The sequence below is a fragment of the Sphingobium sp. DN12 genome (genome assembly GCF_051058005.1).
Classification (GTDB): Bacteria; Pseudomonadota; Alphaproteobacteria; order Sphingomonadales; family Sphingomonadaceae; genus Sphingobium; species Sphingobium yanoikuyae.
This window is the reverse complement of record NZ_CP173717.1, coordinates 4,172,525-4,616,296: the sequence shown is the minus strand read 5'-3', so window position 1 is coordinate 4,616,296 and position 443,772 is coordinate 4,172,525. Positions and strand designations below refer to the sequence as shown.

422 protein-coding genes, 4 tRNA genes, 3 pseudogenes and 4 riboswitches (2 of these 433 only partly in view) are annotated in these 443,772 nt (G+C 63.8%); of the genes and pseudogenes, 208 read left to right on the top strand and 221 right to left on the bottom strand.

Features of this window, described 5'->3' with window-relative positions; genetic code table 11:
• A protein-coding gene (locus ACI6S0_RS21960) for a TonB-dependent receptor (RefSeq protein WP_434404343.1) crosses the window boundary here: on the bottom strand, positions 1–1,552 show its 5' portion. Its footprint begins 740 nt before the window's first position; 1,552 of the gene's 2,292 nt are visible here — the first part of the coding sequence; the start codon lies at positions 1,550–1,552; its stop codon lies beyond the left edge, outside the window.
• A 230-nt stretch (positions 1,553–1,782) separates the two neighbouring features.
• On the opposite strand from ACI6S0_RS21960, the gene ACI6S0_RS21955 reads away from it, so the two are divergent.
• The 3 genes from ACI6S0_RS21955 (at position 1,783) to ACI6S0_RS21945 (ending at position 5,400) form a co-directional block, all read left to right on the top strand.
• A complete protein-coding gene (locus ACI6S0_RS21955; protein ID WP_434404341.1) occupies positions 1,783–2,841 on the top strand; it encodes a DUF3667 domain-containing protein in 1,059 nt (352 codons plus the stop codon).
• Positions 2,842–2,871: 30 nt separating this feature from the next.
• A complete protein-coding gene (locus ACI6S0_RS21950; RefSeq protein WP_434404340.1) occupies positions 2,872–3,789 on the top strand; it encodes an EamA family transporter in 918 nt (305 codons plus the stop codon).
• A 249-nt stretch (positions 3,790–4,038) separates the two neighbouring features.
• A complete protein-coding gene (locus ACI6S0_RS21945) occupies positions 4,039–5,400 on the top strand; it encodes a methyl-accepting chemotaxis protein (RefSeq protein WP_434404339.1) in 1,362 nt (453 codons plus the stop codon).
• 13 nt (positions 5,401–5,413) lie between these two features.
• Here ACI6S0_RS21945 and ACI6S0_RS21940 read toward each other — a convergent pair whose 3' ends face one another.
• Positions 5,414–6,034 (bottom strand): MarC family protein, encoded by a 621-nt coding sequence (locus ACI6S0_RS21940; protein WP_434404338.1) that lies wholly within the window; start codon positions 6,032–6,034, stop codon positions 5,414–5,416.
• A 182-nt stretch (positions 6,035–6,216) separates the two neighbouring features.
• Here ACI6S0_RS21940 and ACI6S0_RS21935 point away from each other — a divergent pair, with 182 nt between their 5' ends.
• Both ACI6S0_RS21935 and ACI6S0_RS21930 read left to right on the top strand, forming a co-directional pair.
• Positions 6,217–7,434, top strand: coding sequence for an MBL fold metallo-hydrolase (locus tag ACI6S0_RS21935; protein ID WP_434405986.1), 1,218 nt, complete (start codon positions 6,217–6,219; stop codon positions 7,432–7,434).
• A gap of 67 nt (positions 7,435–7,501) precedes the next feature.
• Positions 7,502–8,182: an HPP family protein gene (locus tag ACI6S0_RS21930; protein ID WP_434404337.1), complete on the top strand. Its 681-nt coding sequence runs from the start codon at positions 7,502–7,504 to the stop codon at positions 8,180–8,182.
• Between the two features lie 25 nt (positions 8,183–8,207).
• Here ACI6S0_RS21930 and ACI6S0_RS21925 read toward each other — a convergent pair whose 3' ends face one another.
• The 4 genes from ACI6S0_RS21925 to ACI6S0_RS21910 all read right to left on the bottom strand — a co-directional run bounded on the left by ACI6S0_RS21925 (position 8,208) and on the right by ACI6S0_RS21910 (position 10,576).
• Positions 8,208–8,714, bottom strand: coding sequence for a DUF3617 domain-containing protein (locus tag ACI6S0_RS21925; protein WP_434404336.1), 507 nt, complete (start codon positions 8,712–8,714; stop codon positions 8,208–8,210).
• Positions 8,715–8,794: 80 nt separating this feature from the next.
• Positions 8,795–9,100, bottom strand: coding sequence for an HNH endonuclease (locus tag ACI6S0_RS21920; RefSeq protein WP_434404334.1), 306 nt, complete (start codon positions 9,098–9,100; stop codon positions 8,795–8,797).
• Positions 9,078–10,013 carry a hypothetical protein gene (locus ACI6S0_RS21915; RefSeq protein ID WP_434404333.1) on the bottom strand — a complete coding sequence of 312 codons (936 nt, stop codon included), beginning with the start codon at positions 10,011–10,013 and terminating at the stop codon, positions 9,078–9,080. The genes ACI6S0_RS21920 and ACI6S0_RS21915 overlap by 23 nt, the downstream gene beginning before the upstream one ends.
• Entirely contained in the window at positions 10,010–10,576 is a 567-nt protein-coding gene (locus ACI6S0_RS21910; RefSeq protein ID WP_434404332.1) for a DUF3617 domain-containing protein, read from the bottom strand. The genes ACI6S0_RS21915 and ACI6S0_RS21910 overlap by 4 nt, the downstream gene beginning before the upstream one ends.
• Before the next feature lie 206 nt (positions 10,577–10,782).
• On the opposite strand from ACI6S0_RS21910, the gene ACI6S0_RS21905 reads away from it, so the two are divergent.
• The 5 genes from ACI6S0_RS21905 to ACI6S0_RS21885 all read left to right on the top strand — a co-directional run bounded on the left by ACI6S0_RS21905 (position 10,783) and on the right by ACI6S0_RS21885 (position 15,224).
• Positions 10,783–11,799: a LysM peptidoglycan-binding domain-containing protein gene (locus ACI6S0_RS21905; RefSeq protein ID WP_434405985.1), complete on the top strand. Its 1,017-nt coding sequence runs from the start codon at positions 10,783–10,785 to the stop codon at positions 11,797–11,799.
• On the top strand, positions 11,789–12,214 hold the full coding sequence (locus ACI6S0_RS21900; protein ID WP_434404331.1) for a hypothetical protein: 426 nt from the start codon (positions 11,789–11,791) through the stop codon (positions 12,212–12,214). The genes ACI6S0_RS21905 and ACI6S0_RS21900 overlap by 11 nt, the downstream gene beginning before the upstream one ends.
• 50 nt (positions 12,215–12,264) lie before the next feature.
• Positions 12,265–14,442 carry an excinuclease ABC subunit UvrB gene (gene uvrB / locus ACI6S0_RS21895; RefSeq protein ID WP_434404330.1) on the top strand — a complete coding sequence of 726 codons (2,178 nt, stop codon included), beginning with the start codon at positions 12,265–12,267 and terminating at the stop codon, positions 14,440–14,442.
• Between the two features lie 205 nt (positions 14,443–14,647).
• Positions 14,648–14,932, top strand: coding sequence for a type II toxin-antitoxin system RelE/ParE family toxin (locus ACI6S0_RS21890; RefSeq protein WP_313392883.1), 285 nt, complete (start codon positions 14,648–14,650; stop codon positions 14,930–14,932).
• Positions 14,904–15,224 (top strand): HigA family addiction module antitoxin, encoded by a 321-nt coding sequence (locus ACI6S0_RS21885; protein WP_434404329.1) that lies wholly within the window; start codon positions 14,904–14,906, stop codon positions 15,222–15,224. Before ACI6S0_RS21890 ends, ACI6S0_RS21885 begins: the two co-directional genes overlap by 29 nt.
• Before the next feature lie 12 nt (positions 15,225–15,236).
• Here the strand turns inward: ACI6S0_RS21885 and ACI6S0_RS21880 are convergent, their stop codons facing one another.
• The 3 genes from ACI6S0_RS21880 to pip form a co-directional block, all read right to left on the bottom strand.
• Entirely contained in the window at positions 15,237–15,551 is a 315-nt protein-coding gene (locus ACI6S0_RS21880; protein ID WP_037490849.1) for a hypothetical protein, read from the bottom strand.
• A gap of 85 nt (positions 15,552–15,636) precedes the next feature.
• Positions 15,637–16,050 carry a membrane protease subunit gene (locus ACI6S0_RS21875; protein ID WP_214863739.1) on the bottom strand — a complete coding sequence of 138 codons (414 nt, stop codon included), beginning with the start codon at positions 16,048–16,050 and terminating at the stop codon, positions 15,637–15,639.
• 21 nt (positions 16,051–16,071) lie between these two features.
• A complete protein-coding gene (pip, locus tag ACI6S0_RS21870; RefSeq protein WP_434404328.1) occupies positions 16,072–17,013 on the bottom strand; it encodes a prolyl aminopeptidase in 942 nt (313 codons plus the stop codon).
• Positions 17,014–17,072: 59 nt separating this feature from the next.
• On the opposite strand from pip, the gene ACI6S0_RS21865 reads away from it, so the two are divergent.
• On the top strand, positions 17,073–18,200 hold the full coding sequence (locus tag ACI6S0_RS21865) for a nucleoside hydrolase (protein WP_434404327.1): 1,128 nt from the start codon (positions 17,073–17,075) through the stop codon (positions 18,198–18,200).
• Between the two features lie 3 nt (positions 18,201–18,203).
• On the opposite strand, the gene ACI6S0_RS21860 is transcribed toward ACI6S0_RS21865, so the two are convergent.
• The 3 genes from ACI6S0_RS21860 to ACI6S0_RS21850 form a co-directional block, all read right to left on the bottom strand.
• Positions 18,204–18,614, bottom strand: a complete 411-nt coding sequence (locus ACI6S0_RS21860) for a Rap1a/Tai family immunity protein (RefSeq protein WP_434404325.1) — start codon at positions 18,612–18,614, stop codon at positions 18,204–18,206.
• 16 nt (positions 18,615–18,630) lie between these two features.
• Positions 18,631–19,305 (bottom strand): hypothetical protein, encoded by a 675-nt coding sequence (locus tag ACI6S0_RS21855; protein WP_434404324.1) that lies wholly within the window; start codon positions 19,303–19,305, stop codon positions 18,631–18,633.
• A 116-nt stretch (positions 19,306–19,421) separates the two neighbouring features.
• Positions 19,422–19,721 (bottom strand): hypothetical protein, encoded by a 300-nt coding sequence (locus tag ACI6S0_RS21850; protein WP_004209889.1) that lies wholly within the window; start codon positions 19,719–19,721, stop codon positions 19,422–19,424.
• Positions 19,722–19,942: 221 nt separating this feature from the next.
• Here ACI6S0_RS21850 and ACI6S0_RS21845 point away from each other — a divergent pair, with 221 nt between their 5' ends.
• Positions 19,943–20,698 (top strand): class I SAM-dependent methyltransferase, encoded by a 756-nt coding sequence (locus ACI6S0_RS21845; RefSeq protein ID WP_434404323.1) that lies wholly within the window; start codon positions 19,943–19,945, stop codon positions 20,696–20,698.
• Between the two features lie 28 nt (positions 20,699–20,726).
• A complete protein-coding gene (locus ACI6S0_RS21840) occupies positions 20,727–21,434 on the top strand; it encodes a 2OG-Fe(II) oxygenase (RefSeq protein ID WP_434404322.1) in 708 nt (235 codons plus the stop codon).
• Between the two features lie 35 nt (positions 21,435–21,469).
• On the opposite strand, the gene ACI6S0_RS21835 is transcribed toward ACI6S0_RS21840, so the two are convergent.
• A complete protein-coding gene (locus ACI6S0_RS21835; protein ID WP_434404321.1) occupies positions 21,470–23,074 on the bottom strand; it encodes a M20/M25/M40 family metallo-hydrolase in 1,605 nt (534 codons plus the stop codon).
• Positions 23,075–23,298: 224 nt separating this feature from the next.
• Here ACI6S0_RS21835 and ACI6S0_RS21830 point away from each other — a divergent pair, with 224 nt between their 5' ends.
• Entirely contained in the window at positions 23,299–26,172 is a 2,874-nt protein-coding gene (locus ACI6S0_RS21830; RefSeq protein WP_434404320.1) for a TonB-dependent receptor, read from the top strand.
• A 43-nt stretch (positions 26,173–26,215) separates the two neighbouring features.
• On the opposite strand, the gene ACI6S0_RS21825 is transcribed toward ACI6S0_RS21830, so the two are convergent.
• Complete coding sequence (locus ACI6S0_RS21825; protein WP_434404319.1) at positions 26,216–28,813, bottom strand: EAL domain-containing protein; 2,598 nt, start codon at positions 28,811–28,813, stop codon at positions 26,216–26,218.
• Positions 28,814–28,903: 90 nt separating this feature from the next.
• Positions 28,904–30,016 carry a DNA polymerase III subunit beta gene (gene dnaN / locus ACI6S0_RS21820; protein ID WP_004209883.1) on the bottom strand — a complete coding sequence of 371 codons (1,113 nt, stop codon included), beginning with the start codon at positions 30,014–30,016 and terminating at the stop codon, positions 28,904–28,906.
• A 171-nt stretch (positions 30,017–30,187) separates the two neighbouring features.
• Here dnaN and ACI6S0_RS21815 point away from each other — a divergent pair, with 171 nt between their 5' ends.
• The 3 genes from ACI6S0_RS21815 (at position 30,188) to ACI6S0_RS21805 (ending at position 32,504) form a co-directional block, all read left to right on the top strand.
• Entirely contained in the window at positions 30,188–30,691 is a 504-nt protein-coding gene (locus tag ACI6S0_RS21815; protein WP_434405984.1) for a hypothetical protein, read from the top strand.
• A 48-nt stretch (positions 30,692–30,739) separates the two neighbouring features.
• On the top strand, positions 30,740–31,999 hold the full coding sequence (gene rlmN / locus ACI6S0_RS21810) for a 23S rRNA (adenine(2503)-C(2))-methyltransferase RlmN (RefSeq protein WP_004209881.1): 1,260 nt from the start codon (positions 30,740–30,742) through the stop codon (positions 31,997–31,999).
• 82 nt (positions 32,000–32,081) lie between these two features.
• Positions 32,082–32,504, top strand: coding sequence for a hypothetical protein (locus ACI6S0_RS21805; RefSeq protein ID WP_434404318.1), 423 nt, complete (start codon positions 32,082–32,084; stop codon positions 32,502–32,504).
• 52 nt (positions 32,505–32,556) lie between these two features.
• On the opposite strand, the gene ACI6S0_RS21800 is transcribed toward ACI6S0_RS21805, so the two are convergent.
• On the bottom strand, positions 32,557–33,066 hold the full coding sequence (locus ACI6S0_RS21800; RefSeq protein ID WP_004209879.1) for an outer membrane protein: 510 nt from the start codon (positions 33,064–33,066) through the stop codon (positions 32,557–32,559).
• A gap of 326 nt (positions 33,067–33,392) precedes the next feature.
• Positions 33,393–33,953: an outer membrane protein gene (locus ACI6S0_RS21795; protein ID WP_434404317.1), complete on the bottom strand. Its 561-nt coding sequence runs from the start codon at positions 33,951–33,953 to the stop codon at positions 33,393–33,395.
• 263 nt (positions 33,954–34,216) lie between these two features.
• On the opposite strand from ACI6S0_RS21795, the gene ACI6S0_RS21790 reads away from it, so the two are divergent.
• From ACI6S0_RS21790 to ACI6S0_RS21760, 7 genes are all read left to right on the top strand, one after another.
• Positions 34,217–34,933, top strand: a complete 717-nt coding sequence (locus ACI6S0_RS21790) for a cytochrome b/b6 domain-containing protein (RefSeq protein ID WP_434404316.1) — start codon at positions 34,217–34,219, stop codon at positions 34,931–34,933.
• On the top strand, positions 34,930–35,676 hold the full coding sequence (locus tag ACI6S0_RS21785) for a molybdopterin-binding protein (RefSeq protein ID WP_434404315.1): 747 nt from the start codon (positions 34,930–34,932) through the stop codon (positions 35,674–35,676). The genes ACI6S0_RS21790 and ACI6S0_RS21785 overlap by 4 nt, the downstream gene beginning before the upstream one ends.
• Positions 35,677–35,708: 32 nt before the next feature.
• Positions 35,709–36,950: an SAM-dependent methyltransferase gene (locus tag ACI6S0_RS21780; RefSeq protein ID WP_004209872.1), complete on the top strand. Its 1,242-nt coding sequence runs from the start codon at positions 35,709–35,711 to the stop codon at positions 36,948–36,950.
• Positions 36,951–37,113: 163 nt separating this feature from the next.
• Positions 37,114–37,422, top strand: a complete 309-nt coding sequence (locus tag ACI6S0_RS21775) for a hypothetical protein (RefSeq protein ID WP_037507269.1) — start codon at positions 37,114–37,116, stop codon at positions 37,420–37,422.
• A 73-nt stretch (positions 37,423–37,495) separates the two neighbouring features.
• On the top strand, positions 37,496–37,918 hold the full coding sequence (locus tag ACI6S0_RS21770) for a DUF350 domain-containing protein (RefSeq protein WP_434404314.1): 423 nt from the start codon (positions 37,496–37,498) through the stop codon (positions 37,916–37,918).
• Between the two features lie 4 nt (positions 37,919–37,922).
• On the top strand, positions 37,923–38,753 hold the full coding sequence (locus tag ACI6S0_RS21765) for a S1 family peptidase (protein ID WP_278983513.1): 831 nt from the start codon (positions 37,923–37,925) through the stop codon (positions 38,751–38,753).
• A gap of 56 nt (positions 38,754–38,809) precedes the next feature.
• On the top strand, positions 38,810–39,088 hold the full coding sequence (locus ACI6S0_RS21760) for a DUF3297 family protein (RefSeq protein WP_004209867.1): 279 nt from the start codon (positions 38,810–38,812) through the stop codon (positions 39,086–39,088).
• A 38-nt stretch (positions 39,089–39,126) separates the two neighbouring features.
• Here ACI6S0_RS21760 and ACI6S0_RS21755 read toward each other — a convergent pair whose 3' ends face one another.
• From ACI6S0_RS21755 to ACI6S0_RS21740, 4 genes are all read right to left on the bottom strand, one after another.
• Positions 39,127–39,882 carry a CHAP domain-containing protein gene (locus ACI6S0_RS21755; RefSeq protein ID WP_434404313.1) on the bottom strand — a complete coding sequence of 252 codons (756 nt, stop codon included), beginning with the start codon at positions 39,880–39,882 and terminating at the stop codon, positions 39,127–39,129.
• A gap of 80 nt (positions 39,883–39,962) precedes the next feature.
• Positions 39,963–40,496 (bottom strand): CHAP domain-containing protein, encoded by a 534-nt coding sequence (locus ACI6S0_RS21750; RefSeq protein ID WP_434404312.1) that lies wholly within the window; start codon positions 40,494–40,496, stop codon positions 39,963–39,965.
• Positions 40,497–40,603: 107 nt separating this feature from the next.
• A complete protein-coding gene (gene recF / locus ACI6S0_RS21745; protein ID WP_434404311.1) occupies positions 40,604–41,677 on the bottom strand; it encodes a DNA replication/repair protein RecF in 1,074 nt (357 codons plus the stop codon).
• A gap of 40 nt (positions 41,678–41,717) precedes the next feature.
• On the bottom strand, positions 41,718–42,224 hold the full coding sequence (locus ACI6S0_RS21740; protein WP_434404310.1) for a hypothetical protein: 507 nt from the start codon (positions 42,222–42,224) through the stop codon (positions 41,718–41,720).
• Positions 42,225–42,325: 101 nt separating this feature from the next.
• Between ACI6S0_RS21740 and ACI6S0_RS21735 the strand changes: the two genes are divergently transcribed.
• Positions 42,326–42,718 (top strand): VOC family protein, encoded by a 393-nt coding sequence (locus ACI6S0_RS21735; protein ID WP_303758904.1) that lies wholly within the window; start codon positions 42,326–42,328, stop codon positions 42,716–42,718.
• A gap of 21 nt (positions 42,719–42,739) precedes the next feature.
• Positions 42,740–43,273: a peroxiredoxin gene (locus ACI6S0_RS21730; protein WP_004209859.1), complete on the top strand. Its 534-nt coding sequence runs from the start codon at positions 42,740–42,742 to the stop codon at positions 43,271–43,273.
• Positions 43,274–43,297: 24 nt separating this feature from the next.
• Here the strand turns inward: ACI6S0_RS21730 and ACI6S0_RS21725 are convergent, their stop codons facing one another.
• Together ACI6S0_RS21725 and ACI6S0_RS21720 are read right to left on the bottom strand one after the other, a co-directional pair.
• Complete coding sequence (locus tag ACI6S0_RS21725) at positions 43,298–44,209, bottom strand: dienelactone hydrolase family protein (RefSeq protein WP_434404308.1); 912 nt, start codon at positions 44,207–44,209, stop codon at positions 43,298–43,300.
• A gap of 239 nt (positions 44,210–44,448) precedes the next feature.
• Positions 44,449–44,616, bottom strand: a complete 168-nt coding sequence (locus ACI6S0_RS21720) for a hypothetical protein (protein ID WP_010336493.1) — start codon at positions 44,614–44,616, stop codon at positions 44,449–44,451.
• A gap of 141 nt (positions 44,617–44,757) precedes the next feature.
• On the opposite strand from ACI6S0_RS21720, the gene ACI6S0_RS21715 reads away from it, so the two are divergent.
• Together ACI6S0_RS21715 and guaA are read left to right on the top strand one after the other, a co-directional pair.
• Positions 44,758–45,993 (top strand): TCR/Tet family MFS transporter, encoded by a 1,236-nt coding sequence (locus tag ACI6S0_RS21715; protein ID WP_434404307.1) that lies wholly within the window; start codon positions 44,758–44,760, stop codon positions 45,991–45,993.
• 182 nt (positions 45,994–46,175) lie between these two features.
• Positions 46,176–47,747, top strand: a complete 1,572-nt coding sequence (guaA, locus tag ACI6S0_RS21710) for a glutamine-hydrolyzing GMP synthase (RefSeq protein WP_010336491.1) — start codon at positions 46,176–46,178, stop codon at positions 47,745–47,747.
• A gap of 177 nt (positions 47,748–47,924) precedes the next feature.
• Here guaA and ACI6S0_RS21705 read toward each other — a convergent pair whose 3' ends face one another.
• Positions 47,925–48,761: a LysR family transcriptional regulator gene (locus tag ACI6S0_RS21705; protein ID WP_434404306.1), complete on the bottom strand. Its 837-nt coding sequence runs from the start codon at positions 48,759–48,761 to the stop codon at positions 47,925–47,927.
• 102 nt (positions 48,762–48,863) lie between these two features.
• Between ACI6S0_RS21705 and ACI6S0_RS21700 the strand changes: the two genes are divergently transcribed.
• Entirely contained in the window at positions 48,864–50,324 is a 1,461-nt protein-coding gene (locus ACI6S0_RS21700) for an amidohydrolase family protein (protein ID WP_434404305.1), read from the top strand.
• Positions 50,325–50,328: 4 nt separating this feature from the next.
• Here the strand turns inward: ACI6S0_RS21700 and ACI6S0_RS21695 are convergent, their stop codons facing one another.
• Entirely contained in the window at positions 50,329–51,105 is a 777-nt protein-coding gene (locus tag ACI6S0_RS21695; RefSeq protein ID WP_434404304.1) for a carbonic anhydrase, read from the bottom strand.
• Positions 51,106–51,201: 96 nt separating this feature from the next.
• On the opposite strand from ACI6S0_RS21695, the gene ACI6S0_RS21690 reads away from it, so the two are divergent.
• Positions 51,202–52,386 carry an aminotransferase gene (locus ACI6S0_RS21690; RefSeq protein WP_434404303.1) on the top strand — a complete coding sequence of 395 codons (1,185 nt, stop codon included), beginning with the start codon at positions 51,202–51,204 and terminating at the stop codon, positions 52,384–52,386.
• On the opposite strand, the gene ACI6S0_RS21685 is transcribed toward ACI6S0_RS21690, so the two are convergent.
• From ACI6S0_RS21685 to ACI6S0_RS21675, 3 genes are all read right to left on the bottom strand, one after another.
• Positions 52,341–52,853 (bottom strand): hypothetical protein, encoded by a 513-nt coding sequence (locus tag ACI6S0_RS21685; RefSeq protein ID WP_434404302.1) that lies wholly within the window; start codon positions 52,851–52,853, stop codon positions 52,341–52,343. The two genes, ACI6S0_RS21690 and ACI6S0_RS21685, sit on opposite strands and share 46 nt — an antisense overlap.
• 58 nt (positions 52,854–52,911) lie before the next feature.
• Positions 52,912–53,697 carry an SDR family NAD(P)-dependent oxidoreductase gene (locus ACI6S0_RS21680; protein ID WP_434404301.1) on the bottom strand — a complete coding sequence of 262 codons (786 nt, stop codon included), beginning with the start codon at positions 53,695–53,697 and terminating at the stop codon, positions 52,912–52,914.
• A gap of 68 nt (positions 53,698–53,765) precedes the next feature.
• A complete protein-coding gene (locus tag ACI6S0_RS21675; RefSeq protein WP_434404300.1) occupies positions 53,766–54,596 on the bottom strand; it encodes an alpha/beta fold hydrolase in 831 nt (276 codons plus the stop codon).
• A gap of 131 nt (positions 54,597–54,727) precedes the next feature.
• Here ACI6S0_RS21675 and ACI6S0_RS21670 point away from each other — a divergent pair, with 131 nt between their 5' ends.
• The 3 genes from ACI6S0_RS21670 (at position 54,728) to rmuC (ending at position 57,270) form a co-directional block, all read left to right on the top strand.
• Complete coding sequence (locus ACI6S0_RS21670; protein ID WP_434404299.1) at positions 54,728–54,889, top strand: hypothetical protein; 162 nt, start codon at positions 54,728–54,730, stop codon at positions 54,887–54,889.
• 42 nt (positions 54,890–54,931) lie between these two features.
• Entirely contained in the window at positions 54,932–55,711 is a 780-nt protein-coding gene (locus ACI6S0_RS21665; protein WP_434404298.1) for a GlxA family transcriptional regulator, read from the top strand.
• 77 nt (positions 55,712–55,788) lie between these two features.
• Positions 55,789–57,270, top strand: coding sequence for a DNA recombination protein RmuC (gene rmuC / locus ACI6S0_RS21660; RefSeq protein WP_434404297.1), 1,482 nt, complete (start codon positions 55,789–55,791; stop codon positions 57,268–57,270).
• Between the two features lie 12 nt (positions 57,271–57,282).
• Here rmuC and ACI6S0_RS21655 read toward each other — a convergent pair whose 3' ends face one another.
• Positions 57,283–58,299: an acyltransferase family protein gene (locus ACI6S0_RS21655; protein WP_434404296.1), complete on the bottom strand. Its 1,017-nt coding sequence runs from the start codon at positions 58,297–58,299 to the stop codon at positions 57,283–57,285.
• A gap of 35 nt (positions 58,300–58,334) precedes the next feature.
• Between ACI6S0_RS21655 and ACI6S0_RS21650 the strand changes: the two genes are divergently transcribed.
• From ACI6S0_RS21650 to ACI6S0_RS21605, 10 genes are all read left to right on the top strand, one after another.
• Positions 58,335–58,964, top strand: coding sequence for a nicotinate-nucleotide adenylyltransferase (locus ACI6S0_RS21650; protein ID WP_099232631.1), 630 nt, complete (start codon positions 58,335–58,337; stop codon positions 58,962–58,964).
• A 12-nt stretch (positions 58,965–58,976) separates the two neighbouring features.
• Positions 58,977–59,366 carry a ribosome silencing factor gene (gene rsfS, locus ACI6S0_RS21645; RefSeq protein ID WP_004209841.1) on the top strand — a complete coding sequence of 130 codons (390 nt, stop codon included), beginning with the start codon at positions 58,977–58,979 and terminating at the stop codon, positions 59,364–59,366.
• A 53-nt stretch (positions 59,367–59,419) separates the two neighbouring features.
• A complete protein-coding gene (locus ACI6S0_RS21640; protein WP_434404295.1) occupies positions 59,420–59,842 on the top strand; it encodes a 23S rRNA (pseudouridine(1915)-N(3))-methyltransferase RlmH in 423 nt (140 codons plus the stop codon).
• 57 nt (positions 59,843–59,899) lie between these two features.
• Positions 59,900–61,150: a murein hydrolase activator EnvC family protein gene (locus ACI6S0_RS21635; protein ID WP_434404294.1), complete on the top strand. Its 1,251-nt coding sequence runs from the start codon at positions 59,900–59,902 to the stop codon at positions 61,148–61,150.
• A gap of 119 nt (positions 61,151–61,269) precedes the next feature.
• A complete protein-coding gene (locus tag ACI6S0_RS21630; RefSeq protein ID WP_434404293.1) occupies positions 61,270–61,704 on the top strand; it encodes a hypothetical protein in 435 nt (144 codons plus the stop codon).
• 124 nt (positions 61,705–61,828) lie between these two features.
• Positions 61,829–63,184 (top strand): S41 family peptidase, encoded by a 1,356-nt coding sequence (locus ACI6S0_RS21625; RefSeq protein ID WP_004209836.1) that lies wholly within the window; start codon positions 61,829–61,831, stop codon positions 63,182–63,184.
• Positions 63,185–63,257: 73 nt separating this feature from the next.
• Positions 63,258–63,752, top strand: a complete 495-nt coding sequence (locus ACI6S0_RS21620) for a disulfide bond formation protein B (protein ID WP_010336967.1) — start codon at positions 63,258–63,260, stop codon at positions 63,750–63,752.
• A complete protein-coding gene (locus tag ACI6S0_RS21615; RefSeq protein WP_136186248.1) occupies positions 63,749–64,303 on the top strand; it encodes a demethoxyubiquinone hydroxylase family protein in 555 nt (184 codons plus the stop codon). The genes ACI6S0_RS21620 and ACI6S0_RS21615 overlap by 4 nt, the downstream gene beginning before the upstream one ends.
• A gap of 15 nt (positions 64,304–64,318) precedes the next feature.
• Positions 64,319–64,879, top strand: coding sequence for a hypothetical protein (locus tag ACI6S0_RS21610; RefSeq protein WP_434404291.1), 561 nt, complete (start codon positions 64,319–64,321; stop codon positions 64,877–64,879).
• Between the two features lie 97 nt (positions 64,880–64,976).
• A complete protein-coding gene (locus ACI6S0_RS21605) occupies positions 64,977–65,378 on the top strand; it encodes a hypothetical protein (RefSeq protein ID WP_017501498.1) in 402 nt (133 codons plus the stop codon).
• 199 nt (positions 65,379–65,577) lie between these two features.
• On the opposite strand, the gene ACI6S0_RS21600 is transcribed toward ACI6S0_RS21605, so the two are convergent.
• Positions 65,578–65,994, bottom strand: a complete 417-nt coding sequence (locus tag ACI6S0_RS21600; protein WP_434404290.1) for a DUF1801 domain-containing protein — start codon at positions 65,992–65,994, stop codon at positions 65,578–65,580.
• Positions 65,995–66,028: 34 nt separating this feature from the next.
• Positions 66,029–66,136: riboswitch (yybP-ykoY riboswitch) on the top strand.
• 93 nt (positions 66,137–66,229) lie between these two features.
• On the opposite strand from ACI6S0_RS21600, the gene ACI6S0_RS21595 reads away from it, so the two are divergent.
• The 6 genes from ACI6S0_RS21595 (at position 66,230) to gltB (ending at position 75,790) form a co-directional block, all read left to right on the top strand.
• The gene (locus tag ACI6S0_RS21595) at positions 66,230–66,808 is read left to right on the top strand and encodes a TMEM165/GDT1 family protein (RefSeq protein WP_434404288.1); all 579 of its coding nucleotides are present in this window, start codon (positions 66,230–66,232) and stop codon (positions 66,806–66,808) included.
• Between the two features lie 102 nt (positions 66,809–66,910).
• On the top strand, positions 66,911–67,840 hold the full coding sequence (locus tag ACI6S0_RS21590) for a complex I NDUFA9 subunit family protein (RefSeq protein ID WP_434404287.1): 930 nt from the start codon (positions 66,911–66,913) through the stop codon (positions 67,838–67,840).
• 183 nt (positions 67,841–68,023) lie between these two features.
• The gene (locus ACI6S0_RS21585) at positions 68,024–68,833 is read left to right on the top strand and encodes an undecaprenyl-diphosphate phosphatase (RefSeq protein WP_434404286.1); all 810 of its coding nucleotides are present in this window, start codon (positions 68,024–68,026) and stop codon (positions 68,831–68,833) included.
• A 165-nt stretch (positions 68,834–68,998) separates the two neighbouring features.
• The gene (locus ACI6S0_RS21580) at positions 68,999–70,450 is read left to right on the top strand and encodes an NAD(P)-dependent oxidoreductase (RefSeq protein WP_004209812.1); all 1,452 of its coding nucleotides are present in this window, start codon (positions 68,999–69,001) and stop codon (positions 70,448–70,450) included.
• Positions 70,450–71,169 carry a DUF2059 domain-containing protein gene (locus ACI6S0_RS21575; RefSeq protein ID WP_037518458.1) on the top strand — a complete coding sequence of 240 codons (720 nt, stop codon included), beginning with the start codon at positions 70,450–70,452 and terminating at the stop codon, positions 71,167–71,169. The genes ACI6S0_RS21580 and ACI6S0_RS21575 overlap by 1 nt, the downstream gene beginning before the upstream one ends.
• Positions 71,170–71,254: 85 nt before the next feature.
• Positions 71,255–75,790 (top strand): glutamate synthase large subunit, encoded by a 4,536-nt coding sequence (gltB, locus tag ACI6S0_RS21570; protein WP_004209810.1) that lies wholly within the window; start codon positions 71,255–71,257, stop codon positions 75,788–75,790.
• Here gltB and ACI6S0_RS21565 read toward each other — a convergent pair whose 3' ends face one another.
• Positions 75,791–76,306: a hypothetical protein gene (locus ACI6S0_RS21565; RefSeq protein ID WP_434404285.1), complete on the bottom strand. Its 516-nt coding sequence runs from the start codon at positions 76,304–76,306 to the stop codon at positions 75,791–75,793.
• 140 nt (positions 76,307–76,446) lie between these two features.
• On the opposite strand from ACI6S0_RS21565, the gene ACI6S0_RS21560 reads away from it, so the two are divergent.
• The 20 genes from ACI6S0_RS21560 to ACI6S0_RS21465 all read left to right on the top strand — a co-directional run bounded on the left by ACI6S0_RS21560 (position 76,447) and on the right by ACI6S0_RS21465 (position 96,976).
• Positions 76,447–76,533 (top strand) — tRNA-Leu (locus tag ACI6S0_RS21560).
• Between the two features lie 136 nt (positions 76,534–76,669).
• Positions 76,670–78,937 (top strand): FdhF/YdeP family oxidoreductase, encoded by a 2,268-nt coding sequence (locus ACI6S0_RS21555; protein WP_434404284.1) that lies wholly within the window; start codon positions 76,670–76,672, stop codon positions 78,935–78,937.
• Positions 78,934–79,785, top strand: a complete 852-nt coding sequence (fdhD, locus tag ACI6S0_RS21550) for a formate dehydrogenase accessory sulfurtransferase FdhD (RefSeq protein ID WP_434404282.1) — start codon at positions 78,934–78,936, stop codon at positions 79,783–79,785. The genes ACI6S0_RS21555 and fdhD overlap by 4 nt, the downstream gene beginning before the upstream one ends.
• A gap of 287 nt (positions 79,786–80,072) precedes the next feature.
• Positions 80,073–80,231: a hypothetical protein gene (locus ACI6S0_RS21545; RefSeq protein ID WP_004209804.1), complete on the top strand. Its 159-nt coding sequence runs from the start codon at positions 80,073–80,075 to the stop codon at positions 80,229–80,231.
• A gap of 8 nt (positions 80,232–80,239) precedes the next feature.
• Positions 80,240–82,675 carry a TonB-dependent receptor gene (locus ACI6S0_RS21540; protein WP_434404281.1) on the top strand — a complete coding sequence of 812 codons (2,436 nt, stop codon included), beginning with the start codon at positions 80,240–80,242 and terminating at the stop codon, positions 82,673–82,675.
• A gap of 22 nt (positions 82,676–82,697) precedes the next feature.
• On the top strand, positions 82,698–84,116 hold the full coding sequence (locus ACI6S0_RS21535; protein ID WP_434404279.1) for an MFS transporter: 1,419 nt from the start codon (positions 82,698–82,700) through the stop codon (positions 84,114–84,116).
• Positions 84,117–84,147: 31 nt separating this feature from the next.
• On the top strand, positions 84,148–85,086 hold the full coding sequence (locus ACI6S0_RS21530; RefSeq protein ID WP_279730658.1) for a TauD/TfdA dioxygenase family protein: 939 nt from the start codon (positions 84,148–84,150) through the stop codon (positions 85,084–85,086).
• A 92-nt stretch (positions 85,087–85,178) separates the two neighbouring features.
• A complete protein-coding gene (locus ACI6S0_RS21525; protein ID WP_434404277.1) occupies positions 85,179–86,813 on the top strand; it encodes an arylsulfatase in 1,635 nt (544 codons plus the stop codon).
• Between the two features lie 152 nt (positions 86,814–86,965).
• Complete coding sequence (gene lptB, locus ACI6S0_RS21520) at positions 86,966–87,751, top strand: LPS export ABC transporter ATP-binding protein (protein ID WP_010336951.1); 786 nt, start codon at positions 86,966–86,968, stop codon at positions 87,749–87,751.
• A gap of 45 nt (positions 87,752–87,796) precedes the next feature.
• Positions 87,797–89,314 (top strand): RNA polymerase factor sigma-54, encoded by a 1,518-nt coding sequence (gene rpoN, locus ACI6S0_RS21515; protein WP_097385228.1) that lies wholly within the window; start codon positions 87,797–87,799, stop codon positions 89,312–89,314.
• 207 nt (positions 89,315–89,521) lie between these two features.
• Positions 89,522–90,373, top strand: a complete 852-nt coding sequence (locus tag ACI6S0_RS21510) for a D-amino-acid transaminase (protein WP_434404276.1) — start codon at positions 89,522–89,524, stop codon at positions 90,371–90,373.
• Between the two features lie 220 nt (positions 90,374–90,593).
• Positions 90,594–91,583, top strand: coding sequence for a MarR family transcriptional regulator (locus ACI6S0_RS21505; protein WP_434405983.1), 990 nt, complete (start codon positions 90,594–90,596; stop codon positions 91,581–91,583).
• A gap of 68 nt (positions 91,584–91,651) precedes the next feature.
• Positions 91,652–91,727, top strand: a tRNA-Val gene (locus ACI6S0_RS21500).
• Between the two features lie 148 nt (positions 91,728–91,875).
• Positions 91,876–92,055: a hypothetical protein gene (locus ACI6S0_RS21495; RefSeq protein ID WP_434404275.1), complete on the top strand. Its 180-nt coding sequence runs from the start codon at positions 91,876–91,878 to the stop codon at positions 92,053–92,055.
• 54 nt (positions 92,056–92,109) lie between these two features.
• Entirely contained in the window at positions 92,110–92,337 is a 228-nt protein-coding gene (locus tag ACI6S0_RS21490) for a zinc-finger domain-containing protein (RefSeq protein ID WP_017501516.1), read from the top strand.
• Positions 92,338–92,393: 56 nt separating this feature from the next.
• Positions 92,394–93,836, top strand: a complete 1,443-nt coding sequence (gene tldD, locus ACI6S0_RS21485) for a metalloprotease TldD (protein ID WP_037518485.1) — start codon at positions 92,394–92,396, stop codon at positions 93,834–93,836.
• A gap of 87 nt (positions 93,837–93,923) precedes the next feature.
• A complete protein-coding gene (locus ACI6S0_RS21480) occupies positions 93,924–94,499 on the top strand; it encodes a DUF924 family protein (protein ID WP_434404274.1) in 576 nt (191 codons plus the stop codon).
• A 156-nt stretch (positions 94,500–94,655) separates the two neighbouring features.
• Positions 94,656–94,994, top strand: coding sequence for a P-II family nitrogen regulator (locus tag ACI6S0_RS21475; protein WP_004209785.1), 339 nt, complete (start codon positions 94,656–94,658; stop codon positions 94,992–94,994).
• A 13-nt stretch (positions 94,995–95,007) separates the two neighbouring features.
• On the top strand, positions 95,008–96,354 hold the full coding sequence (locus ACI6S0_RS21470) for an ammonium transporter (RefSeq protein ID WP_048936200.1): 1,347 nt from the start codon (positions 95,008–95,010) through the stop codon (positions 96,352–96,354).
• A 223-nt stretch (positions 96,355–96,577) separates the two neighbouring features.
• Positions 96,578–96,976, top strand: coding sequence for a hypothetical protein (locus ACI6S0_RS21465; RefSeq protein ID WP_434404272.1), 399 nt, complete (start codon positions 96,578–96,580; stop codon positions 96,974–96,976).
• A 22-nt stretch (positions 96,977–96,998) separates the two neighbouring features.
• On the opposite strand, the gene ACI6S0_RS21460 is transcribed toward ACI6S0_RS21465, so the two are convergent.
• The 6 genes from ACI6S0_RS21460 to ACI6S0_RS21435 all read right to left on the bottom strand — a co-directional run bounded on the left by ACI6S0_RS21460 (position 96,999) and on the right by ACI6S0_RS21435 (position 102,653).
• The gene (locus ACI6S0_RS21460) at positions 96,999–97,319 is read right to left on the bottom strand and encodes a hypothetical protein (protein ID WP_434404270.1); all 321 of its coding nucleotides are present in this window, start codon (positions 97,317–97,319) and stop codon (positions 96,999–97,001) included.
• A 93-nt stretch (positions 97,320–97,412) separates the two neighbouring features.
• Positions 97,413–98,402, bottom strand: a complete 990-nt coding sequence (locus tag ACI6S0_RS21455) for a phytoene/squalene synthase family protein (RefSeq protein WP_434404269.1) — start codon at positions 98,400–98,402, stop codon at positions 97,413–97,415.
• A 54-nt stretch (positions 98,403–98,456) separates the two neighbouring features.
• Complete coding sequence (locus tag ACI6S0_RS21450) at positions 98,457–99,038, bottom strand: TIGR00730 family Rossman fold protein (protein WP_434405982.1); 582 nt, start codon at positions 99,036–99,038, stop codon at positions 98,457–98,459.
• A 31-nt stretch (positions 99,039–99,069) separates the two neighbouring features.
• The gene (locus ACI6S0_RS21445; protein ID WP_434404268.1) at positions 99,070–100,551 is read right to left on the bottom strand and encodes a phytoene desaturase; all 1,482 of its coding nucleotides are present in this window, start codon (positions 100,549–100,551) and stop codon (positions 99,070–99,072) included.
• Positions 100,551–101,699, bottom strand: a complete 1,149-nt coding sequence (crtY, locus tag ACI6S0_RS21440; RefSeq protein WP_434404267.1) for a lycopene beta-cyclase CrtY — start codon at positions 101,697–101,699, stop codon at positions 100,551–100,553. Before crtY ends, ACI6S0_RS21445 begins: the two co-directional genes overlap by 1 nt.
• Positions 101,700–101,834: 135 nt before the next feature.
• Positions 101,835–102,653, bottom strand: coding sequence for a DUF2711 family protein (locus ACI6S0_RS21435; RefSeq protein ID WP_434404266.1), 819 nt, complete (start codon positions 102,651–102,653; stop codon positions 101,835–101,837).
• Positions 102,654–103,103: 450 nt separating this feature from the next.
• Between ACI6S0_RS21435 and ACI6S0_RS21430 the strand changes: the two genes are divergently transcribed.
• On the top strand, positions 103,104–103,376 hold the full coding sequence (locus ACI6S0_RS21430) for a metal/formaldehyde-sensitive transcriptional repressor (RefSeq protein ID WP_010335593.1): 273 nt from the start codon (positions 103,104–103,106) through the stop codon (positions 103,374–103,376).
• The gene (gene dmeF, locus ACI6S0_RS21425; RefSeq protein WP_434404265.1) at positions 103,373–104,401 is read left to right on the top strand and encodes a CDF family Co(II)/Ni(II) efflux transporter DmeF; all 1,029 of its coding nucleotides are present in this window, start codon (positions 103,373–103,375) and stop codon (positions 104,399–104,401) included. Before ACI6S0_RS21430 ends, dmeF begins: the two co-directional genes overlap by 4 nt.
• Before the next feature lie 194 nt (positions 104,402–104,595).
• Here the strand turns inward: dmeF and ACI6S0_RS21420 are convergent, their stop codons facing one another.
• The 3 genes from ACI6S0_RS21420 to ACI6S0_RS21410 all read right to left on the bottom strand — a co-directional run bounded on the left by ACI6S0_RS21420 (position 104,596) and on the right by ACI6S0_RS21410 (position 107,448).
• Positions 104,596–105,024, bottom strand: coding sequence for a TIGR01244 family sulfur transferase (locus tag ACI6S0_RS21420; RefSeq protein WP_004209769.1), 429 nt, complete (start codon positions 105,022–105,024; stop codon positions 104,596–104,598).
• 133 nt (positions 105,025–105,157) lie between these two features.
• Positions 105,158–106,930 (bottom strand): DNA helicase RecQ, encoded by a 1,773-nt coding sequence (gene recQ, locus ACI6S0_RS21415; protein WP_434404264.1) that lies wholly within the window; start codon positions 106,928–106,930, stop codon positions 105,158–105,160.
• Positions 106,931–107,127: 197 nt separating this feature from the next.
• Positions 107,128–107,448 (bottom strand): hypothetical protein, encoded by a 321-nt coding sequence (locus tag ACI6S0_RS21410; protein ID WP_434404263.1) that lies wholly within the window; start codon positions 107,446–107,448, stop codon positions 107,128–107,130.
• A gap of 38 nt (positions 107,449–107,486) precedes the next feature.
• On the opposite strand from ACI6S0_RS21410, the gene ACI6S0_RS21405 reads away from it, so the two are divergent.
• Entirely contained in the window at positions 107,487–108,611 is a 1,125-nt protein-coding gene (locus ACI6S0_RS21405) for a serine hydrolase domain-containing protein (protein WP_434404262.1), read from the top strand.
• Here the strand turns inward: ACI6S0_RS21405 and ACI6S0_RS21400 are convergent.
• From ACI6S0_RS21400 to ACI6S0_RS21375, 6 genes are all read right to left on the bottom strand, one after another.
• Complete coding sequence (locus ACI6S0_RS21400; RefSeq protein ID WP_434404261.1) at positions 108,608–109,393, bottom strand: PhzF family phenazine biosynthesis protein; 786 nt, start codon at positions 109,391–109,393, stop codon at positions 108,608–108,610. The genes ACI6S0_RS21405 and ACI6S0_RS21400 overlap by 4 nt on opposite strands.
• Before the next feature lie 215 nt (positions 109,394–109,608).
• A complete protein-coding gene (locus ACI6S0_RS21395; RefSeq protein WP_434404260.1) occupies positions 109,609–111,390 on the bottom strand; it encodes an SLC13 family permease in 1,782 nt (593 codons plus the stop codon).
• 262 nt (positions 111,391–111,652) lie between these two features.
• A complete protein-coding gene (gene aroC / locus ACI6S0_RS21390; RefSeq protein WP_097385215.1) occupies positions 111,653–112,726 on the bottom strand; it encodes a chorismate synthase in 1,074 nt (357 codons plus the stop codon).
• Positions 112,727–112,753: 27 nt separating this feature from the next.
• Entirely contained in the window at positions 112,754–113,560 is an 807-nt protein-coding gene (gene fabI, locus ACI6S0_RS21385; protein ID WP_004209757.1) for an enoyl-ACP reductase FabI, read from the bottom strand.
• Positions 113,557–114,480, bottom strand: a complete 924-nt coding sequence (locus ACI6S0_RS21380; RefSeq protein ID WP_434405981.1) for a YihY/virulence factor BrkB family protein — start codon at positions 114,478–114,480, stop codon at positions 113,557–113,559. The genes fabI and ACI6S0_RS21380 overlap by 4 nt, the downstream gene beginning before the upstream one ends.
• A gap of 56 nt (positions 114,481–114,536) precedes the next feature.
• A complete protein-coding gene (locus ACI6S0_RS21375) occupies positions 114,537–115,463 on the bottom strand; it encodes a DnaJ C-terminal domain-containing protein (protein ID WP_434404259.1) in 927 nt (308 codons plus the stop codon).
• A gap of 136 nt (positions 115,464–115,599) precedes the next feature.
• On the opposite strand from ACI6S0_RS21375, the gene pdxH reads away from it, so the two are divergent.
• Both pdxH and ACI6S0_RS21365 read left to right on the top strand, forming a co-directional pair.
• A complete protein-coding gene (pdxH, locus tag ACI6S0_RS21370; RefSeq protein WP_037521916.1) occupies positions 115,600–116,175 on the top strand; it encodes a pyridoxamine 5'-phosphate oxidase in 576 nt (191 codons plus the stop codon).
• A gap of 179 nt (positions 116,176–116,354) precedes the next feature.
• On the top strand, positions 116,355–117,686 hold the full coding sequence (locus tag ACI6S0_RS21365) for a dicarboxylate/amino acid:cation symporter (protein WP_004209753.1): 1,332 nt from the start codon (positions 116,355–116,357) through the stop codon (positions 117,684–117,686).
• Between the two features lie 65 nt (positions 117,687–117,751).
• On the opposite strand, the gene ACI6S0_RS21360 is transcribed toward ACI6S0_RS21365, so the two are convergent.
• Complete coding sequence (locus tag ACI6S0_RS21360; RefSeq protein WP_434404258.1) at positions 117,752–118,636, bottom strand: bestrophin family protein; 885 nt, start codon at positions 118,634–118,636, stop codon at positions 117,752–117,754.
• Between the two features lie 137 nt (positions 118,637–118,773).
• Here ACI6S0_RS21360 and ACI6S0_RS21355 point away from each other — a divergent pair, with 137 nt between their 5' ends.
• Positions 118,774–120,102: a dicarboxylate/amino acid:cation symporter gene (locus ACI6S0_RS21355; RefSeq protein ID WP_434404257.1), complete on the top strand. Its 1,329-nt coding sequence runs from the start codon at positions 118,774–118,776 to the stop codon at positions 120,100–120,102.
• Here the strand turns inward: ACI6S0_RS21355 and ACI6S0_RS21350 are convergent.
• The gene (locus tag ACI6S0_RS21350) at positions 120,065–120,634 is read right to left on the bottom strand and encodes an NADPH-dependent FMN reductase (RefSeq protein WP_434404256.1); all 570 of its coding nucleotides are present in this window, start codon (positions 120,632–120,634) and stop codon (positions 120,065–120,067) included. The genes ACI6S0_RS21355 and ACI6S0_RS21350 overlap by 38 nt on opposite strands.
• Positions 120,635–120,788: 154 nt before the next feature.
• Here ACI6S0_RS21350 and ACI6S0_RS21345 point away from each other — a divergent pair, with 154 nt between their 5' ends.
• The gene (locus ACI6S0_RS21345) at positions 120,789–121,718 is read left to right on the top strand and encodes a family 43 glycosylhydrolase (RefSeq protein WP_434404255.1); all 930 of its coding nucleotides are present in this window, start codon (positions 120,789–120,791) and stop codon (positions 121,716–121,718) included.
• Positions 121,719–121,755: 37 nt separating this feature from the next.
• Here ACI6S0_RS21345 and ACI6S0_RS21340 read toward each other — a convergent pair whose 3' ends face one another.
• Both ACI6S0_RS21340 and ACI6S0_RS21335 read right to left on the bottom strand, forming a co-directional pair.
• Positions 121,756–121,938 (bottom strand): hypothetical protein, encoded by a 183-nt coding sequence (locus ACI6S0_RS21340; RefSeq protein ID WP_004209747.1) that lies wholly within the window; start codon positions 121,936–121,938, stop codon positions 121,756–121,758.
• A 5-nt stretch (positions 121,939–121,943) separates the two neighbouring features.
• Entirely contained in the window at positions 121,944–123,233 is a 1,290-nt protein-coding gene (locus ACI6S0_RS21335; protein ID WP_097385211.1) for an adenylosuccinate synthase, read from the bottom strand.
• A 228-nt stretch (positions 123,234–123,461) separates the two neighbouring features.
• Here ACI6S0_RS21335 and ACI6S0_RS21330 point away from each other — a divergent pair, with 228 nt between their 5' ends.
• A complete protein-coding gene (locus tag ACI6S0_RS21330; protein WP_434404254.1) occupies positions 123,462–124,319 on the top strand; it encodes an alpha/beta hydrolase fold domain-containing protein in 858 nt (285 codons plus the stop codon).
• Here ACI6S0_RS21330 and ACI6S0_RS21325 read toward each other — a convergent pair.
• From ACI6S0_RS21325 to ACI6S0_RS21315, 3 genes are all read right to left on the bottom strand, one after another.
• Positions 124,313–125,443 carry an ATP phosphoribosyltransferase regulatory subunit gene (locus tag ACI6S0_RS21325; protein WP_434404253.1) on the bottom strand — a complete coding sequence of 377 codons (1,131 nt, stop codon included), beginning with the start codon at positions 125,441–125,443 and terminating at the stop codon, positions 124,313–124,315. The two genes, ACI6S0_RS21330 and ACI6S0_RS21325, sit on opposite strands and share 7 nt — an antisense overlap.
• A gap of 149 nt (positions 125,444–125,592) precedes the next feature.
• Positions 125,593–127,173: a phosphoglycerate dehydrogenase gene (gene serA / locus ACI6S0_RS21320; RefSeq protein ID WP_010335574.1), complete on the bottom strand. Its 1,581-nt coding sequence runs from the start codon at positions 127,171–127,173 to the stop codon at positions 125,593–125,595.
• A 129-nt stretch (positions 127,174–127,302) separates the two neighbouring features.
• On the bottom strand, positions 127,303–128,466 hold the full coding sequence (locus tag ACI6S0_RS21315; protein ID WP_434404252.1) for a phosphoserine transaminase: 1,164 nt from the start codon (positions 128,464–128,466) through the stop codon (positions 127,303–127,305).
• Between the two features lie 160 nt (positions 128,467–128,626).
• Here ACI6S0_RS21315 and ACI6S0_RS21310 point away from each other — a divergent pair, with 160 nt between their 5' ends.
• The 4 genes from ACI6S0_RS21310 (at position 128,627) to dapD (ending at position 131,923) form a co-directional block, all read left to right on the top strand.
• Positions 128,627–129,325: an extensin family protein gene (locus ACI6S0_RS21310; protein WP_434404251.1), complete on the top strand. Its 699-nt coding sequence runs from the start codon at positions 128,627–128,629 to the stop codon at positions 129,323–129,325.
• A 147-nt stretch (positions 129,326–129,472) separates the two neighbouring features.
• On the top strand, positions 129,473–130,351 hold the full coding sequence (locus tag ACI6S0_RS21305) for a TIGR00730 family Rossman fold protein (RefSeq protein WP_010335571.1): 879 nt from the start codon (positions 129,473–129,475) through the stop codon (positions 130,349–130,351).
• Between the two features lie 64 nt (positions 130,352–130,415).
• Positions 130,416–131,087, top strand: coding sequence for a pyrimidine 5'-nucleotidase (locus tag ACI6S0_RS21300; RefSeq protein ID WP_434404250.1), 672 nt, complete (start codon positions 130,416–130,418; stop codon positions 131,085–131,087).
• Positions 131,084–131,923 (top strand): 2,3,4,5-tetrahydropyridine-2,6-dicarboxylate N-succinyltransferase, encoded by an 840-nt coding sequence (dapD, locus tag ACI6S0_RS21295; protein ID WP_434404249.1) that lies wholly within the window; start codon positions 131,084–131,086, stop codon positions 131,921–131,923. The genes ACI6S0_RS21300 and dapD overlap by 4 nt, the downstream gene beginning before the upstream one ends.
• Positions 131,924–131,951: 28 nt before the next feature.
• Here the strand turns inward: dapD and cobU are convergent, their stop codons facing one another.
• Genes cobU through ACI6S0_RS21255 form a run of 8 tightly spaced genes read right to left on the bottom strand, consistent with a single transcriptional unit; the run spans position 131,952 to position 139,035 of the window.
• Complete coding sequence (gene cobU, locus ACI6S0_RS21290; protein WP_434404248.1) at positions 131,952–132,458, bottom strand: bifunctional adenosylcobinamide kinase/adenosylcobinamide-phosphate guanylyltransferase; 507 nt, start codon at positions 132,456–132,458, stop codon at positions 131,952–131,954.
• The gene (gene cbiB, locus ACI6S0_RS21285) at positions 132,455–133,408 is read right to left on the bottom strand and encodes an adenosylcobinamide-phosphate synthase CbiB (RefSeq protein ID WP_434404247.1); all 954 of its coding nucleotides are present in this window, start codon (positions 133,406–133,408) and stop codon (positions 132,455–132,457) included. The genes cobU and cbiB overlap by 4 nt, the downstream gene beginning before the upstream one ends.
• A complete protein-coding gene (cobD, locus tag ACI6S0_RS21280; protein WP_434404246.1) occupies positions 133,401–134,384 on the bottom strand; it encodes a threonine-phosphate decarboxylase CobD in 984 nt (327 codons plus the stop codon). The genes cbiB and cobD overlap by 8 nt, the downstream gene beginning before the upstream one ends.
• Positions 134,381–135,100: an adenosylcobinamide-GDP ribazoletransferase gene (locus ACI6S0_RS21275; RefSeq protein ID WP_434404245.1), complete on the bottom strand. Its 720-nt coding sequence runs from the start codon at positions 135,098–135,100 to the stop codon at positions 134,381–134,383. The genes cobD and ACI6S0_RS21275 overlap by 4 nt, the downstream gene beginning before the upstream one ends.
• Positions 135,097–135,666: a histidine phosphatase family protein gene (locus tag ACI6S0_RS21270; protein ID WP_004209730.1), complete on the bottom strand. Its 570-nt coding sequence runs from the start codon at positions 135,664–135,666 to the stop codon at positions 135,097–135,099. The genes ACI6S0_RS21275 and ACI6S0_RS21270 overlap by 4 nt, the downstream gene beginning before the upstream one ends.
• On the bottom strand, positions 135,663–136,676 hold the full coding sequence (cobT, locus tag ACI6S0_RS21265) for a nicotinate-nucleotide--dimethylbenzimidazole phosphoribosyltransferase (protein ID WP_434404244.1): 1,014 nt from the start codon (positions 136,674–136,676) through the stop codon (positions 135,663–135,665). Before cobT ends, ACI6S0_RS21270 begins: the two co-directional genes overlap by 4 nt.
• Positions 136,673–137,080, bottom strand: a complete 408-nt coding sequence (locus ACI6S0_RS21260; RefSeq protein WP_434404243.1) for a DUF1636 domain-containing protein — start codon at positions 137,078–137,080, stop codon at positions 136,673–136,675. The genes cobT and ACI6S0_RS21260 overlap by 4 nt, the downstream gene beginning before the upstream one ends.
• A complete protein-coding gene (locus ACI6S0_RS21255) occupies positions 137,080–139,035 on the bottom strand; it encodes a TonB-dependent receptor plug domain-containing protein (protein ID WP_434404242.1) in 1,956 nt (651 codons plus the stop codon). The genes ACI6S0_RS21260 and ACI6S0_RS21255 overlap by 1 nt, the downstream gene beginning before the upstream one ends.
• A gap of 136 nt (positions 139,036–139,171) precedes the next feature.
• A riboswitch (cobalamin riboswitch) is annotated at positions 139,172–139,364 on the bottom strand.
• Positions 139,365–139,430: 66 nt separating this feature from the next.
• Between ACI6S0_RS21255 and ACI6S0_RS21250 the strand changes: the two genes are divergently transcribed.
• On the top strand, positions 139,431–140,291 hold the full coding sequence (locus ACI6S0_RS21250; RefSeq protein WP_434404240.1) for an ABC transporter substrate-binding protein: 861 nt from the start codon (positions 139,431–139,433) through the stop codon (positions 140,289–140,291).
• Positions 140,292–140,303: 12 nt separating this feature from the next.
• On the opposite strand, the gene ACI6S0_RS21245 is transcribed toward ACI6S0_RS21250, so the two are convergent.
• Together ACI6S0_RS21245 and ACI6S0_RS21240 are read right to left on the bottom strand one after the other, a co-directional pair.
• Complete coding sequence (locus tag ACI6S0_RS21245; RefSeq protein ID WP_004209723.1) at positions 140,304–140,702, bottom strand: acyl-CoA thioesterase; 399 nt, start codon at positions 140,700–140,702, stop codon at positions 140,304–140,306.
• Complete coding sequence (locus tag ACI6S0_RS21240) at positions 140,702–142,774, bottom strand: S9 family peptidase (RefSeq protein ID WP_434404239.1); 2,073 nt, start codon at positions 142,772–142,774, stop codon at positions 140,702–140,704. The genes ACI6S0_RS21245 and ACI6S0_RS21240 overlap by 1 nt, the downstream gene beginning before the upstream one ends.
• Before the next feature lie 110 nt (positions 142,775–142,884).
• Here ACI6S0_RS21240 and ACI6S0_RS21235 point away from each other — a divergent pair, with 110 nt between their 5' ends.
• Positions 142,885–144,666 (top strand): aminopeptidase P family protein, encoded by a 1,782-nt coding sequence (locus ACI6S0_RS21235; protein ID WP_434404238.1) that lies wholly within the window; start codon positions 142,885–142,887, stop codon positions 144,664–144,666.
• Positions 144,667–144,672: 6 nt separating this feature from the next.
• On the opposite strand, the gene ACI6S0_RS21230 is transcribed toward ACI6S0_RS21235, so the two are convergent.
• Positions 144,673–144,813 carry a hypothetical protein gene (locus tag ACI6S0_RS21230; protein ID WP_367348426.1) on the bottom strand — a complete coding sequence of 47 codons (141 nt, stop codon included), beginning with the start codon at positions 144,811–144,813 and terminating at the stop codon, positions 144,673–144,675.
• Between the two features lie 115 nt (positions 144,814–144,928).
• Here ACI6S0_RS21230 and ACI6S0_RS21225 point away from each other — a divergent pair.
• Positions 144,929–145,003: transfer RNA gene (locus ACI6S0_RS21225), tRNA-Thr, on the top strand.
• Positions 145,004–145,026: 23 nt separating this feature from the next.
• Here ACI6S0_RS21225 and ACI6S0_RS21220 read toward each other — a convergent pair.
• Positions 145,027–145,251, bottom strand: coding sequence for a DUF1294 domain-containing protein (locus tag ACI6S0_RS21220; RefSeq protein WP_434404237.1), 225 nt, complete (start codon positions 145,249–145,251; stop codon positions 145,027–145,029).
• A 55-nt stretch (positions 145,252–145,306) separates the two neighbouring features.
• Positions 145,307–147,325 carry a TonB-dependent receptor plug domain-containing protein gene (locus tag ACI6S0_RS21215; RefSeq protein ID WP_434404236.1) on the bottom strand — a complete coding sequence of 673 codons (2,019 nt, stop codon included), beginning with the start codon at positions 147,323–147,325 and terminating at the stop codon, positions 145,307–145,309.
• A 351-nt stretch (positions 147,326–147,676) separates the two neighbouring features.
• Between ACI6S0_RS21215 and ACI6S0_RS21210 the strand changes: the two genes are divergently transcribed.
• The 5 genes from ACI6S0_RS21210 to ACI6S0_RS21190 all read left to right on the top strand — a co-directional run bounded on the left by ACI6S0_RS21210 (position 147,677) and on the right by ACI6S0_RS21190 (position 154,542).
• Positions 147,677–147,751 (top strand) — tRNA-Gly (locus tag ACI6S0_RS21210).
• Between the two features lie 379 nt (positions 147,752–148,130).
• A complete protein-coding gene (locus tag ACI6S0_RS21205; RefSeq protein WP_234415660.1) occupies positions 148,131–148,733 on the top strand; it encodes an RNA polymerase sigma factor in 603 nt (200 codons plus the stop codon).
• Positions 148,730–149,728, top strand: coding sequence for a FecR family protein (locus tag ACI6S0_RS21200; RefSeq protein ID WP_434404235.1), 999 nt, complete (start codon positions 148,730–148,732; stop codon positions 149,726–149,728). Before ACI6S0_RS21205 ends, ACI6S0_RS21200 begins: the two co-directional genes overlap by 4 nt.
• 96 nt (positions 149,729–149,824) lie before the next feature.
• A complete protein-coding gene (locus ACI6S0_RS21195; protein WP_375284733.1) occupies positions 149,825–152,371 on the top strand; it encodes a TonB-dependent receptor domain-containing protein in 2,547 nt (848 codons plus the stop codon).
• A complete protein-coding gene (locus tag ACI6S0_RS21190) occupies positions 152,371–154,542 on the top strand; it encodes a prolyl oligopeptidase family serine peptidase (RefSeq protein ID WP_434405980.1) in 2,172 nt (723 codons plus the stop codon). Before ACI6S0_RS21195 ends, ACI6S0_RS21190 begins: the two co-directional genes overlap by 1 nt.
• A gap of 8 nt (positions 154,543–154,550) precedes the next feature.
• Here ACI6S0_RS21190 and ACI6S0_RS21185 read toward each other — a convergent pair whose 3' ends face one another.
• The 3 genes from ACI6S0_RS21185 to ACI6S0_RS21175 all read right to left on the bottom strand — a co-directional run bounded on the left by ACI6S0_RS21185 (position 154,551) and on the right by ACI6S0_RS21175 (position 157,113).
• The gene (locus tag ACI6S0_RS21185; protein WP_234893093.1) at positions 154,551–156,203 is read right to left on the bottom strand and encodes an asparagine synthase-related protein; all 1,653 of its coding nucleotides are present in this window, start codon (positions 156,201–156,203) and stop codon (positions 154,551–154,553) included.
• Between the two features lie 68 nt (positions 156,204–156,271).
• Complete coding sequence (locus tag ACI6S0_RS21180; protein ID WP_278376763.1) at positions 156,272–156,910, bottom strand: lasso peptide biosynthesis B2 protein; 639 nt, start codon at positions 156,908–156,910, stop codon at positions 156,272–156,274.
• A 65-nt stretch (positions 156,911–156,975) separates the two neighbouring features.
• Positions 156,976–157,113, bottom strand: a complete 138-nt coding sequence (locus ACI6S0_RS21175) for a benenodin family lasso peptide (RefSeq protein ID WP_004209709.1) — start codon at positions 157,111–157,113, stop codon at positions 156,976–156,978.
• Positions 157,114–157,959: 846 nt separating this feature from the next.
• Between ACI6S0_RS21175 and ACI6S0_RS21170 the strand changes: the two genes are divergently transcribed.
• The 5 genes from ACI6S0_RS21170 (at position 157,960) to ACI6S0_RS21150 (ending at position 160,370) form a co-directional block, all read left to right on the top strand.
• Positions 157,960–158,166 carry a cold-shock protein gene (locus ACI6S0_RS21170; protein ID WP_004209708.1) on the top strand — a complete coding sequence of 69 codons (207 nt, stop codon included), beginning with the start codon at positions 157,960–157,962 and terminating at the stop codon, positions 158,164–158,166.
• Positions 158,167–158,607: 441 nt separating this feature from the next.
• Positions 158,608–158,814: a hypothetical protein gene (locus ACI6S0_RS21165; protein ID WP_004209707.1), complete on the top strand. Its 207-nt coding sequence runs from the start codon at positions 158,608–158,610 to the stop codon at positions 158,812–158,814.
• Positions 158,798–159,031: a hypothetical protein gene (locus ACI6S0_RS21160; protein ID WP_072893435.1), complete on the top strand. Its 234-nt coding sequence runs from the start codon at positions 158,798–158,800 to the stop codon at positions 159,029–159,031. The genes ACI6S0_RS21165 and ACI6S0_RS21160 overlap by 17 nt, the downstream gene beginning before the upstream one ends.
• A 711-nt stretch (positions 159,032–159,742) precedes the next feature.
• Complete coding sequence (locus ACI6S0_RS21155) at positions 159,743–159,952, top strand: hypothetical protein (protein WP_072893433.1); 210 nt, start codon at positions 159,743–159,745, stop codon at positions 159,950–159,952.
• Positions 159,953–160,193: 241 nt separating this feature from the next.
• Positions 160,194–160,370: a hypothetical protein gene (locus ACI6S0_RS21150; RefSeq protein ID WP_206364610.1), complete on the top strand. Its 177-nt coding sequence runs from the start codon at positions 160,194–160,196 to the stop codon at positions 160,368–160,370.
• A gap of 152 nt (positions 160,371–160,522) precedes the next feature.
• Here ACI6S0_RS21150 and ACI6S0_RS21145 read toward each other — a convergent pair whose 3' ends face one another.
• Positions 160,523–161,320 (bottom strand): hypothetical protein, encoded by a 798-nt coding sequence (locus ACI6S0_RS21145; protein WP_004209706.1) that lies wholly within the window; start codon positions 161,318–161,320, stop codon positions 160,523–160,525.
• Positions 161,321–161,654: 334 nt separating this feature from the next.
• Between ACI6S0_RS21145 and ACI6S0_RS21140 the strand changes: the two genes are divergently transcribed.
• Entirely contained in the window at positions 161,655–162,005 is a 351-nt protein-coding gene (locus ACI6S0_RS21140; RefSeq protein WP_434404234.1) for a response regulator, read from the top strand.
• Between the two features lie 133 nt (positions 162,006–162,138).
• Here ACI6S0_RS21140 and ACI6S0_RS21135 read toward each other — a convergent pair whose 3' ends face one another.
• The 14 genes from ACI6S0_RS21135 to ACI6S0_RS21070 all read right to left on the bottom strand — a co-directional run bounded on the left by ACI6S0_RS21135 (position 162,139) and on the right by ACI6S0_RS21070 (position 173,437).
• Entirely contained in the window at positions 162,139–162,348 is a 210-nt protein-coding gene (locus ACI6S0_RS21135; protein WP_004209704.1) for a DUF2274 domain-containing protein, read from the bottom strand.
• A complete protein-coding gene (locus tag ACI6S0_RS21130) occupies positions 162,348–163,619 on the bottom strand; it encodes a TrbI/VirB10 family protein (protein ID WP_278376761.1) in 1,272 nt (423 codons plus the stop codon). Before ACI6S0_RS21130 ends, ACI6S0_RS21135 begins: the two co-directional genes overlap by 1 nt.
• Positions 163,619–164,626 (bottom strand): P-type conjugative transfer protein TrbG, encoded by a 1,008-nt coding sequence (trbG, locus tag ACI6S0_RS21125; protein ID WP_434404233.1) that lies wholly within the window; start codon positions 164,624–164,626, stop codon positions 163,619–163,621. Before trbG ends, ACI6S0_RS21130 begins: the two co-directional genes overlap by 1 nt.
• On the bottom strand, positions 164,623–165,306 hold the full coding sequence (gene trbF / locus ACI6S0_RS21120) for a conjugal transfer protein TrbF (RefSeq protein ID WP_007715083.1): 684 nt from the start codon (positions 165,304–165,306) through the stop codon (positions 164,623–164,625). Before trbF ends, trbG begins: the two co-directional genes overlap by 4 nt.
• 4 nt (positions 165,307–165,310) lie before the next feature.
• The gene (trbL, locus tag ACI6S0_RS21115; protein WP_159368133.1) at positions 165,311–166,600 is read right to left on the bottom strand and encodes a P-type conjugative transfer protein TrbL; all 1,290 of its coding nucleotides are present in this window, start codon (positions 166,598–166,600) and stop codon (positions 165,311–165,313) included.
• On the bottom strand, positions 166,597–166,770 hold the full coding sequence (trbK-alt, locus tag ACI6S0_RS21110; RefSeq protein ID WP_367348400.1) for a putative entry exclusion protein TrbK-alt: 174 nt from the start codon (positions 166,768–166,770) through the stop codon (positions 166,597–166,599). Before trbK-alt ends, trbL begins: the two co-directional genes overlap by 4 nt.
• 70 nt (positions 166,771–166,840) lie before the next feature.
• Complete coding sequence (gene trbJ, locus ACI6S0_RS21105; RefSeq protein WP_159367853.1) at positions 166,841–167,527, bottom strand: P-type conjugative transfer protein TrbJ; 687 nt, start codon at positions 167,525–167,527, stop codon at positions 166,841–166,843.
• Positions 167,524–170,010: a conjugal transfer protein TrbE gene (gene trbE, locus ACI6S0_RS21100; RefSeq protein WP_434404231.1), complete on the bottom strand. Its 2,487-nt coding sequence runs from the start codon at positions 170,008–170,010 to the stop codon at positions 167,524–167,526. The genes trbJ and trbE overlap by 4 nt, the downstream gene beginning before the upstream one ends.
• Positions 170,007–170,276 (bottom strand): VirB3 family type IV secretion system protein, encoded by a 270-nt coding sequence (locus ACI6S0_RS21095; RefSeq protein WP_434404230.1) that lies wholly within the window; start codon positions 170,274–170,276, stop codon positions 170,007–170,009. Before ACI6S0_RS21095 ends, trbE begins: the two co-directional genes overlap by 4 nt.
• Positions 170,276–170,611 carry a TrbC/VirB2 family protein gene (locus ACI6S0_RS21090; protein ID WP_122928638.1) on the bottom strand — a complete coding sequence of 112 codons (336 nt, stop codon included), beginning with the start codon at positions 170,609–170,611 and terminating at the stop codon, positions 170,276–170,278. The genes ACI6S0_RS21095 and ACI6S0_RS21090 overlap by 1 nt, the downstream gene beginning before the upstream one ends.
• Complete coding sequence (gene trbB, locus ACI6S0_RS21085) at positions 170,608–171,594, bottom strand: P-type conjugative transfer ATPase TrbB (RefSeq protein ID WP_434404229.1); 987 nt, start codon at positions 171,592–171,594, stop codon at positions 170,608–170,610. Before trbB ends, ACI6S0_RS21090 begins: the two co-directional genes overlap by 4 nt.
• Positions 171,595–171,825: 231 nt before the next feature.
• Positions 171,826–172,002 (bottom strand): DUF6961 family protein, encoded by a 177-nt coding sequence (locus ACI6S0_RS21080; protein WP_434404228.1) that lies wholly within the window; start codon positions 172,000–172,002, stop codon positions 171,826–171,828.
• An 8-nt stretch (positions 172,003–172,010) separates the two neighbouring features.
• The gene (locus ACI6S0_RS21075) at positions 172,011–172,655 is read right to left on the bottom strand and encodes an SOS response-associated peptidase (protein ID WP_434405979.1); all 645 of its coding nucleotides are present in this window, start codon (positions 172,653–172,655) and stop codon (positions 172,011–172,013) included.
• A gap of 122 nt (positions 172,656–172,777) precedes the next feature.
• Complete coding sequence (locus tag ACI6S0_RS21070; protein ID WP_434404227.1) at positions 172,778–173,437, bottom strand: SOS response-associated peptidase family protein; 660 nt, start codon at positions 173,435–173,437, stop codon at positions 172,778–172,780.
• Between the two features lie 129 nt (positions 173,438–173,566).
• Here ACI6S0_RS21070 and ACI6S0_RS21065 point away from each other — a divergent pair, with 129 nt between their 5' ends.
• Genes ACI6S0_RS21065 through ACI6S0_RS21055 form a run of 3 tightly spaced genes read left to right on the top strand, consistent with a single transcriptional unit; the run spans position 173,567 to position 179,110 of the window.
• Complete coding sequence (locus ACI6S0_RS21065; RefSeq protein ID WP_434404225.1) at positions 173,567–174,295, top strand: ImuA family protein; 729 nt, start codon at positions 173,567–173,569, stop codon at positions 174,293–174,295.
• On the top strand, positions 174,219–175,760 hold the full coding sequence (locus ACI6S0_RS21060; protein ID WP_434404224.1) for a DUF6504 family protein: 1,542 nt from the start codon (positions 174,219–174,221) through the stop codon (positions 175,758–175,760). The genes ACI6S0_RS21065 and ACI6S0_RS21060 overlap by 77 nt, the downstream gene beginning before the upstream one ends.
• The gene (locus tag ACI6S0_RS21055; RefSeq protein WP_434404223.1) at positions 175,757–179,110 is read left to right on the top strand and encodes an error-prone DNA polymerase; all 3,354 of its coding nucleotides are present in this window, start codon (positions 175,757–175,759) and stop codon (positions 179,108–179,110) included. The genes ACI6S0_RS21060 and ACI6S0_RS21055 overlap by 4 nt, the downstream gene beginning before the upstream one ends.
• 24 nt (positions 179,111–179,134) lie before the next feature.
• Here the strand turns inward: ACI6S0_RS21055 and ACI6S0_RS21050 are convergent, their stop codons facing one another.
• Complete coding sequence (locus ACI6S0_RS21050) at positions 179,135–179,335, bottom strand: DUF5818 domain-containing protein (protein ID WP_434404222.1); 201 nt, start codon at positions 179,333–179,335, stop codon at positions 179,135–179,137.
• 1 nt (position 179,336) lies between these two features.
• Entirely contained in the window at positions 179,337–180,167 is an 831-nt protein-coding gene (locus ACI6S0_RS21045; RefSeq protein ID WP_434404221.1) for a S1/P1 nuclease, read from the bottom strand.
• Positions 180,168–180,513: 346 nt separating this feature from the next.
• On the opposite strand from ACI6S0_RS21045, the gene ACI6S0_RS21040 reads away from it, so the two are divergent.
• From ACI6S0_RS21040 to ACI6S0_RS21010, 7 genes are all read left to right on the top strand, one after another.
• Positions 180,514–181,020: a 2Fe-2S iron-sulfur cluster-binding protein gene (locus ACI6S0_RS21040; RefSeq protein WP_434404220.1), complete on the top strand. Its 507-nt coding sequence runs from the start codon at positions 180,514–180,516 to the stop codon at positions 181,018–181,020.
• Positions 181,017–182,000, top strand: coding sequence for an FAD binding domain-containing protein (locus ACI6S0_RS21035; RefSeq protein ID WP_434404219.1), 984 nt, complete (start codon positions 181,017–181,019; stop codon positions 181,998–182,000). Before ACI6S0_RS21040 ends, ACI6S0_RS21035 begins: the two co-directional genes overlap by 4 nt.
• Entirely contained in the window at positions 181,997–184,330 is a 2,334-nt protein-coding gene (locus ACI6S0_RS21030; protein ID WP_434404218.1) for a xanthine dehydrogenase family protein molybdopterin-binding subunit, read from the top strand. Before ACI6S0_RS21035 ends, ACI6S0_RS21030 begins: the two co-directional genes overlap by 4 nt.
• A 661-nt stretch (positions 184,331–184,991) precedes the next feature.
• On the top strand, positions 184,992–185,564 hold the full coding sequence (locus tag ACI6S0_RS21025) for a class I SAM-dependent methyltransferase (protein WP_004209667.1): 573 nt from the start codon (positions 184,992–184,994) through the stop codon (positions 185,562–185,564).
• Between the two features lie 760 nt (positions 185,565–186,324).
• Complete coding sequence (locus ACI6S0_RS21020) at positions 186,325–186,798, top strand: Hsp20 family protein (protein ID WP_004209664.1); 474 nt, start codon at positions 186,325–186,327, stop codon at positions 186,796–186,798.
• A gap of 100 nt (positions 186,799–186,898) precedes the next feature.
• Positions 186,899–187,414 carry an Hsp20/alpha crystallin family protein gene (locus tag ACI6S0_RS21015; protein WP_037512186.1) on the top strand — a complete coding sequence of 172 codons (516 nt, stop codon included), beginning with the start codon at positions 186,899–186,901 and terminating at the stop codon, positions 187,412–187,414.
• Positions 187,398–187,880, top strand: a complete 483-nt coding sequence (locus ACI6S0_RS21010) for an NADH dehydrogenase ubiquinone Fe-S protein 4 (RefSeq protein WP_037512189.1) — start codon at positions 187,398–187,400, stop codon at positions 187,878–187,880. Before ACI6S0_RS21015 ends, ACI6S0_RS21010 begins: the two co-directional genes overlap by 17 nt.
• Positions 187,881–187,893: 13 nt before the next feature.
• On the opposite strand, the gene ACI6S0_RS21005 is transcribed toward ACI6S0_RS21010, so the two are convergent.
• The 3 genes from ACI6S0_RS21005 to ACI6S0_RS20995 are packed head-to-tail and all read right to left on the bottom strand — an operon-like array spanning position 187,894 to position 188,809.
• The gene (locus ACI6S0_RS21005) at positions 187,894–188,310 is read right to left on the bottom strand and encodes a hypothetical protein (RefSeq protein WP_052076690.1); all 417 of its coding nucleotides are present in this window, start codon (positions 188,308–188,310) and stop codon (positions 187,894–187,896) included.
• Complete coding sequence (locus ACI6S0_RS21000; protein ID WP_122129908.1) at positions 188,307–188,576, bottom strand: usg protein; 270 nt, start codon at positions 188,574–188,576, stop codon at positions 188,307–188,309. Before ACI6S0_RS21000 ends, ACI6S0_RS21005 begins: the two co-directional genes overlap by 4 nt.
• Complete coding sequence (locus ACI6S0_RS20995) at positions 188,573–188,809, bottom strand: hypothetical protein (RefSeq protein ID WP_004209661.1); 237 nt, start codon at positions 188,807–188,809, stop codon at positions 188,573–188,575. The genes ACI6S0_RS21000 and ACI6S0_RS20995 overlap by 4 nt, the downstream gene beginning before the upstream one ends.
• A 272-nt stretch (positions 188,810–189,081) precedes the next feature.
• Here ACI6S0_RS20995 and groES point away from each other — a divergent pair, with 272 nt between their 5' ends.
• The 7 genes from groES (at position 189,082) to ACI6S0_RS20960 (ending at position 194,641) form a co-directional block, all read left to right on the top strand.
• Complete coding sequence (gene groES / locus ACI6S0_RS20990; protein WP_004209660.1) at positions 189,082–189,396, top strand: co-chaperone GroES; 315 nt, start codon at positions 189,082–189,084, stop codon at positions 189,394–189,396.
• 55 nt (positions 189,397–189,451) lie between these two features.
• Complete coding sequence (groL, locus tag ACI6S0_RS20985) at positions 189,452–191,077, top strand: chaperonin GroEL (RefSeq protein WP_004209659.1); 1,626 nt, start codon at positions 189,452–189,454, stop codon at positions 191,075–191,077.
• 56 nt (positions 191,078–191,133) lie between these two features.
• Positions 191,134–191,319 (top strand): YdcH family protein, encoded by a 186-nt coding sequence (locus ACI6S0_RS20980; protein WP_004209658.1) that lies wholly within the window; start codon positions 191,134–191,136, stop codon positions 191,317–191,319.
• Positions 191,320–191,529: 210 nt separating this feature from the next.
• The gene (locus ACI6S0_RS20975) at positions 191,530–191,718 is read left to right on the top strand and encodes a hypothetical protein (RefSeq protein WP_004209657.1); all 189 of its coding nucleotides are present in this window, start codon (positions 191,530–191,532) and stop codon (positions 191,716–191,718) included.
• 268 nt (positions 191,719–191,986) lie between these two features.
• Positions 191,987–192,388 carry a DUF1905 domain-containing protein gene (locus tag ACI6S0_RS20970; RefSeq protein ID WP_080727105.1) on the top strand — a complete coding sequence of 134 codons (402 nt, stop codon included), beginning with the start codon at positions 191,987–191,989 and terminating at the stop codon, positions 192,386–192,388.
• Positions 192,389–192,835: 447 nt separating this feature from the next.
• Positions 192,836–194,059 (top strand): IS256-like element ISSpwi2 family transposase, encoded by a 1,224-nt coding sequence (locus tag ACI6S0_RS20965; RefSeq protein ID WP_014082638.1) that lies wholly within the window; start codon positions 192,836–192,838, stop codon positions 194,057–194,059.
• Between the two features lie 72 nt (positions 194,060–194,131).
• A complete protein-coding gene (locus ACI6S0_RS20960; RefSeq protein ID WP_051156889.1) occupies positions 194,132–194,641 on the top strand; it encodes a response regulator transcription factor in 510 nt (169 codons plus the stop codon).
• Positions 194,642–194,746: 105 nt separating this feature from the next.
• On the opposite strand, the pseudogene ACI6S0_RS20955 reads toward ACI6S0_RS20960, so the two are convergent.
• Positions 194,747–195,465 (bottom strand): annotated as a pseudogene (locus tag ACI6S0_RS20955) (transposase); the annotation flags it as partial.
• Positions 195,466–195,918: 453 nt separating this feature from the next.
• On the opposite strand from ACI6S0_RS20955, the gene ACI6S0_RS20950 reads away from it, so the two are divergent.
• The 4 genes from ACI6S0_RS20950 to ACI6S0_RS20935 all read left to right on the top strand — a co-directional run bounded on the left by ACI6S0_RS20950 (position 195,919) and on the right by ACI6S0_RS20935 (position 202,037).
• Positions 195,919–196,440 carry an RNA polymerase sigma factor gene (locus ACI6S0_RS20950; protein WP_278376783.1) on the top strand — a complete coding sequence of 174 codons (522 nt, stop codon included), beginning with the start codon at positions 195,919–195,921 and terminating at the stop codon, positions 196,438–196,440.
• Positions 196,424–197,362 (top strand): FecR family protein, encoded by a 939-nt coding sequence (locus ACI6S0_RS20945; RefSeq protein WP_279731342.1) that lies wholly within the window; start codon positions 196,424–196,426, stop codon positions 197,360–197,362. Before ACI6S0_RS20950 ends, ACI6S0_RS20945 begins: the two co-directional genes overlap by 17 nt.
• A gap of 74 nt (positions 197,363–197,436) precedes the next feature.
• Entirely contained in the window at positions 197,437–200,400 is a 2,964-nt protein-coding gene (locus tag ACI6S0_RS20940; protein ID WP_434404217.1) for a TonB-dependent receptor, read from the top strand.
• 29 nt (positions 200,401–200,429) lie between these two features.
• Complete coding sequence (locus tag ACI6S0_RS20935; protein WP_434404216.1) at positions 200,430–202,037, top strand: FAD-dependent oxidoreductase; 1,608 nt, start codon at positions 200,430–200,432, stop codon at positions 202,035–202,037.
• A 71-nt stretch (positions 202,038–202,108) separates the two neighbouring features.
• Here the strand turns inward: ACI6S0_RS20935 and ACI6S0_RS20930 are convergent, their stop codons facing one another.
• Entirely contained in the window at positions 202,109–203,596 is a 1,488-nt protein-coding gene (locus ACI6S0_RS20930) for a phytoene desaturase (protein WP_434404215.1), read from the bottom strand.
• A gap of 136 nt (positions 203,597–203,732) precedes the next feature.
• Here ACI6S0_RS20930 and ispH point away from each other — a divergent pair, with 136 nt between their 5' ends.
• On the top strand, positions 203,733–205,601 hold the full coding sequence (gene ispH / locus ACI6S0_RS20925) for a 4-hydroxy-3-methylbut-2-enyl diphosphate reductase (RefSeq protein ID WP_434404214.1): 1,869 nt from the start codon (positions 203,733–203,735) through the stop codon (positions 205,599–205,601).
• Here the strand turns inward: ispH and ACI6S0_RS20920 are convergent.
• Positions 205,598–206,212 (bottom strand): PAS domain-containing protein, encoded by a 615-nt coding sequence (locus ACI6S0_RS20920; RefSeq protein WP_434404213.1) that lies wholly within the window; start codon positions 206,210–206,212, stop codon positions 205,598–205,600. The two genes, ispH and ACI6S0_RS20920, sit on opposite strands and share 4 nt — an antisense overlap.
• Before the next feature lie 83 nt (positions 206,213–206,295).
• On the opposite strand from ACI6S0_RS20920, the gene folE reads away from it, so the two are divergent.
• The 7 genes and pseudogenes from folE (at position 206,296) to ACI6S0_RS20885 (ending at position 210,326) form a co-directional block, all read left to right on the top strand.
• Positions 206,296–206,928 (top strand): GTP cyclohydrolase I FolE, encoded by a 633-nt coding sequence (folE, locus tag ACI6S0_RS20915; protein WP_434404212.1) that lies wholly within the window; start codon positions 206,296–206,298, stop codon positions 206,926–206,928.
• Between the two features lies 1 nt (position 206,929).
• Positions 206,930–207,118 (top strand): annotated as a pseudogene (locus ACI6S0_RS20910) (NAD(P)-binding protein); the annotation flags it as partial.
• 87 nt (positions 207,119–207,205) lie between these two features.
• Positions 207,206–207,889: an NAD(P)/FAD-dependent oxidoreductase gene (locus tag ACI6S0_RS20905; protein ID WP_235654631.1), complete on the top strand. Its 684-nt coding sequence runs from the start codon at positions 207,206–207,208 to the stop codon at positions 207,887–207,889.
• Positions 207,886–208,644, top strand: coding sequence for an SDR family NAD(P)-dependent oxidoreductase (locus ACI6S0_RS20900; protein ID WP_434404211.1), 759 nt, complete (start codon positions 207,886–207,888; stop codon positions 208,642–208,644). Before ACI6S0_RS20905 ends, ACI6S0_RS20900 begins: the two co-directional genes overlap by 4 nt.
• Before the next feature lie 91 nt (positions 208,645–208,735).
• Positions 208,736–209,275 carry a lipocalin family protein gene (locus ACI6S0_RS20895; protein WP_080993714.1) on the top strand — a complete coding sequence of 180 codons (540 nt, stop codon included), beginning with the start codon at positions 208,736–208,738 and terminating at the stop codon, positions 209,273–209,275.
• 126 nt (positions 209,276–209,401) lie between these two features.
• Positions 209,402–209,803: a hydroxyisourate hydrolase gene (gene uraH / locus ACI6S0_RS20890; protein WP_063141890.1), complete on the top strand. Its 402-nt coding sequence runs from the start codon at positions 209,402–209,404 to the stop codon at positions 209,801–209,803.
• A gap of 355 nt (positions 209,804–210,158) precedes the next feature.
• On the top strand, positions 210,159–210,326 hold the full coding sequence (locus ACI6S0_RS20885) for a DUF6771 family protein (RefSeq protein WP_163000302.1): 168 nt from the start codon (positions 210,159–210,161) through the stop codon (positions 210,324–210,326).
• Between the two features lie 15 nt (positions 210,327–210,341).
• On the opposite strand, the gene ACI6S0_RS20880 is transcribed toward ACI6S0_RS20885, so the two are convergent.
• The 9 genes from ACI6S0_RS20880 to ACI6S0_RS20840 all read right to left on the bottom strand — a co-directional run bounded on the left by ACI6S0_RS20880 (position 210,342) and on the right by ACI6S0_RS20840 (position 216,455).
• Entirely contained in the window at positions 210,342–211,271 is a 930-nt protein-coding gene (locus ACI6S0_RS20880; RefSeq protein WP_434405978.1) for a HEPN domain-containing protein, read from the bottom strand.
• Positions 211,272–211,325: 54 nt separating this feature from the next.
• Positions 211,326–211,820: a MarR family transcriptional regulator gene (locus tag ACI6S0_RS20875; protein WP_072895430.1), complete on the bottom strand. Its 495-nt coding sequence runs from the start codon at positions 211,818–211,820 to the stop codon at positions 211,326–211,328.
• 88 nt (positions 211,821–211,908) lie between these two features.
• A complete protein-coding gene (locus tag ACI6S0_RS20870; protein ID WP_072895432.1) occupies positions 211,909–212,370 on the bottom strand; it encodes a hypothetical protein in 462 nt (153 codons plus the stop codon).
• A 49-nt stretch (positions 212,371–212,419) separates the two neighbouring features.
• A complete protein-coding gene (locus tag ACI6S0_RS20865; protein ID WP_287003284.1) occupies positions 212,420–212,782 on the bottom strand; it encodes a hypothetical protein in 363 nt (120 codons plus the stop codon).
• Between the two features lie 60 nt (positions 212,783–212,842).
• The gene (locus tag ACI6S0_RS20860) at positions 212,843–213,412 is read right to left on the bottom strand and encodes a helix-turn-helix domain-containing protein (protein ID WP_313039207.1); all 570 of its coding nucleotides are present in this window, start codon (positions 213,410–213,412) and stop codon (positions 212,843–212,845) included.
• Between the two features lie 159 nt (positions 213,413–213,571).
• Positions 213,572–214,171: a GntR family transcriptional regulator gene (locus tag ACI6S0_RS20855; protein WP_136186172.1), complete on the bottom strand. Its 600-nt coding sequence runs from the start codon at positions 214,169–214,171 to the stop codon at positions 213,572–213,574.
• Positions 214,168–215,040 (bottom strand): phytanoyl-CoA dioxygenase family protein, encoded by an 873-nt coding sequence (locus ACI6S0_RS20850; RefSeq protein WP_434404210.1) that lies wholly within the window; start codon positions 215,038–215,040, stop codon positions 214,168–214,170. The genes ACI6S0_RS20855 and ACI6S0_RS20850 overlap by 4 nt, the downstream gene beginning before the upstream one ends.
• A complete protein-coding gene (locus tag ACI6S0_RS20845; RefSeq protein WP_097385148.1) occupies positions 215,037–215,663 on the bottom strand; it encodes an acyl-homoserine-lactone synthase in 627 nt (208 codons plus the stop codon). The genes ACI6S0_RS20850 and ACI6S0_RS20845 overlap by 4 nt, the downstream gene beginning before the upstream one ends.
• Positions 215,664–215,777: 114 nt before the next feature.
• Positions 215,778–216,455: a helix-turn-helix transcriptional regulator gene (locus ACI6S0_RS20840; RefSeq protein WP_235654842.1), complete on the bottom strand. Its 678-nt coding sequence runs from the start codon at positions 216,453–216,455 to the stop codon at positions 215,778–215,780.
• Here ACI6S0_RS20840 and ACI6S0_RS20835 point away from each other — a divergent pair.
• Together ACI6S0_RS20835 and ACI6S0_RS20830 are read left to right on the top strand one after the other, a co-directional pair.
• Positions 216,384–216,743, top strand: coding sequence for a hypothetical protein (locus ACI6S0_RS20835; RefSeq protein ID WP_235654846.1), 360 nt, complete (start codon positions 216,384–216,386; stop codon positions 216,741–216,743). The two genes, ACI6S0_RS20840 and ACI6S0_RS20835, sit on opposite strands and share 72 nt — an antisense overlap.
• A 569-nt stretch (positions 216,744–217,312) precedes the next feature.
• Positions 217,313–217,837: a hypothetical protein gene (locus tag ACI6S0_RS20830; RefSeq protein WP_434404209.1), complete on the top strand. Its 525-nt coding sequence runs from the start codon at positions 217,313–217,315 to the stop codon at positions 217,835–217,837.
• A gap of 17 nt (positions 217,838–217,854) precedes the next feature.
• Here ACI6S0_RS20830 and ACI6S0_RS20825 read toward each other — a convergent pair whose 3' ends face one another.
• The 3 genes from ACI6S0_RS20825 to ACI6S0_RS20815 all read right to left on the bottom strand — a co-directional run bounded on the left by ACI6S0_RS20825 (position 217,855) and on the right by ACI6S0_RS20815 (position 219,087).
• A complete protein-coding gene (locus tag ACI6S0_RS20825; protein ID WP_373562041.1) occupies positions 217,855–218,193 on the bottom strand; it encodes an HU family DNA-binding protein in 339 nt (112 codons plus the stop codon).
• 33 nt (positions 218,194–218,226) lie between these two features.
• A complete protein-coding gene (locus ACI6S0_RS20820; protein WP_234415668.1) occupies positions 218,227–218,406 on the bottom strand; it encodes a hypothetical protein in 180 nt (59 codons plus the stop codon).
• Between the two features lie 246 nt (positions 218,407–218,652).
• Positions 218,653–219,087, bottom strand: coding sequence for a DUF488 domain-containing protein (locus ACI6S0_RS20815; protein WP_004209627.1), 435 nt, complete (start codon positions 219,085–219,087; stop codon positions 218,653–218,655).
• Positions 219,088–219,519: 432 nt separating this feature from the next.
• Here ACI6S0_RS20815 and ACI6S0_RS20810 point away from each other — a divergent pair, with 432 nt between their 5' ends.
• The gene (locus ACI6S0_RS20810; protein WP_004209626.1) at positions 219,520–220,128 is read left to right on the top strand and encodes a DUF4142 domain-containing protein; all 609 of its coding nucleotides are present in this window, start codon (positions 219,520–219,522) and stop codon (positions 220,126–220,128) included.
• A 291-nt stretch (positions 220,129–220,419) separates the two neighbouring features.
• Here the strand turns inward: ACI6S0_RS20810 and trxC are convergent, their stop codons facing one another.
• Entirely contained in the window at positions 220,420–220,875 is a 456-nt protein-coding gene (trxC, locus tag ACI6S0_RS20805; protein ID WP_279728191.1) for a thioredoxin TrxC, read from the bottom strand.
• A gap of 2 nt (positions 220,876–220,877) precedes the next feature.
• Positions 220,878–221,060 (bottom strand): DUF3008 family protein, encoded by a 183-nt coding sequence (locus tag ACI6S0_RS20800; protein ID WP_004209625.1) that lies wholly within the window; start codon positions 221,058–221,060, stop codon positions 220,878–220,880.
• 354 nt (positions 221,061–221,414) lie between these two features.
• Between ACI6S0_RS20800 and ACI6S0_RS20795 the strand changes: the two genes are divergently transcribed.
• From ACI6S0_RS20795 to ACI6S0_RS20730, 14 genes are all read left to right on the top strand, one after another.
• The gene (locus ACI6S0_RS20795; RefSeq protein WP_004209624.1) at positions 221,415–221,735 is read left to right on the top strand and encodes a DUF736 domain-containing protein; all 321 of its coding nucleotides are present in this window, start codon (positions 221,415–221,417) and stop codon (positions 221,733–221,735) included.
• A 733-nt stretch (positions 221,736–222,468) separates the two neighbouring features.
• Entirely contained in the window at positions 222,469–222,786 is a 318-nt protein-coding gene (locus ACI6S0_RS20790) for a DUF736 domain-containing protein (protein WP_072895440.1), read from the top strand.
• A 73-nt stretch (positions 222,787–222,859) separates the two neighbouring features.
• The gene (locus ACI6S0_RS20785) at positions 222,860–223,183 is read left to right on the top strand and encodes a transcriptional regulator domain-containing protein (protein WP_434404208.1); all 324 of its coding nucleotides are present in this window, start codon (positions 222,860–222,862) and stop codon (positions 223,181–223,183) included.
• On the top strand, positions 223,104–223,682 hold the full coding sequence (locus ACI6S0_RS20780; protein WP_434404207.1) for a DUF2285 domain-containing protein: 579 nt from the start codon (positions 223,104–223,106) through the stop codon (positions 223,680–223,682). Before ACI6S0_RS20785 ends, ACI6S0_RS20780 begins: the two co-directional genes overlap by 80 nt.
• 129 nt (positions 223,683–223,811) lie before the next feature.
• Positions 223,812–224,075 (top strand): helix-turn-helix transcriptional regulator, encoded by a 264-nt coding sequence (locus ACI6S0_RS20775; protein ID WP_004209621.1) that lies wholly within the window; start codon positions 223,812–223,814, stop codon positions 224,073–224,075.
• 4 nt (positions 224,076–224,079) lie between these two features.
• Complete coding sequence (locus ACI6S0_RS20770) at positions 224,080–224,964, top strand: replication initiator protein A (protein WP_004209620.1); 885 nt, start codon at positions 224,080–224,082, stop codon at positions 224,962–224,964.
• 220 nt (positions 224,965–225,184) lie between these two features.
• Positions 225,185–225,697, top strand: coding sequence for a DUF2840 domain-containing protein (locus ACI6S0_RS20765; protein ID WP_004209619.1), 513 nt, complete (start codon positions 225,185–225,187; stop codon positions 225,695–225,697).
• The gene (locus tag ACI6S0_RS20760; protein ID WP_048939280.1) at positions 225,694–226,299 is read left to right on the top strand and encodes a S26 family signal peptidase; all 606 of its coding nucleotides are present in this window, start codon (positions 225,694–225,696) and stop codon (positions 226,297–226,299) included. The genes ACI6S0_RS20765 and ACI6S0_RS20760 overlap by 4 nt, the downstream gene beginning before the upstream one ends.
• The gene (locus tag ACI6S0_RS20755) at positions 226,272–226,613 is read left to right on the top strand and encodes a DUF736 domain-containing protein (RefSeq protein WP_004209617.1); all 342 of its coding nucleotides are present in this window, start codon (positions 226,272–226,274) and stop codon (positions 226,611–226,613) included. Before ACI6S0_RS20760 ends, ACI6S0_RS20755 begins: the two co-directional genes overlap by 28 nt.
• Positions 226,610–227,293 (top strand): lytic transglycosylase domain-containing protein, encoded by a 684-nt coding sequence (locus tag ACI6S0_RS20750; RefSeq protein WP_434404205.1) that lies wholly within the window; start codon positions 226,610–226,612, stop codon positions 227,291–227,293. The genes ACI6S0_RS20755 and ACI6S0_RS20750 overlap by 4 nt, the downstream gene beginning before the upstream one ends.
• Before the next feature lie 286 nt (positions 227,294–227,579).
• Positions 227,580–227,951: a hypothetical protein gene (locus tag ACI6S0_RS20745; protein WP_004209615.1), complete on the top strand. Its 372-nt coding sequence runs from the start codon at positions 227,580–227,582 to the stop codon at positions 227,949–227,951.
• Positions 227,948–229,810, top strand: a complete 1,863-nt coding sequence (locus ACI6S0_RS20740; protein WP_434404204.1) for a type IV secretion system DNA-binding domain-containing protein — start codon at positions 227,948–227,950, stop codon at positions 229,808–229,810. The genes ACI6S0_RS20745 and ACI6S0_RS20740 overlap by 4 nt, the downstream gene beginning before the upstream one ends.
• The gene (gene mobF, locus ACI6S0_RS20735; RefSeq protein ID WP_434404203.1) at positions 229,807–232,572 is read left to right on the top strand and encodes a MobF family relaxase; all 2,766 of its coding nucleotides are present in this window, start codon (positions 229,807–229,809) and stop codon (positions 232,570–232,572) included. Before ACI6S0_RS20740 ends, mobF begins: the two co-directional genes overlap by 4 nt.
• A gap of 695 nt (positions 232,573–233,267) precedes the next feature.
• Positions 233,268–233,951, top strand: a complete 684-nt coding sequence (locus tag ACI6S0_RS20730; protein WP_004209612.1) for a CDP-alcohol phosphatidyltransferase family protein — start codon at positions 233,268–233,270, stop codon at positions 233,949–233,951.
• A 183-nt stretch (positions 233,952–234,134) separates the two neighbouring features.
• On the opposite strand, the gene ACI6S0_RS20725 is transcribed toward ACI6S0_RS20730, so the two are convergent.
• Entirely contained in the window at positions 234,135–235,028 is an 894-nt protein-coding gene (locus tag ACI6S0_RS20725) for an SDR family oxidoreductase (protein WP_279728271.1), read from the bottom strand.
• A gap of 394 nt (positions 235,029–235,422) precedes the next feature.
• Here ACI6S0_RS20725 and ACI6S0_RS20720 point away from each other — a divergent pair, with 394 nt between their 5' ends.
• Together ACI6S0_RS20720 and ACI6S0_RS20715 are read left to right on the top strand one after the other, a co-directional pair.
• Positions 235,423–237,114 (top strand): FAD/NAD(P)-binding protein, encoded by a 1,692-nt coding sequence (locus tag ACI6S0_RS20720; protein WP_004209608.1) that lies wholly within the window; start codon positions 235,423–235,425, stop codon positions 237,112–237,114.
• Positions 237,111–237,611 carry a DUF1543 domain-containing protein gene (locus tag ACI6S0_RS20715; RefSeq protein WP_004209607.1) on the top strand — a complete coding sequence of 167 codons (501 nt, stop codon included), beginning with the start codon at positions 237,111–237,113 and terminating at the stop codon, positions 237,609–237,611. Before ACI6S0_RS20720 ends, ACI6S0_RS20715 begins: the two co-directional genes overlap by 4 nt.
• 60 nt (positions 237,612–237,671) lie before the next feature.
• Here the strand turns inward: ACI6S0_RS20715 and ACI6S0_RS20710 are convergent, their stop codons facing one another.
• The 3 genes from ACI6S0_RS20710 to ACI6S0_RS20700 form a co-directional block, all read right to left on the bottom strand.
• On the bottom strand, positions 237,672–237,848 hold the full coding sequence (locus tag ACI6S0_RS20710) for a hypothetical protein (RefSeq protein WP_004209606.1): 177 nt from the start codon (positions 237,846–237,848) through the stop codon (positions 237,672–237,674).
• A gap of 169 nt (positions 237,849–238,017) precedes the next feature.
• Entirely contained in the window at positions 238,018–239,214 is a 1,197-nt protein-coding gene (locus tag ACI6S0_RS20705; protein ID WP_434405977.1) for a DUF2252 family protein, read from the bottom strand.
• Positions 239,215–239,419: 205 nt separating this feature from the next.
• Positions 239,420–239,674, bottom strand: a complete 255-nt coding sequence (locus tag ACI6S0_RS20700; protein WP_004209604.1) for a hypothetical protein — start codon at positions 239,672–239,674, stop codon at positions 239,420–239,422.
• 200 nt (positions 239,675–239,874) lie between these two features.
• Here ACI6S0_RS20700 and ACI6S0_RS20695 point away from each other — a divergent pair, with 200 nt between their 5' ends.
• From ACI6S0_RS20695 to ACI6S0_RS20680, 4 genes are all read left to right on the top strand, one after another.
• On the top strand, positions 239,875–240,150 hold the full coding sequence (locus tag ACI6S0_RS20695) for a PadR family transcriptional regulator (protein ID WP_434404201.1): 276 nt from the start codon (positions 239,875–239,877) through the stop codon (positions 240,148–240,150).
• 20 nt (positions 240,151–240,170) lie between these two features.
• Positions 240,171–241,325 carry a hypothetical protein gene (locus tag ACI6S0_RS20690; protein ID WP_434404200.1) on the top strand — a complete coding sequence of 385 codons (1,155 nt, stop codon included), beginning with the start codon at positions 240,171–240,173 and terminating at the stop codon, positions 241,323–241,325.
• 177 nt (positions 241,326–241,502) lie between these two features.
• Positions 241,503–243,212, top strand: coding sequence for a thiamine pyrophosphate-dependent enzyme (locus tag ACI6S0_RS20685; RefSeq protein ID WP_434404199.1), 1,710 nt, complete (start codon positions 241,503–241,505; stop codon positions 243,210–243,212).
• Positions 243,209–244,849, top strand: coding sequence for an FMN-binding glutamate synthase family protein (locus ACI6S0_RS20680; RefSeq protein ID WP_434404197.1), 1,641 nt, complete (start codon positions 243,209–243,211; stop codon positions 244,847–244,849). Before ACI6S0_RS20685 ends, ACI6S0_RS20680 begins: the two co-directional genes overlap by 4 nt.
• A gap of 868 nt (positions 244,850–245,717) precedes the next feature.
• Here the strand turns inward: ACI6S0_RS20680 and ACI6S0_RS20675 are convergent.
• The 10 genes from ACI6S0_RS20675 to ACI6S0_RS20630 all read right to left on the bottom strand — a co-directional run bounded on the left by ACI6S0_RS20675 (position 245,718) and on the right by ACI6S0_RS20630 (position 254,243).
• Positions 245,718–245,864, bottom strand: coding sequence for a lmo0937 family membrane protein (locus ACI6S0_RS20675; RefSeq protein ID WP_004209597.1), 147 nt, complete (start codon positions 245,862–245,864; stop codon positions 245,718–245,720).
• 396 nt (positions 245,865–246,260) lie between these two features.
• Entirely contained in the window at positions 246,261–246,746 is a 486-nt protein-coding gene (locus tag ACI6S0_RS20670; RefSeq protein WP_004209592.1) for a hypothetical protein, read from the bottom strand.
• 267 nt (positions 246,747–247,013) lie between these two features.
• Positions 247,014–247,202, bottom strand: a complete 189-nt coding sequence (locus ACI6S0_RS20665; RefSeq protein WP_230588569.1) for a hypothetical protein — start codon at positions 247,200–247,202, stop codon at positions 247,014–247,016.
• A 115-nt stretch (positions 247,203–247,317) separates the two neighbouring features.
• Positions 247,318–248,382 carry an AI-2E family transporter gene (locus ACI6S0_RS20660; protein WP_434404192.1) on the bottom strand — a complete coding sequence of 355 codons (1,065 nt, stop codon included), beginning with the start codon at positions 248,380–248,382 and terminating at the stop codon, positions 247,318–247,320.
• A 115-nt stretch (positions 248,383–248,497) separates the two neighbouring features.
• Positions 248,498–250,717 carry an amylo-alpha-1,6-glucosidase gene (locus ACI6S0_RS20655; RefSeq protein ID WP_279728214.1) on the bottom strand — a complete coding sequence of 740 codons (2,220 nt, stop codon included), beginning with the start codon at positions 250,715–250,717 and terminating at the stop codon, positions 248,498–248,500.
• Between the two features lie 8 nt (positions 250,718–250,725).
• On the bottom strand, positions 250,726–251,820 hold the full coding sequence (locus ACI6S0_RS20650) for a glycosyltransferase family 4 protein (RefSeq protein ID WP_279728216.1): 1,095 nt from the start codon (positions 251,818–251,820) through the stop codon (positions 250,726–250,728).
• Positions 251,821–251,980: 160 nt separating this feature from the next.
• Positions 251,981–252,181: a hypothetical protein gene (locus tag ACI6S0_RS20645; protein WP_279728218.1), complete on the bottom strand. Its 201-nt coding sequence runs from the start codon at positions 252,179–252,181 to the stop codon at positions 251,981–251,983.
• Positions 252,182–252,238: 57 nt separating this feature from the next.
• Positions 252,239–252,955 carry a Crp/Fnr family transcriptional regulator gene (locus tag ACI6S0_RS20640; protein ID WP_279728272.1) on the bottom strand — a complete coding sequence of 239 codons (717 nt, stop codon included), beginning with the start codon at positions 252,953–252,955 and terminating at the stop codon, positions 252,239–252,241.
• A gap of 387 nt (positions 252,956–253,342) precedes the next feature.
• Positions 253,343–253,633 carry a hypothetical protein gene (locus tag ACI6S0_RS20635; RefSeq protein ID WP_010337908.1) on the bottom strand — a complete coding sequence of 97 codons (291 nt, stop codon included), beginning with the start codon at positions 253,631–253,633 and terminating at the stop codon, positions 253,343–253,345.
• Positions 253,634–253,691: 58 nt separating this feature from the next.
• Positions 253,692–254,243 (bottom strand): type 1 glutamine amidotransferase domain-containing protein, encoded by a 552-nt coding sequence (locus ACI6S0_RS20630; protein WP_279728220.1) that lies wholly within the window; start codon positions 254,241–254,243, stop codon positions 253,692–253,694.
• A 231-nt stretch (positions 254,244–254,474) separates the two neighbouring features.
• Here ACI6S0_RS20630 and ACI6S0_RS20625 point away from each other — a divergent pair, with 231 nt between their 5' ends.
• A complete protein-coding gene (locus tag ACI6S0_RS20625; RefSeq protein ID WP_434404190.1) occupies positions 254,475–255,125 on the top strand; it encodes a sigma-70 family RNA polymerase sigma factor in 651 nt (216 codons plus the stop codon).
• Positions 255,126–255,329: 204 nt separating this feature from the next.
• Here the strand turns inward: ACI6S0_RS20625 and amyA are convergent, their stop codons facing one another.
• Positions 255,330–256,808: an alpha-amylase gene (gene amyA, locus ACI6S0_RS20620; RefSeq protein WP_434404189.1), complete on the bottom strand. Its 1,479-nt coding sequence runs from the start codon at positions 256,806–256,808 to the stop codon at positions 255,330–255,332.
• 242 nt (positions 256,809–257,050) lie between these two features.
• On the opposite strand from amyA, the gene ACI6S0_RS20615 reads away from it, so the two are divergent.
• The gene (locus tag ACI6S0_RS20615) at positions 257,051–257,311 is read left to right on the top strand and encodes a hypothetical protein (RefSeq protein WP_004209582.1); all 261 of its coding nucleotides are present in this window, start codon (positions 257,051–257,053) and stop codon (positions 257,309–257,311) included.
• A 94-nt stretch (positions 257,312–257,405) separates the two neighbouring features.
• Here the strand turns inward: ACI6S0_RS20615 and ACI6S0_RS20610 are convergent, their stop codons facing one another.
• The 5 genes from ACI6S0_RS20610 to ACI6S0_RS20590 form a co-directional block, all read right to left on the bottom strand.
• Complete coding sequence (locus tag ACI6S0_RS20610) at positions 257,406–257,759, bottom strand: response regulator (RefSeq protein WP_004209581.1); 354 nt, start codon at positions 257,757–257,759, stop codon at positions 257,406–257,408.
• Entirely contained in the window at positions 257,752–261,177 is a 3,426-nt protein-coding gene (locus ACI6S0_RS20605) for a chemotaxis protein CheB (protein WP_434404187.1), read from the bottom strand. The genes ACI6S0_RS20610 and ACI6S0_RS20605 overlap by 8 nt, the downstream gene beginning before the upstream one ends.
• Positions 261,174–261,731 (bottom strand): PAS domain-containing protein, encoded by a 558-nt coding sequence (locus tag ACI6S0_RS20600; protein WP_063141486.1) that lies wholly within the window; start codon positions 261,729–261,731, stop codon positions 261,174–261,176. Before ACI6S0_RS20600 ends, ACI6S0_RS20605 begins: the two co-directional genes overlap by 4 nt.
• A 130-nt stretch (positions 261,732–261,861) precedes the next feature.
• Positions 261,862–262,356, bottom strand: a complete 495-nt coding sequence (locus ACI6S0_RS20595; protein ID WP_004209576.1) for a nucleoside deaminase — start codon at positions 262,354–262,356, stop codon at positions 261,862–261,864.
• Positions 262,357–262,538: 182 nt separating this feature from the next.
• Positions 262,539–264,683: a catalase gene (locus ACI6S0_RS20590; RefSeq protein WP_004209575.1), complete on the bottom strand. Its 2,145-nt coding sequence runs from the start codon at positions 264,681–264,683 to the stop codon at positions 262,539–262,541.
• 239 nt (positions 264,684–264,922) lie between these two features.
• Here ACI6S0_RS20590 and ACI6S0_RS20585 point away from each other — a divergent pair, with 239 nt between their 5' ends.
• Together ACI6S0_RS20585 and ACI6S0_RS20580 are read left to right on the top strand one after the other, a co-directional pair.
• Positions 264,923–266,752 carry an ATP-binding protein gene (locus tag ACI6S0_RS20585; RefSeq protein WP_434404185.1) on the top strand — a complete coding sequence of 610 codons (1,830 nt, stop codon included), beginning with the start codon at positions 264,923–264,925 and terminating at the stop codon, positions 266,750–266,752.
• 161 nt (positions 266,753–266,913) lie between these two features.
• Positions 266,914–267,762, top strand: a complete 849-nt coding sequence (locus ACI6S0_RS20580; protein WP_434404184.1) for a transglutaminase-like domain-containing protein — start codon at positions 266,914–266,916, stop codon at positions 267,760–267,762.
• Positions 267,763–267,812: 50 nt separating this feature from the next.
• Here the strand turns inward: ACI6S0_RS20580 and ACI6S0_RS20575 are convergent, their stop codons facing one another.
• The 3 genes from ACI6S0_RS20575 to ACI6S0_RS20565 are packed head-to-tail and all read right to left on the bottom strand — an operon-like array spanning position 267,813 to position 271,586.
• Positions 267,813–269,834 (bottom strand): M3 family metallopeptidase, encoded by a 2,022-nt coding sequence (locus ACI6S0_RS20575; protein WP_434404182.1) that lies wholly within the window; start codon positions 269,832–269,834, stop codon positions 267,813–267,815.
• Positions 269,827–270,642 carry a transglutaminase-like domain-containing protein gene (locus ACI6S0_RS20570; protein WP_004209570.1) on the bottom strand — a complete coding sequence of 272 codons (816 nt, stop codon included), beginning with the start codon at positions 270,640–270,642 and terminating at the stop codon, positions 269,827–269,829. Before ACI6S0_RS20570 ends, ACI6S0_RS20575 begins: the two co-directional genes overlap by 8 nt.
• Positions 270,636–271,586: a transglutaminase family protein gene (locus ACI6S0_RS20565; RefSeq protein WP_434404181.1), complete on the bottom strand. Its 951-nt coding sequence runs from the start codon at positions 271,584–271,586 to the stop codon at positions 270,636–270,638. The genes ACI6S0_RS20570 and ACI6S0_RS20565 overlap by 7 nt, the downstream gene beginning before the upstream one ends.
• A 32-nt stretch (positions 271,587–271,618) precedes the next feature.
• Between ACI6S0_RS20565 and ACI6S0_RS20560 the strand changes: the two genes are divergently transcribed.
• Positions 271,619–272,377: an N-formylglutamate amidohydrolase gene (locus ACI6S0_RS20560; RefSeq protein WP_004209568.1), complete on the top strand. Its 759-nt coding sequence runs from the start codon at positions 271,619–271,621 to the stop codon at positions 272,375–272,377.
• Positions 272,378–272,437: 60 nt separating this feature from the next.
• Here the strand turns inward: ACI6S0_RS20560 and ACI6S0_RS20555 are convergent, their stop codons facing one another.
• The gene (locus tag ACI6S0_RS20555) at positions 272,438–272,731 is read right to left on the bottom strand and encodes a hypothetical protein (protein WP_004209567.1); all 294 of its coding nucleotides are present in this window, start codon (positions 272,729–272,731) and stop codon (positions 272,438–272,440) included.
• 284 nt (positions 272,732–273,015) lie between these two features.
• Positions 273,016–273,570 (bottom strand): outer membrane protein, encoded by a 555-nt coding sequence (locus tag ACI6S0_RS20550; RefSeq protein WP_004209566.1) that lies wholly within the window; start codon positions 273,568–273,570, stop codon positions 273,016–273,018.
• Positions 273,571–274,035: 465 nt separating this feature from the next.
• On the opposite strand from ACI6S0_RS20550, the gene ACI6S0_RS20545 reads away from it, so the two are divergent.
• On the top strand, positions 274,036–275,736 hold the full coding sequence (locus ACI6S0_RS20545) for a diguanylate cyclase (protein ID WP_434404180.1): 1,701 nt from the start codon (positions 274,036–274,038) through the stop codon (positions 275,734–275,736).
• A 76-nt stretch (positions 275,737–275,812) separates the two neighbouring features.
• Here the strand turns inward: ACI6S0_RS20545 and ACI6S0_RS20540 are convergent, their stop codons facing one another.
• The gene (locus tag ACI6S0_RS20540; protein WP_434404179.1) at positions 275,813–275,974 is read right to left on the bottom strand and encodes a hypothetical protein; all 162 of its coding nucleotides are present in this window, start codon (positions 275,972–275,974) and stop codon (positions 275,813–275,815) included.
• Positions 275,975–276,288: 314 nt separating this feature from the next.
• Between ACI6S0_RS20540 and ACI6S0_RS20535 the strand changes: the two genes are divergently transcribed.
• A complete protein-coding gene (locus ACI6S0_RS20535) occupies positions 276,289–277,008 on the top strand; it encodes a glutathione S-transferase (RefSeq protein WP_434405976.1) in 720 nt (239 codons plus the stop codon).
• Positions 277,009–277,017: 9 nt separating this feature from the next.
• On the opposite strand, the gene ACI6S0_RS20530 is transcribed toward ACI6S0_RS20535, so the two are convergent.
• The 9 genes from ACI6S0_RS20530 to ACI6S0_RS20490 form a co-directional block, all read right to left on the bottom strand.
• Entirely contained in the window at positions 277,018–277,866 is an 849-nt protein-coding gene (locus ACI6S0_RS20530) for a formate/nitrite transporter family protein (RefSeq protein ID WP_434404178.1), read from the bottom strand.
• Between the two features lie 49 nt (positions 277,867–277,915).
• A complete protein-coding gene (locus tag ACI6S0_RS20525) occupies positions 277,916–279,760 on the bottom strand; it encodes an acetyl-CoA hydrolase/transferase C-terminal domain-containing protein (protein WP_434404177.1) in 1,845 nt (614 codons plus the stop codon).
• The gene (locus ACI6S0_RS20520) at positions 279,757–281,850 is read right to left on the bottom strand and encodes a 3-hydroxyacyl-CoA dehydrogenase NAD-binding domain-containing protein (RefSeq protein ID WP_434404176.1); all 2,094 of its coding nucleotides are present in this window, start codon (positions 281,848–281,850) and stop codon (positions 279,757–279,759) included. Before ACI6S0_RS20520 ends, ACI6S0_RS20525 begins: the two co-directional genes overlap by 4 nt.
• Positions 281,851–281,858: 8 nt before the next feature.
• Positions 281,859–283,145 (bottom strand): acetyl-CoA C-acetyltransferase, encoded by a 1,287-nt coding sequence (locus ACI6S0_RS20515; RefSeq protein WP_434404175.1) that lies wholly within the window; start codon positions 283,143–283,145, stop codon positions 281,859–281,861.
• On the bottom strand, positions 283,142–285,388 hold the full coding sequence (locus ACI6S0_RS20510) for an acyl-CoA dehydrogenase (RefSeq protein ID WP_434404174.1): 2,247 nt from the start codon (positions 285,386–285,388) through the stop codon (positions 283,142–283,144). The genes ACI6S0_RS20515 and ACI6S0_RS20510 overlap by 4 nt, the downstream gene beginning before the upstream one ends.
• A gap of 183 nt (positions 285,389–285,571) precedes the next feature.
• Positions 285,572–288,532, bottom strand: coding sequence for a PAS domain-containing protein (locus ACI6S0_RS20505; protein ID WP_434404173.1), 2,961 nt, complete (start codon positions 288,530–288,532; stop codon positions 285,572–285,574).
• A 20-nt stretch (positions 288,533–288,552) separates the two neighbouring features.
• Positions 288,553–288,792 (bottom strand): hypothetical protein, encoded by a 240-nt coding sequence (locus ACI6S0_RS20500; protein ID WP_136186126.1) that lies wholly within the window; start codon positions 288,790–288,792, stop codon positions 288,553–288,555.
• Between the two features lie 29 nt (positions 288,793–288,821).
• Positions 288,822–290,117, bottom strand: coding sequence for a PQQ-dependent sugar dehydrogenase (locus ACI6S0_RS20495; RefSeq protein ID WP_434404172.1), 1,296 nt, complete (start codon positions 290,115–290,117; stop codon positions 288,822–288,824).
• Positions 290,114–290,542 carry a DUF2231 domain-containing protein gene (locus tag ACI6S0_RS20490; protein WP_434404171.1) on the bottom strand — a complete coding sequence of 143 codons (429 nt, stop codon included), beginning with the start codon at positions 290,540–290,542 and terminating at the stop codon, positions 290,114–290,116. The genes ACI6S0_RS20495 and ACI6S0_RS20490 overlap by 4 nt, the downstream gene beginning before the upstream one ends.
• Before the next feature lie 186 nt (positions 290,543–290,728).
• Here ACI6S0_RS20490 and ACI6S0_RS20485 point away from each other — a divergent pair, with 186 nt between their 5' ends.
• From ACI6S0_RS20485 to ACI6S0_RS20465, 5 genes are read left to right on the top strand one after another with little or no spacing between them, the layout of a single operon-like run.
• Complete coding sequence (locus ACI6S0_RS20485) at positions 290,729–291,697, top strand: cytochrome c oxidase subunit II (RefSeq protein ID WP_159367477.1); 969 nt, start codon at positions 290,729–290,731, stop codon at positions 291,695–291,697.
• Positions 291,694–294,216, top strand: a complete 2,523-nt coding sequence (locus ACI6S0_RS20480) for a cbb3-type cytochrome c oxidase subunit I (RefSeq protein ID WP_136186123.1) — start codon at positions 291,694–291,696, stop codon at positions 294,214–294,216. The genes ACI6S0_RS20485 and ACI6S0_RS20480 overlap by 4 nt, the downstream gene beginning before the upstream one ends.
• Positions 294,213–294,590: a hypothetical protein gene (locus tag ACI6S0_RS20475; RefSeq protein WP_125990379.1), complete on the top strand. Its 378-nt coding sequence runs from the start codon at positions 294,213–294,215 to the stop codon at positions 294,588–294,590. Before ACI6S0_RS20480 ends, ACI6S0_RS20475 begins: the two co-directional genes overlap by 4 nt.
• Positions 294,587–295,183, top strand: coding sequence for a cytochrome c oxidase assembly protein (locus ACI6S0_RS20470; protein WP_434404170.1), 597 nt, complete (start codon positions 294,587–294,589; stop codon positions 295,181–295,183). The genes ACI6S0_RS20475 and ACI6S0_RS20470 overlap by 4 nt, the downstream gene beginning before the upstream one ends.
• Complete coding sequence (locus tag ACI6S0_RS20465) at positions 295,180–296,220, top strand: c-type cytochrome (RefSeq protein WP_434404169.1); 1,041 nt, start codon at positions 295,180–295,182, stop codon at positions 296,218–296,220. The genes ACI6S0_RS20470 and ACI6S0_RS20465 overlap by 4 nt, the downstream gene beginning before the upstream one ends.
• A gap of 200 nt (positions 296,221–296,420) precedes the next feature.
• Here the strand turns inward: ACI6S0_RS20465 and ligD are convergent, their stop codons facing one another.
• Genes ligD through ACI6S0_RS20450 form a run of 3 tightly spaced genes read right to left on the bottom strand, consistent with a single transcriptional unit; the run spans position 296,421 to position 300,285 of the window.
• Positions 296,421–298,934 (bottom strand): DNA ligase D, encoded by a 2,514-nt coding sequence (gene ligD, locus ACI6S0_RS20460; RefSeq protein WP_434404168.1) that lies wholly within the window; start codon positions 298,932–298,934, stop codon positions 296,421–296,423.
• Complete coding sequence (locus ACI6S0_RS20455; RefSeq protein WP_136186119.1) at positions 298,931–299,407, bottom strand: MgtC/SapB family protein; 477 nt, start codon at positions 299,405–299,407, stop codon at positions 298,931–298,933. The genes ligD and ACI6S0_RS20455 overlap by 4 nt, the downstream gene beginning before the upstream one ends.
• On the bottom strand, positions 299,407–300,285 hold the full coding sequence (locus ACI6S0_RS20450; RefSeq protein ID WP_136186118.1) for a Ku protein: 879 nt from the start codon (positions 300,283–300,285) through the stop codon (positions 299,407–299,409). The genes ACI6S0_RS20455 and ACI6S0_RS20450 overlap by 1 nt, the downstream gene beginning before the upstream one ends.
• 315 nt (positions 300,286–300,600) lie before the next feature.
• On the opposite strand from ACI6S0_RS20450, the gene ACI6S0_RS20445 reads away from it, so the two are divergent.
• Complete coding sequence (locus ACI6S0_RS20445; RefSeq protein ID WP_434404167.1) at positions 300,601–301,209, top strand: flavodoxin family protein; 609 nt, start codon at positions 300,601–300,603, stop codon at positions 301,207–301,209.
• A gap of 5 nt (positions 301,210–301,214) precedes the next feature.
• The gene (locus ACI6S0_RS20440; RefSeq protein WP_284114156.1) at positions 301,215–302,162 is read left to right on the top strand and encodes a cation diffusion facilitator family transporter; all 948 of its coding nucleotides are present in this window, start codon (positions 301,215–301,217) and stop codon (positions 302,160–302,162) included.
• Here the strand turns inward: ACI6S0_RS20440 and ACI6S0_RS20435 are convergent.
• From ACI6S0_RS20435 to ACI6S0_RS20425, 3 genes are all read right to left on the bottom strand, one after another.
• Complete coding sequence (locus tag ACI6S0_RS20435; RefSeq protein ID WP_284112661.1) at positions 302,159–303,055, bottom strand: cation transporter; 897 nt, start codon at positions 303,053–303,055, stop codon at positions 302,159–302,161. The genes ACI6S0_RS20440 and ACI6S0_RS20435 overlap by 4 nt on opposite strands.
• A 35-nt stretch (positions 303,056–303,090) precedes the next feature.
• Positions 303,091–303,537, bottom strand: a complete 447-nt coding sequence (locus tag ACI6S0_RS20430; protein WP_434404166.1) for a hypothetical protein — start codon at positions 303,535–303,537, stop codon at positions 303,091–303,093.
• A 530-nt stretch (positions 303,538–304,067) separates the two neighbouring features.
• Complete coding sequence (locus ACI6S0_RS20425) at positions 304,068–305,306, bottom strand: tyrosine-type recombinase/integrase (protein WP_434404165.1); 1,239 nt, start codon at positions 305,304–305,306, stop codon at positions 304,068–304,070.
• A 536-nt stretch (positions 305,307–305,842) separates the two neighbouring features.
• Here ACI6S0_RS20425 and ACI6S0_RS20420 point away from each other — a divergent pair.
• A pseudogene (locus ACI6S0_RS20420) lies at positions 305,843–307,090 on the top strand (MFS transporter); the annotation flags it as partial.
• Between the two features lie 68 nt (positions 307,091–307,158).
• Here ACI6S0_RS20420 and ACI6S0_RS20415 read toward each other — a convergent pair.
• From ACI6S0_RS20415 to ACI6S0_RS20405, 3 genes are read right to left on the bottom strand one after another with little or no spacing between them, the layout of a single operon-like run.
• Positions 307,159–308,154, bottom strand: a complete 996-nt coding sequence (locus ACI6S0_RS20415; protein ID WP_434404164.1) for a nuclease — start codon at positions 308,152–308,154, stop codon at positions 307,159–307,161.
• Positions 308,155–308,162: 8 nt separating this feature from the next.
• Positions 308,163–309,341 carry a YdcF family protein gene (locus tag ACI6S0_RS20410; RefSeq protein ID WP_434404163.1) on the bottom strand — a complete coding sequence of 393 codons (1,179 nt, stop codon included), beginning with the start codon at positions 309,339–309,341 and terminating at the stop codon, positions 308,163–308,165.
• Positions 309,341–311,836, bottom strand: coding sequence for a TonB-dependent receptor (locus ACI6S0_RS20405; protein ID WP_434404161.1), 2,496 nt, complete (start codon positions 311,834–311,836; stop codon positions 309,341–309,343). The genes ACI6S0_RS20410 and ACI6S0_RS20405 overlap by 1 nt, the downstream gene beginning before the upstream one ends.
• Before the next feature lie 125 nt (positions 311,837–311,961).
• On the opposite strand from ACI6S0_RS20405, the gene ACI6S0_RS20400 reads away from it, so the two are divergent.
• Positions 311,962–313,074, top strand: a complete 1,113-nt coding sequence (locus tag ACI6S0_RS20400; RefSeq protein ID WP_434404160.1) for an ROK family protein — start codon at positions 311,962–311,964, stop codon at positions 313,072–313,074.
• Between the two features lie 100 nt (positions 313,075–313,174).
• Here the strand turns inward: ACI6S0_RS20400 and ACI6S0_RS20395 are convergent, their stop codons facing one another.
• The 11 genes from ACI6S0_RS20395 to ACI6S0_RS20345 all read right to left on the bottom strand — a co-directional run bounded on the left by ACI6S0_RS20395 (position 313,175) and on the right by ACI6S0_RS20345 (position 323,098).
• Positions 313,175–313,741: a DUF1993 domain-containing protein gene (locus ACI6S0_RS20395; protein WP_434404159.1), complete on the bottom strand. Its 567-nt coding sequence runs from the start codon at positions 313,739–313,741 to the stop codon at positions 313,175–313,177.
• 65 nt (positions 313,742–313,806) lie between these two features.
• Positions 313,807–314,199, bottom strand: coding sequence for a Dabb family protein (locus ACI6S0_RS20390; RefSeq protein ID WP_434404158.1), 393 nt, complete (start codon positions 314,197–314,199; stop codon positions 313,807–313,809).
• Between the two features lie 88 nt (positions 314,200–314,287).
• On the bottom strand, positions 314,288–315,322 hold the full coding sequence (locus ACI6S0_RS20385) for a LacI family DNA-binding transcriptional regulator (RefSeq protein ID WP_010336391.1): 1,035 nt from the start codon (positions 315,320–315,322) through the stop codon (positions 314,288–314,290).
• A 73-nt stretch (positions 315,323–315,395) separates the two neighbouring features.
• Positions 315,396–317,078, bottom strand: coding sequence for a GMC oxidoreductase (locus ACI6S0_RS20380; RefSeq protein ID WP_004209527.1), 1,683 nt, complete (start codon positions 317,076–317,078; stop codon positions 315,396–315,398).
• Between the two features lie 43 nt (positions 317,079–317,121).
• Entirely contained in the window at positions 317,122–317,970 is an 849-nt protein-coding gene (locus ACI6S0_RS20375; protein WP_434404157.1) for a sugar phosphate isomerase/epimerase family protein, read from the bottom strand.
• On the bottom strand, positions 317,967–318,530 hold the full coding sequence (locus tag ACI6S0_RS20370; protein ID WP_434404156.1) for a gluconate 2-dehydrogenase subunit 3 family protein: 564 nt from the start codon (positions 318,528–318,530) through the stop codon (positions 317,967–317,969). Before ACI6S0_RS20370 ends, ACI6S0_RS20375 begins: the two co-directional genes overlap by 4 nt.
• On the bottom strand, positions 318,527–319,378 hold the full coding sequence (locus tag ACI6S0_RS20365) for a 3-keto-disaccharide hydrolase (protein ID WP_434404155.1): 852 nt from the start codon (positions 319,376–319,378) through the stop codon (positions 318,527–318,529). Before ACI6S0_RS20365 ends, ACI6S0_RS20370 begins: the two co-directional genes overlap by 4 nt.
• A gap of 18 nt (positions 319,379–319,396) precedes the next feature.
• Positions 319,397–320,311 carry a hydroxypyruvate isomerase family protein gene (locus ACI6S0_RS20360; protein ID WP_434404154.1) on the bottom strand — a complete coding sequence of 305 codons (915 nt, stop codon included), beginning with the start codon at positions 320,309–320,311 and terminating at the stop codon, positions 319,397–319,399.
• Entirely contained in the window at positions 320,308–321,600 is a 1,293-nt protein-coding gene (locus ACI6S0_RS20355; RefSeq protein ID WP_313336020.1) for an MFS transporter, read from the bottom strand. The genes ACI6S0_RS20360 and ACI6S0_RS20355 overlap by 4 nt, the downstream gene beginning before the upstream one ends.
• 68 nt (positions 321,601–321,668) lie before the next feature.
• A complete protein-coding gene (locus tag ACI6S0_RS20350) occupies positions 321,669–322,733 on the bottom strand; it encodes a sugar phosphate isomerase/epimerase family protein (RefSeq protein WP_434404153.1) in 1,065 nt (354 codons plus the stop codon).
• A complete protein-coding gene (locus tag ACI6S0_RS20345; RefSeq protein ID WP_434405975.1) occupies positions 322,730–323,098 on the bottom strand; it encodes a c-type cytochrome in 369 nt (122 codons plus the stop codon). The genes ACI6S0_RS20350 and ACI6S0_RS20345 overlap by 4 nt, the downstream gene beginning before the upstream one ends.
• A gap of 126 nt (positions 323,099–323,224) precedes the next feature.
• Here ACI6S0_RS20345 and ACI6S0_RS20340 point away from each other — a divergent pair, with 126 nt between their 5' ends.
• Positions 323,225–324,361, top strand: a complete 1,137-nt coding sequence (locus ACI6S0_RS20340) for a Gfo/Idh/MocA family protein (protein ID WP_434404152.1) — start codon at positions 323,225–323,227, stop codon at positions 324,359–324,361.
• Positions 324,362–324,406: 45 nt separating this feature from the next.
• On the opposite strand, the gene ACI6S0_RS20335 is transcribed toward ACI6S0_RS20340, so the two are convergent.
• The 7 genes from ACI6S0_RS20335 to mobA all read right to left on the bottom strand — a co-directional run bounded on the left by ACI6S0_RS20335 (position 324,407) and on the right by mobA (position 334,334).
• A complete protein-coding gene (locus ACI6S0_RS20335; protein ID WP_434404150.1) occupies positions 324,407–325,552 on the bottom strand; it encodes a glycoside hydrolase family 43 protein in 1,146 nt (381 codons plus the stop codon).
• A 77-nt stretch (positions 325,553–325,629) separates the two neighbouring features.
• Positions 325,630–326,643: a cupin-like domain-containing protein gene (locus ACI6S0_RS20330; protein WP_434404148.1), complete on the bottom strand. Its 1,014-nt coding sequence runs from the start codon at positions 326,641–326,643 to the stop codon at positions 325,630–325,632.
• Complete coding sequence (locus ACI6S0_RS20325) at positions 326,640–327,350, bottom strand: SapC family protein (protein WP_434404147.1); 711 nt, start codon at positions 327,348–327,350, stop codon at positions 326,640–326,642. The genes ACI6S0_RS20330 and ACI6S0_RS20325 overlap by 4 nt, the downstream gene beginning before the upstream one ends.
• A 149-nt stretch (positions 327,351–327,499) precedes the next feature.
• Positions 327,500–330,526 (bottom strand): TonB-dependent receptor, encoded by a 3,027-nt coding sequence (locus ACI6S0_RS20320; RefSeq protein WP_434404145.1) that lies wholly within the window; start codon positions 330,524–330,526, stop codon positions 327,500–327,502.
• A 282-nt stretch (positions 330,527–330,808) separates the two neighbouring features.
• Complete coding sequence (locus ACI6S0_RS20315) at positions 330,809–332,320, bottom strand: tryptophan halogenase family protein (RefSeq protein WP_434404144.1); 1,512 nt, start codon at positions 332,318–332,320, stop codon at positions 330,809–330,811.
• A 47-nt stretch (positions 332,321–332,367) separates the two neighbouring features.
• Positions 332,368–333,669 (bottom strand): cation:proton antiporter, encoded by a 1,302-nt coding sequence (locus ACI6S0_RS20310; protein ID WP_434404143.1) that lies wholly within the window; start codon positions 333,667–333,669, stop codon positions 332,368–332,370.
• A 125-nt stretch (positions 333,670–333,794) separates the two neighbouring features.
• A complete protein-coding gene (gene mobA / locus ACI6S0_RS20305; RefSeq protein WP_434404142.1) occupies positions 333,795–334,334 on the bottom strand; it encodes a molybdenum cofactor guanylyltransferase in 540 nt (179 codons plus the stop codon).
• Between the two features lie 71 nt (positions 334,335–334,405).
• Here mobA and ACI6S0_RS20300 point away from each other — a divergent pair, with 71 nt between their 5' ends.
• Both ACI6S0_RS20300 and ACI6S0_RS20295 read left to right on the top strand, forming a co-directional pair.
• Entirely contained in the window at positions 334,406–335,617 is a 1,212-nt protein-coding gene (locus ACI6S0_RS20300) for a JmjC domain-containing protein (RefSeq protein WP_434404140.1), read from the top strand.
• Positions 335,605–336,171 (top strand): pseudouridine synthase, encoded by a 567-nt coding sequence (locus ACI6S0_RS20295; protein ID WP_010336407.1) that lies wholly within the window; start codon positions 335,605–335,607, stop codon positions 336,169–336,171. Before ACI6S0_RS20300 ends, ACI6S0_RS20295 begins: the two co-directional genes overlap by 13 nt.
• A 674-nt stretch (positions 336,172–336,845) precedes the next feature.
• On the opposite strand, the gene ACI6S0_RS20290 is transcribed toward ACI6S0_RS20295, so the two are convergent.
• The gene (locus ACI6S0_RS20290; protein WP_278393135.1) at positions 336,846–337,181 is read right to left on the bottom strand and encodes a hypothetical protein; all 336 of its coding nucleotides are present in this window, start codon (positions 337,179–337,181) and stop codon (positions 336,846–336,848) included.
• Positions 337,182–337,452: 271 nt separating this feature from the next.
• Between ACI6S0_RS20290 and ACI6S0_RS20285 the strand changes: the two genes are divergently transcribed.
• Complete coding sequence (locus tag ACI6S0_RS20285; RefSeq protein ID WP_434404139.1) at positions 337,453–339,297, top strand: ABCB family ABC transporter ATP-binding protein/permease; 1,845 nt, start codon at positions 337,453–337,455, stop codon at positions 339,295–339,297.
• 51 nt (positions 339,298–339,348) lie between these two features.
• Here ACI6S0_RS20285 and ACI6S0_RS20280 read toward each other — a convergent pair whose 3' ends face one another.
• The 12 genes from ACI6S0_RS20280 to phhA form a co-directional block, all read right to left on the bottom strand.
• Entirely contained in the window at positions 339,349–339,954 is a 606-nt protein-coding gene (locus ACI6S0_RS20280; RefSeq protein ID WP_099232665.1) for a hypothetical protein, read from the bottom strand.
• A gap of 111 nt (positions 339,955–340,065) precedes the next feature.
• Positions 340,066–340,701, bottom strand: a complete 636-nt coding sequence (gene bluB / locus ACI6S0_RS20275; RefSeq protein ID WP_434404137.1) for a 5,6-dimethylbenzimidazole synthase — start codon at positions 340,699–340,701, stop codon at positions 340,066–340,068.
• Positions 340,701–341,306 carry a cob(I)yrinic acid a,c-diamide adenosyltransferase gene (gene cobO / locus ACI6S0_RS20270; protein WP_434404136.1) on the bottom strand — a complete coding sequence of 202 codons (606 nt, stop codon included), beginning with the start codon at positions 341,304–341,306 and terminating at the stop codon, positions 340,701–340,703. The genes bluB and cobO overlap by 1 nt, the downstream gene beginning before the upstream one ends.
• 2 nt (positions 341,307–341,308) lie before the next feature.
• Complete coding sequence (gene cobN / locus ACI6S0_RS20265) at positions 341,309–345,028, bottom strand: cobaltochelatase subunit CobN (RefSeq protein WP_434404135.1); 3,720 nt, start codon at positions 345,026–345,028, stop codon at positions 341,309–341,311.
• Positions 345,028–346,080, bottom strand: a complete 1,053-nt coding sequence (gene cobW / locus ACI6S0_RS20260) for a cobalamin biosynthesis protein CobW (protein ID WP_434404134.1) — start codon at positions 346,078–346,080, stop codon at positions 345,028–345,030. The genes cobN and cobW overlap by 1 nt, the downstream gene beginning before the upstream one ends.
• A gap of 177 nt (positions 346,081–346,257) precedes the next feature.
• Positions 346,258–346,499: riboswitch (cobalamin riboswitch) on the bottom strand.
• Positions 346,500–346,529: 30 nt separating this feature from the next.
• On the bottom strand, positions 346,530–346,907 hold the full coding sequence (locus tag ACI6S0_RS20255; RefSeq protein ID WP_434404133.1) for a Rieske (2Fe-2S) protein: 378 nt from the start codon (positions 346,905–346,907) through the stop codon (positions 346,530–346,532).
• Positions 346,904–347,548, bottom strand: a complete 645-nt coding sequence (gene maiA, locus ACI6S0_RS20250) for a maleylacetoacetate isomerase (RefSeq protein WP_434405974.1) — start codon at positions 347,546–347,548, stop codon at positions 346,904–346,906. The genes ACI6S0_RS20255 and maiA overlap by 4 nt, the downstream gene beginning before the upstream one ends.
• Entirely contained in the window at positions 347,545–348,837 is a 1,293-nt protein-coding gene (gene fahA / locus ACI6S0_RS20245; protein ID WP_434404132.1) for a fumarylacetoacetase, read from the bottom strand. Before fahA ends, maiA begins: the two co-directional genes overlap by 4 nt.
• Positions 348,834–350,150 carry a homogentisate 1,2-dioxygenase gene (gene hmgA, locus ACI6S0_RS20240; protein ID WP_434404131.1) on the bottom strand — a complete coding sequence of 439 codons (1,317 nt, stop codon included), beginning with the start codon at positions 350,148–350,150 and terminating at the stop codon, positions 348,834–348,836. The genes fahA and hmgA overlap by 4 nt, the downstream gene beginning before the upstream one ends.
• The gene (hppD, locus tag ACI6S0_RS20235) at positions 350,143–351,183 is read right to left on the bottom strand and encodes a 4-hydroxyphenylpyruvate dioxygenase (RefSeq protein WP_333882936.1); all 1,041 of its coding nucleotides are present in this window, start codon (positions 351,181–351,183) and stop codon (positions 350,143–350,145) included. The genes hmgA and hppD overlap by 8 nt, the downstream gene beginning before the upstream one ends.
• 10 nt (positions 351,184–351,193) lie before the next feature.
• A complete protein-coding gene (locus ACI6S0_RS20230; RefSeq protein WP_434404130.1) occupies positions 351,194–352,405 on the bottom strand; it encodes an amino acid aminotransferase in 1,212 nt (403 codons plus the stop codon).
• On the bottom strand, positions 352,402–353,268 hold the full coding sequence (gene phhA, locus ACI6S0_RS20225) for a phenylalanine 4-monooxygenase (protein ID WP_434404129.1): 867 nt from the start codon (positions 353,266–353,268) through the stop codon (positions 352,402–352,404). Before phhA ends, ACI6S0_RS20230 begins: the two co-directional genes overlap by 4 nt.
• A 94-nt stretch (positions 353,269–353,362) precedes the next feature.
• Here phhA and ACI6S0_RS20220 point away from each other — a divergent pair, with 94 nt between their 5' ends.
• Positions 353,363–353,848, top strand: coding sequence for an Lrp/AsnC family transcriptional regulator (locus ACI6S0_RS20220; RefSeq protein WP_004209492.1), 486 nt, complete (start codon positions 353,363–353,365; stop codon positions 353,846–353,848).
• 42 nt (positions 353,849–353,890) lie between these two features.
• Here the strand turns inward: ACI6S0_RS20220 and ACI6S0_RS20215 are convergent, their stop codons facing one another.
• Complete coding sequence (locus ACI6S0_RS20215; protein ID WP_375187247.1) at positions 353,891–354,877, bottom strand: alpha-ketoacid dehydrogenase subunit beta; 987 nt, start codon at positions 354,875–354,877, stop codon at positions 353,891–353,893.
• Complete coding sequence (locus tag ACI6S0_RS20210) at positions 354,874–355,869, bottom strand: thiamine pyrophosphate-dependent dehydrogenase E1 component subunit alpha (RefSeq protein WP_434404126.1); 996 nt, start codon at positions 355,867–355,869, stop codon at positions 354,874–354,876. The genes ACI6S0_RS20215 and ACI6S0_RS20210 overlap by 4 nt, the downstream gene beginning before the upstream one ends.
• 204 nt (positions 355,870–356,073) lie before the next feature.
• Between ACI6S0_RS20210 and ACI6S0_RS20205 the strand changes: the two genes are divergently transcribed.
• Both ACI6S0_RS20205 and ACI6S0_RS20200 read left to right on the top strand, forming a co-directional pair.
• Positions 356,074–357,081, top strand: a complete 1,008-nt coding sequence (locus ACI6S0_RS20205; RefSeq protein ID WP_434404125.1) for a zinc-dependent alcohol dehydrogenase family protein — start codon at positions 356,074–356,076, stop codon at positions 357,079–357,081.
• A gap of 16 nt (positions 357,082–357,097) precedes the next feature.
• A complete protein-coding gene (locus ACI6S0_RS20200; protein ID WP_004209488.1) occupies positions 357,098–357,397 on the top strand; it encodes a hypothetical protein in 300 nt (99 codons plus the stop codon).
• A gap of 130 nt (positions 357,398–357,527) precedes the next feature.
• Here ACI6S0_RS20200 and ACI6S0_RS20195 read toward each other — a convergent pair whose 3' ends face one another.
• Entirely contained in the window at positions 357,528–359,216 is a 1,689-nt protein-coding gene (locus ACI6S0_RS20195) for an FAD-binding protein (protein ID WP_434404123.1), read from the bottom strand.
• A gap of 134 nt (positions 359,217–359,350) precedes the next feature.
• Here ACI6S0_RS20195 and ACI6S0_RS20190 point away from each other — a divergent pair, with 134 nt between their 5' ends.
• Entirely contained in the window at positions 359,351–360,151 is an 801-nt protein-coding gene (locus tag ACI6S0_RS20190) for an enoyl-CoA hydratase/isomerase family protein (protein ID WP_434404122.1), read from the top strand.
• 54 nt (positions 360,152–360,205) lie between these two features.
• On the opposite strand, the gene ACI6S0_RS20185 is transcribed toward ACI6S0_RS20190, so the two are convergent.
• The 7 genes from ACI6S0_RS20185 to ACI6S0_RS20155 form a co-directional block, all read right to left on the bottom strand.
• Positions 360,206–361,309, bottom strand: a complete 1,104-nt coding sequence (locus tag ACI6S0_RS20185; RefSeq protein ID WP_434404121.1) for a Gfo/Idh/MocA family protein — start codon at positions 361,307–361,309, stop codon at positions 360,206–360,208.
• Between the two features lies 1 nt (position 361,310).
• On the bottom strand, positions 361,311–361,541 hold the full coding sequence (locus ACI6S0_RS20180; RefSeq protein WP_004209482.1) for a biotin/lipoyl-containing protein: 231 nt from the start codon (positions 361,539–361,541) through the stop codon (positions 361,311–361,313).
• 118 nt (positions 361,542–361,659) lie between these two features.
• A complete protein-coding gene (locus tag ACI6S0_RS20175; RefSeq protein WP_037508195.1) occupies positions 361,660–362,313 on the bottom strand; it encodes a carboxymuconolactone decarboxylase family protein in 654 nt (217 codons plus the stop codon).
• 22 nt (positions 362,314–362,335) lie between these two features.
• Positions 362,336–362,638 carry a DUF1330 domain-containing protein gene (locus ACI6S0_RS20170; RefSeq protein WP_434404120.1) on the bottom strand — a complete coding sequence of 101 codons (303 nt, stop codon included), beginning with the start codon at positions 362,636–362,638 and terminating at the stop codon, positions 362,336–362,338.
• A 17-nt stretch (positions 362,639–362,655) separates the two neighbouring features.
• Positions 362,656–364,005: an MFS transporter gene (locus ACI6S0_RS20165; RefSeq protein ID WP_434404118.1), complete on the bottom strand. Its 1,350-nt coding sequence runs from the start codon at positions 364,003–364,005 to the stop codon at positions 362,656–362,658.
• Positions 364,006–364,166: 161 nt separating this feature from the next.
• Positions 364,167–365,585 carry an acyl-CoA reductase gene (locus ACI6S0_RS20160; protein WP_434404117.1) on the bottom strand — a complete coding sequence of 473 codons (1,419 nt, stop codon included), beginning with the start codon at positions 365,583–365,585 and terminating at the stop codon, positions 364,167–364,169.
• Entirely contained in the window at positions 365,582–366,934 is a 1,353-nt protein-coding gene (locus ACI6S0_RS20155) for a hypothetical protein (RefSeq protein WP_434404116.1), read from the bottom strand. The genes ACI6S0_RS20160 and ACI6S0_RS20155 overlap by 4 nt, the downstream gene beginning before the upstream one ends.
• A 102-nt stretch (positions 366,935–367,036) precedes the next feature.
• Between ACI6S0_RS20155 and ACI6S0_RS20150 the strand changes: the two genes are divergently transcribed.
• The 3 genes from ACI6S0_RS20150 to ACI6S0_RS20140 are packed head-to-tail and all read left to right on the top strand — an operon-like array spanning position 367,037 to position 369,827.
• Positions 367,037–367,690, top strand: a complete 654-nt coding sequence (locus tag ACI6S0_RS20150; RefSeq protein WP_434404115.1) for a TetR/AcrR family transcriptional regulator — start codon at positions 367,037–367,039, stop codon at positions 367,688–367,690.
• A gap of 50 nt (positions 367,691–367,740) precedes the next feature.
• Positions 367,741–368,967 (top strand): MFS transporter, encoded by a 1,227-nt coding sequence (locus tag ACI6S0_RS20145; RefSeq protein WP_434404114.1) that lies wholly within the window; start codon positions 367,741–367,743, stop codon positions 368,965–368,967.
• Positions 368,964–369,827, top strand: coding sequence for an SDR family NAD(P)-dependent oxidoreductase (locus ACI6S0_RS20140; RefSeq protein ID WP_434404113.1), 864 nt, complete (start codon positions 368,964–368,966; stop codon positions 369,825–369,827). The genes ACI6S0_RS20145 and ACI6S0_RS20140 overlap by 4 nt, the downstream gene beginning before the upstream one ends.
• Before the next feature lie 94 nt (positions 369,828–369,921).
• Here ACI6S0_RS20140 and ACI6S0_RS20135 read toward each other — a convergent pair whose 3' ends face one another.
• The 4 genes from ACI6S0_RS20135 to ACI6S0_RS20120 all read right to left on the bottom strand — a co-directional run bounded on the left by ACI6S0_RS20135 (position 369,922) and on the right by ACI6S0_RS20120 (position 375,909).
• Entirely contained in the window at positions 369,922–370,857 is a 936-nt protein-coding gene (locus tag ACI6S0_RS20135) for an SDR family NAD(P)-dependent oxidoreductase (protein ID WP_434404112.1), read from the bottom strand.
• Positions 370,858–370,859: 2 nt separating this feature from the next.
• On the bottom strand, positions 370,860–371,897 hold the full coding sequence (locus tag ACI6S0_RS20130) for an NAD(P)H-dependent amine dehydrogenase family protein (RefSeq protein ID WP_434404111.1): 1,038 nt from the start codon (positions 371,895–371,897) through the stop codon (positions 370,860–370,862).
• 25 nt (positions 371,898–371,922) lie between these two features.
• Complete coding sequence (locus ACI6S0_RS20125; RefSeq protein ID WP_434404110.1) at positions 371,923–374,112, bottom strand: TonB-dependent receptor; 2,190 nt, start codon at positions 374,110–374,112, stop codon at positions 371,923–371,925.
• Positions 374,113–374,244: 132 nt separating this feature from the next.
• The gene (locus ACI6S0_RS20120; RefSeq protein ID WP_434404109.1) at positions 374,245–375,909 is read right to left on the bottom strand and encodes an MFS transporter; all 1,665 of its coding nucleotides are present in this window, start codon (positions 375,907–375,909) and stop codon (positions 374,245–374,247) included.
• A gap of 160 nt (positions 375,910–376,069) precedes the next feature.
• Between ACI6S0_RS20120 and ACI6S0_RS20115 the strand changes: the two genes are divergently transcribed.
• Together ACI6S0_RS20115 and ACI6S0_RS20110 are read left to right on the top strand one after the other, a co-directional pair.
• A complete protein-coding gene (locus ACI6S0_RS20115; protein WP_434404108.1) occupies positions 376,070–377,326 on the top strand; it encodes an acetyl-CoA C-acetyltransferase in 1,257 nt (418 codons plus the stop codon).
• Positions 377,327–377,408: 82 nt separating this feature from the next.
• Positions 377,409–377,873, top strand: coding sequence for a MarR family winged helix-turn-helix transcriptional regulator (locus tag ACI6S0_RS20110; protein WP_004209468.1), 465 nt, complete (start codon positions 377,409–377,411; stop codon positions 377,871–377,873).
• Between the two features lie 114 nt (positions 377,874–377,987).
• Here the strand turns inward: ACI6S0_RS20110 and ACI6S0_RS20105 are convergent, their stop codons facing one another.
• Together ACI6S0_RS20105 and ACI6S0_RS20100 are read right to left on the bottom strand one after the other, a co-directional pair.
• Positions 377,988–378,290 (bottom strand): hypothetical protein, encoded by a 303-nt coding sequence (locus tag ACI6S0_RS20105; protein WP_004209466.1) that lies wholly within the window; start codon positions 378,288–378,290, stop codon positions 377,988–377,990.
• 199 nt (positions 378,291–378,489) lie between these two features.
• Positions 378,490–379,281 carry an SDR family oxidoreductase gene (locus tag ACI6S0_RS20100; protein ID WP_434404107.1) on the bottom strand — a complete coding sequence of 264 codons (792 nt, stop codon included), beginning with the start codon at positions 379,279–379,281 and terminating at the stop codon, positions 378,490–378,492.
• 219 nt (positions 379,282–379,500) lie between these two features.
• On the opposite strand from ACI6S0_RS20100, the gene ACI6S0_RS20095 reads away from it, so the two are divergent.
• From ACI6S0_RS20095 to ACI6S0_RS20075, 5 genes are read left to right on the top strand one after another with little or no spacing between them, the layout of a single operon-like run.
• A complete protein-coding gene (locus ACI6S0_RS20095; protein WP_434405973.1) occupies positions 379,501–380,727 on the top strand; it encodes a CaiB/BaiF CoA transferase family protein in 1,227 nt (408 codons plus the stop codon).
• Positions 380,728–380,763: 36 nt separating this feature from the next.
• On the top strand, positions 380,764–381,054 hold the full coding sequence (locus ACI6S0_RS20090; RefSeq protein ID WP_010335451.1) for a hypothetical protein: 291 nt from the start codon (positions 380,764–380,766) through the stop codon (positions 381,052–381,054).
• A 10-nt stretch (positions 381,055–381,064) separates the two neighbouring features.
• Positions 381,065–382,561: a class I adenylate-forming enzyme family protein gene (locus ACI6S0_RS20085; protein ID WP_434404106.1), complete on the top strand. Its 1,497-nt coding sequence runs from the start codon at positions 381,065–381,067 to the stop codon at positions 382,559–382,561.
• Between the two features lies 1 nt (position 382,562).
• Entirely contained in the window at positions 382,563–383,717 is a 1,155-nt protein-coding gene (locus ACI6S0_RS20080; protein ID WP_434404105.1) for a CoA transferase, read from the top strand.
• Positions 383,711–385,105: an amidohydrolase family protein gene (locus tag ACI6S0_RS20075; RefSeq protein WP_434404104.1), complete on the top strand. Its 1,395-nt coding sequence runs from the start codon at positions 383,711–383,713 to the stop codon at positions 385,103–385,105. Before ACI6S0_RS20080 ends, ACI6S0_RS20075 begins: the two co-directional genes overlap by 7 nt.
• Here the strand turns inward: ACI6S0_RS20075 and ACI6S0_RS20070 are convergent.
• Positions 385,067–386,128, bottom strand: a complete 1,062-nt coding sequence (locus ACI6S0_RS20070; RefSeq protein ID WP_434404102.1) for an enoyl-CoA hydratase/isomerase family protein — start codon at positions 386,126–386,128, stop codon at positions 385,067–385,069. The genes ACI6S0_RS20075 and ACI6S0_RS20070 overlap by 39 nt on opposite strands.
• On the opposite strand from ACI6S0_RS20070, the gene ACI6S0_RS20065 reads away from it, so the two are divergent.
• From ACI6S0_RS20065 to ACI6S0_RS20055, 3 genes are all read left to right on the top strand, one after another.
• Entirely contained in the window at positions 386,088–387,659 is a 1,572-nt protein-coding gene (locus tag ACI6S0_RS20065; RefSeq protein ID WP_434404101.1) for a class I adenylate-forming enzyme family protein, read from the top strand. The genes ACI6S0_RS20070 and ACI6S0_RS20065 overlap by 41 nt on opposite strands.
• Before the next feature lie 77 nt (positions 387,660–387,736).
• Complete coding sequence (locus ACI6S0_RS20060; protein WP_004209457.1) at positions 387,737–388,603, top strand: helix-turn-helix domain-containing protein; 867 nt, start codon at positions 387,737–387,739, stop codon at positions 388,601–388,603.
• Positions 388,596–389,870: an amidohydrolase family protein gene (locus ACI6S0_RS20055; protein ID WP_434404100.1), complete on the top strand. Its 1,275-nt coding sequence runs from the start codon at positions 388,596–388,598 to the stop codon at positions 389,868–389,870. The genes ACI6S0_RS20060 and ACI6S0_RS20055 overlap by 8 nt, the downstream gene beginning before the upstream one ends.
• Before the next feature lie 166 nt (positions 389,871–390,036).
• Here the strand turns inward: ACI6S0_RS20055 and ACI6S0_RS20050 are convergent, their stop codons facing one another.
• From ACI6S0_RS20050 to ACI6S0_RS20030, 5 genes are all read right to left on the bottom strand, one after another.
• On the bottom strand, positions 390,037–391,398 hold the full coding sequence (locus ACI6S0_RS20050; protein ID WP_434404099.1) for an aromatic ring-hydroxylating oxygenase subunit alpha: 1,362 nt from the start codon (positions 391,396–391,398) through the stop codon (positions 390,037–390,039).
• A gap of 74 nt (positions 391,399–391,472) precedes the next feature.
• The gene (locus ACI6S0_RS20045; protein WP_434404098.1) at positions 391,473–392,252 is read right to left on the bottom strand and encodes an enoyl-CoA hydratase/isomerase family protein; all 780 of its coding nucleotides are present in this window, start codon (positions 392,250–392,252) and stop codon (positions 391,473–391,475) included.
• Positions 392,252–393,499 (bottom strand): acetyl-CoA hydrolase/transferase family protein, encoded by a 1,248-nt coding sequence (locus ACI6S0_RS20040; RefSeq protein WP_434404097.1) that lies wholly within the window; start codon positions 393,497–393,499, stop codon positions 392,252–392,254. Before ACI6S0_RS20040 ends, ACI6S0_RS20045 begins: the two co-directional genes overlap by 1 nt.
• Positions 393,496–394,377: an HpcH/HpaI aldolase/citrate lyase family protein gene (locus tag ACI6S0_RS20035; protein WP_434404096.1), complete on the bottom strand. Its 882-nt coding sequence runs from the start codon at positions 394,375–394,377 to the stop codon at positions 393,496–393,498. The genes ACI6S0_RS20040 and ACI6S0_RS20035 overlap by 4 nt, the downstream gene beginning before the upstream one ends.
• A gap of 13 nt (positions 394,378–394,390) precedes the next feature.
• Positions 394,391–395,557 carry an acyl-CoA dehydrogenase family protein gene (locus ACI6S0_RS20030; RefSeq protein ID WP_097385063.1) on the bottom strand — a complete coding sequence of 389 codons (1,167 nt, stop codon included), beginning with the start codon at positions 395,555–395,557 and terminating at the stop codon, positions 394,391–394,393.
• Between the two features lie 164 nt (positions 395,558–395,721).
• On the opposite strand from ACI6S0_RS20030, the gene ACI6S0_RS20025 reads away from it, so the two are divergent.
• The 3 genes from ACI6S0_RS20025 (at position 395,722) to ACI6S0_RS20015 (ending at position 399,329) form a co-directional block, all read left to right on the top strand.
• On the top strand, positions 395,722–396,888 hold the full coding sequence (locus ACI6S0_RS20025; protein WP_434405972.1) for a CaiB/BaiF CoA transferase family protein: 1,167 nt from the start codon (positions 395,722–395,724) through the stop codon (positions 396,886–396,888).
• A gap of 118 nt (positions 396,889–397,006) precedes the next feature.
• Positions 397,007–398,389 (top strand): aromatic ring-hydroxylating oxygenase subunit alpha, encoded by a 1,383-nt coding sequence (locus ACI6S0_RS20020; RefSeq protein WP_434405971.1) that lies wholly within the window; start codon positions 397,007–397,009, stop codon positions 398,387–398,389.
• Between the two features lie 19 nt (positions 398,390–398,408).
• Entirely contained in the window at positions 398,409–399,329 is a 921-nt protein-coding gene (locus tag ACI6S0_RS20015) for a TIGR03619 family F420-dependent LLM class oxidoreductase (protein WP_434404094.1), read from the top strand.
• Here ACI6S0_RS20015 and ACI6S0_RS20010 read toward each other — a convergent pair.
• A complete protein-coding gene (locus ACI6S0_RS20010) occupies positions 399,326–400,240 on the bottom strand; it encodes an acyl-CoA dehydrogenase family protein (protein ID WP_434404093.1) in 915 nt (304 codons plus the stop codon). The genes ACI6S0_RS20015 and ACI6S0_RS20010 overlap by 4 nt on opposite strands.
• On the bottom strand, positions 400,240–401,385 hold the full coding sequence (locus tag ACI6S0_RS20005; protein WP_434404092.1) for an acyl-CoA dehydrogenase family protein: 1,146 nt from the start codon (positions 401,383–401,385) through the stop codon (positions 400,240–400,242). The genes ACI6S0_RS20010 and ACI6S0_RS20005 overlap by 1 nt, the downstream gene beginning before the upstream one ends.
• Before the next feature lie 140 nt (positions 401,386–401,525).
• On the opposite strand from ACI6S0_RS20005, the gene ACI6S0_RS20000 reads away from it, so the two are divergent.
• From ACI6S0_RS20000 to ACI6S0_RS19985, 4 genes are all read left to right on the top strand, one after another.
• On the top strand, positions 401,526–401,840 hold the full coding sequence (locus ACI6S0_RS20000; protein ID WP_052076579.1) for a Rieske (2Fe-2S) protein: 315 nt from the start codon (positions 401,526–401,528) through the stop codon (positions 401,838–401,840).
• Between the two features lie 90 nt (positions 401,841–401,930).
• Complete coding sequence (locus ACI6S0_RS19995) at positions 401,931–403,139, top strand: acyl-CoA dehydrogenase family protein (RefSeq protein ID WP_434404091.1); 1,209 nt, start codon at positions 401,931–401,933, stop codon at positions 403,137–403,139.
• Positions 403,136–404,116 (top strand): acyl-CoA dehydrogenase family protein, encoded by a 981-nt coding sequence (locus tag ACI6S0_RS19990; RefSeq protein WP_434404090.1) that lies wholly within the window; start codon positions 403,136–403,138, stop codon positions 404,114–404,116. The genes ACI6S0_RS19995 and ACI6S0_RS19990 overlap by 4 nt, the downstream gene beginning before the upstream one ends.
• A 24-nt stretch (positions 404,117–404,140) precedes the next feature.
• Positions 404,141–406,273 carry a hypothetical protein gene (locus tag ACI6S0_RS19985; RefSeq protein WP_434404089.1) on the top strand — a complete coding sequence of 711 codons (2,133 nt, stop codon included), beginning with the start codon at positions 404,141–404,143 and terminating at the stop codon, positions 406,271–406,273.
• 40 nt (positions 406,274–406,313) lie between these two features.
• Here ACI6S0_RS19985 and ACI6S0_RS19980 read toward each other — a convergent pair whose 3' ends face one another.
• The gene (locus ACI6S0_RS19980; protein WP_434404088.1) at positions 406,314–406,856 is read right to left on the bottom strand and encodes a hypothetical protein; all 543 of its coding nucleotides are present in this window, start codon (positions 406,854–406,856) and stop codon (positions 406,314–406,316) included.
• A gap of 146 nt (positions 406,857–407,002) precedes the next feature.
• On the opposite strand from ACI6S0_RS19980, the gene ACI6S0_RS19975 reads away from it, so the two are divergent.
• Both ACI6S0_RS19975 and ACI6S0_RS19970 read left to right on the top strand, forming a co-directional pair.
• Positions 407,003–407,446, top strand: a complete 444-nt coding sequence (locus tag ACI6S0_RS19975) for a hypothetical protein (RefSeq protein ID WP_434404085.1) — start codon at positions 407,003–407,005, stop codon at positions 407,444–407,446.
• A gap of 142 nt (positions 407,447–407,588) precedes the next feature.
• Positions 407,589–408,248, top strand: coding sequence for a DUF6891 domain-containing protein (locus ACI6S0_RS19970; RefSeq protein ID WP_004209437.1), 660 nt, complete (start codon positions 407,589–407,591; stop codon positions 408,246–408,248).
• 209 nt (positions 408,249–408,457) lie between these two features.
• On the opposite strand, the gene ACI6S0_RS19965 is transcribed toward ACI6S0_RS19970, so the two are convergent.
• From ACI6S0_RS19965 to thiC, 5 genes are all read right to left on the bottom strand, one after another.
• Positions 408,458–408,754 carry a LysR family transcriptional regulator gene (locus ACI6S0_RS19965; RefSeq protein WP_434404084.1) on the bottom strand — a complete coding sequence of 99 codons (297 nt, stop codon included), beginning with the start codon at positions 408,752–408,754 and terminating at the stop codon, positions 408,458–408,460.
• A 57-nt stretch (positions 408,755–408,811) separates the two neighbouring features.
• On the bottom strand, positions 408,812–409,204 hold the full coding sequence (locus tag ACI6S0_RS19960; RefSeq protein ID WP_434404083.1) for a type II toxin-antitoxin system death-on-curing family toxin: 393 nt from the start codon (positions 409,202–409,204) through the stop codon (positions 408,812–408,814).
• A complete protein-coding gene (locus ACI6S0_RS19955; protein ID WP_434405970.1) occupies positions 409,204–409,431 on the bottom strand; it encodes an AbrB/MazE/SpoVT family DNA-binding domain-containing protein in 228 nt (75 codons plus the stop codon). The genes ACI6S0_RS19960 and ACI6S0_RS19955 overlap by 1 nt, the downstream gene beginning before the upstream one ends.
• 194 nt (positions 409,432–409,625) lie before the next feature.
• The gene (locus tag ACI6S0_RS19950) at positions 409,626–410,369 is read right to left on the bottom strand and encodes a DUF3800 domain-containing protein (RefSeq protein WP_434404082.1); all 744 of its coding nucleotides are present in this window, start codon (positions 410,367–410,369) and stop codon (positions 409,626–409,628) included.
• Positions 410,370–410,438: 69 nt separating this feature from the next.
• Positions 410,439–412,334: a phosphomethylpyrimidine synthase ThiC gene (gene thiC, locus ACI6S0_RS19945; protein WP_434404081.1), complete on the bottom strand. Its 1,896-nt coding sequence runs from the start codon at positions 412,332–412,334 to the stop codon at positions 410,439–410,441.
• 54 nt (positions 412,335–412,388) lie between these two features.
• Positions 412,389–412,498: riboswitch (TPP riboswitch) on the bottom strand.
• A 108-nt stretch (positions 412,499–412,606) separates the two neighbouring features.
• Between thiC and ACI6S0_RS19940 the strand changes: the two genes are divergently transcribed.
• The 3 genes from ACI6S0_RS19940 to ACI6S0_RS19930 all read left to right on the top strand — a co-directional run bounded on the left by ACI6S0_RS19940 (position 412,607) and on the right by ACI6S0_RS19930 (position 416,277).
• Positions 412,607–412,891, top strand: coding sequence for a hypothetical protein (locus ACI6S0_RS19940; RefSeq protein WP_434404079.1), 285 nt, complete (start codon positions 412,607–412,609; stop codon positions 412,889–412,891).
• Between the two features lie 20 nt (positions 412,892–412,911).
• Positions 412,912–415,008 carry a prolyl oligopeptidase family serine peptidase gene (locus tag ACI6S0_RS19935; RefSeq protein WP_434404078.1) on the top strand — a complete coding sequence of 699 codons (2,097 nt, stop codon included), beginning with the start codon at positions 412,912–412,914 and terminating at the stop codon, positions 415,006–415,008.
• Positions 415,009–415,116: 108 nt separating this feature from the next.
• A complete protein-coding gene (locus ACI6S0_RS19930) occupies positions 415,117–416,277 on the top strand; it encodes an IS30 family transposase (protein ID WP_434404077.1) in 1,161 nt (386 codons plus the stop codon).
• Positions 416,278–416,380: 103 nt separating this feature from the next.
• Here the strand turns inward: ACI6S0_RS19930 and ACI6S0_RS19925 are convergent, their stop codons facing one another.
• Entirely contained in the window at positions 416,381–416,821 is a 441-nt protein-coding gene (locus ACI6S0_RS19925) for a DUF6334 family protein (RefSeq protein ID WP_434404076.1), read from the bottom strand.
• A gap of 343 nt (positions 416,822–417,164) precedes the next feature.
• Between ACI6S0_RS19925 and ACI6S0_RS19920 the strand changes: the two genes are divergently transcribed.
• The 5 genes from ACI6S0_RS19920 (at position 417,165) to ACI6S0_RS19900 (ending at position 424,782) form a co-directional block, all read left to right on the top strand.
• Positions 417,165–420,497, top strand: a complete 3,333-nt coding sequence (locus ACI6S0_RS19920) for a DUF2126 domain-containing protein (RefSeq protein WP_434405969.1) — start codon at positions 417,165–417,167, stop codon at positions 420,495–420,497.
• Positions 420,498–420,500: 3 nt separating this feature from the next.
• A complete protein-coding gene (locus ACI6S0_RS19915; protein WP_434404075.1) occupies positions 420,501–422,984 on the top strand; it encodes a circularly permuted type 2 ATP-grasp protein in 2,484 nt (827 codons plus the stop codon).
• A complete protein-coding gene (locus ACI6S0_RS19910) occupies positions 422,981–423,886 on the top strand; it encodes a transglutaminase family protein (RefSeq protein WP_434404074.1) in 906 nt (301 codons plus the stop codon). Before ACI6S0_RS19915 ends, ACI6S0_RS19910 begins: the two co-directional genes overlap by 4 nt.
• Positions 423,883–424,068 (top strand): hypothetical protein, encoded by a 186-nt coding sequence (locus tag ACI6S0_RS19905; protein ID WP_010335484.1) that lies wholly within the window; start codon positions 423,883–423,885, stop codon positions 424,066–424,068. Before ACI6S0_RS19910 ends, ACI6S0_RS19905 begins: the two co-directional genes overlap by 4 nt.
• 105 nt (positions 424,069–424,173) lie before the next feature.
• On the top strand, positions 424,174–424,782 hold the full coding sequence (locus ACI6S0_RS19900; protein ID WP_434404073.1) for an SMI1/KNR4 family protein: 609 nt from the start codon (positions 424,174–424,176) through the stop codon (positions 424,780–424,782).
• Positions 424,783–424,788: 6 nt separating this feature from the next.
• Here the strand turns inward: ACI6S0_RS19900 and ACI6S0_RS19895 are convergent, their stop codons facing one another.
• On the bottom strand, positions 424,789–426,159 hold the full coding sequence (locus ACI6S0_RS19895) for a cytochrome P450 (protein ID WP_434404072.1): 1,371 nt from the start codon (positions 426,157–426,159) through the stop codon (positions 424,789–424,791).
• On the bottom strand, positions 426,156–427,280 hold the full coding sequence (locus ACI6S0_RS19890) for a hypothetical protein (protein ID WP_434404071.1): 1,125 nt from the start codon (positions 427,278–427,280) through the stop codon (positions 426,156–426,158). Before ACI6S0_RS19890 ends, ACI6S0_RS19895 begins: the two co-directional genes overlap by 4 nt.
• Positions 427,281–427,301: 21 nt before the next feature.
• On the opposite strand from ACI6S0_RS19890, the gene ACI6S0_RS19885 reads away from it, so the two are divergent.
• A complete protein-coding gene (locus tag ACI6S0_RS19885) occupies positions 427,302–427,595 on the top strand; it encodes a hypothetical protein (RefSeq protein WP_434404070.1) in 294 nt (97 codons plus the stop codon).
• 5 nt (positions 427,596–427,600) lie between these two features.
• The gene (gene kdsA, locus ACI6S0_RS19880) at positions 427,601–428,428 is read left to right on the top strand and encodes a 3-deoxy-8-phosphooctulonate synthase (RefSeq protein ID WP_136186036.1); all 828 of its coding nucleotides are present in this window, start codon (positions 427,601–427,603) and stop codon (positions 428,426–428,428) included.
• Positions 428,429–428,455: 27 nt separating this feature from the next.
• Here the strand turns inward: kdsA and ACI6S0_RS19875 are convergent, their stop codons facing one another.
• The 4 genes from ACI6S0_RS19875 to ACI6S0_RS19860 all read right to left on the bottom strand — a co-directional run bounded on the left by ACI6S0_RS19875 (position 428,456) and on the right by ACI6S0_RS19860 (position 434,248).
• On the bottom strand, positions 428,456–429,721 hold the full coding sequence (locus ACI6S0_RS19875; protein ID WP_434404069.1) for a glutamate-5-semialdehyde dehydrogenase: 1,266 nt from the start codon (positions 429,719–429,721) through the stop codon (positions 428,456–428,458).
• Between the two features lie 236 nt (positions 429,722–429,957).
• Complete coding sequence (locus tag ACI6S0_RS19870; protein WP_434404068.1) at positions 429,958–431,061, bottom strand: helix-turn-helix transcriptional regulator; 1,104 nt, start codon at positions 431,059–431,061, stop codon at positions 429,958–429,960.
• Positions 431,062–431,171: 110 nt separating this feature from the next.
• Positions 431,172–431,819 carry a class I SAM-dependent methyltransferase gene (locus ACI6S0_RS19865; protein WP_010335491.1) on the bottom strand — a complete coding sequence of 216 codons (648 nt, stop codon included), beginning with the start codon at positions 431,817–431,819 and terminating at the stop codon, positions 431,172–431,174.
• Positions 431,820–431,959: 140 nt separating this feature from the next.
• A complete protein-coding gene (locus ACI6S0_RS19860) occupies positions 431,960–434,248 on the bottom strand; it encodes a CDC48 family AAA ATPase (RefSeq protein ID WP_174320771.1) in 2,289 nt (762 codons plus the stop codon).
• Positions 434,249–434,585: 337 nt separating this feature from the next.
• Between ACI6S0_RS19860 and ACI6S0_RS19855 the strand changes: the two genes are divergently transcribed.
• Positions 434,586–435,470, top strand: a complete 885-nt coding sequence (locus ACI6S0_RS19855) for a LysR substrate-binding domain-containing protein (protein WP_004209412.1) — start codon at positions 434,586–434,588, stop codon at positions 435,468–435,470.
• A gap of 92 nt (positions 435,471–435,562) precedes the next feature.
• Positions 435,563–436,720, top strand: coding sequence for a GGDEF domain-containing protein (locus tag ACI6S0_RS19850; RefSeq protein WP_004209411.1), 1,158 nt, complete (start codon positions 435,563–435,565; stop codon positions 436,718–436,720).
• A gap of 15 nt (positions 436,721–436,735) precedes the next feature.
• Here ACI6S0_RS19850 and ACI6S0_RS19845 read toward each other — a convergent pair whose 3' ends face one another.
• Entirely contained in the window at positions 436,736–437,407 is a 672-nt protein-coding gene (locus ACI6S0_RS19845) for a glutathione S-transferase family protein (RefSeq protein ID WP_004209410.1), read from the bottom strand.
• 152 nt (positions 437,408–437,559) lie between these two features.
• Between ACI6S0_RS19845 and acs the strand changes: the two genes are divergently transcribed.
• On the top strand, positions 437,560–439,503 hold the full coding sequence (gene acs, locus ACI6S0_RS19840) for an acetate--CoA ligase (RefSeq protein ID WP_434404067.1): 1,944 nt from the start codon (positions 437,560–437,562) through the stop codon (positions 439,501–439,503).
• A gap of 118 nt (positions 439,504–439,621) precedes the next feature.
• Positions 439,622–440,134 (top strand): cytochrome b, encoded by a 513-nt coding sequence (locus ACI6S0_RS19835; protein WP_434404066.1) that lies wholly within the window; start codon positions 439,622–439,624, stop codon positions 440,132–440,134.
• A gap of 134 nt (positions 440,135–440,268) precedes the next feature.
• Here the strand turns inward: ACI6S0_RS19835 and ACI6S0_RS19830 are convergent, their stop codons facing one another.
• Both ACI6S0_RS19830 and ACI6S0_RS19825 read right to left on the bottom strand, forming a co-directional pair.
• Positions 440,269–441,477 (bottom strand): UbiH/UbiF/VisC/COQ6 family ubiquinone biosynthesis hydroxylase, encoded by a 1,209-nt coding sequence (locus ACI6S0_RS19830; protein WP_125985592.1) that lies wholly within the window; start codon positions 441,475–441,477, stop codon positions 440,269–440,271.
• Positions 441,478–441,575: 98 nt separating this feature from the next.
• Positions 441,576–442,667, bottom strand: coding sequence for a branched-chain amino acid aminotransferase (locus tag ACI6S0_RS19825; RefSeq protein WP_004209406.1), 1,092 nt, complete (start codon positions 442,665–442,667; stop codon positions 441,576–441,578).
• Positions 442,668–442,821: 154 nt separating this feature from the next.
• On the opposite strand from ACI6S0_RS19825, the gene ACI6S0_RS19820 reads away from it, so the two are divergent.
• Positions 442,822–443,772: the 5' portion of a threonine aldolase family protein gene (locus tag ACI6S0_RS19820; RefSeq protein ID WP_313336829.1), read on the top strand. The gene runs 75 nt beyond the window's last position; the window shows 951 of its 1,026 coding nt (coding positions 1–951); its start codon is at positions 442,822–442,824; its stop codon lies off the right edge, out of view.

The window sequence follows — 443,772 nt, the reverse complement described above, 5'->3', positions numbered from 1 at the left end:
GGATGGTCGGGCCACGGAAGCCGCGCGCGACGCGGGCATAGAGGCTGACCTCGGGGCTGACTTCATACAGCGCGCTGACGTCCCAGCTCGGTTCCTTGCCGGTCAGCTTCACATAGCGACGGCCGGCATAGGTCGAGACGCCCGCCGCATTGGCGGTGGCGCGGACCAGACGGGTTTCCTTCGTGTCCTTGGTGTAGCGGCCGCCGGCGGTGATGGTCAGGCCCGGTACCACTTCGTAGCTCGCCTGACCGAACAGGCCCCAGCTTTCATTCTTGTTGCGCAGACGCACCCAGTTGTTGGGATTGTTGGCGGTGCCGGTCAGGAAATAGGCGCGCTGGTAGAAATCGGTGGTGTCGCGGCTGTCGAAATACATGCCGCCAACCTGCCACTTGAAGGCGCTGTCGCCATTGCTGGCGAGGCGGACTTCCTGGGTCAGCTGGTCGAGATCGCGGACATTGCCCTGGCTCTGGCCGAAGCCGTTGGCAACGCCGTTCACCGGATAGTCCGCGCCCGCGCCGCCATCGGTGTCGCCACGGCTGTAGCCCGAGGTGGTTTCATAGGCGGTGATCGAGGTCAGGGTAACGGGGCCCATGTCGATCGCGATATTTTCCGACGCGCCATAGGTCTTGTAGGCCTGCGGGTTGTTCATCGCCTCGTCGAGCGCGATCTTCGAGCGGGGTTCGCCCGACACGCTGTTGCTGCCCTTGGTGAGGCCGGCGCGGTGGAAGATGGTCGAGGTGCCATCATAGTCGCGGGCATGGACGCTGGTCAGCATCGAGACATTTTCGGTCGGCGTCATCAGCAGCTGAAGGCGCACGTCCTTCTCATTATAGCCGCCCATCGCGTCCTTCTTGGGGCTGACGGTGCCGTCGGCGCTGGGGCCGGTGTAGGTGTTGTCGACCCAGTCGTCGCGATGCTGGTAGAGGGCCGAGACGCGGAAGGCGAGCTTGTCCGCGACGATCGGGCCACCGATGCCGCCGTCGAAGGTGACGGTGTTATAGCTGCCATAGCTGGCCTGGGCGCGACCTTCCCAATCCATCGAGGGACGGATGGTGTCGAACTTGATGATGCCGGCCGTGGTGTTGCGGCCGAACAGCGAACCCTGCGGGCCGCGCAGCACTTCCACCTGGTTGACGTCGAACACCGGGTTCGACTTCAGCACGACATGTTCCAGCACGACATCGTCCTGGATGATCGACACCGGCTGCGACGCGCCGAGATAGAAGTCGATATTGCCAAGGCCGCGGATGTAGAAGCGCGGGAAGATGCGGCCGGTGGTGGTTTCGGCGTAAAGGCCGGGCACGCGGGCGGCGAGTTCGAGAATGTCGCCGCCGCCGGCGGTCAGGTTGCGCAGCGCATCGCCCTGCACGACGCCGACCGAGACGGGCACCTTCTGCAGATTTTCCGAGCGGCGCTCGGCGGTCACGACGATCTCGTCGAGCTGGCCGGCGTCAGCGCCCGCTTCCTGTGCATGGGCGGCGCCACCAAGGGCGAGCGCACCGAAGGCCGAGGTCAGCAGCAGCGCCGACCGTGCGAAAGTGAATTTCGACAAGGTTATTCCCCGATAATATTGCTTTTGCGTCCGGGAAAGCGGCGCCCCTGCGCCTGCCGTCCGGGATGCCATCGCCGCTAGGCGCGATTTGTGGCGGGACGGTGACGTTCGCCCTGCCCAACATGGAAGCATGTCGGAATGTTGCCGAGCGTTGTAACAATGCAACACAATGCGATCCACGCGCCAAGGTGACTGGCAAGCGTCATACACCCTTGTTATCCTCCCCGCCCATGACAGGGGAAATCGAAGCAGCGGGTGACGCGATCACCGGGGGCATGCTGGCACGGGCGGTCGAGCCGGGCCATGGGGAAGCCCATGAGGCCGGCCATGGCGCCTGCCTGAATTGCGGCACGGCGGTGACGGGCAATTATTGCCCCGAATGCGGCCAGGCCGCGCATCTGCACCGCAGCTTTGCCGCGATCGGCCATGACCTGGCCCATGGCGTGCTGCATTTCGAGGGCAAGATCTTCACCACCCTGCCCGAGCTGGCGCTGCGCCCCGGACAGTTGACGCGCCGCTATATCCATGGCGAGCGGGCCAAGTTCGTATCGCCCTTTGCCCTGTTCCTGTTCAGCGCCTTTCTGATGTACGCGATCTTCTCGCTGACCAGCCATCATGGGCCGGAAGGCGCCCGCAACCAGGTGAAGATGAACAGCGAGGCGATCGCCGAGCTGAAGAAGGAAGAGGAAAAGGCCGATGCCCGCATCGCCAAGGTGCAGGCGCAACTGGCCGAGCCGGGGATCAGCGCGAGCCGGCGCGAGACGTTGCAGGAAAAGCTGAAGGACGCGCAGGACGAGCGGAAGGGCCTGTCGCTGGCGAGCGGCCTGACCAACTCGCTGACCGGCGAAGGCGTCAACAAGAACGTCGCCGATACGGTCGGCAAGGCAATCAGCGCGGCGGCCAAGGATCCCGAATTCGCCTATTACAAGCTCAAGGCCAATGCCTATAAATTCTCCTGGCTGCTGATCGTCATATCGCTGCCCTTCCTGTGGCTGCTGTTCCCGTTCAGCCGCCGGTTCAAGATCTATGACCATGCGATCTATGTGACCTATTCGATCGCCTTCATGTCGCTGCTCTTCTCGCTGTCGATGATCCTGACGGCGGTCGGCATCACCCATGGGCTGGTGACGCTGGTGCTGCTGCTGTTCGCGGCCTGGCACATGTATCGCCAGTTCAAGGATGCCTATCAGCTTTCGCGCAGCGGCACCTTGCTGCGGCTGCCGCTGCTGTACGGCTTTGCCTGTGCGTCGCTGTCGCTGTTCTTCGCGTTCCTGATGATGATGGGGTGACGGGTCGCGTCCCTATTGTATAGGGCGTGCATGATTACGTCTCCGATCTGGTTGCCCGCCACCCTGATGGCCGGGGCCACGCAGGCCTGGCGCACCGCGGTGCAGCGGCGCGTGGGCAAGACGCTGTCGATCAATGCGGCGGGCCTGGTCCGCTATCTTTACGGCATTCCCTTCGCGCTGATCCTGCTTGGCGGCTATCAGCTGCTCTTCCCCGCCCCCTTCCCCGTGCTGGGGCCGCTGTTCCTGCCCTTCTGCCTGGCCGGCGGGCTGGCCCAGATCATCGCCACCAATTTGCTGATCATGGCCTTTGGCCATCGCAATTTCGTCGTCGGCACAGCTTACTCCAAGACCGAGGCGGTGCAGGGGGCGATCCTGTCCTTCCTGCTGATGGGCGAGCGGCTGAGCGCGCTGACCTGCGCCGGCATCGGCTGTGGCGTCGCTGGCGTGATGCTGCTGTCGACCGGCGGCAAGCGGATGGGGCCGATGGATTTCCTGCGCGCGCTGGGCCAGCCGGCGGCGATCACCGGCATCGCATCGGGATTCTTCTTCGCGCTGACCGCGATCGGCATCCGCCGCGCGACGCAGCAGGTGGGCGGCGGCGATCCGATCCATGCCGCGCTGATCGTGCTGAGCGTCACGGTGCTGCTGCAGACGCTGTTGCAGGGCGGCTATCTGGCGCTGCGCGAGCCGGGCGAGATGCGCAAGGTGTTCAGCAGCTGGCGCGTGTCGGGCCAGGTCGGCTTCCTGTCGGCGATGGGATCGGCCTGCTGGTTCACCGGCTTTGCCACCGCGCCGGTCGCGCTGGTGCGGATCGTCGGCCAGATCGAGGTCGCCTTCACCATGGCGTTCGGCCATTTCTACCTGGGCGAACGCATGGCGCGCAGCGAGGCGATGGGGCTGATGCTGGTCGCATGCGGTGTGGTCCTCGCGCTGCTGGGTGCGCTGTAGGCGTTTTTGGAAAATGCGCGAAAGAGCGCATTTCAAGAGCCGCACCGGCCCCCACCCCCACCCGGCCTCCCAGACATGATATCCTGATGGGCGGCCGGGTGGGAGTGTGGGCCGGTGCAGAGGCGTGTGCCAAACGCGCTCTGACGAAGCTGACATCCGTGTCAGTATGATAACCGATATTTTACCATCCATGTCTAGCCAGTTGCCGTGGGCACAGAAACGCAATCGGGAACCGTCGCACGAGCGGTAATGAAGGTCGCCAAATTATCCGGCGACCTGGGTATCCGTACGCTCGACCTTCAGGCAGACATCAGCGAACTCGCGGACCGGGTGACGCAGCAGGCGCGCACGATCGAGGCGATCAGCGGCGCCGCGTCGCAATTGTCGCGCGATGGCGAAAGCGTGTCGCTGGTCGGCCAGGACGCGCGCGAAAAGGCGGTCGCCGCCCGCGCCATCATCGATGATTCGGGACGGCAGCTGTCGACCGCGAACGGCAATTTCGTCGACCTGATCGAACAGGTGAGCCGCATTCATGCGCGCCTCGACGGCTTTGGCGAGGCGCTCAAGACCGTCGCCCATGTCACCAGCGTGATCAGCGGCATCGCCAGCCAGACCAATTTGCTTGCGCTCAACGCGACGATCGAGGCGGCACGGGCCGGCGACGCGGGGCGCGGCTTTGCCGTGGTCGCGGCCGAAGTGAAGAAGCTGGCGCAGGAGACCGCGAGCGCGACCCAGACGATCGAGCGGTCGATCGGCGCGCTGACCAGCGAGGCCGGCGGCATGCTGGACAGCATCACCCATGGCGCGCAGACCGCGCGCACGGCGCTGTCCGACACCAAGAATATCGAGGCGCTGGTCGATCGGCTGGGGTCGCTGATGCAGGGCCTGTCGACCAACAGCGAGGCGGTGGCCGAGCGGATCGCGTCGATGGTCGGTTCCGCCAGCGAGATCCGCACCGGCCTGTCGGCGCTGTCGAGCACGTCGGGCGACAATGCCGACGGCCTGCAACGGCTGTCGGGCCGGGTGTCGATCGCCAGCGACGACACCAACATGCTGCTGCAATATCTGGCGGAAAGCGGCGTCGACATTCCCGATTCGCCGTATATCCGCTTCAGCCTGACCGCCGCGCAGGCGGTGGGCCATGCGATCGAACAGGCGCTGGACGATGGCCGCATCGGCGAGGCCGATGTCTTCAGCGAATATTACGCGCCGATCCGCGGCACCAATCCGCCGCAATTCACCCATCCGATCCAGCCGATCATGCAGGCCGAGGCGCGCGCGCAGCAGGACGTGGCGCGCGGCTACAAGGGATTTTTCGGCATGACCTTCACCGATCGCAACAGCTTCGGCGCGATCGCCATGCCCGAACGCGCGCTGCCGCAGCGGCCGGGCGACGAGAAATGGAATGCGGAATTTTCGCGCCAGGGCGTGGTGTTCGATTTTCCCGACACGCGCGAGCAGTGCAAGATCACCGAACCCTTCTGCATCAAGGCCTATCGCCGCCTGACCGCCGAGGGCGAGGTCATCCTGCTGAAGCAGGTCATCGCCGCCATCCATGTGCGCGGGCGCCACTGGGGCATCTTGCAGATGGCCTACAAGGATCAGGGCTGACGCCCGGCGCCGGTCAGGACGCGCCCGGAATCACGCCATATTGCTGCAGGCCCGACATGATCGCGTGGATCGCCAGCGCCGCCTGTAGCACCGCGATCATCCAGCCGAATGCCATCAACGTGCCGGCATGGATGAAGCCCAGCAACTGGCGGGCAAAGATCATCGCCAGAAAATCGGCCACCATCATGCCCAGGAAAATCCCGAACACGCCGGTCAGGAAGGTCCGGGTATCGCCAGCCACGGCCGCGAACAGCAGCAGCGCCACGATACCATAGGGCGTGATGATGATCGGGAAGGTCACCGGCGACATGGCCAGCCCCTTGGCCGAGGTCGGCGGTGCGCCCGGCGCGGGAGCATGCTGCGCATTCTTGACCGCCTCCAGCGCGCCGATCAGCAGCAGCAGGCCGCCGGTCAGCAACAGGTCGGGCGATGCAATCTGCCAATTCTGGCGCAGATTGTCGCCGATGAACAGGATGAGGAAGCCGACGGCCGTGGCGATCAGGGTCGACCGGAGCGCCAGCGCGCGCCGCTCCCCATCGGGCAACTGGCTGGTCAACTGGGCAAAGGCGGCGATCACCTTGATCGGCCCCAGCGTGACGAAGAAGATGATCAGGACGAAACTCAGATCATTCATGGCGCGCTCCCCTATCTGCCGAGCCGTCCGAAGCTAGGTCGCAGATCGACCGGAGGCTATCGGGGTTATCCTTGATCCCGGAAAGGAAAGGCCGCCGGCCTGGGCGAGACCAGATCATGCTCCGCCCTTGCCCTGCCCCGCCGGTCCGCTATGGCGGCGCGATGACGGGCATGGGAGCAGGCATGGCGCGCGCGGTTGCAATGATGAAGGCTGTCGGGGTCGCGCTGCTGTTCCTGCTGATCGCCGCCTGTCTGGCGACGGTGATCGTGCCGCCCTTCCTCGACCGCATCTATTATGAGGGGCCGGCGAGCCGCCATTATGACGGCGCCCGCTTCTTCAACCCCGATGGCGCGATCGACATGCCCGCCCCGCCCGGCACCAGCCGGCAGGGCTTCATCGCCCGCTGGCTGCTGGGCAATGACGATCGCCCCGACTGGCCCGATGCGGTGGCGGTGAGACCGGCGCGCCCCGCCCCGTTTGCCGCGCCGCGCGGCATGGTCGCCACCTGGGTCGGCCATGCGACCGTGCTGGTGCAGGCGGCGGGCATCAACATATTGACCGATCCGATCTGGTCCGACCATGCCAGCCCCTTTCCGCCGCTGGGGCCGAAACGGGTCGCGGAGCCGGGCATCAGGATGAAGGATCTGCCCAGGATCGACCTGATCGTCATCAGTCATAATCATTATGACCATCTGGATATCCCGACGCTCAAGATGCTGTGGCAACGCGACCGGCCCAGGATCGTCACGGCGCTGGGCAATGATGCGCTATTGAAGGCGAACGGCATCCCGTCGGTCGCGCTCGACTGGGGCCAGTCGGTGACCGGCGCGCAGTTGAACGGACTGGTGCCCGAAGCGGTGATCCAGTGCGAGAATTACGAGCATTGCCCGGACTATCGGGTCCATGCGACGCGCAACCATCATTGGAGCAGCCGCTGGTTCACCGACCGCAACCGGGCGCTCTGGTCGAGCTTCCTGATCGAGACGCGGGCGGGCAATATCTATTTTGCCGGCGATACCGGCGCGGGCGACATGGGCTGGACTGGCGATGCGACGCGGTTCGGGCCGATCCGGCTGGCGCTGATCCCGATCGGCGCCTTCCGCTTCTGGCCGGGGCAGATGGAATCGGACGCGCATATCGGCCCGCGCCGCGCGGTCGAACTGTTCGAGCGGCTGGGCGCGTCGACGGCGATCCCGATCCACTGGGGCACCTTCCGCCTCTCCTACGAGAAGCGCGACACGCCGCCGCGGATGCTGGAGCAATATCTGCGCTGCGAGGGGATAGAGCGAAAGCGCTTCGCCCCGGTGCGGATCGGCCAGGCGCTGCTGGTGCCCAATGCCAGCCCGGTGCCGCGCGGCCCCAGGCATTGCGACCAGCGGGCAATCGACGCGCTGCAATAAGCGGCCCTCGGGCGACGCGAAGAAAATCTGGGTGGCGTTTCGCGCCTGCGCGCCGCATGGGCCGGGCATGAACCTCTTCAAGCCCCTGCTTGCTGGCGCCCGCCCGATCGATCGACTGGTTGCGGGCCTGGGCGCCGCGATCGGCATCAGCCTCACCATATTGGTATGCAGCCAGTTGCCGTTGCATGCCGGCGACCTGCCGATCATCGTCGCGCCACTGGGCGCGTCGGCGGTGCTGATCTTTGCCGTGCCGGCGAGCCCGCTGGCCCAGCCCTGGTCGGTGGTGGGCGGCAATATCCTGTCCAGCCTGATCGGCGTCGCCGCCTATCAGCTGATCCCCGACATGATGGTCGCGGCCGGCGTGGCGGTGGGCGTGGCGATAATATTGATGAGCCTGCTGCGCTGCCTGCATCCGCCCGGCGGCGCGGCGGCGCTGACCGCGGTGATCGGCAGCCAGGGCATTCATGATGCGGGCTATGCCTTCGCCTTTGCGCCGGTCGGGATCAATTCGATCGCTTTGGTGTCCCTGGGCCTGTTCTTCCACCGCCTGTCGGGCCACAGCTATCCGCACCAGCCGGTCGCGCCGCCGATGATCGCCGACAAGATGCGCGCGGAGGCGGGCTTTCATCTGGAGGATATCGACCAGGCGCTGGCCGAACTGCCCGACAATTTCGACATCAGCCGCGCCGACCTCGACCTGCTGCTGTCGCGGGCGGAAATCCACGCCCAGGCCCGCCGGGCGGGCTGAGGCCCACCCGGATCGGTGCCGCCGATCAGGCCGGGCAGTCGCCGTCGCGCTTGCCGGACAGGTCGTGGGTGGTCCGCAGCACCGGCTTGCCGCCCTGCGTCTTGGTCATGGTGGTGCCGAAAGTCAGCGTATCCTCGGTAAAATTGCCCTCGACCACGATTTCGGAGGTGCCGGCGCCGGCCTTGCAGGCGAGGGTCGCGATCAGTCGGCCCTTGCGCACCATCTTGTCCTTGTAGCTGCAGTCGCTGCCTTCCGCGCCAGCCAGCGCATCGGCGTCGGGCACGCCGGCGGCATCGACCTTGATGCAGATCTTGTCCTCGCTCACCTGCTTGAGCGCGGCCTGATATTCCTCCGCCGTGACGGTGGGGGTGTTGTAGCCGGTGGTCTTGCGGCTGAGCGTCCATTGCCCGCTCTTCATCATCGCCGGCGCGACTTCCTCCTCCTGCGCAGGCGGAGCGGCCGGTTCGCTGCCACAGGCGGCAAGGGTCAGGCTGGTGGCCAGCAAGCCGCCCAGCGTCAGAATGTCACGCATATCCTCTCCCCGTTCGTTCCACGGCGGCACGCTCTACCGATGCGCGCGCGGGCGCAAGGGAAATTATCGCGCCCGTCCCTTCATCGCCGCCGGCGTCCGGCCGACAGGGTGGGCGCATGGAAATCGGCCGGCTTGTCGGCGATCCAGGCGAGGAAGCGGGCGATGGCGGGATGGCTGCGCAAGGCCATGGCATCGGCATAGGCGCGGGCCAGTTCCGCATTGGACAGGGTAGCGTGGATGGTGCGGTGACAGATCGGATGCACCGGCACCAGCTGTCGCCCGCCGCGGCTCTTGGGCACGGGATGATGCCATTCGACCCGCGTGCCGAGCGGGCGGGCGCAGAGCCAGCAAAGATCCAATCCGTCAGTCGGCAGTGTCCGGCCCATCCTCATCCAGCAGGGCGTTGACCAGCCGGTTTCGCTGTGCCGACGCCAGGCGATTGAGCGGCAGCGTGTAGAGGCGAACCAGGAAGCGCCGGTCCCAGTCGGTCAGGACATGGTTCGGACCGCGCGCGCCCTCAGGCTGCGCGCCGAACAGATTAAGGATCGACGGAAGCGGCGGCAGCGCCCGAGCGCGCACCTCGGCCAGCCCGACAAAGGCGGCATAATCGACCACCGCCGTCAGCGGCAACCCCTCCGCCCGATTGACGTCGATCAATATTGTCGCGGCTGAGATCATCCGGATGACCGGGCTGCGTATCAGGCTCGATCCATAGGATTGGCTGGTCGGGATACCATCCCACATCGGCGCGCCGGTATCGCTGTTGCCACCAACGCCCGGCGGCGCGTTCGACCCTAGGCCCGTGCCGTCGCCCGAGCCCAAATCGATCATATACCACCAACGGATCGGCGCATCGCTTTCCAGCAGGGCGCGTCGTTCCGGCCCCTGCACCTGGGCCATGCGGCGGCTCTGCTTCTGGTCGATGATGTTGACCATCTGCTTTCCGTCGCTGACGAAGGCTACGAGCAGGTTGGTATCGCATGTGCCCTTGGCCAGAGGCGCGCCTATCGCCCCGATCGTCGCCTGCAGCCGGTCCATCACGATGCGACCATGCTCAGCCGAAAGACCGATCACCTTAGGGCAGATCGGCTCGACCCAGCGAGCGAGGCTGCGATCCCCCTGGACCACCCCGAGCGTTCGCACGAAGCCCTGCGCGCGGGTCAGCGCTTCCTGACGGGTAAGCCGCTGCCCCTGCACCACGATATCGTCTGATGGCACGGTTGGCGCCTGCGCCCTCGCGCCGGTGACGACCGCCAACGCCATGACCACAGCCAGCGCGCGCTTGCCGGATGCTTTCATTGCCCCTCCGCACAATCCGGACCGATCCAATGGCCCTCAGACCGTGCCTTCATCGCCATCTCCATGCCATTGGGCAAGCCCGTCTGCCGCATATCCATCTGCACCGCATAGCTGTCGGACGCATAGATGCCGGCCATCGTCATGCTGCTGGTGCCGCTATCGCGCCGGCAAGTGACATTGCCTTTCACCGTGCCGCCGCGCACGGCGAAGTCGCTATAGCGGCAATCCTTGCCCGGATCGCCGGAAAAGGCGCGGCCATCGGGATGGGCGGCCTGCTCGGGCGTGACGCAATAGCGCAGGGTGCGGTTCATTGCCTGCTGCATCTGCTGGCGCGCCGCCGCGGGCATCGCCTCCCCGCCGCGCATGTCGATCCGCTCCATCACGAAGCGCCCTTCCCACTGACCGGGCTTGAGCTGCACCTTCTCGATCTGCGTAACGGCGGCGTCATGGCTCATCGCGTCGGTCGCGGCGATCTGTGTGTCCTGGCTGGCGGGCGGCTTGTTACATCCGGCCAGCGCCGCGAGCGCGCAGGCCAGCAGGCCGTTGGTCAAGGCTTTGGTCATCACCGGCTTCCCCTGGCATATCTTGGCAGAAGCGACCCTTTATCTGGCCCAGACTTAGCAAGCGGCGGCGGGTCTGGATATCGGGATTATTGCGATCCGGGGTGGCGGGGCGTGGTAAGGTGGTGAGGTGCGCTCCACTATCATTTGTTCTTGATTTGTTCTTTAAATCGTGATAGGCGATCCTTTCATCATGGGGGGGCGTGTCGATGACCGGGAGGGAGTCCGTTCGATCCAATCGCGAAACCGCATTCAGTCTTTATCTCCGCACCGGTCGGCGTATCGGGCCGGACGCGATCGAGGTGAAATTCAACCCCTGGCATGACGAGGAAAACGGTCGCTTCACCTTCCGTGGACAGGGCCGCTATTTCGGCGCCACGGGTGGCAACGCAAATGCGCCTTCGTCCCGTCCCGGTGGCACCGGCGTCGCACGGCCATCGTCGTCGTCGGCGACAAGGGGAAATGGCGCCCCTGATCGCGATCGCTTTCGCGCCGATCACCCCGCCAATCACTCGCTCTACATGGTCAAGCAGGGCGACACGCTCAGCCGTATCGCCGCCCAGCGCAAGGGGCTGACGGCTGCGGACCTCGCCTGGCTGAACAACATGCCGCTCGATCAACCCTTGCAGATCGGACAGCGGCTGAAGCTGCCACATCAGGCCTATCTGGATGCGGGGCGGGCAGCCAAGAACAAGTTCGTCGCCCTTGCCCATTATATGGATACGCATGGCGGGGACTTGCCGCCCGATCCGGCTGATCCGCCGTCGCTGGAAAGCCAGCTACTGAACTCCGACTGGAAGCGGGAAGTGAGAAATGGCTATGCCATCGATATCGACGTCATCGCTCGCCCTAGAGACATCAATGCCGAACTCACCGATGGGCCGATCGCCAAACGCTCCCGGCAGGAACAGGCTCAAGCAGGTCAGCCGGATCGTCGTCCCAGTGACGATGGCGGTCATTTCATTGCTGCCCGTTTCAACGGTCCCGGCGACAGCTTCAACCATTTCGCCCAGGATCGGAATTTCAATCGAGGCGCCTACCGCGCTATGGAAGATGGATGGACGCAGGCACTGCGCGACGGAAAGAAGGTCGTTGTTCATATCGTTCCCGTTTATGAGGGAGCGTCAAAACGGCCTTATCGAATCCATGTCACTTGGCGCATCAACGGCGTCGAAGAATTCCGGGATTTCTCGAACGAAAGAAAAGGCCGGCGTCATGAGCGATAAACTCGATACCCTGGGACCGCTCATGAACGAGATCGGTCAAGAATTGGCCAGCTTGGTCGGAGGCGATCCAGATGGCGTGTTTCTGTATGTGGAAATCGGAGACGGGTGGGTAAGCCCCAGCGTTTTCAAGGATGAAGGCGACGTCGTTCGTTATTATAATCCGCGCGACACAAATCTCAGCGATATGCTTTGGGAAGCCTGGTATCTGGAACCCGACGGCCCCAACATGCGCTGGTCGGTGTTGGAATATATGATCACTGGGAAGAAATTTCATGTCAGCTTCCGATATCCTGAAGAGGTGGATGTCGAAGTTATCGATAGAGAGCGCCGCGAAGCCGCGTTGCGGGCGCGGTTCGGTGACAAGCCGGTCGTCTATCCGCCGCCACCCAAGAGCGCGTTCGAATTGCAGCCCTGACTTGCCAGGGCGCGGATTGCGCCCTGGCCCAAAGGCCCCATATTACGCCCATGTCGATTCAAATCCGCACCAGCCTTGACGAACCCGAAACCGGCCAGGACTTCGTGCCGCACCGGCCCGCGCGCCCGGAGAAGAGCGAGGGTGGACGCCCCTTCACCCTGGTCAGCGACTATGAACCGTCGGGCGACCAGCCGACCGCGATCGCCGAACTGGTGGCGGCGGCCGAGCAGGGCGAGAAGGACCAGGTGCTGCTGGGCGTCACAGGGTCCGGCAAGACCTTCACCATGGCCAAGACGATCGAGGCGTTGCAGCGGCCAGCGCTGATCCTGGCGCCCAACAAGATATTGGCGGCTCAGCTCTATGGCGAGTTCAAGAGCTTCTTCCCCGACAATGCGGTCGAATATTTCGTCAGCTATTACGACTATTATCAGCCCGAAGCCTATGTCGCGCGATCGGACACCTATATCGAAAAGGAAAGCTCGGTAAACGAAAGCATCGACCGGATGCGCCATTCGGCCACCCGTGCGCTGCTGGAGCGGGACGATGTAATCATCGTGGCATCCGTCTCCTGCCTCTATGGCATCGGGTCGGTCGAAACCTATTCGGCGATGACCTTCTCCATGAAGAAGGGCGGGATCGAGGACCAGCGCGAGATCATCCGCAAGCTGGTGGCGCTCCAGTACAAGCGCAACGACGCGGGCTTTGCGCGCGGCAATTTCCGCGTGAAGGGCGACAATCTGGAAATCTTCCCGTCCCATTATGAGGATACGGCCTGGCGCGTCAGCTTCTTCGGCGACGAGATCGAGGAGATTGTCGAGTTCGATCCGCTGTCCGGCAGGAAGGTCGCCAGCCTCGATTATGTGAAGGTCTTTCCCAACAGCCACCATGTGACCCCCGGCCCGACCTTGAAGCAGGCGATGGAGGCGATCCGCTTCGAGCTGACCGAGCGGCTGAAGGAACTGGAGGCCGAGGGCAAGCTGCTGGAGGCGCAGCGACTGGAGCAGCGCACCAATTTCGACCTGGAGATGATCGCGGCGACCGGCAGCTGCGCCGGGATCGAGAATTACAGCCGCTTCCTGACCGGGCGTTTGCCCGGCGAACCGCCGCCGACGCTGTTTGAGTATCTGCCCGAAAATGCCGTGCTGTTCGTGGATGAAAGCCACCAGACCGTGCCGCAGATCGGCGCGATGGCGCGGGGCGACCATCGGCGCAAGATTACCCTCGCCGAATATGGCTTCCGTTTGCCAAGCTGCATCGACAACCGGCCACTGCGCTTCAACGAATGGGACGCGATGCGGCCGCAGACGGTCAGCGTCTCGGCGACGCCCGGCCCGTGGGAGATGGAGCAGACCGGCGGCGTGTTCAGCGAACAGGTGATCCGCCCTACCGGCCTCATTGACCCGCCGGTCGAGATCAAGCCGGTCGAGGACCAGGTCGATGACCTGATCAACGAATGCCGCAAGGTCGCGGCCCAGGGATACCGCACGCTCGTCACCACGCTGACCAAGCGAATGGCGGAGGATCTGACCGAGTTCATGCATGAGGCCGGGATCAAGGTCCGCTACATGCATAGCGACGTCGAGACGCTGGAGCGCATCGAGCTGATCCGCGACTTGCGGCTCGGCGTCTATGACGTGCTGATCGGCATCAACCTGCTGCGCGAGGGGCTCGACATTCCCGAATGCGGGCTGGTGGCGATCCTCGACGCGGACAAGGAAGGCTTTTTGCGCAGCGAGACATCGCTGATCCAGACGATCGGCCGCGCCGCCCGCAATGTCGACGGCCGCGTCATCCTCTATGCCGACCGGGTGACGGGCAGCATGGAGCGCGCGCTCAACGAGACCTCCCGCCGCCGCGAAAAGCAGCAGGCCTATAATGATGCGCATGGCATCACGCCCTTCACCGTGAAGAAGAATATCGGCGACATCATCGCCCATGTCGCGAGCAAGGATCAGGTCACGGTCGATACGGGGCTGGAGGATCGCCCGCATCTGGTCGGCCATAATCTGCGCGCCTATATCGAGGATCTGGAGAAGAAGATGCGCGCGGCGGCGGCGGACCTGGAGTTCGAGGAAGCCGGCCGCATCCGCGACGAAATCCGCAAGCTGGAGGCGGAGGAACTGGGCCTGCCGGCGGACCAGCAGGTGGCCGCCCCGCGCGGCCGCGCGACCGAGGGCAAGCCTGGCACACGGAAGGGTCGGTTCGGGAAAGTGCAAAGAAAATTTTAGGCGCTCAATTCGACAAAATTTGCAACCTAAGATGCTGAATTTATTAACTTTATGGTTAACTGAAATTAGAGGAATCGTAGGCTTTTTTCTATATTTTACAGATGCTTGCAGATGGTAAAAAGTCGGCCGATGCGACAAAACCCTCTTGTAGACACATCATTATTTTGGACTATGAAAAGGCTTGCTCTGAATCCAGGACAAGCCAATGATCCGCTCCTTCGCCAATCCCGAGACCGAAAAAATCTGGAATGGTGAGCGCAGCCGCAAGCTGCCTTCGGATATGCAGGACCGCGCCCTTTCTAAGTTGAAGCTGCTCAACCGCGCCCGCACCTTGGACGACCTGCGCAACCCACCCAGCAACCGCCTTCATGCGCTGAGCGACGATCGGGCCGGGCAACATTCAATTTCCATCAACATGCAATGGCGTATATGCTTCGTCTGGAAAGACGGACACGCGCATAATGTCGAAATCACCAACCACTACCGATAACCCTGACTGGCTGCATAATGCGCATGTCGGCGAAATGCTGTGGCTGGAGTTCATGGAACCGCTGGATATGACCACGGTGGAGCTGGCCGCCGCGATCGGTCTGCCGGTGGATCGCGTGCAGGCCGTGATTGACGGCGACCATCCAATGGACGGCGAACTCGACCTTCGATTGGCCCGCTATTTCCGTATGTCGGAAGGTTTTTTCCTGGGCCTCCAGATCGACTATGAATTGCTGGAGGCCAAGCGGGCGCTGAACGGCGAACTGGATCGCATCGTCCCGCGCGCCGCTTGACGCCTTTCCCGCTCAATGGGTCCGGCTGGTCACCTTGGCGGTGCCGTCGGGCAGGATTTCGATCAGATGCGCGGTCTGGTTGTCGCACTGGGCCTTCCAGCCCTTGACGCCCGGCCGGATTTCGGCGCGTTCCGAGCCGGTGACCGAGGGGCAGGCGACGCCCGATGCCTTGATCGCCTTTTCCAGCACGCCGTTGCGCAGATCGGGGTCGAGCTTGGCGACTTCAGCCGCTGCGCCGGTTTCGGGCATGTTCCGGTTCTCGACCGCCGTCACTTCATCTCCGCCGCCACAGGAGGCGAGAAACAGCGCCGTCGCCAGCAACATCATAGTCCGCACGTCTTTTCCTCCGTCAACTTCATCGCGCCATTCGAGACGTCAGCCTCTCAACAAAGGCGCAGCAGAAAAATATCCCTCAATTGGCCTGGCCGGGGGCGCGCGGCGTGAGCCGGCTGCTTTCAAGCAACGGCAATCCGCCTTCGGTCGGCACATAGATGAGGCTGGCATCCTTGTTGTCGATCGCCTGGATCTGCAGATAGCGCAGATAGCCATCCGGCCCGCCCAGGCTGTCCTGCAGGATGCGGTTGGCCCGTGCGGCACCCTCGGCCCGAACGACTTCGGCATCGGCCAGCATCTTGGCGCTTTCCAGCTTCGCGCGCGCTTCCAGCACCGCGATTTGGCGCGAGGATTGTGCCTCGGCAAGTGCGGCGCGGCCGGCCTGTTCCTTGCTGTAGACATTGTAGCTGGGGCAGCCCCACAATATACCGGACAGCGTCACGCCGATGAGCAAGGCGAGACCCAATATGCCGGTTCCGGTCAGTCGCACCATGCCTTCCCCCTGTAACGCCAATTAACCCGCAAATCCGTCGGTCGCGCGGATCAGCGCGTCCAATATGCCCGGTTCGTTGAACGCATGACCGGCGCCTTCGATCATTTCGAAGCGCGCCTGCGGCCAGGCGCGGTGCAGCGCCCAGGCGGTTTCCGCCGGGCAGGCCATGTCATAGCGACCCTGGACGATGACGCCGGGAATGTCGGCCAGCTTGCCGGCCTCGCGGATCAACTGGCCATCCTCCAGCCAGCCGCGATGGACGAAATAATGATTTTCGATCCGGGCGAAGGCGAGTGCGAAATCATCGCCCTCATGGGTGGCGGACAGCGCGTCGTCGGGCAGCAGGCGGATGGTCTCGCCTTCCCAGACGCTCCAGGCCTTGGCGGCGGCGACCTGCGCGGCGCGATCGTTACCGGTCAGGATGCGGCGATAGGCGCCGACCATGTCGCCGCGCTCGCTTTCGGGAACCGGCGCGACAAAGCGTTCCCACTTGTCGGGATAGATGCGGCTGGCGCCCTGTTGATAATACCAGTCGATCTCTGACTGGCGGATGGTGAAGATGCCGCGCAGCACCAGTTCGGTGACGCGCGCGACATGCGCCTGCGCATAGGCCAGTGCCAGGGTCGATCCCCAGCTGCCGCCAAAGACCAGCCACTGGTCGACGCCCATCATCTCGCGCAAGCGCTCGATATCGGCGACCAGATGCCAGGTTGTATTGGCGTCGAGATTGGCGTGCGGGGTCGATCGGCCGCAGCCGCGCTGGTCGAACAGCAGCACATCATAGCGGGCGGGATCGAACAGGCGGCGATGATCGGGCGAGATGCCGCCGCCCGGCCCGCCATGCAGGAAGACCGCGGGCTTGGCGCCGGGCGTGCCGGACCGTTCCCAATAGAGGCTGTGGCCATCGCCTACGTCAAGATGACCAGTGGCGTAGGGTTCAATCGGCGGATAGAGGCTGCGCATGACACCGTCCTAACAGGCGGCGGGACGAAGCGAAATGGGGGTTTGACGCAATGCGGACGATGAAGATCATGCTGGGCGCGCTGGCGCTGATGCTGGGCGTGCAGGGCGCGAATGCCAGGCCCGCCGCGCCGGCAACGCCCAAGCGACTGGTGATCGTCGACGACGACATGATCGGCCTCAACGGCGTGCCGCTGCTGTTGCTGCAAAGCCCGGATGTCGAGGTGCTGGGCATCACCACCACCAGCGGATCGGTGTGGCGCGACACGGCGACCGCCTATGCGCTGCGCACGCTGGAGATATTGGGCCGGACCGACGTGCCGGTGGTGCCCGGCGCGACCTTCCCGCTGCTCAACAGCGCCGAGGCGACCAAGCGCTGGGAAGGCCAATATGGCCGGCTGGTCTTCAAGGGGCCGTGGACCGATTACTGGCCGGGCGACACGATCCAGGAACATCCCGGATCGACCGATCCGACCAAGGTGCCCGACCTGCCGATCGGCAACCCCAGGACGAAGCCCAGCGCCGAGATTGCCGCCGCCTTCCTGGTGCGAATGGTGAAGGCGCATCCGGGCGAGATCACCCTGTTCGCGACCGGGCCGATGACCAATATCGCCATCGCCCAGAGCCTGGACCCCAGCTTCGCCGCCAATGTGAAGGAAATCCTCTATATGGGCGGCAGCCTGGCCCCGCATCAGGTGCTGGAAGGGCCGTCGGCCGAGCAGTTCGCCCGCGAATTCGTCAATTCGCCGCGCCGCGAGTTCAACATTCGCTGGGATCCCGAAGCGGCGAAGATCTTTGCCCATGCCCCGTGGAAGACGATCACGATGATCCCGGTCGATCCGTCCACCGGCACGCAATGGAGCCGCGCCTTCCTCGACGGGCTGAAGCCCGCCCACACCCCGCTGAGCGAGCTGTTCCAGACCGGGCTGGAACCGGGCTATCCGATGTGGGACGAGATCGTCGCCATGGCCTGGCTGAACCCGGAGATCGTCACGAAGGACGAGACTTTGTGGGTCGATTTCGAGACCAGCCAGACGGCGGCCTATGGTGACACCCTGTCCTGGACGGAATCCTATCGCCCGCATCTGGGCGAGCAGGCGCAGCGCGTGATCCTGTCGGTCGATCGGGCGAAGATGGAGGCGGCAATGGCGCGCCTCTATATGCGGCCCGTCGGCAAAGCCGCGAAATAGGCGCTATTTCCGCTTTTTCTTCACGCTGGGCCTGATGCTGGGTTGGGCCTTTGCCTTGGGGCAGGGCCAGGCCTGGCGCGTGGCGGTGAAGACCAGGGCGGAGGCGGACTGGGCGCGCTTGTCCGGATTGGCGCGCAGATAGTCGACAGTGGCGCCCTTCAACTGGTTGAGCGTCACATCGGCGGGGATGCAGCTTTTGAGGCCGCTCACCTCGCGCGTGGTGTTGAACGCGTCGACCGCGCCGGCGACATAGCCGACGCATTCATAGCTTTTCTCGAAAAAAGCCTTGTCGGTGCGATCGGCGGTGCAGCTTTCCAGCAGCGCTTCGCCCGAATAGAAGCCGGCCTGCGCGCTGCCCGGCGACAGCCCCGCCGCCGCAACCAGTATCAGGCCGCTTGCCCTCCGGATCGTCATGCGCGTGCCTCCCGCCTTATGAGGATGCGTCCGCCTTCGGATAAGACTGGACATGCAGGGGAGGGAAAACCGCTTCGAGCGACTTTGTGTCCGGCAGCACATAGACATAGCCGCCCTTTTTCAGGAATTGCGGGCGCAGGCCGCGATTATAGAAGGCGATCGGCACGTTGATGCAGCCAAAGGTGATGCGATTATCGTCGATCATCGGCGACAGCATGCGCTCGCGCCGCTTTTCCTTGGGATTGCCCTTGGGGATGGTGTGCATCGCGACCGAGGTCGCATAATCGACCCACAGCACCCGCTGTTTGCCCGCCGCCAGGCCGAATTTCGCAAGGAAGCGGCCGGCCGGCGTGGTCTTTTCCGCCGGGCCGATCTCCGCCAGGCTCTTCTTGCCGACGCCCGGCGTGGCATCGTCTCCGGGCGCGATGCCGATCAGCACCGGCGCATCCGCCAGCGCCTTCCCCTTGGCATCGAACAGGAAGACGTGGGCCGCCTGCTTGTCGACAATGGCATAGGGCAGGCCGTGATTGTCGCCGGTCGCGGCGATCCAGTCGATCACCCGGCGCGCATCGGGCGATCGCGGCGTTTCGGGCGCGGGCTTCGCGGACGCGGGCGCTTCCGGCGCGGCGGCCAGCGCGGGAGAGGCACCGAACAGTGCCAGCATCGCCAGCGCCCATGGGAATTTGTGCATCGGGGATGATATCCGGGAATGGGGCCGGCGCCCCCAACAAGCGGGGGCGCCGGCACGGGGTCGGGACCAGCCCGACCGGATCAGTTGCGCGATCAGTTACGTGATCAGTTGCGTCATCAATTTCTGGCGCGCTTGGTCTTGGCTTCGCGCATCTGCTGCTCGACACCGTCGACGCGGGCGTTCAGCTGATCGAGGCGCTGACCGTTATTCTGGGCCTGACCGGCGGCCGACTGGGCCTGGGCCAGAGCCTGCTGCGCCGTGCCGTCGGTGGTCTGCAGCTTGGCGTCGAGCGCGTCGACGCGCTGGTTCACGGTCGCCACCTGTTCGCGCACGAAGGATTTCGTGGCACAGCCACCCAGCCCCAGCGAGCCCACCAACACCATGGCAATGGGGGCTAATTTCATCGGGTGCGACATCATTTTCTCCTTATCATCTGCCCCCGCGCCGTCCCAAGCCGAGCCCGTTAACCATGACAATATGATTGGGCCTGAACGTGCATGTGGAGAGCCGAGTGGACGCGGCGGACCTGCCCCCCCTTCGACCAACGACTGGAATCGATCGACCGGCATCGGCGCGGATCGTTGAACGGATGCGCGATCGGGCGCATGCTGGCGCGCCTTCCATGAGGGGACAATCCATGCGCCTGATGCTTGCCCTGGCCCTGAGCGGCCTTGCCCTGTCCGCCCCGATCGCCGCCACCGCAAAGAGTGATCTAGCTGCCGCCGTGGCTGACCCAAAGCGTCCGGCCGACGCGCGCGCACTGGACGAAAGCCGCAAGCCGGCAGAGACGCTGGCCTTCCTGGGCCTCAAGCCCGGCATGAAGGCGGCCGACATCATGACCGGATCGGGCTATTGGGCGGAGATCATGGCCGATGCGGTCGGCCCCAAGGGCAAGGTCACCGGGTTCGAGCCCAGCCAATTCTATGCCAGCGAGGAAGAGAAGCCCAAATGGGCGGCGCTGGTCGCGCGCCGGCCGGAAGTGGACTGGGTGCGCTATCCGTTCGAGGCCTTCGCGGCGGCGCCCGACAGTTTCGACTTCAGCATCATCAATCTAAGCTATCATGATCTCTACTGGCAATCGGACAAATATGGCATTCCGCGCACCGACCCCGATGTCTTCGTGAAGACGCTCTATGCCGCAACCAAACCGGGCGGAATCGTCGGCATCATCGACCATGTCGGCCCGGCCGGCGACACGCGCACGGTAGTCGACAAGCTGCACCGGATCGACCCGGCGGTGGTGAAGGCCGATTTCCTGCGCGCCGGCTTCGTGCTGGAGGCACAGAGTCCGCTGCTCGCCAATCCGGCCGACGATCATAGCAAGCTGGTGTTCGATCCCGCCATTCGCGGCAAGACCGATCGCTTTCTCTATCGGTTCCGCAAGCCGAAATGATCCGCCGGATTTGAGCGCAAGGCGCGGGATGACGCTGCGCCGCGCGCCGCCCATGCTGCGCGCCATGGACCTCACTGACCTCGACCTGCATGGCGCCGCGCGCCTGCCTGCCCTGCTTTCCTCGGACCAGTGCGACGCGATCGTCGCGCTATGGGACCAGCCCCATGCCTTCCGCAAGGAGGTGGTGATGGCGCGCCATGGCTATGGCCGGGGGCGCTATCGCTATTTCAACTACCCATTGCCCGAGTCTGTCGCCGCACTGCGCGAGGCGCTCTATCCGCCGCTGGTAGAGGTCGCCAATCGCTGGGCGGCGATGCTGGGGAGCGATGCGCTCTATCCCGTCCGCCACGCCGATTTCCTCAACCAGTGCGCGCTTGGCGGCCAGGACAGGGCGACGCCCTTGCTGCTGCGCTATGAGGCGGGTGACTGGAATGCGCTGCACCAGGATGTCTATGGCGCGACCATCTTCCCGTTGCAGGCGGCGATATTGCTGTCGGAGCCGGAAGCGGACTTCACCGGCGGAGCCTTCATCCTGACCGAACAGCGCCCGCGCATGCAGTCGCGGCCTGAAATGGTGCCGCTGCGCAAGGGCGATGCCGTGGTCTTCCCGGTGCGTGAGCGGCCGGTGATGGGCACGCGCGGCGTCCACCGGGTGCAGATGCGCCATGGCGTCAGCCGGCTCCTGTCCGGCATGCGTCACACGCTGGGCATCATCTTCCACGACGCCCAGAGCTAGGCGAGGTGGCGACGCCGCCGCCCCGCCCGTTACCCTCAGTCCAGCGCCGGATCCTCATATTTGAACGGATCGCTGACCGCCGGCTGGGTCGGCAGCGGCATGCGCGGCAGGGTCTTGTCGCTGTTCGCCGCCTGCAACAGCATGCCGGCGAGGACGACCGCGCCCTGACGCATATCCTCCGCCTTCAGATGATCGAAGGTATCGACGCCGCTGTGATGGACGCGGCTTTCATAGTCGAGCGGATCCTGGATGAACTGATAGCCCGGCACGCCGATCGCCTGCATATATTCATGGTCGGTGCCGCCGGTCGGCTGCGACACGACATTGCCGGCGCCCATGCTGGCAAAGGGGCTGAGCCATTCGCGCAGCAGCGAGACGGCGGCGACGTTGCGCTCGGCATAGAGGCCGCGCAGCTTGCCCGATCCATTGTCGATATTGAAATAGGCTTTCAGGTCCGCATAGCCGGGCTTGGCCGTGATCGGGAAACGGGTCTTGTAGCGGAAATACATTTCCTCCCGCCCCTCTTCCTCCTTCGGCCCCGGCGCGCGGGTGGCGAGATATTCGTCGACATAGGCCATGGAGCCGAACAGTCCCTGTTCCTCGCCCGACCAGAGGGCGAAGCGGATCGTGCGCTTGGGCTTGATGCCGAGCGACTTGAGGATACGCGCCGCCTCCATGATCATGGCGCTGCCCGCGCCATTGTCCGCCGCGCCGTCGCCCGCGACCCAGCTGTCGAGATGCGCGCCGGCCATGACATAACCGGCCTTGGGATCGCTGCCGGGGATATCGGCCAGGATGTTGTAGGCGTTGACGTCGCTGTCGTCGAAACGGACGTCGCTGTTGATTTCCAGCACCGGCGCCGGGCCGGTCTTGGCGAGGCGGGCGAGTCGGCGATAATCCTCCGCCGCGATCTCGACGCCGGGCAGCGCGGGCGTGTCGCTGACGCCGAAATCATAGCCTTCGCCATGCAGCAACTTGCCGTCGCGATAGGATTGACGCGCCCATCCGACCGCCCCCTCGGCCTTCAGGAAGGCCTCCAGCTTGCGGATGAAGCTGAGGCGCTTCATCAGCCGCTCCAGCGAGGCCGGATCATTTTTCGGCTGCTCGAACCTGTCGAGCTTCTCGATATCCTCGCCCTTCAGCCGTTGGAAGGCAGCCTCGTTCGGCTCGTCGCCGGTGCCGGGCAGCGACACCAGTACGATCTTGCCGGCAAGCTTGCCGCGCCAGGCATCGAAATCGCGCTCCTTCTTCATCGGTGCGACGATGATCGGTGCGCTCAGCACGCCATTGGTCGGCGGCGTCCAGGCAATGGGGATGGCGGTGAGCTGGATCGGGCGTGGGCTGATCATCTTCACCGAGGAGGCGGCAATCCACCAGCCGCGACCGAAGCGAAAGCCCTGCTTGCGGACATTGGACAGGCCCCATTGGCGAAACTGGTCGGCGGTCCAGGCCTCGGCCTGCCGCATCTGCGGCGAATTGGTCATGCGCCCGCCAATATCGTCGGTCAGATGCTGGGCGATCTGCATCACCTGGCTGTGGTTCAGCCCTTCGTCGATGACGCGGTTGAGATCGTCAGGCTGCTGCGCGGCGACCGGTGCGGCCAGGCACAGCAAGGGCAGCAGGATGATGGAATGGCGCATATAATCCCCCTTCGTCCGGCCGTCAGGCGCGGCCGCGAAAGCCCGTCTATGCCCGACTGACGCGGGATCGCAAGTGAAGCCGATCACGCCCCGAACACGCATTTGTTGCACCATGTGACGCGCCGTTACACTTTGCGACAAAACTGTCTTTGCCTTGCCAGATTTTTGCGACAAGTGCGGCCTAAACGAGATCCTGTCAGGGTCCAGATTAGGGGTAAATTTCCGTGCGCCAGACGACGTCGCTGCTGCTGTTTTCACTGATGCTGGGCGCGGCGCCCGGCGCGCTGATGGCGCAGGAGGCCGAGCAGAAGGGGCCGCCGGCCCAGATGGACGAGGGCGACGAGATCGTCGTGACCGGCGCGGTCCAGCGCGGCGCGGTGCCCGGCGACATCAAGCCCGAACAGCAATTGTCCCCCGCCGATGTCCGGGCACTGGGCGTCACGTCGATTTCCGAAATCATCACCGAATTGTCGCCGCAGACCAACGGCACGCCGGTCATCCTGCTGAACGGCAAGCGCATTTCCAGCTTCTCGGAAATTTCCGACCTGCCGTCCGAAGCGGTGTCGCGGGTCGACATCCTGCCCGAGGAAGTGGCCCTGTCCTATGGCTATGCGCCGACGCAGAAGGTGGTGAACATCGTCCTGCGCCAGCGTTTCCGCGCGACCACGGTCGACCTGCGCGGCGGCACCACCACCGATGGCGGACGCGAAAATGGCCAGGGCGAAGTGGGCGTGCTGCGCATCCGGGGCGACAATCGGCTGACGCTGAACGTCAAATATAGCCGGGCCGACAATCTGCTGGAGAGCGAGCGCGGCATCAATGCCGCGGCGCCCAGCATGCCCTATTCGCTGGCCGGCAATATCACCGCGATCGAGCGGGGGGCGGAGATCGACCCGGCATTGTCGGCCGCCGCCGGCCAGACCGTCACGGTCGCCAGCGTGCCCGGCAGCGCCGCCAATGGCGCCCCCGACCTCAATGATTTCGTCGCCGGCGCGAACCAGACCAGCGTCAGCAATCTCAGCAAATATCGCACGCTCAGCCCCGCAACCGAAAATTTTTCCGCCAACGCGACCCTGGCGCGCGCGCTGGGCGGCGTATCCGCAACGATCAACGGCCGGCTGGAACTGTCCGACAATGATTCGCTCCAGGGCCTGTCGGCGGCCACCCTCACCCTGCCCGGCGGCAATCCCTTCTCCGCCTTTGGCAACGATGTCCGCCTCTATCGCTATCTGGAGCAGGCCGGCGCGCTGGGGCAGAAGATCCGCGGCACCACCGGCCATGTCGGCGTCACGCTGAACGGTCGGCTGGGCGGCACCTGGCAATGGTCCTTCACCGGCAATGGCGACATTTCCGACACCCGCACCCGCACCGATCGCGGCGTCGACACGGGCGGCATCCAGGCCGCGCTCGACGCCGGATCGGCCAGCGTCAATCCCTATGGCGCCTTCACCGCCGACCTGCTGCAATCGCGCCTGACCGACCGCGCCCGGTCGCAATCGCGCGCGATCGGCGGCGACCTGCTGGTCAGCGGATCGCTGCTGACCCTGCCGGCCGGCAATGTCATGACGTCGGTGCGGGTCGGGGGATCGGCCAATGGCTTTGAAAGCCATTCGGTGCGGTCGGGCGTGGAGCGCGGCCTCGACTATAATCGCGAGATTGCGAGCGGACAGGTCAGTTTCGACATACCGCTGACCAGCCGGTCCAAGGGATTCCTGGGCGCGATCGGCGATGTCGGCGTCAACATGAACGCCGGGGCGCAGCATCTGTCGGATTTCGGCACGCTGTCGACGCTGGGCTATGGCCTGCGCTGGCGGCCGGTGCCGGCAGTGCAGTTGCTGGTGTCGGCCAATCAGGACAAGTCGGCGCCGACAGGCACGCAGATCAACGATCCGGTGATTTCGACGCCGAACGTGTCGGTGTTCGACTATGCCACCGGCCAGACCGTGTTCGTCACGCAATTTTCCGGCGGCAACCCCGACCTGCGATCCAGCACGCGCGACCAGTTCCGCATCAACGCCCGGATCAAGCCGTTCGAGAAACCGAACCTGACGCTGACGGCGACCTATCTCAACAGCCGGACCAGCAACCCCATTTCCGCTTTCCCGACGCCGACGCCGGCGATCGAAAATGCCTTCCCGCAGCGCTTCATGCGCGACGAGGATGGCCAGTTGCTGAGCATCGACGGGCGGCCGATCAACTATCTGCGTTCGCAGAGCGAACAGCTGCGCTGGGGCTTCGACCTGTCCATCTCATTGAAGTCGCACATCCAGAAGGTGATCGAGGCGTGGCGCGCGGCCGGCGCCAAGCCCGAGGATCGCCCCAAGGAATTGCAGGACATGCGCGCTGCCTTCGGCAATCGTGGCCCACGCGACGGCGCGGAGGGCAATCGCGAGGGCGGTCCGCCGCGCGGCGAAGGCAATGACGGCGCGCCCCGCGGCGACGGCGACAACAACCAGCGCGGCAATGATGGCCCCGGTGGCCAGAATGGCGGCCAGGGTGGCGACAATGCACAGGCCGGTGGCGATGGTCCGCGCGGGCCGGGTGGCCCCGGTGGTCCGGGCGGCGGCTTTGGTGGGCCGGGTGGTTTCCGTGGCCCCGGCGCCGGCCAGGCCGGCGGGCGGCTGACCTTCAGCCTCTATCATACCTGGCACCTGACCGAGAGCATCCTGATCGCGCCGGGCGTGCCCGAACTCAACCTGCTCGACGGCGATGCGGTCGGCTCGTCGGGCGGGCAGCCGCGCCACGAACTGAAGGCGCGGGTCGGCTATGTGAACAATGGCATTGGCGGCCGGCTGGGCGTCGACTGGGAAAGCGGCACCCATGTCGATGGCGCCTTGGGCGGCAGTTCGCGGCTGGACTTTGCCAGCCTGGCGACCGCCAATCTGCGGCTGTTCGCGAATTTCGGCCAGATGCCCAGCCTGGTGAAGGCCCATCCCTTCCTGCGCGGCGCGCGCGTGTCGATCGGCATCGACAATATCTTCAACACCCGCCGCGACGTGACCGACGCAACCGGGGCAACCCCGGTCCGCTATCAGCCGGGCTATCTCGATCCGCTCGGCCGGACGGTGTCGGTCAGCTTCCGCAAGCTGTTCTTCTGAAAGGGCGACCGGCCGGGCGATGTCCGGCCGGTCGCCTGTGTCGCTATCCGGCCAGTGCGCGCGCCTGCGGGCGGAGCAGGGCCAGATCGATCGGGGCGGCGAACTCCACCCCCATGCGGTCCTCGCGCGACCAGCGGGTGGTCGCGTCGACGCTCTGCCCCTCCGACAGGTCGATCGCGAACTGCGTGCCTTCCGGCACATTCCACAGCCCCTCGATCATCGCGCCGGTGGCAGAGATGTTGCGGATGCGGCCATTATAGACATGGCCGTCATGATGGACGGCGACCGTGCGCAGCATCGCCTTGCGCTCCGGCCGGCTCGACTGGAAGCCTTCCGACCGGGCGGAGACGCCATTGGCGCGCTGCCCTTCCAGCACCTGGGCGGCGGGCATCGGCCGGCCATAGATATAGCCCTGGATATGGCTGCACCCCAGTTGCCGGATCAGGTCCAGCTCGTCACGGGTCTCGGCGCCCTCGGCCGTGGTGTCCATGCCCAGCGCCTCGGCCAGGCTGACGATCGCCTTGATGATCGCGCTGTTGCGGCTGCCCCGGATCGCGGCGCCGCGCACGAAGCTCTGGTCGATCTTGATCTTGTCGAACGGCGCCTTCTTCAGATAGCCGAGCGACGAATAGCCGGTGCCGAAATCGTCGAGCGCCAGCCGCACGCCCAGCCCCTTGAGCCGGGTGAACATGGCGTCGGTGCCGTCATTGTCGTTCAGGAACACGCTTTCGGTGATTTCCAGCTCCAGCCGTTCGGGCGCCAGTTGCGCGCTCGCCAGGGCCTGCATGACGGTGGTCGGGAAACCGGGATTGGCGAACTGCATCGCCGAGACATTGACCGCAACGCGGATGCCCGCGTCCCACTGGGCCGCGTCACGACAGGCGGTGCGCATCACCCATTCGCCGATCGGCGCGATCAGGCCGCTATCCTCCGCAATGGGGACGAACAAGGCGGGCGAGATGGCGCCGCGCACCGGATGATCCCAGCGCAACAGCGCCTCATAGCCGGTGATACGCTCGGTCGTCGAACTGACGATCGGCTGGTAAACGAGGTGCAGGCCGTCCGCGGTCAGCGCATGGCGCAGATCCTGTTCCAGCTGGCGGCGATCCTCCGCATCGGCGTGCATGTCAGCCGAATAGAAGCGATAGACACCGCGCCCATCGCCCTTCGCCTTGTAGAGCGCGAGGTCGGCATTGCGGATCAGGGCATCGGCGGTGACGCCATCTTCCGGGCAGAAGGAAATGCCGATCGACACGCCGATCACCACGCCCGTGCCCTCGATCGAATAGGGTTGCGACAGGGCGCTGATGATCGCCTGTGCCAGCAGGCCGAGCCGGTTGCGGTCATGGCGACCATGCACCAGCACCTTGAACTCGTCGCCGCCCTGGCGCCCCACCAGCCCCTGATTGCCGACCACGCGCTGGAGGCGCTGGCTGACCTGGCGCAGCAGCGCATCGCCGGCCGGATGACCGAGCGTGTCATTAACGCTCTTGAACCGGTCGAGATCGAGCATCATCAGCGCGCATTCGCCCTGCTTGCCACGGGAACCGAGCACCGCCTGTTCCAGCGCCTGCAGCATCTGCACGCGGTTGGCGAGGCCGGTCAGCGAATCATATTGGGCCAGGCGCGTCACTTCCGCCTGGCTGCGCCGCATTTCGGTCAGGTCGGTGCCCGATCCGCGAAAGCCGTGAAACTGGCCATATTCGTTGAACACCGGTTCGCCCGAGATCGACCACCAGCGTTCCTCGCGCGCGATCGCAGCCCGCACCGCGATGTCGGCAAAGCCGGTCCGGGCCGAGAGGTGGAAGCCCAGCGTCCGCTCGCCATCGCCCTGTTGCCGGTCACCCTGCTGGATGATGTCGGTCAGCGACCGGCCGATCAGGCTGCCCGCTTCCACGCCCAGCGGTTCGGCCAGGGTGGCGGAGATATAGGTGATTTGGCCGTGGCGATCGGTTTCCCAGAACCAGCCGCGGCCGGACTGTTCATATTCCTCCAGCAACCGGTCGGAACGCTGCGCCTTGAGATCCTGCCGATGCTGTTCGATCGCCCGTTCACGATCCGCCGCCGCCTGCCGCAGGGTGGCGATCGCCATTACCGCCAGGCAACTGGCCAGCAGCCCCAGATGCACCATGCCCGCATGGGCGATGCCGGCCACCAACAGCGCGCCCATAAAATAGCTGAGCCCCAACAGGCGCCGATCGCCGACGATGCAGACCGCCAGCAGCGCGATCGCCATTTCCGGCACGGCGGAAGGCATTGCCACGCCATTGCCCTGCGCCAGCCACAGGCTGAAGATCAGTCCCGAGCAGAAGAGTGCGGGCAGCATCAGCCAGTTCTGGACATGGGGCCGCAGATTGCGGAACAGCGCCCAGCGCGGCACCAGCATCAGCAAGCCGTCGATCAGCACCACGCCGCACAGCAGGGCGCCATGTTCCGGCCGGGTGAAGGAAAGCATGCCGAGCAGCGCCGCAACGCACAGCTTGGCCAACAGCATCAGCGGCCAGAGGGCGGCGACATGGGTGAAGCTGCGCGACAGCCAGTTGGCGGCGACTTCCGTGCCGCTTTCGGCCAGACCCAGCGAAACCAGCAGGCTCGCGGTCCTGGCCGGCGCATCAGTATCTGTTTTGCGGACAATAGCCATGCCGATCGTCTAACCGACAAAGCTTGAGAAGCGATTACCCGCCGGGTCCGGGAGATTCCCTGATATTCAGCGATCTCCCGGCAAGACCGGTCAGACGCGCATCGGCATCAGCACATAGAGCGCCGGGCTGCGATCATTTTCGCGGATCAGCGTCGGTGCGGCCGCATCGGCCAGGTGCAGTTCGACGATGTCGGTGTCGATCTGGCCAAGGATGTCGAGCAGATAACGAGCGTTGAAGCCGATATCGAAGCCTTCGCCCTGGAACGCGCCGGGCACTTCTTCGGCCGCCGTGCCATTTTCCGGGCTGGTGACCGACAGGGTGATCTTGTCCTTGTCGAGGCTCATCTTGACCGCGCGGGTCTTTTCGGTGGCGATGGTCGCAACGCGGTCCACGCCTTCCTCGAAGCTGCGCGGGTCGATCTTGAGCAGCTTGTCGTTCGCGGTCGGAATGACGCGGCTATAATCGGGGAAGGTGCCGTCGATCAGCTTGCTGGTCAGGATCGCGCTGCCCAGCCCAAAGCGGATCTTGCTGGCCGACAGGCTGACCTGCACCGAACCCTCGACCTCGTCGAGCAGCTTGCGCAGTTCGGCGATGCACTTGCGGGGGATGATGATGCCCGGCATGCCGTCGGCGCCGTCGGGACGCGGCACGGTCACGCGGGCCAGACGATGACCGTCGGTCGCCGCCGCCTTCAGCACCGGCGAACCTTCGTCCGAGACGTGGAAATAGATGCCGTTCAGATAATAGCGCGTCTCTTCGGTCGAGATGGCGAAGCGCGTCTTGTCGATGATCTGCTTGAGCGTTTCGGCCGGCAGTTCGAAGCTGGTCGGCAAATCGCCCTCGGCAATCACCGGGAAGTCGTCGCGCGGCAGGGTCGACAGGTTGAAGCGGGCGCGGCCGGCCTGGATCAGCATCTTGCCGTCGGCCGCCTGCAGCGACACCTGGCTGCCTTCGGGCAGCTTGCGGGCGATGTCGAACAGCGTGTGCGCGGAAATGGTGGTGGCGCCGGCCTGTTCGACCTGGGCCGACACGCTTTCCACGACCTGCAGGTCGAGATCGGTCGCCATCAGCTTGATCGCGCCATCCGCCGATGCCTCGATCAGCACGTTGGACAGGATCGGAATCGTGTTGCGCCGCTCGACCACCGACTGGACGTGGCTGAGGCTCTTGAGGAGCGTTGCGCGTTCGATGGTGGCCTTCATGTCCCTGTTCTGTCCGTTCTTTTTGCGTCGATGGCGAGGATTCGGTCGAATCCCGGCGGCAATGATGGATGGTCCTTCATAACCGCTATGTCAGCGGCGGCAAGCACCTCGACGCGCTTTCGAAACGAAGCCGGGCTTGCAAATGACGATGGCTTGCGCTTTGCCCGGACCATGCGCCGCCTGCCCGCCCTGCTGATCCCGCTCGTCATCCTCGTCAGTCCGGCCATGGCGCGCGATTCGCTCGGCATTTTCGAAAGCTGGGGGGCGTTTCGCGATCCCGGCACCGGCCAGAACGGCCCGCGCTGCTACGCCATCGCCATGCCGGTGCCGCGCCGCGCGGGCGATGCGCCCAAGGGTTTTGCCGCCGTCGGCACCTGGCCGCGCCAGCATGTCCGCGGCCAGGTCCATTTCCGCCTCAGCCGCCCGCGCGCCGCCAATGCGCGGGTCTCGCTCAGCGTCGGCGACCGCCGTTTCGCACTGGTCGCCGGCCAGGCCGACGCCTGGGCCGCCAATCCGCAGGACGATGCCGCGATCATCGCCGCGATGCGCTCCGCCAGCAGCATGAGCGTGCAATCGACATCGGCCAAGGGCGGCGCCTTTGCCGACAGCTATGCGCTGCGCGGCGCGGCCACAGCGATCGACGCAGCTGCGCTGGGGTGCGCCCGTTTACGCTGATTGCAACGCCACTTTAAAAATCCGGCAAAATCGACTATGTGCGCGGCCATGCATTCCGCCGCCAATCCCATCATGCCGATTCCCGGCCTTATCGACCCTGTGCCCGTGCCCCGCGCGGTGACGCCCCGTGAGGACGGACGCGTTGACATGCTGGGCCTGACCCGCGCCCAGATGAAGGGCGTGCTGGAAGAAGCCGGACTCGACCAGAAGGCCGCCAAGCTGCGGTCCAAGCAGCTGTTTCATTGGCTCTATCATCGCGGCGAGACCGATTTCGAGAAGATGACCGACCTGGCCAAGCCGATGCGGCTGTGGATGGCGGAACGCTTCATCGTCGGCCGGCCGCAGGTGGTGGAGGCGCAGGTGTCGAACGACGGCACCCGCAAATGGCTGCTCCGTTCGGACGATGGCCAGGATTATGAGATGGTCTTCATCCCCGATGCGGATCGCGGCACCTTGTGCGTGTCGAGCCAGGTCGGCTGCACGCTCAATTGCAGCTTCTGCCACACCGGCACGATGCGACTGGTGCGCAACCTGACGCCGGGCGAGATTGTCGGCCAGGTCATGCTGGCACGCGATGCGCTGGGCGAATGGCCCAAGGGCAGCATGGCCAGCGCCAATGACGACGAGACGGACGAGGATTCGCAATATACGGCGGACGGCCGCATGCTCACCAACATCGTGATGATGGGCATGGGCGAGCCGCTCTATAATTTCGATCATGTCCGCGACGCGCTCAAGCTGGTGATGGACGGCGATGGCCTGGCCCTGTCGAAGCGGCGCATCACCCTGTCGACCAGCGGCGTCGTGCCGATGATGGCGCGCGCGGCCGAGGAAATCGGCGTGAACCTGGCGGTCTCGCTCCATGCCGTGACCAAGGAAGTGCGCGACGAGCTGGTGCCGCTCAACCGCAAATATGGCATCGAGGAATTGCTCCAGGCCTGTGCCGATTATCCCAAGGCGAACAATGCCCGGCGCATCACGTTCGAATATGTGATGATCAAGGACAAGAATGACAGCGATGCCGACGCGCATGAGCTGGTCCGCCTGATCCGCAAGTACAAGCTGCCGGCCAAGGTCAACCTGATCCCGTTCAACCCCTGGCCGGGCACCGACTATGAATGTTCGAGCCCCGAAAGGATCCGCGCGTTCAGCACGATCGTGTTCGAGGGCGGCATTTCCGCACCGGTGCGCACGCCGCGCGGCCGCGACATCATGGCCGCCTGTGGCCAGCTCAAGTCGGCGAGCGAGAAGAAGAGCAAGGCGGAACTCAAGCGCCTGGCCGAAGAGAAGCAAGCCGCACTCGGATAATCCGGGGACGACTGGCTGCGCCCAGACGCGCGACGACAAGCCCCGCCCATACCGGCGGGGCTTTTCTTTTGGGGGAATAAGGATGACCGATGACGAGATCGAAGCGCTGGGCACCGGCTTTTGCGCCTGCACCTTGCCCAAGGCGCGCTGGACCCATGGCGCCCATTTCGCGACCGCGCTGTGGCTGATCCTGCGCCGGCCCGATGTTGACGCCGAAATTGACATGCCCGGCATGATCCGCCGCTACAATGAAAGCGTCGGCGGGGTGAACAGCGACACGAGCGGCTATCATGAGACCATCACCCAGGCCTCGCTGCACATGGCCCGGCAGTTGCTGGCCGGCCTGCCCGCCGATGTGACGCCGGCCGCAGCCTATGCGGCGCTGATGGCGTCGCCGCTGGGCGACAAGGACTGGCCCTTCACCTACTGGACGCGCGAGACGCTGATGAGCCCGGCCGCGCGCCGGGCCTGGGTCGCGCCCGATCGGGCGCCGCTGCCGGCATAAAAAAAGGGCGGCCCGAACGGACCGCCCTTCCCCATATTCCGATCGAGAGGGATCAGAAACGGAAGCCGATGCCGACGACGCCAGCGTCACGGCCACCGAAATTATCTTCATACTCGGTGCGCTGATATTCGGCCGAGATGTAGGTGTTCGGGGTCACCGAATATTCCAGGCCACCGCCGTAACGCACGCCTTCCAGCGAGGTGTGGGCGCCAGCGGCTTCGATGCGGCTCGAAGCGTAGCCGACCTTGCCGAACGCCAGGATCTGCGGGGTCACGACATAGCCGAGACGGACCGAAGCGGCGAGGTCGCGGCTGGCGTCGAAGCCCTGGCCGTCGACGGTCGAGTCACCGAACGACACTTCCGGACCGAAGGTCACGCGGTTGGCAACGGCGAGGTCGTAGCCGGCGGTCACGCCGTAGCTGAAACCGTCTTCGCCCTGCGCCTTGTCAAAGCCCATGGTGACGCCAGCGCGCGGACCGGTGAACGGCGCAGCATCCTGAGCGAAAGCGGGGGCCGAAACAGCGGCAGCAGCAGCAATCGCTGCGAAAATCACAGTCTTCATAAAGTCCTCGATATTTATTATGACGCTACGACTTAATTGTTCATCTAGCGTTCAGGTTTGATGCTAGGAAAATATGAAATAGAGTCACACTTCCTCCTGCTTATTCTTCTCCGACACTTCGGATAGGAACTGCCCCCTCTGCATCATGAGAGCGCAGTGGCCATCTAGGATCGCCAAACTCACTTGCAAAGGGGCAAGGCCTTTATTTCAATCAATTTCAGGGCTTGTGTTGCAAAAGTGTGACAACGCGACTGCAGCACGACCGGCCGCAAAAAGGGGACGGCCCGACAGCCGCCCCCTTCGCGAAAGCCCCGGTTTCCGGGCGATCAGAAGCGCAGGCCGATGCCCGTCACCAACTGATGGCGCGACACGCCTGCCTCATAATCGGAATAGCGATATTCCCCCTTGAGGAAGAGCTTTTCGGCGATCCGATATTCCAGACCCGCGCCCAGCCGCAGCCCGTCGCCATTGTCGCCGCCGCGGATCAGGCCGCCTTCGCCGTCACTGGCTTCATATTCCATCCGGGCATTGCTGTAGCCCGCCTTCACATAGGCGAGCGCCTTGCTGCCAAGCGGCACGCCGATCCGCCCGCCGACATAAAGATCGCGGTCGGTCTCGCTCTTGCCGCCGGCGACATGCAGGCGAGTGGTGGAATCGGAAATCTCGCCCTCGATGCCCAGGATCAGGCCGCCCAGGGCAAAGTCATAACCGGCATTGAGGCCATAGAGCAGGCCGTCGGCCGATTTGACGCCCTTGGCATCGACCACATCATAACCGGTGATGATTTCGGCATGGGCACCCGTGAAAGGGGCATAATCCTGCGCCAAGGCAGGCGCCGAAACAAAACATAGAACAGCCGAAGCGATGAAAAACGTGATACTCTTCATATTACCCATCCAATATCTGCGTCGAAGCGCCGAAAATCGTGACAGGCGACCTTGTTTATACTCCCATTTCGTGGAGGAATTTTATCAATTCAAATTTCTGTACGAAAATTCTTTGAAGTCGACTTCATCAGTCCCTTGCAAGGCCAGCCGTTGATCGCAATCGCACGGCGCACACCATGGCCATTCGACCAACGACGGGCCTGGACATGCGAACGACCGCGATGCGGCTGGATATTTCGACGAAAGACAATAGGGTCATGCCCATGGAGCCGCCTTACGCCGCAGGGGACATGGTCCGCCGCCACCGCCTGACCACCCGGCTGTGGCACTGGCTGAATGCGCTGCTGCTCTATATCCTCTTCACCTCCGGCCTTGGCATCTTCAACGCCCATCCCCGCCTTTATTGGGGGCAATATGGCGCCAATTTCGATCATGCCTGGCTGGAGCTGGACCGGTTCCCCGGCTGGATCACCCTGCCCGCCCTCTATAATCTGGCGCTGTCGCGCCACTGGCACCTGACCGCCGCGCCGATCTTCGCCTTCGCGCTGCTCTTCTACATGCTCTGGAGCCTGGCAGGCGGCCATATCGCCCGCGACCTGGCCTTTCGCCGGGGCGAGCTGGCGCCGCGCCATGTCTGGCAAGACATTTGTGACCATGCCCGGCTGCACTTCCCCACCGGCGCCGCGGCGCTGCGCTACAATGTGCTGCAGAAGGCGAGCTATATCGCCGTCATCTTCATCGCCCTGCCGCTGCTGATCCTGACCGGCCTTACCATGTCGCCCGGCATGAACGCCGCCTGGCCCTGGCTGGTCGACCTGTTCGGCGGGCGCCAGTCGGCCCGGTCGATCCATTTCCTGACCGCCTTCGCGCTGGTCGCCTTCTTCCTGGTCCATATGCTGATGGTGCTGCTGGCCGGCCCGGTGAACGAGATAGGATCGATGATCACCGGCCGCTATCGCCTCCCTGAGGACCGGCCATGATCCTGACCCGCCGCACCCTGCTGCTGGGCGCAACCGCGACGCTGGCGGGATGCGACCGGATCGCGCGCCAGCCGCTGGCCCGCGACATCCTCTTTTCCGCCGACAATTTTCATCAATGGGCGCAGCGCACAATCATGGCGCGCGACGCACTGGCGCAGGAATTCCGGCCCGATCAGATTTCGCCCTTCTTCCGCGCGAACGGCACCGCCAACCCCAACACCCCGGCCTACAAGGCGCTGTGGCGCAGCGGCTTTGCCGACTGGCGGCTGCGCATCGACGGACTGGTCGCCCGGCCCCTGTCGCTTTCGCTGTCGCAATTGCACGCCCTGCCCCATCGCGAGCAAATCACCCGCCATGACTGTGTCGAGGGGTGGAGCGCGATCGGCAAATGGCGCGGCGTGCCGTTGAAGCTGCTGCTCGACGGCGCGGGGCTGCGCGATCGCGCCCGCTATATCGTCTTCCACTGCGCCGACGACATGGGCGGCGGCACCGCTTATTATGAGAGCATCGACCTGATCGATGCCTTCCATCCCCAGACCATCCTGGCCTTCGCGCTCAACGACCGGCCGCTGAGCGTCGCCAATGGCGCGCCGCTGCGGCTGCGGGTGGAGCGGCAACTGGGCTATAAACAGGCCAAATATCTGATGCGGATCGAGGCGGTCGAGAGCCTATTGTCCATCGGTCGGGGCAAGGGCGGTTTTTGGGAAGACCGCGCCAATTATGATTGGTATGCAGGTATTTGACGGCCGCGTAACGAGAAGGACCAGCCTGCTCCATGAAGATTTTCGACCGCGTTCTGAGACGTCTTGTCACCAAGGGTCAGTTGACCGTTTTCTATGCCGATGGCCGTAGCGTTACCGTCGGTTCGCCCGATCCCGACCTGCCCCCTCTGGCGCTGCGCTTCCTCGACAAGCGCGTGCCCCTCGACATCGTCAAGGATCCGCGCCTGGGCATGGCCGAGGCCTATATCGATGGCCGGGTGGCGATCGAGGGCGGCGGCATCATGGAATTCGTGTCCATGATCCGCCAGAACAACGCCTGGGAAAATGGCAAGTCGATCGACGCCAAGGGACCGGTGCAGCGCGCGCTGAAGACGGTCCGCCGCAAGCTGTGGAAGGCCAATCACCGCAGCCGCTCCAAGGCCAACGTCGCCCATCATTACGACCTGTCGGGCGCGCTCTACGCCCTCTTCCTCGACCGTGACCGCCAATATAGCTGCGCCTATTTCCCCGATGCGGAGAATGAGGCGGGGATCAGCCTGGAACAGGCGCAGGAAGACAAGAAGGCGCATATCGCCGCCAAGCTCTACCTGAAGCCGGGCATGAAGGTGCTGGACATCGGCTGCGGCTGGGGCGGCATGGCGCTGTACCTGCATAAGCATTTCGGTGTCGACGTCACCGGCATCACCCTGTCGGAAGAGCAGTTGAAGGTCGCGCGCCAGCGGGCGATCGACGCGGGCGTGGCCGACCATGTCCGGTTCGAGCTGATCGACTATCGCGACATTGAAGGGCCGTTCGACCGGATCGTGTCGGTCGGCATGTTCGAACATGTCGGCACCGCCGACTATCGCGTCTTCTACAACAAGTGCCGCGACCTGCTGACGCCGGACGGCGTGATGCTGATCCACACCATCGGCCGGGTTGATGGCCCCGGCATCACCGACACCTTCACCACCAAATATATCTTCCCCGGCGGCTATATCCCCGCTTTGTCGGAAATGGTGGCGGGCAGCGAAGGCACGCGGCTGATGATCACCGATGTGGAGGTGCTGCGCATCCATTATGGCCTGACCATCCGCGACTGGTACAAGCGGACCATGGCGCACAAGGCGGATATCGTCGCCCTCTATGACGAGCGTTTCTTCCGCCTGTGGACCTTCTATCTGGCGGGCGCGGCGACCGTGTTCGAACATGGATCGATGGTCAATTTCCAGGTCCAATATGTGCGCGATCGCCGCGCCTTGCCGATCACTCGCGACTATATGATCGAGGCAGAGACGGCGCTGCGCGGACGCTGAAACACCGCCGCGCACCGATGATGCGAGGCAGAATTGCGACCGTCCGGGCGGGCTGAACAAAGCCTGTCAGCCCCGTTCCCGGACGGTTCAGTGACCGGCCCCCATTCTCCTCCCCACGTCCCCGCGCTGCCCCGGCAGCCGGGCCGGACAGAGGAGAAGCAAGATGAAATTCCTGTGGAAAAGCGCCGCGATGCTGGGCCTGGCCATGGCCGGCATCGCCGCCACCAGCGCGCCTGCCCAGGCGCAGCATTATCGCAGCGACGGCTGGCGCGGCGATCGCGACGGCCGCTGGGATGGCCGGCGCCATTGGGACAATCGCCGCTGGGACGACCGCCGTCGCTGGCGCGGCGACCGGCGCTATTATGATGGACGACGCGGCTATCATCGCTCCGCCTATCGCCAGCGCTGCTGGGACGAATGGCGCTATAATTCCTATCGCGACCGCCGGGTCCGGGTGCGTGTCTGCCGCTGATCCCGCCTGACCAAATCCATATCGCGGCCCGCCCCGATTGAACCCGAGGGCGGGTTGCGGCATTTCTGTGCCCATGAGCGATCCTACACCCGTCATCCAGAGCCTGTTGTCGGGCCTGCCGATCCTGCTTCTCCACCTCGCCTGCGCCACCCTGGTCTGGGCGGTCGCCATGGCGGTCTATATGTGGATAACCCCGCACGACGAGTTCAAGCTGATCCGCGCCGGCAACGAGGCGGCTGCCATTTCGCTCGGCGGCGCCTCCGTCGGCCTCGCCGTGCCGCTGGCCTTCTGCCTCGCCGGATCGGTCAATGTCTGGGACGTCATTATCTGGGGCAGCGTCACATTGGTGCTGCAACTCATCGCCTTTCGCCTGGTCGACCTGTTGCTGGGATCGCTGTCGGGCCGGATCGAGGCGAATGAGCGTTCCGCCGCGATCTTCCTGGCGATGATGAAGGCCGCGGTCGCCTGCCTGACGGCTGCGGCCGTGGCGGGCTGACGCGATGGGGCGTGGGGGCTGTGGCTGCCTGCCCTGGCTGCTGGGCCTGATCCTGCTGCTCGCCTGGCTGGGCGAGATGCAGGCACCGTCCTTGCAGGTCGAACAATATGATCCCCGCTCGCCCCGCCGCCCGCTGCCGCGCGGGGGCGAGGAACAATATATTATCGAGGATCGGCCCGGCGGCCCGGCCGACGCCATGGGCACGGCCTTTGCCGTCGATCGCAGCGGCGTGTGGATGACCGCCGAACATGTCACCCATGGCTGTTCGCGCGTCGGGCTGGAACAGCGCGGCCGCGCGCTGGAAGTGCCACGCGTCATCGAAAGCCGGGAATCGGATGCCGCGATCATCCCGCGCGGTCCCCGCAGCCCCGCCGCCCTGCCGCTGCGCAGCGGCGCGCCCTCGCCCGGCTCCACCGGCTATCATATGGGCTTTCCCGCCGGCGAACCGACATTGGTCCTGTCCGAACTGATCGGCCGGGCCGAAGCGCGGCGCGGCAGCAGCGGCATCGACCAGCCGGTGCTGGTCTGGGCCGAGCGTGGCCGCCTGCCCGAGGGCGACGGCACCCTGTCGGGGATCAGCGGCGGCCCGGTCTTCTCCACCGATGGCCGGGTGGTCGGCATCAACAGCGCATCGACCGACCGGCGCGGCCGCATCCTGACCGTCGCGCCCGACGCGATGATGCGCCTGACCGCCGCCAGCCGCGCCGTTGGCGACCAACCGGTCGCCTATCCCTTTGCCGGCCTTACCGACGCGCAGGAACGTTTCGCCAACTGGCTGGACGAAGGCGTCATCCGCCGCATCTTCTGCGATGTCGATGACGGGCGCGGCGGTTGACGCCTGCGGGCAGGAAAGAGTAGGCGCTGCGCAGCATTTTCAGGGAAATTGAGATCATGAGCGACACGCCCCCCGACCATCTGTCCACCAACCCGCGCAGCCCCCATTTCGACATGGAGGTGCTGCAGCGCGGCATCGGCATCCGTTTCAAGGGCCGCGAGCGCAAGGATGTGGAAGAATATTCGATTTCCGAAGGCTGGATTCGCGTCGCCGCCGGCAAGACCCGCGACCGTCACGGCAACCCGCTGACCATCAAGCTGTCGGGTGAAGTCGAGGCCTGGTTCGAAAATCCGGCCGAAGGCGCCGAGGGCGACAAGGCCGCCGACGCCGAATAAGCAGATAAGGCCGGTCCCCGCTCGATCGCGGGGGCCGGTCAGTTCATCAGGGATTCGCGCTTCACGTCGGCGATGACGTCGCCCAGCGAGCGATCCGACGGGCTGTTGTCCGCATATTCGATGATGAACGGGTCCGCCTCGATACGGGGCGCCGCCTTGCGCCGGAGCGCAGCAGGCTTGGGCGAAACCGCCGCCACCATCGCATGCGTCTGGACCGACGCCATCCGTGTCGCCGCCCTGGGCAGCGGCGCAACCTCCACACCGTCCTCACCATCGCCTGTGTCGGCCGCGGCGCTGGCATAGCGAAGACTGCTGCCCAGCGCCGGATCGGGGGTGAAGGGATGCAGTTTCGCCTTGGCCGGATAGATGAAGCCGAAGGTCGGGTTGATGCGGGCGCCCATCTGCCCGGTCGGGCTGTGCCAGACGCGCACTTGGCTCCAGTCGCCCGCGTCCGACACGTCGATCGCCAGCACATCCTCCTCGATCGCGCCGGGCGACGACCAGTTGGCGTGGCGGATCAGCACGCGGCGACCATCCAATATCCGGCTGACCACGGCGACATGGCCGAGCGTCATCGGCCCGACGGGCCGGAAGGCGAGCACCGCCCCCTTTTTGGGGATGCTGCCGCGCTTGTAATGATCCTGTGCCTGGTCCCACCAGGTCAGCGCATCACCATAGATTTCCACGCCCGACACGATGCGCGCATAAGGAACGCACTGCAGCGCCGTGGCGCCCAGCACGGGCGCCGCCGTCAGGCCGGACAGCAAAGCCATCCAGCGGACATATCGAAACATTTAATGCGACCTCTAAGCGTCGAGTATCGCCCCACCGCGATCGACCCTAGAGCCCCATCCGTAAGGATTGGGTTAACGGCTCAGAAAGCACCCTTGGCGCTGTCGCTGCCGGCGGTGGCGCGATCGGCCAGGGCGATCTGGACCGGCTGATCGATTTCCGGCTTGTCGGCATAGATGAAGCCGTTGGTCGGGTTCGAACGCAGGCCAACGTCGCCGATCGGGCCATACCATACGCGCACGTCGGTCCAGTCATTGTTGGGCGACACGTCGATAGCGCGGACATTGCGCTCGACACCGCCACGATAGGACCAGTTGGCGTGGGTCAGCAGCACTTCGCGATCATTGACGATCTTGCTGACCATGGCGACATGGCCGACCGGCATGGCGCGGCTGGACGCGAAGGACAGGACGGCGCCGACGCGGGGCTCATGGCCACGGTCATAGCGACCGGCGGCCTGGTTCCACCAGGTGTTGGCATTGCCGAAAATCTCGATGCCAGAAACTTCGCGGGCGAAGGGGGCGCATTGCAGGACACCGGCGGTGGCGGGAACGGCAGAGAAGGCACCGAGCGCAAGCATGACGGCTGCGAACAGCGCGCGAAAACCACCGATCATTCCTTGCGACCCCCGACTTGTAGGTAGGTATAATCCCCGATGACCTCCTTAGGGCAGACGCCGTTCGTCTTGAAAACCGCCGAGCGATGAGTCGTTGCTGCGATGCGTCATGCTGCGGAACGAAAAACATGCCCGGCCGTTACATGGAGCCGGGTTGCGCCGTTCAACTCGTTGAAAAGACTATCTTCCGTGCCGGTCATCCAGACCTGGCCGCCGGTTTCACGCAATCGGTCGAACAGCGCAGCTCGTCGCGACGGGTCGAGATGCGCCGCCACTTCGTCGAGCAGAAGCACCGGCGGCTGGCCGCGATCGGCCGACACCAGAGCCGCATGGGCCAGCAGGATCGAAAGCAGCAGCGCCTTCTGCTCGCCGGTCGAACAGAGCGCCGCCGCCTGATTCTTGGCGATGTGGATGACATCCAGATCATGACGATGCGGCCCCGACAGGGTGCGGCCGGCCGCGGCATCGCGTCGCCGCTCGCGGGCAAGCCGCTGGCCGAACGGTTCGTCGCTGGCACCATCCTCCCGCGCGATTCGGATGAGGGGCCGGGCGAAGGGCTCGTCGGGCTGATCGACCAATTGCCGGTTGAGGCGCGCGACCAGATCGGCGCGGGCAGCGGCGAGCGCCGTGCCATGCTCGTCCATCTGCGCCTCCAGCGCGCCGATCCATGCCGGGTCCGCCCGGCGCAGATCGGTCAGCAGCCGGTTGCGCGCGCGCATCGCCGCTTCATAGCGGGCGCTGTGCGCGGCATGGCCGGGATGGAGCGCCAGGGTGAGGCGATCGAGGAAGCGGCGGCGACCGCCAGGACTGTCGAGGAACAGCCGGTCCATCGCCGGCGTCAACCAGACGATCGAGAGATGATCGGCCAGCGCATTGGCGGACGAGGCGACCCCGCCGATCCGCACCTGCCGCCGGTCGGGCGCATCCGCACTGGCGCCGGTGCCGAGCACCACGCCATCCACCTCCGCCGCGATGCCGAAGCTGCCGCCGCCATCCTGCCGCGCCATCGCCCGCAGCGCCGCGCCGCGCAGCCCCCGGCCGGGCGCCAGCATCGATACCGCTTCCAATATGTTGGTCTTGCCCGCGCCATTGTCGCCGGTCAGCAGGACGAACGGCTGGTCGGGCACGATCAGCGCGTCCGCATGGTTGCGGAAATCACTCAGGGTGAGGCGGCCGATCATCGCGCCGCTGTAGCGAGGACTGCGCGCCGGGGGAAGCGGTTCAGGCGGCCGGGGTGCAGCGCTTGCGCACGATCGCCGTGCCGTCATTGGTGATGGTAAGCTGCTGCCCATCGGTCGAGGGACGCAGCATCAATGTCCGGGTCCAGCTTTCGCCCTCACCCGTAAAATTGGCGACGACCGCCAGCCGCCCCTCCGCCTCGCGCGTGACGCGCTGCACCGTGCCAACGCTCTCGTGGAAAATCAGGCTGGCCGCCGTCAGTTCCAGCGCCTGGGCCGCCGCCCGGTCGCCGCAGCGCTCGTTGGTGCCGGTCCAGCGCCCCTGCAGCGCGATCGGGATCGCATTGGCGTGGAGCGCCTCCCCCTTGGCCACCGGCAGGTCGGGCGCAGGCTCTACCGGGGTGATGGCATTGGCGCCGGGCGGGACATCGCGCGTGCTGGGCAAGGCCTGGTCCAGGATGTTGGTGACCATGCCGGACTGATTCTGTTCCTTGCTGCCGCAACCGGCGAGCAGCAGCAGCGGAAGGGCGAGGAGGAAATGGTTACGCATGCGATGCCAACCCGGCAGGGCGGCATCGGGTTCCCCCAACCCTTGCGTGACCGGCCATCGCGGCCATGCTATCACCGCCGCGACAATCGAGGAGGGATGCCATGCCGGTCCTGGGAATGGGCGGACTTTTCTTTCGCGCGCGTGATCCGGCTGCGCTGTCCGCCTGGTATCGCACCCATCTGGGCGTCGGCGGCGGATGCAGCGCCGATCCCGACATGCCGGCGGTCAACGAATATGTCTGGCAGACGCTGGGCGGGCCGATGGTCTTTTCGCCGTTCAAGCAGGACAGCGACTATTTCGCCGCCGACAAGAGCTTCATGATCAATCTGCGCGTGTCCGATCTCGACGGGCTGCTGGCGGACTTGCGCGCGGCGGACGTTGAGGCCATCACCAAGCCCGAATGGGATCATCCCGATGTCGGGCGCTTTGCCCGCATCCATGATCCCGAGGGCAATGCCATCGAATTGTGGGAACCGCCCACCCCCGCCGCCTGACCGACCCATGGGAGCTAGTTTATGAAGAGCGCAAAGATCATCCTGGCCCTGGCGGCCGCAGCCCTGGGCACGCAGGGCAGCATGGCGGCACTGGCGGTCGGCGCCAAGGCGCCGGAATTCACCACCCGCGGCGCGCTGGCCGGCAAGACCTTCACCGTCACCCTGTCGCACCAGTTGAAGCGCGGGCCGGTGGTCCTCTATTTCTTCCCCAAGGCCTTCACGCCAGGCTGTTCGGCCGAGGCGCGCGAGTTCGCGGAGAATATCGACAAGTTCAAGGCGGCAGGCGCCACCGTGATCGGCATGTCGGCCGATCCGGTCGATGATCTGGTCGCCTTCTCCACCAAGGAATGCGCCGGCAAGTTCGCGGTTGCCTCGGCCGGGCCGAACATCGTGTCGGGCTATGATGTCGCGCTCAAGATGCGGCCGGGCATGACCGACCGCACCTCCTATGTGATCGCGCCCAGCGGCCGCATCGCCTTCGTCCATAGCGAGATGAGCTATGCCGGCCATGTGAAGAGCACGCTGGCTGCGGTCGAGGCGATGAAGCAGAAATAAGGCGCAACGGCGAAGGGGTGCCGGTCACCCCTTCACATATTTGTCGAACCAGCCGATCGTTTCGGTCCAGGCGGCCTTCGCCGCCGCCGCATTATAGCTGGGCCGATAATCGGCCATGAAACCATGGTCGGCGCCGGCATGGACGGTGATCGCATCGGGTGGCGACTTGCCCGCCGCCTTGAGCGCGGCGCGCATCGCCTCGACATCGGCCTGGGGTATGCCCTTGTCCAGCTCGCCATATTGGCCGAGCACCGGCGCCTTGAGCTGCCCCACCTCCTCGATCACAGACAGGGTCTGCAGGTCGTTCTTCTGGGTCACGAGCCGGCCGTAGAAGGCGACGCCGGCGTCGAGCGCGGCGCTGTGCGCGGCATAGAGCCAGACCACCCGGCCGCCCCAGCAGAAGCCGGTAATGCCACGCCGCGACGCGTCGCCGCCATGGGCGCCGGCAAAGGCATAGGTGGCATCGATGTCGGACAGCACCTGCGCGTCCGGTGCCTTGCTGACGATTTCGGCGACAAGCTGCTTGAAGTCGCTGACCTTGGTCGCGTCGCCATGGCGGGCAAACAGATCCGGCGCGACGGCATGATAGCCCGCTTTTGCGAAGCGCCGGCACATGTCGCGCACCCATTCATGGACGCCGAAAATCTCATGCACGACGACGATCACCGGCGCCTTCTTCTTGCCCGCCGGCCGGGCGACGAAGCCGGGCATGGCGAAACCGTCGCTGGTCGGGATCGAGACGGCTTCCTCCACCAGCCCGTCGGCCGGGGTCTGGATGGTGCTGGCCGCGACCGGCTGGCAGGCGGCGGCAAAACCGGCGGCAAAGGCGCCGCCGGCCAGGATGTGACGCCGGCTGAGCCCGGTCGAGGCGATCCAGTTGCGATCCTCCGCCAGCCGCTCGACGGGGGACGGCACATCATCGCGATCGGTGGTCATCGGCGCTCTCCTGCTGTGGACGGGCGCAGACTAGCCCAAGCCCACGGTCGCGCAAGCCGACGGAACAATCCCATGACGCCATCGCCGCCATCGCCGCTTCGATCGGCCCAATTTTAGGCGAGACACAGGAAATATGGCAGCTTGTCCGCAGCTTGCGGCAGACTTGATTTCGATCAGCATGATTTTTCGGAACATCGCCGCACCGGCCCAAGTTGAGCGCAGGCGGGTTACGATGCCCGTTAGGAGAGTGTGAGATGGCAAACCAGAACCAGAATCCCGGTCAGCAGGGCGGTCAGCCCGGCAAGCCCGACCAGCAGAACCAACAGGATGAACAGCGTCGCCAGCAAGGCGGCGGCCAGCAGGAACGCCGCGACAATCAGGATCGCGAGCAGCGCTGATCCCTTCATGCATCCCATAGCATGAGCTGGGGCCGTCCCGCCGGGGCGGCCCTTTTTTTGGGGCGCCAGACATGGTGAAACGGCGCCTCATGCCTGAACATCGCGCCATCGCGCTTGGCATCGCCATCCCGGCAGGATAGCGCCTGCGCCATGACCGCCCCCGCCCATCCGCGCCGCACCGCCGCCATCGCCTTCATCCTGGTGACGGCGCTGCTCGACGTCATGTCGATGGGCATCGTCATTCCGGTGCTGCCGCAGCTGATCGAGACATTGTCCGGCTCCAGCACCAGCGCGGGCCTGTGGAATGGCCTGTTCGTCGCGCTCTGGGCGGCGATGCAGTTTATCTGCTCGCCGGTGATCGGGTCGCTGTCCGATCGCTTCGGGCGCCGGCCGGTCATCCTGATCTCGGTCGCGGGGCTGGCGCTCGACTATGTGCTGATGGCGGTGGCCCCCAATCTCTGGTGGCTGGCGCTGGGCCGCATCCTTGCCGGCATCACCTCGTCCAGCTTCACCTCCACCTTCGCCTATATGGCCGACATCACCCCGCCGGAGGGTCGGGCGCGTGGCTATGGTCTGATCGGCGCAGCGTTCAGCGCGGGCTTCGTCGCCGGGCCGCTGCTGGGCGGGGTGCTGGGCGAGATCTCGCACCGTGCGCCCTTCTGGGCGGCGGCGGGCCTGTCCGGCCTCGCCTTCCTCTATGGCCTCATCGTGCTGCCCGAATCGCTCGTTCCGGAAAAGCGCATGGCGTTCAGCTGGCGCCGCGCCAATCCCTTCGGCGCGCTGCAATTGCTGCGCTCGCACCCCGAGCTGTCGAGCCTCGCGATCGTCAATTTCCTCCTCTATTTCGCCCATCATCTCTTCTCGGCCGTGTTCGTCCTCTATGCCGGCGACCGCTATGGCTGGGGCGCCTGGCAGGTCGGCACCCTGCTGGCGATGGTCGGTCTGCTCGACATGGCGGTGCAGGGCCTGCTGGTCGGCCCGGTGGTGAAACGGCTGGGCGATCGCACAACGATGGTCGTGGGCCTCGGCTTCGGCGCAGTCGGCATCGCCGCCATGGGCCTGGCGCCCACCGGCTGGCTGTTCGTCGCCGCCATGTTCCCCAATGCGCTCTGGGGCCTCGCCATGCCGACCATCCAGTCGCTGATGACGCAGCGCGTCTCCGAAAGCGAACAGGGCCAGTTGCAGGGCGCCAACAACAGTGTCGGCGCGATCGCCGGCATCGTCTCCCCGCTCTTCTTCGGCGCGGTCTATTCCGCCTCGGTCGGCACCCGTCCGATCCTGCCCTTCATCGGCAGCGCCTTCCTGATCGCGGCGCTGGTGCTGGCCGGTGCCGCCCTGCTCGGCCGCGCAGCGGGACGCAAACAGGATGGTCCTGCGCCGGCCTAGAGCATTCTGAAGTCGGCTGGAACAGCCGACGACTCGCAGAATGCGGCAAACAAAAGGAAATCAGAGCATCATCCGATTTACCCTAATCGGATGATGCTCTGAACCGGGAAAACTGGACATATCGGGGCGGTGCGACTAACCGGGCGCGAATCCCTTCCACCGCTCGACATAAAGGCGATTCGATGACGCTGCCCCTTCAGGATTCCATCCTTATCGTGGACTTCGGCAGCCAGGTGACTCAGCTCATCGCCCGGCGCGTCCGCGAAGCCGGCGTCTATTCCGAGATCGCCCCCTTTACCCAGGCCCAGGCCGCGTTCGACCGCATGAAGCCCAAGGGCATCATCCTGTCCGGTTCGCCCGCCGGCGTGCCGGAGGAAGGCAGCCCGCGTGCGCCGCAGGCCCTGTTCGACGCCGGCGTGCCGATCCTGGGCATCTGCTACGGCCAGCAGGTGATGAGCCATCAGCTGGGCGGCGAAGTGCGCCCCGGTCACGAGACCGGCGAAGGCGGCGAATTTGGCCGCGCCTTCCTGACCGTGACCGAACCCTGCGCCCTGTTCGACGGGCTGTGGGAAGTCGGCGAACGGCATCAGGTGTGGATGAGCCATGGTGACAAGGTCACGAAATTCGCGCCCGGCTTCAAGATCGTGGCGGTGTCGGACGGCGCCCCCTTCGCGGTGATCGCGGACGAGGAACGGAAATTCTACGGTACGCAGTTCCACCCCGAAGTCGTGCATACGCCCGACGGCGGCAAGCTGATCGCCAATTTCGTCCGCCATGTCTGCGGCCTGGCCGGCGACTGGACCATGGCCGAATTCCGCCAGGTCAAGATTGCCGAAATCCGCGAGCAGGTCGGCAATGGCCGGGTCATTTGCGGCCTGTCGGGCGGCGTCGACAGCGCGGTGGCCGCCGTGCTCATCCATGAAGCGATCGGCGACCAGCTCACCTGTGTGTTCGTCGATCATGGCCTGATGCGCCTGGGCGAAGCCGAGCAGGTGGTCAGCCTGTTCCGCGAACATTATGGCATCAAGCTGGTCCATGTGAACGCCGAGGAGCGCTTCCTGGGCGGCCTCGCCGGCCTCACCGACCCGGAAAAGAAGCGCAAGTTCATCGGCGGCGAATTCATCGCCGTGTTCGAGGAGGAAGCCGCCAAGATCGGCGGCGCCGACTTCCTGGCGCAGGGCACGCTGTATCCCGACGTCATCGAATCGGTCAGCTTCACCGGCGGGCCTTCGGTCACGATCAAGTCGCACCATAATGTCGGCGGCCTGCCCGAACGCATGAACATGAAGCTGGTCGAGCCGCTGCGCGAACTGTTCAAGGACGAAGTCCGCGTGCTGGGCAAGGAACTGGGCCTGCCTGACATCTTCGTCGGCCGCCATCCCTTCCCTGGCCCCGGCCTTGCCATCCGCATCCCCGGCGAAGTCACCAAGGAACGCTGCGACATATTGCGCAAGGCGGACTTCATCTATCTGGAGGAAATCCGCAACGCCGGCCTCTACGACGCGATCTGGCAGGCCTTCGCCGTGCTGCTGCCGGTCCGCACCGTCGGCGTGATGGGCGATTACCGCACCTATGACAGCGTCTGTGCGGTGCGCGCGGTCACCTCGACCGACGGCATGACCGCCGACATCTATCCCTTCGACGCCGCTTTCCTGAGCCGCGTCGCGACCCGCATCATCAACGAGGTCAAGGGCATCAACCGCGTGGTCTACGACTACACCTCGAAGCCCCCCGGCACGATCGAGTGGGAGTAAAGCCGAAATAGCGAATGTCCGGGGGACATTCGCCGGCTTTACTCGGCCGCGTAAGCGGCCGTGAGTATCTGGCTGAATCGCCGTCCGGGGGACGGCGATCCGGTTTATTCGGCACCGCACGGTGCCGCACCATTTAGACCCAGTTGCGGCGGCGCGAGCCGCCGCAGCCCTTGCCGCTTACCGCGCCGCCAGCACCGCCGCCATCTGCGCGACCAGTTCGGCCGTCGGCCCGGCATCGTCCCAGGCATAGAGCGAAACGCGCATGGCGGCCTCCCCCCCGAACGGCGCATAGGGCCGCACCGCCCGCCCGGCCGCCGCGCGCATCGGCACCAGCGACAGACCCATGCCCGCCTCCACCGCGGTCAGCACGCTGGTGAGGTCGCTGCCGGTGAAGGCGACATGGCAGCGCCGCCTCTCCCGCCCGATCCGGTCGAACATCGCGTCGCGATAGAGGCCGCCCGCCGGAAAGGCGACCAGCGGCAATGGATCAGGCCAGTCGCCCTGCCGGTCCGCGCTTTCATGCCAGCCGATCGGCTCGGCGAAACTGGCGCGACAATCGGCGCTCGGCGTCGGTTCCTTGACAGCGATGATGTCAAACTCGCCCGCGCGGTATCGGCGCGTGAGATCACGGCTGAGCCCGGTGGTGACGTCCAGCCGCACCGCCCGATATTGCTCGGAAAAGCGGGCGAACACCTGCATCATGTCGCGACTGGCGATGTCGTCGGGCAGGCCGATGCGGATCGACGCGCTGCCGGCCGGATCGGCAAGCAGGCTTTCCGCCTCCTGCTGCAGCGACAGGATGCGCCTTGCATGGCCCAGCAGCCGTTCGCCCGCCGCGGTCGGCCGCACCGGCCGTGCCGCCCGATCGACCAGCATATGCCCCACCGCCTGTTCCAGCCGGCCGAGCTGCTGGCTGATGGTCGACTGGGTCATGTGCAGCCGCTGCGCCGCGATGGTGAAGCTGCCGCTGTCGGCGATCGCGACAAAGGCACGGAGCAGGCGCGGATCGAGCATGGCATTCCATTTGGATCATGAATGATTGCCATTCATATATGTTGTTTGTCGATGATGCAGCCCCTGCCTATCCTGCGCGCCGCACAAGAACCGGGGATTTTCATGAAGACGCTTCTCGCCGCGCTGCTGGCCGCCACTGGCCTGTTGCCCCTGCCCACCGCAGCGAAGGCCGCGCCGGCCCGCGCCGACCTGCTGATCCGCCATGCGACGCTGGTCGATGTCGAGCATGGCCGGCTGGTCCCCGACCAGGCGGTCGCGACCAGGGGCGACCGGATCGTCGCGGTCGGCAACGACACCACGATCGCCGCCGCCTGGCGCGCGGGCAAGAATGTCGAGGCGAAGGGCCGCTATCTGATCCCCGGCCTGTGGGACATGCATGTCCATTTCGGCGGCGGGCCGGAACTGATCGAAGAGAATAAGGCGCTGCTGCCGCTCTATATCGCCAACGGCATCACCACCGTGCGCGATGCGTCGGGCGACCTGCCCTATGATGTGCTGCGCTGGCGCGGGGAGATTGCCGACGGGCGCCTGTTCGGCCCGACCCTGCTGAGTTCCGGCCCGAAGATCGAGGGGATCAAGCCGGTGTGGAAGGGCACGCTGGAAACCGGGTCGCAGGCGGACGTAGACCAGGCGATCGCCAAGCTGAAAGAACTGAACGTCAATTTCGTCAAGATCACGGACAGCACCCTGAAGCCCGAGTTGTTCCTCTATGCCGTGCGCCAGGCGCGCGGCGCCGGGCTGCGGGCGTCGGGCCATATCCCGATGGCCCTGACCGTCGGCCAGGCGATCGAGGCCGGGATCAGCTCGATCGAGCATATCGACTATGCCCACAAGGCGGGCGTGAAGGATGAGCCGCGGATCACCGCCGATTTCGCCGCCGGCAAGATCGACCGGGCGCAGGCGAGCGCGCAACTGGATGCCGGCTTTGACGAGACCACCGCCATGACCGCCTATCGCGACATGGCCGCGCGCGGCGTGTTCGTGACGCCGACGCTCAGCATCTCGCGCACCGTCGCCTATCTCGACAAGGAGGATCACAGCGCCGATCCGGAACTGGCCTATATCGGCCCGCGCCTGCGCAAGACCTATGACTGGCGGATCGAGCGCGCGGCCAAGGCGACGCCAGATCAGATCGCCCAGCGCCACGCCATTTACGAGCATAATGCCGCGATCCTGCCGCTGTTGCAGCAGGCCGGCGTCACCATCATGGCCGGCACCGATGCCGGCTTCCTCAACAGCTTCGACTATCCCGGCTTTGCCCTGCACCAGGAACTGGCGCTCTATGTCGATCGTGGCCTGACCCCGGCCCAGGCGCTGGCCAGCGCCACCCGCGCCGGCCCGGCCTGGTTCGGCCTGCTCGACCGTTATGGCGCGGTGGCGGAGGGCAAGCAGGCGGATATGGTGCTGCTGACCGCCAATCCGCTGGAGGATATCCACGCCACCAAGGCGATCGACGCGGTGATCCTGCGCGGCACATTGCAGGACCGGGCCAAGCTCGACGCGCTGCTGGCAGAGACGAAGGCGAAGGTCGCCGCCTGGAATGCGGCGGCGACCCGGCCCTGACGGATCAGCCGCGCATCAGCATGTCGGCCGGCACCGGCAACATGTCGACCTTGCCGGTCGCCACGTCATAGACGGCGGCGACCACCTTCAGCGTGCCCGCCTTCACCTTCTCCTCGATCACCGGCGAGGCGTTGACCAGAGTCGCCGCCTGCACCAGCGCATTGGTGCGGGTGACGATGGCCGCATCCTTGCTGCGGGCAAGATAGAGGGCGGGCAGGATCGCGGGGAAGAGCGCGCTGATCTGGCCCGGCACTTCGGGATTGTCGATTGCCGCCTTCACCGCGCCGCAATTGCTGTGGCCCATGACCACCAGCGCCTTCAGCCCCAGCACCGCCACGCCATATTCCAGGCTGGCGACGATTTCGGGCGTGGTGATGTTGCCGGCGATGCGGGTGACGAACAGCCGGCCGATATATTCGTCGAACACCATCTCCACCGGCACGCGCGAGTCGGCGCAGGAGAGGACGCCGACCACCGGCCATTGCCCCTCGGCCGCGCGCGCCTTGATGATCGACAGGTCCTGCAAATGGGCGGTCGGCTTGCCGGCGACGAAGCGGGCGTTGCCGGCCATGATCTCGGCCAGGGCAGCGTCCGGCGTCATCGACGCATCCGGGCCGTCGGCGGGAGGCGCCGCCATCGCTGGTACGGACGGCAGGGCGGCCATGGCCACCCCACCCGCCATCGTCATCGCTGTCAGAAAGGCGCGGCGGGAGGGCGCGGCGCCATCCTCCTCCTGCGTCCCGTGCGGCTGGTCATGCATGCCATCGACGTCCGAACACATGGGTCTGTCTCCCTGTGATGAGGAGACGCCATGATGCCGGACCGGTTTGCGCGAGGCAATGGAAAGACCTAGACCGCTGGCATCGCCGACGATCCGATGGAGCCCCGCTTGCCCGACACCCGACTTGGCCATCCCGTCTATCGCGACATGCCGACCACCATCTTCGAGCATATGTCGGCCCGCGCACGCGAAACCGGCGCAATCAATCTGGGGCAGGGCTTTCCCGAAGGGCCGGGACCGCAGGAAGTGCTGCAGGCCGCGGCGAATGCGCTGCTGACCCGGTCCAGCCAATATCCGCCGATGCCCGGCCTGATCGAACTGCGCACGGCGCTGGCCGATCATTATGCCCGGCGTCAGGGGCTGAACCTCAGCCCACAGGAAATCATCGTCACATCGGGCGCGACCGAGGCGATTGCCGCCAGCCTGCTGGCGCTGGTGCGACCGGGAGACGAGGTGCTGATGCTGGCGCCGCTCTATGACGCCTATCTGCCGCTGGTGGAGCGGGTCGGCGGCGTAGCCAGGGTAGTGAAGCTGACGCCGCCCGACTGGCGCGTCACCCGCGACGCGCTGGAGGCGGCAATCACGCCCCGGACCCGCATCCTTCTGATGAACAATCCGGTCAATCCGACCGGCATCGTGCTGCGTGAGGCGGAACTGGCGCTGCTGGCGGACCTGTGCGTCGCCCATGACCTGATCGCGCTGTGCGACGAAGTCTGGGAGGAAACCGTCTATGACGGCCTGCCGCATCGCCCGCTGATCGGCTTTCCCGGCATGCGCGAGCGTACGGTCAAGATCGGGTCGGCGGGCAAGATCTTCTCCGTCACCGGCTGGAAGGTCGGCTGGATGTGCGCCGCGCCGCCGATCGCCACCCTGCTCGCCCGTGCGCACCAGTTCCTGACCTTCACCACCCCGCCCAACCTGCAATGGGCGGTGGCGCAGGGGCTGGGCTGGCCCGACCAATGGCTGAACGACCAGCGCGCCGCCTATCAGGCGTCGCGCGATCGGCTGGCGACGGGGCTGATCAAGGCGGGCTATGTCGTGCAACCCAGCGGCGCCACCTGGTTCCTGTCGATCGACCTGCCCGCGTCCGGCATCGCGATGGATGACGTGACCTTCTGCAACCGGATCATCGACGAGGCGGGCGTGGCGGCAATCCCGATCTCCGCCTTCTACCCCGATGATCCGGTCACCCATCTGGTCCGCCTCTGCTTCTCCAAGTCGGACGCGACGCTGGATCAGGCGATCGAGCGGCTCGCCGCCTTCCGCGCCAGCCTTGGCTGACGCAGGATCGCCGCGCCCAGGATCAGCATCAGGATCAAGAGCAGTCCCTGTGCGGCCAGGAAAGGCGGCTCGCTGCCGGTCGGCGCCAGCCGATTGAGCGCCGGCACCTTGAGGAAGCCCTGCACGACAGCCACGAACAGGTTGAGCCACAGGGCGATGGTCGCGGTGACCGCATAGACGCCCCGCGCCCGGCCCCGCAGGCCAAGGCCGTAAAAGGCAGAGAAGGCGATAATCAGCACCAGCGTCGAGAGGGTGCCGACGCCGATCGCCGGGGTGAAGCCGCGAAAGGGAAAGAGGAAGCCGGTCAGGCTGGTGAGCAGGGTCGTCACCAGGAACAGGCCCTGCATTTTGTGCAGGACATGCCCCTTCGCCATGGCCGGCAGGGCGACAAGGCCGCTGACGATGCCGATCAGGCTGATCGCGACATGCAGGGCGATGAAGGCGGGAATGGAAAGACCGAGGATCATGATGCTTCTCCCTGGAAAATTCCCGTCACCCCCGCGAAAGCGGGGGTGACAAAAGAGGTCAGGCGGTCACCCGATAACGGGGCGCCGCATCCCTGAGCGACAGGTTGGGCCGAAGCGCGGCCCGCGCGGCGAGATAGGCGTCGAGGTCGGCATTGTCCGGCAGGGCCGGAATGGTGATCGCCTCGCCCATGTCGAGCCCGGCCAGTGCCGCGTCGACCATCACCTCGACATCCATCACCATGTGCGGCGGCAGGCCGGCCATCTGTTCCGCCGTCCAGATGGCGGTGCGGGTGATGCCGGGCAGCACCGCCTGCACCTTCACGCCCTTGCTGCCCAGTTCGACCTGCAACGCTTCGGTAAAGGCCAGCACATAGGCCTTGGTCGCGGGATAGACGGCGGTGAAGCCATCCGGCATCAGCGCGGTGACCGACGTGATGTTGATCAGCGTGCCTACGCCCCTGGCCGCCAGCCGCGGCGCAATGGCGCGGGACAGCCGCGTCACCGCCAGGATGTTGAGGTCGATCAGGCCGGTGAGATAGGCCGGATCGGTCTCGACAAAGGCCTGTTCCCCGGCAATGCCGGCATTGTTGACCAGGCCGGTGATCGCGTCATCGTCGCGCAGCCGCGCCTCGACCCGCGCCAGATCGTCGGCTTGTGACAAGTCGGCGGCGATCACTTCCACGCTGACGCCGCTGTCGGCGCGCAGGCGGGCGGCCAGCGCCTCCAGTTTGTCGGCGCGGCGGGCGACCAGGATCAGATTGGCGCCGCGCCTGGCGAAGCGGTCGGCATAGACGGCGCCGATACCGTCCGAGGCGCCGGTGATGAGGATGGTGTCTTGAGTCATGGGATGTCTCCTTGGAGCCACCCCCGTCCGCTTCCGCACCTGTCGAAAACGAACGGGGGTCGGAATTGTCAGCCGTTGATGAAATCGAGCAGGTCGGCGTTGAACCGGTCCTGGTGAGTCTGCGTCAGCCCATGGTCGGCGCCTTCATACACGATCAGCACCGCATCCGTAACGATCTTGATGGTGGAGAGGGCAGCTGCGCCGATCGGCACGATCTGGTCGTCATCGCCATGCAGGACCAGCGTAGGCACATCGACCTTCGCCAGGTCGGCATGGAAATCACTTTCGGAAAAGGCGCGGATCGAGTCGAGCTGGCCCTTGAGGCCGCCCATCATTCCCTGTCGCCAGAACTCCTCGCGAATGCCCTCGGAGATGACCGCGCCGTCCCGGTTATAGCCGTAGAAGGGCGTGGTCAGATCCCTGAAGAACTGGCTGCGATTGGCGAACGTGCCCTTGCGGATGCCGTCGAACACGTCGATCGGCAGACCGCCCGGATTGGCTTCGGTCTTGAGCATCAGCGGCGGCACCGCGCCGATCAGCGCCAGCTTGGCGACCCGGCTGGTGCCATGGCGGCCGATATAGCGGGTGACTTCGCCACCGCCGGTCGAATGGCCGACCAGGATGATGTCGGACAGGTCCAGCGCCGCGATCAGATCGGCCAGATCGTCGGCATATTGGTCCATATTATTATTGTCCCACACCTGGTCCGACCGGCCATGGCTGCGGCGGTCATGGGCGATGGTGCGAAAGCCCTGATTGGCGAAATAGACCATCTGCGCGTCCCAGGCGTCGGCGCTGAGCGGCCAGCCATGGGAGAAGAGGATCGGCTGGCCGTCGCGCGGTCCCCAATCCTTGTAGAAGATGCGGGTGCCGTCCCTGGTGGTGACAAAATTGCTCATGTGAAATTCCCTTCTTCTGTTCCAGAAGGGCGTCCTTCACGCCCTGTGCTTGCACTATTAGGAACGATGGCGGAGGATCGGGATTGGCGGTTCCGACATTAAGCGGGCCGATTCCGACAAAGGATCAGCATATGGCCGACAGCAGTCTTCCACGCGCCGAAGTGGGCATATTGCTCTATCCGGGCTGCCAGCAGGCGATGGTCCATGGCATGACCGACCTGATCGACATTGCCGGCCAGTTCTCGGTCCAGCATGGCGGCCCGGTGGTGCGCGTCAGCCATTGGCAGATGTAGGCCGATGGCTGCTTCGCCCGCAGCCATGACACGCATGAAGGATTGGCCGGCACGCCCGACATCTGGCTGGTCCCCGGCCGCCTGACCGGCGTGCCCGAGGCGGAGGAAGCCGCGCCCTATGCCCGCTGGCTGCTGGATCGCCATGCCGCCGGGGCGACGCTCGCCTCCAATTGCGGCGGCGCCTTCCTGCTGGCGGCGACCGGCCTGCTCGATGGTCGCCCGGCCACCACCCATTGGTGGTTCGCCGACGCCTTCCGCACCCGCTTTCCTGCCGTGAAGCTCGATTGCGACCGGATCGTCATCGACGATGGCGACATCATCACCGCTGGCGGGCTCATGGCCTGGACCGACCTTGGCATGCGACTGGTCGACCGGCTGCTTGGTCCCACGGTGATGCTCGACACCGCCAAATTCCTGCTGATCGACACGGCCGGGCGCGAGCAGAAGCATTTCGCCCGTTTCCTGCCGCGCCTGACCCATGGCGACGAGCCGATCCTGAAGGTGCAGCACTGGCTCGCCGCGCGCGAGGCGAAGGCGGTCAGCGTCACGGAAATGGCGGCGCAGGCCGCACTGGAGGAACGCACCTTCCAGCGCCGGTTCAAGGCGGCGACCGCCATGACCCCGATCGAATATGTCCAGCATCTGCGCGTGGCAAAGGCACGGGAGCATCTGGAATTTACCCGGCGCACGATCGACCAGATCGCCTGGAGCGTCGGCTATGAGGATGCTGCCGCCTTCCGCAAGCTGTTCCACCGTCTGGTCGGCCTGTCGCCCGGCGACTATCGCGCCCGCTTCGCCGCGCCCAGCGCACAGGCGGCATGACGACACGCATGAGGAAGGTTCTTGCGACCTTCGACGCGGCCCGCTAGGTTCCCGTTTCGTTCCCAAAAAGGATAGTTATGGACAGCCTCGCCGCCCTTCTCATTCCCGTCGCGCTGCTGATCGGCCTCGCCGTCGGCTGGCTGCTCAAGGGCAAGGCGCTGGCGCCGCTGACCGCCGAAAAGGCCGATCTGGCGGGCAAGCTCGACATCGCCACCGCCCAGCGCAACGGCGCGATCGCCGAACTGGCGGTGGAGAAGGAACGGGTCGCCCAGGGCATGAGCCAGCTCGCCCGGCTCGAATCCGCGCAGGCCGCATCCGAACAGCGGATCGAGGCGCTGCAGGCCGCCGCCAGCCAGCGCATCGAGGCGATCCAGACCGAGCGCGAGGCTGCACTGCGTGACCTCGCCGCGCTCCAGTCCGACATCCATGCCCGCACCCAGGCGTTCGAGCAGCAGATCGCTGCGCTCAAGGATGCCAAGGAACAGCTCTCCGCCCAGTTCAGCGAGATTGGCGGCAAATTGCTCGAATCCGCCCAGACCCAGTTCCTGACCCGCGCCGACCAGCGCTTCGCCCAGGCGAGCGAGAAGAGCGAGGCGCAGTTGAAGACGCTGCTCAACCCGGTCGAAACCACGCTCAAGCGCTATGAGGAGGGCCTCGCCCGCGTCGAGAAGGATCGGGTCGGCAGCTATGCCGAACTGCGCGAGGCCGTACAGCAGGTCCATCTCGGCCAAGGCCAGGTGCGCGAGGAAACGGCCAAGCTGGTCAACGCCCTGCGCGCCGCGCCCAAGACGCGCGGTCGCTGGGGCGAGCAGCAGTTCAAGAATCTCATCGAAACCGCCGGTCTTTCTCCCTTCGTGGACTTCAAGGAGGAAGTGTCGGTCGCGGTCGAGGACGGCCGCCTGCGCCCCGACTTCGTCATCAACCTGCCCGGCGACCAGCAGATGGTGGTCGACGTCAAATGCTCGCTGGTCGCCTATCTGAACGCGGTTGACCAGGTCGATCCGGCGCAGCGCGACGCCCATATGCTCGATCATGCCCGCGCGATGCGCACCCATGCCGATGCCCTGGGGCGCAAGGCCTATTGGGAACAGTTCGACAAGGCCCCCGACTTCGTCATCATGTATGTGCCGGGCGACAATTTCGTCACCGCCGCGCTGGAAGCGGACATGGAGCTGTGGGAACGCGCGGCGAAGAATCGCGTCATCATCTGCGGCCCGGCCACCTTCCTGCCGCTCGCCCGCACGCTGGCGGGCCATTGGCGCCAAGCCAAGATGCAGGAACAGGCGCAGCAGGTCGGCCAGCTCGGCAAGGAACTCTATGAGCGACTAGCCGTCGCCGCGACCCATTTGCGCAAGCTGGGATCGGGCCTCAACAGCGCGGTCTCCAACTATAACAGCTTCATCGGCAGCTTCGAAACCCGCGTCCTCTCCACCGGCCGCAAGTTCCGCGATCTCGACATCGAGACCGGCGGCAAGGAGATCGAGGCGATGGAACCGCTCGACGTCCTCGCCCGCGACGCCCAGGCCGACGAGGCGCGCGCGCTGCCGGCAGCGGAATAGGATCGTCTGGGGCTAGCTTGCAGCCAAAGGCGCGGCCGGAAGCGTCGTGGCCACCGGTCCGCGCGGCCGCGCCTGCACCCAGGCAATCAACCCCGCAATCGCCAGGCTGGCGGCAACGCCACCAAGCACCGGTATGCCCAGCATCAGCCCCGTCATGCAGACCGGGGCATGCACCGCATAAAGCGGAAAGGAAAGTGCGCCCGCCGCCGTCATCCACCGCGATTGTCGCTGCCAGCGCAGCCCGCCCGCCAGCATCAGGGGACAGACCAGCAGGATGAAGACCATGCCGCTGGCCCAGCCATCCGCGTCGATCATCGTGCCGATGCCGAAATAGAGCGGCATCGCGACCAGGGCCGCCAGCGGCGGAACGGCTATGGTCGGCCTGTCACGCCACCAGCGCCACAATATGACCCCCACGCCATAGGCGCACATCACCCGCGGCAGGCCGAAGAGGAAGCTGGCAGGCTGCGCCCCCACGTCCACCCCCACACGACTGGCGACAACCGCGAACAGGGTCGCGCTCAGCAGCACGACATGCACCAATATCCTGGTCGACAAGCGCCGCAGGACAAGGCCGTGGGCCATATTGCCGATCAGTTCCAGGAGGATCGACCAGGCCGGCCCGTTCAAAGGATAGAGACGCCCGGTGAATAGGCTGGGAATCAGCAGCAGATTGGCAAGGGCCACCGGCCAGAGCGACATCTCATTGGTGAGGAGGAAGCCGGGCAGCGCGATCAGCCCGGCAATGGCCATGACCGGCAGGAAACGCCGATATCGCGCGCGGACGAACCTGCCGGTGGACAGCCCCTGCCCCAACCGCGCCTCATAGGTGCGCGCCATTACATAGCCGCTCAGCATGAAGAAGAAGTCGACCGCCAGATAGCCGTTGCCCCGCGCGTCGCCCGTGGTCCAGGTCAGCGCATGGAACAGCAGGACGCTGAGCGCGGCGATCCCGCGCAATCCATCGAATCCGATCAGCCGCCCCTGCATGGCGCGGCTATAGCGGGCAAGCCTTAAGAATCTGCCCATTGCCGCCCCGCCCCGGCGCTGGCATGGCTTGCCCCATGAAAAAGATCGGCCTGCTTGGCGGCTCCTTCAATCCGGCGCATGGCGGGCATCGCGCCATTTCGCTGTTCGCAAGGGACGCCCTGGGTCTCGACGAAATCTGGTGGCTGGTGTCGCCCGGCAATCCGTTGAAGCCCGCCAGGGGCATGGCGCCGCTGCCGGTCCGCCTTGCCCATGCGCAGAAAATCGCCCGCCGCGCGCCGATTCGCGCCACCGCGATCGAGCGCCAATTGGGCACCCGCTACACCGTCGACACGCTGCGCGCGCTCCGCCAGCGCTACCCCCGCACCCGCTTCGTCTGGCTGATGGGCGCCGACAATCTGGCGCAATTTGGCCAATGGCGCGACTGGCGCGGCATAGCGCGACAGATGCCCATTGCCGTAATCGCCCGTCCGGGCTATGATGACGCCGCCCGTGGCTCTACGGCCATGAGCTGGCTGCGGCGCTTCGTCCGGTCCGCGCGCCAGAGTGCAGACTGGACGAATTGGAGACCACCGGCGCTCGTGCTATTGCGCTTTCGCCCTGATCCAAGATCGGCAACCCTGCTACGGCAGGCGGACCCCCTCTGGCATCGCGAATATGAAGCAACGTGTGTGCGCGATCCGCTCACGCGCCGGATGATCGTCTAGATTGGAGTTTAATTGACTAACCTCGCCCCTGCCAACGATACGGCGCCCGCCGCCGATAGCGTGGCCGCCCTGCACGCCCTTGTCATGCAGTCGCTCGACGACGACCAGGCGCAGGAAACCATCTCCATCCCCCTCGAAGGCAAGAGCAGCATCGCCGATCATATGGTGATCGCGAGCGGCCGTTCGTCGCGTCAGGTCGCGGCGATCGCCCAGCATCTGGCCGAACGGATCAAGAAGGCCACTGGCCGCTCCGCGCGGGTCGAAGGCCTGCCGGTCGCCGACTGGGTGCTGATCGATGCCGGCGACGTGATCGTCCATCTGTTCAAGCCGGAAGTGCGCAGCTTCTACAATCTGGAACGGATGTGGGGCTTCGTCGACGCACCGGTCGCGGGCAACGCCTGATCCTTGCCGTCGCGCCCTTCGACATGGGCGCGATGACAGGCTAGGGAGGGGCCATGCTCCTCCACATCATCGCGCGCGGCAAGATCGGGCGCTCGCCCGAAGCCGATCTGGTCGACCGCTATGTCAAGCGGCTGACCATGCCGCACAAGATCACCGAAATGCCCGACCGGGGCGGCAAGCTGCCGCCCGTCGGCCCCGGCACGGTGACGGTGATGCTCGATGAAAAGGGCAAGCAGCTTTCCTCGATGGACTTTGCCCGGCGGGTCGAGGGCTGGCGTGACAGCGGCACGCGCGAAATCCGCTTCCTGATCGGCGCCGCCGACGGCTTCGACGATGCCGAACGGACCAATGCGGACCTGCTGATCGCCTTTGGCGCCATGACCTGGCCGCACATGATCGCCCGCGCCATGCTCGCCGAACAGCTGTGGCGCGCCTGTTCGATCCTCGCCAACCACCCCTATCACCGCGAAGGCTGAGGCTCGACATGCCCGCGGCTTGCGCCTAGTCAAAGCCCTATCGGGCGGGACAAGCGGTTGAAGCGCAGCATCATCAGCAACAGCATCACGGGCATCGCCCTAGCCGGCATCTTGGCCCTTGTCGCCACGCGCCTGCCCGCCGCGGATGATGTCGCGATCATCCTGCCCGGCACCGCCGGCACCACGCTGGCACAGGAACAAAAGGCGCTGCGCGACGCCCGCCGCCAGTCGGTGGAGGCCGCCGACCGATCGGTCCGGCTGGAGCGCCAGGCCGGCATGGCCCGTGACGAGGCCGAACAGGCAGGCCGCCGCGCCGCTGCCATGGCCGCCCGCATCCAGCAGGCCGAGGCCGACGTGCAGGCCGCCCAGGCCCGCATCGCCATCATCGCCCGGATGCAGCGCGCCCAGGCCGCGCGCCTCGCCGTCCGGCAGGAACCGGTGGTGCGACTGACCGCCGCGCTGCAGATGATGAGCCGCCGGCCGCTCGCGCTTGCCCTCGTCCAGCCCGGATCGATCAGCGACGCCGTCCATATGCGCGCGGTGCTGGGACAGGTGCTGCCGGTGATCGAACAGCGCACCGCAGGCCTGCGCGCCGAACTGGACCGCAGCCGCGCGATCCGCGCCACCGCGCAGCAGGCCGCCGACGCCCTGACCAAGAGCCGCCGCGCCCTCACCGATCGCCAGGCCGCCCTGCGCCAGCTCGAAACGCAAAAGCGCGTCGCCGCCCGCGACTATCGCGCCAATGCCGGGCTGGAGAGCGAACGCGCGCTGGCGCTGGGCGAGAAGGCGCGCGACATTGTCGACCTGATGGACCAGCTGGAGGTGGCGAGCGACCTGCGCGATCGCCTAGCGCAACTGTCCGGTCCGGTGCTGCGCCCCGCCCGCCCCGACCAGGCCGGCGCTCCCGCCCCCGACCGCGAGACGCTGGACAGCGGCCCGCCGCCCTATCGCCTGCCCGTCGTCGGCCAGCTCGTCACCGGCATGGGCGAGGTGAATGACGGCGGCGTGCGCTCGCGCGGCCTGACCCTGGTGACCCAGGCCGGCGCCCAGGCGGTCGCGCCGACCGCCGGCCGCATCGCCTTTGCCGGCCCCTATCGCGGCTATGGCCAGATCCTGATCATCGACCATGGCCAGGGCTGGACCACCCTCATCACCGGCCTGCACCGCGTCACCGCTCAGGTCGGCGAGAGTGTGCGCCAGGGCGACCCGGTCGGCCTCACCGCCGCCCAGGGCCGCCCCACCGTCACCATCGAACTGCGCCGCAACGGCCGCCCGGTGGACATCGTGCCGCTGGTGGGACTGGGCTAACGCAATCGCAAGACTTGCCGCTTACGCCTGCTTGGGTGAACGCTCATACGCCCTTGCCCTTGCCCGCACATGAGATCTGGCCCGATCTGTGGCAGAGCGCCAGTGCTTGGCGGGGACGAATGATCGAAGAGTTCGCCCGCGCCGAGGCGGTCGTGACCGAAGCGTTGATCCAGCTTTCCAATGTCCCGGCCAAGGGCAAGAACATCAATCTGCCCCATCTTGTGGGCCAGCGATTTGCCGCACTGGCCAAGGCCATCGGCACCGACGGCCCATTTGCCGTCGAAGGCAAGGCACTATCCAAGTCCCTGGAAGAGTTCATCGCCTTTGAAACGCTGCGCGCGACCTTGTGCCATGGTACGCAGACCGTCACCGTCGATCACAAGGGCCGATGGCACGTCACCTTGCGCGTGCAGGCATTACGAGGCGGCAAAGCCGTGCACGAGACGTTGGTGCTCGACGAAAACGAAGCCATCGAACGTTGCAAAATGATTCATGCGGCGCGGCAACGGCTGGAATCCAAGATCAGCCTCATGATCAAGGGTCTCGCCGGATAAGGCAATAATCACCCCCATTAACCCCACGCTCATCGACGCCAGGCAACATTGGTCCAAGCGCGCTTTTGCGTTGGATAGCGAATCGACGTATATCGATCCCTTGATGCGGACTCCAAGGACAGCCATGAAATCCACCTTCCTGCAGGGCGCGGTCGCGCTCGGCGCGCTTGCGCTCATCCCCGCCACCACCGCGGCGCTCGCCGATGGCGAGGCATCGAGCTACAAGGCGCTCGACGAATTCATGGACGTCTTCCAGAAGGTCCGCAGCGACTATGTCGAGAAGGTCGACGACGAAAAGCTGATCAAGGGCGCGATCGACGGCATGCTCGCCAGCCTCGATCCGCACAGCAGCTTCCTCGACGCGCGCGATTTCCAGAATCTGCGCACCCAGACCGAGGGCAGCTATGGCGGCCTTGGCCTGTCGGTCACGCAGGAGGATGGCGCGGTCAAGGTGATCGCCCCGACCCAGGATACGCCGGCCTGGCGCGCCGGGATCAAGGCGGGCGACTATATCACCCACATCGACGGCCAGCTCATCTATGGCGGCACACTGGATGAAGCAGTGGACAAGATGCGCGGCGCGCCGGGCACCAGCATCAAGCTGACCATCGTGCGCACTGGCCGCGACAAGCCGATCGACCTCACCCTCACCCGCGAGATCATCGAGATCAAGCCGGTGAAGTGGGAAGTGAAGAACAATATCGGCGTCATCAACATCGTCAGCTTCTCGGCCAATACCGGCGCCGATGTCCGCTCGGCGATCCGCAGCATCGACAAGAGCCTGGGCCACAAGCCGACCGGCTATATCCTCGACCTGCGCTCCAATCCCGGCGGCCTGCTGGATGAAGCGGTGTCGACCAGCGACGTCTTCCTGGAACGCGGCGAGATCGTGTCGCAGCGCGGCCGCAACAAGGGCGATGTCGAACGCTATTATGCCAAGCCCGGCGATGACGCGAAGGGCCTGCCGGTGATCGTGCTGGTCGATGCGGGCTCCGCCTCGGCCTCCGAAATCGTCGCCGGCGCACTGCAGGACCAGCATCGCGCGCTCATCATGGGCGAACGCAGCTTCGGCAAGGGCTCGGTCCAGACCATGCTGCCGCTGTCGAACACCACCGCGCTCAAGCTCACCACCGCGCGCTACTTCACGCCTTCGGGCCGCAGCGTGCAGGAAGGCGGCATCCAGCCGGACATCAAGGTGCCGCAGCTCAGCGACCCGGATTACAAGGATCGCCCCAAGTTCCGCGAAAGCGACCTGCGCCGCCACCTGATCAACGAGATCAAGACCGACGACGCCGCGTTGGAAGAGGACAGCAAGGAAGATCCGCGCTTCGCCCAGACGGCCGAGGAGCTGAAGAAGAAGGGGATCGAGGACTTCCAGCTCGATTATGCGCTCAAGACCATTTCCCGCCTCGCCGGCACGCCGGGCGCCACCATCGCCCAGGCGCAGCAGGCCGCTGCGCGCAAGCCCGGCGCGAAATGAGTCGTGCCCGTTCGGATGACCGGACGGGCAAGTTCAGCATGACGAAAGGCGGACAAGGGTTTAAGCGGGCGATATGAACAGCTTGTCCCCCGCCCTGGGCCGCGCCCGCCTGCTTGCCCTGCTCGTGCCCGTGATCGCGCTGGGCACGGCCTATGCCTCCCAATATCTGGGCGGCCTGCATCCGTGCGAAATGTGCTGGTGGCAGCGTTATCCCCATATGGCGGCGATCCCGCTCGCGCTGGTCGCCTATGCGCTGCGCGGCCGCGCCTGCATGAGCGGCCTGTTCGCCGGTTTCGCCGGCATCGCCATCGGCATCAGCGGCGCCATCGGCCTGTTCCATGCCGGGGTCGAATATGGCTGGTGGGAAGGACTGACCGCCTGCTCGACCACGCCGACCGGTGGCAGCAGCGCCGATATTTTGAGCCAGATCATGGCGACGCCGATCACCCGCTGCGATGTTGCGCCCTGGAGCCTCTTCGGCATTTCGCTGGCAGGCTATAACGGCCTCTTGTCGGGCGCGGCCGCGCTCGCCATCTTGGCCCTGCTGCTGAAAGCGAGGAAGGCATGAGCGCCACCAAGGATTTCCCCCGGCCAGGACGTCGCACCAATGCAACTGATCGCGCCTCCATGGTGCGCGTCGACCAGGCGGGCGAATTCGGCGCGGTGCGCATCTATGCCGGGCAGCTTGCGGTGATGGGCGATCGCCATCCCTATGGCCGGCTGATCGCCGGCATGGCCGCGCAGGAGGAACGCCACCGCGCCGCCTTCGACGCGCTGATCGCCAAACGCGGCGTGCGCCCGACCGCGATCCATCCGATCTGGAATGTCGCCGGCTTCGCGCTGGGCGCCGTGACCGCCGCGATGGGGCCGAAGGCCGCCATGGCCTGCACTGCCGCGATCGAGACCGAGATCGACCTTCATTATGAGGAACAGTTGCAGCAACTGGGCGAGGATGATCCGGAACTCTCTGCCCTGATCAAGGATTTCCAGGCGGAGGAGGTCGAGCATCGCGACGCCGCCATCGCCCATGGCGCGGAACAGGCCCCGGCCTATCCGCTGCTGTCCGGCGCGATCCGCCTGGGTTGCCGCGCCGCCATCGCGCTCTCGAAGCGCATCTGAACAAGGGACGGACCGATGATGAAGACCCCGTTGATCGCTCTGGCCGCCGGCCTGATGCTGGGCACCGCCGCCCCCGCGCTCGCGCAGCAGGACAGCGCCTCCACGGCCGCCACCAGCACCGGCTCCGAAAAGGTCAATCTGGTCATCGTCTATGGCGATGATGCCTGTCCCCAGAGCCAGGGCGACGGCATCGTCGTGTGCGCGCGCAAGGGCGAGGAGGAACGCTACCGCATTCCCGAGCCGCTGCGTGGCGACCCCAACAAGCCCAGCAACCAGGCCTGGGGCGAGCGAGTGAAGTCGATGGAATATGTCGGTCGCGACGGCACCGAAAGCTGCTCGCCGGTCGGCGGCGGCGGCGCCACCGGCTGCTTCGCCAAGCTGTCGCGCCTCGCCAAGGCGGAACGGCAGCAGGCCGACAATGCCAGCTGGAAGGATCTGGTCGAAGCCGAGCGCGCCAGGCGCCTGTCGACCATCGACGCCGACAGCGAAGCGATCGAAAAGCGCGTTCTGGCCGAGGAAAAGGCCGACGCCGATGCCAAGAAGGCGCAGGAACAGGAAGTCCCGCCCCGGCCGTGACGGCATGGGGCGTCCTGCGGCGTCTGTTCATATCGATCCCGCGCCAGTGCAGCGCGGGACGAACGGGGTGCAACCGGGGCGAATGAAGGAATTGATGATGCGTCTCCCCCGCCCCCTGCTGATCGCCGGCCTGGCCGCGCTGGCCCTGCCCGCTGCGCCCGCCGTCGCCCAGGATGATCCGCCGCAGAAGATCTTCAACCTCATCGTCTATGGCGATGATCCCTGCCCGACGGGCGAGGGCGAGGAAATCGTGGTCTGCGCCCGCAAGCCCGAATCCGAACGCTATCGCATCCCCAAGAAGCTGCGCGAGAAGCCCGAAGAAGTGGGTGGCCCCGGCTGGGGCAGCCAGGTCGCGACGATGGAACAGACCCAGCGCCAGATCCTGCCCAACAGCTGCTCGGCCATCGGCAGCAACGGCTTCACCGGCTGCACCGCCCAGATGCTGCAGCAATGGTTCGCCGAACGGCGGATGCAGCAGAGCAGCAGCAGCACGCCCTGAGCTGCTTCAGGCGAGCGGGCCTGAATAGCTAGAGCCTCGCCATGCTTTCTGGCGTCATGCTGAACTTGTTTCAGCATCTATCAGGCCCCAGGACCGGTGGACCTGTTGGGAAGGATAGACCCTGAAACACGTTCAGGGTGACGGTGATGGGTGACGCGGGCGATGACCACCAACAGGGCCTAATGTATCAACACACGCCCTAGCGCGGATATAGCCCGTCCATATGCGCCAGGCTCTGCACGATCAGCGCCTCCAGCGCGCCCATGTCGATATCGGCCAGCCGTTTGACATAGAGGCAGCCCTTGCCGCGCCGATGCTTGCCCAATGCCATGAAATCGGCGTCGTCGAGACCGGCGAGATAGAAGACCAGCTCCGCCTTGCGCGGCGCAAAGCCGATCCGGCACATGTCGCCCTCGCGCCCGCTGTCATAGCGATAATGATAGCGGCCAAAGCCGATGATGCTCGGCCCCCATAGCCGCGGCGGCTCGCCCGACAGCCGCGCCATCAGCGCCGCGATGGCTCGACCATCCGCCTGTCGCTCGGCCGGTTCGACCGTGTCGAGATAGGCGGCGACATCCGCCGCCGTCTCCATGGTCTTGTTCTCGCCCGTCGCCATCGGCTTGCCTTTCGCGGCCTGTCCGACTACAGGCTAGCGCGTCATCTGGGGAGTAGCCAGCCGTTCCGCTGACGGGACGGGCCATATGTCAACATATTTGGCCGAGAGGCCATGGCATATGGGATGCGGTATCAGCCGCATCGGGCGAGACCAATGGCATCGGCTTCCCAGTCCGGCCGGGCGGGGAAGACGGTGGCATTGTGTCTTTTGTCAGAGCCCGGCCCGGACGTTCTTCATGGAAGCCTTCCTCACCTCCACCGCCCTCGTCGCGCTCGCCGAAATGGGCGACAAGACGCAGTTGCTGGCCATGCTGCTCGCCACCCGCTTCCGCAAGCCGGTGCCGATCATCCTGGGCATCTTCGTCGCGACCATCGCCAATCATTTCCTCGCCGCGCTGGTCGGCCATTCGATCGCCGGGGTGCTGACCCAGCCCTGGTTCCGCTATGCCGTGGCGGGCAGCTTCATCGCCATGGCGCTCTGGACGCTGGTGCCCGACAAGATCGATGAGGATGCGCCGCTGAAGGCCCCGTCCAAGGCCGGCGTGTTCGTGACCACGCTGCTCGCCTTCTTCCTGGTCGAGATGGGCGACAAGACGCAGGTGGCGACCGTGGCGCTGGGCGCCCAGTTCGACAATCTGCTCGCCGTCACCGCCGGCACAACCTGCGGCATGATGCTGGCCAATGTCCCGGCCGTGCTGTTCGGCGAAGCGCTGGCGAAGCGCGTGCCGATGCGCGCGTTGCAGGTCGGCGCCGCCCTGCTCTTCCTGCTGCTGGGCCTGTGGATGATCGCCGGACTGCAGGGCTGGATCGGGTAAAATCGGAACACCGCCGCCGGCGGGCGGTTGTCAGCGGGCGGCGGAAGTTGCAAGGGAAACGGCACGAACTTTCCCCTTTTCGAACAGCATGGGACGCGCGTGATGAAGGACAATCTGGTAACCATCTTCGGCGGCGGCGGCTTTCTCGGGCGCCAGGTCGCCCAGGCGCTGATGGCACGCGGCGCGCGCGTGCGCATCGCCCAGCGCGACCTCGCCAATTCGGTCAAGGTGAAGGCGCTCGGCAATCTGGGCCAGACCCAGTTCGTCGCGGCCAATATCCGCAAGCCCGACACCGTCGCCCGCGCCCTGCACGGCAGCGACATCGTCATCAACCTGGTCGGCATCCTCAGCGGCGATTTCGACGCGGTCCAGCATGAGGGCGCCGCCAATGTCGCCAAGGCGGCGGCCGCCGCCGGCGTCACCGCGCTGGTCCATGTCTCGGCGATCGGCGCCGACGCCAACAGCCCCTCGGCCTATGGCCGGTCCAAGGCTGCGGGCGAAGCCGCCGTGCTGGCTGCCTTCCCGACCGCAACCATCGTGCGCCCGTCGATCATCTTCGGCCAGGAGGACCAGTTCCTCAACCGCTTCGCCGGCGTCGCCAGCAGCGGCCCGATCGTGCCGGTGATCGGCGCCGCCACGAAGTTCCAGCCCGTCTATGTCGGCGACGTTGCCGAGGCGATCGCCAACGCGGCGCAGCAGCCCGGCCTCTTTGGCGGCAAGACCTTCGAACTCGCCGGTCCGCAGGTCATGAGCATGAAGGAAATCAACGCCTGGGTCGCCAAGGCGATCGGCCGGGGCGACAAGCCGCTGGTCGAGGTGCCCGGCGCCTTCGCCTCGCTGCTGGCGATGCTGCCCGGCGGCCCGATCACCCGCGACCAGCTCGCGATGCTGGGTCAGGACAATGTCGCCGCGCCCGGCTCGCCGGGCCTTGAGGCGCTGGGCGTCGCGCCCACGCCGATGGCCGCCGTCGCCGAACGCTGGATGGTCCCCTATCGCAAGCATGGCCGCTTCGCCGGCCGCGTGAAGGCCTGATCCATTCCCGCCATCGGCTCGACGGGCCGATGATCGGCCACGACCGGCCGTGGCCATGCCGCTTTGCCTTTTCGCTGCACTGCGGCATGGTGCATCCCTGACATATAGGCATTGCCCGGCCCTCTCCCTTCACGGGGGGAGGGCTTGGCTTATGCGCCCCCTGCTTGAGGATCCGACATCCCCATGGACATGCATTATCTGACGGTCATCCTGCTCGGCATCGTGGAGGGATTGACCGAATTTCTCCCCGTGTCCTCGACCGGCCATCTCATCCTGGCGAGCGAGCTGCTCGGCTATGATGCGTCGGTCTGGGCGATGTTCAACGTCATGATCCAGCTCGGCGCGATCCTCGCCGTCGTCGTCCTCTACTGGCGCACCTTCTGGGCGGTGGCCATGGGCCTGCTGCGCCTCGATCCGGTCAGCATCCGCTTCGTGCGCAACCTGCTGGTCGCCTTCATCCCCGCCGTCGTCATCGGCCTTGCCCTGCACGACTATATCGACACGCTGCTCGGCTCGCCCCGCGTGGTCGCGTGCGCCCTGGTCGTCGGCGGCGTCGCCATCCTGGTGATCGAACGCCTCATCAAGGAACAGCGCTTCCACGGCATCGCCGACATTCCACTGGTCCGCGTCATCGGCATCGGCTTCATCCAGTGCCTCGCCATGGTGCCGGGCGTCAGCCGCTCGGGCGCGACCATCATGGGCGCACTGACCCTGGGCGTCGAACGCCGCACCGCCGCCGAATTCAGCTTCTTCCTCGCCATCCCGACCATGCTCGGCGCCTCGACGCTGGAACTGCTCAAGAAAGGTGACCAGCTCACCAGCGCCCAGGTCGGCTGGGACAGCATCGCACTCGGCTTCATCGTCTCCTTCATCGTCGCGCTGCTGGTGATCAAATGGTTCGTCGGCCTGGTGTCGCGCCATGGCTTCGCGCCTTTCGCCTGGTATCGAATCATGGCCGGCATCGGCGCGCTGGTCTGGCTCAGCCTGAGATAAGGCCGATACGGACCTAATATTTGAAAGATAATTACAGCGCCGCGACAGTCTTTTCCCAAACCGCCAGATAATAGGTCAGCTTAGCTGTCTTAAATGCCAGAATCCGCGTGACTCCGCGGGTTTTCCTGCTATGCGCACTGCAAACAATCGTTGCAGGGAAATGCCATGGCTGAAAATCCGATGCTGAAGTTCGTGGGCAAGGAACAGGCCTATCCGGAAAAGCGCGGCGCTGATGCGCGCGCCGAGGACTTTCTGGAAATCAGCAAGTCCTTCATCCTGGACAAGGCCGAGGAACAGGCGTCGCGCTGCTCGCAATGCGGCGTGCCCTATTGCTCGACCCATTGCCCGCTGCACAATCACATCCCCGACTGGCTGCGCCTGACCGCCGAGGGCCGGTTGCGCGAAGCCTATGAGCTGTCGAACCTGACCAGCACCATGCCGGAAATCTGCGGCCGCATCTGCCCGCAGGACCGTCTGTGCGAGGGCAATTGCGTGATCGAATTTTCCGGCCACGGATCGGTCACCATCGGCTCGGTGGAAAAGTTCATCACCGACACCGCCTGGAAGGAAGGCTGGGTCGAACCGCTGGTCCCCGGCGCCGCGCGCGGCCAGTCGGTCGGCGTCATCGGTGCCGGCCCCGCCGGCCTCACCACCGCCGAATATCTGCGCGTCGCGGGCTATGAAGTGCATGTCTATGACCGGCACGACCGCGCCGGCGGCCTGCTGACCTATGGCATCCCCGGCTTCAAGCTGGAAAAGGACGTGGTCATGCGCCGCGTCCAGCGCCTCAAGGATGGCGGCATCATCTTCCACGAAGGGTTCGAGGTCGGCCGCGACGCCAGCATGGAACAGCTGCGTGCGAAGCATGACGCGATCCTGATCGCCACCGGCGTCTACAAGGCCCGCGACATCAAGGCGCCGGGCGTCGGCGCACCGGGCGTGGTCAAGGCGCTCGACTATCTCACCGCCTCCAACAAGGCGGGCTTTGGCGATGCCGTGCCCGGCCATGAGGATGGCACCCTGCTCGCCACCGGCAAGAATGTCGTCGTGATCGGCGGCGGCGACACCGCGATGGACTGCGTCCGCACCGCCATCCGCCAGGGCGCCAAGTCGGTGAAGTGCCTCTATCGCCGCGACCGCGACAATATGCCCGGCTCGCAGCGCGAAGTCGCCAATGCCGAGGAGGAAGGCGTCGAGTTCGTCTGGCTGACCGCGCCGATCGCCTTCGAGGGCACAGAACATGTCACCGGCGTCAAGGTCACCAAGATGCGCCTGGGTTCGCCCGATGCATCGGGCCGCCGCGCACCCGAGCCCGATCCGGGCAGCGAACATACGCTGGAAGCCGATCTGGTCATCAAGGCGCTGGGCTATGATCCCGAAGACCTGCCCCGCCTGTTCGGCGCCGACGACCTGTCGGTCACCCGCTGGGGCACGCTGCGCGTCGATCACAAGACCATGATGACCAGCATGGATGGCGTCTTCGCCGCCGGCGACATCGTGCGCGGCGCATCGCTGGTGGTCTGGGCCATCCGCGATGGCCGCGACGTGACCGACCATATGCACAAATATCTCAAGGCCAAGGCCGTCGCCGCTGCCAGCGAGAAGGTTGCCGCGTGATGCGCCTCGCCTTCCTGTCCCTGTTTCTGCTGGCGACCCCGGTCGCCGTGCAGGCGCAGACGCCGGTGGCGCCTGTAGCCGCCGAGCAGCCGGTCGATCCGGCGCTGCTCGCCAAGGCGCAGCCGATCGCGGCCCTCATCCTGCCCGACGGCACGATGGAAAAGATGATGGGCCCGATGATGCAGAAGATGATGGGCCCGATGATGGACAGCATGACCAAGATGCCCATCCGCGAGTTCCTGAAGGTCGGCGGCATCGATCCCGAACGGGCCGAAGGCCTGGGCGAAGGCACGATGGAGGAAATGATGGCGATCCTCGATCCCAATTTCCGCAAGCGGATGGACGTGATCGTCAACACCATGATGCCGGCCATGGGCCGCTTCATGGGCCGTTACGAACCGGACATGCGCGCCGGCATGGCGGAGGCATTTGCCTATCGCTACAATGCCACCGAGCTGGATCAGATCGCCGCCTTCCTGAAGACGCCGACCGGCGCCAAGTTCGGCGAGGGCTTCATGCAGCTGGCAACCGATCCCCATTATATCGGCCGCATGCAGAAGATCATGCCCGACATGATGAAGGCCATGCCGGAGATCATGCAATCCTCCCAGGCCGAACTCGCCAAGCTGCCCAAGCCGCGCACCTATAAAGACCTGACCAAGGCCGAACGCGACCGCCTCACCGCATTGCTCGGGGCGGACACGCAAAAGGCAAACTGACGATCGACGCCGGCACGCCGGCACCAACAGAATGAAGGCGGCCGTGCCCCAAGAAGGGGACGGCCAGATGCAAGGGTAAGTCATCATGACCGACACCAATTTCATGGCCAGCCCCGAAGAGCGCGCACGCATCGCTGCCGAGGGCATGTATCATCCCGAGATGGAGGGCGATGCCTGCGGCGTCGGCCTGGTCGCCGCGACCGACGGCCGGCCCAGCCGCCGCGTCGTCTCCTCCGCGATCGATGCGCTGAAAGCGGTGTGGCACCGCGGCGCGGTCGACGCCGATGGCAAGACCGGCGACGGCGCGGGCATCCATGTCGACCTGCCGGTCCGCTTCTTCGACGATGCAATCGCCGATTCGGGCCACAAGCCGCTGCCCAACCGCCTCGCCGTCGGCATGATCTTCCTGCCGCGCACCGACCTCAGCGCGCAGGAAACCTGCCGCACCATCGTCGAGGCCGAGATCATCGACGCGGGCTACACCATCTATGGCTGGCGCCAGGTGCCGGTCGACGTCTCCGTCATCGGCGAGAAGGCGCAGCGCACGCGTCCCGAGATCGAGCAGATCATGATCGCCGGCCCGATGCCGGAGGAACGCGACGTCGGCGAGTTCGAGAAGGATCTCTACCTGATCCGCCGCCGTATCGAGAAGAAGGTGATCGAAGCGCAGATCAGCGATTTCTACGTCTGCTCGCTGTCGTGCCGCTCGATCATCTACAAGGGCCTGTTCCTCGCCGAATCGCTGTCGGTCTTCTATCCGGACCTGCAGGATGAGCGGTTCGAGAGCCGCGTCGCGATCTTCCACCAGCGCTATTCGACCAACACCTTCCCGCAATGGTGGCTGGCCCAGCCGTTCCGCACCCTCGCCCATAATGGCGAGATCAACACGATCCGCGGCAACAAGAACTGGATGAAGAGCCACGAGATCAAGATGGCTTCGCTGGCCTTCGGCGAGCAGTCGGAGGACATCAAGCCGGTGATCCCGGCCGGCGCGTCGGATACCGCCGCACTGGACGCCGTGTTCGAAGCGATCTGCCGCTCGGGCCGCGATGCGCCCACGGCCAAGCTGATGCTGGTGCCCGAGGCATGGCAGGCGGAAAGCGCCGAGCTGCCCAAGGCGCATGCCGACATGTATGAATATCTCGCCTCCGTGATGGAGCCGTGGGATGGCCCGGCCGCGCTCGCGATGACCGACGGCCGTTGGGTCGTGGCCGGCGTCGACCGCAACGCGCTGCGCCCGCTGCGCTACACGCTGACCGGCGACAATCTGCTGATCGTGGGTTCGGAAACCGGCATGGTCGTCGTGCCCGAAACCACCATCGTCCAGAAGGGCCGCATGGGTCCGGGCCAGATGATCGCGATCGATCTGCAGGAAGGCGAAGTCTATGACGACCGCGCGATCAAGGATCGCATCGCGGGCGAGCGCCCCTATGGCGACCTGATCAAGGACTTCCTCGACATCACCGACCTGCCCGACGTCCCCAGCGCCTTGCCGGCGTGGGACAAGGCGGAACTGACCCGTCGCCAGGTCGCGGCCAACATGACGCTGGAGGATATGGAACTGATCCTCGCGCCGATGGTGGAGGATGCCAAGGAAGCGATCGGCTCGATGGGTGACGACACGCCGCTGGCGGTCATCTCCGACAAGCCGCGTACCATCAGCCATTTCTTCCGCCAGAATTTCAGCCAGGTCACCAACCCGCCGATCGACCCGTTGCGCGAACGGCATGTGATGAGCCTCAAGACGCGCTTCTCCAACCTCCACAATATCCTGGAGGAAGATGCGCAGAACAGCCATGTGCTGGTGCTGGAATCGCCGGTGCTCAACAGCGCCGAATGGGCGCGGCTCAAGGCCTATTTCGGCCCGGCCGTGGCCGAAATCGACTGCACCTTCCCCTCGACCGGCGGCCAGGAACAGCTGCGCGCGGCGATCGCCCGCATCCGTGAGGAGGCCGAGCAGGCGGTGCGCGAAGGGCGCAGCGAACTGTTCCTGACCGACGAGCGCGCCGGGCAGGACCGGGTCGCGATCCAGGGCGTGCTGGCGGCCGCGGCCGTCCACACCCATCTCGTCCGCAAGGGCCTGCGCAGCTATGCGTCGATCAACGTGCGGTCGGCCGAAGCGCTCGACACCCATTATTTCGCGGTGCTGATCGGCGTCGGCGCGACCACGGTAAACGCCTATCTGGCCGAAGCCAGCATCGCCGATCGCCACGCCCGTGGCCTGTTCGGCGACCTGACCCTCGACCAGTGTTTCGAACGTCAGCGCACCGCGATCAACGAGGGTCTGCTCAAGATCATGTCCAAGATGGGCATCGCGGTCGTCAGCTCCTATCGCGGCGGCTATAATTTCGAAGCGGTCGGCCTGTCGCGCGCCCTGGTCAACGATCTCTTCCCCGGCATGCCGGCGAAGATCTCGGGCGAAGGCTATGCCTCGCTCCACTATTCGGCGATGCTGCGCCACGACAAGGCCTATGACAGCGCGGTCGTCCGCCTGCCGATCGGCGGCTTCTACCGCCAGCGCAACGGCGGCGAGGCCCATGCCTATTCCGCCCAGCTGATGCACCTGCTGCAGACCGCCGTCGGTACCGACAGCTATTCGACCTATCTGCAATTCTCGCGCGGCGTGCGCGACCTGCCGCCGGTCTATCTGCGCGACCTGATGGAGTTCAACTTCGCCCGCGAGGCGGTGCCGATCGACGAGGTCGAAGCCACCACCGAGATCCGCAAGCGCTTCGTGACGCCGGGCATGTCCCTGGGTGCGCTCAGCCCCGAAGCGCATGAGACGCTGGCGATCGCCATGAACCGCATCGGCGCCAAGGCGGTGTCGGGCGAGGGTGGCGAGGATGCCGCGCGCTTCAAGCCCTATGAGAATGGCGACAATGCCAACTCGGTGATCAAGCAGATCGCGTCGGGCCGCTTCGGCGTCCATGCCGAATATCTGGGGTCGGCCGAGGAAATCGAGATCAAGGTCGCACAGGGCGCCAAGCCCGGCGAGGGCGGCCAGCTGCCCGGCTTCAAGGTGACCGAATTCATCGCCCGCCTGCGTCACTCGACACCCGGCGTGACGCTGATCTCGCCGCCGCCGCACCATGACATCTACTCGATCGAGGATCTCGCGCAGCTCATCTATGACTGCAAGATGATCAACCCGCGCGCCCGCGTCTGCGTCAAGCTGGTCAGCCAGGCCGGCATCGGCACGGTCGCGGCCGGCGTTGCCAAGGCGCATGCCGACGTCATCCTGGTCGCCGGCCATGTCGGCGGCACCGGCGCCAGCCCGCAGACCTCGATCAAATATGCCGGCACCCCCTGGGAAATGGGTCTGTCGGAAGCCAATCAGGTGCTGACCCTCAACGGTCTGCGCCACCGCGTGAAGCTGCGCACCGATGGCGGCCTCAAGACCGGGCGCGACATCGTCATCGCCGCGATCCTGGGCGCCGAGGAGTTCGGCATCGGCACGCTGTCGCTGGTCGCCATGGGCTGCATCATGGTGCGCCAGTGCCACAGCAACACCTGCCCCGTGGGCGTCTGCGTGCAGGATGAGAAGCTGCGCCAGAAGTTCACCGGCACCCCGGAAAAGGTCATCAACCTGATGACCTTCATCGCCGAGGAAGTGCGCGAGATCCTGGCCCGCCTGGGCTTCCGCAGCCTCGACGAAGTGATCGGCCGCACCGAACTGTTGAAGCAGGTCAATCGCGGCGCCGAGCATCTCGACGATCTCGACCTCAACCCGATCCTGGCCAAGGTCGACGCCCCCGACGAGCATCGCCGCTTCAGCCTGCCCCAGTGGCGCAATGAAGTGCCCGACAGCCTCGACGCGCAGATGATGAAGGACGCGCGCGCCGTATTCGAGCGCGGCGAGAAGATGCAGCTGACCTACACGGTGCGCAACACGCACCGCGCCGTCGGCACCCGCCTCTCCTCCGCCGTGACCGAAAAGTTCGGCATGTCGACCTTGGCGGACGGCCATCTGACCGTGCGCCTGCGCGGTTCGGCCGGCCAGTCGCTCGGCGCCTTCCTCTGCAAGGGCATCACCCTGGAAGTGTTCGGCGACGCCAACGACTATGTCGGCAAGGGGCTTTCGGGCGGCATCATCAAGGTGCGCACCACCGTCTCCTCGCCGCTCTCGTCGAAGGACAACACCATCCTGGGCAACACCGTCCTCTACGGCGCGACCAGCGGCAAGCTGTTCGCGGCGGGCCAGGCCGGCGAGCGCTTCGCGGTCCGCAATTCGGGCGCGAAGGTGGTGGTCGAAGGCTGCGGCGCCAATGGCTGCGAATATATGACCGGCGGCACCGCCGTGATCCTGGGCAAGACCGGCGCCAATTTCGGCGCGGGCATGACCGGCGGCATGGCCTTCATCCTCGACGAGGATGGCAGCTTCCCGAGCCGCGCCAACCCGGAAAGCATCGTCTGGCAGCGTCTGGACAGTGCCCATTGGGAAGGCGAGCTGAAGGCGCTGATCGCCGAACATGCGGTCGCGACCGACAGCAAATGGTCGAACACCATCCTGGAGGACTGGGATCGCTGGCGCCGCTACATCTGGCAGGTCTGCCCGAAGGAAATGGTCAATCGCCTGGCCCATCCGCTGAGCGACGCATCGACCCCGGTCGCTGCCGAATAATTATTGCGGCAAGCCCGCCTCTGCCGGTTCTGCGGGGACCGGCGGGGGCGGCGCCGTGGTCGCCGCGACCGGCATCGGCGCCGGTCCCTGTTCCGCCTCGCCCGCCGCGAATCGTTCGATCCGCGGCGGCAGGCGATCGACCCGCACCGTCGGCTGCGGCAGCGGCGGATACCCCAGCGCCGCCGATTCGACCGGCTGTTCCTCTTCCGCCAGATAGTCGCGCACCGCCGGATCGCGCGATTCGCCGATCATGCCATCGGCATCCAGCCCCGCCATGTCGGCCTGCATCCGCCGTTCCTCCAAGGTCGGTCCGCATCCGGTGCAGGTCACGAACGCCGGTCCGCGCTCAGCCTCCGGCAGAGTCTGCGCCATCGCCATGTCGCCGCTATCCAGTTCCGCCTCCAGCGCAGGCCGCACCGGCTTTTGCGGGCTGGTGACATAGGCGCCAAGGCCAAGCCCCATCACGGCGGCGGCCACCATAGCGCCGCCCGATCCCACCCAGAAATGCAACGACATGGGGCCAGCCCCCTTTCGCAACCGACTTTCTGCCAAACAAAGATAACGTTGATGCCGATCACTGGTTGCATGACCCAAAAGCCTTTGCTAAGGGCCGCCTCCTACCAAGGCACCGGCCCCGCCGGTTTCCCTGTTGATGTGCGGTCGTGGCGGAATTGGTAGACGCGCAACGTTGAGGTCGTTGTGGCCGAAAGGCCGTGGAAGTTCGAGTCTTCTCGACCGCACCATCACTTTCCCGATAGCAGCAGATGATGATGACAGCCCCCTGCAGGCACGCCCCATCCTGCCTGCCCGGCCTTGGTTCTCCAGCCGAATTTTCCTATATCCGACGCGGGGCACCGCGATGATGTGGGACAGACGACCATGGACAAATCCGCCGAAGACCTGATCCCCGACACGGTGGAAGGCGTCTCCAGCTATGACGGCCCGGCCGGCGGCTGGGGCGCGCTTCGTGCGGTGGCAAAGACGGTCGCCGAACAGATGCGCGCCAGCCCCGACACCCGCGCCCTGCTGCAGATGAACCAGCCCGACGGCTTCGACTGCCCCGGCTGCGCCTGGCCCGACCCCAAGCACACTTCTTCGTTCGAGTTCTGCGAGAATGGTGCCAAGGCCGTCACCTGGGAAGCGACGGTCAAGCGCGTCGATCCCGATTTCTTCGCCCGCCACAGCGTCAGCGAGCTATGGGACTGGACCGACCACAAGCTCGAAGATGCCGGCCGCCTGACCGAACCGCTGCGCTATGATGCCGCAACCGACCATTTCGTGCCGATCAGCTGGGACGAGGCCTTTGCCCGCGCCGGCGCCGCGCTCCAGGCGCTCGACCATCCCGACCAGGCCGAATTCTATTGCTCGGGCCGCGCCTCGAACGAATCCGCCTTCCTCTACCAGCTGTTCGCCCGCGAGTTCGGCACCAACAATTTCCCCGACTGTTCGAACATGTGTCATGAGGCGACCAGCACCGGCCTCCCCAAGTCGATCGGCATCGGCAAGGGCACGGTGACGCTGGAGGATTTCGACCATGCCGACGCGATCTTCTGCATCGGCCATAATCCCGGCACCAACCATCCCCGCATGCTGAGCACGCTCGCCGCCGCGTCCAAGCGGGGCGTGCCGATCATCGTCGCCAACCCGATGCGCGAACGCGGGCTGGAACGCTTCAAGTCGCCCCAGCATCCCACCGAAATGCTCTCGCCCGGCGCCACCCCGCTCGCGTCCGCCTATCATCAGGTGCGGATCGGCGGCGACATGGCGATGCTCAAGGGGATGATGAAGGCGCTGCTGGCGATCGAGACACAGCAGCCCGGCACGCTCGACCACGATTTCATCGCTCAGCACACCGAAGGCTTCGACGCCCTGCGCGCCGATATCGAGGCGACCCAATGGCCGTGGATCGAGCGCCTGTCCGGCCTCACCCGCGAAGCGATCGAGAGCATGACCCATGTCTATGCCAAGGCCGACCGGGTCATCATCTGCTATGGCATGGGCATCACCCAGCATCGCCACGGCACGCAGAATGTGCAGGCGCTGGCCAACCTGCTGCTGCTGCGCGGCAATCTCGGCAAGCCGGGCGCCGGCATCTGCCCGTTGCGCGGCCATAGCAATGTGCAGGGCGATCGCACCGTCGGCATCACCGAACTGCCGACCGAGGCGATGCTGCAACGGCTCGACACCGCCTTTTCCATCCAGTCGCCGCGCAAGCATGGCCATAATGCGGTCGAGGCGCTGGCCGCCATGCATGCCGGCGAATCTAAAGCGCTGATTTCCCTCGGCGGCAACCTCGCCGTCGCCATGCCCGATCCTGATGCCTGTTTCGCCGCCGTGCGTCGGCTCGACCTGTCGGTCAACATCCTCACCAAGTTCAACCGCACCTGCCTGCTGACCGCGCGCGAGACGCTGGTGCTGCCCTGCCTTGGCCGTACCGAACTGGATCTGCAGGCCGCCGGCCCGCAATGGGTGACGGTGGAGGACAGCATGTCGATGGTCCACGCCTCGCGCGGCAAATTGAAGCCCCCCTCGCCCCATGTCCGTTCCGAACCGGCAATCGTTGCGGGCCTGGCCAAGGCCGCCATGCCCGCCAGCCGCACCGACTGGGACGGCATGGTCGCCGATTATGACCGCATCCGCGACGGGATCGAGGCGGTCTATCCCGACTTCCGCGACTTCAACATCCGGGTGCGCGAACCGGGCGGTTTCCGCCTGACCGTCGGCCCCAGCGAACGCGTCTGGAACACGCCCAGCGGCAAGGCGCAGTTCATCACCCACCCGGCCGCGCCGGACGCGGGCGCGCTGCCGCTGCTGCTCACCACCATCCGCAGCCATGATCAGTATAATACGACCATCTACAGCTATGATGATCGCTATCGCGGCATCCATGGCCGGCGCGACATCATCTTCGCGAACGAGATCGATCTGGCGGAGATGGGCCTGGCCCATGGCGACAGGGTCGATGTGACGACGCCCGCCGGGCGCGAACTGCGCGGCTTCACCATCGTCATGCACGCCATCGCGCGCGGATCGCTCGCGGCTTATTATCCCGAGGCGAACAATCTCGTCCCGCTCGACGATTATGATCCGGCCAGCGGCACCCCCGCCTACAAGTCGATTCCCGTCACGGTGCGCGCCGCCCGATGAGCGACGCCGACCGGCCCGTCCGCTTCACCCGGATCACCCCGGACGGCGGCCGCGCGCCCGTCACCCGCGCAGTCGCGGTCGAATGCCCGGTCGCGCTCGAATATAATGGCATTGGCTATGCCGTGCTGATGGCGACCCCGGCCGATCTGGATGATCTCGCCACCGGCTTCGCTCTGTCCGAACGGCTGATCGATAGTGCCGCCGACATCATCGACATCGACATCCATGAAGCGCCCCAGGGCCTGTTGCTGCGCATCCGCCTGATCGCCGACCGCCATGACCGCATCCTCGCGCGTGTCCGCCACCGCGTCGCCGAATCCGCCTGTGGCCTGTGCGGCATAGAGAATCTGGAACAGGCGCTGCGTCCGTTGCCCCGCGTCACCGCCGTCACCCAGGCCACCGACGATGCCCTGTTCCGCGCCCTCGATGCGCTCGACGCGCGCCAGCCGGGCAACCAGCGCACCGGCGCCCTCCACGCCGCCGCCCTCGCCGCATCCGACGGCACGCTCCGCCTCGCGCGCGAGGATGTCGGCCGCCACAACGGCTTCGACAAGCTGATCGGCGCCATGGCCCGCGCCGGCCTTGGCTGGGACGGCGGTTTCGCCCTCCTCTCCTCGCGCTGTTCCTATGAACTGGTGGAAAAGGCCGCGCTCGCCGCCTGCCCACTGCTCGTCACGCTTTCCGCCCCCACCAGCCTCGCACTCGATCGCGCCGCCGAATCGGGCCTGCGCCTCATCACCCTCGCCCGGCGCGACGCCATGCTCGAACGGGCGGATGGACCGGCACAGCGCAATTTGGGCACGGCCAAGCAAAACTTGGTTGAGCCAGACACTCTATCTTATAAGTAGAGATTGCCTGAAACGGAGCGGACTGGTCCCCGCCCGGATGACGACATCGGCATCGGACCCGCGGCTTTTGATCGGGATGCAGCTTGCTCCGCGTCACCAACAGCTAAAGCGCACGATGCTCGGGCGACGACGCCAGCTTCGTGTTCCCCCCAACAGAATGGGGAATGAAACGATGTGCCATCCATCTGAAATCTAGGGCCTGACGCCCGCCACGCAGCGCGCTGCTTCTCAGCGCGCCTCCATCCGCCCGTCCTCCGCCGATGCGTCGTGCGGGAAAGGGGGATCGCATGCCCGTGGAAGCTCGCGGCCGACGCGCGTCGCCGCACCCAGCCTATTCCGTGTCGCTGCTCCAGGCGGCCGCCGCGCTCTACGGCCTGAATGCCGTGCGCGACGATGCCCTGCGTCCGCAGCCCACAAGCAGAACAGACAAGAAATTCAGGGAGTAAGCCTCTTCATGTCCCAAGTCCTCGCGCCCAGCCGACCCCGGCACGGCCTGTCCCTCCGTCGCCTGCTGCTCGCCGGCGTCGCTATCGGCCTGCTGCCGAGCGCCGCTCATGCCGCCGACGAACCCGCCGCCGCGGCGCCTGCCCCGGCCCCCGAAGCCGCCCTGGATGAAGGCGATTATGGTGCGCCCATCCTGGTCACCGCCCGCCGCCGCGCCGAAAAGGCGCAGGACGTGCCGGTCGCCCTCTCCGTCGTCGGCGGCGATCTGGTCGAACAGCGCGGCGACTATACCCTCGCCGCCGTGCAGCAGGTCGCGCCCAGCCTCCAGCTGTTCAGCTTCAACCCCCGCAACACCAACATCAACATTCGCGGCCTCGGCTCCAATGTCGCCCTGACCAATGACGGCCTCGAAAATGGCGTCGGCGTCTATATCGACGATGTCTATTATGGCCGGGTCGGCGCCAGCCAGTTCGACCTGGTCGACCTTGAACGGATCGAGGTGCTGCGCGGGCCGCAGGGCACCTTGTTCGGCAAGAACACCACCGCCGGCGCGATCAACATCACCACCCGCCAGCCGAGCTTCGATTTCGGCGGCCAGGTGGAAGCGACGCTGGGCGATTATGGTTTCCATCAGGTGCGCGGCTCGGTCACCGGTGGCCTGACCGATTGGGCAGCAGTGCGCGTCAGCATCGCCGACACCCATCGCGATGGCTTCCTGACCAATGTCCATAACGGCAAGAAAATTCACGATTACGACAATTTCACCGCGCGCGGCCAGCTGCTGCTGACCCAGGGTGAGGGCTTCAGCCTGCGCCTGATCGGTGACTATGCCAAACAGACGCTCAATTGCTGCGTCCGCCTGCCCAGCACCGTCTTCACCACCTATGATGACGGCAATACCATCGCGAACAATTTCGCGATCCGCGCCGCCCGTGCCGGCTACACGCCGCTCGCCACCGATCCCTTCGCCCGCAAGGTCGATGTCGACGGCCAGTTTCAGGCGAACATGAATCAGTGGGGCATTTCGGGCAAGGCCGACTGGGATGTCGGCCCGGTGACGCTCAGCTCCATCACCGCCTATCGCGCCTGGAACTGGTATCCGCGCAACGACAGCGACGCCACCTCGCTCTCGGTCAACACGCTCAACCACCAGGAAAATAACCAGCGCCAGTTCAGCCAGGAATTTCGCGTCGCCTCCAATGGCGACACCCGCCTCTCCTATGTGCTGGGCGCCTATTATTTCTGGCAGATCATCAACGGGTCGGGCGCCGCCGGCTATGGCGTGGACGCGCCGCTCTGGCTCTTCCCCAATGCCGATCCGGTGGTCAGCAATGCGGCGGTCAACGGCTTCGTCGCCCGCTCCAGCTCCAATCCGGAAACCAAGAGCGCGGCGCTGTTCGGCCAGGCCAGCTACGCCATCATCCCCGACAGTCTCTCGCTGACGCTCGGCCTGCGCTACACGCATGAAAAGAAGCAGGGCAGCTACAGCCAGTGGTGGGCGGAAGGGAATGATCTCTCCAGCCTGACCGCGGCCCAGCGCACCGCCGCGATCGCGCTGCGCAACAGCCTCAACCCCGTCACCAGCTACTCGACCGGCTTCACCGACAACAGCCTCTCGGGCCTGGCCACCCTGTCCTACAAGGTGACGCCGGACGTGCTGGTCTATGCCACCTATTCGCGCGGCAACAAGTCGGGCGGCCTCAACCTCACCAACATCCCGGCCGGGGTCAGCCCCGATGTCGGCGGCGAGAAGGTCGACAATTACGAAGCCGGCGTGAAGAGCCAGTTCTGGGGCGGCAAGGCGACGCTCAACGCCGCCGCCTTCTGGACCAACATCTTCGACTATCAGACCGCGATCACCGAACAGATTGTCGGCACCAACAGCACCCGCAATTACATCACCAACATTCCCGAGGCGCGCGCGCGCGGCTTCGAGCTGGATGGTGCGCTGGCGCTCAGCCGCTATGTCAATCTCAACGCCTCGCTCGCCTACACCGACGCCTATTATGTCGACTTCAAGAACGGCCCGACCCCGGTCGAGGCGCTGAACCCGACCACCGGCGGTTCCGCCGTCAGCGACCTTAGCGGCAAGCCGCTGTCGGGCGTTCCCGAATGGTCGTGGAGCGCGGGCGGCGACTTCGCCATTCCGCTCGGCACCACCAAATGGGGCGACGCGCAATTTTACGGCCGCGCCGACTATAGCTGGCGCTCCTCCTACTACACCGCCGTGTCGGACAGCCGCTACTCGCTGGTGCCAAGCTACGGCGTCGCCAATGCGCGCATCGGCGTGCGGCTGGACGATGGCCTGATCGACCTGTCGCTCTGGGCCAAGAACCTGTTCGACAAGGATTATGTCGACACGCTCTCGGTCGCGAACACCGGCCTCGTCACCGCCACCGTCGGCGATCCCCGCACCATCGGCGTCACCCTGCGCAGCAAATTCTGACCCCCAATACGGAGGCAAGATCATGGCTACCCTTCCCTACGCAGACTATCTGGATGACCGGACCCGGCAACGGGCCCGGCCGGAAGACCCCGCCCGCGTCGGGGAGGGGGAACCCTCGCGCCTGCGCCTCACCGGCTTCGCCTCGATCGCGGTGCCGATCGCCGGCGCCGGCCTGCCGCTCGCCTTGTTCGTGCCCCAGCTTTACGCCACCCAGTTCGGCCTCTCGCTCGCCACCATCGGCTTCATCTTCCTGCTGGGCCGCATCTGGGATGTCAGCGCCGATCCGCTGGTCGGCGCGCTCAGCGACCGCACCCGCAGCCGCTTTGGCCGGCGCCGCCCATGGATCGCGGCCGGCGGCCTGTTGTTCGGCCTGTCCTCCGCCCTGCTCTTCTTCCCGCCAGCCGCGCTGGTGACGCCCGCCTATCTCGGCGCCGCCCTCTTCTTCTTCTATCTCGGCTGGTCGATGATCGAGATCCCGGCCTCCGCCTGGGCCGGCGAGCTGTCGCGCCATTATCATGGCCGCACCCGCGTCGTCAGCTATCAGGCGCTGCTGCGCGCCATCGGCCTGCTCGCCGTGCTGGTGCTGCCGACCATCCTCGACCAGGTCGAACCGGGCAATGGCACGCTGAAGCTGCAACTGGTCGGCGGCTTCATCATCGCCACCCTCATCCCGAGCCTCGCCCTCACCCTCTTTTCCGTGCCCGAACCGCCGGTGCCCGCCACCCCGCCGGTCCGCCAGAGCTTCTGGCGCGCCACCAGCGTCATCTTCTCCGACCGGCTGCTGCTGCGCGTACTCGCCTCCGACGCGGTGGTCACCGCCGGCCAGTCGATCCGCGCCAGCCTGATCGTCTTCTTCGCCGTCTGGTATATGGGCCTGCCCGCCTGGGCGAGCGGCCTCTATCTGCTCCAGTTCATCTTCGGCGTCGCCGCCGCGCCGATCTGGCTGCGCATCGGCACCCTCATCGGCAAGCGCCAGGCCGCGATCTGCGGCGAAATCGCCCAGGCGGCGATCAATATCGGCCTGCTCTTCGTCTTCCCCGGCGGCCTGCCGCTGCTGCTCGCCCTCACCATCGCCCAGGGGCTGACCCAGGGGTCGGGCAACCTCATGCTGCGCGCCATGGTCGCCGACGTGGCCGACGCCCACCGGCTGCGCACCGGCCATGACCGCACCGGCCTCTTCTTCTCGGTCTTCGCCCTCTCGGCCAAGCTCGGCCCGGCGATCGGCATCGGCATCGCCCTGCCGCTCATCGCCTGGCTCGGCTTTGCCGCCGGCCCGTACAACAGCCCGGCCGCGCTCGAAGGGTTGAAGACCGTCTTCGCCCTTGGCCCGGCCCTGGCCCACATCATCGCCACCCTCATCATCTGGCGCTTCCCGCTCGACGAAGCCGCCCATGCCGAAATCCGCCGCGCCCTCGACCAGCGCGACGCGATCCCCGCCTGACCGTCCACGCATAATCTTAAGGAGACCTGCCATGACCATCCTGACCCAGAGCTTCCTCAACGCCGCCGATGCCGACGGTCCGCTCGATATCGTTCCCGTCGCCGGCCGCATCGGCGCGGAGATTCGCGGCGTCGCGCTGGGCGGCGACCTTGACGACGCCACCATCGCCGCGATCCGCGCCGCCCTCGTCCGCCACAAGGTGATCTTCTTCCGCGCCCAGCATCATCTCGACGATGCCGGCCAGGAAGCCTTTGCCGAGCGTTTCGGCAAGCCCGTCGCCCACCCGACCGTCCCGGTCGTGCCCGGCTCCAAATATCTGCTGGAACTGGATTCGAAGGAAGGCCGCGCCGCATCGAGCTGGCACACCGACGTCACCTTCGTCCCCGCCTATCCCGAATCCTCGATCCTGCGCGCCATCGTCATCCCGCAGGCCGGCGGCGACACGCTCTGGGCCAATACGGCGGCCGCCTATGAGGAACTGCCCGAACCGCTGCGCCAGCTCGCCAACAGCCTGTGGGCGGTCCATTCCAACCTCTATGACTATGCCTCGGTCGTCACCAACGCGAACGAGGAAGCGGTGAAGCGCTATCGCGAAGTCTTCGCCTCGACCGTCTATGAGACCGAACATCCGCTGGTCCATGTCCACCCCGAAAGCGGCGAGCGCTCGCTGATTCTGGGCCATTTCTTCAAGCAGTTCGTCGGCCTCAGCCAAGCCGACAGCCAGCGCCTCTTCGCCACCTTCCAGGACGCCGTGACCCGGCCGGAAAACACCGTGCGCTGGCGCTGGCAGCCGGGCGACGTCGCCATCTGGGACAATCGCGCCACCCAGCATCGCGCCATCGCCGATTTCGGCACCCAGCATCGCCAGCTGCGCCGCGCCACCATCGCCGGCACCGTCCCCGTCTCGATCGACGGCCGCAACAGCCGCATCATCAAGAAGGAAGATGGCAAGATTGCCGAAGCCGCCTGAGCAGGGCTTGCTCACCCCCACAACCTGCCCCTGAACTTCGGCACACTGGGCCGCGTTCCATTCGGACGCGGCCCCTTTTCACGGAAGACCCCATGAAGCTCCGCACTGTCCTTGCCAGCCTGGCGCTGGCCACCGCCCTCACCACGCCCGCGGCGGCGCAGGAAAAGCGTCCCAATTTCCTGGTGATCGTCGCCGACGACCTGGGCTATTCCGATCTCGGCGCCTTTGGCGGCGAGATATCCACACCCAATCTCGACCGGCTCGCTCTGTCGGGCGTGCGCCTCACTGGCTTCCACACCGCGCCGACCTGCTCGCCGACCCGCTCGATGCTGCTGTCTGGCACCGACAATCATCGCGCAGGCCTTGGCACGATGGCGGAAATGCAGGCCCCCAATCAGGTCGGCAAGCCCGGCCATGAGGGCTATCTGCGCACCGACATCGCCGCCCTGCCCGAAGTCCTGACCGCCGGCGGTTATCGCACCCTCTTTTCGGGCAAATGGCATCTCGGCCTCACGCCCGAGCAGGATCCCCATGCCCGCGGTTTCCAGCACAGCTTCGCGCTGCTGCAGGGGGCGGGCAATCATTATGGCACCGACATTTCGGCCACGCCCAAGCCCGGCTTCACCACCTATCGCGAGGATGGCCGCACGCTCGAAAGCCTGCCCAGCGACTATTATTCCTCCGACGCCTTCGCCACCAAGCTGATCGACCAGATCAAGGCGACCAACGACGACAAGCCCTTCTTCGCCTATCTCGCCTTCACCGCGCCGCACTGGCCGCTGCAGGCCCCGGCCGAAACCATCGCCAAATATAAGGGCCGCTATGAGGCAGGCTATGAAGCGCTGCGCACCGAGCGGCTCAAGAAGCAAATCGCCCTCGGCCTGGTTCCGGCCAGTGCCGCCCAGCACCCCCTTGAAAACAGCAAGCCCTGGGCAGAGCTGACCCCGGATGAAAAGAAGACCGCGTCGCGGACGATGGAAATCTATGCCGCGATGGTCGACCGGCTCGACCAGAATGTCGGCCGGGTGATCGATGCGCTCAAGGCCAGCGGCGAATATGACAATACCGTCATCCTCTTCCTCGCCGACAATGGCGCCGAGGGGATGGATCTGGTCCACGCCAAAAATCCCCGCTTCCGCGCCCGCGCCGAGGCGGCCGACAACAGCTATGACAATCTGGGCAAGGACAGCAGCTATATCAGCTATGGCCCCGGCTGGGCGCAGGCGGCGACCACCCCCTCCTGGCTCTACAAGGCGTTCGCGACCGAGGGTGGCACCCGCACCACCGCCTTTCTCTCCGGCCCGGCCGTCAAGAAGCCCGGCAGCATCGCCCATGACTATCTCAACGTCATGGACGTCGCCCCCACCCTGATCGACCTCGCCGGCATCGCCCCGCCCAAGGGGACGTTCCAGGGCCGCACCGTCCAGCCGATCCGCGGCACCAGCTGGGCGCCATGGCTCGCCGGCAAGGCCGCGACCGTCCACCCCGCCTCCGAGGCGATCGGCACCGAATTGTTCGGCTCGCGCGCATTGCGCCAGGGTGACTGGAAGATCACCGATGCCGGCGATGGCCAATGGCATCTGTTCAACATCGCCGCCGATCCGGGCGAAACCACGGACCTGTCCGCCCGCGAACCGGCACGCCGGGCGGCGCTGGAAAAGGCGTGGGATGCCTATGCCAGCGATGTCGGCGTCGTCCTGCCCAACCCGCGCATCATGGTGGAATAACCCGCGCATCAGGGGGATGGCACGCCCATCCCCCTCTTCTCCATCGCATTTTCCCCTTGCCCCGGCGGCGATCCCATGCACAAAGCTTGCCAATTGCCGCAGACGGACCCATGTCCGCCGCACCCCGATTTGGCGGCACAAGGATTGAAGTGATGGACGATGTGACGATCCAGGACAGGGCCGCTTCAGCGCGACCGCTCGCTCCGCAGGAAGTGGGTGAGGGCCTGTCCGTCATCTCGATCGCGAAAAGCTATGACAAGCGCGTCGTCCTGTCCGACGTGTCGCTGACCGTGGGCAAGGGCGAGGTCGTCGGCCTGCTCGGCCCCAATGGCGCGGGCAAGACGACCTGCTTCTATTCGGTCATGGGCCTCGTCCGTCCCGATCAAGGCCGCATCATCCTCGACGGCCAGGATATTACCGGCCTGCCCATGTATCGCCGCGCGATCCTGGGCCTGGGCTATCTGCCGCAGGAAACCTCGATCTTCCGCGGCCTGACGGTCGAACAGAATATCGGCGCCGTGCTCGAAATGGCCGAACCCAACAAGGCCGCCCGTGCCGAGAAGCTGGAACAGCTGCTCGACGAATTCGGCCTGACCCGTTTGCGCGATTCCGCCGCCATGGCGCTGTCCGGCGGCGAACGGCGTCGCTGCGAAATCGCCCGCGCGCTCGCCGCCGATCCCTCGATCGTGCTGCTCGACGAGCCGTTCGCCGGCATCGACCCGCTGTCGATCGCCGACATTCGCGACCTGGTGAAGCAGCTCAAGACGCGCGGCATCGGCGTCCTCATCACCGACCATAATGTGCGCGAGACGCTGGAAATCGTCGACCGCGCCTGCATCATCTACAGCGGCCAGGTGCTGTTCGCCGGCAGCCCGACCGAACTGGTCGCCCATCCCGATGTTCGTCGCCTCTATCTGGGCGAGAATTTCCAGCTCTGACATGATCGGCCGGCGCCCCCTCGCTGATGCAGGACGGCCCGGCTGATGGCGCTCGGGCCACGCCTCGACATCCGCCAGAGCCAGTCTCTGGTGATGACGCCGCAGCTCCAGCAGGCGATCAAGCTGCTGGCGCTGTCCAATCTGGAGATCGAGGCGTTCGTCGCGGGCGAACTGGAAAAGAACCCGCTGCTCGAACAGGGCGCCGCCGATGACGGCGGCCGTGAGGGCAGCGGCGTCGACCGCGAGGTGGAGGCGCCCACGCTGGCCGCAGAAACCGGTGCCAGCGACGATCTGATCGCCCAGGGGCTGGGCGGCGCCGACAGCCCGCTCGATGTCGATCATGGCGCGGAAACCTTCATCGACGATGGCCCGGCCGACCGCATGGCTGCGGGCAGCGGTTCAGGCTCGCTCGACATGCTCGGCGGCGGCAGCGGTTCGGGCGAAGCGGTCGATTTCGACAGTTTCGCCAATGCCGCGCCCAGCCTGCAGGAACATCTGATGGATCAGGCCCGCAGCACGCTGTCGGGCATGGACCTGCTGATCGCCACCCAGCTGATCGGCCAGATCAGCGAAGCGGGCTATCTGGAGGCCAATCTGCTCCAGACCGCCCATGGCCTGGGCGTTCCACTCTTCACGGTGGAAGGCGTGCTGGAAGTTATCCACAGCTTCGATCCCACCGGCGTGGGCGCCCGCTCGCTTGCCGAATGCCTCGCCCTTCAGGCGAAGGAGGCGAACCGCTACGATCCCTGCATCCAGCGGCTGCTCGCCAATCTCGACCTGCTGGCCAAGGGCGCCCTGCCCCAGCTGCGCCGCATCTGCGGCGTGGATGAGGAGGATCTGGCCGACATGATCCGCGAACTGCGCGGCTATGATCCCAAGCCCGGCCTGCGCTTCGCCAGCGACAGCGCCACGCCGGTCACGCCCGACCTGTTCGTCAGCCGCACCCGCGAAGGCTGGGGCATAGAGGTCAACAGCGCCACCCTGCCGCGCGTGCTGGTCAACCGCACCTATTATGTCGAACTGGCCGGCGGCCCGCAGGACAAGGCGAGCAAGGCCTGGCTGGCCGACTGCCTCGCCAGCGCCAACTGGCTGGTGAAGGCGCTCGACCAGCGGCAGAAGACGATCATCAAGGTGGCGAGCGAGATCGTCCGCCAGCAGGAGGATTTCTTCCGCAACGGCGTCGCCTATTTGAAGCCCCTGACCCTGCGCGCGGTCGCCGACGCGATCGAGATGCATGAATCGACCGTCAGCCGCGTCACCTCGAACAAATATCTCTCCTGCCCGCGCGGCCTTTACGAACTCAAATATTTCTTCACCAGCGGCGTCGCGGCGGCGGATGGCGATGGCGCCGTCTCGGCCGAAGCGGTGAAGAGCCATATCAAGGCGCTGATCGGCGCGGAGGAAGCCCATGCCATCCTCTCCGACGACACGTTGGTCGACCTGCTGCGCGCCAAGGGCATGGACATCGCCCGCCGCACCGTCGCCAAATATCGCGAATCCATGGGCATCGGCTCCTCGGTCCAGCGCCGCCGGCAAAAGGCGCTCAAGGGCAAGGCCGCCTGAGCCTGTCCTACAGCGGCCCTTTCCCCTATCATCGGCGCTACCATCCCCTGACTTTCCGATAGGATCAGGCCAGCGCAAGATAATGTCACAATGTGCGGGAAATACGCGAAGTTAAGCGGAGCAAATCCTATTTCGCTGCCTTGACCCCGGCCGCCGCGGCGGCAAAAGCGGCGGCGTAAATCATCAGATCAAGGATCGCCCGCCGCCATGTCCGTCGCCTATCTCAACGGCCAGTTTCTGCCGCTCGAAGACGTCCGCATCTCCCCGCTCGATCGCGGCTTCCTGTTCGCCGACGGCATTTATGAAGTGGCGGCCGTGATCGATGGCCGGCTGGTCGACAGCGCCAGCCATCTCGCCCGGCTGGAACGTTCCTGCACCGAAATCGGCATCGCCCTGCCGCTGACCCTGGACGAGATCGAGGCGGCGCAGAAGGCGCTGGTCGCCCATAATGGCCTTGGCGAGGGCCTGGTCTATCTCCAGATCACCCGCGGCGCCGATGTCACCCGCGACTTCATCCCGCCGGCCGGGTTGCAGCCGACCCTGTTCATGTTCGTCCAGAACAAGACATTCCTCGATGTGCCCGCTGCGAAGAGCGGCGTCGCGGTCGCCACCATGGCCGATCTGCGCTGGGCGCGGCGCGACATCAAGAGCGTCGGCCTGCTCGCCCAGGCGATGGCCAAGATGGCCGCCAAGGAAGCCGGCGCGCAGGAAGCCTGGATGATCGAGGATGGCTTCATCACCGAAGGCGCCTCCTCCACCGCCTTCATCGTCACCGACGAAGGCATCGTCACCCGCCCCTACAGCCAGTCGGTGCTGGCCGGCTGCACTGGCGCGGCGCTGACGGCCCTTGCGGAAGAAAGCGGCATCGCCGTGATCCGCCGCCCCTTCACCCTCGCCGAAGCGCTCGCCGCCAAGGAAGCCTTCATGACCAGCGCGTCCACCTTCTGCCTCTCGATCGTCAGGATCGACGGCCAGCCGGTCGGCGACGGCACCCCCGGCCCGGTCGCGACCCGGCTGCGCGAACTCTATATCGACTTCGCCCGCCGCACCGCGGTCTGACCTGCGACGAAATGAGTCCATTTCGGATCGAATAGGCAGAACAGGGCGCCCGCATCAGCCGGCGCCCTTTTCGTTTCCGCATCCCCGCCGATATCTCGGCCGCGTGACGGCCATCACGACAGCCCCGTGCATTTGCGCCATTATGGAGTCAGCGCCGGCTGCGCCCGGTGGGCAAGCGGCTAAGCTGCGGAACATAACAGGCACGGGAGATTGCGTGGTGATGGCCAGTCCCTTCTCGACCGATCATGATAGCCCCTATGCCGCGCCGGATGACCGGCGCGGGCTGCTGATCGTTGCCGATGACGAGTGGTTCGACGATGCTGCCATGCTGGCCCATGCCGCCGGTCTCCGCCTGCTCGGCACCGTGCCGCTCGGCCAGGCCGCCGTCCGGCTCGACATGCAGGTGGGCTGCGACGTCGTGCTGCTGCTCTGCCACCGACCCGATCCATTGCTCGAACGACTGATCGTCCAGGTCGAGACGATCGCGATCCAGAATCGCATGGCGGTGGTCCTGCTCGCCGGGATCGAGACGCTCGACATGGCCTATGCCTGCATGCGCAGCCCGCAGACCCAGTTGCTGTGCAGTCCCGACAATAGCGACATTGCCGCCGCCCTGCTCGCCGCCGCGCACGGCGATGCTCTGCCCCGTAATCTGCATGACGCCACCCATGAAAGCGACGGCAACCGGCTGCAGCGGCTGAGCGAGGAAGTCAGCCGTCTCGCCCGCACGATCGAGGCCCTGACCGATCGGCCGCGCCCGACGCTCCCCACGTTCGACATGCCCGCGCGCATCGCCGACCGCCAGGGCGGCTATACCGCCATGCCGGCCATGGCCACGATCGGCGCGGCCACCATGGCCGAAACCGCCTCCGTCACCGCCGCCCAGGTGCGCGACCTGCTGCGCGCCCGCCGGCTGCGTGCCGATTTCCTGCCCGGCGACCTGTTCGCCGATCCGGCCTGGGACATGATGCTCGATCTGCTCGCCGCCCGGCTGGGACAGGCCCATGTCTCGGTCTCCAGCCTCTGCATCGCGTCCGCCGTGCCGCCGACCACGGCGCTGCGCTGGATTCGCACGCTCACTGACAAGGCCCTGGTCGAGCGCCGCGCCGATCCGCATGACGGCCGCCGCATCTTCATCGCGCTGGCCGATGACGCAGCCGAGAAGCTCATTCGCTGGTTCGGCGCCAGCCATCGCTATCGCGCGCACTGATCTACCCCATCGGATAAAGGCCGCTTGACCCGCGCCCAAAAAAATCTAGAAGCGCCCGCACCCCATGGGGGCGATTAGCTCAGTTGGTAGAGCGTCTCGTTTACACCGAGAATGTCGGCGGTTCGAGCCCGTCATCGCCCACCAGTTTCGCCGAATGAGAAGCCGTCCGGGGGACGGCTTCCGGCGAAACTCCCGAGCGACAGCGAAGGGCTTAGCGCCCCCGCAAACCCGCCCCGATCCGCACCCGTAACATTCATCCTGCAGCAAGCATGGTTCCGGCATCTTCCCGCCCATGCCGATCAGCTTCTTCCTTGGCGGCTCCGTCGCGCCGATATTGCTGATGCTGTCGCCCTTCGCGGTGATGGCGGTCGGCAATTGTGCCGACTGGCAAGCCAAGGCTCCAAGCGCAAGGATCGCGGCAAAGTCCCCCGCCGACGCCGGCTGCACCCAGCCCCGCTATCCGCTGATGTAATCACGCGCTGCCAGATATTGCGGCGCCGCGTCACCGCTGCTAATTCCGCCTCCCATGATCCAGCCGCCCGAAATCATCCGAGTCACCAAGTCCCGCGTCTCCTGCGACGGTTCGGGTGACATTCCCGCCGCCCTTGGCCATCCGCGCGTCTTCCTGGAAATCGACGAGCATGGCTATGTCGATTGCGGCTATTGCGATCGCCGCTTCGTGCTGGCCGGCGGCGTCGCCGACAATGCCGAGATAGGCAACAAGCCGGACATCGCCTCGGGCGCCAGCCTCTAAGGCACCCTCTAAAATTTCCATTGGGCATCCGTCATGCCGCGCCTATATCGGGCGGCATGACCGATCTCGCTTCGCAATTCACTGATGCCCGCGGCCTGCTCTATCGTCCGGGCCTGCTCGATCCCGATGGCGCGCGCCGCCTGACCGCGCAGGCGCTTTCGGCCTGCGACGATGGCGAGCTCTACCTCCAATATCGCGCCAGCGAGAGCTTCGGCTTTGACGACGGCCGGCTCAAGACCGCCGATTATTCGACCGATGCCGGCTTCGGCCTGCGCGGTGTGTCGGGCGAGATGACCGGCTTTGCCCATGCCAATGACCTGAGCGAAGCGGCAATCCGCAAGGCGGCGCAGACGCTGACCCTGCTCGATCCGGCCAAGGGCCAGCCCGCCCCGCCGCCCCAGCGCACCAATCGCCACCTCTATACCGACGCCAATCCGCTGGAGCTGGTGCCCTTCGCCGAGAAGGTGACCCTGTGCGCCGCGATCGACGCCGCCGCCCGTGCCCGCGACCCGCGCGTCGCCCAGGTCTCGGTCAGCCTCGCCGGCAGCTGGTCGGTGATCGAGATCGTCCGCGCCGACGGCTTCACCGCCAGCGACATCCGCCCGCTCGTCCGCCTCAACGTCTCGGTCATCCTGGAAGAAAATGGCCGGCGCGAAACCGGCGTGTTCGGCATTGGCGGTCGCTATCTCTATGATCAGGTGATGGACCCCAAGATCTGGAACCGCGCCATTGACGAGGCGCTGGCCCAGGCGCAGGTCAATCTCCGCTCGGTCGCCGCCCCCGCCGGCGAGATGACCGTGCTGCTCGGCCCCGGCTGGCCGGGCGTGCTGGTCCATGAAGCGATCGGCCATGGCCTGGAAGGCGATTTCAACCGCAAGGGCACCAGCGCCTTTTCCGGCCGCATCGGCCAGCGCGTCGCCGCGCCGGGCGTCACCGTGGTCGACGATGGCAGCATCCTCGATCGCCGCGGCTCGCTGTCGATCGATGATGAAGGCACGCCGACCCAGGAAAATATCCTGATCGAGGACGGCATCCTCAAGGGCTATATGCAGGACCGCCTCAACGCCCGGCTGATGGGCGTCGCGCCGACCGGCAATGGCCGCCGCGAATCCTATGCCCATGCGCCGATGCCGCGCATGACCAACACCTTCATCAAGGGCGGCCAGGACGATCCGGAAGAACTGCTGTCGCGCGTCAAGTCGGGCATCTTCGCCAAGAGCTTCGGCGGCGGCCAGGTCGACATCGTCTCGGGCAAGTTCGTCTTCTCCTGCACCGAGGCCTATAAGGTCGAGAACGGCAAGATCGGCGATCCGATCAAGGGCGCGACCCTGATCGGCGACGGCCCGACCGCGCTGACCAAGGTGATCGGTATCGGCAATGACTGGGCGCTCGACGAAGGCATCGGCATGTGCGGCAAGGGTGGGCAGAGCGTGCCGGCCGGCGTCGGCCAGCCGACCCTGCTGATGGACGGGCTGACCGTCGGCGGCACCGCCGCCTGACCCCATTCCTGCCATGGCGGCGCGGTCACCCGACCCGCCGCCGCCATGGGCCGAGGAACCGGGCGGCGATCAACACGTATTTTGCGTATGAACATGCTGACCGACAGCCATGACGCCGTGACCGCCGACTGGGCGGCGGCCCTGCTCGACTTCTGGTTCAACCAGGTGGGCGAGGAAGGCTGGTATAGCCATGATCCGGCGCTGGACCAGCATTGCATCGACCGCTTCGCCGTCCTGTGGAGCGAGAAGCGGAAGCTTCCGGCCGAAAGCTTCCTCGACCGCGCCGACGATGCGCTGGCCGCCGTGCTGCTGTTCGACCAGTTGCCCCGCAACATGTTCCGCGGCCAGGCCCAGGCCTTTGCCACCGACCCGATCGCTCGTGACGTGGCGCGCGGCGCCATCGCGCTGGGCTATGACATCCAGATTGGCGGGGCGGGCCGGCTCTTCTTCTACATGCCGTTCCAGCATAGCGAGGATCTGGCCGATCAGGAGCTGTCGCTCTCCCTGTTCGAAGGGACCGGCGACGCCCGGTCGCTCGATTTCGCCCGCCAGCATCATGCAACCATCGCGCGCTTCGGCCGTTTCCCCCATCGCAACGCTGCCCTGGGCCGTACCACCCTGCCCGCCGAGGCGGCAGCGGTCGCCGAAGGATCACAATGGTAGGCAAGAACATGCCTATTTTTTAGGCATGGCTGTGCATCTGCACATTTTTTCGGCGGCGCAACAATCTCCCCTAGTGGAAATCCCGCGTTAATGCGTCATTAGCAAATTGGCACGCCTCTTGCTGGTATGTCGCCGCACACCAAATAAGGGGGCGACATGAAACTTGTCATGGCTATCATCAAGCCGTTCAAGCTTGACGATGTCCGCGAGGCTCTTTCCTCGCTTGGCATCGCCGGTATGACGGTCAGCGAAGTGAAGGGCTTTGGTCGCCAGAAGGGCCAGACCGAAATCTATCGCGGCGCCGAATATTCCACCAACATGGTTCCCAAGATCAAGATCGAGGTGGTCTGCGACGACGACCTCGCGCCGCGCGTGGTGGAAGCGACGCAGGCCGCCGCCAATTCGGGCGCGATCGGCGATGGCAAGATCTTCGTCCTCGATGTCGGCCAGGCCGTGCGCATCCGCACCGGCGAGACCGGCGAAACCGCGCTGTAAGAAGGGGGGAATGATGACCTTTTCGAAGAAGATTTGCGGCGCGCTGGGGGCCACCGGCCTCTCGCTGTTCGCCGCGCTGCCCGCCTGGGCACAGGACGCGGCCGCGCCGGCCGCGACCGTGGACAAGGGCGACGTTGCCTGGATGATGACCTCTACCATCCTCGTCTTCCTGATGATCCTGCCGGGCCTCGCCCTGTTCTATGGCGGCCTTGCCCGCAGCAAGAACATGCTGTCGGTGATGACGCAGATCGGCGCCGCCGCCTGCCTCGCCATGCTGATCTGGGTCATGTACGGTTATTCGATGGCCTTCGGCCCCGATTATACCAGCGGCCTCTCCAACGTCGTCTCGACCTTCGACAAGGCGTTCCTGAAGGGCATCACGCCCGCTTCGCAGGCCGCGACCTTCACCGCCGGCGTCGAGATTCCGGAATATGTCTTCGTCTGCTTCCAGATGACCTTCGCCGCGATCACCGTTGCGCTGGTGCTGGGTTCGGTGGTCGAACGCATCAAATTCTCGGCCGTGATGGTGTTTGCCGCCGTCTGGCTGACGATCGTCTATTTCCCGATCGCGCACATGGTCTGGGCTGCTTCGGGCTATTTCTTCAAGGCCGGCGCGCTCGATTTCGCAGGCGGCACCGTGGTCCACATCAACGCCGGCGTCTCGGCGCTGGTCGCCGCGATCATCCTGGGCAAGCGTATCGGCTATCCCAAGGAACCGATGGCCCCGCACAGCCTGACGCTGACCGCCGTCGGCACCGGCCTGCTGTGGGCCGGCTGGTTCGGCTTCAACGCCGGTTCGGCGCTGGAAGCCAATGGTTCGGCCGCGCTCGCCATGATCAACACCTTCGTCGCCACCGCATCGGGCGGCCTGTTCTGGATGCTGATCGAACGCGTCAATGGCCACAAGGCGTCGGCCCTGGGCTTCTGCTCGGGCGTCATCGCCGGCCTCGTCGCGGTCACCCCGGCCGCCGGCAACTCGGGTCCGTTCGGTGCGATCGTGCTGGGCGCCGTTGCCTCGATCGTCTGCTTCTATGCCGTCACCGTGCTCAAGCCCAAGCTTGGCTATGACGACAGCCTGGACGCCTTCGGCATCCACGGCATCGGCGGCATGATCGGCGCCATCGGCACCGCCATCGTCTACTCGCCGGCCCTCGGCGGCCCCGGCGCGGCGGACTATGAAATCGGCGCCAAGCTGCTCGTCCAGATCGAAGCGGTCGTCGTGACCATCATCTGGGCCTCGATCGGCACCGCCATCGCCATCTTCATCGCCAAGGCCATCACCGGCCTGCGGGTCAGCCAGGAGGTCGAATATGAAGGCCTCGACCTCGGCGAACATGGCGAACGCGCCTACAATTACTGAGATTGGCAGGGCGGCCCATCCCACAGGCCAGGGCCGCCCGCCTCACCTTGTTCCTCCTGCGAACATGCCTTGGGGTCGGTACGAAAGTACCGGCCCTATTTTTATCCACAGGGCAGGCAGCGGGTCGAGTTCAATGGGCCGGGTACGACCACTTTTTACCATTCGCATGGCCTCGACGCTCGCCCAATTGCGGACGCTGCGGATCCGGGGCTAAGCTCAGTAAATGATCCAGTCTATCCCGAATTTCCACGATGGCTACGTGACAGGGTTAAAGGTACGCGAAGGTGGCGCTACGCTCTACTTGCGGCAAGTAGATGGCGCAGATTTCAATTTGATCCTTGAAGGCCTTGAGGCGCTGCAAACCGATGATTTTCGGCAGGGCAATATCATATCGCACGTCGATATTATCGGAGGGTGCTTGCTGAGCGCCGATGCCCTTGATCGGCTCTATGAGCCGCCACATCCGGCTGCGGCCCCGCAATATCACGAGAAACACGCCTCTTTTGTAAAAGGGCAAGTAGAGCGGATCAAACGCGGGGAAGCTCAGTTACTGATGATCGTCCCGTCCTATGGCGCAGATTTGTTAGCGATATGCCGACAGGTGCATTGCGTAGCAGCCTGATGGCTGTCGACCAATGCCGGACCTAATGCTTCAATCCTAAACCGCCATAAAGCGGCCTGTCTGCTGACCAGCTTTCATGGTTCAGATTTCCCCTCATATTTGCGTCGAAATCCGTCACGGTGATTGATGACGTTAAAAGGGTTTCTTTGCCTTGAGCGAAAGCCGCCTTTGCATATTTTTCGACAGCCTGATGGAATGACCATGCAGCGATCTGCATCCAATGGTCATCTCCCAATCGCCTTTCCAACGACCAGTAAATGTCATTCTGTTCGTTCCCTAGAATAGGAACTTCGGCTGGCCAAAGCTGCTTCACGCGATCGAACATTTCCTGCGGATCAATCATGATTGAGAGGCATTCCTAACGATACCAAGGTCATCGTATGTCGGCTAAAGCATGGATGTCCATCTGAAGCAGCCATTCCGCTCTCCACCCAAGTCAGACAGTAGGCCGCGTCCACAACCCGGCAGCCCGCGCCGCCCTTGCCGGCCAGCGCCGCGCCCGTCCCGGCACCTGCCGTCCCGCGCGGATCACCCAGCCCAGCTTCTCGCGCGCCGGCGTCACCACGCGATGGTCCCAGGCATGCTCGCCCCGCCGCGCCACTTCGCGCGCGATGTCGCCATAGATGCCGGCCGCCGCCAGCACCGCCCAGGCCGCCCGCGCCGGCAGCGCGCCGGTGCCATGGCGCGCGCTATCCTCATAGGCCGCCGCCATATCCGCCAGCCGCTGCCCCAATATCGCCAGCTGCGGCCGCAGCCAGGGCTTCATATGCTCGCCGGGCGGCATGTCCATTTCCACCAGCCATTCGACCGGCAGGTAGCAGCGGTCGGCCAGTTCATCCTCGCTGATGTCGCGGGCGATATTGGCGAGCTGGAAGGCGATGCCCAGGTCGCAGGCGCGGTCCAGCGTCGCCTCATCCTCCGGGTCGACGCCCATCAGCACCGCCATCATGCAGCCGACGGCGCCGGCGACATGATAGCAATAGCGCAGCATGTCGGCCTCGCTGCGCGGCCGCCAGTCGCGCGCATCGAGCGCAAACCCCTCCAGCAGGTCATGGGCATAGCGGTGCGGGATCGCACATTCGCGCATGACGACGCCAAAGCCGTCAAAGGCCGGGTCGCCGGTCGGATCGCCGCGCAGCGCCGCATCGGTCAGCACCCGGAGCGTCGACAGCCGTGCCTGCCCGTCGGCGACGCCCCGCATCGTCCCGCCATGGTCCTGTCCATCGGCGATATCGTCGCATTTGCGGCACCAGGCATAGAGCAGCCAGGCCCGCTCGCGCGTCAGCCGGTCGAACAGCTTCGACGCCATGGCAAAGCTCTTCGAGCCCCGCGCGATGCTGTCGCGGGCATGGGCGACCAGGGCGGGGCGATTCCATTCTCCCGTCCCGCCTGCGGGAGGGGCCGGGGGAGGGCCTGTTAAGTCCATGAAGCGGACATGCCCTCCCCTGACCCCTCCCGCAAGCGGGAGGGGAATATTATTTCAGAGCCGTGCGGCCTTCATCGCGAAGATCGTCTCATGCGGCTGATACGCCGCCATCTGGTCCAGCAGCCCTTCGATGCTGTCATCATGGATCATGATGCCGGCATGCTGCGGCCGGATGAAGCCGGCTTCCACCATCTGCCGGTTGAAGCCGATCAACTGGTCATAGAAGCCTGCGACATTGAGCAGGCCGACCGGCTTGTTGTGATAGCCCAGCTGCGCCCAGCTGATCGCTTCCCACAGCTCGTCCATCGTGCCGACGCCGCCCGGAATCGTGACGAAGCCGTCCGACAGGTCGGTGAAGAGCTGCTTGCGCTGGTGCATGGTCTCCACCACGTGCAGTTCGGTGCAGCCGCGATGCGCGACTTCGGCGCCGACCAGCGCCTCGGGGATCACGCCGATCACCTCGCCGCCCGCTTCCAGCGCCGCATCCGCCACCGCGCCCATCAGGCCCAGCCGCCCGCCGCCATAGACGACGCCGATGCCGCGCTGTGCCAAAATGCGGCCGACATGGCGCGCCGCGTCGATATAGGTGAGGTCGGCCGGCGTCGCCGAACCGCAATAAACAGCCAGTCTTTTCATCATCTTCCAGTCCCGAAGCGCCGCGCGCTCCTCAAGCCATGTCCTGCAGCATCAGCGCCGCGGTCGCCTTGGCGCTGCCCACCACGCCGGGGATGCCCGCGCCGGGATGGGTGCCGGCCCCTACCAGATAAAGGTTGGGAATGACATCGTCGCGATTATGGGCGCGGAACCAGGCGCTCTGGGTCAACAGCGGCTCCAGGCTGAAGCCGCTGCCCAGATGGGCATTGAGGTCGCGGCCAAAGTCGCTCGGCGCATAATGGAACTGGGTCACGATGCGCGACCGGATGTCGGGGATCAGCCGATGCTGGATCTCGTCCAGGATGCGCTCGGCATAGGCCGGCGCGAAGCGATCCCAGTCGATCGGCAGCTTGCCCATGTGCGGCACCGGGGCGAGCGCATAGAAGGTCGAATAGCCCTCCGGCGCCATCGACGGATCGGTCACGGTCGGGTGATGCAGATAGAGCGAGAAATCCGCCGGCAGCACGCCATGGCTGTAGATATCGGTCAGCAGCCCCTCATAGCGCGGGCCGAACAGGATCATATGGTGGGGAATGCCCGGCCAGCTGCCCTTGATGCCGAAATGCAGCACGAACAGGCTGGGCGACCATTTCTTGTGCCGCAGCTTTTCCGCCTGCTTCTGGCCGCGCGGATGATGGCCCAGCAGGTCGCGATAGCTGTGCATCAAATCGCCATTGCTGGCGATCGCATCCGCCTCCCCGCGCCAGCCCGACGCGGTGCGCACCGCCACCGCCCGGTCGCCATGCGTTTCGATCTCGACCACCGCGTCGCCCAGCCGCAGCACGCCGCCCAGCCGCTCGAAATGGGTCGCCATGCCCTGCACCAGCCGGTTGGTGCCGCCCTTGGCGAACCACACGCCGCCATCCTTTTCCAGCTTGTGGATCAGGGCATAGATGCCGCTGGTGGTCATCGGATTGCCGCCGACCAGCAGGCTGTGGAAGGACAAGGCCTGGCGCAGCTTCTCGTCCTTCACATGGCTCGACACGATCGAATAGACCGATCGCCAGGCCTGATATTTGGCGAGGCTCGGTCCCGCCCGCACCATCGAGGCAAAGTCGAGAAAGGCGACCGAGCCGAGCTTGCGATAGCCCTCCTCATAGACGCCATCGGCATAATCCAGGAACCGCTCATAGCCCGCGACATCCTCGGGATTGAGCTTGGCGATCTGCGCGCGCAGCGCCACCTCGTCGTTGGAATAGTCGAAATTGGTGCCGTCGCGCCAGTTGAGCCGGTAGAAGGGCGACACCGGCACCAGGCTGACATCCTGCGCCATGTCGTTCCCCGACAGGCGCCACAATTCGGCCAGGCAGGCCGGATCGGTGATGACCGTCGGCCCCGCGTCGAAGGTGAAGCCGTCCTTCTCCCACATATAGGCGCGGCCACCGGGGCGGTCGCGCGCCTCGATCAGGGTGGTTGCCACCCCGGCCGACTGCAGACGGATGGCCAGCGCCAGGCCGCCAAAGCCCGCGCCAATGACAATCGCTTTCCGCTCCATCAGGCGGGTGGGTTCAGCAATGCGTGCATGGCATCCCTTATGCGCACCGGGGGACGCCCGCACAAGATGCGGATGCGATCGGCGATGGTCGATCGCCCGGCATAGAAGCGCTGGATCAGCCCCGGCCGCAGCCGATAGAAGCGGGCAAAGATGCGCCAGCGCTGGTCCGGCACCGCAGCGCCGAAGAGCATCCGGCCAAGCAGCCGATAATAAAGTCCCTTCTTCCAGTGCGCCGCAGCATAGGTCCGCGTCGCCGCCGGCAGGCCCTTCAAGGGCTGCTCCACCAGCCAGGTCGCGAATCGCACCGCATCGGGCAGCGAATAGCCGGTCATCGGCTGGAACAGCCCGGCCTTCACCCCGGCCCGCGCGACCGGGTCATCGGCCGGCCAGTAACGGTCGAAATCGCCGCCATGCACCACCGGCAGCACGCCGCTCTCGCTGTGGATAACTTCCTCCACCTGCCACCCCTGCGCCTGCGCATAGGCGGCGATCCGCTCCGCGATCCCTGCCTCGTCCAGCGCGGGGCTATCGCTATAATAGGTATCCTCGACAAAGATCGTCCGGGCGTCGCGCGGCAGCAGATAGACGAAGCGATAGCCGTCGATCTGCGCCACCGTCGCATCCATGATCACCGGCCGCGCAATCCCGTGCGGCTGTGCCAGCCGCAGCGTCTGCCCGACGAATTTCTGCCAACCGCAGCGCAGCGCCGACAGGTCGCCCGCGCCCCGCACATCGATCATCGCAGGCGCGCTGATCCGCCGCCCATCCTCCAGCACCAGAAATTGCCGGCCGATTGTCGCCACCCGCGCGTCGGTCAGCAGGCGATCGCCCAGCGCCGCCCGCACATGCGCGTCGAAACGGGGGGAGGCGATGCTGTTATAAGGGGTGTCGAGTTGCCGCCGATAGCCGGGAAAGCGCACTTCATGCCCCTGCGACCAGCGGCTGCTGACCAGCGGATCGACCAGCCAGCGGTCGCGCGCATCGACATCGCCGTCGAAGAAGGACCAGATATGATTGCCGCCGACATGATCGGCCTGCTCGATCAACAGGATGCGCGTACCCGGCCGCCGCTCGGCAAAGGCAAGCGCGATCAGCCCCCCGGCAAGGCCCCCGCCGATAATCGCAAGATCGCATTCCAGATCAGCCACTCCCCCTGTTAGCGACGCCGACGCCAAAGGCAAAGCCGGACAGGCAGGCAGGGGTGTCCGGGATGGGTGGGAAGCGGACCGGCGGCTTTTAGCCAACCGGTTTGGAAAGCGGACATGTGCTAGTCGCTTCGCGAGCTATTCCACAAGCGGGATGCAGGGCTGTCTAAACCAAGATGATTCCGTTTCTTCGGAACACCAAAACCCCTCGAACAAACTGGCGATCTTTAGGCCTTGGAACGCCTCTTCTTTCCCAAGAAGCAGTGTGTAGAAGCTATCCCAGTGGACCCATGCTAGAAGTGAGTGATCGGGAGCAATCAGGCGTTTCACGCCATATTGTGGAAGGTCAGCCATGCCGTCCCACAAATCACCTTGTTCCAACGAGCTAGTGTCGACCAGGCGTTCATCATCGCCAAATTCATCTCCCACGATCAGCCGGCTAAAACCGGCTCGTCTGAACACTGCGGCGAGGTTGGCTTGCATCAGCGGTTCGAAACGCCCCTCGTTCGGCGGAAATATGCCATGCTGAGAGCAGTAAATGGTGAGACGCTCTGATTTGGCGGCGCCCGCAAAGCCATGCTTGAGGCCGCCGATGCTCGTTCTCAAAGCCTGATCCAAATCGCAGTGGTTAGCGAAATCAGCCTGCTGACAGATCGTTCGCCAGCCGATCTGCCGTCCATATCGCTTTGCCGCACTATCGACCCCTTCGAAACTAATCTCCTTACCAACGCGTCGATTAGCCACCTCTTCGTCCGCCCACTCCAACAAACCAAGTGCAGCAGGAGCCGCCGAGCCTGAAAGGACAAGCGTTCCGTGTTCGCAGGTCTTCGGGTCGAGCCCTTTTACGGTGAAAAATGGATGGAGGGCGACAAAGCCGTGTGTGTATGCGCCGCTAAACCAAGGTAGGATGGGCGTATCGTCGGGCGGGCCAAACTTATCTCGATCGATCATATCCATGCCCCGTTCTAATCGCATACCGTTACGATGTCAGCTTTCGGGCTAGGCCAACTCTACGATGAACGGCACAAAATGGTCGTCAGTTGCCATCCCGCGTCCGTCATGCCGGGCTGGCCCCGGCATCCCGCTTTCCAATTCGGCCTTTCTCTGATCTACCCTGAGCGATGGACACCCGCTCCACTTTCCAGCCCTCGCCGCCAAGCCGCTGTCACCCGACCGGCGCGCAAGTGTCGTTTTCCTGTCGCCTCGTTGTCCTCTCCCTGTCGCGTCGAAGCCGCGTCATCATGCCCCGGTTGTCGCGCGGCAGGCGCTTGGCCGGCGCGTTGGCCCGAAATCACCCGCACGACACTGTGAACTTCGACTGTTGCGTCGATCTTGGGCTTCCATCGGCATTCCCGCCCATCCCCGGCGCCTTGCTTGACTTATCCACATAGTATAGGGGGGTATCCTATGCACATTATCGCGGATCGGGACAAATTGCTGGCGCGGGTGCGCCGCATCGCGGGGCAGGTCAACGCCGTCGAGCGCCAGTTGGCGGGCGACGCGGGCTGCTCGGAAACGCTGCAGCTGGTCGCCTCGGTGCGCGGCGCGGTCGGCAGCCTGATGGAGGAGCTGATCGAACAGCATATGCGCGAACATGTCGCCCGCCCCGGCCTGACCGACGAAGCGCGCACGGCCGCCACCGAAGAAATGCTGGCGCTGATCCGCCGCTACGGGAAATGACCATGCACGACGATCACGCCCATGCGCACCATCATCATGGCGCCGGCTGCAACCATGACCATGCGCATCATCCCGCCCCGGCCGCCCCGCCGCCGACCGACAAGGACGGCGAGGAACGCCATTATTTCGACCATATCTATCTGAGCGCCGGGCATGACAAGAACGCCAGGCGCACCCTGTGGGTCGTCTGGCTGACCGCCGCGACCATGGTGGTGGAAATCGCCTTTGGCTGGATCACCGGGTCGATGGCGCTGCTGGCCGACGGTTTCCACATGGCGACCCATGCCGGTGCGCTGGCGGTGGCCGCCGCCGCCTACAGCTACGCAAAGCGCCATGCCCGCAACCCGCGCTACACTTTCGGTACTGGCAAGGTCGGCGACCTGTCCGGCTTCGCCTCCGCGCTGCTGCTGCTGCTGACCGCCCTGTTCATCGCGATCGAATCCGGCATGCGCCTGTTCGAGCCGGTGCAGGTCGCCTTTGGCGAGGCGACCCTGGTCGCCATCATCGGCCTGGTCATCAATCTGGTCAGCGCCCTGCTGCTCGGCCACGACCATAGCCATGATCATGGGCATGCGCACGGTCACGCGCATGACGACCATGATCACGACCATAAGGGGGGCCATGCCGACAACAACCTGCGCGCCGCCTATGTCCATGTACTGACCGACGCATTGACGTCGGTGCTGGCGATCGCCGCGCTGCTGGCCGGCCGCTATCTCGGCTGGTGGTGGCTCGATCCGGCGGTCGGCCTGCTCGGCGCGGTGGTCATCGCCCGCTGGGCCTGGGGCCTGATGAAGGACACCGCCGCCATCCTGCTCGACACCGCCGAACCCGCGCTGATGGCCAGGGTGCGCGGCCTGGTCGAAGCCGAAGGCGCCACCATCCGCGACCTCCATGTCTGGCGCATCGGCCCGCACGCCCATGCCGCGATCATCAGCCTGGCGCCCGGCGCCGACGGCGCCCGTGTCCGCGAACGGGTGCGCAGCCTGCCGCGCATGGAACATGTCACGGTGGAGTGCGGCTGAGCGTCCGCTTGAGAAAGCCGGTCCCGACCCGCTCCCCCGCCCTGTCCTACAGAGCCGGGCCCATGTTAGGCTGCGCCCGGCTCCTTCCCATCGTCCGGCGTCCCCATCCTTCTCGCAACATGATTTCCTACTTGAGTAAGGAAATGTCGAAATGTGCGGGAAATATGCGAAGTTAAGCGGACGAAATCCTATTTTCAGGCGGGCTTCAGCGCATCCATGATCTGGCGCACCGGGCCAAGATCATAGCCCGCAGCCGTCGCCTGTGCCGACAGCGCATCGGCATCGTCACCGGCCCGCGCGCGGGTCAGCGCCCACAGCAGGGTGCTGCGCGTGCCCGACCGGCAATAGGCCAGGATCTTGCCCTCGCCCGCCTGCTCGATCGCGGCGGCCATGCCGTCGAGCTGCCAGGGCGCGAAGCCGCCATGGGCCACCGGCACGGCGGCATAGGCGACACCGGCGTCGATCGCCGCCGCCTCGACCGCGGCACCGTTGGTCTGGCCCGGCTCCTCGTCATCGGGGCGGTTGTTGATGATCATGGTCACGCCCAGCGCCTTGGCGGTCTCCACCTGATCGACACTGATCTGGGGCGAGACATAGAGGCGGTCGGTCAGCTGGCGGAACATGGGCAAATCTCCTTCGCCCCCGCCATGCGCCCGCCCGCCACAGGATTCAAGCGTCTGCACGCCCAACCGGCATCGATGCCCCTTCATCCGTTCGTTTCGAGCCTGTCGAGAAACGGGGCCACACGCTCATCCGCTACAGATAGGACCGGATCGCCGCCAGGAAGGCATCGCCATAGGCATCCAGCTTCTTCTGCCCGACGCCGCTCACCATGCCCAGTTCATGGATGGTCGCCGGCCGCTGCTCGGCCATTTCGCGCAGCGTCGAATCATGGAAGATGACATAGGGCGGCACCCCGGCCTCCTGCGCCAGTTCGCGGCGGCAGGTGCGCAACGCGTCGAACAGCGGATCGCCGACTGGATTGGCGTCGCTGCCATTGCGGGCATTGCGCTTCTTCCGCTCGCGCCGCGGTGGCACCAGTATCCGCACCTCCTCCTCGCCGCGCAGGATCGGCCGGGCATTGGGCCCCAGCATCAGCCCGCCATGCTCGGTCGTCTCCAGCGCGTCCCGCACCAGCAACGCGCGCGACACCGGCCGCAGCAGGGCCGTCTCGTCGCCATCGACGATCGCATAGACGGAAATCTTGTCGTGCCCGCGCTCGCGAATCTTGTCGGTGACAGCGCCGCTCAGCACCGCCTCGATATGGCCCGCGCCAAAGCTCTGGCCGGTGCGATAGACCGCCGACAGATATTTACGCGCCGTCTCGGTCGCGTCGACACTGGCCGGCGGGGTCAGGCAATTGTCGCAATTGCCGCAGGTCGCCGGCGGATTCTCGCCAAAGTGCCGCAGCAATATCGCGCGGCGGCAGGTCGCCGTTTCCACCAGCGCCCCCAGCGCCGCGATCCGCGTCCGCTCGCCCTGCTGGCGCGCCGGTTCCAGCTCCATGATGCGCTGGCGGGCACGGGCGAAATCCTCCGCCCCCCAGAAGAGATGCGCGACCGCCGGCTCGCCATCGCGGCCGGCGCGGCCCGATTCCTGATAATAGCCCTCGATCGACTTGGGCAGGCCGGCATGGGCGACGAAGCGCACGTCGGGCTTGTCGATCCCCATGCCGAAGGCGACGGTGGCGACCATCACCATATCCTCGCTGGCGATGAAGGCGGCCTGGTTGGCGGCGCGTTGGGCCGGGTCCATGCCGGCATGATAGGCCCGCACCGCCCGGCCACCGCGCCCCAGCGTCTCGGCCAGCTTCTCGGTCGCGGCGCGGGTCGGCGCATAGACGACACCCGGCCCCGGATTGGCGGCAAGCAGATCGGCCAGCTGCCGGGTCAGTCCATCGCGCGGATGGACGGCATAGCGGATATTGGGCCGGTCGAAGCCCGAGATGATGAGGCCATCCTCGGGAATGCCGAGCTGGACGAGGATATCCTTGCGCGTATGCGCGTCCGCCGTCGCCGTCAGTGCCAGCCGCGGGACATCGGGAAATTCATCGAGCAGCGGCCGCAGCAACCGATAGTCGGGGCGGAAATCATGCCCCCATTCGGACACGCAATGCGCCTCGTCGATCGCGAACAGCGCAACCTTCGCCGAGCGCAGCAGATTGCGGAACCCCTCGCCGCTCGCCCGTTCCGGCGCGACATAGAGCAGGTCCAGCTCGCCATTGCGCAGCCGATCCTGCGTCTCGCGCCAGTCGGCATCGACGCTGGTCAGGCTGGCGGCGCGAATGCCCACTGCGGTCGCCGCGCGCAGCTGGTCATGCATCAGCGCGATCAGCGGCGAGACGACGACGCAGCAGCCATCGAGCGCCACGGCCGGCAGCTGATAGCAGAGCGACTTGCCCGCGCCGGTCGGCATGATCGCCAGCGTCGGCTGCCCCGTCATGACCCGGCCGACCACCTGTTCCTGCACCCCGCGGAACGTCGTGAAGCCGAAAATATCGTGGAGCAGCGTGGGAATGTCGCGAGGCATGGATCGGCCTTAGCGAGTCAGGGCCACAGGTGCCAGTAGCGCGGAGTGTCTGTTTGAGATGCGCCAGATGGCGCATTCCGGCACCAGCCCGCTCCCCCACCCGGCCACCCATAGAATACTGCCGTTGGGTGGCCGGGTGGGGGAGCGGGCTGGTGCCGTATCAGAAATCGCTCTTTCGCGATTTCTCAAACACGCGCTTAACCCGCCGGATCGAGCAGACAGCCCCAGCCCGGCTTGAAGCGTGCGGTGCGCGACGCCAGCAGCGGGACATGCGCCTCGACCGCCCGCTCCTCCGGCTTGTCGGTCAGCCGGACCATCGCCATGCCCGGCTCCTTGTCGCTCTGGCAGCTGCCCATGGCGCGGCCCTCGACATAGCGGCAGGAACAGGTGAGCCGCGCGCCATAGGCCGATCCGAGCTGCGCGCGGGCGCGCAGGGTCGACCAGTTCCACGCCAGCGCGGCCAGCAGCGCGACGACGATCACCGCCGCGACGATCCACCATTTACCACGAACCGCCATGGTCCTTCTTCCCGCCTCCATGCTAAGGGCGCCGGCTTATGCAGATCGAGAAGCGAATCGTAAAGCGCCTTGCCATGGGTGCCGGACTGGTGGCGCTCGTCCTGGCCGGCACGCTGGCGGGGCGCGCGGCCCATGCGCCCGAGCCCGTCTATAGCGTCGACACCGACGCCGTGGTCAGCGCGAGCGCGCTGCGCGGCGCGATCGATCCGCTGTTCGACGACAAGGAGATGGGCGATACCCGCGCCCTGCTGGTCATGCGCGACGGCAAGGTGATTGCCGAACGCTATGCCCCCGGCATCACCCCCGACACGAAATTGCTGTCCTGGTCGATCGCCAAGAGCGTGACTGCGGTGCTGGTCGGCCTGATGGTGTCAGACGGACGGCTTGCGCTCGATTCGCCGGTGCCGGTCGCGGCCTGGAGCCAGCCGGGCGATCCGCGCGGCCGCATCACCCTGCGCCAGTTGCTGTCGATGACCTCGGGCCTCGACCATGCCGAGGATGGCGAGCCGATCACCGACGGCGATACCGTGCGCATGCTGTTCATGGACGGCGCGCAGGACATGGCGGCCTATGCCGAATCCAAGCCGCTCGCGCATGTTCCCGGCGAGACATTTTCCTACTCCACCGGCAGCACGATGATCCTGTCGGACCTGATGACCCGGATGCTGACCAACAGCCCCCATCCCGATGTGCGTCGCCGGGCGATGCAGATGTTCATCGACGGCCGGCTGAAGGCGCCGGGCAAGCTGTCCAGCCTGACCCCGGAATATGACGCCAATGGCACGCTGATCGGCGGATCGATCATGCACATGACCGCGCGCGACTATGGTCGCTTCGGCGAATTGCTGCGCAACCATGGTCGTTCGCCCAACGGCCATCAGATCGTGCCGGAAAAATGGGTCGACTATATGCGCGCGCCGTCGCCCCGGAACGCGGCCTATGGCGCCCATCTCTGGCTCAACCGGGACAGCAGCGAGAGCGCGCTGATGCCCGGCCTCGCCTCGGCCAGCCTGTTCGGCTGCGTCGGCCATAATGGCCAATATATATTGGTCGCGCCCGGCCAGCGGCTGACGATCGTGCGGATCGGCATGTCACCCAAGAAGGAACAGCGCGCCGCCGTGAAGGCGCAGCTGGCCCGGCTGATCGGCCTCTTCCCCGGTTAAAGGGTGAATATGCCCTCGATCACCGTGCGGCAGACGCCGGTCATCACCACCCGGTCGCCCTCCAACCGACAGCCCAACCGCCCGCCCCGCGCCGACGCCTGATAGGCGCTGATCGCATCCTTGCCGAGGCGCTCGGCCCAATAGGGCGTCAGCAGGCCATGGGCCGATCCGGTCACGGGATCCTCGTCGATCCCGCCGCCGGGCACGAAGACCCGGCTGATGATGTCGCTGTCGTCGCCCGGCGCGGTCGCCATCAGCAGATTGTCGCCCAGCTTGCGCAGGGTTGCGAAATCAGGCTCCAGCGCCCGGATCGCATCGGCATCGCGATAGACGAAGATCGCATAGCCACCCTCGCGCCAGCGTGTCTCGACGATGTCCCCGCCCATCCCCGCCGCCAGCTCCGGCAGCGGCCTGGGCGCGCTGGTCCAGGCCGGCAACGACAGTTCATAGCCCTCGCCCGCACGGGTCACGGTCAGCACCCCGGCATGGCGCGTGCGAAAACGGATGGTATCGCCCTGCATCAGCACATGCCCGCTCGCCAGCGTGGCATGGCCGCACAGCTTCACCTCGACCGCCGGGGTGAACCAGCGCAGCGCATAATCGGCCTCTGCATCCTCCGGCGTCGGCACGGTGAAGGCGGTTTCCGACAGGTTGTTTTCCGCGGCGATCGCCTGCAGCACCGCGTCGTCGAGCCAGGCATCGAGCGGCATCACCGCCGCCGGATTGCCGGTGAAGGGCGCGTCGGCAAAGGCGTCGACCTGGGTGAAGCGAAGGCGGGTCATGGCGATACTCCTGATGGATCGCCGCCTTCATGCCGGGCCCGCATCCGTGCCGACAGGGCCGGATGCGGGCAATTGGTCCCTTGGCAGGTACGTTTAAAATCCCGTTCGGACTGAGCGAAGTCGAAGCCATCCACTGAGCGGAGCGAAGTGCCCTCCCGTCGGTCGGGTGAGCCCTTCGACTTCGCTCAGGGCGAACGGCGATAGACGGAGCGACGCTAGCCCAAAATGACCAACGCCGAACAAACCGCAACCCCGACGATCAGGTTGAGCGGCACGCCGATGCGCACGAAATCGGCGAAGCGATAATCGCCCGCGGCATAGACCAGCGCATTGGTCTGATAGCCGATCGGCGTCGCAAAACAGGCCGATGCGCCGATCATCAGCGAGATCACCAGCGGACGCGGATCGGTGCCCAGCTGATGCGCCAGCGCGATGGTCAGTGGGGTCAGCAGCGCCGCGACCGCATTGTTGCTGAGCAGCTCGGACAGGATCAGCGCCGCAAAATAGACGATGAAGACCAGGCTCCATTGCGGCGCGACCTGCATCAGCGGCGTGATCCAGCCGACCATCAGCGCGACGCTGCCCGCCTGTTCCAGCGCCAGGCCGACCGCCAGCATGGCAAAGATCAGGATCAGCACATCGCCGTCGATCGCCGCCCACGCCTCCTCCGCATCGATGCAGCGGGTGACCAGGATCACGCCGACGGCGATGAAGGCGGCCAGGCCGATGCCGATCACGTCGAGCGCCGACAGGATCACCACCGCGGCCATCGCCAGGATCGCGATCCATGCCTTGCGCGGGCGGAAGGCGCGCGTCCGGCTGATGTCGACGCCGATCAGGTTGGGATTGTCTTTCAGCGAACGCATCGCGTCATCGCTGCCCGCCACCAGCAGCCGGTCCGCGCCGCGCACCCGCGTATCGGCCAGGTCCGGGCCGGGCAGATGGCGGGCGCGATGGATGCCGATCAGGCGGACGCGCAGGGCATGGAGGAAGGGAATGTCGATCAACCGCTCGCCGATCGAGGGGTGGCTGGGCGCAACCATGGCCTCGATCACCGTGCCCTCGCGCGCGGAGGTTTCGGAATCGGCGGCAATGCCCAGTTCGAAATCGCCCGATTCGCGCAGCGTCATGATCGCCGTGCCATCGGCCCGGACGATCAGCCGGTCGCCGACATGCAGTCCCTCCTGCTCCAGGTCGTGGCGCCGTATCTCGCCGGCCCGCTTGAGCCCGATCAGGGTGACCGAGCGGCCAAGGACGGACAATTCGCCAATCTCCCGCCCGACCAACTCGCTGTCCGGCGTCACGACCAGTTCGGTCAGATATTCCTGCACATTGCCGCCATTCTCGCCCGCGATCGAGGGCGGGTCGCTGGGCAGCAGGAAGCTGAGGCAGGCCAGGCCGATGACGCCGGCAATGGTGCCGGCCAGGCCATAGGGGGTAATATCGAAAATGCCGAAGGGCTGCATCCCCTGTTCGGCGGCGATCCCCGCGACGATCAGGTTGGTCGACGTGCCGATCAGGGTAACGCAGCCGCCCATCACCGCGACCGCATTCATCGGGATCAGCAGTTTCTTGACCGGATAGGCGGTCGCCTGCGCCAGCCGGAACATGATCGGGATCAGCAGCACGACGACCGGGGTGTTGTTGAGGAAGGCGGACAGCAGCACCGTGCCCACCGCAACCTCCACCAGCGCCAGCCGCGGATGCTTCTGCGCCCGCACCATGACCAGATCGGCGATGCGGTTGATCGTGCCGGTGCGGATAAGCGCGCCCGACAGCACGAACATCGCGCCCACGGTCAGCGGCGCGCTGTTCGAAAAGACGGAGAAGAGCGATTTCTCGTCGAGCAGGCCGAGCAGCGCGAAGGCACAGGCACCCAGCACCGAGACGACGGTCGGAGAATAGCGTTCGCGCACGAAGGCGACGAACATGCAGGCGAGAATGACCAGGCCGATTTCCGCGCGGTAAATGCCCAATAGCGCGGTGATGAAATGCATCTCGTCTTGCCCCCGTTCGATCGCGTGATCGCGTCTCTAACGGAGGTGAAACGAAATGGGCCAGCCATGGTTGCATGGCTGGCCCGTGTCGCGGCGTCAGGGGACGTTTTGACCGTCAATCCACGCATAGCGTGCTGACGCTCCCCAGGCTTACGCTCTGCCGCTCACCCTCCCGCGGGTGACCATGTCATCCTAGCGTAACATGGGTGAGTCGTCTCGCATCTTTTGCACATTCGACGCGCGATTGGCGCAGTTCGGCGCGTCAGTCGGCCCCGCATTGGGCGCGGTGCAGCAGCTTCTGGTCGGCCAGCACCAGCGCCATCATGGCTTCGACCACCGGCACGCCGCGAATGCCGACGCATGGGTCGTGACGGCCCTTGGTGATGATGTCCGACGCATCGCCTTCGCGCGTCACCGTCTCGACCGGAATCAGGATCGAACTGGTCGGCTTGAAGGCGATCCGCACCTTGACCGGCTGGCCGGTCGAAATGCCGCCCGCAATGCCGCCGGCATGATTGGCGAGGAAGACCGGGCCATCGGCGCCGGGCCGCATCGGATCGGCATTCTGCTCGCCGCGCAACCGGGCAGCCGCGAAGCCGTCGCCAATCTCCACGCCCTTGACCGCGTTGATGCTCATCATCGCGCTCGCCAGTTCGCTGTCGAGCTTGGCATAGAGCGGCGCGCCCCAGCCGGCCGGCACGCCCGATGCCACGCATTCGACCACCGCGCCGAGCGACGAGCCATCCTTGCGCGCGCCATCGACCAACGCTTCCCAGCGCACCGCGGCTTCGGCGTCGGGACAGAAGAAGGGATTCTGGCCGATCTGCGCCGCGTCGAAATTGCCATAGTCGATCGCGTCGCCGCCGATCTCGCTCACATAGGCGAAGATATCGACTTCAGGGATGACCAGCCGCGCCACTGCACCGGCCGCAACCCGGCTGGCGGTTTCGCGTGCCGAGGACCGCCCGCCGCCGCGATAGTCGCGAAAGCCATATTTGGCGTCATAGGCATAGTCGGCATGGCCGGGGCGATAGGCCTTGGCGACCTCCGAATAATCCTTCGATCGCTGGTCGGTATTCTCGATCATCAGGCTGATCGGCGTGCCGGTGGTCTTGCCCTCGAACACGCCCGACAGGATGCGCACCTCGTCCGGCTCGCGCCGCTGGGTCGTGAACTTCGACGTGCCCGGCTTGCGCAGGTCGAGCCAGGGCTGGATGTCAGCCTCGCTCAATGCCAGGCCCGGAGGGCAGCCATCGACCATTGCGCCGATCGCCGGCCCATGGCTCTCGCCCCAGGTCGAGAAGCGGAAGACGCGACCGAATGTGTTGAAGCTCATATCCGTTCCAATCCGGTCGCGTCGTTCTTACTTGTCCAGCGCGATGTCGGGCGCGTCTTCGGCCTTCATGCCGATGACATTATAGCCCGCGTCGACATGGTGGATCTCGCCCGTCACGCCCGAAGCGAGGTCCGACAGCAGGTAGAGGCCGGCACCGCCGACATCGTCGATCGTCACGTTGCGACGCAGCGGCGAGTTCAGCTCGTTCCACTTCATGATGTAACGGAAATCACCGATGCCGCTGGCGGCCAGCGTCTTGATCGGTCCGGCCGAGATCGCGTTGACGCGGATATTTTCCGGGCCAAGGTCCATCGCCAGATATTTGACGCTGGTTTCCAGCGCCGCCTTGGCCACGCCCATGACGTTGTAATGGGGGATGACCTTTTCCGCGCCATAATAGCTCAGCGTCAGCAGGCTGCCGCCTTCCTTCATCAGCTTGCGCGCGCGGGCCGCGACGGCGACGAAGCTGTAGACCGAGATGTTCATGGTCATCAGGAAATTGTCGAGGCTGGTGTCGGCATAGAGGCCGCGCAGCTCATTCTTGTCGGAAAAGCCGATCGCATGGACGACGAAGTCCAGCTTTCCCCAGCGCGCCTCGATCTCGGCAAAGGCCTCGTCCAGCTTCGCCATGTCGGACACGTCGCAGTCGATCAGGAAGTCCGAACCCAGCTGTTCCGCCAGCGGCTTGACGCGCTTGGCCAGCGCCTCGCCCTGGTAGGAGAAGGCCAGTTCCGCGCCCTGCGCATGCAGTTGCTGCGAAATACCCCAAGCCAGCGACTTGTCGTTCGCCAGCCCCATGATGAGCCCGCGCTTTCCCGCCATCAAGCCTGTCATATCGTCGTTCCGTTCCCTTTGTCCTGCACGGTGCCGGCTGCTTCGTCTTCCGGAAATTCCGCCAGTGCCGCATTCAATTCGGCGCCAATTACCACGCCGAGCCCCACGAGAAAGAAAAAAATGAGGGTGATCATGACACCGGCCAGACTGCCATAGGTCCGGTCATAGCCGCCCAGCATCGACAATGTGACCGGCAATAGCAGGGTGACGGCATACCACCAGAGCGCAGTGGCGGCCGCGCCGGGCCATTTGGGAAAGCGCTTGTCACGGTAGAGCGACGGGGTCAGCGAGACATAGAGCGAGTGGAGCGCCACGCATAATATCGCCATCGGCACCAGCTTGGCCGAGGAAACCCAGGCGATCGCCTCGTCCGCGAAGGGCAGCAGCCGGAGGAGCAACTGGTCCACCGCCGTTATCATCACCTGCATCGAAAAGGCGAACATCACCGCCAGCACACTGACCAGCGTGATGCCCACCGACGCCAGCCGATAACGCCAAAAGGGCTTGGTGCTCTTCGTCCCATAGGCACGGCGCAATATGTCGCGGATCGTCTCGATCAGGCTGCCCACGGTCCAGAGCCCCACCAGACCGCCGAACCAGAGCAGATTGCCGGAACGTGCCTGCAACACATCGCTGATCGGCTGGCGCACGACATCGGCGACGCCGCGCGGCACGGTATAGAGAAAGGCATTCACCGCCGACAGCCCGTCCGACGTGCGGCCAAAGACGCTGGCGACGGCGGCGGCGACGATGAAGAAGGGAAAGAGCGTCATCAGCGAGAGATAGGCCAGGTTCCCCGCATGGATGAACCCGTCGCTATAGACGCCCACCATCACCCGCTTGGCGATCTCAAAGCTGCGCGATCCCGGCCGGACCCGATCGATCTGGCGATGGAATTTCTCCTGCGCCTGCGCCGCCATGTGGCGGCGCGACTCCGGACTATAGGGGGAAGGCAGCGGCACCCTTGCCGAACGTCCTAGACGCCCAGATGGGTCCGCACCGCGCGACCATCCTGCCAATCCTCAACCAGCTGGAGGATCACCGGATCATCGGCAGGCACGTCGATCAGCAAGGTCACAAGCTGGTCGCCGCGCTGGCCATCCTTGCCGGTAAAGCCCTTGCCGCGCAGGCGCAGCGTCTTGCCCGATGTGGTGCCGGCCGGCACGCCCAGCATCACCGGGCCATCGACGGTCGGCACCTTCACCTTGCCGCCCTTGACGGCTTCGTTGATGGTGATCGGCAGGTCGAGCAGCACATTATCGCCGTCGCGCTTGAAGAAGGGGTGCGACTTGACCTCGATGGTGACGATCGCGTCGCCCGCACCGCCCGCGCCCGGCTGCCCCTTGCCGGTCAGGCGCATCTGCGTGCCGGTTTCGACCCCGGCGGGCAGCTTCAGGTCGATCGTCTTGCCATCCTGCAGGGTGATGCGCTGCGGCGCCAGCGTCGCGGCGTCGACGAACTGCACCGCCAGCCGATAGGCGACATTGGCCCCCTTGGCCGGCGGCGCGCCGCGACCAAAGCCGCCAAAGCCGCCCCCGCCCCCGCCCCCGGCGCGACGGCCCGCGCCGCCGAACAGGCCTTCGAAAATGTCACCGAAATCGGCGCCGCCCTCGTTGAACTCGAACCCGCCGGGACGGCCACGCCCGCCGCCACCGCCGCCAAAGCCGAAGGGCGCGGTCGGATTGCCATCGGCATCGATCTCGCCCCGGTCGAAGCGGGCCCGCTTGTCCTTGTCCGACAGCAGGTCATAGGCGTTGGTCACGGCCGAGAATTTCTCCGCCGCCTTCGGATTGTCCTGATTCTTGTCGGGGTGATATTGCTTGGCCAGCTTGCGATAGGCGGACTTGATCTCCGCTTCGCTCGCGCTGCGCGCCACACCCAGAGTGGAATAGGGATCCGCCATCTATCATCCTGTTATGCTGAAACCGGTATCTGCCGCATCACGGCCATATCGCCCCTATGTGGCCGAAGGCCGGGCATCGTTCAAGCTGCGGCGCATCCGTATCGACAGTGTGGTGCCGGGAATCTAAGGCAGGGTCATGACCGATCCCTTCGCCCTTTTCGACGAGTGGTATGCGCAGGCGCGCGAGACCGAACTCAATGACAGCAACGCCATGGCGCTGGCCACGGCCGATGCGCAGGGCCGCCCGTCGGTCCGCATGGTGCTGCTCAAGGGCCATGGCCCCGACGGCTTCATCTTCTACACCAATTTCGAAGGGCGCAAGGCCGGCGACCTGCTCGCCAATCCGCATGCCGCCCTGCTGTTCCACTGGAAGTCGGTGCGCCGCCAGATCCGGATCGAGGGCAGCGTCGGCCCGGTCGACGACGCCACCGCCGACGCCTATTTCGCCACTCGCAGCCGCGACAGCCAGCTCGGCGCCTGGGCCTCCGACCAGTCCCGCCCGCTGCCCTCGCGCGCCGTCTTCATGGATCGCTATGAAGAGGTGCGCGCCCGGTTCGAGGGCGGCCCGGTGCCGCGCCCGCCCCACTGGTCGGGCTTCCGCCTGACCCCGGAACGGATCGAATTCTGGCAGGATCGCGAGCATCGCCTGCATGAACGGCGCGTCTTCACCCGCCAGGAAAATGGCTGGAACGAAGGGCTTCTCTACCCCTGAGCGAGCACCATGCCATTGTCCTGCCGTAAAACAGGGCGCGGAATATGGTGGCTCATTCGTCTATCCCCGCACAGTCCAAGCCTGCCCGATTGCGGGCTGGCCGGGCGCCTGTTAGGTGTCACCACCCAGCAGAACAGAATGAATGCGCGGGCGGACCGCTCGCTGGCTAGAGGAATATAATGCGAAATCGACTGACGGCCTACATCCTGACAGGCATGGTCCTGGGCGTGATCGTGGGCTTCGTGGCCAATCTCTGGGTCGGCGGGGATGAAGCGCTGGCCAAGGATGTGGCGGGCTATTTTCACCTTCTGGCCGACATCTTCCTTCATCTGATCAAGATGATCATCGCGCCGTTGGTCTTTTCCACGCTGGTCGCGGGCATCGCCCATATGGGCGACAGCGCGGCGCTGGGGCGGATCGGCGGGCGCGCGCTCGCCTGGTTCATCATCGCCAGCCTGATCTCGCTGACCTTGGGCCTGATCTTCGTCAATTTCTTCGAACCCGGCGCCGGCCTCAACCTCGTCCGGTCGGGCGCGGATGCGGGCGTCAACACCGAAGCGCTCAATTTCCGCGACTTCATCCTGCACGTCTTCCCGACGTCGATGATCGGGGCGATGGCGGACAACCAGATCCTGCAGATCGTCGTCTTCTCGCTGTTCGTCGGCGTGGCGCTGACCGCCATCGGCGAAAAGGGCAAGCCGATCATCACCGTGATCGAGGCGCTGGTCGAGCTGATGCTGCAGGTCACCGGCTATGTCATGCGGGTCGCGCCGCTCGCCGTGTTCGGCGCCCTCGCCTCGTCGGTGACGGTGCAGGGCCTGGGCGTGCTCAAGACCTATGGCGCGCTGGTCGGCGAATTCTACATCGCCCTCATCTGTCTGTGGGTGCTGCTGTTCGGCGCGGGCGCGATCTTCCTTGGCAAGCGTATGTTCAAGCTGATCCGCTATGTCCGCGAGCCGATCCTGATCGCCTTCTCGACCGCCTCGTCGGAAGCCGCCTATCCCAAGATGCTGGAGCAGCTCGACCGGTTCGGCGTGCCGCGCCGCATCTACAGCTTCGTGCTGCCGCTCGGCTACAGCTTCAACCTCGACGGCTCGATGATGTATGCGACCTTCGCGACCATCTTCATCGCCCAGGCCTATGGCATCGACCTGCCGATCGCGACCCAGATCACGATCCTGCTCGTCCTGATGGTCACCAGCAAGGGCATCGCCGCCGTGCCGCGCGCCTCGCTGGTCGTGGTCGCCGCCACGCTCGGCCAGTTCGACCTGCCGGTCGAGGGCGTCGCCTTCATTCTGGCGGTCGATCATTTCATGGACATGGGCCGCACCGCCACCAACGTGCTCGGCAATGCCATCGCCACCTCGGTCATCACCAAGTGGGAAGGCATGCTGGAAGTGGAAGAGCCGGTCGACGTGCCCCATCCCAAGGCGCCGGCCCATACCCCGTCCCACGGCCGGGCGGGGCTGGAACTGGCCTCCGACATGGTCGACGAAGATCGCAAGGGCTAAGGCCCGCGCTTCAATGCCAAAGAAAAAGCCCCGCCTGCATGTTGCCGGCGGGGCTTTTTGTTACCTTACCACAGGACACCACGCACCGGCGTGACGGGGTCTGGCGCCGGATCGCCGATCGACTGGAGCAGGTCGATCTCGATCGTCCGGCACATGGCGGTCAACGGCACGTCATGCACGCTGTCGGCAAAGGGATCGGTCAGATCATCGCCGATCCGCAGCACCGCCATGAACATCAGCCCCGCGACCGTCGAACCCAGCGGCGTGGCGAAACCCAGCGTCTCGACCAGCCCGATCGGCAGCAGGATGCAGAAGAGGTGGGTGAAGACCACCGGCAACAGTCGATACTGGAAGGGCAGCGGCGTGTTCTTCAGCCGCTCCATCCCGCCCTGGGCATTGGCGATGTCGACCAGCACCTTCTCCATCTGGGTCTGCTGGATGGTATCGATCCAGCCTTCCCGCCGCGCCATGTCGATCCGCCGGCCAGTGCTGTCGAGCAGGCCATTGGCCGAATTGGCGCGCGCCAGCGCCTTGCCCTGATCCTCCTCGCGCAGGAATTTGGTCACGTCCTCGCCGATCGTCTGGCGCCGCAACTGGCAGCGCAGCGCATTCACATAAGCGATCTGGCGCTTGACGATCTCACGCTTGAGGTCGCGGGCCTCCGGGTCGGGCAGGAAATTGCGCGCCGAACGCGCCAGGCTGCGCGAGGCGTTGATCATCGCCCCCCACAATGTGCGCCCTTCCCACCAGCGCTGGTAACTGCTGTTCGACCGGAAGCCCAGGAACAGGGCGAGGGCCGAACCGAAGATGGTGAGCGGCAGCGAAGGGGCCTTGAACGGCAATAGATAATAAGCGGCCGTGACCGCACAGTCCCACACGAACAGCGCGGTCAGCGGTTTCCACACTTCCGATGCGATCCGGCGCATGCTGGGGACGGCATCAACGATCATGCAAGACTCCTTCTGGTGAACCGGCCCAACGCCCGAGCATGCGGCTATGCTCCGTCGATGCCCTAACGAAACGAAATATTGCCGGCCGCGCAACCCGCTTCCGCATGGCTCGTTGGTCGGGAGGAAGAGGAGAAGCCATGAGTGGTTCGGGCACAGAGGAACAGGCGGGGCGACGCGCGGCCTTCTCGCTGCAATGGCAGATGCTGGCCGGCTTCCTGATCGGCCTCACCGCCGGGCTGATCGCCTATGCCGTAACCCCCGGCGCGCCCTGGATCGATGCGGTCACCCGCTATCTCACCGGCCCGATCGGCCAGGTCTTCCTGCGCCTGCTGTTCATGCTCGTGATCCCGCTGCTGGTCTCCGCGCTGATCGTCGGCATCGCCGAAATGGGCGAAATGCGCTCGCTGCGCCGGGTGGGCCTGCGCACCCTGATCTACACGTTGATCGTTTCGGGCATCGCCGTCGTCATTAGCCTGGCGCTGGTCAACCTGCTGCAGCCGGGCAGCGGCGTCGATCCGGCGCAGGCCCGTGCGCTGTTGGCCGATGCGGGACAGGGGGCCAAGGCGATCCTCGACCGCGGCGCCGACACGCCCACCGGCATGCAGGCGCTGATCGCGATCGTCCCCGACAATGTGATCGCGGCGATGGCCGACAATGACATATTGGCGGTGATGGTCTTCGCCCTCTTCTTCGGCATTGGCCTGGTGCTGGTGCAGACGAAGGAAACGAAGCTGCTGCTCGACGCGATGGAGGGGCTGTTCGCGGTGACGATGCGCCTCATATCGATCGTCATCCGCCTGGCGCCGATCGCCATCGCCTGCTTCATGTTCAACCTCGCCGCGCAGTTCGGCTGGGACTTGCTGCTGCGCCTGTCCGCCTATGTCGGGGTCGTGCTGCTGGCGCTCGCGATCCAGATGTTCGGCATCTATTCGCTGCTGATCGCCCTGCTGGCGCGCCGGTCACCGCTGCGCTTCTTCGCCGCCGTGCAGGAAGCGAGCGTCATGGCCTTTGCCACCGCCTCCTCCAACGCCACCCTGCCGACCGCGATCCGCGTTGCGGAGGAGAATCTGCATCTGCCGCGCCGCATCGCCCGCTTCGTCCTCACCATCGGCGCCACCGCCAACCAGAATGGCACGGCGATGTTCGAGGGGATCACCGTCCTGTTCCTCGCCCAATTCTTCCATGTCGACCTCAGCCTTGGCCAGCAGTTGATGGTGATGCTGGTTTGCATATTGGGCGGGGTCGGCACGGCAGGGGTGCCAGCCGGGTCGCTGCCGGTGGTGGCGATGATCCTGGCGATGGTCGGCATCCCGCCCGAGGGAATCGGGCTGGTGCTGGGCGTCGACCGGCTGCTCGACATGTGCCGCACCGCGCTCAACGTCACCGGCGATCTGGTGGCCGCGACCGTGATATCGGCGCGCGAGGAGATCAGCGCTGCGCCTTCGCCGCCTGCGCCCACCAGATGAGCGTGTCGGCGAAACCCGCAAAGCCACGGTCCAATGCTGCGCCGCCCTCCCCCTGGGACCGGGCCTGCTCGTCCAGCACCTGCTGGATCTGACCGACGCTGAGGCGCTCGGGCATCACCGCCATGCCCATGGCGGACAGCGTCACCGTCCAGTCGGCATGGCTGTTCACCCCGGCAAAACGCCCCATCGAGTAGCTGGCAATCGCGGCGGGGCGACGGTCGAACTCCTTGAGATAATGGTCGACCAGATTCTTGAGACCGGGCTGCATGCCGCGATTATATTCGCCGGCGACGAAGACGAAGGCATCGGCGGCGGACAGGCGCTCGGCAAGATGCGCCATGGCGGCAGGCGCCTCGCCGGCCGGATAGTCGCTATAACGCAGGTCGAGCATCGGCAGGTCGATCGCCTTGGCATCGACCAGTTCAGCCTTGTGCCCACGCCCTTCAAAGCCGCGGATCAGATAATCCGCCAGCCGTATACCGAGCCGGCCGCGCCGATAGGAGCCGTAGAGGACGAGGATGTCGAGTGCCATGCGGAGCCTCCTGCTTGGATATCGGCTGTCTTGTCGCATCCTGCCCCGATCGGGTCCAGTTGGCCTTCTAATCTTTCAATATTTCATGATGCGAAATTGCATTTCACATGGCGGAACGCCATCATCGATCCGATAGCGATCAGGGAGGATGCGAATGAAGAGGATGGCGCTGCTGGCCTATATGGGCCTGCTGATGGCCAATGGCGATGTTGCGCCGGGCCAGCCGATCAGCCCGCGCTTTGCCGGCGATCCCTCGCCGCACTGGTTCGACGATCGCTGGTATCTCTATGCCACCGACGACGCGTCCAATTCCGGCCGCTACTGGGACAGCACAAGCTGGCGCCTCTACAGTTCGGCCGACATGAAAAGCTGGCAGGATGACGGCGCCTTTCTCGACGTCACCACCTTCACATGGGCACGCCCCGATGCCAAGGCCTGGGCACCCGAAGTCGCCCGGCGCAACGGACGCTATTATTTCTATGCGCCGATCGGCGGCGACCGGATCGGCGTCGCGGTGGCCGACCACCCCCAGGGCCCCTATCGCGATGCGCGCGGCGACGCGCTGATCGACAAGGCGCGCGACGCCAATGCCGGCGCCGAGCCGATCGATCCCGCCGTCTTCATCGACAAGGACGGACAGGCCTATCTCTATTTCGGCACCCGCGTGCCCAAGGTTGTGCGGCTGAAGCCCGACATGATCCATGTCGACGGTCCGATCATGGATGTCGTCGTCACCGGACTGCCGGCCAGCGACCCCAAGAAGAAATATGGCGAGGCGCCCTATCTCCACGCCCATGGCGGCCGCTATTATTTCAGCTTCTCGACCGGCTGGCCCGGCCAGATCATCTACGGCACCGCCGCCTCGCCGCTCGGCCCCTTCGCCTATGGCGGGGTGATCCTCGACTATCTGCCAATCTCGACCAATCACCAGGCGATCGTCGGGCGGGGTGGCAAGAGCTGGCTCTTCTATCATGACTGGCTGTTGCCCGGCGGTGGCGATCACCGGCGCTCGATCACCATCGCGCCGCTGACCTATGCCAAGGACGGCAGCATCCTGCCGGTCCAGCGCCACGCCCCGGAATGAGGAAAGGCCGGACGCTTCCGCCCGGCCTTCTCATCTCTCAGCGCAGTTTGGCGATCGATAGACCGTCCTGCTTGGCGCGGGTCTTCACCGATTCCTCGCTGCGGGTCAGCGCTTTGGCGATCGCCTTCAGCGCCATGCCCTTCTTGGCGAGCGTGTGCAGCTTCTGGACCTCATCCTGGGTCCAGGGCTGCTTGTGCCGCTCGAAGCGTTCGCCGGCCATGCCCCTTAATCCGCAAAGGGATCGCGGACGAGGATGGTGTCGTCGCGTTCCGGGCTGGTCGACACGAGCGTGACCGGGCAGCCGATCAGTTCTTCGATACGGCGGATATATTTGATCGCCTGTGCCGGAAGGTCCGCCCAGCTGCGCGCGCCGGCCGTGGTTTCGCTCCAGCCGGCAATGCTTTCATAGATCGGCTCGGCCTTGGCCTGGTCCTGCGCATGGGCAGGCAGATAGTCGAAGCTCTGGTCGCCGATCTTGTAGCCGACGCAGATCTTCAGTTCCTCGAAGCCGTCGAGCACGTCCAGCTTGGTCAGCGCAATGCCGGTCACGCCCGAAACGGCAACCGACTGGCGCACCAGAACCGCGTCGAACCAGCCACAACGGCGCTTGCGACCAGTGACGGTGCCGAATTCATGGCCCCGCTCGCCCAGCCGCTGGCCGACGTCATTTTCCTGCTCGGTCGGGAACGGGCCGGAACCGACGCGGGTGGTATAGGCCTTGACGATGCCCAGCACGAAGCCGGCGCCATTGGGGCCAAGGCCGGTGCCGCTCGCTGCCGTGCCCGCCACCGTGTTGGACGAGGTGACGAAGGGATAGGTGCCATGGTCGATGTCGAGCAACGTGCCCTGCGCGCCTTCGAACAGGATGCGCTTGCCTTCCGACTTCGCCTTGTTGAGCGTCAGCCAGACCGGCTTCACGAACGGCAGGATGAAGGCGGCGATCTCGGTCAGGTCGGCCATCAGCTGGGCGCGGTCGATCGGCGCTTCACCGAAACCAGCACGCAGCGCATCATGATGCGCGGTCAGGCGATCGATCTGCAGGTCGAGATCGTCGAGATGGGCGAGGTCACAGACGCGAATGGCGCGGCGGCCGACCTTGTCCTCATAGGCCGGGCCGATGCCGCGACGGGTGGTGCCGATCTTGCCGGCGCCCGACGCGTCTTCGCGCAGACCGTCGAGGTCGCGGTGGAAGGGCAGGATCAGCGGGCAGGTCTCGGCGATCTGCAGGTTTTCCGGGGTGATCTCGACGCCCTGGCCCTTGAGCTTGGCGACCTCGTCACGAAAATGCCAGGGGTCCAGCACCACGCCATTGCCGATCACCGACAGCGTGCCGCGCACGATGCCCGACGGCAGCAGCGAGAGCTTGTAGACCTTCTCGCCGACGACCAGCGTGTGGCCGGCATTATGGCCGCCCTGGAAACGGGCGACGACATCGGCGCGCTCCGACAGCCAGTCGACGATCTTGCCCTTGCCTTCGTCACCCCATTGGGCGCCGATCACGGTAACATTTGCCATGGATACACTCCTCCGCCCGCCGCGCGGACCGGCCATGCCCTTCGACGGGACTCGGCATGCCGGTGGAATAGGATGGGCGGGGTACGCCCTGTGCGGGGCGCGCGTTAGCCGGGCAGGGCCGATGCGTCAAGGTTGGAGACACATTACACTTTGATACCAGGTGCCGACTTTACGGCGCGATGCGCCCTCGCGATCATGGCGACACAGGGGCAGCGAAGGACGATCCATATGCACAGACGGCTGATTCCCATCCTGATTCTCTCCCTGCTCGCGGGCACGCCGCTGGCCGCGCAGGCCCAGACGGCTACTGCGCCGCACGCCATGGCCTATGGCCATGATCCATTGCAGGCGATCGACTTCTGGCCGGGCAAGGGCACGAAGGCACCGCTGGTCATTTTCGTCCATGGCGGCGGCTGGAAGCGCGGCAGCAAGGACAATGCCACCGGCGCGGCCAAGGCACCCCATTATACCGGCCTTGGCTATGCCTTCGCCTCGATCAATTACCGGCTGGTGCCCGATGCGACGGTCGAGAGCCAAGCGCAGGATGTCGCCGATGCGGTCGCCCATCTGCGCAGCCGGGCCGCGGCATTGAGCATCGATCCCAACCGCATCATCCTGATGGGCCACAGCGCCGGCGCGCATCTGGTCGCGCTGGTCGGCACCGACATGCGCTATTTCGCCAAGGCCGGGCTGAAGCCCGATGCGGTGCGCGGCATCATCGCGCTGGATGGCGCCGCCTATGACGTGCCGACCCAGATGGCGCAGGGCGGCCGATTCATGGCGAAGACCTATGAACAGGCGTTTGGCACCGATCCGGCGCGGCAGAAGGCGCTATCGCCCACCTTGCAGGCGGCAAAGCCCAACGCCCCCGATTTCCTGCTGCTCCATGTCGATCGGGTCGACGGCACCGCCCAGTCCAATGCGCTCGCCGCCGCGCTGCGCAAGGCGGGCACGCCCGTGGAGATCCATGCCCTGCCCGGACGCGGCCTGCGCGGCCATATGCAGATCAACCGCGAGATGGGCGATGCCGACTATGCCGGCACGGGCATTGTGGACGCCTGGCTGCGCCGGCTGTTCGGTCAGTAGGCGCGGGGCTCGCTGCCATCCAGCCAGTGGGAACAGCGCTGGGCCGCGCCATCTTCGCCGTCCGCCAAGGCCGCAACCGTGTGCCAGCCCTCGGCCCGCAGCGCGGCAGCGCGGACTACATCATGGCCCACCGGCAGGAACAGGCGCCTGGGCCGCTCGTCGCCAAAGCCTGCGTCGATCAGCGGATCGGGATAGAGAGAAAAGCCCATGGCGGGCTCATCCGTTTCGCCAGCACGGGCAATGGCATAGCTGCCGCCCCGGCCGATCTCGCCGATGAAGCCCTCGGCAAAGATCGAGAAGCCGAACCAGTTCTGGAATTCGAAGCCGTGCCGTTCGGTCGGATCGAGGGTCAGGGTGATGTCCCAGCCGATCGGTTTGGCGATCGCGCGCAGGCCCGCGATGCGGCTGTCGATGGCGCCGCCCAGGCTGGCGCTGAACGCCTCCAGCCGTTCCATCGCGGCATGGAAGGGGCCGGTCGCCTCGATCAGCGGCAGATAGGCGGCGGCGGCCGGGCTGATCGCCACCAGCGCGCCGGCATCCTTGGCGTCCAGTTCGGCGCGCACGGCTTCCAGTTCCTCCGCCCCCAGCGGCAGCGGGCCGGCGGCCAGCGCGTCGATCAGGTCGGGCAAGGTGAAATCGATGGTGATGCCGGTGACGCCGGCAGCCGTCAGCGCCTCGATCGCGATATTGACGATCTCGACCGCGGCGGCGCTGCTGTCGCTACCGATCAGCTCGGCGCCCAGCTGCATCTTCTCGCGCTCGGGGCGCAGCTGGCTCGCCTTCTGGCGGATCACCGGCCCGGCATAGGACAGGCGCAGCGGCCTCGGCGCGCTGCGCAGGCGGGTGGCGGCGATGCGGCCGACCTGCGCGGTCATGTCCGGGCGGAAGGCCAAAGTGCGCTGCGACACCGGGTCGACGGCGCGAACCAGATCCTGCGCGCGCATCGACTTGAGCCGTTGGGTCAGCGTATCCTCGAACTCCGCCAGCGGCGGCATGACCCGTTCATAGCCATGGGTCGCAACCGTATCGAGCACGCGGCGCGCCAGGCGCGCGGAAGCTTCGGCCTGCGGCGGCAGGCGATCGGATAGCCCCTCCGGGAGCAGGCTTGGCGGGATCATGGTCATGGGACAGGCCCTTTAGCGCAAAACGCGGCCAATTCTACTCCGTTCGTCCTGAGTAGCCATTGAGCGAAGTCGAAATGGCGTATCGAAGGATGCTTCGATACGGGGCTTCGACAGGCTCAGCCCCTACTCAGCACGAACGGAATTGAGAATCAGGCGAAGCGCAGCAGCTTCACCTGCTTCACGCCGGCGAGGTTGCAGATCGCCCAGCGCAGCGGTTCGGTGACGGTGCCGTCGACCGACAGCAGCAGCACGGCTTCGCCGCCCTGGTTGCGGCGGCCCAGATGGAAGGTGCCGATATTGACGTCCGACTCGCCCAGCTTCGAGCCCAGGCGACCGATGAAGCCCGGCGCGTCCTGGTTGACGATGTAGAGCATATGGCCGTCGAGATCGGCTTCAACCTTGATGCCGAACAGCTCGACCAGACGCGGCTGCGCATGACCGAACAGCGTGCCGGCGACCGACTTGTCGCCCGCTTCGGTCGAAACGGTGACGCGCACCAGCGTCTGATAGTCGCCCTCGCGGTCATGACGGACCTCACGCACGTCCAGACCACGCTCCTTCGCCAGGAAAGGCGCGTTGACCATGTTCACCGTATCCGAATAGACGCGCATCAGGCCGGCCAGCACTGCGGCGGTGATCGGCTTCTGGTTCAGCTCGGCGGCATGGCCCTCGACCTCGACCGCGACGCCGGTGATGGCATCGCCTTCCAGCTGGCCGATCAGGCTGCCCAGCTTTTCAGCCAGCGCCATATAGGGCTTGAGCTTGGGCGCTTCCTCGGCCGACAGGCTGGGCACGTTCAGCGCATTGGTGATGCCACCATCGAGCAGATAGTCGCTGAGCTGCTCCGCCACCTGCAGCGCGACATTGACCTGCGCTTCGTCGGTCGACGCGCCCAGATGCGGGGTGCAGATGAAGTTGGGCGTGCCAAACAGCGGCGATTCCTTGGCCGGTTCGGTCTGGAACACGTCGAGCGCGGCGCCGGCGACATGGCCCGAGTCCAGCGCGTCCTTCAGCGCCGCTTCGTCGATCAGGCCACCACGGGCACAGTTGACGATGCGCACGCCCTTCTTGGTCTTGGCCAGATTTTCCTTCGACAGGATGTTGCGGGTCTGGTCGGTCAGCGGCGTGTGCAGCGTGATGAAGTCGGCCTTCGCCAGCAGCGTGTCGAGATCGGCCTTTTCCACGCCCATTTCCACGGCGCGTTCCGGGGTCAGGAAGGGATCGAAGGCGACGACCTTCATCTTGAGGCCGAGCGCGCGGCTGGCGACGATCGACCCGATATTGCCGGCGCCGATCAGGCCCAGCGTCTTGCCGGTCACTTCCACGCCCATGAAGCCGTTCTTGGGCCACAGGCCCTGCTGCGTCTGGGCATTGGCTTCGGGGATCTGGCGGGCCAGCGCGAACATCAGCGCAATGGCATGTTCAGCGGTGGTGATCGAGTTGCCGAACGGCGTGTTCATCACGATCACGCCCTGGGCCGATGCGGCCGGGATATCGACATTGTCGACGCCGATGCCGGCGCGGCCGATGACCTTGAGGTTGGTCGCCGCGTCGAGGATCGCCTTGGTGACCTTGGTCGAACTGCGGATAGCGAGGCCATCATAGGCGCCGATCATCGCGGCCAGTTCTTCCGGCGTCTGGCCGGTGATGACGTCGACCTCGACACCGCGCTCGCGGAAGATCGCGGCGGCGCGGGGATCCATCTTGTCGCTGATAAGAACTTTAGGCATCTGGGTTTCCTTTTGGAAAATAGTCCCGTCATCCCCGCGCAGGCGGGGATCCATCTCCTGACGTTGCACCTAACTGATAGGGCCGGAGATGGATTCCCGCCTTCGCGGGAATGACGACAATTATGAGAGTTAAGCGGCAGCCTTGGTCTGGGCATAGGCCCAGTCGAGCCAAGGCCCGAGCGCCTCGATATCGGCGGTCTCGACCGTGGCGCCGCACCAGATGCGCAGGCCCGCCGGGGCGTCGCGATAACCCGCCACGTCATAGGCGGCGCCTTCCTTTTCGAGCAGACCGGCGAAGGCCTTGATGAAGGCTTCGTCGGCCCCCTCGACGGTCAGGCAGACGCTCGTGGTCGAGCGCGAAGCTTCATCGACGGCGAGATGGCCGAGCCAATCCCGTTCGGCGACGATCTTGCCCAGCGCCGCCGCATTGGCGTTGCTGCGTGCGATCAGGCCATTGAGGCCGCCCAGCGACTTGCCCCATTCCAGCGCGAAGATCGCATCCTCGACAGCCAGCATCGACGGCGTGTTGATGGTTTCGCCCTTGAACACGCCTTCGGCGAGCTTGCCCTTGGCCATCAGGCGGAACACCTTGGGCAGCGGCCAGGCCGGGGTATGGTTTTCCAGACGCTCGACGGCGCGGGGGCCGAGGATCAGCACGCCATGGCCGCCCTCGCCGCCCAGCACCTTCTGCCAGGAGAAGGTCGCGACGTCGATCTTGGTCCAGTCGATCTCATAGGCGAAGACCGCGCTGGTGGCGTCAGCGAAGGTCAGGCCTTCACGATCGGCCGGGATCCAGTCGGCGTTCGGCACGCGCACGCCCGAAGTGGTGCCGTTCCAGGTGAACAGCACGTCGTTCGAGAAGTCGACGGTGCTGAGGTCCGGCAGTTGGCCATAATCGGCGCGGATCACGGTCGGGTCGAGCTTCAGCTGCTTGGCGGCGTCCGTCACCCAGCCTTCGCCGAAGCTTTCCCAGGCCAGCGTCGTCACCGGGCGGGCGCCCAGCATCGTCCACATCGCCATTTCGAAGGCGCCGGTGTCGCTACCCGGCACGATGCCGATGCGGTGGGTGTCGGGCAGGTTCAGCAGCTCGCGCATCAAGTCGATGCTGTAGGCGAGGCGGGTCTTGCCGATCTTGGCGCGGTGCGAACGGCCGAGCGACTCGGTAGCCAGCTTGGCGGCATCCCAACCCGGAGGCTTGGCGCAGGGACCGGAAGAGAAAAAGGGGCGAGCCGGACGGTTGGCAGGCTTTGCGACAGGCGCAATGATGGCGTCAACGGCAGTCAGATCAGTCATGTAATGCGTCTCCTTGCAGAGAGCACGCGCGGCGTTGGGACCGCGTGGCCCGTCGGCCGCCCTAAAGATTTCCGAAAAAGAGTCAAGCCGCAGCAAAATGCGACGAAATGACAGCGCCGTTAACCCATCAGCCCGGAAAGCCGTGGTAAATGCGGGATTGATGGTAGAGCGGGCGACGAAATATTCGGTATGGCGCAGCGCGGCCCTGGCCGCGACGATGGCGAGCATGCTGGCCGCCTGTAGCGGCGACCTGGTGCCCAAGGGTCGAGTCGCACGTGCATCCAAGCCGGTGAAGAGCGCACGCCCGGCCACACCGCCCGCGCCGCCGCCGCTCGAAACCCGGCAATGTTTCGCCAAGCTGCAGTCCCAGTCGGTCGCTTTCACCCCCCTGCCCGATCAGAATTTCGGGGGTGGATGCAGCGCGATCGGCAGCGTCAAGCTGCTCGACATCGGTGTGCCGACCTCGGGCCTGGGGGCCATGACCTGCAACCTTGCCGCCAATTTCGCTGCCTGGTCGCGCTATGCCGTGCAGCCCGCCGCCCGGCTGATCCTGGGCGCGGAGATCGAAAAGATCGAGACGTTCGGCACCTATAATTGCCGGCCGATCGCGGGCAGCGGCAAGCTCAGCGAACATGCCCACAGCAATGCGATCGACGTGTCCGCCTTCGTCCTGAGCGATGGACGCCGGATCAGCGTCGAGAAGGACTGGAATGGCGACAAGCGCACCCGCCAATTCCTGGAAGTGGTCCATGCCAGCGCCTGCAAGCGGTTCAACACGGTGCTGTCGCCCGACTATAACGCCGCCCATCATGACCATTTCCATTTCGACATGGGCGGCCGCGGCGGCTTTTGCCGCTGAGCGGAAATTTGAGGCGCGGCGGCTTTTGCCGCTAAGCGGAAATCAAAAGACCCGGCGGCTTCTGCCGCTGAGCGGAAATAGCCAACTTGGCCAATTTTCCCGCTAACGGTCTTGGCATTGTCACCTGCCGCGCCTAGCTTGTTGGGAATGACCAAGAAAGAAATTGAAGAACGCAAATTCCGCCCCGCACGCCAGGAAGCGGACGACGCCAGGAAGGCGATCGAAACCCCCCAGACCAGCAGCGCCGCCTACAAGCTCGCCTTCCAGGACAATGAGTTCCTGCTGCGCGAGGATCTGCGCCCGGTGCGCTTCCAGCTCGAATTGCTCAAACCCCAGCTGCTGATGGACGAGGCGCGGATCGAATCCACCTTCGTCTTCTACGGCTCCGCCCGCATTCCCGAACCGGACCAGGTCCAGGCGCGGATCGACGCAGCCACTACGCCGCAGCAGAAGAAAATCGCGGAAAATCTGGGCAAGAAGGCCCGCTATTATGAGGAAGCGCGCAAGCTGGCGCGGATCGCGGCGCAATATCCGGTGAACGCCGCCGGTTGCCGCCACTTCGTCGTCTGCTCGGGCGGTGGCCCCTCGATCATGGAAGCGGCCAATCGCGGCGCGGTCGATGTCGGCCAGACCACGATCGGCATGAACATCGTGCTGCCGCATGAACAGGCGCCCAATCTGTTCGTCACGCCGGAGCTGAGCTTCCAGTTCCATTATTTCGCGCTGCGCAAGATGCATTTCCTGCTGCGCGCCCGCGCGCTCGCCGTCTTCCCCGGCGGCTTCGGCACGTTCGACGAGATGTTCGAGCTGCTGACCCTGATCCAGACCGGCAAGATGAAGCCGATCCCGATCCTGCTGTTCGGCAAGGATTTCTGGAACAAGGTGGTGGATTTCGAGGCGCTGGCGGACGAGGGCGTAATTTCGCACAATGACCTCAACCTGCTGACCTGGGTCGAGACGGCCGAGGATGCCTGGGCCGCGGTGCAGGACTTCTATCACGACAGCGAAGCGCCCGGCTGCGGCTGATGCGGCCGATCCATGGGGCCTTTGCGCCCTTGCCCTAATCCCCGGCGGGGATTAGGGCCCGGCCATGCGCGCGGACCTGGCCCATGTCGACACCTGGATCTTCGATCTGGACAATACGCTCTATCCGGCGAAGGCGGACCTGTTCGCGCTGATCGACGTGAAGATGGGCGAATATATCCAGGGCCTGCTGGGCTGCGACCCGGTCGAGGCGCGGACTGTCCAGAAACGCTATTTCATGGAGCATGGCACGACCCTGTCGGGGCTGATGCATCATCATGGCATCGAGCCGCGCGAATTTCTCGACTATGTCCATGACATATCGATGGAGCGACTGGCGGTCGATGCCGACCTCAACGCCCATATCGCGGCGCTACCCGGCCGCCGCCTGATCTTCACCAATGGCGACGCCACCTATGCCGGCCGCGTGCTCGACCGGCTGGGCCTCGCCGGCGCGTTCGAGCTGATCCACGACATCTACGCCTGCCGCTATGTGCCCAAGCCCGATCCGTCGGGCTATGCCGAACTGTGCAGCGTCCACGCCGTCGACCCGACCCGCGCCGCCTTTTTCGAGGACATGGCGCGCAACCTCAAGCCCGCCAAGGTGATCGGCATGACCACCATCTGGGTCAATAACGGGTCGGAAGCGGGCAATCACGACCATCATCCCGATTTCATCGATTATGAAACCAACCATCTGACGCCGTTCCTGGCGGATATTTTTGGGGAAAGACCATGAGCCAAGACCTGATCGCGATCATCGACGCCGCCTGGGAGGACCGGGCCAATATCAACCTGTCGACCCAGGGCGAAGTCCGCCAGGCGGTCGACAAGGCGCTGGCCCTGCTCGACAAGGGCGAACTACGCGTCGCCGAGCCGACCGAAGCCGGCTGGCAGGTCAACCAGTGGGCGAAGAAGGCCGTGCTGCTCTCCTTCCGCCTCAACGACAATGTCATGATCGACAATGGTCCGGGCGCCGGCCACTGGTGGGACAAGGTGCCGAGCAAGTTCGCTGGCTGGGACGAGGCCGCCTTCCGCGCTGCCGGCTTCCGCGCCGTACCGGGCAGCTTCGCCCGTGCTGGCAGCCATATCGCCAAGAATGTCATTCTGATGCCCAGCTTCGTCAATATCGGCGCCTTTGTCGATGAAGGCACGATGGTCGACACCTGGGTGACGGTCGGCAGCTGCGCCCAGATCGGCAAGAATGTCCATCTGTCGGGCGGCGTCGGCATTGGCGGCGTGCTGGAACCGCTGCAGGCCGATCCGGTCATCATCGAGGATGACTGCTTCATCGGCGCCCGTTCGGAAGTGGTCGAGGGCGTGCGCATCGGCAAGGGCTCGGTGCTGTCGATGGGTGTCTTCATCGGCCAGTCGACCAAGATCATCGACCGCGCCACCGGCGAAGTGTTCATCGGCGAAGTGCCGCCCTACTCGGTCGTCGTCCCCGGCTCGCTGCCCGGCAAGCCGCTGCCCGACGGCACGCCCGGCCCCAGCCTCTATTGCGCCGTGATCGTCAAGCGCGTCGACGCACAGACCCGGTCGAAGACCGGCATCAACGAACTGCTGCGCGACTAATCGAGCGAGGGGGCGGTCCGCCGCCCCTTCACCCCTTGAGCGCGAGCGGCAGGCCCGCCGCGACGAAAACGACCCGATCCGCCACCGCCGCGACCCGCTGGTTCAAGGTGCCGGCCAGATCGCGAAAACGCCGCGCCAGCGCATTGTCGGGCACGATGCCCAATCCCACCTCATTAGCGACCAGGATGATCGCCCCGTCATGGGCCAGGATCGCGGCACAGAGCGCGTCGGCTGCGGCCTCGCCATCCCGATCCGCCAGCAGCAGGTTGCTGGCCCACAATGTCAGGCAATCGACCAGCACGGTCTTGCCCCGCGCCGCCGCGATCGCGCCCGGCAGATCGATCGGCGCCTCCACTGTTTCCCATTCCGGCCCGCGATCGGCCCTGTGCCGGGCGATCCGGTCGGCCATTTCCGCGTCCCAAATCTCGGCCGTGGCGATGAAGACGTGCGCGCCGGGCAGCGCTTCCGCCGCTGCCTGGGCATGGCGGCTCTTGCCCGATCGCGCGCCGCCCAGCACCAGCAGGCTGCTTGTCATATCATGTCTCCCGCAAATAGCGCCTGCAACCCGGCCACCAGCCAGAGCAGCAGGCAGGCCTGAACATAGATGGCCAGCGCCCAGCGCAGGTCGAGCGGATCGGCCTCGCTTCGCCCGCTGCCGATCCACGGCTTGTCATGGCGTACGCCATCATAGCGGATCGGCCCAGCCAGCCGCAGGTCGAGCGCGCCCGCCATTGCCGCTTCGGGCCAGCCGGCATTGGGCGAGGCATGGTTGCGCGCGTCGCGCCACATCACCCGCCAGCCGCCCCCGCCCGCCAGGCAGAGCAGGCAGCCGGCCAGCCGCGCCGGGAACAGGTTCATCAGATCGTCGGTGCGCGCCGCCGCCCAGCCGAACGCCCCCCAAGGGGCTTCGCGATGGCCGATCATGCTGTCGGCGGTGTTGACCGCCTTATAGGCCCACACGCCCGGCAGGCCCAGCAACAGCAACCAGAAGAAGGGCGCGACAACGCCGTCGCAGAAGCTTTCCGCCAGACTCTCGATCGCGGCGCGGGTGACGCCGCTTTCATCGAGCGATTGCGTATCGCGGCCGACGATCATGCCGACCGCCTCGCGCGCGGCCGACAGATCATCGGCCGCCAGCGCGCGATGGACCGCGCGGACATGGCTATAGAGGCTGCGCAGCGCCAGCGCCGGATAGGCCAGCAGGCCGATCAGCAGCCAACTCCATGGTTCGGGCAGCCAGAAGCGGAGCAGATACTGGACCAGCCATCCGCCACCGCCCGCTACCAACAGCAACAGCAACACCGTCGCCATTCCGCCCATTCTCCGGGTGAAAGCGCTATGCGCCGGATCATTCCAGCGCGCGGCACAATGATCGATGAGCCGCGCAAAGCCGCCGACCGGATGGCCGACCCGGCGATAGAGCGCCGCCGGCCAGCCGACCGCCGCATCCAGCGCAAGCGCCAGCAACGCAACCGGATCAGCCATGGCGCAGCGCCCGTTCCAGTCGGGCCAGGCCCATCGGGTCGGCCGGCAGGCCAATGCGCAGCCAGTGCGGCTGGGCATCGAAGGGCCGGGTCAAAATCGCCTGCCCTGCCAGCCGCTCGAACAGGGCCATGGCATGGGGCGTTTCGATCAGGCGAAAAAGCGGGCTTTGGCCGATCGGCTGATAACCGTGGCTCAGCAGCAACGCGTCGAGCGCCTGTGCCTCCCGCTGGAGCTGATCGCGCATCGCTTCTATCCAAGCTCTATCGCGATAGGCGGCCGTGCCGATGGCAATGGCGGCGGCCGATACGGGCCAGGCACCCAGCCGATCCCGCACCCGCGCAATGATCGCGCGCGGCGCCACCAGAAAACCGAGGCGCAGGCCGGCAAGCCCGAAAAACTTGCCGAAGGAGCGCAACAGCATGAGGCGGCGATCGTCGGCCACGAAGGGCGCCAGGCTGATGCCCGGATGGCCATCGGCAAAGGCCTCGTCCACCACCAGCCAGCCGGCCGACCCGCGCCGGTCGAGCAGGGCCAGCAGATCATCCACGCCATGGATGCGCCCGTCGGGATTATTGGGATTGGCGAGGATCAGCGTCTGCCCATCCGCATGGTCCAGATGGTCGAGATCGACCGGCGCGGCGCCGGGCACCATGACGCCATGGGTGCGATAGGCCGGGCTGGCATGGCGGACCGAACCGTCGAGCAAAGTGCCAACGAGGCGCAAGCCAACCTCCGTCCCCGGCAGCGCGCAGACATGATCGGCCGCGACGCCGAAATGATCGGCCGCCGCCTGTTCGAGCGCACGCAGTCCCTGCTCGTCGGGCAAGGCGCGCCAGTCGATCGCCTGCTCGGCCGCGCCGGGCCAGGCATGGGGATTGATGCCTGTGGATAAGTCGAGCCAGCTTTCGGGCGCGCCACCGAAATGCGCGCTCGCCGCCGCCACGCCGCCGCCATGCCAGGTCCAGCGCGTCGTCATGTTGTGCCGCTCGCGATCAGGGCGACGAAAAGCAGCCCGCTTTCAACCAGTTCAATGCCCGCGCCATGGCCATCGCCGGAAATGCCGCCCAGCCGGCGCTTCAGCCACAGGCCCCAGACCAGCATCAGCAGCGGCGCTGCGAGCAGGGCCGGCAGCCACCAGGCGGCGATTATCAACAAACTTATCCACAGGGCGATGTGGATCGTTTTGACGGCATCGGCAAAACGCGCGCCCAGCCCGGCATGCAGCGGCGGCAGCATCCGCGCCCACAGCAACGGCCCGATCCGCGCGGCAAAGGGAATGAGCAGCAGCGGCAGCATCATGCCCCGCTCGACCAGCGCATGGAGCAGCAGCAGCTTGGCGATCAGTTGCAGGCCGATCGCCACCACGCCGAAACTGCCGACATGCGGGTCGGCCAGCACCGCCAGCAGCCTGTCCCGCCCTTTATGCACCGCGCCGCAGGCATCAGCGATGTCGCCGAGCCCGTCGAGATGCAGCGCCCCGGTCACGCCGACCCAGCAGAGCAGCCCGGCCAGCGCCCCGATCCAGGGATCGATGCGAACAGCAAGATTGACAGCGAACATGACAGATAGACCGACAATCGCACCGACCGCCGGAAACCATCGGATCGACCGTGCGAAGTCTGTCTCGTTCGCTGTCACCTTTGGCATCGGCAGGCGGGTCAGAAACTGGATGGCAAGGACCAGCCCCTTCATGGGCGCAGGCCCGTGATGCGGGCGAGCGGCGGCTCCCCGGTCCAGCGTTCCAGCGACAGCAAGGCGGCATAGGGCAGGCCGAAGCTCCAGCTCTGCTGCACGCTGAACCCGCACAGATGGGCCAGCGCCGCGCGCATCGCCCCGCCATGGGTCAGCACCAATGTGGGCACGCGCGGCAGATCCTCGACCGCATCGGCGATCCGCCCCAGCAATGCCGTCCAGCCCTCGCTGCCCGGCGGCGCGAAACCATCGGGATCCTGCCAGAAACGGGCGAGCGCCTCGGGATCGACATCGGCGGGAGCCAGACCATCCCAGATGCCGAAATCCAGTTCCCGCCAACGCGGATCGACCCACACCGGCAAGCCGGCGCGCTCGCCGATCGCGGTTGCCGCCTGCCGGGCGCGCTGCAGGTCGGACGTCACGATCATCTCGATCTCCAGCCCCTCCGCCTGCGCCAGACAGGCGTCGATGCCCGCGCGCGTCGGCACGCTGTCGGTCCGCCCCAGCAACAGGCCGGGCGTCTCGGGTGCGCCATGCCGCAGCAGATGGAGCGGCATGCCCATCATGTCGCGGTCGACACCGCCGCCTCGGCAAAGGTCGCCATGCCGCTATGCGCGGCTACGGCCGCACGGACGATATTGGCCGCCACCGCCGCGCCGCTGCCTTCGCCCAATCGCATGTCGAGGCGCAGCAGCGGCTCGAGCCCCATCCGCTCCAGCAGCAAGCCATGGCCCGGCTCGGCCGAGCAATGGCCGGCCAGGCAATGGTCGGCAAAGACCGGCACCTGCGCCACCAGCGGCGCGATCGCGGCGCAACTGATGAAACCGTCGAGCAGCACCGGCACGCCCAACTGGCGGGCGCGCAGCACCGCGCCGGCAATCGCCGCCAGTTCGCGCCCACCCAGCCGGCGCAGCGTTTCAAAGGCGCTGTCCGGCGCATCGGCATGGAAGGCGAGCGCCCGATCGATCGTCGCGATCTTGCGCCCGATCCCCTCGCCATCGACGCCCGTGCCGGGACCAACCCAGTCGCGCACGGCGCCGCCAAAGCTGCGCGCGCTCAGGGCGGCGGCGGCGGTCGAATTGCCGATCCCCATTTCGCCCACGACCAGCAGGTCCAGATCCTCTTCGGCCGCCGCCGCGCCGATCGACAGCGCGGTCAGGCACTCCTCCTCGGTCATGGCGGGGGCGATGGTGAAGTCCGCCGTCGGCCGGTCCAGATCGATCGATCGCACCGCCAGTTCCAGCCCGGCCACGCCGGCCAGGGCGTTGATCGCCGCGCCGCCGGCGGCGAAATTGGCGACCATCTGCGCGGTCACGGCGGCAGGATAGGCGCTGACGCCATGGACGGTGAAGCCATGATTGCCGGCAAAGATCGCGGCACGCGCCCGCTTCAGGCGCGGCACCGCGCGCCCCTGCCAGCTTGCCATGAAGATCGCGACATCCTCCAGCCGGCCGAGCGCGCCGAGCGGCTTGGTCAGTTCCGCCTGCCGCGCGCGTGCCGCCGCGCTGGCCAGTTCCTCGGCCGGCGGCAGATTGGCCAGGGCATTTTCGAAATCGGTGATCGAGGCGAAGCTCATTCGACGACAAATCCTTCCGGCGGGGTACGGGTGATGAAATGGCCCTTCACGCCTTCGGGCCATTCGCGAAAGGCGACGCGGCCATGCTCGCTGGCGGCATAGGCAATGGCATAATCGAGGATCGCGCGCGCCGCATCGGCATCCGGGGTGAACCGCCCCATTACATAGCCGACCTTGCCCGGCGCGCGCAGATGGACGGTGCAATGATCCTGGCAGGCGAACAGGCAAGGCATGTCCTGCACCGCGACGGTGGCATAGCGCGGGTCGGAGGCCTGCACGCTGCGCAGCGCCTCCGCCAATCGGGCCCCGCCGCGCACGCCCTCCCCGTCCTCCCGCATCTTCGGTGAATGACGGCAGGTATTGCAGGCGACAATGGCGGGGCCGGGTTCGACGGGGCGCAGCATCAGAAGCGCCCCCGGAAGCCGGCATAGATGCTGCGGCCGAGCGTGCCATAGCGATAGGCCGTCATATAATTCTCGTCGAAGAGATTCTCGACGCGGGCGAACAGGCGCAACGCCGGGGTGAACGCATATTCGGCGCGCAGGTCGACCAGCGTATAGTCGTCCAGCCGCGTCGTGTTGGCCGCATTGTCATAGCTGTGGCCGGACCAGCGCACCGCCGCGCCGGTGGTGAGGCCGAAGGGCCAGGCATAGCTGATCGAACCATTGGCACTGTTACGCGGCCGACGCGGCAGCCAATTGCCTTCGTTCGCGGTGCCGTCCGAACGATCCTCCGCCACGGTCCAGCTGTAATTGCCGTCGATCGTCAGCCCCTTGACCGGCTCGACCGCCACCTGCGCCTCTATGCCATGCGCCTTGGCGCGCGCGACATTGAGATAATAGCCATAGCGGCGGGTGGTGGTGCCGGGCGTGAAGCAGAGCGGATCGGTCGAGCTGGTGGAACAGCTATTATAGATGATCTGGTCGGTCGTGGTCCGGTCGAACCAGGTCGCGCCCAGCCGCAGTTTCTCGCCAAGGAAACGCTGCTCCGCGCCCGCTTCCCAGCCATGGGCGCGTTCGGGATCGAGCGCCTGGTTCCCATATTCGGAAAAGAGCTGATAGAGGGTCGGCGCCTTGAAGCCCTCGCCATAGCTGGCGCGCAGCACCGTCCCGGTCGGCAGCGCCCAGACGCCCCCGGCGGAAAAGAGGGTGCGGCCGCCGTAGCGGTTATGATCGTCATAGCGCAGCCCGCCGGTCAGGGTCAGGCCCGTAATCGGCTGGGCATTGAGCTGGCCATAGACGCTGGTGATCTCCGCCTTGCCGCGGGCCGGGTCGGGAATCGGCACCGAAAGCGACGCCGAAGGCGACACGCTGCGAAAGCGGCTATTCTCATTCTCCACCCCGAACAACGCAGTCCAGCCGTCGGCGATGGCAAAGCTGCCCTGATATTCCAGCCGCTGGTTGCGACCGGCGGCGTCGAAGCTCTGCTTGCGCGGGTTGCGCGGGTCGTAATTGTCGCGATCGGTGTCGGTATAGCCATAGCCGAAGCGGTTGCGGAAGCGGCCGTCGAGCAGCGCGACGTTAAGGCCGGCATAGCCGACAAATTCGCGATTGGTGCCATAGGCCGGGCTGTCCGCGCTGGTGGCGTCGAAATCGACCCGGCCATCGGAATAATAGCCGCGCAGGTCGGCGCTGATCCCGTCCGCCAGCGCAACCTCGACCCGGCCGGTGACGCTGCGGTTGGTATAGCCGTCCTTCTCCTTGCCGCCAAAGGCCGGGCTGATCGCCGAGATGCCCTCGGTGGTGAAGCTCTGTCCGCCGATCCGCCAGCTGACCGGGCCGGTCTTGCCGCCCAGCGCCGCACGGGCACTGACCGTGTCGCGCGACCCCGCCTCGATATCGAAGCTCCCCTCCAGCGGCTGTTCGGGCATGGCGGTGACGACATTGACGACGCCACCGATTGCCTGACTGCCCCACAGGGTCGACTGGGGACCGCGCAGCACTTCTATGCGCGAGGCGTCGCCGACCAGCAGGTTTGCGAAATTATAGCCGCCGCCGGCCGAGGACGGATCGTTGAGCTTCACCCCGTCAATGACCACTACGGTCTGGTCGGACTCGGCGCCACGGATACGCAGCGACGTCGCCGTGCCATAGCCGCCATTGCGCGAGATGCTGACGCCCGGCGTGCGCAGCAGCAATTCGGTGACGCCCAGATCCTGCGCCCGGTCGATCGCTGCCTTGTCGAGCACGGTGACGGAGGCCGGCACCTGGTCGGCCGGCGTGGCGAGGCGGGTCGCGGTGACGAGGATCGAGGATGCGCCGGCATCGGCAGCGGCATCGGGCGGTGGCGCCTGCTGCGCCTCTTCGGCGAAAGCGGTGGTGGAGAGAAGGAAAGAACAGAAAGTCAGATATTTGAACACATGAGCCCCCGGACGAGGGACCGCATCCCAGGGACGATATCGGTGCCCGGCCGGGCGCGACATGGTCCCCGCAATTTGCGGTCCACCTGTCGCCACGCGGGTTCACCCCCGTCCGCTCGGCACACCCTGTCCGCGCGAAGGACGACCGCGACGGGCAGGTCTCCTGGCTCGCGGGTCATCGCTGATTCATGCCGCCTTCTCAGAACCTTGCGGTCCCAATGGCATATGGCACAAAAGCTCGCCGCTCACAGTTGCAGGGGCAGCCGAGGTCTTGAACCCCATTCCCTTTTCATCCCCGCTGCCGGGGAACCTGTCGCAGTCCGGGCGATAGGCGAGCCCGACTGGAGCGTCAATCTTCCTTGCCTGGCGGAGCGCGCGGGCTAAGGGAGATGGCCATGCGGATTTTTGCGCCCATCGGCCCCGGCAAGGGGATGATCGCCCTGATGATCGCCCTGATCGGCGGTGCCACATTATGGGCGGCCACCGCGCGCCAGCCTGCCAATGCAGGCAAACGTCCGCAACGGATCGTGTCGCTCAACCTGTGCGCCGACCAGTTGCTGGTGGCGCTGGCCGATCGCGACCAGATTGCCGGCCTGACCCATAATGCCGGCGATCGGCAGATGTCGGCGGTGGCTGCCGTAACGAAGGGCCTGCCCATCCTCGACGGATCGGCCGAACAGATTTTGGCGACCAATCCCGATCTGGTGATCGGCATGCCGGCGCGGCGCAATCCGGCAATCGCGATCCTCAAGGCCCAGCATTATCCCGCCGTCGACCTGAAAAGCGCGGACAGCTATGCCGATATCATCGCGTCGATCCGCACCGTGGCGCAGGCGACTGGCCATGCCGACCGCGGCGAAGCGATGATCGCGCGGATGGACCGGGAGCTTGCCGCCCTGCCCCGCGCACCGAAGCCGAAGGTCGCCGCCTATTATCAGCGGCGCGGCTACATGACCGGCACCGGCACGCTGGTCGACGACCTGATGACGCGGGCGGGCCTGCGCAACCTGGCCGCCGACCTTGGCAAGCCGGCGATCGCGCAGGTCAGCCTGGAGGAGATGGTCGCGGCCCGGCCCGATTATCTGATCGTCGAGAGCGCGACCGACCGGATCACCGACCAGGGCACCGAAATGCTGCACCATCCGGTGCTGCGCGACATAGCGCGCATCAGCCTGCCCCAGGCCTGGACCGTGTGCGGCGGACCGGCCTATGTGCAGGCGGCCCGCGCCCTCTCCCAGGCCGTCAGCGCCCGCTGAAGCTGGGCCGGCTCAGCCCTCGATGAAGTTGGCGGCGACTTCCGCCGGCACCCGCATCAGCCGGCCACTTTCCTTGTCGATCATCGCCCAGGTGGATTTGGCCGACACCTTCACCTTGCCGTCCGGCCCGGTGAACTCGATCAGCCGGTCGAACCGCGCGCCGCGCGGCCCTTCCGGTATCCAGGTGCGGCCCGATACGACATCGCCCTCGGTCACGTTACCGCGATAATCAACCTCATGCCGGGTCACGACCCAGATATAGGCGTCGACATGGGCCGGATCGGCATCGGTCATCCAATGTTCGACCGACAATTGCTCCATCCACTGCACCCACACCGCATTGTTCACATGGCCCAGCACATCGATATGCTCGGGCCTTGCGGTGAACTGCTTGGTGAAGCTCGACGCCATCAGCCTTCCACTCCCAGCTGCCACAGGATGAACGCAAATTCCTCGGCGGTCTCGTGCAGGCTCTCGAACCGGCCCGACTTGCCGCCATGGCCCGCGCCCATATTGGTCTTGAGCAGCAGGATATTGCTGTCCGTCTTGGTCGCGCGCAGCTTCGCCACCCACTTCGCCGGTTCCCAATAGGTGACGCGCGGGTCGTTCAGCCCGGCCGTCACCATCAGCGGCGGATAGTCCTGCGCACTGACATGGGTGTAGGGATCATAGCTCTGGATCGTGCGGAATGCGGCCTCATCCTCGATCGGATTGCCCCATTCGGGCCATTCGCCCGGCGTCAGCGGCAGCGTTTCGTCCAGCATGGTGTTGAGCACATCGACGAACGGCACATGTGCCACCACCGCGCCCCACAGGTCGGGATCGGAGTTGATGACTGCGCCCATCAGCTCGCCGCCGGCCGATCCGCCCGAAATGCTGATCCTGCCCTTGGCCGAATAGCCAAGATCGATCAGCCCCTTCGCGACATCGACGAAATCGGTGAAGGTGTTGGTGCGCTTGTCGAGCTTGCCGTCCAGATACCATTGCTGGCCCATGTCGTCGCCGCCGCGAATATGGGCGATGGCAAAGGCAAAGCCGCGATCCAGCAGCGACAGGCGGCTGGTCGAAAAGCCCGGCTCCATCGCCAGACCATAGGCGCCATAGCCATAAAGGTGCAGCGGCGCGCTGCCATCGCGGGGGAAATCCGCGGGATAGACGATCGACACCGGAATCTGCGTGCCGTCGCGCGCCGGGATCATCAGCCGCTCGGTGGCATAGCGGCTGGCGTCATAGCCCGAGGGAATTTCCTGGACCTTCAACACCTCCAGCTCACCCGTTGCCAGATGATAATCATAGATGGTGTCGGGCGTGACCATCGATTCATAGCCGATGCGCAGCTTCGTCACCTCATATTCGGGATTGTCGTCGAGACTCGCCGAATAGCTGGCTTCCGGGAATGGAATGCGCTTTGCCGCATGGGTCGCATAATCGCGCAGCTCGATCTGGTCGAGCCCATCCTGCCGCCCTTCGGTGACGTAGAAGGTCTTGAACAGGGTGAAATCGGTCAGGTAGAAATGCGCGTCGGCGCCGATCACCTCATCCCACTGGTCGGGCGCGTCGAGCGATGCCTTCACCAGCCGGAAATTGGGATGGGTGTCGTTGGTCTTGATATAGAGCGTGCCCTCATGCTCATCGACATCATATTCGCGGCCGGCCTGGCGCGCGGCGACGAGCAGCGGCGTCGCGGTCGGATTGTCGGCGGGCACCAGCCAGGCTTCGCTGGTCACATGGTCGCCGGTCGCGATGACGATCCATTTTTCCGAGGAAGTGAGGCCGATCGAGACGCGGAAACCCTCGTCATCCTCATGGAACAGCTCGACGTCGCTCGCCACATCCTGGCCCAGCCAGTGCAGCCGCGCATTGTCGGTCCGCCAATTTTCATTGGCCAAGCCATAGAGCAGCCCCTTTGAATCGCTGGTCCACACCAGCGACGACAATGTGTCGGGAATGACTTCGGGCAGGATTTCACCCGAAAACAGATCCTTGATCCGCGCCTCGAACCGTTCCGATCCGTTGGTGTCGATCGCATAGGCGAGATAGCGGCCGTCGGGGCTGACCGACATGGCGCCCAGACGAAAATAGTCATGGCCCTGCGCCAGCGCCGGCTCGTCCAGGATCAGTTGGTCGTCACCGCCGGCTGCGGGCTTGCGATACCATTTGCGATATTGCGCCCCGGTCTCGAACGCGCGCCAGTAGATATAGTCGCCATCCTTCTGCGGGACCGACTGGTCATCTTCCTTGATGCGCCCCTTCATCTCGTGAAACAGCGTGTCGAGCAGCGGCTTGTGCGGCGCCATCGCGCCTTCGAACCAGGCGTTCTCGGCCTCCAGATAGGCCAGCACATCCTTGTCCTTGACGTCGGGATAGCCTGGGTCGCGCAGCCATGCGTAAGGATCGTCCACCGTGATGCCATGATGCGCGAAACTGTGCGGGCGGCGTTCGGCGATCGGCGGGGACAGGGGCGGCTGCATTTGATCGGTCATTAACTATCCATGGTCCAGACGGGGGCTGCGCTGGAATAAGCGCGCCGGCCCCTCTATGTTGTCGGCATTATGGCCAACGCAAGAGGCCGGAATGATCCAAGGGAAGTTCGATGTCCAGTTATGAAGATCGCCTGAAGGCCCTGCGCGCCCAGCTGGTACGCCAGAAGCTCGATGGTTTCGTGGTCCCCCTGACCGACGAGCATATGAGCGAATATGTCGGCGCCTATGCCCAGCGGCTCGCCTGGCTGACCGGTTTCCAGGGTTCGGCCGGCAGCGCCGTGGTCCTGCCGGAGGAGGCCGCGATCTTCGTCGACGGCCGCTACACGCTGCAGGTGCGTGAACAGGTGGACGGCGCCTATTGGCAATATGAAAGCGTGCCGCAGACCTCGATCGCCGCCTGGTTGAAGGACCATGCGATCGAGGGCGCGCGCATCGGCTATGATTCCTGGCTGCACACCCGCGCCTGGGTGAAGCAGGCCACACAGGCCCTGGCGGACAAGGGTGCCGAGCTGGTTGCGGTCGACACCAATCCGGTCGATGCCGTCTGGCCCGATCGTCCGGCGCCCAGCGACGCCAAGCTGGTGGTCCATGAGGATCGCTATGCCGGCAAGAATGCGGCCGAGAAGCGCGCCGACATCGCCGACTGGCTGGTGTCGAAGAAGGCCGATGCCGCCGTCCTCTCCGCGCTCGATTCGATCGCCTGGGCCTTCAACATCCGCGGCAAGGATGTCGAGCGCACCCCGGTCGCGCTGGCCTATGCCATCGTCCATGCCGATGCGACCGCCGACCTCTATGTCGCGCCGGAGAAGATGGACGAGGCGGTTGCCAAGCATCTGGGCAATGCGGTGCGCATCCATGACCGCGCCGCCTTTGCCGATGCGCTCGCCGACCTCAAGGGCAAGACCGTCGTCGCCGACCCCGAGCGCGCCGTCGCCGCCATCTTCGAGGCGCTCGACGCCGGCGGTGCGCAGGTGCTGAGCCTGCGCGACCCCGCCGTGCTGCCCAAGGCGATCAAGAATGATACCGAGATTGCCGGCCACAAGGCGGCGCAGGCGCGCGATGGTGCGGCCCTGAGCTGCTTCCTCCACTGGATCGCGGTGGAAGCGCCCAAGGGCGGCCTGACCGAACTCTCCGCCTCGGACCGGCTGGAAGCGTTCCGCAAGGATACCGGCCTGCTGGAGGATCTGTCCTTCGACACGATCAGCGGCGCCGGCCCCAATGGCGCGGTCGTCCATTATCGCGTCGAGGAAAAGACCAACCGGCCGATCGAGACCGGCAGCTTCTATCTGGTCGATTCGGGCGGCCAGTATCGTGACGGCACCACCGACGTCACCCGCACCATCGCCATCGGCAGCCCTAGCGAAGAGATGAAGCAGCGCTTCACCCTGGTGCTGAAGGGTCACATCGCGCTGGCCCGCGCGGTCTTCCCGGTCGGCACGCGCGGCGGCCAGCTCGACGTGCTGGCACGCCAATATCTCTGGGCACAGGGACTGGATTATGCCCATGGCACCGGCCATGGCGTCGGCAGCTTCCTGTCGGTGCATGAAGGGCCGCAGCGGATCGCGACCTTCGGCGGCGGCGACGAGCCGCTGGTGGCGGGCATGATCCTCTCGAACGAGCCGGGCTATTACAAGACCGGCGAATATGGCATCCGGATCGAGAATCTGGTGCTGGTCGAGGAACGGGCGATCGCCGGCGGCGAAAAGCCGATGCTGGGTTTCGAGACTCTGACCTTCGCGCCGATCGACCGCAACGCCATCGCCACCGACCTGCTGGACGCGGGCGAGCGCGCCTGGGTCGACGCCTATCATGCGCAGGTGCTGGCCGTGGTCGGCCCGCAGCTCGACGGCGAAGCGCTGGCCTGGCTCCAGGCGGCCTGCGCGGCCCTGTAACGCGAATCAGTCTTTCGACGGTTCCGGCGCGGGGGCGGGCTCAGCCCCTTCCCGCGCCACATCGCGGCTCTGGGCCTTGCGCCGCCGCAGATTGTCGCGCAGCGCCTGCGCCAGCCTTGCTTTCTTTTCGTCCTGGGTCTCGCTCATGACGAAGCGCATAAGCAAAATGCATTATCTGCCGCAACCCGCCTTGACAGGAGGCAATGGGGCGGCCATAGGCGCGACCTCCGAAGCGCACGGCGCGACGGAGACGAAATAGAGTGCTGCCGTAGCTCAGTGGTAGAGCGCATCCTTGGTAAGGCTGAGGTCGCGAGTTCAATCCTCGCCGGCAGCACCATTTCTCCCCCGACAGATGAAAAATCAGATCATCGCCCATCCGGCGAGGACCAGCGCCTGCGCCGCCGCGATCAGCCATAGCCACCGGACGAAAGGCTGTTTGCGCGTCTTGTGACGAAAGAGGTGGCGCGCGGCAAATGCACCCGGCGTCCCCCCTGCGAGCGCCCAGAGCAGCAAGGTCCGCTCGCGGATTCGCGCCATTCCCCGCACAGCCCGACGCTTGTCGAACCCGAACAGCGTGAAGGCCATCAGGTTCGCCAGCAGCAACCAGGCGAGGGCAAGAAACTGTGTGACGGAAATCGGCTCAACCGCGCACGGTGACGCCGATCCAGAGCGTCCTGGGCGTGCCCAGGTCGATGGATCCACCAGCATTGCGGGTGACGATATCCTCGTCGAACAGGTTCTCGCCGCGCGCGACCAGGCTGATGCCATGGCCGATCGGCAGTCGGGCGAGGACGTCGAGCGTCAGCGCATCGGGCAGCACATCGCTCTGCAGATCATCCTCATATTGCTTGGCCGTGTAGCGCAGCGTCGCCGACAGTTCCGGCCCGGCCTTGGGTGCCCAGGCCAAGGTCGCGCTGGCCGAGTGGCGCGGCACCTGCGCCGGCGCGAAGCCGTCGAATGCCATGCCCGGCGCATCGACCTTGCTGTGGCTATAGGCATAGGAGGCAAGGAGCGAGAAGTTGGCCGGCAGTTGCGCGCTGGCGGTCAATTCCACGCCCTTCGCCACGATCGCGTTCACATTCTGGCGCTGGCGGGCGTTGGTGGCGATGGTGACGTTCGCGATCGCATCGTCGAGCCGGTTGTAGAAGAGCGTTGCGGACAGCTGCACGCCCGATGCCGGGGTCAGATCGATGCCGCCCTCCACGCCCTTCAGCTTTTCCGGCTTCAGGGCTTCATTGGCCTGGGTGGTGATCGGGAAGACGACGAAGGGGCGATACAGCTCGTTGAGCGTGGGCAGGCGGAAGCCGCTATAGGCCGCGCCGCGCAGCGCCACCGCATCGCTGATATGGAAGAGCGCGCCGGCCCGGCCGGAAAATTCCCAGTCGGAGCGATTGGCATAGCTGCTGTCCTGCGTCACCACGCCCGCCGCACTGACCGCCTTGTAGAAGCCGTTGCGGATCGACCAGCGATCGGCCCGGATACCCCCGGTCAGGACAAGATTTCCGATCGTCCAGTCATCCTCGGCAAAGATGCCGCTGGTGATCTGGTCGCCACCGGCATGACGACGCGATGTCAGCGGGTTGCTGGCAAGGCCCGCATTATAGGCATCCTCATACATGTCGCCGGTGGCAAAGCGTGTATCCATACCGATGCGCAGCACATGATCCTCGCCCATCGGCGGGCGCAGCTCGATCTTGCCGCCGATCCCGGTCGAGGGGGTGTTGCGCTGGTCGAGCGACTTGCGGAAGCTGGTGGAGGAGATGACGATATTGGAGAAATTGCGCGCCTGGAGATAGGCAAGTGCATCGACCTGCCAGCGGCCGCGGCTGATATAGCGGATGCTGGCATCCTGGCCCTGGCTCATGCTGTCGGCCCCGGCAAAGCGCAGCGTGCGGTTATCCTGGAACAGGGTGCCGCGAAACTGGATTTCCGAGGTCGCGTCGATCGGCGCGACCGCGCGCAAATTGGTCGACCAGCTATCATAGGCGGCGGGCACGGTGGCGGCGACGCGCTGGTCACGGGGCGTGGTCTGGAAGCCGTCACCCCGATCCCAGCGACCCGAGAGCGAGACATAGCCCTGGCCCAGATCCGGCGCGATGCTGGCGGACAGCTCGGTCGCGTCCCTGCTGCCATAGAAGGCGCTGGCGCCGAAGTGCGGCATCTGGTCGCGGGTGGCGCTGGCCAGTTCGATCGTGCCGGCGACCGCGCCCGCGCCGAAGGCGCCGCTGCCCCCGCCACGCGTCACCCGGACCAGCGCCAGCCGGTCGGGCACCAAAGCCGAGAAGGGGATATAGCCGAAGAAGGGATCGGCGACCGGCACGCCATCGAGCAGCACCAGCGTCCGGCTCGACGCATTGCCGCCCAGCGCGCGCAGCGTGGCACCCTGGTTCGAGGGATTGGACGCCCTGCTGTCGGAGCGGCGGAATTGCTGGAAGCCCGCGACATCGGCCAGCACGCTCTCGATCCGACCCGATGCCGCATCCTCCAGCCGGTCCCGGTCGATCACCACCGAACCATAGGCCGGTGTGCCGGGCGGCAGGCTGAGGCCCGTGCCCGTCACCACGATTGACGCGGCCTCATCCGCCGTCACATCGGGCGCCTGGGCAACGGCGACGCCGGGCAGCGCGCACAGCATCAACGGCAGCGGCAGGATTTTCATGAAGCGCGTCCCCTTGGTCCGATTTTGCATCGGGGACTAGGAAGTCGCGCCCGCCACTGTCAAGCTGCGACCACCGGCATGCCCGGCCATGACCAATATCGCGCAGATACATGCACGCCATGGTCAAAGGCGGCTTGATTCGACGATTCGCCATGGGCCGATCCACAGCCGCGTTCGCTCCGGCGCCACCCGCCAATTTAATCGCACCGCCAAAACCTCCGGAAAACGGGGGATTTTTTCCTTTTTCAAAAAGTTTTTCATTTTTCTGCAATTCAGCCCTTGCCGACTTTGGAAACCACTGCTAGTTCGCCGCCACCCGCCGAGAGGGACACACTCTCCCGGCCGCCAAGAGCGGGCGTAGCTCAGGGGTAGAGCACAACCTTGCCAAGGTTGGGGTCGAGGGTTCGAATCCCTTCGCCCGCTCCAGAATTCTTCAATAAAATCAAAGAATTCTGGCCCGCCGGGGCCGATCGAAACCGCTTATTTTTCCTTCGAAAATCGCAAAGTAAGCGCATGGTAAGCATGTTTGGGGCTAGGTTCCGCTGTGCTTTTTCCATCACAGTTTACCAGCCTCTGATCGCACCGGCTGCCTTGCGCAATCGATTACATGCCGCCATCATCGTGACGTGAGGAAATCCGAAGAGTGCCTCGCAAGCATACCTGCCAAGCATAATTTACGTCGGTCCACGAAGGACGGGCGGCCGCCTAGAGATGACAGTGGCATGTCGAACCGCGGCATAGCGCAGGGGAAAGCAAACAGTCGGGCGGCTGCCCGATGGCAGTTGCTGTCGCCTGGATTTGACTTGTGCCCTCTCAATTCCCTTTCCCGTGCCATCGTCCGCCTAGGTCCGTATCCTCTGGATGCCACAATAGTCCCGCCGATGGGACGCCGGCATCCGACGCCGTTTCTCCGCCGGCCGAAAGCCTTGCGCAAACTTTCCAGACCGAGCGAGCCGGGCTTCTGCGTTATCTGGGCAAACGCGCCGGATGGGATGCAGCACCTGATCTTGTCCAAGAAGTCTTCGTGCGCGCCGCAAGCAGCGAGCAGGCGGGACGACTCATAAATCCTGCCGCGTTCGTCAGACGAATCGCCCGCAATTTGCTGATCGATCGAGCCCGAAAGATAGGACGCGATAATGTCGTCATCTTTCCGCTCGACGAGCAGCGAGATGTCGTCGCGCAACCAGAGCAATGCCTCAATTTGGAGGCGTCCGATCTACTACGCCTCTACGAGAATGCCGTCGATACGCTTCCCGAAAAGACCCGCCGTGTATTCCTGATGCACCGGGTGGATGAAATGAGCTATCGCCAAATCCATGAGCGATTGGAAATCAGCGTCGCGACGGTGGAATATCACATGGTGAAGGCGCTCGCGCATATCAGCCGCCACGTGGACGCGGCGCGATGAGCGACCTGGATGGCGACGATGGCGTCGACCGCGATGCCATCGAAGAACAAGCTATCGCCTGGTTCCTGAATCTGCGCGCTCGTGAACCGGGGGCGGATACCTCGGATCTCGACGCATGGCTGGATCAGTCTGCCGATCATCGACGGGCCTATGAGCGGGCTCGATATCATTTTGAGGCTTCAGAGATACTGAAGTCATCTGTCCGCCATGGCAAAAAGAAGCCGTTACATTCCCGCACATTTTTCCTCGGCCTGGGAATTGCAGCAGCACTTGCGCTGGCAATAGCTCTAGGCGCGACCTTCACGTCGAACCAGCATCTGCGGACCGCTATCAACGAGGAAGCTGCGCCGGCGCGCATGCGTGCGCCGCGGCATCAGATCCGCACCGTGGCGCTCGCCGACGGTTCCGATCTCACGCTCGACGCCGCCAGCCAGATCGAAGTTGCAATGACGACCAGAGAACGTCGAATCCGGCTCCTCGAAGGGAAGGCTCGTATAGCCGTGAGCGCAGACCCTCGCCCCTTCATCGTCGAGGCTGGTTCAGGCGAACTTATGGCCAATGCCGCAAGCTTTGATGTGGATATGGCGGCCGATGGTCAAATCGAGGTTGCCGTGCTGTCGGGTGAGGTCGAATTACGAAGATTGCTGCGCCCCGCGGTGTTGGAGAGGGTAGCCCCAAAGATGCAGGCCGGGCAAAGCTATGGCTATCTTGCAAGCGACTTCACACCAATTGCGGTCGGACAGGACGACACCGATCGGCGTGACTGGCCTAATGGCTGGACCGAATATCATTCCGCGCCCCTGTCGGAGGTGATTGCGGATGCCAATCGATATGCAAGGCAGCCGATCGAGCTCGATGAGCCACCCCTGGGCAATCTGCTGGTTTCGGGACGGTTCCATATTACGGATAGCGACCGCTTTGCCGAGAGGATCGCCTCTCTTTTCGGACTTGCTGCAGTGCACCGCCAAGGCGCCATTCACCTGCGCAAGAGATAAAATATTTTGATCGACGACTAAGGTCGTACCATTTGCAGCGTCAATCCCCCCCAGACGCGCCGATGTGGCGGGTCGGCAAACGCATTGGGGGGAACAATGTCCGTCACGAAGGTTCAAACGATTGCATTGCTCATGGCTGGCGCGGCAGGGGTTATTTCAATCCCAGCAACATGGGCCAAGGACGATCCGGCTATCGTCATCGACTTGCCTGCGCAGACGCTCGACCAATCTCTGCGCGCCGTTGCCTCGAGCGCTGGCTGGGAAATTTACATGTCTGCCAGCGATATCGAGGGCATTGCCGCTGCCCCGCTCAAAGGCAATCTGACCCCGAGTGAAGCTATTGGTCGGCTCCTCAAAACCACCGACCTCGAAGCTAAGATCGTGGATGGAGCCGTGATCATCCGCTCGAAGTCGATCAGCGATGAAAATTCGAGGGACATCATCACCGTCACCGGCAGCCGGATTACCGGGGCGCCGCCGTCGGCCCCCGTTCGCGTCATAACGGCCGAAGACATGCGCCGCGGCGGACAAGCGGACCTCGGTGAGGTCATCCGAAGTTCGCCGGTGAATTTTGGCGGAGGGCAGAATCCCGGTGTCGGCACCAGCCAGGGCAACAGCGACGTCAACGTCAACGGATCTTCGTCCCCCAACCTGCTTGGCTTGGGTCCAAATGCCACTTTGACGCTGTTGAATGGCAACCGCCTCAGCTACACCGGTCTTAATTCTGCCGTCGACATCAGCGCCATTCCCGCAACCGCAGTGGATCGTGTCGAAATCATCACGGACGGCGCTTCGGCGATTTACGGCGCCGATGCCGTAGCCGGCGTCGTCAATGTCATTCTGAAGCGCGACTATGAAGGCGTTAGCGCGCTGGCGAGAGTCGGGGGTTCGACCGATGGCGGCAATTTCCAGCAGCAATATAATCTGACGGGTGGCGCCAAGTGGGCCGGAGGCGGAATTCTCGCCGTTCTGGACCATTCGTCCAACTCCGACATTCCAGCATCGAGCCGTTCCTACGCCAAAAGCATGGCGACGGATTCATCGCTTTACCCCAGGCTCGGGCGCGATAGCGCGCTGATAAGCCTCTTCCAGGACATTGGCAGTCAGCTGAAGGCCAATGTCGACCTGATGTACAAGGACGGAAGGCAAGATGTGATCGCCGGCTTCCTTGAGGGACAGCCGCACACCGTCAGCGGCGCGGCGGTCCGGGCAGACACCCGGTCGTGGCTTGTCGCCCCGTCGCTTACGGCCAGCCTTGGCGCATCCTGGAATCTGCATCTCCTGTCGTCGTTCGGCGCCGACAAATCCCAGACTCATTCGGACATCTTCGCGGGAGGCTCGGTTTATGGGGCAAGTTATCGGCAATATGACAATGATGCTCAGTCGATCGAATTGAACGGCGACGGCCCGCTTTTCAGCCTACCGGCCGGCGAGGTTCGCGTTGCATTGGGCGGCGGCTATCGCCGTACCGGCATCGAACTGACCACCACCACATTGGGCGTCACGAGCAACGCCTTCAAGCAGCACAGTGAAAACGGATTTGGTTTCGCCGAACTGCTGGTCCCGATCCTTTCGCCAGCACAGAATTCCCGGCTGGGGCGTGCGCTTCGGCTGACGGGAGCATTCCGCTACGAGGCGAACTCAGGCACGGATTCCGTCGCGCTTCCGAAATTGGGGATCGTCTATGAGCCATTTGATGGCCTGGCGATAAAGGGTAGTTGGGGCCGCTCATTCCGCCTCCCGACCCTGTATCAGCGATATGGAAGCTACTCCGCCGTCCTATATCAGACCGCCAGATATGCCACGGGCTTTCCAGCCGACTCGACCATGATAATCTTGGGGGGCGCGAACGCCGACCTGAAACCCGAGAAATCGGAAAGCTGGACCTTCTCGGCGGAATTCCGTCCAGTCGAACATCCCGAATTCACCGGCAGCATCAGCTTTTTCCATTTTGATTACACCGATCGTGTTGCAACGCCACTGACGTCTGCGATCGGCGTACTCAACAATCCGATCTATAACAGCCTCGTCACGCTCGACCCGTCCACCTCCTTGCAACAGTCGCTGATCAGCGGTGCAGCGATCGGTCTGCAGAATGGCACGACCGGCACTTATGATCCCAGCCGGGTCGTCGCAATTCTGGATGGCCGCGACCGAAACATGGCACGCGAGATCTACAAAGGCATCAGCCTTTCCATGCGTTACCTGATCGGAGACCCGGATCGCGAGGCGCTCGATCTCAGCTTCGATGGCAATTGGATCGATAGCAGCAGGCAATTGTTCGACGGCCTGCCGACGGTCGATCTTTCCGGCACCATATTCAACCCGCCCAAGCTCAAGGGCCGGGTTGGTGCCAGCTATGTCACACCGCGGCTCACCCTCTCTGCATTCACCAATCTGAGTTCAAGCATCCTCGATAACCGGAGGCTGCCAGCTTACCGCCTGCGCGCGCTCGCGACCCTCGATCTTTCCGCCATCGCCAAGATGGGAGGCGGATTCGAATTGGGCGCCAATATGCAGAATGTCTTCAACGCCAAGCCCCCGTTGATCGTCACAGGCTCTGGTTATGACACGCCCTTCGATACGACCAATTACTCCCCGATTGGACGCTTTCTCTCCATCCAGATTCGCCGGTCGTGGTGATGTTGATGCGCGTGGGAACATGCCTGGCCATCTTGCTGACACTCGCGGCGGCACAGCCGATGGTGGGCCGTGCGGTCGCGGCTCAAGGCCACTTCTGGACCATGGACGACATATTGGCGATCCCTGCAGTGGCCGGCACCGCGCTGGCCGATGACGGACGAACGCTTGCCTACATCCTTCGGGTCGCAAACCGAAAGGAGAACCGCACGGAGTTCGAACTCCATGTGACTAACTTCCAGCCGGATGGAGACAGGATCCTTGCCCGTTCCATCTGGATGGAAAGGCTCCAGGCCGTTCCCGGCAAAATGGCCTGGAGCCTATTGATCGATCAGGGACAAGGCGTTCAGCTCTATCAGTTCGGCAACAACGGCGCCATGCAAGCCCTTGTCGTCAATCCCGAGCCAGTCCTGGTCGGGTCAGCCGATGGTGCACAATTCGGCTATGGCTTCACCGGGCCAGTACGCTTTGGCCTTGCCTATTATGACTGGTCACCCGACGGGCGTCGGCTCTTCTACTCACTGCTGCGCGCGGAGGACGAAAAGGGAGAAATCCGGCATGATGAAGACGTCACGCGGCTGACCATCTATCGGCGACGAGGCCCGAGGGTCACGGCACATTTCTTCCTGAAGGAGGATGGTGGTCCGCCGCTCTGGATCGCTGACGTTTTCGGCCCTGATCGGGTTGGGCGTTATATGGGCGGCATGCCGATCTGGCACGATGATGCGCTCGACTACGCACTTCAGGCAGACAATCTCAATGTGCCCCATATCCAGCGTTACCGCTGGCGGTTCGAGGATCGCAAAAGCCGCCCTCTTGACGAAGGGCCCGCGCTGTTCGCCGATCGCATCGCGGGACCTCATGACGGAACGGTCGCGATCGAGCGCGTCAACCAGCAGCGTCGCTTGAGAGAGCGAACAATCGATGGCCGCTTGATCGACTATGGGGTGCTTGATGCCACATTGTCGGACCCTCGATCCCCTGGACATTGGCGATCTCCAGACGGGAGTGTGGCACTCATAGCAGTCCGCTTCACGAGCGCGGGCCGCTATGGCCTGATCCGCCTAGATACTGCTGGCAGAGTGGCGCGGATCGAGGTTCCTGAAAGCCTGACCCATTGCAGCTTCGCGCCCAGCCTATCCGCAGGCGTCTGCGCGCGCGAGGGTGTGACGCGGGCGCCATCCTTCGTACGGGTCACGGTCGGCACAGGAAGGATAGAGGCGCTTCAACCCCTGTCGCCGCGACATGATGCGATTACGCCGCTTCGCGTGGAAACCCGCATCCTGACAAACGCCTATGGATACCGTGCGCGAAGCCTGATCATTTATCCTCGAGCGTATAAATCCGGGCAGCGCTACCCCGCTGTGCTTGTCACGCATGGTTCCGACGCGGATGAACGGTTCGGGTCGAAGGATATACAATGGGATTATCCGATTCAGCTCTTCGCTGAACGCGGATATATGGTCATACTGGCCAATGAGCCCGACGTCTCGCAAAGCGACGAGCTGGTAAAGGCTTCGGCAGATCGCAACATGTGCGGCGGGGCAACGCCGCCTGCGGAAATACAGCGTCTGGGCTGGCTCAATCAGCTCGAGAGCTTCCGTGTAATATTGCATGCGCTTGATACAGAAGGCCTGATCGATCCCAGGCATGTCGGCATTGCAGGGTACAGCTATGGCTCCCAGATCGCGAATGTTGCCGTCACCCAGGCTGATCTGTTTTCAGCTGCATCCAGCGGCGATGGGGGGTTTCTCGAACCAACCAGCTATCGCACGCACCAATGCGTATACCGGGCTATCTATGGCGGGGCTCCTGGCGATCCTGGTGCCCAGCCAAATTATGCCGCTTTGGCCCCTTCCTATCGAGCGCGCTTCGCTCAGGCGCCCGTGCTGCAGCAAATCGCCGAACCACATGAGTCCGCGATCGATTTCCATCAGGCATTGCGCGCTGCGCAGATCCCCTCGGAAATATCACTTTATCCCGGAGAGAGCTGGGCGTCGAACGAGACGCATTTTTTCCATCTGCCCTCAAATCAGCTGGGCGCCATGGCGGAGAATCTGGAGTGGTTTGATTATTGGCTACGGGATCTTCCACCCTCAACTGGACCGGATGGCGCGCGACGCGCGCGATGGGAGGCCATGCGGCTTGCGCGGCCCAAGTCAGGCGATCGATGATCGCCGAGCTAGCCGGCCCACTGGCGAGCCCAGCTTTCCACCCCGGCAAGACCGAGCAGGCGGCGGGCATCCGCTCGGTCATAGGCCGGTCTGCCTGACGGCGCATCCGGCGGGGGCACAGCGCATATGAGGTCATGCTCAGCGAGGAAGCCGGACTTGAGGAAGGACAATATCTTGCGCTCATTGTCCCAATAATATCGGTCGAGAAAGCCCGCCGGCCCGCCTTTGGTCCGGCGGGCGGTAATGGCAGGCGGCAGATCGGACGAAAAGGCGCGGCGCGCCATGGAGCGATCGATCCCGCCTTCCACCCATTGCCAGCTGGGTATGCCCAGGCAGACCTCCATGACCGACTGGGCCAGTAACGGCGCGATTGTCGGTGGCTGGACGCGCCGGTCATGAAATCCTTCATAGCCTACAGCTCGGGATAATGCGCGAATATGCGCGGCTGCGCCGGGTGCGAGGCCCTCGGGCGGTGTCAGCCAAGGATGGATAGCGATCCTCTCCTTCGCCGCATTCAATCTTTCGATGTTGAGAAAGCCAGAAGTGCCTTGCGCTGCTTTGCGCGGACCACGTGCGAGATGCCGCAAGATATAAAGCAGAATGGTGGCATAGGAAGCGTCGTGCAATCTCGAAACATCCTGGATCGAGGCGATAACAGCCTTGGCGCCCGCTGCGTCCCGATAGCGATCTAGGATCGGCACAATCGAATGGGTCATTCCAAAGACATTATCGCCGCCATGGCCCGTGAAGAACGCCGCAATATTATGTTGTGCTGCAACCATGGCCTGAGCCTTGGCAGTGCTTTGGGCATAATGGGCCATCAGCGGACGCGCAGCATGTGCGACAATGGGCTGCTCAACATCGATGGCATCCAGGTCGTACGGATAGATGTCGAGCGGCATGTCGAGCGCTTGGGCAACAAGCTGCGCATAGTATGTCTCATCACCCTCGCGGTCGGTCCAACGCATATGGAAGCCCCGAGGCGAAGAAGTCGCCCCGGCGAGCCCCGCGCAGACGATCGAAGAATCCAGTCCACCCGACAGGCCCGACGAGATCGAGGCGAACTCACCAGCCCAAGTTTTGATCGCGTCGAGAACGGTGGCGCGCAGATGTTCGATCGAGGCAGGGCCGAGGCGCGCACGACCGGCTATATAGTCCCAAGGTTGCCAGAGAAGGTCCGAGCGCTGGTTTGATGGCCCGATGTGTAGCCGCCCGCCCGGCACAATTTCCCGCACGCCGCAGAGGCATGTCTGTTCGCCAGCGTGGAACGGATGCCACATGTGGACAAGCAGCGCGTCCAGATCGACAGATATTCCATCTGATGCCGCGAAGGGAGATGTGCCCACCTGAGGCGCAATGACGATGCCCCCGTCAATCTCTCTCCAAAAAGCCGGCAGACCACCGGAGGGATCGCGGATTATGACGATGTCGCCGCCAGCAATCTGGAAGATGGCGACATAACTGCCCCAATAATCGCGTATCAGACTTTGCCCATGGGTTATGATGGCCGCATTGGTTTCGGCCGCGTTGAGCTCCTTGACCCGCCGACTGGGTAGCGCCTTCGTAAACAGATGCCCGATTATCGCGCCCTGCGTGCCGATCATCACGACAGGGTCGGACGTCCAAAGGTTGATAGGCACCGCGAGCGGCACCTTTGACATCTGGTCTGTCGCTGCACCTTTGGATCCGGCAGGCGCGCAGCGGACATAAGCCAGATAGCGCGACGCACTCATCTCGCCAGGATAGGTTCGAAAGCGGTGATCCGATCGACTCTGTCGGCCATCAGCCTGTCTTCGCACTGAACCCAACAATGCGCCGCGATCGGCAACTGTACGCCAATCACCAGGGTCGCCTGGTGGCCGAAGCGTCGCAACATCCGCGAAATCGCGATGCTGCGCGCAAGACAGTGATTATCGAGCGGCAGAAACTGCCGCAGGAGGTAGAATGCAGCGGCGACCATGGCTTCGCTGAAGATTGGCAGTTTCAACCGCGGCCTCCCTGCCCCCTCCTCGACGCGATCCAAGATGGTCCGCAGCGCGTCGCGACGGACCTGAATCACAGCAACGGACAATGCAACAAGCGCCACTGGTGCCAAGAGCCAACCATGTCTGAGCTTGATCAGATCCAGATGACTGCATGTCGGAGCTACGGGTGCCGCTGCGCCTTCTGCGTCCATTATGGCCGGATCGAGCAGTCCTGCTCGGACCAGGGCCGCAATGTTCTCAGGGCCTGGCTTTGTTGCGAGGAGGGCGGTCAGATGGTCTCTGGTTGGCCCGCGGACAAGCTGATATCGCTCGCTCGCTATATTGAGAATTACGGGCGTCTGACCGATCAGGCAGGCATGTAAATCTCGTCCTATCTGTCGCATTGCGATTTCCTTCCGCAAATCAAAAGGGCGCGCCGCTTTGGATGAGCGGTGCGCCCTTTCGACCTTCAGTCTTCGTCGGAAATGCCGGAAGCCTTGTACAGCGTGCCGTTGCCATCATCCTGGCCGATCAGCAGAACGCCGCGGGTGAGTTCGACTGCATCTCCCAAATCGACGATATCCTGCGAATGTGCATCACGTTCCATGGTCATTCTCCTTCAAATCAGCGACTCCATGTCGCAATTCGAAAGATTTCACGGAAACAATTCACCATCCATTTTATAATTACATTATAATCTATGAACAATTATCCCGATGCCACTGGGATGTGCTAATAGTGACCGAGCAGTGAGGGCGTGGGTTGGGCACACGCACTGACCCCTTTAGCCTTTCAGCCTGGACATGCGGGCCAGTCGCCCGGTCACCATCCACAATTGACTTTGTGGAAGAAGGAGACTGTTGCGACATATCTTGTTGCACAAGATAAATTGCCCCCACTTTGATACCTATCTGGCCCTTCGCGGCCAGTGATTGCATATTTGTCTGAGGTCTCGATCAAAGCGGCAGACCTGCATTCTCCTCGCAACCCAAGGGGATTATCCCTTCGCTGCCATGCACCCATTCCGACGCTCGTCGACTGCTCTGCCGTGTCGTCAAACGGACATGCGAAATTGCAGCAAATCTTCGATAAAGTCCCATATTCGCCATGCTCAAGAATGAGAGCGGCAACAGATTCAGTGGGGAATGCGGTTTCTTCAGAACCATTTTGGAGACATATCCATAGTGCCTGAAATATAACTAGAAACGTCCGTAGCGATAATTATAATAATCATTATTGCCCGATAGCAGTGAAATTTATATCGGAAATTCCTTATTTCAACCAATATTAAATTGTTCGTTTGACATTTCCCAAATATAATATATTTTCAATAGTGCTTAACGTCGCCTGCGACGAAATTTGCATCCTATTTGGGTGTCGTTTCCTTACTTGCGCTATCAGCTTCACCTGCAATTCCGCGGGTGGATTCTCTGTTTTCGTGAAGGGAACGCCCATGCCTATCGGCACCGTAAAATTCTTTAATTCTGACAAGGGGTACGGCTTCCTCGCCCCCGAGGACGGCGGTCCGGACAGTTTTGTCCATATTTCTGCCGTAGAGCGTGCGGGAATGATAACGCTCCATAAGGATCAGCGTCTGAGCTACGAAGTCGAAGCAGATCGACGGGGCAAGCAGTCGGCCGTGAACCTGGAAGCCGCGTAAATTACGAAGTCGAGTTTCTATTTTACACTGCCAGCGCGGCATTTCGTCGCGCTGGCTTGCCGTCTTGTCTTTGCTCAAACATCGGATAGCGCTTAAGTACCACATAATTGCCCGAAATATGGGCAATTGCCCCCGGCCATGTGACAGCGGCCTAATGCTCCGGCTTTTTTCTTTTGCCTTATGTGCCGGCGAAAGACGTCGTTGAGCGAGACTTTTTCATTACATCACACGCCAAGATGCGTGTTTCAGGAATATCATGAATCTCAGTATCCGTTCGAATATGGCTCATGCCAAATTATCGCCCGCGACTGGCAAAACGCCGCGTTCATTTTACCAAAACGTCCCTTTGGGCACTCTGCCCGTGCGCGAATTGCGCAGGGCTGTCGCTGAAATGATCGATTGACGTCCGTCGCAACGACATCCAACTCGCAGGAGATCGACATGCCCGCCACGATCGACTTCTACCTGGCCCGCGTCGCACAATGTGACAAAGAGGCGCAGGAAACCAATCTGGCGAATGTGAAAGAGCGCTGTCTGCGGTCAAAAGCTGCATGGCAGATCATGTCTGATCGCGCTTTGCTGGTCCAGATCGACCGCAAAAGACAAGCGCTGGACAAGATGCGAAAAAAGGATGAGCATCTTGATTAAGCGGGCTGGAAGACGGTTCGACGGTCCATATCTATCTTCGGATCAGATCGAGCGCCAAGGGCATATTCTTGAACTTGCCATAGCCCGATTGGGCTCTCAGGGCGCCATCGCATTTCTGAACGGCGAAGAGCCCGGCCTCGGCGGCCGACCACTAGATATCGCGGTAAAAAGCTCTTCGGGGCTTGAGGCGGTAAAGCGAATTCTCGAAGAACTCTGATAGATATTGTCAGATTATCATTGATGTTTTTGCGCTCAAGCATCCGCGCATCGTTGCCCGATGGCCAAGGGCTGGGTCACGAACAGCGCAAGGTCGCGCTGATGAATATGCGGAACCCCGACCATAAGCCAACAAGCTTGGGATGCAGTCCAGCACCGTCATCTCCACTGTCAAGGCGATGGGTATGAAGGCAGTTCCATTGGGCCGGCGGCAAAACAGGCGTGGATGGGCAGGGGAAGGCAGCCCGCCAGGCCATCCATGGTCATGAGCGGGCGCTGCATTTGCTGTCAGCGCCAGGTGAGCGAGCGCATTTCTTGGTTGCCAACCAATTATGCCGAATTCTCGAACAGAGTGGAGGAGCAGCATATTGGATGATGGGGACGATCTGAAGATCGGTGAATTATGAAAATCTATAAAACGTCTTATGATGTTAAATAGATATCAAAGTGAATATGGTATAATATGATTATTTTTAAAATAATTAAGAGCGTTCTACATATTTAATCTCAAATATCATGCATTATATTTTATAAAATGTCGTTGCTATGTCGATCCAATAATTCTTAAGGTTTTTCATGTGATTTCTAAATTAAATCATGGACTTTGAGAATATTATTTGATAAACACAATTATTGCGCGAAATTTGCTGCAAGCATTCGCCGTGACAGAGAGACCAACGTGCTCCCGCTTGCCAGCTGAGGGAGCCCATCCGTGGAAGATCTAAATTATTTGCTCAAGCGCGAGCAGGAAGAGTTGCTGCGTGCCCAAAGCGCGCATTGCCGCGCTGCATCCCATGCGCATCAGCGTTTGGCCAACCGTTATGCGCAGCGCATTCGAGAACATGTGCACCCCTATCGATCAGAGCGTCCCGATGGTTCAGCCCCTTTCGCTTTGAATGACCAGCGGGATGGTCGGATATGAGCAGGGCCATAAACATCATGGAGTCAGCCGACTCCGTGCGGCTGGTGTGTCAAAAAAACGGCTTCAGGATTTCGGTTCTCGAGGCGCTTGACTCCGGTGGCGTGCGGATCGTTCTGCTTGACCCACGGGATGCCGATGCGCTTCGCGCTTTGATGAAGGGTAAGCTGATCGAAGGATCTGTCACACGCTCCCGATCGCATGTGGCCCGTCACCATCCGCCGTCAGCACGATGAATATGGCCATGGGTCGGTTCGACTATCTTAACCGCCGGAGATTGGCCGAGTTAAAGCATGCTGAGCTTGCGGAGAATCCTGCGATCAGAGCAAGGCACGAGGATTTGGCTCGTGCCTATGCGAAGATCATTTCCGTGTTGCAACGCGAAGAGGCTTCATCGCCTCTACAGCAGTGGCAATTCTGAACTAACCCGGCCAAGTGCCATCACGACAAATCAAATGTGAGTCTCCGGTTTACTGACCTGAGAACGACGATGCCTGCCAAGCCCGGTCGCGCGCTGTCGCGAATGGAAGCCTGGCAGGCTTGGTCTCATGCTTGCAAGGCTGGTACGGACTGTCAGGCCCCGGCCTTGGCGGCGAACCAGATATTGTGCCAGCGTTCGGCGCTGCCGCTAAAGGCTGGCAGCAAAATCTCATCCAGACAGAATCCGGCCTGCTCCAGCCTTTCGGCAAATGCGTCATCGCTGTAGGCTGACCATATCGACAGTAGGCCGCCCGGTTTCAGTGCCGCATAGGCCATTTCCAAGCCGTCGGTCGAATAAAGCCTGTCGTTGCTTTTTCTGATGAAACCGTCTGGACCATTATCGACGTCGAGCAGAATGGCATCGAAGCGATCCTTCTCATGGGTAATGACATCAAACACGTCGGCCAATTGAATTCTGACTCGCGGATCTGTCAGATTGGTACCGAACAAGTGCATCAGAGGTCCGTTAGCCCAGCTTATGATTTTGGGCACGAGCTCGGCAACCGTGATGGTCGCGCTTTGTGACCAGGCGTCGAGCGCAGCCGCGAGCGTGAAGCCCATGCCGAGGCCGCCAATCAAAATATTGCCATCGCGCTGAGCAAGACGCTCTTGGGTCAGCCTTGCGAGAGCCTTTTCGGATTCATGATCCCGGCTGCCCATCAACTCATCATCGCCGAACTGGATCGAGAACTCTGTCCCACACTGGAGGAGGTGAAGCTGGCCACCGCCCGGAATATCGGCAATATCGACCGTAATTATCGGGAGGCTTTTGTCCGATCCTGCCCCGTTTTCCTGTACTCCTTTCCTTTCTGGGGATGCGCCTCTGCCATTCCAGGCGTCATTGGAGGCAGGGGGCGACGACCGCGCAATGCGCGTTCCGCTATAGTTCATGGAATTCCTGTCGCGTTCTGGATCAAGCGCGCCGTAAACCGAAGTGGCGTCGATTACGCGGTGACACCGAACCATGCCTGCCTTTTGGAGGCATGGCAAGGAAGGCTATACCGCACGGTGTAGCCTTGGAGACTGCGATTTGGCGGGAAATAGCCAATGCGTCTCGACCAACAATATAGGGGCACCACAATTAGTCGCTGAAATATAAAATGAATTTCGGAACTTAATCCATATCAATCCGCTTACAGCCTATCGGTGACATGTTCGGCGCATCACCGACTGAGAGACATTGTGCTCCCGCTGCAAGGGAGAACATATGCTATCAGGATTCTGCGTGCTGATCGTCGAGGATGATCCGCTTATTGCAATGGCGCTTTGCGAAAATGTAGAAGCCGTAGGCGGTACAGTTGCCGGGCCGTTTTCAGCCGTCAGTGAAGCCGTCAATTTCCTTACCCAGGCCAAGATTGACGCTGCCATCGTTGACGCAAATCTCCGGGATCGCGATGTGACGCCTCTAGCACTTTTGCTGATAGATAGCGCAATACCGTTCCTAGTGTACAGCGCTGCCGGACTTCCTCCAGAACTGCAAGCGCGGCATCCTCACTTGCCGCTTGTTATGAAGCCTGGCCAACCGGTCGAAAGGCTCAGGTCACTGCTTGGAGACAGTGCAAATGGCGCATCCTGATGCTCACACCTCCCATCATCGGTTGCGGCAGGGACAAAGTGAGAGTCTGATTGCTGGACAGTAACCTGCTGCACCAGACTCATTTCTTGGGATTATTTTATCACGCAGAAGTTTGTCGAAGGCCGTTTGGGCATCATCCTCTTCTGAAACCCCGATCACTGGCCATGAAACGCTCCAGCATCGGGCCGATCAACCGCTCAATTGCCATGGGATGGGTCAGTCCTGTGTCGCTAGCGTGGATGCGCGCATAAGCCGTCAGATCCCGATGTACCGCAGCGGAAAGTTCGACCGAGATTTTGACTGGCTTATCATCCTCGATCGGTCCTAGCTTGAGTTTGACCATCACTTCTGCCCTTCCCATGGTTCCAATATGATGTCTCGCTTCACCATCACGCGCAGAGGATGGCCAGGTCTGATGGTGAGTGTCGGAGGAATCGTCAGTTGCCGCCCGATGATCTGTCGGCCTGCCTGACTGATGCTGTCCTGCGTGCCATATCGCAGCGCTCGCACGAGACTTCCGTCATCGTCGGCCATAACCTCGGTCCCCATGTTCAACAGGGTCGAGATGAATGCTGCGCCGAGCAAGCCGGCCCAATGATTGTCCACACCATCCTGCAGGCCCGACCTGCCGGACTGATCGGCGCCCTGAAGCCGGTCGAGCAGAATCGAACGGCTGTCGGGAAAAATAAGGCGGTCCCAGGCGATCAATATCCTCTGCTGTCCCGCTGCGGTCGCACTGTCATATTCGCCGATCAGCCGAGACCCTTGCGGGATGAGCAGGATCTGGCCCGACGGGCTATCATAAACATTTTCCGTCACCTGCGCGGTGATAAGGCCGGGAAGATCGGATCGGATTCCTGTGATCAGCGCAGCAGGGATGACATTGCCCGCCTGCACGACATAGGGCGATGCCGAATTCGCAACGCGCTGTGTGCTTGCCTCGGCGATAGCGACAGGCGCCAGAAACGTGCGCCTATTCGTATCGGCGGTTCGGGACTGGAGGGGCTGGCTTTCAGCTTCTGCCCTCGGGTCCCGGGGCGCTCTGGCCTCCGCTGGCAGCACCCCGTCCGGTTCCTTCGCCCTTGCAACCGTTGGCGCTGAGGCAAGAAACAATCTGCTCGATAGCGCGGCCTCACGCATGCTCCTCTGGCGCTCCCGCTCTTGCTGGCGCGCCGTCAGGCGCTCATCGCTGGGTGGCGAGCGGCCGGGGTTTGTCAGACTTGGCTGTTGTTGCGCTTCAAGCAGCGGCTGTCCCGGGACGTCGGTTAATGGCACCCCCAATTTGGGAATTTTGGAATAGTCGTCGGGTGCTGAGGCTATGGTTTCGGCTTTGATGCGGCCGTGCGAGACCGGTATGTTTTCGACGCCCTCGATCGTCTTTGGCCGCAGGGCATAGATCAATGTTCCGGCAATGCAGATGCAACTGACGGCCGCCAGAAGCCCGATCGCTTTCCGGGACAGACGCATGGCCGGCGGCGAGGCCGCCCGCAACGCAACCGCCTCAGAATTTTTGTCTTTTGATACATTGGCGGGCGGGATGTCGTCATGTTTATCGATCTCGACTTGGTCCTCGACCTTGTCGCCCGGCTTGCTGCTATTTTCTGCGCTGCTCATTATCGGCTTACCCGATGAACTGGCTTCGGGTCGATCCGTTCGATGCGCACCAGCTTGCTGGTTTTCCTGTCCCCAAGCCTCAGTTCCGCTGCGCTGAAAAGGCGATCGACGATCATGAAGTGCCCCTGCACGCGGTAATTAACGAGCTCGGCCGATCCTGACGCACCCGTGACAAAAAGCGGTGGCATTTCTCCGGTCGCTATGTCCGAGGGAAACTCGATCAAGACCTGACGGCCATCGTCAAACGCACGCAGCGGGCGCCAGGCAGGCAGATCCCCTTTTATCTGGTAATGGAAGTTCAGGGATGCCAGATCCAACCCCGTCGCGACCGGCGCATTGCGGCTTTCCTGCGCCGCTGCAGCTTTCAATGCGAACAGCGCATCCTGTGGATAAGTCCAGGACACCGATGACATGTAGGTCGATGGCGTCCCGTTCAGTTCGAGATGGTAGGTGCGTCTGTTCGTGTTGATGATGAGGTTGGTGGCGATATCGCCTCTCGTCGGCTTCACCAGCACATGAACGCGCAGCGAGGAGCCACTCCCGCTCACCGTATCCCCGATGATCCAGCGTACAGTGTCGCCGACGGCGATCGGACCGGCGCCTACAAGTTCCTCGCCTTCCTGTAGCATGATGTCGGTAACTTGCCCGGGCGCAGCATAGACCTGATAGAGCGCGCCAGCTGCGAATGCATAGCGCTGCATAGCATTCACATAATCGCCCTGGCTGGGCTGGATACGAGCCGCTGTGTTGGCTGATTTCACATCCCGCTGAGGCGCAGCCGGAAGCGTCCGGACGACATGCGGCACAGGCTTGAGCTGCCCCGGCAGGGGCATGGGCACCGGAAGTGGCACGACTTTGATTGTGGCGTTGCTGGAGGAGCGCTTTGCCGCTGCCATTTCTCCGCTGTCCTGCGCATATGCGGGCGCCATCGACAGAGGCGCGACCATGAACGCGACCAGCAAGGGGACGGCACCGCCGGCAACCAGGGAGGGGCGAGGCTTTGTCACTGTCCGAACTCCTTTGACCAGTTGAGGGCATCGACGAAGATTCCGAGCGGGTTTCTGGTGAGGACGTCCTCGGATTGAGGAGGCTGGAGCGCCACGGTCAGGATTGCCGACCATCGGCTGGTGTCGCTCAATATGCCCTGCTCATAGCGTCGTTCGACCCAGGCGATCCTGAAGCTGTCATCCGAGGCGCGGATGACGCTCGATATCTCGACTGCCACCTGAATTCGCCCGACCTTGGTGAAAGGATCATCGCGCCGCACATATTCGCTCAGTGCTGCCGCCCCCCTGTCGGTCGTGAAGTCATAGGCGCGCAGCCAGTTCTGACGCAGGATGATGGGATCCGTCGGCAGGCTCCTGACCTGCTCGACAAAGCGGGCGAGATGAAAGGCGATCTGGGGATCCGTCGGGCGATAGTCGCGCGTTGCGGGGGCCACCGCCTGCGCTTGGCCAAGCTTGTCGACCTCGACGATCCAGGGCGTCACGGTTCCGCGCGCCATTTGCCACAGCAGCCCGATGCTCATCGTCGTGGAGAGAGCCAGGCTGGCGAAGAATGCCAGGCGCCAGTTGCGCGCCTGCACGCGTGACGAACCAATCCGGTCATCCCAGACTTGAGCGGCCCGCTGATATGGGGTCACTGCTTCGGGCGACTTTCCATAATGGACCGATGTTCGCTGGAACATGATGTCAGTTCCTTTCGCTGATATCCGGGCCGGCGCCGCCACCATGGCTGTCGCCGCTTTTGAGCGTCTGGCTGGCGACGGTGGCGCCGTGGCTGATCATCTGGCGTCGCTTCATAGCCATCGCCCAATGCGGCACATGGCCAGCGCCATCCTGGGCGATCGCGCCTGAAGACTTTCCTGTGGCGCCTGAACGCCCTTGTGCAAAACCATCCTTGAGACCAGCGGCGCTGTTGCGCAGCGGCGAGGCAAGCGATGCCGCAGCGCTCTTTGCGACCTCTGCCAGACCACCGCCCACCGCGGACGCACCGGATTTCCCACTGGCGCCAGCTGAATAGGCCCGTGTTGCAGCGCCAGCGATCCGGGCGCCGCTCGCTGCCGCGCTGCCTGCCGCGCTTCCGATGGCGCCGGCTGCCAGCCTTCCACCCGCGCCGCCAGCTGCCAGGGTCGCCGCCGCTGCGACCGCCGTACCCGCTGCGCTCCCGGCGCCAAGCTGCGGACCGCCCGAGACGATCCCATTGGCTATGCCGGGACCGAAAATGCCGAGCCCCAAGAGCGTCAGTGCAGCAAGGGCTATCGACATCACCTGTGCCAGGTTCGGTTCGGCGGGGATGCCAGCGGTCGTAAAGCGTGCGAACAAGCTCGTTCCGATCCCGGTTATCACCGCAAGGACAAGCAGTTTGATCCCGGACGAGATCACATGCGCGAGCACGCGCTCGGCCATGAACGCAGTTCGACCAAAGAAGGCGAAGGGGAGCAGGACAAAGCCCGCGAGCGTCACCAGCTTGAACTCCACGATCGTCACGAAAATCTGGATCGCGAGGATGAAGAAGGCGAGCACGACGATCAGCCAGGCAAGGAGCAGGATCATGATCTGGACGAAGTTGGTGAAGAGACCGACCGGACCCAACAGGTCAGCCGTCGCATCGAGCAGCGGCGCGCCGGCATCGAGGCCAGTGGCGGCGACCGTACCGGGTCTCAGAAAATCGCCGATAGCCAGTCCGCTTCCCGAAGCCTTGAGCCCTAATCCCGCAAAACTCTGGAACAGGATCGTCGCAAGCGTTGAGAAATTGCCGATGATGAAGGCGAACAGACCGATATAGAGCGTCTTTCGGACAAGACGCTGGAGGATATCCTCGTCGGCGCCCCAAGCCCAGAACAGGGCTGCAAGCGTCACATCGATGGCGATGAGACTCGAGGAGAGGAAGCCGACCTCACCACCCAGCAAGCCGAAACCGCTATCGATATAGGTGGTGAAGACGAGGAGGAACTCGTCGATGACGTCTGTGTCAGTCATGGCTGACGATCCGACGCAAAGAAGCGGCGTCGCCTCTCTTCCCAGATCGCCAGGCATGCCGCGTCCGGCTGCGCGACCGTGCGGCACTGGGGCGGGATAGGCGCGGCAGGAGGATTGGCCTCCTGTGGACGGACCGTGGCTGATGGTTCGGCCGCTCGTTCGCGCGCCATGATCATTGTCAGCGCAACGATCATTCCCGCAGCAGCGCAGCATAATATGGCAATGCCCGGCCGCCGCATGTCAATTGCCTCGGAACCGACGGAAACGCTCGCGCGACTCCGCTTCGACCGCCGCCTGCTGCGCGGCCGCCAGCGCCTGAGCCCGGCCTTGTGCCGCAGATATTGCCGTCAGATCGGCAAGCTGCTGAGCCTGGAGCGCCAACATCTGGTTTCCCGCTTGCGCGACCTGCAAGGCACCGGTTGCTGATTGGCTCGCCCCCATCAAGCGCTCCATGCTCGACTGCGCGCCATCAAGATTGCCGACCACGCCGGCCTGTACGCGCATGGCATCCTGCAACGCGTCGACGCTATCGTGCCAGCGGGCGTCGGCATTCGCGACCATCTGGGCAGCATCGCCGCGCAGCACGGCGCCCGAGTAGCGGGTTGCAAAGACATTCTGGACGTCCTGCACATCATAGGCGATGCGCTGCGCACTCGCGAGCAGGCGACGGGTCTGGCCTATTTGTGCCTGGAGTGTCGACAATGTCGAAAGCGGAAGGCTCGTCAGATTCCTTGCCTCATTGAGAAGCGATGTGGCCTGGTTCTGGATCTGCTGAATCTGATTGTTGATCTGCTGGAGTGCCCGGGACGCCTGTAGGACGTTGGAGGCATAGTTGGTCGGATCATAGACCACCAGAGCATGCGCAGCCGGCGGGATCATGATTGCCATCGGCGCCATCAGAGCGATCAGGACAAAGCGCTTCTTCATTGCGCAGCCTCCTCGACATGGGCAGGGATCTGCGGCTCAGGATCCACCGGTGGCGCGATATCGATGTGCGCGAGAAGGTCTGCCGCCCAGTCCAGGCCCCTTTGTGTCAGCCATCTGGAGGCAAACTGCTCCCGTCCGACCAGATCGAGGATGTCGCTGATCGAGCGATGATCCTGCTTGGAAGAGACGGCGGTGAAGGCGAGCGCGACCTCACCCAGACCGAGCTCGAACAGACGATTGCCGTGCCGGGACTGGCAATAATAGTCGCGCTTGGGCGTCGCCCTGCTCAATATCTCGATCTGGCGATCATTGAGGCCGAAGCGAGAATATATCTGCGTGATCTGCGGCTCTAGGGCGCGCTCATTGGGCAGGAAGATACGGGTTGGGCAGCTCTCGATAATGGCCAGCGCAATCGCGGAGCCATCAATGTCCGAAAGACTCTGGGTGGCAAACACCACGCTCGCATTCTTCTTGCGCAAGGTCTTGAGCCATTCGCGCAGTTGCTCGGCAAATTGCGGATGATCGAGCACCAGCCAGCCTTCATCGATCAGGATGAGGGTCGGACGACCATCGAGATGTGCTTCGATTTTGTGGAAAAGATAGGCCAGCACGGGCGCTGCGGCAGAGGAGCCGACCAGACCTTCGATCTCGAAAGCCTGGACCGATGCCGATCCCAGATTTTCGCTTTCTCCATCGAGATAATTGCCCCAGGAGCCTCCCTCGCAATAGGGGATCAGAGCTTGTTTGAGGCGCTGTGTCTGCAGGAGCGCTGCCAGACCCGACAGCGTGCGCTCGGCGATCGGGGCCGATGCCAGCGAATTGAGCGCCGTCCAGAGATGATCCTTGTCGGCCGGATCGAGCGCAATGCCTTCCGTTCCAAGAAGAGCAGCAATCCATTGCGCAGCCCAGCTTCGTTCAGCCGGCTGGTCGATCCGAGCCAGTGGCTGAAGTGCAATCCTTGGGCTGGCGTCCTGACCTGCATCGATCTGGCCCCCTAGATCGCACCAGTCTCCGCCCATTGCTAAGATGGCGGCGCGGATCGACCCGCCAAAATCGAAGGCGAATATCTGGCTACCGGCATAGCGACGGAACTGCATGGCCATCATGGCGAGCAGTACCGATTTGCCTGCGCCGGTAGGGCCGATGACGAGGGTGTGCCCGACATCGCCAACATGAAGTGAGAGGCGGAAGGGTGTGGATCCCTCGGTCTTGCCGTAGAGAAGCGCCGGACCATCGAGATGTTCGTCGCGCGCGGCGCCTGCCCACACCGCGGACAGCGGAATGAGGTGCGCAAGGTTGAGCGTGGTTATGGGAGGCTTGCGGACATTGGCGTAAACCTGGCCAGGCAGGCCACCCAGCCATGCCTCGACGGCGTTGACGCGCTCGATCGAACAAGTGAAGTCACGCCCCTGGATCACCTTTTCCACCAGCCGCAGCTTGTGCGATGCCTCGGTCGGATCACGGTCCCATACCGTTACGCTCGCCGTTACATAGGCTATACCAGCATGATCGGCGCCCAGCGCCTGGAGCGCCATGTCTGCGTCAGCGGCCTTGTTCGCAGCGTCGCTGTCGAGCAGGACAGACTGCTCGTTCGTCATCACCTCCTTGAGGATTGCGGCAAGAGACTTGCGCTTGGCAAACCATTGCCGCCGGATTCGGGTCAGCAATCTGGTCGCATCATTCTTGTCGAGCATGATCGCTCTGGTCGACCAGCGATAGGCAAAGGCCTGCGCGTTAAGCTCGTCCAGGAGACCGGGGAAGGTCGACGTCGGAAAACCGGTGATGGTGAGGGTGCGCAGATAATGGTCGCCAAGGCGCGGCTCGAAACCGCCGGACAGGCCCTCATCGGCAAGAAGCGCATCGATATAGGCCGGTGTTTCGGGAACGCGAACCCGCTGGTGCCGGGTCGAAATGCAGCTGTGGAGGAAAGTCAGCGTCTCGCCATCGTCGAGCCATCGGGCTTCAGGCATGAAGCCGTCGAGCAGATGGATCAGCCGATCTGTCCGGTCGGCAAAATTTCGCAGGTGGGTCAGGGGGTCGAGTGGGCCTTTCACTTGCCCTTCATAAAGCCAGGATTCCGCCCTCGAGATTTCCTCGGCCGGCGGCAACCAGAGCAGGGTCAGGTAATAAAAGCTCTCGAAATGGACGCCGGCCTCGCGAAACTGCGCGCGGCGCTCCATATCCACCAGAGCCGATGCCCGGTCGCAGAACAGGCCTTGGGGATAGGCTTGCGCGGGCAGACGCTGCGCTTCCACGAACAGGGCCCAGCCTGATCCCAGGCGTCGCAGCGCATTGTTGATGCGCGCCGCGACGGCAACAAGTTCTGCGGGCGTCGAGCTGTCGAGATCCGGGCCCCGGAACCTGGCCGTACGCTGGAACGACCCATCCTTGTTGAGGACGATGCCCGGTGCCGCCAGCACCGCCCAGGGCAGGAAGTCTGCCAGGCAGGCCGACGTCGACCGATATTCCCGCAATGACATCATGGCTGCATCCATCCGGGATATTTGAGATGGCGGCGGGCCACATCCACGAACTGTGCGTCTTTGCGCGTGGCCCAGACGGCGAGGAAATGGGCGATGGCCCACAGGGCGAGGCCCAATATCCAGAGCCGAAGACCAAGTCCGACCGCACCTGCCAGCGTACCATTGACGATCGCCAGCGAGCGCGGCGCCCCGCCCAGCAATATCGGTTCGCCCAGAGCCCGATAGACAGGCGCATGGAAGCCGGGCGTGGTGTCATGGTCCTGCATCAGATGAGCGCCCCGCCGCCGAAGCTGAAGAAGGACAGGAAGAAGCTCGATGCTGCAAAGGCGATCGAGAGGCCGAAGACGATCTGGATCAACCGCCTGAAGCCACCCGATGTGTCGCCAAAGGCAAGGCTGAGCCCCGTGACGATGATGACGATGACCGCGATGATCTTGGCAACCGGCCCTTCGATCGACTGGAGGATCGACTGGAGCGGTGCCTCCCATGGCATGGACGAGCCGCTGGCATTTGCTGGCGCCGCTATCAGCATCAAGGCGATGCAGGCTGCGGTGGGCATGGCACGCATCCGCGAGGCGCAGCGATTGAGGGAATGGGTCATGAATCTTCTCCTGAGCTGGAGGCATGGGAAATCAGGCGATAATTGCCGGTCGCGGAATCAAGGCCTGTCACCCAGGCCAGTTCGGTGAGGCGTCGGCCCTGGGCATTGCGATCAAGGACCGCGATGAGATTGACGGTTTCTGCGATGAGTGCGCTGGGCACCGTCGCGACCGCTTCCTGGATCAACTGTTCGAGCCGGCGGAGCGCGCCGAGGGCGGAACCGGCATGAAGCGTCGCGATGCCGCCGGGATGGCCGGTTCCCCAGGCCTTGAGCAGATCGAGCGCCTCTGCCCCGCGTACTTCGCCAATGGGGATGCGGTCAGGGCGCAGACGCAAGGCCGAGCGCACCAGATCCTGCAGCGATGCTATGCCATCCCTCGTCCGCATGGCGACCAGATTGGGCGAGGCACATTGCAGCTCACGCATATCCTCGATGAGGACGATCCGATGCGGCGACTTGGCGATTTCGGCGAGAAGGGCATTGGCCAGCGTCGTCTTGCCCGACCCAGTGCCGCCCGCAATGATGATATTGGCACGGTCGGCAACAGCACGCCGCAGCACTGTCGCCTGTTCATGCGTGATCACCTGCGCTGCGACATAGTCGTCGATCGTGAAGATCGCGGTCGCTGGCTTGCGAATGGCGAAGGTCGGCGCCCTGACAATCGGTGGGAGTAGCCCCTCGAACCGCTCTCCCGTTATCGGCAATTCTGCCGACACGCGCGGCGATCCTGAATGTGCGTCCACGCCGACATGATGGGCAATGAGGCGAATGATGCGTTCTGCATCCTCTTGTGCCAGCCTGATGGCGCTGTCCGACATGCCCTCGCCCAGCCGATCTACCCAGAGGTGACCGTCCGGATTGAGCATGACCTCGATGACGGCCGGATCCTGGAGCCACCGCCCGATATGAGGCCCCAAGGCTGTCTGCAGCATGCGCGCGCTGCGCTGGGGCTTTCGGACAGCTATTGTCGCGGTCTCAGACATGCTTTTTCCCATCTGATGGCGATGCCGGACCGCCGATGGGATGATTAAGAGACGCAGAAAATGGCGGGTTTCAACAGGTGTCTGCGATCATGAAGCTGTGGCGAAGAAAGACAGGCGCTGGCGTAGGACGCTGATCGCACACCGCCCATATCGTCGACGATTCTTCGTGCCGGAGCCATTGGCGGTAGTTGATACCGGTTCGGCGGCTGGCCCCAAATGCGGCCAATCATCTCACTGGATGGTGCCGCCAGCGGCAAGAGCGTCAAGACAATCTGCGATCGCAAGCCAGCGCAGCACGCCAGCCTCATCCCCCGCAATGGCAAGGGCTTTCACGCGCCCTGCGATAAACTCCGCTGCTGCGGTGCCATGTTGGCGGTCCACGGCGAGAGCCGCGGCCCAACGTTCCATCTCTCGGGTCATAGGAGTGACGGAGCCTCGGCCACCGCCTTCTTCTTCACCCAGAGCTCGCTGGTGCGCGTCATCTCGATCAACGCATCGGGAAAGCAGCGGTCCTGAAATGACACGGCGTCATCAAATGAGCCGTGAAGCCACCGCTCATAGTCTTCCGGCATGAGAAGCACCGGCATGCGATCATGCACAGGCCGGATGGCTTCGTTGCAATCGGTCATTACGCCCGAATAGACAGGCCCCCATTCATCGCTCACGCGCCAGAGCCCTGCCCATGCAAAGATCGGCTGTCCCTTCACATTGAACCAGGTCCGCGTCTTGGCGCCCTTCACGCCTTCCGCTTCCGCAAAGGCCGTTAGCGGGATGAGGCAGCGCCATTGCGGCTTTGCCGCCAGGCCTTTCCACATCGGCTTGGCGAGATCGGCGATATTGTTGACGGGCTTGGGCTTGGCCGTCGGCGACATACCCTTGAGGCGCAATGGGAAGCCCCAGGTCATGGACTGCATGATACGCTGCCCGGCTTCCTCCCGGACCACGAGCCCCGGTGTGCCGGGATAGACCTCGTCACCGGCATTGGACATGACCGGGTTAGCGACGCCAAAATGAGCGGCCACCTCGGCAGCGCTCAGGCGCTCGGTGTAGAGATTGCAGATGACTGACCTCCTGTTCGAACGGAGCGGCTGGAGCGGTTGGCGATTCCAGCTCATCCTATCATGGCGCGAAGGACGGGAAAGCCGCCTGTCTGGCAGGACAGCCGGCAAACTTCTCGCCCCGGCTACAGCAAAAGCGCCTGCGCCTGTGTCCCGGGCGGCGGCGCCTTGCTGCGCCAGCTATCCTCGGTTTGCTGCACCTCCATCCGCTCGGCTGCAAAGGGCGGCCGGAACTGAAACCGGATCACATCCTGGATGCCACCGTGCAGCCAGCTGTCATAGTCGTGCGGATCAAGCAGGACCGGCATCCGGTCATTGGTCGGCGGGATCGCGGCGTTGGCTTCCATCGTCATGCCGGCATAGACCGGCCCCTCGCTCAGCAGATTCCGGCAGAAGCCAGCCCAGGCAATGATCGGCTGGCGCTTCACCGAAAACCAGGTCCGGGTTTTGGCACCGGGCACGCCATCGGGATTGGCAAAATGGGTGAGGACGATAAGGCAGCGATAGCGCGGATCGACCACCATCTCCTCCCACATCGGATTGGTGAGATCGGCTACAAGGCCGATACGTCCCGCCTCCTCGCCACGCGCCCGCATATCCCTGGTCAGGCGCGGGAAGCCCCAGGTCATGGACCGCAGCAGGCGCCGGCCGCCCTTCTCGAAGACGACCAGGCCCGGCAGCCCTTCAACCGTCTCTTCGGGCACCGCGACCGACGGCAAGGGATCGACCCCGAAATGCGCCGCGATCTCGGCGATGCTGGCTCGCGCGCAATGCAGCCGTGACATGACCTCATCTCCTTGAGGGACTCGAAGCCATCGTCTTAACATGGAACATATGAAGAACGAAATGCCATTGACTCCAGTGGCGGATTGGAGCGAACAAATAGAGAACATATTTTCGAGTCCCTGCCGCCCATGTCCAAAACCGCCATCCTCGACGAACTGCGCGCGCGCATCGCGCAGGTGGAAGCCGTGGGCGATCGGCATCCGGTGCTGCCCTTCGGCATCGAGGCCATCGACCATCATCTGCCGGGCGGCGGCATAGCGACCGGGGCCCTTCATGAGGTGGCCGGAAGTTCGGACCTTGCCGACGATGCAGCCGCCACCATCTTCCTGGCCGGCATTCTTGCTCGGTCGCAGGGCCAGATCATCTGGTGCCTCCACTGGCGCGACCTGTTCTCGCCGGCCCTGCATCTCGCCGGGCTCCACCCCGATCGGGTCATCTTCGTGGAAGCGGGCAATGACACCAACGTCCTTATCGCCATGGAGGAATGCCTGCGTCACCCCGGCCTTGGCGGCGTCGTCGGGGAACTGCGGAAAATGTCGCTGACCGCTTCGCGCCGGCTGCAGCTGGCAGCCGAACAATCGGGCGTGCTGGCCATGGTCTTTCGCCGCGCCATGCCCCCTGAAAGCCAGGCCGAGGGCAGCGCCGCGCTGACCCGTTGGCGGGTGCGGGCCGTGCCCAGCCCGGCGCTGGGTTTCCCCGGTCTCGCGCGTCCGCGCTGGTCGCTGGCGCTTGAGCGCGCGCGCGGCACCGAACCCCAACTCTGGACCGTAGAGGGAAGCGATGAGACGGGTTGTCTCGCTGTTCCTGCCGCGCTGGTCGACGGATCGTATCCGTCGCAAAGCCGGCAGGCCGCCTGAAGGCGGGGCGCCGCCCCTCGTTACCGCCCATGCCGACCATGGCCGCCGACTGATCGCGGCCATGAACGAGGAGGCGCGCCGGCTTGGCATAGCCGTCGGCATGACGGTAACCCGTGCCCGATCGCTAGCGCCCGGGCTGGACGTCGTGGATGCCGATCCCGAGGGCGATCTTGAGGGTCTGCGCCGGCTCGCCCTATGGGCCGGCAAGCTTTATTCCCCGATCGTCGCGCCCGATCCCCCCGATGGGCTTTGGATCGATATCACCGGCTGCGCCCATCTTTTCGAGGGCGAAGTGCCACTCCTCAAGGACATGATGCGCCGGGTCAGTGGCTCGGGCCTCGCCTGCCAGGTCGCGGTCGCCGACACGCCCGGTTGCGCCCATGCGGTGGCACGGTTTGTGCCATCAGGACGGCCGAACATCATCGAGCCCGGCGCCACGCGCGCCGCGCTCTCGATCATGCCGGTCACCGCGCTGCGCATCGAGCCGGGCGTCGCGAGCGAACTGCGCCGCATGGGGTTCGAGCGCATCGAGCAGCTGATCGCCGCGCCGCGTGCGCCCCTCGCCAAGCGGTTCGGCCGGCAGCTCTACAAACGCCTCGACCAGGCCCTGGGCCAGGTGCCCGAACCCATCGATCCGATCTACCGCGCCAGCTTGCCGCGCGTGCGGCGCAGCCTGCTCGAGCCGATCGGTACCGCCGATGCCATCGCCCAGGTCATCGCCGACCTCTGCACCGATCTTGCCCGCCTCCTGCTGCGCGCGGGGACAGGCGCGCGCCGGCTCGACCTTCATTTCGAGCGGGTCGATGGCGCCCGGCTGGCGGTGCGGGTCGGGACTGCTTCCCCCTCGCGCGATGTGCGTCATCTGGCAAAATTGCTCTCCCAGAAGATCGAGATGATCGATCCGGGCATGGGGATCGAGGCGATGGCGCTAGTCGCATCTCTCACCCAGCCCATGGCGGCCGCGCAGGTCGGGAGCGTCCTGGCTGGCGAGGATCGCGAGCCGGATCTCGCCGCGATCGTCGATGCGCTCGCCAATCGCTTTGGCGCGCGCAGCCTCTATCGCTCCGCGCCGCGCGCGAGCAGCATGCCCGAACGCGAAGTCGGACATGTCGCGCCCCTCTCATCAGCCGGTGGCGCTGGCTGGGCCGATGATCTTCCCCGGCCTGCCCGCATGCTGGTCCCGCCAGAGCCGGTCGACGTGATGGCGATGCTGCCCGATCATCCGCCCGCCATGTTCGTCTGGCGGGGGCGGCGCCATCGGATCGCCCAGGCTGATGGGCCCGAACGCCTGCATGGTGAATGGTGGCGCGAGGGCGGCCATGAGGCGGACACACCCTATGCCGTACGCGATTATTTCCAGGTCGAGACGGTAAGCGGCGCGCGCTACTGGCTGTTCCGCATGGGCGATGGCGAACAGGCGTCCACCGGCCCGATGCGCTGGTTCATCCATGGTGCCTTTGCATGATGTCCGAGGATGATCGCGCGGACGAACAGGCGGATGATCTGGAGGGCGCCCGCTATGTCGAGCTGCAGGTCACCAGCCATTTCTCCTTCCTGCGCGGCGCCTCCAGCCCTGAAGAGCTGTTCTCGGCCGCCGCGCTGCTGGGCCTGCCCGCGCTTGGCATCACCGATCGCAACAGTCTGGCTGGCGCCGTGCGAGCCTGGGACGCGCAGAAGGTCACAGGCTGCCGCGCGATCATCGGCTGCCGACTGGACCTTGTCTGCGGCACTTCCTTGCTCGTCTATCCAACCGACCGGGAGGCCTATTCGCGGCTCTGCCGGCTTTTGAGCATCGGCAAGGCCCGTGGCGGCAAGGGCAGCTGCCATCTCGACTGGTCGGACGTGGCGGACTGGGGGGAAGGAATGATCGGCATATTGGTGCCCGACCGCGCCGATGCGGCGTGCGAGGAGGCGCTCGACCGGCTTGCTGCCATCTTCGGGCCCCGCGCCTATCTCGCCCTCTCGATCCGGCGCCGGCCCCGCGATGCGATCCGGCTGCGCGATCTTGGCTGCCTCGCCGCGCGCGCCGGGGTGCAGACCGTCGCCACCGGCGACATTCTCTACCATGCGCCCGAGCGCCGGCTGCTGCAGGATGTGGTGAGCTGCATCCGCGAGAAATGCACGGTCGATACGCTGGGCCAGCGCCGCGAGCGTTTTGCCGACCGGCATCTCAAATCCGTCGCGGAAATGGAGCGGCTCTTCACCCGCTATCTGGGCGACGTGACGCCGCTCCGACGCAGCGTCGAGATTGCGCGGGCCTGCCGCTTCGACCTTGGTCAGCTGACCTACACCTATCCCGACGAGATCGGGGAAAGCGGCCTCACACCCCAGCAGGAACTTGAGCGCCTCACATGGACAAAGGCGCCGAGCCGCTATCCTCATGGGGTTCCCGACAATGTCCGCGAACAGCTTGCCCATGAGCTTCGGCTGATCGGCGAGCTTGCCTATGCGCCCTATTTCCTCACCGTCCATTCGATCGTCCAGTTTGCCCGATCGAAGGATATTCTCTGCCAAGGGCGCGGCAGCGCCGCCAATTCGGCGGTCTGCTTCGTGCTCGGCATCACCTCGATCGACCCGGTCAAATCCGAACTGCTCTTCGAGCGCTTCGTGTCGGCCGAGCGGCGCGAGCCTCCTGATATCGACGTCGATTTCGAGCATGAGCGGCGTGAGGAAGTGATCCAGTGGATTTACGAGACCTATGGCCGCGAACGTTCGGCGCTGACCGCCGTCATCTCCCGCTTTCGCGCGCGCGGCGCGGTGCGCGAGGTGGGCAAGGCGCTGGGACTCAGCGAAGACATGCTGTCAGGGCTTTCAAGCCAGGTCTGGGGCTGGGCGCGCGATGGGGTCGAGGCGAAGCATGCACAGGAACTCAACCTCGACACGAGCGACAAGCGCCTGGCGCTGACGCTCGAGCTCGCCCGCACCCTCATCAATACGCCGCGGCACATGTCCCAGCATCCCGGCGGCTTCGTTCTGACCCTGGGACGGCTCGACGAGCTGGTGCCGATCGAGCCCGCTGCCATGGCCGATCGCCAGATCATCGAATGGGACAAGGATGATATCGATGCGCTCGGCTTCATGAAGGTCGATGTGCTGGGCCTTGGCATGCTGGGCTGCATGCGCCGCGCCTTCGCTCTGCTCGAGGATGACAAGGGCATCGCAATGGACCTGGCCTCCATTCCCCATGATGATCCCGACACCTTTGCGATGATCCGCAAGGCCGATACGCTGGGCGTCTTCCAGATCGAGAGCCGGGCGCAGATGGCGATGCTGCCCCGGATCAAGCCGACCAAATTCTATGACCTGGTGATCGAGGTGGCGATCGTACGCCCGGGCCCGATCCAGGGCGACATGGTCCATCCATACCTGCGCCGCCGCGAGGGGAAGGAAGCGATCAGCTATCCGACGCAGGAACTGCGCCGGGTGCTGGAGAAGACCCTGGGCGTTCCCCTCTTCCAGGAACAGGCGATGCGCGTCGCGATCGAATGCGCGGGCTTCACGCCGTCGGAGGCAGATCTGTTGCGCCGGGCGATGGCGACCTTCAAGCTGACCGGCGGGGTGTCCCATTTCCGCGACAAGCTCATCAACGGCATGATCGCGCGTGGCTATGAACGCGACTTTGCCGAACAGACGTTCAAGCAGATCGAGGGCTTTGGCTCCTACGGTTTTCCAGAGAGCCATGCCGCCTCCTTCGCCCTCATCGCCTATGCCTCCTCCTGGATGAAATGCCATCATCCCGACGTCTTTTGCGCAGCGCTTCTCAACGCCCAGCCCATGGGCTTTTATGCTCCCGCCCAGATCGTGCGGGACGCGCGCCAGCATGGGGTCGAGGTCCGCCCGATCGATGTCAATCACAGCCGCTGGGACTGCACGCTCGAGCCGACCCAGGGCCGCTATCATGCGTTGAGGATCGGCCTGCGCTATGCGCGCGAGCTCAAAAATGCCGATGGTGCCGCTATTGTCCTGGCTCGGGGCAATGACCCCTATGCCAGCGTCGAGGAAATTCAGCGCCGCGCCGGCGTCAGCGGCCGCGCGCTCGACCGGATCGGCCATGCCGGTGGCTTTGGTTCGCTGGCGCTCTCGCGCCGCGCCGGCCTCTGGGAGGTGAAGGGTCTTGGCGAAGAGCCCCTGCCGCTCTTTGCCGCAGCGGACGCGCGGGCAGGCAAGCTCCGCCCCGAAGCGATTGAGCCGAACGTCATTCTCCCGCAGATGGGCGAAGGCGAGGAAGTGGTCGAGGATTATCGCGCGATCGGGCTCTCGCTGCGCGCCCATCCGCTCGCCTTCCTGCGCGACGAATTGGCGCGCCGGAAGATGGTGACCTGCGCCGCGCTCAAGGATATTCGCGACGGGCGATGGGTCAATCTCGCCGGTCTCGTTCTCCTGCGGCAGAAGCCGGGTTCCGCCAAGGGCACCATGTTCATCACGCTCGAGGATGAGACCGATGTCGCCAATCTCGTCGTCTGGCCCAATCTTTTCGAGAAGCATCGGCGCGTGGTGCTGGGCGCCTCGATGATGGGCGTGCGCGGTCAGGTCCAGAAGGAGGGCGAGGTCATCCATCTCATCGCCCAACGGCTCGACGATCTCTCGCCTCTCCTCGCCAGCGTCGGCCAGCGGGCGGATGTCGCCAGCATCTATCAGGTCAGCCGCGCCGATATCGTGAAGAGCGCCATGGCCCCCGATCCGCGCGATGCGGCGAACAGGCCGCTCGGGCGCGGACCGCGCGATCTTTACGATCCCGATCTGCGCCTTGGCTCGGGCATCATTCCGGGCCAGCCGACAGAGGGCATCAAGGTCAAGACACGGGATTTTCGCTGAAAGGCGGCCAGCCGCCGATACGGCTCAGGCCGGCTCGATCTGCTCGACATCGAGCATGTCGAAATCGGATCTCGTTCCCACGACCCGGACCTTCTCGCCAAGAAGATGCCGGCAGGATCTGGGGCAATCGAGCCGCCATTCCCCGCCATCGGCGACACGCAGCACGGGGAAAGGACCATCGCCAAGCAGGATGCCGATGAGTTCGTGCCGCGTGCCGCGTGGCATGTCATTTGCGCCTTGCAGGCTTGTGCGGGGATTGGGCCGGGGACGGGCCCTGATTATCAGGATTCTCGAACACCCAGTTGAGATAGGCAGCGATGCGGATACCACCGCGCTTGAGCCGATCATCAAGCTCGAGCCGGTGCTGATAGGCATAGTCCCAGGACAGGCTGGTATCGGTGGGATAGATGGTCTTGCGCAGCGCGATGCTCTCGCGGATCCACGTACCGGGATCGCGATCATTCCAGGCAATGATCTGTTGCGGCGTGATCGCGCGCGACAGCCAGTCGGCGAGTTCCGAATAGGACAAGGATCGCTGCTCGATCATCGCGCTGTCCCAGACCGAATGGAGATTGGTCGAGCGACCGAACCAGCTCACCTTCATGTCATTGCCACCCCGGTCGTTGCCGCCGCCGGCATGAAGCGGCTGGTGGAGGTCACCGATGATATGGACGACAAAGCGCAGGGCGAGGCGCTTGTCGTCGATCGAGGCGGCGGGATTGCGCAGCGTCACCGTGAAGCGGGCAAGCGCGCTCATCGCGTCGCCTTCGGGCGGCGCGTCTGCGCTCGTATAGGCGTCGCCCTCGCGCACGGTCACATAATGCCATGGGCTGGCCTGTTTCTGCCAGAAATCGGCAGGGTCGGATTTCATGTCGTCGGGCCAGGTGGCGGCTTCAGCCAGATCCTCCTCGCCCAGGAGAAGCTGGACATTGGCGCGGGCCACGCCGCTCAGGTTGCGATCGGCGATCGCGCCGGTCACCCGATGGCCGATGGGCCCCCATGCAAAGGCCGGCGAGGTGATCGAGAGAAGGATTAGAGGTAGAATGAGTTTGCGCATGGACGCACCATTAGCGCGTCTCCACGCATGATCCAGCAATTCGATTCTGGATCCATTTGGAAGGCTACGGCTCTCGACCATGGGGCAGATCAGACACAGGGTTCTGAGCCTATCCCACTGGTCGGCCTGTCAACTATCGCCCTGAATTCCTGACGTGCCATCGCGCACATCTGCTTCCAGAAAGGTGGCAACACCATGTCGATCATCGCTTATGCGGGCGGTAGTTTCCAGCCTGATTGATGAGAGCCCGATCGGCAATCGCATCTGGAAAATGCTGTCGATGGGCCCGAAACCTCGATCCGCGCATTTCTACATCGTTTACGCACCCGACTATGGGGAGTGATGGATGAGCATCCTTGTAAATGGCGCCTTGGCCGAGTGTCCTGAAGACCCTCGTGTTTCCCTCCTCGACTTTCTGCGGGAGCATCAGGGCCTCACCGGATCGAAGAAAGGCTGCAATCAAGGAGCATGTGGCGCCTGCACCGTGCTGGCAAATGGGGAGCGGATCCTCTCCTGTCTCGCGCTCGCCGTTCAATATGAGGGGCAGGAGATCATCACGATCGAAGGCTTGGGAACGGCCGACAATCTGCACCCGCTTCAGCAGGCCTTTGTCGAGCATGACGGTTTCCAATGCGGCTATTGCACGCCGGGACAGATATGCTCTGCAGTCGGGATGGCCGCCGAACTGCAACGCGGCGTTCCCAGTCACGTAACGCACGCGCTCGACACCGACAGCATAGGGATGACGCGCGACGAGGTTCGTGAGCGGATGAGCGGCAACCTGTGCCGCTGCGGCGCGCATAATGGCATCGTCGATGCGATCCTCGAGACGTTTGCGGAGGTCAGCGAATGATCCCCTTTACCTATCATCGCGCCGCCAACGCCGACGAGGCGCTGCGACAGGCCGGTAACGGCATCCGCTATCTTGGCGGAGGAACAAACCTCGTCGATCTCATGCGGGAAAATATCGAGCGTCCATCGACCTTGATCGATGTGACAGGTCTCGAAACGGGCATAGTCGAGCAATCCGATGGCGGCATGCTGATCGGCGCTGCGGCGCGCAACACTGCGGTGGCCGAACATCGCGCCATCCGCGAACGATATCCCCTTCTTTCCCGCGCGATCGTCGCCGGAGCCAGCGCGCAGATCCGCAATATGGCTACCGTCGCCGGCAACATCCTGCAGCGCACCCGGTGCCTCTATTTTTACGACCAGGATGGCACGCAATGTAACAAGCGCATCCCGGGAAGCGGCTGCGATGCGATTGGCGGCTTCACCAGAAATCATGCGATTCTTGGCGCGTCCGATCATTGTATCGCCACCCATCCATCGGACATGTGCGTGGCCTTGGCTGCGCTTGACGCCGCTGTGCATGTGCGAGGACCCAATGGCGCAAGAAAGCTCGCGTTTGCTGACATTCATCGCTTGCCCGGCGAGCGACCCGATATCGACACCAATCTGCAGCAGGGCGAACTCATCACCGCAATCGAACTGCCAGCCGTGTCACCCACTGCGCGCTCGACCTACCGCAAGGTCCGTGATCGGGCGAGCTATGCGTTCGCGCTGGTGTCCGTCGCGGCTGTCCTCGATGTGGAACAGGGGCATGTTCGGGACGTCCGGCTGGCGCTCGGCGGCGTTGCCCATAAGCCGTGGCGTGCAGCCAGAGCGGAAGCGCTTTTGCGTGGATCACCCGCAACGGTGGATGCCTTCATCAAGGCAGCCGCGGAGGAACTGTCCTATGCCCGGCCGCTCCGGGACAATGGCTTCAAGGTCGCGCTCGCGCAGCGGACGATGGTCGCTGTACTCACGCAGTTGATGGAGGACATGGCATGAGCCTGATCGATAGCGGCAAGGCGTTGGCGCAAGGCCTGATGCAGGGGGCGATGGCGAAGGTAGTGGCGCTGGCGCCAGATAGCTGGATGCCGGGAGGCGAACCCGATCCGCTCATCCGTCACCAGCATGGTCATGTCGGCAAGCCTGTCTCGCGCATCGACGGGCCACTCAAGGTGACGGGGGCTGCTCCTTTTGCGGCGGAGTTTCCTCTGGAAAACATGGTCTATGCCGCCATCGTCTACAGCAGGATCGCGAAAGGCCGCATCACCTCGCTCAATGTCGAAAGGGCTGAGAGCGCGCCCGGCGTCCTGCTCGTGATGACCTATCGTAACGCGCCAAGACTAAAGCCTGCCCCCCTGTTCATGAGTGATCCCAAGGCCGCTGCGGGCGACAGCATTCCCGTCCTGCAGGATGAGAAGATCTACTGGAACGGTCAGCCTATCGCCATCATACTTGCTGACACGCAGGAGCAAGCGGACCATGCGGCCGGCCTGATCGATGTGGCCTATGCGGCCGAGCCGGCGGAGACCGACTTCCACGCGGCGATCGCCAGGGGTACCACCCAATCGCAGTTCATGGGCCAGCCGCTGCATGACGAGGTGGGCGATGCGCAGGCAGCGTTCGAAAAGGCCGCCGTCAAGATCGACGCGGCCTATTCGACGCCGCGCCACAATCATAATCCTATCGAACTTCATGCCGTCACGCTTTCGTGGGAGGGCGACACACTCCGCATCCATGACGCGCAGCAGGCTGTCGCGCATTCGGCCTGGACGCTAGGGCAAGTGTTCGATCTACCCGCGGACAAGGTCGTCATCACATCGCCTTATGTCGGCGGCGGTTTCGGCAGTAAGACGCTGTGGCAGCATCAGATCATTGCGGCCGCAGCGGCGAAGCGTGCCCAGCGACCTGTCCGATTGATGCTGACCCGAGAAGGTGTCTACCGCACGGTTGGTGGTCGTTCGCCGACCGAGCAGCAGGTTGCTCTGGGCGCGACCGCCGAGGGCAAGCTCACCGCACTCATCCATCGCGGTGTGACAGCCAAGACATCGCACAATGTCATGCCCGAACCATTCATCCTCCCGACGCGCAGCGCATACGCCGCGGAGAATATCCTGCTGGACGTCCAGCATGTCGACATCGACATGACCAGTAACACATTCATGCGCGCGCCGGGCGAAGCGGTGGGCACCTTCGCGCTTGAATGCGCGATGGACGAACTGGCCGAGAAGCTCGGTATCGATCCCATCGAGCTCCGCTTGCGCAACGAGCCGGAGAAGGACCCAATATCCGGTCTGCCCTTTTCAGCGCGGCATATTGATCAGGCATGGCGCGACGGGGCCGAGCGCTTCGGGTGGAGCGCACGCAACCCTCTGCCGTGCATGCACCAGGAAGGCGAATGGCTGATCGGCATGGGATGCGCCACCGCTACCTATCCCTATTACCGGATGCCCGGCGGCGCAGCCCGCATCACCCTGTCTCGCGCCGGCCATGCGACGATCGACATCGCCGCGCACGAAATGGGCATGGGTACGGCTACGGCGCAGACACAGGTGGCAGCTGAACGACTGGGCCTGCCGATGTCACACGTCCAATTCAACTATGGCGACTCAACCTTGCCTGGGCTGGTCCTTGCAGGCGGATCGCAGCAGACGGCATCGATCGGCGCCTCGGTGATTGCGGCCTACAATAAGCTGGTTGCGCAACTGCTGGCTCTGGCAGGAAATGACTCGCCTTTGGCTGGGCTGAAACAGGCAGAGGTGGGAAGTCGGGATGGCGGCCTAGCCAGCCTGGACGATCCATCGCGGTATGAAAGCTACACGTCGATCCTCTCGCGCGCCCAGCGCGACGCCGTCGTCATCGAAGCCGAGCCGCCCATGCCGCTCGAGACCATGCACTGGTCGATGCACAGCCACGGCGCCATGTTCTGCGAAGTGCGGGTCAACATGATTACGGGTGAACCGTGCATATCTCGCTTCCTGGGATCGTTCGACTGCGGCCGCATCCTCAATCCCAAGACGGCGGCGAGTCAGTTCAGGGGGGGCATCATCATGGGCCTGGGCCTCGCGCTGATGGAAGAAGCACAGTTCGACGAGCGGAGCGGACGGATCATGAACCCCAGCCTCGCTGAATATCATATGCCCGTGCATATGGACGTTCCCGAAATCGATGTCATCTGGACCGACATACCCGATCCCCACACACCCATGGGCGCGCGCGGCGTCGGCGAAATTGGCATCACCGGTACGGGGGCGGCGGTCGCCAACGCGATCTACAATGCGACTGGGAAACGCGTGCGTGATTTGCCGATCACGCTCGACAAATTGATTTAGGATATCAATTGATGGCAACGCCGGCTGTGATGACGGCAAATGGGACTTTCCCGAATTTCGGCTTCGGAGAAACCGAACCAGCAAAGCGGCCATTCACTAACCTGTAGAAGCCTCATGCTGAAAGGCGGCAACGCGCCCATGCATGCCGTTCAATTGGAAAAGTGTCGCGCCTACGAGCTGTCGGTCCGGTTATGGCCGAGACTGGGACTTTGCTGCCGTTCGCAAGCGATGGATCGGAGGACAGCTCTTGTCAGAACCCGATATTCATCGATCGTTTGGCCGGCAGGATGACAAGGGGCCGACAATCCGCAGGGGTTCGCAGCCGGTGGCAACCGGCAAACGGACCGTCGTCGACCCCATAAGCTATATAGTAAAACGATCCGACACTAGGAGGCCGAAAAAGGTCAGCATCGACTTCTCGTGCCGCGCCGCCCTGAAAGCGGTCATGCCGATCAGCCCGGCGGGCAATCGCTCGATTATGATGATAGCAATGGCCGCCGCCCATTAGGCCGAGCCGAGCGGCGAGAGGAGGCCATGGACCAGCGAATCGCCGAACAGGATGAGCACGACCATCATCGCCACCGGCGCAGTTCGAGGTACTGCTTCCTCCCCGCGAACCACTGGCCGCGAGTATCGTTGTCACGGTTGCAAGGAGAGAGCGATGGCGCAGGATTCAGCTTGGGTGGCAGTCTCGGAGTTTGTGCGCAATCCCGGCATGGTCGGCTCGGCCGTCCCGGCGAGCGCGCGCATGGTTCGCCGCATGCTCGCCCCGCTCGACTGGCAGCGCATCAGCATTCTGGTCGAATATGGTCCGGGCACGGGGCGTTTTACCTTCGAAGCGCTGGAGCGCATGCGGCGCGATGCCGTTCTTCTGGCGATTGAGACCGGCGAAAGATTCGTCAAAACTTTGCGGCAGCGCTGCGACGATCGCCGGCTCATCGTCGTTCAAGGAACGGCGCAGGACGTCAATCGCCACCTTGCCGAGCATGGACTGGGCGAGGCCGACTGTATTTTAACGGGCTTGCCCTTCTCGACGCTCGAGCCGGGCGACGCCGAGGCGATCATGCGCGAGACGGTGCGGGCCATGTCGCCGTGCGGCACGCTGGCGGCCTACCAGATGCGCACCGCCATCCGTCCGCTGCTGAGGCGTCATTTCGCGAGCCTGCGCGAAAGCTACGAATGGAGGAACATCCCGCCCTGCCATCTTTATTGGGCGACAGGAAAGCGGCAGTGATCGGTAATGGCATCAAGCGAGATCGCGGCATGACGAGGCAATGCCAGCATGATCGACGCGCGGTTGCTGTTCTGTCTCATCGGACGGCACCGGCCGCCGATAATCTCGGTCAGCCGGCGCAAGCGGGGCGGCGACCTTTCGGCGCTGTGCGACAGGTGCGGCACACCAATCGAGCGCTCGCGCAGCGGACGCTGGCTAGCGCTCGGCCCGATCTACGAAGAGGGTGGTCCCGCGTCCTGACGCGAAATTTGCGCGTCGTTCGGCAAGCTCAGGTGCGTTCCGTCTCTGCAGCAATCGGAATAGCGTACCATGTCCGGCGACCGTTCGAATCATCAGCATGGGCCGCGAACCGCCCATAGGCTCGAGCCGGTAGCGATCGTGATCGGCATGGTCTTCGAGCCATGCGCGAGCCCACGTCGTCGCGGCCAGTTCGCCCTCGAGATCCTCGCTCGTCGTCGCCACCGAGCGGTCGTCATCGCGCAGCAGTCGGTACCTCATGAGAACACATTACCTCTATTTGGATTGAAATCGCCCGGTAAATTGGTCTTGCTGGCGTTCGGTTCCCCGGCTGAGCACAGCGCCTGAGCAAATCTGCGCGCGCCGCAAAAATTTTTTGGCCGCACTATCTTGAAAGCCGCGCGACCAAAATTAGCTCACGGGTACCGGACGCCAAACCGGGTCCGGTTGGACACATGAGAGCGCCGGCTCTTGGTTACTGGCGCATCTCATGCCCGAATTGCTTCATTTGGAGGATTTGGAGATGAGACCGAACTTTGACTTTACGCCCTATCGCCGTTCGACGGTCGGCTTCGATCGTTTGTTCAACCTGCTCGAAGCGGGTGCGCGGGAGGAAGATGGCTATCCGCCCTTCGACATCCAGAGGATCGACGACGACAATTTCCGCGTCACCATCGCGGTCGCCGGCTTCAAGCCCGAGGATATCGAGATCGTCGCGCACCAGAACCTGCTCTCGGTCACCGGCAAGCGTGCCGATGACGCCGACAAGGGCGAATACCTGCATCGCGGTATCGCGGCCCGGGCGTTCGAGCGGCGCTTCCAGCTCGCCGATTTCATCGAGGTCGGGAATGCGAACTTCGAGCACGGCCTCCTGTCGATCGAGCTGACTCGTGTCGTGCCCGAGGCGATGAAGCCGCGCCGCATCGAGATCTTCGGCGCCGCTTCCAACGACAAGCGACTGGGCGAAGTGAAGGAAAAGGCGGCCGAGCCGGCCTGATCCCGCGCCCATCGGCCTGCCGGCGCCGCCTTCCGATACCCCCCGCACGCGGCGTCCGGCAGGTTCAGCCTTTCATCCAGCCAGAAAAGGAGATGTCATCATGGCTATTCGTGATCTCATTCCCTGGAGCCGGCAGGAAAACCGGCTGCCCGTTCCGGTCAGCGCCGAGCGGGAAAGGGAAACCCATCCGCTTCAGTTGCTTCACCGCGACGTGAACCGTCTCTTCGACGATGTCTTTCGCAACTTCGGCATGCCCGCCTTCGCCGGCTTCGACCGCATGTCAGGATGGCCGCACCTTGAGCTGGGCGAGACCGACAAGGAGATTCGGGTAACGGCGGAACTGCCGGGCCTCGACGAGAAGGACGTGGAGATCTTCGTCGAGGACGGCGCCTTGACCTTGCGTGGCGAAAAGAAGTCCGAAGTCGAGGACAAGGATCGCGGCTACTCGGAGCGCAGCTATGGCCGCTTCGAGCGCCGCATCGGCCTGCCTAGGGGCATCGAACGCGACAAGGTCGCAGCCACCTTCAAAAACGGCGTGCTGACGGTCACGCTGCCGAGGACAGAGGCGGCGGAGCAGCACATCCGCCGGATTCCCGTCAATGGCTGCGCCCGCTGACGGCCGGGCCCGGACTTTCGAGTCCGGGCCTTCGGCTAACGACAACCAGGCGGTTGCCCTGGCGGGTGCGACCTCGTTCCCGCTCGGTGCTCAGGCGATCATCGAGCCGCTGGCCTTAGCGACAAGTGGCGGCCGACGCCGCCAAAATCGATGGCGGGTCAGGTTTGCGCCGCGCTGGGGCCCGGTTGCCGACCCGCTGACGGGTTGGACCGGCGGAGGCGATCCCCTCGCGACGATCGAGCTGCGCTTTCCTGACCGCGCCTCGGCCGAGCGATATTGCCAAAGGCAGGGTCTTGACTTCGAATGCCGGACGGAGCCGTCGCTAGGCCAAATCCGTCTTGCTATCCCCGATGCCTTGGGGCCCGTGCTTTGCTGCTGGCCCACCGGCCCGCATGCTCTGTGCTGCGGCAATTTCCCTTGCGCCAGCATGGCCGCCAATGAGGAGGTTGATCGCAAATCTGCATAGGTAGAGGCGCACTTCAGGTGGGCGAGGACTGCTCGCCAGAGCATGCAGCGTGCGACGGACGCTCGTGTCGATGCCATGCCTCGTCGAGGGCGGTGAGCACCCGGTCGATAACCGCCGCGTTGCTCGCCGCCTTGGGCAGTTCGCGCACCGCGAAATGCTGCAAGCGGGCAAGGTCCCCCTTCGGCAAGCGCAGCTCGATCTGCTTGGTGGTCAGTTTGTTCGGCTCGATGCCTTCGGCTGCACGGCCACAAGCCAGCATGTGATCGAGAAGTCTCTTGCGATGGGCGAAGGTCAAGCCCAGCGCTCGCAGCTCGTGCGGCGAGATCGACAGGAGCGCCATCGCGAATTCCATGATGTGGCTGAAGGGCAGGCGTACCGGCACGTCGTCCGGCTTCGGCTTGCGCCACCCCTTGAGCAGACTGCGCGTCACCGGATATCGATGACGCCATCGACCGCGCGCCACTCGGTAGGGCGGATCATCCCCTCATGGGAAATGCACACCGAGTGGAGCGGGGCCTCGATCTCGCGTCGCCAATGCTCGAGAAACGCGAACAGCCTTGGAAAGTCGGGCGCGAGATCGTACTCCTGCCAAACGAACAACTGCAGCAGCGAGGGCGCATCGGGACGGTAGTAGTGGATTTGTGCCGTCGTCAGCCGATGGCCCTTTAGCTGCACGATAAAATCCCGGCGGCTCATGGCGAAGCGCGGGGACCTTCCGCGGGCTTGTCGATCGCATGCATGGCGGCAAGGATGTCATCGATCGGCACCGCGCGCCTGGCGCCGGGCGGCTTGCGCAGGCCGGGATGGTCGCGCACCGCGGAACGGTCGGACGCCCAGGATGCCAGAATGGCGCGCTTCACTTCGGGCTCCAGGCTCGGATTGTGCGCAACGTCGAAGGGATGAAGATAGCGGGAAAATGGCTGCGACATGGCTCTGCCTCCTTCCTTTGGTGTCGCTCCTTTCTCATCTGCGGGCGCAGCGCCCACTCGGCAAATTTTGGAACGCCGGCGATTCGCGTCAAGAGGGAAATTGACCCAACAACAACTCGATAAGTCGGCACCTGGCACTCGATGCCTGCGAGTGCCAAAAATTTTCGCGCACCATCTTGACGCAAAAAATGAGCTTTCCTAATTCCGCGTCACCTGACGTTCGAATGAACGCCGGGCCTATCACATCTCAGTTTTGCATCTGGAGGTTATGCATGCATTTCCGCCCCTTGCACGACCGTGTGGTCGTCCGCCGCATCGAAGCCGAGGAGATGACCTCGGGCGGCATCATCATCCCCGACACCGCCAAGGAAAAGCCGCAGGAAGGCGAAGTCGTCACCGTTGGTCCGGGAGCGCGCGACGAAGCCGGAAAGCTCGTCGAGCTATCAGTCCAGGCCGGCGACCGCGTCCTTTTCGGCAAATGGTCGGGGACCGAGGTCAAGATCGATGGCGAGGATCTGCTCATCATGAAGGAGAACGATATCCTCGGCGTGATCGAGCCCAAGGCAGAGCTCAAGCAGGCGGCGTGAGGCTGGCCTGTCCCCTCAACACCCAGGAATGAATTCGAAGAAAGGAGACGAGGCAATGGCTGCCAAGGAAGTGAAGTTTGCGTCGGACGCGCGTGATCGCATGCTGCGCGGCGTGGATACGCTTGCCAACGCAGTGAAGGTGACCCTGGGTCCGAAGGGCCGCAACGTGGTCATCGAGAAGTCGTTTGGCGCGCCGCGCATCACGAAGGACGGCGTTACCGTCGCCAAGGAGATCGAACTCAAGGACAAGTTCGAGAACATGGGCGCGCAGATGCTGCGCGAGGTCGCGTCGAAGCAGAACGACAAGGCCGGCGACGGCACCACCACCGCGACCGTGCTCGCCCAGGCGATCGTGCGCGAGGGTTCCAAGGCTGTCTCGGCAGGTATGAACCCGATGGACCTCAAGCGCGGCATCGACCTCGCCGTCGGCGCCGTGGTCAAGGACCTTGAAGCCCATGCGCGCAAGGTCCGCGCCAATAGCGAGATCGCCCAGGTCGCGACCATCTCCGCGAACGGCGACGAGGAAGTCGGCCGCATTCTCGCCGAGGCGATGGAGAAGGTCGGCAACGAGGGCGTGATCACCGTCGAGGAAGCCAAGAGCCTTGCGACCGAGCTCGAGACCGTCGAGGGCATGCAGTTCGACCGCGGCTATCTCTCGCCCTATTTCGTAACCAACGCCGAGAAGCTCAAGGTCGAGCTTGAGGATCCCTACATCCTTATCCACGAGAAGAAGCTGTCGAACCTCCAGGCGCTGATCCCGCTGCTCGAGCAGGTGGTGCAGTCGGGCCGGCCGCTTCTGATCATCGCCGAGGATGTCGAGGGCGAAGCGCTGGCGACGCTCGTCGTCAACAAGCTGCGCGGCGGCCTCAAGGTCGCGGCGGTCAAGGCGCCGGGCTTCGGCGATCGCCGCAAGGCGATGCTGGAAGACATCGCGGTACTCACGGCCGGCAACGTCGTCAGCGAGGAACTCGGCACCAAGCTCGAGAACGTCACGATCGCCATGCTCGGCCGCGCCAAGAAGGTCATCATCGATAAGGACAACACCACCGTCGTCGATGGCGCCGGCGCGCGTTCGGACATCGACGCTCGCGTCACGCAGATCAGGGCGCAGATCGAGACAACGACCAGCGACTACGACCGCGAGAAGCTTCAGGAGCGCGTGGCCAAGCTCGCCGGCGGCGTCGCGGTGATCCGCGTCGGCGGCGCAACCGAGGTCGAGGTCAAGGAGAAGAAGGACCGCGTCGACGACGCGCTCCACGCCACCCGCGCCGCGGTCGAGGAGGGCATCCTGCCGGGCGGCGGCATTGCGCTCCTGCGCGCGCTCAAGGCGCTCGAGGGCATCAAGGCCGCGAACGACGACCAGCAGTCAGGTATCGACATTGTCCGCCGGGCGCTGCGCGCGCCGGCACGGCAGATTGCTGACAACGCCGGCGAGGATGGTGCATTCATCGTCGGCAAACTTCTGGAGAGCGAAGACTACAACTGGGGCTTTAACGCCGCCACCGGCCAATATGAAGATCTGGTTGGCTCCGGCGTGATCGATCCCGCCAAGGTGGTCCGCACCGCGCTCCAAGACGCAGCTTCGGTGGCCTCGCTGCTGATCACGACCGAGGCGCTCGTCGCCGAAGCGCCCAAGGATGACAAGGGCGCCAGGGCCACGATGCCGGAAATGGAGTACTGACAGACGAAGGGCCCGGCTGCGGCCGGGCCCCATCATCGAACATGAGGAACTCGACGATGAACGACCACTATCTGCGCTACCTCGAGCGCGAACATGCGCGTCTCGAAGCCGAAATCCGCGAAGAGGAGAAGCGTCTCCATCCGCGCCATTTCCTGATCGGCCGGCTCAAGAAACTGAAGCTGGCGGTCAAGGACCAGATGGCGGCCTGCTCGGGCCACGCGGAAGAGCGCGAAGCCGCTTGAGCGAGAGTCCGATGCGGACGATCCGCGCAAGTGCCCGCCGCTTACCGGCAGCGAGCTTTTGCCGGAAACCCGATGGCGCCCATCTGCGTTCCATGGTCGTCCGCCCCGTTCGCGGAAGCTCGCGAGGATGGACAGGGGAGCCTCGAGCCAGCCGCCGGGGCTCCTTTCTCTGTCAGCAACAATCTATGGGACAGGCCAAGGAACCTGGCGATGCACTGGCGCGTAACGAAACGGCTGCCTGCAGCTGGCGAGAGTGGCCGGCGACACACTATCGTCCAGATGGAAAGGGGCGAGGAAATCGATTTCATCCTGGATAGTGGTCTTGCCGTCACGCGCCGCACCGATGGCTCATTCCTGATCGATGAAACGGGAGAAGTCCTCCAGCCGATCGATGCCTGACCCTTTCTCGAAACGCATGAAACGTCACGGCACCTGCGAATCGCGGGAGGATTTCCGATAGCGCGCATCTGGTGGCAGCTACTCGTCCGGCTGAAGCGCGATCTTGACCTCGCGCGTAGCTTGCCCCCGCTGGAGGGTGACCCGCACGTTGGCGCCGACCTCGAAGTCGTCCAGTCGCGCGAGGAGCGCGCCGATAGTGCCTACTGGTTTAGACGAAACGATAGCGCAAGATCGGGTTGCATCAAACGAGCGCACAGCCAATGATCGAGTGGCGCAAACGAACGATGGCCCAACAGACCCTGAGCTGATCCGCTTCCTGCGCGAGGAACTGGGCGGAGACGTCTCACCCGACGAAACAGTTTGGGAGCATGCCGGTCCTATCTGGTTGTGGCGCGGGGAAGGCAAGGATGGCCAGCCGTCATTTCTGACGATCGACGGCTACGTCGCGGAAGCCATCCGTGTAGCATCGTCTGGTCACTCAGCGGCTTGGGGATCAGTCTATGTAGAGGCTGCCATCAGCAAAACTTGTTGGCGCACATCGGTTTTTCCGAGCAAGGCCCGCCAAGGCTACATGCTACCCATCAAGGCGAGCGTGAGAAAAGCAGAAAAGCTGGCCGAAGGCGACTTGATCACGGTACGCATTACCCTATCCAAGGGACCATCACGCTAGAAATGAGCGCTCGACCTGAGGGAAGTTGGTCGCGAGCCGCTGGAAAAACGGAAGATCTGCGCCTGAGGAGCCGAACTCTGTCTCTGAAGGTATAATTTGGGTCGGCGGTAGACGCCGATTTCAATCTTAGCTTCAGTATCAAGGACGGAGAGCAGGGAAGAAAAATGCTCAGTCCGCTGTGATTTTAGGAGATTGCAGCGAGTCTAAAGCGAATTTACCATCCAGAGCATGGCGGCCGTTCGAGGGCAATCGATTGGGCCCGCCTGGGAGAGTTCGTCACGATGATTGACCGCGCTAAGATATTGGTGATCGACGATAGCATAGAGATGCGAAACGTCCTGTGCCGGCTTCTGCGGAAAGATTCCCGCTTCGAAGTTGTCGAAGAAGGAGGGGACTGTCAGGATTTCCGTGTGTGGCCGGGCATAATGGGCAACAAGGAGTCCCACTATGTCACGACGCAAAGAACCTGCCATACCGAATGAGCTTCTCGATCAGCTTTTGGCGGGCGGCGCTGCCAGTGCCGCCTTCGAGCAGGGCGGTCTGCTCGATTCGCTGAAGAAGGCGCTGACAGAGCGTGCCCTGAATGCGGAGATGGATCACCACCTCGCTGGCGAAGACGGCGCCGGCAACATGCGCAACGGCTACGGTCGGAAGACGGTAATGACCGACACCGGCAAGTTGGCGATCGACGTGCCGCGCGATCGCCAGTCGAGCTTCGACCCGCAGTTGATCGCCAAGTATCAACGCCGCTTTCCCGGCTTCGACGACAAGATCGTGTCGATGTACGCGCGCGGCATGAGCACCCGCGAGATCACCAGGCACCTGCACGATCTATACGGCATCGACGTCTCACCCGATTTGATTAGCACGGTGACCGACGCCGTGCTCGATGAGGTCGCCACTTGGCAGCAGCGGCCGCTCGATCCGGTTTACCCGCTGGTCTTCTTCGACGCGATCCGGGTCAAGATCCGCGACGAGGGCATGGTGCGCAACAAGGCGATCCACATTGCGCTGGGCGTCCGCGCCGACGGCGCAAAGGAGGTGCTCGGCTTGTGGCTCGAGCAGAATGAGGGTGCCAAGTTCTGGCTTCGGGTGATGAACGAGCTTCGCAACCGTGGCGTTGAAGACATCCTGCTGGCCGTCGTTGACGGCCTGAAGGGCTTTCCCGATGCGATCACCGCAGTGTTCCCCGATGCGATCGTCCAGACCTGCATCGTTCACCTGCTGCGCAACTCGATGGACTTCGTCTCCTGGAAGGACCGAAAGAACCTCGCCAGCGCGCTCAAGGAGATTTACCGTGCCACCGACGCAGATGCCGCCGAAAAGGCGCTGACAGCATTTGAGGCTGGCCCTTGGGGGCAGCGCTATCCCGCCATCGGCCAGAGCTGGCGGCGCGCCTGGGGCGAGGTGATCCCGTTTTTTGCGTTCCCCGACGAGGTCCGCCGGATCATCTACACTACGAACGCCATCGAAGCTTTGAACTCGAAGCTCAGGCGGGCTGTCAGGGCCAGGGGACACTTCCCCAGCGACGAGGCCGCCACCAAGCTGCTCTACCTGATCTTGAATCGGTCGGAGAAAGAGTGGAAGATGCCACCACGTGAGTGGACCATGGCGAAGGCGCAATTTGCCGTGATCTTCGGCGAACGTTTCATCAGAGCCATGGCGGCCTGATGATCAACCGCCCGGCCGCACACGGAAATCCTGACAGTCCCAGAAGGAGTAGATTGCGTACATGGTGTTGCTATGGCGCGCGATTACGCCCCCGACATCGCTATTCTTGATTGCCCTCCCCCTTTGAAGAATGAGCTGCACTACGCAACGCAATTGAGACAGGTTACTCCCTCCATCTACATCGCGATGTTCACTCTGCAGCGTAGCAAAACCACAATTGCCAGCGCCCTGAGTGCAGGCTGCAAAGCGTATTTCTCAAAAATTGAAGGGCCGTCGGTTTGGCAGCAGGCGATGGACCATGCCCTCAAAGGCGAACCCTTCTTTTCAGGAGAAGCGAGCGAGTTCCTGGTCGAGCGCGTGCTGGACGAAAGCGTAATCCCGCTGCGGCGGCTTACCCCACGACAGCGTCAGATTGTTCAGCAGATCGCTGAAGGGCGGCGAAACACGGAAATCGCTGAAGTTTTGGGCATGAGCGTCAAAACCGTGGAGGCACATCGCCTGGAAGCGATGAAACGCCTCGACTTACGAAATGTGGCAGACCTTGTTCGATATGCGATTCGCAATTGCATCATTGAACCATGATCAACGCTAGCTCACCGAAATTCCGCCCCTCAGGGCAGTAGAAAGCTGAGTGTAGAACGCTTCCTGGACATGTAGCAGTTAAGGGATCAGCCGCCGTCGCTGCAGCTCACCTACCAGGCACAGGTTCTCCCGGCAGCAATCATCATTGATGGCCAAGATCCTGAACTTGCGTGAGGCACCGAACGTGTCGGAGACAAAGTCCATCGACCAGCGCGAACCCGGAACCAGCGGCACGGGCATCGGTGTGCGGCTGCCACGCGCCCGTTTGCGCCCACGACGGCGGCGAACCGACAATCCTTCCTCACGATACAGCCGGTAGAGCTTCTTGTGGTTCATAGTCATCCCCTGGCGTTCCAGCATGATGCCGATCCGGCGATAGCCAAAGCGACGGCGCTGGCCTGCGACCTCACGCATCGCAGTCCGGATGGCTCCGTGGTCCGGCGGGCGTTCGCGCCGGACCATTTTGGGATCGATACCGATCAGGACGCAGGCCCGGCGCTGGGAAATCGGATAGAGCCCCAGCACCTTGAGCACCGCGTCTCGCCGCAAACCTGGTGTCGTCAGACTTTTCCCAACAGATCCTTCAGGATCACATTGTCGAGCATGCTGTCGGCCAGCAATCGCTTGAGCTTGCCGTTCTCCTCCTCAAGCTGGCGGAGCCGGCGGGCATCGGACACTTCCATCCCGCCGTACTTGCCCTTCAGCTTGTAAAACGTCGCCGTGCTCAGCCCATGCTTCCGACAAATCTCGACCGTCGGTAGCCCGGACTCCTGCTCCTTGATCATCCCGATGATCTGCGCCTCAGTAAAACGGCGCTTCCTCATGCGTCTGCTCCTTCTCGTGGACAGACTCTACATCAGAATGAGGGATCTTTCGGGGGGCAGGTCAGTCTGCATCATGTCACCGGGAATAATCATCTTCGACACGGCCCTAATGGATCATGCTTCCAGAGTACGGCAATTGGGATATGTCCGATAGTTACCGCAATTTATCGGATTATCATCTCCCTTTGCAATTCATTGATCTCACATGAGCGCTTGGAACCTACAATCCGCTGAAAGAAGCGAAAAAATCCCATCGGGTGGCAGCGAAGGATCGGGATAGTCAGTCAGTTTTTGCGGAGATTGTTCGAGTATGTGCACCTATCGGCGCGTATCTGTTTCTCCGCCACAAAATTGCTTTAACCGTGACGGAAATGCCTCTTCCATGGCTCTTGGCAACGAGAGAGGAGAGAAACTACGGAACGCGACGCGCTTGCCAGATGGGTAGCACGGGAAATTCTGCCCCATGAACGTGACCTGCGGAGCTGGTTGCGGCGGCGTGTGCTTGCGGCGGCCGATGTGGAGGATATCGTGCAGGAATGCTATTGCCGTCTGGCCCAGCTGCCCGATGTCGCGCATGTTGCCGTGCCGCGCGCCTATCTTTTCACGATGGCGCGACACATATTGCAACGACAGGTGGAGCGGGCGCGGGTGGTTCGCATCGAGACTGCGTCCGGCATTGATGGTTGGGAAGAGGAAGGTGATCCTCTGACGCCCGAGCGCTTCGCGCAGGGACGCCAGGAATTGGCCAGGGTACAGGCGGCGCTGGCACAGCTGTCCGACCGTGCCCGCCGGATCTTCATCATGCGCAGGGTCGAGGGCTTGAGCCAGAAGATGATTGCCCAGACGCTGGGCATCAGCGAAACCATTGTCGAGAATGAGGCGAGCCGCGGCTTGAGAACCATTCTTCGCACATTGACCGAGCCCGAACAGGAACAGCCTTCGAGCAGCGGAGGTGTCCATGCGCGAAAGCATTGACGAGGCAGCTGCCAACTGGGCCATGCGCCATCCCTTGGATGCGCATCAACAGGCCGCTCTTGACGCATGGCTCGCACAGGACCGGCTCCATGCCGGGGCGCTGCTGCGTGCGCAGGCTGCCCTGGCCCTGGCGGAGGAAGCGCTTGTTGCCGACGCCGGGCCGGAGCAAGGCTCCTATTGGACGCGGCGTCGATGGATGGCGGCCGGGGTCGGTGGTGCCATGGCGGCGGCGATTGCAGGCATGGTCGGGTTTTCGCGCTGGACGGGGGAGCATATCGCGACCGAGCGCGGTGAAATTCGGCGTCTTCCGCTCGAAGATGGTTCGGTCGCAACGATCGACAGTGGTAGCGACCTGCGGGTTGCCCTCGACGAGGAAAGCCGACGCGTCACGCTGGCAAGAGGTCAGGCCTGGTTTCAGGTTGCAAAGGACCGACGGCGTCCCTTCATCGTCGATGCCGGCATTGCGCAGGCAAGGGCGATCGGCACGGCCTTTTCCGTCAGTCGGACCGAAAATGGCGTGCAGATTGCCGTGACCGAGGGGGTCGTTGCAACCTGGGCCCGTAACGGGGCAGGGGCCATGACCATCCTCAAGGCCGGGGATTTTGCGACCTTCGAGCGCGGCGCGCTGGTTCCCGCCACTGGCAATTCACCGCAGGCGATAGAGAGGTCGCTCGCCTGGCGAGCGGGTGAAATCGCGCTCGAAGGGGACACATTGTCTGACGCCATTGCCCGGTTCAATCGCTACAACAAGCAGCAATTGGTGCTGTCCGACCCAAGCCTCGCCAATGAGAAGCTGGTCGGCCTGTTCCGGATCGATAATCCGGCAGGTTTTGCGCGGACCCTGGCCATTTCCCTCGATATTTCGGTAAGTATGACGGCCGAGGAAATTCGCCTTTCGCGAAAAAAGATCGCAGGCCGCTGACGGAAAACCGACCCGCCCGTCTCTTGATGATCGAGAGCGCACCAGAAAACAGGGCGCCAGACAGGGGAGGATGTATGAGAGCTTCGCGCGCCCATTTTCTTGCGGCTTCAGCCAGCCTGGCCTGGAGCATGGCTTCGCCTGCGGAGGCGGCGGCCCAGATCCGGCGATTCGATATCCCCGCGCAACCGGCGCGCACCGGCATCCCGCTCTTTGCCAGACAGGCGGGTATCGAAATATTGGTGTCGGCACCCACAGCTGAAGGCGTTACCATTTCCGATGTCAAAGGGGCGATGGATGTGTCGCAGGCGCTTGAGCGCCTGCTTGCAGGCACAGATCTCGTCATGGTCAGGGTCGGCAGCGCCATCGTACTCAAGCGAGGCAAGGCCGGTCCGACCCCGGCAGCCGCTTTCACCATGATGCCGGCCGGCGAGCCCGATCCACAGGAGCATGAAACGGCGGGCGCAGCACCAGACGATATTGTCTCTTCCGACCATCAGGCGGCGCAGGACATCATCGTTACCGGCATTCGCGGCTCGCTGCAGCAGTCGATCAATGTGAAGCGCCGCGCCAGCAACATCGTCGATGTCATCACGGCGCAGGATATCGGCAAGCTGCCTGATCAGAATGTCGCTGAATCCATGAGCCGCATAACCGGCGTCCAGATCACCCGGCGCGAAGGCGACGGCTCCAACTTCACCGTCCGCGGCATTTCCCAGAACCGCCTGGAAATCAACGGCCGCACCTTCCTGGGACCGGGTGCAGGGGGCAGTGCGTCGCTTGAATCGATCAGTCCGGAAATCATCGGCAGTATCGTCGTCTCTAAGTCTCCCACCGCCGACATGCCCGAAGGGGCGCTCGGCGCGACCGTGAACCTCAAGACCAAGCGTCCGCTCGACCTTGACGACCTTGTCATCAGCGGGCGGCTGCAGGGGGCCTATACCGACCAGGCCGATCATCTTGGTTACCGAGGCTCAGCCCTCGTCTCGAAGAATTTCGACGATCGCTTCGGCGTCCTTGCCAGCATCGCCTATTCCAACACCCATACCCAGGGACAGTCATTCGATTCCGGCGGCTGGACCCGTACTGATGCCATCGACGGCGATGGTGACGGCGTCGACGATCCCGGCCTCTTCCGGCCGAATCGTTTCATGGCGCGCATCTATGATCGGCGGGAGCAGCGCCTGACGCTCAACAGTTCGCTGCAGTTTCGTCCTGCCGACAATTGGGAGATCATTCTCGACGGCACCTATTCGCGGCTGAAACGGGAACGCAACAGCGCCAATTACCAGATTCTCTTCAATAATAATGACGTCGATGCTGTTGCTGACGAACATGGCACCGTCGTCAGCGGCACCTTCACCGGCGTGACGCTGCGGCCGCTCATCTATGACGAGCCGACCGAGTTCCGATCCACCAATCTTGGTTTCTCCACCAAATATGATGGTGATGTCCTGACGATGTCGGCGGACGCTTCCTACAGCAAGGGCAAGGGCACGGATGGTGGCCCTGGCGCATCCTTCACCTATGTGGTGGTCCCGCGTGCCGGCAATGTCACCAATGCGAGCTATGATTTCTCGGGGGGCGGCCCGGTGCCCAACCTTTCGCTCGACACCAATTTCGACCGTAACGATCCGGCGCAATATCAGCTGGCATCGATCTTCGATGGCGACAATATCACCAACAACAGCGGCTATGACGGCCGTGTCGATTTCGACATCCGCACCGACTGGGGCTTGCTCAGCTCGATCCAGGTTGGCTCGCGCTACGAGAAGATCAAATTTTATTCGGAATCGCCACAAAGCGTCCCCTCCGCGGCAAGCCTGCTGGCCGTTGGTGACAAGAATGGCGATGGCATCATCACCGTCGATGAGATGCCGGGGCTCAATTATGACAATAGCATGAGCAGCTTCTTTCCCGGTGCCTCGGGCGATTTCCCACGCGATTTGCTGACCGGGACCGTGGACAAGGATGTTGCACGCGATGCATTTGGCCTGCCGATCCCTCGCGCCGATACGATCCCGCTTGGCCGCGTGTCGATCCGCGACGTGGATCAGGACACGCTCGCCTTCTATGTCCGGGCCAATTTCAAGAGCGAGGTCGGATCAATGCCGATCACCGGCAATGCGGGGGTGCGCTATATCAGTATCGAGCGCATATCCTCGGGCTATCTGTCGGACACACAGGCAACCGCGTCGAAATCGCGCTTCGACTATTGGTTGCCGAGCGCCAACCTCTCGCTCGAGCTGTCGCCCAGCCTCATGTTCCGCGCTGCCGCTGCCAAGGTGGTCGCGCGTCCCAGCCTCAACGATGTCGGGGTGAGCTTCATTCCATTCATCGTCGCCCGCACGGGATCGCGTGGCAATCCCGCCCTGCGGCCGTTCCAGGCAACGCAATATGATGCCACACTCGAATGGTATTTTGCGCCGTCCAGTGCGCTGACGCTTGCCGGCTTCTACAAGGACGTCAGTTCCTTCACCATCAACACGACCCGGCCCGAATTCGTGCCCGGCCTGTCGACGGGACCGGACGACCTGTTCCAGATCACCCAGCCGGTCAATGGCAAGTCGGGTACCATCAAGGGATTCGAACTGGCCTATCAGCACGCGCTGCGTTTCCTGCCGGCGCCCTTCGACAATCTCGGCATCCAGGCCAATTATACCTTCGTCGACAGCAAGACGCCGCTGGTAGACGAGGCGACCCAACGCGGCCTGCCATTGCCGGGCCTGTCGAAGCATAGCTATAATCTCATCGGCTATTATGAGGACGAGCTGCTGTCCTTCAGGGTCGCCTATATCCACCGAAGCAAATATCTGCAGGGGCAGGGCAGCGCCGCATCGGGCGGCAGTTCCTATATGCAGGCCAGGGGGCAACTCGACGCTTCGGCCCAGATCAACCTCACCAAGACCGTCCGCCTGACGGCTGAGGCCATCAATCTCACCCGGTCCGTCGAACGGCAATATCTCCAGGATCCGGCGCGCCTGCTCAGTTCGCTCCGAGAGGACCGCCGTTTCTTCTTCGGCGTGGCGGCGACTTTCTGATGGCTGGCAGGATCAAGGCGCTTCGCCCCATGCTCGCCGCGGCCCTTCTGCTGGCCGGCGCGGCCGACGCCAGCACGGTTGCACAAACACCGGCGGATATCGTGATATATGGCTGCACCTCGGCCGGCGTCATTGCGGCGGTCGAGGCACGGCGGCTGGGCCGGTCGGTGCTGCTCGTCTGTCGCGACGCCTATGTCGGCGGCATGACGACCAATGGCCTGGGCTGGTCCGACACCGGCAATCATCGCGCCATTGGTGGCCTCTCGCTCGAATTTTATCGGCGGGTGAAGCGTCATTATGATGATCCGGCTGCCTGGACCTTTGCCAGGCGTCCGGAGAACGCCGAGAATTTCGTCAATGACGATGCGATGTGGCAGTTCGAGCCCAAGGTGGCTGAGGAGATTTACGAGGCCTGGCTGAAGGAGGCCGGTGTTAATGTCGTTCGATCCCAGCCGATCGATCGGCGGGACGGGGCCGTGGAGGTGCGAGCCGGTCGGGTTGTCGCCTTCCGTTCCGGGACCGGTCGTCGTTTTGCCGGCCGTGTCTTTATTGATGCCAGCTATGAAGGCGATCTGATGGCAGGGGCAGGGGTGGGCTTTGCGGTCGGGCGCGAAGCCAATGCCACCTATGGCGAGACGCTGAACGGCGTCCAGATGGCCAACACGACCAACCATCAATTCACCCTGAACGTCGATCCCTATGTCGTCCCCGGCAAACCCGGCAGCGGCCTGCTGCCGCGGGTAACGGCAGATCCGATCGGGCCGGACGGCACGGGCGACCATCGCATACAGGCCTATACATTCCGCATGTGCCTGACCGACGTGCCAGCCAACCGTACGCCTTTTCCCAGGCCGCGCCATTATGATCCGCGCCAATATGCGTTGCTCAAACGCTATATGGATGCGGGCTATCGGGATTTCTTCCGCAAATTCGACCGCATCCCAAACGGCAAGACCGACACCAACAATTTCGGTGCCTTCTCCTTCGATGATATCGGCATGAATTACCGCTATCCCGAGGGGACCGACACCGAACGGGCTGCCATCATCCAGGAGCATGTGGACTATCAGCAGGGGCTGCTGTGGTTCATGGCAAACGATCCTGGCGTGCCGGCCGAGACGCGCACGGAAATGGCGCGCTGGGGCCTGTGCAAGGACGAATTCACCGGCAATGGTAACTGGCCGCGGGAAGTTTATGTGCGCGAAGCGCGGCGCATGGTTTCGGACTTTGTCATGGCCGAACCGCATCTGCGTGGCACGAAGGCGACGCCCCGGCCGGTCGGCATGGGATCATATAATATGGACTCGCACAATGTCCGGCGGATCGTCGATGCAAGAGGCTTTGCGCGCAACGAAGGGAATATCGAGGTCAGCCCTGAACGCGCCTATCCGATCAGCTATGATGCGATCATCCCGAAGCGCCAGGAAGCGACCAACCTACTGGTCCCGGTCGCCTTGTCGGCATCGCACATTGCCTATGGCTCGATCCGAATGGAGCCCGTCTTCATGATCCTTGGCCAATCGGCCGCTGCTGCGGCATCCATCGCGATCCGGGAGGGCAGGAGCGTGCAGGATGTCGATTACGGGATGCTGAAACAGCAATTATTGTCCGAGCAGCAGATCTTGGCGCTGGACTGATAACGGATCATCCATAGAGCGTGAGCGATAGAGCTCTGTAGGCCTATAGAACAGCAATGTTCACACGGGCCTCAGGGCCTCCCGGTTTGCATCATGAGCCCTGCAGTCGCTTTGGCACTTCCGACAACGCCCGGGATGCCCGCGCCGGGATGGGTACCTGCTCCTACCAGGAAAAGATTTTCAAATCGGTCATCACGATTATGTGCTCGAAACCAGGCGCTCTGCGTCAGCACCGGTTCCAGACTGAAAGCGCTACCAAGATGAGCGTCCAAATCCCTTTGGAAATCTTCCGGCGTATAGTGAAAGCAGATTTCGATCCGATCCTCGATATCGGGGATCAACAGGTCGCGAATGCGGCCTATGATGATTTGGCGATAGCGGTCGCCCTCCTCCGCCCAATCGACTGCCGCAGCGCCCAAATGCGGCACAGGGGCGAGCGCGTACAAGACCGATTTGCCGGCAGGAGCCACGCTTGCGTCACTGGCTCCGGGATTATGCAAATAGATTGACGGGTCCTTCGGCAAGCGCCCCCCCTTGTAAATGTCGTCCAATAAGGGACCGTAGCGATCGGAGAAAAGAATCGAGTGGTGCGCGATTTTCGGAAAATTTCCTTTAAGCCCCATATGTAAAACAAAAAGACTGGGAGAAAATCGCTTAGCTTCGAGTGAATGCCTTTTCCTCAATGCGTGAGAAGACCCGACGATCATTTTATAGGTGCTGACAACATCCGCGTTGGAGGCGATCTGATCTGCATGAATGCGACGTCTAGCCTGCGTGACCACGCCAGTTACGCGACGCCCTTCATGTAAAATTTCCCGTACCGGTTCATTCAGCATGAGCGTTCCGCCCAATCGCTCAAAAAGCGCCACCATCCCATCGACGAGTGCGTTTGTGCCGCCAGTCGTCCACCATATTCCTCCCTCCCGCTCCAAGTGGTGGATAAGGGCGTAGATGCCACTCGTGCTCATCGGATTGCCCCCGACCAGCAAAGTGTGGAATGACAGGGCCTGGCGTAGCTTTTCGTTCCCCACGAAGCTCGATAAGATTGCATAGACAGACCGCCATGCTTTGTGCCGGGCAAGGGCGGGCGCCGCTTTCAACATGCTCTTGAAATCAAGAAATGGGACTGCACCCAGCTTTACGTAGCCCTCCTGGTAAACTGACCGCGCATAGTCCAGAAACCGGTGGTAGCCTTCGATGTCTTCCGCATCGAGCTTGGCAATCTCTTTTTCCAACAGCGCGTCATCATTGGAATAATCGAACTGTGTGCCATCGTTCCAGACAAGCCTATAAAAGGGGCTCACCGGCTTGAGGGTCACATCCTCATCCATTCGATTGCCTGAAAGCATCCATAATTCTTCCAGGCAGGCCGGATCGGTAATCACGGTCGGACCGGCGTCGAATATGTAACCTTCTCTTTCCCAGCGATAGGCTCGCCCGCCTGGGCGATCGCGTGCCTCGATGAGCGTCGTGCCGATACCGGCACTTTGCAAGCGGATTGCAAGCGCAAGTCCCCCAAAGCCTGATCCGATGACGATTGCAGAAGGCTTTGATGACATCAAGTATCGCCTTGGTTTGAGGAATGCTGGTTCAAGGCATCGCTATGGAATTGGTGGAGTGCCACAACCTGTCCAAAGGGGAGTATGGTATTCAAAGCCAAAAACTGAAAATATGTCAGATAGATAGGATGAGGCGATGATCAGCGCACCAGACGATAGAGAAGATCAGGCTTTTTCTCCTGGGCCCAGACGGGTGCTGTTGGCCAATCCGCGTGGCTTTTGCGCTGGCGTACGACGTGCGATTGCAGCCGTTGAGGACGCGCTGCATGTCCATGGTGCTCCTGTCTATGTGCGCCATGCGATCGTGCACAACCGAAGGGTGCTAAAGCAGCTTGAGGAATTAGGCGCCGTTTTTGTCGAGGATGTGAGCGAAATCCCTCAAGGCGCAGTCACGATATTGTCCGCGCATGGAAGTGCAGCCGCCGTGAAAGCGCAGGCGGATCAACGTGGTTTGCGCGTCGTGGATGCCATTTGCCCTTTGGTCGCAAAAATTCATTCCGAGGTCGCTCAATGGAATTCGCAAGGCCGCCACGTCTTGCTCGTCGGCCATGCGGACCATCCCGAGATAATCGGAACCACTGGACAATTGCCCCCTGACGCCATTTCGATAGTAGCGGATCTGGCCAGTGTCAGCGCCCTCCCCCTGCCAGATGAAACGCCAGTAGCTTACGCCGTCCAGACGACCTTTTCAGTCGCCGATTCAGCTCGATTGATCGAGGCGATAGAGGCTCGATTCTCCAATTGCGTCGGTCCGCGTTCAAGCGACATCTGCTATGCAACCACAAACCGGCAATCTGCTGTGACGCAAATAGCGCCGCGTTGCGATATCATGTTGATTGTTGGAGATCCCACATCTTCGAATGCGCGCCGACTGGTCGAAGCGGCGCTGGCGGCTGATTGTCCGCAGGCATTTCTGATCGAAGATGCTGAAGATTTGGCTCATATTCCACTGGCGAAAGCCTCTACAATAGGGTTGAGCGCAGCCGCATCCGCCCCGGACGAGGCGATTGAAGAAATATGTTCCTGGCTTGATGGCCTTGGCTTCTTGCGCGAGGAAATGGCTGGACCGGAAGAATCAATCCGATTTCGACCCATTTCAGTGGTAACGACCGAGCAAGCCCCTCCGCATCTGCCCAAGATTCTGACTGATGATCGTGCAGCAGTCGACACGGTGCTGATGGATGCGATCGGTGACTGTCCCACACGCAATATTCGTCTCGCCGACGCGATGCGCTACGCTGCTACGGCAGGAGGAAAGCGTTTTAGAGCCGCTCTTGCCTTGGCTGTGGCTGAAATGTTGGGGGGTGACCGGGGTTCGGCACTGCGTGTCGCTGCGGCAATTGAGTGCGTACATGCTCAGTCCCTCGTCCACGACGATTTGCCCTGCATGGACGATGACGATCTTCGGCGAGGACGACCTACCGTTCATCGTCGGTTCGACGAGGCCACAGCGGTCCTGGCGGGCGATGCTCTGCTGGCACTGGCCTTTGAAATTCTCTCTGATCCGCGCACCCATGCCGATGCGGCCGTGCGCAGCGAACTTGTTCTGGGCCTTGCGAAATGCATCGGTCAGGACGGACTTGCCGGCGGTCAGATGATGGATCTGTATCCCGAAGCAGATCTTTCACGAGAAGGGCTCATCGATTGCCTCAATCGGAAAACTGGCGCACTTGTGCGGTTCGCAGTGGAAGCAGGCATGTTGCTGGGCCGAAGCAATGCGCAAACGCGCAGCGCGTTAAAGTCCTATGCTACTGACCTCGGCCTTCTTTTCCAGCTCAGGGACGACCTCCTCGATTCTGAGGGCGATGCAGCCATTGTCGGAAAGGCCGTAAACAAGGACAAAGATAAAAGCCGGGAGACCGGCGTCACGGTCCTGGGGGCAGAAACTACAGCTCTTGAAGTGGAAGCGCTCCTGCGCGCATGCGATAGCGCTCTGGAGCCGTTTGGCATAAGCGCTGCCCGATTGAGGACTTTGGCCCGGTTCGCTGCGCGGCGCGACCTCTAGAGGCCAGCTTCTATCGCAATCCGGATTGCCTCTGCCACCGACCGCACTTCCAAAGTTCGAAGAACGGCAGCGCGGTGCATCTTAACCGTCCGCTCGGTAACCCCCAGCTCGAACGCGATTTGTTTATTGAGGCGCCCTTGGGCAAGCGCCTCGATTATTTGACGCTGACGGCCACTAAGATTTTCAATTCGCATGCGTGCCTGCTGATGGCGGCTGACCGGCCGATCGTCGATGGCCATCTGAGAACCCAGAAAGAATTCCAGTTCGCCTTCGTCATCGAAAAGCGGCGCAACCATTACAGCGTTGCGAAAAGGGGTGCCGTTTTTACGGTAATTAATCAGTTCGACCATGACAGGTCGCACCTGGGCTACAGCGTCGCGCAACATCTCCGTCTGCTCGGCCTCGGTTCCGGCACCGCGCAGGAACCGGCAGTTTCGGCCTATGACCTCATCTTGGGAGTAGCCCGTCAACTCAACAAAGGCAGGATTGCAGGCCACGATAGGATTGTCCGCGCGCCGAGGATCGCTGACCACGGCCGCTACCTGGCTGTTGCAAATCAGAGAATTGGGATCCGATATTCTGGTCACTGCAACTCCTTCCCATTTGGTCATATCGCAGAGCCCTGTTCAGTTGACTAGCATGTCCTCTTCGCATCGCTTGCAAGGGGCAGGCGGCCAGTTATTCGAGAGCTGTCATGAATTTCGTTACTGCCGGGTTCGTCCCTATCGATGAGGATAGCTCGAAAAGCGGTCCAGAGCCTCTCTCAGCTCCCCAAGAAGTTCACGATGCTATCCGAACGCTTCTGCGATGGACGGGCGACGATCCTGATCGTGAAGGCCTTCGAGATACGCCTGCGCGCGTGACGCGTGCATGGAAAGAATATTGCAACGGATATGAGATCGATCCAGCCACCTATCTTTCTCGCACGTTCGATGAGGTAGGAGGATATGATGAAATAGTCCTCTTGCGTGACATTCCTTTCCAGTCCCACTGTGAGCATCATCTTGCGCCAATCACGGGAACCGCCTCGATAGCCTACCTTCCCAAGGACAGGGTCGTGGGCATATCCAAATTGGCCCGTGTTCTGAACGGATATGCCCGGCGCCTCCAGGTCCAGGAGCGCCTTACCGCTCAAATTGCGGACTGTATCTGGAACAATCTCAAGCCCCATGGGGTCGCTGTCATCATCAAGGCAAGTCATGGTTGCATGACCGGCCGCGGTGTACGTACCCATGGCGTAACGATGACGACGAGCAAGATGCTCGGCTGCTTCCGCGATGCTCCCACAAGCCGTAGGGAGATCATGACACTCATGCAGTCTCAATAAAATGCCTCGCATTGGCATCATCGGGGCTGGCATTGCAGGATTGGCCTGCGCAGGACGGCTGCGTCATTGCGGTGAAATCATGCTCGTCGACAAGGGGCATCGTCCCGGTGGCAGGCTCACAACGGTCGCAATTGGATCATCATCATGGGATTTAGGAGCGCCTTGGTTCACGGCAAGGGATCCCCGATTCCGAACTGAAGTCGGGCGTTGGCGAAAGGCTGGCTGGGCCTCGCGTTGGAGCGACGGCCCAGGGAATGCGATGGTAGGCGTGCCTGCAATGGCCACCTTGGTTCGCGAGCAAAGCCGGCGTTTTGACGTCCATTTTGAGTTCCGGGTTCAATCTCTTGTCAGGGAAGATGCCGGTTGGATGATCCAGGCAGAGGGAGATTGCGTAGGTCCATTCGACACGGTGGTGATCGCCGTTCCGGCTGAGCAGGCGGCACCACTGCTGTCTCTTCACGATCTCGAAGCTGCGCGCGAGGCCGCGTCTGTTAGATCCTCACCTTGCTGGGCGGTTATGGTCGAATTTCCGCATCAACTGGATGTACCAACGCCGTTCGCTACCAACGTCGATATTTTCTCGATGGTTGCGTGCAACAGGTCCAAACCTGAAAGGGGTGATGGTGAATGTTGGATATTGCACGCCAACAGCCACTGGTCCCAGGATCATCTGGAATGGTCGCCGCCTGAGGTTGCCGCGTATCTTCTCGACGCCTTTGCGCGACTTTTCCAGATCAGGCTCCCTGCCCCCACATTTTTGAAGGCCCATCGCTGGCGGTTCTCGCAGCCCTATGCGCAGTCGAGCAGGATCATCTGGAATCCAGGCATAGGCTTGGGCGCCTGTGGAGACTGGTGTCATTCACCGACGGTCGAGGGCGCATGGCTTTCGGGCGTCCTGCTCGCTGACGCAATGCTGTCGCAACCGATCGATGCTAGCGTCAATGGAGCCGTCGAACGATGAGCGCTTTGCAAAATGAGACAGGCAAATTTCTGGCCCGGCCCGCAACGGCGGCGATATTCGGCGCGAGTGGCGCGATCGGCCAGGCCGTTGCGCTCAGTCTCGCGCAAGGTGGTCGGTTCAGTTCGGTCCACACCGGCTCGCGAAAAGGTCGATCTGTTCCAGCCCCGAACTGCGTGCCCTTCAGCTTCGACCTGGAGAGTGAGGCGTCGATTGTGGCGGCAGCAGCAACTCTGCCAAGCTCGCTCGACCTGATATTTGTCTGCACCGGCATGTTGCACGATCAGGCGGCGGCAATCGCTCCGGAAAAGACGATGCGTGCCTTGGACGCCAAAGCACTCGCGCGAAGCTATTTGATAAATGCTATCGGCCCCGCTCTCATCGCCAAACATGTCCTGCCACGGCTTGCGAAAGATCGACGCGCCATCTTCGCTGTGCTTTCAGCAAAGGTCGGGTCGATCGGCGATAACCGGCTTGGCGGTTGGCATGCCTATCGGGCAAGCAAGGCAGCACTGAACATGATGATCCGAAATTTCGCGATCGAGATGGGTCGGACACATCCCCAGGCCATCGCCGCTGCCCTCCATCCCGGCACCGTAAGGAGCGCCCTTTCCGCTCCCTTCACCGCCCGCATTTCGACCGGAAAAATCTTCACGCCGGAATATGCTGCGGAGCGGCTGCTCGATGTGCTCGATGGGCTTACACCGCAAGACAGTGGCGGGCTGTTCGCGTGGAACGGAGTCCGGCTGCCAGACTAAAGTGGTACGAGCGGCGCGTCTCCCTCCTTCACGGAAACATCCAACATTCGGTGCGTATAGCAGGCAAATTCCAACATATCGTGAAAGCAAGATGCATAGAAAATTGATTATCGGCAGCCTGCTGGCTGCCACGACTCTACTAGGCGCATGCGCGCTCATCCAGCGGCCCGGACCAGTCGGTAACGTTAATGTACCCGCCCCCGCCAAAGCCGTCGACCTCGCACAGTATATGGGGCTCTGGTTCGAGCAATTCAGATATGAGGCACCTTTTCAGAAGGACATGGACGGCGTCACAGCCAACTATGTGATGAATCCGGACGGCACCGTCCGGGTCGTCAACCGTGGACGCCGGGGATCGAAATGGAAGGAATCGGTCGGCAAGGCCAAGCTGGTCGAGGGTAGCGGCAACGCCAAGCTCAAGGTATCATTCTTCGGCCCATTCTATGGCAACTATTGGGTGCTGGATCATGGCGATGACTATAGCTGGTCTATCGTCGGAGAACCCAGCGGCCGCTATCTGTGGGTACTGACCCGTGACCAACATCCTTCGGACCAGATGAAAACCGAGCTTGCCGAGCGCGTCAAACGGTTGGGATATGACTGGAATCTGGTACGCATCACCCGCCAATGATGGCGCGTTTCGGCATTTCTCATAGCGGGAACTGGACGCACTCAGCCCGCTTTGAGCATCGGGCGGGAGGACGTGAGCCAAATGGACGTATGTTGGAAAAGAGCATCGCTTTTCGGGGAGGTCACCATGAAACTAGCTACCTTGGTCGTATTCGCCTCAATCTATGGGTGCAGCGTCTTCCCGGCCACCGCCGCTGAAATTTCCACGCATGTGCTCGACCTTGCACGTGGCACCGGCGGCAAGGGCGTGCCTGTTGCACTGTCCAAGCGCTCGGCGGATGGCGTCTGGCAGCAAGTGGCCAAATCAACGACGGATGCCAATGGTCGTGTTCGTAGCTTCGACGATGGCGGCCTGTTCGACACGGGCGTCTACCGCCTTGAATTCGATATGTCGAAATATCCCGATGCGTCTGCAAATCCCTTCTTTCCTGAAATTGTCCTGACCTTCCGCGTTGCCGACAAAGAGGGCCATTATCATGTCCCGGTGGTAGTCAGCCCTTATGGATACTCGACTTACCGGGGCAACTAATGTGCAGGGAGCGAAGCTCTTGAGATCCGCGGTCGAAGCCAGTTGGCCAAACCGTCGATGATGTGCAGCTGAGGGTTTGAGAGCCAGTACCTATCGGCCTGCGCTTTCTCTCAGTCGCCAATTGGCTAGCGCAAAGGACAGCCAATCGGCGCATATTGAGTGCAATCTTCTTTCCGCTGCAGGGACATGACGTTGAGACATCGGGGATAGCAAAGGCAAGAAGCGCGGTATCCGTGTCCGGCGGCGGCCCACTCACTATAGTGGATCATGTTTTTTGCACCCGCATCGCCGCGCCGCACGGATGTGTGAGACCGATGCGTTGCCTCGATAGCCAAGGCCCGGCATAGGCGCGCATATGAGTGAATTCGTACAGGCCGCCATTCTCGCCGTGATCAAACGCGCCCCGATCTGGATCCGGCAGGATCTGACATCGAAGGATTTAGGCGCCCGTGTCCGTGCGGAGGAGTCGCTCGCCATGATCATTGCCGACGCCATCCGCAAGCAAGGCGAACAGCCCGAATGATCAGGTCCTGGATGTTCAGGCGATAACGCCGGCAGTCCGTTTCAACTCGGCTATCCGTTCAGCGCAGACTTCATGCACCACACGGCCCAGATCCTCGACCTGTCTGCCAAGCCAGCTGAGTTCCGCCTCGCTGATCTTGTAATGCTTGGAATAGCGGGCCTTCACATAAGCCTCTTTGAGCTTTTCCCAGCGTGCCTGATCGATGCGCCGCTCGCGCGGCCAGACATCGACCAGCCGGCGATCCAGCCGCTCCGCCTGTGTGCGCAGGAATCCGATATTATGGACATGGGGCGTGTAGAAAGTCGTGACCAGAAGGATGCAGTGGTATAGCCGTTCTGTGGCCTGATGAAGGTCAAAAGCAGCATCCTTGGTGTAGCCCTGATTGAGATAGAAGTTGGCTCCCTCGAAGCGCTTCATTGCGGCCGGAAACCACTCCTCGAAATATTCCTGTGCCATGGCAAGCGCCTGGTCGGGCGTCTTTGGCTTGGGAACATGGAGCTCGCCGTCTTCGACCTGATAGAGCGCGATGCCGTCTTCGCGCACGTCCATGAAGAAATAGCGGCCATGGGCCAGACCGTCATTCACCTCCTGCAGCGTATGGACAATGAAATTGACCGGGGTACGGATCGCGTGGGTGATCGCCAGTTCGCGGTTGAAGCGGTCCTCGAGCTTGAGCCAATAATCGACCCGCTCGGTCAGCCGCTTGTCATTGACGATGATGAGGATGTCATAGTCGGACTGATAGCCCTTGGCGGTGTGCGGTTCGTCGACCCATCCGCCCCTGGCATAGCTGCCATAAAGAATGATCTTCTCGATCCGGCCGCGCTTCTTCCAGCCATGGTTGGCGAGCGCCAGCGCATCCTCGAATTCCTCGAAGATGATCCGCACGACCCGTTCGAGCTCGCGCTGTTTGTCGCCGGGCAAATGATCCAGATCGGTCCGCATCATCCTATCCTAGCTTAGTCCGCAGGGCGGCTGCAATCAGGGGCCGGCCGTTCGTCACGATGGCTCTTCACGACGTACGATCTGTTCCAAGATCGCGCGCGCTTCAGTTTGCCAATGGTGCATAGCCGCCAGCGCTGCCGGGGATAGCCTCACCAGCTTGCGGCGGCGATCACGGGGATCGGCAAGCCTTTCAATGACGCCGAGCGCTGCCAGCTTCTTGATCCATCTCTGCGCGGTTGCCGGCGCAATCCCTGCGGCAATTCCTACCGCCGTGACAGAGAGGTCGATCCTTTCAATTGCGCAGGCATAGATGTCGAGCATGATATCCCATGCCGGTTCAGCCGATTGGGCAAGCGCGGCATGATCAGCGCGGCGACGGCGCATCTCAATGATTGATCGGATGAACCTTGCACCATTCTCGTCTTCCAAGGAAATCGGGAAGCAAGGACCGCGCCGCCGCTTCGTACCGGCTTGCGTCCCGCCAGGCTTCGGCGCGCCTTCCGTCGCCATGTTGCCAAAACCGAGCGCCTTGCGCGGTTGATCGGTCATCTCGCCTTGTTCCCGGCAAGACGCAGGTCTGGCCTGTGGATAAGTCCGGCTCATGGCCCGACATGCCGCTGCGCTGGGCTTGCGCCTCTTACCCGACGTGGTCGACGGCAGGCCGGCGCGACCAGGCAGGGTCGACGCCATGGCGGCGGAGCCGATTGCGATGCCGCGCGGTGGCAGCCGCCAGAAAAAGCATCTGCGGCACGGCCCAGAAGGCGGTGCTGATCCAGTAGAGGACAGGAACGATCTGCGGATCGAGCAACCGGATGACATGGCCCATCACCGCCAGCAGCTGACAGGCCGTGATCGCCATCGGCCAGTAGCGGCGCGCGAACAGCATGATCGCCCCCAGCGCGATCAGCATGGCGAGATCGACCAGGAAGATCGCCGATTGGAAGCCCTCTGGCGGGGGAGGCGCATGGATGGAAATCATGATCGAGGCGAAGGTGCCTGCAAGAAAAACTCCTGCCGTGAGCCGCTCGGGGCTGCCGCCCCGCACCAGGGCATAGCTGCAGCAGATTGCCGAAAGGATGAGGAAGGCCAGCAGGATCATGGTCGCTTGTCCACATTAAGGCTGGCCTTCCCTCATTTGCAAATCGGGCTCAGGCGGCGGCTGCAAGCGTGGTGACAGGCGCAGGGGGCGCTTTGGCCTGCTGGCAGGGCCAGGTCGGACCGAAGCTTTCGGGCGTGGCCCCGAAACGCCTGGCGATCCGGCCATATTCGGCATGGGCTTCCACGATCGCTCTCCGGCTCTCCATATGGGCATCGATCGCGCGCCGCAGCTGCGCGAGCGCCGGTTCGGCAATGCCCGGCGGAAGACCCTGATCTTCCTGGACCCTGATCGTTGCGATGATGAGCTCGGCGGTCGAGACGATGCCGCTATCGGCAGACTTCTCGGCCAGCTGGATTGCCGCAGCGACGTTCATGATGCCACCATGGAGCGGATGGTCGGTCGGCTTGGACATGCGCATTCTCCTCGCGCCAGTATCGTGGCGCACCTGCTGTGATGCCGGTGTGGGGAAGGCTCAGTGGGAGAGGCGGCGAAGAAAATCGGCAATGCTGAATAGCATGCCTAGGCCAGCGCTGATCGCGAAGAAGCAGAAGCCGATCGCGATCGCGACCGCTAGAGTGAGAAGCGACCGCGTAACCAGCGTCATCCCGTCCGGTCTCGTTCCATCGAGAATTTCCCGCACGAGCAGGCCGAGATTGACCTGCCCGCGAGGCGGGGTGACGGACCGCCTCTCGCCCTCAAGACCATCCTCCGGCCTGGACCGATCGATGGCGTTCTGGGCGTGTGGCACAGCTGCTGCAGGATCGGCCTGATCGGCTAGACCTATCAAATCGCCCCCTATTTTCTCGGGGGCGCTAGTGGTAGATGGCGGCACGATCCGGGACAGATGCTCGGCATAGAGCAGGGCCGCATGCCGGCGGTCGCGCGCGCCCAGCTTGACGACCGCGTCGCGGATATAGGTGTTGACGGTGCCGGGCCTGATATTGAGGGCGCGGGCAATATCCTCCGAGCTTTTGAGATCGCGCACCATCAGCAGGCATTGGCACTCGCGAGGCGTCAGCCGATCAAATTGCGTCTCGGTCATGCGTGCGTCTGGAACCTCTCGGCCTTCGGGGTGGGGGCATCTTCCCTCAGGCGATATTGCGTTGCAATTCCAAACGCTTTTCCAGCGATGATCGGCGTCGGGATTGGAGACGCGAGGATGATCGTGCCGGCCTTGACCTTGGCCCCGTCGATTGCGCGATCAGCTGTCGCGAACCGCCTGGGCCAATTGCGACGCGATCGCGCGCCGGCGCTCATGATAATGCTCCAGGAGCGCCTTGAGCGCCTGCCATCTCCCGGCGCGCGCAAATTGGTCGATCCGCTCGATTTCGGCTGGGGCGTCGGCCAGCAATTCGGTTTCCATACGGCGATAGGGGCCAAGCCGCGCCGCCGCATTGGCGACCGCCCGGTCCAGTTCGCCATTGCCGGCCGCCATGCCGATCGAACCGAACAGGATCGCGCTATGATCCGCGATGCCATTATGGCCATGGGGAATGGTCAGTGCGGCCTGGCTAGCTTCGAGCCGTTGCACCGCGATGCCGAGCAGTATCTGGTGCCAGTCGAGCAACTGGCTGATATCGGCGGCATCGAGACGGGGCACATGGAAGCCGATCCCTGCCGTGGCCTGGACCAGCCGCTCGCCCGAAAGGCGATTGAGACTGTCGCGCACAGGGGTGATGCTGACGCCCAGCTCCAGCGCCAGCTTCGTCGCCTCGAGGCGAAAGCCCGACGGCCAGGCACCGGCGATAAGCCGCCGGCGCAGCGCATCATAGGTGGGCTCGAGCACGTGGGCCGGACTCATCTCCCTTCTCCACCGCTTTCCAAATACGCGGCCAGCAGCGCCTCCTGATCGGGCCGCAGCGCATCGATCGCACCGACATGGTCGGGCAGATTGTCACCGAGCAGGATCGACGGGCATTGACCTTCATAATTGCCCAGATTGGGGCGATGCTGGGCATATCCGACCAGCGCCGCAAGTTCGGGACTGAAATGTCTGGCCACTGCAGGCGGATAGGCGAGCCACTGATTCTCATAGAGCTTGAGCCAACCAAGGCAGTATCCGACCACGATGGCACGCCTGGCGCTCTGGCTGATATTGGCGCCTGCACAATGGGCCGTCGAGCCAAGAAAGCAGATCGCGCTGCCCGCCGGGCATTGGGCGACGATGGGTTCCTCCTGTTCAGCCCTGGCCATGCCGGCTTCGCCATGGCTGCCGGGGTAGACAAGTGTCGCGCCATTTTCGCGGGTGAAGGCATCGAGCGGCCAGATCACATTGACAAGATATTCATGCGCCCCCTTGGCACCCTGCCACATGTCATGATCGCGATGCGGCAATTGCTGGGCTTGGCCGGGCAGTATCTCGATCGCCTGCATGACATTGAGCTGGATCCGGTCGCAGGCGGGCTTCAGCACGGCCTCGACCAGGTCCATGACGACCGGGTTGAGGACGAGCGCCTGCGCGTGGCGCGAGCGCTTGAGCAGGCCGCCAAAACGCCTGGTCCTCTCGCCATAGAAGCGTCCCTGGCAGAGCGGGGTGGCGGCAAAACTGGGTTCAAGATCTGCATTGAGCGCATGGATGACGTCTGGCGGCAGCGCATCCTCGATGACGCAGTAGCCGTCTCGCAGCAGCGTCTCGCGCATGCTAATGTCGCAAGCCTGTAGGCGCATCATGCGCGCCTCCCATGGCGTGGGGCGCTCAGCTGATATTGAAGCGAGGCATGGATCCCCGCCCGTTCAAGCATGGACGGCGTGCTTGCATCGATATGGATGTGCAGGGCGACGAGTAATTGATCTCGATGCCGAACCGGCTGGCCCAGCGCTTCGCATCGCCAGCCGAATGTCGCGACCTGCGCGAACCAGGAGCGCTCGGCGACGCCGGTGTAGGAGCCGATGCCATTGGCCAGGGCATGATCGACAAGCGCGATCACGAGCTGGTTGCGCGCGTCAAGCCGCTCAGCGGCCCTGAGGTCGCGATCAAGGCAGAAACGGGTGATCTCCCGGACATGGTCGCCGGTCGGGACCGGACCAGCGCACAGATGCGGGAAGATGTCCGCGAGGATATGGGGCCGGTTTGTCTGCAGCAGCCGTGTCGAGGCGCGATGATGCAATTCCGTATCGGTCAGCACCAGATATTGCGCGTCTGGCGTGTCGAAATGGTCAACCTCATAGCGGTCGGCCAGGACCGGAAGATCCCATTTGAGCAGGTCGATGAAGACCCGCTTGCGCGCTTCGAACATGGCGCGGAGCACCATATCCTGGTCGATATGCGGGCCCTGGATGATCGGGGATGGCATGTGCTTTTCCTGTCATGATTGAACATGCACGCATGACATCATCGCAGCCCGACCCCGCCTATACCCAGAAAGGGGGATGGCACCGCCGCGCGCATCGCGCGGCGGTGCGGTCGATCAGACCCGCTCGCGCCAGCGGAATATGTCGGAAAAGCTGATCAGCCCGTCGAACAGGGCATAAAGGATGAGCGAGGCGCGGTTGCTCGTATCATAGCGGTCGCGCGCTTCCTTAAGATGCTGGATCACCGTCTCCTTGCTAATGCCCAATATCCGACCGATCTCCCAGTTGGTCTTGCCCCGCGCCGCCCAGAGCACGCAGTCGCGTTGCCGATCGGTGAGGCGCGGTTTCTTGATGGGGCGCCGCCACCCCGACAACCGGCTCGCCTGGGCGATGGCAATGGCGCCCAATATGTCAGCGATGATGAGCATCCTCTCAGGGAGCGGGCGTTCTGTGGCGGTGACGAACGTGCAACTGCCTGTGACCGTACCGGGCAGGTGACGCGGGACGGTGAAGCCGTCGACCATGCCATGTTTGCGCCCGGTCTCGAAGGTGACCCGCTCGATCGGCGTAATCGGTATGAGATGTTCGATTTCGCGCCATCGAAAGCCCGACAAACTGCTTTCGCCGGCTCTTCGGACCGGATCGGTCTGGGCGAGGTTGAAGCCGATATAGATATCCGCCCAGCTGGCCGGGTAGCTGTGCACAAGCATTGATGTGCCCGAATGTCCGCCAAGGCCGACGTCGACGCTGAGGGCAAAGCGGTCAAACCCCAGCGCTATGGCGATCCTGTCCATCGCCTCATGAAGGGCGTCTGCGGACAGGGCACGAAGAATGGTCTTGCTGAGCGACTCTATCTGTTCCTGATTCATGACTTGGGATCTGCGCCCATGCCGGCGGGCCCAACCCGTTACGTCATGAAGGCGCCCTTTTCCTGGCTCGGGCCGTTGGCGACGTCCCTCACGCCGCGCCGCGAGCGTTTCTGTCTGCCTTTGGCTGCAACCTCTGTTCCCGAAGCGGGAGGACTCTCCTGGTCCGTGGCGCAACTCTGCCCGAATGACCGCCGGTTTCAAGATGCTTTGTGACAATGATGTGACAGGCGATCGATGGCGGCTCGGCCATCGCCGGCCAAGCTTCATTTCGCTTTCCCGATCTCGAGCCAGATCTCATGCCTCGCGGTCACGATCCCGGTGGCAAGGAAAGGGGGCTGCGGACGCCGCGCCTGCGCGGCGGCGTAGGTCTGGCCGCTTCCTCTCAAAATCGGGAGTGGCCGGCGCTACCTGCTAGGCGCGTCGCGACCGGTGGCAACCTGCTGCGCAGCTGCTCCATTGCCATTGCGCCCTGACGGTGCCGACGCCCGCTCGAGCGCGCCTTTCCGCTCGCACCCTGCCGCCCCCCCTAATTCCCGCCCTGCCGGTGGTTTGGGCGGGATCAGCACGGCGCGTCACGGCGCCTGAAAGGTCGAGTCGCCTGCCGCTCGTCCAAGATCGACGGCCAGCACAGCCTGATCAAATGGCCATGGGCAGCAAAAACGCTGCCCATGGCTTGACGCGCCCAGAAAAAATCGCGGCCGCCGCGCGCGGCGGCCTTCCCTCAAGCCATTCTGTTCCCGACCTGATCCCGCATATTTCGCCTTTCCCGACTCGGGCCAGCTATGGTGGCAAAGCACATCGCGGATAAATTTCGATTGCGTCATTATTTCGTGGAAACAATGATCGACCAAGCAGTTATCCCCCTGCAAGTCTCCGCGGCTTGCGCGACCCGACTGGCCCTGCATCAACCGGTGCAGGGTTTTTCGACCCTCTCGGTTGACCTCAGCCTGCCTGCAGTGGGTGGCCGGCTGAGGTTGACTCGATGGCCTAAGGCCATTGCAGATTTCATTCAGATTTCGCTGTTAACAGTCAAATCTATCCAACGGGGCGGCAAGGACTGCGCCAATCTGCTGGATGCCCCGCCTGCCTTTCAGAGCGAAGCGACCCGCCTCAAGGCTGGCGGGGCAAGACCTTATCCCGCTCCAGCCGGAACTGTCCTTGCCCCGCCCGTTGCGAGGTCCAACATCATCCAGCGCGCGCTGGAACCAGCATTGCCAGCCTTTCGCCGGAAGTCCTATCAGTACGTGCCGATACAGGGCGCACCGCGGTCGTTGATTACGGACGAAAACTGTCGCGCCGCTTCATAATGCCGGGGCGCCTGCTATCAGCTATTGACCTTGTCCTTGAGCGCCTTGGCCGGTTGGAAACCGACCTTGCGCGATGCCGGGATCGTCATCGGTTCGCCCGTCCGGGGATTCTTGCCCTCCCGGGCCGCGCTCTGCTTCACCTTGAACTTGCCGAAGCCTGCAATCGAGACATCTTCGCCCTTGGCTGCTTCGTCCGCAATAATGGCCAAGGCTGCGTCGATAATCTTCTTCACGTCCGATTTGGTGACGCCCTGCTGGACAGCAACGGCTTCGATCAGTTCATTTCCAGTCATGGCATCCTCTTTCGCTGGGGGAGGGAGCGTTTTGCCAAACATGCCAGCGGTGGTCGAGCGCACTTCATACTGATTGCAAAAAATACCGCCGCACTCTCATTTTCTGGCCGGCCGCGCCAATCGCCGCCGATTCTTGCGAACCGCCTTGCGATAATGGGTAACTGATGCGCTCATTATCGCAGGGGCCGAGGCGCCAAGGCTACCGGTCATGAACTTCCACTGGAGCAGCGCTGCTGCCTCCATCTTCTCTCTGACCATCAACTGCGCTTCGGCCATGGCTAAAGCGTTTCCGGACATCAGGCGGGGAAGCCGCATGCCAATGACGGACCAAGCCTCAAGCCCAAGGCTCCAGCAATCAAATGTCAGGGACAGGGATGATGCGGTGCGCATGCCGCTATAAGGTCGCCCGTCCGCTGGGGTTCCCGAAATCGAATAGGATAATCTCGAAAATTCGGCGCCGCACCGGGCCGCCGTAGCTTACGCCACATCGCGCCGGCGGGGTTCTCACAGCAGATCCGGCCATCAGCCCGGATAGAGGTCGACACGATCAGCCTGTGGTAGGACGGCATCGAGCAGCAAGGTCCGATGGCAGCCTGCCGGATCGCGCTCGAAGCAAAGCAAGGCGGTAGGACGCCCCTTTGCCAGTTCGACCAGTTGCGCTGCCTGGACAATTGCCTCGGGCAGTTCGAGCTGACCTGAATAGATTTCCGCCAGCCGCGCGTGCTGCCTCTTGCGCGCCGCTTCGCGGCCTGCCGCAGGGGTCCCAAGTGCCTTGAAACCAACATAGTCGATGCCAGCCTCTCGCAGACCGGCCGCTAGGATATTCTTCGAAAATCCCGGGCGGCGCGACAGGGGTAGGGCCCGTACATCTGCCAGGACTTCAACGCCAGCCGCTCTCAGCGCGTCGATCAGTTGCTCCTGGGTCACCCCCTCATAGCCGATGGTGAAAATCTTCATGGTTGGGAAGCCTCAGCCTTGCCACTATTGAGCGCATCAATTGATCTTGGGACCGGCAAGTTCCTGGCGCATCGCTGGGAGCGCCGTTTTCCGGCAAGGCGGGCTGACGCATGAAAGACAAGCATTCCCTAACGGAAAGTATCCAAGACTTGTCGGATTCTTACAAGGCGACTCGCTTGCAAGCTTGTATCTGCTCATGAGCGACCCGAGGCTTTTAGCCTGCTACTGCCCGCCCGGCGCAAACCGGGCGGGCTTTTATTTTGTCGCGCCATTGAACATGGCATGATCTCTGCTGCGCCTCGGTCTCTTCGTCGGTGAAGCAGTGAGCAGATCGATTTTCCGGGATTTTCAAAACATGCTTTGAATCGCCCCCGTCAGCGGAACGGCGGTCGGCTATCGGACGTTCGAGCGACATCCAAAGAGGAGGATGTCATGAAAAATCATCTGTGGATGAGCGTCGCACCGATAGCGGCCCTCGCGCTTGGTGCTTGCAGCCCGAAAGTGGAAGAAAAGGCCGACAACGCATTGAACGATACCGGCGCCGCCGTTTCAGGGGCCGTCAATTCCACCGGCAACGCAATCGACAATGCCCAGCAGGCTCTCATGACGACGCCGACGGGCCAGGAATTTGCGGACGCGGCCGCCAAGAGCGACGCCTTCGAGATCGAAGCCGCAAAGCTGGCGGCAACAAATGCCCAATCTCCTGAGGTGAAGGAATTTGCCAGGATGATGGTCGCCGCCCACTCGGATTCGACCGCCAAGATCAAGGCCGCAGCCAAGACGGCCAGTCCCGCGATAACGCCCAATGCCACGCTGACCAAAGATCAGTCGGAGGATCTCGCGGAGTTGAAGGCACTCAAGGGCACTGAGTTCGACAAGGAATATATTGATGGCCAAGTCGATGCCCATGAAGACGCTCTTGAGCTGATGCGCAAATATGCTGCGGACGGCACGATCGCCTCGCTCAAGCAGGCAGCTGGGGAAATAGCGCCTGTGGTCGAAAAGCATCTCTCGAGTGCCAAGGCGCTCGACAAGGACTGACGTGATGCCGCCTTCGCACGCCGTGCATATCTTTTCGGACAATGAAGAGACGCCGTAGCGACATCTCTCCATGGCCTGGGCCTCATGGCCCCTGCCAGCATGTCTGGCGGGGGCCTATTGACGGGGCGCAGGACAGGCCCTCGGTAGCAGACATCTACACGGAAGAAATCGGGCGCTGCCGGCTTTGCGTCCAGGCTCTGACCGAGCCGCAGTTTTGTCGACTTTACCCGCCATCAATATCTTCGCCCGCACGGTCTTTATGATAAGCGAGGCACAAGTGGATCGCGCCTGTCAGTCCGGACGCAAAGCTTGCCGTGCCCATTGGACAATTGCCTGTACCGGCATTGCGCCTGATTCTCGGGCAATCTCCTTGCCCTTTTTCAAAATCAGCATTGTCGGGATCGTCCGGATAGCATAGCGCGCCGCAATTGCCTGGTCGGCCTGCGTATCGAGCTTGCCGAGCCGCAACCAGGGCTCCAGTTGCGGAGCGGCCGCAGCAAAGGCTGGCGCCATCTGCCGGCAAGGTCCGCACCAGTCTGCCCAGAAATCCACCAGCAACGGGATATCGGATCGCAAGGCGTGCGCATCGAAATTACTGGTGCTTAGTGCGACCGGCGCCGCCGCGAAGAGATCGCCACCGCATTTGCCGCATTTCCCGCCGACACCCAATTTTGACGATGGCACGCGATTGAGCACCGCGCACATCGGGCAGGCAATGATCAGCGCCTGGTTGTCGTTACCGGCCAATGTCAGCCTTTCTTGGCGGGCAGCTTCTTGCGAGCTATGCTCGCAAATTCCTCGAGCTGCTTCTCGGTCATCGACTCTTCCATTTGCTTTGAAGCGCCGCGCAACTTCGATTTGGGTTGATCGCCGCGCTTGGCGGCAAGAGCGGCACCGGCCGCCTTTTGCTGCGCCTTGGAGGTTGCAGGCATATCCTCATCTCCCAACATCAGATAGCCCAGAAACGCATCATCCCTGCATTGGTGCCAGCATGCCGCCCTCCTGTCCCAACAGTCGAACCAGGTCCACTCGCGGGTTCTCAGGACTGCTGTGAGAGTGCCACAGGCTGTGGATCTTGGCTCGGAGCATGGTGAAGGCAGACCTGACGCCATCTGTCTGCCCAGCCCCATTCTCCCTCATCCTGGCCTTGGAGCAGCGTGATTACCTCATGCCGTCAACCCCGCGAGGAGGTTCCCGGATGCCATAGCCATCCGTGACGTCGGTAATCAGCTGCCCCCTGGGCTTGGACATCGGGAATGGTCCCGAGCAGACAAGGAGATCACATTATGGCTACCATCGTCGCGAACCTCATCGTCAAGGGCGATAGCCTTGAAGGCACGCTCGCCACCCTGACCATCAGTGCCCCCATCACCGTTGTGCCCAACGCCCGCAAATCGAAGGAGGCGGAGCCCGATTACCGGATCATCAGCCGCAGCAATGGTTTCGAGCTCGGTGCTGGCTGGAGGAAATTCGCCCAGTCGACCGGTGCCGAATATGTCTCGGTCGTTCTCTCGGCCCCGGAATTCGGGACCATCTACGGCAACATCGCCAATGCGCCGGGGAATGACCCGATGCGCAAGGTCATCATCTGGAATGCACCGGCCTGATCGATGCGTCCCGGTCCGCCATTGGTGGACCGGGGCGTGCCGACTGACAGCCCGGCAATGGATTGTGGTTCGCGGCGCCCTGCCGCCACGCTCTGGTCGTCGGGCAGATGTGCGCTGCGGTGGGAGAGAGCACCTTCCCTCATTGGATAAGGGGTGGCCCCTGACCATTTGGCTGCGCATGGTCGCGATCGCTGCACGTCTCCATACCGGTCGCCTGCTTGTTGCGCTATCATCCTTGCCCTGCCAGCGGTGAGCGCAATCCAGCAGGCAGCGCAAGCCTGCAGAATGATTTGGGGACGGGACAGAGCTGCCGATCCGGTCTGCCGAGATCCTCGTTGCCGGCATCGGCGACAGCTGGGCGCAAGGATTGATGTCCGCCTGATCGAGGATGAGCGCTTGTCAGTCATGGCTTCAGCCGTGCGCGCCGATCCCCGACCCATCCCACATTGCCAATCGTCAAACATGTCCGTTGCCCGTTCGTGCCGCGCCATGGGCCTCTTTCCCTGCGCATCTGCACCAACATCGCCTGCGGCTGGAAGGCTTGCCGCAATGGCGCCGCTCGCAGTTTCTTCCCCGCGGCGCTTCGCGTCGCTCCTCGCGAGCCAAGAAACGGCTGTGGCCCCGTCCTTCGCTTGCGCTGCGGGCCTGACAGCTGCGGCGCCTTCCTGTTGCTGCCCCTCATGCGCATCGAGGCCGCAATGGCGCGGCTCGAGCAACAGAAAAGGACTGGATCATGTCGAAGATCGGCAGCTTCAAGAAGGTCTCGGGCGAATATCGGGGCCAGATCATCACTCTCACACTGCTGGCCAAGTCGGTCCGCATCGTCGAACAGGTCACGACCAGCGAACATGCGCCCACCCACCGCATCTATGCCGGCGAAGCCGAGGTCGGTGCCGGCTGGGTCAAGACCCGCAACGAAGATCGCCCCTTTCTCTCCATCAAACTCGATGATCCCAGCTTCACTGCTCCGATCTTCGCGCAACTTTTCGAGGGCGAGAATGGCGAACATGATCTGGTCTGGAATCGCCCGCCCCGCCGTGGCGCGGACTGACTATGGAAAGGTTCGCTCCCCCAAGGGGGCGAACCGTCCCCATTTGCGGGGATAGCGACCCCCTGATGATGGAATGGCTGAGCTTTTGCCGCCACGCCAACTTCCCGCCATGGCAGAGCGAACAGGCATGGGTGGCAATGAAGCGGCAGGGCGCCAGCAGCTCGATCTGCCTGGCTTTGCGCAGGAATTTCTCCGCCGCAACCCACGCTACCGCGCCGAATATCATGCGCTTGCCATCCTGCCAGCTGGACAAGCGCCATCGGCGCGGGAGGTGATGGCCCGGCGCTGGGGCCTGAGCTTTCCCCTGTGCCCCCGACATGTTTGCCGCAGCGCAGCCCGCGCTCTGGCATCCGCAGGCGGCGCCGGCGGTCCTCATCCTGGACACCGCGCCGTTTGAGGGCGCGGCTCCTGCTCTCTCCGATTTCGAGGGGCAGCCTGACATTCTGGTCGATCAACTGCTCGAAAACGGGCGTCACATCGTCCTGGCAGACGGCGGCGGTCTGCACCGCCTGTGGCTGCGCCCCGGGCCGGCCGACAGATCACTTGCCTATATGGTCATCAGAGACGACGCGATCGCGCTTCGTCAGGCCATGGTGCGCCGCTTCGAGCGGCGCACGGCGGGCGGCCGCGCCGGCCGAGCGCCGCCCGGCATTTGCCCCACGTCATTTCAGCGCCAGCGCCTATCCATGCTGCTCGACATACTCGATGCTGCCGGCGCGCGGGACGAAGCCCGGCTGACGACACACGAAATCGCGCGCAGCCATGTCTATGCCCACATGCAGGTGGGGCAGGGCAGCGAATGGAAATCCTCGTCCCAGCGCCGCCGCACCCAGCGCCTCATCGATGAGGCCCGGGCATTGATGGAGGGCGGCTATCGCAGGCTCCTACGCCCCTGAGCGCTACGCGGTGCGACAAAAACCCGGCGATCCAGATAGCCGCTCCACCATGCCGGACGCGCTTCGCCATCCTCCGCCGGACGGTCCGCTGATCTTCGATCCCCGGCCCACCTTCGATGGAGAATGATCATGAGCGCCAATCGCGCCCTGTCCTCGCCGCAATATCTCAGGACACCCGACGCCGCCCTGCATCTCGGCCTCAGCCCGCGTACGCTCGAAAAGCACCGCTGCTATGGCACCGGCCCGGCTTTTCACAAACTTGGTGGGCGCGTCGTCTATACGATCGACGCGCTCGACAGCTGGGCAGCGCTCGGCTTGCGGCGCTCGACCTCCGATCCGGGTTCAGGTGTCTGCCTGCCCGCCCGCCGGTTCGATGGCCCGGTACGGCGCTGAACCGATGGCACATCATAGCGCTCTCACCGTCCGGGACGAGCCGGACCGCGCGCAGCTCGAGCTGTTCCGTTCCATTCCCGGCAATATCCCGCCCCGCGATGCCCAGGATCTGATGGCATGGCCCTTCTTCAGCCTCGCCAAGTCGCCTCGGACCGTGCCGATCGCCTTTGAAATGGGCCAGACCTGGATATCGGTCGAGGCCGTGCATCAGCATGGCATGGCGACGATCTGGGATGCCGACATCCTGATCTGGGCAGCGAGCCAGCTGGTGGAGGCCCGCGACGCCGGCCGGCCGACCTCCCGGCTCATGGCGACCACGCCCTTCGAGATACTCACCTATATCGGACGCGGGACCAGCCGCGACAATTATGACCGATTGAAGGCGGCGCTCGATCGGCTGCAGGCGACCAGTGTCGCGACCTCGATCCGACAACAGCATGAGCGCCGCCGGCACCGCTTTTCCTGGATAAATGAATGGCAGGAGCGGCTCGACGGCAAGGGCCGCCCCCTCGGCATCGAGCTGATCCTGCCAGACTGGTTCTATGCAGCTGTGCTGGATCGTGCGCTCATCCTGACCATCGATCCCGCCTATTTTCGCCTTACAGGAGGTCTCGAGCGCTGGCTCTATCGAATCGTGCGCAAGCATGGCGGCCGACAAGTTGGTGGCTGGAGTTTCGACCTTTCCCATCTGCACGCAAAGTCTGGCGTACTGTCACCCTACAAACGTTTTGCCTTCGAACTGCGGGACATTGTCCGCCGTCAGCCGCTGCCCGGCTATCACCTCCTCATTGACCGGGACAGTGGACGCGAGCGGCTGAGTTTCGCACCGATCGCGCTCAGCGGCTTTGAGCGCGCCCTGCGCCGAACCCGTGCGAGCCAGCAGCGATGAGCCGACTTCGCCTCGTCCTATCGGGAACCGGTGGGCTCGTCCTATCAGGAACCCGATCCTCGTCCTATCGGGAACCGAGACCAGCGATAAGCCGCTGGCATCGCTTCCGGAATCCCGCCCCCTCTAACCATGCTAATAGGAAGGAATCTTCCAGATTCCTTCTAACGCGGTGCGCCGCGCGCCTGGTGATCGCATCCCCATGCCGTGAGCGAGACGCAAGATGACGCCAGCACGGGACCGCGCTGGCCCCGGCACAGCCGTGGCGGACAAGAAGCTTCACACCGACATCGAACTTGTCTGGATCGAAAAGCGCATCGAACATTGGATCCGCTTCGGCAACGCAGTGGACGAGACGATCCACTCGCGCTGCACACGCATATTGCGCTTCCCTCCCAACAGTCCTGTCGCATTGGTTCGGTGGTCGGCGAGCGACTATGGCACGATCCGATCGCGCATCGACATCATGTGCACGGTGATACCGGGCGAGGCCTGTTCGACGCTGCCATTCGTCCGCCCGGGCGCGCAAATCTGGCTCAGCATCGAGGGCGGGCCCAAGGTCCAGCTGGTGCTCGAGACAATCGATGCCATCGAAGCGGCCGGCATCGATCCCTGCGCTGTCGTGCCCGAACATTGGAGCCATGTCGCCGACCGGATTGCAGCGGGCGAGCAGCCACGCGCCTACACTGCCGAGCGCCATGTGGCGTGGCGCAAACGCAAGGCGCTCGGACGATGAGCCGGGCTTTCTATCGTCTCGCAACGCTGCTCGCAGCGCCGGGCTTTGCCATCGCCTTTGCCATGATTGCAGTCAGCGGACCCGCGCCACGCCTGCTCTGGAACAGCAGCGCGAGTGCGCCCGTCGGGCTCTATCTCGTCCATGTCGGCGCACGGGCGCGGCGCGGTGCCTTCGTCGCCGTCATGCCGCCGCCACGGCTTGCCGCCTTCATGGTGCGGCGTCGCTATCTAGGCGAAAATGTGCCGCTACTAAAGCGGGTCGCAGCGACGGCCGGTGCCCGTGTCTGCAACGCCCAAGGCATTATCAGCATAAATGGGATCGCCCGCTCGATCGCCCACGCGCGGGATCGGGAAGGCCGTGCACTTCCAGGCTGGGTTGGGTGCCGCACGCTCGAGAGGGGCGAACTCTTTCTCCTCAATGCGCCGGCCGACAGTTTCGACAGTCGCTATTTCGGTCCGCTTTCCAGCCGGACGGTGATCGGGATCGCGACGCCAATCCTCACGCGCGCCGCGCCCGATGCGCCCTGGCGGTGGCGCCGCGATGCGACAGCCCAGACCGACAAGGAGAAAAATCGATGCATATCGGTAAATTCCGCAAGGTGATCGGCGGCTATGCCGGCCGGCTCCAGACATTGAGCCTCGATCTCGACATCCGAGTCCTGCCCGCCGGGCGAAAGGCAAGCGCGACAGCGCCGGACTGGCATGTCGTCCTTGCACGCGGCGACGCGCGCATCGACGTTGGCTGCGGCTGGACGCGCACCAGCGACAAGGCCGGCCCCTTTATCGCCCTTCTGCTCGATTGCCCGTCTTTCTCTCGTCCACTCCGGGCAAACCTCATGCGCTCCGATCGCAATCCCGCTGACCATGCCTTGCTCTGGTCGCGCAGTCTGCCGCGCCCTAGGGAGGCGCAGCCATGACTGCCAGATCCGCAATCATGCGCCGTCGCCTGCCCTGTTTTCTGCTGGCCGGCCTCCTAGGCTGTGCCATCGCAGCGCCGTCACGCGCCCAAGAGCATGGCCTGATCATCGCCGAAGCCGCGTATCGCTTCGCGCTTCCCGAGGACCTGATCCGCAGCGTCATGGCGGCAGAGAGTGCAGGCGATCTGCGCGCCGCATCGCGTGCTGGCGCCATGGGACTGATGCAGATCATGCCTGCAACCTGGTCTTATCTGAGCAGACGCCACCATCTGGGTAGCTCTCCCTATGAGCCCAGGGCCAACATATTGGCAGGGGCTGCTTATCTGCGCGAAATGATCGACCGCTATGGGGATCTACGCCTTGCTCTGGCGGCCTATAATGCCGGGCCGGGGCGCGTCGACGCCTACCGCAAATATGCCCGTGCCCTGCCCGCCGAGACCATCACCTATGTCGCTCGTGTCACCGAAAGGCGCGAGGCTGATGCCCGCAATATGTTTGTCCCCATGCCGACCGACTGGCGCGCGTCGCGCCTCTTCTCTGGCGGGATCGCCGCGATGAAGCCGCCGGGCGATGGCGCTGCTGCTCGTTCCGCGCTCACCGCTTATTTGCATGGTGAGGATGGCTTTGTGGATGTGCTGCCGACGATCTTCGTACGGCACTCTACTGGCTCGGCGCGATGAACCATCGTCCTACCGCCCATGTCGCAGTTGCCGGTCGGAGCGCCGCATGGTCGAAGCCGGTCATGCTGGCGAGCGTTGATTGGGGCGCCCATTGGGCAAGGTTCCAGGGCTGCGATGCTCCGCATCGAGCCAGCAATTTTGATACACACCTCACGCACGGGTGCATCGCGCATTTCTGCGGGGTTGACGGGATGCCGATAGCATCTCGCCAATCGCAACGGCGCGGACATGGCGCAATTGCGCCATTTCTAGCGATGGCAAATAGCATCTCGTCACAGGTAGTGCGATGAGCGCTCGGGCCCAAACCGTGCGGCTCTCTCCAGCCCAGCATCGCATCCTTGCCGAATTCGCCCGGCAGCGCGGCTTGAGCGAATATGCCATGCTCGCTCGGGTCGTGGACCAGGGGCTGATCGCCCTCGTCCAGGGAACAGGCAGCGCGATCGACACCCGCGAGATCGTGACCGAACTTGCAGCGGTCGGCACGCATGTCATCGACCTCGAGCATATGCTCGACCGCACGCTGTTCACCGCCTGCGCAGCCTATTGCTACGCCCGCAGCGCGGCGAGCGGCGCAGGCAAGAGCGACGAAGTCCTCACCCAGGAGATCCATGCCGCCTATGATCGGCAGCGGCGGCTCGCGCAGGAACATCGATCATGACCCGGCGAGACGATCGCCGCGACCATGCAGACGCCCTGCGCAAGCATCATCTCGGTATCGAGGGCGCGCGCCTCAAGCGGCAGGCCTTGGTGATGCTGGCCTCTATCGCCATCGGCGGACTGTCCTTGCCGACCATCTTGCTGAACAAGGACAGCATGCTGGCCACCGGCACCTATTATTGGGCCAGGACCAAACTCTTGGCCGTATCGGCCTGGAAGGCGGACACGGGAATCGATGTCCACTATCCCGACCATATCGAGGAAGGACGATCCGCCCGCCAGATCATCGCCCATCCCTATTTCCACCACCAAGTGGATCTTCTCTGGGCCTGCATCAAAGGCGGCAGCATGCTGGGCTTTGCTGGCTGGCTCGTTGCGCTGATCGCCATGCGTCATGCGATGGCCCGGCGACGTGAGCGCCTGCTGGCCGATCGCTGGATCGGCGGAACGCAGGTGGCGGACGAGAAGAAACTCGCCAGGCTGACCGGCAGGCAGGCCGATGCCCGCACCCTCTCGATTGGAAAGGTACCAATTCCCACCCGCCTCGAAACCCGTCACATGGCCATGATCGGCACAACCGGGAGCGGCAAGACCACAGCCTTGCGGCAATTGCTCGACGGTATCGAGGCGCGTGGCGAAGCTGCTTTGGTCTATGACACAAGCGGCGAGTTCATCGCACATTATTACGATCCGGCGCGCGGCGATATCATCCTCAATCCGTTCGATGCGCGCTGCGCCTTCTGGTCGCCGTTCGCCGAGATCGCCCATCCCGCCGATGCCGACCGCATCGCCCACCAGTTGATCACCGAAACCGGGAAACATGATAGCGACGTGTGGCTCGATACCAGCCGCATCCTTGTCGCCAACATGATCAGGGCTTTGTGGCGAGAGAAGAATGGCACTCTGCCAAACCTGCTTCATGCCCTGAAAAACCGGACCAGGGATGATCTCAAGCAATGGCTCGCCACCAGTTCATCGGCACGCACCTTTGCCGACGATGCCGACCGGGCAACGGGCAGCGTCCTTTTCATGCTCGCCAAGGCCGCGGACCTTATCCAGTTCCTGCGCGCCGAGGGCGCCAAGGAGAGCCCCTTTGCCTTTCGCACCTTCTTCAACGGGCTCGATCGGCATTCCGGCGCGCGGCCCTGGATATTCGTGCCAAGAAAGGAGGACTATTTCGAAGCGTCCAAACCCTTGCTCGCCTGTTGGCTGGAATGTGCGGCAAGCGCCGTGCTGGGCCTGCCCCCTTCCGATACACGGCGCATCTGGTTCGTGCTGGATGAACTGGCCGACCTGCCCCGCGTCGACAATCTGGCGCGGCTGCTGCCCGAGGGCCGCAAATTTGGTGCGGCGGTGATATTGACCTTCCAGGCGCTGGGGCAGATGCAGCACCGCTACGGGCCGCAGATCGCCGAGGCCATGCTGGGCTGCTGTAACAGCAAGCTGTTCCTGCAAAGCATCGACGGCGAAACGAGGAAATGGGCCAGCCAGACCATCGGCGAGTGCGAGATGGAAATGCGGACCAAGGCCGACATTCTGGTAGACGGTGATGAGGGCCACCAAATCAGCTTGGGCAAGCGGCGAGAAGTCCGCCCGGCCGTCTTCGAGAGCGAACTGCGCCTTGCGCGGCATGATGGCTATTTGCTGCTGCCCGACGGATTGCCAGTAGCCAAAATCCGGCTGACCGCCGATCATGTCGCGCGGCGCGGCCCCCCACGCCAGCCGCGGCTTATTGAAGCCGATCCGGCGACCATGCTCTGGGGCAAAGCTGCGCCAGCGTCCCCGATATCTCCGGCACCGCCATCTCCAGCAGCGTCGTCACCGCTTTCCACCCAGCCCGAGAGCCAAGGGCCAGTATGATGGTGGCATCGGTATCGGCATTGACCAGCTCGGCGCAGGCGAGCAGCTATTATGAGGCCGATGACTATTATGCCGAGGGCGGTTTGTCGCCCTCCCATTGGCAGGGCCAGGGCGCCGAAGCGCTGGGTCTGTGCGGGGAGGTGGACCGCGACCAGTTCCGTGCCTTGCTGGACGGCAGGATCGGCGATCTGCAGCTCGGCGCCTTTCGGGATGGCGCGCTTCACCACCGTCCCGGCTGGGACGTGACCTTGAGCGCCCCCAAGTCGGTGTCGATCATGGCCCAGGTGGCAGGCGACCGGCGCTTGATTGACGCCCATGGCCATGCCGTGAAAATCGCGATGGCGCATGTCGAACGGCATATGGCCGCGACCCGTGTACGCGACGGCGGCACCGTTGCGCGCGAGGCGACCGGCAATCTGGTCATTGCCAGCTTCCAGCATGGCACCAGCCGTGCCCAGGACCCGCAGCTTCATACCCACAATGTCATCATGAATGCCACGCAGGGTGAAGATGGTGGCTGGCGCAGCCTAGAACCGCGCGCGCTCTACCAGCTGCAAAAGCAGATTGGAGCCATCTATCGACAGAAACTGGCCTTGAAGGTGCGAGAGCTCGGCTATGAGATCGATGCCGGCAAGGAGTCCATGTTCGAGATCACGGATGTGCCAGCCGGTGTCATTGACGCGTTCAGCACCCGAAGTGCCGAGATCGAGGCAGCGCTTGTCGAAAGGGGAACATCTCGTGATGCCGCCAGCGCTCTGGAGAAGCAGATTGCCGCGCTCGACACGCGCGAGGCCAAAGTCCTCGCCGACCAGACGGGACTTGTTGCGCAATGGCGGGAGAGGGCCGCCAAGACCGGCTTTGGGGCAGAAGTGAGGTCGATGATGGTAAGAGAGGCTCAGGCCAGAATGGCCGATCCTTCTCATCGCGCCAGGATGGCGTTTGAGGGCGAGAATGGCGCAGCCCGCGCTGTCGCCCATGCCGCCGCCAGTCTGGGAGAGCGGCAGTCGCTATTTTCCGAGGCCACCTTGAGACAGGAGGCTGGACGGATCGGGCTGGGCCGGATCGGCTACGAGCAGATCGGGGCCGCAATCGATTTGGCCACGAAGAAGGGGGATTTGCTGGAACGTGTCTATATCGACCGGCGCGGCGCCGAATTTTCCGGGTTCACCACCCGGCAGAATGTCGAGACCGAAACCAGGATGCTGCGGATCGAGGCGGACGGGCGTGGGGGACTTGCCCCAATCGCATCCCCACTTGCGGCCGCAAAGGCGGTTGCCAACGCTGCAGTGCAAGCCGAGCGCGCAGGTTTCGGCTGGAACCCCGATCAGCGCTCTGCCACCCAGAAGCTCCTGAACAGTTGCAACCGGATCACGGCTCTGCAGGGCTATGCCGGCACGGCCAAAACCACGACTGTACTGGCGACCTTTGCCTGTGAGGCTGCGGCGCGAGGCGTGTCGATCACCGCACTTGCGCCCACCGCATCAGCGGCGATGGTGCTTGGGCAGGCGCTGGGCACAAATGGCAATACCGTGGCCCGACACCTGTTATCACCGCAGCGTGGCGATATTGGTCGACCTGCCGCGTGGATCGTGGATGAAGCATCCCTGTTGTCGGCTCACGATATGGCACGACTGTTCGAGCTTGCAGCCAAGCATGATGCCCGCATCCTGCTTGTCGGGGATGTAAAGCAGTTGGGTTCAGTCGAGGCGGGCGCGGCCTTTGCCCAATTGCAGGACGCCGGCATGGAGACCGCCAGGCTGGCCGAGATTGTGCGACAGACCAATGGTGCCACCAAGGAAGCCGTGCTGGCTTCGATCGATGGGGATGCCAGAACAGCCATGGCAGCGCTGGATCGAGGTGGCGGGCAGGTCATAGAAAACGCGGATCGGAATGAGCGCTTTGCTGCCATCGCCCAGCGATATGCCGCGCTCGACAAGACAGGACGTGCCCGCACCATCATCATCGAGCCGTCGCGCGAAGGGCGCGATGTGCTGACCGCAGACATTCGCACCGCCCTCGCTCGATCGGAGATATTGACCGGTCCCGCCGTTGCCGTGGAAAGCCTCACCAACAAGGGGCTCACCCGAGCCGATGCGCGCGCTCCGCTGAGTTACGACAAGGGCGACGTCGTCAGCTTCACTCGTGACTATGCCGATAAGGGGGTGGCGCGGGGAGAAGCCTATCGCGTCGAGAGCATAGATCCGGTCAAGGCTGCCATCACACTCAGGGCCGAGGATGGGCGCGCGGTGGACTGGCGCCTGCGGCAATGGGGGGCAGGTCATGCTCAGGCTTTCTTGGCCCAGTCGATCGACCTCAAGGCCGGCGATACGATCCGGTTCACCCGCAATGACCGCGAGACGGGGCGGGTGAATGGCGCCCGTGCGCAAGTCCTTGCGGTTGATCAAGAGGCGCGCACCGCCACGGTCCAGACTGGACGAGGGAAGATCGAAACGCTCCATCTCGATTCCGCCCGCGACCGGCATATTGCCCATGCCTATGTCGATACCGCCTTTGCGGCGCAGGGCAGGACCGCCGACCACGTCATCATCCATGCCGACAGCAGAGCGACCAACCTGGTCGATCAGAAGTCCTTCTATGTAGGGATCTCCCGAGCAAAGCTGTCCGCCACCATATACACTAATGATCGCGACAGGCTCGTGGCTGCGATCGGTGAGCGGACCGGCCAAGTTCAGACGGCCATATTTCAGGCCAAGGCCCCGGCACTTGCAGCTGGCGCTAGGAAAGACGCTGGTCTGGGATGAGGCTGGGCCTTCATCCTGGCAGGGTAAAAAGTGGCGGCATCAAACAATTCGATTGGTTCGCGCCGGGCAACGTTCCCGCCTAGAAGTGGACCAACCGCTGTAGGGGGCCGGCGCCGGGCGCCCCGGCAAACAGCGATCGACGGTCGGGAGCGGACGGTCGGAGATCAGTGTCGCCTCGATCGTGAAACCAATTGCGCGCGCGCTTTGTTTGTTTCGACGATGAGTCGAAAAAGGATATCGATGATGCCCACGACACCTAAAACTACCGACGGTCCAGAGGACACCGGCGCTGGCGAGCGCACCAACCGGAAGGCCGCCCAGAAGGTCTCGCCGGGAGATAGTAGCGCAACAATCGCTGGGGAAGGGCTCGGAAGCCCTGCCATACGTACCACAGACATCGACGAGCCCGACGCCCCGGCTCCGACTAGTGATCGTCCAGATAGAGGTCCGAGCGGTGCCGCGACAGCAGGAAGATTCCCAGATAATTTGCCCAAAGAGTCTCGAAGCTAAACCCGAGCGTGATTGCAGTGACGGGTAGATAGCGGACTGTTTCCAATTCTCCCTAAGCAAACTTGAAGAGGCGCTGGGAACAACGGAATCGGTCGCAAGCTGCCATCAGGCATATGCCTTGGAAGTGACGGGAGGTATCGCCATTCTCACATTGCCCAGTGAGGCTCATGGCTTCATAAGGGACTATGACAATTCCCCTAAAGAATTTAGCCGCCCTTTCCCGCATCCAAGAGAATTGGCTTGCCGCGAAAGAGCGGAAATTGCTGAACTGGTTATGCGCTCAAATGCCGCAGTGCGTCACCCCCGATCTCCTGACGGCCTTGGGCATGTTCGGTGCATGTTTGATTTTCATAGGCTATGTGGCAAGCAATCTACACACATCGTGGCTGTCGCTCGCCATTGTTGGTTATGTCGTCCAATGGTTTGGGGATTCAATGGACGGGAGCATCGCTCGCTTTCGCCGCATTGAGCGTCCTTCCTATGGCTATTTCATCGATCATAGTTGTGATGGGCTTGCGACCCTACTCATCCTTGCCGGCATCGGCCTCAGTCCGTTCGTCACCATGGACATCGCGATGGTGGCGCTTGCTGGATATTTGCTGCTCTCGATCCACGCCTATCTTGCTGCGCGCGTGCTGGGAGAGTTCAAGCTGTCATATCTCGCAGCGGGCCCGACCGAATTGAGATTGATGCTTATCGCGCTCACGCTGATGATGATGGTTTTGGGTTCTGGTCCAGGATATTTTGGGCGCCTGTCGGGCTTCGACCTGTTTGTCGGGGCAGCAGGCTTTATTCTTATTCTTCTTTTCGTCATTCAGACCTTGACCACGGGCCGGCGGCTGGCGCGCTCCGAGCGCTGGGAAGGGTGAAAAGCAGCGTCTCAGGGGCGATGGCGGATTGCAGATTTAGAAACCGTAGCATGAACGACGCAAATGGTCGCTTCCCTTCCAGCTGGTTTCCGGCAACGCCCAGGGCAATACATTCCATGAAGGCACGTTCCCGGATATTCACTGCCATAACGGCCCCACAGTGATGCGGGGCCGTTATTTGCATCACGCGATACCGGCGCCTCCCGTCACACCATAGACTTCGCCCGTGATATAACTGCCCTCCTGCGAGGCAAGCAGCACATAAACGGGCGCAATCTCGACTGGCTGACCAGGACGACCGAACTGGCTCTGCCCGCCGAACTGTCTGACCTTTTCCTGCGGCTGCCCCCCGCTGGGCTGCAGCACGGTCCAGAATGGACCGGGCGCCACCACATTGGCGCGGATGCCCTTCTCGATCAGCTGCTTTGCCAGCGCCTTGGTATAGGCGACGATGCCGGCTTTGGTCGTGGCATAGTCCAGGAGAATGGCCGACGGCTCATAGGCTTGCACCGAGGCGGTGGTGATCACGGATGCGCCAGCAGGTAGATGAGGAACCGCCGCCTGCGTGATCCAATGCATGGCATAGAGATTGGTCTTGAGCGTACGGTCGAAATCTTCCGAGCTCACGGCTGTCACATCATCGCGATATTGTTGATGACCAGCATTGATGACGAGGATGTCGAGGCCGCCTAGGCCAGAGAGCGTTTCATCGACAAGTTTGCGGCACCAGCTCTCATCGGTGATGTCGCCCGGTAGCGCCAAGGCCGTGCGCCCTTCAGCCTCGATGAGGGCGACCACTACCTTTGCGTCAGCTTCTTCACTTGGAAGATAGGAGATGGCGACATCAGCGCCTTCTCGCGCAAAGGCAATGGCTGCAGCCCGGCCGATGCCGCTATCGCCACCGGTAACGAGCGCCTTGCGGCCCTTGAGCTTTCCTGAACCGACATAGCTGTCCTCGCCATGATCAGGCTTTGGATCCATGTTTGCTGCGATGCCGGGAACCGGTTGCGGCTGCTCTGGAAATGGCGGCTTGGGATATTGCGCGCGCGGGTCCTGCATGGTGAGACGCTCTGCCATGTTCGCTCCTTGCTGAGTGGAATGATGGACATTGTCCGGGTTGCCTCCTGAGGCAACAGGGCAATTTACGAGCCGCAAGGGCATCTGGTTCCAGTGAATGAGCTGCGTAGACCGATCGGCGGGAGCAGTTGCGATGGCGGCGGCGCGCGCCCTTAAACGATGGTAGAGTTCATATCGGCGCAAGACGCGCATGCTAGACGCATCATCCGTGGTGAAAACGGCGTTCAGCTGAGGCGATCTGTCGTGACGGAGGGCGGGAGGCCGGGCTTTGAGGTCCTGTTCTGCGAGCTCATACGGTGCCGATACCGCGTGGCGCTAACAGGAAAAGAGCTTAATTCGCATCAACTATGGCAGTTGCCATGGCACTCAATGGCGCCACGGGAATTGCACTGACATGGCTACCGCAATCGCTTTCGTCGGCGCAGGTCCGACCACCATCTATACGTTGAACGCGCTGATTGAAGCCCTAGGCAATTTACCAGGCCGGCCTGACGCCAATATCACCATATTTGAACTGCAATCCCAGCCAGGTCTGGGCACCCCATATCGGCCAGGCTGGAATGATCCCGCCATGCTGTCCAACATTGCGAGCGTCGAAATTCCGCCTCTGGCAGAAACGTTGATCGATTGGCTCGGCCGCCAGGATGAAGATCGGCTTCGCGCACTCGGCATTGATCGATCAGGCATCGACGAACGGGCTTTTTACCCGCGGGTAGCGCTCGGCCGGTTCTTTCTCGACCAGTTCACCCAACTGGTCGAGCGCGCCCGGTTGAAGGGGATCGACGTTCATGTCCGCGCGCGAACCAAGGTAGTCGACATTGAAGTTGAAGGAGACAGCCTGAAGCTGATGATCGCCCCAGCCCGCTTGCCCCAGTCAATCGAGTGGTTTGATTATGTCGTCCTGGCGACCGGGCATCAGTGGCCCGAAGAGCCCGAAGTGCGACCCGGCTATTATCTGAGCCCATGGCCGGCAAGCGCACTTCAGCGGATTTCCGCTACAAAGGTTGGGCTGCGCGGAAGCTCACTGACGGCCATTGATGCCGCGGTGGCTCTGGCTGTCGCCCACGGTCAGTTCGAATGCCGGAACGGCGGAGCTCTGACATATCGGTCAAAGCCCGGCCATGAAAAGCTTCAGATAACGATGATGTCGCGCAAGGGCCTGCTTCCGGAAGCTGATTTCTACCATACTATCCCCTACATACCGCTTTCGATCTGCACGGAAGCAGCGATCACAAGCCTGATCGAGGATGGAGAAGGCGATATTCTCCGTCGAGCCTACGCGCTTTTCCGGCAGGAGCTGCAGGAGGCTGACCCGGATTATGCGAAACGCATCATGCTTGCAGACCTCGCGCCCGAACAGTTTTCGGATCGCTATTTTGGAGAGCGCGCCAACGTCGATCCATTTGAGTGGGCAGCGACCAACCTGGCAGAAGCCAAGCGCAACTTCGCCAAGGAAGTCACCGTTCCATGGCGCTATGCCATCTTGCGGATGCATGAGGTGATGGCACTGATCGTTCCGCATCTTGATGAAGATGAACTCGAGCGGTTTGATCGCTTTCTAAAGCCGATATTCATCGACGACTATGCAACAGTGCCACACCTTTCCATCGAACGCCTGATAGCACTACATCGGGCAAAAAAATTGGATGTGAAGGCATTGGGAGAAAATTACAGAATCGATAGTCATCAAGCCGATTCCGGTGTGCATGTGTTGATTGATGGCGAAGATCACCATTATCCTGTGTTCATCGAAGCAACCGGACAGCGTCCACTCAATGTTGACGCATTCCCCTTCCCAACCTTGATCGAACAAGAAATCGTCCAAAATGCCGCAGACACGCAAGGCTGCAGCGTCAAAGGTGTCGCAATCGACGAGCTCTATCATCCTGTCTCTGACGACCCGGCGGCGCGACGCATATTCTGTCTAAGCCTACCTTTCATTCTTGGTCGCCATCCCTTTGTCCAGGGCATCACCAGCTCCCATGAAATGGGCCTGGTAGTCGGCGCTGAACTGGCTTGTGCGATCGCGATACGCCCATCGCGATCGCCTGTACGGTCCGAGCACCAGCCCGGAGCACCGATATGAAGCTTTTTGCGATATATGTGGGCGGCGAACATCCCAGGGCCCATATCGAAATCCACGATATGCGGTTTGTCGTAGCTGATACGATCACGGACACCCATGCAGCATTGCGGGAGCAATGGTGGGGGACGCCAGGCACGCTGCACATAGACTGCTGGGCCGAGATCGATCATGCCGATGGCTACAATGTCACTTTACGCCCAGAGCGATGGACGGGCGCCGAGAGGCTATATTATGTCAATCTGGGAGGGTATGACCCGACGGACTTCGCGGAGCAGCATCGCAACATGTTCGTCGTGGCAACCAGCCTGTCGCGGGCGAAGGCAAAGGCGATCGAGGCCGTGGCTGGATGGAAGGACGCCCATCGTGACGACATGTATGAGGCGGAGCAGGCTTTCGCGCTCGACACGATGGTCGGAGAGCAGTTCCACATCCATTTGACACCGAGCCTGCCAGCCCGCCCGTTGAAATTCAAATGCAGCTACAAACCGCTAAAATAGAGGCACTCCAATGAAAATCGCCGCCCCGGACCGGAGCGGCGATTTTTGCTTGGAGGACCGTCAGTCGCCGGTGCCGGGCTTGTCGGTCTTGGGTAGCTTGCCATCTTCCACCCGGCCTTCGTTGCGAAGGTCGCGGCCTTCCTGGGCCTTCTTCTGACTTTCAGGCGATTTGCCATGCTCGAAAGCTTCTTCCTTAATGTAACCGGCGGCTTCCTTGGCCTTGCCTTCAATGCTCATGATACTCTCCAATCTGCTCGAGACAAATATTGTCCCGCCAGAAGGACAATCCCTAGCCAAGAGGGGCGTTCCCGGTCGCAGCTGTCGCTTTAATCTCAATCAGTGTGATTTTACCGAGCGCAGTCGGCACGTCCGCACGGCTGAGCATCCTTCCCAGACGAAAGATGTCTCAGCGCGCCAGTGCATAAATGCGACAATGGTCGAGATAGCCTGCTTCATGTCGCGCCGCCAAGGCAACTACGGCCCGCCACAACCAGGATGGGGCGTCCATGCCGTTCGATCGGCCGTTGCGCAAAGTCGTGAGCCATGCGCGGCGTGTCGCTTTGTCCATTTGTCGTGCATGGGCTTTTCCCACAACGAAGGCGAGATATCGCGCGGCTTTTAGGGCCTCGCCCCGAGAAAATTGTTCTGCCTCGATCTTGAGGTCTTGCGGCATCAGTTCGCGAACGAAGATCGAATGTCCAAGCATCCTTGCTGTGGCCATGCGCTCGCCCAGATGCGGAGACAAGGCGCGTGCTGCTGCCAGCACGCGTTCAGCAGGATCATCCGGCATGCAGGCTCCGGACGCGATCGGCGCGACAGGTTGAACAGCTTCCTTGAGATCGACCAGCGCATGATCGGTGCGCTTTTTTCCTTCCAAGGTGACGACCGCGGCAAACCGCAGAAGGCCAAGCGAACTGCAACCCTTCATCCAATAGGCAGCGTCCGCCATGACAGGTGCGCGTTCTTTCCCGCGATGATCGAGAGACAGGATCATCGCGCTGACAGGCGGATGGATCACGACATCGCGCAGGGCCGCATATTCCTTTTCATCGAGCGGCCAAAATCGCTTGCCAAGAGGAATACAGGGTTCAATCGCCTCCAGCCGCTCTTTGGCCAGATGACGCCATTTGCGGTTGAGAGCACGGCGGCGAACCGTGCGCACCGCATCAGGTTCCTGCTGGGCCTCCCGCTCGTCCTGGCCCGGGTCGGAAAAGGCTTCGGCGTAGCCCGCAATCATCTCTTCCAGCATGCGAGCGGTGATGACGCCTGGAAGATCGGAACCGCGCGCCGCAGTCGCAAGTGACAGGCCAAGGCGGATAAGATCGTGTGCGGGATTGCCAATGACCGCCTGATCAAGATCGCGTATCTGGATTGCGACATTGCCGTCGCTATCCGCTAACGGACCAAGATTGCCAAGATGGCAGTCCCCGCAGATCCAGATCGCGGGCCCTTCCGGGACGATCCGGGCAAGCCTGCTATCTTCCAGCCATTCGTAGAAACGTGCCGTGTTGCCCCGCACATAAGCATGGGCCGACCGTGCCATTTTGAGGTCGCGACGGGCATGGAGATAGGGAACACGTTCTGCAGGCGCGAATGGCTTCATGGAGACATGAACGAGCAACAATTTGTGCTGTTCCGTTAGCTTTCGCCATGGGCTTTTCAAGCTGGGCCAGTAACTGGCCTAGGGGCTGCGGCATGCAAGGCTGTAACATGCCGTGCTGCACAAAATGATGGATCGGATGGAGCTTTGGCCACGCTCTCCGAAAGCGTGGTCAGCAGCAGCGGCAGATCTTTTGCGAGGCCTGTGATCAGCAGCCCGACTTGCGCGCGAAGGCGAGGAGCGTCTCTGCGACAATCATGCGCGCGTCACCTTCTATTGCCAGGCTTTTCGGGTCGAGGCTGTGATCCAGTTCACAATTGAGGTGCGCTTGGGCAGCGCCTTCCAGATCGAGGGACAATCCCTGCAGTCGTGCCATGTTGATAGCGAATTCAAGCGTGGTCTGCGCCAGCTTGGTGGTGGCGACGGATTGCAGTCTGAGCGCGTAAGCTTCTTCTTCCGTCATGCCTTTTCCTGCTCAGGTTGTGCGAAAAGCCTGTCATCAATTCCGTGTGCGGAACTTAGTGGGACGATCGGCAATCGGTCAATCTCGAGCAACATTTTGGCGCGCTTCCATGCTCATTCCGACTGAAGCTTGACAATAAATCGATATAGGTAGATCTATCGATCATGCCTCGAACACGTTCCTTGTCCTCTCGCGCCCGGATGGTGCTTGCCATCCTGCTCGATGCCGATGGCCAATGGTCGCACGGATATGAATTGGCGCGCCGCGCTGATGTGAAATCCGGCACACTCTATCCGCTCCTCATCCGCCTGGAAGCTCAGGGACATCTGGAAGCAGAATGGCAGCAGCCAGTTGAAGCTGGCCGCCCGCCACGGCACGCTTATCGGTTGACGGCGAACGGTGTGCAGCTTGCCCGCGCCAATCCTCCCGGTCATCCGGTCACAACTGCCGTGCGCAGCCGGCAGGCAACCATATGAGCATAAGGCTTCGTCGCCGCTTGATCGATCTGGCCTGTCGTGCGCTGCAAGCTACGCTGCCCACGCCTTTGCAGCGATGGGGATGGGCGATCCGTTGCGAAGCCGCTGCCATCCCGGATGACAGCAAGGCTCTCTTATTCACGCTCGGCAGCCTATGTGGGCTCATGCCGCGTGCGGTCGCATCCCGCCTGCTGACCATCTTCGCCTCGCCTGTTGGTGACCATGTTTCCCGTCCGGAAGGATCGACCATCATGCATATCGTCAACGCCGCTACACGTCGTCCCCGTGCGCTGGGCATCGTCTGTCTGACCAGCGCTGTCCTGCTCGGCACTGCCTATATGGCGATCGCCGGCGCGCCGATGCGCTATCTTGGGGTGAACCTGGGCGCCTTGATCATCGGCTTGACTCTGCTGCTGCTGCTGGAACGCGCGGCCCGATCGGGGCAAGGTTGGACGGACGGGGCAAACCTCATGATGGCAGGCGCATTGTTGGCAACAGCTCTTTTCGGCTCCCAAGCCGATGGAATAGCGCGCTGGGTTTATTGGGGCGGATTGGCGATGCAGCCAAGTCTGATCCTCTTGCCGACAATGCTCGTCGCATTTTCGCGTTTTCGAAACGTCCCCGCGACTGTCAGCATCGTCGCGGCTGCGGCCGCAATGGCGCTTCAGCCCGATCGCGCGATGGCGGCGATGCTCGTGATCTGCCTAACCGCGCTTGCAGTCATGCGCCCCGATCGACATGTGTGCACCGCACTTGCTGCCAGCGCCGCGAGCTTTGCGGCAACGCTGATCCGTGCCGACAGACTGCCCGCAATACCCTATGTCGATCAGATTCTCTATTCATCGTTCGACCTTCATGCCGTTGCGGGACTGGCGGTATTGGGCGGCTTGATGCTGCTCGTCGTCCCTTCCGTCATTGGTTGGCGCCGGGCTGCCGAGAGCCGCGCAATCTATGTCGCTTTCGGCGCCGTCTGGTTCGCCGCGATGCTGGCGGCTGCCCTGGGCAATTATCCGACGCCGGTTGTGGGCTATGGCGGCAGCGCCATCATCGGCTATGCGCTGAGCCTGCTGGCGCTGCCGAAATTCTCCAGTGCCAACGCCCTGGCTACTGCCCCCAAGTGCGGCGCTATCGATGATATGCCCACGGATGGCCCGTTGAGCGTCGCGCTTGCCTGATGGCGTGTGGCGCTTCTATCGGCTCGCAGCTGACGAGGGGCAGCCCGTTGTAACGGAAAGAGGTGCCAGGCAGCCACCAGACGACCGAGCGCCGTTCAACATAACTCATTTGTAACGGAACATGGGTGCCGCTCGCCGCTTACCCCTGCATCTCAAGATGCTATCGGGGAACAGTTCATGACCACAGTGGCGCAGGTAATCGTGGAAACGCTCGCGGCAGCCGGGGCTAGGCGATGCTACGGCGTCCCGGGCGACACCCTCAACCATGTGACTGATGCCATCCGCAAAAGCGACATTCGCTGGGTTCATGTGCGCCACGAGGAGGCGGGCGGATTTGCAGCGGGGGCAGACTCGCTGCTGACCGGCGAATTGGCCCTGTGTGCGGGCTCCTGCGGCCCCGGCAGTCTCCACTTCATCAATGGCCTGTTCGAATCCCACCGCAATCGCGCGCCCGTGGTCCTGATTGCCAGCCAGATCGTTCGCGATGAGCTGGGCTTCGACTTCCCACAGGAGGTCGACTTCCGGTCAATCTACCAGAGCTGCAGCGTATTCTGTGAAGAGATCAGGACGCCCGCACAGGCACGGCGCAAGACCGCGATGGCAGCCCAGGCCGCTCTGGCGAAGAAAGGGGTGGCGGTACTGATCGTGCCTGCGGATGTCTCGAGCGCCAAGGCCCCCGACGAGCCACCCTTTGCGGTTCATCCCGCCCGTCCGCTCATACGCCCGACCGATGCGGATATCGACCGCATCGCCGCTGAGATCGCCAAGGGCAAGAAGATCGCCATCTACGGTGGATCGGGTTGCGAGGGCGCCCATGATCAGATCATTGCCTTGGCGCACGCGCTCCAGGCACCGGTCGCCCATACCTCGCGCGCCAAGGATTTCCTGGAGCATGACAATGCATTCAATGTCGGGATGACCGGCATATTCGGCGGTGAGGCGGGCTATCATGCGCTGATGGCCTGCGACACGCTGCTGCTGCTGGGCTGCGATTTTGCCTGGCGGCAATTTTATCCCGAAAAGGCGACCATCATCCAGGTCGACATAGATGGTAGCCATCTGGGACGACGCCATCCTGTCGACCTTGGCGTCGTGGGCGATGTTGCTGCAACGATCGAAGCGCTGCTGCCACGCATAGCATCGCGTAGCGAACGCGCGTTTCTCAACGAATGCCTAGCTCATCGTGCCCGAACGGTTGAGGATGAGGCCAAGCATGCGACCATCGGCAAAGGTGGGGCAATTCATCCCCAATATCTCACCGAGATGATTTCACGGCATGCGCCCGCCAATAGCATCTACACCGCCGATGGTGGATCGCCGATGGTATGGTGCCTGCGCCATGTCGCGGCCACCGGGCACAATCGCACCGTCATCAGCCTGAGCCATGGCACCATGGCCAATGCGATGCCTCAGGCCCTGGGCGCCAAGGCGGCGTTCCCCGACCGGACCGTGATATCCTTGTCGGGCGATGGCGGCATCGCCATGCTGTTGGGCGACCTGCTGACCGCCGTGCAGGAGAAGCTGCCGATCAAAGTTGCCGTGTTCAATAATGGTGCACTCGATTTCGTCGAAATCGAGCAGAAGGTGGAAGGCCTGCTGGAGGCCTATACCGACCTCGTCAATCCTGATTTTGCGCGCGTGGCCGAGGCGATGGGTCTATGGGGCCGGCGCGTTGAAAAAGCCGACCAGCTTGAAGGGGCCGTAAAGGACTGGCTCGCCGCGCCCGGACCGGCTCTGCTGGATGTGGTCACGGATCGGTTCGAACTGGTCATGCCGCCCAAGGTCGAAGTGGGGCAAGTTGCGGGCATGGCGCTCTATTCGGCCAAGGCGGTGCTGAACGGACGCGGTCGCGATGTGGTCGGGCTGATGCGAAATCTTCTCTCGTGAGCGAAAGACCCAATCTGGTCGCGGCATTGACCCGCGACCGTCCGCTGTCCCGAAACCTGCTGCTGCTGATCGGGCTAGTCGGCACGATTGGAGCGCTGGCCATTGGCTGGCATCATCGCCATGCGCTGTGGCTGTTGCTTGTGCTCGCGCCGATCCTGGTCCTGGCGTTGACCGATTTGTTCCAGTCGCATCATAGTCTGCGTCGAAACTATCCCGCCTCCGCCCGCTTCCGCTGGTTCTTCGAATGGTTGCGTCCATTTGCCAGGGCCTATTTCGCCGAAAGCGATCTGGATGGGCGACCCTACAGCCATGATGAACGGGCGCTCGTCTACGCTCGCGCCAAGGGCGAGGTGGATGCCCATCCATTCGGCACCGAACTCGACGTCTATTCCGACGAATATGAGTGGCTTGCCCATTCGATCGCCCCCTCCCGCAACGCCCCGAGGGAAACACGGGTCCACGTCGGCACGGATCAATGCAGTCGGCCTTATCAGGCGGCGCGACTCAATATTTCGGCAATGAGCTTCGGCGCACTCGGCAGCAATGCTATCGAGGCGCTCAACCTCGGCACAAAGATCGGTGCTTTCTATCACGACACTGGAGAAGGCGGCCTGTCGCCCTATCATCTCAAAAATGGCGGCGACATCGTCTGGGAAATAGGGTCGGGCTATTTCGGCTGCCGAGACCGACAAGGCCAGTTTGATCCAAGCCATTTCGCTGATCGGGCCGCCTATGACGCAGTGAAGATGACGGAGATCAAGCTGAGCCAGGGCGCCAAGCCCGGTCATGGCGGACTATTGCCAGCGGCCAAGGTGACGCGCGAGATCGCCGAGACCCGCGACGTGCCCATGGGCGAGGATTGCCTGTCGCCCGCTGGACACAGCGCCTTTTCCACTCCGATCCAGCTCGTCGAATTTGCTGGAAGGATGCGCGAACTTTCTGGCGGCAAACCGGTCGGGATCAAATTGTGCGTGGGTTATCCCCATGAACTTTTCGCTGTGGTGAAGGCGATGATCGAGACCGGCATCCTGATCGACTTCGTCGTGATTGACGGCGCCGAGGGTGGCACGGGGGCTGCTCCCACCGAATTGTCGGACCGGGTTGGCATGCCGCTGCGCGAGGGACTGATGCTTGCGCGCAACGCACTTGTCGGCACCAATCTCAAGGGGAAGATCAAACTGGCGGCTTCAGGCAAGGTCAGTTCGGGTGCGGGGATCGCGATGAATGCGGCTCTGGGCGCAGATTGGTGCAATGCGGCGCGAGCCTTTATGTTCTCGCTCGGCTGCGTTCAGTCCATGCGCTGTCATACCGACACCTGTCCAACCGGCGTGGCGACACAGTCACCGGCCCGTCAGAGAGGCCTGGTGATTCCCGAGAAGGCGGAGCGTGTCGCCCGGTTCCAGCAATCCACCCTGTCGGCACTGCATGACATCGTCGTCGCATGCGGCCTCAATTCTCCCGACGAGTTTACGCCGGACGGATTGCGCCAGCGGATCAGTGCCGTTGAGATGCGTTCCTTCGATGAACTCTATCCCTTCGTTGAGCCTGGGGAATTGCTCGATGGCGCTCGCGATCCGCGTCTTGCGCGCTGGTGGGCACAGGCTGATGCAACCTCGTTCAAGAGGCAAATAGACTGATCGATGGTCGGCAAGCCCGGCTCGGTCTGGCCTTGGATTGCGTTCACCCGAAAGCATTCGCCCGCGGCTGCACGAGCCACTATTCCCGGTGTCTCGCGCTGATCGTCGACGGACGAAACATATCCGCGAAAGCCGAGAAAGAAGCGAAGTCTAGCAAAAGCGAGCTACCCAACCGGGAGGGCTTTCCACAAGCTGGGTAGACTAAGCGAGGCGTCAGCGCGCATATGTCAGTTTAGAGAGCGCGGAAGACGACCCGGCAGCCTATCGATCGCTATCTTCTTAAAACTGAGTAATCGACTCATTGATTGTGGCTTGAGCCATCGAAAAATGGAGTATATTCTTTGCCTTGCAACCGCATGGGCACTGGATTGTTATGAAGAAAATATCTGGAAAAAGAAGGTAGGCATGCCACACAAGGATGTTCAAGTCAGGAAGGCTGATAACGGATTGGCGAATATTGCGAAATCCGATCCTGCGCTAGGCCTTGATCGTGCCGCTGAGAAATCATGCGCTACTTCCAAGCCCGCGCGCCGAATTCTGACACTGCCGTTCGCAACGAATTAGCAACGGAGCGGCCTGTCCAGGTGCTGCACGCAGACATCATCTGGCATGATCCGGCCATCGAAATGCCGGCAGCACGCTGTCGGGTTAGCTGCTAGCTCTCAGGTAGTAAGCACTTCTGTAGAACTGACCATGCAGAGAAATGATAGATCGGCGTCATTATGGCCAAGCTTTCCGATCGGTCAGAGAATATTGGTGATCGGGCCTCCTGCCGTTGATGAATGTTGGGGGGCGTCGGTTGCTCGCACCTAGCCCCACCAACATTCCGCTGGTTCACATCGCTGATTTTGAGCGCCCGGCTTTCCAATCAGGCTCGTCTTCCGGTCACGAACTGATAGACCAGAACGATTACGGCCAGAACCAGGAGTAGATGGATCAGGCCACCGCCGACCGGAATGACGAACGCGCCCAGAACCCAGAGAACGAGAAGGACTAGAAGAATTGTCCACAACATAGAGGCGTTCCTTTTTTATCGAGCAGAAAATTTCCAACCAGAAATCATCTTAGCCCACGCGCGAACAGGAGAGCCGTTAACAGAATGGCGCCACCCATGGCGACATGTTGGCCGGTTAAAGCTCGGGACGAAATATTGTCGTCCGACCGCTGCAGTTCTTCGGCGTCCGCGAAAATGGCCAGGTGCGGCAATGGAGTGGGTCGCGCCTCAACAAAGTGCATTAAGGGGGAAAATTGCATCAAGCCGGTCTCCTCGAAGCAATGAACGCTCAAAGATCTGAAATGGTCCAATCCGTTAGCAAACTTCGTAACGGTGAAGGATGTCAGGCTACAGACAGATGATGTGCCGATTTGCTCTGGTCTCTTGGCATTGCACGTTGCGGTGAGGAGCCGCCTTTTACGGTGAATATATTCTGCTGCCGGTGACCGGATCATATTCGGGCGGCGGCAGGCTGCTGATTCGATCCAGCATGCTCTGACTTGGCGAGACGCAACAAATATCCCAGATCTGCCCGACAGGATAAGCGCCTACCGCGAGGAAATCCCGACTCTGCTTGACTGCGCGGTGGCCGGTTCCGGCCGGCAGCATCAGCGCATCGCCGGCCGCCACCGCAATTTCAAATCCGGCCGATCCTCCAAGCGCGAGAGTGGCATGACCCGAGGCCATTCCAAGCACTTCATGCGCAGTCGAGTGATAATGGTCATAATCATAGATCTTGTCACGCCACTCAGGCAGCCAGCCATGGCTCGCAAATCGTGCCTCGAAGGCCTTGGCCAGATCCGTCCTCTCGCTTGGCTCCACGCCGAGGTACAGCCCGACCGGGATGGCGGAATTATTGGGCACCCAACCATCTCGCGAGAAAAGGATCGACTTAAAGATCATGCCTTTTCCTTGATGTTTTCAATGGACGAGTTCGACCGACAATGGCTCATATCGCAGCCCCCTCCCAAACTGCGGCGACGGGTTGCACAGTCGCGCTGGGAGGGGCCTGCATCCAATGGCTTTGCAAGCCGTAATATTCATCTCGTGGGCGATCGATAGGGCCGCAGATTTCGTTCAAGTTTTTTCCGCGATTCGCGTCTGCAAGGACAGCATCGCGAACGACCGGAGCATGCGGGAGAGAGAGATCGTGGCAGGCTTCCAGTCGCCTCAAAGGGCCATCTCGACAATATCCAGGCGATTGTCCTGCGCGTAGATCATCGCAGCCTGCAGGGCGTCCATGCGCGAGGCATAACCTCTGTTGTCGAGATTGAGGACTGGATCGCCAGGTCGGCCGCTCTCGGCGCTGATATGCCAGCGGCCCTTTTCCTGCCTGATCGCAACATATTTGAACATCATCGAAGATCCTGCAAGGCGCGCCATTGGTTCGCCGACAATGCGGCAATCGCCGTTTCGTTCCCCCCGGGTCGATCTTGCGTTCATGGAGGCTATGCGGAATCCAACAATTCCCTGTTCAGTCTCGCGTGGAAGCGGCTTTCTGCTCTGCCAATATATCCCATCCCGTCAGGAAGAAGGCCGCAGCAATCGGCCCAACCACGATGCCGCTGAGCCCAAGTGTTTCGATACCGCCGAGGGTGGTCACCAATATGAGCCAATCCGGCAGACCGGTATCTCGACCTACGAGCATGGGCCGTAGGAGATTGTCGACAAGACCGATCACAAAGACGCCGGAAGCAACCACGATGACGGCCTGCCAAAAATCGCCCGTAGCAAGCAGATAGGTCGCTACCGGCAGCCATATTATCGCAGGTCCGATCGCTGGTAGCAGGGCGGCAATCGCCATCAGCACCCCCCATAGAAGGGCGGCAGGCACGCCTACTATCCAGAAAGTTGCTGCGCCCAGCATGCCTTGCGCCAGGGCGACAATTCCCGATCCCTTTATGGTCGCGCGCACGACGATCACGAAGCGGGTTGCAATCCGATGGGCAATGGCCGGTTCAAGTGGCAGTCTTGTGATGATCTGCGATGCTAACGCCTCCCCATCGCGCAGGAGAAAGAAACTCACATAGAGACCCACCCCAAAGGAAAGCACGAAAGCTGCTGCGTCCGCGCCTATGGTCAATGCGCGCTGCGTCAATATGCTCGCGCTGTTGCTCAATGCCTGAGAGATCTTGGCTTGTGCCCGCTCAAATGTGCCAAAACCGGCATTCTCAACCCAATGCTGCAATCGCATCGGCAAAGCAGCATGCACCTGACCGAAATAGGTCGCAAAGTCGATCTGGCCACTTCTGATCTTTGCGTAGACGCCGCTTGCCTGCTCGATCACGAGACTCCCGATTATCAAGGCCGGCATGATGACAGCTATGATAATGATGAGCAGCGTCAACGCCGCCGCCATGTTGCGTCGCCCGCGACAGTCTAACAGGATACGTCTGTAAAGCGGCTGAAAGAGCAAGGCCGCCAGAGCAGCCCACAATAATGCCGAGATGAAACCTGAAACAATCAGACCCAGCCCGAGCGTCGAGATGGCGATGAAGAGGATCAATCCTCCATTGTCGATACGCTCGCGCGAAATCATCCAAATCCCGATCGTTTATTGCTGATGTGCTGAGCGGGACCAGCGCCCTGTGCGTGGGTGCAATAGTCGGCCGCTGCTATCCGGCTCAGCTGTGCGCGGTCCCAGGACTGGCTCATCACGCTATACTGACGATCCTCACCTGACTGTCCCGATGCTGCGGTTTGACGACCACCGTATCTCCCAGCCGCTCAAGCATGATATCCGCCTCAGCCAGGCCCAATGGCAACGCCTTTATGAAAAGGCGGTCGAGAAATGTCGGCAAGGTCGGTTGGCGGAAAATGATTCCGCTGGACGAGACGTCGAACGACAGTCCAAGACTGGCCTGGATCAGCGATAGCGGGGCCGCCGCCGACCATGCCTGGGGGCTGCAAGCGACCGGATAAAAGGTCGGCCCTTGGGAGCGTCGTCGCGGGAAACCGCAGAACAGTTCAGGCAGCCGCATGAGATCGACATAGGTTGCAGCGGCGAAGAGCCCCTCGAATATCTGCGCCGCCTGACGCTGAAAGCCATATCGCGAAAAGCCTGCGGCAATCAGCGCATTGTCGTGCGGCCAGATGGAGCCATTATGATAGCTCATGGGATTGTAGCGTTTTTCGGTCGACGCGATCGTCCTGACACCCCAGCCGGAAAATGAGGCGGGCGCCATCAAGGTTGCCACCACCATGGGCGCGCGCTCTGGCCGAGCCAGGCCCGTGTAAAGGACATGGCCTGCGTTGGAGGAACGAACCCGGCAGGGCTGCTTTTGTCCATCGAGCGCGAGCACATATGTTCCCAGTTCCGCGTCGAAGAACGACGCGTCGAAACGCTGCTGGAGATCGACAGCCCGGGCAAGATAGGTTTCCGAGCGATCCAGATCGCCCATCGCACGATAGATGAGGCTTGCCGCTTGCCACGCGCCATAAACATAGGCTTGAACTTCAGCCAAAGCGATCGGGCCTCTGGCGATGCTGCCATCGGCATGGAAGATGGAATCATGGCTGTCCTTCCAGCCTTGGTTCTGCAGGCCCTGATCCGTCAGGCGTCCATATTCAACGAAGCCGTCGCCATCGCGATCGCCATGAGTGTCGATCCATCGCAATCCAGCCTCGATATTGGGTAACAACCCAGCGAGATATTCAAGGTCCCCGGTGCGCTCCAGATAGGCGCCGGCCAGCATGACGAAAAGCGGCGTGGAATCGATGCTGCCATAATAATGACGGAAAGGCACCTCCCCCAGCTCGGCCATTTCGCCGTGACGTACTTCGTGCAGAATTTTGCCTGGCTCGGCATCAGCGGCCGGGTCGAAATCCGTCGCTTGATGCGCAGCGAGATATCCCAGCACGCCTCGGCTGATGGCCGGGTCCATCCAGATCGTCTGAAGGGCAGTGATCAGGGCATCCCTGCCGAAAACTGTGCTGAACCAAGGGATGCCCGCATAGGGATAAGGCCCAAATTCTGTATCGGTGGAGAGCATCGAGATGTCGGAAACCGAACGCCGCGAAACGGCATTGAACAGGTCATTGGACGATTGCATCGAAGCACCCCGGCGTCGCGCATGCTGAAGCGCACGCATGGCCTCGCGCAGGGATTTTAGAAACAGCTTGGGCAGGGGTTGATCGACCTCATTCTTATGTTCGCAGGAGATACGCGCGAATAATGTGGATCGACTGCCTGGGGCAACAGTGACTTCAAATAGCGCCTGCTCCGCCGTTAGTTGCGCGGGTGCGGGATCAAAATGGAGATGTGTCGAGCGTTCAAGGTCATCGCGTCCTCGATAGCCCAGCAGGACATCGGCGTCTCCCACCTGCGGCTCGTGCATGGTGCCGCGGCGCAATCTGGTCATGCCACGTATCTCGAACAGATCCGCGAAATCGGAAGCGAAGGACAGACCTACCGACACCCGCCGCTCTACAATGTCGAAATTGCGCACAATGATGCGTTCATAGATTGCGCCGTCCCATAGAAAGCGGCTGCGACGCAGGTGGATCAGGTCATGCTCCACCTCTACGCGCCCGTCCTCTCCAAGGAAGTCCGGGTTGGCCAGATCACAGGTCAACATCGCATTGTCGTCCCGCAGCGCCGAACTCAGCAGGATCGGGCGCATGCCATTGACCGTCAGGAATAAGTGCGAAAGATGGCGCGTATCGCGATGGTAGAAACCCTCGGGACTACCAGGCCCGGATATGGCGTCGCCGCTATGATCAAAGACAGCAAAACTGTCTCCATGCTTGAGTGTGCGTGGGCGACGTTCATGCAACGAGGCGGTCGCAGGAATGAAGAACTGGGTTTGCGCCTGCGACAGCGCCTGTCCCCCTGCAATGCCCGAAACCCCTGGCTGCGGTTGGGTCTGCGACATGGCGGCTCCTATGCGACGATCTGCAATTCCGATTCTTCGCCGCGCCGGCGACGCAGCCAGGCTGCGTCGGTGCGCGCACCGGGCAGTCGATGATATAATGCGGCATAATCGGCAGCCATCCTGTCAGCCGTGAACCGTGCGTCGAATACGCCGCGCACCATTTTGCGCTCAAGGTGACGAATTTGTTTCACCGCTTCGACAGCCTCGTCTTCGCTGTCGACGATGAAACCCGAGCGCCCATCCTCTATGACCTCCGGAACCGATCCGCAGCGGAAGGCGATGACCGGCGTTCCGCAAGCCATGGCTTCGATCATCACCAGTCCGAAAGGCTCAGGCCAGTCGATCGGAAACAGCAGGGCGCTCGCACCACCGAGGAAATCGGCTTTCTGTCGCTCGTTGATCTCGCCGATGAAGCGAATATTGGGATATAGTTTGACGAGAGGCGCGATCTCTTCCTCCCAATAGGCGCGATCGACCGCGTCGATTTTCGCCGCAATTCGCAACTCCATGCCGGCTCGGGCTGCGATGCGAATAGCGCGGTCCGGTCTCTTCTCGGGCGAGATACGCCCGAGAAAGGCGAGATAACCTTCATTTTCGCCAAGGCTGGGGGTGAGAAGGTCGGCCGGGAGACCGTGGTAGATGGTCGCGCCCCAATTGACCGGGGGCATGGGTTGCCGTTGATGATCAGAGATCGAAACCAGGCAGTGATCGCCAAAGCAGCGATAGAATGGCGGCAGATCAGGCAGGTCCAGCCGACCATGTAATGTCGTCACGGTGCGTCCAATAAAATCCTGGATCATTGGCAGATGCAGAAGATCTATATGGAAATGGAGCGCATCAAACTCGTCCGCCCGTTGCCGCACCGCATCAAGCATCATCATATGATAGGGGATCGTGTCGACGATGCCCGGGGTCAGTCGCAGCGCCGCCGGCGTGATCGGAACAAGCTCGGCCGAAGTCTGCGAATCGCCGCTGGCGAACAGGGTCACGTCGTGCCCCTGATCCACCAAAGCTTCGGTGAGATAGGAGACGATCCGTTCGGTACCCCCGTAAAGCTTGGGCGGTACACTTTCAGCCAGGGGAGCGATTTGAGCGATCTTCATGCGGCTATCCTCTAACGGAGATAGGCCTCGTTCCCCCCTCAGCACACGAGCCGCAAAATAAAGCCGCATCGATGGTTAAAGTTGCATTGCGGAAACAATAAAATAAAGAGCAAACCCGAAACGATCTGAAATATTGATCTAAATTAATAAGATTTCATCTTTAGTCTTCCGCAAAATCTTGAGTTTGTCCTTTTTCCAGCTGTTCGCGTGCCAGTTCTGCGGCCCGCAACAGGGAAAGACCCGTCCCCTCCGCTGCACTGGCTGTCAGCGTTATTGCGATGCCGTTAGGACCATCCAGCATGATCAATCCAGCGTGGGCTGAGGCAATGCCAGCTTCTTCATGAATACCCGGGGTTGGCATATCTTCTTCGCTCCTTCTCCAGGCCCCGACAACGACAGGCTGGCAAGGGCGGTTCCGTCAATTCTGCTCTTCGAGGAAAAGGTAAGCAGGATCAAATTCGCCCAACCGCTCCAGGCCTTTTCGATCGCGAATTTCAACCTCCTGGCGATGCATCGCCAGGAGGTTGCGGTCTTTGAGATCCCGCAGCATCCGGTTCATATGAACGGACGTAATTCCGCACGCCTCTCCCAGATCGGCCTGCGTCATCGGAAGGGTGAAATGCGATCCATCGCTTCGACCGATCGCGCGCAATCTCGCTTCCGTCTCGCAGAAGAAATGGCTGACCCTCGCGATCGCATCGAGACGGCCGAGGCGAAATATCCATTCGCGATGCATCGCAGCATCAAGGAGCGTGCTGAACCAAAGCAATTTCGTGAGCGCCGGGCGCGTCGCAACAAGGTGATCGAGCGCAACGTGGGGCACCAACGCTACCCGACAGGCGGTCAAGGTCGCGAGGTCATGATCAAGATGACCAAGCGGGTAGCCATGAAGGTCGACGAAGTCGCCGGCCACATGCACTGCAACAAGCTGCCGTTCTCCCTGCCGGTCATCCATGTATCGGCACATCACGCCTTCGAGGAGATAGGTGCTGGTGGTGATATTTTGATCGCGAGAGATGAAGGTCTTGCGAGGAGGCAGGTTTCGCACGTCAGCTACCGCAGCTTCAAGCGCTTCGAGATCCTGGGCACTCAGGAGGTCACGCCTTCGACCTCGCAGAAAGTCGGCAAACACCATCATCATGTCCAGCATTGCAAAAATGGATGAGCAACGCATTCGCACATCACCCGACAAGGGTCGAGTGCTAAGCATCACTCACGCTTCGCACAAGCGATCCTGCCGAGATCCGAGCGAACTGGATCGCTGTCGCCGCGGTCAAAAGGTCACCGGTGCATCACGCGGGAGTCGCATCGAAAGCCAGATACTAAAAACCCTGCATCTTTCGATGCAGGGCTAGGGGGGCCGCAAGTCAATGACTTACCGCATGATAACTTCTCAATGTCCGATTTGTATCCGAAGAAATGCGCTCACTCGAAATTTTCTGGTCAAGCTGCACGCAGGCAGTCACACCTTCCCTAAAGATCGCGCTGCCTTGGTCATTCGCAAGCTCCAGCGCGTCTCTCTTCAGGAGGCGTCCGGACTCCCGCTATCAGTCCGCTTTCGCGTATGTTTGTAGCTCACCGCAGGGCTATTCGTCGCCATGGATGGTTTTGTCCTGCAGGCAGATTGCGCATTTTGCGCCACCGTTTTTTCGAAGGTCCGCTTGAGCAGCCAACCCACCGCGAAGGTGACTGTCGCAGTGACAGCGGCACGCGCTGCGGTTTCCGCAATTCCGATCTTCACCGCGTCCTGCATCGCCTCATCACGGGACTGGCCAAATGCCCGACCCTGAATGGCCTTTTTACGAAAAATCATCGACCCTCACCCTGTTGAAAAATTGGCGGCCGCTGTCCGCCGCCGTTCCAGAAAACGTTCAACGCGATGACGCGTTTGCAAATGCGTCGACGAGTGCAGCACAAAATGCCGGCAGATCATCAGGACTGCGACTGGTGATACACTGACCGTCGATCACGACTTCCTCATCCACCCAATGACCGCCGGCATTTTCGATGTCCGTCCTGATCGAAGGATAAGAGGTAAGCGAATGACCGGGGGCTATCTTGGCTTCGATCAAAAGCCAGGGCGCATGACAAATAGCCCCGATCGGTTTACCCGCATCGAAAATTGCCTCGACAAAGGATATCGCTTCGCGGCTGGCACGCAATTTGTCAGCACCCACACTGCCACCGGGAATGACCAGGCCATCGAAAGATGCAGGATCTGCTTCATAGAAGGTCATGTCGACGGCATATTCGCCACCGGGATCAAGATCATGAACATTGGTGCGTGCCTGGCCAGATTGAAGGCCGATCACTTGAACGCGCGCACCCGCCCTCTTTAAGGCGTTCATCGGCTCCAGAAATTCGACTTCTTCCGTACCGCGCGGAGCGATGAGAAGGGCGATCGTGCGGTCGCTGAGCGACATGGCGACTCCTTTGGAAATAGTTTTTCTGACTGGGTTAGATGAGGGGGTAACGGCCAGAGGCCCTGCAGGATCCGATCGCCCCGTAAACATGCGCCTCGCACCGGCTTGCCATGGCCGACAGGCGGCTGGCGCAGAGGCGGACAGGTCTTCGCCCCGCCGACCCCAGCGGAACAGATCGTCAACCACCCCGTTTTCAGACACAGCGCTACATCATCGTCACGAAGGGCCTGTATGACGGCAACGCAAATCGCCGAGACTCCGCACAAGCTGACTGACACAGCATTCAAGCGGGAACTCACGCTGGTCCTGCCGCAACTCAGAGCTTTTGCCCGCAGTCTGTGTGGTGATCGCGATCTTGCCGACGACCTGGTCCAGGAAACCATGCTGAAATCTTGGAGCGCGCGGGGGCGGTTCATAACCGGCACCAATTTTCGTGCATGGACGTTCACTATCCTTCGCAATCACTATTTCAGCCTCAGCCGGCGCAGCAAATTTGTCGGGGCGTGGGACGATCTTGTCGCAGACAGACTACTTGCCGCGCCCCCGGAACAGTTGAAGATTGTCGAGCTATCCGATGTCGTGCGCGCTCTTGCGCAGGTTCCCGTCCCTCAACGTGAGGCACTCATATTGGTCGGGGCGGGTGGCTTTTCCTACGAGGAAGCCGCGACCATCATGGGCACTGCGATCGGCACGGTCAAAAGCCGCGTTGCTCGTGCTCGCACCGCGCTCGAAGCTTTGATCAACGATGGCCAATTAGCCCAGTCCCGATCGGAATTCGAAGCCGATGAGAATGTGACAAACCTGTTTTCTGTCATCGATGCCATTGAAGATCGACAGCCGGCTGGAGAGCCGGGTGAGGCCATGACCCGTCTCGTTGCCTGAAGGGCTGCATTCACTTGGCGGGGCGATGCAGAACGCGCTTATCCGTCTGCGACGACTCGCCAGAGTTACGCTGACCGCCATCGCGCCGATCCTGAACCGGCGCCGCCAGCCTCTCGGTTCGTTCGAGATGCACCTTGTCCTGTATTGAAAGAAATAGGCTGCCAGAAGAGTCGAAGGCCAAGAAGGCAAATTACGGAAATTGCGTTATGTGCGAACCCAAAGACTGATCGAGCCGCCGGGCACCTTAAGGATGATGCTTCCGTTTTCATCAGCGATTATCTCTTCAGCATGATGGCCCAGAAAATCATGGAAAGATGCCCCTGCATGCTCCGGTCCGAGCTGGACCGATTTGCTCGCCTCTTCGCCATTCGACACAAGCAGGACACATCCTGGCTGATCCTGGGTGCCATGGCGTATGACACCGACACAATGTGGATCATCAAACAGATCGCTTTGCGGTCCATGGGCATAGAGTTGCCGTGCTCTGAGCAACTGAGGCAGACATGCCACCGGCTCGATGACGATCTCATGCGCGTGCCCATCGCCACCTTGATCGGCATATCGTGCGCCGAAAAGATCGGGATAGAAGATGCATGGGGTGCCCTGTTCGCGGATCAGGATCAAGGCATAGGCCAGGGGTTTGAACCAATCCTCCACGGGTGCTTCAAGAGCCTGGAGCGGTTGGGTGTCGTGATTGCCGACGATCGTTACCGCATGATCCGGGGCGGCATGCAGCAGCGAACCATCGAAGATCGTTCGCAGGTCAAAATCGCCGCCGGCTCGGGCCGCATCGTGAAAACGATGGAGAAGGCCGACATCGAAAAGCATGAGTTGTCGATCGACCATGTCCAGATATGCTTGCAGGACCGTCATGTCGGGATGCCAATATTCGGCGACGACAAACAGCGCGTCGCCGACGCTTTCGCGCATGTGCCCTACCCAATCGCGGAAAAACCATGCAGGGATATGCTTGGCTGCATCGAGACGGAATCCGTCACAAGGCAGTTGATCAGCCAGCCATCTGCCCCAATATTTGAGCTCTTCATAGACCGCCCGGTTCCGAAACTCGACGTCTGATCCCATCAGATAGTCAAAATTGCCCTTTTCGTCGTCGACCTCGATATTCCATTCCCCATCACCATATCCATTGACGAGCCGGAACACGCCATCTTCATCCGGTTCTTCAATATGGTCGACGCCGGTGAAGCATCTGGCATCCCAGACAAACTCTGAATAGCGCCCCTGGCGTCCAGGGAAAACGTAGCGGGTCCAGGCGCGAGCCTGGAATGCTTGGTCTTCCACTTCGTCCCGATTATCGGGATTGGCCCTGCGAACATGGACCGTTTCCATCTCGTCCGCGCCCATTTTATGATTGAAGACAACGTCATGAATGACGCCAAGGCCAACGTCGTGCAGCGCATGCGCCGCCCGTTCCAGCGCGGCGCGATCACCATATTTGGTGGCTATGGATCCTTTTTGATCGAATTCGCCCAGGTCAAAAAGATCATAGCTGTCATAGCCTACGGAATAGCCGCCTGCAGCCCCTTTATAGGCCGGGGGTAGCCAGACGTCCGTCACACCCAACTCCTTGAGATCCTCCGCTTTTTGAGCGACCTCGTCCCAGAGCTGGCCTCCATCAGGATAGTACCAGTGGAAAAACTGAAGCAGCGTGCGTCCGGCCATGAAAGCTCCCGTTCCAACATAAGTCGCTGCCGCTAAACGAGCGCATGGGACAGGAGTTGCAGAGGCCGAATTGCTTGCCGATTTTGCGCGGGGCGCTTCGCGACGGCTGCACAAATTCGAGCCATAGAAAGCGTGTGCCGCTTGCTCATGATTCCCGTTTGGGGGCTGCAAGAGGAGAAAATCCGGAACCACGTCGCTCCACGGGAGATTAGAGCGACTATGGAGAAGTGAGAGGAAGCATCATGTGGATATTCATCCTGGCTATCGCGGCAGCCGCGCAGCCGCAGGCCACGACTATGCAAGGCAATGGTCACCACGCGAATGATGCGCGGCGCACGCAGGAGGAGCAGTCCAAAAACCAGCCGATCCACGGTCAGGAGGCGCAGCCCGACGACCGCGCCCTGGGCGAACGGTCGGGACCTGAGGAGGATCGGAATGCTGACGGAGCCTTGATGCCCGGCGCGCCAGGAACGAACAATCCGACCATCCCCGACGACGCCTGAAAATCTCCGCCTTCAGGGACATCTTGCGACGGCCTGAGGCGCGTGGTCAGGTGCTGCGCGGAAATGGTGGCGGAGCGCTACGCAAAAATTGGGCTCATTCGGCGAGTAGCTCGAGTATCGTATCTCTCAGGGCCGCGGGCGAACAGGGCTTCTCACACACCGCAGCCTTGGAATATCGCCGTTTGAGATCCGATGCGTCGGCATGCCCGGAATGGAATATGATCGGAACGCCCGCTTTTTCGAGCAAATCAGCCGCCGGAAAGACCTCGCCATCCTGCAAACGCACGTCGAGCACAGCGCAGGACGGCAGTTGCGCAGTGACCGCCGCGACAGCATCCTTGACAGAGATGTAGGGGCCGTCGACCGAAAAGCCCTGAGCTTCAATGATGTCCTGTACATCGAAGGCAACAAGGAGCTCGTCTTCAACCAGCATGATCGTCTTAGGCATCGGCCAGAACCTTGTCCGGCAGGGTAAGGCTTATCGTGAACATGTCGTCGCTAATATCTCTTTCCACATGCCCGCCCAATTGTCGGGATGATGTCTGGACCAGCAGGGTGCCAAATCCGCTCCCAACGTCGCCATCCTCGCTCAGCGCGTCCCTGCGCGTTTCGCTCCACGTCAACTGGAGGTCATGGTCAAGTTTCCAAACGATGTTCAATCTCCCATCGGAGGCCCCCAGAGCCCCATATTTGACCGAATTGGTCGCCCATTCATGCAGCATCAACGCCAGGGACGAGAGGCAGGAACGCGCGATGAGGATTTCAGGTCCACAGATCGAGATTGCTGCATGATCCCGATAGGGTTCGATGGTTGTCCGAACCAACTCTTCCAGATTGATGGCCTGTACTTCCCCCGTTGGCGAAGCAAGCGAATGCGCGCGTCCCAGGGCTGCAATACGCTCCCTCAGATCGGCGGCGTAAGCACGCACATCATCATGAATTCGCGCGCCAGCGGAGACCATTCCGCCCACGATCGCAAAAAGATTCTTCACGCGATGATTCATTTCGCGGAGCATCAGTTCACGCGTCTCGGCGAGCATATATTCCGACGTTACATCGATAGAAACGCCGACCAGATGACGGACTGAGCCATCGCTCACGATCCTGCCGAAACTCTTGATGCGGCGCGCCTGGCCGTCTTGGATGACTCGATAGCTTGCTTCGAAATCGCCCCCTTGCGCGATCACTTCTGCCAACGCTGCATCGAAAGCTTCACGGTCGTCGGGATGCAGTCGCGCCAGGCGCCGGTCACCATCGGTTGAAGCGATGTCGGGCGCTATTCCCAGGATGGAACGCCCATGGTCATCGATGATCGCCTCGCCCGTGTCGACATTATATTCCCATGTTGCAACGCCACCTGCCCGAATGGCCATCCCAAGGCGCTCACGTTCGGCCGCAAGATCGCGCTCGAGAGACAATGCGTCAGTAATGTCCGTCAGGACGAGCGTCGCGCCGTCCGTCGATCCGCTCTGGGTTCTGTAAGGCAATGTTCGAAGCGAAAGGGTTCTCGCGCCATCGCGGGTCGTGACACGCCGCTGGATTACGGGATGCCCCTCTGTCACGGACCGTGCATCATCAAGATAGAGCGTCCCTGCAAGGCGTGACGTGACATCCTCCAATGGCCGTCCGCGGTCGCTGGGCTGAAGCGGGAAAAGCGCCGTCGCAGCTTCGGTATAGCTTCTGATCTGAAGTTTTCCATCGAGCACAATCACTGCCAGATCGGTCGACTCGAAGAAATTTCGAAGGTCGGAATTTGCAACAGTCAGCTGGTCAACTTTTGACTTCAGCTCATCATTTACGGTCGTGAGCTCCTCGTTGGTGGACTGAAGCTCCTCATTCATCGACATCATTTCTTCGTTGGAGCTTTTCAGTTCCTCATTCGCCGTCTCCAATTCTTCGACAGCGGTACGCAGGCGGTGCCGCGTGACACGAAGCTCGTCCTCCAACGCATCGAGATGATCATCGCTTGCGTCCAGTTCGCCGACATCCTGATCAAGCGCTGGGCGGAAAGGCGCCGTGTCGCGGAAAACGAAAAGCAGCGTGCCATCGGCCAGTGGATCGCAGATGACATCGATCTGCTGCATGCCATATTCGGACATGACCTGCACATCACGCGCAACGACCCGCTTTCGACTGTCGCGCGCTTCGCGCAGTAGCGGCCCAAGAACGTTGCGAAGCCCAGCGCGGGCGAGACCAATCGCGCTCGAGCCTCCCGTCCGTGTGACCGGAAAATCAAAATAGCGGCCGAGCCGACCATAGGCAGAGATGATGGCGCCATCCTGATCTAGCACAAGACTAGCGGGCGTATAGCGCTCGACGAGGCGACGAACCGCTATGGTCTCATCGCTTGCCGACCGACCCGACGGCCTGTTGCCGGAACCTGTTGCGGGTTGATCGCGGAGCCTGCCGCCACCCGGCAGATCGATCGGATAATTGGGTGGCCCAGGCGCGCGTTGGAAAAGGCGCGCCTGCTGATCGATCGCCGGGAAGAGATGCTCGAATCTCCCGACGCTTTCGGACGGTCCAAGAAACAGATATCCATTTGGCCGAACAGCATAATGCAGGATCGGCATGACCGTTTGCTGCAGCCGATCATCGAAATAGATGAGAAGATTGCGACAGGAGACCAGATCGATGCGCGAGAAGGGCGGATCCTTGACCAGGCTATGACTGGAGAAGCGGATCATGTCCCGCAATTGGGGAACGATCGTGAATCTTTCTGCGTGAGGGATCGCATATTGCTCGCGCAGCGCCAGCGGAATATCTGCAAGCGCAGACGCAGGATATACTCCTTCGCGCGCAATCTGCAGCATCTGCTCATCAATATCCGTAGCGAAGATCTGCACGGATGCCGGCAGAATATTTCGTTTGCGAGCAGCTTCGGCGAAGAGCATCGCAACGCTGTAGGCTTCCTCGCCAGAGGAGCAGCCTGGAACCCATACCCTGATTTCCTCGCCATCGGCCTGATCGACCAGCGGCTCGATAACCGTGATCCTCAGACGCTCGAACAGATCTGCGTCCCGGAAAAATCGGGTGACGTTGATCAGGAGATCACGAAACAGCGCTTCACATTCGTCCCTGTCGCTTTTTATCCGCGAAAGATAGCTGTGGCCCGACGTGATCCCCAGCACATGCATGCGCCGTTCGACCCTCCTGATAAGGGTCGTGCGCTTGTAACCCGAAAAATCATGGCCCACCGCAGTCCGCAGGGTCTTGCACAGATCATCGACATGATCGGCGACCAGCGCAGCTTCCCGTTCGGGTGTTTCGGCCGTGGCACGGTGCTGGAAAAATCCTTCCAGACATTGAATTATCTCGCTTGGACGTTTGACGAAATCGACCAGTCCGGTTCCCACAGCAGACAGCGGCATGCCATCATATTTTGCCGTTTCAGGATCCTGCACGACACACAGCCCGCCATTTTCCTTCACGGCACGCAAGCCCATGGTCCCGTCAGCGCCGGTACCTGAAAGTATGACGCAGGCGGCGTCCGCCTGCTTGTCCGACGCCAGGGAGATGAAGAAATCATCTATCGGTCTGCGAAGACCGCGGGGCTGCGCGAAGTCGGTCAGTTCCAACATGCCCTGCCGTATGACCAGGCCGCGACCGGGAGGGATGATGTAAACCTTGTCCGCCTCTATCTGCTCACCACCCTCGCACTGGAGAACTTCCAGGGTCGTGTGGCGGTCCAGCAATTGCGCCAGCATGCTCTCATGATTGGGATCAAGATGCTGAACGATGACGAAGGACATGCCGGTCTGGCCACGGGCTGACGCCAGCATTTCGCGCAGGGCCTCAAGCCCGCCCGCCGAAGCGCCGATGCCCACGATCGGCAACCGGCTGGGGTTAGCTGTCTCACCGCTCAAAGGAAATCGCCATTGTCCAGATCGGACAATATGAGCTTGGCCTGCGCTATGGTGGCCACCGTATTCGCGATTGTCATCAGCGAACCTTCAACCACGATCCCGCTTTCCGCGAGGACCGGACTCAATCGGTCAAGCGTACGCTCAAGGTCGAGATCATAATCCGCCAGTCGATCCGGCTGGGTGCGACTGACATCGAATTGAGACGCAAAAATATAGCGCACCTGGCCCGACTGAGCGCGAAGTTTCGTCATGTAGAGAAGATTGACGAAGGGGCGCCCGTCCTTCCGGAAATTGACGATGGACGTCCGCACGTTCGCCTGCCCATCGTCCTGGAGGAAAGACCGTATCTGCGCGCGGGCCTCTTCATTCCGGCTGCGTCCCTGCAAGAACCTGCAATTGCGGCCGACGATCTCGCTCGTCGCATAGCCGGTAAGGTTCCTGAAGCCCTCATTCGTCAACAGCAGCTCATGATCGCCCTCTGCGCGGCCGAGCGACAAAGCCACAGGCGAGCTGTCAAAATAGGTTGCCAGCTGCTCTGGGAGGATTGCGCGCATCAGAACTCCGTAAGTTGATCCGCACGCACAACGCCCGGCCCTTTCATCGGCTCCGCGATACCCTTGGCTTATCGTCGAAACAAGCCGACCCGATTGAGCCATGCCGCCATCTGGGCAGAAAATGATGATGTTATAGGTTGGCCTGTTCCTCCTCCGAAAGATCTGCGTCAGGCGGGTAGTAAAGTTCAGCGCATTCCGCGCGCAGGCATCCCCCCTCTATCGAGATATCATCGCGATAGGCTTCTGCTACGAAATCCAGCGTGTCGACATGCCTTGCCTCGAAATACATCTGATGAACATCATGCCTTCCAGCGCCGTAAACGACCCTTCCGACCTTTGCCCAGATCGATGCCATCGTGCACATTCCACATGGCTGAAGCGTCGAATAAAGCGTTGCGCCGCGCAGCTCCATGTCACCGCTATTCTCGCAACCGCGTCTGATCGCCATCATTTCTGCATGGGCTGTCGCGTCGGGCAACTCCTGAGTCTGATTGCGTTCGCCGGCTATCATCCTCCCATCCAGCACGATCACGCAGCCCAGAGGGGAGGTTGAAGGATCAGACCCTTTTGAACGCGCAATCGCGATAGCCTCGCGCATCCATGCTTCGTCTTCGGGCTGAATCATTTGGTCCTCCTCGTCCTGACGCGTTCCTCAGGACTGCTAAGATGTTGGCGCCGCGCACCGACCTCATGTCGGCGCCAGCTGCTTTGGATGTGCAAACGAAATGAATCTGTCGTCCCGGACAGCTCAGCACAGAATTGTCCGCATGCGCACTAATGGCGCGCATGCGGACTTATTAGCTGATCTCAGGCGAGATCGCGGATTTTCGGCTCTCGCGCCCAGTGCCGCTTGGGGCCCTTGTCCAGCAGCATCTCGTTTGGAATGACGCCATCGTCCTTTTCCACCCCCGCTTTGTCGAGGATGATCTGCGTGCCGGGGCAATGGGCGATGGTCTTGCAGTGGCCATAGGCGTCCATGAACCATTGGACCGCAGCGCCTTGCTTCGACAATATTTCCGCGCTTTGCGGCATCAGCACGGAGGCAATCGCATCGAACAGCACGGAGGGCGAGCCATCGAGCTTGCCGTCCGCTTCGAGCGTTCCGCCCTTGACCTTGAGGGGACCAATCTTGGGCGCAACCAGAAAGACGCTGCCGCCTGCTTTCTCCACGCCCGTCTTGAGCTTCTCTACCATCGCCTTGTCGGAGCCTTCGGCAAACAGAATTCCGACCTTGCGGCCGGCGAAGCCATCCTTGGCATTCTTCTGGATAGAAAGAGCGTCGGAGATGGGCATCTCCACAAGGTCTCGGGCTGCTGGCGCCTTTTCAGGCAGAGCGATCGACAGCCCGTCGGCGACTCGTTGCGCCAGATCCTCGTCAATGTTGCGCAGACGCGAGAGAACCCGAAGCCGCACATGAGGCATCACCACCTTCGACAACTCGAAGACAATGGCCGATGCGATGTGCGCCTGTTCATTCTCGGTCTGCGACAGATAGAACATCCGCGCCTGACTATAATGATCGGCAAATGTTTCGGCACGTATCCGCATCTTGTCAGTGGGATCGTTGCGTTCTCCATTATCGCTAAAGGATGTGAAGCCGGTTTCGGGCGCAACGCGTGGACCACTATCCTCGCCAGCCTCGTTCAGGCTGTTCGGCTCGTAATTGGCGCGCCCCTTGGGGACCAGCGTCTGCATCAACCCGTCGCGCTGCATATTGTGGAAGGGGCATTTGGGCGCATTGATCGGGATCTGATGGAAGTTGGTCGTTCCCAAACGCGACTTTTGCGTATCGAGATAAGAGAAAAGCCGCCCCTGCAGCAGGGGGTCATTCGTGAAGTCGATGCCTGGAATGACGTTGCTGGGCAGGAAGGCCACCTGCTCTGTCTCGGCAAAGAAATTGTCGACATTGCGATTGAGCGTGAGGCGCCCGATGATCTCGACAGGAATATCCTCTTCCGGGATCAGCTTGGTTGCATCCAGCACATCATAGGGCTGTTCTGCCGCCCAAGCCTCATCGAAAATCTGCACGCCCAGGTCCCAGGCGGGATAATCGCCGCTGGCAATGGCTTCGTACAGATCGCGGCGATGAAAATCGGGGTCGGCGCCTGCCGTCTTGACAGCCTCGTCCCAGACCTGGGACGCAACGCCCAGAACCGGCTTCCAGTGGAACTTCACGAACTTGCCGTCGCCGTCTTGATTGATGAAGCGGAAGCTGTGGACGCCAAATCCTTCCATCATCCGCAGCGAACGAGGAATGGCCCGATCGGACATGGCCCACATGATCATGTGCATGCTCTCGGGCATGAGCGACACAAAATCCCAGAAGGTGTCATGGGCGCTCGCAGCCTGGGGATAGCCCCGATCCGCTTCCATTTTCACCGAATGGATCAGGTCAGGAAATTTCATCGCATCCTGAATGAAGAATACCGGGATGTTGTTGCCGACCAGGTCCCAGTTGCCGGCTTCCGTGTAGAATTTCACAGCAAAGCCGCGCACATCGCGCGGTGTATCAACGGAACCCGCGCCACCGGCCACAGTGGAGAAACGAACGAACACAGGGCAGCTCGCACCCTTCTTCTGGAAAATGCTCGCTTTGGTCACATCGGGAATGGCCTTGGTGCACTCGAAAATCCCATGGGCGCCAGAGCCGCGTGCATGGACGATCCGTTCAGGGATGCGTTCATGGTCAAAATGGAAGATTTTCTCGCGCAGTACGAAATCTTCCAGCAGCGTGGGACCGCGGGCGCCGGCCTTCAGACTATTCTGATTGTCTGCGATCCGATGCCCGAAATTGTCTGTCAGGGCATCACCGGAGCGCTCATCCTGCAACCTCTGCTGCGTCTCTCCGCCTTCTCCGACCATCGTCTCATAATCGGGACTTCCAGCTCCGGGCTGGTGATCGGCAAGACCATTTTCCAGAGCAGCATCACTTTTGGGACCCGAAACGGCCATATCAATTCTCCCTGACGCGCATGATAGGCTGCGATTGTCGCAGCAGACAGACCTCTAACCGGAAGCGGGAGGCTGGGTTCCGGCGGGAGGCGAGAAGATGTCCAGGACCAATCTGGATCAATATGAATCTTAGATAGCGACCGCGCGGCACTGGGGCGCGTGATGTCTGCGGCCAGAACTCACCGGAACTTTTCGTGCATATGCCTCTTTTGGCGTGAAGCGCGGCCGATGATGGCGGCATGGGAGCGATGATGACTGTCACATATCGTGGGCCGCAGATATTGCCGCGTGGGTCGCAAGTTCAGGGCCCGGCCAGGGAACCGTCCGATATCGAGTTGCTTCACGCGATCAGCGTTACGCTCATCGCCGAGAATGATCGGTTCGAACTCTATGGCAAGATCGTGGAGGCCGCTGTTGCCATCACCGGCTCCCAGTTCGGGACGATGCAACTCCTTTGCCCCGCCGATGACCCTTCGGGACATGGGGGGCAACTCCAGTTGCTGGCGCACAGAGGCTTGCCGGCAGAAGCGGTCGGGTTCTGGCAGTGGGTCAGTCCAGCAGCCTACAGCAGTTGCTCGCTAGCCCTGAAAATGGGTCAGCGCGCCATTGTTCCTGATTTCGAGAAATGGGCCGATATCGCCGGGACTGCCGACCTCGATGCGTTTCGCGCCGCGGGCATCCGCTCGGCTCAGACCACGCCGCTTCTCTCGCGCACCGGCCGCTTGCTCGGCATGATCTCCACCCATTGGGATCGTCCGCATCATCCTTCCGAGCGGGACCTGCGTCTGCTCGATATCCTCGCCCGGCAGGCCGCAGACCTTCTGGAGCGGACCATTGCGGAAGAACAGCTGCGCCTGCTCAATGACACGCTGGAGGCGCGTGTCGAGGAGCGTTCGCGCGAACTGTCCTCGGCTCAGGATCAGCTTCGCCAACTTCAGAAGATGGAAGCGATCGGGCAACTGACAGGCGGCGTTGCGCATGATTTCAACAATCTTCTCACCATCATCCGTGGGTCCGCCGACCTTCTCGCGACCCGCGAGCTGCCGCGCGAGAAGCAGAAGAAATATATTGATGCCATCTCGGAGACCGCGGACCGTGCGGCGAAGCTGACGAGCCAGCTTCTCGCTTTTGCGCGCCGCCAGGCCCTTCGACCAGAGACGTTCAATGCCGCGCGCAAGGTTGAAGCCGTTGCGGATATGCTTCGAACGGTCGTGGGTTCGCGCATTGCCCTTGTTGTCGACCCGATCTGCACCTCCTGTTTTGTCGAAGTCGATGCGAGCCAGTTCGAAACCGCGCTGATCAACATGGCGGTGAACGCACGCGACGCGATGAACGGAGAGGGACGGATTACCCTGTCGGTGGAAGCGGCCGGATCAATCCCGGCCCGCGGCGGCCTCGCGGCTGCCAGGGGCGATTTCGTCAGGATTTCCGTGACGGATGAGGGTTTGGGCATGAGCGAAGGGCAGATAGAACATATATTCGAGCCATTCTTCACGACCAAGGAGGTGGGCAAGGGTACGGGTTTGGGACTGAGCCAGGTCTATGGCTTTATCAAACAGTCCGGTGGCGAGATCGACGTTGCAAGTCGGTTGGGTATCGGGACGACGTTCAGCCTCTATCTGCCGCGGGCTGCCGCGCCACATTCCCTGGAGGATGTCACGCCGTCAGGACGTTGCGCCATCCAGCATGCGAATATTCTGATCGTCGAGGATAATGAGCCGGTCGGAGACTTCGCTTCGCAGCTCCTCGAGGATCTTGGTTACAAGACGTGGCGTGCGGCCAATGCTCCTGAGGCGATCGCGGTGCTTGAGCGTTCGCACGCCAATATCGATATCGTTTTTTCAGATGTCGTCATGCCCGGGATCGATGGTCTGGAGCTTGGGCGTCATATCCGGGCGCGCTGGCCGGAAATCCCCGTGGTGCTCACCAGTGGCTATAGCCATGTCCTGGCTGATGATAGCCGCCATGGCTTTCCACTTCTGCACAAACCCTATTCGGTGAATGAACTGTCCCGACTGTTGGGAGAGATATGCATCGGCGAAGAACGAAAGCATCAGGCGGTAATATAGCCCCTACGCGGATACCAATTATTGCAAATATAATTGAATAGATCATCTTTTGATCAAATAATGAAGGTTTAACATTTGTCGGATGATTTCTGGGCAAAGAAACCATCGAATGACCTGTAGATTTTCATGTCTAGATCGCGCCTCGAATTGGAAAGGCAGTTATGCTCATTCGTGCTGGCTATGAACTGGTCCTGGAAACCGGTGCTCCTACGCCGTTAATTTCCCTCCTCACGATCCGACCGTCTAGGTTTCCCGATCTTCGCAGCCCCCACAGGATTAGGACAGGCGCGCCGATCCCGACCCATGATTACCGTGACAGCTTTGGCAATATCTGCACACGCATGACCCTGCCGGCAGGGCGCACTACCCTGTCATGTGACTTCACCATTGCCGATAGCGGCCTGCACGATCGCCAAAGTCCATCGGCAGTCCAGCATGAAGTTCGGGATTTGCCCTCGGACGTCCTTATCTATCTCATGGGAAGCCGTTATTGCGAGACCGATCTCCTCTGCCAGAAAGCCTGGTATCATTTCGGCCATATCGCGCCCGGGTGGCAGCGTGTGCAGTCCATTGTCGATTTCGTGCACCAGCATCTGACCTACGGATATCAATATGCGCGATGCACCAGGACCGCTTGGGAGGCATATAATGAGCGGGTTGGCGTATGCCGGGACTTTGCCCATCTTGCAGTGGCCCTATGCCGGTGCATGAACATTCCGGCACGATATTGCAGCGGATATCTTGGCGATATCGGCGTCGATCCGGTTGATGTCCCAATGGATTTCCACGCCTGGTTCGAAGTGTACCTGGGTGGTGAGTGGCACAGTTTCGATGCGCGGCATCATGTCCCTCGCATAGGGCGCATCCTGATGGCGTGCGGACGCGACGCAGCCGATACCGCTTTGACCACGGCGTTCGGTCCGATGCGACTGGCCTCGTTCAAGGTTCATACTGATGAGGTGATCCAGACCGGACAGCATGTCGCCACCCCGCTGACCATCGCCGCCTGACAAGGTCCCGTGGTTCATTCTCGGCAAAACAGATCGCGCGCCAGGGACGTTCAAGCGTCGAGAAGATGCCTTGCTCGCATCAAGGCCGTTCCGTCGGGCGCGCGTCCCAGGAAGGCCTGAAAGGACGCCATGGGATCGCGGCTATTTCCTGCGGCGAGTATCTCTTCGCGGAACCGCGATGCGAGATCTGGGTCGAAAATATCACCTGTCGCGACAAAAGCCTCAAATGCGTCGGCATCCAATGCTTCGGACCAGGCATAGCTATAATAGGCAGCCGAATAGCCGCCATCAAAGATATGCGTGAAATAGGGAAAGCGATGGCGCAACCCGACCGCGCGGGGCATTTCGAGCGCATCAAGCTGCGCCTCGACAAATGCGCGAGGATCGATCTGCGCGTCCGGTTTCTGGTGGATGGCAAGGTCCAGCAATGCGCAACCGATCAATTCCACGGTGGCAAAGCCCTGACCATAAGCCTCCGCCTCGCGAATGGCGCTGATCAGATTGTCCGGCATCCCAAGACCGGCGAGCGCCTGCGGGCTGACAATCCAGTTCTCCATGAACTTGCTCGGAAACTCTACGAAGTCGCGGGCAACCGCAGTTCCGGACTGGCTGGGGTAGGTGACCCGTGAAAGAAGCCCATGCAATGCATGGCCAAATTCATGAAACAAGGTGCGCGCCTCATCAATCGAAAGGCGGGTCGCACCCCGGTCGGGTGGCGGAGCAGCGGCAAAATTGGCGACCAGATAGACGATCGGGCGCACGTCGCCATCCATCGCTTCTTGCAACCGCAGGCTTCCCATCCAAGCGCCACCATGTTTTTCCGGGCGGGCCAGATAGTCGGTGAAGAGCAGACCCACAGTGCTCCCGTTGCTCTCCTTCACTTCCCAGGCCCAGACGTCCGGATGATAGCCTTCTATGTCCGCACGCCTGTAGAAGCTCAGGCCATAAAGTCGGCCGGCTGTGTCGAATGCTGCCTGCCGCACCGCATCGAGCCGCAAATGCTCCGCAGCTGCCGCAGTATCGAGTGCGTAACGGGTGCGCCGTACCTGTTCCGCGTAAAAGCGCCAGTCCCAGGGCGCGAGGCGGAAATCGCCGCCCTCCGAATCGATCAATGCCTGCAGTTCAGCAGCTTCCTGCGCTGCGCGCCGTTTGCCCGGAGCCCACAGCTGGCGCATCAGCGCGCTCGCTGCTGCCGGATCATGCGCCATGCTGTCGGCCAGCGCATAATGCGCATGGTCGGCATAGCCCAGCAGGACCGCCCTTTCCCTGCGCAACGCGAGCATTTCGGCGATGATGGGCCAATTATCATGTTGGTCGCCGTCGCAACGGGCGGTGAAGGCGCGCCATAGGGCCTCGCGCAAGTCGCGCCTCTTCGAAAAGGTCAGAAATGCCTCCAGGTCGGTGCGATCGAGCGTTATGTGATAACGGTCCTGAAACCCCTTGGCTGCTGCTCGCGCCGCAGCCGCCTCGCATATTGCGCTCGGCAGTCCCTCAAGCTCATTCTGCTCTAGATCAAGCACCCAGGCATTTGTTGCGGCAAGCACATTCTGCCCGAATTGAACTGCTAGGGCAGACAGGCGAGCCTCGATGGCGGCAAAGCGGTCCTTGCCAGCCCTCGTCAATGCTGCGCCGCCTCTAAGGAAGCTTGCATGGCTATCCTCCACGAGGCGGACCTGTTCCGGGGTGAGGCCGCTCTCGTGCCGTGAAGCATGGACTGCGAAGACGCGTGCTGCCAATTGGTCATTATGGCTTATGGCGACGGCATGCGCGCTAAGTCGCGCCGAAATCTCAGCTTCCGCCTCGCGGATGGCCAGCGTGCCCTTCGCCGAGGACAGGGCCCAGAACAACCGCCGGACGCGCGCGAGCGGCTCGCCCGACCGTTCCAGTGCGGCAATCGTATTCTCGAAGGTCGCGGGCGCGACCTGCTCGCAAATCGCATCAAGTTCAGCCTTATGCCAGGCGATGCTGGTCGTGACCGCGCGAAGGAACTGGTCATCGCCTATCTGCGCAAAAGGTGGCGCGCCAAGCGGGCCAGTCCAGGGTTGGAGAAGCGGGTCGCTTTGCTCAGTCAAGGGCGGTTACTTCCTGGGTGTGCACCTGAAATCGCACCAGGTTTGCCGGGCCAAAAGCCGTCGTCAAGGCTACGTCGGTGGCGTCGCGCCCGCGCGCCATCAGGATCCGGCCGATGCGCGGGCGATTATGGCGCGCATCATGGGTATACCAGGCGCCATCGATATAGACATCGAACCATGCGCTGAAATCCATCGGAGCATCTACCGGAGGCACGCCGATGTCGCCGAGATAACCGGTGCAATAGCGAGCGGGAATATTCATGCAGCGGCACAAGGTTATGGCGAGATGGGCGAAGTCACGGCACACGCCCTTTCGCTCCTGATAGCCATTCCAGGCGGTCTTGTCGGCGCGCGCATGCTGATAGCCAAATTCAATATGATGATGCACGAAGCCCACGATCGCCTCCACCCTTTCCCGCGCGCTGGCCAGATGACCAAATTGAGCCCATGCCACGTCCATCAGACGGTCGGTTTCGCAATAGCGGCTGCCCAGGAGAAAGGGCATGACGGCATCTGGAAGCTCTTCCACCGGCATCTGAGGACCACTGGGCGAGCGCTGGTCGGGATCTCCGCTATCCTCGATCACAAAGTCGCATGACAAGCGCACATTGCCCGGTGGGATGGTGAGCCGGGTGGCGACATTGCCGAACCCGTCCTCGAATTGATAAAGCGGAATGTCGGGCGCCGCTATCAGCCGCTGCGGCGTTCGCAGATCCTGATGGCGCGATGGATGCAGGCTGAGCATGGCCATCATCGCCGTCCGGTTCTCGGTCGAGAACTCGATATCATAGCCGCACCGGATCAGCATGTCAGGTTCGTTTCCTGATTGCCGGCGAGCCGGCTGTTGATGGCACCATGGCCGGAGAGGGAGAATGGTTCTGGATCGGCACGACTGACGTTGACGCTCACGTCCATCCCCAGAAAGCTTGCAGGCAGGCCGAACCAGGTGCCCGACAACGGTAGCGCCTGATACGGGTCGCGTGCGATCGCCACGCGGATCAAGCCGCGATTGCCGATGATCCCATTTGTCGGATCGAATTCCACCCAGCCAGATCCGGGCAGGAAGATACGGACCCAGGCATGGGTGTTGCCGCCGCCGACCAGCCCTTCGGTGCGCGATGGATTATAGACATAGCCCGACACGAAGCGGGCGGCGAAACCCAGCGCCCTGACAGCCTCAATCATCAGCACGGCGAAGTCACGGCAGGTCCCCTGCCGCTTGCGCAACGTCTCCATAGGAGATTGGGTGCCCTTTTCATGTCGTGGCACATAGGTGAAGTCACGCTGGATGCCTGTCGCGATCCGCGTAAGGAGATCGATGGTCGCTGTATCACCATGATTGCTGACGAAATCTCTCGCCCAATTGTCGACGATCCGCTCGGGATCGAGATGGTTTCGTTCGATCGACCGCAACAGATCGGGCATGTCTTCCGATGAATAGGTGAAGGGGAAAAGCCGGGCATAGGGTTCGACGTCGACCTGCTGCTGCGTCAAGGGCGCATGCTCGAGCGTAACCGCGCTCGCGACTTTCAGCTGCGACGTGCGTTTGTCGAACAGAGCAATGGCCACGGAATTTCCGAACACATCATGCAGCCAGCGCAATTCACAAGGTTGGGGATCGATATCGAGCCGCGCGCGGAGCAGTCGCTGGTCGAAGGCCTCACGCGGCCGCATCATGATGCGATGTTCGCCCAGCGACACCGATTGCTGATAGCGATAAGTCGTCACATGTTCGATTGTGAGCAACGGCATGAAAGGAAGTTCCCAATGGGCAGGGAGAAACCATGAATCTACTGGTGCCAGCCGATCCTGCGCCCTTCACCGTCATCAACGCGAACGGCTCCTCTCCGTTCCTCCTGACCGGAGATCATGCAGGGCTGGCAATTCCTTCGGCCCTGGGTGATCTTGGCGTAGGCCCGGCCGATTGGTCTCGGCATATCGCAATCGACATAGGCGTGAGAGATATGGGCCTGGAATTGGCGCGTCTCCTCGATGCCCCTTTCATCTTCCAGAATTATTCGCGATTGGTCATCGACTGTAATCGCGATCCCGCGCGCGACGACGCGATACCTGCGTCGTCCGATGGGACCGATATCGGTGGCAATCAGGGTTTGACCGAAATCGACAGGCTGGCGCGTGTCACCTCCATCCATGCTCCATATCATTCCGGCATTTCAGAAATGATCTCAGCTCGGCTGGCAGCGGGGCAGGAGACAATCCTGCTCGCGCTCCATAGTTTCACCCCGATACTGGACGAGATGAGGCGCCCCTGGTCGGTGGGCGTCCTGCACGCCGCCGGCCGGATCGATTTTGCGATTTGCCTGCTGGACGCGCTACGCCGGTTGCCGATCAAGGTGGGCGACAATGCTCCCTATGCCATGGATGAAACCGATTACAGCATGCCCTTCCACGCCCTTTCAAATGACCTTCGCTACGCTGAAATCGAGGTCAGGCAGGACCTTATTTCCCAAGGCGAGGGGCAATCCTTCTGGGCGGCGCGACTGCGCGATGCGATGGAAGAGGCCTGGCAGCGGCTCACATAGAATATGCTGACACCATGGTGAGCGCATCGCCTCGCGCTGTTCAAGAAAAGTCATAGGCCATCAGGCGTTGACGGCGACCAGAAGACACTGTTCCTGACCCAAAGCCGCTTCGTCCGACATTGTTACGATGCCCCGCCACCACTCGATGCCCGGACTACGGAACATGGCAAGGCTACCCGTTCTGGGGCGCGCATTCCAGTGGACGCCGTCAAACGCAAAACGCCAATAGGAATCGCAGTTGAGCGGTAGATGCCAGAATGCAGGCTCTTCGCTCGCGCTGTCTGCGTGCAGGATACGAAGCTCGCTCGGCACATCCCGACGGCTGCCATCGGGGAAGCGAACTTCGATCGTCATGCACAAGCCTCCAAAATCCTGCAAAGAGCGCAGTAGCCCACTCAAAACGCCTTGATATTCAACGGGTTCATGGTGCGGGAAGAAAATCTCCAGATCATGTGAATGAGCCCGGCACATTCTGGCTGAATGGGTGAACGGGCCCGCTGTAGTTGCCCGCTCTACCCCATGGCAGCGCCCATCTTCCACTCAAGGCGCATGCGGCCCAGAAGCGGCTGCGCGATCAGCCTGTGCGTCCCAGGGGAAGGCCATGTCTTATTCCTTCCCATGGAACTGTGTGGTAATTTTCAGAAGTGGAAAATGACGCCAGCCATGGGACGGAAACTGTCCCAATCATAGGTGTCGACCTGCACGCGCAGGCGCACGCCGCTGCTGCCAGTGACCCCGCCGAGGCCGATCTCCTTTGGCCCCACTTCGACACCCGCACCGTACATCCAGTCCTTCTCGTCGGGCCAGCCGCCTTTGCCATTGACCCACTGATAGCCGGCCGAGGCGTAGATCAAACCGCTCTCGCCTGCGCGGGCGCCTACACGGCCCTTCACGCCATATTCCCAGTCGATGTCGCTAAAGCCCTTCGAGGCGTTCCCTTCCACCCCGACGAACACCGGCCCGAGTGGCACATTCACGCCCGCGATGCCGCTGATCAGGGCGCCGTTCATGATCGTCTCGCCCGGAACGCTGCCGAACTCGGTCCCGCGGTCGAAAGTGTGATAACCGCCGAGAATGCCGACATAGGGTTCAATACCGAAGGCTTTGCTGCCATCGGGTGCGGTGTCGTCCTGAGCCATGGCAGCAGTCGGCAGTGCCAGGCAGCCCAGCAATGGGAGAATGATCTTCTTCATGATGTACGTCCCTGTTTGATTATTTCCACGAGGCTCAAACTAAAGGGCATGCACCGGGGTTGCCGCGTGCGAAAACAATAATGCTTATGTTGCAATTTTGACACTATCAGGGCGCGTTCGCCAATGTCTATTGAGGCAGAAGACATGGATGTAGCAGCATTCGAAATATTTATTTCGATATCGTCATGGATTTAGCGGCGGGATTTTCATGAAGCCGTCCGCCGCAACATGATGACCTTTCTTTTTAACTTGGATTAAATTTCTTGTTTTGTGATTGTGAGATGTTTTTCCGCCTCCGTCAGTCCATGGTGAGCGTTGACGCGAGCCGGGCGGATCGCTGCCCGCAAGTGAGCCAGTGGCCATGCGCCCAGTATATTCACGCATTTTCATGCTAGAGGGGCCGCGATGAATGCGCGGATCCTGACCAGGGGACTATCCCGACATAGGCTTGCGATTAGCTGCGCCATGTTCTCGATCGCACTGTTGATCCTGGGCGGGGCTCAGCCTGCGCGCGCTGAATTGCTACGCATTGGCGATCCTCTATGTCACGCAGTGAGCCGATCGATCGCCCCTGACGACACGCGCCCCTCCCATTTTGTCTGCAATGGTGATCCTGATGGCTATCAGAAGGGCACATTGTGGCTCCATGCCGCCTTGCCCCAGGGCTCGCGCGATCATGAGGATCTGTCGCTGATCATCCACAGCTCTCGATTTGATCGGCTGGTCGTGCGCTTCATCTATCGTGACGGTGCCGTCGAGCAGCAACATGTCCGGAGCGGCAATTTCGGGACCTATTGGAGAGCTGGCGGCCAACTCGCGTTCCGCGCGCCCTATCGCGACGTTCCTGTCGTGGCCTACACCGTGAGATTTGACGAAGTGGCGAGCGCGCATCTCCTGCGGATGAGGCTTGTCGAGCGCGGTGAAGAAGCCACCCAGACAACTGGCCTGGCTACCTTGACCGGTGCAGCGCTCGTTCTGCTGATTGTGGGCGCGATTTATAACGCCTCACTGGCTCTTGCCGTTCGTCAGCAACATGCCGGCTGGCAGGCTGCATGGGCATTCTGCATGGTCATATGGGGGGCGTGCTGGTCGCAACTTCATCTGTTCTTCTTTCCCTCCATGGCGGGCGCGGTATCGGCGCAAATCTGCACTGGTCTCTCCTGTCTCGCCATCACGCTCGCCACTTTGAGCGCCGTCACTGCTCTTGAAAAACAGCATCTCGATGCGGGGTTGAGGCGCACAGCGCTGGGCCTCACCGCAAGCGTGTGCGCATTGGGCATCCCGCTTTCGCTGATGCGTTCGGGGCCGTTCGACATGCTCGGCAATCTGCTGGGGCTCCTGGTCCTGGCCAATCTAGCGGCGGTCGCATCCTGTATCGGCCAGGCATGGCGACGGGGAAGCAGCGCGGCGCGGAGCCTGGGTGGGGCCTGGGCACTGCCAATGATCGTCCTTGCGTCGACCAGCTTCTTCGATGCGGACGCCATGTTCTGGGGCGGTGGGTCGCAAATTCTGGTCCTGTTCGCAGCGGCCTGGCAAACATTGTGGCTCTCCGCTGCCGCTTCGCGTGCTCATGCCCGTTTGCGGATGGAACGAGACGTCGCGCGGCTCGCAGAGGCTAAGGCCCATGAGCTTGCCCGCCGCGACGTTCTGACAGGGCTGCCAAACCGACGGGGTTTCATGGAAAGAACCGGCAGGATGCTTGAAGGCTTGCCTGTATCAGGCGCGCTGGTCGCTTTGCTCCTGATCGACGTCGATTGGTTCAAGTCGATCAACGATGTCTATGGTCATGAGGCTGGCGATCACGTTCTGGCAGCTATGGGTCGCTGCATCGCGCAGCATGAAAACTCCTCCTGTGCCGTGTGTCGTCTGGGCGGGGAGGAGTTTGCGATGATGGTCACAGGAGCTGAAGTTGGGAACATCGAGCAATTTGCACAAACCCTGCGCGGAACCTTGGCCGATCTGAGCCATGGCGACATCATCGGCAATCGCATGGTGACGGTGAGTATCGGTGTGACGGCCTCGGCATCCCGCGTTGACTTTGGCACGCTCTACCGGCTGGCAGATGAAGCGCTTTACGACGCAAAGCGTGGGGGGCGCGATCAGATCGCAATCCGCCTGGGTGAGTGGGCGGGCGCTCGCCGAAATGACAGACCGCTTTTCGCCTGACAGGCTTGCAGCGGGTTGAGGTGTCCCGGCTCGGCAACGCCTCGCCTTTGGCGCGCGCCGGGCTGGCGACCATATCTCAGAACAGAGGCCGGTCCGGCTCGAAGTTCCACAGTCGAGGCCTGTTAGAAGCATCGCGCTGCTCACGTGCGCCGCCACCGGCACGGCGCCGCATTTCTGCAAAAATTATCTGGTCGTCAATGGTATGGCGCTCGCTTTGAATGAGAAGAAAGGCTTCCATTAGGTCCCCCTCATCCCATTGCCGAAGCGAACCTATTTCATTCGACATGCGTCCCAAGCTCCCTGCGCAACTGCACTATCATTGGCGGAGAAGGCCTTATTTGAGACTATGCCTCCCCATCGAAGCTTCGGTCTCATCGCCTGGCTGGCCCCCGAAACTGCTCCTGGAAACTGCTGATAGCTCATATTGGAGAACGCGAACTCCGCCACTGTGTTCCTGTGCACCATTACAGCCCGGAGGTTGCCAGCAAGATTCCCATGGCAACCAATATGCCCAGGAAAGCCTTCTGGCAGAAGCACGGACGTAAAGGAGGGATGAGGGTGAAGAAGGATTTCGAGCTCTATTATTGGCCATTGCCATTCCGCGGACAGTTCATCCGGGCCGCGCTTGCCTTTGCGGGCAAGAGCTGGAACGAACATGATGAGGGTGAGATCGCCGCGCTGATGCAAATGGCTGCGGAGGATCAGCCGGTGCCCTTCATGGGCCCCCCCCTCCTGTTTGATAATGAAACCGGATTTGCCTTGTCGCAGATGCCAGCAATCATGGTCTATCTGGCAGAGCGTCTTGACCTTGTGCATGGCGGTACCCGCGAACGCGCCTTGACGGTCAAGCTCGTCAATGACGCAAATGATATCATTGACGAACTGACGCTGGATGGCGGCCGGCAGATGTGGACGGAGGATCGATGGGCCAGCTTTATTCCTCGGCTGGTGAAATGGATGCGCATCTGGGAGGCTGTGGGCACAAGCAGCGGCCTTGAAGCTGGAAAGGGTTTCATGCTCGGCACCGCAAAACCGGATCTGGCCGATATCGTGACCGTGACATTATGGGGCACCATGGCCAGCCGCTTCGGCGCAATCGCTGCCATGCTCTCCCAACATGCGCCTGCAACGATGGGTCTGGTCCAGCGTCTGCGCGCTCATCCTGCCCTGGCGAGGCTCGAGGCAAGAAGCGTGACGCGCTATGGCGAGGCCTATTGCGGCGGGGAAATCGAGAAGTCTCTGCGCGCAGTTCTGCCTGACAGCGACGGTTGAAACCGAACGCTATCCCCCTTCGGTAAGGTCGCTTCGCATCTGCCCATGGGCCAGGACCGCGAACAGGCCGCTACCACCGATGATGTTGCCGATGAGTGCAGGCAGAGAGAAGCCGAACCAGGCCTGCTGGAAACTGACCTCGCCGCTCAACCAGAGGAAGCTGATCTGGGAAGAACCGGTGACGACATGCGAAAAGCCGCCAAGGCCGATGACATAGGTCAGAAGGAAGATCACCCAGAATTCGCTGCCCTTGGCATTTGGCAAGGCCCACGCAATCGCGGCCATGATGAAGCCAGCCGGAATGCCCAGCATCAGGGTTTTCGACCAGTCCTGCCATTCGAGCTTGGCGAGAATATCGAGCGCCACGATGCGCTGTTCATGCGTGATGATGATCTCACCGGTCATCAGCGCGCTTACGAGCGTCACGCCGACAAGATTCCCAGCCAGCACGCAGGCCCACAGGCGCGCCAGACGTCCCAGATTGCTAAGGCTCGGACGGGTCGCGACCGGCAGCACCGCTGTGACCGTGCTTTCGGTAAAGAGCTGGAGCCGTCCCATGATCACTATCAGATATCCGACCGGATAGCCCAGCAGGTAGATGAGGGGCGCCCAGTCCGTGTCGGGCAGCCTTGCCCGCAGGAACAGTTCGGACATGAGCGACAGGGTGATAGCGAGGCCGGCGGCCAGGCCGGAAAGCATGAGTGCGAGGATCGGTCGATCCAGCTCTTCCTCACCCTGGAGCCGCACGACCTCATGGACGACCTTTGCCGAACCCGTACTACGCTCCTCGACATGGGCGGCCTCTTCTGCGTCAAGATCGGGGTGCGGGCTATCCTTGCCGTCCTTCATCTGCTCCATTCCCCTGTCTGTCGAAGCGACGCCTGGCCCGGTCGCCTCTTTCCTGTCCTTACTGTCCGGCATTGCGCAAGGCTCCCAGGATGAGCGCGCGATAGCTATGCTCCCTGACGCCATGGGGCGCATCCAGCCCCATGCGCTCGAGCGCGGCCGATTCCGCTTCGTCGGGCTGACCACCGCGCAGGCCGCGGGCAAGCAGGGCGGCCAGTTGGGCGGGCCTGGTCGCATGGTCTGCCAGATATTGCATCGCCGGCAGGAGCCGCTGCTCGATCTGCGTAAAGTCCGTGCCGAACGGGAAGGACGCAAATGTCTCCTTGGGCATGGCCGCGCTGATCCGCTCGGGGAGATTATCCCTGTACGCTTCGGGAATGTCCCAGTCGGGCGCTATCTTGCCCGCGGACCGGGCCTTTTCCACAAGTTCGCCCTGAAAGCGGCTGTCGGCAATGGCGATCAGGCGCCGGATGACCTGCTCATCGCTTTGGCCGCGCAGGTCCGCCACGCCATATTCGGTCACGACCATATCGCGCAAATGGCGCGGGATGGTTTCATGGCCATAGCTCCAGACGATATTGGACTGGCTCTCGCCCTTGTGACGCCGGGTGGCGGGCAGCGTGATGATCGAACGCGCGCCGTCGAGCTCGAGCGCCTGCGCGACGAAATTATACTGTCCGCCCACGCCGCTGACGACCTGGCCATCTTCAAGCCCGTCCGAGATCGTGGCGCCCAGCAGGGTGACCATCATGGCGCTGTTGACGAAGCGGGCCTTGTGCCGGGCCTTGCGCTTGGCCGCTTCGTTGCCGAACAGCGCATTGATATAGCTGATCTCGCGCATATGGATGCGATCGCGCAGATCCTCATCCATGTCCCGCAACGCGGCATAGAAGCTGCGCGGGCCAACGAAGAAGCCGCCATGTATGATCGCGCCATCGACTTCACGCTTGACGATGCCGGCCCTTATGAGGTCGAGGAAACAGTCGACCAGCATTTCGGTCGGCGCATATAGGCCTTCCTCAAACGGGCCCGTTTCCCATGGTTCGGGAGCGCCCAGCCGGTCGAGCGTTGCGCGATAGGCATCCGGCCGTTCCTGCCGTAGGATCAGGCTGTGGGCGATCGCGTCGCCGATTGCGCCGATGCCGATCTGAAGCGAGCCACCATCGGCTATCAGCGCGGCCACATGGGCGCCGATGGCGTGCTGGGCAGGGCTTACGGGTTGGCGTGGCGGCCCGAAGAGGGGAAAGCGTGTCTGCGCGCTGTCGAGAATGATTGCGAACCGATCGGACGGGATTTCGGCCGGACCGCGCATGAAGGGCAATTCGTCATTGACCTGACCGATCAGGGCAAAATCGCCCCGGCCCCGATCGCGCTCGGCAAGCAGGTCGAGGGTCATGTCGCTATTGCAGCTCAGGCTATAGCTGTTTCCCCGTCGCGCCACGATCTGCGCCACGACATTGACGCCCTGGTCGATCAGATAACGCATCGCATGGGTATAGTTGGCTGCAATATAGTGGCGCTGTGCATCTCCATTGCCGAGCCGGCTGCCGGCCTGGAAGAAAAATTCATTCACCTCGATATTCGCCGGCATCTCGCCCGCACGCTGCGCCTGCGCATAAGCAAAGCGCGGATATCCGCCCATTGTCCGCTCGAACACGGGCTCGAGGAAACGACGCTCGAGGTCCGTGCCAAGCGAGGGCGGCTCGAGCGTGAGCGCCGTGAAGATACGCAGCCTGATGGCGCGATCAGCGCTGGCACGGGCGAAGAGGGCATTGACGATATGAGGCGCCTTGCCCAGGCCCAATGGCAGGCCAAGGACGATATGCCCGTCAGTGCGAGCGATGATGCGGTCGGCGACCTCCTCTGCCGAACGAAGTTCGAGAGGACCGGTCCCGCCGGTCCTCATTGCAGCAAGTCCCAGCCCGGATCGGGCCGGAACCGCTCGCCATGCGCATCGCGCAGCCCTTCCAGCACGGCTTTGACCTCGCCAATCCCGCGTGCGTGGGCATAATGGAGCGGTCCGCCGCGGAAGGGCGCAAATCCGGTGCCGAAGATCATGGCAGCGTCGATGATATCTGGATCGTCGGTCACCTGCTCGCGCAGGGTCGCGGCGGCCATGTTGAGCATCGGCATGATGAGCCGGTCCGCCATCTCCGGCGGGGGCTGCGGGGCGCTGTTCTTGACCGCATGGCCGTCCTTCCAGGCATATATGCCTTTCCCGGCTTTCCGGCCCAACTGACCCGCCGAGACCTTGTCTGCCAACCATTGCGGCGTGGCAGGCATGGGCCAGTCCAGTTCTCGCTTGAGCATGGCGGCAACCGCAAGGCCGATATCAAGGCCGACCTGATCTGCAAGTTCCAGCGGGCCCATGGGCATGCCGAAATCCATTGCCGCCCTGTCGATCGTCTCGGGCGCGATGCCCTCTTCCATCATCGTCATCGCCTCGACCAGATAGGGGGTAAGGATCCGGTTGACGATGAAGCCTGGGGCGCTGCGGGCCGGGGCCGGCAGCTTGCCGATGATGCCGACAAAGGCTCTTGCGCCCGCCTCGACTTCCGGATCGACCCCGTCATGGCTGATGACCTCCACCAGGTCGAGCCGCGACACGGGATTGAAGAAATGGATGCCGATCAGCCGCTCGGGATGGCGTAACCCCTCGCGCAATTGCTCAAGCGGAATGGAGGAGGTGTTGGTCGCCAGGATTGCGCCGTCCTTCATACGTGGCTCGGCGCTCGCATAGAGGGTCCGCTTGAGATCAACCTTTTCCGGGGCTGCCTCGATCAGAATGTCGGCCTTGGCGATGCCCGCACCATCCGGGTCAGGGATCAACCGATCCAGCGCATCGCGAACCTTGAGCCGATCTCCATGAGCGAGCTTTTCATACAGCTTCGCAGCTCGGTTAAGGGCCGCGCCAATCGGCCCAGGCTTCACGTCGGAGATGCTGGTGCGCAGGCCGCGCCAGGCGCACCAGGCCGCGATGTCGCCGCCCATCGCGCCCGCACCGATGACATGAACGTGGGCGATCGTCTTATTGCCCGGCCCAGCCAGTGCCTTGAGCTTCTGGCGCAGGAAAAAGGCACGGATGAGATTTTGCGCGCTATTGCTCATCATGAGATGTGCGAAGGAAGTGATCTCCGCCCGTTTCATCGCCTCCTGGTCGCCACCATGAGTTTCCCACAGGTCGATAAGCGCATGGGGCGCGGGATAATGGGCCAAGGGTGCTTTGGCTTCCGCCTGGCTGCGCATCTGCCGCGCTGCCAGATGGCGGACTGGCGCGGCGTCCTTAAGGCGATCCAGCAATGCCTGACGGCCCTGGTCCATATCTCCTGCAACCGCTGCCATGATGGCGGCGTGGACATGGCGTTCAGGAACTACCGCATCGACCAGCCCCATGTCTTTCGCGTGGCCAGCATCGATCGACTTGCCGGTCAGCATCAGTTCCATCGCCGCGATCGGATCGCATAAATGGGTGAAGCGCGCTGTGCCGCCGAGCCCCGGGTGCAGGCCAAGCTGCACCTCGGGGAAGCCGAGCTTTGTGCCTTCGATGGCAATGCGCTGGTTGCATGCCAGCGCAACCTCGAGACCGCCACCCATGGCATAGCCGTGCATGACCGCGATGGTCGGAAAGGTCAGCCCTTCGAGCCGGTCGACGATCGCATGCGCGGCGGCGATCCGGTCCCTGACCATCGCCTCGTCGCGCATGTCACGAAATTCGCTGATATCTGCGCCGGCAAGAAAGCCCTGTGTCTTGCCTGAGCGAATGACCAGCGCCCGGGGCGTACGGTCCGCGATCATGTCGAGTATATGGCCAAGCTCCTCGAGCACTGCCTGGGACAGCAGATTGGTGTCCGTTCCCTGTTGATCGAGGATAGCCCAGCCAATGTCATGGGCGTCGCGCGTGAAGCGCCAATGATGCAGGGCCTCCGCGCGATGGGACGCGGGACCGGTCTCCAGAGCGCGATCGGCAAGAAAGGACCAGACAGGATCGTTCATCATGGCCTCCTTCACAGCCGTTCGATCAACATGGCGCCGCCTTGGCCGCCGCCGATACATTGGGTGGCGATGCCGCGCCTGAGCCCGAGCCGCTCCATCGCCTGAACCAGATGCAGTGCGATCCGCGTGCCACTCGTGCCCACCGGGTGCCCCAGGCAAATCGCGCCGCCATCGACATTGAGGCGCGAGGGATCGATTCGCCCGGCCGCCCCCTCAAGGCCCAATATGGTGCGACAGAATGCTTCGTCCTCCCATGCGGCAAGGCATGCCAGCACCTGCGCAGCGAAGGCTTCATTCAATTCCCACAGGTCGATGTCTGCCAATCCATGACCGTTGCGCTTGAGGAGTGCCGTCGAGGCGAGCACCGGGCCCAGGCCCATGATGGCTGGATCAAGCGCCGACCACTGGCTGTCAACGATCCGCGCGCGGGGCATAAGGCCATGGCGTTCGACGGCCTCTTGCGAGGCGAGTATGGTCCAACAGGCGCCGTCGCTGATCTGCGAACTATTGCCCGCCGTGACCTTCCCATAAGGACGCTCGAAAACCGGCTTCAGTGTCGCGAGCTTCTCTGTACTGCTGTCGGGCCGCACGCCATCATCCCGGGAATGGACGGTTCCATCCTTGGCAAACGCGGGCACAACTTCCCCCTCCAGCCATCCCTCCGCCTGCGCCCTGGCAAGACGCTTGTGGCTTTCGACCGCATAAGCGTCTGCTTCCGCCCGCGTTATGGAGAAGAGGTGCGCCAATATTTCCGCGGTCTGGCCCATGCCCAGATCGGTGATGGGATCAGTGAGGCCGCGTTCCAGCCCGATGATGGGCTTGAGGAAGTCGGGGCGAAATCCGCTGGCCGCTTTCAGCGAGGCCAGGGGGCTGCTCTTGTCGCCCTGCATCGCGGCAAACCATTCGACGGCATCCTGCCGAAACACGAGGGGGGCGTGACTGAGCGCCTCAGCACCGCCGGCCAGGATGAGGTCGCTGCCGCCATCGGCGATATAGCGGTAGGCGGTGTCCATCGACTGCATGCCCGAACCGCAATTGATTTGAACGGTAAAGGCGGTCGTCTGCGTCCCGCAGCCCAGACGCAGGGCAGCGACGCGCGCCGGATTGGCTTCATCGGCGATGACATTGACGCACCCCAATATAACCTGATCGAAATCCGTGGGGGCAAATTTCTGCCTCAGCAGGAGCGGGCGCCCACATTGCACGGCCAGGTCGACAGGCGTGAAGGGGCCGGGGCCGCCGCGCGCTTTGAGAAACGGCGTGCGGGTGCCATCGACAATATAGACCGGCCGGCTCATTCGGCGGCCTGTGCCAGATCCGATGCAGCAGCATTGCGCCGCAGCTCCTCGGGTGCAAAATCATCCACGGCGATGACGTCCGCGACCGCGCGATCGGCCTCTTCAAGCTGCGCCAGTTCTGCGCTCGACAGCAGGCCGCGCTCGCGCGCCTTGGCCCAATCCTTGATCCGCGCCTTGCGCAGCCGGTCATGGATCGGCTGGGTGTCGACCATCAGGCGAAAGGCTTCGGTCAGGCGGGCGACGGGTTCTTCCGGGCCGCCGATGAACACATTGTCGATCAGCCGTTCGCGCGCTGGGCAGGGTTCCAGGATGATCTGCGCGCACTGACGGATGGTCCGGTCGGTCGGGCCATGGCGACGGCGGCCAAAGGGGAGGATGAACAGGCGCAGCATCCAGCCCACGGGACGGGCAGGGAAATTCTCGATGATCTCGACGAACCTTTGCTCGATCGTGGCAAAGCCGCTGTCCATGCACCAGGCGAGCAGGGGAAGGTCATCATCCTGTCGCCCTTCATCCTCCCAGCGCTTGAGGGCGCCGGAAAGAAGATAGAGTTCGGACAGTATATCGCCCAGCCGAGCAGAGAGGAGTTCCCGCCGCTTGAGCTCGCCGCCCAGGGTCAGGAAGGATATGTCGGATATGAAGGCAAAGGCCGCGGCATAGCGGCTCATCTGGCGATAATAGCGGGTCGCGCGCCCGGCTTTGGGCGCCGGTGCAAACAGGCCGCCGGTCCAGTTACGCGCGAAGGCGCGGATCGCGGTCTTGAGCGCGTGGCCGACATGCTTCCACAGCACATCGTCGAACTGCGCCAGCGCCCGGCCGCGATTGGCATCGGCGACTGCGCGGATTTCCTTGAGAAGATAGGGATGGGAGCGGATCGCGCCCTGGCCAAACACCATCAGGCTGCGGGTAAGGATATTGGCGCCCTCGACCGTGATGCCGACCGGGATCGCGCGATACTGATTGCCGAGATAATTATTGGGTCCGTCGATCACGCCCTTGCCGCCATGCACGTCCATGGCATCGTTGATGACGGTCCGCATGCGTTCGGTCGCATGCAGCTTGAGGATCGAGGAAATGACGGCGGGGTGGTTCCCCTGATCGAGCCCTGCGCAGGTCAGGCGGCGCGCGCCATCGAGCAGATAGGCATTGGCCGCGATCCGCGCCAGCCGCTCCTGTATCCCCTCGAACTTGCCGATCGGCAGGTTGAATTGGGAGCGCACCCGCGCATAGGCGCCGGTTGTATGGGCAGCAAAGGCGCCGGCAGCAGCAGACAGGGAAGGCAGGGAAATGCCCCGGCCGGCCGCCAGTGCGCTCATGAGCATTTTCCAGCCTTGGCCGACGCGATCCGGGCCGCCGATGATGTTGTCGAGCGGGATGAACACGTCATGGCCCTCATTGGGGCCGTTCTGGAAACTCTGCATCGAGGGGATATGCCTGCGCCCGATCGACACGCCGGGAAGGTCGGTGGGGACCAGCGCGACGGTGATGCCGATCTCGTCCTGCCCGCCCAGCAGATGGTCGGGATCGCGCAGCTTGAAGGCGAGGCCCAGCAATGTGGCGACCGGACCCAGGGTGATATAGCGCTTGCGCCAGTTGAGGCGGATGCCGATCACCTCCTCGCCGTCCCACTGACCCTTGCAGATGACGCCTTCGTCGACCATCGCCGCCGCATCGGAGCCGGCTTCGGGACTGGTCAGGCCGAAAGCGGGAATTTCGCGACCATCCGCCAGCCGCGGCAGCCAGTGGTGCTGTTGTTCCTTGGTTCCAAAACGCAGGATGAGTTCGCCCGGGCCCAGGCTGTTGGGGACCATCGCGGTGACGGCCGCGGACACGGATCGGGTCGCGATCTTGCGGACAATCTCGCTATGGGCGAAATTGGAAAAACCAAGGCCGCCATGTTCCTCGGGAATGATGATGCCAAAGAATTTTTCCTGCTTGAGAAAGTCCCAGGCTTCCTGGGACAGGTCGTGCGTTTCCCAAGTCATGCGCCAGTCGTCGATCATGCCGCACAGCTGTTCGACGGGACCATTCATGAAGGCCTGCTCCGCGTCGGTCAGCCGGGCGGGCGGTACGGCAAGAAGCTGATCCCAATCCGGATTGCCGGTAAAGAGGGCCGCGTCCCACCAGCTGTTGCCCGCCTCGATCGCTTCGCTCTCCGTAGCGGAAAGGGCGGGCAGGGCTGCCTCGACGAGGGAGAAGATCGGGCGGGTTAGGATTTCACGGCGGGCGTTGGCAAGCATCATCTCTGTCCTTTTTACTTGCCCCATGAACGCGGAAGACCCCAGACATGATCCGTCGCGGCCTGAATCCTTGCCTGCAACTCAGCCGCAAAATGTCGTCAGGCCGACCGGCGGTCGTACCGCAAGATTGACGATTTCTTGATATTGGAAGCGGGGCAGTGCTCGGTCGATTGCCGCCTCGCGGGATCAGGGCAACATATCGCCAATCCGCTTTGCCAATGCGTCCATCGCGAACGGCTTGGTGACGAGCGCCATGTTGGGCGCGAGCTGGCCATTTCCGATGACGGCATTTTCAGCATAGCCGGTAATGAACAGGACCTTGAGATCCGGCAGGAGGCTGAGTGCGGCATCGGCAACCTGTCGACCGTTCATTCCGCCGGGCAAGCCCACATCCGTGATCAGCAGGTCGACTGCCACGCCATTTTGCAACAGCCGCATGGCGCCTGGGCCGTCCATCGCTTCCTGCACATCATAGCCCAGTTCCTGCGCTATCTCGACAACGAGGAGCCGAACCGTGGGTTCATCATCGACCACCAGGATCGTACCGCGTCGTGGTTCATTGCTGGCCGCCTGCTCACTCAGCGATGGAATGACTGACGCGTCCTCGCTTTCCTCGTCTTCCATGAAGTGGCGGGGCAGATAGAGACACATGGTCGTACCCGTCCCGAGCTCGCTATAGATCCGCACATGGCCGCCGGACTGACGTGCGAATCCATAGATCATCGATAGGCCAAGCCCAGTGCCTTCACCCAGCGGCTTGGTCGTGAAAAAGGGATCGAAGGCACGGGAAATTACCTCGGGCGTCATGCCCGTGCCGGTGTCTGTCACGCAGATCGATACATATTGACCTGGTTCCAGATCGCGCTTGCGCGCTGCTGCGTCGTCCAGCCACTTGTTTGCGGTCTCGATCGTGATGCGTCCCCCGTCCGGCATTGCGTCGCGCGCATTGATGCAGAGGTTGAGCAGCGCATTTTCAAGCTGATTGGGATCGACCAGGGTTGTCCAGATACCGGCCTTGCCGACGGTCTCGACCGCGATCTGTGGTCCCACCGTGCGCCGGATCAGCTCTTCCAGATCGAAGATCAGCCGGTTGGAATTGACCGGTTTGGGATCAAGCGTCTGCCTGCGGGAGAAGGCGAGCAGGCGGTGGGTGAGCGCAGCGGCGCGGCGCACGGCGCCCTGGGCGGCGACGGAATATTTGTCGATTTCGCCGACCCGGCCCTGCGCGATACGTATCTGCATCATTTCCAGGGCGCCGGAAATGCCCGTCAGCAGATTGTTGAAATCATGGGCTAGGCCACCAGTCAGTTGGCCGACCGCTTCCATCTTCTGCGACTGGCGCAGGGCGTCCTCAGCCCTGTCGCGCTCGGCCGTCTTGGTCTCGACCTCCTCGATGAGCCTGCGACGATCCTCCTCAAGCTGGCGCTCGACAGCCTTGCGGGCGGACATGTCCTGCATCGCCCCGACCATACGCAGCGGCTCGCCGGCAGGCGTACGCAGAACATAGCCGCGATCGAGGACATCGGCATAGCTGCCGTCGCTGCGGGCAAAGCGATATTCGTCGGTCCAGTCAGTCCCTTCGCCATCGATCACCGCGTGAATGCTGTCATTGATCCGCTGCCGGTCATCCGGGTGGATATGGTCCAGCCACCACCCGCCGGTCGGTTCGACATCTTCGAGCCTGTGCCCATAGGCATGCTCAAGCGCGATGTTCCAGGTCACATGATCGTCGCGGAAATTCCAGTCCCACACCGCATCATTGGTAGCCCGTCCAGCAAGACGCAGCCGCTCCTCCACCTCGCGCAAACTGGCCTGCGCCTGGCGATCGGCGGTGACGTCCTGCACGGTACCGATAAGACGGATTGGGTCCTGCCCCTCGAACATTGCCAGGCCCTGGGCATGGATATGCCGCTCGATTCCATCCTGGATCCCGACGGTCCGATACTCGGTGTCGAAAATGCAGGTGCCGGCCGGATCGAGCGCGGCGCGCACCGCTGCGTCGGCCCCTTCGCGATCCTCGGGATGCAGGCCCGCCAGAAAGGCGGTTTCATAGCTGACGGGGGCACCGGGATGCAGGCCAAAAAGGGCACGACAGCGATCGTCCCATTCAAGCTGTCCGGTCTGCGGCCAATAGTCGAACTGACCAAGGCGGGCCGCGCGTGTCGCGAGTTCCAGCTTTTCGCGGCTTGTGGCCAGAGCTTCGCGCGAAAGATGCGAGGCCGTTACATCGGTGGCCGTGCCGAACCACTCAAGGATATTGCCGTCATCGTCGAGGATGGGGACGGCGCGGGACGCTGTCCAGCCGATGGTGCCATCAGCCTGACGTACGCGATGCTCCAGCATGAAGGGCGCCCTGGCTTCGATGGCGCGGGCGATCGCGTCCATCACGATGGAATGGTCATCCGTTGGAACATAGAGTTCAAGCCAGCGAACAGATGGTGCTTGCGTGTCGACGAGGAAACCACGTCCGTCGAGGTGGCGCATTTCCTGCCAGTCGGCGCTCATCTGATAGATTGCGTCGGAGGTCGCGCTTACCAATGCGCTGAAACGCGCTTCGCTTTTCTCGAGCCTTGCCCGTTTTTCCTCGATCCTGCGGGCGTCCGTAAACTTCTGCGTCACATCCACCGCGATATCGAGAACGCCGACGATATCGCCTGCGTCGTCGCACAACGGACTGTAGCAGAAGGTCCACCATGTATCCTCGGCATCACCATTACGGGTCATGACGAGGTGCATGTCCTCGACCGAAACCGTCTCGCCGCCAAAGGCTCTATCGAGCAGGGGCGAGAGCTCGGACCAGATCTCGGGCCAGACATCGCACATCGATTGGCCAAGTGCTGCGGGGTGACGAGCTCCCAAAAAGGGCGCATAGGCATCATTGTAGAGGAATATCTGCGCCTCCCCCCACATGATGAACATCGGAAAATCCGAGGCGAGCGCGAGCTCGACCGTGGTCCGCAGCGAAATTGGCCAGCCGGCCTTGGCTCCCAGTGCCGTTTTCTCCCACGGGAAAGAGGCTATCCGTGTTCTGAGCGAATCCGCGTGCGTGGGCGCCGGAGAAAAAATGGAGGCCATGACTTGGGGATAGACGGACTTCGCCATCCTGTCACCGCGCACGACGGCGTTCTTTCCATCCACTTGGCGCATTTAACCTGATATTGCCGCTATTACTCGACGGCTTCAGTCCTGGGGGCGGCCGATCCTGCGCGGTTATCGCTGTTAACCTCATCCGCGCCGGTCTTGTCGGCCCTGAAATAGCCGATCGCCACCACGATGAGCAGAGCCGCAATGACGAGCGCGAGGCTTGTTACCAATATCGACCGGGTCACGGTGGTACGCGATCCGCTGCGTGCCTCGACTTTCGAGAGATGGGTCACCGTCTCGCCGTCTTCCTGTCGTTTCTCCATTTTCTCTCTCCTTGCCCCTTTTCCTGATGTCAGTGACGGATTGGGGCTATCCGCCAGACGCTGTTGGATAGATCATCGGCGACCAGCAGCGCGCCATGGACCGGATCATAGCTTACGCCCACCGGACGTCCACGCGCATGTCCATCCTTGATGAACCCGGTCAGGAAATCCTGGGGTTTGCCCACGGGCCGACCATCGGCGAAGGGGATGAAGACCACCTTGTAGCCGGCCAGATCCTGCCTGTTCCAGCTGCCATGCTGCCCGACGAAGGCGCCCTTCGCATAGGCCGGGCCAAGACCGGCGCCGGTTGCAAAGCTGATACCGAGTGCCGCGACATGGGATCCCAGGGCATAATCGGGCCGGATCGCGCGTCGCACCAGATCGGGCTGCTGCGGACGCACCCGCGGATCGACATTCTGTCCCCAATAGCTGTAGGGCCAGCCGTAAAAGGCCCCGGGACGAACCGCAGTCATATAATCGGGCACCAGTTGCGGTCCGAGCTCATCGCGTTCGTTCACCACGGCCCAGAGCCGGCGCGTCTGCGGCTCAACTGCAAGGGCTGTCGGATTGCGGATGCCCGAGGCATAGGTGCGATGCATGCCGGACTGGCGATCAACCTCCCAGATGACGGCACGATCTTCCTCCACCGCCATGCCGCGTTCGCCGACATTGCTGTTGGAGCCGATACCGACATAGAGTTTCGATCCGTCCGGGCCAGCTGCCAGCGATTTGGTCCAGTGATGATTGATGCGCGAGGGCAATTTGGTCACCTCGACGCCGGGCGTGGTGATGCGCGTCTCGCCCTCGCGATAGGGAAAGCGCAGCAGCGCGTCCTGTGTCGCGACATAGAGCTGGCCCTCGACCAGGGCGAGGCCATAGGGCGCATTCAACCCGGTGATGAGCGTACTGCGCAATTCGGCGCGGCCATCGCCATCGGCATCGCGCAGCAGGGTGATGCGATTGCCACCCTTTACCGATGTCTTCCCCATGGCCTTGATCTGGGTCGCGATGACATCCTTGGGCCGCAGGGCGGGGGCCGATCCCCCTGAACCTTCCGCCACCAGAATGTCGCCATTGGGCAGCACCAGCATCTGGCGCGGAATGGCGAGCTCCGTGGCAAAGGCCGTCACGCTAAAGCCGGCCGGTGCCGTCGGCTTTTCATTGCCCCAGCCTGCGGGCGTCGCGATTTTCATCGGCGGCAGCAATGTCTGGCGCTGATCGGGCAGGTCCGGCCGGTCGCCGGTCTGGTCAAGGCCAGGCTGGCTACGCCCGCAGGCGGCAAGCGCCAGGAGACTGGCGCCCAGAATGAAGGCACGCACGGTCATGGCCGAACCTCCCGATAGCTCGCGAAGGCCGTCCAGCCCGCGGCAAGGGCAGCCAGGCTGCTGAGGAGGGAAAGGATGAGGCCGATGGTCCCGACCGAACTCCAGCCGTCGCGGCTATGCTGGAAGGCGTTTATGAGCCCGCAGGCCCACATCAGCGCCAACAGCAGCAGATAAAGGCCATGCTGCCGACGTGCCGGCCCTTTGGCGCGCGCCAGCGCGATAAAGGCCCATAGCAGTACCAGGCCGCCGCCAATCAGTGCGCCGGTGATCAGCCAGGCCGAAAAATTGCTCCACTGCATTTCCGCGCTGTTGAGATAGGTGATGTCCGACAGCAGGGCAGCGGGAAACAGGGCGACCGGCCAGGCGAGCAGCAGGCCGTGAAGCGGGCGGAGCAGGGGCCGGGTGCGCGGCGGGGCGCTGGGCAAGACAGGTCTCCTTGTCGAAGGAAGAAGGATCCCTCGCCAATGCGCCGGCTGGCTTTTGGTTTCGCCGACACCGGCAATTCATCCACTTGTTACGAAACAGAAATGTTTGAACCGGATGCCGCTTCGCGTGTTGGCACGAAAGACGCTGCACATAGGATGCAGCGCAAAAGGGGTGACGCGGGCGCAATGCGCAATCCATGGCTCTGGACCATTTTACTGCTCGGCCTTGGCGCCTGCAATGCGCATCAGTCGGCCCTCCATGTCTTCGGCGCCGAAGCACGGCAGGTGCGCGAGATGGCGATCCTGTTGACCATCGGTGCGGCGATCATCGTGACGGTCATGGTCCTCATCTATGTTCGCGCGCTTCGCGCTCCGGAAGGGGCGCTCAGCCATCGTGGCGGCATGCGGATCATCTTGTGGCTGGGCGCCATCGGCCCGGCCCTGATCCTTGGCGCGCTGCTTCTCTACGCTTTGCCTGCCATGCGCCCGCGCGACACGGCGCCTGGCGACCTCACCATTCGGGTCGAGGGCGAGCAATTCTGGTGGCGGGTCGCTTATGGGGCATCACGCGCGGGGCCCGGACTTGTTTCTGCCAACGAAATCCGCATTCCCGTGGGGCGGACGGTGATCCTTGAACTCGGCGCGCAGGACGTGATCCACAGTTTCTGGATTCCCGGTCTTGCCGGCAAGATGGACATGATCCCCGGACGGACCAACAGGCTGGTCGTGCGCGCCGAAAAGGCCGGCCGCTTCCGAGGCGTTTGCGCGGAATTTTGCGGTCTGTCGCACGCGCTAATGGCCTTCGACGTGATCGCGATGAACCCGGCTGATTTCGACGCATGGCTGGCGGGCGCGCGCGGGGCCGGCAAGGGCCTGGTCCCATCGAGGGGCCAGTCTCTCTTCGATGCGCATGGCTGCGGCGCCTGCCATGCCATCCGGGGAACCGCGCATGATGCGGCGATCGGGCCTGACCTTAGCCGTTTTGGACAGAGGCGGACGCTGGGGGCCGGGATATTGCCACCGACCACCGCCAATATCGCCGCCTTCATCCGAGCGCCCCAGATCGCAAAGCCAGGCGCGCGCATGCCAGCCTATCCCCAGTTGTCCGAGCAGGAGGCCATTGCCATTGCCCATTATCTCGAGGGGCTGAAATGAGCCTCCACGATCAGGATGACCCGGCGCTACGCGCGGCGCAGGAAGAAAGGCTGCGCGCGGTGTGGGCGCCGCCCAGGGGGATCTTCCTGCGCTGGACCGACTGCAACAATAATCGCGTCGGCGTCTGGTATGTGCTGACCGCCTTTGGCTTCATGCTCTTTGCCGGCGTGCTCGCGCTCATCATGCGCACCCAGCTTGCCGTGCCCGACAATGATCTGGTTGGGCCCGGTACCTTCAACCAGCTCTTCACCCTGCACGGCTCGATGATGATGTTTCTCTTCGCCGTGCCGATGTTCGAGGCGGTGTCGATCATCCTGCTGCCGCAATTGCTGGGCGCGCGCGACCTGCCATTTCCCCGCCTGTCGGCCTTTGGCTACTGGTCCTTCCTGATTGGCGGGCTGTTCGTCGGGGGATCGATCTTCTTCAATGCCGCCCCTGACGGCGGCTGGTTCATGTATCCTCCGCTGACCACCCGCACAGACCTGTCGGGGCTCGGAGCCGATATCTGGATGCTCGGTCTTTCCTTCATCGAGGTGTCGTCGGTCGCCGCCGCAGTCGAACTGATCGTCGGCGTGCTCAAATGTCGACCGCCGGGCATGCGGCTCAATCTCATGCCGCTATATGCCTGGTACATACTGGTTGTGGCGGTGATGATCCTCTTTGCCTTTCCGCCGCTCATCGCCGGCGACATATTGTTCGAAATGGAAAGGCTGCTCGACTGGCCCTTCTTCGATGCGCGCCGGGGCGGGGATCCGCTCCTGTGGCAGCATCTGTTCTGGATCTTCGGTCATCCCGAAGTCTACATCATATTCCTGCCCTCGATCGCGCTGTTCGCGATGCTGGTGCCGACCTTCGCCAACCGCCATCTCCTGGGCTATCCGTGGATCGTGCTGGCCGCTGTGGGTACCGCATTCCTGTCCTTCGGCCTGTGGGTCCACCACATGTTCACCACCGGGCTGCCGAAGATCAGCCTGGCCTTCTTCTCGGCCGCCTCCGAAGCCGTGGCCATTCCGACCGGCGTCCAGATCTTCGTGTTCATAGCAACGCTGTGGGCAGGCCGGGTCACCTGGTCCACACCCCTTCTCTATGCGACCGGCAGCCTCGCCATTTTCGTGATTGGCGGCCTTACCGGCGTCATGGTGGCGGTGGCACCGTTCGACTGGCAGGCGCATGACAGCTATTTCGTCGTCGCCCATCTCCATTATGTGCTGATCGGCGGCACGTTGATGCCGCTTTTCGCCGGCCTATATTATTATTGGCCGTTGGTGACGGGCAAGAAACTGTCCGACCGGCTTGGCCGGATCGCTTTCTGGATGCTGTTCGTCGGTGCCAACCTGACCTTCTTCCCGATGCATCTTTCCGGGCTCATGGGCATGCCGCGGCGCGTCTTTACCTATCCGGCCGAACTGGGACTGGGCGGGCTCAACATGGCTTCCACCCTGGGGGCCTGGCTGTTTGCCGCGGGGGTGGCGGTGATATGCGTCGATCTTAGCCTCTCGCCGCGCCGTGTTCGGGCCGTCCGCAATCCCTGGAATGCGGGCACGCTGGAGTGGCTCGCCCATCCCGAGGACGAGGACTGGGGCATAAGGTCGGTGCCATTGATCGAGAGCCGCTATCCAATCTGGGACCAGACAGATTTCGTGCGCAAGGTGGATGAGGGCCGCTTCTTCCTGCCCGATGCAGAGGAAGGGCGACGCGAGACGATCGTTACGAGCGTCCTTGATGCCCGGCCACTGGCAGTGATCCGCCTGGGAACCCCTAGCATCAAGCCCATGCTGACGGCGGTCGCGCTCGGCGGGGTGTTCATCCTCACAACCTATCATCTCTACTGGGCTGCGCTCGTCAGTGGCGTTGCCACACTCGCCATGGCTCTGTGGTGGCTCTGGACCGGGACGGCCGAAATTCCCGAAAAGCCGTGCAAACCGATCGGCCACGGCCTTGAGCTGCCGCTCTATCTCTCCGGGCCCTCTGCGCCAGGCTGGTGGGCGATGTTCATCACGATGATGGCCGATGCGACGGCTTTTTCCGGGCTCATCTTTGGCTATTTCTTCTTCTGGACCCGCCATGCCGATTTCCCGCCGGTCGCTCTGGCGGACGGGCCCGGAATGGCCTGGCCCATGCTCGCATTGTTCTTGGGCATCGCAAGCTGGCTGCTGACGCTCGGCGCGCGGGAGGTGCATGCCCGCAAGCATGTCGACATGGCACGGCTCTGCCTCTTGGTCGCGCTGCTACTCAGCCTTGCCGGGATCGGGGCAGGGCTGGCCGGCCCCTGGACGCATGGCATGGACCCGCAGGCGCACAGCTATCCTGCAATCGTGTGGACGCTCGCCATCTGGGCCGCGGCCCATGCGGGCGTTGCCGCCATCATGCAGGGCTATGCACTCGCGCGCAGTCTCGCCGGGCGCATGGACCCGGTGCATGACGCGGATCTGCGCAACGTCACCGTCTACATGCATTTCTATGCGCTAACCGCGATCGTCACCTATGCGACGATCGGCCTGTTCCCGCAGGTCACATGAGCGAGCGAGGCAAATGGCATGAGCGGCTCAAGGTCACGCTCTGGACGCTCATCATTCCACCAGCGATCTGGGCGGGGCATTTCCTCGCCTCCTATCTTTGGGCGGCCATCTCCTGTGCCAAGGCCGGGCGCTTTGCCAGTTTTCCGCTGCTGTTCGTCATCGGCACGATGCTTGCGCTGCTGATGATCGGACTTTCGGGATGGATCGCCTGGGCGCAGGCCCGCCTGCCGGGCAATCCGCCGCCCCATGAGGACTCGACCCGGATCGACCGGCTCCGTTTCCTGGCCAAGTCGACCTTGCTCCTGGCAGGGCTGAGCTTCGTCGGCGTGCTGTTCACGGCACTTCCGGTCATCTTCCTGCGAGACTGCCGATGAAACGCGCCGCACTTGCCGCCGGCCTCGCGCTGGTACCGATCGGCTGGCTCCTCGCTGGCATGCCGCTTGGCATGACTGGCCATATGGGGGGGCATATGATTGCCGTGGCGATTGCAGCGCCTTTTCTTGCCATTGGCCTGTCTCAAGGGCGGCTTGATCCTGCGCGTCTCTGGCCCGGCCTCACAAGTCCGATGGCGATGATGCTGGTGGAACTTGTCACAGTCTGGCTCTGGCACCTGCCGGCCCTTCGCGCGGCGACAATGACCTCCCTCCCATTGCTCGGGCTCGAGCAGCTCTGTTTCCTTGGCGCAGGTCTGCTGCTTTGGTCATCGGTGCTCCGCGCCGATCATCGGGCCGCTGGCATAGGTGCCCTGTTGCTGACATCGATGCACATGACCCTGCTTGGTGTCCTGATCGGCCTGGCGCCAAGGCCTCTCTATGCGGCGGCGGATCATCATCATCTGGCCGGCATGGACCCGCTGATCGACCAGCAACTGGCTGGTGTCCTCATGCTGCTGGTCGGCGGGGCCAGCTATTTCATCGGTGGTCTTGTCCTGTTGGCGAGCCTCCTTCGCCAGAGGGGGGCGGCATGATCCTTCGCATCAGCTTGAAGCGCGCAATTGTCGCGTTGCTCGTACTTGGGGTTCTTGGGATGCTGTTCGCCTGGTCCGGGGCCATGCAGATTTCCGCGTCGTCGGGCCATTGGCGTATTACCGACTGGTTCCTTCACTGGACGATGCGCAATTCCGTGCGGACTCATGCCTGGCTGGACGCACCGCCCGACCCGCTCGACGATGAGGGCCTGGTCAGTGCAGCAGGGCATTTCCGTCAGGCCTGCCAGGTCTGTCATGGCGCGCCGGGTGTACGGCCATCACCCGTGATGCAGCAGGCAACCCCGCCGGCGCCTGATCTTGCCCGGACGGCGGGGGAATGGCGGGATCGCGAATTATTCTGGATCATCCGGCATGGCGTCAAATTCACCGGCATGCCGGCCTGGGCGGCGGCTGATCGACCGGACGAAGTAAGGCGCATGACCGCTTTCGTCCGGCGCTTGCCGCATATGACGGCGGCGCAATATCAAGCGCTGACCCAGGCTGGCGGGGAGGGACGTCTGCCCGGCGTTGCTCCGGCAACCTTGTCGGCTTGCACAAGCTGCCATGGCGTGGATGGTCGGGGGAGGGAGCAATCCGATATTCCGGTCCTGGCTGGGCAGAGCGCGGCCTATCTGGTCGCCAGCATGCGCCAATATGTGTCGGAGAAGCGCAGCAGTGCGGTCATGCAGACGGCGCTGGCAACGACCGGGCGCGAGGACATGGCGAGGCTGGCGACCTATTTCTCTGCGATGCCCGGGCTGGCGAATGTTGCCACCACACGCAGTTCACCGGGGGTGGATCGTTTCGGTCAGCCCCTGCCCGCCTGCAGCAATTGTCATGCAGTCGGCAAGGCGGCGCCCATTCTTGCCGGACAGAAGCCAGGCTATCTTGCTGCGCGCCTGCGGCTTTGGCAGCAAGACGATAATGTCATCGACGCGCGCCTGCCGCCGGATACCATGGCGATGATAGCAAGACGTATCCCGGTCGATAAGATCGATGAACTGGCACGGACCGTGGCGCAGTCCGGTTCGGACTAAGGGGCTATCGCCCGGTCAGGCGTGCATGTTGACCCAGATGAAAGCCAGTATGGCTGCAACGATGAATGCGAAGACGAGGTAGAGCGCAAGGCGACTGGTGGCTTTGCGGGCAGGACGCTCCTTGTGATGGGGCATTATGATCCTTTCATGCTGATCTTCTCCCATCAACGCATGGCGGGGTTCATGGTGCCCGAAGCGAATCATAGATCCGGCAGGGTCTGCGCAGCGAAGCCCCAGCCTTTGAGCTTCGTTGCGCGCTCCCCCAATATTTCGGCATCTCCAATGTCGAAGGGATGGGCGTCCTGCAAATCGTTCAATTCGTCCCAGTCGACCGGTATGGCTACGGGCGCGCCGGCACGCGCGCGCGCCGAGTAGGGAAGGATGGCGGTGCTGCCGCGCTGATTGCGCAGCCAGTCGATGAATATGCGATCCTTGCGCTTGGCCTTGCTCATCGTGGCAACAAAGCGATCGGGTTCTGCCGCGCTCAAGGCCTGGGCGAAACGGGCAGCGAAATCCTTATGTGCGTCCCAGTCGTGGGTGGGGCTGAGGGGGACGACGACATGGACCCCCTTCCCTCCCGACAGCATGGCGAAGGAGATCAGACCGATGTCGCGTAGATGATCGCGAATATCCTTTGCCGCTTCACGCACCCGTGCAAAATCCATGCCCTCGTCGGGATCAAGATCGAAGATCATGCGATCGGGCTTCTCGATGGCATCGGCACGGCTCGCCCAGCCGTGAAATTCGATCGTACCCATCTGGACGCAGGCGATCAGGCCATCGGCATCGTCGACATAGAGATAATCTTCCAAGCCGCCGTCTTTCTCGCGGATCGCAACATGGCGGACATGGTCGCCAAAGGCGCCGCTGTCATGTTTCTGGAAAAAGCATTTCTTCGCACGGCCCTGGGGGCATCGCACAAGACTGATCGGCCGATTGGCGGCGAAAGGTAGCATCAGCGGGGCGATCCGCGCGTAATAATCGGCCAACTCCCCTTTGGTCTGCCCGCTCTCCGGGAAAATCACGCGCGCGCGATTGCTGATCTTGATGGCTGTGGCCGAAGGAGGCGTTGGGGCCGCTTTTTCGGGCTTGATTGTCTTTGCCAACTTGTCGCTTCGTAGCCCCAGAAAACTGCCATGTCGCACGAGACCCTCCCTTGTGAACTCGGCAAAACCGACTTCCGCAACGAGCTTGGGTTTGACCCATTGGACGCCGCGCGCTTGGGCGGCGGAAATGATGATCTGCGACGTGCCGGTCGCAATCGGACTCATGGCCTCGGCCAGGTCGGTCATTGTGGCGGCATCGAAACCAGTGCCGACCTTGCCCTTATAGACCAGTTCACCGCCTTCATGCTGCGCCAGTAGCAGGGAGGAGAAGGCACGCCCTTTTACCTTGCTACGGGTCCAGCCGACGATCACGAATTCCTGCCGACGAGTGCATTTGACCTTCACCCAGGCGCGTGTCCGTCCGCTGCGATAGGGCGCATCGACGCGCTTTGCGATAATGCCTTCCTGCCCGGCCTGACAAAGCGATCGGTAGAGCTTCTCGCCCGAGCCGATCAGGTGATCGGCAACGTGGATCGGTTGTTCCGCATCCGCCAATAAGGCTTCGAGCCGCTCCTTTCGCTCGATTGCGGGGAGAGACTTCAAATCCATGCCGTCAAGGGAAAGAAGATCAAAAGCGAAGAAATGGAACGGCGTGTCGGCTCGCTCCGCGCCATGGCCCCGTTTCAACACCGCCTGCAGCGCCGAAAAACTGGGATTGCCGTCAGCGTCAAAGGCGATGATCTCGCCGTCGATCAAGGCAGGCGGGAGGTCGAGCGCTTTTATGGCTCCGGCCAAAGCACCAAATTTGTCCGTCCAGTCCAGGCCGCTGCGCGTATATATTTTTATCGCTTCGCCACTGGCTGCAACGAGCGCGCGATATCCGTCATATTTGATCTCGTGCAGCCATTCGTTGCCGACCGGTACATGGTCGACCAAAGTTGCAAGCTGCGGCTTGATGAAGCGCGGCATAGCCTCCGTTCTGGCGATCGCCTTCACCTTCGTCCTGCCGATCTTTGCATTATGCGCGTTTGCCGCCTGCATCCTATCCGTGAATGTCTTGCCCCTTGCGCCTTTCAATGACTGCGTGCCGGCGATGTCCCCGGCGATTTGCGCCATGGATCGGTCAGTCAGAACACTTGTCAGCGCGCGCTCGACCAGATCGCCATTCCGGCGGGCTTCGCCATCCTCAATCTTGCGGAGCAGCCAATTCTCGCGCTTTTCGCCCGCGCGCCCCTTCATCCGCACCAGCAGCCATTCCCCCTTCATCCGTTCGCCATGCAGGATGAAATGGAGATGGCCATCCTCTATATCCTTCGCGCTCTTTCCCGGGATCGGTTCCCACCAACCGCGGTCCCAGAGCATCACACTGCCGCCGCCATATTCGCCCTTGGGAATATTACCCTCGAAACTGCCATAGCTCAGAGGATGATCTTCGGTGCGGACAGCAAGCCGCTTGTCATCGGGATCCAGGCTCGGCCCCTTGGTGACGGCCCAGCTCTTGAGCACGCCATCGACTTCCAGCCGGAAGTCCCAGTGCAGCCTTTTGGCGGCATGTTTCTGGACAACGAAACTGTTGCCGCCCTTCTTTGCCATCTTGCCTTCAGGCTCGCTGGTGCGATTGAAGTCCCGTTTGGCATTATAGGAGGCAAGGGGATTGATCCGGCTCATTCGCCCTGTCGCTCCTCGGACGCGAGCCAGCGCCGTTCCACAAAGCCCAGCAGGCTGAGCATAAGGATCGCGACGAGAGTGGCACTGGCGACTAGGGGCCAGAGGGCAGCGCCGGAAGCGATTCCGATCATCGACGCCAGCCAGATATGGGCTGCCGTGGTCAGATTCTTGATCTCACCCTTGCTGAATATAATGAGGCCAGTCGCTATGATGCCCGAAAATGCGGCAGAAGCTTCGAAGACCCGCAGGGGATCTATATTTCCCTCGCCTTGCAACTGATTGTGCAGCGCGATTGCGCAGACAGTCATGAGGGCGCTGGTGAAGCAGATGAGGCCATGGGTGCGTAGCCCCGCTGCATGGCCGCGTATCTGTCGGTCGAGCCCCAAAAGCAGGCCGAGCAGAGCAGCAATGCTCAGGCGCAGCAGGACCGGCCCGTCGATAAGGTGGAGCGGGGTATCGGGATTCAGCGTCATCACGCGCTTTTGCGCTTGGCTGCAGGCGCACGCATATTGCCAGTCGCCGATCCGCTTTTCGACCTCTTCTTCGTCGCTGGGGTGCGAGCCGTTTCTCCTGCTGACTTCTTGAGCGCCGCCATCAGGTCGATGACATTGCCGCCCTTGCGCGCCGGCTCATCGTCCACCTCTTCTATTATCCGCTTCCCCTTGGACTTTTTCTTCTTTTCGATCAGGCGATGGAGCGCATCGACATAGCGATCGCGAAACTCTTCCGGCTTGAAGGGCGCCGTTCGCTTGTCGATGATGCTGGTAGCAAGATCGAGCATGTCCTCATCCGCCGTATCGGCAGGCAAACCTCGGAAATATGTCTGCGCCTTGGTTACCTCGTCAGCATAGCGCAGAACTTCCATGACCAGCCCCCGTCCACAGGGTTTGATCGACACCAGTTGCTCCCGTCCACGGACCGACAATTGGCCAAGTCCGACCTTCTTTGCCTTTCGCAGCGCATCCCGCAGCACGGCATAGGCCTCTTCTGCGAGGTCATCGGCGGGTACGACGAAATAAGGCTTCTCATAATAAAGAACGTCGATCGCATCGGCCTCGACGAACTGGACGAGGTCGAGGGTCTTGCGGCTCTCAATCTTGACCGCTTCGATTTCCTCCTGTTCGAGCAGCACATAATTGCCTTTTGAAAGCTCGAACCCCTTGAGGATCTCCTCTCGGTCGACGGGCCCCACGCCGCTCACGACCTTTTCATAATGGATGGGTTTGCCGGTGGGCTCGTGAATCTGACGAAAGCTGACCGCCGCGCCCGATTTGGTCGCGGGATACACTTCGACCGGGATGGACACCAGTGCCAGCTTGATCTGGCCCTGCCAAAATGCGCGTGCAGCCATGTGCGACCTCCGCGATGAGAGCGTGCAATCGGCAAGTTGGTTCCGTGATAGCCTCAAACAGAAAGCCGACAGCGCAGCTTCGCCATTCCCATGGGGTGGCAAGGCAAATCACTCATCTTCATGTTGCAACCATCTGGCCCCGGCACCTGATCGGGGCATGTCGCTGAACTTCCGCGCACGCGGAAGTTGCACAGCAGAGGCATTGCTCAGCCAATTCTCCCTCGATCCGCAGAACCCATTACGCGCCCAGGTGTTCTTTGCGCGAAGAAGGGATGGGCGCGTTCTGCTGATCCTGGCCCCTCAAGGAGATGACACATGCCGCTCAAGGCGCTGGCGCTTAACTGCACGCTCAAGGCGGACTCCCGCCAGGAGAGTTCGACCGACGCGATGATCGCGGTATTGACGAAGGCCTTCAGCCGGAATGACGTGACGGTCAGCGAAACGGTCCGGGTTGCAGCCCTCGACATCAGGCCAGGCGTCAGCTCCAACGAAGGGGATGGCGATGCGTGGCCGGGACTGCGCGAGAAGATACTCGCTCATGACATTGTGATCTTCGGAGGACCGATCTGGATGGGGCAGATCAGCAGCACCGCCAAACGCGTCCTGGAAAGAATGGATGCCTTCCTCTCTGAAACCGACGATAAGGGTCGGATGCCGAGCTATGGGAAGGTCGCTGTCGCAGCAATCGTGGGTAATGAAGATGGCGCCCACTTCTGCTCCGCTCAGCTGTTCCAGGCTTTGAACGATGTGGGCTGGACGATCCCCGCTGTTGCGGCCTGCTATTGGGTCGGCGAAGCGATGGGGTCGGTCGATTTCAAGGATCTCGGCGAGACGCCGGAGGCGGTAATGAAGACGGCGGAAATGGTCGCCGGCAATGCCGCGCATCTCGCAAGCCTGCTTCAGTCCAGCCCTTATCCAGGCTGAACGCGATGGCCGGTCTGTCACGCCAAATCCGCGAGAATATCGTCCTCTACGGCGCGCTTTTCGCCAATGTCGGGATAGCGGTCGCCAAGTTCGCGGCGGCAGCGATCAGTGGCTCTTCTTCCATGCTGACCGAGGGTGTCCACTCGCTGGTCGATAGCGGAAATCAGGTTCTGCTGCTCTATGGTCAGGCAAAGGCGAGACGTCCCGCCGACGCCACCCATCCCTTCGGCTATGGCCGCGAACTCTATTTCTGGGCCTTCGTCGTCGCGATCCTGATCTTTGCCGTCGGCGCGGGCGTTTCGATCTACGAGGGCTGGTTGCACATCGCCGAACCTGAGCCCTTGCGTGATCCGACGATCAATTATGTGGTGCTGGGTGTCGCTGTGTTGCTTGAAGGAACAAGCTGGTTCATTGCGGTGCGCGAATTCAACGGCAAGCGCGGTGCCAGCAGTTGGTGGCAATCGATCCGCCGATCCAAGGATCCCGCCGGGTTCATTGTCCTGTTCGAGGACAGCGCTGCGCTGATCGGCCTCGCCATTGCAGGCATCGGCGTCTGGGCCAGCCACTATTTCGCAAATCCACGGATTGACGGTTTTGCATCGATTGCCATTGGTCTCATTCTGGCTGGCGTCGCTATTCTGCTTGCGCGCGAAGCCAAGGGCCTGTTGATCGGCGAAAGCGCCGACCCGGCGATCATTTCGGTTCTATGGACCATTCTCGCCAAGCGGTCGCAGATTAGTGCGGTCAATCATGTCCGTACGATCCATACCGCGCCTAATGCCGTTTTCGTAGCGATCAGTGCTGATTTCGTCGACGATCTGCCGATGGGAGATGCAGAGCGTCTGATCGAGGATATTGAACGCGAAATGAAGGCTTGCGTCCCCGATCTGACGTCCATTTACATCCGGCCGGAAAAGCAGTCGGATGCTGTGCGACAAACACCGCCGGCCTAATTTCCTTCCTCGCGTCCAACAGGCGGGATGAAGCTCACCTGTGCCAACCGCCACGCCCTGTCCTCACCCTCCGGCCAATAATGGCGCGGGTGACGGCATTCGCCCGGTGGATGCGTATCATGCACTTCGGCGCGAATAAGGCGGCCGGTTTCCCGCAGCCGTATCGTGGCACCGGGAAATTCAGCGCTGAGGCGATCACACAGGCTTTGCGCATCATCCGAAAGATCAGTGCTGGAGAGCGCCCTTGGCGCACCATCGACCAGTTCTGCCGTGGAAGAGCGCAACGCCTTGATACCGTCATTAAGGACATCGAGCGAAATGATTGCTGCTGCCAACGCGTCAGCCCACCACCAGCCAAGCCCCAGCCCAATGACACCGGCGAGCCCCGCCGCCCCGGTCAGCCAATTGGCCTTGTTCATGAGTGCGTCGGTATGCAGCAGCTTGTCGTTGAGAGCCTGCGCCAGCGGAAGTTCCTTCCGGCCGATGAAGAGCGGCGGGATGAGGGAGTAGATCTGGGCGGCGATCATCAGCCATCCCAACCAGATATCATGCCCCAAGATGACGATCGATCCGACGGTTGCGTGCTCCTGCGAGCCCAGCGCCATCATCGCATTGTAGAGAAGCAGCGCGCCGACGGCAGTCAGTGCAACAGCCGCCACAAAGAAACCGAGGCCGTTGACCCGCTCGAAACCGAAAGGAAAGCGGCGCGATCGATGGGCGCGACGCTCCATATGCGCAGCGATCAGGAACATGACAGGCGGAACCAGGCCCAGCGTGTCCTCTATCCACGCGGTCTTCATCGTCTGGCTCTGACCAAGCACTAGGCCCATCGTCACGATGATGGTTAGAGTCCAGAAGATGTTCCAATATTCCAGGCGCACCGCCCGCGCCATCGTCTCGCGCAGCTCATCGGGAAGACTTGTATCGCTCATTCGTCGCGCGCCTCCTGCGAAATCGCGCGGCTCGCACGCTCGACTGTCATGATCCACCGGTTCTCGCCGTTGCGCATGGCCGCCTTGAGTTGCAGCGGCGCGTCTTTCGTTCCCGTCGTCGAGAGAGGCGGACCAAATGCCACATCCATCGCCCAGGGGCTCTCGGCCGAAAAACGTCCGATCACCAGGTCAAGCGTACCGTCGTCAAGCTGCTGGAAAAGTGCCTCGCCCGCGCCTGGCCGCCATTGTGCCTTCGCGCGGGTTCGCCGCTCGATTTCATATACCAGCGTCCGGACTTGTGCCGCTTCGTGCACAGTGGGATCCGCGAGTGCGACCGTGAAGCTTCGTCGCTCAGCAATCCGCTTCGATGTGCCGGCCGGATCGCGAGGCAATATATCGCATGCGGCGAGGAGAGAAACGGCAAGGATTATCGCGCGCTTCATTGTTCGCGCGTCCTGTGATCGATGCGAATGTGGAGGCGGCAGGAATGAAATTCATTTCGAGCCCGGTCGACTGTGCCAGCCCGCCAGGCCTGGATCATCTGTGCTGTGAGAGTGGCATCGGGGATATTGTCGCCACCACAGTCCTGCGCTTTCCTGGGCCGCGCCCTGAGCGAGCTCGCGTCGAGGGCCGCGGCTCCGCGCGTCGAAGCACAAACGAAGGCAATCGAAGAGCGATTGATGATTGGGGATGCTAACTGGGCGGTTTCCGTCCTGCCGCTGAATAAGGCTGCGCTTTGCGGGACCAAAGCATCGCGCGTCTGGGCATCTGCCTCTTTCATATGTCTCACCGCTTGGGATGATCCGGCTCGCCTCCTCGGCACGAAGAGGCCACCATCACATTCTTCGGAATAGTTGCAGGCTGATAACGTCTGGTAGCGAAAAAGAGCCATCGCTCTGGCGTAGATGCTTCGCTGAAAAACGGCCGACCTCGCATAAGGGGCTTATCTCCATGTCATGATGGTGGAGGGCGATCATCTGCACCCTCGCAAAAGTTCATTGATATACTCGGCTACCGCCGTTGCGGCCGCGCGCAGCGGCTCGTCGATATGGATGTAGCGCTGCGTGACGCCGCGGGACGCGTGTCCCAGCAGTGCCGCAATCGTGAGTTCGGAGTAGCCAAGCCCGCCTGCGACACTTGCGAAAGTGTGGCGCAAGACATGCGGTGTCACGCCTTCGAGTCCTGCTCGATGGCAAATTCTATCCAAGACCCGCACTATGCCGATGAAGTGGCCTTCTCCCCAATCGGCTGGGAAGAAATATCGCGAACCCGAATCGGCCTGCGCCGAAAGAAGCTGGAGAGCAGGCTGACCTATCACGCGTCGTTGCGCCCCCGTTTTTGTCGTCCTGAAGTGGATCGCGCTCTCCTCATCAAGGAGCCAGTCGCGCTCGAGACTGAGTGCTTCGAGCCGACGAAAGCCAGTCAGCAACAGCAATCGGATCACGGCTATCCCGGTAGGATGCTCGTCATCTGCTTCAGCTTCTCTGAGCGCTATGCCGAGCTTCCTGATCTCAGCCTGAGAGAGCCACCTCATTTTGGGCGTGCTCGCAATTCTGCGAATGCCTCTCGCGGGATTTCTTTCGATTTCGCCAAGTCGTACGGCATGTTCGAAAATCGAGTGAAGCGTAGACATGCAGCGCGAGGCTACGCCTTCGCCGCCTTTGGTGGCTCCCCCACGACTGCCCACCCTGGGCTTGGAGGTCGCACCAGCAGCGATGTCGGCTTGGGCGCCTTCGATATCACCGAGCTTCAATGTGGCAATTATTCTGTGGCCTAGCAACGGACGGATATGGGCATCGACACGACTTCGATCCATCGTCAGAGTGGATGCCTTGATCGGCTTGCGGCTTCTGCCGATGATTTTGCCGGCTGAGGCTCGCTCAAGGTACCAGTCACAAATCTGGTCTACAGTATAGCCCTGCCCGCTCGACCGGGCATCCTCGACAGGGTCTCGCCCATTGGCGACATCGCCAAGAATGATGCGAGCCTGCCGCCTAGCTTCCTCCACAGTCATCAACCCGAACCGACCGATCACCTTTCTACGGCTCTGTCCGTTCGGCAAACGGTACTGAACGACGAAACTTCGCCGGCTCTGGCCGATAGAAACACCGAAGCCACGCAGCTCGCTGTCCCACAGAAGATGATTCGAACCTTTGACCCCATCTTTCGAAGGTTTCTGAGCTTCGATGAGCGTTTTTGTGATTTTCGCCATGATTTCAGTCGCCTGCCAAATGACCCAAAAATCTGCTTACTTTTTCCGGATTTCGACCTGATTTTGCTTATTTTATAAGTCCTGGAGGTCAAATCCGGGCGTAGGGCAGGATAACACTGACGAATCTCGATCGCAAACAAACGGCAGAAATGCGTGCTTTTTGCTGTTTTAGGGTAGAATCGAAAAACACAGAAAATATGCTTCGGGCGAATTGCCAAGGTTGGGGTCGAGGGTTCGAATCCCTTCGCCCGCTCCAGTTTTCCCAGAAATCGATGCGATAATCACCCTTCGGGGGCAGCAAGGCCGCGTTGGCATATACGCTTTCCTTCTGCGGCCACGCGGCCCTGATCTGCCTGTGGCCCGCCCTGTCACGTGGTCCAGAGCTGCCAATGGCGATAAGCCACCGGCCCCATTCCCACCGCCCTTGTCGCACAAATGAAAGAATGCGCTTCTAGGCGCGATGCATTCCGCAATTCCCCGTGCGGTCACGACCATCAGGGGCAATCGAGGTGATCTGGACACGGGACGATGGCCGCATGCTGGCCTATGCCTCCGGCAATTTCGGCAAGGCACTGGTTTTCAGCGGTGCGGATCTGACGATATTGTTCCTGCTGAGCGACGTGCTGAACCTTGGCGCGACGACGGCGGGATGGCTGATGCTCGCCGCGCTGTGCGGCGACCTGATCTTCGATCTGCTGGCGGCGCGGCTGACGATCCGCCTGCGGCATGTCGGCAAGGGCTATCGCTGGATGGTGGCGGTAGCAGCAACGCCCTGCGCGATCGCCTTCGCCCTGCTCTATGCCATGCCCTTGCTTGGCGCCCGGCAGCTATGGATGCTGGCCATGGCCTTGCTGATATTTCGGGGCGCCTATGCCATCATCGACGTGCCGCACAATGCGCTGATGGCGCAGGTGACCAGCGACAGCAGCGCGCGGGGCCGTGTTTCGGGCTATCGACTGCTGTTCAGTACGGCGAGCGCGCTGATTGTCGCGACCTTGTTGACGCCGCTGGTGCAAGATGCGGGCAATACCCGGTCCTTCGATCGGCTGGCGCTCACCGGCGCGGCGACGGGCGCCGTCTTTGCCCTGACGATGATCCTGTGCGCATGGACCTGCGGCGGCGATACAAGCGGTGGTGCCGCCCGCACCGCCCGGCAAAGCGCAAGGCAGGACGGCATCGACATCCCGTTTCGCGACCCGATGGTCGTGGCACTGGCTCTTCTGGCCCTGCTCACCGGATTTGCCGCACCGGCATTCGGACGCTCCCTGCTCTATATCGGCAGCTATGTCGTCCGCCGCCCCGATCTTGTCGCGACCTTGTTGCTGGCCGTGACGATCGGCCAATTCGCCGGCGTGATCCTGTGGACCGCGATGACCAGACGATTCAGCAAGAGCGCCCTGCTCGCCATGGGACATGGGGTCAGCATCATCGGGCTGGTGGGTTTTGCCGCCTGCCTGTCCTGGCCACCTGCCCTGGCCATCTGTGCGGCGGTGATCGGCGTCGGCCTCGCCAGCATGTTCATGCTGCCATGGGGGGTGCTGGCCGATGCCGTCGATGTGGTGGAATGGCGCCATGGCAGGCGCTTCGAGACAGGCTTGTTCGCCTTCTATCTCGTCGTGGTCAAGGCAAGCGGTGCCGCCTTCTCAAGTCTGACCGGCTGGACACTTGGCCTGCTGGGCTATGTGCCGGGGCAGGCACAGACTGCGGCAGTCCACGCCGGCATGCTCGGCCTGGGACTGGGCGTTCCCGTCCTTGGCAGCCTTTGCGCGATCCTCCTGATGCGGCGCTTCGACCTTGGCCATGCCCGCCATGCCCGGCTGCTCGCAGCGCTGGCACGGCGGGAAGCACGCAATCAGTCCGGCGCTGATCCGGTTTCCGGGTTGAAGCGCGGATTGGAGAAATCGAGCGGTGCGGGCACAACCCTGGCCGGCGGACTGGCGCTTTCCGCCCAGGCGCGGCAGAGCATGTCGCGCAGCATGGCAGCGCCAGCAGCGGTCCGTTCATAGACGAGGGCGCGCACATCCGTGTCGGCGAAGTCGGCAAAGCCGGCCCGCTTTTCAAGCTGATAGACATATTCCATGCGATCGCCTGCCTGATCCAGGAAGGCGAGGATCGCGTCGAACATGTCGCCGTCGCGATGACCGGGCGCGCCGATGCGCGGCGCGATGTCAGCCACGGTCAGCTTCATGCCATCGACGAACTGGCTTTCGAAGCGACCATGGATGCTGCGATCACGGGTGTAGCCCCTGGGATTGTCGCCGCGCCAGCCGTCCGAATGGATCGAGTCATGCAGCGGCTGGGCGCCGTCACCGATATAATGGCCAAGGCGGATCGTCTGGAAGGCGCAATGCTGGGCCGGGACGGATATGTCGCCCCCTTCGGCCTGCGCCTTGCGGACATAGCGCATGCAGACGACGAGCCGGTCATAGGCCTCGACCGCGGCATAGGGCAAAGTGCCGGTCCATCGGACATTGGTGCGCGCGGCGGTCGCCGGATCGCTGTCCTTGATCGTCTCATAGCGTTTGTAGAGCGCCAGGATGAATTCGTAGCGCGAGCGCGGGATCGGCTTCACGAAGCGGAACTGCTCGCGGAACCAGCCATGATTGGGGTCTTCCTCCATCTTGGAGAAATTCTCCGAATCGCCGCGCCAGCTGTCGGGCAGCGAGGCGGAGGCGGCGATATAATCGGTATAGGCCTTGAGGAAGACAGGGCCGTCCTGCGGGATGGCGTCGAGTGCGGCGCGATCGATCACCGCATGGGCGGTGCCACCCCAGGCCATGGCGGCACCGGGGCTGAAGGCCAGCGCACCGAGCGCCAAGGCCAAGGTCAGTTTACGCATCATCATCATGCCTCCCTTCAGGGGTCGAGCGGATCGCGCGGATCGACCCGCGCGGACAGGCGCGACGGGCGAAACAGCAATTCGGTGGGGGTCAGGCGCGCGCCGATGGCACCGGGCTGATAGCCCAGTTCCTTGTCATTGCGCTGCACGAACAGGGGATTTTCGATCATCGCGCTCTGCCCCGGATTGCAGACGATCAGCGTATCCTTGTCCAGCGGCGCCGCCATAACCATCAGCAGGCGGGTGGCGTTGCGCAAATTGGTGGTGGTGTGCCGGGCATAGGGTTCGATGATGATCGCATCGGCCGGCACGCCATAGCGCTCGATCAGCGCCTGGCGCATCTCCTGCGCTTCGGCAAAGCGGGTCGCGCGCGGATGGGCGCGGCCGCCGGTCAGGATGAGGAAGGGCGCGTCGCCATCGGCAAAGCGGTTGGCGGCAAGACGCAGATGATATTTGCCGAAGGGGCTCAGCGGCATGCCGTCGACTTCCGGGCCGACGCCAGTGATGATCAGCGCGCTGTAGCGATAGCGTTTCCAGTCGATATTTTTGGCCCGCGCCATGGCGGGTGCGTTGAGGCCGCCGGTCAGCGGCTCGAAGCCGATCGCGTCGGTGCGGTCGCTGACGTCGAGCAGGGCAAGGGCATAGTCGATGCTGGAATCCAGCGCCTGGGCCGATCCCTTGCGCGGCGTCTGCGCGATCCAGGCAGCGGCGCGCAGCCGGGCCTGACGCTCGCGCGGGTCGATCGTGCCGGCGCCGTCGATATCGGGATAGGCGGGCACCTGCCCCAGCGCATAGCTGCGCAGGATGGCGTTGATCCCCTCTACTTCCCGCCGGATCTGCGCGCCCGCGCCATCGTCGGCAACCGGCACGTCACGCAGCGACAGCGCAGCCTGCACCATCAGGGCGATTTCGGTCGGGGTCCAGATATGGGCCTGTGCCACGCAATCGACATCGCCGGCACATGCCGTGCGGCGATCTTCGCGGGCATGGAGCAGCGCATCCATGTCCGGCCGGGCGCGGAAGGCGGCAAGGGCGGCCGGGTCGTGTCCAAGGGCGTCCAGCACGGGAAAGAGGCGCCGGGACAGCGCCTCCGTCACGGCGTCGTGCGCCGCCCCGGCCAGAGCCGGGACGGGCGTGACCGCCACCACCGCCATCGTCATCAACGACGCCGCAACGCGGCCGAGGCGGCGGGCCATCACCAGGACTTGCTGATGACGAGGCGGAAGTTGCGACCGAAGATCGGGCGGCCATAGATCGCCTCGGCACTGCCCTGCCCGCTCAGCGAGTCGGTGCGGGTATTGCCTTCGGTCAGGCCGTGGGCGTTGAACAGATTGTCGCCGACAATCTGTGCCTGCCAACTGCCATGGCGTGCCGTGATGCCCGCGCCGATCGTGCCATAGGCCGGCAGCGCGGTGTTGTTGTAAAGGTCGACATAGCGCTTGCCCATATAGGTGTAGCGACCATAGACCGACACGTTGGTGTCGCCCGTCTGGAAGTCGAAGCTGGGACGGATATTGCCGTAGATCTTGGGCTGGCGGACGATCTGGTTGCCTTCGGCCTGTTCCGGATCGGCGCCGGTCGAGCTTTCGAAATTCTTGTATTTGGGATCGCTGATGGTGAGCGCGCCGTTGAGCGAGAACCAGTTGGTCAGCGCCAGCTTGCCGTCGAATTCGACGCCCTTCACCTGCGCCTCGCCGATGAAGGGCACGTTGACATCGTTGCGGCCCGTGGTCGGATCATAGGCCAGGAAGCTGGCGTTCAAGGGATCGAAATTGGTGTAGAAGCCGGTGACGTAGAGATAGGAGCGGCCAAAGGCGAGCTTCAGCCCGGCCTCGAACTGATCGGCCTTGGTGGTGATGATCGTCGGGTTGATGCTCATCACCGTCTGGACGTTGGGCGGCGTTTCGAGGTGCGATGCGCGGCCATAGATGCCGACATGGCTGGAGAAGTCGTAATTGGCGCCGACCGTCCAGTTGGTGACGTTGGGCTTGAGTTTCTGGTTCAGGATCACGCCGGTGAAGGCGCGGGTGCTGTCGTCCGCCAGGGTGCTGGAGTCGCCCAGATTGGCCGCCTCGGTCAGCGCGGCCCAGCCCTTGTAGCTGTAGCGTTCGTGACGGATGCCGGCGTCGATGCGCAGGCCCGGCACGATTTCCCAGGTGTCGTTGGCGAAGACGGCGAACATCTTGGCGTCGCTGTCGCCCTGATTGAGGGTGGCGGCATAGTTGAGCACGCCATTGTCGGTGACGCGGCCGATTTCCGCGCCGGCGGCATTATAGGCGACCAGGTCCAGCGTGCGCGGCTTGCCCGCCACTTCGATCAGGTAATTCTGATAGAGGGTGCGGCTGTCCTCGCCATAGAAGCTGCCATAGAGGCCGAGCTTGAGGTCATGGGTGCCAAAGCCGGTCTCGAACTTCTTGGCGACCGACAGATTGGCCTGGGCCGAATAGAATTTCGAATGGATGTCGCGATACTGGCCCTGCATCACCAGACCCGACGCCGCATAGGGATCATAGACGGTGTTGGTGCCGGCCAGCGTATAGCCGAAATGGTCGACCGCACCGAAAGCCGTTGTGGCCCGGGCGAGATAGCCGGCGGCAAAGGCGTTGCCGTCAGCCGGGTTGGTGGTCGAGTAGAAGGCGCTGAAATCGAGCTTGCCCTGAGTGTAGCCGGCCTTGGCCGAGACCAGCCAGCCGTCGAAATCGCCATCATATTGGGCGCCGAAATTGACCATCTGCATATGGCGGCCATCCGACAGGTCGCCGGTGCGGCTCTGGATCTGGCCGGTGCCGTCGCGATATTTGAGGTTCACGTGGCGCAGCGCCGGCGAATTCATCGTGCCGTCGAAATAGTCGATATATTTGTCGAGCGAGACGCTGGGATCGCGCGGGTCGGAGATCGGGATCGGCAGATAGAAGACGTTGTGGTCGTTCACATAGTTGAGGTTCAGCTTGATCGAGCCATTGTCGAAATCATGCTTGATATTGGCGCGCAGCTGGCCGCCCTTGTCATTGGCGAAGCCATTGTCGCGATAGCCGTCATGATAGCGGATGAAGCCGCCGATCGCATAATAGGTGTCGTTGCCGAGCGGCCCGGCCTGATAGGCGTCCAGGCGATAGAGGCCGGTGTCGCCGAGCGTGACCTGTGCCTTGCCGCGCGCCTCGTCGCTGCCGGTCACGGTGATGGCGTTGATGATTGCGCCCGAATAGCTGGCATAGACCGGGGCCGGGCCGCCGCGCACGACCTCCACATGGTCGGTCATCAGATCCTGTTTCAGGATCGCGTCGCCGCGGAAGAAGACGCCGTCATTCTCATGGAACAGCGGCAGGCCGTCCTGCTGGAAGCTGACGAAGCCGCCGTCGTTGGGCAGGCCGCGGATGCGGTAGATATTCTGCACTTCGCCGCCGGTGATTTCGGTCTGGAAACCGGGCAGCTGGCCGATCAGGTCGGCGAAATTGACAGGCGCGATCTTCTCTACATCCTCGGCCGAGATGGTGTTGATCGCATAGGATACGTCGAAGCGGCGCTGGGCGCGGGTGGAGCCGGTGACGATGATGTCGTTGGGGCCGTTGCCGGCGTCGGCGGCCGCTTCGGCGGCAGGCGCGGCGTCGGCGGCGGCCTGCGCCAGGGCGGGCGTGGTGATGGTGCAAAGCGCGGCAAGCGCCGTGCCGGAGGCAAGGAAAGTCTTGAGCATGATGCGTCCCCTCTGAATTGGTCGGGGCGCCTCTGGCCGTGCGATATGACATTTTTAATTATTGTTGTGAAAATAAATAAATCCCCATAACCGGTCGTCGCTTTTCACCGATAGCGGGATCGATCATGCTATTTCCCACCCTGGACAAGGACCAGCGGCGCATCCTGCAGATGCTGCGCAAGTCGGGGCCACTGTCCCGTTCCGCGCTGGCATCCGCGCTGGAAATCAGCGGGACCGCCCTCACCCGCCTGTCGCGCGACCTGATCGGCCTCAATCTGGTGGAAGAAGTGCCGGGCGCGGAAGCACAGGGCCGCGGGCGCCCGGCCATTCCCCTGCGCCTGGCCGGCCATGGCGGCTATGCGGTCGGCGCGACGGCGCACAAGGGCTTCATCGACATCGCCCTGGTCGATTTCACCGGCGCCACCATCGCCACCCATCATGAGGCCGTTGCGCCGATCGATCCCCAGGGTTTTGCCCGCAAGGTGCGGCGCATGACGCATGAACTGGTGGACCGGCACGGCCTGCTGGGACGCCGCATGCTGGGCCTGGGCGTGGCGGTGCCAGGACCATCCCTGTCGCCGGCCGGCGATCGGTGGAGCGTCGTCGACGTCCTGCCCAACTGGCGCGATGCGCCGCTGCGCGACATCTTGTCCGCCGAAATGGGCTGGCCGCTGTGGATCGAGAATGACGCCAATGCCGCGGCGATCGCCGAATATTATCTGGGTGGCCTGCTGCGCGATTTCGGCACGATCGTCGTGCTGCTGCTGGGCTTCGGCATCGGCGCCGGCGTCATTGTCGACGGGCGGCTGATGCGCGGTCAATACGGCGTGGCGGGCGAGATTGGCTGCCTGTTTCCCGGCCATCTGCCGCGTCCCAGCCCGCTGGACCTGCTCGCGATGCTCCGCAGCAATGGTTGCGACCTATCCTCGGTCGCGGACATTGATTTCCATGCTGCCGACCAGGCACCGACGATCGACATCTGGCTGGACCGGGCGGCCGAGCAATTGCAGATGGTCAGCAACACGGCCTTCGCCTGGCTCGATCCAGGGGCGATCGTGCTGGCCGGCACATTGCCATCGACCATCCTGCAGGGGCTGGCCGATCGCCTGCATCAGGCGGACCTCGTTACCACGGTCCATCATCGCCGCCCGCCGGTCAGAATATCGAACCTGCATGGATCGCCGATCACGTTCGGTGCGGCCCTGCTGCCGATCCATGCCCTGTCGGCCGAGTCATAGGATCGGCGCCGGGCCGGTGATCGGCGGCAGTGCTGAAAACGGGCCACGACGCGGCTCCATCGCCATGAACCACAGCGTGCGCTGCCGCCGCTATTTCATCTCATTGCGCAGGCAGGGTGCCGGGCCGCAAATAGGGGAACATGTGCGCCACATAATCGACCTTGCCCAGGTCCACGCCCTGTGCCCGCAGGATCGCGTAGGCGGTCATGATGTGGAAATAGAATTGCGGCAACGCCCAGTCGCGGACAAATTGCCCGGCGGTGAGGTCGAAGATCATGCCCTGCGGCAGTGCATGGGCGATCGGCGCAGCCGGATCGATGGGCGGCGCTTCCGCGGCAAGGCTTTCCACGATCGCAATCGTCTCGGCTATTCTCGCCTGCGCGTCGGCGATCGATCCGGGATGCTCGCCCGCGTTGCGGCCTTCATCGAGCAACTGCCCGACCAGCGGCGGGAAGGCTTCGCCGCGCAACCGGTACATGCCCTCCTGCGCCTGGACGCAGGCGAAGCGGATCTGGGTCGACAGCGGGAACATGTCCGGCGCCAGCCGCGCGCCCGGCAATGTTTGCGCCATGCCATCCTGTTTCCCGGCCTCGGCCTTGGCCAGCCAGGCCGACAGGGCGCCCAGCATCTGGATATAGGTTGGGGCAAGAATATCCGGCAGAATCATGATCTTCTCTCGTTCAGGCTGATGAGCGACCCTAGCGCGGATCGGGCCGTCTTGCGATGCCCGGCTCAGCGATCCGGCACGACCTGCATGTCGTAGACCACGACCTTCGCCCACAGATGCTCGCAGGATTTGACGAAGGCCTGATGGATTTCGTGGTCCTGATAGACTTTCTGGTCGACCGCATTGTCGAAGACCATCAGTTCCGACACGTCGAAGGAGGAATCGACCACGTCGCGCTTTTCGGTGCTGGCGGGCACGCCGATCTGCAGGTCGCGGATCACGGGGATGGCGCGCAGCGTGCGCAGGCCGGCGATCAACTGGTCGCGATCGGCTGGGTTGCCCGGCCGCTTCAGCCAGAAGAAGACATGATGGACCAGCTTCGCCTGAACCGAGGGCGCGGCCTGTGCGGAGGCCTGTGTCGAAGACAGGGCCATGCCTGCGCCGCCCAATGCCATCATCGCCGCCAATTCCCTTCTGCTCGTTTCCATGATGCTCTGTCCCCTGTCGCTGAAAGGGTGGCGCTCCGCGCCACCCGGTGATGCCCTACTAAGTGCTGGCCGGCGCGATCGACGCGCGCTGCACCAGTTGATGGTCGAATATCTCGTCGCTGACGCGCATCCCGCCCTTGCCGAGCGCGCCGATCAGGCATTGGGTGGCGCGAAAGGCCATGTCCTCGACCGGCTGGCGGATCACGGTCAGCGGCGGCCAGACGCGCGAGGCGAGGATGGTGTCGTCGAACCCGGTGACGCTCAGATCATGGGGCAGGGTCAGCCCCATCTGTCCGGCCTGGGCGATGACGCCCGCCGCCAGATCGTCGCTGCTGCACAGGATCGCGGTCGGCCGGTCGGGCCGAGCGAGCAGCGCCTGCGCCGCCGCCATGCCGGACGCATGGTCGAATGCGCTGTGCTCGACGATCAGGCTATCGTCCACGCGCAGGCCGGCATCCTGGAGGGCGGCGTAGAAGCCGTCGAGCCGGGCGGCGACCACGCTGTAATGATCGGGGCCGGCGACATAGGCGATGCGGCGATGGCCATCGGCGATGACGCGCCGGGTCAGCGCCTCCATCGCCGCCTGATTGTCGATCCGCACCGTCGATATGCCCGACAGCGGCGTGCCGGTGGCGATCGCGGCGAAAGGCACGCCGAGCGCCGGCAATATCGCCGATCCGCTCAACTGCTCGGCAAAGGGGGGGATCAGCAGCAGTGCATCGGCGCCGCTGCGCACCAGTTCCTGGGCAATGCGTTCGGCCTCGTCCAGCGTCACGCCATCGCCGTCGCGCAGGATCAGTTGCAGCCCATTGGCGTTGGTCGCCCGCAGCGATCCAACCAGAACGGCATCGAGAAAGGGCGTGCGCCGGTTGCTGTAGATGAGGCCCACCGTCGTCGCCCGCGCCTTGGCCAGGCGACGGGCGGCCAGATTGGGCACATAGCCCAGTTCCGCGATCGCCGCCTGCACCGTCGCGACCGTGGTCGCGCTGGCGCGGCCGGCGCCGTTGATGACGTTGGATACCGTCATCGCCGACACGCCGGCCCGTTCCGCCACGGCGCGGATCGTCACGCCATTTTCCCGCCGTCGGGCCATCAGAAGCTCATCCTCATGGCCCCTGATAGCCGGTTTTGCGGCGCAGCACAGCGTCGGGAGTGGGCCGCCCCTGTCAGACCCGGCCTGCCTTCATTTCCTTGACCGCATGGTCGACCGCGCGGGCGGTCAGCGCCATGAAGGTCAGCGACGGATTGACGCAGGAGATGGAGGCCATCTGCGCGCCGTCGGTGACGAACAGGTTGCTGGCATCATGCGCCTGGCTCCACTGGTTGAGCACCGATGCGCGCGGATCGGCACCCATGCGGGCGCCGCCCATTTCATGGATGGCGTCGCCCGGCACATGTTCGCGGACCGAACTGGTGACGTTGGTCAGGCCCGCCGCCCGCAGCATCTTTTCGCCCTGTTCGCGCGCGTCCGCCATCATCCGCATCTCATTGTCGCGGAAGGTGACGTTGAACTGCATCAGCGGCATGCCGAACCGGTCGGTCTTGTCGGGGCTCAGCGCGACATAATTATCCTCATAGGGCAGGCATTCGCCAAAGGCGCCCATCTGGAATTTCCAGCCGCCATATTTGCGCATGCCCTGCTTCATCGATGCGCCGAAGCCCACCGGCTTGGACGGCTCGCGATAGGCGCCGCCCTGATAGCCATAGCCGCGCTTGAAGCCGACATCCTCGCTGTCGCCATTGTTGCGGAAGCGCGGAACATAGATGGCGCCGGGGCGGCGGCCATATTCGATGAACTCCTCCATGCCGGGAATGTCGCCCTTCACGCCGACGCGGAAGATATGGTCCATGACATAGCGGCCCAGCGTCCCGCTGCTGTCGAAATGGCTCTTGCCGCTGCCCGCCGGGCGCGAGTTCATCAGGATCTGGGTCGAGGCCAGCGCCGACGCGCACAGGAACACAAGCCGCGCGGTCACGGTTTCGGCCTGTCCGGTCTTGGCATCGACGAAGCGCACGCCGCTGACCTTCTTGGTCGCCGGATCATAATCGAGGTTGGTGACGACCGCGTCGGACCGCAAGGTCAGCCGCCCGGTTGCCCGCGCCGCCGGCAGGGTGACCGCCTGGGTCGAGAAATAGGCGCCGAAGGAGCAGCCATTGCCGCACTGGTTGCGCAACTGGCATTTGGTGCGGTTCTGCTCGGGCTTGTCCTCGGTCATGTTGGACAGGCGCGCATTGATCATCTTGCGGCCGGGGAATTGCGTTTCCAGCCGCTGCTTCATCCATTTTTCCGCGATGTTCATCGGCATCGGCGGCTGGAACTCGCTGTCGGGCAGATAGGCCAGATTCTCGCGTGATCCCGATACGCCGATATATTTTTCGACATAGCTGTACCAGGGGACCAGATCTTCATAGCGGATCGGCCAGTCGCCGCCGATGCCCTCGCGCTTGTTCGCCTCGAAATCGGCCGGGCTCCAGCGGAAGCTCCAGCGCCCCCAGATCAGCGACTTACCGCCGACCGCAGCGGGGCGGATCCAGTAGAATTTGCTGCCCGCGCCATAATCATAGGGGTTCAGGCGGTCATTATTGTAGAAAGCCTGGTTGCTGGGCGCGACATAGCCATGCTGGGCGATGAAATAATCGCTCTGCTTGAGCGGGTCGGGCATGATGTTGCGGGCGGGCACCTCATAGGCGGGCTTGCCGTCATAGGTATAATCCTCGCCATGTTCGACCATATGGCCGCGGTCGAGCATCAGCACCCGCAGCCCCTTTTCCGTCAATTCCTTGGCGGCCCAACCGCCGCTGATGCCCGAACCGATGACGATCGCATCGTACCTGTCTGTCGAAGCCATGATGTCCTCTCCTGGAGTTTTCTGTCTTGAGGCAGGTGGGAGGTCAGAAGCGCAGCGCGCGCAGCGTCTGGAAGCTCTTGGTGATGTCGGGAATATAGGGCGCGGGCGCCTGGTCATTCTCGACATAGAAATGCTGGACGCCGGCGATGGCGTTGAGCTTGAAGATCGCGGCGAAATCGACCGTGCCGCTGCCGACCGAGGTCATGCTGCGGTCCGCGCGCATATCCTTCACATGATAGGAATAGATGCGGCCGGCGAGGCTGCGGATCAGCGCCTGCGGATCCTGCCCGGCATAGATCGCCCAGTAGAGATCCAGTTCGATCTTCACCAGGTCGGGGTCGCACGCCTTCACCAGCTGGTCGAACAGGCTGACGCCGTCCGGCTTGGTGGTGAATTCGAAATCATGATTATGATAGGCAAAGCCCAGGCCCGCGGCCTTGAGCTGCGCGCCGAAGCGGTTGATGTTGACCAGCGCAGCCTTCCACGCCTCCACGTTGCGATATTTGTCGACCATATAGGGCAGGACGACGGTGCCCGCGCCCAGCGTTTTTGCCATCGCCACGCTGGCATCGAACTTGTCGAGCAGCGCGTCATAGCCGATGTGCAGCGACGGGCAGGTGAGGCCCAACCGGTCCATCGTGCTGCGCAGCAGCTTGTGGTCCATGGCGTCATAGCCGCCACCGCCAAATTCGACCTCGCGATAGCCGACCTTGGCGACCTTCTCCAAGGTGGCGACCGGATCGGCGGCGAACAGCTCGCGCACGGTGTAGAGTTGCAGGCCGACGCTGGCGATCTTGCCGGAGGCCCTGGCGGCCTGCGCGGCGAAGGGGGAGGCGGCGAGGGCGGCCAGGCCGCCGGCGCCCAGCATCATGGAACGACGGTTGAGGTTCATGCGGAATAGACCTTGTTGACCTGGGAATAGGGGAAGGCGCCGTTATATTCGCCCGGCACCGGCAGATATTCGCGTTCCTGGGTGATCCCGATCTCGGACGTGTAATAGCCCACGATCACCATCTGCCGGAACGCCTCGAAAAACTCCTCGCCCTTGGGAATCTGGTCGTTCATCGCCAGGGTCAGCAGCGCGTCATGCTGCGCCGCCGATGCCTTGGTCGCGGGGATCTTGTAATCCTGCCAGCTGCGCGCATCGATTTCGGCAAGGCCGGCGATGATCGGATCGCGATCCTCCGCCACCGACCAGTCGGCCAGCAATTTCTCGATATAGGCGGGGACGCCAGCCTCGATCGCGCCGGGCGTGTCGGTCGCCGGCAATATGCGTTCGCACAGCGCGGTCATCAGCGCCCGCTGATCGGGCGTGAACAGTTGCAGGCTGGGCGCGCCCTGGTCGATCACGCCGCCGGCCGGCATCACCCCGGCGGCGCGCGCCAGCGGCGCGAACAGCCCGGCGCCGAACATGGCGACCATGCCCGCCAGCGCATGTCTGCGGTCCATCATTGTCCTGCTCCCTTCAGATCCTGTGCGATGGCCTCGTCCGGCAGCGGCCGGACCCAGATGTTGCGGAACGACACGGGGCTGTCATGATCCTGCAACTGGATCGGCGCCTTGTCCCCATGGGCCTGATATTGGGCGATCGAACGCCATTTGGTGGTGCCCAGCATCGCCTGATGATTTTGCACCAGCACGCCGTTCAGCAGCGCGGTGACATAGGCCGGGCGGACCAGGCTGCCGTCGGCGGCAAAGCGCGGCCGTTCGAAGATGATGTCGTAGCTCTGCCATTCGCCCGGCTGGCGCGACGGGTTCACCAGCGGCGGCTTCCAGGCATAGACCGCGCCGACCGTGCCGTCGGCATAGGTCGGGTTCTGATAGCCATCCAGGATCTGCACTTCGTAGCGCTGCATGAACCAGATGCCGCTATTGCCGCGATCCTGCGAGCTTTTGGTCGGCGGATTGGGCGACCGAAATTCCAGATGCAGCTGGACGTCGCCAAATTCCTGCTTCGATATCAGGTTGTTCTCGCCGCCGCTCTGGCTGCGGGGCGGGATGGTCATGATCCCCTTTTCCAGCGTCCAGGGGGCGCGCTCGCCGCGCCATGCGTCGAGCGACTTGCCATCGAACAGGATGGTTGCGTCGGACGGCGCACCGCCGGCCTGTGCCGCCGGGGTGACGACGGTGGGGGCGGGGCGATCGGGATCATGGACGTGCCAGTTGCCGCCGGGCAGGATCGGCGTGTCCTTGAAGCCCAGCTTGCCAGGCTTGTCTTGCGCCTGCGCCGCTGTGCCCACCAGCAGAGCCGTGGCCAGCGCGATACCCGTCCCTGCAAAGCCAGTCGGGATGATTTTCATCCTCGTCCTCCTCTCATCCTATATTTGGTCGATGGCGCGATAGGCGGCCACCAGCCGGTCCTCGCCCTCGCGTCCGGCCAGCGAATTGCCATGTTCCATGCCGATCACGCCGCCATAGTTGCGGCCCCGCAACCAGCGCACGATATTGGCGTAGTTGATCTCGCCGGTGCCGGGTTCCTTGCGGCCGGGATTGTCGCCGAACTGGATATAGCCGACCTCCGCCCAGCAGGCCTCCAGCGTCGGGATCAGATTCCCGGACTGGATCTGCTCATGATAGAGGTCCGCCAATATCTTGACGCCCGGACTGTTGGCGCCGCGCGCCACCGCATAGCCCTGGGCGATCGACTGCATATAGACGCCGGGATGGTTGGTCCGCGTATTGAGCGGCTCCATCACCAGCGTCAGCCCGTGCGGCGCGACGATGTCGCCGGCGCGGCGCATGCAATCTATGATCCGGCCGGTCTGGATATCCTGCGGCACCTTGCGGTCCATGAAGCCGGTGACGACGGTCGCATGTTTCGCGTTCAGCCGCTTGGCGACCTCCACCGATGTGCGGATATCGGCCAGGAAGGCTTCGCGTTCGGCATCGTCATTGCTGCCCAGCAGCGGGCGGAACTCGGCCCATTTGGGCATGCTGGCGACGAACACGCCCATGGTCATGCCGCGCTGTGCCAGCGCCCTGGCCATGACCTCCTGCTGCTCGACCGGACGCTTGCGCGCCTCATTATCCTCCCAGGCGCGAAAGCCCTGGTCGGCGGCATAGGCGATCTGCTCCAGCAATCCGCCCCGGCTGGCAAAGCTGCCTTCATGCGGGGCGTAGCCGAGCGAGAAGCGGGCGGCATTGGAGGATCCCTTGCCGGCCGCAGCGGCGATGGCGGGGGTGGCGGCCGCGGCGACGCCGGCGGCGATCAGGTGTCTGCGCGACAGCTTCATGCCACGGCCTCCGCCCGGCGACCGGCGCGCCGGTCGGACAGCCAGATCAGGCCGAAGACGACCAGCAGGATCAGCGGCACGAAGGCGAGGCGGGCGAAGGATTGCGACGCGGCCGCATCCTCCACCGCGCGCAGCGCCGGTCCGGTCAGGCGGGTGAAGGCTTCCGGCCCGCCGGCCAGTTCCACCTTGGCCTGGTCGAACATCTCGCCCAGCCGTGGCAGCACGAAGAAGCTGGCAAGCGCGCCGGCCGAGCCGACCAGCCCCAGCGCCCAGGCGTCACCGCGCGGATAACGTTCGGCCACCGATGCCAGCATCGTCGGCCACATCGCGCATACGCCCAGGCCCCAGACGGTGGAGGCGAGGATGGCGGAGGCGGGCGACTGCGCCTGCGACAGCATGAACAGGCCAATCGCGGCGAGCAGGCTCGATACCCAGAGCAGGCCGGGGTTGGACAGGCGACCGGCGATCCGTCCGGCAAAATGGCGGAACACGAACATCAGCGCGCTGACATAGACCAGCAGCAATATGCCGCGCATGCCGACCCGGTTGCTGAGCGCGACGTCGAGCCACTGGCCCGGTGCCAGTTCGGACGAGGCGGTCAGGAACATCGCGCCAAACCAGATGAAGAAGCTGGGGCGGCGGACCACCTCCAGCATCATGTCCTTCATCGCCCGGCTCCCGGCGGTGGCGGGCGGCGCGGGGAAGCGGGTGGTGGAGGCGATCAATACGACACCGATGGCCGGGATATAGGCCAGCGCCATGATCGCCTGCCAGGGCAGCGCCGAGGCAAGGAACACGCCGGCAAGGCCGCCGACGATCAGTCCGCCGGGATACCAGGCGTGCAGCACGTTGAGGCGATGGGTCGTATCCTCGGGATAGAGACGGGCGGTCAGCGGATTGATCGACGCTTCGGCAAAGCCCCAGCCGATGCCCGACAGCAGCATGCCCAGCCATACGAGGTGATAGACGGTCATGCCGGTCGCCATGCTGCCCGCCCCCACGATCAGCGTCGTGCCGATCAGGAAGGCGATGCCGCAGCCGATCAGCACGCGGCGGATGCCAAGCGTGTCGAGAAAGGCGCTGACGACGAAGACGGTGATGGAAAAGCCCAGGAAGGCCGATCCGAGCGCCGCACCGATCATCTCGCCGGCCGCGATCGGGGCGATCGGGTCGATCCATTCCGCCTTCAGGCTGCTCGCCACCGCCGCGCGGAGCGATGCGCTCATCGAGGCGGTGAACAGCGCCAGGACGCTCAGCCAGAAAAGTCTGTGCCGGTTAATCGCCGTCATGTCGGCTCCTCTCCCTTTGGTCCCGCCGGCTTTCCGGTCAGGACATGTGTCGATCGTCGGTTGCGGCGTCAGCTGAGCCCCAGCCAGCGCCGGTTGTTGGCGGGATCACCGCCCCCTGCGAAATCGTCGAAGGCCCGTTCGGGCCGGCGGATCATGTGTGCCTCGATGAAGGGCGCGCCTTCGCGTGCGCCATCCTCGGGATGTTTCAGGCAGCATTCCCATTCCAGCACCGCCCAGCCATCATAGCCATATTGGGTCAAGCGCGAGAATATGCCGGTGAAGTCGACCTGGCCGTCGCCCAGCGAGCGGAAACGGCCGGGCCGGTCGACCCAGTCGGCATAGCCGCCATAGACGCCCGCGCGACCGGTCGGGTTGAACTCCGCATCCTTGACGTGGAACATCCTGATGCGGTCATGATAGATGTCGATGAACTGCAGATAGTCCATCGCCTGCAGCACGAAATGGCTGGGATCATAGAGGATATTGGCGCGCCTGTGGCCGCCGACCGCATCCAGGAACCGCTCGAAGGTCAGGCCGTCATGCAGATCCTCGCCCGGATGCAGTTCGTAGCAGAGGTCGATCCCCTGTTCGTCGAACGCGTCCAGGATCGGGCGCCAGCGCTTCCCCAGTTCGGCAAAGGCCTCTTCCACCAGACCCGCCCGCCGCTGCGGCCAGGGATAGACGAAGGGCCAGGCCAGCGCGCCGGAGAAGGTCGCATGCGCCTTCAGCCCCAGCCGCCGGCTGGCCACGGCCGCCAGCTTCAGCTGCTCGACCGCCCAGGCTTGCCGCTCGGCCGGCTTGCCGCGCAGTTCGGCCGGCGCGAATGCGTCGAAGGCGGCATCATAGGCCGGGTGGACCGCGACCAACTGGCCCTGCAAATGGGTCGACAGTTCCGAAATCTCGACCCCGGCCTCCCTGCAGCGACCGATCAGCTCATCGCAATAATCCTGGCTTTCCGCCGCCAGCTTGAGGTCCATGCAGCGCGGATCGTTGCTGGGCACCTGAATGCCCTTATAGCCGGCCTGCGCCATCCAGCGCGCGGCATTGTCCAGATTGTCGAACGGGGCAGCATCGCCCATGAACTGCGCCAGGAAGATGGCCGGGCCGCGCATCGCGCCCTTCGCCGCCGTCATTTCACGCTCTTGAGATAGGTGATGATCGCGGCGCGCTTGGCCGGATCGGGCGTGGAGATGGGCATGCGGCTGCCGGGCACCTTCTTGGTCGGCGCGGCGAGATATTCGTCCAGCGCCTTCTCGTCCCATTTCAGCTTCGACGCCTTGAGCGCGGGGGAATAGTTGAAGCCGGCCAGGGTGCCGGCGGTGCGGCCGACGACGCCGACCAGATTGGGGCCAAGGCCGCTCTTGCCGCCGGGCTGCACGCTGTGGCAGGCGCGGCAGGCGTTGAAGGCCGGCGGCGCCGCTGGTGCGGTCTGCGCCTGGCTCGATATGGTGGGGATCATCACTGCGCCCGTTGCGAGCGCTACCAGGCCGAAGCCCATTACCCTTTGCACCCTCGACTCTCCGTCTTGTCTGTGGCTTTTATTTACCGGTAAACTGTTCCAATATGATCGGAAGATCAAGAGGCAGAATGAACGGTCTGTCGACTAATTGCGAAGGAGAAGAGGATGGCGGGAAAAGCGTTGCGCCTGGGCATGGTCGGCGGTGGCGAAGGCGCCTTTATCGGGGCGATCCACCGCGCTGCCGCGGCACTGGATGGTGATTGGCGACTGGTGGCCGGCGCCTTCAGCGGCGACACGGATCGCAACCAGCGCTCGGGCGAGGCGCTGGGAATCGATCCGGCACGCACCTATGATTCGCTCGACGCGCTGCTGGCGGGCGAGCAGGCGCTGCCGGCGGACGAGCGGATCGATGCCCTGTCGATCGTGACGCCCAATTATCTCCATGCGCCGATGGCGATCGCCGCGCTCGACGCGGGGTTTCATGTCTTCTGCGAAAAGCCGATGGCGCTCGATCTGGCCGAGGCGCGCCAGATTGCCGCCGCTGCCGAACGCTCGGGCCGGCATTTCGGCCTCGCCTTCACCTATAGCGGCTATCCGCTGGTGGAGGAGGCGCGGGCGCGTGTCGCGCGTGGCGACCTCGGCAGGATCAGGCTGGTGCAGGTCGAATATTCGCAAGGCTGGCTCAGCCAGGCGATCGACCGTGATGGCAACAAGCAGGCCGAATGGCGCACTGATCCAGCCCGTGCCGGCCTGGGCGGCTGCCTAGGCGACATCGGCACCCATGCCTTTCACCTGGCCGAACATGTGTCGGGCCTGCGGGTCAGCGAAATCTGCGCGGACCTCAGCATCCATGTCGAGGGGCGCCGGCTCGACGACGATGTCAATGTGCTGCTGCGCCTCGACAATGGCGCGCGCGGCATCCTCAAGGCGACGCAGGTCGCGGCCGGCGACGAAAATGGCCTGAAGCTGCGCATCCATGGCGAACATGGCGGGCTGGAATGGGCGCAGATGGAACCCAACACGCTGATCCTGCGCTGGCTGGATCGGCCCACTGAAGTGCTACGCGCGGCCGGACCGGGCCTGTTGCCCTCGACCCTGCCGCTGCTGCGCACGCCCAGCGGCCATCCCGAAGGCTATATCGAGGCGTTCGCCAATCTCTACCGCGCCTTCGCCACGCGCATCCGGGGCGGCGAAGCCTGGTTCCCGTCGGTCAGCGACGGTTTGCAAACCATGGGCTTCGTCGAAACCGTCATCGCCAATGCGGCGGGCGATGAAAAATGGACGGCGCTGCCTGGCGCATGACATGAAAGGGGAAGCGCGACTTGATCGCCGCGCTTCCCCTCGTCCTCAGTGCGCGGCGCCCTTCTTGGGCAGCAGCGGATTGATCGTCTGGATGCTGCCATCGGCATTGTAGTGCAGTTCCGTCACCTTGACGTTGCGCAGGCGGGTCTGCCCCGACAACTGGCTGTCGGCATAGAAGAGCCAGGACTTGCCGCCCCATTCGACGATCGAATGATGGGTGGTCCAGCCTTCGACCGGCTCCAGGATGCGGCCCTTGTAGGTGAAGGGGCCATAGGGGGAATCGCCGACGGCATAGACCAGATAATGGGTGTCGCCGGTCGAGTAGCTGAAATAATATTTGCCATCATGCTTGTGCATCCATGACGCCTCGAAGAAGCGGCGATCATGGTCGCCGCCCAGCAGCGGCTTGCCCTTGTCGTCCAGGATCTGGATCTCGCGCGGGGTTTCGGCAAATTCCAGCATGTCGCCGTTCAGCCTGGCGACGCGCGGCGCGATCGCCGGCTTCTCATCCTGTTTCAGGTCGGTCTTCGACCCGTCCGGATCATATTTCCCGCCGATATTGCGCTGCAACTGGCCGCCCCAGATGCCGCCGAAATAGATATAGCTCTGCCCGTCGGCATCGGTGAAGACGGCCGGATCGATCGAATAGCTGCCCTTGATCGGCTGCGGCTGCGCCTTGAACGGCCCCATCGGATCCTTCGAGGTTGCAACGCCGATGCGGAAAGCGCCTTCCTTGTCCTTGGCCGGGAAGTAGAGATAATAGGTGCCATTCTTGTAGGCCGCGTCGGGCGCCCACATCTGCTTGTCGGCCCAGGGCACATCCTTCACGTCCAGCGCCACCGGCCCGACCGTCACCGGCCCGCCGATCTTGTCCATCGACAGGACATGATAGTCACGCATTTCGAAATGGCTGCCCAGATCATCCTCGGGCGTCGGCCCGTCAATGTCGTGGCTGGGATAGACATAGATCTTGCCGTTCCACACATGGGCGGACGGATCGGCGGTGTAGATGTCGCTGACCAGCGGCTGGGACAGATATTCGGACGCATCGCGCTTGCCGCTCGCGGCATTGCCGGCCGGCTGCTCGGTCTTCTGTTCGCCCTTCTGTTCCGGCGCCTGCTGGCAGGCGGCGAGCGCCAGTCCCAGGGCCAGCGGCCATGCGTGCAGGCACATTCCGCGCTTGATCGTCATATCATCCTCTCCTTGCGATTTGCGCAATTGATAGCGTTATCATAAAACGCGTGCAACGCTCGATTGGCGCCGCCCTTTCAGCGATTGAGGCGCTGCATCACCATCGCCCGCAGGCGTCGCGCCTCCAGCGGCGTCAGCGGCGCCAACGGCCCCTGGGCATGATCGGGCAGATGGTCGCGCGCATCCTGCGCCGGTCCGAACAGATAATGGTCGAATAGCGCGCGCCAGGCCATGCGCTCAGGCTCCGGCCGCTCGCGGATGCTGAGCAGCCCGTGCAGCAGCGTCGCCATCGGCGTGTCGATGAAGTCGGGGACGGCGTCCCACCAATAGTTCATCATGATGTTGAAGCCGTCGCGCGCCTCGACCTGATGCCACCACAGCGCCGGGTAGAAGAGCGCATCGCCCGGCTCCAGTTCGGCCACCTCGCCGGCCGCCAGCGCCTGCGCAAAGCGCGGATAACGGGCCAGGTCGGGCGCGGCCGGATCGACCATGCTGACCACCTGACCGCCAGGCGTCGGCGACAGCGGGCCGGGATAGAGATTGCCGACCTGGTCGGGCGGAAACAGGGTGAAGCGGCGCCGCCCGACCAAGCAACAGGCCAGGTTGTGCGAGCTGTCATAATGGGTCGCGGCGACCGTGCGATTGCCGATCCACAGGCTGACGGTCGGCACTGCCTCGCCGAACAGGCCGGGCAGGTCATGGTCGGCGCGCAGGCCGGGGAAATAGCGGTCGACATCGGTCGACCCGATATAGATGGCCGGACCCTCGCCACTGGCATCCGCCCGGATCCTGTCGAGATAATCGGGCAGCGGCGCCTGCCCGCGATCGAAATTGAAGCCGGTCAGTTCATCATTGTAGAAGAAGCGGCCCCCGGCATCCCGCGCGCCGACATAGCCGGTGACCGGCGCGCCGCCATAATCGGCCAGCAATCGGTCCATCGCCGCCTGCGCCGACAGTCGCCCGGCAGCGACCAGCGGCCAGCCATCGACCAGTCCGCCGATCACGACCGGCCTCTGCGCCGCCATCAGATCGTCGAGCCAGCCAGGCGTCAGGTCGCTGGCGGCAATCCGCCGGGTCTGGCGCAGCGTCACGCCGCCTGCCGCGCCCGCTTGCGCAGGATCAGATCCTCGATATTGGCGAGCGAGGAGCGGATCGCATAGGCCAGTTGCAACAGGCCCGCCTGATGCAGCGCCTGCAGCGTCGGACCATCCAGCGCCTCCAGCCGATCGGCATCGATGGTGAAGCGACCGGCAATGTCATAGCGCTGCGCGTCATCGATCGCGATGTCCAGTGCGATCGGCGCCAGCAGCCCGGCCTGTTCGAACGCGGCGAACATCGGCGCGCTCAGGCCATGGCCTTCATGGATGGTGCGCAGCGCATCGGCGACATGGTCCAGATAGGGCGCGTTGCCGCCATGGGGCAGGAACAGCGCTTCGCCTGCCGCGCCGACGCGCGGATCGTCGAGGTCGACATGGATCACCGGATGATCTTCGCCATCGCGTTGCTGCATGCCGATCAGGAAGGGACCGCGCCGATGGACGGCGGGCACATAGCGTGCGGTCCAACCCCCGGCGTCGAGAAACAGATTTTCGTCGCGATCGAAACCCAGCAGCGCGGTGAGCTGCCAGGCACCCTGGCCATCGCGCTGGATCAGGATCGGATATTCCCGCTGGATCGCGTCGATCTCGGTCGGGAAGATCAGCGTCTGGTTGACGGCATCGCCGAAGGCAGCGCCATTGCCCGGTGCGACCCGAAGCGCGGCATGGGTGATGGGATCGAGTATCATCGTGCTGGTCATGGAATATCCGGCGTGCCGCATGAACGGGCGGCCATAGTAGGGCGTCGGCGGCGCAGGAAAAGCCCTTTGCGAGGCCCGCCCCGATGCAGTCCGCCCGACGCAATCGTGAAAGTCGGGGCCGCCCGGCAGGACGGCCCCGGCTCACCCCCTTAGAAGCGGAAGCGACCACCCAGCAAGAAGCGACGGTCCAGCTCCTGCGCATACCACAGGTTGCTCTTGTCGCGGCCATAGGTGCGGATGTCGCTCTCGGTCAGGTTGATCGCCTCGAACGAGACGGCAAACTGTTCCGACACATCCCAGCTGATGTTGAGATCGAGCTGGCCGAACGGGCGCACGAACACCGGGTTGCGATCGCCGCCGCCACGGTTGGCCGACTGCAGGAACTTGTCGCGCCAGTTATAGGCGAGACGCGCCGACAGGCCGTTCTTGTCATAGATCAGCGTGGCGTTGGCGGTATCCGACAGGCCGACCAGCGCGAACTGGTCCTCGCTCGGATCGGCGCCGACATCGATGCCCACGTCACCCCGGACCAGCGTATAGGCCGCCGACACACCGAAACCGGTATTGCCGAAGAAATGCTGGGCGGCGAGTTCGAAGCCCCAGATCTTGCCCTGCCGGTTGTTGATCGGCTGCGTGACCTCGAAATCGTAGAGCGGGTCGTTGGCGTCCGGCGTCAGGTCGACTTCGGTCAGCACCTGGTCGATGAAGGCCTGGCTGAGCGCGCCGTTCGAATAGTTCGCCTGGAACTGCTGCGACGCGGCATCGATATTGCCCTGCTGCTGCAGCAATGCCGTCATCGTGAACAGGTTGACGTCGCTCGGGTCCGCACCCAGCCGCTTGAGTTCGGCCAGTGCCGTGCCCGAGCGCGATCCCGCCGCGCCCGAACTGACGTCGCGCAGCCCGAACAGGTTGCGCGTCGTCTGGCCGGTGCCGACGAAATTCTGCACCCGCTTTTCGAACACGCCCGCCGAGATGTAGCTCGACGGCTTGTAATACCATTCGAACGACAGATCGAGATTGTCGGAAATCAGCGGTGACAGGCGGGCATTGCCGGTCGATCCGGTGGCAAAGCCGCCGAGCGCGATCGGACGCGGCGGCGTGCCGACCGAGCTTGCCACGAACAGATTGCCATAATCGGGCCGGGCAATGGTCTTGCTGAACGAGAAGCGACCGATGAAATTCTTCGCCAGCTCGATCTGGAAGTCCATCGCGGGCAGGAAGTTGTTGTAATTGCCGCTGTCCGAAACCGGCTGGACCTCATCCGACACCACCAGGGTGAAGTCGTTGTCCGATACCCAGTTGATCGCCTGCGGCACCGCCACCAGCGATGTCGAACGCACCTTGGTCCGTTCGTAACGTGCGCCGACCACCAGCGATGCCGGACGGCCCGCCAGTTCGCCCTTCCAGGTCAACTGGCCATAAGCGGACCAGATATCCTCCTTGACCCGGTTATCTTCCTGCTGGGTGATGCCGATCGCATTGCCGCGCTGGGCATAATAAGGCGACAGCGCATTATAGAGATCGACGGCGCTGCCCTGGAAGGCGGTCAGAGTTGCGCCCTGGCCCTTGGCATCGAAATTGTCGAACTTGCAGACCAGGCAATATTCCTGCAGCACGCCCGGCGCGACCGATGCGATATCGCCGACATTGCTGATGCCCCAGTCGCCCAGGGTCTGCTGCGTCTGGGTGCGGGTCTGGCGCATCTTGGACGTGCGGTAATTGGCGCCGACATCGAAGCGGCTGCCGCCATCATCCAGTTCCCAGCCCAGGTCGGCGCGGATCTCGTTGAGCCGCTGGCGCTGCGCCGAGGACACGGTGCGGCCCATCTGCGACCCCAGGTCGCCCAGGTCGAGCACACCATTTCCATTGCCGCGCAGGGCATCATTGATGGTGATCGACTGGACTGGGATGACGCCGCTGAAATCGGCCGACTGCGACGCCACGATCGGCGCGCCCAGGCCCACCAGCGTCGAACTCACGCCATTGGGATTGTCCGGCGAGCTTTGCGCCAGGCCGGTATGGCCATCGATCGACAGGGTGACGCGGTCGTTGATTTCCCACTTCGCGTTCAGGCCATAATCCTGCAGCCGGTTGCGCACGCCGCGTTCGGCCTGTTCGAAGGCCGCGTCCTTAACGCCGGCGATATTCTCCTGCAGATAGCTGGTCGTGGCGACCACCGGATTGCCGTCAAACTCCACCTGGGCGAAGGGCCGGTTGAACCAGTTGCCCTGGCTGGCGCGCTGTTCATGCTGCTTGTTCTGGGCGAACAGCGCGTCGGCGGTGAAGGTCAGCGTCTCGGTCGGACGGAATTGCACGACGGCCGATCCGTTGATGCGCTCGCGCGAACCCTGCGAATAATAATAGCTGCTGTCATTGGGCACCGACACCAGGGTGTTGGGGTCGGTGGGCGCGTTGCTGATCTGGGTATTGGCGTTAACGAAGCCGTTGGCCGGATCGGCGAACTGGCTGTAGCGACGGATGTTCCAGTTGTTGACCGTCGCGCCGCGGGTCGAGAAATTGCGCTTCTGGTAGCTGCCGAAGATCGACACGCCGAACACTTCATTCTCGTCGCGCCAGCTCAGCAGGCCCGATGCTTCCGGCGTGATCTTGGCCGGATCGCTCAGGCTCTTCTCGACGCTGGTGTCATAGAGCGCCTTGACGCCGATCGTGCCGCTGAAGCCCGCCTCGCGCGCGTCGAGCGGCTTGCGGGTGACGACGTTGATCGACGCGCCGATGCCGCCCGACGGGATCGCCGCGCGACCGGTCTTGTAAACTTCCAGCGTGCTGACGCCTTCCGACGCCAGATTGCCGAAGTCGAAGGAGCGGCTGGTGCCCGACGAATAGTCGGCATTCTGGTCGCCGCCGACGGAGGTGACATTGGCCGATGGCAGCGCGCGCCCGTTCAGCGTCACCAGATTGAAGCCGCCGCCAAAGCCGCGGACCGTGACCTGAGACCCTTCGCCATTGACGCGATCGATCGACACGCCGGTGATACGCTGAAGCGATTCCGCCAGGTTGGTGTCGGGGAACTTGCCGATATCTTCGGCCGAAATGGCATCGACCACACCGCTCGAATTGCGCTTGATGTCGATCGCGCGATCAAGGCTGGCACGCACGCCGGTGACGATGATGTCGGCTTCGGCATTCTGGACGGCGGCGTCCTGCGCCTGCGCCATCGTTGGTGTAACGCTATACGTTAGCGCTATCAGAGACGCGCAACGCATGAATCTGGAATATGGTAAACCCATTTCAGAATCCTCCCTTTTTTAACAGCTCGCCCACATCGAGCCTTATTGGACGTTCATGCTAGCCTAATGGCCAGCGTTGTCAATTATGATGCTATGATCGGTTAAAGTCCCTAAGGGTTTGATTTACAGATTTATATTTGACTGAAAATAAAGGTTTTTTATGTTTTATTGTGCATTGCAAAAAATATTCTACCGATGCGCATTTTTTGACTAGACCAATTCTGCCGGACAATAGCGGCGCAGGAATTCGCGATGGCTGGGCATCTCCGCCACGACCCCGGCAATGTCCTTGCGCATCCGCGCCAGCTCCTCGCGCAGCTGCGGTTCGGGCATCATCGCCGCGACATGATGATAGCCGCGCGGGTGCATGCCCTGTCCCAGCAGCACCGATGACCAGCTGTCGACCCGGAACAGTTCATGCCCCAATTGATAGGCGCGGCCATTTTCCTGCCACAGCGCCAGCCTTTCCTTCAGGCTGTCGGGTATCTCCATCGTCCGGCAATGATCCCAGAAGCGGGAATCGTCGCGCTGGGTCACATGATAGTGAAGGATGATGAAGTCGCGGATATTCTCGAACTCCAGCCGTGACTTGCGGTTGAAATGGTCGAGCAGCGCGTCGTCGAACCCGTGGAAGGGGAAATCCTCGATCAGCCGCGTCACCGCCGCCATCATCAGGTGGATGCTGGTCGATTCGAGCGGCTCGATGAAGCCGCCGGCCAGCCCCAGGCCAACGCAGTTCTTGTGCCAGGCCCTGGTCCGGGTGCCGGTCTTGAACCGCACCAGCCACGGGTCGACGATCGGTTCCCCTTCGATCTCCGCCAGCAACCGGGCATGGGCTTCGTCGTCGGACATGAAATCGCTGGCAAAGACGAAGCCGTTGCCGTCGCGATGTTGCAGCGGGATGCGCCAGCGCCAGCCCGCCTCATGCGCGATCGCCGAGGTATAGGGCTGGGCCGGACCGTCGGAGGTGGACTGGACCGCGACCGCGCGGTCGGTGCGGATCCACTGGCCCCAATCCTCGAACCCGACACCCAGCGCCTCGCCCAGCAACAGCGATCGAAAGCCGGTGCAGTCGATGAACAGGTCACCCTCGATCCGCGTGCCCGATTCCAGCACCAATGCCGCGATATGGCCGCTCTCGGGCGCGAGTTCGACATTGCGGATCTTGCCTTCGACTCGCTTCACCCCTGCCGGCTCGGCCAGGCTGCGCAGGAAGCGGGCATAGCGCGCCGCGTCGATATGATAGGCATAGCTGGGCGCGACCGAGCTGCTGAGCGACATGCGATTGGCCTCGCCCGCCACCCATTCCAGACAATATTCGCCCAGCTCGCCGCCAAAGCCCTGCGCCCTGGCATGCAGCCAGAAATGGTGGAAATCGGCCATCCAGCTCCATTGCAGCCCGATCGTGCCGAACGGGTGGATATAGCGGTCGCCGACCCGTCCCCAATTTTTGAACTCGATGCCCAGCTTCACCGTCGCCTGCGCCTCGGCCATGAAGCGGTCTTCGCGGATCTTCATCAACTGGTGGAAGCCGCGGAAGGTCGGCACGGTGGATTCGCCCACGCCGATGGTGCCGATCGCGTCGGATTCGATCAGCGTGATGTCGATCAGCGGCCCCAGATGGCGCACCAGCGCGGTCGCCGTCACCCAGCCGGCCGTGCCGCCGCCGGCGACCACCACTCGCTTCACCACCCGGTCGGACGTCGGAAAATCTGCATGCATGTCGGTCATTCCAGCGGAAGGGGAAACAGGATGGGGCGCCGCATCGGTCAGGCAGCACCGGGCGTGGCGACGGCGCGCGCGGCGGGGTCATCGTCCGGCCCGTCGGCAATCGGGCCGCCCAGCCCCTTCCGGCGCGCCAGCCGGTCGATCGCCGGAACCGTCATCATCGTCGTCACGATCGTCATCAACGCCAGCATCGCGAACAGTTCCGGCCCGATGATGCCGCGCTGCAGGCCGATATTGATGACCAGCAATTCCATCAGGCCGCGCGCATTCATCAGCGCGCCGACGGCGAGCGCAGTGACATTGTCCTGCCCGGTCAGCCGCGCCGCCGCCCAGCAGGCGCCCCCCTTGGCCAGGATCGATGCCGCCAGGATCGCCAGCGCAACCAGCGCCAGCGACAGGCTGCTGACCATCGTCACCTGCGTATTGAGGCCGGAAACGGTGAAGAAGATCGGCACGAGGAGGCCGATGGTCATCGGTTCCAGCCTGCGGGCCAGCCCCTGCGACAGGATGCCGCGCGGCATCGCCACCCCCAGCAGGAAGCCGCCGAACACGGCATGCAGTCCGGCCATGTCCATCGCCCAGGCGCAACCGCCGAACAGCAGCAGCACGACCAGCAACATGGCCGGCGTGACCCGCCCTTCCCGCTCCGCCCAGCGAGCGAGCGGCGCAAGCAGCCGGCTGCCCAGGAACAGCATGACGATCGCGAACAGCCCGCCGCCGCCCAGCGCCCGGACCGCGATCATTCCGTCCGCGCCGATGCAGGCGAGCAGGATCGCCAGGATCGACCAGGCGATCGCATCGTCGATCGCCCCGGCCGACAGCGCCAGCGCGGCCAGCGGCGTGCCGCCCAGCCCCCGTTCGCGGATGATCCGCGCCAGCACGGGAAAGGCGGTGATGGAAATGGCGACGCCGATGAACAGGGTCGCCTCGAACCGCGTGACCGTCGGCCCAAACAGCCCCATGGCCGACAGCCAGGGCGTCAGCGCCACCGCGCCCAGGAAGGGCACGATGATGCCGCACAGCGAAACCGCAACGGCGCTGCCCGCCTGAAGATGGAAATGCGCGCGGCGAAAGCCGAGGCCGACCAGGAACATGTAGAGGCCGATGCCGGCCTGCGCGACAAATTGCAGCAGCGGCCGGGTCTCGATCGGGAAGAGCAGCGCCTGGGCCTGCGGCGCCAGCCAGCCGAGCAGCGAGGGACCAAGCAGGATGCCCGCGATCATGTCGCCGATCACCCGTGGCTGGCGCAGGAACCGGCCGACCAGCCAGCCGGACAGGCGACAGGCGCCAAGAATGACGACCATCTGCACCGCCAACGCCGCGCCGACATGGACCAGATCCATGCACCCCTCCTTGCCCCTGTCCGGTGCATGGGAATCCCCGTTCCCCGCATCCGACGCGCCGGACAATGGCAGGATGGCGCGGGGGGACAAGTGTTTTTCGCATCCCGCCGCAAAAAATGGGAGCGCTACCCCCGATCGCGCCGGATCGCGGCCAGATCATCGGGCCGGTTGATGTTGGGCAGGACCAGCCCCGGCAGCGTCACGGTGCGCGCACCAATCCGCGCCAGCCAGCCGCGGATCGATCGGTTATTCTCTTCCGCCAGATGCGCGTCCAGTTCGGGCGCCAGCGCGGCCGGCCACCAGCCGAGCAGCTGCTGCCCGTCGAGGATCGCCGCCCGCTCGCCGATCAGCAACGCGGGCAGGTCGGCCGGATAGAAGGGCATGTCGCAGCCGCTGGTCAGCACGCCGTCAAAGCCGTGGGCCTGGGCATGATGCAGCGCGGCGTTGAGGCCGCCCAGCGGCCCCATGTCCGGCCCCGGCCGGTCGGGCAGGCTGAGATAGGCTTCCTCGGTCCGGCCACAGATCGCGATCGCGGCGACATGGGGAGAGAGCGCATCGATCGCATGGTCGATCAGCCGCCGCCCGTCGAGCAGCGCCGCCGCCTTGTCGCTGCCGAAGCGGGTCGCGCGTCCACCCGCCATTATCGCCCCCAACAGCCTGGCCATGCCCGCCCCTCCTGCCGATCCGGTCCATCCGCTTTGACATTGGCAGGGCACAGGGGCAAGGGTTCGGGCCGATGGCAGGCGCGCCCCGCGCGCCGCCCCTTCCCGGCGAGACCCCGATGCATCTGCATGATTTCGATATCGACCTGTTCCTGCGCGACTATTGGCAACAAAAGCCGCTGCTGATCCGCAATCCCTGGGCGCAATGGCGCAACCCGCTGGCGCCCGAGGAACTGGCGGGCCTAGCCTGCGAGGAGGGCATCGAGTCGCGGCTGGTGGTGCAGGCGGACGGCGACTGGAAAATGGAACAGGGGCCGCTGGCGGAGGATCGCTTCGCCGCGCTCGGCGCCAGCCCCTGGACCCTGCTGGTGCAGGCGGTCGATCATCAGGTGCCCGATGTCGCGGCGCTGATCGCCCCGTTCCGCTTCATCCCCGACTGGCGGATCGACGATGTCATGGTCAGCTATGCCAGCGACGGCGGCGGCGTCGGCCCGCATTTCGACCAATATGACGTCTTCCTGATCCAGGGCGCGGGCCGCCGCCGCTGGCGCATCGGCCAGGCGTGCGACGATAGCAGCCCGCTGCGCCCCCATGCCGATCTGCGCCTGCTGGCCGAATTCGACGCGACCGACGAATGGGTGCTGGAACCCGGCGACATCCTCTATGTCCCGCCCGGCATCGCCCATGATGGCGTCGCGGTGGGCGATGATTGCATGACCTATTCGGTCGGCTTCCGTGCGCCGGCGCGCAGCGAACTGATCGAGGGCTGGACCGACCAGCTGCTTGAAGGGCTGGGCGAGGATGATCGCTATGCCGACCCCGCCTTGGCGCGCCAGGCCAATCCCGGCGAGATCGCGCCGGCCGCGCTGGCCCGGTTGCAGGCGATGGTGCTGGAGCAATTGGCCGATCCCGCCGGCTTTGCCCGCTGGTTCGGCGAATATAGCAGCACCCGCAAATATCCCGAGATCGACTGGTCGCCCGAAGCGGCGATCGACGCCGCATCCATGCAGGCGCTGGTGGCGGAAGGCGCCCCCCTGCGCCGCAATCCGGCCAGCCGCTTCGCCTTCGTCCGGGCGGAAGACGCCATCATGCTGTTCGTCGATGGCGCATCGCATGACTGCACCGGCGCCAGCGCGGCGCTGGCGCAGCAATTGTGCGCGGACGACACGCTGGACCTCGATCCGGCGCTGGCGGGCGATGCCGCCGCGATCGCGCTGCTGGTGCTGCTCCACAATCAGGGCAGCATCGCGTTCGAGGATGAGGAGGACGACGCGTGGGACGACTGATCCTCCTCAACAAGCCCTATGGCGTGCTCTGCCAGTTCAGCGATGAGCGCACCGGCCCGCCGCGCCCGACCCTGGCCGACTATGTCGACCAGCCCGGCGTCTATCCCGCCGGCCGGCTCGACCTCGACAGCGAGGGGCTGTTGCTGCTGACCGATGATGGCCGGTTGCAGGCGCGCATCGCCGACCCGCGCTTCAAGATGCCCAAAACCTATCTGGTCCAGGTGGAGGGCGACCCCGACGATGCGCCGCTGGCGGCGCTGCGGCGCGGCGTGCAGCTCAAGGACGGCATGACCCTGCCGGCGGAGGTCGAGCGGATCGACGATCCCGCGCTGTGGCCGCGCGACCCGCCGGTGCGCTTCCGCAAGAGCGTGCCCGATTGCTGGCTGCGCCTCACCATCCGCGAAGGCCGCAATCGCCAGGTCCGCCGCATGACCGCGGCGGTCGGGCTGCCGACCTTGCGCCTGGTCCGCTGGCGCATCGGCGACTGGACGATCGACGACATCGCGCCGGGCACCTGGCGGGAGGCGCCGGCAATCCTGCGCCAGGGCCGATAGAAGACGCCTCTCCCGAAGTTCACAGTGTAAACGGGCTTTCGGGGCCTTTTGCGCCGGTTTTGCCCCCGTGACGCGCCGGTCACGCATCCATGACGCGTCACCTCCAACAGGGGGCGGGTCCGCGCACCGCGCCCGGATCGCCCCCGCCGCGCGCCGCCGAGGCGACACCCACGCACCGGTTGCGCACCGGGCAGGCGCCGGATGGAGAAGACGGGGTGACGAAGGAACGCGCTGTCGCATCGCCAAGGGTAGACCAGAGACAGGGCGAATAGGAAAGCGGTGGGCGATGGCGCCCACCCGTGCGACCGGATCGCGTCCGGCGCGACATTGCTGAGGATGAGCGGAAGCAACTATCTCCCGTCATTGATGGCTGACGGCCCAATGCTGCCCTCTCCCTCGTCGTCATCCCGGACTTGATCCGGAATCCATTCAGCAAGCCCTATCTGGCGCAGTGCAGAATGGATCTTGACTGTCGTCAGGATGACGCCTGTGGGGATTGGCAGGTTTCGAGCAGAAGCGGCTGTTCCCTACTCCCCTCCCTTCCAGGGAGGGGCCGGGGGTGGGTGCGCCGCGCAGCGGCGGTCTACGATCGATAGGGCAGAAGCTCGCTACGCTCGCAACCCACCCCAACCCCTCCCTGGAAGGGAGGGGCTATGCCTTGTTCCAACCCCATATCACCCGTCCCGTTCGCGCGCCTTGACCTTGCGGACCTCGGCCAGCTGGCCCATCAGGATCGTCAGCGCATCGCGCTCCGCCTGCGGCAGATCCTTCATCTCGAAATGGCGGATCAGCACTTCGAGCGCATCGCCGATCCGGCCGATCTGCCGGCCATAGCTCCCCACCTCGTTCAGCACCGTGCGCTCTATGTCCGGGCGTGCCGTCTGACCGAGCGCGATATTGATGAGGCCGACCTGGCCGCCGCTCTGCGTCCAGGTCAGGGGATTGATCGCCTGCCACAATCTTTCGGGGGCCAAAGCCATGCTGAAGGGGGCCGCACTGAAGGGTTCCATGCCGTGCTCCTTGTCGGGGAAGGATGACGGAGGCGAAGCCTGCCATGGGCGCCGTATCGGGGCAAGATGCTGTCCTACAGCAGCCCGCTTTGCTATCCTTGCCACCCGGTTCCCGACTTTTCGATAGGATCGGCGGGGCGCAAGAAAATGTCAGAATGTGCGGGAAATGTGCGAAGTTAAGCGGATCATCTCCAACAAGGGACGCTTTTGCGGGACCGGCCGGATGGTCGCGCCACTGGATTGCCGCCCGTCATGCCCTAAATAGCGACAAATGCCCCCAGCCACGCCCGATTCCACGCCCCTTCCGCCCGCCTGGGCCACGCTGCGGCGCTTCATTCCCTATCTCTGGCCGGCCGATGCGCCGGCGCTGCGCCGTCGTGTCGCGGTGGCGCTGGCGCTGGTCGCGCTGGCCAAGGTCGTCACCCTCGCCATGCCCTTCGCCTATAAGGGCGCGATCGACCGGATGGCGCCGGGGCTGGAGCCGGCCGCCGGCCTCGCCATGGCGCTGGTCGTCGCCTATGCCGGCGCGCGCTTTGGCGGCGTGTTGTTCGACAATCTGCGCAACGCCATTTTCGAGAAGGTCGGGCAGGAAGCGGGCCGGCGCCTGGCCGACGATGTCTTTGTCCATCTCCACCGCCTGTCGCTGCGCTTCCATCTCGACCGGCGCACCGGCGCCGTCACCAAGATCGTCGAGCGCGGCACCAAAAGCATCGACACGATGCTCTATTTCCTGCTGTTCAACATCGCGCCGACGGTGCTGGAACTGCTCGCCGTCTGCGCCATCTTCCTGGTGAAGTTCGGCCCCGGCCTGGTCGCCGCGACGCTGGTCATGGTCGCCCTCTATATCTGGTTCACCCGGCTCGTCACCGAATGGCGCAACCAGCTGCGCCGCGACATGGTGGACATGGACACCAGCGCCGTCGCCCATGCCGTCGACAGCCTGCTGAATTTCGAGACGGTCAAATATTTCGGCGCCGAGGAGCGCGAGGCGCGGCGCTACGGCACCGCCATGCGCCGCTATGCCAAGGCGGCGGTAAAGTCGGAAAACAGCCTCGCCTGGCTCAATATCGGCCAGTCGCTGATCACCAACCTGATGATGGGCGGGGCGATGGCCTATACCGTCTGGGGCTGGAGCCGGGGGCAATTTTCCACCGGCGACGTGGTGCTGGTGAACACGCTGTTGTCGCAGCTGTTCCGCCCGCTCGACCTGCTCGGCATGGTCTATCGCACCATCCGCCAGGGCCTGATCGACATGGAGGCGATGTACAAGCTGATCGATACCGAGACGGAGGTGGCCGACGCGCCCGGTGCCCCGGCGCTGCAGGTGGCGGGCGGCGCGGTCCGCTTCGACGCTGTCCGCTTCGGCTATGATCCCGAGCGTGAAATCCTCCATGGCGTCAGCTTCGCAGTGCCGGCGGGCAAGACCCTCGCCATCGTTGGCCCATCGGGCGCGGGCAAGTCGACCATCGCCCGCATCCTGTTCCGCTTCTACGATATCCAGGGCGGCACCGTGTCGATCGACGGGCAGGATATCGCCGCCGTGACGCAGGCATCGCTGCGCGCCGCGATCGGCATCGTGCCGCAGGACATGGTGCTGTTCAACGACACGGTCGGCTATAATATCGGCTATGGCCGCGAAGGCGCGAGCCAGGCGGATATCGAGGCCGCGGCCAGGGCGGCGTCGATCCACGACTTCATCATGAGCCTGCCGCAGGGCTATGACACCCGCGTCGGCGAGCGCGGCCTCAAGCTGTCGGGCGGCGAGAAACAGCGCGTCGCCATCGCCCGCACGCTACTGAAAGACCCGCCGCTACTGGTACTGGACGAAGCGACCAGCGCGCTCGACAGCCGCACCGAGACCGAGATCCAGACCGTGCTGCGCGACATCAGCCGCAAGCGCACGACATTGGTGGTCGCCCATCGCCTGTCGACCGTGGTCGATGCCGACGAAATCATCGTGCTGGACGCCGGCCGCATCGTCGAGCGCGGCCGCCATGCCGATCTGGTCCGCGCCGACGGTCTCTATGCCACCATGTGGGCGCGTCAGGCCACCGAGCGCGACGACATGCCGCAGGAGCCGGGGATCGAGGACATGTTCGAGGTCGCCCCGCAATAGCAACGCCCCCTCCCGCTGGGGGAGAGGGCGTCCAGGCATATGTGACGATAATTAGTTCTGCGTCGTCACCGTGGTGGTCGTGCGTTCCGCAACCGTGGTCGGTGCGGCCTTCTTCTTGACCACGGTGGTCGTGCGCTTGTGTGCGCTGCTCCGCGATGGTGCGGCCTTGACCGTTTCGGTGGTCACGGTGGTGGTCGGCGAAGTGGCGGCGGCGAGCGATGCCGAAGTCTGCGCGGCCTTGGCATCGGCCGCTGCCGAGGCGGCGGCCCGTTCGGCGGCGTCGGCGCGGGCATTGGCGGCATCGGCCTGCATCTGCGCGCTGGCAGCCGTCTGCGCCTGGATCTGCGCGTCGGCGTCGGCCTGTTGCTTATTCTCGCCGATCGCCATGTCGGCGGCCTGTTGGGCATCGATGGCGGACGCGATCGCCTTCTGCTCCTTGCCGCTTTTCAGTTCTTCCTGCGCCAGGCGCAGCGACGCCTGCGCACGGGACAGCAGGTCGGGCGATGCGTTGAGCTTGGTCGCTGCGTCGATCTTGCCCTGTGCCTGGGAGATGGCGGCCAGTGCCCGTTCCTCATCTCCAGCAAAGGCCGGCGTGCTGGTCAGAAAAAGTGCGGATGCAGCCAATAGGCTGCCAATGACGGACCCGTTCTTATGCATGTTCTTCTCCTGCCATTATCTTATGACGGCTCGAAAAACGTGCCTGTCTACTCGCCAGTTCCTCCGACTGGCGAAGTAGAGCCTCGCTTCATCCCCGAAAAGGCGGTTTGGTCAGCACTCGCTGATCTGGGCCAGCGGACCGAGCCGGGCTTGCCAGCCCAGCCGGTCCAGCTCGGGCGTGTCGGCGACCGCTTCGGGATGGCCCAGGCACAGCAGGGCGGCGAAGGTCCAGTCGTCGGGCACCTCCAGCGTCCGCGCGACAAAGGCCGGATCGAGGATCGATACCCAGCCGAGCGCCAGCCCGCGCGCCCGCGCTGCCAGCCACAGCGTATGGATCGCCAGCACCACCGAATGGAGCCGGGTCTGCGGCATGGTCGCCGCGCCCAGCCCCGCGCCGGCCGTGGTCGCATCGTCGCAGAAGACGGCGATGATCTCCGGCGCCTCGCCCAGGCCGTGCAGCTTCAGCGCGCGATAGGCGTCATGCCGGGTCGCGTCGGCGATCTGGCTGGTGGCGCGCTCCCGCTCGGCATCGACATGATCGGCCAGTGTCGCGCGCAGCGTTGGCGTCTTTACCCGGACGAAGCGCCAGGGCTGGCTGTTGCCGACCGAGGGCGCCAGTTGCGCCAGCGTCAGCAGTTCCAGCACCACCGCCTCGTCCAGCGGATCGGTGCGGAAATGGCGCACGTCGCGGCGCCAAGTCAGCAACTCCGTCAGCGTCACGCAGAAATCGGGATCGAAGGCCTGCATCAATATTCGATGCCGGCCTGCGCCTTCACCCCGCTGCGGAAGGGATGCTTGATCATGGTCATTTCAGTGACCAGGTCGGCCGCCTCGATCAGCGCCTCGGGCGCGTTGCGGCCGGTGACGACGACATGTTTCATGTCGTCCTTGGCGGTCAGCACCGCCAGCACCTCGTCCAGCGGCAGATAGTCGTAGCGCAGCACGATATTGAGCTCATCGGCCAGCACCATCGCATAATCGGGGTCGGCGACCATGCGCGTCACCTCGTCCCACGCTTCGCGGGCCAGCGCGATGTCGCGGCTGCGATCCTGGGTGTTCCAGGTGAAGCCCTCGCCCATCGGCTTGAATTCGACCTGTTCGGGGAAGGCATCGAACACCGCCTTTTCGCCGGTGGTCATCGCGCCCTTCACGAACTGGACCACGCCGACCTTGCGGCCATGGCCGATCATGCGGACGACCATGCCCAGCGCCGCCGTGGTCTTGCCCTTGCCCTTGCCGGTATGGACGATCAGCAGGCCCTTTTCCTGGGTCTTGGTCGCCATGATCTTGTCATGGGCGGCCTGCTTCTTCTTCATCTTCTCCGCATGCTGTTCGTCGGTGCGTTCGACCATCGTCACTCTCCTGCAAGCTGGGCGAGCAGCATGCCCGCGCTGTTCGATCTGGGTTTCCACAGGCCGCGTTCCAGCGCCTCGGCCAGCCGGGCAGCGGTCTCGCGCAGGGCGGCGGGATTGGCGTCGGCCATGAAGGCGCGCACGGCGTCGTCCTCGATGAAGGCGGCATGGACGGCATCGAAATGATGGTCGCGCACCGCATGGGTGGTGGCGGCGAAGGCGAAGAGATAGTCGACCGAGGCGGCGATTTCGAACGCGCCCTTATAGCCATGGCGCATGACGCCGGCGATCCATTTGGGATTGGTGACGCGGGCGCGGACGATGCGGCCGATCTCATCCTCCAGCGTGCGGATCACCGGCCGTTCCGGGCGGCTATGGTCATTATGATAGCTGAGCGGCTTTCCGCCTTTCAGATGCTCGATGGCGGCGGCGATGCCGCCTTCGAACTGATAATAATCGTCGCTGTCGAGCAGGTCATGCTCGCGATTATCCTGATTCTGGACGACCGCGTCGGCCTGGGAGAGGCGGGTGGCGAACAGCGCGCGCTCACTGTCGCCCTCCACCCCTGCGCCATAGGCATAGCCGCCCCAGTCGAGATAGACGTTCGCCAGATCGGCGCGGCTGTGCCAGATCTTCTCGTCGATCATCGCCTGCAACCCTGCGCCATAGGCGCCGGGCTTCGATCCGAACACGCGGGCGCCGGCGCGGCGTGCGGCCTCCGCCGCATCGGCGCCGTCCGCCACCAGCGCCGCCTGTTCGGCGCGATGGCGGGCGGCGGCGGGATTATCCTCGTCCGGCTCATCGAGCGCCATCACCGCGCGGGCGGCGCTGTCGATCAGGTCGATCTGTTCGGGGAAGGCATCGCGAAAGAAGCCGGAGACGCGCAATGTCACGTCGACGCGCGGTCGGCCCAGCTCGGCCAGCGTCATCATCTCGAAGCCGACGACCCGCCCCGAACTCCATTCCCAGCGCGGCCGCACGCCCATCAGCGCCAAGGCCTGCGCAATATCGTCGCCGCCGGTGCGCATGTTCGCCGTGCCCCAGGCGGACAGGGCGATGGCGCGGGGATAGTCGCCCTCGCGCTGGAGATAATCATCGACCAGCAATTGCGCCGATCGCTGGCCCAGATCCCAGGCGACGGCGGTCGGCACGGCGCGGGTATCGACCGAGAAGAAATTGCGCCCGGTCGGCAGCACGTCGGGCCGGCCGCGCGTCGGCGCGCCCGATGGCCCCGGCAGCACGAAGCGTCCGTCGAGGCCGGTCAGCAGGGCCGCCGCCTCGCGCGTGCCACAGACGTCGACGCGCGGCGCGAGATCATCGGCGATCGCCGCCAGCACGGCCGCGCTGGCCGGGCCGACCGGCGCCGCGCCATCGACCAGCGCCGCCGCCAGCAATTCCAGCCGCTCGACCATGTCGCCATGGGTGCGCCAGGCATCTGTGGATAAGTCCGCCAAGGCGGGCGGACGCGGCCCATCCCACGGCGCGCCCAGCATGCAATCGAGCGGATCGAAGCCGAGCCTCAGATCATCGGCCAGCGCCCGCAGCAAGGAGGCCTGCCCCGGATGATCCAGGCCACGCGGCGTGCGCGCCAGCGCGATCAGCAGGTCGCGGCGCAGCCGCCCTTCCGGCGAGGCGGTGAAGACATGCAGCCCGTCGCGGATCTGCAATTCCTTGAGCTCGCACAGATAATTGTCGATCGCAGCGAGCGCGTCGTCATCATCACCGGCGGCGCCCGCATCCTTGTCCAGCCCCTGGCTACGGGCCAGGTCGATAATATCGCGGCGCAGCCGGTCGAGCCGCCGCGGGTCCATGCCGGCGGCGAGATAATATTCGTCCACCAGCGCTTCGAGCTGCTTGAGCGGGCCATAGCTTTCCGCCCGCGTCAGCGGCGGGGTCAGATGATCGAGAATGACCGCACCGATGCGGCGCTTGGCCTGCGTCCCCTCGCCCGGATCATTGACGATGAAGGGATAAAGTTGCGGCACCGGCCCGGCACAGATTTCGGGGAAGCAATCGGCCGAAAGCGACACCGCCTTGCCCGGCAGCCATTCCAGATTGCCATGCTTGCCGACATGGACCAGCGCCTGCGCCCCGAAATCCTGAGCCAGCCAGACATGGAAGGCGAGATAGGCGTGCGGCGGCGGCAACGCGGGGTCATGATAGCTGCTCTTGGGATCGATATTATAGCCGCGCGCCGGCTGCACCGCGATCGCGACATGGCCGAAGCGATGGACGGCAAGGCGAAAGGCGCCGTCCCGCACGAAGGGATCGGCCTCGGGCGGTCCCCAGCGATCGACCATGGCGTCACGCGCGCCGGCGGGCAGAGCGGCAAGGGCGGCGCGATAGACATCAAGCGACAGGCTGACCTCGCCCGACCGATCCAGCGACGCCAGATCATTGGTGACGCCCCCGGTCATCAGCCGCATCAGCGCGGCGCCGTCGCGCGGAGCGTCGCCGATCGCATAGCCGGCCTCGCCCAGCCGGCGCAGGATCGCGGCGGCGCTGGCCGGCGTGTCGAGGCCGACGCCATTGCCGATCCGCCCGTCGCGATTGGGATAATTGGCCAGCACCAGCGCAACCCGGCGCTCGGTCGGCGCAGTGCGGCGCAGTGCCGCCCAGTTGCGTGCCAGATCGGCGACGAAGGCGACCCGGTCGGGTGCCACCCGCGGCACGACGATGCCGCACTGGGTGCGTTCATCGAACCGCTCGGCCGCCTTGAAGGCCACGGCGCGGGTGAAGAGGCGGCCGTCCACTTCGGGCAGGGCGACATTCATCGCCAGGTCGCGCGGGCCAAGGCCACGGGCGGACCCGCGCCAGCTGCCTTCCTCGACCCCGGCAAAGGCGGTCTGCAGGATCGGGCAATCGGCCTGTTCCAAGATGCCCGATACGCGCGGTTCGGACGACGACGAGGCGGCGAAGCTGGTCGCATTGACGATGATGTCGGGCGCGATGTCGGCCAGCAGCCCGCCAAGCCAGTCGCGCACGAACGGCTCGCGCAGCGCGCGGACATGCACGGCGGCGACATTGAAGCCGCGCGCGCCAAGCGCCGCCACCATCGCATCGACCGCGCTCAGCGTGCCGGCCACCACCAAAGCGCGATAGAAGATCAGCAGCGCCACCGGCCGCCCCTCGACCCAGGTCGCGCGCAGTTCGGCCACGCCGGGCCGGTCATGGCCGGGCAGATAGAGGCCCGCATCGGCAATCGGCAGCGGATGGTCGGGCTCGCCCGCATCCGCGCCGGTCAGCCGAGCGGCGCAGCGCAGGAAGGACAGCGCATTGGCGGTGCCGCCCTGGCGCAGATAGTCGCGCAGCTGCTCGCGCATCGCCGCCGGCACAGTGGAGGCACGATCCAGCGCCGGGTCGCCTTCGCGCCCGTCGGCGATCGCGGCGAAGGCGATGCCGCGTTCGCGCGCGACCTGCGCAATCTCGTCCACCCCATAGGGCCAATAGCTTTTGCCGCCGAGCAGGATGACGCAGACGAAGCGCGCCTTGGCGATCACCTTCTCGACATAGAGGTCGACCGAATAGGGATGCCTGAGCTGCAGCAGATTGGCCAGCCGCACGCTCGGCGCATCATCGGGCAGGCGCGCGGCGGCAGCGGCGAAACAGGCCAGGTCGCTGTCCGCCACGGTCAGGATGACGATGTCGCCGGGCGGCTGATCGAGGTCGATCGCCTCCTCGCCGTCGCTGATCGTTCCCGGCGTGGCGGACAGAAGATGCATCAGCCGAGCACGGCCTGGATGTCGGTCTCGATCGCGGCGCGGTCCAGCCCCTTCTGGCCGATCACCACCAGCTGGGTGCGGCGCGCCTCCCCCGCCTGCCAGGGACGGTCGAAGAAATGCTGGATGCGCGGGCCGACCGCCTGCACGACGAGGCGCATCGGCTTGCCGGCGACCGCGACCATGCCCTTGACGCGCAGCACATCATGGGTGGCGATCAGCGTGGACAGCGCCTGCACCAGCGTGTCGGGATCGGCGACCGCATCGCCGCCGACGACGAAGCTGTCGAAATCATCATGGTCATGATCCTCGCCCTCCGCCTCATGGTGCGAGGGGCGGGCGTCAAGATCATCCTCCGCTGCCGCGACGATGCCCAGCAGCGCGCCGATGTCGACCGCGCCATGGGCGGCGCGGACGATCTTCACGCCGGGCCGCGTCTCGGCATCGACCTGCGCCTCGACCGCGGCCAGCGTGTCGGCATCGACCAGGTCGCTCTTGTTCAGCACCACCATGTCGGCGCAGGCGAGCTGATCCTCGAACAATTCCTCCAGCGGGCTGTCATGGTCCAGATTGGGGTCGGCGGCGCGCGCTGCGGCCAGCGCGGCCTCATCGGTGGCGAAGCGGCCGGCGGCGACCGCATCGGCGTCGATCAGCGCGACGACGCCGTCGACCGTGGCGCGGGTGCGGATGTCGGGCCATTGGAAGGCCTTGACCAGCGGCTTGGGCAGGGCCAGCCCAGAGGTTTCGATGATGATATGGTCGGGCGGGCTCGGCCGGTCGAGCAGCGCGGTCATGGTCGGCAGGAAATCGTCGGCCACGGTGCAGCAGATGCAGCCATTGGCCAGCTCGACAATATCCTCTTCGGGGCAGGCGGCGTCATTGCAGCCCTTCACCAGTTCGCCGTCGACACCGACATCGCCAAATTCGTTGATGATGAGGGCGAGGCGGCGCCCCTTCGCATTTTCCAGCAGGTGGCGGATCAGCGTGGTCTTGCCCGCGCCCAGGAAGCCGGTGATGACGGTGGTCGGAATCTTGGCAGATGCAGTGTTGGCCATGACAAATACTCGCGCGCCGGAGCAACCGGGGCGGGAGCGAACCGGGCGCGCACGCACGGCCGGCCGGCATCGCGGACGGGCGCTTGTTCGCCCGCAGATGCGTGACCGCGCGGCTCCAGCCGCCAACCTGTCGCTCAGACGGAACACCGTGCCCCGGCCATCCCCTGGACCAAAGCAAGAGCGACCTAAACGCCGGCAGGTCTCCTGGCTTGCGGGTCATAGCGGGAGGAACGGCCTTCCCAGGCCTCGCAGGATTTAGCGTCCGGCCCAGTGGCTGCTGATCCCGCATCGGGGACAGCTTTGTTCATCACGCTCGCCGCTCACAGTTGCAGGGACAGCTGCGGACTTGGATGCCATGGCATCCGCACCGCCTTCCCATTTTAAGCCCCCGTGGGGGCACCGGCGCGATCATGTCGGGACGATGCGAAGCGCCGTCCCTGGGCCGGTTCCTAGTCGCTTTGGGCAGCGGTGACAATCCAGCCATCGGCGATGGCGAGCGGCCAGGGCGCAATGCGCTGACCGACGCATGGCCCACCGACGCAGACGCCATCGGTGCGGCGGAACAGGGCGCCGTGCCAGCTACAGCGGATATGGCTGCCATCCGGGGTCAGATAATCATCGAGCTGCTGGGCCAGCGGCAGGCCGGCATGGGGGCATTGATCGACAAAGCCGGCGACATGATCGCCATCCCGCACGGCAAAGCCATGGAAGCGGCCGGCGCGCATCTGCAACACGAAATTGCGCGCCTTGCCATCGGCGATCTGCTCGATCGGGCAAAGGCGCACGCCCGCCGGCGTCGCGAACAGGCGCGTGTCGGCGTCGCTCATATGTCGGCGTCGGGCTGGCGATCGGGGTGCGCGGCGGCAAAGGCGGGGAGCGCGCATGCCACCGCGTCCACGGCGCACAGCCGCGGAAAGGGCGTCAGGTCGACGCCGAAGCGCCGGGCATTGTAGAGCTGGGGCACAATATGGCAGTCGGCGAAGCTGGGGCTGTCCCCGAAGGCATGGGTGCCACCATGGCGCGCGACCAATGTTTCGAGCGCGGCCAGCCCCTCGCCGGTCCAGCGGGCGATCCAGGCGCGGACCTGATCCTCATCGGCGCCAAAATCCTGCCGCAGCGCCTGCAATATGCGCAGATTGCCGAGCGGATGGATATCGCAGGCGATGATGGCGGCCATGGCGCGGACGATCGCCGTATCGCCCGGATCGGCGGGCAGCAAGGGCGGCTGCGGCCAGCGGGCCTCGATCCATTCCAGGATCGCGCCGCTCTGCGTCAGCACGCTGTCGCCATCGACCAGCGCTGGCACCAGCCCCTGCGGCGCCAGCGCTCGATAATCGGGCGCCCGCTGCGCACCGCTGCGCAGATCATGGGTGACCTGGGCATAGTCGACACCCTTCAGGGCCAGCGCGATCCGCACGCGATAGCTCGCGCTCGATCGCCAATAGCCATGAAGGGTGAGGTCGCTCATCGCGCCGGCACGACCGTCGCGCGGCATTCGCCAAAGCCGATCGACACATGGCCGGGGGCGGACGCGGTGGCGCGCAATGTCACCTCGTCGCCATCCTCCAGGAAGCAGCGCGTCTCGCCCGATGGCAGGCTGATCGGCTCGCGGCCGCCGCTGCTGATCTCCATCAGGCTGCCATAGCCCTCGCGCGTCGGGGCGGAGATGGTGCCGCTGCCGAGCAGATCGCCGGGCATCAGGTTGCAGCCATTGGAGGCATGATGGGTGACGATCTGGCTGACGGTCCAGTACATGTTGCTCGCTGGCCCCTGGCTCAGCCGCATCGGCGGCTGGCCTGCGTCGCGCATCGCCTGGGTCGAGAGATAGACTTCCAGCGTCAGCGCCAGCGCGCCATGAGCCTGATCATCGGCATCGCTGAGGTAAGGCAACGGCGCCGGGTCTCCGTCCGGCCGGGGCGGCTGGGCGATGCGGAACGGCGCCAGCGCCTCGGGCGTCACCACCCAGGGCGAAATGGTCGAATGGAAATTCTTGGCCAGGAAGGGCCCGAGCGGCTGATATTCCCACGCCTGGAAATCGCGCGCCGACCAGTCGTTGAGCAGGCAGAAGCCGGCGACATGATCGGCCGCCTGGCCGATCGGGATCGGGCTGCCCAGATCATTGCCGGCGCCGATCCACACGCCCAGTTCCAGCTCATAATCGAGCCGGGCGGTCGGGCCGACCACCGGCACATCGGCCTCGGGCGGCTTACGCTGGCCACGCGGACGGACCAGCGGATCACCCGACGGACGGATCGAGGAGGCGCGGCCATGATAGCCGATCGGCACATATTTATAATTGGGCAGCAGCGGATTGTCGGGCCGGAACTGGCGGCCGATATTGTTGGCGTGATGGATGCCGACATAGAAGTCGCTATAATCGCCGATCCGCGCCGGCAAATGCAGCATGCAGTCCGCCGCCCGGTGCAGCAGCGGCTCGACCGCCAAGCGATGGGCCGGGTCCGACAGCAGCGCGCTGATCCGGCGGCGCAGGGCGACCCGCTCCGCCACCGGCAGCGCCATCAGCGCGTTGAGCTGGCCTTCCAGCAGCGGCGCGCAATCGATCAGCCCGGCCCCGACACAGGCGGCCAGGTCCAATATGGCGTCGCCGATCGCGACACCGGCGCGCGGCGAAGCTCCTGCGGGCGAGAACAGGCCATAGGGCAGGTTCTGGATCGGGAAGTCGCCATGATCCTGCGCGCTCGCAACCCAGCTGGTGCGGGCGGGATCATGGGTTTCGTCGGTTTGCCAATAGCTCATGGGGTCTCGTTCATCGGGGGCAGCTGGGCCTTGCGGAAGCCAGACCAGCAATCATCATAATCGGGTTGCAGCAGCGAGCTTTCCATCGCCCAGCGCGTCGGGCGCAGCACCATCCGGCTTTCGAACATGAAGGCCATGGTGTCGGCGATGCGCTGCGGCGCCAGGTCGGCGGCAATCGCCTTGTCATAGCTCGCCCGGTCGGGGCCATGGCCGGCCATGCCATTGTGCAGCGACGCGCCGCCGGGCGCGAAGCCGCCCGCCTTGGCATCATATTCGCCATGGATCAGCCCCATCAGCTCGCTCATCACATTGCGGTGGAACCAGGGCGGCCGGAATGTGTCCTCCGCCACCATCCAGCGCGGCGGGAAGATGACGAAGTCGATATTGGCGGTGCCCGGCGTCTCGCTCGGCGATGTCAGCACCGTGAAGATCGAGGGATCGGGATGGTCGAAACTGACCGTGTTGATCGTGTTGAACCGGGTCAGGTCATAGCGCAGCGGCGCGAGATTGCCGTGCCAGGCGACGACATCGAACGGGCTATGGTCCAGCATGGTTATCCACAGGCGGCCCATGAACTTCTGGATCAGTTCAAACGGCCGCTCGACATCCTCATAGGCCGCGACCGGCGCCTCGAAATCGCGGGGGTTGGCCAGGCCGTTGGCGCCGATCGGTCCCAGATCGGGCAGGCGGAAGGGCGCGCCGTAATTTTCGCAGACATAGCCGCGCGCCGCGCCCTCGATCAGCTCGACCCGGAAGCGGACGCCGCGCGGGATCAGCGCGACCTGCAACGGCGCGACATCGATCACGCCCAGTTCGGTGACGATACGCAGCGCGCCCTGCTGTGGCACGATCAGCATCTCGCCATCGGCGCAGACGAAGGCACGGTCGACCATCGAGGCAGTCGCGGCGTAGAGATGCACGGCGCAGCCCTGGCCTGCTGCGACATCGCCATTGCCGGCATAGCTGGTGAGGCCGTCGATGAAGTCGACGTCACGCTCAGGCAATGGCAGCGGGTTCCAGCGCAGCCGATTGGGCGAGGGCGGCACCTCGTCAAATGGCGCGCTGCGCAGCAAGGCTGCAGCATCATAAGGCGCGAAGGGTGGATGCGATGCCGCCGGCCGCATGCGATAGAGCCAGCTGCGCCTGTTCTCCGCCCGTGGCGCGGTGAAGGCGGTGCCCGACAATTGCTCGGCATAGAGGCCATAGGGCAGGCGCTGGGGCGAATTGCGCCCCACCGGCAGCGCGCCGGCCACCGCCTCGGTCGAAAAATGATTGCCGAAGCCGCTCATCATCCGGGGCGGCGCGTCACTCATCGACGGTGATCACGCCGCGACGGATCTGGTCCAGCTCGATCGATTCATAGAGCGCCTGGAAATTGCCATTGCCAAAGCCTTCATTGCCCTTGCGCTGGATGATCTCGAAGAAGATCGGGCCGAACATCGTCTCGGTAAAGATCTGCAGCAAGATGCCCTCCTCGCCGACATTGCCGTCGATCAGAATGCGGTTGCGCTTGAGACGTTCCAGATCCTCGCCATGGCCCGGCACGCGCTGGTCGACCAGCTCATAATAGGTCTCGATCGTGTCCTGCAGCCGCACGCCGCGCGCGCGCAGCCGCTCGACCGTGTCATAGATATTGGCGGTGGTGAGCGCGATATGCTGGATGCCCTCGCCATTATAGTCGCGGATGAACTCCTCGATCTGGCTCTTGTCGTCCTGACTCTCGTTCAGGGGAATGCGGATCGCCTTGTCCGGGGCGATCATCGCCTGGCTGAACAGGCCGGTCGCCTTGCCCTTGATATCGAAATATTTCTGCTCCTCGAAGCCGAAGAGGGTGCGGTAAAATTCGCTCCACACCCGCATCTGGCCGCGCTTCACATTGTGGGTCAGATGGTCGAGCAGGTCGAGACCGACATTGTTGCGCGCTTCGGCTTCCTGCCAGCCGGGGAACTCGGCCCAGTCGGCATAGGGATCGCCGCCATCGGGCATGAAATAGAGATAGGAGCCGCCAATTCCCTGGATCACCGTGTCATTCTCGTCGGTCGGCTTGCCGCCATGGTCGAGCGCCCAGCGCAGCGCCGCATCGGGATCGGCGACGCGAAAGGCCATGGCGCTGGCCGATGGGCCATGTTCGCCACGGAACGCAGCGACCCGCCCGGCATCGTCGCGATTGAGCATCAGGTTGATGCGTCCCTGCTTGTAGCGGGTGATGTTCTTGGTCGGGTGCCGGTGCGTCGCGGTGAAGCCCAGCTGCTCGAACTGGGCGGCCATCTTCTCGGGCTCGGGCGAGGTGAATTCGACGAATTCGAAGCCGTTGAGGCCCAGCGGGTTGGCGGGATCGATGGTCATGACGGGGTCCTCAGGCAGAAGGCAGATGCGGCGAAAGGCCGGCGACGAAGGCGGAGATGGTGTCGAGCCGCAGCCCGGCAATGTTGATGCGGCCATTGCCAGCCATGTAGATGCCATGGTCGGCGCGCATCGCGGCGACGGCGGCGGCGCTGACCGGCAGCATCGCGAACATGCCGCGCTGGCCGGCAATGGCGGCCAGCTGCGGATGGGCCGCGGCCAGCGCGGTGCGCAGCGCATTGATGCGGGTGCGCATCTGGTCCAGCTCGCCCGTCCATTCCGCCCGCAACGCCGGCCGTTCCAGGATGGTGCGGACGATCGCCGCGCCATGATCGGGCGGCATCGACCAGATGCCCCGCGCCAGCGCGACGATGTTGGAGAAGGCGAGCGCGGTCAGCGCGGCATTCGCCCCCTGCACCCACAGCGCGCCCACCCGCTCGCGATAGAGGCCGAAATTCTTGTCGCAGCTATAGGCGACCAGCGCATCGGGCACGGCGGCCAGCATCTGCCGCGTGGCGGCGGCATCCGCCTCCAGCCCGTCGCCCAGCCCCTGATAGGCGAGGTCGATGAATGGGATCAGGCCGCGCGCCGTACACAGATCGGCGATCGCCGCCCATTGATCGGCGCTGAAATCGACGCCGGTCGGATTGTGGCAGCAGCCATGGAGCAGCAGCACGTCGCCGGCCTGCGCCGCGGCCAGATCGGCCAGCATCGCATCGAAATCGACCGCGCCGGCACCATCCAGAAAGCGGTGCGAGGCCAGCGTCAGCCCAGCCTCGCGAAAGATCGGCGCATGATTGGGCCAGGTCGGATCACCGATCCACACGGTGGCGCCGGGCCGGGCGCGGGCGATGAGGTCGGCGCCCAGCCGCAGCGCGCCGGTGCCGCCGGGCGTCTGCACCCCGGCGATCCGGTCGGAGCCGGCCAGCGGACCAAAGATGATGGCGGCGAGCAGGTCGACAAAGCCCGTGTCGCCCTCCGGCCCCAGATAGGATTTGCTGCCCTGCTCGGCCAGCAGCAGCGCTTCGGCCGCCTTCACCGCGCGCATCACCGGGGTCGCACCCGCTTCGTCGCGATAGACACCGACGCCGAGGTCAATCTTGTCGGCGCGGGGATCGGCGCGATATTGCGCGATCAGCCCCAGCAGCGCGTCGGGCGCCTGGCGATCGAGCGCACCGAACAGGGACCGGCCGGGTGCCGGGGCAAGAAGGGTCGTGTCTGTCATAGAACCTCAGTTGCGCGGGCACGGGCATAGGCCTGGGTGCCCTGTGTGTAGATGATGTCGGTGTCGGTGATCGCGTCGGTCGCGAAATCGGGCTGTCCTGCCAGCTCCGCATAAAGCGGGGCGAAGTCGGTCTCGACCGTCTGGCGCAGCAGATCCTCGAAACTGTCGATGACGAAATAGCTCTGCTGATAATCGTCGATGCGATAGCGGGTGCGCATCAGCCGTCTGAGGTCGAAGCCCAGGCGATGGGGCGAGGGATCGTCGAGCGCGAAGACGGATTCGCCATAGGAGGAGACGATGCCCGCGCCATAGAGGCGCAGCCCCTCGGGCCGGCGGATGAGGCCGAACTCGACCGTGTACCAGTAGAGCCGGGCTAGGCGCTCGATCGCGCCCAGATCGGCGGCGCGAAGCCCGCCCTGCCCATAGGCCTGCATATAGTCGGCGAAGACCGGGTTCGCGAGCAGCGGCACATGGCCGAAGACATCGTGGAAAATGTCCGGCTCCTGCAGATAATCGATCTGCTCAGGCGTGCGGATGAAGCGGCCGGCGACGAAGCGGCGATTGGCCAGATGCTCGAAGAAGACCCGGTCGGGGACGAGGCCGGGCACGGCGACCACCTGCCAGCCGGTCGCCCGCATCAGCCGATCGGACAGTTCCTCGAAATTGGGGATGCCGGGGCGGTTGATGCGCAATATGTCGAGCCCGGCCATGAACTCGGGCACCACCCGGTCGGGCAGCATGGCGGACTGGCGCGCGAAGAGCGTGTCCCACATCGCATGTTCAGCCGGCCTGTAGCGGTCCCACGCCTGCGGGATCGTCCAGTCAGCCGCAGCGCCTGCGGGCGGTTCAAGCTCCTCTACCATCACGCCAATCTCTCACAGAGTGGGCGTAATTGCCTTTCAATCGGGCAGGATTTACAAGGGATTTTGCGAAATCAATTCACCGATCGGCGATATCATGAACAAATCCGTCAATCTCGATGCACTCGACCGCCGCATCGTCGCAGAGCTTCAGCGCGACGCCTCGCTCAGCAATGCGGACCTCGCCGAACGGGTCGGCAGCACCGCCCCCTCCTGCTGGCGGCGGATCAGGGCGCTGGAGGAGATGGGCGTGCTCAAGGGCGCGGTGCGGCTCGCCGATGCGGAGAAGCTGGGCCATGCCGTCAACATCTTGTGCAGCGTGCGGATGAAGAGCCACACCAGCGAAAGCGTCGACGCCTTCCACGCCTTTGTCGAGGCGCATCCGCAGATCATGGAATGCTACCTCATGTCGGGCGAATGGGACTATCTGATGCGGGTCGTGGCCTCCGACGTCGCCGATTATGAGCATTTCCTGATGCGCAACCTGCTCAAGCACCCCTCGGTCGGCGGCGCCTCCTCCCACTTCGCCCTGTCGGTGACGAAATTCACCACGGTGCTGCCGGTGGGGGAAGCGGGACGGTAAGAAGAAAGCGGCCGGATTGCTGCCCCGGCCGCCTTCCGATCTTCAGGCCATCAGCGCCTTGACCGCGTCGGCCACGCGCTCGGGCGAGACGATATAGGCGTCCTCCAGCACCTTGGCGAAGGGCACCGGCGACTTGGGCGCGCCCAGGCGCCGGACCGGGGCCTTCAACTGGCCGAACAGTTCCTCCGCAATGGTCGAGGCGATTTCGCCACCCGGACCGAAGTCGCGCACGGCCTCATGCACCACCAGCGCCCGGCCGGTCTTGGCGACCGAGGCCAGCACCGCTTCGCGGTCCCAAGGGGACACGGTGCGCAGATCGACCAGTTCGGCCGAAATGCCTGCCTCCGCCAAGGCCGGCAGCGCAGCCTGGCAGCGCAACAGCTGCGACGACCAGGAGACGATGGTGATGTCGGTCCCTTCCTGCACGATCCGCGCCTTGCCCAGCGGGATCGGCGTCGCGACTTCGTCCACCTCGCCCGGAATGAACAGGCTGCCGGCGGATTCGATGAAGATGCAGGGATCGGGATCCTGGATGCAGGAGAGCAGCAGCCCCTTGTAATCGGCCGGGGTCGAGGGCGCGACCACCTTGATGCCGGCGGTGTGGGCGAACCAGCCTTCCAGATGGTCGGCATGCTGGCCCGCCGTCTGCCAACCCGCACCGGTCAGGGTGCGGATGGTGATCGGCACCGTGCTCTGCCCGCCGGACATGAAGCGCAGCTTGGCGGCATGGTTGAAGATCATGTCCATGGCAACGGTGGTGAAGTTCATCAGCATGATCTCCGCCACCGGCTTGTAGCCGGCCAGCGCCGCGCCGATCGCCGCGCCGATGATCGCCTGTTCGGAGATCGGCGTCGATTTGACGCGATCGTCGCCGAAGCGGGTCGAGAGGCCGGCTGTCGCGCCGGTGACGCCGCCGCCTTCACGGTCGGCGACATCCTCGCCCAGCACCAGCACCTTGTCATCCTCCGCCATCGCCTGGGCGAGGGCCGAATTGACGGCCTGGAGCGAGTTCATCTTCTTGGCCGTCATGCGGGCATCTCCTGGGCAAACACATCGCGGCGCAGTTCGTCAACCGACGGCAGCGGGCTCGCCAGCCCATATTCCTGGGCATCCTCGACCTCGGCCTCGATCTTCGCCTGCATGTCGGCCAGCTGGTCCTCGGTCGCGTGGCCCTGTGCCACCAGCCATGCCTTGAAGGCGGGCAGCGGATCCTTGGCGATCGCCGCGGCCTTTTCCTCCTTGGTCATATATTTGTCGTCGTCGCCCAGGACGTGGCCCAGGAAACGGAAGGTCTTGCACTCCAGCAGGGTCGGGCCCTCGCCCTCACGGGCGCGGGTGATCGCTTCATGCGCGGCGGCATACATGGCGAGCGGATCATTGCCGTCGACCGTATGACCGGGCATGCCGTAGCCGATTGCGCGCTTGGCGATGAAGTCGACCGAGGTGCCATTCTCGTAGCGCGTATGTTCGGCAAAGCCGTTATTCTGGCACACGAAGATCACCGGCAGCTTCCATACCGACGCCAGGTTCAGTGCCTCGTGGAAGGCGCCGATATTCGATGCGCCGTCGCCGAAATAGGCGATCGTCACCCGCTTCGAGCCGTCGAGCTTCGCCGCCCAGGCGAGGCCATTGGCGATCGGCATGGAGGAGCCGACGATGCCGGTCGTCACCATCACCCCGGTTTCGGGATGGGTGAGGTGCATCGGCCCACCCTTGCCCTTGCAGGTGCCATCGACCCGGCCGGCAATCTCCGCCCAGAGCGGGCGCAGCGGCATGTCCTTGGCCACCATGTCGTGAATGCCACGATAGATGGTGCAGATCTTGTCGTCGTCGGTCAGCAGCGACGAGATGGTCGCCGGGATCACTTCCTGCCCGCGCGCCGAATAATAGGGCATGACCAGCCGCCCCAGGCGGATGGTCTTGCGGATCGCGTCGTCGTTGCGCTCGATCCGGATCATGCGGCGGTAGATGTCCACCAGCGCTTCCTGGCTCGGCGCCGGGGCGTTGCTCAACTCTGCCATGGGTTCCTCGATGGCTATGGAATGTGCCCCCTGCATTGGCTGTCGGGCATCGGGGGTCAACTCGCCCCGGCGATATGTTGCCCCGCGCCCCAAAAGGCGCGAAAATGCGTCACTTTTCCGCGCGATTTCGCTCCACCGATATGCGGCCGGCGATGCTTGCAATGCGGTCCGATCGGCCCAAGCTGGCAGCAGGGAGAGCGCGCGATGACGAACATGCTGACCGCCGTCGCCAGGGGCGGCGAAGGGATTGAGGGGATCGCGATCCACAGCGTGCCGATCCCGGTTGCGGGGCCCGGCGAGGCACTGGTGCGGCTCAAGGCGGCGACGCTCAATTTCCGCGACCTGATCATCGCCCGAGGCATGATGGCGGGACTCGCCAAGGAACCCGACTATGTCCCCCTGTCCTGCGCCACCGGCGAAGTGGTCGCGGTCGGCGAGGGCGTATCGCGCGTGAAGCCGGGCGACCGGGTCAACCCGATCTTCGTCCTGGGCTGGCTGGAGGGACGACAGCCGAGCATGGCGATGCTGGGCGGCAGCGCTGACGGCGTCGCCCGTCAATATGCGGCCTTTCCGGCCGAGAGCCTGTGCATCGTGCCGGATGCGCTCGGCGATCTGGAGGCGGCGACTTTGACCTGCGCCGGCCTCACCGCCTGGAACGCGCTGTTCCTGCCCCGCCCGATCCAGCGGGGCGAATGGATATTGTGCCAAGGCACCGGCGGCGTCTCGATCGCGGCGCTGCAATTGGCCAAGGCGGCCGGCGCCCATGTCGCCATCACCTCCTCCTCCGACGCCAAGCTGGCGCGCGCCCGCGCGCTGGGCGCCGACATCTGCATCAATTATCGGTCCGATCCGGACTGGCCGGCGGCGATCCGCCAGGCGCTGGGCGGACGCGGTGTCGACATCGTGGTCGATGTGGTCGGCGCCAGCCAGGTGGCAACCGCCGCATCGCTGCTCAACCCCGGCGGGGTGATCGCCGCGATCGGCATGCTGGGGTCCGAGTTCAGCTGGCACCTCGCCGATGTCGGCGGCCATCCGGTCGCCCGCATCTCGGTCGGCAACCGCGCCGAGCATGAGGCCATGCTGGCCTTTTGCGCGCAGCATCGCATCCGGCCGTTGGTCGATGCGGTCTATGATCTCACCCGCCTGGCCGATGCCTGCCGCCATCTGGAAAGCGGCCAATTCTTCGGCAAGATCGGGATAAACCTACTCTAAATTCTGGAACGGACGCATGGACAAGAATGAAAAGGCGCGCGAGGCGGCCGAGCGCGTGCTGCAACTGGAGGCCGAACTGGAAGCGGAAGGCGATGCCCGGACCGGTGGCGACGAACTCGCCCATTCGCGCGCGGTGCTGCACCAATGGGTCGATACGGTGGTCGCGGTCGTGGCCTCGCCGGGGGTCGGCCGCGTGACCCTGATCCACGCCGATGGCGGCCAGACCAAGATCGCCTCGCCCAGCCTGCCCTTCCTGCTCTCGCGTCCGGCCCGGTTCGACGCGCAGGATGAAAATTCTCCGCCCGACGCGGGTTGAAAGCCGCCCACGGCTTCCTATCTGTGAATGGTCCCGGCCAGCCCCCTCAGGCCGAGACATCTTACCAGGCCCCCGGCGCACTCCCCCCGCGTCGGGGGCAATGGTTTTCCGGGGCTATTCCCTTCCTGTGTTACTGATTGTCCAGCCCCGCCGCATGGCGCGCGGCGATATAGCCGAACACCATCGACGGCCCGATGCTGGCGCCCGCCGCGACATAGACATTGCCCATCACCGATGCGGTGGTGACGCCGGTGGCATAGAGGCCGGGGATCGGCGCGCCTGCGCCATCGACCACCCGCCCGCGTTCGTCGGTGACGACACCGCCATAGGTGCTGACATCGCCCGGCACGACCGGCACGGCGTAGAAAGGCCCCTTCTCGATCGATCCCATGGAGCGTTCCGCGGAAAAGGGATCGCCGACGAAGCCGCAATTGTCATAGGCGCGCGCGCCGCGATCAAAGTCCCCATCCTTGCCGACGGCAACGAAGCCGTTCCAGCGCGCCACGGTCGCGGCCAGGGTGGCGGGATCGGCACCGATGCTGGATGCCAGCCCCTCGATCGTGTCGGCGCTGTGCAGATAGCCGCTTTCCACCCAGCCTTCGGGAATCGCCTTGTCGATGAAGCGGCCGGCGACGGCGTAGAGTTCGACATATTGACGGTCCAGGATCGCCCAGCTCGGCACCGCCGGCACGACCGCGTTCCGCCGGACCATCGTCTCGCAATAGAGCTCGTAGCTGCCCCCTTCATTCATGAAGCGGGTACCGCCCTGATCGACCAATATGGCGTGCGGCTTGCCGGTCATCGACTGGGCGCCGGGCGCGACATAGCCCTTGTCCCAGCCGGGCGCGGGGGTCAGCTGATAGCCGACCATCTGGTCCATCTGCGCCAGCCGGCCGCCGACCCGCTCCAGTTCCTGCTGCATCTCGCCGGTATCGCCCTCGGGCGTCTGCGACCATTCGGCGCGGGTGCCGGGCATGTAGCGGTCGCGCATCGTTTGGTTGCGGGCAAAGCCGCCGGCATTGACCAGCACGCCGAGCCGCGCGCCGATCCGCCAGGGCTTGCCGTCCTTCACCGTGACCACGCCGGTGGCGATCCCCTCCTGCACGACGATCTCGCTTACCAGCGTATCGGTGCGGACGTCGGCGTCGGCCGCCAGCACGGCTTTCAGCATCCGCCCCTGCAGCGCGGCGCCCGCCGTCGTATATTTACGGCCCAGCAGCTTGTCGCGAATGGTGCGCAGCGCGATCTTGGCCATCAGCTTGCCCGATGCCTTGTTGGTACGACGATGGCCCTGCGCCTCCATCCCCTCGACCAGCGTGACGTTGAATTCGGCAAAACCCTGGCGCAGCCGGTCGGCCCAGTCGCCCAGTTCCTTGCGGTTGAAGGGCCTGGCCACCACGGTGCGTGATGTCTTGCAGCCGCCGGGCTGCTCATCATAATAATCCGGCCAGAAGGTCGAACCGCGTTGCAGCGCCACCCCCTGATCCACCAGGAAATCGACCGCGCGCGGCGCCTGCGTCACATAGGCGAGGCGCTTCTCGCGCGAGGTGCCCGGCGCCGGGTGGCCATCGAGCGCCTGCAGCGCGTCGAGATAGGTCATCGCCGCCTCGGCACTGTCCGCCTCGCCATCGGCTGCCATGAAACGGTTGGCGGGAATCCACATGACGCCGCCCGACTTGGCGGTGGTGCCGCCGATCTTGTCGGTCTTTTCCAGGATGACGACCGACTTGCCGGCCTGGCGCATGACCAGCGCCGAACTCATCGAACCGGCGCCGCTGCCCACGACCACCCAGTCGAATATCTCGTCGAACCCGTCCATGCGCCGCTCTCCCTTTTCTGTTCATCCGGGCTATCGTGCCGGGGCGATGATGGGGAGGGTGGAGCCACGCTCATCGCCACGGCGACGTTCGCGCCGCACGGCGCCATGCTAGAGCGAGGGCCAAGGAGAGACGCATGAACCACGACCTGCCCGATTATCGCACCATCCTGCTGGAGCGGCGGGGGCGGCTGTTGGTGATGACGCTCAACCGGCCCGAGGCACTGAACGCGGTCAATCTCGACCTGCATGACGAACTGCCCGAGGCGCTGGCCTTTGCCGGGCGCGACAATGGGTCGGACGTGGTGCTGCTGACCGGCGCGGGCCGCGCCTTCTCCGCTGGCGGCGACATCGCCCATATGGAGCATAATGCCGCCAACCCGCATCTGTTCGATCATGAGGCGCGGCAGGCGAAGCGGATCGTCTCCGCCCTGCTCGACATCGAAAAGCCGGTGGTGTGCCGGATGAACGGTCATGCGGTCGGGCTGGGTGCGTCGATCGCCTTGTTGTGCGATATCATCTTTGCCGCCGAGGGGGCGAAGATCGGCGACCCGCATGTCGGCATCGGCCTGGTCGCGGGCGATGGCGGCGCGGTCATCTGGGCGCAGCGGATCGGCCTTGCCAAGGCGAAGGAATATCTGCTGACCGGCGAATTGCTGAGCGCGGCCAGGGCAGCGGAGATCGGCCTCATCAACCATTGCCTGCCGGCCGACCGGCTCGACGCGGCGGTCGATGCCTTTTGCGCGAAATTGCTGGCCGGCGCGCCCAATGCGATCCGCTGGACCAAGATATTGACCAACATGGAATTGAAGCGGATCGCCGGCGCGGTGATGGAAGCCGGCATCGCCTATGAATCGCTGAGCGTCCGCACCGCCGATCACCGCGAGGGGATCGCCGCGCTCAAGGAGAAGCGGACAGCGAAGTTTACAGGGCGATAGGACGGTTGGACGAGCGTGATGACGTGCCCGTCTCTCATCGCCTGCTAACGAAGGTCAGATAATATCCGCCACGCGCACCCAGCGGCGTTCGGCACTGGAGATGCGGATCGCTTCCTGGATGCGTTCGACCTCCAGCGCGCGGGCGAAGTCAGGGGCTGCGGTGCCGCGTTCATGGATCGCATCCACCATGGCCTGCATCGACAGCGCCATCGGATAGCTGGGCTGGGGCTCGCTCTGCCAGTCGAGGGCGATGCCGGGCGTCGTCTTGAACGCGTCAGGCAGCGCGACATCCTCCAGCGTGCCGCCCAGTTGCCCGGCGCGCAGCGTGCCGTCGCGCGCGGTCGGGAAAGTGGGCGAGGTCGAGACCATCCGCCCTTTGTCGCCGAACAGGTCGAGCAGGAAACCGTCATGCAGCGCCATGCTCCAGCTGATCTGCATCTGCAGCACCAGCCCGCTTTCGAAGCGCAGGATGACATTGGCGAGGTCGGTGGTTTCGGGCGTGATGGTGTCGCCGTCGGGAAAGACCCAGCGCTTGAGTATCTGGCTGTCGTCCGCGACCAGTTCGGCAATCGGACCGAGCAGATGGAGCAACAGATAGAGCGCGTGGCTGCCATTGTTGCGCACCGCCGACACACCCTGCCCGGCCTGCGCGAACCAGTTGTATGGGAAAAGCTTGTTGGGCTGGTTGAACAGCGAAATGTTGAAATGGCAGGTTCCGCCGAGCGGCGCGCCGATATGGCCGTCGTCCAGCATCGCCTTCATCTGGCGCAGGGCGGGCAGATATTGCGAGAAGGCGTCGACCACGCCGATGCTGGTGCCGCCTTGCCAGGCCGTATCGATCGCCTTGGCACCGGCCCAGTCGGGGGCGTGGGGGCTGGCATTATAGACATGTTTGCCATGGGCGAGCGCGGCCAGCACCATCGGCAGGCGGACGCTGGGCCGAGTGCCGAGGTCGACAATGTCGATGTCGGGATCGGCGCACATTTCGGCCGCATTCCAGAAGGCACGCGGCAGGCCGAGCCGCTGCTGCGCGGCGCGGGCCGTCTCCTCGCGCGAGGTGCAGATCGCCGTCACCTCGACGCCGGGAATGGCGCGCCAGGCGGGCAGATGCGCGAAGGCGCCCCAGGCGGCGCTGACGATGCCGACGCGCAACACCATCTTATTCGATCGTGCCCAGAACGGTGCCGACCTCATAGGTTTCGCCCGGCTGGGCGATGATGCGCAGCGTGCCGCTGGCCGGCGCCTCGACCTCGTTCGCCGACTTGTCGGCTTCCAGCAGATAGAGTGGCTGGCCCTCGGTAACGGTCGCGCCGTCTTCGGCCAGCCATTCGGCAATCTGCGCCTCGGTCATGGAAAAGCCGATCTTGGGCAGCAGGATGTCGGTGGCCATGGTGTGTCCCCTTTGAAACAGCGAATATCTGTTCCCCTGCTATCGCGCCTTTGGCGGCGGACAATGCGCAAAAGCGGCCCGCCGCCGCCATATCACCGGCGCGATAAGGGGGCGGCGATCAATAGCCGCGCGTGTCGGTCCAATTATCACTTTCGCCCGGCTTGAAGGTCTTGCCCGGCGTCCTGCCCGATCCGGTCTTGAGGTCAAAGCCGATCGGGTCGGCCCCGCCCTCGATACCGACGCCGAAGGAAGAGAGCGCCCAGCTGGTCATGACATAATGGCCGATCGAAAAGACCAGATCCATCTTCTGCCGCGTGTCATAATGGGCGCCCAGCCCGTCCCAGGTGGCATCGCTGATCTTGCCATCCTCGATCAGTTCGTCGACCGAGCGCAGCACCAGTGCATCTTGCTCCGCCCAGTCGCCGCCTTCGGGGAAATCGCGGATCGCGCCGATTTCCTCCAGCGTGATGCCGGCGTTGAGCGCATAGCCGACATGATTATGCCACTCATAGGCCGAGTTCACCCGCCAGGCGACGCGCAGGATCAGCAGTTCGAGCGCGCGGGTCGACAGGCTGTTCGCCATCAGCAGATGCTTGCCCCAGATATTATAGACCTTCCCCAGCGGCGGATGGTTGGCCATCACCATCATGACATTGGTCTTGGACCCCTCCTCCCAGGCATTGGGCTCGCCCCAGAAGGCAAAGACCTCGCGCGCGTCGTCGGTCCACTGGTCGCGCGGCAGATGGGAAATACGGGGGGTGATGTCGGTCATGATGCGTCCTTGATGGAGAATCTCAAAGTCCCTCGACCAGCAGCACGCGATAGGGCGCTGCCTTCATCCGATAGGGCAAGGCCGCCTGATATTCAGGGCTGTCATACCAGGCGCGGGCCTTGGCGGCGTCGGGAAATTCCAGGATGATCGCGCCGTCCGCACCCTCGCCCTCCAGCAATTGCTGCGCGCCATAAACGGCGAGCGGACGGATGCCGTAATTAGCGACGAAGGTTTCCGCATTGGCGCGGTTCATCGCGCTATAGGCGTCCATCGCTTCCTGATCGGCGATCGGGCCTTCGCGGGTGACGATCATATAGGCGGGCATCGGCAGCGCTCCTCGCGTCAGTGGATGGCGGCGGGCATGGTGCTGCGGTCCCAGCCGCCGGCCGCGGCGAAATCCTTGCGGCAGCTGCGGCTGGCGAACCAGGCGAGGATGGTGCTGGGAATGCCGACCAGCAGCGCCCAGCGCATCGCCATGCCCAGCGAATCCTCGCCATAGACCGGGCGCAGCGCATCGCTGAGCGCGCCGACCAGCACCGGTCCGCCGCCCAGGCCGACGACCTGTATCGACACCATGAGCACCGCGATCGCCGTGGCGCGCGAGCGCGAGGGCACCAGCCCCGCCACCACCGCCATCAGCGGCGCCGCAGACAGGCCGCCCAGCAGCATGTTGAGGCCATAGAGCGGAAAGACCCGCTCGCCCGGCCCGGTCAGGATCATCCAGCCGATCGCGGTGGCGCAGGCGCCCGACAGCATCAATATCCAGACATACCAGCGCATGTCGCGGCGGCCGAGATAGTCGGCCAGCGGTCCGCCCAGCGTATGGCCGATTGCCGAACCGAAGAAGAGCGCGCCGCCCATCTGCAACCCGGCCTGGCTGGCTGGCATGCCATGGGTCCGTTCCATGAAGGCCGGCGCCCAGCTGATGAAGCCCATGGTCAGCAGCGCATTGAGCGACGCGGCGGCGATCAGCGGCGGCAGGGTGCGGATCGCCAGCAATTCGCGCGCGGTCTGCAGGAAGGGCACGGGCCGCGCCTGTTCGGCCGAGGCACCGTCGGCCAGGCCCGATCGGCTGTCGCGCAGGGTGAACCAGACGATCGGCGCCAGGATGAAGCCGGGGATGGAGGCAAAAATCAGCGTCTCGCGCCAGCCATAGGCCTGCACCGCCCAGCCGCCGACGGCAGGGCCAAGGAAGGTGCCGAGCGAGGCGCCGAGCAGGAAGATCGACAGCGCGGTCGCGCGCTGGCGGATCGGGAAAAGATCGGCAATCCAGGCCTGGGACGGCGGGGTGAAGCCGCCTTCGCCAAGGCCGATGCCGGCGCGACCGATCAGCAATATCCAGAAGCTCTTCGCCAGACCGCAGACGATGACGGCGGCGCTCCACACGGCGGCGGCGATGGCGACGATCTTGCGTTTCGACCAGCCATCGGCGAGCCGTGCCAGCGGGATGATGGCGAGGATATAGACGATCGCGATGATCATGTCCTTGGCCATGCCGATCGCCGCGTCGGACAGGCCCAGTTCATGGCGGATCGGCTCGACCATCACCACCATCAGATAGCGTTCGCCCTGGACCGAAGCCGACACCAGCACCATCAGCAGCAGGAAATAGGCGCGATAGGCCATCGACGGCAGCGCTTCGGCCGGCGTGACGGCGGAAGCCGTGTCGAAATGCGGGTCGCTGTCTGCCATGCGCTTGTCCTCACCTGTTGCGGCGCGGTCGTGGCGCGCGACGATCATGCGGCTGGAGCCGTCTTGTCCGGGCAGGATTTGAAACCGGTTCGCCCGGCGAGGCAATGCGGGCGGGAAAGGATCGCTTGCGCGATGGCCCTTCCCTGCCCGGTCAGAGAGGATCAGGCGTCCTCGTCGCTCATCCAGTGGACGAAGCGCTGGAGCGGCAGCATGCCGTCATGGGCGCCGCCCATCACATGCTTGGCCGCGCCGCCCAGCCGCACCACGCGCTGCGCCCCTGCGCTGGCGAGGCGGTCGCGCAGGGCGTGTTTGCGTTCGGGCGGGTATATGCCGATCGTCTGGGTCGCAACATTCACATAGCGCACCGCCTGATCCAGCGAGGCGACATGGACGACATTGGCGGTCTTGTTGCTGGGGTGGAAATCGACCGGCTCGTCAGTCAGGATGACGAGGCCCCGGCCATCGGGCTTGCCCCAGACTTTGGTGTCGTCACCCATCAGGGTCAGCATCTCGATCTCGTCGCGCACCTCGACCGGCAGCGGATGCGCCAGAGCCGACGTCGTCTCGCGATCGAGGCCGAGCTTCTCCTGCAACTTCGCGCAAAAGGCCTCCACCCCGGCGCGGTCGCCCTCGACGAAGATGAAGCGGCTGGCGAGGCAGGCTTCCTGGTTCATCGTCGCGACGTCGGTGGCGGCGGCATCGGCGACATCGTCGATGACGGCAGGGTCGAACCCTTCCGGTCCGATCATCGAGATCGACGTCTTGGGATCGAACGACACCATCTGGATGCCCGGCCCCAGATATTTGATGACATTCTTGATCGCGTCGCCGCCGCCCCAGGCGACGATCTTGTCGAAATATTGCGGGCGGTAGAGCGTGCCTTCGATCCGCTCGTCACCGCCGCGCCAATAGACTGCCGACATCGACCGGACGACCGGATGATCGGGATCGACATCGGCCATGGTGCGCAGCATCGCGACACAGGTGAACGGGTCGCTCGACGGCATCTTGAAGACGTTGACCGCCTTCACCAGCGCGCCCTGCGCGATCGAGGAGATGCAGCCGGTGGGCGAATTGCCCGCCAGCATATGCACCATGCGCGGCGGAAAGGCGCGCAGCGCGCCGCGATTGCCGTGCATGTCGGTGCGCTCCACCCAGCGGTCGAGCGCAGCGGGATTGAGGAAGCTCGATTCGATGCTGCAGCGCAGCCCCTCGGGCGTCAGGAAATGCTTGGCCCGGCGGAACAGATTTTCCACCACCCGGCGCGGCAAAGGGTTGACCTTGACCGTATGTTCCAGCGCCGCCTGCAGATAGGGATTGGTCTCGAAATCCATCCGCTGCCCGGCCTCGACCAGGAAATCGATGATCTCGCTGACTGGCACGTCGAGCAGCGGCGGCAGTTCGGATCGCGGCGCGACCAGCGCGTTCAAGTCGATCTGCGGCGTTGCGAAATCGACGCCCAGGTCGCGCGAGCGATGGCGCACCGCCCCGCCCTCGACCAGCTTGCCGCGCACGAAATGATCGACGCGGATCGGTTCGGCCGCCGTTTCGACCGGCGCTGTCTGTTCAAGCACGCTCATGCCACACCTCGCACATAGGCATCGACGGTACCCGCGCAGCCGATCTTGTCGTCGCCGTCCAGATCGGCATAGCGGGCAATATTGTCGCGAATGGATGGCCCGCTATTGCCGCAGGCACAGGGTCTGTAGTCGACCGATATCCGGTCGCCGGTGATGACGCCGCCCCAGCGGCCGTCGAGCGAAAGGTCGAAGAAGGCGGCCCGCCCCTCGACCTCGCCGTCATGATCATGGGCGATCAGCGCGTCGCCATCCTTGTCCAGGATCATCGGCACAATCCAGGGCGGCACATGATAGCGCCCGCCCTCGCGGCATTTGGGCATGCCGCTGTTGAGTTCCTGCATCGAATAATTCTGGAAGTGCCGGCCTTCGGGGATGTTGAAGGTTTCATGCACGAACTGCTGATAATCGTCCGGCAGTTGCGCACGCTTGAGGCCGCCGCCGATATAGATGCAGTTGTCCGGGTTGAAATCCTTGGCGCTATAGCCGCGCTCCCGCACCGCCTTGGCGACATGGTAGAGCGCGTTCCACATGCCCGCGATATAGAGTTTGTCGGCGCGATGTTCGATCATCGCATCGGCGGCGATATGGACGGCGGCATCCATCGCCTCCTGCCGGAAGCGGGACGTTTCCTCGAACTCGGCAATGTCGCCGGGCAGCGCGCTGCCGTCCGCCATCGCCTTGCGCAGCACGACCATGCGGGTCAGCGAGCCGACGGTGATCGGCGGCACCGGATATTGGAACATTTCCTTGGCGGGATCGCCAAAGGCCGCGCGCTGGGCCTCGCCGATAATCTCGTTCTTGGGCACCTTGGCGACCGGGGCCAGGCCCATGATGCGGCGGTCCTGCGCCGGCTGCACGCCCGATCCCCAGGCAAAGACATTGACGGTATCGACCTTCGACCAATCCATGTCCGCCTGCGACGCGATCAGCATTGCCGACTTGCCGGTGGTGCCGCTGGAGCAGGAGACATAATGGCCCGCCGCCTGCAGTCGCGCGATCCAGTCATCGACGTCGGTGATGCCATCAAGGTCGATGTCGGTCACGGGATGGGCGGAAATGGTGTTGAGCCACTGGGTCAGCTTATCCCAGCGCTGCTGCATCAGCCAGTTTTCGGGATAGCTCTTATAGGCCGTGTGCGGAAACAGCAGCTTCACCGCGTCGTCGAGCGAGGTGACTGCGCTGATTCCCGCTTCCCGCGCGCGGTGGCCGAGCAGGCGTATGCCGTCCTTCTTTTCCTGGAACCGCTCGTTCAGCGCCGCGATCTGCGCGTCGCGCAATTCGGCGTGGGGAATGTTGAATCGATAGTCCGAACTGACCAGTCCGGTGAGGCGATCGGCCTGCGCGCCCATATCCTGCTCCTTGCCCTTGTGGCTCCGGTGCATTAATAGCACATGATGCGTATCATTATGCATGATTCGCAAAAGGCGGCAAGGGCCATAATGATGCTGGTCATGGACACACCGATTTCAGACCCCCGCCCTGCCGCCGGGCGCCCGACCCGCGCGCAGGCACAGGCGCGCCAGGCCGAAATGCTCGACGCAGCGCTCGACATGTTCCTCGACAAGGGGTTCGAGCTGACGACGATGGAGGCGGTGGCCGCCGCCGTCGGCATGACCAAGCGCACCATCTATGCCCGCTATCCCGACAAGGCGGCACTGTTCATGGCGGCGGTCGGCCGGGCAATCGCACGCACCGCCACGCCGCGCGCCGCGCTGGAGGCAATCGCCGGCGACGATCTGGAAACCATATTGGTCGCGATCGCCCGGCTGCGCATCGCCGACCTGTCGACACCAGAGGGTGTCCGGCTGCGGCGGATCATCACCACCGAATCCTATCGTTTCCCCGACCTGCTGATGCTGTCCTACAGCCAGGGCGCGCAGCCGGTGCACGACCATCTGGCCGACCTGCTGCGCCGCCATGATAGCGCCGGGGCGATTTGCGTGGACCGGCCGGACATGGCAGCCAGCCTGTTCATGACGATGGTGCTGGGCGGGCCGATCCGGCTGGTGGGATCGCCCCAGCCGATGAGCGCCGCCGAGGTGGACGACTGGGTGCGGGCCGCCGTGCGCCTGTTCCTGAACGGCATAAGGACCAGATCGGACTAGCAAGCCGGACCACCCGCAAGAGGGGGCCGGCACCAGATGAGGAGAGGGATATGGGATCGGCCTATTGGGGCGAATTGCGGACGCATTGGCGGCCCCTGCTCGCCGCGACGATGGGACTGGGCTTCGGCATCGGCCTGTCCGCCTACACGATGAGCCTGTTCGCGCCGAAGATGATCGGCGAGTTCGGATGGGAGAAATCCCAATTCGCGCTGCTCGGCAGTTTCGGCCTGCTGATGCTGATCATGCAGCCGATCACCGGGCGGCTGACCGACCGGTTCGGGGTGCGCGCGGTCTCCGCCGTCGGCGTGCTGGCGGGGCCGGTCGCCTATCTGGGCTTCGCCTTCCAGCCGGGCAGCATCCGCGCCTTCTTCGCCGTCGCCGTGCTGCAGATCATCCTCGGCACGCTCACCACATCGCCGGTCTATACCCGCATCGTCGCCGAACGGTTTGAGCGGGCGCGCGGCCTGGCCTTCTCGATCGTGATGACCGGTCCGCCGCTGGTCGGCGCGGTGATCGCCCCGCTACTCGGCGGCTTCATCGAAAGCCAGGGCTGGCGCAACGGCTATCTGCTGATGGGCGGCGTCACCCTGGTCTTCGGCCTGATCGCGGTGCTGCTGACGCCCGCCCATGTCGGCGTGCATCCCCATGAGGAGGTCGAGGAAGCAGGGACGGCCGCGCCGGTCGGCAGCCGCGTCATCTTCCGCAATCCCGCCTTCTGGGTGCTGATCGTCGGCATGGTGCTGGTCAATTTCCCGCAGGGGCTCGCCTCGGCCCAGATGAAGCTGGTGCTGATGGACAGCGGCGCCGCGTCGCAGACCGCGACCTGGCTGATTTCCATCTATGCGATCGGCGTGCTGCTCGGCCGCTTCGCCTGCGGCCTGTCGCTCGACCGGATGCCTCCGCACCATGTCGCCGCGCTGGCGCTGGCGATGCCGGCGATCGGCATGGCGCTAATGGCCTCGCCACTGGATGCGACCATCGTCCTCGCCCTCTCCGTCGCGATGATGGGGCTGGCGCAGGGGGCGGAGGGCGACATCGCCGCCTATCTCGTCTCGCGCCGCTTTGGCCTGGGCGTGTTCAGCCTGGTCATGGGTTTCGTCGGCGCGGCGATCGCGGGCGGCGCGGCGCTGGGTTCGCTGACGCTCAGCCTCACCCTGAGCATCTGGGGCAGCTATGCGCCGTTCCTGGCGCTCAGCGCCTGCGTCACTTTGGCCGGCGCTGCCCTGTTCCTGACCCTGGGGCGCCGTCCCCCCACCATGGAGCCCGTCTACGCATGAGCGACACCCAACGCACCGCGATCGTCACCGGGGCCAGCGCCGGCGTCGGCAAGGAAGCCGCCCGCGCCCTGCTGCAACAGGGCTGGCGGGTGATCGGCATCGGCCGCGATGCCGCCCGCTGCGCCGCCGCAGAGGCCGATCTCAGGGCCGAGGCCGGCGGCGATTTCACGATGCTGCGCGCCGATCTGTCGTCCATGGCCGATACGGCGCGGGTCGCGCAGGAGATTGCGGCAAGCGCGCCGGCAATCGACGCGCTGCTCAACAATGCCGGCGGCGTGGTGGCGGAGCGGACGATCACGCCGGAGGGGTTCGAGGCAACCTTTGCCTCCAACCATCTCGCGCCCTTCCTGCTGACGCAGAAATTGCTGCCGAATCTGCGCGGCGCCGCTGCAAAGCGAGGACCGGGCGCGGTGCGCGTGATCGCCGTTTCCTCGACCGGGCATGAACAAAGCCCGGGCATCCAGTGGGACGATCTCAGCTTCGCCAGCAATTTCGTCGGTGGCGCGGCCTATTGCCATGCGAAGCTCGCCAATATCCTCTTCACCCGCGAACTGGCCCGCCGTGTCGCCGATGACGGCATTATCGCCCACGCCATGCATCCCGGCGTCGTCGCCAGCAATTTCGCCAGCCACTGCGACGCGCCGATGCAGGCCTATATGGAATCGATCCTCGACCGGTCGGTCACGCCGGCGCAGGCCGCCGACACATTGGTCTGGCTGGCCAGTGCAGAGGAACCGGGGCGCAGCAGCGGCGGCTATTTCCATCAGCGCGCGGAACTCACCCCATCAGTGGCCGCGCAGGATGAAGCACAGGCGCTGAAACTGTGGCAGCTCAGTGAAGCGATGGTGGCGGGTTTCTAGAGCATTCTCCGATTAGGTTGAATCGGAGAATGCTCTAATTTCCTTTTGTTTGCCGCATTCTGAAGTCGGCTGTTCCAGCCGACTTCAGAATGCTCTAGCCCCGCCCCTCGGCCACGATGCGGAACTCGTCGAAAATATCGGCCGGGATGGCATAGCCGGCGCCATCGTCGCGGATCCTGTCGATATGGGCGGCGACATCCTCGGCGGTCGGCGGCGCGTCCAGCCCATGGTCCCATCCCTTCGTCGCGCCGACGAACACCCGCGCGATCCGCCCACCGAGCGCGGAATAGATGCTGTGGGTCGAGGTGCAGCGCTCATGCGCCAACCAAGCGACCAGGCCGGCGGTGAAGCGCGGATCGAAACTGGGACCGAGTGCCCGGCCCCAGGGATTATGGCCGAGCGTCCCCTCGCTCATGCCCGCCGACATGCGGCTGGCGGCATTGGGCATGACCGCGTTGCACAGGATGCCATGCGGGCGCCCTTCCTCCGCCAGATTGTGCATCAGCCCCATGACGCCGCCCTTGGCCGCGCCATAGGCGGACAGCTGGCCCATCCCCAGCATGCCGCCGCCCGATGTGGTCAGCACCAGCCGGCCGCCGCCCTGCGCCCGCATGTGCGGCCAGGCGGCGCGCGCGACATTGAAGGAGCCGCGCACATGGACGGCGAGCAGCGCATCGAGATCGGCCGCCGTCAGATCCTCGACCGGCGCAAAGCGCATGTTGCCGGCATTGGCGATCACCGCGTCGATCCGGCCGAAACGGGCGATGGCGAGGTCGATCATCGCCTGCGCGCCGTCGGGCGACGACACATCATCGCCATTGGCGATCGCGATGCCGCCCGCCGCGACAATCTCTGCCGCAACGGCGTCGGCCATGGTCGAGGACGCCCCTTCCCCCGTCACCGATCCGCCCAGATCATTGACGATGACCGCGCCGCCGCGCGCGGCGATGTCCAGCGCATAAGCGCGGCCCAGGCCCCCGCCCGCCCCGGTGATGAGGATGGTGCGGCCGGTAAAGTCGATCCTGTCCATGCTCATCCCAGTTGCGCGATGATCTGCGGCAGGTCGGCGGTGGTACGGATGCCCGGCGGCGCATCGCAGACCGCCGGGATCGCATTCACCGCGCGATGGGCGGTCAGGCCCGGCGTGAAGGCGGCATAATCCTCCGGCGCGACCGGGAAGCTGATGTGGACGTCGAGCGGCGTGTCGCCCTGCACCTGGATACGCCAGCCGGATTCGCGCAATTCCCAGTCGGGGCGGTCGATGTCGCGGGTGCAATACCAGTTGGCGCGGAAGCGCAGCACGGCCTTGTCGCCCTGCATCCCCGATATGGTGATGCGCTGGGCGCCGACCGTGCCGGCGGCGATCGTGCCGGCCGCGATCGCCACGTCGCGGGTCGCCGCCGCCATTTCGCCAAATGCCTCCCACCGGTCGACCGCGATGCCGGCGGCGTCGGCCAGCTGGGCGAGCGAGCCGGCGAAATCATGCTTCACATAATCGACCTTGCGCTGATCGAACGCGGTCGGCGTGACGCCATAGCCCATGATGTTGAACAGCAGGTCGGGCGAATCCCGACTTTCCATGTCGGCGAACTCGTCGATCGTCAGGCAGTCATGCCGGCGCGAGAGCGAGAGCAAGGGAATGGTCAGCGCCTCGGTCACGAAACCGGGGCTGGAGCCGGTGCTGTAGATCGAGCTGTTGCCGGCCTGGCAGGCCGCCTCGATCCGGGCGCGGACATCCGGGTCCATGGAGGCGGGGTGGTGGAAATCGCCGCGCGTGGTGACGACATTCTTGCCCGATGCCAGCAGCCGGCACAGTTCGTCGTTATCGGTCCCCTGCCGCATATAGAGGATGCAATCGGCCGGCGTCGCGACCAGTGCGTCGACATCGCTGGTGGCGGTGATGCCCTGCGGCGCGACGCCGGCAAGCGTGCCGGCGTCCTGCCCCGCCTTAGCCGCCGAACTGACCCACAGGCCGGCAAGGTCCAGCCCCGGATGCTCGATCACCGCGCGCAGGGCACGGCCGCCGATATTGCCGGTGGCCCACTGGATCACCCGATAATGCTTGCCCATCGCCATCCTCTCCCTTGCCGCCCGATCAGAATTTGACGCCGGCCTGGACGCCCCAGGTCGCGGGCGCGCTCCAGACATTGCCGATGCCGAAATTATTGCTGAGCACCTGGGTGCGGTAGCGGCTGTCGGTGACATTGTCGCCGAAGACAGCCAGCGAGAAACGGTCGCTGGCATCGGTCCATTCCGCGCGCAGCGCCAGCACCTCATAGCCCTTCTGCGCGAACTGGGTGCCGGACGGGCCGAAATAGAATTTCGAGGTGTAATAGAGATTGCCCGACAGGGCGAGCGAACCGCCCGCCAGATCGAGCGTGTAGCGCGCCCCGACATTGCCGGTGAAGTCGGGTGTGCGCTGCATATGCACATCGTTGAGCTGGGTCGGCACGACGACGAAGCTGATCCCCTGTGCCGCGCAGCTGGCGAGGGTGCAGCGCGTATAAATCGGCGCATCCTCGAAATTGGTGTAGCGCGCATGGGTATAGGCGGCGCCGACATTGAACTGGAACCGGTCGGTCAGCCGGTAGGAGAGCTGGCCTTCCAGACCATAGATTTCCGACGAGGCGGCGTTGATGATCTGGGCCGAGGGCGGGTTGCCGCGATAGAGCGACACCTGCAGATTCTTGTAGTCATAATAATAGGCCGACAGGTCGACCGACAGGCGCCGGTCATCATATTTGAAGCCGGCTTCAAAGGCGTCGATATCCTCCGGCGCGACCTTGTTGCCGGTATTGCCGCCGACGTCGAGAATGCCCGACTTATAGCCCTTGCTGTAGGAGGCGTAGACGCTCGATTCCTCGCTGGGCTTGTAGCGCAGCACCGCGCGCGGCGTGAACTTGTTGCCCTTGAGGTCGGGCACATAGGTGCGCACGCCGGAGAAGGGGATGATATAATAGGCGTCGCCGATCCTGTCGTGGCTGTAGCGCCCGCCCACCGTCAGGAACAGGTCGGGCGTGAAGGCATAGGTGAGGTCGGCAAAGGCCGCATAGGATTTGCTGTTGGTGCCCGAACCGCCCAGCGCAATGCTGGCGAGCGGATCGCCGGCAGTCGGCGTGCCGACGCGCGTGCCCCATGTGTCCTTGTTGTTGAAGTAGAAAAGGCCGGCGGTCCATTGCAGCGGTCCGCCCGGCTTCGATGTCAGCAGCAATTCCTGCGAAACAGTCTTGCTGCGCACGGGAATGTGCAACAGGAAGATGTTCGCCGCCGTGCTGTCCAGATCCTCGACGATCAGCGAATTTTCATCGCGATACTGGGTGTAGGAGGTGAGATCGGCGAAGCCCAGGTCCGCCTTCAGCGTGCCCTGGATCACGTCATTGTTCGACAGGAATTCGGTCGGGCCGCCGGTCGCCACATCATCATGTTTGGTCGCGTAGAGGCTGGACGGCAGGTTGGTGCCCGCGCCGCCAATATCGTCGCCGACATAGATATTGGTGTTGAGCAGGGTCGGATCGTCGGTGTCGCTATGGGTGTAGCGCAGCAGCAGCGACACGGAATCGCTCAGGTCCGCCTTGATCCCCGTTCGCACCGACCAGTTGCTGTAACGCCCGTCCCGGTCGCTGCCGGTGGTGATATTATGGACGAAGCCGTTGCCGCGCCGGAACAGCGCCTCGACATCCATCGCCACATCCTGGACCACGCCGAAGGTGGCATAGCCCTGCACCGCCAGGCTGTTGAAGCGGCCATAGCTGACCTTGAACTCGCCCGCGCCGTCGCTGCTGGGATCGGCCGTGGTCAGCAGGATCGCGCCGCCGGTGGTGTTGCGACCGAACAAAGTGCCCTGCGGTCCCTTGAGCACCTGCACGCTTTTCAGGCTCATCAGCTGGAAATCGGCGGCGAGCGGGTTGGGCGAATAGAAGCCATCGACATAGATGCCGACATTGGCGCCGCCGCCCGAACTGGCGACCGCCGTGCCGACGCCGCGAATCGTCGGCTGGACGAAGGCGGCTGCGCTGTCGAAGCGCAGCGCCGGGGTGACGGTGGCGATGTCGGTGAGTTGGCTGGCGCCGGCGCTGGTCAGCTGGTCCTGGGTGACGGTGGTGATGCTGATCGGCACATCGCGCGACAATTCGGCACGGCGCTGGGCAGTGACGATAATCAGATCCTGGTCATTCTGGGCTGGCGGCGACGCCGCCTCCTGCGCGACGGCCAGTTGCGACACGGTGGCCAGCAGCATGGCCGCGCCAATGCCCGACGAACGAATAAGCGTCTTCCGATGGATCATCCTTGCCTCCCATGATCGGTGCCGGTGGTCCGGCCTTCCCTATGGGCGGCATGATAGTGCGGAGAACGGCGGTCTCGCGCGCAGATAAGCGGTCGGCGCCGGACTCATCGCCTCGGCGTTGCCGCGCGCGGCTCAGGGGCCGAGATATCCGATCGTATCCTGACGCGGATCGGGCGAGTCCGCGCGCCAGCGGACCGATCCGAATGGCCGCTCCAGCCGCCGCCGCACCCGCACCTCGCCGGCCTTGCGGTCAAAGGCACGCGCGACCTGCTGCGCCAGCTTGTCGGCCTGGGTGAAACGATCGCGCATGTGCAGATAATCGCCCCAGGTCGGGCATTGATAGCGTTCGGTCCACAGCGCGGGATCGGCGATGTCGCGCGCGATCGACCAGTTGAAGCCGCCATTGCGCATGCGGGTGCGCTGCACCTCCACCATCGCCGCATAGAAATCGCGCGCCTGGTCGGGATCGACATCATAGTCGATCTCGATAATGACCGGGCCGGAACGCCGGGTGAGCGCCATGCCGACTTCCGGTTCGCCCGCGATGATGAAGGGTTCGACATCCGCCTCGCTGGTTTCGGGCAGTGGCAGCAGCCAACCCACGAGCGGCAGAATGACCAGTGCCAGTCCCGATCCATAGAGGGCAATGTCGACCGACCAATGTTGCGCCACCAGCCCCCAGAGCAGCGCGCCGATCGCGATGCCGCCGGTCAGTGCCGAGGAGAAGAGCGACAAGGCCCGCGCCGTCACCCAGCGCGGCGCCGACAGCTGCACCGAGACGTTGAACAAGGCGATGGTCAGGATATTGGCGCCGCCCGCGACCAGCAGTGCCAGGCAGGTGAGCGGCACATGGCGGCTGGCCCCGACCAGTGCCAGCGCGATCCCGCTGACCAGCGCCAGCACGGCGGTCGTCCGCTGCGTTCCGAAGCGATCGCGGCATGGCCCGACCAGCAGCGCCCCCAGCACGGCCCCCACCCCGCTGGCGCCCAGCAACAGGCCATAGACGCTCGCATCGCCGCCCAGCAGATCCTTCGCCACCAATGGCGCGAGCGCGGACGCCGACGCCCCGGCCAGCCCGAACAGGAAGGCGCGCAGCAGCACCGTGCGGATCGCCCCGGCATGCAGGGCATAGCGCATGCCCGACACCATCGCCCGGTGGAATTGTTCGGGCGGCAGGCGCGCGGGCACATGACGCCGCTGCCAGGCGAAGAAGGCGAGGAACAGCGGCAGATAGCAGATGGCGTTGATCGCAAAGGCGGCATGGGCGCCGGCCGCCAGCACGATGATGCCACCCAGCGCCGGGCCGAAGCTGCGCGCGACATTATAGCTGATCGTGCCGAGCGCGACGGCGGCGGGCAGCAGGCGCGGCCCGACCTGTTCGCTGATCGACGCCTGCCAGGCCGGCGAATAGAGCGCCACCCCTGCCCCGATGAGCGAACAGAAGGCCAGCAGCATCCAGGGCGAACTATGCCCCGTCCAGGCCAGGAAGGTCAGCAGCGCGGCGCAGGCCATGGAGAAAGCGAGGCCGCTCATCGCGATCCGCCGGCGGTCGAACATGTCGGCAAAGGCGCCGGCGGGCAATGTCACCAGCATCAGCGGCAGCATCATCGCGGTCTGGACCAGCGCGACCATGCTTGGCGACGCACTCATCCGCGTCATTTCCCATGCCGCGCCAACGCCCAGGATCAGTTGGCCGAAATTGGAGAGAAGGCTGGCGGTCCAGATGCGGCGGAACACCGGTTCGCGCAGCGGCGCGAAGCTGCCGCCCGTCGCCTGCGCGACTTCGCCTTGCGCCATCCGTCTCCCTCCTCATCATCTGCCCGCCCAGCCTGCACCAGCCGGGCGACGCAGGCCAATCGGCACGCGATCAATCGCCGGTGCGATTGGGGGCCGTCCCGCTTCCATGCGATAGGATGCGAGAGCCGCGCCTGCGGGAAAAGAGACCGGGAGAAGATGCTTGACCGACGCCTATATCATTGATGCCGTCCGCACCCCGCGCAGCATCGGCAAGATGGGCAAGGGCGCGCTGTCGCACATGCACCCGCAGCATATTGCGGTGGCGGTGCTGAAGGCGCTCAAGGATCGCAACAACCTCGACACCGCCGATGTCGACGACATCATCTGGGGCACCAGCGCGCAGATGGGGCTGCAGGGCGGCGACCTTGGCCGGATGGCGGCGCTCGATGCGGGCTATGACGTCAAGGCTTCGGGCGTGACGCTGGATCGCTTCTGCGGCAGCGGCCTGACCGCCACCAACCTGGCCGCGGCGCAGATCATGTCGGGCATGGAAGATCTGGTGATCGCCGGCGGCACCGAGATGATGTCCTATGTCACCTGGTACGGCCAGTCGCTGCGCGAAGCCGGCGTGAAGGCGCCCGGCGGGCTTGGCACCGGCAATATGCGCTTGCAGGACAAGCATCCCCAGTCGAACCAGGGTGTCGCCGCCGACGCGATCGCCGCGATGGAGGGCATCACGCGCGAAGATCTGGATGCCTTTGGCGCCGAAAGCCAGCGCAGGGCCGGCATTGCGCTCAAGGAAGGCCGCTTCGCCAGGTCGACCGTGCCGGTGCATGACGAGGATGGCAGCGTCGTGCTGGACCATGAGGAATATCCCCGCCCCGACACCACCGCCGAGCAGCTTGCCGGGCTGAAACCCGCCTTTGCCGCGTTCATGGACATGCCCTCGCGCCAGGATGGTCCGACCTTCCGCCAGCTCATCAACCAGAAATATCCCGATCTGGCGATCGAGCCGCTGCATCATGCCGGCACCTCGTCGGGCGTGGTCGATGGCGCGGCCGCGATCCTGCTCGCATCGAAAGCCTATGCCGACGCCCATGGGCTGAAGCCCCGCGCGCGGATCGTCGCGACCGCCAATGTCGGCGATGATCCGACCTTGATGCTGAACGCCCCGGTCCCGGCCGCGCGCAAGGTGCTGGCCAAGGCCGGGCTGACCGTGGCCGACATCGATGTGTTCGAGGTCAATGAAGCCTTTGCCGTGGTGACGGAGAAGTTCATCCGCGACCTGGGCGTCGACCGCGCCAAGCTCAATCCCAATGGCGGCGCCATCGCGCTCGGCCACCCGATCGGCGCGACCGGGGCCGTGCTGATCGGCACCGCGCTCGACGAACTGGAGCGCAGCGGCGGCCGCTATGCCCTGATCACCATGTGCGCGGCCGGGGGCATGGCGCCCGCGATCATCATCGAACGTGTCTGATCGGATCGTCCGGCCGCCGCGTTGCGCCGAACAGGAGGAGGCTGCTTTCGTTTCGCCGCGATGGCGCTATGCTGCGCGCACAATGGAAAGCCTGCAGGACAAGACACTCGCCGACAACCCGCCGGCGCTGATGCGCAACGCGACGATGAAGCTGACGATCATCGCGCGTCAGCTGCGCGCGCATTTCGACCAGAGCGTGGTGCGGCTGGGCGTCACCCGCTCGCAATGGACAGTGATCGCGGCGGTCGCGCGCTATCCCGGCACGACCCAGCGCCATATCGCCAATCTGCTGGAAATGGCCGAAGCATCGGCCGGACGGCTGATCGACCGGCTGTGCGCTGACGGCTTGCTGGAGCGGCGGCAGAAGGATGACGACCGCCGCGCCCATGCCGTGTTCCTGACCGAGCGCGGCCAGGCGATCACCATGCAGCTATCCGGGATCGCACAGGAGAATGAGGAGGTCGCCTTTGCCGGCTTCTCGGCGGAGGATCTGAAGCGCCTCAACAGCCTGCTCGACACGATTTCGGAAAATATCGTCAAGCCCTGAAGGCTGCCGGTGCTCAGGCGCCCCTCCCTTCCCGGACATAAAAAAGGGCCGCCCTGTTATGGGGCGGCCCATTCGCTATCGGCCGGCGCAGGGGAGGCCGCGCCCGGCGATCTCTTAGTGCGCGGTCAGCAGATCCTTCTTCGACAGGCTGGTGGTCAGCTTGCCGTCAGCGGCGGTCAGGCTGGACGCCGGCACGTTCACCATCTTGCCGTTGAGGATGATCTGCGCATTGCCGTCGGCCGCGACGCGATAGATGGCGGCCAGACGATCGCCGCTGGCGGTGTAGAGCATCTTGCCCTTGTAATCGGCAGCGGCGGTGGCCGCGCTGATCTGGACGGCTTCGCCAGCGGCAGCGACCTGCGGCAGGGCGGCAGCGGCGAGGGAGAGCGACAGGGCGATCTTGGCGAAACGAGTCATGGCACAACCTCTTCAACTAAAAACGGGTCGAGGAACTATATCCCCTTAACACTAAGCTAGGTTAGCTATTGCCGGCGATAATGTCAACCTAGCTTAGTATTTATTTTTGCATGTGCGAACAGCGGCTTGAGCGGGCAATCAAAAGGCCGCATCCATCCGGAACGCGGCCTCTTCGTCCAATGGATGCAGCGCTGGTGATTCAGCGCGGCGGAAAGCGAATCGCGCCGTCGATGCGGAACAGCTGGGCGTTGATGTAGCTGTTGCGCGTGATCTCCAGCGCCAGCCCGGCAAATTCCTCGGGCTTTCCAAGGCGCTTGGGGAAGGGGACGCTGTTGTTCAGGCTTTCGTACATGGCCGGGTTCATGTCCTTGAAGCGCAGCATCGGTGGCGTTGCAAAGATACCCGGCATGATCGCATTGACGCGAATCCCCAGCTCCATCAGGTCGCGCGCCATCGGCAGCACCATGCCGTTGACCCCCGCTTTCAGCGAGCCATAGGCGACCTGGCCGACCTGCCCATCCTGCGCCGCAGCACTGGAGGTGAGCAGGATGCTGCCCCGCTCGCCATCCTCCAGCGGGTCGAGCGCCGCCATGCCGAGCGCCGCGATCGAGGCCATGCGATAGCTGGCGACCAGCACGCCTTCGGCCGAAATCGCATAATCCTGCGTCGACATGCGCTTGAAACCGCCGGTCTCCTTGTCCTTCGACACGGTCTTGCCGCCCTTCGACACGACCGCGCAATGGACCAGGATGCGTTCCTGCCCCTGCGCCGCCCGCGCCGCGTCGAAACCGGCGAGCACGCTGTCTTCCGACATGATGTCGACCTTGCAGAAAGTCGCGCCGACCTCCGCCGCGATCGTCTGGCCGCTATCCTCGTTGATATCGAAGATCGCGACCTTCACGCCGGCTTCGCGCAGCGCCCGCACCGTCGCCAGCCCCAGGCCCGACGCGCCGCCGGTCACCACGGCGGACAGGGAAGAGTCGAGTTTCATGGCATGTCTCCCACATCTGTTTTCGGACCGGCTATGGCACAGCGGCAAGGCGGCTCAAGCCATGGCCCGGCCGACGCCGGCAATATCGCTGCGGCGCTAGGGGGCCGGGGCGCATCGCGATAGCGATAGCAGGCCCGCCGGACTTGCGGCGACCAGCGCAGCTTCTACCCTTTCCCCAACAGGTCGCATCATGCGGCGAATGAGGGGATGGCTGATTTTATGACCCAGGTGATGAAGGGGGTGCGCGTTCTGGAAGTGGCGCAGTTCACCTATGTGCCGGCTGCCGGCGCGATCCTGGCCGACTGGGGCGCGGACGTCATCAAGATCGAGCATCCGGTGCGCGGCGACACGCAGCGCGGGTTCCTGAACATGGGTGGGGTCCAGCTCGACCCGCTACGTCACACCTTGTTCGAGCATCCCAATCGCGGCAAGCGCAGCGTCGGCATCGACCTGTCGACGGAGGAAGGCCAGGCCGTGCTCTATGAGCTGGCCAAGAGCGCCGACGTGTTCCTGACCAACTATCTTCCCCAGGTGCGGCAGAAGAACAAGTTCGACGTCGAGCATATCCGCGCGGTCAATCCCAACATCATCTATGCCCGTGGCAGCGCGCTGGGCAACAAGGGGCCGGAGCGTGAGGTCGGTGGCTTCGACGGCACCTGCTTCTGGTCGCGCAGCGGCGTCGCCCATGCGATGACGCCCGAGGAACTGCCCGGCCCGCTGACCCAGGGCATCCCCGCCTTTGGCGATTCCATCGGCGGCATGTTCATTGCCGGCGGCATTTCCGGCGCGCTGTTCCACCGCGAAAAGACCGGCGAGGCGGTCGAGCTGGACGTCTCGCTGCTGTCGAGCGCCTGGTGGGCGTCGGGCGCGCTGATCGCACAGGTGATGGAGACCGACATCCTCACCCGCAACGGCATGCCGTCGTCCGGCGGGTCGCTGCGCAACCCCTTCATGGGCAATTTCCGCACCTCGGACGGTGGCACGATCAACCTGTGCATGGTCAGCCCAACCGGCCTGATCGCCGACACCTTCACCCATGTCGGCGTGCCCGAGGCGGCGGACGATCCGCGCTTCAAGGATGTGCTGTCGCTGATCGAGAATGCCGGCGCGGCAAGCGACATATTGGTCAAGGCCTTTGGCGCCAAGCCCTTCGCCTATTGGCGCGAGCATTTGAAGACGATGAAGGGCCAATGGGCGCCGATCCAGAGCTTCAAGGATCTGCTGACCGACGAGCAGGCGATCGCCAACGACATGATCATCGAGGTCGAGGGCGCCGATGGCGGCGCGCCGCTGCGGCTGGTGCGCGGGCCGGTGCAGTTTGACGGCCAGCCGGTGCAGACCACGCGGTCGCCCCAGGCATCCGAACATACCGAGCTGGTGCTGATGGAACTGGGCGTCGAGTGGGACCAGATTGAACAATGGAAGGCCAGCGGCGCTATCGCCTGAAGGGGCGACGTCGGGGGGCTGGAAGGCAGGAATGATATGAAACCGGGTACGAAACTGAAGAGCGCGGTGTGCGACACCGAAGTGATGGTGATCCGCAGCGGCGCCGGCACGATCGAATGCGGCGGCAGCGCCATGGGCGAAGCCAAGCCGGAGACGGTCGGCACGCCCGCCGCCGATTTCAGCGCCGGCACGCTGATGGGCAAGCGCTATGTCGATCCGGCCGGCAATTTCGAATTGCTGTGCGTCAAGCCGGGCAAGGGTTCGCTGTCGGTCGACGGCGTGGCGCTGAGCCCCAAGGACGCCAAGCCCCTGCCCGCTTCGGACTGACGCCCATCCCATGAACATCGCCCTGTTCCTCGAAATGGCGGCCGATGCCGCGCCCGACCGCATCGGCCTGGTCTGTGACGGCCAGCGCTGGAGCTATGCCCGGCTGCTGGCCGGCGCGCGCGGCGCCGCCGCGCTGATCTGGGACAGCGGCTGCAGCCATGTCGCGCTGCTCGACGAAAGCAGCGAGGCGGCGGCGATGGCGCTGTTCGGCGCGGCGATCGCCGGCGTGCCCTATGTGCCGCTCAACTATCGGCTGGCCGACGCGGACCTGGCCGCACTGCTGGCGCGGATCACCCCGGCGCTGATCGTCGGCGATGTCGCGCGGGTCGAACGGCTCTGCCCCTCGGCCGACAACAAGGTGCTGGCGCGGGCCGATTTCGTCGCCGCTGCGCTGGACGCTGCGGCCGATGCGCCCGCCGAGGCGGACGAGGGCGATGGCGTTGCCATCCAGCTGTTCACCAGCGGCACCACCGCCGCGCCCAAGGCAGCGATCCTGCGCCACGCCAATCTGGTGTCCTATATATTGGGTACGGTCGAGTTCGGCGCCGCGCCGGAAGAGGATGCCGCGCTGGTCAGCGTGCCGCCCTATCATATCGCCGGCATCGCTGCCCTGCTCAGCTCTATCTATGCGCTGCGCCGCATCCTGCTGCTCCCCGCCTTCGATCCGGCCGCCTGGCTGGAGCTGGCGGCAGGGGAGCGGGCAAGCAATGCCTTTGTCGTGCCGACCATGTTGTCGCGCATCATCGAGACGGTCGACAAGGGCAATCAGCCCGACCTCAGCAACCTGCGCGCGATCGCCTATGGCGGCGGCAAGATGCCGCTGGAGCTGATCCAGCGCGCGCTCGACCTGTTTCCCGACACCGGCTTCACCAATGCCTATGGCCTGACCGAGACCAGCTCGACCGTCGCCTTGCTGGGGCCGGACGAGCATCGCGCCGCCCATGTCGCGACCGATCCCGCCGCCCGCGCCCGGCTGGCCTCGGTCGGCCGGCCGCTGCCGACGGTCGAGATCGAGATTCGCGACGAGGAAGGCCGCTGCCTGCCCGCCGGCGAGCCGGGCGAAATCTATGTCCGTGGCGACCAGGTGTCGGGCGAATATCGCGAGCGCAGCGCGCTCGATGCCGACGGCTGGTTTCCCACCCGCGACGCCGGCTATATCGATGCCGAGGGCTATCTGTTCCTGTCGGGCCGTGCCGACGATGTGATCGTGCGCGGCGGCGAGAATATCTCGCCCGGCGAGATCGAGGATGTGATGCTGGCCCTGCCCGCCATTGCCGAGGCGGCGGCGGTCGCCATCCCGTCCGCCGAATGGGGCGAGGCGGTCGGCCTGATCGTGGTCGTGCGCGACGGGCATGCGGCACCGGCCGACGAGGAACTGAAGCAGGTCATCCGTGCCCGGCTGCGTTCTTCGCGAGTGCCCGAGCGCGTGCTCTTTGCTAAGAGCCTGCCCTATAATGAAATGGGCAAGCTCCTCCGCCGGGAAATCAAGAAGCTGTTCGCAGCCTGACATGGCTCTCGCCCTGCCGCTTGCCGGCTGGGCCGAGGCGCAACTGGAGGCGATCCGGGTGCTGGCGGGAACGCCGGCGCTGGCGGGTTTGAGCGGCGCGCAACTGCTGGGCGAGCGGGCGGCGCTGAACGGCTTTGCCATACCGGGGCGGCGCTCGGCCGGTGGGGGATGCCGGCTCTACGACGCGATCGACGGGCAGGTCGCGCTGACCCTGGCGCGGGCCGACGACCGGGACTTGATGCCGGCGCTGTTCGGTGATGCGGGCATCGAAAGTGACAGCGATATTGTCACAGGCTTCGCTACTGCGCAGACCAACGCGATCGTGACACAGGGACGGCAACTGGGCCTTGCGATCGCGGCAATCGACGAGGTGCCGGCCAGCCCGGCCTGTCGCGTGATGATGACAGGGGGCCCCCGGCCGATATGCGACCGTCCGCCACTGGTGATCGACCTGTCGGCGCTGTGGGCGGGGCCGCTGGCGGGGCATCTGCTGGGGCTGGCGGGCGCGCAGGTGATCAAGGTGGAGAGCCGCAACCGGCCCGACCGGATGCGCGCGGGCGATCCGCTGCTGTTCGCGCGGCTCAACCAGCACAAGGCCAATGTCGCGCTCGACCTGCGCGACGCGGAGGATCGGGCGGCGCTGATCGCGCTGATCCACCGTGCCGACATGGTGGTCGCCGCCGCCCGCCCCCGTGCGCTGGCGCAACTGGGGATCGATGCCGACGCGCTGGTGCGCGACGTGCCGGGGCTGGTGTGGGTGACAATCACCGGCCATGGCGCGGAGGGCGACGCCGCCCATTGGATCGGCTTTGGCGATGATTGCAGCGTCGCCGGGGGGCTGAGCGCCGCGCTGCGACAGGCGAGCGGGCGGATCGGCTTTGGCGGCGACGCCTGCGCCGACCCGCTGACCGGGCTCCATGCCGCGCGGCAGGCATTGGCACAGTGGCATAAAGGCACCGGCGCGCATCTGATGCTGTCGATGAGCGCCGTGGTGGCCGAGGCGATCGGCTGGGAACGGGCGCGCGATACGGCCGGCTTCACCGCGACGCTGCAACGCTGGGCCGAGGCCGAGGGCGCCCCCTTCCCCGCCGTTGCGCAGCGAACCACGGGACCGGTCGCGGCGCTGGCGCAGGATAATGGGGCCTGGCTATGCTGATCCGCGACGCCGAACTATGGGGCCTTGGCCGCGCCGACCTGCGCATCGTCGAGGGACGGATCGCGGCAATCGGCGCGCTTGCGCCCCTGCCCGGCGAAGCGGTGGTCGAAGCACGTGGCGGCGCCCTGCTGCCCGGCCTGCACGACCATCATATCCATCTTGCGGCCTATGCCGTCGCCCGCGCCTCGCTGCCCTGCGGGCCGCCGGCCGTGACCAGCGAAGCCGATCTGGCCGCCGCGCTGGCACGGCCGGGCGAGGGCTGGCTGCGCGGCATCGGCTATCATGAAAGCGTCGCCGGCCTGCCCGATGCGCGGGCGATCGACCGGTGGCAGGCGGAACGGCCGGTGCGCATCCAGCATCGATCGGGGCGCATGTGGCTGCTCAACAGCCGGGCGCTCGACCTGCTGCTCGAACTGGATGCGCCGCCACCGGGGCTGGAGCGGATCGACGGGCGCTGGACCGGACGGCTGTTCGACGAGGATGGCTGGCTGCGCCGGGTACTGGGCGGCACGCCGCCGGCGCTGGATGCGGTGGGGACCGAACTGGCACGCCATGGCATCACCGGCGTTACCGACATGTCGCCCGGCAATGACGGCGCGGGCCTTGCCTGGTTCGCTGCCGAACGTGCAGCCGGCCGCCTGCCGCAGCATCTGGTTGCCGCCGGCACGCTGGCGCTGGGGGATGCGCCGTCGCCGCCGGGCATCACGGTCGGCCCGGCCAAGCTGCATCTGCATGAAAATGCCCTGCCCGACTTCGACCAGTGCGTCGCCTTCCTGCGCGCCGCGCATGATCAGGGTCGGGCGATCGCCAGCCATTGCACGACCGAGACCGAACTGGTCTTCACCCTCGCCGCGCTGACACAGGCCGGCGCGCGGCCGAGCGACCGGATCGAACATGCCGGCATCACCCCCGATGCGCTGCTGGAGCAGATGGTCGACCTCGGCGTGCAGGTGGTGAGCCAGCCGCATTTCATCGCCGAGCGCGGCGACCAGTATCTGCGCGATGTCGAACCGCGCGAGCGACCCTTGCTCTATCGGCTGGGCGCTTTTGCCCGCGCCGGGCTGGTGCTGGCGGCGGGCAGCGACGCGCCCTATGGCGTCGCCGATCCCTGGGCGGCGATGCGCGCGGCGGTGTCGCGCAGGACGGAGAGTGGCGCGGTCATCGGGCAGGACGAGGCGCTGACACCCGAGGCGGCGCTGGCGCTCTATCTCGCCGATCCGCTGGACCTGCGCCAGCAGCGTGTCGTCGCCGTCGGCGCGCCGGCCGACCTGTGCCTGCTCGATCGCCCATGGGCGCAGGCGCGGGAGCGCTTGCTGGCACAGGATGTGGCAATGACGTGGATCGGTGGATCAATCGTCCATGACCGTGTCGACCAGACCCCAGCCTAGCGCCGTGCGGGCATTGATCCGCTTGCCCGACAGGATCATCAGCGCCGCGCGCTGACGCCCGATCCGCCGGCTGAGCGAGACGCAGCCGCCAGCGCCGGGGATGATCCCCATCGCCAGTTCGGGCAGATGGAACCAGGCGTCTGCGCTGGCTGAGATGTGCCCGGCAAAGGCCGCCATTTCCAGGCCCGATCCGACGCAGCCGCCCTGCACATGGACCGAAAATCGATCGGCGCAGCGCAACAGCGCATGGGCCGGCAGCGTCTGCATCCTGATGTCATGCGCGGTGGCAGGATCGCGCGTCGTGCCAAATTCGCTGAGGTCCGCCCCGGTGCAGAAGCTGCGCCCCGCGCCGCGCAGGCTGACATGGCTGATATCGGGATCAAGCGCGGCAATGTCGAACGCCGCGCGCAGCCCGTCGCGCAGATCGCGGTCGATGGCGTTATGGGCATCGGATCGATCGATCAGGATCGCCAACCGGTCGCCATCCCGATCCACCTTGATGGTGCCGGGCGACTGCACCGGCGCGGGGACTTGCGCGGCCAGCCAGCGGGCATGGCCGGCGCTGCCCTGAAGCAGACCATAAGCGAGCGATTCCGCGACCAGCGCCTGGGCCGGGTCCAGCCCGTCGATCAGCCGCAGCAATTGCACCAGCACCCGCGCCGCTTCCGGCTGAGCCGCGATCTGCTGCGTGATCGTGGCGAGCGAGACCGGCAGTTCGACCAGCGCATCAAGCCGCGACGCAAGCGGGTGAGACGGGTCGCCGATCCCCAACAGGGGAAAGGGCGGCAGGTGCAACGGCGCATCGCTGTGCGGCGCCCGGTCGAGATCGACCAGCCCATAGGGCTGCGCCGCCCCGGCCCAGGGAAGGGTCAGGCCATCGGGGTCGATCAGGGCGGCAGGGCCGGGCATGGGTGGCAGGGTAGGACCGGGCCGAAGCGCGGCAAAGGCGGACGCAACACTGATCGCCAGGGCGTTGCAGACGATGGCTGACCAGCGCCGCGCCCTGCCGCAATATCGCGCCATGGAGACGGATCATCCCAGTCTGCGCGCGCTCGCCGCCGCCGCCCTGCAACGGCCGGCCGATCAGGCAGCGATCCTTTATGAGGGCGAATGGATCGCTTGGGGAACGCTGTGCGCGGTAGCCGAGGAGATTGATGCGGCACTGGATGCGAGCGGCATTGCCCCGGATGCCCCGGTCGCCTTCGTCGCGCGCAATCGCCCGGCGGCGCTCGCCGCGCTGCTGGGCCTGATCGCGCAGGGGCGAACGATCCGCATGATCTATGCCTTTCAGTCGGACGCCGCCATTGCCCGCGATCTGGCGCGCATGGCGCCCGCCGCGCTGGTCGCCTTTGCCGAGGATATCGGGCCGGAGATCCGGGCCGTGCTGGCGACGGAAGGCATGGTCGCGGTTGCAATCGACGGCATGGCCGCCGCCGCCCTGCCGGGTCATGAATATGCCTCGCCAGAAGTTCAGCAGCGCCATGGCTCTGCCGCGCCGCAGATTGAGATATTGACCAGCGGCACCACCGGACCTCCGAAAAGCTTCGCCATACCCTATGCGCTGCTGGAACGGCATTTCCTCTCGACTCCGCTCACCCGGCAGCAGGCGGATGATCCCCAGGCCGCGGCCCCCTTCCTCCTCTATTTTCCGCTCGGCAACATCACCGGCCTCTATTCGACGCTGCCGATGCTGCTGCGCGGGCAGCGGGTCGAGTTGCTGGAGCGCTTCTCGCTCGCTGCCTGGCATGCCCATGTGCGGCGCTGGCGGCCCAGCCATGGCGGCCTGCCGCCAGCCAGCGTGCAGGCGGTGCTGGACGCCGACTTACCGGTCGAAGATCTCGCTTCCCTGCGCGCGATCGGCTGCGGCGCGGCGCCGCTCGATCCCGGCGTGCAGCAGGCGTTCGAGGCGCGCTACGGCATTCCCATCCTGCTCTCCTATGGCGCGACCGAGTTCGCCGGGCCAGTGGCGTCGATGACCGCCGCGCTTCATGCCGAATGGGGCGCCCGCAAGATCGGGTCGGTCGGCCGCGCCATGCCGGGCGCACAGTTGCGCATCGTCGATCCAGACAGTGGCGGCCCGCTACCACCCGACACCGAAGGCCTGCTGGAAGTCATCTCGCCGCGAATCGGCCCGGACTGGATTCGCACGTCCGACATCGCCCTGATCGATGCCGATGATTTCCTGTTCCTGCGCGGCCGGGCGGACGGGGCGATCATTCGCGGCGGCTTCAAATTGCTGCCCGAGTCGATCGAACGCGCGCTGATGCTGCACCCCGCCGTCGCCGAAGCGGCGGTGACAGGCATGGCGGACCACCGGCTGGGGCAAGTGCCGGCGGCCGCGATCCGGATGCGTGCCGATTTTGCTGCACCTGCGATCGCAGCATTGGAAACGCATGTGCGCCAACATCTTCCTGCCACCCACGTTCCGGTAAAATGGCTGTTCGTCAGGGACTTGCCGCGCACGCCCTCGCTCAAGACCGATCGCCGCGCGCTGCAGGCGCTGTTTGCGAATATGTCGCCGGAAACGCAGAATGAGACAGAGAATATCACATAAACGAGGGCATCTCATTTTTTGTTGACAGCCTCCCGGCGTTAGTGAACAACCATGTTCAATAACGAAGGAGAGGAACCATGGCTCTGATCGAGTCCCATAAGCCGAGGGTAGCCAAGACCGAGTCCAACAAGGCGAAGATCGCCAAGCGCGTGGTCGAGGTACTGGAATTTTTCGACGAGGATCATCCGCAGGCGACGGTGATGGACATTGTCCGTCGCTTCGACCGCCCGCAGTCGAGCACGTCCGAATTGCTGTCGAGCCTGGTCGACCTGGGCCTGCTCCACAAGGATCCGGGTTCGCGCGCCTATTCGCCGACCCCGCGCGCCGCGATGCTGGGTGCCGCAATCCAGCCGCGCATGGTGCGCGATGGCGTCCTCAACGGCCTGATCGATCGCCTGTCGGCGCAGACGGGCCTGGGCATTGCCGTGTTCGGCATGGTCGGCCTCAACATCCAGATCGTTCACTGGCGTGCCGGCAAGAAGGCGCTGCGCACCTCGGCCAATAACGGCCTGGCCGGTGGCCGCCAGGAACGGCTGACCGACTCCGCCGCTGGCCTGCTGATGCTGTCGACCGTGCAGCAGCCGCGCCGCGACGGCCTGATCCGTCGCCTCAATGCCGAAGCGCCGCAGGAGCGCAAGTTCGTCTTCGCCGATGTCGCCGGCCAGGTGCAGCGCTGCCGGGACGAGGGGCATATCAGCGGTTTTGCTGGCTTTGGCTCGATCGCCGACGTCACCGCCATGCTGCTGCCCCACATGCCCGACGGCCAGCCGCTGGCAATCGGCTTCGTCTATGAACCGTCCGACCAGATCGACGCCGCCGGCCTGCAGCGCACGCTCAGCGAAGCGGTCCGCCGCTCGGTCGAGGAACAGTCGCCGGCCGCCTCCGTCCAGCCGATCTTCGAATCCGCCAGCTGGCAGGGCGCGCTGGAGGTGAAGCATGGCTGATGTGAAGGACAAGGACGTCGCCGACGCCCAGGCCGCGCGCAAATATTGGTCGGCCGAAGGCTATACCGAAGGCGGCGTCATCCGCGAGGTTGACTACAGCACCCAGTCGGGCGGGCTCGACCCGTCGCTGGCCGGCATCAAGATCGTCGATACCGACACCCATATCACCGAAGCGCCGGACCTCTTCACCTCGCGCGCGCCGGCTAAATACAAGGCCAAGGTGCCCTATGTGAAGCAGGACGCCGACGGGGTCGAACGCTGGTATGTGGGCGACCGCAATTTCGGGTCGATGGGCGGCAACGTCATCCGCGCCGACAATAACAAGCTGCTCGGCCGCCTTGCCTTCCCCAAGCTGGCGCAGGCGCATCCGGGTGGCCATCTGATCAAGGAGCGGCTGCAAGCGATGGACGATATGGGCATCTATGCCCAGATCGGCTTCCAGAATTCCGGCGTCACCCAGGCTGGATCGCTGATGTCGCTGGGCGACCCCGACCTCGCGGTCGCGATCATCCAGATGTATAATGACGCATCGGCCGAATATCAGCAGGTGTCGGGCGAACGCATCTTCAACATGGCCCATCTGCCCTTCTGGGACCAGAAGGCGATGGAGACCGAAGCGCGGCGCTGCGTCGACATGGGCCTGCGCGGCTTCGTGCTGCCCGACACGCCCGAGCGCGTCGGCGTGCCCAGCTTCCTGCACGATTATTGGACGCCCTTCCTGGAAATGTGCGAGGCCGAAGGCCTGCCGCTCAATTTCCACCTCAATGCGGCGATCGATCCCAATACGCTGACCTGGGACGGCTTCGGCTTTGAACAGACGCTGTCGGTGGTCGCCACCATGTTCTCGATCGGCAATGCCGCGACGCTGGGCAACTGGATGGTGTCGGGCCGGCTCGACCGCCATCCCAAGCTGAAGATCGGCCTGATCGAAAGCGGCGCGGGCTGGGTGCCCTTCGCGATCGAGGCGCTGGAGCATCAGTTTGACGAAATGCTGCCCAGCAAGGTCGGCCTGCTCAACAAGCGGCCCTGGGAATATTTCCGCGACCATTTCTGGGTCACCTTCTGGTTCGAGAAGGTCGCGCCCAAGCTGCTGCTGGAAACGATCGGCGTCGACAAGCTTATGTTCGAAACCGACTTCCCGCACCCGACCTCGCTCTATCCTGGGGTGCAGGCGCATCTGACCGATGTGCTGGGCGGCTACGACTTCGCGGTGAAGAAGAAGGTGCTGCAGGACAATGCGGTGAACCTCTACAAGCTGCCTTTCTGAGGGGCGCAATCCGGATGAAAACGGAAAGGGGCGCTCCTGCCGGGAGCGCCCCTTTCCATTGGAGGGCGGTCGTCGAAGACAGTCATTGGTGAAAATGGAGACGCGAAAGCGCTCCGCCGCCAGACAGATGATCGGCGGCGAAGGGCCATGATCGCGGCAATGTCGGTCAGTCCAGCGGCTTTGGTGCGCCAGTCCCCATGTAGCGGGACAGGTTGTAATGGAGGCTGGCCACCGCCCGCTCCATATAGGGGTTGGGCTGGGTGCCGCGGAAGCCGACATTCTTCATGCCCTGCTGCACCGCCTGCATATTGGTGAAATCCTGCTGCAGCACCGGCGGCCACTCCTCCGCGCTGGTATATTCCCATTCGGTGGCGGGCGTTTCCGCGTCCGGGAAAAGCTCATAGACCGCCGCCTCGAAAATGCACTTGTCCGGGTCCGCGCCATAGGGGCGGGCGGAATAGCAGAGCATATTGTTGACGGCGTGGCCGATCTGGAAATTGGGGAAGATCTGCCAGGCGGTGCCGCTTTTCGCCGTATGGGCGGGTTCGACCACCGGCCAGAAGACGCCGCGCCGTTCATCGTCGGCGCGGGCGGTGGCGAGCCAGTGCTGCAGCACCTGCGGCGCGGGGGTGCCCTCGGGCAGTTCGTCCTTTAGCCGCTGGGCGGCGGCGACCAATGTCATGGTCGTGTTGGTATTGGCATTTTCCCAGGTGAAAAGCTGCATTTCCGCCGTCGACAGGCGCGGGTCTTCGCCCGATCCGATGCGCAGCTTGGCCTGATTCTCGTCCATATTCTTGGGCGCTTCATAGCCGATATTGGTGTGCAGCCCATGTTTGCGCGCCCAGCCGCGAAATTCGCCGAAGGCGTTGAATTCGGGATGGGTGGTCTGGACATGATAGGTCTCGCTGAACGCCTCCATCGCGACCTTCCAGTTGCAGTCGAAGATGATCCATTTGCGCCAGCGATAGCGCATATTCTGAAGGCCGAAGGGATCGAGCATGTCGGGCACGACGCCCAGATAATCGGCGAGCGGGCCGCAGTCGGGATCGAGATTGATCCACGCCCAGCCGCCCCATGCGTCGACGCTGACCTTGCCGAGCGCGGTGCGTTGCGCCGTCAGCTTGCCCTGCCAGTCGTCGGCATGGTTGGCGAAGGTGCATTGGCCCTGGCGGTCGAAGGTCCAGCCATGGAAGCCGCAGATGATCGACTTGCGGTTGCCGCGCGCGTTGCGCTGGCCTGCGGGCGTGTCGATCAGGCGGCGGCCGCGATGCGGGCAGACATTATGATAGGCGCTCAGCTCATCCGGCCCGGTGCGCATGATGATGACCGAATCTTCGAGAATGTCATAGGTGACGAAATCGCCGACATGGGGAATATCCTCCAGCCGGGCCGCCTGCAGCCAGACCTTGCGCCACAGCCGGTCCTGCTCGGCGCGGGCATAGTCCTTCGACACATAGGCTTCGACCGGGACGACGACCGGCTCGATCAGATCCTCGCCGGGCGTGCCGATGCTGCTGATCTCGTTCATGGCCTATTCCTTCTCCATTTCACCCTTTTGCCATGTCCGCGTCACCCGGACTTGACGATTTCAGACAGCCGGGCTCAGCGCCCGGTCCATTGCGGTGTGCGTTTTTCGGCAAAGGCGCGCGGTCCTTCCTGCGCGTCTTCGCTGTGATAGGTATATTCTGAGGCGGCGCGGGCGGCCTGCAGCGCAGCGGCGCGGCCCATCTCGGTCGCCAGCATCACCGTGTCGCGCCCGGCCTTCACCGACAGGGGGGCGCCCTCCAATATCTCTGCCGCCAGATCGAGCGCGGCCTGCATCAGCGCCTCGGGCTCGGCCAGGCGATTGACCAGGCCGATTTCGTAGGCTCGGCTCGCGGTGATCGGCTTTCCGGTCAGGATGATCTCCATCATGATCCGCTGCGGGATCATGTGAATGAGCGGCGCGGCCCAGGGCGAGCTGCGCCCGACCTTCACCTCGGTAATGGCGAAGCGCGCGGCCGTGCTGGCAACGCACAGGTCGCAGGCCTGGGCGATCATCCAGCCGCCGGCAAAAGCCACGCCATTCACCGCCGCGATCGTGGGCTTGCTGAGTTCGATGCTGTCATAGGGCAGCGGGAACATGGCGCGCGGTGGGACGGTCATGCCGGTGTCGACCATTTCCTTGAGATCGCCGCCCGCGCAGAAGGCCTTGTCGCCCGCGCCGGTCAGGATGGCGACGCGCAGGGCGGGATCATGTTCGAACCGGTCCCAGGCGGCGCGCAGACCCTCGCGCACGTCGCGGCTGAGGCAATTGCGCTGGTCGGGGCGGTTGATGGTGAGGATGGCGATACCGTCGGGCCGCGCCTCGAACAGGACAGGATCGGTTGAAGCGTCGGGCATCAATACCCCCTCTGCTGGATGATATGGGCCGCTCGCTCCAGTTCCTCGCGGAAGGCCGGGTCGGCGATGGCGATCAGGCGGCGGGTGCGTTCGGCCAGCGCCTGCCCTTTCAGCTCCGCCGCGCCATATTCGGTGACGATGATGTCGACATCGCTGCGCGCGGTGGTGACGGGGCCGGACAAGGCTGGCACGATCTTGCTGAGGCTGCCGCGCTTGGCCGAGGCGGAGAGCGCGATGATCGAGCAGCCGCCGGGCGAGCGGGCGCCGGCGCGGACGAAATCGACCTGGCCGCCGGTGCCGCCGAGATAGGCGGCGCCCGACTGTTCGGCATTGACCTGGCCGGTCAGGTCCACCTCCAGCGCGCTGTTGATGGTGACGAGGCGCGAGAGCCGCCCGAGGACGGCGGCGTCATGGGTGTAGCTGGTCGCGCACATGCGGATGGCGGGATTGTTGTGCGCCCAGTCATAGAGGCGGCGGGTGCCGATCAGCGCGCCGTTGATCGAGACGCCGGTGTCGATTTCCTTGCGAGCGTTGGTCAGCACGCCGGCCTGCGCCAACTCCACCAGCCCGTCGCCCAGCATGCCCGAATGCACGCCCAGGTCGCGTCGGTCGCCCAGCAGCCGCAATATCGCGTCGGGCACCGCGCCGACCCCGGTCTGGATCACCGATCCATCGTCAATATAGGCGGCGCAGTGGCGGGCGATCGCCTCGTCGGTCTCGCTGATTTTCGCGGGCGCCACCTCGACCGGCGGGCGCGACACGGGAATGGCGACGTCGATCGCGGATGCCGGGATCAGCTCGCCCGGCACATAGGGCACGGCTTCGTTGATCTCCGCAATCACCACCCGCGCCTTGTCCACGGCGGCGCGGACATAGTCGCCGATCAGGCCGCAGCTATGGTTGCCGTTGACGTCGGCCGGGCTGAGCTGGATCATCGCGACGTCGCAGCCGATGATGCCGGCCGTGATCATCGGCGCAACCTGGCTGACATGGATGGGGATGACCTGCAGCTTGCCGGCTTTCGTCATCGACCGCAGCGCGCCGATCGCGCCCATGGAGGAAAGGCGGAAACTGTCGGCGCTTTCGGGGGTGAACAGCCCCGAGAAGCTGGTGGCGATGAAGGCGGACAGGTCGCCGATCCGTGCGCCCTGTTCGATCAGCGCGCTGACCAAGCTGACCGGCTCGCCGCAGGCCTGGCCAAAGACGATGCGGTCGCCGCGCCGCAGATAGGGGGTGAGGTCGATCACAAGGCCCCGACCTGGCGCAGCAATTGTTCGGCGCGGCTGAGATAGGGCCGGTCGAGCATGCCCCCCTTGTAGCCGATCGCGCCGACGCCGGGATTGGCGGCGAAGATGTCGACGATCGCCTGCGCCTCGGCAATCTCCTCTTCGGTCGGGGTGAAGGCCGCGTTGATGACGTCGACCTGCGCCGGGTGGATCGCCAGCATGCCGCGATAGCCGTCGCGCCGGACCTTTTCGGCGCGCGCCTTCAGCCCGTCGAGGTCGCGGAAATCGCCCTGGATCGTCTCGATCGCGGTGACGCCGGCGGTGGCCGCGCCAAGCAGGCACATGGAGCGCGCCAGTTCATAGGTGAAGCCATAGCTGCCATCGGCATTGCGATTGGAACTGGCGCCGATCGAGTCGGCCAGATCCTCCGCCCCCCAAGTCAGCGCCACCACGCGCGGGGCGCCCTTGTAATCGCCGGTGTGGAACATGGCTTCTGCCGTTTCGGTGACCAGCACGATCAGCGGGGTCGATCCCCGTTCGATGCCATGCGCGGCCTCGAACGCGGTCAGATAATGGTCGAGCCGTTCGACATCCTGCCGGCCATAGACTTTGGGCAGCATGATGCCGCCCGGCCGCGCCGGCATGATCGCGGCGAGATCGTCGAGCGTATAGGGGCCGTCGAGCGGATTGACCCGGACCCAGAGCCGCTCGCGCCCTTCCGCCCTGGCGGCGAGGAAATCATGCACCATCTGGCGGGCGAGCGGCTTGTTTTCGGTCGCGACCGCATCCTCCAGGTCGAACAGCGCGATGTCGGCGGCGCTGTCCGCCGCCTTGGCCATCTTCTTCTCGCTGTCGCCCGGCGCGAACAGCCAGGAGCGCATCTTGATCGGCAGCGTCATCTCGTCTCTTGCCTCAATAGGATTTGGGCAATTCCAGCACCTTTTCGGCGATGAAATTGAGGATCATGTGGGGGCTGACCGGGGCGGTGCGCGGGATCAGCACTTCGCGCAGCAGTCGTTCGACATGATATTCCTGGGCATAGCCCATGCCGCCCAGCGTCAGCATCGCCGTATGGCAGGCCTCGAACGCGGATTCGGCGGCGAGATATTTGCCGCTGTTCGCCTCCACCCCGCATTCCTCGCCCTTGTCGAACAGGGTGGCGGCCTTCATCACCATCAGGTTGGCCGCCTCCAACTGCATCCAGCATTTGGCGAGCGGATGCTGGATGCCCTGATTCATGCCGATCGGCCGGTCGAAGACGATGCGTTCGCGGGCATAGCGGGCGGCGCGCTGGATCGCATTGCGGCCGATGCCGATCGCTTCGGCGCCGAGCAATATGCGTTCCGGGTTCAGCCCCTTGAGGATGATCCTGAAGCCCTGACCTTCCTCGCCGATCCGATCCTCCTCGGGGATGAAGAGGTCGTTGATGAACAGCATGTTGGAGCCGACCGCGTGGCGGCCCATCTTGGGGATCAACTGATGCTCGATCTTGCTGCGATCGAGTTTGGTGAAGAAGAGCGACAGGCCCTGCGTCTTGTTTTTCACCTGGTCGAGCGGGGTGGTGCGGGCGAGCAGCATCATCCGGTCGGCGACATGGGCGTTGGTGATCCAGATCTTCTCGCCATTGACGCGATAGCCGCCCTCGACCCGTTCGGCGCGGGTCTTGAGCTTGGTCGTGTCGAGCCCGGTATTGGGTTCGGTCACGGCAAAGCACATCTTCTCCGCGCCCGAGATGATCGGCGGGATCATGCGCTGCTGCTGCTCCGCCGTGCCGAACAGGGCGATCGGCTCAAGGCTGAAGACCGGGCCGTGGATGCTGGATGCGGCGGTCATGCCGCCGCCGGCCTCCGCCACCGCCTGCACCATGATCGCGGCCTCGGTAATGCCCAGACCCGCGCCGCCGGTGGCTTCGGGCATGGCGATGCCCAGCCAGCCGGCGTCGGCCATCGCCCGGTGGAAATCGAACGGGAAGACGGCGTCCTTGTCCCGTTCCAGCCAATAATCGTCGGGGAACTGGGCACAGAGCTGGAACACCGCGTCGCGGATGTTTCTCTGGTCTTCGGTCAGGGCAAAATCCACGTCTCTGGGGGCCTTCTGCTGGCGTCTGGATGATCGCCTGCGGGTATCATCCGGCCTCCCGCGCGCACAATCGGGCGGCCCCACATATCGGTGGGGCGAAGGGGTTGCGCGTGGATTTCGCCGCGCCCTTGGCCTAGCCCCAAGGCAGTGAAGGGGAGAGGATGATGGACGCGACGCACATGCCGAAAGGGCCGCTGGCCGGGATCCGCGTGGTGGACCTGACGGCGATGGTATTCGGCCCCTATGCGACCCAGATCATGGCCGACATGGGCGCCGATGTGATCAAGATCGAACCGCCGGCCGGCGATGCGACGCGCTATATCAATGCCGGGCCGACGCCCGAGCTGGGCGGCGTCTTCACCAACGTCAATCGCGGCAAGCGCAGCCTGGTGCTGGACCTGCGGCAGGAGGAGGACAAGGCGACGCTGCGCGCGCTGATCGCCACCGCCGACGTCTTCATCCATTCGATGCGCGGCAAGGCGATCGCCAAGCTGGGCTTCGACTATCAGGCGGTGAAGGCGATCAGGCCCGACATCGTCTACACCAATTGCTATGGCTATAGCCGGCGCGGGCCGGACGGCGACAAGCCTGCCTATGACGACACGATCCAGGCCGAGTGCGGCATCCCGCATTTGCAGCAGCTGATGACCGGCAAGCCCGATTTCATGGCGACGATCATCGCCGACAAGGTGGCGGGCCTCACTGGCCTCTATGCGACGATGATGGCGCTGTTCCACCGTGAACGCACCGGCGAGGGGCAGGAGGTGGAAGTCTCCATGTTCGAGACCATGGCGTCCTTCATGCTGACCGAACATGCGAGTGGCATGCTGTTCGAGCCGCCGCTGGGGCCGGCCCATTATCACCGCGTCGTCGCCCGCAATCGCAAGCCCTATGCGACCAAGGACGGCCATGTCGCCGCGCTGGTCTATAATGACAAGCATTGGAACGCCTTCGTCGCGGCCGTGAACCCGCCCTGGGCGACCGACGAGTTCGACACGCTGGCCAAGCGGGCGAAGCAGATCGACCGGGTCTATGGCCTGCTGGGCGAAACCTTTGCCGAGCGGACGACGCAGGAATGGCTGGAGCTGCTGGAGGAACTGCATATCCCGGCCGCGCCGCTGCGCACCACGGACGAACTGTTCGACAATGCGCATCTCAACGCCATCGGCTTTTTCGAGACGGTCGATACGCCGCAGGGGCCGGTCCGCTTCCCCGGCGTGCCGACCTGGTTCTCGCAGACGCCGGGCCGGGTCGCGGGCGGCGCGCCGGAACTGGGGGCGCACAGCCGGGAGGTGCTGGACGAACTGGGCGTGGGCGCTTCCGGCGCCTGATCGCCCCATCGGCATGGCGATGGGTTGGGGCGCTGCCTTGGCGCTCCCCAGCCCAGCCTTTACCACTTCATCCAAGCAAGAAATCTGGGTGAGGCATGGCATGGTTGAGGCTGCTGAAATGACGCGCGCGGGCTTCCCGCTGGAAATCAGCGATCCCGAGCGCATTCCCACGGCACGCTATTATGACGCGGATTTCTATCGCCGCGAATGCGAGGAATTGTGGCCCCATGTCTGGCAGATGGCCTGCCGCGTGGAGCAGGTGCCGGAGGTCGGCGACTGGATAGAATATAGCAATCTGGGCAAGTCCGTCATCATCGTGCGGACCAAGGACGGGATCAGCGCCTATCATAATGCCTGCCGCCATCGCGGCGTGCCGCTGACCGAGGGCAGCCATGGCAATTGCAAGGGCAAGGGCTTCATCTGTCCCTTCCATGGCTGGCGCTGGAATATCGAGGGCAAGAATACATTCGTCTATGGCCGGCACATGTTCAGTGAGCATCAGCTGGACGAGCAGGATCTGGCCCTGCGCCCGTGCCGCACCGAGATCGAGATGGGCTGCGTCTTCATCAATTTCGACGATGACGCGCCGTCGCTGCGCGAGCAGCTCGGCCCGCTCGCGGTGGGGCTCGATGCCTATAATGCCGAAAAGATGCGCGCCGAATGGTGTTTCGGCACGGTGCTGCCGGCCAATTGGAAGGTCGCGATGGAAGCCTTCATGGAAGGCTATCATGTCATGCGCACCCATCCGCAGCTGCAGCAGAAGGTGCCGATCCTCTACAACATGATGTACGGCATGGACACGGGCGGGATCGGCGTGCCGATCAATCCCAACCGGTCGATGAAGGAAAATATCGTCGACCAGGTCGACCATATGCAGCTGCTGAGCGAGGGCATGGCCGGCATGTGCCATGCCAAGGATGTCGCTGTCGCCCGCACCCTGATCGACGTGGACCTGCCCGAAGACCCGCAACAGGCGATCATGCACTGGTTTGGCATGGTCAATCATTGCGTGACCCAGGCCGGGCAGGCGCGCGGCGAACCCACGCCCGATCTCAACAAGCTGGCGGTGGAAACCCCGGTCAAGTCGGTGGAATTCATCTTCCCCAACTATTTCCTACTGCCCTTCCTCTCCAGCATGGCAGCCTATCGCATCCGCCCGCTCGGCCCGGAAAGCTGCATGTTCGAACTCTGGTCGCTGACCCATTTCCCCGAAGGACAGGAGCCGCCGGTGGTGATGGAGCCGGTGATGCTGCCCTATGACAGCGATCAGTTCCCGATGATCCCGCGCCAGGATTATTCCAACATCCCGCTGCAGCAGAAGGGGCTGCATGCCGAGGGCTTCGACTTCATGCGCTTGTCCAAGGTGATCGAAGGGCTGATCAGCAATTATCAGCGGATCATCGACGGCTATATCCGGCATGAACCCATGGATAAGCTGAGCGCGGCGACGCAGAAGCTGGCCGGCAATTTCGACGGGCCGGTGCTCGACCTGGGCTTCTGAGCCGGCGGGAGGCGGGGTCATGAAATTCGCCTTCGGCATGCCCCGGCTGATCGAGCTGAAGGCGACGATGCAGCCCTGGGAATTGTCGGTTAGCGGAGCGGACCAGACGCGGCTGGCGAAGCTGGCCGACGATCTGGGTTACGACATGATCAGCGTGCCGGAACATTTCCTGATCCCGCGCGCCCATGTCGACCTGTCGGGGCCGCATCATTTCCATGCCTATGCGGCGATGGGCTATTATGCCGGGGCGACCAGCCGCATCCGCATCAACAGCTCGATCGCGATCCTGCCGCTGCAGCATCCCGCGATCACCGCCAAGGCGCTGTCGACGATCGACTGGCTGTCGGGCGGCCGGGCGATGGTGACCTTCGGCGCGGGCTGGCTGGAGCAGGAGTTCGACCTGCTCGGCGTCCCCTTCCACCAGCGCGGGCGGATGTGCGACGAATATCTCGCCGCGATCGTCGAGCTGTGGACCAGCGACGATCCGCAGTTCGAGGGCGAGTTCGTCTCCTTCCGCGATGTCGCCTTTGCTCCGCGCCCGGTGCAGCAGCCGCATCTGCCGATCTGGATGGGCGGGGAGGCCGACGCGGTGCTGAAGCGCGCCGCCCGTCATGCCAGTGGCTGGTGGCCCTATCTGACCAGACCTGAGGATATTCCGGCGAAGATCGACTTCATCAAGTCGCAGCCGGGCTATGACGGCCGGCCGTTCGACGTGATGTACGGCTTTGCCACCAGCCGGGTCGGTGAGGGCCATGCCGTGGTCGACGATCCGCGCGCCCGGCCGGGCATGACCGCGCCGGAGATCATCGACCGGCTGGGCTGGTTCGCGACGCTGGGCGTCACCATGAGTTCGGTGCCGATCCCGGCGGTGCGCAGCATCAGCGAATATGAGGATTATGCCCGCTGGGTGATCGAGGAGATCAAGCCCAAGCTGAGCTAACCCCAGAGCGCGTCGGCGGCGTCCAGCGCCTGGCGGCCGCGTCCACCCAGATCGCCGATCAGCGCCTTGAGCCGATAGGTCCACAGGTGCAGTGGATGCTCCAGCGTCATGCCCATGGCGCCCAGGAACTGGTGGAAGTCATAGACGCAGCTGCGCGCCGATTCCTGCGCATGCAGCGCCGCCAGCGCTGCGTCCCCGGCATCGAGCGTGCCGGCCGCCTTCATCGCCAGCCAGTAAAGGCCATTGGCGCGCACCTGCGCCTCGGCCAGGCGATGGCGCAGCGCCTGGAAGGTGGCGAGCGGGCGGCCGAATTGCTGGCGATCGGTGACATAGGTCGCCGTGCTGTCGAGCGCGGCGGCGAGCAGGCCCGCCGCCTCCGCCGCCAGCGCCACGCGCCAGCGGGTGCGGACGTCGTCGGCCAATACGGCGTGAACGGCAAGGTCGTCCGGCTGGGCGATCAGGCTGCCCATCGGATAGGCATAAAGCGCTTCCGGTTCGGCCCGGATATGCTCAGTCGCTGCGACGAAGCTGCGCACCCGGTCCGGTCCGACCAGCAGCACCATCGCGCCCGGCGTAAGGAAGCGGACCGGGCGATGGGTCTTGCCTTCCTCCACCAGGCAGAGCGGGCGCTGCGTCGCGTCGCCCAGCAATGGGCGGATGAGGGCGCTGGCCGCCGCCTCTACCGTCTGCGGCAGGCGCGCCAGCCGCTCGACCACCAGCGCGGCGCTGATCGCGCCGAGGTCGGGATCGAAGCCGATGTCGAGGAAGCCGCCTTCGGCGAGGTCACGGTCCAGCGCCTCGCTGGCCAGGGCAAAGCCCGCCTCATGCAGCGTCGCGCCGGCATAGGGCCGGGTCAGCGTGTCGATCGCGTCGAGAATCGCGATCTGGTCGTCGGTCAGGGACAGGTCCATCAGCGCGGCTCCCGCGGCAGTTTGAGCACATCGCTGGCGATGATGTTGAGCTGGATTTCCGCCGCGCCGGCGGCGATGCCCGCGACGATCCCGCGCTGATGATGCATTTTGAGATAGGGGTGGGCGTCGGCCAGTGCCTGCGGCAGATATTCGACGATGAATTCGCATACCCGCCGTTCGGCCATCACCGTGGCGAAACGGGCGGAGCTGGATTCGGCGCCGATTGCCTCGCCCCGGCAGCGGCGGTCGACGATCGCATAGCTGGCCATTCGTGCCGCTTCGCACAGGGCGGCGGCATGGGCGGCCTCGATCCGCACCGCCTCGCCGGCAAATTCGCCTTGTGCCTGGAGCAGCGCCACCGCCCGGTCGAGCGCCGCGCGGGCGAGGGCATAGCGCGGAATGCCGAGCCGCTCATTGGTGAGCGAATAGCCGATAATCTCCCAGGCCTGGCCTTCCTCGCCCAGCCGCGCCTCAACCGGCACGACGACTTCGTCGAAGAAGACCTCATGAATGTCGCCCTCGCCGATCAGCGAGGGGATTTGCCGCACGGTGATGCCGGGCGTGTCCATCGGCACCAGCAGGATGGAAATGCCCTGCTTGCGATCGTCGCTGGTGCGGCAGACCAGGAAACAGGTGTCGGCCAGGCCCGCATAGCTGGTCCAGATCTTCTGCCCCGACACGCGATAGACATCGCCGTCGCGGGTCGCGCGGGTGCGCAGCGAGGCGAGGTCGGAGCCGGAACCGGGTTCGGAAAAGCCCTGGCACCAGAGCGCCCGGCCCTCGGTGATGGCGGGCAGATAGCGCGCCTTCTGCGCATCCGACCCATAGCGGATCAATGTCGGCCCGACCCAGTTGACGTTCATATATTGGCCGCCGCGCGGTTCGCCCGCGATCCACATTTCCTCGGCCAATATGGTTTGGTGCCAGGGATCGAGCCCTTGGCCGCCAATCTCCCTGGCCCAGTGCGGGGTCAGCAGGCCTTCGTCGGCGAGGCGCCCGCAGAAAGTGCGGGCATAGTCGGTCAGCGCGGGCGAGGCCGGGCCATGCTGCGAGAAACGCTCCCAGTCCTCCGGCAGCGTCGCGGCGAGAAAGTCGCGCAACCGCTGGCGAAAAGCCTCTTCATCCTGCGTCCATTCAAAATTCATTGGTCCACGCATCCCCTGCCGAACAGGGATGCGATACTTAAGAGCAGCGCGCCGCGACAGGGCGGCGGGCAAGAGAACGCCCCGGTGATGGGCTTGGGCCGGGTCTTGCCGCGCTCCACCGGCTTGGGCAGCTTTCGGGCATGAGCGAGCGCGATTTCAAAATGGCAGCCTCCCTGGATGAGGTGCCGCTGGGCAAGACCAAAAGCGTGACCATCGACGGACGGACCATCCTGTTGTGCAACAGCGACGGGCAGATTCATGCCATCGCCGCGCTCTGTTCCCATGCCGACGAACCGCTGGCCTGCGGCCGCATTCGTCTCGGCTGGATCGCCTGCCCGGCCCATGGCGCCCGGTTCGACCTGGAGACCGGCGCGCCGCTGACCGGCCCGGCGAGCGAACCGATCGCCACCTATCCCGTCCGCATCGTCGACGACATGATCGAGGTGGCGATCTAGCGCCATCGCCTTGGGGATATCGCCGGCCGCCATCTTGCGGGGGGCCGCGCAATTGGGCCTAGCGTCGGGCATGAGAGGAACCGGAACGGGATGGAGGGGCAGGCTTTGACCGACGCGCTCGACAGGCTGCGGATGGAGGTGCGCCAGTGGCTGGCCGACAATGCGCCGCACGGCTGGCGTGAGCGCAGCAGCAGCGAGGCCGCCTTCCTGCAAATCCAGCGCGACTGGTTCGCCAAGCTGGTCGAGGGCGGCTATGCCGTGCCGCACTGGCCGGCGGCGTGGCCGGGCGGCGGCCGCTCGCTTGCCGAACAGAAGATCCTCTACGAGGAACTGGCGCGCGCCGATACGCCGCGGCTGCTGCTGTCCTTCATGTCGACCTATCATGCCGCCTGCACCCTGTTCGAATGGGCGAGCGAGGCGCAGCAGGCGCTGCTGATCCCGCGCATCCTGGCCGGCGAAATCTGGTGCCAGGGCTTTTCCGAGCCCAATGCCGGGTCCGACCTGGCCAATGTCCGCACCCGCGCCGAGCGGGTTGGCGACACATATGTGGTGAACGGCCAGAAGCTCTGGTCGACCATGGGCCAGTTCGCCGACAAATGCCTGTTGCTGGTGCGCACCAGCAATGACGGGCCGAAACAGGCGGGCCTCACCTATCTGTTGCTCGACCTCAAGGCGCCGGGCGTCACCGCGCGGCCGATCCACCAGATTCACGGTGACGAGGAATTTGCCGAGCTGTTCCTCGACAATGTCGAGATTCCCGTCAGCGACCGGCTGGGCGAAGAGGGGCAGGGCTGGGCGGTGGCGCAATCGACCCTCTCGTCCGAACGTGGCCTGACGCTGCTGGAGTTGAGCGCCCGGCTGCGTGGCGCCTTGTGGCGGCTCGGCGACCTGATCCGCGCGCAGGGCCGGCAGGACGATCAGGGCATAGTGCGCGACTTCGGCCGGCTGAGCGCCAAGGTGGATGCCAGCTGCGCCGTCGCCGACCAGTTCCTCGCCAACCGCATCGCCGGGATCGAGCGGGTCGGCGACGCGTCGATCGTCAAGCTGTCCTACTCCCGCACGCTGCGGGAATTCACATCGCTCGGGATTCGGCTGGGCGGCATAGAGGCGCAATATCACAGCCCGATCACCTTTGGCGGCGGCATGGAGACCGGCAACTGGATGGCCGATTTCATGAACAGCTATGCCTGGACCATCGCCGGCGGCAGCGACGAGGTGCAACGCAACATCATCGCCGAACGGCTGGTCGGCATGCCGCGCGAACCCAAAAGCTGGACCTTGAAGGAGGGCGCGGCATGACCATGACCCGCGCGGAAGTGCAGGATGCGGCCGACAAGGCATTCGGCCAGAGCGATCTGGCCCCGGATGCGGCGCAGAGCTGGGCGCTGATCGCCGAGATGGGCTGGCTGATGATGGGCGTGCCGGAGGAACTGGGCGGCCTGGGCCTCGGCCGCGAGGCGGCGGGCGTCATCCATCAGGGCGTGGGCAAGGCGCTGGTGCCCGGCCCCGTGCTGGCGCAGATGCTGACGATCGAGGCGCTGGTCGCTGCCGATCATCTGCCGGAGCGCGAGGCGCTGATCGCCGACGCCATGGCGGGCGAGGTGATGACCACATCGCTGGCGGGCGGGCTGGATGGCGCTGAGCGCCTGACCTGCGTGCCCGATGCCGATACCGCCAGCCATATTTTGCACGTCACGGCCGATCGGGTGGCGCTGGTGCCGGCGGAGCAGGTTGCCGTCACCTATCGGGAAGGCTGGGACAAGAGCCGTCGCCTGTTCGGTGTCGTCCTTGAAGGCCCCGGCCTCACGCTGGCGCAGGGCGATGCCGCCCGCGCGCTGGCCGATCGGATCGAGGCGCTGCGCCTCTTCTGTCTGGCGGGCGACAGCCTGGGCGGCGCGGAGGCGGCGCTGGCCATGACCGTCGCCTATCTCGAAACGCGGCAGCAGTTCGATCGGCCGCTGGCGCTGTTCCAGGCGCTCAAGCATCGCGTCGCCGACATGCGGACGCAACTGACCGCCGCCGACGCCCTGTTCTGGAGCCGGGCGCAGCAGGCCGACGTCGATATCATCGCGCTGGGCGCGCTCAAGGCGCTGGCCTGCGCCGTCTATCGGCTGGTCGCGGAAGAGGCGATCCAGCTCCATGGCGGTATTGGCCTCACCATGGAACATCCCTGTCACCTGTTCCTGAAGCGCGCGATGCTGAATGGCGCGCTCGGCGGCGATGCGGATCATTGGGACGAACGGACCGGCAGGGCGGTGCTGGAGGCCGCAGCCTGAACCGGTAAAAAGGGAGAGGAAGCGATGCGTCGATCGATTGCAATGGGCATGACAGCCCTGTCAGCGCTACTGATGGCCGGCATGGCGGGGGCGCAGCAGGACGGCGCGCCTGCAACCCCGGCAAGCGCCGCCGAAGACCCGCTCTTCACCCAGCCCTATATCGACATCGACGAATGGCGCGATGCGCCGGTGCGGCACCGCTATGTCCATGGCGGGTTCAAGGGGACGGAAACCCGCTTCTCCTTCTATTTCCCCGACAAGGCGCACTATCAGGGCCGCTTCTTCCAGCACATCACCCCGGTCCCGGATGACGAGAATCTGGCGCAGAAGCTGACCGACGGCGAGGAAAATTATATCGGCTTCTCCATCGCGTCGGGCGGCTATTATGTCGAGACCAATGGCGGCGGCCGCGACCAGGTGGGCATGCCGGGCAAGCCCAACGATTTCACCATCGCCGCCTATCGCGCCAATGCCGCTTCGGCCCGCTATTCGCGGGTCGTCGCGCAGCAGATGTACGGCGGCAAGCGCCCCTATGGCTATGCCTTTGGCGGCAGCGGCGGCGGCTTCCGCACGGTCGGGTCGATCGAGAATACGACCGGCGTGTGGGACGGCGTCGTCCCCTATGTGCTGGGATCGCCGATGGCGCCGCCCAACATGTTCTCCGTGCGGATGCGCGCGATGCGGGTTCTCAACGACAAATTCCCCAAGATATTGGATGCGGTCGAACCGGGCGGCTCGGGCGATCCCTATGCCGGGCTGACGCCGCAGCAGGCGTCGGTGTTGCGCGAAGTGACGGCGATGGGGTTCCCGACGCCCAGCTGGTTCGGCTGGAAGACGATGGGCATCCACGGCTTTGCCGCCCTCTATGGCGGGATGGTGATGGCCGACGCCGGCTATTTCACCGATTTCTGGACCAAGCCGGGTTATCTTGGCCATGATGACCCGAAGAGCTTCGAGGGCTATCGGCTGCAGCATGATGCGACCATTGCCGCGCCGATCAGCGCGGCGCAGGCAGCCGAACTGAAGCTCGACACCCGCATCACCGATGGCGCCGCCAATGTCGACAATGCCTTTGCCGCGCTGCAGGGCCGGGCGGCGCAGCGCATCGTCGCTTTCCGCCTGTCGAGCCCGCCGCCCGCCACCTATTTCGTCGGCGGTGACCTGATCGTCGGGTCGGGCACGGCGCAGGGCAAGCGGCTGACGATCAACCGGATCGCCGGCGATGTCGTGATCCTGGGCGTGGTGGACGATGCCGTGGTCGACCTTCTGAAGGCCGGCGACAAGGTCCGCGTCGACAACAGCAATTTCCTCGCCGCCGAAACCTATCACTGGCATCAGGTGCCGCCCGTCGATGCCGGCTATCCGGTCTGGGACCAGTTTCGCGGGCCCGATGGCAAGCCGCTCTATCCGCAGCGCCCCTTCCTGCTCGGCCCGCTTTTCACTGCGGCGACCACTGGCAAGCCGATGGGCCAGCCGCCGATGACCGGGCAGTTCCAGGGCAAGATGATCCTGGTCGAAAATCTGTGGGATCGCGAAGCCATGCCCTGGCAGGGTGACTGGTATCGCCAGCGGGTGATCGCTGCGCAGGGCGCGGGCGCAGACCAGAATTTCCGCATCTGGTTCACCGACCATGCGCTGCACGGCGACAGCAGCAAGCAAGAAGACCCGACCCGCACGGTCAGTTATCTGGGCGTGCTGGAACAGGCGCTGCGCGACCTGTCCGCCTGGGTGGAAAAGGGCATCACCCCGCCCGCCAACACCGCCTATCGCATCGATCATGGCCAGGTGATCGTGCCGGCCGATGCGGCGGCACGGGGCGGCATCCAGCCGGTCGCCAGCGTCACCGCCAATGGTGGCGCGAAAGCCGTCGTGAAGCCCGGCGCGGCCGTGACCTTCCGCGCGACCATCAGCGTACCGCCGGGCACTGGCCGGATCGTGTCGGCGGAATGGGATTTCGACGGCAGCGGCGCCTTTGCCGAGAAGGCGAAGCTGCCCGGCGGTTCGGGCAGCAGCCTGACCCTGACCACACGCCACAGCTTCGCCGCGCCCGGCACCTATTTCCCCGCGCTGCGCATCGCGTCGGAGCGCAAGGGCGACGCCGCCACACCCTATGCCCGCATCCAGAATCTGGGCCGGGTGCGGGTCGTCGTCCAATAGCGGCAGAGGTGGCGCCGCATCATGTGGCGCCCCTGTCCCGTCAGTTCGACACGTCAGGGCATTGGCCCGGACGTTTTTCTTCCTTGCCGGCCTTGAACCAGCGGGTCGACTGGGCATCAACGGACTCGTCATAATAGCAGACCTCGGCCGTGCCGCTGGCCGGGTCGACCAGGGTCAGCCATTGGTGCGGGCCGCAATTATGGATTTCGCACGACCAGGCCGCGACCTTGCCGTCGACGGTCGCGATCGGCGAGGACGGGCCGCCCTCTTCCAGCACCCATTTGCGCACCGCCTTGTCCGCGACCGCCGCCTTCACCGCCGCGACCACGGCGGGATCATCGTTCCAGCTATGGGCGCCGACCTTGTCGAAGGGATATTTGCCGACATAGGGGCTGAAGGCGTCCCCTTTGGAAGCGGCGGCATTGGTCGCGTTGGCGGCGTTCGCCATGGCATTTTCGACCGCGTTGACCGCATTGTCGGCGGCATTGTCGGCCGGGCTGTTCTTCTCGCCGCTGCAGGCGGCCAGCGTGGCAGACAGGAGGACGGGCAGGGTCAGGACGGTCCAGAGGCGGTGGCGGGTCATCGGCGGTCCTTTGCGCGGTAGGGATGACCCCATGGTGGGGCGGGACGCGGCAGCGAGCAAGCGCGATTGCGCCACGGGCGCGGAAATTGGCGGCTGATCCGTCTGTAGGGGCAGATGATCTTCGATTGCGAAAGGCCCCCTGCCCGATGCGTTTTCCCCCTGCCCTGATCCTGCTCGCCGGCCTGGCTGCCGCACCCGCCGCCGCCCAGACCGCGGCCCCCGCCGACGGCCCGTTGAAGGTGGAAAATTACTACCGCGTCAAATGGGGCGGGATGGGCCAGTTCCTGACCACCTATCACAAGCAGCATGAGGCGTTGCTGCGCGAGATGATGCGGCAGGGCTATATCAGCGAGGTCACGGTCGAGATGCCCTTCACCCATATGGGCGGCAGCACGCGATGGGACGTGCGCACCACCATCGTCTACAAGCATGGCGCCGACGGCGTGGGCGCGGGTGAAGCGTACAAGGCAGCGATGGCGGCGGCCAAGGCACGGATGTTCCCCGACAAGGCGGCATTCGATGCCGAGGAGGCGAAGCACATGGCGGTGACGGAAGATCATTGGGACGTGGTGCTGGAACCCGCGCCATAAGGACCGACAGGCCATTTGGGGGCATCGCTGCGGCGGACCGTGAAGCTGTCGCGATTCATGGGTCAAATGCCCCCTTTTCCTTTGCCCGAAGCCACGCCATGTTGGGGTGGAGTAAAGTGCATCGCGGGAGGCAGGCAAACGCATGTTCGGCGCATTGTGGAATCGAATCTTCGGCAAGACCAACGCCCCCGAGCAAGAGCCCGCCCTTCCCCCCTATGATCCGCTCGCGGCGCTGCGCGACCAGGTGTGGCGCGACGTCGCCGGGGGATTTCATGACGATGACGCGATCCTGACCGCCGCCCACGACACGTTCGTCGAGGAACTGCCCGGCCCGACCCTGCGCCGCGAGGCATCGGCCGCGCTGCGGCAGGCGCTGGCCGAACATAATGCCGCCGAAAAGGCCTGGCCCGACATGACCGATTGCGACCGGCTGGACGCCGCCTTTGCCGCGCTGGAGGCCGAAGGCGTGATCGCGCGGCAGAATTTCACCTGCTGCGGCAGTTGCGGCGCGATCGAGATCTGGGACGAGATCGAGGAAGCGATCGGCGAAGGGCGCCCGGCCGAGGGCTATGCCTTTTTCCACATGCAGGACACCGAGGCGGCGGTCGAGGGCGAGGCGCTCTACCTCAATTACGGTGCCTGCGCGGCGGGCGAGGCGGCAGCGCTCGATATCGGCCGACGGATCGCCGCCCAGCTCGACGCCCATGACCTGGCGGTCGATTGGGACGGCAGCTGGAGCATGCGCATCCAGGTGGTACTCGACTGGAAGAAGCGCCGCACCCTGCGCATGCTGGAGGCCTGAACCGGCGGGCGGACGCCGGTTCGCCCCAGGGTCACGCCCGAAGTTCACAGCGTTATCGACCTTTTCGGGGGATTTGCGCCGCTTTTGCACCGGCCGCGCGTCACCCACGCGCCTGTTCTGCATCAGAACGCACCACCGGGGCGACGCATAGCGCGCCCATGATGCCCCGGTGACGCGACAGCTTTGCACCTGTTTTGCACCGATATGCCTCAGCGCCGCGTCGCGGCCTGGGGGCGAAGCTGGGTGGCGATCGGGTCGGCCATCGCCTGGGCATGGAGCGCCAGCGCGTTGCTCCAGTCCCGGTCGAAGGCGGTGCCGACAAGGCGACGACGCAGGCGATGCGCGCTGGAGGGCGACATGCCGACCATGCGCGCGGCCTGGGCCACGCTGCCGCTCTGGTAGAGGGCGGTCAGGAAGGTTCGCTGCCGGGCCGGGGTCCAGCGGGCCGGGGTGAAGATGGCCGGCGCGGGCTGCGCGGGCGGGCGAGCGGGGAGGTTCTGTGTCATTCCCCAGGGTAGATCAGAGGATCGCCGTGTAGGACAGGGGATATTGGCGCCGGGGTGTCAGGGGGCGAGATGGTGGCGGAACCAGTCGGCCAGTTCTTCCTCCGACAGGGTGCCGGGTGCCAGTTCCATGAAGGCCACGACCAGTTCAGCATCGGCCGCGGTCAGGCCATGACCGTTCAGCAGCAGGAAGGTTTCGCTGACCACCGCCGCAATCCGCTTGTTGCCATCGACAAAGGGATGGTTGCGCGCCAGCCCATAGGCGTAAGCAGCCGCCAGGGCAGCGGCATCCGGTTCACCATAATGGGCGAGTTGCTCGGGCCGCGCCATCGCGCTTTCGAACAGGCCGCGATCGCGCAGCGCATCGCCGCCCCCGCCATGTTCGGCAATCTGCTCGGCATGGGCGGCTTCCGCCACGGCGGGCGTGATCCAGACCCAATCGGGCCGGGCCATTATTTCGCCAGTTCGCGCAGCGCCCGCTTGCGCCGCGCCATGACTTCCCGCGCAGCGGCCATCTGCGCCTCGAAATCCGGCTCGGCGGCCGATAGTTCGATACCGCGCGACGTGAGGACAACCGAAAGGCTGTCACCAGCCGCCGCCTGGAGATGCGCCAGCAATTCCTTGGGCAGGATCACCCCGGCGCTATTGCCGATCTTCGTGATCTTGAGGGGCATGTTCATACGCGGGTTATAACTGAGATGGCGCTTCACGACAACGTTCACCGGCATCATCCGCTAAGTCTCTGAAACTGAATCAGTTTAAATTCTTGAAAAAAAAGGTAGAATCATTATTATAAGAAATGGTCTGAAACTCGGCACAACCGGGAAGTAGGACTGACCCGGCGGGTAGCTTCGGTTATCCGCCCTTTTTATAGTTACACAATGCCCAGCGCGTTTGACTTGCTTGCCGCCGTGTTCAAAACCGGCTGGAGACGGTCAAAGTATAGATGACCACCCTTACGCTTGACGTAGCTGTTAGGTGCATATTTTTGCTGCAAAAAATAAGCACATATGTCGGCCATCTGAATTGCCAAAGACGCCTTTGAATCTTTCCCGTGAGGATCTTCAATAATCTTAGTGATTGGGATATTTCTCGTTCCACCATAAGAGCTTGGAATTGGATTATATACAGCCATTCGCCTAACCATGCGGGAAAGCTTTTCTCCTGCCGTCGCATCGGTCAATACTAGACCAAAATCATCCCGATATTTCCCAGGGTAGTTACCAAAGAACAGCGTATTCTCAAATCTTTGAAACAAAACACCCCAAGCACTTTGAAAAACGTCATAATCTGCAGGCTTCCCTGCCTTATCAACAATTACGTTTGTAATTGAAATTTCAGGTATTTTTGCCAATTCGTCAATGGCATTTCTCAAAATAGATAACCTATGATGCTTGGCCAAACCATGTACCGGACTCCTGATATATTCAGAAGCATGCAACTCCGTACGAATGGGCAGCCCATAGACACTTTTCAGCGTCTTTCGCAATGCAATCAACCTGTCAATGAATGGTCGCCATCGTCGCTCATGAACAACGATCCCACTTAACGCAAAATAACGCGTTGGAGATCCAACAAGCCCTGTGTCACCACTTTCATCGACATACATCAGGTACATGTTTTCATGCTATTGCATGTGGAAGGATTATCAAGACCCTTCCACATCCATTTTCAATCTACCAATTCATCAATCATGCTCCCTGCCACCGGCGCCCATATAGAGTTCGCTGCCGGTTTCCTTGAAGAGTTTGCTCATCTCTTCCATGCCTTTCAAGGCCGCGGCCTTGCTGGCTTCGGCGACTTCGGCGCCCGTCAGGCCCGCCGCCAGGAAGCCGTCGGCGGGCTGGTTCTTCTTCGCCGCGAAATCCCTCACTTCCTGCGTGATCTTCATCGAGCAGAATTTGGGGCCGCACATCGAGCAAAAATGGGCGCTCTTGGCGCCTTCGGCCGGCAGGGTCTGGTCATGATATTGTTCGGCCGTGTCGGGATCGAGCGACAGGTTGAACTGGTCGCGCCAGCGGAACTCGAAACGCGCACGGCTGAGCGCGTCGTCGCGGACCTTGGCGGCCGGATGCCCCTTTGCCAGGTCGGCGGCGTGGGCGGCGAGCTTGTAGGTGACGACGCCGACCTTCACGTCGTCACGGTCGGGCAGGCCCAGATGCTCCTTGGGCGTGACGTAGCAGAGCATCGCCGTGCCATACCAGCCGATCTGCGCCGCGCCGATCCCTGAAGTGATATGGTCGTAGCCCGGCGCGATGTCGGTGGTGAGCGGCCCGAGCGTATAGAAGGGCGCTTCGCCGCAGACCTGGAGCTGCTTTTCCATATTCTCCTTGATCTTGTGCATGGGGACATGGCCCGGCCCTTCGATCATCACCTGCACATCCTGTTTCCAGGCGCGGTGGGTCAGTTCACCCAGCGTGTAGAGTTCGGAGAATTGCGCTTCGTCATTGGCGTCGGCGATCGATCCGGGGCGCAGGCCATCGCCCAGCGAATAGGCGATGTCATAGGCCTTCATGATCTCCGTGATCTCGCCAAAATGCTCGTAGAGAAAGCTCTCCTTGTGGTGCGCCAGGCACCATTTCGCCATGATCGACCCGCCGCGCGAGACGATGCCGGTGACGCGCTTGGCCGCCATCGGGATGTAGGCGAGGCGCACGCCGGCATGGATGGTGAAATAGTCGACGCCCTGCTCGGCCTGTTCGATCAGCGTATCGCGGAAGATGTCCCAGGTCAGGTCTTCGGCGATGCCGCCGACCTTTTCGAGCGCCTGATAGATGGGCACGGTGCCGATCGGCACGGGCGAGTTGCGGATGATCCATTCGCGGGTGTCGTGGATGTTGCGGCCGGTGGAGAGGTCCATCACCGTGTCGGCGCCCCAGCGGATCGACCAGACCAGCTTGTCGACTTCGGAGGCGACGTCGGATGCGACGGCCGAGTTGCCGATATTGGCGTTGATCTTCACCAGGAAATTGCGGCCGATCGCCATCGGCTCGGATTCCGGGTGGTTGATGTTGGACGGGATGATAGCGCGGCCGCGGGCGACCTCATCGCGGACGAATTCGGGCGTCACATAGTCGGGGATCGACGCGCCCCAGCTTTCGCCGTCGCGGACATATTCGGCGAGGCGGGCGCGGCCGAGATTTTCGCGTTCCGCCACATATTCCATTTCCGGGGTGATGATGCCGCGGCGGGCATAGTGCATCTGCGAGACGTTGGCGCCGGGCTTGGCGCGCAGCGGGCGCTTCACGACATTGGGGAAGGGCTGGACGCCGCCCGAACGATCGGGGCCTTTGAGGCCATTATCCTCCGGCTTGATCTCGCGCGCATCATATTCCTCGACATCGCCGCGCTCGCGGATCCAGTCACGACGCAGCTGCTGGAGGCCCGCCATGATATCGATATGCGCGTCCGGATCGGTATAGGGGCCGGACGTGTCATAGACGCGGACAGGCGGCTCGCCGCTCCCCGGCTCGAGATGAATCTCGCGCATGGCAACCTTGCGCGGGCCGACATGGATCTTCTTCGAGCCGCGAATCGGGCCTGTCGTGACGCGCATTTCGGTGCGGGCGGGGACGTCTGCCATAACTTCTCTCTCCTTCAGGCGGAAAGAGAGTGCGGGCGGTGTCACGGGATGAGTGGCACAACGCGCTTCCCTCCCTACGCCAGTGTCAACTGGATCAGGTTCAGCGGGTCGCGGCCACAAAGCCGCCTCTCAACCGTCTGCGGACGGTCCCCCGGGGATATGGGCAATGGATAGCGCAAGCGCGGCGGCAGGGGAAGCCCTTCGCGAGCCGATCGCCTTGCGCCGGGGCGATGGAGACCATAATTGGAAGGATATCCAGCAAGAGGCCGATCGTGCGGAACAGCCAGCCACCCCATCCCGATTCCGAGAAGGCCCGGCGCAAGGCGTTGCGGCACGAGATGCGGATGGTGGCGGTGCGGCCGCGGCGCTGGGGGCTGTGGCTGCTGACGCTGGGCGCACTGCTGCTGATCCTGCCCTCGGCCTTTGGCGTTCACAGCCTGATGGGCTGGTCGCCGATGCTGCTGGGGCTGGTCGCCTGCGCCGCGGCACTGCCGCTGCTGGTGGCGGGGGCGGTGTTGCGGCGGCGTTACCTGCGGGGACAGCTCGCGCAGGATTGAGGACAATGAGGGGGGGCACAATGAAGAGGTTTTTGACGATGGTTTCTGCTGCCCTGCTGACCGGCGCTGCTGCGCCCGCCCCCGCGCCTGCCGACGATCCGTTCGTCTGGCTGGAGGACTGGACCGGGCCGCGCGCAATGCAGTGGGTGGAGGCGGAGAACAAGGCGACCGTCGCCACGCTGCAGGGCGATCCGCGCTATGCCGGCTATTTCAAAGACGCGCTGGCGATCGCATCGGCCAAGGACCGGATCGCCATGCCGATGCTGATCCATGGTCGCATCTATAATTTCTGGCGCGACGCCGACCATCCGCAGGGCGTGTGGCGATACACGTCCGAGGCCGATTATGCGGCGGCGTCGCCGAGCTGGACGACCGTGCTGGACCTGGATGCGCTGTCGAAGGCGGAAGGCAGGAAATGGGTGTGGAAGGGCGCGACCATCCTCGACCCCGAGGAACGGATCGCGCTGCTGGCGCTATCGGACGGCGGCGAGGATGCGGTGCGGCTGCGCGAGTTCGACCTGATCGACGGCAAGTTCGTGCCGGGCGGGTTCGACATTCCCAACGCCAAGCAGAATGCCGAATGGCTGGACAAGGATAGGCTGCTGCTGTCGCGCGACTGGGGCGCGGAAAGCCTGACCAAGTCGGGCTATCCCTTTGTCATCAAGACACTGAAGCGCGGGCAGAGGCTGGAGGACGCGCAGGAAGTGTTTCGCGGCGCGGCGAGCGACCAGCTGATGTCGATGCCGATCCTGCTGAGCGATGGACAGGGCAATAGGGCGGCCTTCCTGTTTCGCGGCGTCACCTTCTTCGGCAACGAGACCTGGCTGCTGACGGCGCAGGGGACGAAGCGGCTGGCGCTGCCGGCCAAGAGCCAGCTGCAGGGCATGGTCGACGGGCAGGTGCTGATCCAGACCAGTGAAGCCTGGACCAGCGGCGGCGTGACCGTGCCAGCGGGGGCGCTGGCAAGCGTGGCGCTAAATACCTTGCAGGAGGGCGGGGTGCTGACGCCCGAGATATTGTTCGCGCCGACACCGCGCCAGTCGATCGACGGAGTGGTGGCGACGCAGAATCGGGTCGTGCTGAGCCTCAACGACAATGTGCGCGGGCGGGTGCGGGTCTATGCGCGCGGGGCCACGGGATGGACCGCGCAGCCGGTCGACCTGCCCGACAATGCGACGATCAGCACGGTTGCCGCGTCCGACAAGAGCGACAAACTCTATCTGAGCGTCGCAGGCTTCCTGGCGCCGACGACGCTGTGGGCGATGGACGCGGCTGATCCCAAGCCTGTGCAGGTGAAGGCGATGCCCGCGCGCTTCGATGCTGCGGGCCTTGTGGTCGAACAGTTCGAGGCGGTGTCGAGCGACGGGACCAAGATTCCCTATTTCATCGTCCACAAGAAGGGGATGACGCCCGACGGCAGCACGCCGACGATCATGACCGCCTATGGCGGCTTCGAGGTGCCGATGACGCCCAGCTATGCCGCGATCACCGGCAAGCTGTGGCTGGAGCGGGGCAATAGTTTCGTGCTGGCCAATATCCGGGGCGGCGGCGAGTTCGGCCCGGCCTGGCATGAGGCGGGCCTCAAGACCAGGCGCCAGATCATCTATGATGATTTCGCGGCGGTGGCGCAGGATATCTTCGCGCGCAAACTGTCCAGCCCGCAGAAGTTCGGCATCTATGGCGGGTCCAATGGCGGGCTGCTGATGGGGGTGGAATTCAACCAGCATCCCGAGCTGTGGAACGGGGTGGTGATCCAGGTGCCGCTGCTCGACATGATCCGCTATGAACAGATCGCGGCCGGCGCGTCCTGGGTCGATGAATATGGCAGCGTGTCGGTGCCCGAGGAAAAGGCGTTCCTCGAGAAGATTTCGCCCTATGCCAATATCCGCAAGGGAGTGGCCTATCCCACGCCCTATATCTGGACCACGACCAAGGACGACCGGGTCGGGCCACAGCATGCGCGCAAGTTCGCCGCGCGGCTGAAAGACTATGGCCTGCCCTATCTCTTCTACGAGGACACCGCCGGTGGCCATTCGGGCGACGCCGATATCGAACAGGGCGCGCGGTTGCAGGCGATGCAGATGGTCTATTTCAGCCAAAGGCTGGAGGGGAAATAGGGGCTAGGCCGCGTAGACAAATTCAGCGCGCGCCGAATGGCCGGGATGGTGGTGGGTTCAACGGGTGGCGGCAACACTTTAATCTTTTGGGGAAGATGGAGTGTCGCGATGAAGCAACGTCGTCGGATCTATTACACGGCCAGCCAGCGAGCGGAGATATGGGATCGCTGGCAGCGCGGGGAATCGATGAGTTCGATCGGGCGAAGGTTTGATCGAGCGTCATCGTCGGTATTTTCGGTGATTTCGCCGACCGGCGGCATCCGGCCCGCCGATCGCAAGCGTGGCAGTCGTGCGCTGAGCCTTGCCGAGCGGGAGGAGATATCGCGGGGCCTGAGCGTCAGGGAACCCTTGCGTGCGATAGCCCGGCGACTGGGCCGCTCGCCCTCGACGATCAGTCGCGAAGTCAGGCGTAATGGCGGTGTTGCACGGTATCGGGCGACGGCGTCCGATCAGGCGGCATGGGACCGTGCCTTGCGGCCCAAGCCCTGCAAGCTGGCTTGCTCGCCGTCACTGGCACAGGCAGTATCGGTCAAGCTGCGCCGCAAATGGTCACCGGAACAGATTGCGGGGTGGCTCAGGCGCAGCTTTCCCAAGGAGCCGCATAGGCAGGTGTCGCACGAGACCATCTACAGTAGCCTGTACATACAGGCACGCGGGGTTCTGAAGAAGGAACTGCTGGAGCATCTGCGCGCCCGACGCACCATTCGCAGGTCGCGGCACGCCAGCCTCAAGCGCAATGGCCTCGGACAGATCAAGGATGCCGTGTCGATCAGCGAGCGTCCCGCGTCGATCGAGGACCGCGCCATTCCCGGCCACTGGGAAGGCGATCTGATCGGAGGTGCGAAGAACAGCTACATCGCCACGCTGGTCGAACGGCATTCGCGCTATGTGATGCTGGTCAAGGTCGCCAACAAGGATACGAGGAGCGTCGTGTCGGCGCTGATCAGGCAGACGCAGCGCCTGGCGCGCGAACTCTACAAGTCGCTCACCTGGGATCGCGGCAAGGAACTGGCCGATCATCCGCGCCTCTCACTGGCTACCGATGTCGAAGTCTATTTCTGCGACCCGCAATCGCCCTGGCAGCGCGGCTCCAACGAAAACACCAACCGCCTGCTACGGCAATATTTCCCCAGAGGAACTGATCTGTCGCTATACAGCCAGGCCAAGCTGAGTGCCGTTGCACGGCAGCTCAACGAACGGCCAAGGAAAACGCTCGAATATCAAACGCCCGCAGAGCGTTTCCAAGCATGTGTTGCCGCCACCCGTTGAACCCACCGTGGTTAGGCGACGGTCCGGTTTGGAGGAGATGATCGACCATAGCTGATGCTGCGCGAAGAAGAATCGTTCGGCAACAATCGCCCCATAGTGGACGTCAAGCCCGGCGTGGCGCTAGGTCGAAGCACATCAGTGAAGAGGCCTCCGCCAAGAAAGTGCATCGGGGCGTGAGGGCATCGGGGACCGCATCGCCGAACGCGACGGTAAAGCTGTCTTTGTAACCTTGAGAATTGATCCCGATCCAAGACCATCCAAGGGGCTTGGCAACCGCGAAATCAAACGACGGGATCCTCTCCCATCCGCCACCACAGGGCAGGGCTGCGCGAGCAACAATAACTTGGTCGGTGTCTGGCTCCACCGTTACCACAACAGCCGTGGTTCCTACGCAAATTGCAACTGAAGCCCAACGTGCAGACCCATCATCCATAACGGTGGCGTCTAGCCCGAGCACATCGGTAACTTGCTCATGCGCGACTTCATCCCAATCGAAACGGAAAGAAACATGCTCTACCATACGAAATGGTAACTCGTCGGGCATCCGCCTTCCAACAGATTTCGCTATTCGACGTTCAACCTGCCATCTTAATGAGCGTCAGGTTCAGGGATACGGATGGCAATGATCGAGCGACCGACTTTGGTCGCTCCCTGCCAATCACGACCTGCATCATCCTGACGGAAGTCAGGATCCATTCGACGTTACACCCGCGCGAAAGCGCTGAATGGATCCCGGATCAAGCCTGCCCTGAGCCTGTCGAAGGGTCCGGGATGACGTCGGTTAAATGAGGGGATGGCCGGGCTGACGCGAACGGAAATTGCGAGAATCTTTGGCGAAGCGACAGTTTCGCATTGCATTGCAGCAAAGCGTGGTTTCTGATCGCATCATGCTCAAGGCCGCGCTGCACCACCTGACCGCCTATCGCTATAGCCGCCCGATCCGTCTGGGTCCGCAAGTGATAAGATTGCGGCCCGCGCCGCACAGTCGCACCAAGATCCCCAATTATGCGCTGAAGATCGAGCCGGCGAACCATTTCCTCAACTGGCAGCAGGACCCGCACGGCAACTGGCTGGCGCGGATCGTCTTTCCCGATCCGGTCGATCATTTCAGTATCGAGGTCGACCTGCTGGCCGATCTGGATATCATCAACCCGTTCGACTTCTTCGTCGAACCCTATGCGGAAAATTATCCCTTCACCTATGACGAGACGCTGGGGACGGACCTGGCGGCCTATTATGACGTCGAGGCGCAGGGGCCGTTGTTCGAGGCGCTGGTCGCGCAGCATGCGTCGTTCGAGGGGCGGACGATCGACTTCCTGGTCGATGTGAACAGCAAGCTGCAACAGCGCATCGGCTATGTCATCCGCATGGAAACCGGGGTGCAGACGCCCGAGGAGACGCTGGACATCGGCACCGGATCGTGCCGCGATTCGGCCTGGCTGCTGGTGCAGCTGCTGCGACGCCTCGGCTTTGCCGCCCGCTTCGTGTCGGGCTATTCGATTCAACTTGTCGCCGACGTCGAGCCGATCGAAGGGCCCAAGGGCGTCACCCAGGACGTGGTCGACCTGCATGCCTGGGCGGAGGCCTATGTGCCCGGCGCCGGCTGGATCGCGCTTGATGCGACCAGCGGCATGTTTGCGGGCGAGGGGCATATTCCGCTCTGCGCCACGCCCCATTATCGGTCCGCAGCCCCGATCAGCGGCATGGCCGAACCGGCCGAAGTCGATTTCAATTTCGCCATGAATGTCAGCCGCATTGCCGAGGCGGTGCGGATCACCAAGCCCTTTACCGAAGGGCGCTGGGCGTCGCTGATGGCGCTGGGCGAGCAGGTGGACGCGGACCTGATCGCGCAGGATGTGCGACTGACCACCGGCGGCGAGCCGACCTTCGTCGCGGTCGACGATCCGCAGGCGGGCGAATGGAATGGCGATGCCGTCGGCCCGACCAAGGCGGGCTATGCCGACCGGCTGATCCGGCGGCTGCGCGACCGCTTCGCGCCGGGCGCGCTGCTGCATCATGGCCAGGGCAAATGGTATCCGGGCGAAAGCCTGCCGCGCTGGGGCTATTCGATCTACTGGCGGGCGGACGGCGTGTCGATCTGGCGTGACGCCGGGCTGATCGCGGGCGAGCTGGAGGCGGGCGACAAGGCCATCAGCGCCGAGGATGCCGGCCGCTTCCTGACCGCCATGGCGGACGGGCTGGGGGTCGAGACGGACTTCGTCCAGCCGGTGTATGAGGATGCGCTGGCCTGGTCGGTGAAGGAGGCGGAACTGCCCGCCAATACCGAGCCGGGCGACCCCAAGTTCGACAATCCCGAGGAGCGCAGCCGGATGGTGCGTGCGTTCGAGGGCGGCCTTAGCAAGACGGTCGGCTATGTGCTGCCGATCCAGCGCTGGCAGACGCAGGCGAGTGCGCCGCGCTGGCAGAGCGAGGTGTGGAAGGTGCGGCGCAAGGCGCTGTTCGCGGTGCCGGGGGATTCGGCACTGGGATACCGCCTGCCGCTGGGCACCCTGCCCTATGTGCCGCCGTCCGATTTCCCCTATATCCACCCGCAGGACACGAGCGAACCGCGCGAACCGCTGGCAGATTATCGTGCTGAAGCGGAAGCCCCGGCCGAGCGGTTCGAGCGGTCCGAAGTCGCCGCCGCCGAGCATCAGGACCGGCAGGAACAGGTGTTCATCGAAGGGGCGGTGCGCACCGCCGTCACGGTCGAGCCGCGCGGCAATTTCCTGTCGGTCTTCATCCCGCCGGTGAAGACGCTGGACGATTATCTGGAGTTGATTGCGCAGGTCGAGAAGGTGGCCGAGGCGACGCGCATCCCGGTGCGGATCGAGGGCTATGCGCCGCCATCCGACCCGCGCGTCAATGTGCTGAAGGTGACGCCCGACCCCGGCGTGGTCGAGGTGAATATCCAGCCGGCGACAAGCTGGGCCGAGACGGTGGCGATTACCCAGGGCGTCTATGAGGATGCCCGCGAGGTGAAGATGACCGCCGACAAGTTCATGGTCGATGGCCGGTCGGTCGGCACCGGCGGCGGCAATCATCTGGTGCTGGGCGGGGCGAGCGTGAACGACAGCCCGTTCATCCGCCGGCCGGACCTCTTGAAGAGCTTCGTCCTCTACTGGCAGCGGCACCCCTCCCTCTCCTACCTGTTTTCCGGCCTGTTCATCGGCCCGACCAGCCAGGCGCCGCGCATCGACGAGGCGCGGCACGACAGCCTCTATGAGCTGGAGATCGCGCTGGCACAGGTGCCCAATCCGGTGCGCGACGGCGAGGACAAGCTGCCGCCGCCCTGGCTGGTGGACCGATTGTTCCGCAACCTGCTGGTCGACGTGACCGGCAACACCCATCGCACCGAAATCTGCATCGACAAGCTGTTCTCGCCCGATGGCCCGACCGGGCGCCTGGGCCTCGTCGAGTTTCGCGGGTTCGAGATGCCGCCAGACCCGCAGATGAGCCTGGCCCAGCAATTGCTGCTCCGCGCGCTGACCGCCTGGTTCTGGCGCGAGCCGCAGCAGGGCAATCTGGTGCGCTGGGGCACGGCGCTGCACGACCGATTTTTCCTGGGCCATTTCGTCTGGGCCGATTTCCTGGAGGTGCTGAACGACCTGCGCCAGGCGGGCTATGATTTCGATCCCAACTGGTTCGAGGCGCAGCGCCAGTTCCGCTTCCCGGTGCATGGCAGCGTGGAGGCTGGCGGCGTCGGGCTGGAAATCAGCCATGCGCTGGAGCCGTGGAACGTGCTGGGCGAGACCGGCGCGATCGGCGGCACGGTGCGCTATGTCGACAGTTCGACCGAGCGGTTGCAGGTGCGCGTGTCGGGCCTGATCGCCGGGCGCCATATCGTCAGCTGCAATGGCCGGCGAGTGCCGATGACGCCGACCGGCGTGCCGGGCGAGGCGGTGGGCGGCGTGCGGTACAAGGCATGGGCGCCGGCCAATTGCCTGCACCCCAACCTGCCCGCCAATGCGCCGCTGACCTTCGATATCTTCGACAGCTGGAGCGGGCGGTCGCTGGGCGGCTGCGTCTACCATGTCGCCCATCCGGGCGGGCGCAATTATGACGATGTGCCGATCAACAGCTATGAGGCGGAGGCGCGGCGCAAGGCGCGGTTCCAGGATCATGGCCATACGCCTGGCCCGGTCGACATGCCGCCGGCCGAACCCCCGAGCGAATTTCCGATGACGCTGGACCTTCGGTTCAGGCATCCCGAATATTAGAGGATGACCGACTCGCCTGTCCTGCCGGGTCTCGAAGCGTCCGGCTGGGCCGGCGACTATCTGGCGCGCGCGTCGGGTGGCGACCTGTTCGCCGGGGCGCCGGCGGAAATGGCGCCACGCTGGCGGGCGATGCTGGATCGATTGTCGGAACAGGGACAGGGTGATCCCGCGACGCTGGCCGGCAATGTCGAGCGGCAGGCGCAGGATCTGGGCCTGGCGTTCCGCCTGACCGGCGACGAGCAGGAGCGGCCCTGGCCGCTGAGCCCGATCCCGATGCTGATCGGCGCGGGCGAATGGACCCGGATCGAGCAGGGGCTGATGCAGCGGGCCGAGCTGCTGGAGCGGGTGATCAGCGACATCTACAGCACCCAGAGCCTGGTGCGCGAGGGCAAGCTGCCCGCCGCCGTGGTGACCGGCAGCCCGCATTATTGGCGGGTGATGACGGGAGCGGCGCCGCCGCGCGGCCATTATCTCCATTTCTATGCCGCCGATCTGGGGCGCGGGCCGGATGGCGAATGGCGCGTGCTGGCCGACCGGGTGCGCACGCCCGTGGGTGTCGGCTATGCGCTGGAGAACCGGCTGGCGCTGTCGCGCGCGACCGGCGACCTGCTGGGCGCGATGAACACAAGGCGGCTGGCGCCCTTCTTCGCCGACCTGCGCCGGGGCCTGGCGGTTGATTGCCAGCGCGCCGATCCGCGCATCGGCCTGCTGACACCGGGCCGGTTCAACCAGAGCTATGCCGAACAGGCGCATCTGGCCCGTTATCTGGGGCTGATGCTGGTCGAGGGCGATGACTTGATCGTCAGCGACGGGCGCCTGTTCGTGCGCACGATCGAGGGGCTGAAGCGGATCGACGGGCTGTGGCGCTGGATGGACAGCCGCTTCCTCGACCCGCTGGCGTTCGACGGGGAATCGCGGATCGGCGTGCCCGACCTTTATGATGCCTGCGCGCGCGGCGGGCTGATGGTCAGCAACTGGCCGGGCGCGGGCGTGATCGAGGCACGGGCCTTTGCCGCCTTCCTGCCGCAACTGGCGAAAGCATTGCTGGGCACCGAATTGCTGCTGCCCAATATTGCCACCTGGTGGTGCGGGCAGGAGCGCGAGCGCGGCCATGTGGCCGGCCATCTGGACGCATTGCTGGTCGCTTCGGCGTTCGACCGGGACGCGGCGGGGCTTGGCTCGGCGCGATCGGTGCAGGGATCGACGCTGGATGCGGACCAGCGCGCGACCTTGCTGGAGGCGATGGCGCGGCGGCCGATGGACTATGTCGGGCAGGAGGTGGTGAAATTGTCCACCACTCCGGCGATCGTCGGCGGGCGCCTCACCCCCCTGCCCTTCACCCTGCGCGTGTTCGTGGCGCGAGATGGCCTCGGCCAATGGCGGATCATGCCGGGTGCCTTCGCGCGGCTGGCCGCCCATGGCGATATCCGTGCCGCGCTGATGGGCGAGGGCGACATGTCGGCCGACATGTGCGTGATCGACAGCCAGCCGGTGCCGCCCGATACGCTGCTGGGCGATGGCGGCGCGCCGGCAATCCGGCGGATCGGCGGGCTGTTGCCGACCAAGGCGGCGGACAATCTCTATTGGCTGGGCCGCTATATCGAGCGGACCGAGATGACGCTGCGGGTGATCCGCGCGGTGGTGGGCGAATCGATCGAGGTCGATATGGGGCCGTCGTCGGATTCGCCGACCATGGCGCGGCTGGCGGGGCAGCTTGCCCTATGGGGCGCCACCGGCAACGCGGCGCAGCCGGTCGGCGCGCTGTGCGCGCAGGCGCTGGGCGATGCGCGCCAGTCCGGCAGCGTGCGCGCGCTGATGGGCGTGGTCGCCAATATCGGCGAGGGGCTGCGCGATCGGCTGGCGACCGATTTCTGGCGGCTGGTGCGCCTGCCGCTGCCCACGTTCGACGGGGCGGTGACCGAGACGCTGCTGGATGCGGCGTCGCGGATGATCGAGCGGATTTCGGCGCTGTCGGGGCTGGCGGCGGAGAATATGGCGCGCACCGAAGGATGGCGCTTCCACGATATGGGGCGGCGGATCGAGCGGGCGATCACCGGATGCCGGCTGACATTGCTGCTGGGCAGCGACTGGGCATCGGCCGACGACCTGACCGTGCTGCTCGACCTGCATGACAGCCAGATCAGCTATCGCAACCGCTATCTGACCGGCCCGTCGCTGCCACCCGTGCGCGATCTGGTGGCGCTGGAGCCGCAAAATCCGCGCTCGATCGCCTATCAGGCGCAGCGCATCGCCGAGCATGTCGCTGCCCTGCCCACACTGCGCGGCGACGGCATGCCGGAGGAACCGCAGCGGCTGGCCGGGGCGCTGGCGGCGACGCTGGCGCCGCTGACCGGCGACATGCTGACCATGGCGGCGCTGACCGATATCGAAAGCCGGCTGCTCGCCTTGTCCGACGCGATCGGCCAGCGCTATTTCCTGCAGGTCCGCAAGACGGAAAAGGTCGAGGGCGCAGAGCTGCTGTCATGATCTACCATGTCCGGCACAGAAGCATATTGCGCTATGGCGCGCCGGTGCGGGTCGCCCGCTTCAATGTGCGACTGCGGCCGATGGCCTGGGCCGGGCAATGGACCGCCGACTATGCGTTGAGCGTCGATCCCGCGCCGCTGTCGATCGAGGCGCGGCCGGGCGCCTGGCCGGTGCATGTCGAGCGGCTGGTGATCGACCAGCCATTGCGGCAATTGACGATCGAGAGCCGGTTCCGCGCCGGGGTGGCGGGCGGCGCGCCGATCCTGCCGCAGGCGGACGACCCCAGCATCGCCATGGTGGCGCGCGCCGCGCTGGCCGATCGCGACATCAGCGCCTCTGCCCCCGCGCAATTCCTCTATGCCTCGCCCCGCGCGCCGATGCTGGACGCGATCGGCAACTGGGCGGGTGCGATGCTGGCGCCCGACCGGCCGATCGTCGCGGCGGCATGGGAACTGGCGCAGCGGATCAAGGCGGAGTTTGCCTATGATCCCAGCGCCACCGATGCCGGCACGCCGGTGGCCGACGCCTTTGCCGCGCGCCATGGCGTGTGCCAGGATTTCGCCCATGTGATGGTGGTGGCGCTGCGCCTCGCTGGCCTGCCCGCCGCCTATGTCAGCGGATACCTCCGCACCTATCCGCCGCCGGGCATGCCCCGGCTGGTCGGCGCCGACGCCATGCATGCCTGGGTGATGCTGTGGTGCGGGCCGACGCGCGGCTGGATCGGCTTCGATCCCACCAATGGCGTCATCACCGGCGAGGATCATCTGTTCATCGCCATGGGCCGCGACTATGCCGATGTCGCGCCGATGGACGGGTTGTTCGTCGGCGGATCGGGCCAGAGCATCAGTGTAGCCGTCGATGTCGTGCCCGAGGACGAACAACCAAAAGAGGAAGTCGCATGATCGCCGCCATCATCCTGGTCCTGGCCGGCCTTTACTGCCTGGCGCGCGGCGTCATGGATCTGCGCGCGAAACGGTGGGTGTGGGGCGTACTGGGCATCGTCGCGGGAATCGCGATCATGGCGGCACCGATCCCGACGCAATCCGTCAGCGTCGACCTGCCGATGGCGCAGGGCGGGAAGTGATCGACGCCATCAACCGACGCTGGCAGGGCAAGGAGCGGGATGCCGGGTCAAGCCCGGCATGACGGGTGACTTGACTGGTCCGATGCGCCATCCCATCGCCTGCTTATGCAAACGCCACCCTTCGCGAAAACATTGTTCAAATGCGATGATCCAACTTCGCTGAAATTGGAGAATGGCAACCGGTTCATCCGGAAATTGCCCGATGATCGTTCTCTGGGCTATTTGCACAAACTCTTTACACCGCTTGATGATGCAGGCCTGGAAAGCCTTCACCAAGCCCTTGAGCAACCGCTCCCAGCAGAGTTCACCAGCTTTCTCCAATGGTCGAATGGCGCCAGTCTGTTCGATAAGAGGATATATCTGTTTGGGCTGATCGGAAGCCTCTCCCGCGATCTTTCGCCAGAAAAGCAGCAGCCCATATCGATCGACGACAATAATCGGATCTTTGCGGCGACGAACGGCGCGCGCTGGGCCGACGGCTGGCGCGTCATCGGATCAGTCGTTGGCTGGAGCAGTTCCTATGCCATCGAACTCCATCGTGACGGTCGTTGCGCGATCACATCGGAGCAAGTTGCACGCTCCATGCCTTCATTCTCGCAATGCCTCTCGACAGTCATCGATCGGGTCGATGCCTGTTTTTCATGCGATGGAATCATCGATCGCAGTCACGCCGAGTTGGAGAGTGCTTTGGCGAGCCTCGTCCACCCCCAATAGTCCCGGTTACCCCACCCGCTCGAACAGCAGCTTCATGCCGGTCCTGGGGCGGATGGTGAGGCGGCTGATGGGTTCGGGTTTGAAGCCGGCGGGCATGGTGAGGCGGTAGCGGCGGATGACCGAGGCGATTACCGTCATCACCTCCTGCTGGGCGAAGCCGGCGCCGACGCAGACGCGCGGGCCGCGACCGAAGGGGAACCAGGCCTGTTTCACCATGTCGGCATTGGCGGGATCATCGAACCGGTCGGGATCGAAGGCGTGCGGACAGGCCCAGTTGTCCTTGTTGCGCTGGGTCAGCCAGGGCGCGACGACCAGCATCGATCCTTCTTCCAACTGCTTGTCCCGCATCTCCATCGGGCAGGTGACTTCGCGCGGGAAGAAGGCGACCGGCGGGTAGAGGCGCAGCGTTTCGCGGAAGATGTTGCGGACATGGCCCATATCTTTGAGCATCGGCGCGGTCAGCACTGCGTCGCCGGCGATGCCGGCCACTTCGGCGCGGACCCGATCCTGGATATGGGCGCATTCGGCGAGCATGTAGAGCGCCCAGGTCATGGTGCTGGCCGAGGTTTCATGGCCGGCAAGGAAGATGGTCGAGACCTGTTCCATCACCTGTTCGCAGGTGAAGTGAGCGCCGGTCTGCGCATCCTGCACCTCGATCAGCGACTGGAGAATGTCGCGATGGGGCGCCTCGCCCCGGCCATGATAGCCTTCGTAACGGGCCTCGACGATCGGGCGGAACACGTCATGGATGGCGCGGGCCGGCCCTTTCGAGCGCTTTTCGAACCAGCCGGCGGGGATGCCGTAGAGGCGCAGCATCGAGGCCGAATGGGCGAGCCGCTGGAACCGGCCGAAGGCGGTGTGGATGATGTTGGAGCGTTCTTCGTCCAGCGTCTGCGAGAAGAGGGTGCGGAAGATGATGTCGGCCGCGACATGGGTCATCATCGGGTCGATATCGACCGGCTTTGATCGATCCGCCGCGTCGAGCCGGGCGAGCAGATCGTCGGCGGCGGCGACCATCAGCGGCATAGAGCGATTGAGCGCGGTATGGGCGAAGGCGGGATTGACCATCGCCCGCTGGCTTTCCCAATCCTCGCCATTGGCGGAGAAGACCGAATTGCCGATCAGCGGATCGAGATTGCGGACCAGTTCGCTATGCTTGGGGAAGGCGGTGCCGCCCTTGAGGATCTTGTCCACCAGTGGCAGTTCGTTGGCGATATACATGGTCTGACCCGGCATGCGGATCTCGCCCATCTTCATCGTGTAGCTCTTGTCGAACAGCACATGGATCCAGCTGTGCCAGCCGCGCAGGAAGCGTTTGACGAGGCCGCGCTTCGATTTGGGCGGCTCGGGATAGGGCGGCGTGAAGGGCGCGCTCACGGGATCGTCCGGAAGGCGGCGACGGCTTCGTCCACGGTGCGGCGGCCGGCGGTCAGGCTCACGAAATCCAGCGGCGACAGGCGGTCGCCGACCCTGAGATAATCGAAATGCGCCTCATATTTGTTGGACCAGCCCCCGTGATAATTTTCGGCCAAGTAGAAGAGATGGAAACGCGGCGATAGCATGTCCACCCGCGCGGCAAATTGATCGGCGACAAGGCGCAGCGGATTGACGTTGTAATAGGCCGCGCCGTCGGGCGGGGAGCTGATGTCGACATAGCGGAAAGGCTGGTCGGCGAGGGCTTTCAGGTCCGCATGATACCAGCCGGCATCGCGGCGCAGGCCGATGACCGGCACCACCTGCCCCATGCCGACCATGACGAAATGATCGGGCAGCGCACCGTTACGTATGGCAAGGATGCGGCGCAGCAGGCTCATGCCCAGGATCGTGCCGGCGCTGTGGGTGACGAGCTGGATCTCGTCCCAGTCGCCATCCAGCTCCGCCGCGATGCGGGCGGCGAACTGGTCGAGCCGGGCATTGAGTTCGTCCCCCGGCCCGTCGGCGGCGAGCGCGCCATGATAGGTCATGAAGCGCAGCAGCCAGGGCACGACCAGCTTGTCGAGGATGCGGCCGGAGAAGAAGGCGCTGATGCCGATGCCGACCAGCGCACTGGCCCAGAAGGGCAGCAGCAGCGACAGCAGCAGCGCCGGGACCAGCGCCAGCAGCAGCGGGATCAGCACCGCCAGGATCGGCGGATAGAGGATGGTGATGACCGGGCCGCGGCGCAATTTGCGCATCCGGCCGAACTGCATCAGCCGGGCATGGCCGGCATAGGCACGGGCGGCGCGCCAGGCGAGGGTGAAGGGATGGCGGATCCAGACCTTGCCGATCAGGTCTTCCCAGCGGAGATATTCATAATCGGTCTCGACCCCGGCGCTGGCGTTGGTGACGGTCCAGAGCGCCGAGTTGGCGGGGCCGGCGCGGCGCGCGCTGACCTCCACCGCTTCGCCGGTCAGCGCGGTGTAGCGGGCCGCCTGATCACGATAGAGCTGGTGATAGAAACGGACGCCGCGCGGGTCGAAACCACCCAGGTAGAAGACTTTACGCTTGAATTTCTGCACTGCCCCGGTCCTAATCGGGACATGACCACGCCCGAACGCGACTACTGCTATTTCATAGACCATCGCAAATACAACCGGAATGTCGGCTGTCGGAAGCATGACAATATGTATGGCATCAATGGCGGCGGCAGCGAGCGCGACCGCTGGCGTGCCGACATGACATTCTATCGCCATATGAAGGCCAATGGCGATCCGATGGCGCTGCCCTCGCTGCTCGCCTGCCTGAGCTTTGGCTGGTTCTGCTGGAATTATCATCCCGGCAAGGGGCTATGGCGCGGACAATTGTTGCGCCGCTTCGCAAAGGCGCCCAAGTGAGCGGCATGAGCGATCCCAAGCATGTGAAGGTCGGCCCGGTCACCTTCGGCAACGACCTGCCCTTCGTCCTGATTTCCGGCCCCTGCCAGATCGAAAGCCGCGACCATGCGCTGTTCATGGCCGATGCGCTGGCCAAGGCGGCAGCGGATGCGGGCGTGCCCTTCATCTTCAAGAGCAGCTTCGACAAGGCGAACCGCACGTCGGTGAGTGGCAAGCGCGGCGTCGGCATCGACGCGGGGCTGGCGATCCTGGCCGAGGTGAAGGCGGTGCTGGGTTGCCCGGTGCTGACCGACATTCATGGGCCAGAACAGGTGGAAGCGGCGGCGCAGGCAGTGGATATATTGCAGATCCCGGCCTTTCTGTGTCGCCAGACCGACCTGCTGATCGCGGCGGGGAAGACCGGCGCGGTGATCAACGTCAAGAAGGGGCAGTTCCTGGCCCCCTGGGACATGGCAGCGGTGGCACAGAAGGTCGCGTCGACCGGCAATGAGCGCATATTGCTGACCGAGCGCGGCGCGAGCTTCGGCTATAACACGCTGGTCAGCGACATGCGCGCGCTGCCGGTGATGGCGGAAACCGGCTATCCGGTCGTGTTCGACGCCACCCATTCGGTGCAGCAGCCCGGCGGGCTGGGATCGGCCTCCGGTGGCCAGCGCGACTATGCGCCGCTGCTGGCGCGCAGCGCGGTGGCAGCGGGCGTGGCGGCGATCTTCGCCGAGGCGCACGAAGACCCGGACAATGCGCCCTCGGACGGGCCGGTAATGCTGAAGCTCGACTGGGTCGGGCCGATGCTGAAGCAGTTGAAGGCGATCGATACGGTGGTGAAGGGGTAGGTTTCCCCCTCACCCCCGAAAAACGCCTTACGGTCGGGCCTGGCCGCGACCGCGCACGATCCATTTATAGGTGGTGAGCCCTTCGAGCGCGACCGGGCCGCGCGCGTGGAGCCGGCCGGTCGAAATGCCGATTTCCGCACCCAGGCCGAACTCGCCACCATCGGCGAATTGGGTCGAGGCGTTCCACATCACGATTGCGCTGTCGACGGCATTGAGGAAGCGCTCGGCCACCGCCGCATCCTCGGTGATGATCGCGTCGGTATGATGGCTGGCATGGGCGGCGATATGGGCGATCGCCTCTTCCACGCCGTCGACCAGCCGGATCGAGACGATGGCGTCGAGATATTCGGTGTCCCAATCCTCGTCGCTGGCGGCGACCACGCGATCGTCCATCGCCTGCACCGCCTCGTCACCGCGCACTTCGCATTTGGCGTCGAGCAGTGCCTTCACCAGCGCGGGGGCATGCGCATAGGCGCGGTCGATCAGCACCGTTTCGGTCGAACCGCAGACACCGGTGCGGCGCAGCTTGGCATTGAGGACCAGGCTTTCCGCCATGGCGGGATCGGCCGCGCCATCGACATAGCCGTGGTTGATGCCGTCGAGATGGGCGAGCACGGGCACCCGCGCCTCTTCCTGCACGCGCGCGACCAGGCTCTTGCCGCCACGCGGCACGATGAGGTCGACGAAATCCGATGCGCGCAGCAGCGCGCCGACCACGGCGCGATCGGTGGTGGGGACAAGCTGCACCGCATCGGCGGGCAGGCCGGCAGCGGCGATCCCCTCCGCCATGGCGGCGTGGATCGCGCGGTTGCTTTCCTTCGCCTCGCTGCCGCCACGCAGGATCACGGCATTGCCGGCGCGCAGGCAGAGGGCAGCCGCGTCCGCGGTGACGTTGGGGCGGCTTTCGTAGATGATGCCGATAACGCCCAAGGGTACGCGGACGCGGCTCAATTCCAGCCCATTGGGGCGCACGCTGCTGTCGATCACGCTGCCGAGCGGATTTTCGAGCATCGCGACCTGATCGACGCCGGCGGCCATGGCGGCAATCCGGTCCTCGTCCAGCCGCAGCCGGTCGAGCATCGCGGCGGACAAGCCATTGTCGATGCCATTGTCCATGTCGCGCGCATTGGCGGCGAGGATGGCGGGCGCCTGATCGCGCAGCGCCTGGGCAGCGCGGCGCAGCGCGTCGACCTTCTGCGCGTCCCCGGCTGGCGCGAGCAGGGCGGCGGCGCGGCGCGCACGCGCGCCCATCTGCGCGATCAGCATTTCGGGGGTCTGCGTCAGGTCGTTCATTGGTAATCTCGCTTCAAATCCGGCAGCGGCTTAGCACGAAAATGTCGCGGGACGGAACCCTGACGAAGTATGGGGAGACAGGAAGAGATGCCGGCGGCCGACCCATGGGTCGCATATGGATCGGCCGTCGGCAGGCAAGATGCTCCTGCCCCGTCGAATCATCTAGCCGTTCGACGAAGCCGGCGCATACCCCGATCGGGGTAAATTGCGCAATTCACGCAATAAAAATCCGGATGTCAGCTGCTCATCATCCCGACGATGCGGACAAGCTGCGATTCCCGGTTGCACCCCGTCTTGTCATAGATGGAGCGCAACTGGGCCTTGAGCGTCTCGGCCGAAACGCCGCGGCGCTGGGCAATGTCCGCACGACTCATCCCGGCGGCCAGATGGATGGCAATATCCGCTTCGGCCGGTGTCAGGCGGAAGGTGCGCATGAGCAGGCGAACATGGCGCTCGGTCGGCGCGCCGACGCGGGCGACGATGATTGCATGCGGCGCGAAGGGCAGCGACCAGGGCCGGGACGGCAGCGGGAAAAATTCCAGCATGATGCCCACGCCCCCATCGGCGTCGGCCAGCGCCACCGGATCGGCCTCCCGCGCGGGCGCGTCGACCACGGCCCGGACCGAACGCAGGATGGCGCGCGTCTCAACGCTCCGTTCGCTCTGCAACCAGCCATCACCGACCCGCAGCCGGCTGGTGGAGAGCAGGGCTTCGGCGCGCGGCGTCATGCCCCCTACCCGCCCCGTCGCGTCGAGCAGCCAGCAGGCGCGGTCCATGGTTTCGAACGTGCCGGCCAGCAGCGCGAACCCCTGATGCTCGATCGCGCGCTGCAACCGCACGGCGTTGCGGGCATGGCCGGCGACATGGGCGAACAGGTCGCGCTGGTCCTGATCGGTCCGGCCATCCTTGCGACCACGCAAGAGGGCCAGGCCGATCATCATGTCGGGACCAGCGAAAAGCCGGGTCTGGCAGCCATCGAAAATATCATAATCGCTGCACAGATCGAGATAGTCGGCAGAACGCAGGCTCTGCCGGGCGATGTCATAATGGGCTTCGTGGACGATGTCGGGGCGCCCGGACAATTGATCGGCCGCGACGCGGAAATTGAGATCGGGCGCGGCCCCATCGATGGTTGCCGACTTGTCGACAATATCCGGCTCTACATCACTGATCCAGTTGAAGCCGGCAGCTCCATGGCCAAAGCCGATCAACTGACCATGGCGCGACCCCGTCGCCTGCGCCATCGCACGGATCGCCTGATCCCACAGATGCGGCTCCAGCGCAGCCGACAGAAAGAGGTCGGCCCACGGGTCGCTGCCTTCGGCGTAATAAGACGCCATATAACCCCCTTGTCCCCAGGCAATTGGTTGCCCAAGTCGATCGCGGAGTCAAACGCGCAGCAGGCCGAATTACGTAATTTCTGCCAGATATTGATACAGATCAGGAAAGGTCAGGCCGCCTGGGCCAGCGCCTCGTCCTTGGCCGCGCGGAACAGGCGGCAGGGCGGGATGTTGCGCCATTCCAGTTCGTCGCTGACCTGGCCGAACAGCGGGTCGATCAGGCGGCGGACATAGCGCGAATATTGGTAGATGATGAAGCTGCCGCCCGGCCGCAGCACCGCGCGCGTTTCTTCGCAGATGGTTTCGCCCACGCCCGCCGGCAGGGTGGAAAAGGGCAGGCCCGAAAGGACATAGTCGGCCTTCTGATAGCCCGCTTCCTTGACGAAGCGGCGCACGTCGGCGGCCGAGCCATGGACGACGCGCAGGCGCGGATCGTCGATCGCATCCTCCAGATAGGCGACGAAATCGAGATTGAGGTCGATCGCCAGCAGGATCGCGTCGGGATGCATGCGATCGAGAATGGCCTGGGTGAAGGTGCCGACACCCGGACCATATTCGACGAAAAGGCGGGTCCGTGCCCAGTCGACGCCGTCCAGCGAGCGCGCGACCAGTTGCGACGAGGAGGGGATGACCGAACCGATCATGCCGGGATGCTTCATGAACTGGCGGAAGAACATGGCCCACTGGCTGCGGAAGGAGCGGCTGCCACCGCGCGTCGAAATCCTGGTCTTCTTGTCTTTGAACGGTAGGGAGGCCATCAAAATCCGCCTGACTGACTAACAGAATCGGCCTCGCAAAATTGATGTCCGCTGGCAAGCGGCTTTGCGCGCCATGGGATAGAACGCGTGGCCAGGCGATGGGTTCACCCACCGTCGGCCACGCGCTTATCCCAAGTCCATCAGCGTTCGCGGGCGCGCAGCATGCCGGGCGCGATGAAGCCGATCGGATCGACCTGCATCGCGCTCTGCTTCAAGGTCGCCTGGATCTGCTCATATTCCCGCTCCATTTCCGGCGTGACCGAGGCGCGGGTTTCCTCCAGCGCCGCCTCGAAATGGGCCATGGTGACGGCTTCGACCCGCAGCGACTGGCGCAGCGCGATGAGGCCCGCCCGACGGGACAGATCCTCCAGGTCCGCGCCAGTGAACCGCTCCGTCCGGGCCGCCAGCTGATCCAGATCGACGTCGGACGCCAGCGGCATCTTCTTGGTATGGATCGCCAGGATGCGCTTGCGCCCGGCCTGGTCGGGCACCGGCACATAGATGAGTTCATCGAAACGGCCGGGGCGCAGCAGCGCCGGATCGACCAGGGTCGGCCGGTTGGTGGCGCCGATGACGACCACCGACTGCAATTCCTCCAGCCCGTCCATTTCGGCGAGGATGGTGTTGACCACCCGCTCCGTCACCGCCGGCTCGCCCAGGCCACCGCCACGGGCGGGGACCAGGCTGTCCAGTTCGTCGATGAAGATGACGGTCGGCGCCACCTGTCGCGCGCGGGCGAACAGGCGGGCAATCTGCTGCTCGCTCTCGCCATACCATTTGGACAGGAGGTCGCTCGATTTGGTGGCGATGAAATTAGCCTGCGCCTCACGCGCGACCGCCTTGGCCAGCAATGTCTTGCCGGTGCCCGGCGGACCATAGAGGAGGAAGCCCTTGGCCGGGCGGATACCCAGGCGCCGGAAGGCGTCGGGATCCTTGAGCGGCAGTTCGACCCCTTCCTTGAGGCGCATCTGCGCATCGTCGAGGCCGCCAATGTCGGCCCAGCCGATATTGGGCGCCTGCACCATCACCTCGCGCATGGCCGAGGGCTGGACCCGCTTGATCGCCGAGAGGAAATCCTCCCGCGTGACGGACAGATCCTCCAGCACGTCGGGCGGGATCGTGCCCTCCTCCAGATTGAGGCGCGGCATCAGCCGGCGCACCGTCTCGATCGCGGCCTCGCGGGTCAGTGCGGCGAGATCGGCGCCGACAAAGCCATAGGTCATGCGCGCCAGTTCGGCGAGATCGACCCGGTCGCCCAGCGGCATGCCGCGGGTGTGGATGCCCAATATCTCGCGCCGGCCGCGTTCGTCGGGGACGCCGACGACGATTTCGCGGTCGAACCGGCCGGGACGGCGCAGCGCCTCGTCGATCGCCTCGGGCCGGTTGGTGGCGGCGATGACGACCAGATTGGTGCGCGGCTCCAGCCCGTCCATCAAGGTCAAAAGCTGGGCAACCAGGCGCTTTTCCGTCTCGCCGGTGACCTGGCCGCGCTTGGGCGCGATCGAGTCGATCTCGTCGATGAAGAGGATGGAGGGCGCCGCCTTGGCCGCTTCCTCGAAAATGTCGCGCAGCTTCTTTTCCGACTCGCCATAGGCAGAGCCCATGATTTCCGGCCCGTTGATGAGGAAGAATTCGGCTTCCGATTCATTGGCGACGGCGCGGGCGAGCCGGGTCTTGCCGGTCCCCGGCGGGCCATGGAGCATCACCCCCTTGGGCGGATCGACGCCCAGCCGCTCGAACAATTCGGGATAGCGCAGCGGCAACTCGACCATCTCCCGCAGCTGGTCGATGGTTTCGGCCATGCCGCCGACATCATCATAGGTGACATCGGCGCGGCGGGAATCGCGCGGTTCCTCATATTCCGCGCGCAGCTCCACCTCGGTCTCGGCATCGATATGGACGATGCCCTTGGGCACGGTCGACACCACGATCAGGCGGATTTCCTGCAGCGCATAGGCCGGCGCCGCCAGCATCTGGCGCAGATGGGGTGGCATGTCGCCGGGCGGCACCTGTTGCTGGCCGGCGGTGGCGACGACATCGCCCGCGACCAGGGGCCGCTGAAAGAAAACGCGCTTCAGCGCATCGGGATTGCCCTGGAGCCGGAGATTATTTTGTGCAGGCGCGAACACGACGCGCTGGGCGGGGCGCGGATCGATCTTGCGCAGCTGGACGAAGTCGCCCGAGCCGACGCCGGCATTGGCGCGCTGCAAACCATCCAGCCGCAACACGTCCAGACCTTCATCTTCCTTGTAGGGGCGCACCACCCTTGCCGGAGTCGAGCGCTTGCCGACAATCTCGACAACATCGCCTTCGGCCAGTTGCAATTCGGCCATTACCGTCAGCGGAAGCCGCGCCAAACCGCGCCCGGCATCCTCCGGCCGCGCATTGGCGACCTGAATCCTGCGTCCGCTGCTGTCCTGATCGGCCATGGTCATCCCCGTCCTTTTGGTTGCGAAACGAAGATAGGTAACGCCGGGGGTGAGGGAAAGGGGCCGTGCTTCGTTATGCCCGGAACAAAAAAAGGGCCAGCGCAAGCGCCAGCCCGGAAAGTTTATAGGAGAGGATGCCTGAAAGGCCTTTCCTATGTGCGCTGCAGCAGGTAATTTTGCAAGTGCGAAAAGAATCGGGTGGTTGCAATTTTTGCATCTTGCCATTTGCCGCGTTTTCCTGCTCATTGCAGGTCAGGATGCTTGAACCGGGGAAGCGCGCCGTTCGATAATGACAGATGATGCGACGCAGCGGACCGGCTTATAGAATTTGACGATTATGCGCAGATTGCCGCCTCTTACGGCCCTGGAGGCCTTTGTTCAGGTTGCCCGCCTTGGCTCGGTCAAGGCGGCTGCCGAGGAACTCGCTTTGTCGACGCCGGCGCTGAGCCGCCGCGTCCAGGCGCTGGAGCGATTCATCGGGCGCCCGCTGTTCGACCGCAAGCATCAGGCGCTGGAGATCAATTCCGAAGGCCAGCGGCTGCTCGACGACATCGCCCCGGCGCTGGATTCGCTCAGCCAGGCGCTGGAGAATATCCAGAGCGGCGGCAACCAGTTGCGCCTGCGCCTGGCGGTAATGCCGCTGTTCGCGACGCAGCGCCTGTTCCCGCATCTGGGCCGGCTGCGCCAACAGCACCCGCAGCTGCATATCGACATCGAAACGACGCCCCATGCGGTCGCGCGGCTGGGCGAAGGACTGGATGCGGCGATCGTGCTGGCCAGCAAGGATATCGACCCGGCGCTCTATGCCTATGAGCTGGACCATGAGCAGGTCTATCTGATCGGCCGGCGCGAAATGGTGGAAGGCCCCAATGCGCTGGCGTCGCCCAGCGAACTCGCGCAACAGACGATCCTGCTGCATCGCGACATGGCCCTGTCCTTCGACGCCTGGAAGGACGTGGCGGGCATTCCCGACCTGCAGCCGCTGGCGATCGACAATTATGATTCGGGCCAGCTGATGCTGGAAGCCGCCGCCCAGGGACTGGGCGTGGCGGTCATGCATGCCAGCCATTTCGAACAGTCGGGCGACCCCCGGCTGATCCGGCTGTTCCCCAATATCCGTTGCGACAGCCCCTATCGCTATTATTTCGTCTGTCGCCCGCGCGCTTTGCAGACTCGGTCGGTGCGCATCTTCCGCGACTGGCTGGTGGCGGCAAATATCTGAACTTGCGTAGAAAAAGCGGCATGGATTCAAATCCCTGCCACTTTTGCCGAGCGCCCCCTTAACCTTGATCGGGCGCCTCCGTTATAAGCGGCATGACTGGGGCATCCACATCCACCGCCGGCTCGCACCATGGGCTGACCGACCGCCTTTCCCGCTGGGCCCGTGGCCTGTCCGGCAAGCCGGACGAACCGCAGGTGGAGAGCGAGCCGCGCGCGCGCGCCGGCAGCGCGGCCAGCCGCGAGATTAATCGCCGTCGTCGCCTCTATGAGGAGATTGGCGAATTTCTGTTCGCCCATGATCTGGACCTGACGCCGCTCAATTTCGGCGTGGCGCTCGACTATCTGACCGGGGCCAGCATCGGCGTGGAAAAGGCGGTGCAGGCAGTGCTGATGGAGCGCGGCAAGATCAGCAACGCCTGGATGGAATCGCTTGCCGCCAGCCAGCGCGCGGACGAGGTGACGCCCGACGCGCTCGCCTCCATGCTCGACAAGGTCGAGGAAAATCTGGACGAATTCACCGGGCTGATGACCGAATCCCGCAATTCGGCCAAGGATTATGGCGCGGCATTGCAGGAACAGGCCAAGGGCCTGGCCGCCGGCGCGGACAATGAGCCGATCCTGGCGCGGCTGGTCAGCCTGACCCGGTCGATGGTGGAAAAGACCCGTCAGGTCGAAACCCAGCTGCGCGAGAACCAGAAGCAGACCCAGGCGCTGAAATCGAGCCTGGAAACCGCGCGTCGCGCCGCCGAGCATGACCATCTGACCGGCCTGCCCAATCGCCGCGCCTTCGAGGGCGTGCTGCGCGAGGAGTTGAAGCTGGCGAAGGAAGGCGACGAGCAATTGTCGGTCGCCTTCTGCGACATCGACCATTTCAAGCTGGTCAACGACACCCATGGCCATGAGACCGGCGACCGGGTGCTGAAATTCGTCGCCGGGCTGCTGGCCAAGGCGTCCGATGACCGCTGCCATGTCGCCCGCCATGGCGGCGAGGAGTTCGTCATGCTGTTTCGCGGCAAGACGGCGGCCGAAACCTGCGAGGCGGTCGATGCGGTGCGCGAGGATCTGGCCAATCGCAGCCTGGTCAACCGCACCAATGGCGAGCGGATGGAGCGGGTGAGCTTTTCCGCCGGCGTTGCCAATGTCCTGGCCTATGACGACCCGCGCGCGGCGCTGAAGGCGGCCGACCGGGCGCTCTACCTGGCCAAGGAACATGGCCGCAACCGGGTCTATCTGGCCGCCGAAGCGGACTAGGCCGCCCCGTGATCGTCAGAAATCCGGCTTTTCATAATGGGTCGGCGGGGTGATGACTTCCATCCGTTCGGACAATAGCGGGCGAAAGGAGGGGCGTGACTTGAAGCCAGCATACCAGCGCTTGACCGGCTCATGCCCGGCCCAGTCGATGCCGCCCAGATAATCCGCCACCGACAGATGCGCCGCCGCCGCGATATCGGCGAGGCTGAGCGTGCCGCCGGCCATCCAGCTGCGATGGTCGAGCAGATAATCCATATAGTCCATATGGACGTTGGCCCGGCGCATCGCTTCGCGCAGGACGCGGGCGTCGGGCGAGACACGCTCGATCAGGCGCTTCTTCATCCGCTCATGCAGCAACGGGCCGACGACATCGCCGTAGAAATTCTGGTCGAAGAAGGCGGTCAGGCGCCGCACTTCCGCCCGACCCGCTGCCGTGCCGGAAATGAGCGGGAATTTTTCGACCGTTTCCTCGAAATATTCGCAGATCGCCTGGCTGTCGATCAGCGTTACGCCCTTTTCCTGGTCGACGACCACCGGGGTGGTGCCGGCCGGATTGAGATCCAGAAACTCGTCGCGCATTTCCCAGGGAGATTCGCGCACCAGATCATAGCCGATGCCTTTCTCGCCAAGCAGCAGACGGACCTTGCGGGAGAAGGGACAGAGCGGGAATTGGAAAAGTTGCCACATATGATCTTCTGTTAGGCCGGGGCCGCGCGCCGGGAAAGGCGCAAAAACACAGAAACGCGGCGAAACGCGCATCGCCCCTTTAAGTCGTGCTGCGCGCCTCCTACAACCTGCTGCAAGCGCATGGAATTTAGCGCACAGGAAAGGATAGCTGGATGTCTGACGATTTCTTCCCGGTTCCCTCCCAATGGGCCGCCCAGGCCCTGTTGGACCGGGAAGGCCGCGCGGCCGATTATGCACGCTCGATCGAGGACGCCGACGCCTATTGGCTGGAGCGGGCGCAACGGCTGGACTGGATCACGCCGCCGACCAAGGCCGACGAAAGCAGCTTTCATGAGGCGGATTTCGGCGTCAAATGGTTCGCCGACGGTGAACTGAACGTCAGCGCCAACTGCATCGACCGGCATCTGGCCGAGCGGGGCGACCAGGTTGCCATCATATGGGAACCCGACAGCCCGGATGCTGACGTGCGTCGCTACACCTACAGGCAAGTGCATGAGGAAGTCTGCCGCCTTGCCAATGTGCTGAAGGACGCGGGCGCGCGGAAGGGCGACCGCATCACCGTTTATATGCCGATGATCCCCGAGGCGGCCTTTGCCCTGCTGGCCTGCGCGCGGATCGGGGCGATCCACAGTGTCGTGTTCGGCGGCTTTTCGCCCGAGGCGCTGGCCGGGCGTCTGGTCGATTGCGATTCGACCATCGTCATCACCGCCGACGAAGGGCGCCGGGCCGGCAAGACCGTACCGCTGAAGGCCAATGTCGACGCCGCGCTGGCCGAGGCACCCTGCGTCAACAAGGTCGTCGTCGTGCAGGCGACCGGCGGCGCGGTGCAGATGCAGGAGGGGCGCGACATCTGGCTGCATGAGGCCGCGGCGCAGGTATCGGCCGACTGTCCGCCGGAACCAATGAATGCGGAAGACCCGCTGTTTATCCTCTACACCTCAGGCTCGACCGGCAAGCCCAAGGGCGTGCTGCATACGAGCGGCGGCTATCTGCTGTGGGCGAGCCTCACCCATGAACTGTGCTTCGACTATCGGCCCGGCGACATCTGGTGGTGCGCCGCCGACATCGGCTGGGTCACGGGGCACAGCTATATCGTCTACGGCCCGCTGGCGAACGGCGCGACGACCCTGATGTATGAGGGCGTGCCCAATTGGCCGACCCCGGCGCGCATCTGGGAAGTGGTCGACAAGCATCAGGTCCACACCATCTTCACCGCCCCCACGGCGCTGCGCGCGCTGATGAAGGAGGGTGACGATTATGTGCATTCCACCAGCCGTGCCTCGCTGCGCGTGCTCGGCACGGTCGGCGAACCGATCAATCCCGAAGCCTGGCGCTGGTATCATGGCGTCATCGGCGAAGGCCGCTGTCCGATCATCGACACCTGGTGGCAGACCGAGACCGGCGGCGCGATGATCGCGCCGATGCCCGGCGCCACCGACCTGAAACCCGGCAGCGCCACCCTGCCGATGCCCGGCGTCATTCCCCAGATATTGGATGGCGACGGCGCGGTGCAGGAGGGCGCGACCGAAGGCAATCTGGTGATCGCGGGCAGCTGGCCGGGCCAGATGCGCACGGTGTGGGGCGACCATGACCGCTTCTTCCAGACCTATTTCACCACCTTTCCCGGCAAATATACCACCGGCGACGGCGCGCGGCGCGACGCCGACGGCTATTACTGGATCACCGGCCGGGTCGACGACGTCATCAACGTGTCGGGCCACCGCATGGGCACGGCCGAGGTCGAGAGCGCGCTGGTGCTGCATGAAAGCGTCGCCGAGGCGGCGGTGGTCGGCTTCCCGCACGACATCAAGGGCCAGGGCATCTATGCCTATGTCACGCTGAACGCGAACGAGGAACCGAGCGACGATTTGCGCAAGGATCTGGTGAAATGGGTGCGGACCGAAATCGGCCCGATCGCCACGCCCGACGCGATCCAGTTCGCGCCCGGCCTGCCCAAGACGCGTTCGGGCAAGATCATGCGCCGCATCCTGCGCAAGATCGCCGAGGGCGAAGTGTCCGCGCAGGCGCTGGGGGACGTTAGTACACTTGCCGATCCGTCGGTTGTGGATAATCTGGTCGCCAATCGTCAGGGATAAAAGACACGCCGGATAAGGACCTTATCGCCGCCGTGCGTATCCTTTCGACATAGCTGGGCCGTGCGGGCGGGGTAGCGCGCGCAGGGCCCAGGCGAGACTTCCGTAAAAGGAGCAGCCCATGGCCCGTTACACGTCCGTCGCCCGCCTGTTGCACTGGATCATCGCGATCCTGATCCTGGTCAATCTGTGGCTGGGCTTTGCCCATGACAGCCTGCCCAAGGAATGGAAGGTGATGCCGGTCCACAAATCGATCGGCCTCACTGTGCTGGCGCTGACGATCCTGCGCATCGTCTGGCGGCTGGGGCACAAGCCGCCGGCGCTGCCGGCCGCGATGCCGGGCTGGGAGAAGCTGGCCGCCAACCTCACCCATTTCGCCTTCTACGCCTTCATGCTGATCGTGCCGCTGTCCGGCTGGATCATGTCGTCGGCGGGCGAACGGCCCCTGAACTGGTTCTTCCTGTTCGACGTGCCGAAATTCGGCGTGGCCAAGGGCGATGCGATCGTCGGCATATCGCACGAGGCGCATGGGCTGATCCCCTGGCTGTGGAGCGCGCTCATCATCGTCCACATCCTGGCGGCGCTGCGCCATCATTTCATGCTGAAGGACGGGGTGCTGCGGCGGATGCTGTGATCTCCCTCTAAAGTCATGCTGAACTTGTTTCAGCATCCATCAGGCCCGGCAGGCGGTTGGCCTGCTGGGAGAAATGGACCCTGAAACAAGTTCAGGGTGACGATGATGGTTAAGCGACTATAGCTCGCCTGCCCTTACACCATCTCGCCGGCGAGCAAGCGCGGGAGGGCGCCGGACTGGCCGCGGGCTTCGGCCATGAAGCGGTTCTTGAGCAGGCTGGTGCGCTGCACGGCGGCAAGGCCGGCGCGGCGGACCAGCGAGGGCAGCTTGCCGGGAATGTCGAACAGGCGAACCAGGCCATCCATCGCGACGCTGGTCATCATCGTGTCGAGCCCGCGCCAGCGCTGGTAGCGGGCGAGCAGCTGCGCATCGCCCGGATCGAGGCCAAGGCGCATGCCTTCGACCAATACCTCGACCAGCGCCGCCACGTCGCGGAAACCGAGATTGAGGCCCTGTCCGGCGATCGGGTGGATGGCATGGGCGCTGTCGCCGACCAGCGCGAGGCGGGTGTCGGTGATGCGCGCGGCATGATGGAAGCCGAGCGGATAGGAGGAGCGCGGGCCGGCCAGGCTGATCTCGCCCAGGAAGCCGCCGATGCGCTTCTGCATTTCGGCGAGCCAGGCGCGTTCCGACAGCTTGAGCATCGCCGGCGCCTGATCGGTGGGCACGGTCCACACCACGGCGGATCGGGTGCCCGGCAGCATCGGCAGCAGCGCGAGCGGGCCGCCGACATAGAAGATTTCATAGGCGGTGTTGGCGTGCGGCACCTCATGGTCGATCGCGGTGACCATGGCGGTGTGCTTATACTGCCAGCGGGTGGTGTTGATGCCCGCCGCCTCGCGCGTGGGGCTGTTGCGCCCTTCCGCCGCAACCAGCAATGCGCCGTGGATCGTCGCGCCGTTCTGCAGCGTCAAGGTGACGCCATCGGCATTGCGATCGACATGGACGGCACGATCGGGCTGGAAGATGGTGAGGTTTTCGACCTCGGCTGCGGTCTGCGCCAGCGCGATGCGCAGGTCGCGATTGGGGAACATCGTCCCCATCACGCCATCATCCGCGTCCGGCACGAAGTCGAGCGCGCCCGGCTCCAGCCCGTCGCTGACCCAGATACGGTCGATCGGGCAGCCCTTGCCTTCCAGATGCGCGCCGACGCCGATCGCCTGGAGCATGGCATGGCTGGTCGAGCTGATCGCCGAGACGCGGCCGTCGAAACCGGCGGCCGTGGCCTGCACGGGATCGGCCGGATCGATCACGGCGCATTGCACGCCATGGCGCGAAAGAGCGATGCCCAGGGTGAGGCCAACCAGGCCCCCGCCAAGAATGACGACGTCGAAGCGTTGCATGGGCATCTGTCTAGGCGCTTGAGAGCGCTTTGAAAAGCATCGCCCCCGCTTTCGGGGTGAAAGCGGGGGCGACATTTTGTCTCAGGTGAGAGGCGGGATCAGAGCGTGCGGACCCAGCCGGCCGGATCGGCCACGCTGCCGCGCTGGATGCCGGTCAGTTCGGCGCGCAGGCTTTCGGTGACCAGGCCGCCATCGCCATTGCCGACGGTGAAATCGCCGTCGGTGCTCTTGACCGTGCCAATCGCCGTGACGACGGCAGCGGTGCCGCAGGCGAATGCCTCGCGCAGCTTGCCGCTGGCGGCGTCGGCACGCCACTGGGCGAAGCTGTAGGGCTCCTCGCGGACCTCATGCCCCTTGGCGCGGGCGAGGCTGATGATCGAGTTGCGGGTGATGCCGGGCAGGATGGTGCCGGTCAGCGGCGGGGTGACGATCGAGCCGTCATCCATCACGAAGAAGACGTTCATGCCGCCCAGTTCCTCGACCCACTTGTTCTCGGCGGCGTCGAGGAAGACGACCTGGTCGCAACCATGCTTGATCGCTTCCTTCTGCGCGACCAGCGACGCGGCATAATTTCCGCCGCACTTGGCCGCACCGGTGCCGCCGCGCGCAGCGCGGGTATAATGTTCCGACACCCACAGGGTCACGGCCTTCTTGCCGCCCTTGAAATAGGCGCCGGCGGGCGAGGCGATGACGCAGAAGATATATTCGTTCGACGGGCGCACGCCCAGGAAGGCTTCGCTGGCGAACAGGAAGGGGCGCAGATAGAGGCTGCCCTCACCCGAGGGGATCCAGTCCGCATCGATCTTCACCAGCTGCTCGACCGCTTCGAGGAACATGTCTTCCGGGATCGCCGGCATCGCCATGCGTTCGGCGGACTCGGCGAAGCGACGGGCATTTTCCTCCGGCCGGAACATGGCGACGCTGCCGTCGGCCAGGCGATAGGCCTTCATGCCCTCGAAAATTTCCTGAGCATAATGGAGCACGGCGCAGGCCGGATCGAGCTGGAACGGCTCGCGCGGACCGACGCTGTGGCTGTGCCAGCCCTGCCCCTCGGTATAGCGGATGGTGACCATATGGTCGGTGAAGAGCCGGCCGAAGCCCGGATCCTCCAGAAGTACCGCGCGCGCGTCCGCCGCCACAGCCTTGCTGCTGGGGGTAACGGTAAAGCGCGACTTCTGTTCGACGTCCATGGTGAGTCTCCTTATGCGTTGGACGGGGGCGCCTATGTCACATCCGGCCCCGCGAAACAATTGGTCATATATACTGACCAATTTTGGAATAAAGAGCCAAGGCGCCGTCGCTGGCCTCTTCCCGTCCCAGCGCGCGCCCTGTATCGCATGCGCCATGCACTTCTTTTCGGACAATGCCACCCCGATCTGCCCCCAGGTGATGGCCGCCATCGCCGGCGCGGACCATGCCGACCATGGCTATGACGGCGACGCGTGGAGCGCGCGGCTGGACGGCGCCTTTTCCGACCTGTTCGAGACGCCGGTGAAGGCGCAATGGATCGCCACCGGCACGGCGGCGAACAGCATTGCGCTCGCCTGTCTGTGCCCGCCCTATGGCGGGGTGATCTGTCATGAGGAAGCGCATATCGTCGTCGACGAATGTGGCGCGCCGGGTTTCTACACCCATGGCGCCAGCCTGATGGCGCTGCCCGGTGTCGGCGCCAAGCTGTTGCCCGATGTCGTGGAGGCGAGGCTCAAGGCGATCCGCCCCGACGTGCATCAGGTGCCGGCGCGGGCGATCAGCATCACCAATGCGACCGAATATGGCATGGTCTATACGCCGGACGAAGTCGCGGCGCTGGGCGAGATTGCCAAGGCCCATGGGCTGGGCTTCCACATGGACGGCGCGCGCTTCGCCAATGCGGTGGCCCATCTGGGCTGCGCGCCCGCCGACGTCACCTGGCGGGCGGGGATCGACATACTCTCCTTCGGCTGCGTCAAGAATGGCGGCATGGTAGGCGAGGCGCTGATCTTCTTCGGTCCCGAGCGTGAGGCGCGGGCGGCGGAAGCGGCGCGCTGGCGCAAGCGGGCCGGCCATCTCTTTTCCAAGGGGCGCTACCTCGCCGCGCAGATATTGGCGATGGTCGAGGACGGGCTGTGGCTGGACAATGCCCGCGCCGCCAATGGCGCGGCGCAGGCGCTGGCGCAGGCGGCGGCCGGGCGACTGATGCATCCGGTGGAGGCCAATGAGCTGTTCGTCTGGCTGACCCCGGCGGAAGCGGCGACGCTGCGCGCGCAGGGCTTCGATTTCTATGACTGGGGCGAAGGCGCGGCGCGGCTGGTGACC

What these genes read in the sequence shown, in the direction of transcription:
- ACI6S0_RS20045 (WP_434404098.1), bottom strand. Translation starts at nt 392,252, where the DNA reads ATGCCCGACGCTTCAACCGATCCTGTCCTGTTCGAGGCGCGGCCCGAC.
- ACI6S0_RS21815 (WP_434405984.1), top strand. Translation starts at nt 30,188, where the DNA reads ATGCGCCGCCTGCCCGCCCTGCTGATCCCGCTCGTCATCCTCGTCAGT.
- ACI6S0_RS21685 (WP_434404302.1), bottom strand. Translation starts at nt 52,853, where the DNA reads ATGATCCTCGGTCTTTCCATTCCCGCCTTCATCGCCCTGCATGTCGCG.
- ACI6S0_RS20120 (WP_434404109.1), bottom strand. Translation starts at nt 375,909, where the DNA reads ATGGCGCAAGGCGAAGTCGCGCAGGCGACGGGCGGCAGCTTCGCGCCG.
- trbJ (WP_159367853.1), bottom strand. Translation starts at nt 167,527, where the DNA reads ATGAAGAAGCGCTTTGTCCTGATCGCTCTGATGGCGCCGATGGCAATC.
- ACI6S0_RS20095 (WP_434405973.1), top strand. Translation starts at nt 379,501, where the DNA reads ATGACCCAGGTGATGAAGGGGGTGCGCGTTCTGGAAGTGGCGCAGTTC.
- ACI6S0_RS20125 (WP_434404110.1), bottom strand. Translation starts at nt 374,112, where the DNA reads ATGATCCATCGGAAGACGCTTATTCGTTCGTCGGGCATTGGCGCGGCC.
- ACI6S0_RS20485 (WP_159367477.1), top strand. Translation starts at nt 290,729, where the DNA reads ATGCGCAATCCATGGCTCTGGACCATTTTACTGCTCGGCCTTGGCGCC.
- ACI6S0_RS21410 (WP_434404263.1), bottom strand. Translation starts at nt 107,448, where the DNA reads ATGGCGGTTCGTGGTAAATGGTGGATCGTCGCGGCGGTGATCGTCGTC.
- ACI6S0_RS20960 (WP_051156889.1), top strand. Translation starts at nt 194,132, where the DNA reads ATGGCGCGCGATTACGCCCCCGACATCGCTATTCTTGATTGCCCTCCC.
- ACI6S0_RS19905 (WP_010335484.1), top strand. Translation starts at nt 423,883, where the DNA reads ATGATCGCCGCCATCATCCTGGTCCTGGCCGGCCTTTACTGCCTGGCG.
- ACI6S0_RS21150 (WP_206364610.1), top strand. Translation starts at nt 160,194, where the DNA reads ATGGGTCGGTTCGACTATCTTAACCGCCGGAGATTGGCCGAGTTAAAG.
- ACI6S0_RS20645 (WP_279728218.1), bottom strand. Translation starts at nt 252,181, where the DNA reads ATGCCAACCCCGGGTATTCATGAAGAAGCTGGCATTGCCTCAGCCCAC.
- gltB (WP_004209810.1), top strand. Translation starts at nt 71,255, where the DNA reads ATGACCGACACCAATTTCATGGCCAGCCCCGAAGAGCGCGCACGCATC.
- ACI6S0_RS20945 (WP_279731342.1), top strand. Translation starts at nt 196,424, where the DNA reads ATGCGCGAAAGCATTGACGAGGCAGCTGCCAACTGGGCCATGCGCCAT.
- ACI6S0_RS21340 (WP_004209747.1), bottom strand. Translation starts at nt 121,938, where the DNA reads ATGGCCGGCGAACGCTTCGAGCGGCACAAGCAGCCCTGGACCCAGGAT.
- ACI6S0_RS21250 (WP_434404240.1), top strand. Translation starts at nt 139,431, where the DNA reads ATGCGGATTTTTGCGCCCATCGGCCCCGGCAAGGGGATGATCGCCCTG.
- ACI6S0_RS20415 (WP_434404164.1), bottom strand. Translation starts at nt 308,154, where the DNA reads ATGATGATGATGCGTAAACTGACCTTGGCCTTGGCGCTCGGTGCGCTG.
- ACI6S0_RS21790 (WP_434404316.1), top strand. Translation starts at nt 34,217, where the DNA reads ATGGAGCCGCCTTACGCCGCAGGGGACATGGTCCGCCGCCACCGCCTG.
- ACI6S0_RS20725 (WP_279728271.1), bottom strand. Translation starts at nt 235,028, where the DNA reads ATGGCAGAGCGTCTCACCATGCAGGACCCGCGCGCGCAATATCCCAAG.
- ACI6S0_RS20345 (WP_434405975.1), bottom strand. Translation starts at nt 323,098, where the DNA reads ATGGGCTTCGGCCTGGTAGCGCTCGCAACGGGCGCAGTGATGATCCCC.
- ACI6S0_RS20210 (WP_434404126.1), bottom strand. Translation starts at nt 355,869, where the DNA reads ATGGCAGAGTTGAGCAACGCCCCGGCGCCGAGCCAGGAAGCGCTGGTG.
- trbL (WP_159368133.1), bottom strand. Translation starts at nt 166,600, where the DNA reads ATGACTGACACAGACGTCATCGACGAGTTCCTCCTCGTCTTCACCACC.
- ACI6S0_RS20400 (WP_434404160.1), top strand. Translation starts at nt 311,962, where the DNA reads ATGCTATTTCCCACCCTGGACAAGGACCAGCGGCGCATCCTGCAGATG.
- pip (WP_434404328.1), bottom strand. Translation starts at nt 17,013, where the DNA reads ATGCGCAGCCTCTATCCGCCGATTGAACCCTACGCCACTGGTCATCTT.
- ACI6S0_RS20870 (WP_072895432.1), bottom strand. Translation starts at nt 212,370, where the DNA reads ATGATCCTGCTGGCCTTCCTCATCCTTTCGGCAATCTGCTGCAGCTAT.
- ACI6S0_RS21600 (WP_434404290.1), bottom strand. Translation starts at nt 65,994, where the DNA reads ATGGCGACGGGCGAGAACAAGACCATGGAGACGGCGGCGGATGTCGCC.
- ACI6S0_RS19825 (WP_004209406.1), bottom strand. Translation starts at nt 442,667, where the DNA reads ATGGACGTCGAACAGAAGTCGCGCTTTACCGTTACCCCCAGCAGCAAG.
- ACI6S0_RS21260 (WP_434404243.1), bottom strand. Translation starts at nt 137,080, where the DNA reads ATGCTGCGCCCCGTCGAACCCGGCCCCGCCATTGTCGCCTGCAATACC.
- lptB (WP_010336951.1), top strand. Translation starts at nt 86,966, where the DNA reads ATGGACGATGTGACGATCCAGGACAGGGCCGCTTCAGCGCGACCGCTC.
- ACI6S0_RS19995 (WP_434404091.1), top strand. Translation starts at nt 401,931, where the DNA reads ATGGAGGGGCAGGCTTTGACCGACGCGCTCGACAGGCTGCGGATGGAG.
- ACI6S0_RS20035 (WP_434404096.1), bottom strand. Translation starts at nt 394,377, where the DNA reads ATGACGCTGCCGATCAAGATGCGCTCCTGGCTGTTCGCGCCGGGCGAC.
- ACI6S0_RS20395 (WP_434404159.1), bottom strand. Translation starts at nt 313,741, where the DNA reads ATGATTCTGCCGGATATTCTTGCCCCAACCTATATCCAGATGCTGGGC.
- ACI6S0_RS21740 (WP_434404310.1), bottom strand. Translation starts at nt 42,224, where the DNA reads ATGCGTAACCATTTCCTCCTCGCCCTTCCGCTGCTGCTGCTCGCCGGT.
- ACI6S0_RS21405 (WP_434404262.1), top strand. Translation starts at nt 107,487, where the DNA reads ATGCAGATCGAGAAGCGAATCGTAAAGCGCCTTGCCATGGGTGCCGGA.
- ACI6S0_RS20015 (WP_434404094.1), top strand. Translation starts at nt 398,409, where the DNA reads ATGAAATTCGCCTTCGGCATGCCCCGGCTGATCGAGCTGAAGGCGACG.
- ACI6S0_RS19925 (WP_434404076.1), bottom strand. Translation starts at nt 416,821, where the DNA reads ATGCCCGACGAGTTACCATTTCGTATGGTAGAGCATGTTTCTTTCCGT.
- ACI6S0_RS21400 (WP_434404261.1), bottom strand. Translation starts at nt 109,393, where the DNA reads ATGACCCGCCTTCGCTTCACCCAGGTCGACGCCTTTGCCGACGCGCCC.
- ACI6S0_RS20860 (WP_313039207.1), bottom strand. Translation starts at nt 213,412, where the DNA reads ATGACCGAGACGCAATTTGATCGGCTGACGCCTCGCGAGTGCCAATGC.
- ACI6S0_RS20390 (WP_434404158.1), bottom strand. Translation starts at nt 314,199, where the DNA reads ATGATGGCATTGGGCGGCGCAGGCATGGCCCTGTCTTCGACACAGGCC.
- ACI6S0_RS20920 (WP_434404213.1), bottom strand. Translation starts at nt 206,212, where the DNA reads ATGACCAAATGGGAAGGAGTTGCAGTGACCAGAATATCGGATCCCAAT.
- ACI6S0_RS20555 (WP_004209567.1), bottom strand. Translation starts at nt 272,731, where the DNA reads ATGACGATCGAAGTTCGCTTCCCCGATGGCAGCCGTCGGGATGTGCCG.
- ACI6S0_RS20570 (WP_004209570.1), bottom strand. Translation starts at nt 270,642, where the DNA reads ATGCTGATCCGGTGCGGCTATGATATCGAGTTCTCGACCGAGAACCGG.
- ACI6S0_RS21700 (WP_434404305.1), top strand. Translation starts at nt 48,864, where the DNA reads ATGAAGACGCTTCTCGCCGCGCTGCTGGCCGCCACTGGCCTGTTGCCC.
- ACI6S0_RS19885 (WP_434404070.1), top strand. Translation starts at nt 427,302, where the DNA reads ATGACCACGCCCGAACGCGACTACTGCTATTTCATAGACCATCGCAAA.
- ACI6S0_RS21670 (WP_434404299.1), top strand. Translation starts at nt 54,728, where the DNA reads ATGGCCGACAGCAGTCTTCCACGCGCCGAAGTGGGCATATTGCTCTAT.
- ACI6S0_RS21930 (WP_434404337.1), top strand. Translation starts at nt 7,502, where the DNA reads ATGAACCTCTTCAAGCCCCTGCTTGCTGGCGCCCGCCCGATCGATCGA.
- ACI6S0_RS21270 (WP_004209730.1), bottom strand. Translation starts at nt 135,666, where the DNA reads ATGATGGGCATGCCGCTCCATCTGCTGCGGCATGGCGCACCCGAGACG.
- ACI6S0_RS21470 (WP_048936200.1), top strand. Translation starts at nt 95,008, where the DNA reads ATGACCTTTTCGAAGAAGATTTGCGGCGCGCTGGGGGCCACCGGCCTC.
- ACI6S0_RS21335 (WP_097385211.1), bottom strand. Translation starts at nt 123,233, where the DNA reads ATGGCAAATGTTACCGTGATCGGCGCCCAATGGGGTGACGAAGGCAAG.
- ACI6S0_RS20660 (WP_434404192.1), bottom strand. Translation starts at nt 248,382, where the DNA reads ATGATTTCGCGCGAGCGTATCGACAATGGAGGATTGATCCTCTTCATC.
- ACI6S0_RS20020 (WP_434405971.1), top strand. Translation starts at nt 397,007, where the DNA reads ATGACGCGCGCGGGCTTCCCGCTGGAAATCAGCGATCCCGAGCGCATT.
- ACI6S0_RS20845 (WP_097385148.1), bottom strand. Translation starts at nt 215,663, where the DNA reads ATGCCATCCCCGATCATCCAGGGCCCGCATATCGACCAGGATATGGTG.
- ACI6S0_RS21165 (WP_004209707.1), top strand. Translation starts at nt 158,608, where the DNA reads ATGCCCGCCACGATCGACTTCTACCTGGCCCGCGTCGCACAATGTGAC.
- ACI6S0_RS20375 (WP_434404157.1), bottom strand. Translation starts at nt 317,970, where the DNA reads ATGAACCTCAACCGTCGTTCCATGATGCTGGGCGCCGGCGGCCTGGCC.
- ACI6S0_RS21890 (WP_313392883.1), top strand. Translation starts at nt 14,648, where the DNA reads ATGATCCGCTCCTTCGCCAATCCCGAGACCGAAAAAATCTGGAATGGT.
- ACI6S0_RS19830 (WP_125985592.1), bottom strand. Translation starts at nt 441,477, where the DNA reads ATGCAACGCTTCGACGTCGTCATTCTTGGCGGGGGCCTGGTTGGCCTC.
- ACI6S0_RS20315 (WP_434404144.1), bottom strand. Translation starts at nt 332,320, where the DNA reads ATGCATGCAGATTTTCCGACGTCCGACCGGGTGGTGAAGCGAGTGGTG.
- ACI6S0_RS20655 (WP_279728214.1), bottom strand. Translation starts at nt 250,717, where the DNA reads ATGTCGCAGACCCAACCGCAGCCAGGGGTTTCGGGCATTGCAGGGGGA.
- ACI6S0_RS21190 (WP_434405980.1), top strand. Translation starts at nt 152,371, where the DNA reads ATGTTGATGCGCGTGGGAACATGCCTGGCCATCTTGCTGACACTCGCG.
- ACI6S0_RS21650 (WP_099232631.1), top strand. Translation starts at nt 58,335, where the DNA reads ATGAAAAAGATCGGCCTGCTTGGCGGCTCCTTCAATCCGGCGCATGGC.
- ACI6S0_RS21780 (WP_004209872.1), top strand. Translation starts at nt 35,709, where the DNA reads ATGAAGATTTTCGACCGCGTTCTGAGACGTCTTGTCACCAAGGGTCAG.
- ACI6S0_RS20685 (WP_434404199.1), top strand. Translation starts at nt 241,503, where the DNA reads ATGACCACAGTGGCGCAGGTAATCGTGGAAACGCTCGCGGCAGCCGGG.
- ACI6S0_RS20505 (WP_434404173.1), bottom strand. Translation starts at nt 288,532, where the DNA reads ATGCGCCAAGTGGATGGAAAGAACGCCGTCGTGCGCGGTGACAGGATG.
- ACI6S0_RS21845 (WP_434404323.1), top strand. Translation starts at nt 19,943, where the DNA reads ATGCGCCTGATGCTTGCCCTGGCCCTGAGCGGCCTTGCCCTGTCCGCC.
- ACI6S0_RS21690 (WP_434404303.1), top strand. Translation starts at nt 51,202, where the DNA reads ATGGAGCCCCGCTTGCCCGACACCCGACTTGGCCATCCCGTCTATCGC.
- dnaN (WP_004209883.1), bottom strand. Translation starts at nt 30,016, where the DNA reads ATGAAGGCCACCATCGAACGCGCAACGCTCCTCAAGAGCCTCAGCCAC.
- ACI6S0_RS21040 (WP_434404220.1), top strand. Translation starts at nt 180,514, where the DNA reads ATGAGCATCCTTGTAAATGGCGCCTTGGCCGAGTGTCCTGAAGACCCT.
- ACI6S0_RS19985 (WP_434404089.1), top strand. Translation starts at nt 404,141, where the DNA reads ATGCGTCGATCGATTGCAATGGGCATGACAGCCCTGTCAGCGCTACTG.
- ACI6S0_RS19935 (WP_434404078.1), top strand. Translation starts at nt 412,912, where the DNA reads ATGAAGAGGTTTTTGACGATGGTTTCTGCTGCCCTGCTGACCGGCGCT.
- ACI6S0_RS21055 (WP_434404223.1), top strand. Translation starts at nt 175,757, where the DNA reads ATGATGTCCGAGGATGATCGCGCGGACGAACAGGCGGATGATCTGGAG.
- ACI6S0_RS20770 (WP_004209620.1), top strand. Translation starts at nt 224,080, where the DNA reads ATGGCACATCATAGCGCTCTCACCGTCCGGGACGAGCCGGACCGCGCG.
- ACI6S0_RS21955 (WP_434404341.1), top strand. Translation starts at nt 1,783, where the DNA reads ATGACAGGGGAAATCGAAGCAGCGGGTGACGCGATCACCGGGGGCATG.
- ACI6S0_RS21240 (WP_434404239.1), bottom strand. Translation starts at nt 142,774, where the DNA reads ATGACCGATCAAATGCAGCCGCCCCTGTCCCCGCCGATCGCCGAACGC.
- ACI6S0_RS21460 (WP_434404270.1), bottom strand. Translation starts at nt 97,319, where the DNA reads ATGATTGATCCGCAGGAAATGTTCGATCGCGTGAAGCAGCTTTGGCCA.
- ACI6S0_RS21220 (WP_434404237.1), bottom strand. Translation starts at nt 145,251, where the DNA reads ATGGCCTTCACGCTGTTCGGGTTCGACAAGCGTCGGGCTGTGCGGGGA.
- ACI6S0_RS20470 (WP_434404170.1), top strand. Translation starts at nt 294,587, where the DNA reads ATGAAACGCGCCGCACTTGCCGCCGGCCTCGCGCTGGTACCGATCGGC.
- rpoN (WP_097385228.1), top strand. Translation starts at nt 87,797, where the DNA reads ATGGCGCTCGGGCCACGCCTCGACATCCGCCAGAGCCAGTCTCTGGTG.
- ACI6S0_RS20290 (WP_278393135.1), bottom strand. Translation starts at nt 337,181, where the DNA reads ATGGAACCCTTCAGTGCGGCCCCCTTCAGCATGGCTTTGGCCCCCGAA.
- ACI6S0_RS20540 (WP_434404179.1), bottom strand. Translation starts at nt 275,974, where the DNA reads ATGGAAGCCTTTCTTCTCATTCAAAGCGAGCGCCATACCATTGACGAC.
- hmgA (WP_434404131.1), bottom strand. Translation starts at nt 350,150, where the DNA reads ATGAGTGACGCGCCGCCCCGGATGATGAGCGGCTTCGGCAATCATTTT.
- ACI6S0_RS21770 (WP_434404314.1), top strand. Translation starts at nt 37,496, where the DNA reads ATGAGCGATCCTACACCCGTCATCCAGAGCCTGTTGTCGGGCCTGCCG.
- ACI6S0_RS20780 (WP_434404207.1), top strand. Translation starts at nt 223,104, where the DNA reads ATGTTTGCCGCAGCGCAGCCCGCGCTCTGGCATCCGCAGGCGGCGCCG.
- ACI6S0_RS21720 (WP_010336493.1), bottom strand. Translation starts at nt 44,616, where the DNA reads ATGAAGGGATCAGCGCTGCTCGCGATCCTGATTGTCGCGGCGTTCCTG.
- trbB (WP_434404229.1), bottom strand. Translation starts at nt 171,594, where the DNA reads ATGTCTGAGACCGCGACAATAGCTGTCCGAAAGCCCCAGCGCAGCGCG.
- ACI6S0_RS21860 (WP_434404325.1), bottom strand. Translation starts at nt 18,614, where the DNA reads ATGACGATCCGGAGGGCAAGCGGCCTGATACTGGTTGCGGCGGCGGGG.
- ACI6S0_RS21915 (WP_434404333.1), bottom strand. Translation starts at nt 10,013, where the DNA reads ATGAAAGCATCCGGCAAGCGCGCGCTGGCTGTGGTCATGGCGTTGGCG.
- ACI6S0_RS20930 (WP_434404215.1), bottom strand. Translation starts at nt 203,596, where the DNA reads ATGTCATCAAAGCCTTCTGCAATCGTCATCGGATCAGGCTTTGGGGGA.
- bluB (WP_434404137.1), bottom strand. Translation starts at nt 340,701, where the DNA reads ATGCAGGCCTTCGATCCCGATTTCTGCGTGACGCTGACGGAGTTGCTG.
- ACI6S0_RS20810 (WP_004209626.1), top strand. Translation starts at nt 219,520, where the DNA reads ATGAAAAATCATCTGTGGATGAGCGTCGCACCGATAGCGGCCCTCGCG.
- ACI6S0_RS21350 (WP_434404256.1), bottom strand. Translation starts at nt 120,634, where the DNA reads ATGGCACTCGACATCCTCGTCCTCTACGGCTCCTATCGGCGCGGCCGG.
- ACI6S0_RS20060 (WP_004209457.1), top strand. Translation starts at nt 387,737, where the DNA reads ATGGCTCTGATCGAGTCCCATAAGCCGAGGGTAGCCAAGACCGAGTCC.
- ACI6S0_RS21585 (WP_434404286.1), top strand. Translation starts at nt 68,024, where the DNA reads ATGGACATGCATTATCTGACGGTCATCCTGCTCGGCATCGTGGAGGGA.
- ACI6S0_RS21480 (WP_434404274.1), top strand. Translation starts at nt 93,924, where the DNA reads ATGAACATGCTGACCGACAGCCATGACGCCGTGACCGCCGACTGGGCG.
- ACI6S0_RS21640 (WP_434404295.1), top strand. Translation starts at nt 59,420, where the DNA reads ATGCTCCTCCACATCATCGCGCGCGGCAAGATCGGGCGCTCGCCCGAA.
- ACI6S0_RS20350 (WP_434404153.1), bottom strand. Translation starts at nt 322,733, where the DNA reads ATGACGGCGGCGAAGGGCGCGATGCGCGGCCCGGCCATCTTCCTGGCG.
- ACI6S0_RS21580 (WP_004209812.1), top strand. Translation starts at nt 68,999, where the DNA reads ATGGCTGAAAATCCGATGCTGAAGTTCGTGGGCAAGGAACAGGCCTAT.
- ACI6S0_RS20325 (WP_434404147.1), bottom strand. Translation starts at nt 327,350, where the DNA reads ATGACCAGCACGATGATACTCGATCCCATCACCCATGCCGCGCTTCGG.
- ACI6S0_RS21725 (WP_434404308.1), bottom strand. Translation starts at nt 44,209, where the DNA reads ATGACCACCGATCGCGATGATGTGCCGTCCCCCGTCGAGCGGCTGGCG.
- mobA (WP_434404142.1), bottom strand. Translation starts at nt 334,334, where the DNA reads ATGGCCAGGCTGTTGGGGGCGATAATGGCGGGTGGACGCGCGACCCGC.
- ACI6S0_RS21060 (WP_434404224.1), top strand. Translation starts at nt 174,219, where the DNA reads ATGAGACGGGTTGTCTCGCTGTTCCTGCCGCGCTGGTCGACGGATCGT.
- ACI6S0_RS20515 (WP_434404175.1), bottom strand. Translation starts at nt 283,145, where the DNA reads ATGAGCCGGCCGGTCTATATTGTCGATGGCACCCGCACGCCGTTTCTC.
- ACI6S0_RS20445 (WP_434404167.1), top strand. Translation starts at nt 300,601, where the DNA reads ATGCCGCTCAAGGCGCTGGCGCTTAACTGCACGCTCAAGGCGGACTCC.
- ACI6S0_RS21145 (WP_004209706.1), bottom strand. Translation starts at nt 161,320, where the DNA reads ATGAACTATAGCGGAACGCGCATTGCGCGGTCGTCGCCCCCTGCCTCC.
- dmeF (WP_434404265.1), top strand. Translation starts at nt 103,373, where the DNA reads ATGACCATGCACGACGATCACGCCCATGCGCACCATCATCATGGCGCC.
- ACI6S0_RS20580 (WP_434404184.1), top strand. Translation starts at nt 266,914, where the DNA reads ATGCTCATTCGTGCTGGCTATGAACTGGTCCTGGAAACCGGTGCTCCT.
- ACI6S0_RS20370 (WP_434404156.1), bottom strand. Translation starts at nt 318,530, where the DNA reads ATGATGGACCGCAGACATGCGCTGGCGGGCATGGTCGCCATGTTCGGC.
- ACI6S0_RS21465 (WP_434404272.1), top strand. Translation starts at nt 96,578, where the DNA reads ATGATCCAGTCTATCCCGAATTTCCACGATGGCTACGTGACAGGGTTA.
- ACI6S0_RS21855 (WP_434404324.1), bottom strand. Translation starts at nt 19,305, where the DNA reads ATGCACAAATTCCCATGGGCGCTGGCGATGCTGGCACTGTTCGGTGCC.
- ACI6S0_RS20995 (WP_004209661.1), bottom strand. Translation starts at nt 188,809, where the DNA reads ATGTCGCAGCCATTTTCCCGCTATCTTCATCCCTTCGACGTTGCGCAC.
- ACI6S0_RS21130 (WP_278376761.1), bottom strand. Translation starts at nt 163,619, where the DNA reads ATGAGCAGCGCAGAAAATAGCAGCAAGCCGGGCGACAAGGTCGAGGAC.
- ACI6S0_RS19835 (WP_434404066.1), top strand. Translation starts at nt 439,622, where the DNA reads ATGGCCCGTTACACGTCCGTCGCCCGCCTGTTGCACTGGATCATCGCG.
- ACI6S0_RS20475 (WP_125990379.1), top strand. Translation starts at nt 294,213, where the DNA reads ATGAGCGAGCGAGGCAAATGGCATGAGCGGCTCAAGGTCACGCTCTGG.
- ACI6S0_RS21050 (WP_434404222.1), bottom strand. Translation starts at nt 179,335, where the DNA reads ATGCCACGCGGCACGCGGCACGAACTCATCGGCATCCTGCTTGGCGAT.
- ACI6S0_RS21765 (WP_278983513.1), top strand. Translation starts at nt 37,923, where the DNA reads ATGGGGCGTGGGGGCTGTGGCTGCCTGCCCTGGCTGCTGGGCCTGATC.
- ACI6S0_RS20170 (WP_434404120.1), bottom strand. Translation starts at nt 362,638, where the DNA reads ATGCCCGCCTATATGATCGTCACCCGCGAAGGCCCGATCGCCGATCAG.
- ACI6S0_RS20980 (WP_004209658.1), top strand. Translation starts at nt 191,134, where the DNA reads ATGAACGACCACTATCTGCGCTACCTCGAGCGCGAACATGCGCGTCTC.
- ACI6S0_RS19960 (WP_434404083.1), bottom strand. Translation starts at nt 409,204, where the DNA reads ATGGCCCGGCCCGATTGGGTCTGGATCACGCCCGCCGTGGCGGAAGCC.
- ACI6S0_RS20190 (WP_434404122.1), top strand. Translation starts at nt 359,351, where the DNA reads ATGAACCACGACCTGCCCGATTATCGCACCATCCTGCTGGAGCGGCGG.
- ACI6S0_RS21535 (WP_434404279.1), top strand. Translation starts at nt 82,698, where the DNA reads ATGGCTACCCTTCCCTACGCAGACTATCTGGATGACCGGACCCGGCAA.
- ACI6S0_RS21575 (WP_037518458.1), top strand. Translation starts at nt 70,450, where the DNA reads ATGCGCCTCGCCTTCCTGTCCCTGTTTCTGCTGGCGACCCCGGTCGCC.
- ACI6S0_RS20405 (WP_434404161.1), bottom strand. Translation starts at nt 311,836, where the DNA reads ATGCTCAAGACTTTCCTTGCCTCCGGCACGGCGCTTGCCGCGCTTTGC.
- ACI6S0_RS21330 (WP_434404254.1), top strand. Translation starts at nt 123,462, where the DNA reads ATGCACAGACGGCTGATTCCCATCCTGATTCTCTCCCTGCTCGCGGGC.
- ACI6S0_RS20760 (WP_048939280.1), top strand. Translation starts at nt 225,694, where the DNA reads ATGAGCCGGGCTTTCTATCGTCTCGCAACGCTGCTCGCAGCGCCGGGC.
- ACI6S0_RS20670 (WP_004209592.1), bottom strand. Translation starts at nt 246,746, where the DNA reads ATGATCTTTAAGTCGATCCTTTTCTCGCGAGATGGTTGGGTGCCCAAT.
- ACI6S0_RS21835 (WP_434404321.1), bottom strand. Translation starts at nt 23,074, where the DNA reads ATGCGCCATTCCATCATCCTGCTGCCCTTGCTGTGCCTGGCCGCACCG.
- ACI6S0_RS21135 (WP_004209704.1), bottom strand. Translation starts at nt 162,348, where the DNA reads ATGGTCAAACTCAAGCTAGGACCGATCGAGGATGATAAGCCAGTCAAA.
- ACI6S0_RS20830 (WP_434404209.1), top strand. Translation starts at nt 217,313, where the DNA reads ATGGTGGCAAAGCACATCGCGGATAAATTTCGATTGCGTCATTATTTC.
- acs (WP_434404067.1), top strand. Translation starts at nt 437,560, where the DNA reads ATGTCTGACGATTTCTTCCCGGTTCCCTCCCAATGGGCCGCCCAGGCC.
- ACI6S0_RS20535 (WP_434405976.1), top strand. Translation starts at nt 276,289, where the DNA reads ATGAGGGTGAAGAAGGATTTCGAGCTCTATTATTGGCCATTGCCATTC.
- kdsA (WP_136186036.1), top strand. Translation starts at nt 427,601, where the DNA reads ATGAGCGATCCCAAGCATGTGAAGGTCGGCCCGGTCACCTTCGGCAAC.
- ACI6S0_RS21540 (WP_434404281.1), top strand. Translation starts at nt 80,240, where the DNA reads ATGTCCCAAGTCCTCGCGCCCAGCCGACCCCGGCACGGCCTGTCCCTC.
- ACI6S0_RS21305 (WP_010335571.1), top strand. Translation starts at nt 129,473, where the DNA reads ATGACCAAGAAAGAAATTGAAGAACGCAAATTCCGCCCCGCACGCCAG.
- ACI6S0_RS21795 (WP_434404317.1), bottom strand. Translation starts at nt 33,953, where the DNA reads ATGAAGAGTATCACGTTTTTCATCGCTTCGGCTGTTCTATGTTTTGTT.
- ACI6S0_RS20715 (WP_004209607.1), top strand. Translation starts at nt 237,111, where the DNA reads ATGAAGCTTTTTGCGATATATGTGGGCGGCGAACATCCCAGGGCCCAT.
- ACI6S0_RS21345 (WP_434404255.1), top strand. Translation starts at nt 120,789, where the DNA reads ATGAAGAGGATGGCGCTGCTGGCCTATATGGGCCTGCTGATGGCCAAT.
- ACI6S0_RS20320 (WP_434404145.1), bottom strand. Translation starts at nt 330,526, where the DNA reads ATGGCGCAGGCGCAGGACGCCGCCGTCCAGAATGCCGAAGCCGACATC.
- ACI6S0_RS21590 (WP_434404287.1), top strand. Translation starts at nt 66,911, where the DNA reads ATGAAGGACAATCTGGTAACCATCTTCGGCGGCGGCGGCTTTCTCGGG.
- ACI6S0_RS19915 (WP_434404075.1), top strand. Translation starts at nt 420,501, where the DNA reads ATGACCGACTCGCCTGTCCTGCCGGGTCTCGAAGCGTCCGGCTGGGCC.
- trbF (WP_007715083.1), bottom strand. Translation starts at nt 165,306, where the DNA reads ATGTTCCAGCGAACATCGGTCCATTATGGAAAGTCGCCCGAAGCAGTG.
- ACI6S0_RS21355 (WP_434404257.1), top strand. Translation starts at nt 118,774, where the DNA reads ATGAGTGGTTCGGGCACAGAGGAACAGGCGGGGCGACGCGCGGCCTTC.
- ACI6S0_RS20500 (WP_136186126.1), bottom strand. Translation starts at nt 288,792, where the DNA reads ATGGAGAAACGACAGGAAGACGGCGAGACGGTGACCCATCTCTCGAAA.
- ACI6S0_RS21310 (WP_434404251.1), top strand. Translation starts at nt 128,627, where the DNA reads ATGGTAGAGCGGGCGACGAAATATTCGGTATGGCGCAGCGCGGCCCTG.
- ACI6S0_RS21445 (WP_434404268.1), bottom strand. Translation starts at nt 100,551, where the DNA reads ATGGAGCGGAAAGCGATTGTCATTGGCGCGGGCTTTGGCGGCCTGGCG.
- ACI6S0_RS19860 (WP_174320771.1), bottom strand. Translation starts at nt 434,248, where the DNA reads ATGGCCGATCAGGACAGCAGCGGACGCAGGATTCAGGTCGCCAATGCG.
- fabI (WP_004209757.1), bottom strand. Translation starts at nt 113,560, where the DNA reads ATGACAGGCTTGATGGCGGGAAAGCGCGGGCTCATCATGGGGCTGGCG.
- ACI6S0_RS20360 (WP_434404154.1), bottom strand. Translation starts at nt 320,311, where the DNA reads ATGAAGCTGTCGCGCAGACACCTGATCGCCGCCGGCGTCGCCGCGGCC.
- ACI6S0_RS20465 (WP_434404169.1), top strand. Translation starts at nt 295,180, where the DNA reads ATGATCCTTCGCATCAGCTTGAAGCGCGCAATTGTCGCGTTGCTCGTA.
- recF (WP_434404311.1), bottom strand. Translation starts at nt 41,677, where the DNA reads ATGATCGGCCGCCTCACCCTGAGTGATTTCCGCAACCATGCGGACGCG.
- ACI6S0_RS21735 (WP_303758904.1), top strand. Translation starts at nt 42,326, where the DNA reads ATGCCGGTCCTGGGAATGGGCGGACTTTTCTTTCGCGCGCGTGATCCG.
- ACI6S0_RS21360 (WP_434404258.1), bottom strand. Translation starts at nt 118,636, where the DNA reads ATGATCGTTGATGCCGTCCCCAGCATGCGCCGGATCGCATCGGAAGTG.
- ACI6S0_RS21510 (WP_434404276.1), top strand. Translation starts at nt 89,522, where the DNA reads ATGTCCGTCGCCTATCTCAACGGCCAGTTTCTGCCGCTCGAAGACGTC.
- tldD (WP_037518485.1), top strand. Translation starts at nt 92,394, where the DNA reads ATGACCGATCTCGCTTCGCAATTCACTGATGCCCGCGGCCTGCTCTAT.
- ACI6S0_RS21775 (WP_037507269.1), top strand. Translation starts at nt 37,114, where the DNA reads ATGAAATTCCTGTGGAAAAGCGCCGCGATGCTGGGCCTGGCCATGGCC.
- ACI6S0_RS20785 (WP_434404208.1), top strand. Translation starts at nt 222,860, where the DNA reads ATGGCTGAGCTTTTGCCGCCACGCCAACTTCCCGCCATGGCAGAGCGA.
- ACI6S0_RS21045 (WP_434404221.1), bottom strand. Translation starts at nt 180,167, where the DNA reads ATGCGCAAACTCATTCTACCTCTAATCCTTCTCTCGATCACCTCGCCG.
- ACI6S0_RS21865 (WP_434404327.1), top strand. Translation starts at nt 17,073, where the DNA reads ATGAAGATCATGCTGGGCGCGCTGGCGCTGATGCTGGGCGTGCAGGGC.
- ACI6S0_RS20065 (WP_434404101.1), top strand. Translation starts at nt 386,088, where the DNA reads ATGGCTGACCAGCGCCGCGCCCTGCCGCAATATCGCGCCATGGAGACG.
- ACI6S0_RS21035 (WP_434404219.1), top strand. Translation starts at nt 181,017, where the DNA reads ATGATCCCCTTTACCTATCATCGCGCCGCCAACGCCGACGAGGCGCTG.
- ACI6S0_RS21695 (WP_434404304.1), bottom strand. Translation starts at nt 51,105, where the DNA reads ATGTGTTCGGACGTCGATGGCATGCATGACCAGCCGCACGGGACGCAG.
- uvrB (WP_434404330.1), top strand. Translation starts at nt 12,265, where the DNA reads ATGTCGATTCAAATCCGCACCAGCCTTGACGAACCCGAAACCGGCCAG.
- ACI6S0_RS20530 (WP_434404178.1), bottom strand. Translation starts at nt 277,866, where the DNA reads ATGGAGCAGATGAAGGACGGCAAGGATAGCCCGCACCCCGATCTTGAC.
- cbiB (WP_434404247.1), bottom strand. Translation starts at nt 133,408, where the DNA reads ATGGCTGATCCGGTTGCGTTGCTGGCGCTTGCGCTGGATGCGGCGGTC.
- ACI6S0_RS21215 (WP_434404236.1), bottom strand. Translation starts at nt 147,325, where the DNA reads ATGAAAATCCTGCCGCTGCCGTTGATGCTGTGCGCGCTGCCCGGCGTC.
- ACI6S0_RS19920 (WP_434405969.1), top strand. Translation starts at nt 417,165, where the DNA reads ATGCTCAAGGCCGCGCTGCACCACCTGACCGCCTATCGCTATAGCCGC.
- ACI6S0_RS20215 (WP_375187247.1), bottom strand. Translation starts at nt 354,877, where the DNA reads ATGACGGCCAAGAAGATGAACTCGCTCCAGGCCGTCAATTCGGCCCTC.
- ACI6S0_RS21850 (WP_004209889.1), bottom strand. Translation starts at nt 19,721, where the DNA reads ATGTCGCACCCGATGAAATTAGCCCCCATTGCCATGGTGTTGGTGGGC.
- ACI6S0_RS19990 (WP_434404090.1), top strand. Translation starts at nt 403,136, where the DNA reads ATGACCATGACCCGCGCGGAAGTGCAGGATGCGGCCGACAAGGCATTC.
- ACI6S0_RS20835 (WP_235654846.1), top strand. Translation starts at nt 216,384, where the DNA reads ATGTCCGCCAAGGCCGACGTCGACGCTGAGGGCAAAGCGGTCAAACCC.
- ACI6S0_RS19845 (WP_004209410.1), bottom strand. Translation starts at nt 437,407, where the DNA reads ATGTGGCAACTTTTCCAATTCCCGCTCTGTCCCTTCTCCCGCAAGGTC.
- ACI6S0_RS19875 (WP_434404069.1), bottom strand. Translation starts at nt 429,721, where the DNA reads ATGAACGACCTGACGCAGACCCCCGAAATGCTGATCGCGCAGATGGGC.
- ACI6S0_RS19865 (WP_010335491.1), bottom strand. Translation starts at nt 431,819, where the DNA reads ATGGCCTCCCTACCGTTCAAAGACAAGAAGACCAGGATTTCGACGCGC.
- ACI6S0_RS20895 (WP_080993714.1), top strand. Translation starts at nt 208,736, where the DNA reads ATGCATAGAAAATTGATTATCGGCAGCCTGCTGGCTGCCACGACTCTA.
- ACI6S0_RS20610 (WP_004209581.1), bottom strand. Translation starts at nt 257,759, where the DNA reads ATGCCTAAGACGATCATGCTGGTTGAAGACGAGCTCCTTGTTGCCTTC.
- ACI6S0_RS20730 (WP_004209612.1), top strand. Translation starts at nt 233,268, where the DNA reads ATGACAATTCCCCTAAAGAATTTAGCCGCCCTTTCCCGCATCCAAGAG.
- ACI6S0_RS20545 (WP_434404180.1), top strand. Translation starts at nt 274,036, where the DNA reads ATGTTCTCGATCGCACTGTTGATCCTGGGCGGGGCTCAGCCTGCGCGC.
- cobW (WP_434404134.1), bottom strand. Translation starts at nt 346,080, where the DNA reads ATGGCCAACACTGCATCTGCCAAGATTCCGACCACCGTCATCACCGGC.
- ACI6S0_RS20495 (WP_434404172.1), bottom strand. Translation starts at nt 290,117, where the DNA reads ATGACCGTGCGTGCCTTCATTCTGGGCGCCAGTCTCCTGGCGCTTGCC.
- ACI6S0_RS20510 (WP_434404174.1), bottom strand. Translation starts at nt 285,388, where the DNA reads ATGATGCTTGCCAACGCCCGCCGTGAAATCCTAACCCGCCCGATCTTC.
- ACI6S0_RS20525 (WP_434404177.1), bottom strand. Translation starts at nt 279,760, where the DNA reads ATGAGGACCGGCGGGACCGGTCCTCTCGAACTTCGTTCGGCAGAGGAG.
- ACI6S0_RS20750 (WP_434404205.1), top strand. Translation starts at nt 226,610, where the DNA reads ATGACTGCCAGATCCGCAATCATGCGCCGTCGCCTGCCCTGTTTTCTG.
- ACI6S0_RS20815 (WP_004209627.1), bottom strand. Translation starts at nt 219,087, where the DNA reads ATGAAGATTTTCACCATCGGCTATGAGGGGGTGACCCAGGAGCAACTG.
- ACI6S0_RS21475 (WP_004209785.1), top strand. Translation starts at nt 94,656, where the DNA reads ATGAAACTTGTCATGGCTATCATCAAGCCGTTCAAGCTTGACGATGTC.
- ACI6S0_RS21185 (WP_234893093.1), bottom strand. Translation starts at nt 156,203, where the DNA reads ATGTCAAAGGTGCCGCTCGCGGTGCCTATCAACCTTTGGACGTCCGAC.
- ACI6S0_RS20940 (WP_434404217.1), top strand. Translation starts at nt 197,437, where the DNA reads ATGAGAGCTTCGCGCGCCCATTTTCTTGCGGCTTCAGCCAGCCTGGCC.
- ACI6S0_RS21565 (WP_434404285.1), bottom strand. Translation starts at nt 76,306, where the DNA reads ATGTCGTTGCATTTCTGGGTGGGATCGGGCGGCGCTATGGTGGCCGCC.
- cobD (WP_434404246.1), bottom strand. Translation starts at nt 134,384, where the DNA reads ATGACGACGCGCTGGACCTGGCATGGCGGCGGCGTGGCGGCGGCGAGC.
- ACI6S0_RS21525 (WP_434404277.1), top strand. Translation starts at nt 85,179, where the DNA reads ATGAAGCTCCGCACTGTCCTTGCCAGCCTGGCGCTGGCCACCGCCCTC.
- ACI6S0_RS20455 (WP_136186119.1), bottom strand. Translation starts at nt 299,407, where the DNA reads ATGACGCTGAATCCCGATACCCCGCTCCACCTTATCGACGGGCCGGTC.
- ACI6S0_RS19980 (WP_434404088.1), bottom strand. Translation starts at nt 406,856, where the DNA reads ATGACCCGCCACCGCCTCTGGACCGTCCTGACCCTGCCCGTCCTCCTG.
- ACI6S0_RS21605 (WP_017501498.1), top strand. Translation starts at nt 64,977, where the DNA reads ATGCGTCTCCCCCGCCCCCTGCTGATCGCCGGCCTGGCCGCGCTGGCC.
- ACI6S0_RS21325 (WP_434404253.1), bottom strand. Translation starts at nt 125,443, where the DNA reads ATGACCATGATCCCGCCAAGCCTGCTCCCGGAGGGGCTATCCGATCGC.
- ACI6S0_RS20850 (WP_434404210.1), bottom strand. Translation starts at nt 215,040, where the DNA reads ATGATGCGCCTACAGGCTTGCGACATTAGCATGCGCGAGACGCTGCTG.
- ACI6S0_RS20560 (WP_004209568.1), top strand. Translation starts at nt 271,619, where the DNA reads ATGAATCTACTGGTGCCAGCCGATCCTGCGCCCTTCACCGTCATCAAC.
- ACI6S0_RS20480 (WP_136186123.1), top strand. Translation starts at nt 291,694, where the DNA reads ATGAGCCTCCACGATCAGGATGACCCGGCGCTACGCGCGGCGCAGGAA.
- ACI6S0_RS21610 (WP_434404291.1), top strand. Translation starts at nt 64,319, where the DNA reads ATGATGAAGACCCCGTTGATCGCTCTGGCCGCCGGCCTGATGCTGGGC.
- ACI6S0_RS20905 (WP_235654631.1), top strand. Translation starts at nt 207,206, where the DNA reads ATGGCCACCTTGGTTCGCGAGCAAAGCCGGCGTTTTGACGTCCATTTT.
- cobU (WP_434404248.1), bottom strand. Translation starts at nt 132,458, where the DNA reads ATGACAAGCAGCCTGCTGGTGCTGGGCGGCGCGCGATCGGGCAAGAGC.
- ACI6S0_RS20150 (WP_434404115.1), top strand. Translation starts at nt 367,037, where the DNA reads ATGGACACACCGATTTCAGACCCCCGCCCTGCCGCCGGGCGCCCGACC.
- ACI6S0_RS21940 (WP_434404338.1), bottom strand. Translation starts at nt 6,034, where the DNA reads ATGAATGATCTGAGTTTCGTCCTGATCATCTTCTTCGTCACGCTGGGG.
- ACI6S0_RS20875 (WP_072895430.1), bottom strand. Translation starts at nt 211,820, where the DNA reads ATGACCGATCAACCGCGCAAGGCGCTCGGTTTTGGCAACATGGCGACG.
- ACI6S0_RS21200 (WP_434404235.1), top strand. Translation starts at nt 148,730, where the DNA reads ATGAGCGACCTGGATGGCGACGATGGCGTCGACCGCGATGCCATCGAA.
- serA (WP_010335574.1), bottom strand. Translation starts at nt 127,173, where the DNA reads ATGCCTAAAGTTCTTATCAGCGACAAGATGGATCCCCGCGCCGCCGCG.
- ACI6S0_RS20745 (WP_004209615.1), top strand. Translation starts at nt 227,580, where the DNA reads ATGAGCGCTCGGGCCCAAACCGTGCGGCTCTCTCCAGCCCAGCATCGC.
- ACI6S0_RS20000 (WP_052076579.1), top strand. Translation starts at nt 401,526, where the DNA reads ATGAGCGAGCGCGATTTCAAAATGGCAGCCTCCCTGGATGAGGTGCCG.
- cobN (WP_434404135.1), bottom strand. Translation starts at nt 345,028, where the DNA reads ATGCATCTTCTGTCCGCCACGCCGGGAACGATCAGCGACGGCGAGGAG.
- ACI6S0_RS20710 (WP_004209606.1), bottom strand. Translation starts at nt 237,848, where the DNA reads ATGAGCATTGAAGGCAAGGCCAAGGAAGCCGCCGGTTACATTAAGGAA.
- phhA (WP_434404129.1), bottom strand. Translation starts at nt 353,268, where the DNA reads ATGGTAGAGGAGCTTGAACCGCCCGCAGGCGCTGCGGCTGACTGGACG.
- aroC (WP_097385215.1), bottom strand. Translation starts at nt 112,726, where the DNA reads ATGAGCTTCAACACATTCGGTCGCGTCTTCCGCTTCTCGACCTGGGGC.
- ACI6S0_RS19870 (WP_434404068.1), bottom strand. Translation starts at nt 431,061, where the DNA reads ATGGCGTCTTATTACGCCGAAGGCAGCGACCCGTGGGCCGACCTCTTT.
- ACI6S0_RS20565 (WP_434404181.1), bottom strand. Translation starts at nt 271,586, where the DNA reads ATGCCGTTGCTCACAATCGAACATGTGACGACTTATCGCTATCAGCAA.
- ACI6S0_RS21065 (WP_434404225.1), top strand. Translation starts at nt 173,567, where the DNA reads ATGTCCAAAACCGCCATCCTCGACGAACTGCGCGCGCGCATCGCGCAG.
- ACI6S0_RS20615 (WP_004209582.1), top strand. Translation starts at nt 257,051, where the DNA reads ATGTGGATATTCATCCTGGCTATCGCGGCAGCCGCGCAGCCGCAGGCC.
- ACI6S0_RS21945 (WP_434404339.1), top strand. Translation starts at nt 4,039, where the DNA reads ATGAAGGTCGCCAAATTATCCGGCGACCTGGGTATCCGTACGCTCGAC.
- ACI6S0_RS21420 (WP_004209769.1), bottom strand. Translation starts at nt 105,024, where the DNA reads ATGTTCCGCCAGCTGACCGACCGCCTCTATGTCTCGCCCCAGATCAGT.
- ACI6S0_RS20075 (WP_434404104.1), top strand. Translation starts at nt 383,711, where the DNA reads ATGCTGATCCGCGACGCCGAACTATGGGGCCTTGGCCGCGCCGACCTG.
- ACI6S0_RS21675 (WP_434404300.1), bottom strand. Translation starts at nt 54,596, where the DNA reads ATGAGCAATTTTGTCACCACCAGGGACGGCACCCGCATCTTCTACAAG.
- ACI6S0_RS20430 (WP_434404166.1), bottom strand. Translation starts at nt 303,537, where the DNA reads ATGAAGCGCGCGATAATCCTTGCCGTTTCTCTCCTCGCCGCATGCGAT.
- ACI6S0_RS19855 (WP_004209412.1), top strand. Translation starts at nt 434,586, where the DNA reads ATGCGCAGATTGCCGCCTCTTACGGCCCTGGAGGCCTTTGTTCAGGTT.
- ACI6S0_RS21380 (WP_434405981.1), bottom strand. Translation starts at nt 114,480, where the DNA reads ATGGCGGCGCAGGCGCAGGAGAAATTCCATCGCCAGATCGATCGGGTC.
- ACI6S0_RS20520 (WP_434404176.1), bottom strand. Translation starts at nt 281,850, where the DNA reads ATGATGAACGATCCTGTCTGGTCCTTTCTTGCCGATCGCGCTCTGGAG.
- ACI6S0_RS21800 (WP_004209879.1), bottom strand. Translation starts at nt 33,066, where the DNA reads ATGAAGACTGTGATTTTCGCAGCGATTGCTGCTGCTGCCGCTGTTTCG.
- ACI6S0_RS20640 (WP_279728272.1), bottom strand. Translation starts at nt 252,955, where the DNA reads ATGGTGTTTGCCGACTTTCTGCGAGGTCGAAGGCGTGACCTCCTGAGT.
- hppD (WP_333882936.1), bottom strand. Translation starts at nt 351,183, where the DNA reads ATGACCATCGATCCCGCCAACCCGCTGGGCCTCAACGGCTTCGAATTC.
- ACI6S0_RS20550 (WP_004209566.1), bottom strand. Translation starts at nt 273,570, where the DNA reads ATGAAGAAGATCATTCTCCCATTGCTGGGCTGCCTGGCACTGCCGACT.
- trbE (WP_434404231.1), bottom strand. Translation starts at nt 170,010, where the DNA reads ATGATGTCATTGCGGGAATATCGGTCGACGTCGGCCTGCCTGGCAGAC.
- ACI6S0_RS21490 (WP_017501516.1), top strand. Translation starts at nt 92,110, where the DNA reads ATGATCCAGCCGCCCGAAATCATCCGAGTCACCAAGTCCCGCGTCTCC.
- ACI6S0_RS20795 (WP_004209624.1), top strand. Translation starts at nt 221,415, where the DNA reads ATGGCTACCATCGTCGCGAACCTCATCGTCAAGGGCGATAGCCTTGAA.
- ACI6S0_RS21015 (WP_037512186.1), top strand. Translation starts at nt 186,899, where the DNA reads ATGGCTATTCGTGATCTCATTCCCTGGAGCCGGCAGGAAAACCGGCTG.
- ACI6S0_RS21455 (WP_434404269.1), bottom strand. Translation starts at nt 98,402, where the DNA reads ATGGACTTAACAGGCCCTCCCCCGGCCCCTCCCGCAGGCGGGACGGGA.
- ACI6S0_RS20175 (WP_037508195.1), bottom strand. Translation starts at nt 362,313, where the DNA reads ATGACCGACATCACCCCCCGTATTTCCCATCTGCCGCGCGACCAGTGG.
- ACI6S0_RS21275 (WP_434404245.1), bottom strand. Translation starts at nt 135,100, where the DNA reads ATGAAGGGGCTGGTCCTTGCCATCCAGTTTCTGACCCGCCTGCCGATG.
- ACI6S0_RS20425 (WP_434404165.1), bottom strand. Translation starts at nt 305,306, where the DNA reads ATGGCGAAAATCACAAAAACGCTCATCGAAGCTCAGAAACCTTCGAAA.
- ACI6S0_RS20840 (WP_235654842.1), bottom strand. Translation starts at nt 216,455, where the DNA reads ATGGACAGGATCGCCATAGCGCTGGGGTTTGACCGCTTTGCCCTCAGC.
- ACI6S0_RS20005 (WP_434404092.1), bottom strand. Translation starts at nt 401,385, where the DNA reads ATGAATTTTGAATGGACGCAGGATGAAGAGGCTTTTCGCCAGCGGTTG.
- ACI6S0_RS20800 (WP_004209625.1), bottom strand. Translation starts at nt 221,060, where the DNA reads ATGCCTGCAACCTCCAAGGCGCAGCAAAAGGCGGCCGGTGCCGCTCTT.
- ACI6S0_RS21495 (WP_434404275.1), top strand. Translation starts at nt 91,876, where the DNA reads ATGCCGATCAGCTTCTTCCTTGGCGGCTCCGTCGCGCCGATATTGCTG.
- ACI6S0_RS20255 (WP_434404133.1), bottom strand. Translation starts at nt 346,907, where the DNA reads ATGAGCGACGCCGACACGCGCCTGTTCGCGACGCCGGCGGGCGTGCGC.
- ACI6S0_RS20775 (WP_004209621.1), top strand. Translation starts at nt 223,812, where the DNA reads ATGAGCGCCAATCGCGCCCTGTCCTCGCCGCAATATCTCAGGACACCC.
- ACI6S0_RS20155 (WP_434404116.1), bottom strand. Translation starts at nt 366,934, where the DNA reads ATGGGCGCGCAGGCCGATCGCCTCACCGGACTGGTCAGTTCGGACTAT.
- ACI6S0_RS20880 (WP_434405978.1), bottom strand. Translation starts at nt 211,271, where the DNA reads ATGCGGACCGATCTGGATCATTTGCCCGGCGACAAACAGCGCGAGCTC.
- ACI6S0_RS21785 (WP_434404315.1), top strand. Translation starts at nt 34,930, where the DNA reads ATGATCCTGACCCGCCGCACCCTGCTGCTGGGCGCAACCGCGACGCTG.
- ACI6S0_RS21375 (WP_434404259.1), bottom strand. Translation starts at nt 115,463, where the DNA reads ATGGCGGATCCCTATTCCACTCTGGGTGTGGCGCGCAGCGCGAGCGAA.
- ACI6S0_RS20700 (WP_004209604.1), bottom strand. Translation starts at nt 239,674, where the DNA reads ATGACGGAAGAAGAAGCTTACGCGCTCAGACTGCAATCCGTCGCCACC.
- ACI6S0_RS19950 (WP_434404082.1), bottom strand. Translation starts at nt 410,369, where the DNA reads ATGTACCTGATGTATGTCGATGAAAGTGGTGACACAGGGCTTGTTGGA.
- ACI6S0_RS21920 (WP_434404334.1), bottom strand. Translation starts at nt 9,100, where the DNA reads ATGGGCCGGACACTGCCGACTGACGGATTGGATCTTTGCTGGCTCTGC.
- ACI6S0_RS20600 (WP_063141486.1), bottom strand. Translation starts at nt 261,731, where the DNA reads ATGCGCGCAATCCTCCCAGAGCAGCTGGCAACCTATTTTGACAGCTCG.
- ACI6S0_RS20100 (WP_434404107.1), bottom strand. Translation starts at nt 379,281, where the DNA reads ATGAAACTCGACTCTTCCCTGTCCGCCGTGGTGACCGGCGGCGCGTCG.
- ACI6S0_RS20790 (WP_072895440.1), top strand. Translation starts at nt 222,469, where the DNA reads ATGTCGAAGATCGGCAGCTTCAAGAAGGTCTCGGGCGAATATCGGGGC.
- ACI6S0_RS21010 (WP_037512189.1), top strand. Translation starts at nt 187,398, where the DNA reads ATGGCTGCGCCCGCTGACGGCCGGGCCCGGACTTTCGAGTCCGGGCCT.
- maiA (WP_434405974.1), bottom strand. Translation starts at nt 347,548, where the DNA reads ATGAGCGACCTCACCCTTCATGGCTATTGGCGATCGAGCGCGAGCTAT.
- ACI6S0_RS21000 (WP_122129908.1), bottom strand. Translation starts at nt 188,576, where the DNA reads ATGAGCCGCCGGGATTTTATCGTGCAGCTAAAGGGCCATCGGCTGACG.
- ACI6S0_RS19900 (WP_434404073.1), top strand. Translation starts at nt 424,174, where the DNA reads ATGCAAACGCCACCCTTCGCGAAAACATTGTTCAAATGCGATGATCCA.
- ACI6S0_RS20135 (WP_434404112.1), bottom strand. Translation starts at nt 370,857, where the DNA reads ATGGACAGGATCGACTTTACCGGCCGCACCATCCTCATCACCGGGGCG.
- cobO (WP_434404136.1), bottom strand. Translation starts at nt 341,306, where the DNA reads ATGGTCGAACGCACCGACGAACAGCATGCGGAGAAGATGAAGAAGAAG.
- ACI6S0_RS20380 (WP_004209527.1), bottom strand. Translation starts at nt 317,078, where the DNA reads ATGGCTTCGACAGACAGGTACGATGCGATCGTCATCGGTTCGGGCATC.
- ACI6S0_RS21095 (WP_434404230.1), bottom strand. Translation starts at nt 170,276, where the DNA reads ATGCAGGACCATGACACCACGCCCGGCTTCCATGCGCCTGTCTATCGG.
- ACI6S0_RS21430 (WP_010335593.1), top strand. Translation starts at nt 103,104, where the DNA reads ATGCACATTATCGCGGATCGGGACAAATTGCTGGCGCGGGTGCGCCGC.
- ACI6S0_RS20410 (WP_434404163.1), bottom strand. Translation starts at nt 309,341, where the DNA reads ATGGCCCGCCGCCTCGGCCGCGTTGCGGCGTCGTTGATGACGATGGCG.
- ACI6S0_RS20025 (WP_434405972.1), top strand. Translation starts at nt 395,722, where the DNA reads ATGGACGCGACGCACATGCCGAAAGGGCCGCTGGCCGGGATCCGCGTG.
- ACI6S0_RS20110 (WP_004209468.1), top strand. Translation starts at nt 377,409, where the DNA reads ATGGAAAGCCTGCAGGACAAGACACTCGCCGACAACCCGCCGGCGCTG.
- ACI6S0_RS20440 (WP_284114156.1), top strand. Translation starts at nt 301,215, where the DNA reads ATGGCCGGTCTGTCACGCCAAATCCGCGAGAATATCGTCCTCTACGGC.
- ACI6S0_RS20705 (WP_434405977.1), bottom strand. Translation starts at nt 239,214, where the DNA reads ATGAAGCCATTCGCGCCTGCAGAACGTGTTCCCTATCTCCATGCCCGT.
- ACI6S0_RS21505 (WP_434405983.1), top strand. Translation starts at nt 90,594, where the DNA reads ATGGCCAGTCCCTTCTCGACCGATCATGATAGCCCCTATGCCGCGCCG.
- ACI6S0_RS21235 (WP_434404238.1), top strand. Translation starts at nt 142,885, where the DNA reads ATGTCCAGTTATGAAGATCGCCTGAAGGCCCTGCGCGCCCAGCTGGTA.
- ACI6S0_RS21730 (WP_004209859.1), top strand. Translation starts at nt 42,740, where the DNA reads ATGAAGAGCGCAAAGATCATCCTGGCCCTGGCGGCCGCAGCCCTGGGC.
- ACI6S0_RS21245 (WP_004209723.1), bottom strand. Translation starts at nt 140,702, where the DNA reads ATGGCGTCGAGCTTCACCAAGCAGTTCACCGCAAGGCCCGAGCATATC.
- ACI6S0_RS20200 (WP_004209488.1), top strand. Translation starts at nt 357,098, where the DNA reads ATGGACAAGAATGAAAAGGCGCGCGAGGCGGCCGAGCGCGTGCTGCAA.
- ACI6S0_RS21655 (WP_434404296.1), bottom strand. Translation starts at nt 58,299, where the DNA reads ATGGGCAGATTCTTAAGGCTTGCCCGCTATAGCCGCGCCATGCAGGGG.
- ACI6S0_RS21555 (WP_434404284.1), top strand. Translation starts at nt 76,670, where the DNA reads ATGGACAAATCCGCCGAAGACCTGATCCCCGACACGGTGGAAGGCGTC.
- trbK-alt (WP_367348400.1), bottom strand. Translation starts at nt 166,770, where the DNA reads ATGGCGCGCGAACGAGCGGCCGAACCATCAGCCACGGTCCGTCCACAG.
- ACI6S0_RS21840 (WP_434404322.1), top strand. Translation starts at nt 20,727, where the DNA reads ATGACGCTGCGCCGCGCGCCGCCCATGCTGCGCGCCATGGACCTCACT.
- ACI6S0_RS19970 (WP_004209437.1), top strand. Translation starts at nt 407,589, where the DNA reads ATGTTCGGCGCATTGTGGAATCGAATCTTCGGCAAGACCAACGCCCCC.
- ACI6S0_RS20085 (WP_434404106.1), top strand. Translation starts at nt 381,065, where the DNA reads ATGAACATCGCCCTGTTCCTCGAAATGGCGGCCGATGCCGCGCCCGAC.
- ACI6S0_RS20310 (WP_434404143.1), bottom strand. Translation starts at nt 333,669, where the DNA reads ATGGATCTGGTCCATGTCGGCGCGGCGTTGGCGGTGCAGATGGTCGTC.
- ACI6S0_RS20230 (WP_434404130.1), bottom strand. Translation starts at nt 352,405, where the DNA reads ATGACAGACACGACCCTTCTTGCCCCGGCACCCGGCCGGTCCCTGTTC.
- uraH (WP_063141890.1), top strand. Translation starts at nt 209,402, where the DNA reads ATGAAACTAGCTACCTTGGTCGTATTCGCCTCAATCTATGGGTGCAGC.
- ACI6S0_RS21070 (WP_434404227.1), bottom strand. Translation starts at nt 173,437, where the DNA reads ATGTCACGGCTGCATTGCGCGCGAGCCAGCATCGCCGAGATCGCGGCG.
- ACI6S0_RS21175 (WP_004209709.1), bottom strand. Translation starts at nt 157,113, where the DNA reads ATGGAACGTGATGCACATTCGCAGGATATCGTCGATTTGGGAGATGCA.
- ACI6S0_RS21755 (WP_434404313.1), bottom strand. Translation starts at nt 39,882, where the DNA reads ATGTTTCGATATGTCCGCTGGATGGCTTTGCTGTCCGGCCTGACGGCG.
- folE (WP_434404212.1), top strand. Translation starts at nt 206,296, where the DNA reads ATGAATTTCGTTACTGCCGGGTTCGTCCCTATCGATGAGGATAGCTCG.
- ACI6S0_RS21435 (WP_434404266.1), bottom strand. Translation starts at nt 102,653, where the DNA reads ATGGATATGATCGATCGAGATAAGTTTGGCCCGCCCGACGATACGCCC.
- ACI6S0_RS20675 (WP_004209597.1), bottom strand. Translation starts at nt 245,864, where the DNA reads ATGTTGTGGACAATTCTTCTAGTCCTTCTCGTTCTCTGGGTTCTGGGC.
- ACI6S0_RS19850 (WP_004209411.1), top strand. Translation starts at nt 435,563, where the DNA reads ATGACTGGGGCATCCACATCCACCGCCGGCTCGCACCATGGGCTGACC.
- ACI6S0_RS21080 (WP_434404228.1), bottom strand. Translation starts at nt 172,002, where the DNA reads ATGGAACGTTGGGCCGCGGCTCTCGCCGTGGACCGCCAACATGGCACC.
- ispH (WP_434404214.1), top strand. Translation starts at nt 203,733, where the DNA reads ATGATCAGCGCACCAGACGATAGAGAAGATCAGGCTTTTTCTCCTGGG.
- rlmN (WP_004209881.1), top strand. Translation starts at nt 30,740, where the DNA reads ATGCATTCCGCCGCCAATCCCATCATGCCGATTCCCGGCCTTATCGAC.
- ACI6S0_RS20300 (WP_434404140.1), top strand. Translation starts at nt 334,406, where the DNA reads ATGGCAGGCGCGCCCCGCGCGCCGCCCCTTCCCGGCGAGACCCCGATG.
- ACI6S0_RS19930 (WP_434404077.1), top strand. Translation starts at nt 415,117, where the DNA reads ATGAAGCAACGTCGTCGGATCTATTACACGGCCAGCCAGCGAGCGGAG.
- ACI6S0_RS19910 (WP_434404074.1), top strand. Translation starts at nt 422,981, where the DNA reads ATGATCTACCATGTCCGGCACAGAAGCATATTGCGCTATGGCGCGCCG.
- ACI6S0_RS21300 (WP_434404250.1), top strand. Translation starts at nt 130,416, where the DNA reads ATGCGCGCGGACCTGGCCCATGTCGACACCTGGATCTTCGATCTGGAC.
- ACI6S0_RS19965 (WP_434404084.1), bottom strand. Translation starts at nt 408,754, where the DNA reads ATGACACAGAACCTCCCCGCTCGCCCGCCCGCGCAGCCCGCGCCGGCC.
- pdxH (WP_037521916.1), top strand. Translation starts at nt 115,600, where the DNA reads ATGACCGATCCCTTCGCCCTTTTCGACGAGTGGTATGCGCAGGCGCGC.
- ACI6S0_RS21885 (WP_434404329.1), top strand. Translation starts at nt 14,904, where the DNA reads ATGTCGAAATCACCAACCACTACCGATAACCCTGACTGGCTGCATAAT.
- ligD (WP_434404168.1), bottom strand. Translation starts at nt 298,934, where the DNA reads ATGAGCCGGATCAATCCCCTTGCCTCCTATAATGCCAAACGGGACTTC.
- ACI6S0_RS20340 (WP_434404152.1), top strand. Translation starts at nt 323,225, where the DNA reads ATGGCGGGAAAAGCGTTGCGCCTGGGCATGGTCGGCGGTGGCGAAGGC.
- ACI6S0_RS20435 (WP_284112661.1), bottom strand. Translation starts at nt 303,055, where the DNA reads ATGGCGCGGGCGGTGCGCCTGGAATATTGGAACATCTTCTGGACTCTA.
- ACI6S0_RS20185 (WP_434404121.1), bottom strand. Translation starts at nt 361,309, where the DNA reads ATGGTGTTGCGCGTCGGCATCGTCAGCGCCGCCTGGGGCGCCTTCGCG.
- ACI6S0_RS20765 (WP_004209619.1), top strand. Translation starts at nt 225,185, where the DNA reads ATGACGCCAGCACGGGACCGCGCTGGCCCCGGCACAGCCGTGGCGGAC.
- fdhD (WP_434404282.1), top strand. Translation starts at nt 78,934, where the DNA reads ATGAGCGACGCCGACCGGCCCGTCCGCTTCACCCGGATCACCCCGGAC.
- ACI6S0_RS20630 (WP_279728220.1), bottom strand. Translation starts at nt 254,243, where the DNA reads ATGTCGCTCAGCGACCGCACGATCGCCCTTCTCATCGCTCCGCGCGGT.
- ACI6S0_RS21935 (WP_434405986.1), top strand. Translation starts at nt 6,217, where the DNA reads ATGGCGCGCGCGGTTGCAATGATGAAGGCTGTCGGGGTCGCGCTGCTG.
- ACI6S0_RS20385 (WP_010336391.1), bottom strand. Translation starts at nt 315,322, where the DNA reads ATGGCCCGACGGCGGGAAAATGGCGTGACGATCCGCGCCGTGGCGGAA.
- ACI6S0_RS20050 (WP_434404099.1), bottom strand. Translation starts at nt 391,398, where the DNA reads ATGAACGAGATCAGCAGCATCGGCACGCCCGGCGAGGATCTGATCGAG.
- ACI6S0_RS20365 (WP_434404155.1), bottom strand. Translation starts at nt 319,378, where the DNA reads ATGAAAATCATCCCGACTGGCTTTGCAGGGACGGGTATCGCGCTGGCC.
- ACI6S0_RS20695 (WP_434404201.1), top strand. Translation starts at nt 239,875, where the DNA reads ATGGTGCTTGCCATCCTGCTCGATGCCGATGGCCAATGGTCGCACGGA.
- ACI6S0_RS20105 (WP_004209466.1), bottom strand. Translation starts at nt 378,290, where the DNA reads ATGACTCGTTTCGCCAAGATCGCCCTGTCGCTCTCCCTCGCCGCTGCC.
- ACI6S0_RS21160 (WP_072893435.1), top strand. Translation starts at nt 158,798, where the DNA reads ATGAGCATCTTGATTAAGCGGGCTGGAAGACGGTTCGACGGTCCATAT.
- ACI6S0_RS21530 (WP_279730658.1), top strand. Translation starts at nt 84,148, where the DNA reads ATGACCATCCTGACCCAGAGCTTCCTCAACGCCGCCGATGCCGACGGT.
- ACI6S0_RS21910 (WP_434404332.1), bottom strand. Translation starts at nt 10,576, where the DNA reads ATGACCAAAGCCTTGACCAACGGCCTGCTGGCCTGCGCGCTCGCGGCG.
- ACI6S0_RS21180 (WP_278376763.1), bottom strand. Translation starts at nt 156,910, where the DNA reads ATGCGACAGATAGGACGAGATTTACATGCCTGCCTGATCGGTCAGACG.
- ACI6S0_RS20280 (WP_099232665.1), bottom strand. Translation starts at nt 339,954, where the DNA reads ATGCATAAGAACGGGTCCGTCATTGGCAGCCTATTGGCTGCATCCGCA.
- ACI6S0_RS21825 (WP_434404319.1), bottom strand. Translation starts at nt 28,813, where the DNA reads ATGGCTATTGTCCGCAAAACAGATACTGATGCGCCGGCCAGGACCGCG.
- ACI6S0_RS20205 (WP_434404125.1), top strand. Translation starts at nt 356,074, where the DNA reads ATGACGAACATGCTGACCGCCGTCGCCAGGGGCGGCGAAGGGATTGAG.
- ACI6S0_RS20080 (WP_434404105.1), top strand. Translation starts at nt 382,563, where the DNA reads ATGGCTCTCGCCCTGCCGCTTGCCGGCTGGGCCGAGGCGCAACTGGAG.
- ACI6S0_RS21545 (WP_004209804.1), top strand. Translation starts at nt 80,073, where the DNA reads ATGCCCGTGGAAGCTCGCGGCCGACGCGCGTCGCCGCACCCAGCCTAT.
- ACI6S0_RS21620 (WP_010336967.1), top strand. Translation starts at nt 63,258, where the DNA reads ATGAACAGCTTGTCCCCCGCCCTGGGCCGCGCCCGCCTGCTTGCCCTG.
- ACI6S0_RS21905 (WP_434405985.1), top strand. Translation starts at nt 10,783, where the DNA reads ATGACCGGGAGGGAGTCCGTTCGATCCAATCGCGAAACCGCATTCAGT.
- ACI6S0_RS20165 (WP_434404118.1), bottom strand. Translation starts at nt 364,005, where the DNA reads ATGGCAGACAGCGACCCGCATTTCGACACGGCTTCCGCCGTCACGCCG.
- ACI6S0_RS21020 (WP_004209664.1), top strand. Translation starts at nt 186,325, where the DNA reads ATGAGACCGAACTTTGACTTTACGCCCTATCGCCGTTCGACGGTCGGC.
- ACI6S0_RS21615 (WP_136186248.1), top strand. Translation starts at nt 63,749, where the DNA reads ATGAGCGCCACCAAGGATTTCCCCCGGCCAGGACGTCGCACCAATGCA.
- ACI6S0_RS20145 (WP_434404114.1), top strand. Translation starts at nt 367,741, where the DNA reads ATGGGATCGGCCTATTGGGGCGAATTGCGGACGCATTGGCGGCCCCTG.
- ACI6S0_RS20965 (WP_014082638.1), top strand. Translation starts at nt 192,836, where the DNA reads ATGTCACGACGCAAAGAACCTGCCATACCGAATGAGCTTCTCGATCAG.
- ACI6S0_RS21900 (WP_434404331.1), top strand. Translation starts at nt 11,789, where the DNA reads ATGAGCGATAAACTCGATACCCTGGGACCGCTCATGAACGAGATCGGT.
- ACI6S0_RS20720 (WP_004209608.1), top strand. Translation starts at nt 235,423, where the DNA reads ATGGCTACCGCAATCGCTTTCGTCGGCGCAGGTCCGACCACCATCTAT.
- groES (WP_004209660.1), top strand. Translation starts at nt 189,082, where the DNA reads ATGCATTTCCGCCCCTTGCACGACCGTGTGGTCGTCCGCCGCATCGAA.
- ACI6S0_RS21625 (WP_004209836.1), top strand. Translation starts at nt 61,829, where the DNA reads ATGAAATCCACCTTCCTGCAGGGCGCGGTCGCGCTCGGCGCGCTTGCG.
- ACI6S0_RS21025 (WP_004209667.1), top strand. Translation starts at nt 184,992, where the DNA reads ATGGCGCAGGATTCAGCTTGGGTGGCAGTCTCGGAGTTTGTGCGCAAT.
- ACI6S0_RS20450 (WP_136186118.1), bottom strand. Translation starts at nt 300,285, where the DNA reads ATGGCTGCACGCGCATTTTGGCAGGGCCAGATCAAGCTGGCACTGGTG.
- ACI6S0_RS21760 (WP_004209867.1), top strand. Translation starts at nt 38,810, where the DNA reads ATGAGCGACACGCCCCCCGACCATCTGTCCACCAACCCGCGCAGCCCC.
- thiC (WP_434404081.1), bottom strand. Translation starts at nt 412,334, where the DNA reads ATGGCAGACGTCCCCGCCCGCACCGAAATGCGCGTCACGACAGGCCCG.
- ACI6S0_RS20595 (WP_004209576.1), bottom strand. Translation starts at nt 262,356, where the DNA reads ATGATTCAGCCCGAAGACGAAGCATGGATGCGCGAGGCTATCGCGATT.
- ACI6S0_RS20625 (WP_434404190.1), top strand. Translation starts at nt 254,475, where the DNA reads ATGACGGCAACGCAAATCGCCGAGACTCCGCACAAGCTGACTGACACA.
- ACI6S0_RS21090 (WP_122928638.1), bottom strand. Translation starts at nt 170,611, where the DNA reads ATGACCCATTCCCTCAATCGCTGCGCCTCGCGGATGCGTGCCATGCCC.
- ACI6S0_RS21875 (WP_214863739.1), bottom strand. Translation starts at nt 16,050, where the DNA reads ATGGTGCGACTGACCGGAACCGGCATATTGGGTCTCGCCTTGCTCATC.
- ACI6S0_RS20160 (WP_434404117.1), bottom strand. Translation starts at nt 365,585, where the DNA reads ATGAGCGTGCTTGAACAGACAGCGCCGGTCGAAACGGCGGCCGAACCG.
- ACI6S0_RS20195 (WP_434404123.1), bottom strand. Translation starts at nt 359,216, where the DNA reads ATGGACGGGTTCGACGAGATATTCGACTGGGTGGTCGTGGGCAGCGGC.
- ACI6S0_RS20935 (WP_434404216.1), top strand. Translation starts at nt 200,430, where the DNA reads ATGCTCGCCGCGGCCCTTCTGCTGGCCGGCGCGGCCGACGCCAGCACG.
- ACI6S0_RS20820 (WP_234415668.1), bottom strand. Translation starts at nt 218,406, where the DNA reads ATGGCCGAAGCGCAGTTGATGGTCAGAGAGAAGATGGAGGCAGCAGCG.
- ACI6S0_RS20220 (WP_004209492.1), top strand. Translation starts at nt 353,363, where the DNA reads ATGAACAAATCCGTCAATCTCGATGCACTCGACCGCCGCATCGTCGCA.
- ACI6S0_RS20055 (WP_434404100.1), top strand. Translation starts at nt 388,596, where the DNA reads ATGGCTGATGTGAAGGACAAGGACGTCGCCGACGCCCAGGCCGCGCGC.
- ACI6S0_RS19955 (WP_434405970.1), bottom strand. Translation starts at nt 409,431, where the DNA reads ATGAACATGCCCCTCAAGATCACGAAGATCGGCAATAGCGCCGGGGTG.
- ACI6S0_RS20585 (WP_434404185.1), top strand. Translation starts at nt 264,923, where the DNA reads ATGGGAGCGATGATGACTGTCACATATCGTGGGCCGCAGATATTGCCG.
- ACI6S0_RS21925 (WP_434404336.1), bottom strand. Translation starts at nt 8,714, where the DNA reads ATGCGTGACATTCTGACGCTGGGCGGCTTGCTGGCCACCAGCCTGACC.
- ACI6S0_RS21680 (WP_434404301.1), bottom strand. Translation starts at nt 53,697, where the DNA reads ATGACTCAAGACACCATCCTCATCACCGGCGCCTCGGACGGTATCGGC.
- ACI6S0_RS20855 (WP_136186172.1), bottom strand. Translation starts at nt 214,171, where the DNA reads ATGAGTCCGGCCCACGTGCTCGAGCCCACCTATGATGCGCTGCGCCGG.
- guaA (WP_010336491.1), top strand. Translation starts at nt 46,176, where the DNA reads ATGACGCTGCCCCTTCAGGATTCCATCCTTATCGTGGACTTCGGCAGC.
- ACI6S0_RS21315 (WP_434404252.1), bottom strand. Translation starts at nt 128,466, where the DNA reads ATGACTGATCTGACTGCCGTTGACGCCATCATTGCGCCTGTCGCAAAG.
- ACI6S0_RS20885 (WP_163000302.1), top strand. Translation starts at nt 210,159, where the DNA reads ATGAGTGAATTCGTACAGGCCGCCATTCTCGCCGTGATCAAACGCGCC.
- ACI6S0_RS21595 (WP_434404288.1), top strand. Translation starts at nt 66,230, where the DNA reads ATGGAAGCCTTCCTCACCTCCACCGCCCTCGTCGCGCTCGCCGAAATG.
- ACI6S0_RS20090 (WP_010335451.1), top strand. Translation starts at nt 380,764, where the DNA reads ATGAAACCGGGTACGAAACTGAAGAGCGCGGTGTGCGACACCGAAGTG.
- ACI6S0_RS21230 (WP_367348426.1), bottom strand. Translation starts at nt 144,813, where the DNA reads ATGAGCGAGACCCAGGACGAAAAGAAAGCAAGGCTGGCGCAGGCGCTG.
- rmuC (WP_434404297.1), top strand. Translation starts at nt 55,789, where the DNA reads ATGGACAGCCTCGCCGCCCTTCTCATTCCCGTCGCGCTGCTGATCGGC.
- ACI6S0_RS21395 (WP_434404260.1), bottom strand. Translation starts at nt 111,390, where the DNA reads ATGCATTTCATCACCGCGCTATTGGGCATTTACCGCGCGGAAATCGGC.
- ACI6S0_RS21805 (WP_434404318.1), top strand. Translation starts at nt 32,082, where the DNA reads ATGACCGATGACGAGATCGAAGCGCTGGGCACCGGCTTTTGCGCCTGC.
- ACI6S0_RS21750 (WP_434404312.1), bottom strand. Translation starts at nt 40,496, where the DNA reads ATGATCGGTGGTTTTCGCGCGCTGTTCGCAGCCGTCATGCTTGCGCTC.
- ACI6S0_RS20635 (WP_010337908.1), bottom strand. Translation starts at nt 253,633, where the DNA reads ATGATTTTTCGTAAAAAGGCCATTCAGGGTCGGGCATTTGGCCAGTCC.
- ACI6S0_RS20590 (WP_004209575.1), bottom strand. Translation starts at nt 264,683, where the DNA reads ATGGCCGTTTCGGGTCCCAAAAGTGATGCTGCTCTGGAAAATGGTCTT.
- ACI6S0_RS20975 (WP_004209657.1), top strand. Translation starts at nt 191,530, where the DNA reads ATGCACTGGCGCGTAACGAAACGGCTGCCTGCAGCTGGCGAGAGTGGC.
- ACI6S0_RS20285 (WP_434404139.1), top strand. Translation starts at nt 337,453, where the DNA reads ATGCCCCCAGCCACGCCCGATTCCACGCCCCTTCCGCCCGCCTGGGCC.
- ACI6S0_RS20070 (WP_434404102.1), bottom strand. Translation starts at nt 386,128, where the DNA reads ATGGCGCGATATTGCGGCAGGGCGCGGCGCTGGTCAGCCATCGTCTGC.
- ACI6S0_RS21195 (WP_375284733.1), top strand. Translation starts at nt 149,825, where the DNA reads ATGTCCGTCACGAAGGTTCAAACGATTGCATTGCTCATGGCTGGCGCG.
- cobT (WP_434404244.1), bottom strand. Translation starts at nt 136,676, where the DNA reads ATGAGCTTCGCCTCGATCACCGATTTCGAAAATGCCCTGGCCAATCTG.
- ACI6S0_RS20355 (WP_313336020.1), bottom strand. Translation starts at nt 321,600, where the DNA reads ATGACGGCGATTAACCGGCACAGACTTTTCTGGCTGAGCGTCCTGGCG.
- ACI6S0_RS20740 (WP_434404204.1), top strand. Translation starts at nt 227,948, where the DNA reads ATGACCCGGCGAGACGATCGCCGCGACCATGCAGACGCCCTGCGCAAG.
- ACI6S0_RS20180 (WP_004209482.1), bottom strand. Translation starts at nt 361,541, where the DNA reads ATGGCCACCGACATCCTGCTGCCCAAGATCGGCTTTTCCATGACCGAG.
- ACI6S0_RS20755 (WP_004209617.1), top strand. Translation starts at nt 226,272, where the DNA reads ATGCATATCGGTAAATTCCGCAAGGTGATCGGCGGCTATGCCGGCCGG.
- ACI6S0_RS20865 (WP_287003284.1), bottom strand. Translation starts at nt 212,782, where the DNA reads ATGTCCAAGCCGACCGACCATCCGCTCCATGGTGGCATCATGAACGTC.
- amyA (WP_434404189.1), bottom strand. Translation starts at nt 256,808, where the DNA reads ATGGCCGGACGCACGCTGCTTCAGTTTTTCCACTGGTACTATCCTGAT.
- ACI6S0_RS20010 (WP_434404093.1), bottom strand. Translation starts at nt 400,240, where the DNA reads ATGGACCTGTCCCTGACCGACGACCAGATCGCGATTCTCGACGCGATC.
- ACI6S0_RS20665 (WP_230588569.1), bottom strand. Translation starts at nt 247,202, where the DNA reads ATGATGTTCAAATATGTTGCGATCAGGCAGGAAAAGGGCCGCTGGCAT.
- ACI6S0_RS20650 (WP_279728216.1), bottom strand. Translation starts at nt 251,820, where the DNA reads ATGAAGATCGCTCAAATCGCTCCCCTGGCTGAAAGTGTACCGCCCAAG.
- ACI6S0_RS19975 (WP_434404085.1), top strand. Translation starts at nt 407,003, where the DNA reads ATGCGTTTTCCCCCTGCCCTGATCCTGCTCGCCGGCCTGGCTGCCGCA.
- ACI6S0_RS20130 (WP_434404111.1), bottom strand. Translation starts at nt 371,897, where the DNA reads ATGGGCAAGCATTATCGGGTGATCCAGTGGGCCACCGGCAATATCGGC.
- ACI6S0_RS21365 (WP_004209753.1), top strand. Translation starts at nt 116,355, where the DNA reads ATGCGAAATCGACTGACGGCCTACATCCTGACAGGCATGGTCCTGGGC.
- ACI6S0_RS20900 (WP_434404211.1), top strand. Translation starts at nt 207,886, where the DNA reads ATGAGCGCTTTGCAAAATGAGACAGGCAAATTTCTGGCCCGGCCCGCA.
- ACI6S0_RS21950 (WP_434404340.1), top strand. Translation starts at nt 2,872, where the DNA reads ATGATTACGTCTCCGATCTGGTTGCCCGCCACCCTGATGGCCGGGGCC.
- ACI6S0_RS21880 (WP_037490849.1), bottom strand. Translation starts at nt 15,551, where the DNA reads ATGATGTTGCTGGCGACGGCGCTGTTTCTCGCCTCCTGTGGCGGCGGA.
- dapD (WP_434404249.1), top strand. Translation starts at nt 131,084, where the DNA reads ATGAGCCAAGACCTGATCGCGATCATCGACGCCGCCTGGGAGGACCGG.
- ACI6S0_RS21715 (WP_434404307.1), top strand. Translation starts at nt 44,758, where the DNA reads ATGACCGCCCCCGCCCATCCGCGCCGCACCGCCGCCATCGCCTTCATC.
- ACI6S0_RS21170 (WP_004209708.1), top strand. Translation starts at nt 157,960, where the DNA reads ATGCCTATCGGCACCGTAAAATTCTTTAATTCTGACAAGGGGTACGGC.
- ACI6S0_RS21630 (WP_434404293.1), top strand. Translation starts at nt 61,270, where the DNA reads ATGATCGAAGAGTTCGCCCGCGCCGAGGCGGTCGTGACCGAAGCGTTG.
- ACI6S0_RS20140 (WP_434404113.1), top strand. Translation starts at nt 368,964, where the DNA reads ATGAGCGACACCCAACGCACCGCGATCGTCACCGGGGCCAGCGCCGGC.
- ACI6S0_RS21705 (WP_434404306.1), bottom strand. Translation starts at nt 48,761, where the DNA reads ATGCTCGATCCGCGCCTGCTCCGTGCCTTTGTCGCGATCGCCGACAGC.
- ACI6S0_RS21450 (WP_434405982.1), bottom strand. Translation starts at nt 99,038, where the DNA reads ATGAAAAGACTGGCTGTTTATTGCGGTTCGGCGACGCCGGCCGACCTC.
- ACI6S0_RS20335 (WP_434404150.1), bottom strand. Translation starts at nt 325,552, where the DNA reads ATGACGATCAAGCGCGGAATGTGCCTGCACGCATGGCCGCTGGCCCTG.
- mobF (WP_434404203.1), top strand. Translation starts at nt 229,807, where the DNA reads ATGATGGTGGCATCGGTATCGGCATTGACCAGCTCGGCGCAGGCGAGC.
- recQ (WP_434404264.1), bottom strand. Translation starts at nt 106,930, where the DNA reads ATGCCTCGCGACATTCCCACGCTGCTCCACGATATTTTCGGCTTCACG.
- ACI6S0_RS21030 (WP_434404218.1), top strand. Translation starts at nt 181,997, where the DNA reads ATGAGCCTGATCGATAGCGGCAAGGCGTTGGCGCAAGGCCTGATGCAG.
- groL (WP_004209659.1), top strand. Translation starts at nt 189,452, where the DNA reads ATGGCTGCCAAGGAAGTGAAGTTTGCGTCGGACGCGCGTGATCGCATG.
- fahA (WP_434404132.1), bottom strand. Translation starts at nt 348,837, where the DNA reads ATGAGCTATTGGCAAACCGACGAAACCCATGATCCCGCCCGCACCAGC.